The organism is Clostridium simiarum (assembly GCF_018919175.1).
Lineage (GTDB): Bacteria > Bacillota > Clostridia > Clostridiales > Clostridiaceae > Clostridium_L > Clostridium_L simiarum.
This window is the reverse complement of record NZ_JAHLQL010000001.1, coordinates 576,716-1,038,088: the sequence shown is the minus strand read 5'-3', so window position 1 is coordinate 1,038,088 and position 461,373 is coordinate 576,716. Positions and strand designations below refer to the sequence as shown.

462 protein-coding genes, 3 tRNA genes, 2 other RNA genes, 1 pseudogene, 1 riboswitch and 3 other annotated features (2 of these 472 only partly in view) are annotated in these 461,373 nt (G+C 30.1%); of the genes and pseudogenes, 414 read left to right on the top strand and 54 right to left on the bottom strand.

Going from position 1 to position 461,373, the window contains the following annotated elements; genetic code table 11:
• The 64 genes from KQI89_RS05015 to KQI89_RS04700 all read left to right on the top strand — a co-directional run.
• Nucleotides 1–64, top strand: partial view of a chemotaxis protein CheA gene (locus tag KQI89_RS05015; protein WP_216456147.1) — the 3' end only. Its footprint begins 2,027 nt before the window's first position; only the last 64 of its 2,091 coding nucleotides appear in the window; its start codon lies beyond the left edge, outside the window; the stop codon is at nucleotides 62–64.
• Nucleotides 65–109: 45 nt separating this feature from the next.
• The gene (locus KQI89_RS05010; protein ID WP_032122006.1) at nucleotides 110–715 is read left to right on the top strand and encodes a chemotaxis protein CheC; all 606 of its coding nucleotides are present in this window, start codon (nucleotides 110–112) and stop codon (nucleotides 713–715) included.
• Nucleotides 716–733: 18 nt separating this feature from the next.
• Entirely contained in the window at nucleotides 734–1,093 is a 360-nt protein-coding gene (locus KQI89_RS05005; RefSeq protein ID WP_032122005.1) for a response regulator, read from the top strand.
• Between the two features lie 15 nt (nucleotides 1,094–1,108).
• Complete coding sequence (locus KQI89_RS05000; protein WP_032122004.1) at nucleotides 1,109–1,513, top strand: chemotaxis protein CheW; 405 nt, start codon at nucleotides 1,109–1,111, stop codon at nucleotides 1,511–1,513.
• A gap of 19 nt (nucleotides 1,514–1,532) precedes the next feature.
• Entirely contained in the window at nucleotides 1,533–2,528 is a 996-nt protein-coding gene (fliM, locus tag KQI89_RS04995) for a flagellar motor switch protein FliM (RefSeq protein ID WP_032122003.1), read from the top strand.
• On the top strand, nucleotides 2,521–3,681 hold the full coding sequence (fliY, locus tag KQI89_RS04990; protein ID WP_216456146.1) for a flagellar motor switch phosphatase FliY: 1,161 nt from the start codon (nucleotides 2,521–2,523) through the stop codon (nucleotides 3,679–3,681). Before fliM ends, fliY begins: the two co-directional genes overlap by 8 nt.
• Nucleotides 3,682–3,889: 208 nt before the next feature.
• Nucleotides 3,890–4,171 (top strand): flagellar biosynthesis anti-sigma factor FlgM, encoded by a 282-nt coding sequence (gene flgM, locus KQI89_RS04985; RefSeq protein ID WP_216456145.1) that lies wholly within the window; start codon nucleotides 3,890–3,892, stop codon nucleotides 4,169–4,171.
• Between the two features lie 3 nt (nucleotides 4,172–4,174).
• The gene (locus KQI89_RS04980; protein WP_216456144.1) at nucleotides 4,175–4,585 is read left to right on the top strand and encodes a flagellar protein FlgN; all 411 of its coding nucleotides are present in this window, start codon (nucleotides 4,175–4,177) and stop codon (nucleotides 4,583–4,585) included.
• 13 nt (nucleotides 4,586–4,598) lie between these two features.
• Nucleotides 4,599–6,359: a flagellar hook-associated protein FlgK gene (flgK, locus tag KQI89_RS04975; RefSeq protein WP_216456143.1), complete on the top strand. Its 1,761-nt coding sequence runs from the start codon at nucleotides 4,599–4,601 to the stop codon at nucleotides 6,357–6,359.
• 31 nt (nucleotides 6,360–6,390) lie between these two features.
• The gene (gene flgL, locus KQI89_RS04970; RefSeq protein WP_216456142.1) at nucleotides 6,391–7,365 is read left to right on the top strand and encodes a flagellar hook-associated protein FlgL; all 975 of its coding nucleotides are present in this window, start codon (nucleotides 6,391–6,393) and stop codon (nucleotides 7,363–7,365) included.
• Nucleotides 7,366–7,382: 17 nt separating this feature from the next.
• Nucleotides 7,383–7,808: a flagellar assembly protein FliW gene (gene fliW, locus KQI89_RS04965; protein ID WP_216456141.1), complete on the top strand. Its 426-nt coding sequence runs from the start codon at nucleotides 7,383–7,385 to the stop codon at nucleotides 7,806–7,808.
• 4 nt (nucleotides 7,809–7,812) lie between these two features.
• On the top strand, nucleotides 7,813–8,028 hold the full coding sequence (gene csrA / locus KQI89_RS04960; RefSeq protein ID WP_032121996.1) for a carbon storage regulator CsrA: 216 nt from the start codon (nucleotides 7,813–7,815) through the stop codon (nucleotides 8,026–8,028).
• Between the two features lie 25 nt (nucleotides 8,029–8,053).
• Nucleotides 8,054–8,422, top strand: coding sequence for a flagellar protein FlaG (locus KQI89_RS04955; RefSeq protein WP_216456140.1), 369 nt, complete (start codon nucleotides 8,054–8,056; stop codon nucleotides 8,420–8,422).
• A 31-nt stretch (nucleotides 8,423–8,453) separates the two neighbouring features.
• The gene (locus KQI89_RS04950; protein ID WP_216456139.1) at nucleotides 8,454–8,771 is read left to right on the top strand and encodes a hypothetical protein; all 318 of its coding nucleotides are present in this window, start codon (nucleotides 8,454–8,456) and stop codon (nucleotides 8,769–8,771) included.
• An 11-nt stretch (nucleotides 8,772–8,782) separates the two neighbouring features.
• Nucleotides 8,783–9,166 (top strand): flagellar export chaperone FliS, encoded by a 384-nt coding sequence (fliS, locus tag KQI89_RS04945; RefSeq protein WP_216456138.1) that lies wholly within the window; start codon nucleotides 8,783–8,785, stop codon nucleotides 9,164–9,166.
• Nucleotides 9,167–9,187: 21 nt separating this feature from the next.
• Nucleotides 9,188–11,689, top strand: coding sequence for a flagellar filament capping protein FliD (gene fliD / locus KQI89_RS04940; protein WP_216456137.1), 2,502 nt, complete (start codon nucleotides 9,188–9,190; stop codon nucleotides 11,687–11,689).
• Nucleotides 11,690–11,706: 17 nt separating this feature from the next.
• Nucleotides 11,707–12,051: a flagellar protein FliT gene (locus KQI89_RS04935; protein ID WP_216456136.1), complete on the top strand. Its 345-nt coding sequence runs from the start codon at nucleotides 11,707–11,709 to the stop codon at nucleotides 12,049–12,051.
• 198 nt (nucleotides 12,052–12,249) lie between these two features.
• Nucleotides 12,250–13,080, top strand: coding sequence for a flagellin N-terminal helical domain-containing protein (locus KQI89_RS04930; protein ID WP_216456135.1), 831 nt, complete (start codon nucleotides 12,250–12,252; stop codon nucleotides 13,078–13,080).
• A 339-nt stretch (nucleotides 13,081–13,419) separates the two neighbouring features.
• Nucleotides 13,420–14,244 (top strand): flagellin N-terminal helical domain-containing protein, encoded by an 825-nt coding sequence (locus KQI89_RS04925; protein WP_216456134.1) that lies wholly within the window; start codon nucleotides 13,420–13,422, stop codon nucleotides 14,242–14,244.
• 315 nt (nucleotides 14,245–14,559) lie between these two features.
• Nucleotides 14,560–15,384 carry a flagellin N-terminal helical domain-containing protein gene (locus tag KQI89_RS04920; RefSeq protein WP_216456133.1) on the top strand — a complete coding sequence of 275 codons (825 nt, stop codon included), beginning with the start codon at nucleotides 14,560–14,562 and terminating at the stop codon, nucleotides 15,382–15,384.
• Nucleotides 15,385–15,691: 307 nt separating this feature from the next.
• Nucleotides 15,692–17,482 (top strand): motility associated factor glycosyltransferase family protein, encoded by a 1,791-nt coding sequence (locus KQI89_RS04915; RefSeq protein WP_216456132.1) that lies wholly within the window; start codon nucleotides 15,692–15,694, stop codon nucleotides 17,480–17,482.
• Nucleotides 17,483–17,624: 142 nt separating this feature from the next.
• Nucleotides 17,625–18,707 carry a nucleotidyltransferase family protein gene (locus KQI89_RS04910; protein WP_216456131.1) on the top strand — a complete coding sequence of 361 codons (1,083 nt, stop codon included), beginning with the start codon at nucleotides 17,625–17,627 and terminating at the stop codon, nucleotides 18,705–18,707.
• On the top strand, nucleotides 18,697–19,401 hold the full coding sequence (locus KQI89_RS04905; protein WP_216456130.1) for an acylneuraminate cytidylyltransferase family protein: 705 nt from the start codon (nucleotides 18,697–18,699) through the stop codon (nucleotides 19,399–19,401). Before KQI89_RS04910 ends, KQI89_RS04905 begins: the two co-directional genes overlap by 11 nt.
• Nucleotides 19,394–20,428: an N-acetylneuraminate synthase gene (gene neuB / locus KQI89_RS04900; RefSeq protein ID WP_216456129.1), complete on the top strand. Its 1,035-nt coding sequence runs from the start codon at nucleotides 19,394–19,396 to the stop codon at nucleotides 20,426–20,428. Before KQI89_RS04905 ends, neuB begins: the two co-directional genes overlap by 8 nt.
• Nucleotides 20,429–20,437: 9 nt before the next feature.
• Complete coding sequence (gene neuC / locus KQI89_RS04895; protein ID WP_216456128.1) at nucleotides 20,438–21,598, top strand: UDP-N-acetylglucosamine 2-epimerase; 1,161 nt, start codon at nucleotides 20,438–20,440, stop codon at nucleotides 21,596–21,598.
• Between the two features lie 10 nt (nucleotides 21,599–21,608).
• Complete coding sequence (locus tag KQI89_RS04890) at nucleotides 21,609–22,550, top strand: GNAT family N-acetyltransferase (RefSeq protein WP_216456127.1); 942 nt, start codon at nucleotides 21,609–21,611, stop codon at nucleotides 22,548–22,550.
• Nucleotides 22,551–22,566: 16 nt separating this feature from the next.
• Nucleotides 22,567–23,232, top strand: coding sequence for a PIG-L deacetylase family protein (locus KQI89_RS04885; protein WP_216456126.1), 666 nt, complete (start codon nucleotides 22,567–22,569; stop codon nucleotides 23,230–23,232).
• Nucleotides 23,233–23,242: 10 nt separating this feature from the next.
• Nucleotides 23,243–23,881, top strand: a complete 639-nt coding sequence (locus KQI89_RS04880; RefSeq protein ID WP_216456125.1) for an acetyltransferase — start codon at nucleotides 23,243–23,245, stop codon at nucleotides 23,879–23,881.
• 21 nt (nucleotides 23,882–23,902) lie between these two features.
• Complete coding sequence (locus KQI89_RS04875; RefSeq protein ID WP_216456124.1) at nucleotides 23,903–24,895, top strand: NAD-dependent 4,6-dehydratase LegB; 993 nt, start codon at nucleotides 23,903–23,905, stop codon at nucleotides 24,893–24,895.
• Nucleotides 24,896–25,052: 157 nt separating this feature from the next.
• Nucleotides 25,053–26,147, top strand: coding sequence for a LegC family aminotransferase (locus KQI89_RS04870; RefSeq protein ID WP_216456123.1), 1,095 nt, complete (start codon nucleotides 25,053–25,055; stop codon nucleotides 26,145–26,147).
• Between the two features lie 46 nt (nucleotides 26,148–26,193).
• Nucleotides 26,194–26,538 carry a DUF8042 domain-containing protein gene (locus KQI89_RS04865; RefSeq protein WP_216456122.1) on the top strand — a complete coding sequence of 115 codons (345 nt, stop codon included), beginning with the start codon at nucleotides 26,194–26,196 and terminating at the stop codon, nucleotides 26,536–26,538.
• Between the two features lie 40 nt (nucleotides 26,539–26,578).
• Nucleotides 26,579–27,709 (top strand): DUF2920 family protein, encoded by a 1,131-nt coding sequence (locus KQI89_RS04860; RefSeq protein ID WP_216456121.1) that lies wholly within the window; start codon nucleotides 26,579–26,581, stop codon nucleotides 27,707–27,709.
• Nucleotides 27,710–27,751: 42 nt separating this feature from the next.
• Complete coding sequence (locus KQI89_RS04855) at nucleotides 27,752–29,779, top strand: sulfatase-like hydrolase/transferase (protein WP_216456120.1); 2,028 nt, start codon at nucleotides 27,752–27,754, stop codon at nucleotides 29,777–29,779.
• A 240-nt stretch (nucleotides 29,780–30,019) separates the two neighbouring features.
• Complete coding sequence (locus tag KQI89_RS04850; protein WP_216456119.1) at nucleotides 30,020–30,871, top strand: flagellin; 852 nt, start codon at nucleotides 30,020–30,022, stop codon at nucleotides 30,869–30,871.
• 594 nt (nucleotides 30,872–31,465) lie between these two features.
• Nucleotides 31,466–31,870, top strand: a complete 405-nt coding sequence (gene flgB / locus KQI89_RS04845; protein WP_216456118.1) for a flagellar basal body rod protein FlgB — start codon at nucleotides 31,466–31,468, stop codon at nucleotides 31,868–31,870.
• Between the two features lie 2 nt (nucleotides 31,871–31,872).
• Nucleotides 31,873–32,301, top strand: coding sequence for a flagellar basal body rod protein FlgC (flgC, locus tag KQI89_RS04840; RefSeq protein ID WP_032121976.1), 429 nt, complete (start codon nucleotides 31,873–31,875; stop codon nucleotides 32,299–32,301).
• Nucleotides 32,302–32,312: 11 nt separating this feature from the next.
• Complete coding sequence (fliE, locus tag KQI89_RS04835; RefSeq protein ID WP_216456117.1) at nucleotides 32,313–32,615, top strand: flagellar hook-basal body complex protein FliE; 303 nt, start codon at nucleotides 32,313–32,315, stop codon at nucleotides 32,613–32,615.
• A gap of 19 nt (nucleotides 32,616–32,634) precedes the next feature.
• Nucleotides 32,635–34,191, top strand: coding sequence for a flagellar basal-body MS-ring/collar protein FliF (gene fliF, locus KQI89_RS04830; protein WP_216456116.1), 1,557 nt, complete (start codon nucleotides 32,635–32,637; stop codon nucleotides 34,189–34,191).
• A gap of 5 nt (nucleotides 34,192–34,196) precedes the next feature.
• Nucleotides 34,197–35,213 (top strand): flagellar motor switch protein FliG, encoded by a 1,017-nt coding sequence (gene fliG / locus KQI89_RS04825; RefSeq protein WP_032121973.1) that lies wholly within the window; start codon nucleotides 34,197–34,199, stop codon nucleotides 35,211–35,213.
• Nucleotides 35,197–35,937 carry a FliH/SctL family protein gene (locus KQI89_RS04820; protein WP_216456115.1) on the top strand — a complete coding sequence of 247 codons (741 nt, stop codon included), beginning with the start codon at nucleotides 35,197–35,199 and terminating at the stop codon, nucleotides 35,935–35,937. Before fliG ends, KQI89_RS04820 begins: the two co-directional genes overlap by 17 nt.
• Nucleotides 35,938–35,961: 24 nt before the next feature.
• Nucleotides 35,962–37,272 carry a flagellar protein export ATPase FliI gene (gene fliI / locus KQI89_RS04815; protein ID WP_216456114.1) on the top strand — a complete coding sequence of 437 codons (1,311 nt, stop codon included), beginning with the start codon at nucleotides 35,962–35,964 and terminating at the stop codon, nucleotides 37,270–37,272.
• 21 nt (nucleotides 37,273–37,293) lie between these two features.
• A complete protein-coding gene (gene fliJ, locus KQI89_RS04810; RefSeq protein ID WP_032121970.1) occupies nucleotides 37,294–37,731 on the top strand; it encodes a flagellar export protein FliJ in 438 nt (145 codons plus the stop codon).
• A gap of 5 nt (nucleotides 37,732–37,736) precedes the next feature.
• Nucleotides 37,737–39,284 carry a flagellar hook-length control protein FliK gene (locus KQI89_RS17990; protein ID WP_216456113.1) on the top strand — a complete coding sequence of 516 codons (1,548 nt, stop codon included), beginning with the start codon at nucleotides 37,737–37,739 and terminating at the stop codon, nucleotides 39,282–39,284.
• A 24-nt stretch (nucleotides 39,285–39,308) separates the two neighbouring features.
• Nucleotides 39,309–39,980 (top strand): flagellar hook assembly protein FlgD, encoded by a 672-nt coding sequence (locus KQI89_RS04800; RefSeq protein ID WP_216456112.1) that lies wholly within the window; start codon nucleotides 39,309–39,311, stop codon nucleotides 39,978–39,980.
• 1 nt (nucleotide 39,981) lies between these two features.
• On the top strand, nucleotides 39,982–40,383 hold the full coding sequence (locus tag KQI89_RS04795; protein ID WP_032121967.1) for a TIGR02530 family flagellar biosynthesis protein: 402 nt from the start codon (nucleotides 39,982–39,984) through the stop codon (nucleotides 40,381–40,383).
• Nucleotides 40,384–40,467: 84 nt separating this feature from the next.
• On the top strand, nucleotides 40,468–41,547 hold the full coding sequence (locus KQI89_RS04790) for a flagellar hook-basal body complex protein (protein WP_216456111.1): 1,080 nt from the start codon (nucleotides 40,468–40,470) through the stop codon (nucleotides 41,545–41,547).
• 109 nt (nucleotides 41,548–41,656) lie between these two features.
• The gene (locus KQI89_RS04785) at nucleotides 41,657–41,848 is read left to right on the top strand and encodes a flagellar FlbD family protein (RefSeq protein WP_032121965.1); all 192 of its coding nucleotides are present in this window, start codon (nucleotides 41,657–41,659) and stop codon (nucleotides 41,846–41,848) included.
• 13 nt (nucleotides 41,849–41,861) lie between these two features.
• Nucleotides 41,862–42,668 (top strand): motility protein A, encoded by an 807-nt coding sequence (locus KQI89_RS04780; protein ID WP_216456110.1) that lies wholly within the window; start codon nucleotides 41,862–41,864, stop codon nucleotides 42,666–42,668.
• Nucleotides 42,668–43,414, top strand: coding sequence for a flagellar motor protein MotB (locus KQI89_RS04775; RefSeq protein WP_216456109.1), 747 nt, complete (start codon nucleotides 42,668–42,670; stop codon nucleotides 43,412–43,414). The genes KQI89_RS04780 and KQI89_RS04775 overlap by 1 nt, the downstream gene beginning before the upstream one ends.
• Nucleotides 43,407–43,880, top strand: coding sequence for a flagellar basal body-associated FliL family protein (locus KQI89_RS04770; RefSeq protein WP_032121962.1), 474 nt, complete (start codon nucleotides 43,407–43,409; stop codon nucleotides 43,878–43,880). Before KQI89_RS04775 ends, KQI89_RS04770 begins: the two co-directional genes overlap by 8 nt.
• A gap of 49 nt (nucleotides 43,881–43,929) precedes the next feature.
• Nucleotides 43,930–44,292 carry a flagellar biosynthetic protein FliO gene (fliO, locus tag KQI89_RS04765; protein ID WP_216456108.1) on the top strand — a complete coding sequence of 121 codons (363 nt, stop codon included), beginning with the start codon at nucleotides 43,930–43,932 and terminating at the stop codon, nucleotides 44,290–44,292.
• A gap of 40 nt (nucleotides 44,293–44,332) precedes the next feature.
• Entirely contained in the window at nucleotides 44,333–45,052 is a 720-nt protein-coding gene (fliP, locus tag KQI89_RS04760) for a flagellar type III secretion system pore protein FliP (RefSeq protein ID WP_425514076.1), read from the top strand.
• A gap of 12 nt (nucleotides 45,053–45,064) precedes the next feature.
• Nucleotides 45,065–45,334, top strand: a complete 270-nt coding sequence (gene fliQ / locus KQI89_RS04755) for a flagellar biosynthesis protein FliQ (RefSeq protein ID WP_032121959.1) — start codon at nucleotides 45,065–45,067, stop codon at nucleotides 45,332–45,334.
• An 11-nt stretch (nucleotides 45,335–45,345) separates the two neighbouring features.
• Nucleotides 45,346–47,187, top strand: coding sequence for a fused FliR family export protein/FlhB family type III secretion system protein (locus tag KQI89_RS04750; protein WP_216456107.1), 1,842 nt, complete (start codon nucleotides 45,346–45,348; stop codon nucleotides 47,185–47,187).
• A gap of 18 nt (nucleotides 47,188–47,205) precedes the next feature.
• Nucleotides 47,206–49,275: a flagellar biosynthesis protein FlhA gene (gene flhA, locus KQI89_RS04745; RefSeq protein WP_216456106.1), complete on the top strand. Its 2,070-nt coding sequence runs from the start codon at nucleotides 47,206–47,208 to the stop codon at nucleotides 49,273–49,275.
• Between the two features lies 1 nt (nucleotide 49,276).
• A complete protein-coding gene (gene flhF / locus KQI89_RS04740; RefSeq protein ID WP_216456105.1) occupies nucleotides 49,277–50,650 on the top strand; it encodes a flagellar biosynthesis GTPase FlhF in 1,374 nt (457 codons plus the stop codon).
• On the top strand, nucleotides 50,644–51,501 hold the full coding sequence (locus tag KQI89_RS04735; RefSeq protein WP_216456104.1) for a MinD/ParA family protein: 858 nt from the start codon (nucleotides 50,644–50,646) through the stop codon (nucleotides 51,499–51,501). Before flhF ends, KQI89_RS04735 begins: the two co-directional genes overlap by 7 nt.
• A 14-nt stretch (nucleotides 51,502–51,515) precedes the next feature.
• Nucleotides 51,516–52,172 (top strand): flagellar brake protein, encoded by a 657-nt coding sequence (locus KQI89_RS04730; RefSeq protein ID WP_216456103.1) that lies wholly within the window; start codon nucleotides 51,516–51,518, stop codon nucleotides 52,170–52,172.
• A gap of 39 nt (nucleotides 52,173–52,211) precedes the next feature.
• Nucleotides 52,212–52,910 (top strand): FliA/WhiG family RNA polymerase sigma factor, encoded by a 699-nt coding sequence (locus KQI89_RS04725; RefSeq protein ID WP_216456665.1) that lies wholly within the window; start codon nucleotides 52,212–52,214, stop codon nucleotides 52,908–52,910.
• A gap of 5 nt (nucleotides 52,911–52,915) precedes the next feature.
• The gene (locus KQI89_RS04720; RefSeq protein WP_246582952.1) at nucleotides 52,916–53,269 is read left to right on the top strand and encodes a DUF6115 domain-containing protein; all 354 of its coding nucleotides are present in this window, start codon (nucleotides 52,916–52,918) and stop codon (nucleotides 53,267–53,269) included.
• A gap of 32 nt (nucleotides 53,270–53,301) precedes the next feature.
• Entirely contained in the window at nucleotides 53,302–53,466 is a 165-nt protein-coding gene (locus KQI89_RS04715; RefSeq protein WP_187117378.1) for a hypothetical protein, read from the top strand.
• The gene (locus KQI89_RS04710) at nucleotides 53,467–54,249 is read left to right on the top strand and encodes a flagellar basal-body rod protein FlgG (protein WP_216456101.1); all 783 of its coding nucleotides are present in this window, start codon (nucleotides 53,467–53,469) and stop codon (nucleotides 54,247–54,249) included.
• Between the two features lie 18 nt (nucleotides 54,250–54,267).
• Entirely contained in the window at nucleotides 54,268–55,059 is a 792-nt protein-coding gene (locus KQI89_RS04705; RefSeq protein ID WP_216456100.1) for a flagellar hook-basal body complex protein, read from the top strand.
• Between the two features lie 373 nt (nucleotides 55,060–55,432).
• Nucleotides 55,433–56,113 (top strand): hypothetical protein, encoded by a 681-nt coding sequence (locus KQI89_RS04700; protein WP_216456099.1) that lies wholly within the window; start codon nucleotides 55,433–55,435, stop codon nucleotides 56,111–56,113.
• Nucleotides 56,114–56,178: 65 nt separating this feature from the next.
• Here the strand turns inward: KQI89_RS04700 and KQI89_RS04695 are convergent, their stop codons facing one another.
• Nucleotides 56,179–57,825 carry a putative manganese-dependent inorganic diphosphatase gene (locus tag KQI89_RS04695; RefSeq protein ID WP_216456098.1) on the bottom strand — a complete coding sequence of 549 codons (1,647 nt, stop codon included), beginning with the start codon at nucleotides 57,823–57,825 and terminating at the stop codon, nucleotides 56,179–56,181.
• Between the two features lie 161 nt (nucleotides 57,826–57,986).
• Between KQI89_RS04695 and KQI89_RS04690 the strand changes: the two genes are divergently transcribed.
• Nucleotides 57,987–60,542: a calcium-translocating P-type ATPase, PMCA-type gene (locus KQI89_RS04690; protein ID WP_216456097.1), complete on the top strand. Its 2,556-nt coding sequence runs from the start codon at nucleotides 57,987–57,989 to the stop codon at nucleotides 60,540–60,542.
• Between the two features lie 141 nt (nucleotides 60,543–60,683).
• Here KQI89_RS04690 and KQI89_RS04685 read toward each other — a convergent pair whose 3' ends face one another.
• Nucleotides 60,684–61,103 (bottom strand): hypothetical protein, encoded by a 420-nt coding sequence (locus KQI89_RS04685; protein ID WP_216456096.1) that lies wholly within the window; start codon nucleotides 61,101–61,103, stop codon nucleotides 60,684–60,686.
• Nucleotides 61,104–61,527: 424 nt separating this feature from the next.
• On the opposite strand from KQI89_RS04685, the gene deoC reads away from it, so the two are divergent.
• The 11 genes from deoC (at nucleotide 61,528) to holA (ending at nucleotide 73,942) form a co-directional block, all read left to right on the top strand.
• Nucleotides 61,528–62,202, top strand: a complete 675-nt coding sequence (deoC, locus tag KQI89_RS04680) for a deoxyribose-phosphate aldolase (protein ID WP_216456095.1) — start codon at nucleotides 61,528–61,530, stop codon at nucleotides 62,200–62,202.
• A 156-nt stretch (nucleotides 62,203–62,358) separates the two neighbouring features.
• On the top strand, nucleotides 62,359–64,656 hold the full coding sequence (locus KQI89_RS04675; RefSeq protein ID WP_216456094.1) for an AAA family ATPase: 2,298 nt from the start codon (nucleotides 62,359–62,361) through the stop codon (nucleotides 64,654–64,656).
• A gap of 114 nt (nucleotides 64,657–64,770) precedes the next feature.
• Nucleotides 64,771–65,097 carry an anti-sigma F factor antagonist gene (gene spoIIAA, locus KQI89_RS04670; RefSeq protein ID WP_032121944.1) on the top strand — a complete coding sequence of 109 codons (327 nt, stop codon included), beginning with the start codon at nucleotides 64,771–64,773 and terminating at the stop codon, nucleotides 65,095–65,097.
• Between the two features lie 21 nt (nucleotides 65,098–65,118).
• Nucleotides 65,119–65,547 carry an anti-sigma F factor gene (spoIIAB, locus tag KQI89_RS04665; RefSeq protein ID WP_032121943.1) on the top strand — a complete coding sequence of 143 codons (429 nt, stop codon included), beginning with the start codon at nucleotides 65,119–65,121 and terminating at the stop codon, nucleotides 65,545–65,547.
• 9 nt (nucleotides 65,548–65,556) lie between these two features.
• Complete coding sequence (sigF, locus tag KQI89_RS04660) at nucleotides 65,557–66,312, top strand: RNA polymerase sporulation sigma factor SigF (protein ID WP_032121942.1); 756 nt, start codon at nucleotides 65,557–65,559, stop codon at nucleotides 66,310–66,312.
• Between the two features lie 220 nt (nucleotides 66,313–66,532).
• A complete protein-coding gene (spoVAC, locus tag KQI89_RS04655; protein WP_216456093.1) occupies nucleotides 66,533–66,991 on the top strand; it encodes a stage V sporulation protein AC in 459 nt (152 codons plus the stop codon).
• Nucleotides 66,992–67,005: 14 nt separating this feature from the next.
• Complete coding sequence (gene spoVAD / locus KQI89_RS04650) at nucleotides 67,006–68,025, top strand: stage V sporulation protein AD (protein ID WP_216456092.1); 1,020 nt, start codon at nucleotides 67,006–67,008, stop codon at nucleotides 68,023–68,025.
• A 31-nt stretch (nucleotides 68,026–68,056) separates the two neighbouring features.
• Nucleotides 68,057–68,416, top strand: coding sequence for a stage V sporulation protein AE (gene spoVAE / locus KQI89_RS04645; protein WP_246582951.1), 360 nt, complete (start codon nucleotides 68,057–68,059; stop codon nucleotides 68,414–68,416).
• Nucleotides 68,417–68,497: 81 nt separating this feature from the next.
• Nucleotides 68,498–71,053 carry a P-type ATPase actuator domain-containing protein gene (locus KQI89_RS04640; protein WP_216456091.1) on the top strand — a complete coding sequence of 852 codons (2,556 nt, stop codon included), beginning with the start codon at nucleotides 68,498–68,500 and terminating at the stop codon, nucleotides 71,051–71,053.
• Between the two features lie 76 nt (nucleotides 71,054–71,129).
• Entirely contained in the window at nucleotides 71,130–72,881 is a 1,752-nt protein-coding gene (locus tag KQI89_RS04635; RefSeq protein WP_216456090.1) for a ComEC/Rec2 family competence protein, read from the top strand.
• Between the two features lie 41 nt (nucleotides 72,882–72,922).
• On the top strand, nucleotides 72,923–73,942 hold the full coding sequence (gene holA, locus KQI89_RS04630; protein ID WP_216456089.1) for a DNA polymerase III subunit delta: 1,020 nt from the start codon (nucleotides 72,923–72,925) through the stop codon (nucleotides 73,940–73,942).
• Nucleotides 73,943–73,975: 33 nt separating this feature from the next.
• On the opposite strand, the gene rpsT is transcribed toward holA, so the two are convergent.
• Entirely contained in the window at nucleotides 73,976–74,242 is a 267-nt protein-coding gene (rpsT, locus tag KQI89_RS04625; RefSeq protein ID WP_032121936.1) for a 30S ribosomal protein S20, read from the bottom strand.
• Nucleotides 74,243–74,418: 176 nt separating this feature from the next.
• On the opposite strand from rpsT, the gene gpr reads away from it, so the two are divergent.
• The 26 genes from gpr (at nucleotide 74,419) to ppdK (ending at nucleotide 100,992) form a co-directional block, all read left to right on the top strand.
• Nucleotides 74,419–75,396, top strand: coding sequence for a GPR endopeptidase (gene gpr / locus KQI89_RS04620; protein ID WP_032121935.1), 978 nt, complete (start codon nucleotides 74,419–74,421; stop codon nucleotides 75,394–75,396).
• 55 nt (nucleotides 75,397–75,451) lie between these two features.
• Nucleotides 75,452–76,549: a stage II sporulation protein P gene (locus tag KQI89_RS04615; protein WP_216456088.1), complete on the top strand. Its 1,098-nt coding sequence runs from the start codon at nucleotides 75,452–75,454 to the stop codon at nucleotides 76,547–76,549.
• Between the two features lie 97 nt (nucleotides 76,550–76,646).
• The gene (locus KQI89_RS04610; RefSeq protein WP_032121933.1) at nucleotides 76,647–76,997 is read left to right on the top strand and encodes a hypothetical protein; all 351 of its coding nucleotides are present in this window, start codon (nucleotides 76,647–76,649) and stop codon (nucleotides 76,995–76,997) included.
• Between the two features lie 253 nt (nucleotides 76,998–77,250).
• Nucleotides 77,251–79,059 (top strand): translation elongation factor 4, encoded by a 1,809-nt coding sequence (lepA, locus tag KQI89_RS04605; RefSeq protein ID WP_216456087.1) that lies wholly within the window; start codon nucleotides 77,251–77,253, stop codon nucleotides 79,057–79,059.
• Between the two features lie 20 nt (nucleotides 79,060–79,079).
• Nucleotides 79,080–80,207: a radical SAM family heme chaperone HemW gene (hemW, locus tag KQI89_RS04600; RefSeq protein ID WP_216456086.1), complete on the top strand. Its 1,128-nt coding sequence runs from the start codon at nucleotides 79,080–79,082 to the stop codon at nucleotides 80,205–80,207.
• Nucleotides 80,208–80,396: 189 nt separating this feature from the next.
• Complete coding sequence (hrcA, locus tag KQI89_RS04595; RefSeq protein WP_032121931.1) at nucleotides 80,397–81,431, top strand: heat-inducible transcriptional repressor HrcA; 1,035 nt, start codon at nucleotides 80,397–80,399, stop codon at nucleotides 81,429–81,431.
• A 39-nt stretch (nucleotides 81,432–81,470) separates the two neighbouring features.
• The gene (grpE, locus tag KQI89_RS04590; RefSeq protein ID WP_032121930.1) at nucleotides 81,471–82,073 is read left to right on the top strand and encodes a nucleotide exchange factor GrpE; all 603 of its coding nucleotides are present in this window, start codon (nucleotides 81,471–81,473) and stop codon (nucleotides 82,071–82,073) included.
• A gap of 42 nt (nucleotides 82,074–82,115) precedes the next feature.
• Entirely contained in the window at nucleotides 82,116–83,960 is a 1,845-nt protein-coding gene (gene dnaK / locus KQI89_RS04585; RefSeq protein WP_216456085.1) for a molecular chaperone DnaK, read from the top strand.
• Between the two features lie 100 nt (nucleotides 83,961–84,060).
• Nucleotides 84,061–85,194, top strand: coding sequence for a molecular chaperone DnaJ (dnaJ, locus tag KQI89_RS04580; RefSeq protein WP_032121928.1), 1,134 nt, complete (start codon nucleotides 84,061–84,063; stop codon nucleotides 85,192–85,194).
• A 278-nt stretch (nucleotides 85,195–85,472) separates the two neighbouring features.
• The gene (gene prmA / locus KQI89_RS04575; protein WP_216456084.1) at nucleotides 85,473–86,414 is read left to right on the top strand and encodes a 50S ribosomal protein L11 methyltransferase; all 942 of its coding nucleotides are present in this window, start codon (nucleotides 85,473–85,475) and stop codon (nucleotides 86,412–86,414) included.
• A gap of 12 nt (nucleotides 86,415–86,426) precedes the next feature.
• Nucleotides 86,427–87,176 carry a 16S rRNA (uracil(1498)-N(3))-methyltransferase gene (locus tag KQI89_RS04570; protein ID WP_216456083.1) on the top strand — a complete coding sequence of 250 codons (750 nt, stop codon included), beginning with the start codon at nucleotides 86,427–86,429 and terminating at the stop codon, nucleotides 87,174–87,176.
• Entirely contained in the window at nucleotides 87,176–88,483 is a 1,308-nt protein-coding gene (gene mtaB / locus KQI89_RS04565) for a tRNA (N(6)-L-threonylcarbamoyladenosine(37)-C(2))-methylthiotransferase MtaB (protein WP_216456082.1), read from the top strand. Before KQI89_RS04570 ends, mtaB begins: the two co-directional genes overlap by 1 nt.
• Nucleotides 88,484–88,495: 12 nt before the next feature.
• Nucleotides 88,496–88,840: a histidine triad nucleotide-binding protein gene (locus tag KQI89_RS04560; protein WP_216456081.1), complete on the top strand. Its 345-nt coding sequence runs from the start codon at nucleotides 88,496–88,498 to the stop codon at nucleotides 88,838–88,840.
• A 120-nt stretch (nucleotides 88,841–88,960) separates the two neighbouring features.
• Nucleotides 88,961–89,137: a 30S ribosomal protein S21 gene (gene rpsU, locus KQI89_RS04555; RefSeq protein WP_032121923.1), complete on the top strand. Its 177-nt coding sequence runs from the start codon at nucleotides 88,961–88,963 to the stop codon at nucleotides 89,135–89,137.
• 25 nt (nucleotides 89,138–89,162) lie between these two features.
• Nucleotides 89,163–89,612, top strand: coding sequence for a GatB/YqeY domain-containing protein (locus KQI89_RS04550; protein WP_032121922.1), 450 nt, complete (start codon nucleotides 89,163–89,165; stop codon nucleotides 89,610–89,612).
• A 168-nt stretch (nucleotides 89,613–89,780) separates the two neighbouring features.
• Nucleotides 89,781–90,065 (top strand): sporulation protein YqfC, encoded by a 285-nt coding sequence (gene yqfC, locus KQI89_RS04545; protein ID WP_032121921.1) that lies wholly within the window; start codon nucleotides 89,781–89,783, stop codon nucleotides 90,063–90,065.
• Nucleotides 90,058–91,194, top strand: a complete 1,137-nt coding sequence (yqfD, locus tag KQI89_RS04540; protein WP_216456080.1) for a sporulation protein YqfD — start codon at nucleotides 90,058–90,060, stop codon at nucleotides 91,192–91,194. Before yqfC ends, yqfD begins: the two co-directional genes overlap by 8 nt.
• Before the next feature lie 33 nt (nucleotides 91,195–91,227).
• Complete coding sequence (locus KQI89_RS04535) at nucleotides 91,228–93,294, top strand: HD family phosphohydrolase (RefSeq protein ID WP_032121920.1); 2,067 nt, start codon at nucleotides 91,228–91,230, stop codon at nucleotides 93,292–93,294.
• 2 nt (nucleotides 93,295–93,296) lie between these two features.
• A complete protein-coding gene (gene ybeY, locus KQI89_RS04530; protein ID WP_216456079.1) occupies nucleotides 93,297–93,797 on the top strand; it encodes an rRNA maturation RNase YbeY in 501 nt (166 codons plus the stop codon).
• 139 nt (nucleotides 93,798–93,936) lie between these two features.
• Nucleotides 93,937–94,635, top strand: a complete 699-nt coding sequence (locus tag KQI89_RS04525) for a diacylglycerol kinase (protein ID WP_032121918.1) — start codon at nucleotides 93,937–93,939, stop codon at nucleotides 94,633–94,635.
• 165 nt (nucleotides 94,636–94,800) lie between these two features.
• A complete protein-coding gene (locus KQI89_RS04520; protein ID WP_216456078.1) occupies nucleotides 94,801–95,202 on the top strand; it encodes a cytidine deaminase in 402 nt (133 codons plus the stop codon).
• A gap of 9 nt (nucleotides 95,203–95,211) precedes the next feature.
• The gene (gene era / locus KQI89_RS04515) at nucleotides 95,212–96,102 is read left to right on the top strand and encodes a GTPase Era (protein ID WP_216456077.1); all 891 of its coding nucleotides are present in this window, start codon (nucleotides 95,212–95,214) and stop codon (nucleotides 96,100–96,102) included.
• Nucleotides 96,103–96,132: 30 nt separating this feature from the next.
• Nucleotides 96,133–96,906: a DNA repair protein RecO gene (gene recO / locus KQI89_RS04510; RefSeq protein ID WP_343216325.1), complete on the top strand. Its 774-nt coding sequence runs from the start codon at nucleotides 96,133–96,135 to the stop codon at nucleotides 96,904–96,906.
• Between the two features lie 5 nt (nucleotides 96,907–96,911).
• Nucleotides 96,912–97,487 carry a DUF4342 domain-containing protein gene (locus KQI89_RS04505; RefSeq protein ID WP_216456076.1) on the top strand — a complete coding sequence of 192 codons (576 nt, stop codon included), beginning with the start codon at nucleotides 96,912–96,914 and terminating at the stop codon, nucleotides 97,485–97,487.
• Nucleotides 97,488–97,647: 160 nt separating this feature from the next.
• Nucleotides 97,648–98,286: a transcriptional regulator CcpN gene (gene ccpN / locus KQI89_RS04500; protein WP_032121914.1), complete on the top strand. Its 639-nt coding sequence runs from the start codon at nucleotides 97,648–97,650 to the stop codon at nucleotides 98,284–98,286.
• 78 nt (nucleotides 98,287–98,364) lie between these two features.
• On the top strand, nucleotides 98,365–100,992 hold the full coding sequence (gene ppdK, locus KQI89_RS04495) for a pyruvate, phosphate dikinase (RefSeq protein WP_032121913.1): 2,628 nt from the start codon (nucleotides 98,365–98,367) through the stop codon (nucleotides 100,990–100,992).
• A gap of 40 nt (nucleotides 100,993–101,032) precedes the next feature.
• On the opposite strand, the gene KQI89_RS04490 is transcribed toward ppdK, so the two are convergent.
• A complete protein-coding gene (locus tag KQI89_RS04490; RefSeq protein ID WP_032121912.1) occupies nucleotides 101,033–102,100 on the bottom strand; it encodes a CotS family spore coat protein in 1,068 nt (355 codons plus the stop codon).
• 149 nt (nucleotides 102,101–102,249) lie between these two features.
• On the opposite strand from KQI89_RS04490, the gene KQI89_RS04485 reads away from it, so the two are divergent.
• The 7 genes from KQI89_RS04485 (at nucleotide 102,250) to rnpB (ending at nucleotide 109,439) form a co-directional block, all read left to right on the top strand.
• Complete coding sequence (locus KQI89_RS04485; protein WP_216456075.1) at nucleotides 102,250–103,284, top strand: deoxyguanosinetriphosphate triphosphohydrolase; 1,035 nt, start codon at nucleotides 102,250–102,252, stop codon at nucleotides 103,282–103,284.
• A 251-nt stretch (nucleotides 103,285–103,535) separates the two neighbouring features.
• On the top strand, nucleotides 103,536–105,302 hold the full coding sequence (dnaG, locus tag KQI89_RS04480; protein ID WP_216456074.1) for a DNA primase: 1,767 nt from the start codon (nucleotides 103,536–103,538) through the stop codon (nucleotides 105,300–105,302).
• A gap of 3 nt (nucleotides 105,303–105,305) precedes the next feature.
• A complete protein-coding gene (gene rpoD / locus KQI89_RS04475) occupies nucleotides 105,306–106,394 on the top strand; it encodes an RNA polymerase sigma factor RpoD (protein WP_425514065.1) in 1,089 nt (362 codons plus the stop codon).
• A gap of 195 nt (nucleotides 106,395–106,589) precedes the next feature.
• Entirely contained in the window at nucleotides 106,590–107,477 is an 888-nt protein-coding gene (locus KQI89_RS04470; protein WP_216456073.1) for a PH domain-containing protein, read from the top strand.
• A 14-nt stretch (nucleotides 107,478–107,491) separates the two neighbouring features.
• Complete coding sequence (locus KQI89_RS04465) at nucleotides 107,492–108,190, top strand: tRNA (adenine(22)-N(1))-methyltransferase (RefSeq protein ID WP_216456072.1); 699 nt, start codon at nucleotides 107,492–107,494, stop codon at nucleotides 108,188–108,190.
• The gene (locus KQI89_RS04460) at nucleotides 108,181–108,993 is read left to right on the top strand and encodes a Nif3-like dinuclear metal center hexameric protein (RefSeq protein ID WP_246582950.1); all 813 of its coding nucleotides are present in this window, start codon (nucleotides 108,181–108,183) and stop codon (nucleotides 108,991–108,993) included. The genes KQI89_RS04465 and KQI89_RS04460 overlap by 10 nt, the downstream gene beginning before the upstream one ends.
• A 74-nt stretch (nucleotides 108,994–109,067) precedes the next feature.
• Nucleotides 109,068–109,439, top strand: an RNA gene (rnpB, locus tag KQI89_RS04455) — RNase P RNA component class A.
• A gap of 236 nt (nucleotides 109,440–109,675) precedes the next feature.
• Here the strand turns inward: rnpB and KQI89_RS04450 are convergent.
• Nucleotides 109,676–110,008 (bottom strand): hypothetical protein, encoded by a 333-nt coding sequence (locus KQI89_RS04450; protein ID WP_216456071.1) that lies wholly within the window; start codon nucleotides 110,006–110,008, stop codon nucleotides 109,676–109,678.
• 487 nt (nucleotides 110,009–110,495) lie between these two features.
• On the opposite strand from KQI89_RS04450, the gene KQI89_RS04445 reads away from it, so the two are divergent.
• From KQI89_RS04445 to KQI89_RS04420, 7 genes and pseudogenes are all read left to right on the top strand, one after another.
• Nucleotides 110,496–110,768 carry a hypothetical protein gene (locus tag KQI89_RS04445; RefSeq protein WP_216456070.1) on the top strand — a complete coding sequence of 91 codons (273 nt, stop codon included), beginning with the start codon at nucleotides 110,496–110,498 and terminating at the stop codon, nucleotides 110,766–110,768.
• A 306-nt stretch (nucleotides 110,769–111,074) separates the two neighbouring features.
• Nucleotides 111,075–112,532: an Ig-like domain-containing protein gene (locus KQI89_RS04440; RefSeq protein WP_216456069.1), complete on the top strand. Its 1,458-nt coding sequence runs from the start codon at nucleotides 111,075–111,077 to the stop codon at nucleotides 112,530–112,532.
• Nucleotides 112,533–112,763: 231 nt separating this feature from the next.
• On the top strand, nucleotides 112,764–113,231 hold the full coding sequence (locus tag KQI89_RS04435; RefSeq protein WP_216456068.1) for an SDR family NAD(P)-dependent oxidoreductase: 468 nt from the start codon (nucleotides 112,764–112,766) through the stop codon (nucleotides 113,229–113,231).
• Nucleotides 113,228–113,329: an SDR family oxidoreductase gene (locus KQI89_RS18140; protein ID WP_216456067.1), complete on the top strand. Its 102-nt coding sequence runs from the start codon at nucleotides 113,228–113,230 to the stop codon at nucleotides 113,327–113,329. Before KQI89_RS04435 ends, KQI89_RS18140 begins: the two co-directional genes overlap by 4 nt.
• Before the next feature lie 288 nt (nucleotides 113,330–113,617).
• Nucleotides 113,618–114,277 (top strand): flavodoxin family protein, encoded by a 660-nt coding sequence (locus KQI89_RS04425; RefSeq protein ID WP_216456066.1) that lies wholly within the window; start codon nucleotides 113,618–113,620, stop codon nucleotides 114,275–114,277.
• Between the two features lie 301 nt (nucleotides 114,278–114,578).
• Nucleotides 114,579–114,724, top strand: a pseudogene (locus KQI89_RS17580) (integrase core domain-containing protein); the annotation flags it as partial.
• Nucleotides 114,725–115,198: 474 nt separating this feature from the next.
• Complete coding sequence (locus tag KQI89_RS04420) at nucleotides 115,199–115,618, top strand: TM2 domain-containing protein (RefSeq protein ID WP_216456065.1); 420 nt, start codon at nucleotides 115,199–115,201, stop codon at nucleotides 115,616–115,618.
• 263 nt (nucleotides 115,619–115,881) lie between these two features.
• Here KQI89_RS04420 and KQI89_RS18135 read toward each other — a convergent pair whose 3' ends face one another.
• A complete protein-coding gene (locus tag KQI89_RS18135) occupies nucleotides 115,882–115,968 on the bottom strand; it encodes a YHYH domain-containing protein (protein WP_425514075.1) in 87 nt (28 codons plus the stop codon).
• Between the two features lie 415 nt (nucleotides 115,969–116,383).
• On the opposite strand from KQI89_RS18135, the gene KQI89_RS04410 reads away from it, so the two are divergent.
• The 6 genes from KQI89_RS04410 to dcd all read left to right on the top strand — a co-directional run bounded on the left by KQI89_RS04410 (nucleotide 116,384) and on the right by dcd (nucleotide 122,208).
• Nucleotides 116,384–117,118 carry a nuclease-related domain-containing protein gene (locus KQI89_RS04410; protein ID WP_216456063.1) on the top strand — a complete coding sequence of 245 codons (735 nt, stop codon included), beginning with the start codon at nucleotides 116,384–116,386 and terminating at the stop codon, nucleotides 117,116–117,118.
• A 111-nt stretch (nucleotides 117,119–117,229) separates the two neighbouring features.
• Nucleotides 117,230–117,922, top strand: a complete 693-nt coding sequence (locus KQI89_RS04405) for a FadR/GntR family transcriptional regulator (RefSeq protein ID WP_216456062.1) — start codon at nucleotides 117,230–117,232, stop codon at nucleotides 117,920–117,922.
• 158 nt (nucleotides 117,923–118,080) lie between these two features.
• Nucleotides 118,081–118,869: an electron transfer flavoprotein subunit beta/FixA family protein gene (locus KQI89_RS04400; protein ID WP_216456061.1), complete on the top strand. Its 789-nt coding sequence runs from the start codon at nucleotides 118,081–118,083 to the stop codon at nucleotides 118,867–118,869.
• A gap of 12 nt (nucleotides 118,870–118,881) precedes the next feature.
• Complete coding sequence (locus KQI89_RS04395; RefSeq protein ID WP_216456060.1) at nucleotides 118,882–120,072, top strand: electron transfer flavoprotein subunit alpha; 1,191 nt, start codon at nucleotides 118,882–118,884, stop codon at nucleotides 120,070–120,072.
• 2 nt (nucleotides 120,073–120,074) lie between these two features.
• Entirely contained in the window at nucleotides 120,075–121,475 is a 1,401-nt protein-coding gene (locus KQI89_RS04390; protein ID WP_216456059.1) for an FAD-binding oxidoreductase, read from the top strand.
• Nucleotides 121,476–121,686: 211 nt separating this feature from the next.
• Complete coding sequence (gene dcd / locus KQI89_RS04385) at nucleotides 121,687–122,208, top strand: dCTP deaminase (protein WP_216456058.1); 522 nt, start codon at nucleotides 121,687–121,689, stop codon at nucleotides 122,206–122,208.
• Between the two features lie 55 nt (nucleotides 122,209–122,263).
• Here the strand turns inward: dcd and KQI89_RS04380 are convergent, their stop codons facing one another.
• Nucleotides 122,264–124,741 carry a transglycosylase domain-containing protein gene (locus tag KQI89_RS04380; protein ID WP_216456057.1) on the bottom strand — a complete coding sequence of 826 codons (2,478 nt, stop codon included), beginning with the start codon at nucleotides 124,739–124,741 and terminating at the stop codon, nucleotides 122,264–122,266.
• A 124-nt stretch (nucleotides 124,742–124,865) separates the two neighbouring features.
• Between KQI89_RS04380 and yunB the strand changes: the two genes are divergently transcribed.
• A complete protein-coding gene (gene yunB / locus KQI89_RS04375; RefSeq protein ID WP_051986349.1) occupies nucleotides 124,866–125,501 on the top strand; it encodes a sporulation protein YunB in 636 nt (211 codons plus the stop codon).
• A 117-nt stretch (nucleotides 125,502–125,618) separates the two neighbouring features.
• Here yunB and hpt read toward each other — a convergent pair whose 3' ends face one another.
• On the bottom strand, nucleotides 125,619–126,140 hold the full coding sequence (gene hpt, locus KQI89_RS04370; protein ID WP_032121897.1) for a hypoxanthine phosphoribosyltransferase: 522 nt from the start codon (nucleotides 126,138–126,140) through the stop codon (nucleotides 125,619–125,621).
• Between the two features lie 426 nt (nucleotides 126,141–126,566).
• On the opposite strand from hpt, the gene KQI89_RS04365 reads away from it, so the two are divergent.
• On the top strand, nucleotides 126,567–127,046 hold the full coding sequence (locus KQI89_RS04365) for a hypothetical protein (RefSeq protein ID WP_216456056.1): 480 nt from the start codon (nucleotides 126,567–126,569) through the stop codon (nucleotides 127,044–127,046).
• A gap of 340 nt (nucleotides 127,047–127,386) precedes the next feature.
• Here KQI89_RS04365 and KQI89_RS04360 read toward each other — a convergent pair whose 3' ends face one another.
• The gene (locus KQI89_RS04360; RefSeq protein ID WP_032121895.1) at nucleotides 127,387–127,587 is read right to left on the bottom strand and encodes a hypothetical protein; all 201 of its coding nucleotides are present in this window, start codon (nucleotides 127,585–127,587) and stop codon (nucleotides 127,387–127,389) included.
• Nucleotides 127,588–127,931: 344 nt separating this feature from the next.
• Between KQI89_RS04360 and hflX the strand changes: the two genes are divergently transcribed.
• The 26 genes from hflX (at nucleotide 127,932) to KQI89_RS04230 (ending at nucleotide 153,087) form a co-directional block, all read left to right on the top strand.
• On the top strand, nucleotides 127,932–129,719 hold the full coding sequence (gene hflX / locus KQI89_RS04355; RefSeq protein ID WP_216456055.1) for a GTPase HflX: 1,788 nt from the start codon (nucleotides 127,932–127,934) through the stop codon (nucleotides 129,717–129,719).
• 67 nt (nucleotides 129,720–129,786) lie between these two features.
• Nucleotides 129,787–130,683 carry a nucleotidyltransferase domain-containing protein gene (locus tag KQI89_RS04350; protein ID WP_216456054.1) on the top strand — a complete coding sequence of 299 codons (897 nt, stop codon included), beginning with the start codon at nucleotides 129,787–129,789 and terminating at the stop codon, nucleotides 130,681–130,683.
• A 13-nt stretch (nucleotides 130,684–130,696) separates the two neighbouring features.
• Nucleotides 130,697–132,100 (top strand): MocR-like pyridoxine biosynthesis transcription factor PdxR, encoded by a 1,404-nt coding sequence (pdxR, locus tag KQI89_RS04345; protein ID WP_216456053.1) that lies wholly within the window; start codon nucleotides 130,697–130,699, stop codon nucleotides 132,098–132,100.
• Between the two features lie 15 nt (nucleotides 132,101–132,115).
• Nucleotides 132,116–132,763 carry a YigZ family protein gene (locus KQI89_RS04340; RefSeq protein ID WP_216456052.1) on the top strand — a complete coding sequence of 216 codons (648 nt, stop codon included), beginning with the start codon at nucleotides 132,116–132,118 and terminating at the stop codon, nucleotides 132,761–132,763.
• A gap of 93 nt (nucleotides 132,764–132,856) precedes the next feature.
• On the top strand, nucleotides 132,857–133,597 hold the full coding sequence (locus tag KQI89_RS04335) for a YebC/PmpR family DNA-binding transcriptional regulator (protein ID WP_216456051.1): 741 nt from the start codon (nucleotides 132,857–132,859) through the stop codon (nucleotides 133,595–133,597).
• A 66-nt stretch (nucleotides 133,598–133,663) separates the two neighbouring features.
• Complete coding sequence (locus KQI89_RS04330) at nucleotides 133,664–134,257, top strand: hypothetical protein (RefSeq protein ID WP_051986348.1); 594 nt, start codon at nucleotides 133,664–133,666, stop codon at nucleotides 134,255–134,257.
• A gap of 159 nt (nucleotides 134,258–134,416) precedes the next feature.
• Complete coding sequence (ruvA, locus tag KQI89_RS04325) at nucleotides 134,417–135,016, top strand: Holliday junction branch migration protein RuvA (protein WP_216456050.1); 600 nt, start codon at nucleotides 134,417–134,419, stop codon at nucleotides 135,014–135,016.
• A gap of 46 nt (nucleotides 135,017–135,062) precedes the next feature.
• Nucleotides 135,063–136,067 (top strand): Holliday junction branch migration DNA helicase RuvB, encoded by a 1,005-nt coding sequence (gene ruvB, locus KQI89_RS04320; protein WP_216456661.1) that lies wholly within the window; start codon nucleotides 135,063–135,065, stop codon nucleotides 136,065–136,067.
• 25 nt (nucleotides 136,068–136,092) lie between these two features.
• The gene (gene queA, locus KQI89_RS04315) at nucleotides 136,093–137,118 is read left to right on the top strand and encodes a tRNA preQ1(34) S-adenosylmethionine ribosyltransferase-isomerase QueA (RefSeq protein ID WP_216456049.1); all 1,026 of its coding nucleotides are present in this window, start codon (nucleotides 136,093–136,095) and stop codon (nucleotides 137,116–137,118) included.
• 150 nt (nucleotides 137,119–137,268) lie between these two features.
• Nucleotides 137,269–138,399 carry a tRNA guanosine(34) transglycosylase Tgt gene (gene tgt / locus KQI89_RS04310; RefSeq protein ID WP_216456048.1) on the top strand — a complete coding sequence of 377 codons (1,131 nt, stop codon included), beginning with the start codon at nucleotides 137,269–137,271 and terminating at the stop codon, nucleotides 138,397–138,399.
• 18 nt (nucleotides 138,400–138,417) lie between these two features.
• Nucleotides 138,418–138,708 carry a preprotein translocase subunit YajC gene (gene yajC / locus KQI89_RS04305; RefSeq protein WP_032121887.1) on the top strand — a complete coding sequence of 97 codons (291 nt, stop codon included), beginning with the start codon at nucleotides 138,418–138,420 and terminating at the stop codon, nucleotides 138,706–138,708.
• 58 nt (nucleotides 138,709–138,766) lie between these two features.
• Nucleotides 138,767–139,138 (top strand): TIGR04086 family membrane protein, encoded by a 372-nt coding sequence (locus tag KQI89_RS04300; protein ID WP_032121886.1) that lies wholly within the window; start codon nucleotides 138,767–138,769, stop codon nucleotides 139,136–139,138.
• A 70-nt stretch (nucleotides 139,139–139,208) separates the two neighbouring features.
• Nucleotides 139,209–139,346: a six-cysteine ranthipeptide SCIFF gene (gene scfA, locus KQI89_RS04295; RefSeq protein ID WP_032121885.1), complete on the top strand. Its 138-nt coding sequence runs from the start codon at nucleotides 139,209–139,211 to the stop codon at nucleotides 139,344–139,346.
• A 63-nt stretch (nucleotides 139,347–139,409) separates the two neighbouring features.
• A complete protein-coding gene (gene scfB / locus KQI89_RS04290; RefSeq protein ID WP_216456047.1) occupies nucleotides 139,410–140,774 on the top strand; it encodes a thioether cross-link-forming SCIFF peptide maturase in 1,365 nt (454 codons plus the stop codon).
• A 77-nt stretch (nucleotides 140,775–140,851) separates the two neighbouring features.
• Nucleotides 140,852–142,096: a protein translocase subunit SecD gene (gene secD / locus KQI89_RS04285; protein WP_216456046.1), complete on the top strand. Its 1,245-nt coding sequence runs from the start codon at nucleotides 140,852–140,854 to the stop codon at nucleotides 142,094–142,096.
• A 5-nt stretch (nucleotides 142,097–142,101) separates the two neighbouring features.
• The gene (gene secF / locus KQI89_RS04280) at nucleotides 142,102–142,968 is read left to right on the top strand and encodes a protein translocase subunit SecF (RefSeq protein ID WP_216456045.1); all 867 of its coding nucleotides are present in this window, start codon (nucleotides 142,102–142,104) and stop codon (nucleotides 142,966–142,968) included.
• Between the two features lie 140 nt (nucleotides 142,969–143,108).
• On the top strand, nucleotides 143,109–143,975 hold the full coding sequence (locus KQI89_RS04275; RefSeq protein ID WP_216456044.1) for a DHH family phosphoesterase: 867 nt from the start codon (nucleotides 143,109–143,111) through the stop codon (nucleotides 143,973–143,975).
• Between the two features lie 28 nt (nucleotides 143,976–144,003).
• Complete coding sequence (locus KQI89_RS04270) at nucleotides 144,004–144,522, top strand: adenine phosphoribosyltransferase (RefSeq protein WP_032121880.1); 519 nt, start codon at nucleotides 144,004–144,006, stop codon at nucleotides 144,520–144,522.
• A gap of 134 nt (nucleotides 144,523–144,656) precedes the next feature.
• Entirely contained in the window at nucleotides 144,657–146,834 is a 2,178-nt protein-coding gene (locus KQI89_RS04265; protein WP_216456043.1) for a RelA/SpoT family protein, read from the top strand.
• Between the two features lie 14 nt (nucleotides 146,835–146,848).
• Nucleotides 146,849–147,298, top strand: coding sequence for a D-aminoacyl-tRNA deacylase (gene dtd, locus KQI89_RS04260; RefSeq protein WP_216456042.1), 450 nt, complete (start codon nucleotides 146,849–146,851; stop codon nucleotides 147,296–147,298).
• A 19-nt stretch (nucleotides 147,299–147,317) separates the two neighbouring features.
• A complete protein-coding gene (locus KQI89_RS04255; RefSeq protein WP_216456041.1) occupies nucleotides 147,318–147,923 on the top strand; it encodes an MBL fold metallo-hydrolase in 606 nt (201 codons plus the stop codon).
• Between the two features lie 17 nt (nucleotides 147,924–147,940).
• A complete protein-coding gene (locus KQI89_RS04250) occupies nucleotides 147,941–149,374 on the top strand; it encodes a coproporphyrinogen III oxidase (RefSeq protein ID WP_216456040.1) in 1,434 nt (477 codons plus the stop codon).
• A gap of 56 nt (nucleotides 149,375–149,430) precedes the next feature.
• Nucleotides 149,431–150,681 carry a histidine--tRNA ligase gene (hisS, locus tag KQI89_RS04245; protein WP_216456660.1) on the top strand — a complete coding sequence of 417 codons (1,251 nt, stop codon included), beginning with the start codon at nucleotides 149,431–149,433 and terminating at the stop codon, nucleotides 150,679–150,681.
• Between the two features lie 21 nt (nucleotides 150,682–150,702).
• Complete coding sequence (gene aspS / locus KQI89_RS04240) at nucleotides 150,703–152,490, top strand: aspartate--tRNA ligase (RefSeq protein WP_216456039.1); 1,788 nt, start codon at nucleotides 150,703–150,705, stop codon at nucleotides 152,488–152,490.
• Between the two features lie 49 nt (nucleotides 152,491–152,539).
• Nucleotides 152,540–152,721, top strand: a non-coding RNA gene (ssrS, locus tag KQI89_RS04235) — 6S RNA.
• 93 nt (nucleotides 152,722–152,814) lie between these two features.
• Nucleotides 152,815–153,087: a metal-sensitive transcriptional regulator gene (locus tag KQI89_RS04230; protein ID WP_032121874.1), complete on the top strand. Its 273-nt coding sequence runs from the start codon at nucleotides 152,815–152,817 to the stop codon at nucleotides 153,085–153,087.
• Nucleotides 153,088–153,162: 75 nt separating this feature from the next.
• Here the strand turns inward: KQI89_RS04230 and KQI89_RS04225 are convergent, their stop codons facing one another.
• Nucleotides 153,163–153,603, bottom strand: a complete 441-nt coding sequence (locus tag KQI89_RS04225; RefSeq protein WP_216456038.1) for a threonine/serine exporter family protein — start codon at nucleotides 153,601–153,603, stop codon at nucleotides 153,163–153,165.
• Between the two features lies 1 nt (nucleotide 153,604).
• Complete coding sequence (locus KQI89_RS04220) at nucleotides 153,605–154,372, bottom strand: threonine/serine exporter family protein (protein ID WP_032121872.1); 768 nt, start codon at nucleotides 154,370–154,372, stop codon at nucleotides 153,605–153,607.
• Nucleotides 154,373–154,570: 198 nt separating this feature from the next.
• Between KQI89_RS04220 and KQI89_RS04215 the strand changes: the two genes are divergently transcribed.
• From KQI89_RS04215 to gltX, 61 genes are all read left to right on the top strand, one after another.
• Nucleotides 154,571–155,806: a serine hydroxymethyltransferase gene (locus KQI89_RS04215; protein WP_216456037.1), complete on the top strand. Its 1,236-nt coding sequence runs from the start codon at nucleotides 154,571–154,573 to the stop codon at nucleotides 155,804–155,806.
• A gap of 112 nt (nucleotides 155,807–155,918) precedes the next feature.
• The gene (locus KQI89_RS04210) at nucleotides 155,919–156,419 is read left to right on the top strand and encodes a flavin reductase family protein (RefSeq protein ID WP_032121870.1); all 501 of its coding nucleotides are present in this window, start codon (nucleotides 155,919–155,921) and stop codon (nucleotides 156,417–156,419) included.
• Nucleotides 156,419–157,183 (top strand): histidinol phosphate phosphatase, encoded by a 765-nt coding sequence (locus KQI89_RS04205; protein WP_216456036.1) that lies wholly within the window; start codon nucleotides 156,419–156,421, stop codon nucleotides 157,181–157,183. Before KQI89_RS04210 ends, KQI89_RS04205 begins: the two co-directional genes overlap by 1 nt.
• A gap of 168 nt (nucleotides 157,184–157,351) precedes the next feature.
• Nucleotides 157,352–157,807: a MarR family winged helix-turn-helix transcriptional regulator gene (locus tag KQI89_RS04200; RefSeq protein WP_032121868.1), complete on the top strand. Its 456-nt coding sequence runs from the start codon at nucleotides 157,352–157,354 to the stop codon at nucleotides 157,805–157,807.
• A gap of 11 nt (nucleotides 157,808–157,818) precedes the next feature.
• Nucleotides 157,819–158,781 carry a beta-ketoacyl-ACP synthase III gene (locus KQI89_RS04195; RefSeq protein ID WP_032121867.1) on the top strand — a complete coding sequence of 321 codons (963 nt, stop codon included), beginning with the start codon at nucleotides 157,819–157,821 and terminating at the stop codon, nucleotides 158,779–158,781.
• Between the two features lie 112 nt (nucleotides 158,782–158,893).
• Nucleotides 158,894–159,115: an acyl carrier protein gene (locus KQI89_RS04190; protein ID WP_216456035.1), complete on the top strand. Its 222-nt coding sequence runs from the start codon at nucleotides 158,894–158,896 to the stop codon at nucleotides 159,113–159,115.
• Between the two features lie 22 nt (nucleotides 159,116–159,137).
• Complete coding sequence (gene fabK / locus KQI89_RS04185) at nucleotides 159,138–160,079, top strand: enoyl-[acyl-carrier-protein] reductase FabK (protein WP_216456034.1); 942 nt, start codon at nucleotides 159,138–159,140, stop codon at nucleotides 160,077–160,079.
• Nucleotides 160,080–160,088: 9 nt separating this feature from the next.
• Nucleotides 160,089–161,027, top strand: coding sequence for an ACP S-malonyltransferase (gene fabD / locus KQI89_RS04180; RefSeq protein WP_216456033.1), 939 nt, complete (start codon nucleotides 160,089–160,091; stop codon nucleotides 161,025–161,027).
• A gap of 10 nt (nucleotides 161,028–161,037) precedes the next feature.
• The gene (fabG, locus tag KQI89_RS04175; RefSeq protein WP_216456032.1) at nucleotides 161,038–161,778 is read left to right on the top strand and encodes a 3-oxoacyl-[acyl-carrier-protein] reductase; all 741 of its coding nucleotides are present in this window, start codon (nucleotides 161,038–161,040) and stop codon (nucleotides 161,776–161,778) included.
• A gap of 17 nt (nucleotides 161,779–161,795) precedes the next feature.
• Complete coding sequence (fabF, locus tag KQI89_RS04170; protein ID WP_216456031.1) at nucleotides 161,796–163,037, top strand: beta-ketoacyl-ACP synthase II; 1,242 nt, start codon at nucleotides 161,796–161,798, stop codon at nucleotides 163,035–163,037.
• Nucleotides 163,038–163,040: 3 nt separating this feature from the next.
• Complete coding sequence (gene accB, locus KQI89_RS04165) at nucleotides 163,041–163,562, top strand: acetyl-CoA carboxylase biotin carboxyl carrier protein (RefSeq protein WP_216456030.1); 522 nt, start codon at nucleotides 163,041–163,043, stop codon at nucleotides 163,560–163,562.
• A 3-nt stretch (nucleotides 163,563–163,565) separates the two neighbouring features.
• Complete coding sequence (gene fabZ, locus KQI89_RS04160) at nucleotides 163,566–163,988, top strand: 3-hydroxyacyl-ACP dehydratase FabZ (RefSeq protein WP_032121860.1); 423 nt, start codon at nucleotides 163,566–163,568, stop codon at nucleotides 163,986–163,988.
• Between the two features lie 10 nt (nucleotides 163,989–163,998).
• Entirely contained in the window at nucleotides 163,999–165,333 is a 1,335-nt protein-coding gene (locus KQI89_RS04155; RefSeq protein ID WP_216456028.1) for an acetyl-CoA carboxylase biotin carboxylase subunit, read from the top strand.
• A 9-nt stretch (nucleotides 165,334–165,342) separates the two neighbouring features.
• The gene (gene accD, locus KQI89_RS04150; RefSeq protein WP_216456026.1) at nucleotides 165,343–166,218 is read left to right on the top strand and encodes an acetyl-CoA carboxylase, carboxyltransferase subunit beta; all 876 of its coding nucleotides are present in this window, start codon (nucleotides 165,343–165,345) and stop codon (nucleotides 166,216–166,218) included.
• Nucleotides 166,219–167,025, top strand: coding sequence for an acetyl-CoA carboxylase carboxyltransferase subunit alpha (locus KQI89_RS04145; RefSeq protein ID WP_032121857.1), 807 nt, complete (start codon nucleotides 166,219–166,221; stop codon nucleotides 167,023–167,025). It abuts the gene before it with no gap.
• A 523-nt stretch (nucleotides 167,026–167,548) separates the two neighbouring features.
• Complete coding sequence (gene arcA, locus KQI89_RS04140) at nucleotides 167,549–168,772, top strand: arginine deiminase (RefSeq protein ID WP_032121856.1); 1,224 nt, start codon at nucleotides 167,549–167,551, stop codon at nucleotides 168,770–168,772.
• An 18-nt stretch (nucleotides 168,773–168,790) separates the two neighbouring features.
• The gene (gene argF, locus KQI89_RS04135; protein WP_216456024.1) at nucleotides 168,791–169,774 is read left to right on the top strand and encodes an ornithine carbamoyltransferase; all 984 of its coding nucleotides are present in this window, start codon (nucleotides 168,791–168,793) and stop codon (nucleotides 169,772–169,774) included.
• A gap of 61 nt (nucleotides 169,775–169,835) precedes the next feature.
• On the top strand, nucleotides 169,836–170,786 hold the full coding sequence (gene arcC / locus KQI89_RS04130; protein WP_216456023.1) for a carbamate kinase: 951 nt from the start codon (nucleotides 169,836–169,838) through the stop codon (nucleotides 170,784–170,786).
• A 111-nt stretch (nucleotides 170,787–170,897) separates the two neighbouring features.
• Nucleotides 170,898–172,169: a replication-associated recombination protein A gene (locus KQI89_RS04125; protein WP_216456021.1), complete on the top strand. Its 1,272-nt coding sequence runs from the start codon at nucleotides 170,898–170,900 to the stop codon at nucleotides 172,167–172,169.
• A gap of 124 nt (nucleotides 172,170–172,293) precedes the next feature.
• The gene (locus KQI89_RS04120; RefSeq protein WP_032121852.1) at nucleotides 172,294–172,737 is read left to right on the top strand and encodes an RrF2 family transcriptional regulator; all 444 of its coding nucleotides are present in this window, start codon (nucleotides 172,294–172,296) and stop codon (nucleotides 172,735–172,737) included.
• A gap of 11 nt (nucleotides 172,738–172,748) precedes the next feature.
• Complete coding sequence (gene nifS, locus KQI89_RS04115; RefSeq protein WP_216456019.1) at nucleotides 172,749–173,933, top strand: cysteine desulfurase NifS; 1,185 nt, start codon at nucleotides 172,749–172,751, stop codon at nucleotides 173,931–173,933.
• Entirely contained in the window at nucleotides 173,933–174,367 is a 435-nt protein-coding gene (nifU, locus tag KQI89_RS04110) for a Fe-S cluster assembly scaffold protein NifU (RefSeq protein WP_216456659.1), read from the top strand. The genes nifS and nifU overlap by 1 nt, the downstream gene beginning before the upstream one ends.
• 146 nt (nucleotides 174,368–174,513) lie before the next feature.
• Nucleotides 174,514–174,993: a PRC-barrel domain-containing protein gene (locus KQI89_RS04105; RefSeq protein ID WP_216456018.1), complete on the top strand. Its 480-nt coding sequence runs from the start codon at nucleotides 174,514–174,516 to the stop codon at nucleotides 174,991–174,993.
• A gap of 22 nt (nucleotides 174,994–175,015) precedes the next feature.
• Entirely contained in the window at nucleotides 175,016–176,035 is a 1,020-nt protein-coding gene (locus tag KQI89_RS04100) for an AI-2E family transporter (RefSeq protein WP_216456016.1), read from the top strand.
• A gap of 65 nt (nucleotides 176,036–176,100) precedes the next feature.
• Nucleotides 176,101–176,273: a binding site (T-box leader), on the top strand.
• Nucleotides 176,274–176,319: 46 nt separating this feature from the next.
• Complete coding sequence (alaS, locus tag KQI89_RS04095; protein WP_216456015.1) at nucleotides 176,320–178,962, top strand: alanine--tRNA ligase; 2,643 nt, start codon at nucleotides 176,320–176,322, stop codon at nucleotides 178,960–178,962.
• Between the two features lie 249 nt (nucleotides 178,963–179,211).
• Complete coding sequence (locus KQI89_RS04090; RefSeq protein WP_032121847.1) at nucleotides 179,212–179,466, top strand: IreB family regulatory phosphoprotein; 255 nt, start codon at nucleotides 179,212–179,214, stop codon at nucleotides 179,464–179,466.
• A gap of 52 nt (nucleotides 179,467–179,518) precedes the next feature.
• Entirely contained in the window at nucleotides 179,519–179,932 is a 414-nt protein-coding gene (gene ruvX, locus KQI89_RS04085) for a Holliday junction resolvase RuvX (protein WP_216456013.1), read from the top strand.
• A 57-nt stretch (nucleotides 179,933–179,989) separates the two neighbouring features.
• On the top strand, nucleotides 179,990–180,253 hold the full coding sequence (locus tag KQI89_RS04080) for a DUF1292 domain-containing protein (RefSeq protein ID WP_216456010.1): 264 nt from the start codon (nucleotides 179,990–179,992) through the stop codon (nucleotides 180,251–180,253).
• A gap of 22 nt (nucleotides 180,254–180,275) precedes the next feature.
• Nucleotides 180,276–180,743 (top strand): Fur family transcriptional regulator, encoded by a 468-nt coding sequence (locus KQI89_RS04075; protein WP_032121844.1) that lies wholly within the window; start codon nucleotides 180,276–180,278, stop codon nucleotides 180,741–180,743.
• Nucleotides 180,744–180,771: 28 nt separating this feature from the next.
• Complete coding sequence (locus KQI89_RS04070; protein ID WP_216456008.1) at nucleotides 180,772–182,439, top strand: ribonuclease J; 1,668 nt, start codon at nucleotides 180,772–180,774, stop codon at nucleotides 182,437–182,439.
• A 523-nt stretch (nucleotides 182,440–182,962) separates the two neighbouring features.
• Nucleotides 182,963–184,792, top strand: a complete 1,830-nt coding sequence (gene typA, locus KQI89_RS04065) for a translational GTPase TypA (protein WP_216456007.1) — start codon at nucleotides 182,963–182,965, stop codon at nucleotides 184,790–184,792.
• Nucleotides 184,793–184,823: 31 nt separating this feature from the next.
• Nucleotides 184,824–185,474: an O-methyltransferase gene (locus KQI89_RS04060; RefSeq protein ID WP_216456005.1), complete on the top strand. Its 651-nt coding sequence runs from the start codon at nucleotides 184,824–184,826 to the stop codon at nucleotides 185,472–185,474.
• Nucleotides 185,474–186,700: a peptidase U32 family protein gene (locus tag KQI89_RS04055; RefSeq protein ID WP_216456003.1), complete on the top strand. Its 1,227-nt coding sequence runs from the start codon at nucleotides 185,474–185,476 to the stop codon at nucleotides 186,698–186,700. Before KQI89_RS04060 ends, KQI89_RS04055 begins: the two co-directional genes overlap by 1 nt.
• Nucleotides 186,700–187,320 carry a uridine kinase gene (gene udk / locus KQI89_RS04050; protein ID WP_216456001.1) on the top strand — a complete coding sequence of 207 codons (621 nt, stop codon included), beginning with the start codon at nucleotides 186,700–186,702 and terminating at the stop codon, nucleotides 187,318–187,320. The genes KQI89_RS04055 and udk overlap by 1 nt, the downstream gene beginning before the upstream one ends.
• Before the next feature lie 69 nt (nucleotides 187,321–187,389).
• Nucleotides 187,390–189,048, top strand: a complete 1,659-nt coding sequence (locus tag KQI89_RS04045; protein ID WP_216456000.1) for a penicillin-binding transpeptidase domain-containing protein — start codon at nucleotides 187,390–187,392, stop codon at nucleotides 189,046–189,048.
• Nucleotides 189,049–189,385: 337 nt separating this feature from the next.
• Entirely contained in the window at nucleotides 189,386–190,090 is a 705-nt protein-coding gene (gene sigK, locus KQI89_RS04040) for an RNA polymerase sporulation sigma factor SigK (RefSeq protein WP_216455999.1), read from the top strand.
• A 95-nt stretch (nucleotides 190,091–190,185) separates the two neighbouring features.
• On the top strand, nucleotides 190,186–190,950 hold the full coding sequence (gene aroE / locus KQI89_RS04035; RefSeq protein WP_216455998.1) for a shikimate dehydrogenase: 765 nt from the start codon (nucleotides 190,186–190,188) through the stop codon (nucleotides 190,948–190,950).
• An 11-nt stretch (nucleotides 190,951–190,961) separates the two neighbouring features.
• Nucleotides 190,962–192,017 (top strand): type IV pilus twitching motility protein PilT, encoded by a 1,056-nt coding sequence (locus KQI89_RS04030; RefSeq protein ID WP_032121835.1) that lies wholly within the window; start codon nucleotides 190,962–190,964, stop codon nucleotides 192,015–192,017.
• A gap of 195 nt (nucleotides 192,018–192,212) precedes the next feature.
• Complete coding sequence (locus KQI89_RS04025; RefSeq protein WP_216455996.1) at nucleotides 192,213–193,487, top strand: glycosyltransferase family 2 protein; 1,275 nt, start codon at nucleotides 192,213–192,215, stop codon at nucleotides 193,485–193,487.
• Between the two features lie 272 nt (nucleotides 193,488–193,759).
• Nucleotides 193,760–194,986, top strand: coding sequence for a cell division protein FtsA (gene ftsA / locus KQI89_RS04020; protein ID WP_216455995.1), 1,227 nt, complete (start codon nucleotides 193,760–193,762; stop codon nucleotides 194,984–194,986).
• A 15-nt stretch (nucleotides 194,987–195,001) separates the two neighbouring features.
• Complete coding sequence (gene ftsZ, locus KQI89_RS04015; protein WP_032121832.1) at nucleotides 195,002–196,105, top strand: cell division protein FtsZ; 1,104 nt, start codon at nucleotides 195,002–195,004, stop codon at nucleotides 196,103–196,105.
• Between the two features lie 214 nt (nucleotides 196,106–196,319).
• A complete protein-coding gene (gene spoIIGA, locus KQI89_RS04010; protein WP_032121831.1) occupies nucleotides 196,320–197,132 on the top strand; it encodes a sigma-E processing peptidase SpoIIGA in 813 nt (270 codons plus the stop codon).
• A 20-nt stretch (nucleotides 197,133–197,152) separates the two neighbouring features.
• A complete protein-coding gene (sigE, locus tag KQI89_RS04005) occupies nucleotides 197,153–197,851 on the top strand; it encodes an RNA polymerase sporulation sigma factor SigE (protein ID WP_425514074.1) in 699 nt (232 codons plus the stop codon).
• Nucleotides 197,852–197,926: 75 nt separating this feature from the next.
• Complete coding sequence (sigG, locus tag KQI89_RS04000; RefSeq protein WP_032121829.1) at nucleotides 197,927–198,700, top strand: RNA polymerase sporulation sigma factor SigG; 774 nt, start codon at nucleotides 197,927–197,929, stop codon at nucleotides 198,698–198,700.
• A 97-nt stretch (nucleotides 198,701–198,797) separates the two neighbouring features.
• Nucleotides 198,798–199,061 carry a YlmC/YmxH family sporulation protein gene (locus KQI89_RS03995; RefSeq protein ID WP_032121828.1) on the top strand — a complete coding sequence of 88 codons (264 nt, stop codon included), beginning with the start codon at nucleotides 198,798–198,800 and terminating at the stop codon, nucleotides 199,059–199,061.
• Nucleotides 199,062–199,134: 73 nt separating this feature from the next.
• Nucleotides 199,135–199,587: a transcriptional regulator NrdR gene (nrdR, locus tag KQI89_RS03990; RefSeq protein WP_032121827.1), complete on the top strand. Its 453-nt coding sequence runs from the start codon at nucleotides 199,135–199,137 to the stop codon at nucleotides 199,585–199,587.
• A 129-nt stretch (nucleotides 199,588–199,716) separates the two neighbouring features.
• The gene (gene pgeF / locus KQI89_RS03985) at nucleotides 199,717–200,433 is read left to right on the top strand and encodes a peptidoglycan editing factor PgeF (RefSeq protein ID WP_216455994.1); all 717 of its coding nucleotides are present in this window, start codon (nucleotides 199,717–199,719) and stop codon (nucleotides 200,431–200,433) included.
• A gap of 53 nt (nucleotides 200,434–200,486) precedes the next feature.
• Nucleotides 200,487–201,191, top strand: a complete 705-nt coding sequence (locus KQI89_RS03980; RefSeq protein WP_032121825.1) for a winged helix-turn-helix domain-containing protein — start codon at nucleotides 200,487–200,489, stop codon at nucleotides 201,189–201,191.
• A 2-nt stretch (nucleotides 201,192–201,193) separates the two neighbouring features.
• Nucleotides 201,194–202,903: a two-component system histidine kinase PnpS gene (gene pnpS, locus KQI89_RS03975; protein WP_216455993.1), complete on the top strand. Its 1,710-nt coding sequence runs from the start codon at nucleotides 201,194–201,196 to the stop codon at nucleotides 202,901–202,903.
• Nucleotides 202,904–203,278: 375 nt separating this feature from the next.
• Nucleotides 203,279–204,184 carry a phosphate ABC transporter substrate-binding protein gene (locus tag KQI89_RS03970; protein WP_216455992.1) on the top strand — a complete coding sequence of 302 codons (906 nt, stop codon included), beginning with the start codon at nucleotides 203,279–203,281 and terminating at the stop codon, nucleotides 204,182–204,184.
• 90 nt (nucleotides 204,185–204,274) lie between these two features.
• Nucleotides 204,275–205,162 (top strand): phosphate ABC transporter permease subunit PstC, encoded by an 888-nt coding sequence (pstC, locus tag KQI89_RS03965; RefSeq protein WP_216456658.1) that lies wholly within the window; start codon nucleotides 204,275–204,277, stop codon nucleotides 205,160–205,162.
• Nucleotides 205,162–206,046 (top strand): phosphate ABC transporter permease PstA, encoded by an 885-nt coding sequence (gene pstA, locus KQI89_RS03960; protein WP_216455991.1) that lies wholly within the window; start codon nucleotides 205,162–205,164, stop codon nucleotides 206,044–206,046. The genes pstC and pstA overlap by 1 nt, the downstream gene beginning before the upstream one ends.
• Nucleotides 206,047–206,056: 10 nt before the next feature.
• Nucleotides 206,057–206,806, top strand: coding sequence for a phosphate ABC transporter ATP-binding protein PstB (gene pstB / locus KQI89_RS03955; RefSeq protein WP_216455989.1), 750 nt, complete (start codon nucleotides 206,057–206,059; stop codon nucleotides 206,804–206,806).
• A 21-nt stretch (nucleotides 206,807–206,827) separates the two neighbouring features.
• Nucleotides 206,828–207,484, top strand: a complete 657-nt coding sequence (gene phoU, locus KQI89_RS03950) for a phosphate signaling complex protein PhoU (RefSeq protein WP_216455988.1) — start codon at nucleotides 206,828–206,830, stop codon at nucleotides 207,482–207,484.
• A 200-nt stretch (nucleotides 207,485–207,684) separates the two neighbouring features.
• Nucleotides 207,685–208,998, top strand: a complete 1,314-nt coding sequence (locus KQI89_RS03945) for a DUF512 domain-containing protein (protein WP_216455987.1) — start codon at nucleotides 207,685–207,687, stop codon at nucleotides 208,996–208,998.
• Nucleotides 208,999–209,001: 3 nt separating this feature from the next.
• Entirely contained in the window at nucleotides 209,002–210,318 is a 1,317-nt protein-coding gene (gene der / locus KQI89_RS03940; protein ID WP_032121818.1) for a ribosome biogenesis GTPase Der, read from the top strand.
• Nucleotides 210,319–210,320: 2 nt separating this feature from the next.
• Nucleotides 210,321–211,313, top strand: a complete 993-nt coding sequence (locus tag KQI89_RS03935) for an NAD(P)H-dependent glycerol-3-phosphate dehydrogenase (protein WP_216455986.1) — start codon at nucleotides 210,321–210,323, stop codon at nucleotides 211,311–211,313.
• 102 nt (nucleotides 211,314–211,415) lie between these two features.
• A complete protein-coding gene (spoIVA, locus tag KQI89_RS03930; RefSeq protein ID WP_216455985.1) occupies nucleotides 211,416–212,894 on the top strand; it encodes a stage IV sporulation protein A in 1,479 nt (492 codons plus the stop codon).
• A gap of 250 nt (nucleotides 212,895–213,144) precedes the next feature.
• A tRNA-Pro gene (locus tag KQI89_RS03925) sits at nucleotides 213,145–213,220 on the top strand.
• A 332-nt stretch (nucleotides 213,221–213,552) separates the two neighbouring features.
• Nucleotides 213,553–215,244 carry a methyl-accepting chemotaxis protein gene (locus KQI89_RS03920; protein WP_216455983.1) on the top strand — a complete coding sequence of 564 codons (1,692 nt, stop codon included), beginning with the start codon at nucleotides 213,553–213,555 and terminating at the stop codon, nucleotides 215,242–215,244.
• Between the two features lie 159 nt (nucleotides 215,245–215,403).
• Nucleotides 215,404–215,620: a binding site (T-box leader), on the top strand.
• Nucleotides 215,621–215,691: 71 nt separating this feature from the next.
• Nucleotides 215,692–217,350, top strand: coding sequence for a glutamate--tRNA ligase (gene gltX, locus KQI89_RS03915; RefSeq protein WP_216455982.1), 1,659 nt, complete (start codon nucleotides 215,692–215,694; stop codon nucleotides 217,348–217,350).
• 89 nt (nucleotides 217,351–217,439) lie between these two features.
• Here gltX and KQI89_RS03910 read toward each other — a convergent pair whose 3' ends face one another.
• The gene (locus tag KQI89_RS03910; protein ID WP_216455981.1) at nucleotides 217,440–217,847 is read right to left on the bottom strand and encodes a hypothetical protein; all 408 of its coding nucleotides are present in this window, start codon (nucleotides 217,845–217,847) and stop codon (nucleotides 217,440–217,442) included.
• A gap of 194 nt (nucleotides 217,848–218,041) precedes the next feature.
• Between KQI89_RS03910 and KQI89_RS03905 the strand changes: the two genes are divergently transcribed.
• From KQI89_RS03905 to KQI89_RS03895, 3 genes are all read left to right on the top strand, one after another.
• Nucleotides 218,042–218,116, top strand: a tRNA-Glu gene (locus tag KQI89_RS03905).
• 330 nt (nucleotides 218,117–218,446) lie between these two features.
• Nucleotides 218,447–218,614 carry an aspartyl-phosphate phosphatase Spo0E family protein gene (locus KQI89_RS03900; protein ID WP_032121813.1) on the top strand — a complete coding sequence of 56 codons (168 nt, stop codon included), beginning with the start codon at nucleotides 218,447–218,449 and terminating at the stop codon, nucleotides 218,612–218,614.
• A gap of 296 nt (nucleotides 218,615–218,910) precedes the next feature.
• The gene (locus KQI89_RS03895; protein WP_216455980.1) at nucleotides 218,911–220,770 is read left to right on the top strand and encodes a type IA DNA topoisomerase; all 1,860 of its coding nucleotides are present in this window, start codon (nucleotides 218,911–218,913) and stop codon (nucleotides 220,768–220,770) included.
• 57 nt (nucleotides 220,771–220,827) lie between these two features.
• On the opposite strand, the gene KQI89_RS03890 is transcribed toward KQI89_RS03895, so the two are convergent.
• Entirely contained in the window at nucleotides 220,828–222,129 is a 1,302-nt protein-coding gene (locus KQI89_RS03890; RefSeq protein ID WP_216455979.1) for a serine/threonine-protein kinase, read from the bottom strand.
• 159 nt (nucleotides 222,130–222,288) lie between these two features.
• Here KQI89_RS03890 and KQI89_RS03885 point away from each other — a divergent pair, with 159 nt between their 5' ends.
• From KQI89_RS03885 to feoB, 3 genes are all read left to right on the top strand, one after another.
• The gene (locus tag KQI89_RS03885; RefSeq protein WP_216455978.1) at nucleotides 222,289–222,780 is read left to right on the top strand and encodes a metal-dependent transcriptional regulator; all 492 of its coding nucleotides are present in this window, start codon (nucleotides 222,289–222,291) and stop codon (nucleotides 222,778–222,780) included.
• Between the two features lie 146 nt (nucleotides 222,781–222,926).
• A complete protein-coding gene (locus tag KQI89_RS03880) occupies nucleotides 222,927–223,154 on the top strand; it encodes a FeoA family protein (RefSeq protein ID WP_032121810.1) in 228 nt (75 codons plus the stop codon).
• Between the two features lie 30 nt (nucleotides 223,155–223,184).
• The gene (feoB, locus tag KQI89_RS03875) at nucleotides 223,185–225,305 is read left to right on the top strand and encodes a ferrous iron transport protein B (RefSeq protein WP_216455976.1); all 2,121 of its coding nucleotides are present in this window, start codon (nucleotides 223,185–223,187) and stop codon (nucleotides 225,303–225,305) included.
• Between the two features lie 66 nt (nucleotides 225,306–225,371).
• Here feoB and KQI89_RS03870 read toward each other — a convergent pair whose 3' ends face one another.
• The gene (locus KQI89_RS03870; protein ID WP_032121808.1) at nucleotides 225,372–225,566 is read right to left on the bottom strand and encodes a hypothetical protein; all 195 of its coding nucleotides are present in this window, start codon (nucleotides 225,564–225,566) and stop codon (nucleotides 225,372–225,374) included.
• A gap of 176 nt (nucleotides 225,567–225,742) precedes the next feature.
• Nucleotides 225,743–226,354: an HdeD family acid-resistance protein gene (locus KQI89_RS03865; RefSeq protein ID WP_032121807.1), complete on the bottom strand. Its 612-nt coding sequence runs from the start codon at nucleotides 226,352–226,354 to the stop codon at nucleotides 225,743–225,745.
• Nucleotides 226,355–226,761: 407 nt separating this feature from the next.
• Between KQI89_RS03865 and KQI89_RS03860 the strand changes: the two genes are divergently transcribed.
• The 4 genes from KQI89_RS03860 (at nucleotide 226,762) to KQI89_RS03845 (ending at nucleotide 230,934) form a co-directional block, all read left to right on the top strand.
• The gene (locus KQI89_RS03860) at nucleotides 226,762–227,223 is read left to right on the top strand and encodes a GNAT family N-acetyltransferase (protein ID WP_216455975.1); all 462 of its coding nucleotides are present in this window, start codon (nucleotides 226,762–226,764) and stop codon (nucleotides 227,221–227,223) included.
• 205 nt (nucleotides 227,224–227,428) lie between these two features.
• Nucleotides 227,429–228,079: a pentapeptide repeat-containing protein gene (locus KQI89_RS03855; RefSeq protein ID WP_216455974.1), complete on the top strand. Its 651-nt coding sequence runs from the start codon at nucleotides 227,429–227,431 to the stop codon at nucleotides 228,077–228,079.
• 279 nt (nucleotides 228,080–228,358) lie between these two features.
• Nucleotides 228,359–228,623 (top strand) — a binding site (T-box leader).
• A gap of 75 nt (nucleotides 228,624–228,698) precedes the next feature.
• Complete coding sequence (locus KQI89_RS03850; protein WP_216455973.1) at nucleotides 228,699–230,045, top strand: sodium-dependent transporter; 1,347 nt, start codon at nucleotides 228,699–228,701, stop codon at nucleotides 230,043–230,045.
• 187 nt (nucleotides 230,046–230,232) lie between these two features.
• Entirely contained in the window at nucleotides 230,233–230,934 is a 702-nt protein-coding gene (locus KQI89_RS03845) for a pirin family protein (RefSeq protein WP_216455972.1), read from the top strand.
• A 213-nt stretch (nucleotides 230,935–231,147) separates the two neighbouring features.
• Here KQI89_RS03845 and KQI89_RS03840 read toward each other — a convergent pair whose 3' ends face one another.
• The 3 genes from KQI89_RS03840 to yedE are packed head-to-tail and all read right to left on the bottom strand — an operon-like array spanning nucleotide 231,148 to nucleotide 232,679.
• Nucleotides 231,148–231,417, bottom strand: coding sequence for a putative Se/S carrier protein (locus tag KQI89_RS03840; protein ID WP_246582945.1), 270 nt, complete (start codon nucleotides 231,415–231,417; stop codon nucleotides 231,148–231,150).
• Complete coding sequence (locus KQI89_RS03835) at nucleotides 231,389–231,592, bottom strand: sulfurtransferase TusA family protein (RefSeq protein ID WP_243125461.1); 204 nt, start codon at nucleotides 231,590–231,592, stop codon at nucleotides 231,389–231,391. The genes KQI89_RS03840 and KQI89_RS03835 overlap by 29 nt, the downstream gene beginning before the upstream one ends.
• A complete protein-coding gene (yedE, locus tag KQI89_RS03830; RefSeq protein WP_216455971.1) occupies nucleotides 231,582–232,679 on the bottom strand; it encodes a YedE family putative selenium transporter in 1,098 nt (365 codons plus the stop codon). The genes KQI89_RS03835 and yedE overlap by 11 nt, the downstream gene beginning before the upstream one ends.
• Before the next feature lie 321 nt (nucleotides 232,680–233,000).
• Between yedE and KQI89_RS03825 the strand changes: the two genes are divergently transcribed.
• The 24 genes from KQI89_RS03825 (at nucleotide 233,001) to spoVM (ending at nucleotide 253,885) form a co-directional block, all read left to right on the top strand.
• Nucleotides 233,001–233,786: an EFR1 family ferrodoxin gene (locus KQI89_RS03825; RefSeq protein WP_216455969.1), complete on the top strand. Its 786-nt coding sequence runs from the start codon at nucleotides 233,001–233,003 to the stop codon at nucleotides 233,784–233,786.
• A gap of 234 nt (nucleotides 233,787–234,020) precedes the next feature.
• Complete coding sequence (locus KQI89_RS17895) at nucleotides 234,021–234,143, top strand: hypothetical protein (RefSeq protein ID WP_279231051.1); 123 nt, start codon at nucleotides 234,021–234,023, stop codon at nucleotides 234,141–234,143.
• Between the two features lie 21 nt (nucleotides 234,144–234,164).
• Nucleotides 234,165–234,320, top strand: a complete 156-nt coding sequence (locus KQI89_RS03820; protein ID WP_187117376.1) for a hypothetical protein — start codon at nucleotides 234,165–234,167, stop codon at nucleotides 234,318–234,320.
• Between the two features lie 142 nt (nucleotides 234,321–234,462).
• Complete coding sequence (locus tag KQI89_RS03815; protein ID WP_216455968.1) at nucleotides 234,463–235,455, top strand: asparaginase; 993 nt, start codon at nucleotides 234,463–234,465, stop codon at nucleotides 235,453–235,455.
• Nucleotides 235,456–235,570: 115 nt separating this feature from the next.
• Nucleotides 235,571–235,670, top strand: a riboswitch (purine riboswitch).
• A 140-nt stretch (nucleotides 235,671–235,810) separates the two neighbouring features.
• Nucleotides 235,811–237,178: an NCS2 family permease gene (locus KQI89_RS03810; protein WP_032121798.1), complete on the top strand. Its 1,368-nt coding sequence runs from the start codon at nucleotides 235,811–235,813 to the stop codon at nucleotides 237,176–237,178.
• A gap of 232 nt (nucleotides 237,179–237,410) precedes the next feature.
• Complete coding sequence (locus KQI89_RS03805; RefSeq protein ID WP_216455967.1) at nucleotides 237,411–238,565, top strand: aminotransferase class I/II-fold pyridoxal phosphate-dependent enzyme; 1,155 nt, start codon at nucleotides 237,411–237,413, stop codon at nucleotides 238,563–238,565.
• Nucleotides 238,566–238,656: 91 nt separating this feature from the next.
• Nucleotides 238,657–239,538 carry a YicC/YloC family endoribonuclease gene (locus tag KQI89_RS03800; protein WP_216455966.1) on the top strand — a complete coding sequence of 294 codons (882 nt, stop codon included), beginning with the start codon at nucleotides 238,657–238,659 and terminating at the stop codon, nucleotides 239,536–239,538.
• Nucleotides 239,539–239,558: 20 nt separating this feature from the next.
• Complete coding sequence (gene remA / locus KQI89_RS03795; RefSeq protein WP_032121795.1) at nucleotides 239,559–239,831, top strand: extracellular matrix/biofilm regulator RemA; 273 nt, start codon at nucleotides 239,559–239,561, stop codon at nucleotides 239,829–239,831.
• Complete coding sequence (gene gmk, locus KQI89_RS03790) at nucleotides 239,831–240,460, top strand: guanylate kinase (RefSeq protein WP_216455965.1); 630 nt, start codon at nucleotides 239,831–239,833, stop codon at nucleotides 240,458–240,460. The genes remA and gmk overlap by 1 nt, the downstream gene beginning before the upstream one ends.
• Nucleotides 240,441–240,659, top strand: a complete 219-nt coding sequence (gene rpoZ, locus KQI89_RS03785) for a DNA-directed RNA polymerase subunit omega (RefSeq protein WP_032121793.1) — start codon at nucleotides 240,441–240,443, stop codon at nucleotides 240,657–240,659. Before gmk ends, rpoZ begins: the two co-directional genes overlap by 20 nt.
• A gap of 2 nt (nucleotides 240,660–240,661) precedes the next feature.
• The gene (gene coaBC, locus KQI89_RS03780) at nucleotides 240,662–241,849 is read left to right on the top strand and encodes a bifunctional phosphopantothenoylcysteine decarboxylase/phosphopantothenate--cysteine ligase CoaBC (RefSeq protein ID WP_216455964.1); all 1,188 of its coding nucleotides are present in this window, start codon (nucleotides 240,662–240,664) and stop codon (nucleotides 241,847–241,849) included.
• A 34-nt stretch (nucleotides 241,850–241,883) separates the two neighbouring features.
• Entirely contained in the window at nucleotides 241,884–244,097 is a 2,214-nt protein-coding gene (priA, locus tag KQI89_RS03775; protein ID WP_216455963.1) for a primosomal protein N', read from the top strand.
• A 43-nt stretch (nucleotides 244,098–244,140) separates the two neighbouring features.
• Entirely contained in the window at nucleotides 244,141–244,590 is a 450-nt protein-coding gene (def, locus tag KQI89_RS03770) for a peptide deformylase (RefSeq protein WP_032121790.1), read from the top strand.
• Nucleotides 244,591–244,597: 7 nt separating this feature from the next.
• Nucleotides 244,598–245,527, top strand: a complete 930-nt coding sequence (gene fmt, locus KQI89_RS03765) for a methionyl-tRNA formyltransferase (RefSeq protein WP_216455962.1) — start codon at nucleotides 244,598–244,600, stop codon at nucleotides 245,525–245,527.
• 19 nt (nucleotides 245,528–245,546) lie between these two features.
• The gene (locus KQI89_RS03760; protein ID WP_216455961.1) at nucleotides 245,547–246,230 is read left to right on the top strand and encodes a zinc metallopeptidase; all 684 of its coding nucleotides are present in this window, start codon (nucleotides 245,547–245,549) and stop codon (nucleotides 246,228–246,230) included.
• 18 nt (nucleotides 246,231–246,248) lie between these two features.
• Entirely contained in the window at nucleotides 246,249–247,568 is a 1,320-nt protein-coding gene (rsmB, locus tag KQI89_RS03755) for a 16S rRNA (cytosine(967)-C(5))-methyltransferase RsmB (RefSeq protein ID WP_032121787.1), read from the top strand.
• A gap of 11 nt (nucleotides 247,569–247,579) precedes the next feature.
• Nucleotides 247,580–248,629, top strand: a complete 1,050-nt coding sequence (rlmN, locus tag KQI89_RS03750; RefSeq protein WP_216455960.1) for a dual-specificity RNA methyltransferase RlmN — start codon at nucleotides 247,580–247,582, stop codon at nucleotides 248,627–248,629.
• Between the two features lie 2 nt (nucleotides 248,630–248,631).
• Nucleotides 248,632–249,387, top strand: coding sequence for a Stp1/IreP family PP2C-type Ser/Thr phosphatase (locus KQI89_RS03745; RefSeq protein ID WP_032121785.1), 756 nt, complete (start codon nucleotides 248,632–248,634; stop codon nucleotides 249,385–249,387).
• On the top strand, nucleotides 249,365–251,293 hold the full coding sequence (gene pknB, locus KQI89_RS03740; RefSeq protein ID WP_216456656.1) for a Stk1 family PASTA domain-containing Ser/Thr kinase: 1,929 nt from the start codon (nucleotides 249,365–249,367) through the stop codon (nucleotides 251,291–251,293). The genes KQI89_RS03745 and pknB overlap by 23 nt, the downstream gene beginning before the upstream one ends.
• A 22-nt stretch (nucleotides 251,294–251,315) precedes the next feature.
• On the top strand, nucleotides 251,316–252,185 hold the full coding sequence (gene rsgA / locus KQI89_RS03735; protein WP_216455959.1) for a ribosome small subunit-dependent GTPase A: 870 nt from the start codon (nucleotides 251,316–251,318) through the stop codon (nucleotides 252,183–252,185).
• Nucleotides 252,179–252,832 (top strand): ribulose-phosphate 3-epimerase, encoded by a 654-nt coding sequence (gene rpe / locus KQI89_RS03730; RefSeq protein ID WP_216455957.1) that lies wholly within the window; start codon nucleotides 252,179–252,181, stop codon nucleotides 252,830–252,832. The genes rsgA and rpe overlap by 7 nt, the downstream gene beginning before the upstream one ends.
• Nucleotides 252,829–253,464: a thiamine diphosphokinase gene (locus KQI89_RS03725; RefSeq protein WP_216455956.1), complete on the top strand. Its 636-nt coding sequence runs from the start codon at nucleotides 252,829–252,831 to the stop codon at nucleotides 253,462–253,464. Before rpe ends, KQI89_RS03725 begins: the two co-directional genes overlap by 4 nt.
• Nucleotides 253,465–253,576: 112 nt before the next feature.
• A complete protein-coding gene (locus KQI89_RS03720) occupies nucleotides 253,577–253,738 on the top strand; it encodes a hypothetical protein (protein ID WP_246582943.1) in 162 nt (53 codons plus the stop codon).
• 75 nt (nucleotides 253,739–253,813) lie between these two features.
• Complete coding sequence (spoVM, locus tag KQI89_RS18130; protein WP_106383682.1) at nucleotides 253,814–253,885, top strand: stage V sporulation protein SpoVM; 72 nt, start codon at nucleotides 253,814–253,816, stop codon at nucleotides 253,883–253,885.
• A gap of 49 nt (nucleotides 253,886–253,934) precedes the next feature.
• Here spoVM and rpmB read toward each other — a convergent pair whose 3' ends face one another.
• Entirely contained in the window at nucleotides 253,935–254,126 is a 192-nt protein-coding gene (rpmB, locus tag KQI89_RS03710; protein ID WP_032121781.1) for a 50S ribosomal protein L28, read from the bottom strand.
• A gap of 197 nt (nucleotides 254,127–254,323) precedes the next feature.
• On the opposite strand from rpmB, the gene KQI89_RS03705 reads away from it, so the two are divergent.
• From KQI89_RS03705 to KQI89_RS03680, 6 genes are all read left to right on the top strand, one after another.
• Nucleotides 254,324–254,671, top strand: a complete 348-nt coding sequence (locus KQI89_RS03705; RefSeq protein WP_032121780.1) for an Asp23/Gls24 family envelope stress response protein — start codon at nucleotides 254,324–254,326, stop codon at nucleotides 254,669–254,671.
• 13 nt (nucleotides 254,672–254,684) lie between these two features.
• Nucleotides 254,685–256,304: a DAK2 domain-containing protein gene (locus tag KQI89_RS03700; protein WP_216455954.1), complete on the top strand. Its 1,620-nt coding sequence runs from the start codon at nucleotides 254,685–254,687 to the stop codon at nucleotides 256,302–256,304.
• Nucleotides 256,305–256,346: 42 nt separating this feature from the next.
• Nucleotides 256,347–258,380, top strand: a complete 2,034-nt coding sequence (gene recG, locus KQI89_RS03695) for an ATP-dependent DNA helicase RecG (RefSeq protein ID WP_216455953.1) — start codon at nucleotides 256,347–256,349, stop codon at nucleotides 258,378–258,380.
• 72 nt (nucleotides 258,381–258,452) lie between these two features.
• Complete coding sequence (rsmD, locus tag KQI89_RS03690; protein WP_216455952.1) at nucleotides 258,453–259,010, top strand: 16S rRNA (guanine(966)-N(2))-methyltransferase RsmD; 558 nt, start codon at nucleotides 258,453–258,455, stop codon at nucleotides 259,008–259,010.
• Nucleotides 259,011–259,016: 6 nt separating this feature from the next.
• A complete protein-coding gene (gene coaD / locus KQI89_RS03685; protein WP_216455951.1) occupies nucleotides 259,017–259,496 on the top strand; it encodes a pantetheine-phosphate adenylyltransferase in 480 nt (159 codons plus the stop codon).
• 11 nt (nucleotides 259,497–259,507) lie between these two features.
• Nucleotides 259,508–260,032, top strand: a complete 525-nt coding sequence (locus KQI89_RS03680; protein ID WP_032121775.1) for a hypothetical protein — start codon at nucleotides 259,508–259,510, stop codon at nucleotides 260,030–260,032.
• Here the strand turns inward: KQI89_RS03680 and ylbJ are convergent.
• Nucleotides 260,015–261,184 carry a sporulation integral membrane protein YlbJ gene (gene ylbJ / locus KQI89_RS03675; RefSeq protein WP_216455950.1) on the bottom strand — a complete coding sequence of 390 codons (1,170 nt, stop codon included), beginning with the start codon at nucleotides 261,182–261,184 and terminating at the stop codon, nucleotides 260,015–260,017. The genes KQI89_RS03680 and ylbJ overlap by 18 nt on opposite strands.
• 178 nt (nucleotides 261,185–261,362) lie before the next feature.
• Complete coding sequence (locus tag KQI89_RS03670; RefSeq protein ID WP_216455948.1) at nucleotides 261,363–262,586, bottom strand: nucleotidyltransferase; 1,224 nt, start codon at nucleotides 262,584–262,586, stop codon at nucleotides 261,363–261,365.
• Between the two features lie 283 nt (nucleotides 262,587–262,869).
• On the opposite strand from KQI89_RS03670, the gene pta reads away from it, so the two are divergent.
• The 20 genes from pta to KQI89_RS03570 all read left to right on the top strand — a co-directional run bounded on the left by pta (nucleotide 262,870) and on the right by KQI89_RS03570 (nucleotide 280,312).
• The gene (pta, locus tag KQI89_RS03665) at nucleotides 262,870–263,871 is read left to right on the top strand and encodes a phosphate acetyltransferase (protein ID WP_216455947.1); all 1,002 of its coding nucleotides are present in this window, start codon (nucleotides 262,870–262,872) and stop codon (nucleotides 263,869–263,871) included.
• A gap of 39 nt (nucleotides 263,872–263,910) precedes the next feature.
• A complete protein-coding gene (locus KQI89_RS03660; protein WP_216455945.1) occupies nucleotides 263,911–265,107 on the top strand; it encodes an acetate kinase in 1,197 nt (398 codons plus the stop codon).
• Nucleotides 265,108–265,235: 128 nt separating this feature from the next.
• Nucleotides 265,236–265,736: a YceD family protein gene (locus tag KQI89_RS03655; protein ID WP_032121770.1), complete on the top strand. Its 501-nt coding sequence runs from the start codon at nucleotides 265,236–265,238 to the stop codon at nucleotides 265,734–265,736.
• Nucleotides 265,737–265,749: 13 nt separating this feature from the next.
• Nucleotides 265,750–265,935, top strand: a complete 186-nt coding sequence (gene rpmF / locus KQI89_RS03650; protein WP_032121769.1) for a 50S ribosomal protein L32 — start codon at nucleotides 265,750–265,752, stop codon at nucleotides 265,933–265,935.
• Nucleotides 265,936–266,001: 66 nt separating this feature from the next.
• Complete coding sequence (gene plsX / locus KQI89_RS03645; RefSeq protein WP_032121768.1) at nucleotides 266,002–267,003, top strand: phosphate acyltransferase PlsX; 1,002 nt, start codon at nucleotides 266,002–266,004, stop codon at nucleotides 267,001–267,003.
• A 76-nt stretch (nucleotides 267,004–267,079) separates the two neighbouring features.
• Nucleotides 267,080–267,313, top strand: coding sequence for an acyl carrier protein (acpP, locus tag KQI89_RS03640; protein WP_032121767.1), 234 nt, complete (start codon nucleotides 267,080–267,082; stop codon nucleotides 267,311–267,313).
• Between the two features lie 140 nt (nucleotides 267,314–267,453).
• On the top strand, nucleotides 267,454–268,158 hold the full coding sequence (rnc, locus tag KQI89_RS03635; RefSeq protein WP_032121766.1) for a ribonuclease III: 705 nt from the start codon (nucleotides 267,454–267,456) through the stop codon (nucleotides 268,156–268,158).
• Nucleotides 268,151–269,236, top strand: coding sequence for an elongator complex protein 3 (locus tag KQI89_RS03630; RefSeq protein ID WP_216455944.1), 1,086 nt, complete (start codon nucleotides 268,151–268,153; stop codon nucleotides 269,234–269,236). The genes rnc and KQI89_RS03630 overlap by 8 nt, the downstream gene beginning before the upstream one ends.
• Before the next feature lie 85 nt (nucleotides 269,237–269,321).
• Nucleotides 269,322–269,582: a stage V sporulation protein S gene (locus KQI89_RS03625; protein ID WP_032121764.1), complete on the top strand. Its 261-nt coding sequence runs from the start codon at nucleotides 269,322–269,324 to the stop codon at nucleotides 269,580–269,582.
• Nucleotides 269,583–269,846: 264 nt separating this feature from the next.
• A complete protein-coding gene (gene smc, locus KQI89_RS03620; protein WP_216455942.1) occupies nucleotides 269,847–273,404 on the top strand; it encodes a chromosome segregation protein SMC in 3,558 nt (1,185 codons plus the stop codon).
• A gap of 15 nt (nucleotides 273,405–273,419) precedes the next feature.
• On the top strand, nucleotides 273,420–274,328 hold the full coding sequence (ftsY, locus tag KQI89_RS03615; RefSeq protein ID WP_216455941.1) for a signal recognition particle-docking protein FtsY: 909 nt from the start codon (nucleotides 273,420–273,422) through the stop codon (nucleotides 274,326–274,328).
• A 126-nt stretch (nucleotides 274,329–274,454) separates the two neighbouring features.
• The gene (locus KQI89_RS03610) at nucleotides 274,455–274,811 is read left to right on the top strand and encodes a putative DNA-binding protein (RefSeq protein WP_216455939.1); all 357 of its coding nucleotides are present in this window, start codon (nucleotides 274,455–274,457) and stop codon (nucleotides 274,809–274,811) included.
• 10 nt (nucleotides 274,812–274,821) lie between these two features.
• Complete coding sequence (gene ffh, locus KQI89_RS03605) at nucleotides 274,822–276,171, top strand: signal recognition particle protein (protein WP_216455938.1); 1,350 nt, start codon at nucleotides 274,822–274,824, stop codon at nucleotides 276,169–276,171.
• Between the two features lie 57 nt (nucleotides 276,172–276,228).
• On the top strand, nucleotides 276,229–276,486 hold the full coding sequence (gene rpsP, locus KQI89_RS03600) for a 30S ribosomal protein S16 (protein WP_032121759.1): 258 nt from the start codon (nucleotides 276,229–276,231) through the stop codon (nucleotides 276,484–276,486).
• 58 nt (nucleotides 276,487–276,544) lie between these two features.
• Nucleotides 276,545–276,772, top strand: coding sequence for a KH domain-containing protein (locus tag KQI89_RS03595; RefSeq protein WP_032121758.1), 228 nt, complete (start codon nucleotides 276,545–276,547; stop codon nucleotides 276,770–276,772).
• 70 nt (nucleotides 276,773–276,842) lie between these two features.
• Nucleotides 276,843–277,340, top strand: coding sequence for a ribosome maturation factor RimM (rimM, locus tag KQI89_RS03590; protein ID WP_032121757.1), 498 nt, complete (start codon nucleotides 276,843–276,845; stop codon nucleotides 277,338–277,340).
• Complete coding sequence (gene trmD, locus KQI89_RS03585; protein ID WP_216455937.1) at nucleotides 277,330–278,049, top strand: tRNA (guanosine(37)-N1)-methyltransferase TrmD; 720 nt, start codon at nucleotides 277,330–277,332, stop codon at nucleotides 278,047–278,049. The genes rimM and trmD overlap by 11 nt, the downstream gene beginning before the upstream one ends.
• Before the next feature lie 117 nt (nucleotides 278,050–278,166).
• Nucleotides 278,167–278,511, top strand: coding sequence for a 50S ribosomal protein L19 (gene rplS, locus KQI89_RS03580; RefSeq protein WP_032121755.1), 345 nt, complete (start codon nucleotides 278,167–278,169; stop codon nucleotides 278,509–278,511).
• Between the two features lie 111 nt (nucleotides 278,512–278,622).
• Nucleotides 278,623–279,465, top strand: coding sequence for a ribosome biogenesis GTPase YlqF (gene ylqF, locus KQI89_RS03575; RefSeq protein WP_216455935.1), 843 nt, complete (start codon nucleotides 278,623–278,625; stop codon nucleotides 279,463–279,465).
• Between the two features lie 16 nt (nucleotides 279,466–279,481).
• Nucleotides 279,482–280,312 carry a ribonuclease HII gene (locus tag KQI89_RS03570; RefSeq protein ID WP_425514063.1) on the top strand — a complete coding sequence of 277 codons (831 nt, stop codon included), beginning with the start codon at nucleotides 279,482–279,484 and terminating at the stop codon, nucleotides 280,310–280,312.
• On the opposite strand, the gene KQI89_RS03565 is transcribed toward KQI89_RS03570, so the two are convergent.
• Nucleotides 280,290–280,655 carry a YraN family protein gene (locus KQI89_RS03565; RefSeq protein WP_032121752.1) on the bottom strand — a complete coding sequence of 122 codons (366 nt, stop codon included), beginning with the start codon at nucleotides 280,653–280,655 and terminating at the stop codon, nucleotides 280,290–280,292. The genes KQI89_RS03570 and KQI89_RS03565 overlap by 23 nt on opposite strands.
• A gap of 405 nt (nucleotides 280,656–281,060) precedes the next feature.
• Here KQI89_RS03565 and KQI89_RS03560 point away from each other — a divergent pair, with 405 nt between their 5' ends.
• The 13 genes from KQI89_RS03560 to KQI89_RS03500 all read left to right on the top strand — a co-directional run bounded on the left by KQI89_RS03560 (nucleotide 281,061) and on the right by KQI89_RS03500 (nucleotide 295,543).
• Nucleotides 281,061–282,587, top strand: a complete 1,527-nt coding sequence (locus tag KQI89_RS03560) for a YifB family Mg chelatase-like AAA ATPase (protein WP_216455934.1) — start codon at nucleotides 281,061–281,063, stop codon at nucleotides 282,585–282,587.
• 112 nt (nucleotides 282,588–282,699) lie between these two features.
• Nucleotides 282,700–283,761 (top strand): DNA-processing protein DprA, encoded by a 1,062-nt coding sequence (gene dprA, locus KQI89_RS03555; RefSeq protein ID WP_216455932.1) that lies wholly within the window; start codon nucleotides 282,700–282,702, stop codon nucleotides 283,759–283,761.
• Between the two features lie 71 nt (nucleotides 283,762–283,832).
• Complete coding sequence (topA, locus tag KQI89_RS03550; protein ID WP_216455931.1) at nucleotides 283,833–285,920, top strand: type I DNA topoisomerase; 2,088 nt, start codon at nucleotides 283,833–283,835, stop codon at nucleotides 285,918–285,920.
• A 229-nt stretch (nucleotides 285,921–286,149) separates the two neighbouring features.
• Nucleotides 286,150–286,926, top strand: a complete 777-nt coding sequence (gene codY, locus KQI89_RS03545; protein WP_032121748.1) for a GTP-sensing pleiotropic transcriptional regulator CodY — start codon at nucleotides 286,150–286,152, stop codon at nucleotides 286,924–286,926.
• A 199-nt stretch (nucleotides 286,927–287,125) separates the two neighbouring features.
• Entirely contained in the window at nucleotides 287,126–287,827 is a 702-nt protein-coding gene (gene rpsB, locus KQI89_RS03540) for a 30S ribosomal protein S2 (protein ID WP_216455930.1), read from the top strand.
• A 75-nt stretch (nucleotides 287,828–287,902) separates the two neighbouring features.
• Nucleotides 287,903–288,826 carry a translation elongation factor Ts gene (gene tsf / locus KQI89_RS03535; RefSeq protein ID WP_032121746.1) on the top strand — a complete coding sequence of 308 codons (924 nt, stop codon included), beginning with the start codon at nucleotides 287,903–287,905 and terminating at the stop codon, nucleotides 288,824–288,826.
• A gap of 78 nt (nucleotides 288,827–288,904) precedes the next feature.
• Entirely contained in the window at nucleotides 288,905–289,618 is a 714-nt protein-coding gene (pyrH, locus tag KQI89_RS03530; protein ID WP_032121745.1) for a UMP kinase, read from the top strand.
• Nucleotides 289,619–289,633: 15 nt separating this feature from the next.
• Nucleotides 289,634–290,191 carry a ribosome recycling factor gene (gene frr / locus KQI89_RS03525; RefSeq protein ID WP_216455928.1) on the top strand — a complete coding sequence of 186 codons (558 nt, stop codon included), beginning with the start codon at nucleotides 289,634–289,636 and terminating at the stop codon, nucleotides 290,189–290,191.
• Between the two features lie 147 nt (nucleotides 290,192–290,338).
• Nucleotides 290,339–291,043 carry an undecaprenyl pyrophosphate synthase gene (gene uppS / locus KQI89_RS03520; RefSeq protein ID WP_243125459.1) on the top strand — a complete coding sequence of 235 codons (705 nt, stop codon included), beginning with the start codon at nucleotides 290,339–290,341 and terminating at the stop codon, nucleotides 291,041–291,043.
• A 17-nt stretch (nucleotides 291,044–291,060) separates the two neighbouring features.
• Complete coding sequence (locus KQI89_RS03515; RefSeq protein WP_216455927.1) at nucleotides 291,061–291,846, top strand: phosphatidate cytidylyltransferase; 786 nt, start codon at nucleotides 291,061–291,063, stop codon at nucleotides 291,844–291,846.
• Between the two features lie 444 nt (nucleotides 291,847–292,290).
• The gene (locus tag KQI89_RS03510) at nucleotides 292,291–293,187 is read left to right on the top strand and encodes a phosphate butyryltransferase (RefSeq protein ID WP_216455925.1); all 897 of its coding nucleotides are present in this window, start codon (nucleotides 292,291–292,293) and stop codon (nucleotides 293,185–293,187) included.
• 18 nt (nucleotides 293,188–293,205) lie between these two features.
• Nucleotides 293,206–294,966 carry an indolepyruvate ferredoxin oxidoreductase subunit alpha gene (gene iorA, locus KQI89_RS03505; protein ID WP_216455924.1) on the top strand — a complete coding sequence of 587 codons (1,761 nt, stop codon included), beginning with the start codon at nucleotides 293,206–293,208 and terminating at the stop codon, nucleotides 294,964–294,966.
• A gap of 1 nt (nucleotide 294,967) precedes the next feature.
• Nucleotides 294,968–295,543 (top strand): indolepyruvate oxidoreductase subunit beta, encoded by a 576-nt coding sequence (locus KQI89_RS03500; RefSeq protein ID WP_032121739.1) that lies wholly within the window; start codon nucleotides 294,968–294,970, stop codon nucleotides 295,541–295,543.
• A gap of 37 nt (nucleotides 295,544–295,580) precedes the next feature.
• Here the strand turns inward: KQI89_RS03500 and KQI89_RS03495 are convergent, their stop codons facing one another.
• Nucleotides 295,581–297,041: an aminotransferase class I/II-fold pyridoxal phosphate-dependent enzyme gene (locus KQI89_RS03495; RefSeq protein WP_216455923.1), complete on the bottom strand. Its 1,461-nt coding sequence runs from the start codon at nucleotides 297,039–297,041 to the stop codon at nucleotides 295,581–295,583.
• A gap of 188 nt (nucleotides 297,042–297,229) precedes the next feature.
• On the opposite strand from KQI89_RS03495, the gene KQI89_RS03490 reads away from it, so the two are divergent.
• The 13 genes from KQI89_RS03490 to KQI89_RS03430 all read left to right on the top strand — a co-directional run bounded on the left by KQI89_RS03490 (nucleotide 297,230) and on the right by KQI89_RS03430 (nucleotide 312,479).
• Nucleotides 297,230–297,814: a 50S ribosomal protein L25 gene (locus tag KQI89_RS03490; RefSeq protein WP_032121737.1), complete on the top strand. Its 585-nt coding sequence runs from the start codon at nucleotides 297,230–297,232 to the stop codon at nucleotides 297,812–297,814.
• Between the two features lie 126 nt (nucleotides 297,815–297,940).
• Nucleotides 297,941–299,674: a phospho-sugar mutase gene (locus tag KQI89_RS03485; RefSeq protein WP_216455922.1), complete on the top strand. Its 1,734-nt coding sequence runs from the start codon at nucleotides 297,941–297,943 to the stop codon at nucleotides 299,672–299,674.
• A gap of 74 nt (nucleotides 299,675–299,748) precedes the next feature.
• Nucleotides 299,749–300,822, top strand: coding sequence for a tetratricopeptide repeat protein (locus KQI89_RS03480; protein ID WP_216455921.1), 1,074 nt, complete (start codon nucleotides 299,749–299,751; stop codon nucleotides 300,820–300,822).
• An 84-nt stretch (nucleotides 300,823–300,906) separates the two neighbouring features.
• Complete coding sequence (galU, locus tag KQI89_RS03475; protein ID WP_216455919.1) at nucleotides 300,907–301,818, top strand: UTP--glucose-1-phosphate uridylyltransferase GalU; 912 nt, start codon at nucleotides 300,907–300,909, stop codon at nucleotides 301,816–301,818.
• 13 nt (nucleotides 301,819–301,831) lie between these two features.
• Nucleotides 301,832–302,746, top strand: a complete 915-nt coding sequence (locus KQI89_RS03470) for an SDR family oxidoreductase (protein WP_032121733.1) — start codon at nucleotides 301,832–301,834, stop codon at nucleotides 302,744–302,746.
• A gap of 296 nt (nucleotides 302,747–303,042) precedes the next feature.
• Entirely contained in the window at nucleotides 303,043–304,431 is a 1,389-nt protein-coding gene (locus tag KQI89_RS03465; RefSeq protein WP_032121732.1) for a sugar transferase, read from the top strand.
• 68 nt (nucleotides 304,432–304,499) lie between these two features.
• A complete protein-coding gene (locus KQI89_RS03460; protein ID WP_032121731.1) occupies nucleotides 304,500–305,594 on the top strand; it encodes a glycosyltransferase family 4 protein in 1,095 nt (364 codons plus the stop codon).
• Nucleotides 305,595–305,638: 44 nt separating this feature from the next.
• A complete protein-coding gene (locus KQI89_RS03455) occupies nucleotides 305,639–306,889 on the top strand; it encodes an O-antigen ligase family protein (RefSeq protein ID WP_216455917.1) in 1,251 nt (416 codons plus the stop codon).
• Nucleotides 306,890–306,910: 21 nt separating this feature from the next.
• Nucleotides 306,911–307,627, top strand: a complete 717-nt coding sequence (locus KQI89_RS03450; protein WP_216455916.1) for a WecB/TagA/CpsF family glycosyltransferase — start codon at nucleotides 306,911–306,913, stop codon at nucleotides 307,625–307,627.
• 5 nt (nucleotides 307,628–307,632) lie between these two features.
• Nucleotides 307,633–308,751 (top strand): glycosyltransferase family 4 protein, encoded by a 1,119-nt coding sequence (locus KQI89_RS03445; protein WP_216455914.1) that lies wholly within the window; start codon nucleotides 307,633–307,635, stop codon nucleotides 308,749–308,751.
• A 261-nt stretch (nucleotides 308,752–309,012) separates the two neighbouring features.
• Entirely contained in the window at nucleotides 309,013–310,536 is a 1,524-nt protein-coding gene (gene hutH / locus KQI89_RS03440; RefSeq protein ID WP_216455912.1) for a histidine ammonia-lyase, read from the top strand.
• A 109-nt stretch (nucleotides 310,537–310,645) separates the two neighbouring features.
• Nucleotides 310,646–311,287: a cyclodeaminase/cyclohydrolase family protein gene (locus tag KQI89_RS03435; RefSeq protein ID WP_216455910.1), complete on the top strand. Its 642-nt coding sequence runs from the start codon at nucleotides 310,646–310,648 to the stop codon at nucleotides 311,285–311,287.
• Nucleotides 311,288–311,321: 34 nt separating this feature from the next.
• Nucleotides 311,322–312,479, top strand: a complete 1,158-nt coding sequence (locus KQI89_RS03430; RefSeq protein WP_216455909.1) for a CD0519/CD1768 family membrane protein — start codon at nucleotides 311,322–311,324, stop codon at nucleotides 312,477–312,479.
• A 79-nt stretch (nucleotides 312,480–312,558) separates the two neighbouring features.
• Here KQI89_RS03430 and pdaA read toward each other — a convergent pair whose 3' ends face one another.
• Nucleotides 312,559–313,410 carry a delta-lactam-biosynthetic de-N-acetylase gene (pdaA, locus tag KQI89_RS03425; RefSeq protein WP_216455908.1) on the bottom strand — a complete coding sequence of 284 codons (852 nt, stop codon included), beginning with the start codon at nucleotides 313,408–313,410 and terminating at the stop codon, nucleotides 312,559–312,561.
• A gap of 36 nt (nucleotides 313,411–313,446) precedes the next feature.
• Between pdaA and KQI89_RS03420 the strand changes: the two genes are divergently transcribed.
• The gene (locus KQI89_RS03420) at nucleotides 313,447–315,174 is read left to right on the top strand and encodes an N-6 DNA methylase family protein (RefSeq protein WP_216455907.1); all 1,728 of its coding nucleotides are present in this window, start codon (nucleotides 313,447–313,449) and stop codon (nucleotides 315,172–315,174) included.
• 61 nt (nucleotides 315,175–315,235) lie between these two features.
• Here the strand turns inward: KQI89_RS03420 and speE are convergent, their stop codons facing one another.
• A complete protein-coding gene (speE, locus tag KQI89_RS03415) occupies nucleotides 315,236–316,063 on the bottom strand; it encodes a polyamine aminopropyltransferase (protein ID WP_032121723.1) in 828 nt (275 codons plus the stop codon).
• Between the two features lie 226 nt (nucleotides 316,064–316,289).
• On the opposite strand from speE, the gene ychF reads away from it, so the two are divergent.
• On the top strand, nucleotides 316,290–317,387 hold the full coding sequence (gene ychF / locus KQI89_RS03410; protein ID WP_032121722.1) for a redox-regulated ATPase YchF: 1,098 nt from the start codon (nucleotides 316,290–316,292) through the stop codon (nucleotides 317,385–317,387).
• Between the two features lie 257 nt (nucleotides 317,388–317,644).
• Here the strand turns inward: ychF and KQI89_RS03405 are convergent.
• A tRNA-Sec gene (locus KQI89_RS03405) sits at nucleotides 317,645–317,741 on the bottom strand.
• A gap of 285 nt (nucleotides 317,742–318,026) precedes the next feature.
• Between KQI89_RS03405 and mraZ the strand changes: the two genes are divergently transcribed.
• The 25 genes from mraZ (at nucleotide 318,027) to uraA (ending at nucleotide 340,524) form a co-directional block, all read left to right on the top strand.
• Entirely contained in the window at nucleotides 318,027–318,455 is a 429-nt protein-coding gene (mraZ, locus tag KQI89_RS03400) for a division/cell wall cluster transcriptional repressor MraZ (protein WP_216455905.1), read from the top strand.
• Between the two features lie 12 nt (nucleotides 318,456–318,467).
• The gene (gene rsmH, locus KQI89_RS03395; RefSeq protein ID WP_216455904.1) at nucleotides 318,468–319,409 is read left to right on the top strand and encodes a 16S rRNA (cytosine(1402)-N(4))-methyltransferase RsmH; all 942 of its coding nucleotides are present in this window, start codon (nucleotides 318,468–318,470) and stop codon (nucleotides 319,407–319,409) included.
• Between the two features lie 16 nt (nucleotides 319,410–319,425).
• Nucleotides 319,426–319,914 (top strand): hypothetical protein, encoded by a 489-nt coding sequence (locus KQI89_RS03390; protein WP_216455902.1) that lies wholly within the window; start codon nucleotides 319,426–319,428, stop codon nucleotides 319,912–319,914.
• Between the two features lie 37 nt (nucleotides 319,915–319,951).
• Nucleotides 319,952–322,132: a stage V sporulation protein D gene (locus KQI89_RS03385; protein ID WP_216455901.1), complete on the top strand. Its 2,181-nt coding sequence runs from the start codon at nucleotides 319,952–319,954 to the stop codon at nucleotides 322,130–322,132.
• Nucleotides 322,133–322,281: 149 nt separating this feature from the next.
• Nucleotides 322,282–323,754, top strand: coding sequence for a UDP-N-acetylmuramoyl-L-alanyl-D-glutamate--2,6-diaminopimelate ligase (locus KQI89_RS03380; protein WP_216455900.1), 1,473 nt, complete (start codon nucleotides 322,282–322,284; stop codon nucleotides 323,752–323,754).
• Between the two features lie 10 nt (nucleotides 323,755–323,764).
• Entirely contained in the window at nucleotides 323,765–325,153 is a 1,389-nt protein-coding gene (locus tag KQI89_RS03375; protein ID WP_216455899.1) for a UDP-N-acetylmuramoyl-tripeptide--D-alanyl-D-alanine ligase, read from the top strand.
• 44 nt (nucleotides 325,154–325,197) lie between these two features.
• A complete protein-coding gene (gene mraY / locus KQI89_RS03370; protein ID WP_032122777.1) occupies nucleotides 325,198–326,160 on the top strand; it encodes a phospho-N-acetylmuramoyl-pentapeptide-transferase in 963 nt (320 codons plus the stop codon).
• 21 nt (nucleotides 326,161–326,181) lie between these two features.
• Nucleotides 326,182–327,288: a stage V sporulation protein E gene (gene spoVE, locus KQI89_RS03365; RefSeq protein ID WP_032121715.1), complete on the top strand. Its 1,107-nt coding sequence runs from the start codon at nucleotides 326,182–326,184 to the stop codon at nucleotides 327,286–327,288.
• 168 nt (nucleotides 327,289–327,456) lie between these two features.
• Nucleotides 327,457–328,233 (top strand): cell division protein FtsQ/DivIB, encoded by a 777-nt coding sequence (locus tag KQI89_RS03360; protein WP_032121714.1) that lies wholly within the window; start codon nucleotides 327,457–327,459, stop codon nucleotides 328,231–328,233.
• A 14-nt stretch (nucleotides 328,234–328,247) separates the two neighbouring features.
• Nucleotides 328,248–328,970 (top strand): DUF881 domain-containing protein, encoded by a 723-nt coding sequence (locus KQI89_RS03355; RefSeq protein WP_032121713.1) that lies wholly within the window; start codon nucleotides 328,248–328,250, stop codon nucleotides 328,968–328,970.
• A gap of 14 nt (nucleotides 328,971–328,984) precedes the next feature.
• Complete coding sequence (locus KQI89_RS03350) at nucleotides 328,985–329,323, top strand: small basic family protein (RefSeq protein WP_216455897.1); 339 nt, start codon at nucleotides 328,985–328,987, stop codon at nucleotides 329,321–329,323.
• 42 nt (nucleotides 329,324–329,365) lie between these two features.
• Nucleotides 329,366–330,103: a DUF881 domain-containing protein gene (locus KQI89_RS03345; protein ID WP_032121711.1), complete on the top strand. Its 738-nt coding sequence runs from the start codon at nucleotides 329,366–329,368 to the stop codon at nucleotides 330,101–330,103.
• Between the two features lie 81 nt (nucleotides 330,104–330,184).
• Nucleotides 330,185–330,841 carry a YggS family pyridoxal phosphate-dependent enzyme gene (locus KQI89_RS03340; RefSeq protein WP_216455896.1) on the top strand — a complete coding sequence of 219 codons (657 nt, stop codon included), beginning with the start codon at nucleotides 330,185–330,187 and terminating at the stop codon, nucleotides 330,839–330,841.
• Nucleotides 330,842–330,858: 17 nt separating this feature from the next.
• The gene (locus KQI89_RS03335; protein WP_032121709.1) at nucleotides 330,859–331,320 is read left to right on the top strand and encodes a cell division protein SepF; all 462 of its coding nucleotides are present in this window, start codon (nucleotides 330,859–330,861) and stop codon (nucleotides 331,318–331,320) included.
• A complete protein-coding gene (locus KQI89_RS18125; protein ID WP_216456654.1) occupies nucleotides 331,307–331,603 on the top strand; it encodes a YggT family protein in 297 nt (98 codons plus the stop codon). Before KQI89_RS03335 ends, KQI89_RS18125 begins: the two co-directional genes overlap by 14 nt.
• A 5-nt stretch (nucleotides 331,604–331,608) precedes the next feature.
• A complete protein-coding gene (locus tag KQI89_RS03325) occupies nucleotides 331,609–332,376 on the top strand; it encodes a YlmH family RNA-binding protein (protein WP_216455894.1) in 768 nt (255 codons plus the stop codon).
• A gap of 14 nt (nucleotides 332,377–332,390) precedes the next feature.
• Nucleotides 332,391–332,984, top strand: a complete 594-nt coding sequence (locus tag KQI89_RS03320; protein ID WP_032121707.1) for a DivIVA domain-containing protein — start codon at nucleotides 332,391–332,393, stop codon at nucleotides 332,982–332,984.
• A gap of 56 nt (nucleotides 332,985–333,040) precedes the next feature.
• Nucleotides 333,041–334,135, top strand: a complete 1,095-nt coding sequence (gene aroB, locus KQI89_RS03315) for a 3-dehydroquinate synthase (protein WP_032121706.1) — start codon at nucleotides 333,041–333,043, stop codon at nucleotides 334,133–334,135.
• A complete protein-coding gene (gene aroF / locus KQI89_RS03310; protein ID WP_216455892.1) occupies nucleotides 334,128–334,910 on the top strand; it encodes a 3-deoxy-7-phosphoheptulonate synthase in 783 nt (260 codons plus the stop codon). Before aroB ends, aroF begins: the two co-directional genes overlap by 8 nt.
• 165 nt (nucleotides 334,911–335,075) lie before the next feature.
• Nucleotides 335,076–336,380, top strand: a complete 1,305-nt coding sequence (gene aroA, locus KQI89_RS03305) for a 3-phosphoshikimate 1-carboxyvinyltransferase (protein ID WP_216455890.1) — start codon at nucleotides 335,076–335,078, stop codon at nucleotides 336,378–336,380.
• 102 nt (nucleotides 336,381–336,482) lie between these two features.
• Nucleotides 336,483–337,088 (top strand): TraR/DksA family transcriptional regulator, encoded by a 606-nt coding sequence (locus KQI89_RS03300; RefSeq protein WP_216455888.1) that lies wholly within the window; start codon nucleotides 336,483–336,485, stop codon nucleotides 337,086–337,088.
• A gap of 19 nt (nucleotides 337,089–337,107) precedes the next feature.
• Nucleotides 337,108–337,554, top strand: a complete 447-nt coding sequence (lspA, locus tag KQI89_RS03295) for a signal peptidase II (RefSeq protein WP_032121702.1) — start codon at nucleotides 337,108–337,110, stop codon at nucleotides 337,552–337,554.
• The gene (locus tag KQI89_RS03290; RefSeq protein ID WP_216455886.1) at nucleotides 337,554–338,468 is read left to right on the top strand and encodes an RluA family pseudouridine synthase; all 915 of its coding nucleotides are present in this window, start codon (nucleotides 337,554–337,556) and stop codon (nucleotides 338,466–338,468) included. Before lspA ends, KQI89_RS03290 begins: the two co-directional genes overlap by 1 nt.
• Nucleotides 338,469–338,634: 166 nt before the next feature.
• Nucleotides 338,635–339,174, top strand: a complete 540-nt coding sequence (pyrR, locus tag KQI89_RS03285; RefSeq protein ID WP_032121700.1) for a bifunctional pyr operon transcriptional regulator/uracil phosphoribosyltransferase PyrR — start codon at nucleotides 338,635–338,637, stop codon at nucleotides 339,172–339,174.
• 81 nt (nucleotides 339,175–339,255) lie between these two features.
• Nucleotides 339,256–340,524 carry a uracil permease gene (gene uraA / locus KQI89_RS03280; RefSeq protein ID WP_216455885.1) on the top strand — a complete coding sequence of 423 codons (1,269 nt, stop codon included), beginning with the start codon at nucleotides 339,256–339,258 and terminating at the stop codon, nucleotides 340,522–340,524.
• 131 nt (nucleotides 340,525–340,655) lie between these two features.
• Here uraA and KQI89_RS03275 read toward each other — a convergent pair whose 3' ends face one another.
• Nucleotides 340,656–342,377 carry an Rqc2 family fibronectin-binding protein gene (locus tag KQI89_RS03275; RefSeq protein ID WP_216455883.1) on the bottom strand — a complete coding sequence of 574 codons (1,722 nt, stop codon included), beginning with the start codon at nucleotides 342,375–342,377 and terminating at the stop codon, nucleotides 340,656–340,658.
• Between the two features lie 170 nt (nucleotides 342,378–342,547).
• Here KQI89_RS03275 and dapF point away from each other — a divergent pair, with 170 nt between their 5' ends.
• From dapF to scpB, 42 genes are all read left to right on the top strand, one after another.
• Nucleotides 342,548–343,375: a diaminopimelate epimerase gene (dapF, locus tag KQI89_RS03270; RefSeq protein ID WP_216455882.1), complete on the top strand. Its 828-nt coding sequence runs from the start codon at nucleotides 342,548–342,550 to the stop codon at nucleotides 343,373–343,375.
• Between the two features lie 20 nt (nucleotides 343,376–343,395).
• Nucleotides 343,396–344,457: a hypothetical protein gene (locus KQI89_RS03265; RefSeq protein WP_216455881.1), complete on the top strand. Its 1,062-nt coding sequence runs from the start codon at nucleotides 343,396–343,398 to the stop codon at nucleotides 344,455–344,457.
• Nucleotides 344,458–344,565: 108 nt separating this feature from the next.
• A complete protein-coding gene (locus KQI89_RS03260) occupies nucleotides 344,566–346,059 on the top strand; it encodes a GspE/PulE family protein (RefSeq protein WP_216455880.1) in 1,494 nt (497 codons plus the stop codon).
• Entirely contained in the window at nucleotides 346,052–347,221 is a 1,170-nt protein-coding gene (locus KQI89_RS03255; RefSeq protein WP_216455878.1) for a type II secretion system F family protein, read from the top strand. Before KQI89_RS03260 ends, KQI89_RS03255 begins: the two co-directional genes overlap by 8 nt.
• Before the next feature lie 36 nt (nucleotides 347,222–347,257).
• Nucleotides 347,258–347,695, top strand: coding sequence for a prepilin-type N-terminal cleavage/methylation domain-containing protein (locus KQI89_RS03250; protein WP_216455876.1), 438 nt, complete (start codon nucleotides 347,258–347,260; stop codon nucleotides 347,693–347,695).
• Nucleotides 347,676–348,107, top strand: a complete 432-nt coding sequence (locus KQI89_RS03245; protein WP_216455874.1) for a hypothetical protein — start codon at nucleotides 347,676–347,678, stop codon at nucleotides 348,105–348,107. Before KQI89_RS03250 ends, KQI89_RS03245 begins: the two co-directional genes overlap by 20 nt.
• 3 nt (nucleotides 348,108–348,110) lie before the next feature.
• Nucleotides 348,111–348,608 (top strand): hypothetical protein, encoded by a 498-nt coding sequence (locus KQI89_RS03240; protein WP_216455872.1) that lies wholly within the window; start codon nucleotides 348,111–348,113, stop codon nucleotides 348,606–348,608.
• Nucleotides 348,584–349,024, top strand: coding sequence for a hypothetical protein (locus tag KQI89_RS03235; RefSeq protein ID WP_216455870.1), 441 nt, complete (start codon nucleotides 348,584–348,586; stop codon nucleotides 349,022–349,024). Before KQI89_RS03240 ends, KQI89_RS03235 begins: the two co-directional genes overlap by 25 nt.
• Nucleotides 349,025–349,065: 41 nt before the next feature.
• Nucleotides 349,066–349,746: a hypothetical protein gene (locus tag KQI89_RS03230; protein ID WP_216455869.1), complete on the top strand. Its 681-nt coding sequence runs from the start codon at nucleotides 349,066–349,068 to the stop codon at nucleotides 349,744–349,746.
• Nucleotides 349,736–350,209, top strand: coding sequence for a hypothetical protein (locus KQI89_RS03225; RefSeq protein ID WP_216455868.1), 474 nt, complete (start codon nucleotides 349,736–349,738; stop codon nucleotides 350,207–350,209). The genes KQI89_RS03230 and KQI89_RS03225 overlap by 11 nt, the downstream gene beginning before the upstream one ends.
• Before the next feature lie 9 nt (nucleotides 350,210–350,218).
• A complete protein-coding gene (locus KQI89_RS03220) occupies nucleotides 350,219–350,641 on the top strand; it encodes a hypothetical protein (RefSeq protein WP_216455867.1) in 423 nt (140 codons plus the stop codon).
• Between the two features lie 25 nt (nucleotides 350,642–350,666).
• Nucleotides 350,667–351,191, top strand: coding sequence for a shikimate kinase (locus KQI89_RS03215; RefSeq protein ID WP_216455866.1), 525 nt, complete (start codon nucleotides 350,667–350,669; stop codon nucleotides 351,189–351,191).
• A gap of 136 nt (nucleotides 351,192–351,327) precedes the next feature.
• Complete coding sequence (gene aroQ, locus KQI89_RS03210; RefSeq protein ID WP_216455865.1) at nucleotides 351,328–351,753, top strand: type II 3-dehydroquinate dehydratase; 426 nt, start codon at nucleotides 351,328–351,330, stop codon at nucleotides 351,751–351,753.
• Nucleotides 351,754–351,865: 112 nt separating this feature from the next.
• Entirely contained in the window at nucleotides 351,866–352,423 is a 558-nt protein-coding gene (efp, locus tag KQI89_RS03205) for an elongation factor P (RefSeq protein WP_032121685.1), read from the top strand.
• A gap of 103 nt (nucleotides 352,424–352,526) precedes the next feature.
• Nucleotides 352,527–352,913: a hypothetical protein gene (locus KQI89_RS03200; protein ID WP_216455863.1), complete on the top strand. Its 387-nt coding sequence runs from the start codon at nucleotides 352,527–352,529 to the stop codon at nucleotides 352,911–352,913.
• A 171-nt stretch (nucleotides 352,914–353,084) separates the two neighbouring features.
• Nucleotides 353,085–354,014: a stage III sporulation protein AA gene (gene spoIIIAA / locus KQI89_RS03195; protein WP_216455861.1), complete on the top strand. Its 930-nt coding sequence runs from the start codon at nucleotides 353,085–353,087 to the stop codon at nucleotides 354,012–354,014.
• A complete protein-coding gene (spoIIIAB, locus tag KQI89_RS03190; protein WP_216455860.1) occupies nucleotides 354,007–354,525 on the top strand; it encodes a stage III sporulation protein SpoIIIAB in 519 nt (172 codons plus the stop codon). Before spoIIIAA ends, spoIIIAB begins: the two co-directional genes overlap by 8 nt.
• Nucleotides 354,526–354,538: 13 nt before the next feature.
• Complete coding sequence (spoIIIAC, locus tag KQI89_RS03185; RefSeq protein ID WP_032121681.1) at nucleotides 354,539–354,736, top strand: stage III sporulation protein AC; 198 nt, start codon at nucleotides 354,539–354,541, stop codon at nucleotides 354,734–354,736.
• Nucleotides 354,737–354,744: 8 nt separating this feature from the next.
• Nucleotides 354,745–355,128 carry a stage III sporulation protein AD gene (gene spoIIIAD, locus KQI89_RS03180; protein ID WP_032121680.1) on the top strand — a complete coding sequence of 128 codons (384 nt, stop codon included), beginning with the start codon at nucleotides 354,745–354,747 and terminating at the stop codon, nucleotides 355,126–355,128.
• A 9-nt stretch (nucleotides 355,129–355,137) separates the two neighbouring features.
• Nucleotides 355,138–356,340 carry a stage III sporulation protein AE gene (gene spoIIIAE / locus KQI89_RS03175; RefSeq protein WP_216455858.1) on the top strand — a complete coding sequence of 401 codons (1,203 nt, stop codon included), beginning with the start codon at nucleotides 355,138–355,140 and terminating at the stop codon, nucleotides 356,338–356,340.
• Between the two features lie 11 nt (nucleotides 356,341–356,351).
• Nucleotides 356,352–356,924, top strand: a complete 573-nt coding sequence (spoIIIAF, locus tag KQI89_RS03170) for a stage III sporulation protein AF (protein ID WP_216455856.1) — start codon at nucleotides 356,352–356,354, stop codon at nucleotides 356,922–356,924.
• A gap of 130 nt (nucleotides 356,925–357,054) precedes the next feature.
• On the top strand, nucleotides 357,055–357,642 hold the full coding sequence (spoIIIAG, locus tag KQI89_RS03165; protein ID WP_032121677.1) for a stage III sporulation protein AG: 588 nt from the start codon (nucleotides 357,055–357,057) through the stop codon (nucleotides 357,640–357,642).
• A gap of 37 nt (nucleotides 357,643–357,679) precedes the next feature.
• Entirely contained in the window at nucleotides 357,680–358,198 is a 519-nt protein-coding gene (locus tag KQI89_RS03160; protein WP_032121676.1) for a SpoIIIAH-like family protein, read from the top strand.
• Nucleotides 358,199–358,278: 80 nt separating this feature from the next.
• Nucleotides 358,279–358,671, top strand: a complete 393-nt coding sequence (locus KQI89_RS03155; RefSeq protein ID WP_032121675.1) for an Asp23/Gls24 family envelope stress response protein — start codon at nucleotides 358,279–358,281, stop codon at nucleotides 358,669–358,671.
• A gap of 176 nt (nucleotides 358,672–358,847) precedes the next feature.
• Nucleotides 358,848–359,252 carry a transcription antitermination factor NusB gene (gene nusB / locus KQI89_RS03150; protein WP_032121674.1) on the top strand — a complete coding sequence of 135 codons (405 nt, stop codon included), beginning with the start codon at nucleotides 358,848–358,850 and terminating at the stop codon, nucleotides 359,250–359,252.
• Between the two features lie 22 nt (nucleotides 359,253–359,274).
• A complete protein-coding gene (locus tag KQI89_RS03145) occupies nucleotides 359,275–360,123 on the top strand; it encodes a bifunctional 5,10-methylenetetrahydrofolate dehydrogenase/5,10-methenyltetrahydrofolate cyclohydrolase (protein ID WP_216455855.1) in 849 nt (282 codons plus the stop codon).
• Complete coding sequence (gene xseA, locus KQI89_RS03140) at nucleotides 360,113–361,309, top strand: exodeoxyribonuclease VII large subunit (RefSeq protein ID WP_216456653.1); 1,197 nt, start codon at nucleotides 360,113–360,115, stop codon at nucleotides 361,307–361,309. Before KQI89_RS03145 ends, xseA begins: the two co-directional genes overlap by 11 nt.
• Nucleotides 361,310–361,389: 80 nt before the next feature.
• Entirely contained in the window at nucleotides 361,390–361,602 is a 213-nt protein-coding gene (locus KQI89_RS03135; RefSeq protein ID WP_032121671.1) for an exodeoxyribonuclease VII small subunit, read from the top strand.
• Between the two features lie 2 nt (nucleotides 361,603–361,604).
• Entirely contained in the window at nucleotides 361,605–362,477 is an 873-nt protein-coding gene (locus tag KQI89_RS03130; protein WP_032121670.1) for a polyprenyl synthetase family protein, read from the top strand.
• A 106-nt stretch (nucleotides 362,478–362,583) separates the two neighbouring features.
• Nucleotides 362,584–364,449, top strand: a complete 1,866-nt coding sequence (gene dxs, locus KQI89_RS03125) for a 1-deoxy-D-xylulose-5-phosphate synthase (RefSeq protein ID WP_032121669.1) — start codon at nucleotides 362,584–362,586, stop codon at nucleotides 364,447–364,449.
• 30 nt (nucleotides 364,450–364,479) lie between these two features.
• The gene (locus KQI89_RS03120) at nucleotides 364,480–365,286 is read left to right on the top strand and encodes a TlyA family RNA methyltransferase (RefSeq protein WP_032121668.1); all 807 of its coding nucleotides are present in this window, start codon (nucleotides 364,480–364,482) and stop codon (nucleotides 365,284–365,286) included.
• A gap of 254 nt (nucleotides 365,287–365,540) precedes the next feature.
• Nucleotides 365,541–366,389 (top strand): NAD(+)/NADH kinase, encoded by an 849-nt coding sequence (locus tag KQI89_RS03115; RefSeq protein WP_032122775.1) that lies wholly within the window; start codon nucleotides 365,541–365,543, stop codon nucleotides 366,387–366,389.
• Complete coding sequence (locus KQI89_RS03110; protein WP_032121667.1) at nucleotides 366,389–366,841, top strand: arginine repressor; 453 nt, start codon at nucleotides 366,389–366,391, stop codon at nucleotides 366,839–366,841. The genes KQI89_RS03115 and KQI89_RS03110 overlap by 1 nt, the downstream gene beginning before the upstream one ends.
• Nucleotides 366,842–366,877: 36 nt before the next feature.
• The gene (gene recN / locus KQI89_RS03105) at nucleotides 366,878–368,569 is read left to right on the top strand and encodes a DNA repair protein RecN (RefSeq protein ID WP_216455854.1); all 1,692 of its coding nucleotides are present in this window, start codon (nucleotides 366,878–366,880) and stop codon (nucleotides 368,567–368,569) included.
• Nucleotides 368,570–368,766: 197 nt separating this feature from the next.
• Complete coding sequence (spoIVB, locus tag KQI89_RS03100; protein WP_032121665.1) at nucleotides 368,767–369,978, top strand: SpoIVB peptidase; 1,212 nt, start codon at nucleotides 368,767–368,769, stop codon at nucleotides 369,976–369,978.
• Nucleotides 369,979–370,199: 221 nt separating this feature from the next.
• Nucleotides 370,200–371,012 carry a sporulation transcription factor Spo0A gene (gene spo0A, locus KQI89_RS03095; RefSeq protein WP_032121664.1) on the top strand — a complete coding sequence of 271 codons (813 nt, stop codon included), beginning with the start codon at nucleotides 370,200–370,202 and terminating at the stop codon, nucleotides 371,010–371,012.
• A 272-nt stretch (nucleotides 371,013–371,284) separates the two neighbouring features.
• Nucleotides 371,285–371,803, top strand: a complete 519-nt coding sequence (locus KQI89_RS03090) for an NUDIX domain-containing protein (RefSeq protein WP_096877961.1) — start codon at nucleotides 371,285–371,287, stop codon at nucleotides 371,801–371,803.
• An 81-nt stretch (nucleotides 371,804–371,884) separates the two neighbouring features.
• Complete coding sequence (gene spoIIM / locus KQI89_RS03085) at nucleotides 371,885–372,514, top strand: stage II sporulation protein M (RefSeq protein ID WP_216455853.1); 630 nt, start codon at nucleotides 371,885–371,887, stop codon at nucleotides 372,512–372,514.
• Between the two features lie 94 nt (nucleotides 372,515–372,608).
• A complete protein-coding gene (gene xerD, locus KQI89_RS03080) occupies nucleotides 372,609–373,487 on the top strand; it encodes a site-specific tyrosine recombinase XerD (protein ID WP_216455852.1) in 879 nt (292 codons plus the stop codon).
• A 146-nt stretch (nucleotides 373,488–373,633) separates the two neighbouring features.
• The gene (locus KQI89_RS03075; protein WP_216455851.1) at nucleotides 373,634–374,827 is read left to right on the top strand and encodes a D-alanyl-D-alanine carboxypeptidase family protein; all 1,194 of its coding nucleotides are present in this window, start codon (nucleotides 373,634–373,636) and stop codon (nucleotides 374,825–374,827) included.
• Between the two features lie 281 nt (nucleotides 374,828–375,108).
• On the top strand, nucleotides 375,109–375,861 hold the full coding sequence (locus KQI89_RS03070; RefSeq protein ID WP_032121661.1) for a segregation/condensation protein A: 753 nt from the start codon (nucleotides 375,109–375,111) through the stop codon (nucleotides 375,859–375,861).
• A complete protein-coding gene (gene scpB, locus KQI89_RS03065) occupies nucleotides 375,842–376,450 on the top strand; it encodes an SMC-Scp complex subunit ScpB (protein ID WP_032121660.1) in 609 nt (202 codons plus the stop codon). The genes KQI89_RS03070 and scpB overlap by 20 nt, the downstream gene beginning before the upstream one ends.
• A 25-nt stretch (nucleotides 376,451–376,475) precedes the next feature.
• On the opposite strand, the gene ytfJ is transcribed toward scpB, so the two are convergent.
• Both ytfJ and KQI89_RS03055 read right to left on the bottom strand, forming a co-directional pair.
• Nucleotides 376,476–376,904 (bottom strand): GerW family sporulation protein, encoded by a 429-nt coding sequence (gene ytfJ, locus KQI89_RS03060; RefSeq protein ID WP_032121659.1) that lies wholly within the window; start codon nucleotides 376,902–376,904, stop codon nucleotides 376,476–376,478.
• Between the two features lie 16 nt (nucleotides 376,905–376,920).
• Nucleotides 376,921–377,445 carry a DUF2953 domain-containing protein gene (locus KQI89_RS03055; protein WP_216455849.1) on the bottom strand — a complete coding sequence of 175 codons (525 nt, stop codon included), beginning with the start codon at nucleotides 377,443–377,445 and terminating at the stop codon, nucleotides 376,921–376,923.
• Nucleotides 377,446–377,585: 140 nt separating this feature from the next.
• Here KQI89_RS03055 and KQI89_RS03050 point away from each other — a divergent pair, with 140 nt between their 5' ends.
• The gene (locus tag KQI89_RS03050; RefSeq protein ID WP_216455847.1) at nucleotides 377,586–378,713 is read left to right on the top strand and encodes a D-alanyl-D-alanine carboxypeptidase family protein; all 1,128 of its coding nucleotides are present in this window, start codon (nucleotides 377,586–377,588) and stop codon (nucleotides 378,711–378,713) included.
• A gap of 199 nt (nucleotides 378,714–378,912) precedes the next feature.
• Here KQI89_RS03050 and KQI89_RS03045 read toward each other — a convergent pair whose 3' ends face one another.
• The gene (locus KQI89_RS03045; protein ID WP_216455846.1) at nucleotides 378,913–380,481 is read right to left on the bottom strand and encodes a recombinase family protein; all 1,569 of its coding nucleotides are present in this window, start codon (nucleotides 380,479–380,481) and stop codon (nucleotides 378,913–378,915) included.
• Nucleotides 380,482–380,581: 100 nt separating this feature from the next.
• On the opposite strand from KQI89_RS03045, the gene KQI89_RS03040 reads away from it, so the two are divergent.
• A complete protein-coding gene (locus tag KQI89_RS03040; RefSeq protein WP_216455844.1) occupies nucleotides 380,582–380,740 on the top strand; it encodes a hypothetical protein in 159 nt (52 codons plus the stop codon).
• A gap of 64 nt (nucleotides 380,741–380,804) precedes the next feature.
• Here the strand turns inward: KQI89_RS03040 and KQI89_RS03035 are convergent, their stop codons facing one another.
• Entirely contained in the window at nucleotides 380,805–381,020 is a 216-nt protein-coding gene (locus tag KQI89_RS03035) for a hypothetical protein (RefSeq protein WP_032121655.1), read from the bottom strand.
• 265 nt (nucleotides 381,021–381,285) lie between these two features.
• On the opposite strand from KQI89_RS03035, the gene KQI89_RS03030 reads away from it, so the two are divergent.
• Nucleotides 381,286–382,152: a tRNA 2-thiocytidine biosynthesis TtcA family protein gene (locus KQI89_RS03030; protein WP_032121654.1), complete on the top strand. Its 867-nt coding sequence runs from the start codon at nucleotides 381,286–381,288 to the stop codon at nucleotides 382,150–382,152.
• Nucleotides 382,153–382,264: 112 nt separating this feature from the next.
• On the opposite strand, the gene asd is transcribed toward KQI89_RS03030, so the two are convergent.
• Nucleotides 382,265–383,350 (bottom strand): aspartate-semialdehyde dehydrogenase, encoded by a 1,086-nt coding sequence (gene asd / locus KQI89_RS03025; protein ID WP_216455842.1) that lies wholly within the window; start codon nucleotides 383,348–383,350, stop codon nucleotides 382,265–382,267.
• A 197-nt stretch (nucleotides 383,351–383,547) separates the two neighbouring features.
• Between asd and KQI89_RS03020 the strand changes: the two genes are divergently transcribed.
• The gene (locus KQI89_RS03020) at nucleotides 383,548–383,973 is read left to right on the top strand and encodes a hypothetical protein (RefSeq protein WP_216455840.1); all 426 of its coding nucleotides are present in this window, start codon (nucleotides 383,548–383,550) and stop codon (nucleotides 383,971–383,973) included.
• Between the two features lie 141 nt (nucleotides 383,974–384,114).
• Here KQI89_RS03020 and KQI89_RS03015 read toward each other — a convergent pair whose 3' ends face one another.
• Entirely contained in the window at nucleotides 384,115–385,047 is a 933-nt protein-coding gene (locus KQI89_RS03015; protein ID WP_216455838.1) for a diacylglycerol/lipid kinase family protein, read from the bottom strand.
• A 155-nt stretch (nucleotides 385,048–385,202) separates the two neighbouring features.
• On the opposite strand from KQI89_RS03015, the gene KQI89_RS03010 reads away from it, so the two are divergent.
• Complete coding sequence (locus KQI89_RS03010; RefSeq protein ID WP_343216343.1) at nucleotides 385,203–386,105, top strand: sulfide/dihydroorotate dehydrogenase-like FAD/NAD-binding protein; 903 nt, start codon at nucleotides 385,203–385,205, stop codon at nucleotides 386,103–386,105.
• A complete protein-coding gene (locus KQI89_RS03005; protein WP_216455836.1) occupies nucleotides 386,102–387,391 on the top strand; it encodes an FAD-dependent oxidoreductase in 1,290 nt (429 codons plus the stop codon). Before KQI89_RS03010 ends, KQI89_RS03005 begins: the two co-directional genes overlap by 4 nt.
• A 102-nt stretch (nucleotides 387,392–387,493) precedes the next feature.
• Here KQI89_RS03005 and KQI89_RS03000 read toward each other — a convergent pair whose 3' ends face one another.
• The 4 genes from KQI89_RS03000 to KQI89_RS02985 form a co-directional block, all read right to left on the bottom strand.
• Nucleotides 387,494–388,882: a sensor histidine kinase gene (locus KQI89_RS03000; protein WP_216455834.1), complete on the bottom strand. Its 1,389-nt coding sequence runs from the start codon at nucleotides 388,880–388,882 to the stop codon at nucleotides 387,494–387,496.
• Entirely contained in the window at nucleotides 388,879–389,595 is a 717-nt protein-coding gene (locus tag KQI89_RS02995) for a response regulator transcription factor (RefSeq protein ID WP_216455832.1), read from the bottom strand. The genes KQI89_RS03000 and KQI89_RS02995 overlap by 4 nt, the downstream gene beginning before the upstream one ends.
• 77 nt (nucleotides 389,596–389,672) lie before the next feature.
• Nucleotides 389,673–389,924, bottom strand: a complete 252-nt coding sequence (locus KQI89_RS02990) for an SHOCT domain-containing protein (protein ID WP_216455830.1) — start codon at nucleotides 389,922–389,924, stop codon at nucleotides 389,673–389,675.
• A gap of 158 nt (nucleotides 389,925–390,082) precedes the next feature.
• Nucleotides 390,083–391,126, bottom strand: a complete 1,044-nt coding sequence (locus KQI89_RS02985; RefSeq protein WP_216455829.1) for a cell wall-binding repeat-containing protein — start codon at nucleotides 391,124–391,126, stop codon at nucleotides 390,083–390,085.
• Nucleotides 391,127–391,672: 546 nt separating this feature from the next.
• On the opposite strand from KQI89_RS02985, the gene KQI89_RS02980 reads away from it, so the two are divergent.
• The 23 genes from KQI89_RS02980 to KQI89_RS02870 all read left to right on the top strand — a co-directional run bounded on the left by KQI89_RS02980 (nucleotide 391,673) and on the right by KQI89_RS02870 (nucleotide 422,134).
• Nucleotides 391,673–392,737 (top strand): helix-turn-helix domain-containing protein, encoded by a 1,065-nt coding sequence (locus KQI89_RS02980; protein WP_216455827.1) that lies wholly within the window; start codon nucleotides 391,673–391,675, stop codon nucleotides 392,735–392,737.
• Nucleotides 392,730–393,986 carry an FAD-dependent oxidoreductase gene (locus KQI89_RS02975; protein ID WP_216455826.1) on the top strand — a complete coding sequence of 419 codons (1,257 nt, stop codon included), beginning with the start codon at nucleotides 392,730–392,732 and terminating at the stop codon, nucleotides 393,984–393,986. The genes KQI89_RS02980 and KQI89_RS02975 overlap by 8 nt, the downstream gene beginning before the upstream one ends.
• Before the next feature lie 685 nt (nucleotides 393,987–394,671).
• Nucleotides 394,672–395,343 carry a hydrogenase nickel incorporation protein HypB gene (hypB, locus tag KQI89_RS02970; RefSeq protein ID WP_216455825.1) on the top strand — a complete coding sequence of 224 codons (672 nt, stop codon included), beginning with the start codon at nucleotides 394,672–394,674 and terminating at the stop codon, nucleotides 395,341–395,343.
• A 34-nt stretch (nucleotides 395,344–395,377) separates the two neighbouring features.
• Entirely contained in the window at nucleotides 395,378–398,071 is a 2,694-nt protein-coding gene (locus KQI89_RS02965) for an FAD-dependent oxidoreductase (protein ID WP_216455824.1), read from the top strand.
• 88 nt (nucleotides 398,072–398,159) lie between these two features.
• On the top strand, nucleotides 398,160–398,501 hold the full coding sequence (locus KQI89_RS02960; protein ID WP_032121643.1) for a hydrogenase maturation nickel metallochaperone HypA: 342 nt from the start codon (nucleotides 398,160–398,162) through the stop codon (nucleotides 398,499–398,501).
• Nucleotides 398,502–398,514: 13 nt separating this feature from the next.
• Nucleotides 398,515–399,054, top strand: a complete 540-nt coding sequence (locus KQI89_RS02955; RefSeq protein ID WP_216455823.1) for an ECF transporter S component — start codon at nucleotides 398,515–398,517, stop codon at nucleotides 399,052–399,054.
• Nucleotides 399,055–399,064: 10 nt separating this feature from the next.
• Nucleotides 399,065–399,658 carry a class I SAM-dependent methyltransferase gene (locus KQI89_RS02950; protein ID WP_216455822.1) on the top strand — a complete coding sequence of 198 codons (594 nt, stop codon included), beginning with the start codon at nucleotides 399,065–399,067 and terminating at the stop codon, nucleotides 399,656–399,658.
• Nucleotides 399,659–400,248: 590 nt separating this feature from the next.
• Nucleotides 400,249–404,490, top strand: a complete 4,242-nt coding sequence (locus KQI89_RS02945) for a 2-hydroxyacyl-CoA dehydratase (RefSeq protein ID WP_216455821.1) — start codon at nucleotides 400,249–400,251, stop codon at nucleotides 404,488–404,490.
• Between the two features lie 347 nt (nucleotides 404,491–404,837).
• Complete coding sequence (locus tag KQI89_RS02940; protein ID WP_216455820.1) at nucleotides 404,838–406,151, top strand: ABC transporter permease subunit; 1,314 nt, start codon at nucleotides 404,838–404,840, stop codon at nucleotides 406,149–406,151.
• 11 nt (nucleotides 406,152–406,162) lie between these two features.
• A complete protein-coding gene (locus KQI89_RS02935; RefSeq protein ID WP_216455819.1) occupies nucleotides 406,163–407,416 on the top strand; it encodes an ABC transporter permease in 1,254 nt (417 codons plus the stop codon).
• Nucleotides 407,417–408,169, top strand: coding sequence for a peptidylprolyl isomerase (locus KQI89_RS02930; protein WP_216455818.1), 753 nt, complete (start codon nucleotides 407,417–407,419; stop codon nucleotides 408,167–408,169). It begins immediately after the preceding gene.
• 9 nt (nucleotides 408,170–408,178) lie between these two features.
• Nucleotides 408,179–409,069, top strand: coding sequence for an ABC transporter ATP-binding protein (locus tag KQI89_RS02925; protein ID WP_216455817.1), 891 nt, complete (start codon nucleotides 408,179–408,181; stop codon nucleotides 409,067–409,069).
• A 26-nt stretch (nucleotides 409,070–409,095) separates the two neighbouring features.
• Complete coding sequence (locus KQI89_RS02920) at nucleotides 409,096–410,886, top strand: ABC transporter ATP-binding protein (RefSeq protein ID WP_216455816.1); 1,791 nt, start codon at nucleotides 409,096–409,098, stop codon at nucleotides 410,884–410,886.
• Nucleotides 410,887–411,655: 769 nt separating this feature from the next.
• A complete protein-coding gene (locus KQI89_RS02915) occupies nucleotides 411,656–411,970 on the top strand; it encodes a hypothetical protein (protein WP_216455815.1) in 315 nt (104 codons plus the stop codon).
• 12 nt (nucleotides 411,971–411,982) lie between these two features.
• Complete coding sequence (locus KQI89_RS02910) at nucleotides 411,983–413,023, top strand: V-type ATPase subunit (RefSeq protein ID WP_216455814.1); 1,041 nt, start codon at nucleotides 411,983–411,985, stop codon at nucleotides 413,021–413,023.
• Between the two features lie 18 nt (nucleotides 413,024–413,041).
• Nucleotides 413,042–415,009 carry a V-type ATP synthase subunit I gene (locus KQI89_RS02905; protein ID WP_216455813.1) on the top strand — a complete coding sequence of 656 codons (1,968 nt, stop codon included), beginning with the start codon at nucleotides 413,042–413,044 and terminating at the stop codon, nucleotides 415,007–415,009.
• Nucleotides 415,010–415,052: 43 nt separating this feature from the next.
• Nucleotides 415,053–415,475 carry an ATP synthase subunit C gene (locus tag KQI89_RS02900; protein WP_032121633.1) on the top strand — a complete coding sequence of 141 codons (423 nt, stop codon included), beginning with the start codon at nucleotides 415,053–415,055 and terminating at the stop codon, nucleotides 415,473–415,475.
• 15 nt (nucleotides 415,476–415,490) lie between these two features.
• The gene (locus KQI89_RS02895) at nucleotides 415,491–415,799 is read left to right on the top strand and encodes a V-type ATP synthase subunit F (RefSeq protein WP_032121632.1); all 309 of its coding nucleotides are present in this window, start codon (nucleotides 415,491–415,493) and stop codon (nucleotides 415,797–415,799) included.
• 12 nt (nucleotides 415,800–415,811) lie between these two features.
• Nucleotides 415,812–416,423 carry a V-type ATP synthase subunit E gene (locus KQI89_RS02890; RefSeq protein ID WP_216455812.1) on the top strand — a complete coding sequence of 204 codons (612 nt, stop codon included), beginning with the start codon at nucleotides 415,812–415,814 and terminating at the stop codon, nucleotides 416,421–416,423.
• An 11-nt stretch (nucleotides 416,424–416,434) separates the two neighbouring features.
• Nucleotides 416,435–418,192: a V-type ATP synthase subunit A gene (locus KQI89_RS02885; protein ID WP_216455811.1), complete on the top strand. Its 1,758-nt coding sequence runs from the start codon at nucleotides 416,435–416,437 to the stop codon at nucleotides 418,190–418,192.
• Nucleotides 418,193–418,206: 14 nt separating this feature from the next.
• Complete coding sequence (locus KQI89_RS02880; protein WP_032121629.1) at nucleotides 418,207–419,586, top strand: V-type ATP synthase subunit B; 1,380 nt, start codon at nucleotides 418,207–418,209, stop codon at nucleotides 419,584–419,586.
• Nucleotide 419,587: 1 nt separating this feature from the next.
• On the top strand, nucleotides 419,588–420,205 hold the full coding sequence (locus KQI89_RS02875; protein ID WP_032121628.1) for a V-type ATP synthase subunit D: 618 nt from the start codon (nucleotides 419,588–419,590) through the stop codon (nucleotides 420,203–420,205).
• Nucleotides 420,206–420,355: 150 nt separating this feature from the next.
• Nucleotides 420,356–422,134, top strand: coding sequence for an aminopeptidase P family protein (locus tag KQI89_RS02870; RefSeq protein ID WP_216455810.1), 1,779 nt, complete (start codon nucleotides 420,356–420,358; stop codon nucleotides 422,132–422,134).
• A 79-nt stretch (nucleotides 422,135–422,213) separates the two neighbouring features.
• On the opposite strand, the gene safA is transcribed toward KQI89_RS02870, so the two are convergent.
• Nucleotides 422,214–422,837 (bottom strand): SafA/ExsA family spore coat assembly protein, encoded by a 624-nt coding sequence (safA, locus tag KQI89_RS02865; RefSeq protein ID WP_216455809.1) that lies wholly within the window; start codon nucleotides 422,835–422,837, stop codon nucleotides 422,214–422,216.
• Nucleotides 422,838–423,009: 172 nt separating this feature from the next.
• Between safA and KQI89_RS17890 the strand changes: the two genes are divergently transcribed.
• On the top strand, nucleotides 423,010–423,144 hold the full coding sequence (locus KQI89_RS17890) for a hypothetical protein (RefSeq protein ID WP_279231050.1): 135 nt from the start codon (nucleotides 423,010–423,012) through the stop codon (nucleotides 423,142–423,144).
• 75 nt (nucleotides 423,145–423,219) lie between these two features.
• On the opposite strand, the gene KQI89_RS02860 is transcribed toward KQI89_RS17890, so the two are convergent.
• Nucleotides 423,220–424,044 carry a TIM barrel protein gene (locus KQI89_RS02860; RefSeq protein ID WP_216455808.1) on the bottom strand — a complete coding sequence of 275 codons (825 nt, stop codon included), beginning with the start codon at nucleotides 424,042–424,044 and terminating at the stop codon, nucleotides 423,220–423,222.
• Nucleotides 424,045–424,223: 179 nt separating this feature from the next.
• Between KQI89_RS02860 and KQI89_RS02855 the strand changes: the two genes are divergently transcribed.
• The 10 genes from KQI89_RS02855 (at nucleotide 424,224) to KQI89_RS02810 (ending at nucleotide 434,656) form a co-directional block, all read left to right on the top strand.
• Nucleotides 424,224–424,934, top strand: coding sequence for a pseudouridine synthase (locus tag KQI89_RS02855; RefSeq protein WP_216455807.1), 711 nt, complete (start codon nucleotides 424,224–424,226; stop codon nucleotides 424,932–424,934).
• Nucleotides 424,935–424,945: 11 nt separating this feature from the next.
• Nucleotides 424,946–425,485, top strand: a complete 540-nt coding sequence (gene mnmM, locus KQI89_RS02850) for a tRNA 5-(aminomethyl)-2-thiouridylate-methyltransferase MnmM (RefSeq protein ID WP_216455806.1) — start codon at nucleotides 424,946–424,948, stop codon at nucleotides 425,483–425,485.
• 153 nt (nucleotides 425,486–425,638) lie between these two features.
• The gene (locus KQI89_RS02845) at nucleotides 425,639–426,517 is read left to right on the top strand and encodes a MurR/RpiR family transcriptional regulator (protein ID WP_032121622.1); all 879 of its coding nucleotides are present in this window, start codon (nucleotides 425,639–425,641) and stop codon (nucleotides 426,515–426,517) included.
• A gap of 190 nt (nucleotides 426,518–426,707) precedes the next feature.
• On the top strand, nucleotides 426,708–428,075 hold the full coding sequence (gene gdhA, locus KQI89_RS02840) for an NADP-specific glutamate dehydrogenase (protein ID WP_216455805.1): 1,368 nt from the start codon (nucleotides 426,708–426,710) through the stop codon (nucleotides 428,073–428,075).
• Nucleotides 428,076–428,221: 146 nt separating this feature from the next.
• Nucleotides 428,222–429,457 carry a BaiN/RdsA family NAD(P)/FAD-dependent oxidoreductase gene (locus tag KQI89_RS02835; RefSeq protein WP_216455804.1) on the top strand — a complete coding sequence of 412 codons (1,236 nt, stop codon included), beginning with the start codon at nucleotides 428,222–428,224 and terminating at the stop codon, nucleotides 429,455–429,457.
• Nucleotides 429,441–429,809 carry a chorismate mutase gene (gene aroH / locus KQI89_RS02830; protein WP_425514073.1) on the top strand — a complete coding sequence of 123 codons (369 nt, stop codon included), beginning with the start codon at nucleotides 429,441–429,443 and terminating at the stop codon, nucleotides 429,807–429,809. Before KQI89_RS02835 ends, aroH begins: the two co-directional genes overlap by 17 nt.
• Before the next feature lie 82 nt (nucleotides 429,810–429,891).
• Nucleotides 429,892–430,560: a (d)CMP kinase gene (gene cmk / locus KQI89_RS02825; protein WP_246582942.1), complete on the top strand. Its 669-nt coding sequence runs from the start codon at nucleotides 429,892–429,894 to the stop codon at nucleotides 430,558–430,560.
• Between the two features lie 11 nt (nucleotides 430,561–430,571).
• Nucleotides 430,572–432,482 (top strand): bifunctional 4-hydroxy-3-methylbut-2-enyl diphosphate reductase/30S ribosomal protein S1, encoded by a 1,911-nt coding sequence (locus KQI89_RS02820; RefSeq protein WP_216455803.1) that lies wholly within the window; start codon nucleotides 430,572–430,574, stop codon nucleotides 432,480–432,482.
• A 136-nt stretch (nucleotides 432,483–432,618) separates the two neighbouring features.
• The gene (locus tag KQI89_RS02815) at nucleotides 432,619–433,662 is read left to right on the top strand and encodes a CotS family spore coat protein (protein WP_246582941.1); all 1,044 of its coding nucleotides are present in this window, start codon (nucleotides 432,619–432,621) and stop codon (nucleotides 433,660–433,662) included.
• A gap of 103 nt (nucleotides 433,663–433,765) precedes the next feature.
• Nucleotides 433,766–434,656 carry a GNAT family N-acetyltransferase gene (locus KQI89_RS02810; protein ID WP_032121616.1) on the top strand — a complete coding sequence of 297 codons (891 nt, stop codon included), beginning with the start codon at nucleotides 433,766–433,768 and terminating at the stop codon, nucleotides 434,654–434,656.
• Nucleotides 434,657–434,669: 13 nt separating this feature from the next.
• Here KQI89_RS02810 and KQI89_RS02805 read toward each other — a convergent pair whose 3' ends face one another.
• Both KQI89_RS02805 and KQI89_RS02800 read right to left on the bottom strand, forming a co-directional pair.
• Nucleotides 434,670–435,860, bottom strand: a complete 1,191-nt coding sequence (locus KQI89_RS02805; RefSeq protein WP_032121615.1) for a pyridoxal phosphate-dependent aminotransferase — start codon at nucleotides 435,858–435,860, stop codon at nucleotides 434,670–434,672.
• 121 nt (nucleotides 435,861–435,981) lie between these two features.
• On the bottom strand, nucleotides 435,982–437,166 hold the full coding sequence (locus tag KQI89_RS02800) for an aminotransferase-like domain-containing protein (protein WP_032121614.1): 1,185 nt from the start codon (nucleotides 437,164–437,166) through the stop codon (nucleotides 435,982–435,984).
• A gap of 293 nt (nucleotides 437,167–437,459) precedes the next feature.
• Between KQI89_RS02800 and miaB the strand changes: the two genes are divergently transcribed.
• The 6 genes from miaB (at nucleotide 437,460) to KQI89_RS02770 (ending at nucleotide 446,297) form a co-directional block, all read left to right on the top strand.
• Nucleotides 437,460–438,785, top strand: a complete 1,326-nt coding sequence (gene miaB, locus KQI89_RS02795; protein WP_032121613.1) for a tRNA (N6-isopentenyl adenosine(37)-C2)-methylthiotransferase MiaB — start codon at nucleotides 437,460–437,462, stop codon at nucleotides 438,783–438,785.
• A gap of 55 nt (nucleotides 438,786–438,840) precedes the next feature.
• Complete coding sequence (mutS, locus tag KQI89_RS02790) at nucleotides 438,841–441,522, top strand: DNA mismatch repair protein MutS (protein ID WP_216455801.1); 2,682 nt, start codon at nucleotides 438,841–438,843, stop codon at nucleotides 441,520–441,522.
• 15 nt (nucleotides 441,523–441,537) lie between these two features.
• A complete protein-coding gene (mutL, locus tag KQI89_RS02785; RefSeq protein WP_216455800.1) occupies nucleotides 441,538–443,445 on the top strand; it encodes a DNA mismatch repair endonuclease MutL in 1,908 nt (635 codons plus the stop codon).
• A gap of 55 nt (nucleotides 443,446–443,500) precedes the next feature.
• Nucleotides 443,501–444,430 carry a tRNA (adenosine(37)-N6)-dimethylallyltransferase MiaA gene (gene miaA, locus KQI89_RS02780; protein WP_216455799.1) on the top strand — a complete coding sequence of 310 codons (930 nt, stop codon included), beginning with the start codon at nucleotides 443,501–443,503 and terminating at the stop codon, nucleotides 444,428–444,430.
• Between the two features lie 71 nt (nucleotides 444,431–444,501).
• A complete protein-coding gene (gene hfq, locus KQI89_RS02775; protein ID WP_032121609.1) occupies nucleotides 444,502–444,747 on the top strand; it encodes an RNA chaperone Hfq in 246 nt (81 codons plus the stop codon).
• 269 nt (nucleotides 444,748–445,016) lie between these two features.
• Nucleotides 445,017–446,297: a methionine gamma-lyase family protein gene (locus KQI89_RS02770; RefSeq protein WP_032121608.1), complete on the top strand. Its 1,281-nt coding sequence runs from the start codon at nucleotides 445,017–445,019 to the stop codon at nucleotides 446,295–446,297.
• Nucleotides 446,298–446,453: 156 nt separating this feature from the next.
• On the opposite strand, the gene lexA is transcribed toward KQI89_RS02770, so the two are convergent.
• On the bottom strand, nucleotides 446,454–447,062 hold the full coding sequence (gene lexA / locus KQI89_RS02765) for a transcriptional repressor LexA (protein ID WP_216455798.1): 609 nt from the start codon (nucleotides 447,060–447,062) through the stop codon (nucleotides 446,454–446,456).
• Nucleotides 447,063–447,287: 225 nt separating this feature from the next.
• Between lexA and KQI89_RS02760 the strand changes: the two genes are divergently transcribed.
• Complete coding sequence (locus KQI89_RS02760; protein WP_216455797.1) at nucleotides 447,288–447,692, top strand: hypothetical protein; 405 nt, start codon at nucleotides 447,288–447,290, stop codon at nucleotides 447,690–447,692.
• A gap of 114 nt (nucleotides 447,693–447,806) precedes the next feature.
• Here the strand turns inward: KQI89_RS02760 and KQI89_RS02755 are convergent, their stop codons facing one another.
• Together KQI89_RS02755 and purB are read right to left on the bottom strand one after the other, a co-directional pair.
• Nucleotides 447,807–448,799, bottom strand: a complete 993-nt coding sequence (locus KQI89_RS02755) for a tyrosine recombinase XerC (RefSeq protein ID WP_216455796.1) — start codon at nucleotides 448,797–448,799, stop codon at nucleotides 447,807–447,809.
• Between the two features lie 421 nt (nucleotides 448,800–449,220).
• Complete coding sequence (purB, locus tag KQI89_RS02750; RefSeq protein ID WP_216455795.1) at nucleotides 449,221–450,651, bottom strand: adenylosuccinate lyase; 1,431 nt, start codon at nucleotides 450,649–450,651, stop codon at nucleotides 449,221–449,223.
• Nucleotides 450,652–450,785: 134 nt separating this feature from the next.
• Here purB and KQI89_RS02745 point away from each other — a divergent pair, with 134 nt between their 5' ends.
• Nucleotides 450,786–451,004, top strand: coding sequence for a DUF378 domain-containing protein (locus KQI89_RS02745; protein WP_216455794.1), 219 nt, complete (start codon nucleotides 450,786–450,788; stop codon nucleotides 451,002–451,004).
• Nucleotides 451,005–451,034: 30 nt separating this feature from the next.
• Here the strand turns inward: KQI89_RS02745 and KQI89_RS02740 are convergent, their stop codons facing one another.
• The 10 genes from KQI89_RS02740 to KQI89_RS02695 form a co-directional block, all read right to left on the bottom strand.
• Nucleotides 451,035–451,295: an HPr family phosphocarrier protein gene (locus KQI89_RS02740; protein WP_032121602.1), complete on the bottom strand. Its 261-nt coding sequence runs from the start codon at nucleotides 451,293–451,295 to the stop codon at nucleotides 451,035–451,037.
• Between the two features lie 95 nt (nucleotides 451,296–451,390).
• Entirely contained in the window at nucleotides 451,391–451,849 is a 459-nt protein-coding gene (locus tag KQI89_RS02735; protein ID WP_216455793.1) for a PTS sugar transporter subunit IIA, read from the bottom strand.
• Between the two features lie 64 nt (nucleotides 451,850–451,913).
• On the bottom strand, nucleotides 451,914–453,107 hold the full coding sequence (locus KQI89_RS02730) for a pyridoxal phosphate-dependent aminotransferase (RefSeq protein WP_216455792.1): 1,194 nt from the start codon (nucleotides 453,105–453,107) through the stop codon (nucleotides 451,914–451,916).
• Nucleotides 453,091–453,948, bottom strand: coding sequence for a PHP domain-containing protein (locus KQI89_RS02725; RefSeq protein WP_216455791.1), 858 nt, complete (start codon nucleotides 453,946–453,948; stop codon nucleotides 453,091–453,093). The genes KQI89_RS02730 and KQI89_RS02725 overlap by 17 nt, the downstream gene beginning before the upstream one ends.
• Nucleotides 453,949–454,101: 153 nt before the next feature.
• Nucleotides 454,102–454,362 carry a stage V sporulation protein S gene (locus KQI89_RS02720; protein WP_032121599.1) on the bottom strand — a complete coding sequence of 87 codons (261 nt, stop codon included), beginning with the start codon at nucleotides 454,360–454,362 and terminating at the stop codon, nucleotides 454,102–454,104.
• A 198-nt stretch (nucleotides 454,363–454,560) separates the two neighbouring features.
• Nucleotides 454,561–456,114, bottom strand: coding sequence for a ribonuclease Y (gene rny, locus KQI89_RS02715; protein ID WP_032121598.1), 1,554 nt, complete (start codon nucleotides 456,112–456,114; stop codon nucleotides 454,561–454,563).
• Between the two features lie 207 nt (nucleotides 456,115–456,321).
• Complete coding sequence (gene recA, locus KQI89_RS02710; protein WP_032121597.1) at nucleotides 456,322–457,392, bottom strand: recombinase RecA; 1,071 nt, start codon at nucleotides 457,390–457,392, stop codon at nucleotides 456,322–456,324.
• 148 nt (nucleotides 457,393–457,540) lie between these two features.
• The gene (gene pgsA, locus KQI89_RS02705; RefSeq protein WP_216455790.1) at nucleotides 457,541–458,131 is read right to left on the bottom strand and encodes a CDP-diacylglycerol--glycerol-3-phosphate 3-phosphatidyltransferase; all 591 of its coding nucleotides are present in this window, start codon (nucleotides 458,129–458,131) and stop codon (nucleotides 457,541–457,543) included.
• Nucleotides 458,115–459,452: a 30S ribosomal protein S12 methylthiotransferase RimO gene (rimO, locus tag KQI89_RS02700; RefSeq protein ID WP_216455789.1), complete on the bottom strand. Its 1,338-nt coding sequence runs from the start codon at nucleotides 459,450–459,452 to the stop codon at nucleotides 458,115–458,117. Before rimO ends, pgsA begins: the two co-directional genes overlap by 17 nt.
• A gap of 82 nt (nucleotides 459,453–459,534) precedes the next feature.
• Nucleotides 459,535–461,373: the 3' portion of an FtsK/SpoIIIE family DNA translocase gene (locus KQI89_RS02695; RefSeq protein ID WP_216455788.1), read on the bottom strand. The gene runs 414 nt beyond the window's last position; the window shows 1,839 of its 2,253 coding nt (coding positions 415–2,253); its start codon lies off the right edge, out of view; it ends in the stop codon at nucleotides 459,535–459,537.

The following is a 461,373-nucleotide window of genomic DNA, read 5'->3' as shown; positions in this document are numbered from 1 at the left end:
AGGAGCTACCATATTAGGTGATGGACTAGTTACACTGATTCTTGATGTGGCAGCCTTAATTTAATAAAAAAATTCCTCATCACAAGTTTAAGTGAGGTGATAAAATAGAATGAGCTATTCAAAGTTCACTGCAATGCAGCTTGATGCGTTAAGAGAAGTAGGAAACATAGGAGCAGGAAATGCAGCAACAGCACTTTCACAGTTATTAAATAAAAAAGTTGACATGACAGTACCTGCTGTTAATATAGTATCATTTGATGAGGTCTTCTCTCGTATTGGAGCAGAAAAAGAAGTAGTAGGAGTTATTGTTAGGGTATTAGGAGATACCCCTGGGAATATATTATTTATATTTGAAAAGGAGGTATCTTTAAATATAATAGAGCAATTGACAGGTTTGCGGGAGGATAATATAAGTGAGATGGGATATTCTGTGCTCTGTGAAATAGGGAACATAATATCGGGATCTTACATGAATGCTATAGCAAAGTTTACAAATTTGCTTATAACACCATCTGTTCCTGCTGTAACCTATGATATGTTAGGGGCTATCCTTAGCACTACATTCATTGAGTCAGCTCAATATGATGATCAAGTATTAGATATTGAAACCATGTTCTTAAATAATGATTTGAACCAGAATATTAGTGGGCATTTTTACTACGTCCCAATGCCTGGGTCTTTAGAGAAAATGTTAAATACATTAGGAGTAATTTAATGTTGGAGGTATGAAAAAATGGCAAAAGTATTAATCGTTGACGACGCTGCTTTTATGAGAATGATGATTAAAGACATTCTTGAAAAAAATGGGTTTGAAGTTGTAGGAGAAGCAAGTAATGGCATTAAAGCTATAGAAATATATAAGAAAGAGAAACCAGATGTGGTAACTATGGATATTACAATGCCTGATATGGATGGAATAGAAGCAGTAAAGGAAATTAAAGCCTTTGACCCAGCAGCAAAAATAATAATGTGTAGCGCTATGGGACAACAAACTATGGTAATGGATGCTATAAGAGCAGGAGCAAGAGACTTTATAGTAAAACCATTCCAAGCTGATAGGGTTTTAGAAGCTATAAAAAAGACCATAGGCTAAAGGAGGCTTTTCTAAATGCAAATAGTAATATTTAGATTAAATGATGAGCAGTTTGCCGTAGAGACTTCGAAGGTACAAGGTATAAATGACATCATGGAAATAACAAAAGTTCCTAAGGCTCCAAGTTATATAAAAGGACTTATAAATCTAAGAGGAAGTATAATATCACTTTTGGATATAAATTTACTTTTAGATATGGGGTTATCAGCCATTGAACAAAACAATATAATAATACTTAATATGCAAGAGGAGCAAGTAGGTATAACTGTAGATCAAGTAGATGAAGTTTTAGAAGTAGAAGAAAGCATCATTGAAAAAGTAGAAGATCAAAAAAAGAAATCATATATAAAAGGAGTTATTAATTTTAAAGATAGAATAGTTACATTAATAGATATAGACAAATTACTATCAAATTATTAATAAGAAATGAGGGAATATAATGGCAGAAGTGTTGTCCCAAAGTGAAATAGATGCCTTGCTGTCTGCCTTGTCCTCTGGCGAAATAGTGCCGGACGAGCTTCCAAAAGAAGAAGAGAAACGAAAGGTAAAACCGTATGATTTTAGAAGTCCACAGAAGTTTTCAAAAGATCATATAAGGACTTTAGAACTCATTCATGATAATTATGCAAGGATTATATCGAACTATCTTTCTGCTCAAGTCAGAACCAATGTAAAAATAAAGATTGAGTCTGTAGAGCAGATGACTTACGAGGAATTTATACATTCTATACCTAACCCTACTATACTTACTGTATTCAAGATGCCACCATTAAATGGATCTATATTATTTGAAACAAACCCTCAATTCGTGTTTCAGGTAATAGATATATTATTGGGAGGAAATGGAGATGGTAAGTATAAATTAAGAGAATTTACTGATATAGACAAAAATATAATAAAGCAAGTTAATAAGGGACTTATAGGGAACTTAAAACTAGCCTGGGAAGATATTTTAGAGGTGCAAACAGAAATAGAAGGCATAGAAACTAATCCAGCTTTAAATCAAACTTTAGCACCTAATGAACCTGTAGCGCTGGTAACTTTTTCTGTAGAAATGGGTAGAAATAATACATTTATAAATATTTGTATACCATATTTAAGTATTGAAAAAGTTCTAGATAAACTAGTAGTACAATACTGGTTCCAACAAAATGATGAAGGTATACTTAGAGAATCTAGGGAGAAATTAAGAAATAGGTTAGATATTGTTGATGTGTCCCTAGGTGCTATACTGGGCAAAACTTCCGTAACTGTAGATGAATTCTTAAAACTAAATGTTGGAGATGTGGTAACACTTAATAATAAACATAATAGTGCTATAAAACTTATAGTTGAGGGTGAAGATAGTTTCTACGCAAAACCAGGTATAATAGGTAAAAATATGGGAGTTGAAGTTTTAGATATTATAGATAAGGAAGTGGAAAACTATGAGTAATGGGTTTCTTTCCCAAGAGGAAATAGATTCTTTATTAAATGGAGATGGAGGAGAAACTAAATCCTCTAATGAAAATATAGAGGCAGCAGAGGAAGAAGTAACTGACATAGATAAAGACCTTTTAGGTGAAATAGGTAATATATCCATGGGCTCAGCTTCCACAGCTCTATCTCAAATAATAAATCAACCAGTAAACATAACTACCCCTGTAGTTACTGTTACAACTTTAGGGGAATTAAAAAACACTTTTGAAATACCAAATATAGCTTTAGAGGTTAAATTTACCAGTGGGATTTTAGGAAAAAATCTCTTAGTTATGAAAACCACTGATGCTGCAGTAATCTCAAATTTGATGATGGGTGGAGATGGAAGTTCAGTAAATACTCAACTTTCTGAATTGGAAGTTAGTGCAGTTTCAGAAGCTATGAACCAAATGATAGGCTCAGCAGCTACATCTATGGCTACTATGTTTGGAAGAGAAGTTAATATATCACCACCTATATCTAAGATATGGGTAGATACTACAGACCCATTGGTGGAAGATATGTCAGATGATGAGAAAATAATAAAAGTTTCTTTCAAGATGGCCATTGGGGATTTGGTTGATAGTACTATAATGCAACTATTACCTGTTAATACAGGAAAGAAAATTGTGGGTATAATGATGGGACAAGATGATGAATCTATGGAGGTGCAGCAAAGTGATAATAATATATCACAAAACAATAATTCTGGAGTTACAGAAAATAGGGAGTTATCTGCTATGAGTAATGGAATAATGGAGACACATAAAGTTAACGAAAAACCAATAATTTCTACTCCGGAATCTATAGTAGAGGTACAAAAGGCTTCTTTCCAACCACTACAAGGTAACTCATCCTATAGTACTCCAAAAAACATAGACCTTATTTTGGATGTACCTTTAGAGATATCTGTAGTACTTGGAAGAACAAAAAAATCCATAAAAGACATTTTAAGTTTAGGCACAGGATCTCTAGTAGAACTAGATAAGTTAGCAGAAGAACCTGTGGAGATTCTAGTAAATGGAAAAAGAGTAGCTTATGGCGAAGTTGTTGTTGTAGATGAGAATTTTGGGGTTAGAATAACTAATATAGTAAGCAATGATGAAAGAGTAAAATCTTTAGGTAAATAACCAAAATTTAGTGAATTAAATAAAAGACAATATATAAGCAATAAAAAGTGTAGAGTTAAACTTTACACTTTTTATTTGTATTTTTTTCTCTAAACTTTTTACATAAGGGTACGATAATAAATTAAGTAATAATGGGAGATTGATAAAAGCTAAGGCTTTTATAAAAAAATAAAAATAGAGAATTGAATTAAGCCTTGGAGGTGTTCTAATGAATATTAAACCTATTAGTCATAATGCTAATTATATAAAATCTTATGAGGACAATAAGCGAGTAGCTGAAAAGAAATCAATAGAACCAAAGAAGGATTCTGTTGAAATATCTGATGTTGCAAAAAGCTTAAGAGTTATATCTAATGATGATATAGACGGTTTATTTGATGAAAAAAGAGTTGAAAATATAAAGACTAGAGTGAAAAATGGCACATATAAAGTAGATTCAAGAATTTTAGCAGATAAAATGCTAAGGATTATGAAAGGGAGAGAAGTTTAATCGATGAAAGAAGAATTAAAAGCTGTAATGAAGGAAGAAAGTAAATATTTAAAGGATTTATTGAATCTTTTAGATAAGCAGCATGAATATATTCTTAAAAATGAAATATTTCCTCTAGAAGCAATAATAGAAGATATTAAAGTCTGTAATAAATCCATTGCAGAATCTGAAGTTAAAAGAAGATCTATTACAAAGGGCAATACAATGAGTGATATAGTAAAACAATTAAATGATGAAGAGGTAGAAACGATTTATAGAGATATTCAAAAGCTTCTTCATGAGTTAAATCTTCAGAAAGATACTAATGAACTTTTATTAAAACAGGGGTTATCATTTAGTGGAAAAATACTTAATATAATAAATCCTAATAGAGGAAGTACAACATATAATTCTATAGGTAAAATAGAAAGATAATAGGGGTGGAGAAATGTCAGGATTATTTGGAACTTTTAATATAGCAAAGAGAGGTATGTTTACTCAACAAAAAGCACTAGATGTTACCTCTCATAATATAGCAAATGCCAATACAGATGGCTACTCAAGACAAAGGGCTAAAATAGAAACTACAAGACCTTTTGCTAAACCAAGTATTCACAACGTAGCTGAACCAGGTCAGCTTGGTACAGGATCACAAATTGCAGCTATAGAAAGAATTAGAGATTCTTTCTTAGACTTTCAAGTTAGGTCAGAAACTAGTACTTTGGGACAATATGAATCAAGATATAAATTTTTATCAGAATTAGAAAGTATATTAAACGAACCTACAGATACAGGAATATCTACTTTAATGGGGGAATTCTTTAAATCTTGGCAAGAACTTTCTAAGCATCCTGAAAGTTCAAATGCAAGAACTGTGGCAGCAGAAAAATCAGCAGCCTTAGCTACAACTTTAAATCATACTTACAATCAGCTTCAAAAGCTAAAGGAAAACTCTAAGGAACTTACAAAAGATGCAGTAGGTGAGATAAATGCAGTTCTAGATCAGATAGATAGATTAAATCAAGAGATAATGGCAGTAAAAGTATCAGGAAAAATGCCAAATGATCTTATGGACCAAAGGGATCTATTGATAGATGGATTAAGTAAAAAGTTCAATATAAATATAGATAAAAGTAATTATGAAGGCATAAATTTAAGTCCAGAAGGTTCAGATTTAAATATGATTAGAGCTGTAAACAATGAAGAAGATGTTTATAGATTATCTTATGTAGATGGGGTAGAAAAAGTAAAAGATGCCTCAGGAGCCTATACTGGTGAAATTAAAATAGTTTATTATAAATTTGGAAACAAGCTTAGTGCTGAAAATAAGGTCACAGTTAGTTTAAATGTTGATAAGGCTGATGTTGAAAGCACTGCTAGGGGGTTAGAGCAATCTAAAGTTATTTGGACAGACACTAAAGGATTACCTGTAAATAAGGCAGATGGAAGTTCCTTAGGTACTATAGACAATTCAGGAAACTTTACTTTAGACGCTGGTAAGTCTTTTGCTGATGCTTTATTTGAACCTTTAAAAGGTGAATTAAAAGGACTTATGTCTATAGATAGAGATGTTGAGAGATATGAGGATGAATTAAATAAGCTAGCTAAAGCTTTAGCTTGGTCTGTAAATGCTATACATACTAAAGATGTAGATGCTGCAAATGCTTTAGATTTCTTTGTTAACAAAGATGGTGGCACAGAGGCTGAAATTACTGCAGGTAATATAGCGGTAAATGAAGTAATAATGAAAGATGTTATGAAGATACTTGTAGGTCAAGATGAAAAGTCAGGAGAATCTGACAATGTTAGAGCTCTAGCTATGGCGGCTTTAAAAGATACAATGCTTATGATACAAGAAATTGGAGAAACCATAAATAGTAAGCAGGATCTTATTAATTCCGCTGGATGGGAAGTGTCATCAAAAGGATTCTTTATTAAAAGCAACATTAAAGGTATAAGAATGGATTCTTACTTTAAAGATATGGTAAATACTCTAGGAACTAAATGTCAAGAAGCCGGTAGAGCGGTAGGCAATCAAAAGAAACTTCTAGCCAGCTTCGAAGAGTCAAGATTAAGTGTATCTGGAGTATCCTTAGATGAAGAAATGGCAAATCTTATACAATTCCAACATGCTTATCAAGCTAATGCCAAAATAATATCAACAGTAGATGAACTGTTAGATGTTGTAATTAATGGTCTTAAAAGATAATACTTAATAAATAGAAATTGGTGGTGAAGATATGAGAGTTACAAACAAAATGTTATCTCATAATTTTTTAAGAGATATGGGAACTAATCTTAGTAATATGAAAACATTACAAGGACAGCTAACTTCAGGTAAACAAATTAGAAGACCTTCTGATGACCCTTTTAGGGTTTCGAGAGCTATGCAACTTCATACAGATATATCTTCAAATAAACAATATAATAATAATATAAAAGATACCATAAATTACTTAGATGCTACAGATACAGCTCTAGGTCAAGGAGGACAAGTTCTTCATAGAATTAGAGAACTTCTCATATCAGCAGGAGATGCTGGTTATGGTTCTTCAGAAAGAAAGGCTATTAAAGACGAAATAAATGAAAAAATAGGAGAGTTCTCTCAAATTTTAAATACTAACTTTGATGGGAAATATATCTTTGGAGGAACAAGAGGTACATCAAAACCTACGGATGTAGCAGCGGATGGAGAAAATAATAAATTAACCTATAGAGATAGAGATGGTAATGAATTAACTGATAAAACAAGTGATGAATACAAGATGATAGAGTCTAAGATTCAAGTAGAAGTATCCCAGGGTGTTTACATGGAATACAATGTAACAGCTAGCGAGATAATTGAATTTAAAAGCTCTAAAGGCGATGCGGTAGATGTAAGAGAGCTTTTTAAGAATATAACTGATCATCTAGACGGGACTACTGAAGCAGACAGAAATGCTTTAACTGGAGAAGATCTTCAAGGTATAAGTGATGCTATGGATAACCTACTAAAATTAAGATCACAGGTTGGAGCTAAGCAAAATAGGATGGACTCAGCAAAGGATAGAAATATTGAAGAAAACTTTAATATGACAGAGATATTATCAGAAACAGAAGATATAGACTTTACAGAAAAGATGATGGAAGCTGCTACAATGCAGACAGTATACATGGCATCATTGCAAGTAAGTGCAAGGGTAATACAACCAACCTTAATGGATTATATAAGGTAAAAAAGGGATGATTAAAAATGAATTTTGAAACTAAACATCATGGAACTATAGAATTTGAAGAAAAGGATGTTATTGAATTTAAAAAGGGACTACCAGGATTTGAATCTTTAAAAAAATTCATATTAATTTCCTTAGAAAATAATACATTTTTGAAAGTTTTACATTCTATTGAAGATAAGGATATTGGCCTTATGGTTGTATCTCCCTTTGATTTTTTAAAAGATTATGAGGTTTCAATAGAAGAGGAGGTTTTAGAGAACCTTTCTATAGATGAAGAAAAGGATGTAGTAGTACTTAATACAGTTACTTTAAGTTCTGAAATAAATAAAATAACTACCAACCTTAGAGCTCCTATAATTATAAATATAAAAAAGGCTTTAGGGGAACAAATAATAATACAGGATGAAAAATACCCTATAAAATATCCTCTGATTAAGGAGTGATAAAATGCTAGTTATAACTAGAAAGAAAAATGATTCTATACTTATAGGAGAAGACATTGAAATTACGGTGGTTAAAATAGATGACGGTAGTGTAAAGCTTGCGATTTCAGCTCCAAAAAATGTTAAAATACTACGTAAGGAGCTTTATAATGAGGTAATGGAAGAAAATAAAAAGGCTATAGAGTTTGACATGGATATACTAAAAAAATTAAATAAATAATCTAAGTAGATAGAGGGGTATTGATATGGAAGTTACAAGAATAAGTCAAGGAAGACAAAGTTCTACGGATTATGGCTTAAATCAAGTTCAAAAAGAGAACATAGAAAATATGGATACTGCTATGATTACTCCAATAGAAGCTGTAAATACAGTGGATAAAGAGTTTTCAGAAGAAGATATTAAAAGATCAGTGGAAAAATTAAATAAGTTTTTACAAGATGAAAATGTTCATGCAGAATATGAAGTGCATGAAAAGCTAAAGCATGTGACCATGATAAAAATAGTAAATACTGATACAAAAGAAATAGTAATGGAGATACCACCTAAAAAGATATTAGATATGGTAGCAAAAATGTGTGAAATGGTAGGTATTATAATAGATAAAAAAGTATAAATAAAGAGCTTATTTATAATGAGGTGATATCATGGAATTTAGATTAAATAAGATTGATAATGACCTTAGAGATAAAATTAATGAACAAACTAGAGAAGGTAAGGTACATTCCAAAAAAGATATTGCTATAAGTAAGGAAACAAATGAAGAAGGAAGACGTGGAAGGCAGCAGTGGCAGAGAGAAAAAAGCTCTAAAGAGAAGTTTAGTTTATCTAAATATGTAGATACTAATAAGAAGATATCTGTAAATGCAGTAAAAGTGGAAGATATAAAAGTAGATGCTACCATAGATGATAAGGATACAACAAAAGAAATATACAAAGGAAGATTTTTGGATATAAGAAAATAGGAGGAATATAAATGTACGGCAATAATGCTTACAACGCATATAAAAATAATAGTGTAAACTTTGCTTCCAAAGAGCAACTCTTGCTTATGCTTTTAGATGGAGCCGTTAGGTTTGCTAAAACTGGTAGACAAGCTATTGAAGAAAAGAATGTTATGAAAGCTCATGAAAACATTATAAAAACTGAGGATATATTTATAGAGTTAATGGCAACTCTTGATGTGGAAAAAGGTGGTGTCTGGGCAAAAAACTTAATGTCTGTTTACGAATTTATAAATCATAAATTAATACAAGCTAACTTAAAAAAAGATAGTGCTATATTAGACGAAGTTATACCTTTAATAGAAGAGGTAAGAGATACATGGAATGAAGCTTACAAGCTATCTAAGGTAGAATAAGATTTTAAAGGAGGAATAAAGATGTTTCAACCAATGAGAATGGGTGGATTAGCAACTGGAATGGATACAGAAAATATGATAAAGCAGATGATGAGACCTTATCAAATGAGAGTAGATAAAGTTAAACAAGATAGGGAATTAATCCAATGGAGACAAGAATTATATAGAGATATGCTAACGGATATGAATAAATTTAAAAGGAGCTATTTCGACGTATTAAATGGCGAATCATATATGTTGTCCAAAGAGGATTTTTCTACTTATAATGTAGAAGGATTAACTGGTAACAGTGTTAAAGTAGTAGGTAACTCAGGAGCTAAAGCTGGAAACTACAAGCTTGATGTAACTCAAATAGCAGAAGGAGCTAAGGTTGAAGGTGCTGGGGTTATAAACAATGTAACAGTAGGAAAACCTAGCTTCGGTATAAAAATTGATGAAAATAATAATGAGTTTAAAGTAAAACTTGCAGATGGTACTTTAATTGACTTTAAAATACCTGTAAATGAAGTTACAGGCTTTAATAGATATAATAGTGCATCAGAACTAGCAAGCGAAATAAATAAACTTACTGCAAAAATGCCATTAGGAGATGGAAATGTATCAGATAAAGTAAAGGCTGTAGTTAAAGATGGAAATATTGAATTTATGACTTTAACTAAGGTGGAAGCAGATAATAAGATTAAGTTTAATCATAATGGTGAAGATTTCGAATTTAGTATTTCAGCTGGAAATTATACAGCAGAGGAATTACTAGCACAGATAAATTCAAAAGTAAAGAGCGTAAAAGGATCTAATGGAGGCGAATTCCCAAAGAATACCTCTATAGTTGTAGATATAGAAAGTGATTCTGCAAAGTTTAGTATTAAAGATGATTTAGGAAATAAGGTAGGCATAGATATATTTAATAAAGGTGAAAAACTAGATATAAAAACCCCATCATTAAATGTAGATGGCCAAGTTAATACAGATAATACAGCTATAAAATTATATTCCAGTAATACAATAGCTTTCGAAAATAAAATTATAGAAGGTTTCAATGATACCTTAAACGTAAGAATAGGAACTGAAATTAAGACTGTGAAATTAACAGCAGGTGTGTTTTCAGATGATGCAGCTATTGAGAAAAATTTCAATGATGCACTTTTATTAGCGGGAATAACAGAAGATGACTTAAAGGTGGAAATGAAAGAAGGTAAAGTTAATTTTACATCTAAATCCGGAAAGCAAATTAGTATTTATGGTAATGCATCTAAAGTTTTTGGAACTAGTGATAATTTCAATATAAGTATGGACTCTAATAATAAGATGTCAAATATACTAACTGGTGAAGTGGAATTTAGAATAAATGATGTTAAATTTAGCTATGACTTTTCTGGTGCTGATAAAGATAAAACTATAAGTAATATATTAAAGGATATTAAAGATAAAACAGGACTAGATATGACTTACAGCGAAAGTAGCAAAAAGTTCACTCTTTCTTCTAATGAAACAGGTGCTAGTTCAAGTATATATGTACAAGATACTAAAGGAAAGTTCTTTGACACTATATTAGGAGATGGAACAGATGCTTTTAGTGGGGGTAAGACCTTTGCAGGTAAAGATGCTATATTTACATTAACCGATGCCACAGGACAGAGTTCAGAGTATGCCAAGGCAATGAATAATTTTACAATTGATGGAGTTAACTATACATTAAATAGTAAAACAGAAGGTAGTGTGAATTTTACTCTTTCAGGAAACACAGATAAGACTTTTAATAAAATAAAAGATTTTGTAGAAAAATATAATGAACTTATAGAGAAAGTTTCTAATAAGGTAGAAGAAAAAAGACAATATAAATACAAACCTCTTACAAGTGAACAAAGAAAAGATATGAAAGAAAACGAAATAAAGTTATGGGAAGATAGAGCTAAAGAAGGTATATTGAAGGGTGATCAAAATCTAAGAGATATGCTAAACGAGCTAAGAGGTGCCTTTTTCTATTATGATAAAGATATGAAGGGTGCAGTAGATGGAGTTGACTTAAATCTTTCAGATATTGGTATAACAACTTCTTCTGATACAGCTCAAAGAGGTAAGCTTATAATAAATGAAGAAAAGTTAAAGGAAGCTTTAAAAAATAAATCTGATGAGGTTGCTGACTTATTTACAAAAAAATCTGATACTTATAAAACTTATAATGCTAGTGCATCCTCTACAGAAAGGAATACAAGATTTAGGGAAGAAGGAATATTCCAAAGAATTAATGATATATTTATGGATTATACAAGAACTACAAGAGATATAAAAGGTAAAAAAGGAATTTTAATTGAAAAAGCAGGAATAAAAGGGGATTTTTCTGAAAGAACTAATTTACTTAGTGATGAAATAAAAGAAAAAGATGATAAAATATATGAAATGGAAAGAAAATTAATTGAGAGGGAAAATAGATATTATATGCAATTTGCTATGCTTGAAAAGGCAATGCAAAAGGCAAACTCTCAGTCTGCGTGGTTTGCTCAGCAATTTGGAGGAGCTAAATAAAAGATAGAGGTATAATTATGAATGAAGAACTAAGAAGGTATATGGAGGATTATAGAGAAAAGACTTTAAAATCTATAGAGTTAGTAGAAAAAGAAGATTTAGAGCCTTTAGACGATATACTAAATAGTAGACAAGATATTATAGACTCTATTGAAAATTTACAGTATAAAAAAGAAGACTTTATAAATTTATGTGAAGAATTTAAAATAATGCAACTTCAGAAAAGATTAACAGAAGTTATGAATGAAAAGAAAATGCAATATAGAGTAGAAATAGATAAAATCAAAGAATCAAAAACTGCAAATAAGAGCTATAATAAGCAGTTTTCCGTAGACTCCATATATTTTAATAAAAAAATATAAAAAAATTAAAAAAGCTATAAAGTAATTTCAAATATATACGAATAACAAAATATGATGATAGTTAAAATTAAAGGGAAAATATAACTTGAATTTTAACTTTTAAGCATTAACTAAAAAGATAGTAGGGCATAAAGTCTTAACTATAAATAAAAACAGTGGAAAAGGAAGTCCACTTTAAAAATCAAGGAGGAATAGGAAATGATAATTAATCACAATCTTAATGCAATGAATGCTCATAGAAATATGGGAATAAACATTGGAAACTCAGCAAAGGCAATGGAAAAGTTAAGCTCAGGTTTAAGAATAAACAGAGCTGGAGATGATGCAGCTGGTCTTTCAATTTCTGAAAAAATGAGAGCTCAAATAAGAGGATTAAACCAAGCATCAAGAAATGCTCAAGATGGTATTTCGTTAATTCAAACAGCAGAAGGTGCTTTAAATGAAACTCACTCAATCCTTCAAAGAATGAGGGAATTATCTGTACAAGCTGCTAATGATACTAATGTTAAAGTAGATAGAGATGCTATAAAGGAAGAAATCGATTCATTAAACAAAGAAATAGATAGAATAGCAAAGACAACTCAGTTCAATGAAAAGAATCTTTTAACAGGATCTTTAAACGCAGCAGGTAGTGGAGCTAAGCTTCAAATAGGAGCTAATAATTCAACTGATTTAACTTTAGAAATAAATATAGCTACAATGGGAGCGTCAGCTTTAAAAGTTAATGCTGTTTCAGTTGGTAGCAATGGTTCAGCTACAAAAGCTATATCTTCAGTAAACGAAGCTATAAAATCAGTATCTACACAAAGATCAAAACTTGGAGCATACCAAAATAGATTAGAACATACTATAGCAAACCTTGATAATGCATCAGAAAACTTACAAGCAGCAGAATCAAGAGTAAGAGACGTAGATATGGCAAAAGAAATGATGAGCTTCTCAAAGAACAACATACTACAACAAGCTGCACAAGCAATGCTTGCACAAGCTAACCAACAACCACAAGGAGTTCTTCAATTATTAAGATAAGCAGAGAACTAATTTTAGTGATAACTAAAATTAAGTGAATCGCTTACTCCACCTATGTAAGGAGGTGGAGTTTCATATAATTAAATCAGAAAAGACCTGGAGGGTACTCCAGGTTTTTTAGTGAAAATATAAAATTTTTTTTAAAAAGTCTATAAAGTAATCTTAAATATATACGAAAAATAAAATATGATGATAACAGTTAAAAGTAAAGGGGAAAATATCATTTAATTTTAGCTTTTAATCATTAACTAAAAGAAGGTAGTAGGACATTAAGTCTTAACTATAAATAAAAAATAGTGGAAAAGGAAGTCCACTTTAAAAATCAAGGAGGAAAAAGAAATGATAATTAATCACAATCTTAATGCTATGAATGCTCATAGAAATATGGGGATAAACATTGGAAACTCAGCAAAATCAATGGAAAAATTAAGCTCAGGTTTAAGAATAAACAGAGCTGGAGATGATGCAGCTGGTCTTTCAATTTCAGAAAAAATGAGAGCTCAAATAAGAGGATTAAACCAAGCATCAAGAAATGCTCAAGATGGTATTTCTTTAATCCAAACAGCAGAAGGAGCTTTAAATGAAACTCATTCAATTCTTCAAAGAATGAGAGAATTATCTGTACAAGCTGCTAATGATACTAATGTTACAGTAGACAGAGATGCTATAAAGGAAGAAATCGATTCATTAAATACTGAAATAGGAAGAATAGCGAAGACAACTCAATTTAATGAGAAAAACCTTTTAAATGGAAGTTTAAAAGCAACAGGAGCAAAACTTCAAATAGGAGCTAATAGTTCAAGTGCGTTAACTTTAGAAATAAAGATGGACTCAATGGCTGTGTCTGCGCTTGGCGTATCTGGATTGGCTGTATCATCAAATGCAAAAGCTACTAGCGCTATATCACTTGTAAATTCAGCTATAAAGAAAGTATCTACACAAAGATCAAAACTTGGAGCATACCAAAATAGATTAGAACATACTATAGCTAATCTTGATAATGCATCAGAAAACTTACAAGCAGCAGAGTCAAGAGTAAGAGACGTAGATATGGCAAAAGAAATGATGAGCTTCTCAAAGAACAATATTCTACAACAAGCTGCACAAGCAATGCTTGCACAAGCTAACCAACAACCACAAGGAGTTCTTCAATTATTAAGATAAGTGACACTCTAAATCTTTGATTTAGTTAGTGGAACTTACTCCCTCGAAGCAATGAGAGGGAGTTTCCTTTAATTAAATTAGAAAAAACCTGAAGATTACTTAGGGTTTTTTAATAAAAATTTTTAAAATCTATAAAGTAATTTCAAATATATACGAATAACAAAATATGATGATAGTTAAAATTAAAGGGAAAATATAGCTTGAATTTTAGCTTTTAATCATTAACTAAAAAGGTAGTAGGGCGTTAAGTCTTAACTACAAATAAAAAAACAGTGGAAAAGGAAGTCCACTTTAAAAATCAAGGAGGAATAGAAAATGATAATTAATCACAATCTTAATGCTATGAATGCTCATAGAAATATGGGAATAAACATTGGAAACTCAGCAAAGGCAATGGAAAAGTTAAGCTCAGGTTTAAGAATAAACAGAGCTGGAGATGATGCAGCTGGTCTTTCAATTTCTGAAAAAATGAGAGCTCAAATAAGAGGATTAAACCAAGCATCAAGAAATGCTCAAGATGGTATTTCTTTAATCCAAACAGCAGAAGGAGCTTTAAATGAAACTCATTCAATTCTTCAAAGAATGAGAGAATTATCTGTACAAGCTGCTAATGACACTAATGTTACAGTAGATAGAGATGCTATAAAGGAAGAAATAGACTCATTAAACAAGGAAATAGATAGAATAGCTAAGACAACTCAGTTCAATGAAAAGAATCTTTTAACAGGATCTTTAAAGGCAACAGGAGCTAAACTTCAAATAGGAGCTAATAATTCAGCTGATTTAACTTTAGAAATAAATATAGCTACAATGGGCGCGGCTGCATTAAAAGTGGATGCAATTGATGTTTCTAGCAATGGTGTAGCTACAAAAGCTATATCTTCAGTAAATGAAGCTATAAAATCAGTATCAACACAAAGATCAAAACTAGGAGCATACCAAAATAGATTAGAACATACTATAGCTAACCTTGATAATGCATCAGAAAACTTACAAGCAGCAGAATCAAGAGTAAGAGACGTAGATATGGCTAAAGAAATGATGAGCTTCTCAAAGAACAACATTTTACAACAAGCTGCACAAGCAATGCTTGCACAAGCTAACCAACAACCACAAGGAGTTCTTCAATTATTAAGATAAGTGACACTCTAAATCTTTGATTTAGTTAGTGGAACTTACTCCTTCGAAGTAATGAGAAGGAGTTTCCTAAGCAGAGAACTAATTTTAGTGAAAACTAAAATTAAGTGAATCGCTTACTCCCTCTAATCAATGAAAGGGAGTTTCATTAAAAGACATATAAAATTAATATTATATTAAGTAGTCAGAGTGAAAACTCTGACTTTTTTTCTACCAGTTTAGCTAATGGAGTTTTTTAATTAAAGTTTTATAATTTATTGTCGATAAATAATAAAAGAATATACTAATTTAAATTGTAGGTGATTACAAAATGGAAGTATTAACAACATATTTAAAAGAAATTATGGAAGATAAAGATATTAATACTGATGAAGTTATTCTAGAGAAAAGTAAAGATAATAAAAATATTTTTAAAGTAAAGTATAATGAGAAATTTAAGTATATCGGAAGTAAATATAATGTACAACAGGATATAGATAATCTTTGTGAAGACTTTAAAGATATTAATCTTGATACAATTATAATTATTTTTGGTTTATCTACAGGGGAACATATTAAAAAAATTAAAGAAATACTTAATAAGTTTAATAGAGTATTGGTGATAGAACCTGATAAGAGGGTATTAAAGTCTTTTTTAACTCTTGAAAAATCAAAAGATATATTGGAAGATGAACGAATAAGTATAATAGCTTTTGAGGAAAAAAACTTGAAAGATTATATAGCTGGATTTATTGGACATGAAAGCAATTATAATAATATTAAAGTTCGTTTTTATGCTAATTATGATAAGTTATATTTATCAGAGTACACTAGTTTTTTAAGAACCTTAAAAGATACATTAAGATTTATAGAAACTAATGTGGTCACAGAAACAATTCTTGGGAAAAATTTCATGGAATCATATTTGAATAATATTAAACATATTTCTGATAGTTATACTATAAATGATGTTAAAGATAAATTCAAAGGATTTACTGCTATAATTGTATCAGCAGGACCCTCTTTAGAAAAAAATATACATAATCTTAGAAATTTAAAGGATAATGCTATAATTATATGTGGTAATAGAACTTTAAAACCGTTAATGGAGAGTGGAATAACTCCACATTTTATGTGTGCTGTAGACTGTAATGATCTTTTATATGAAATGACCAGCGATTATTTGTATAAAGGTGTACCTTTAGTTTTTACAGAAACAACAAATCCAAAGCTAGTAGAAGCACAAGAAGGTCCAAAGTTGTTTTTTAAGTATGGAGTAGTAGATACTAACATAGAAAATGTTTTTGGTAAAACAATAGGTAGTCTGTATTCTGGAGGTTCTGTTGCCCATTCTTCCATAGATTTTGCAAAATACTTAGGATGTACTAGTATAATTTTTATAGGACAAGATTTAGCTTATACTGAGAATAAACATCATGCTAATATTGCAGAGACTAGTGGAGATAAGAATCTTAATTATAACCAAGATCTTATTAAAGTTAAAAGCATAGATGGGGGTACAGTTCATACCACTAGAGTTTTAGATGGGTTTAGAAAAAATTTTGAAGAGTACATAGAAGAAGAAAAAGAAATTAAATTTATTAACGCCACAGAAGGTGGTGCTAATATTGAAGGTACAGAAGTGATGACTTTGGAAGAAGCTATAAATAAATATGCTGTAAAACCTGGAGTATCTAAAACTATAAGTGAAGTATTGTCATTAAAAAATAGTGTTAATGAAAACAAAGATATTATAAAGAAGAATCTTATAAGGGATTATGAATCCATTATAGAAATGGGAAAAACGCTAGAAAAGCTTAGAAAAACAATTAAGGATTCATTGGATAGTAAAAGTACAAAAAAGATTAAGAAAACCCAAAGATTAATAGCAGATGTTAATAAAAAATTAGATAATGATAGTTATATGAAGTTTTTAAATTTTTTAACCTTAGAGATTATTAACAGATCTCCAGTATATTTTAGATATGAAGAGTCAAAAGTAGAAATAGAAAATGCGAAAAATATATTAAAAGGTTTCTATAAATTATATGGTGATTTTATAAAATGTATTGAAGATGTAAAAGCTAAAATAGAAGCATGCATAACTGAACAAGACTTATAATAGTAAAGATATACAATTGTTATGTAAGGAAGGATAATGTGTTATCAAATAAAGTATTATTAATAATTGAAGGAATATGCTATTTTAGAAAAAGTTTTTACTAATTATGATTTACACATTAAGTTTAAGGATGATGAAGCTGATGAAAAATAATATAAATAATTTGTTTGTTTATAAAAACTATACTATAAGGCAATCACTTCAAGCAATTGACCTAGGGGCGAAGGGAATTGTCTTATTAGTTAATGAAGATGGAACATTAATAGGAACCATTACTGATGGAGATATAAGAAGAGCTATACTAAGAGGAGCATCACTAGATGATTCAATAGAAAATGTGGCTCACTATAATCCTATAAGTGTGAAACAAAGCATGACTAAAGAGGAAATAAAAGATATTTTTATTAAAAAAGCAGTTAAGCATATTCCAATAGTAGATATAGATAATAAGGTTATAGACTTAGTAAGGATAAATGATATTTTGCTACCAGATGGTAAAGAAAATTTAGTAGTTATAATGGCTGGTGGATTAGGAACTAGACTAAAAGAACTTACTAGGGAGATTCCTAAACCTATGCTAAAGGTAGGAAAAGATCCTATACTTCAACATATAATAAATAATTTTAAACAGTATGGTTACAATAAATTGGTTTTATCTGTTAATTATAAAGCTGATATAATAGAAAATTATTTTCAAGATGGTTATGCTTATGGTGTCAAAATTAATTATGTAAGAGAAAAAAAGAGGTTAGGAACTGGTGGAGGAATAAAATTAACAAAAGATTATATAAAGGCTCCTTTCTTTGTAACTAATGGAGATATATTCACTAGCCTTAATGTAGAAGATATGATGAATTTTCATATAGAAAATAAGTTTGATATAACAGTTGGGGTTAGAAGACATTCCTTTAAAATTCCTTACGGGGTTATAAATTCAGAAGAAAATAGCATTATCAGTGTAGAAGAAAAACCTACAATGGAATACCTAATAAATGGCGGAATATACTGTATCAATCCGGATATTATCGATTATATACCTAATGATGAATACTATGAGATAACGGATTTGATAAATAGATGTATAAAAGAGGGGAAAAAAGTAGGTAGTTATGAGATAAAAGAATATTGGATGGACATAGGACGGATAGAAGATTACTATAAAGTAAATGAAGATGTGTATGACTTAATAGCTTGTGGGAAATCAGGTGATAAATATGATAAATAATAAAAATATTCTCGCTATAATACCAGCTAGAGGTGGCTCGAAAGGTGTACCAAGAAAAAATATAAAAGATTTAAATGGTAAACCGCTTATTGCATATACTATAGAAGGAGCTAAAAAAAGCAAATACATCGATAAAGTAATTGTTTCAACGGAAGATGAAGAAATAGCAGGAATAAGCAAAAAATATAATTTAGAAGTTCCTTTTTTGCGACCTAAGGAATTAGCAGAAGATGATACGCCAGGAATAAATCCAATACTACATGCAGTGAAATGGTTTCATGAAAATAAATCTGATTTTGAATATGTAATTTGTCTTCAATGCACTTCACCGTTTAGAAAGGCTGAGCAAATTGATGATGCTTTAGAAAATCTAATAAACAAAGATGCAGATTCTATTGTAAGTGTATGTGAAAGCGAAGTAAGTCCTTATTGGATGAAAAGGATAGAAAATGGGGTAATGAAAGATTTTGCAGAAGGTAATCCTTTTTATTCAAGAAGACAAGATATTCCTGAAATGTACAGACTAAATGGAGCAATATATATCGCTAAAACAGAAGTTTTAATAAAAAATAAGAATTGGTATACAAAAAATACTTTAGCATATGTTATGGATAAAAAATCATCAATTGATATAGATGATACAATAGATTTTAAATTTGCAGAGTTTCTTATGAGGGAGGATAACAATGATTGAAGATATAACATTTCGTGATAGAAAGCCTTGTTTTATAATAGCGGAAGCTGGTGTAAATCATAATGGAGACATAAATATAGCAAAAAAACTTGTAGATGCTGCTGTTGAAGCTGGTGTGGATGCAGTAAAGTTTCAAACCTTTAAAGTAGAAAATTTAGTAACTAAGAAAGCTCCTAAGGCTGATTACCAAAAAGAAACTACAGGAACTGGAAATCAATATGAAATGCTTAAAAAACTCGAGTTATCCTATGAAGATCATATTATTTTAAAAAAATATTGTGAAGAAAAAGGGATATTATTCATCTCAACACCTTTTGATTTTGAAAGTGTGGATTTGTTGGAAAAATTAAACATTCCTTTATATAAAATAAGTTCAGGAGATTTAACTAATATTCCCCTTCTTAAATATATAGCAAAGTTAAATAAACCTATGATAGTGTCTACTGGTATGGCTAATTTAGGAGAAGTTGAAGTTGCTATAGAAGCAATAAATGAAACAGGTAATAATAAAATTAGCTTATTACATTGTACATCAAATTATCCAACAAATTATAAAGATGTAAATTTAAATGCAATGAACACGTTAAAAAATGCTTTTAAGCTTCCAGTGGGATATTCAGATCATACGGTAGGAATAGAGGTCCCTATTGCAGCTGTAACTATGGGAGCGTGTATTGTAGAAAAGCATTTTACTTTAGATAAAAGTATGGAAGGACCAGATCATAAGGCATCTTTAAATCCAGAAGAATTAAGAAAAATGCTATTAGGTATAAGAAATATTGAGGAAGCTTTTGGTGATGGAATAAAAAAGTGTAACAGTAATGAAGAAAGTTCTAAAAAAGTTGCAAGAAAAAGTATAGTTGCAAGGGTTAATATAGAAAAAGGGCAAACCATTTCTTATGAAAATATTACTTTCAAAAGACCAGCTAATGGTATAAGTCCTATATTTATTGATGACCTTATAGGAAAAAAAGCTATTTGTGATATTTATATGGAGGATCCTATAACTTTTAATAATATTAAGTAGGTGAGAATTATGAAAAAGGTAGGTATAGTTACTACATCAAGAGCTGATTTTGGATTATTATATCCAATTATAAAAGAAATTGATAAAAGTGAATTACTTGAAACCAAAGTAATTGCAACAGGATTACACTTACTTAAGGAACATGGAAATAGCATTAAACATGTTGAAAAGAAGTGTAAAAACGTTGATAAAATAGATTTATTTATGCCGAATATTGACAAGTTCACATTAGTAAAAAGTATAGGTATAGGATTTATATCTTTTTCTGAATACTTTAAAAACAATGATTTTGATGGAATAATTGTTCTAGGCGATAGAACTGAATTAATTGTTCCAGTGTATAGTGCAATGATTTGTGATATACCAATAATTCATATCTTTGGTGGAGATAGTATAGATAATTATGTTACTTATGATAACAATATAAGACACTGTATAACTAAGTTAGCAAATATTCATTTAGCAGCTACTAAGCAACATGCTGAGAGGATAAAAAAATTAGGTGAAGAGAATTGGAGAATATTTAATGTGGGTTCACCGGCTGTTGATTATATACGTAATTGCGATTATTTGGATAAAAAACAACTTCAAATGAAATTTACCAAAATTAATTTTAATAATCCTTATTGCGTATTAACATTTCATCCAGTTCCTACAGAAATAGATAGAATCAAAAATCAAATAGGTATTATAATAGAAAGCTTAAGAGAAAATAATATACAAGTTATTTGTACTAAACCAAACAACGATTTAGGATATGAGTATATATTAGAGGAGATAGAAAAAGAAGACTTTAACAATAAAAGTTTTTTACTAATTAACTCCATAAGTCAAGAAGAATATTATTCAATTCTTAAATATTCAGATTTTATGATAGGTAACTCATCAAGTGGAATATTAGAATCATCATCGTTTAAAATACCAAGTATAAATATAGGAAATAGACAATTAGGGAGAGTAAAAAGTGAAAATGTTATAGATATAAGTCATGATAAAAATGATATAATAAAAGCCATACAAAAATGTAGATATAATAATTTGTTTAAAGAATCTTGTAAGAAATGCAAAAACCCATATGGGGATGGAAATGCTGCTTACAAAATAGTTAAAATATTAGAAGACTTATTAGATAATAAAAATAAGTTGCTTATAAAAAAAATTACTTATTGAGGTGAAGAAATTGAGATTATCCATTGAAAAATATAAAATAGGGGATGAATACAGGATACTGGAATTATTTAATGAAGTATTTAAAAAGGAAATGAAATTAGAATATTGGACATGGAGGTATAATAGGAGTAGTAAAAGGTACATAAATTTAATGTGGGATGATAAAATTCTAGCAGGGCATTATGCTGTTTTTCCAATAAAAATTAAATACAATGGTAGTTTTATTGAATCGGGATTTTCTATGACTACCATGACGTCAAATAATTATAAAAAACTAGGGATATTTAAGACTTTAGCTAATCAGTTATATTTAGATTCATACAATGAATTGAAAATTATATGGGGATTCCCAAATAATAATTCATTGCATGGTTTCATTAAATACTTAGAATGGAACAACTTATTTGACGTTAATATGCTAAGGATTGATATTGAATTGATAGAACAAGAGTTGAAAAATAAATATAATTTTATTCATATGATTGATAAATTTACGAATGATTATAATGAGCTGTTTTCAGCAATATCTAATAAGTATGATTTTATAGTAAAAAGAGATGCGGATTATTTAAACTGGAGATTTATAAAAAATCCAGAGAATAAATATTATATATTAGAATATAGAGAAGATAATGTGCTTAAAGGATATTCTGTATATAAAATATATGAGGAAGAAAATATTTTGTATAGCGATATAGTAGATTTTTTAGCAATAAACAAATATGTATTCATAGAATTGATTAATAAAACCCTTATATGTATAAAAAAACATAGCGCTAAATTCGCAAATATATGGGTTACTGATTTAGAATATAAGAAACAATTGAGTGACATTGGATTTAAGGATAAAGGATTAACAACTCATTTTGGAATCTTAAAAAATGGGGAGATAGAAATATTAAAAGATAGCAAAAAGTATTATTTAACTATGTCTGATTCAGATGTATTTTAAAAAAGGAGCTTTTATTATGAGAGTCTTAGTAATTTCAGTTCATCCTGATGATGAAACCTTAGGTTGTGGAGGAACAATATTAAAACATACTAGAAATGGTGATGAGGTTTATTGGATGATAATTACAAAAACCGATAAAACTTTAGGGTTCAGTGAAAAATTTATAGAAGATAGAAAAGAGCAAATAAAAGCGGTAGCTAAAAAATATAAATTCAAATCTGTATTTGAATTAGATTTTTTAACAACTAAACTTCATGCTGTTGACTTTAACCAACTTATAGAGAAGATGTCTTTAGTCATAAATAAAATAAAACCTGAAATAATTTATATGAACAATAGGTCAGATATACATACAGATCACCAGATAGCAGCAAAGGCTATAATGAGTTGTACTAAAAGTTTTAGGTATCCCTTTATAAAGAAGATTTTAATGTATGAGTGTATTTCAGAAACAGAAATAGCTCCAGCACTACCAGAAAATTTATTTTTACATAATGTTTATTCAGATATAACAGAATTTATAGATGAAAAGTTAGAGATAATGAAAATATATAGTTCAGAAATTCAAGAAACACCACTTCCAAGAAGTTTGGATAATATAAAATCTCTTGCAAGATATAGAGGAGCTTCCTGTGGATGTAATTATGCGGAGTCTTTTATGTTAGTAAGAGAAGTTTTTTAAGAGGTAAGTTATGAAGAAAATAGTTCTTATAGGTGCTGGTGGTCACTGTAAAGTTATTATAGATATTATAAAGAGTGTTGATGAATACGAAATAGTAGGTATTACAGATAAAGTGGCTAAAGAAAATATATTAAGTATTCCTATAATAGGGGATGATAGTATATTAAAAAAGCTTTATGATGAAGGTGTACAATATGCTTTTATATCTATAGGTGCCATTAGGGATATGAGCATAAGGAATAGTATATATAAGAAGTTGAAAGATATAGGTTTTATTATTCCAGTGCTAATCCATAAAACTGCAATAGTTTCTACTTATTCTTATATTGAGGAAGGGACTTGCATCATGGCTGGGGCTATAGTAAATATAGGAGCTAATGTGGGGAAAAATTGTATAATAAATACTGGAAGTATAGTAGATCATGATTGTAAAATAGCACAGAATACTCATATATCACCTAATGTAGCCATCGCTGGTGGTGTTAGCATTGGCTTCAACACTCATATTGGAATAGGCAGTTCTGTAATTCAAGGCATAAGAATTGGGAACAACGTAACTGTTGGAGCTGGTGCGGTGGTTGTTAATGATGTAGAAGATAATTCTATAGTGGTTGGGATACCAGCTAAAGTAGTAAAGGTTAAAAAATAATTCAATAAGAGGAGAACTTGTATGGATTTAAAAGGGAAAAAAGTACTTGTTACTGGATCAGAAGGTTTTATAGGAAGTCACCTAACAGAAAAACTTGTAGAATTAGGAGCAGACGTAACAGCTCTTGTTCAATATAACTCATTTAATAATTGGGGTTGGATAGACACCTTTGATAAAAATATAATAAATAGCATTAAAGTTGTTACTGGAGACATTAGGGAATATGATGGGATGAAAAGAATTATAAAAGGTCAAGAAGTAGTATTTCATCTTGCGGCATTAATTGCTATTCCTTATTCCTATTTATCGCCTATGGCATATATAAGAACTAATGTAGAAGGAACCACTAATATTCTTGAAGCGTGTAGGGAATATGATGTCCAAAAAGTAGTGCATACATCTACTAGTGAAACTTATGGAACGGCTCTATATGTTCCTATAGATGAAAACCATCCTATGCAGGGTCAATCTCCTTATTCTGCATCAAAAATAGGAGCAGATAAGATAGCAGAGAGCTTTTATAAAAGCTTTAATCTTCCAGTAGCTACTATAAGACCTTTTAATACCTATGGGCCAAGACAGTCAGCAAGAGCAGTTATACCAACTATAATATCGCAAATTTTAGCAGGTAAAACTGAAATAAAGCTAGGCAGTTTAACTCCTACTAGAGACTTTAATTATGTAAAAGATACTGCAGAAGCATTTATAAAAGTAGCTGAAAGTGATAGAACTATTGGAAAAGTTATAAATGCAGGCTCTAACTATGAGATTTCAATAGGGGATACGGTTAAAAAGATTATTGAAATCATAGGTAAAGATGTAAAGATAATTTGTGATGATGAAAGAATTAGACCAGAAAATAGTGAAGTAAATAGATTATGGGCAGATAATACTAAGATTAAGGAATTAACGTATTGGGCACCTAAGTATAGTTTAGAGGATGGATTAAATGAAACTATAGAGTGGATAAAAAGAAATATGGAATATTTTAAAGCGGATATTTACAATGTTTAGAGGAGATTTGCTAATTAGCCTAAGTTTTTGATGCTTATTATGATAAAGCTAATAAGTTACCATAATACAATGTAATGATGCCACATATGACCTAAGAGAAAATTATCCAAATAGTTAATGAGATTTCAGTAAATAGAGAAGAATTGGAGTTGAGCATATGATACCGTTATGTATACCAAGAATAAAAGGAAATGAATGGAAGTACATAAAAGATTGCCTTGATACTAACTGGGTATCCTCAGTAGGATCTTATGTAAACAAATTTGAAAATGATTTTGCAAATTACTTAAAAGTTAGAAAAACAGTAGTTACAATGAATGGTACTGCAGCTTTAGAACTTGCGCTTAGAACGCTAGATATAGGAGTTGGAGATGAAGTTATAATACCTTCTCTAACCTTTATATCACCAGTAAATACTATAAAATATGTAGGAGCGGAACCGGTATTTGTGGATGTATGTAGAGATACTTGGGTTATAGATACAGAGAAAATAGAAGAAATGATAACTCCGAAAACAAAAGCAATTTTGCCTGTACAGATTTATGGACATCCAGCAGATATGGATAAAATTATGGAGATAGCAAAAAAGCATAACCTTTATGTAATAGAGGATGCTACTGAAAGCTTAGGATCTTTATATAAGGAAAAAGCTGTAGGAACTATAGGACATATAGGATGCTATTCTTTTAATGGTAATAAGCTTATAACTACGGGGGCAGGTGGAATGCTTGTAACTAATGATGAAAAACTAGGAGAAAGAGCAAAGTATTTATCCACCCAAACAAAAACAGTTTTAGAAAATGGTGGATTTTATCATGAAGAGATAGGTTATAATTTTAGAATGCCTAATTTACTTGCAGCTATGGGCTGTGCACAGTTAGAAAATATAGAGGAATATATAAAAATTAAAAGAGAGAATGCGAAATTTTATAATGAGCTTTTAAAAGATGTAAAAGGGATAACATTACCTGTAGAAAAAGAGGAAGTAAGAAATGTTTATTGGTTATATTCTGTTTTGGTGGAAGATGATTATCCTTTGACTAGGGATGAGCTTATATTTAAATTAAAAGAAAATGGAATAGAGGCTAGATCGTTTTTTATGCCAATACATGAAATGCCAACTTATAAGAATTGTAAATGTGGTGATATGAGGATTACCAATCAATTAGCTATTAAAGGTATAAATCTTCCAAGTTCAGTAGAATTGAGGAAAGAAGATGTTGAAAGTATTTGCAGTATAATAAGTAATTAGTAAATTAAAATATATTTTATTCAATAATTTAGAATGGAGATAGGTTATGGATAATAAGATAGAATTATTAAAAACTACTAGTGAATATATATTAAATTTAAAATATTCTATAGAACAAATCATAGAATATTTACAAAATGACAAGGAAGCAAAAGGTCTTTCACTAATAGGGGATGTAGCAAACAATTTAAGCTTGCTATTTGAAGCAATAGACAGTACTAAAGATTACCAAAAGCAAGAGATAAGCATAGAAGAATTAAATGAAAAGTTAAATGAAATAGTTGAAGCTATGGAAAATGGAGATACGATACTTATAGGTGATTTATTTCAATATGAATTGTTACCTATCCTGGATAATATACAAGAGATAATTAAGAAGTCTATAAAATAAATTTTTTTATTTGCAATATTCTAGTTAGGGGTGTGAAATATTGGCTGATAGCTATGAGATTGATGTTTTTACTCAAGAGAGCATATATAGTTATGAGGAAGATTCAAGTAATTTTAGTAGGAGTATGAAGGTTTATTTTTCTATACCGAAAAATGGAACTGATGAAGACACAGGATTATTACTATTAGTAGCTGGATTCGGAGGAAAGCCAACATCAAATGTTTATAAAAAAATGAGAGATAAACTTGCCGATGAATACAATTTAGTAACAGTACAGTGCGAATATTTTGGATATGAATTTATGCAATCACCTGAAAAAATATTAACACCTCATATAGAAAAAAAACAATTGAAAAATACTTTTACTTATGAAGAAATTGAAGAAATTTTTAAAAATGGAGTTTTTAATTTTGATGCTTTTCTAAATGTAGGAAGTAAATATAAGATAAATATGGACGTAACAACAGATTTGCATGAAGAAAATGTTAATAACTTTAATGATATGGGACTTCTTCAATGCACAGATAATTTAACAGCAGTATTAAACGTAATGAATATTTTATATGATAATAAGTATAGTTTTAATAGTAAAAAAACAATTATTTACGGACATTCTCATGGGGCATATTTAGCATATTTATGTAATGCTTTTGCTCCTAATTTATTTTCATTACTAATTGATAATTCAGCTTGGTTATATCCTGCTTATTTAAATGCTAACAGAGTTTTATATAAAGAAAATGGTAATTTAACTTTAAGCATTCACTTTGATTATATTGCAAAAAAAATAATTAAAGACACTGAATTATTAAATCTTTTTAATTTATATTCGCAATTTAGTAATAATTGTAACATAATTTCTTATCATGGAATTACGGATAATCTAGTTAGTTGTAGTGAAAAAAGCGATTTTTGTAATAAAATAAATTATTGTATGTATAATGAAATCTCTGAAAATGATGTAGATGATTTTGTATTTAAATCAACTAATCATGGATTAAATGCTGATTTTATAAAGTTATATAACTATACTATGAGTAATTTTAATATTAGTTTTGAAAAAGGTACTACGTTTGATTTACCAAGCAACTTAATATACACAACGACGAAATATAGATATATTATAAATTATGATAATGTAATTCCTAAGATAACTATTAAGGAAAAATGAAAGTTTTTAATTAAATTTATTTTAAAAGAAGGGACATGACATATGTTTTTCAATGATGATGCAAATAAACTAAAAAAAACAATTAATGGTAAGTTTGAACAAGGAGATCTAGAAGGTATAGAAGCTCTAATTAAGGAATATTCAGCTTTATGTCCTTATGATATAGATAGTTATTGCATGAGATCTATTTTATATTATTGTGAAGGTAGATATGACGAAGCAGAACAAGAAATAGAAAAAATAATAGATAAGGCACAGTTTAATTTTGATTTAAATTATAATTTGGCTCTTATTAGTTTTGCAAAGGGAGATTATGAAAAATCTTTAATTTACTATTGTAAAAGTTACTATCTAAGCAATAGTAAAGAATTATCTGAGTCTATTATGAAAAGTATAGATAGTTTTACTAAAGAGAACTTAATAGAGACAAATAAAATAGTTAGTATTATAAAATCTCAAAGAAATATATTTGAGCTTACATATACACGCTTTCCTAAAAAGGTAGAAAATGAAACTTATTTAGGGAATATGATTTTTGACAAAAATGAAAAAGAAGGATACTTTGTAGCTTTATACGATTATTATATGGCACAAAGAGATTCTATAGAATTAGAAAAAGTTAATGGATTAAATCATTTTTATAAATTAGAATGTTTATTTAGTAAAAAGATAAAGAATGAAAAGTTAGAAATTAACGAAAAACAAATAATACCAATATGTGTTAAAGAAACTGAAAGTGATGCAGTTATTTCGGTTAATGGACAAACATTTGATTTATCTAAAAATATGACTAATAGATTTTATTATTATCCTATAGATAGTGGAATATTTGAAGTAAATAGCAAAAAAGAATTAGTATTAGGAAATCCTATAATGGTAAAAAATAATTTAAATAAGAAAAAATTAGTTTTAAATATATTTGTTGATGGATTATCACAAAAGTTTTTAGAGGAAAAAGGAATTGAAAATTTAATGCCTAATACCTACAGCTACTTTAAAGAAGGTACTATTTGTAATAATGTACATGTTACAGGAGAATGGACATATGTAAATATGGCAAGCTTTTTTACAGGGGAATATATAACTAATCATGGAATGTTTCATCCTACTTTTAATGCTACTATTAGTGATAAAAAACCAATTTTAAGTGAATTGTTTAAAGAAGATGGTTACTTTACAGCTAAAATAGATGGAGATTGGAGAAGTGTACCTACCTACGGATATATTAGGGGGGTAGATAGATTTCTTTATCAACCAGCCGTAAGAGGAATGAATGCGGAGGAAGTTATAACAGAAACCATAGAACATATAGAGGCTTTTAAAGATCTAAATAAATTCTTATGGATATGTCTAAGTGACCTTCATGATATTCCAGATGAATTTGAAGGAAGGCTTGTAACCCAAGTAAATGATGATATTTCAAATAGAGTATTTAATTCTAGTGATGGCACTACCAGTGTAAGGAAGGGTTTTGACAAAAAGAAAATAGGTAGGTATGAAAATCAAATAAAGAGATTGGATATTTATTTAGGGATTTTATTTAATTACTTAGAAAAAAACTTCAAAGATGAAGAAATATTAATAAGCTTAATATCAGATCATGGACAAGGTTTTTTAATACCAGAAGGTAAGGCTTTCTTATCCGAGGAAAGATCAAAGGTTCCCTTTATGTTTAGAGGTAAAAATATAAGTAAGGGTATTTGTGATGAGCTAATAGAGGGTATAGATTTACTACCTATACTATTAAGAGAATCTGATGTAAATTATGAAGATAATAGGGATTCAAATTTACCAAAATATTTTGGTGGAGCTAAGGAAAGAGAGTACACATATACTGAATCAATTTTCCCTGGAAGCACTTATAAAGTAGCTATTAATGATAAGAAGCATGAATTTATTTTTGAAACAGAAGGTATAGTTGGTCAGGATGGACGCTTTACCGTGGGGGATTATAAATGTACATTGTTAAATAAATCTAATGGTAGAGAAGAGTCTAAAGAATATAGTGATAAAATAAAAGATTTTTTGATGATTATATTTGATCATATAAAACAAAATATAATTTTTTAATATTTAAAGATTATGCAGAAAGTTAAACATTATGTTAGATAATACATAGTGATTATGATATAAAATCAGATATAGAAAATATTGATACGAGATAAGTTAAAAAGAATATAAGCAATAACTAGATTAAAGTTTTAGTGTGAAATCTAATTATTTTTAATTATAGAATGTTAGGGTAAAGTTTTGAATTTCCTCTACGATAAGTAAAGAAGTAAAAGATAATATAAAAACGGAGTTGATTGTATGAGACTTACTCACAACCTTATGTCTTTAAATGTGTATAGAAGTTATAATAAAAGTTTAAATGAGCAAAGTAAATCTATGGGGAAGATATCTAGTGGAGATAAGATTGCAAGGAGTATGGATGATCCTGTAGGAATGGGTCAAAGAGAGTATATGAGAATGCAACTTAGAGGTCTTCAAATGGCCCAAAAAAACATGCAGGATGGTATAAGCATGCTTCAAGCTGCAGAAGGAGGTCTTGATAGTATAACCTCAGCTTTAAATAGAATAAGAGAACTTACTGTTTCTGCTGGAGGAGCTAAAGAGGGTGATGATAAGGCTTCAATACAGGCTGAAATAGATCAAATGATTAAATCTATAGATACTGTAGCTAAGGGAACGGAATTTAATGGAGTTAAACTTTTGGCTAATGAAGATCCGAGTTTAAATCATATTAGAATGGCTTCTGGTTCTAATGTGGGAGATTCATTAAATATCCCTATGAATAATCTAACTAGCGATAATCTAACTGATAAAACGGGCGCTAAATCTATAAAAGATATAAGTGGAATGATAGCTTCTGGAAAAATTGGAGAGGCATTAGATATGACGGATGCAGCCCTTGATAAGGTTCTATCTGTAAGAAGCAAATACGGCGCCCTTCAAAATAGAATGGAATCACTTTATAATATACAAGAAGAAAATTCTTTGCTTATAGAAAGAGCGGATAGCAATATTGGCGATGCAGATATTGCAGAAGAGATGATGGGTTTAGCAAAGCATAATTTATTAGTAGAAGCTGGTAATGCTATGATGGTACAAACCAATAGACTTCCTCAGGATGTTCTTCGTGTTTTGGAAAGAGTAAGATAGATAAGTTAATAGAAATAACCCTATATAAGAGATTGGATTCTCCTATATAGGGTTATTTCTGTTTTAAAAATTACTTAAATACATTAAGGGATTTTAATTATACAAAATGTATAATATCTAAATAATATAGCTAAATTTTTAAAATTTTAATTTTACTATCTTTTATTAGAAAAAACCTATAAACTGATTAAATAAATACAACAAATTTTTTAATGTTTTGACCTAAATTTTATTTGACTATTTTGTTAATATTTGCTATATTAATTATTGACATATTATATTATTTTTAATTAAGATTCAACAATATATTAAACATTGATATTAACCTAAAAATATGTACTTACAAAAAATATTTAACGAAAATTTTAAATATATTATAGCAAAAAGCTAATATAAAGATTATAATATAACATAAGGTGATGATTATTTGGTTTTTTTTCAATTTTGTGACTGTATTATATATTATTTTCCAATGAATACTTTTACATAGTTAATAAATATTATTGGCATTTTATTGTGTTATTTTTCGGATGAATTTGATATAATATGTTATATATTGAATTAAATACACTGAGGATCAAGGAGTTGAATTGAATGAAGGTTTCCTTAATACCAAAGAATGAAAATTATGATACTGTAAAAAAGGCTTTAGATGCCGCTTCTCTAAGAGGAAAAACCATAGCGAATAATATGACCAATTTAAATACAAAAGGTTACAAAAGACGTGCAGTGAAGTTTGAAGAAACATTAAATGAAAATTTTGATGGATTTAAACTTAAAGTGACAAATGAAAAGCATATGGATGGTGGACAGGCTCCAGGAGAGATTCAAGTTGTAGAGGATAGGAGCTCTAGTATGAGGGAGGATGGAAACAATGTGGACATTGATAATGAAAAGGTAAATCAAGCGGCAAACACATTGATGTTTAATACCTTAGTCACACAGGCTAATAACAAGCTTTCTAACCTGAGATATGTTATAACTGGAGGGGGAAGATAATTATGAGTAATTTTAGAGCTATGAGGATAACAGCCAGTGGACTTTCAGCAGAAAGACTTAGGATGGATACTATTGCCTCAAATATAACAAATGCTAGAACTACAAGAGGAGAAGATGGAAAGCCTTATGTTAGGAAAGTAGCTGTTTTTCAAAGTTATATTAATGATCAATTAAGTAAGGATTCAAATAAGGGAGAGGACCTTATGGGAGTTAAGGCTGTAGGTGTATTAGAGGATAATAGTCCTTTAAGAAGGGTATATGAACCTTCACATCCAGATGCAGATGAAGAAGGTTATGTAACTATGCCAAATGTTAATGTATTAAATGAATTTGCAGATATGATAGCGGCTTCCCGCTCTTATGAAGCTAATGTAGATACGTTAAATGCCATGAAGAGCATGTATGTCAAAGCATTAGAAATTGGTAGATAGGAGAATTAATTATGAGGATTAATGAGTTTGTTCCAGATAGTCGAATTTTCGACAGTATTGGCGTCAAGGCAGAGGAAAATAATGAGAGTGGTGGAGAAAGTTTTCTAGATGTTCTGAAAAAAGGTATAAATGAGGTTAATGATAAACATATTTTAGCAGACGATATGACAGATGGATACATAAAAGGTGATGACATAGAAGTACATAAGGTTATGTTGGCCACAGAAGAAGCTAAGCTATCCTTGCAGATGGCAGTGCAGATTAGAAATAAGCTTGTTGAGGCTTATCAGGAAATAAATAGAATGCAGTTATAGTTAGTGAGGAGTGCGAGGGATGGAGAAGCTTAAAGAAAGCTTAAGGAAGGTGCTAGATAAGCTTAAAAGCATGAAGCTTGGTACTAAAATTGCCTTAGGAGTATCCTTGGTAGCCTTCATAGGAGCTATGATATTCTTAGGGGTTTACATGAAGTCTAATAAATATGGGCTATTGTTTTCTAACTTAGATCCAGGTGATGCTAAGGTAGTAACAGAAAAGCTTAAGGAAAAAAAGGTTGACACGGACATACGAGGAAATTCTATTTATGTTCCAAAAGATATGGTAGATGGACTTAGGTTAGAGCTTACTTCGGAGATGTCGAATGGAAGTAAAGGTTACGAACTTTTAGATCAAGGAAATTCCTTTGGAATGACTGATGACGAATTTAAAGTAAAGAAACAAAGAATGCTACAGGGAGAAATAGAGAAAACTATAAAGAGTTTTCCGCAAATTCAAAGTGCTAGAGTGCATTTGACCCCTGCACAGGATTCTGTTTTTGTAAAGGACTCAAAGCCAGGAAAGGCTGCAGTTTACCTTCAACTTAAGCAAGGAGAAAAATTAGAAGTAGAACAGGTTAAAGCAATAGTTTCATTAGTATCTGGTGCTACTCAAAATATTCCTAAAGAAAGTGTAGAGGTAATAGATGATAAGATGAATCTATTATCTAGAGATATATTTGATGAAGCGGCTATAGCCACAGGAGCTTTAGATAAGAATAGGCAGGCAGAACTTGAATATGAATCCAAGCTTGAAAAAGCCGTTTTAAGTATGCTAGAGCCAGTTATAGGAAATGGTAAGGTTAAGGTTAAGGTTAATTCAGATTTAGATTTTGATGCTGTACAAAAGACTGTAACAACCCCAGATCCTAATAAAGTTCCTGTAAGTGAATCTTCTTCAAGAGAAACTAATTCATCAGCAGGAGGAAGAGTTGGGCAAAGTCCTGTAGACAATAATATGAATAATACTATTGCTGATGCTAATGGTAATACAACAAGTTCAAAAGAAGAAACAAAGACTAATTACGAAGTAGGAAAAACTGAAGTTAAAACAATTACAGCTCCAGGAGAAGTAAGAAGACTTACTGCTTCGGTGGTTGTAGATGGTAATTTAGACCCAAGGACTGAAGAGAGTGTTAAAGATTTAGTAGCCAACGCTATTGGATATAAAGCAGATAGGGGAGATGGTATAAGCGTTGTAGGTATGACCTTTGACCCAACTCTGAAGGATAATGCTAAGAAAGAATTAGAGGACATGGAAAAGCAAGCAGCGCAGCAGAAGAAAATGAAGCTTTATAGAACTATAGGTATAGCTCTAACGGCTCTTTTAGCTGTTATAGTCCTTATGATTGTACTTAGAAAAGGTAGGAAAAAGGATGATGAAGAAGAATTAGGTGGACTAGATGTGGTTATAGGAGATAACGTAGCGCCTAAGGAAACAGTGGAGTTTGCTCCTATTGAATTTGAAGTAAATGATGAAAGAACTCATATTGAAAAAGAAATTAAAAAATACGCCAGTGAGAAACCTGATCAAGTTATTGATATAGTTAAATCATGGATTGCAGAGGATGAGAGGTGATATAAGTGCCAAGAGATAATGACAAACTTACAGGAGTTCAAAAGGCGGCTATACTTTTCATTACTCTAGGTCCAGAAGCTTCTGCTGGTATAATAAAGAGGTTGCCGGAAGCCGAAATACAAAAGATAACTTATGAAATAGCAAATATAACTTCCGTAAAGCAAGATCAAAGGCAAGATATACTACAAGAATTTATAGAGATGAATAAGGCTAGAGACTATCTATTAGAAGGTGGAATTGAATATGCTAAAAACCTTTTAGGTAAGGCCTTAGGGCCACAAAGAGCAAAGGAAATATTAGATAAGGTAACTGAAGCTACTCAGCAATATAGGCCATTTGCTATTGCTAGAAAGGCAGATGCTCATCAACTTATGAATGTTATATCTAATGAGCATCCACAGACCATAGCTCTTATACTTTGCTACCTTCAAACAGATAAGGCAGGACAACTTTTGTCTTCTTTGTCAGAGGATGTGCAAAGTGAAGTTGCTTATAGAGTTGCTACTATGAGTAACACTTCACCTATGGTTATAAAGGAAATAGAGAAGGTTTTAGATAGTAAGCTATCTTCAGTTGTAAGATCTGATATGACTGTAATAGGTGGAGTACAAACTCTTGTAGATATTCTTAATCAAGTGGATAGAACCACAGAGAAGAATATTACAGAAAATCTTGAACGTGAAGATCCAGAACTTGCTGAAAAGGTTAAGGAGTCCATGTTTGTATTCGAGGATATTATATCTTTAGACGATGTATCTATCCAAAGAATTTTAAGAGAAGTAGAGGTAAAAGATTTAGCTATGGCTCTTAAAGGCTGTTCAGAAGAAGTGGCTGGTTGTATTTTTAGAAATCAATCTAAGAGAGCGGCTGCTTCATTGAAAGAAGACATGGAGTTCTTAGGACCTGTAAGGCTTATGGATGTTGAAAAATCTCAACAAAAAATTGTTGCTGTAATAAGAAGACTGGATGAGGCTGGAGAAATAGTTATAGCGAGAGGTGGAGAAGATGCCATCGTTGTATAGGGTTATTAAGAACCTGGAAGTAAAAGATAATGGAGAAAAATTAATAGATACTGACTATGATAGAGAAGTTACTGAAACTGCTGAGACTATAACTGTAGACAGTAATGTTTTGGAAAGTTATGAGTCTATAGGTCGATCTATTTTAGAAAAAGCAAAGATTCAAAGGGAAAAGATATTGCAGCTTGCCTATGAAGAGGCTAGTAATATAGAAAAAGATGCCTATGAAAAGGCCTATAAAGAAGGCTATGAAAAAGGCTATGAAGATTCTTATGAAGTTCATATGGAAAAGGCTATAAAAGAATCAGATTTAATTTTAGATAAAAGCAGAGCAGAAGCTAGTACCATAGTTGGAAGTGCTAGAGAAAATTTCGAAAATTATCTAACTTCAAAGAAAGAAGAAATATTAAATTTATCCTATGAAATAGCTAAGGTTATATTAAAAAAGGAGCTTTCAAAAGATGAGGGTTTAGATAGTATACTTTTAGAGGTTCTAAAGCAGCATAGAGAAAGCAAAACTTTTATAATAAAGTGTAATGAGAAGTATGTAGCTCATATAAGAGAGGCTATTCCAAAATGGAAAAGTGAATTTGCCATACAAGGGGATATATTTGTCATAAGAGATGATGTGATGGAAGAGGGTAATGCTCTTATAGAGAAAGACAATGGTATGCTCATGGTAGGTATAGATACTGGGCTTAAAAATATTAAAAAGGAGCTTTATTAGTTCTTATAAGATAAGGGAGATAATATGCTTCAAATTGATTTCGATAAAATAACAAATAAAATCAAACAGTGTGAAACTTTTTATGCTGAAGGTAAAGTTAAAAAAGTTATAGGTCTTACCGTAGAAGTAGAAGGTATAAGAGCCTTTGTAGGAGAGCTTTGCACTATATATAATGAAAGAAATACTCCCATATCCTGTGAGGTAGTTGGTTTTAGAGAGGATAATGTTATACTAATGCCTCTAGGAGAGCTAATAGGTATTGCGCCGGGATGTAAAGTTGTACCGGAAGGAAAGCCTTTAAGTGTTATATGTAGTGATGATTTGTTTGGCAAGGTTCTCGATGGTCTTGGTAATCCCTTAGAAGGTGAAGAACTTTTAAAAGGTGAATACTACGCCCTAGATAAAGAGCCACCAGACCCTTTAAAACGGAGAAGAATAAAAGAAGTACTTCCTACTGGAGTAAGAGCTATAGATGGTTTTTTAACCTGTGGAGAGGGACAGAGAATAGGTATATTTGCAGGCTCTGGGGTGGGTAAAAGCACCACCCTAGGCATGATAGCCAGATATGCTGAGGCTGATGTTAATGTTATTGCTCTTATAGGAGAAAGAGGTAGGGAGGTTCTGGATTTTATAGAAAAAGATCTTGGAGAGGAAGGGCTTAAAAAGTCTGTAATAGTTTGCGCTACCTCAGATAAACCTGCACTAATAAGGCTTAAAGGAGCTTTTACAGCTACAGCTATAGCAGAGTACTTTAGAGATCAAGGCAAGAAGGTAATTCTTATGATGGATTCTGTTACAAGGTTTGCTATGGCTCAAAGAGAAGTAGGTTTAGCAATTGGAGAACCACCTGCAACCAAGGGATATACTCCTTCTGTATTTGCTATGTTACCAAGGCTTATGGAGAGATCAGGTATGTCGGATAAAGGTTCTATAACTGCTTTTTATACTGTTTTAGTTGATGGTGATGATTTTAATGAGCCTATAGCTGATGCTGTTAGAGGTATATTGGATGGACACATAGTACTTTCTAGATCTCTAGCTCACAAAAATCATTATCCAGCTATAGACATATTAAATAGTGTAAGTAGACTTATGCCAGAAATTGCTTCAGATGATCATAAAAATGTAGCTTCATTTGCGAGAGATCTTCTCGCTACCTATAAGGATTCAGAAGATCTTATAAATATAGGAGCCTATGCAAAGGGAAGTAACAAAAAAGTAGACATGGCTATAAAATACAATGATGTTTTAAGTGGGTATTTAAAACAAGGAATGAAGGAGCAAACAGATTTTAATAATAGTATCGAAAGACTATTAGCTATGTTTAGAGGGTAATTGAGGAAGGAGTAATACATAATGGCCTCATTTAATTTTAGACTCCAAAAACTTTTGGATATAAGACAACAAAAAGAAGAAGAAAGTAAAAGATATTTTAAAGAGGCTCAAAGTGCGAAAGATAAGGTAGAAAATGACCTAAATGAAATGAAGGGAAACTATCAAAAGTACAATACTATTATAAATTCAGAGGGCCTAATAGAACAAAAGATAAGAAAAAATTATCTTCAAGCTTTAAACCTTTCAATAAATGAAAAAACAGTAGAACTAGATAAAAAAATAATTATTTTAGAAAACAAAAGAGAAGATTTAAAACAAAAGCAAATAGACAGAAAAACCGTAGAGATATTAAAAGAGAAAAAAAGGATGGAATTTATGGATATACAAAACCATATAGAGCAAGCTCAAAATGATGAATTTGCTCTATATGCACATATTAGAAAAACTGAAAGGAGGTGAAATAAGTGATAGAAGGATTAAATACAAAAGACATTTATAACTACTCTAAAGATCAAAAGAGTAACTCTACAGAAAAAAAATCTAAGAACAGTATTTTTCAGAAAGAATTAGGTTTTGCAAAAAAGAATTTAGCATTTAACGAGAATAGGTTAAAACAAAACTCTATAGACAATGCTAAGAAATTTGAGCATAAGGATATAATGAAAGACTCAAAATATTCTATTGAGGATAAAAATGCCAAGGGAAACAATTTAAATCCTAAGGTTACTGATAACTCAATAGATAAGAGCACATCCACTAAAGACAAGCTATCTAGTAATGTAAATAATTTAAAAGACGATGTAAATTCTTTGAAAAAAGCTTTATCCAATTTAGAAGAAGAGGGTTTAGATGAAGATGTTAAAGGTTATGTAAAGAACTTAATTAGCAATTCATCTGTTCTTATGCAGATTTTAGATTTATTAAATAAGGATAATAAAAATCCTTTAGAGTTAATAGAGAATCTTATGAATTCTATATCTACTGAAGAAATGGGATCAGAAAATTTAAATGAATTATTTCAAACACAAGATTTAACATCTATAAGACAATCTTTAAACAGCATTGTTGAATTATTAGATAAAGTTTCAGAAGAAGACTTTAAACTAGTAGATGAATTAAATTTAAATAAATCAGATATGAAGGTTTTAAATAGTTTAATTTCAGAAGAATATCCTAATGGAAATAACCTTAAAGATATAGTAAATAGATTATATAATCTTTCATTAGAAGAAGACTCTAAATTGGAATTAGAACCTAAATTAGAGCTAAATCCAGATATGGAAACAGAGATAAAAGAAAACTCCAATAGAAAATCTGAAGAATCATTAAGCTTATTTAGTGGAGTTAATAAATCTTCTGAAAACTCTAATAAAGATAAGAAGCTAGTTATGGAAGAGGATCAATGGAACTTATCTTCAGGTAGTAAAGATGAAGATAAAGAATTAAACCTATTAAAGAATTTAATAGGAGATAAAGAACCGAAAGATTTTACCAAGGCTTTCATGCTAAACCAAAGTCTTATTCAAGAGAATATACCTGTAGAGATACCAGGAAAAGAAGCCTTAGTAGTTAATAAGGCTACTGTGGTTCAGGATATAATAAAATCTGTAAAATTCATGGAAAATAACAACATGAAGGAACTTACTGTTAAAATATATCCTAAGGAATTGGGACAAATGGTTATAACTCTTGTACTAGAATCTGATAGGATGAATGCAAAGATCATGGCAAGCAATAAGGAAGCTTATAATCTTTTGAATTCTAACTTAAAAGATCTTAAAAATGGACTTTTAGATATAAACCTAAGAGTAGATGACATTCAAGTAGGAATATATGCTGAAGATTTTATGTCTTATTCAAACTTACCTCAAGGATTCGCTGGTGGTGAATTTCAGCAAGATAAGTCTAGAACTTCAGGACAAGTTAGAGATATAAATTCTGCATCAGATGAAGCTTTGCTTGAAGATAGCAATGAAACTATAGAAGATGGAACTATAAATATTCTAGCTTAAAATAACTTTTAGAGGAGGTGCGAAATGCCAAATATAAATAATACAAAGAGTTACCCTTTAAAAAGTGATGAGGTTACTCCAAATTATACCGAAAGAAGAACCAAGATAGTAAAACCAGGGGCAGATATGGATAAAAATGCTTTCTTAAAGATATTGGCAGCGGAGTTATCCAATCAAGATCCATCAAATGCAAAAGACACTACGGCTTATGTTGCTCAAATGGCTCAATTTGCATCTATGGAACAAATGGCAAACTTAAATAATACTGCCACTAGTCTTGCAGCTAGTTCTCTTATAGGAAAGGGAGTTACCCTTAACTATCCAGATGAAAATGGGAAGCCTTATACAGGTATAGTAAAAGCTACAGAGAATAGAAGAGGCGAAACAGTTTTAGGGGTAGAAGTTGTAAAGGGAAATAAAACAGAAATTAGAGAGTTTGCTCTTGAAGATGTACTTTCCATATTACATGTTCCAAACGTTGATGTGGAAAATATAAATGCAAATACATCACTGCTTTATGCTTCATCCTTAATTGGAAAACAAGTAGAATTAGATGGTCAAAAAGAAGATGAAATTATAAAGGGAACAGTCACTGGTGTATTTAGAGAAAAAGGAATTATAAATGTAAGTGTAAGGCTTGAAGATGGCAGTATAAAGAACTATTCTTACACTAAAATAAATAAAATAACAGAATAATATGAGTTACAGAATAATTAATGGTAAGCCTTATGCTATAGGCAATTTTGAAGTTTATAATTCCAAGGATTTAAATAGTAAAAAAGTAGACAGGGATCTTCATAAAAATTCTACAAGTTTTAAAGATGTTTTAGATTTTAACTTAGAAAAAGAAAAAAACATCAAGATTTCTAATCATGCTTCAGAAAGAATGAAGGAGCTAAACATAGATTTTATGGATATGGAGATTCTTAAAGAGGGTATAGATAAAGCAGAAAAAAAAGGCTCTAAAAATTCACTTCTACTTTATAAGGATATAGCTTTTGTAGCTAGTGTACAAAATAGAACAATAATAACAGCAGTGGATAAGGAAAGAGCAAAGGAAAACATATTTACCAACATAGACAGTGTGGTAATGTTATAGGCTGGACCTGATAATAGGAGGCCTTACCTTGTGGAAGGATAGAAGCAAGGAGAGTAAAATTAAATAAGAGAGAGGTAATAATAGATGCTAAGATCAATGTATTCAGGTATCAGTGGCATGAGAGTTAATCAAACTAAGCTAGATGTCATTGGAAATAATATAGCAAACGTAGGAACTACAGCTTTCAAAGTTCAAAGAGTTAGGTTCCAAGATATGATAAGCCAAAATGCTGGAAGAGCTTCAGGTCCAAGTAGAAACCTAGGAGGAATTAATCCAAGACAGGTAGGACTAGGTGTTCAACTTGCAGGTATAGATACAGTAGTATCTCAAGGAAACATGCAGCCTACTGCAAGAAATCTAGACGTAGCTATAGATGGAGAGGGATACTTCATGGTAGCTAGAGGAGAGACAGTTTTTGAGAATGGTATTGAGATATACAAGCCAGATGCCACTGCAGATAGTACCTTTGAACTTCCAACAGATACTAAGGGATTAGACATAATGTTTACAAGAGATGGATCTTTTATACGAGATCATGAAGGTAATCTTCTTAACTCTGATGGATATAGAATATTAGGATATTCTGTTTTTGGAAGTGATGATGCTACAAAGGATCCTGATAAAGCTGATGTCCAAAGTATAGCTGCAGATGGAACTTTAAACTTTGTAGATGCAGATTCTAAAAAGTTACATGCTAGTGGAGATTTAAGAACACTTAAAATACCAGAGAAGATAAAAGTAAAAGATGATGCTGGTAATGAGGTAGATAAAAGAATAATAGATTTCACTATCGAAAAAAATGGTGTTATTAAGGCCACTGTAGAGGGTGGACAAAAAGCTGTTATAGGACAAGTAGCTATGGCATCTTTTAGAAATCCAGCTGGACTTGAAAAGATAGGAGGAAATCTAATGAGAAACTCTCCAAACTCTGGTGAGGCTGTAATTAGAGCTGGGGTTTTAGAGAAAAATGATGATGGAACTAGTAAACCAAGTAATGAAGCTGGTTATGGAGATATACTTCAAGGAGTACTTGAGATGTCTAATGTGGATCTTGCAGAGCAATTTACAGACATGATAGTAGCTACAAGAGGATTCCAAGCTAGTGGTAAGATGATATCTACAGGAGATGAAATATTACAAGATATAATAAATCTAAAAAGATAATTTAGCTTATAGAGTGTAGAGTCTAACTTAAGAAGCTTCTCGTGGTTTTTGCCATGAGAAGCAACAAAAATTATTGATTCGGAACTCTAAGTTACATAAAGGAGGATATATGATAAGATTAATTGGACTTAATCAAAAAGAATTTATCCTAAATGCTGAACATATTGAAAAGATAGAAGAGGTACCTGAAACTCTTATAACTTTGGTCAATGGAAAGAAGTACATAGTACTAGAAACTCCTGAAGAAGTCTTAAATAAAGTTATTAAATATAAAAACAAGATATTTACTTTAAATTTGTAGGAGGCAGCTAAAAATGAAGAAACAGGACATGCTCACCCTTATAGGCGTTGTAGTAGGCGCTGCGTTGCTTGTATGGGGTATGGTTTTGGGTGGCGCAAAGCTTAAAATATTTTGGGACTTCTCTTCACTGATAATTACAGTGTTTGGTTCCTTTTGTGCTCTTTTAATAAACTATCCAATATCTGAATTTAAAAAGTTAGGAAAGGTTTTAGTAGAGTCTTTTAAAGAGCCTGTGCTATCGCCTATAGAAATGGTAGGGCAATTTGGTAGCTTATCTAGAAAAGCTAGAAAAGAAGGTTTATTATCCTTAGAGGATGATATATCTCAATTACAAGATGAGTTTTTAAAGAAAGGTCTACAAATGGTGGTAGACGGAATAGAACCTGAAACTATAAGAGAGATAATGGAACTTGAAATTGATGAAATGGAAAGAAGGCATATAACAGGTGCTAATATATTAAAAGCTTGGGGTGGATATGCTCCTGCCTTTGGTATGATAGGTACACTTATAGGTCTTATACAGATGCTTGCAAACCTTACAGATTCAAGTGCTATAGCATCTGGTATGGCAAAGGCTCTTATAACTACATACTATGGAGCTATAATGGCAAACTTATTTTTCAACCCAATGTCTGCAAACTTAAGTTTAAAAAGTGGAAAAGAAGTTTCAGCAAGAGAAATGATGCTTGAGGGTATACTTGCTATACAATCAGGAGTTAATCCTAGAATTGTTGAAGAGAAACTTGTAACTTATCTATCACCACAGGAAAGAAAAGACTACTCTAAAACTAGCTCATCAAGTGAGGGAGGGTTAGAGTAATGGCGAGAAAAAAAGATGGTCCTAAGGCTGAAGAGCTAAGGGGAGATGAGTGGATTGCTACCTACTCAGATACCATAACCCTTTTACTTACATTTTTTATATTGCTATACTCTTTCTCTTCAGTTGATCAGCAAAAGTTAAAGCAGATATCTACAGCTCTACAAAGTGTGTTAAATGGAAATGGTGGAGTTACTATTTTAGAGTTTAATACTACTAGTGGTAATGCACCTATAGTAGGGGAATCCACAGAGCAAGAGATTAATGAGAATTTACCAAATGAAGAGAATATGTATAATAAGGTTAAAGAGTTTATAGATGAGAATAATTTATCCTCTACAGTACAGATTACACAAGATGAGAGAGGAATAATAATTCAACTTAGAGATAACATACTCTTTGAATCTGCAAAGGCAGATATAAGGGAAGATAGTAAAGCTATATTAGATAAAATAAATTCCCTTATAAATACATTCCCTAATGCTATTATAGTTGAAGGCCATACAGATAATCTTCCTATAAATACATTTAAATTTGAAAGTAACTGGGAACTTTCTACCACAAGAGCAGTAAATGTGGTAAGATATTTTGTAGAAACAAAAGGTCAAAATCCTGCAAGATTTTCAGCAGCGGGTTATGGGGAGTATCAACCTATGGCTCCAAACGACAGCAATGAAAATAGGGCAAAAAATAGAAGAGTTAATATATTGATTGTGGCTACGGAAAAGGAGAAGAAGCATAATGAGTGAGAATAATGTTAAAGATAAAAAAGGTGGCAATACCTTAAAGATCGTTATAATAATTTTATTGGCTCTGGTACTTTTAGGAGGAGGAGTATTTGCGGGTATGTTTTTATTTCCTAAAAACAATGGAACGGCTCAAAATGCTCAGGCTTCTGTGACTAAGGTAGATGAGAAAACTTTTGCACTTGATGAGTTTACAGTGAATTTATCTGATGAAAATGGGAAAAAGTATTTGAAGGTTAAAGTTTTTGTTGGTTATGATAAGAAAAATAAGAAATTAGAAAAAGAGTTAGAACCTAAGAAACCTATTATGAGAGATGCAATTGTTAGTGTTTTAAGAAGTAAGAAGTCTACAGATATGACTGTTAAAGGCACAGAAGACCTTAAAAAAGAGATTTTAGATAGGTTAAATCCTTTATTTAATAATGGAAGAATAACTAATGTATATTTTAATGATTTATTAGTACAATAAAATTATTTACTTGAGAAGATTAAGTAAAATTTATAAGGAAGAGAACTAAATGGATTCTGAATTTCTAAAGATGATAATTCAAATTGTGATATTTTTACCCTTTGTTTTGTTTCTTATTTATTTATCCTTAAAACTAAGTGGAGGTAAGTTCCAGTCCTTTCAAAAGGGGAAATATATTAAAGTTTTAGAAAGGGTAAATGTGAGTAAGGATAGCAGTATAATGCTAATTAAAATAGGGGAAGAATATCACATAATGTCTTCAACTAATAATGGTATAAATGAAATTCGTGCTCTAACTAAAGAAGAGGCTTTAAAGTACGAAGTGGACAAAGAGGCTTCAAAGCAAGAATTTAAGAATTATAAAGAAGACTTAAAAAGACTAATAAAAAAAGGAAGATTTAAGGATGAATAAAAGAAAGACCTGGATTACAGCTTTTACTATAGCCATATTAATGGTTGCTGTGTTTTCTATTACTGCAGATGCAGCTCCACAAGTACCACTGCCTAAGATAAACTTTAATGTGGATGGAGCTAGCTCACCCACTGATTATGTAAGTAGTATAAAAGTGCTTATTATGATGACTGTACTTACCATGCTCCCTGGCTTCATTATAATGATGACTAGCTTTACTAGAACTATAGTAACCTTTTCCTTTTTAAAGGGAGCCTTAGGAGCACAACAATCTATACCGAATCAGGTCTTAATTGGACTTGCGCTTTTTTTAACTATTTTTATAATGGCGCCAGTTTATAATGAAATAAATCAAGTGGCTTTTAAGCCCTTAATGGAAGAAAAAATTACTACTGAGCAAGCTTTTGAAGAAGGGGCCAAGCCTTTAAGAGAGTTTATGCTTAAACAAACAAGACAAAAGGATTTAAAACTATTTATGGAAGTAGCAAAGCTTGGAGAAGATGTAGTAAAGGAGGAGGTTCCCCTTTATGTTGTTATACCTGCCTTTGCTATAAGTGAATTAAAAACCGCTTTTCAAATAGGTTTTTTACTTTACATTCCGTTCATTATTATAGATATGGTAGTTGCAAGCGTCTTAATGTCAATGGGAATGTTTATGCTTCCTCCAGTACTAATATCTATGCCTTTTAAATTATTATTATTTGTTATGGTAGATGGATGGTACTTAATAGTAAAATCTTTAATAATGAGTTTTTCGTGAGGTGAATTATAGATGACTGAAACTATGCTCATGGGAATTTTAAAAGAAGCCATAACTACAGGGCTTATGATTGCAGCCCCTATACTAGGAGTATCCATAGTGGTTGGTTTACTTATAAGTATATTTCAAGCCACTACCCAGATACAGGAGCAGACACTTACCTTTGTACCGAAACTTATTGCCATAGCCTTAGTGGGATTGCTTACTGGAAGCTGGATGCTTCATAAAATGATAGGATTTACTGAAAGGATTTTTGAAATTATTTCAACCATAGTACAATAGGGGGAGTTTAATTGTTAGATTTAGCATACTTTACTGCATTAATGTTAGTATTTATAAGACTTAGCAGTTTTTTTATTATAACACCAGTTTTCTTCCCTAATGGAACACCGAATGCATTAAAACTTTTTTTTGCATTAATAATTTCCTATATGTTATTACCAGGAATAGATTATAAAGAATCCATAGTGCTAATAAATAATAATTATGCACTTATACTTGCTATAATAAATGAAATTATGTCTGGAATTGTTTTAGGCTTTATAACAGGCATGAGTTTTTCAGCTATAAGGATGGCAGGTAACCTTATGGATATGCAAATCGGTCTTTCTATGTTAAGTATGTTTGATCCAAATACAAAAAGTAATTCTACTCTTTTAGAGAGATTAATGTATTGGATGAGTCTTTTAATTTTATTTATACTTGATGGACATCACATGATAATATGGAGTTTCCTGGATAGCTTTAAGGCTGTGTCTTTAGGGAAGTCACTTATTACTCAAGAGTCTAGTATGCAAATAATACACTCCATTATACAATATTTTTGGATTGGACTAAAGATTGCGCTACCTATTATTATGATAATAATAATAACAGAGCTTACCTTAGGATTAGTGGCAAGAACAGTACCGCAATTAAATATTATGATATTAGGTCTACCTATAAAGATAATAGTTGGATTATTAACTTTTGCATTAGCACTACCTATGCTTTTAAAGGGAGTTGCAGGGGCTATAGATCATATTCCAGAGATAATGAAAGAGATGTATAAATTCTTGCCTATGGTGTTTATTTTTGCCTCGGAAGAAAAGACAGAAGAGGCAACACCACGAAAAAAAAGAGATGCAAGAAAAAAGGGACAGATTGCAAAGAGTAAGGAAGTAGGCCTTGCTATGACACTCTTAGCTTCTACTCTTATTATAGCTACGTTGAGCAGTTTTTCCTCAAGACTTTTAAAAGAGGATATGGTTTACTTTTTAGGTCAAAACTTAAATCTCTCAATAAATGAGGCAAACCTTAGAAATTTAATGATTACTTCCCTGTTAAGATTTGCTATGAGTTATCTTCCTATAGTATTGCCTATAATGGTTATGGGGATATTAGCAAATTATATTCAAAGTGGATTTTTATTTACTACAGAGACATTAAAGCCTAAACTTTCAAAATTAAACCCTATAAATGGATTTAAGAGAATATTTTCTACAAGAACACTGGTAGAACTTTTTAAAGATGTAATCCTAATCACAGTAGTTGGCTATGTTGGTTATAAATTTTTAAGAGACAACTATAGTACCATTCTTACTGTAGGAAATTTATATATTGGGTCTGTAGGACCTTTCTTTAAACAGTTAGTTCTAGATATATTTAAAAAAATAACACTTATAATGGTTATACTAGCAATATCGGATTATGTATATCAAAGATATATGCATAAAAAAGATTTAAAGATGACCAAACAAGAAGTTAAAGAGGAGTATAAACAGGATGAAGGAGATCCTCAAATTAAGGGTAAAATAAAACAAAAACAAAGAGAAATGGCTACAAGGAGAATGATGCAAGCAGTACCAGATGCCACTGTGGTTGTTACTAACCCTACCCATATAGCTGTAGCACTAAAGTATGAAAATGGGAAAAGTGAAGCCCCTATTGTGGTAGCAAAGGGTAGTGAATATGTTGCATTAAAAATAAAAGAAGTAGCAAAAGAAAATGATGTACCTATAATTGAAAATAAACCTCTTGCAAGGCTTATATATGAAGAGGTTGATATAGATTCAGAGATACCAGATAATATGTATCAAGCAGTGGCAGAGATACTGGTTATGGTATTTAAGTTAAATAAAAAAAGATTGAAATAGCTTTAAAGGGTGGTTAATTTGGCAGAAAAAAGGATATCAAATTTTAATATAAAAAGTAAATATGATGTAATAGTTGCCTTTGGAGTAATTGGTATTGTAATGATGATAATAATACCATTACCTCCTAAAGTTTTAGACCTATTATTGGCTTTTAACATAACCATATCTGTAATCATAATGCTTCTTACTATGTTTACTACAGAAGTTTTGGACTTTTCAGCTTTTCCTACGATGCTACTTATAACTACGCTTTTTAGATTAGGGCTTAATATTTCTTCTACAAGGCTGATACTTTCAGATGGATATGCTGGAGAGATAATTAATGCCTTCGGAAATTTCGTAGTTAGAGGAAACTATGTAGTAGGTATAATAATATTTATTATCATAATAATTATACAGTTTGTGGTAATTACTAACGGTGCTGGTAGAGTATCTGAGGTTTCAGCAAGGTTTACGCTAGATGCTATGCCAGGTAAGCAGATGAGTATAGATGCAGATCTTAATGCAGGTCTAATAGATGATATTGAAGCCAAAAATAGAAGGAAAAAGCTCCAAATGGAAGCAGATTTCTATGGAGCTATGGACGGAGCATCTAAGTTCGTAAAAGGAGATGCTATAGCAGGAATATTAGTAACAATTATAAATATACTAGGTGGAATAATAATTGGAGTAGTTATGCTGAAAATGGATGCTAGTACTGCAGCTACAACCTTTGTAAGTCTTACAGTAGGAGATGGTCTTGTAAGTCAGATACCGGCTCTTTTAATATCCACAGCTTCTGGTATACTGGTTACTCGTTCAGGGTCAGAAGATAACTTTGGTAATGTAATAGTTAAACAATTAGGAGCTTTCCCAAAGGTTATAGCTCTTGCTTCTGCTACACTATTTTTATTTGCATTAATACCTGGACTTCCAACCTTTACATTTCTCTTTTTATCCCTTGCATTAGGAGCCTTAGCTTATGCACTTTATAGAGAAGAAAAAGAAAATATAGTTATGGCTATGGAGACAGAACAGGCGGAGATAATAGAGACAGAAAGAAGAGAACCAGAAAATGTAATGAATTTAATAAATGTAGAACCTATTGAAGTTGAAATGGGATATGGTCTTATACCTTTAGCAGATGAAGCTACAGGAGGAGATCTACTTCAAAGGATTTCTTCTGTAAGAAGGCAATGTGCTATTGAAATGGGTATAGTAGTTCAGCCCATAAGAATAAGAGATAATCTACAATTAAAGACCAATGAATATGTATTTAAAATTAGAGGAACTGTAATAGAGTCAGGAGAACTTATGCCTAACATGATTTTATGCATGGATCCTACTAATGATAATTTAGATATTCCAGGAATAAAAACAGTGGAGCCAACCTTTGGGCTACCAGCTAACTGGATAAACAAAGATCAAAGAGAAGATGCGGAAATTAAAGGATATACAGTAGTAGATCCTACTACTGTTATGGTAACACATCTTACTGAAACAATAAAAGTTCATGCACATGAATTATTAGGAAGACAAGAAGTTAAGATGATAATAGACTCTGTCCGTGAAAAATATAATACTGTTGTGGAGGAATTAATACCAGACCTTATGACCATAGGAGAGTTACAAAAGGTACTTCAAAGCCTATTAAGAGAAAAGGTTCCAATAAAAGATATGGTAACCATATTAGAATCTCTTGCAGATAACTCAAGAAACACAAAGGATATAGAAGTCCTTACAGAATATGTGAGATTTGCTTTAGGTAGAACTATATGCAATTCCTTCATTGATGAGAATAGGACAATAACTGTAGCAACTCTTGATCCAAGAATTGAGGAAATAGTATCCAACAGCATTCAAAAAACTATGAATGGAAGTTTTCCAGCAGTAGATCCTGATACTACAGGAAAAATATTAACGGCTATAAGAGAAGTTTTAGATAAAGTATATTTTTACGAAAATCAGCCTGTACTATTAGTATCACCTAAAATAAGACCAGCATTTAGAAAACTTATTGAGATGGTATACCCTCATATTGCTGTAATTTCACTAAATGAAATACCAAACGATGTGGAAATTAGAACTGAAGGAGTTGTGACCATATAATATGATTATTAAAAAATATATTGTTAACAACATGAATGAAGCTATGACTAGAATAAGATACGAGTTAGGAAAAGAAGCAGTTATAGTAAGCCAAAGAAAGATAAGAAAGCCTGGAATAAAAGGCTTTTTTTCTAAAAAAATTATTGAAGTTACTGCAGCGGTAGAAAATCCTTCTGAAGGAAACAATGAAGATTCTATGCAAAATAGTTTAGACGCCATAAGGAATATTATTACAAAGGAAAATCAAAAGGAATTAAATACAATCAGCAAAAATACTGAGGACTTTAGTAAAAATGAAAAAGAGGAGTCCTCTAATATAGACACTAGTAATAGTGTATTAAATGCCTATAAAGAAAGTCTTAAGAATGTAGCAATTTCACGAAATATAAAAGATGAACCTGAAACTATAAAATATAATAGTAATCCCAATGTTTCCCAGGATATAAAAGATCATAATAAGAATAGGGAAAAACAAAGTGATAAAAATGATATTTTAATGAGAGAAATGCAAGAGATGAAAAGCATTCTTAGTAAAATAGCAGTAAAAAGTGATACTTCTATAGGAGACAATGCTATAGAAAGAAATAATAAAGAAGATAAGTTACATGAAGATCTAGAAGGCAAAAAAATTTATAACTTTCTTAAAGAATTAGATATGGAAGAGAGCCTAATTGATGGTATAATAAAAGATGTGAAGAGTATGGAAGAACCTATAGAAATGAAGGAAAAAATAAGAAATATAATTTTAAAAAAAGTGGAAATATCATCAAATAATAGTTTTCAAAATAAGGTGGTTTTAGTAGGTCCTACAGGTGTAGGAAAGACTACAACTATTGCAAAACTAGCAGGAAAGATGGCTCTTTTAGAAAAGAAAAAAGTAGGACTTATAACTGTAGATACTTATAGAATAGGTGCTGTAGAACAATTAAGAACTTATGCCGATATTATGAGTATACCCTTTAAAGTAGTAATAAATCAAAAGGAAATGGAAGAGGCTATAAACTTCATGGAAGATAGGGATGTAGTACTTATTGATACTACAGGAAGAAGCAGTAAGAATATAATGCAGATTTCTGAATTAAGAGCTTACATAGATAAAGTATCTACTGAAAATATACATCTTGTAATAAGTTGTACTACTAAAAACAAAGATATAGAATCCATTGTTGAAGGATACAAAGTACTTAATTACAATAATGTTATTATTACAAAGTTAGATGAGACTTCAAGTTACGGTTCTATACTACATATATTAAATAGAGCAGATAGACCATTAAGCCTAGTTACCACAGGACAAAATGTTCCTGATGATATCAAAGTAATGGATAAAGAGGAGCTAAGTAATCTAATTCTAGGGGAGGATAACATATGCTAGATCAGGCTGAAAGACTTAGACAGATGGCTTCTAGAGATGAATCCAATAAAAAACCCAAAATAATAACTATAACCTCAGGAAAAGGTGGAGTAGGTAAAAGCAACATTGTTGTAAATTTAGCTATAGCTCTTCAAAGTATGGGGAATAAGGTTATGATATTTGATGCAGATATTGGCATGGGGAACGACGATATTCTCCTTGGCTTTATTCCAAAGTACAATGTATTTGATGTGATTTTTAAAGATATGGAAATTGAAGAGGTTCTTATAGAAGGTCCCTTAGGAATAAAGTTATTACCTGGAGGATCAGGGTTAAATAAGGTAGAAGAACTTACAGAAGAGGAAAGAAGAAAGTTTTTAAATAAGCTAGAATCCTTAGAGGGATTAGATTTCATACTTATGGATACTGGAGCAGGAATAAATAGAAGTGTACTAGCCTTTATAGCTTGTTCAGAGGAACTAGTGGTGGTTACAACCCCAGAACCAACTTCTCTTACAGATGCTTATAGCCTTTTAAAGGCTGTAAACCATTTTAAACTAAAAAATAAAACTAGTGTTATAATAAATAGAGCATTAGATTATAAAGAGGGAGAAGTAACCTATAATAAATTTAAAAATGCGGTAAATACTTTTTTAAATATGGAAACACTTTGTTTAGGGACGGTTTTAGATGACAGAAAAGTAACTCAAGCGGTGAGGAATCAAAGACCGTTTATATTAACTTATCCTACCTCTATGGCATCTAAAGACATTTCATCTATTGCAGATAGAATAAATGGTTCTGAAAAAGGACAATCCTCGGGAATAGGAGTTCAAGGCTTATTTAAAAAGCTATTTAGTATATTTTCATAGGGAGTTGGGTATTAGTGAACAGGTTTAAATTTAATATTAATAACAGACTAGAAGTGGAATGGGATGAGAAATATTACAAAAGTAGTGTGATGGATGTAAGTGATGAATGTATTACCATAAGCGTACCTATGGCTCAAGGTAGATATATTGCCTTATCAAAGGGGGAAGATCTTGAAATCATTTACTATGATTATCCAAATGTATATACTTTCTCCACCACCGTAATTGGAAGGAGTATAAAGGATAATATTCCAGAGATATATGTAGAACATCCTAAAAATATAAAAAAGATTCAAAGAAGAAATCATGTAAGAGTATCCCACGTGCAAGATGTTAATTATTGTATTTTAGATAGCAAGCACAGTACAGAAACTAACCTTCAGCAATATAATTTTGAAAGAGCAATAGGTATTGACATAAGTGGTGGAGGTATGAAACTTAAAACCTCAAAGAGTATAAATACAGGAGATATAGTACTTACACAATTGATAAATGATGATTTAGAGCTTGTAGTAAAAGGTAGAATTGTAAGAATTACAAAAGATGAAGATAATCAAAATGTCTGTGGAGTTAGCTTTATAGATATGGATGAGAAGACAGAGGAAAAGGTTATAAGATTTGTATTTCTTCTCATGAGAAAGCAGAGAAAATCTGCACTTAGGGAGGGATAAAATGTGCCAGCTTTAGCCAAATTAGAGGGAAAGGAACAGATGGTAAAAAAGTATACACCCTTAGTTAAATATATAGCATCTAGAGTTATAATTGGAAAAAATAAGTATGTAGATTATGAGGATCTAGTCAGTTGCGGTATGATAGGACTTATGGATGCTTTTAATAAATTTGATGAAAGCAAAGGTATGAAGTTTTCTACCTATGCTTCCATAAGAATAAAGGGATCTATGATAGATGAAATAAGAAGAAATGCTCCCATTTCTAAAACAGCAATGGACAAACTTAATAGATATAATGAAGCAGTAGAAAATCTTCAACATAAGTTGATGAGAGAGCCAAATATAGAGGAAATATCTTCGGCTTTAGGAATTTCTGTTAATAACATAATTGAAATTGAAAATAATATAAATTATATATCTATGGTGTCCCTAGAAAATTTAGTGTTTTCAGAGGAGGATGATATGCCTCTTATTGGGGCTATAGAGGATAAAACTAGTCCAAATCCAGAGGAGTCTTTAGAAGAAAAAGAAAAGTTAGAGTACCTAGCAAAAGCTTTGGATATATTAAAAGAAAAGGATAGACTTATATTATCTTTGTATTATTATGAAAGACTCACATTGAAGGAGATAGGAAAAATATTAGAAGTTTCAGAATCAAGGGTATGTCAACTTCATAGTAGAGCTATATTAAATTTAAAAAAGGCTATGCAAAAGTTAAAATATACCCAGATGGAGTGATTACTATGCCTGTATTTTTGATAATTATAGCAGTATTTCTTATAATATTTAATATTAGTGCTATAAAGAAAGAGAAAAAAAGCTTTAATAAGATTTTAAAAGAAAAGGAAAAAAACATGACCCCAGCAGATATAGCTATAGGGGAGATAAGAAAAGATATGGCAGAAAGTCTTTTAGATCTTCAGAAAGAAATAGAGGATCTAAAGGATAATGTGAAAAAGGATAGAACAGAAGAAAATGAAAAAGTAGTAAAAGTTATGAAACTACTGGCTAGTGGAAAAGAAGTAGAAGAAATCTGCCATGAATTAAACCTAGGCAAGGGGGAAGTACTATTAATAAAAGAATTATACAAAAAATAAAAGGTATCTTTGATTTTTTAAGTGATAGAAAAGTGTTAATAGGTATAGGGATTGGGATAATTATCGGTACTTTTTTCATGTTTGGATATAAATTCGAAAGATCTATAAGTAGAGAAAAAATAGAAGAAAAAGCCAGAACCTTTGGAATGGATTATCCAGAAGAATTTAAAGTTATAAATAAGAAGGATGTGAAGTAAATGATAAGAGGTCTATACACTGCAGTATCTGGTCTTATAACTGAAGAGGCAAGGCAAAATGTCATATCTTCAAATATGGCAAATGCCAACACCGTGGGGTATAAATCAGATAATTTAGCTGTGAAAAAATTTGATGATGTTCTAATAGAAAACTATGATAAAATTGTAGGTGGAAAAAATGTTAGAAATCCTATAGGATATATATCTCTAGGTAGCAAGATAGATGAAACCAAAGTGGACTTTACACAAGGAATCATAGAAGATACAAAGAGAGACACAGATTTTGCTATAGAAGGAAGCGGATTTTTTACTGTAAGAAGAAATACTCCTGAAGGCACAGGAACTTACTATACAAGAGACGGTCATTTTCATGTTAATTCTAGGGGATATTTAGTTACAGATAGTGGAGATGAAGTAATGGGCGTCAACACTAGAACTGGAGCTACAGAGCCCATATTTATAGGTAACTCTAAAATAAGTATGGATTACAATAGCAACATAAATTTGGATGATGTAGAAAGCTATAGATTTAGCACTGCAGATTTTGAAAATTATGATGAACTAAGAAAAATAGGTGATAATTTATATCAAGGACAAAACCCTATTAATACAGGGGAGGCAGCAGTTAAAAATAAGGCTTTAGAAAAGTCAAATGTTAATATTATAAATGAGATGGTTAATATGATGACAGTAATGAGAAATTTTGAATCTAATCAAAAAGTTGTACAAACTATTGATGATACTTTAGGTAAGGCAGCAAACGAAATTGGTGCTGTAAGATAGAATATGGTGGTGTAATATATGTTAAGAGCATTATGGAATAGTAAAACTGCTATGATAGCAAATCAAAACAAATTAGACTCTATATCAAATAATATATCAAATTCAAATACAGATGGATATAAAAAACTAGATGTAAGATTCAAAGACTTAGTACAGGATACTTTTAATAGACATGGATATCCAATAACTGAAAATGCAAATAGACAAGTTGATCCATATAGTGGGGGAGGTTCAAGGGAAACTGATGCCCTTAGAGTTTTTACCCAAGGAAATATAAGAGAAACAACTGTAAATACGGATTTAGCCATAGATGGAGAAGGTCTTTTTAGACTAACCAGGGCAGATGGCACTGAAATTTATAAAAGAGTAGGGTCTTTTGGAATAGATATTGCCACAGGAAATTTAGTAGATGATATGGGTAATAGATTATATATAGAGTATAATCAAGGTATAAACCCAGAACAATTAGGTTTAGATAGAACTAACCTTAGCATAGATAAAAGTGGAACTATCTACAGAGAAGAAGCAAATTCCAAAGTAGAAATAGGAAGGATACCTCTTTATAAAGCTATAGGAGATAAAGGCTTCGTTTCTGTAGGAGAGAGTAGTTTTATTCCAGCAGAAGATGCACAAATAGTGGAAGCTCAAGATTATGATATAAGACAAGGGTTTATAGAAATGTCCAACGTAGATGTTGCAGAGGAGTTTACTCAGCTTATTTTAACCCAAAGAGCCTTTGAATTAAGCTCAAAAAGCTTAAAAACTGCAGATGAGATGTGGGGAATGATAAATAATCTTAAAGGAAGATAGTTGATTTATAGGATAAAACACATAGTAGAAACTAAGGGTTCTCATAACAAGGTTGTGAGAACCTTGTTTTTGTTATTTTTATAATTAACTTTTGTTCCTCTCTTTTTTATAAGTGATACACACAGTTATTATGTTCATGATTCCTTTAAGAACTGAACTAAAGCTAAGAATCATTTCTTTTAGAGAATTCTCTTTAAGGGTTAATTATTTTAAACTTTTAGAATATATCTTTATAATCCAAAATATATATTTAATGTAGTATTATATTTAGGGAGGGGTCTGGGTTGGGATAGGATATATATTTGGATGTTTGCTTAGTATTATATTTTGGAAAATTGACAGAAAAGCTATTTTTAAGAAGTTTAATAATTTATTGAAGAAAATTTTTAAATATAAGATTATTATAAATATCTTTTATTTCGTGCTCATATACTTCATATACTATGTAATCAAACTAATTGGTAAAAGTGAAATTATAAATTTCATTACTGCTTTTGTAGTTATAGATATTAGTAATAGTGAAAAGAGAAATTTAGAGCTTAACACAAGTCGTATAAGGTTTTATGATTCTATTACCATAGCTTGTAAAGGGATTTTAAGCGGATTTGTTGCACCGTTACTTTATATAGTATGTTTTTCTAATGCTTTGGGAATTATATATTTTATTATATATAATCTCAATGAAATAGGTGGCTATGATATCTTTGAAATACTTTATACAGTACTATCTATAATTCCATCCTTAATAATTCAAGTATTTTTTTATTTCATATATATATCTAGAAATAAAAGATTACAAATAGATTTTAAAGGTGACTATATTACAAATATACTAACTAAACCACTGTTGAATTTAGAAATTATGGCGGCTTATATAGAATCTGTAAATTTTTATTATCATTTTGAAAAAGATTCTATGAACTATGTTAAGAGCTATGGATCATATAATAATAAAATAGATGAATACTGTATAAAAGATTATTTAAGTATAATTTATGGACTTTCATTTCTTTTCTTTGCTTTATTTATGATAATAGTATATTTTCTAAAATAATATATGAAAAAAGAGTTTCAAAAATTTTTCTGAAACTCTTTTTTATTTATAAAATTCTTAAATTATTACTTAATTGTAGTTATAGTTGCACTTAATGGTGGTATTACTTGCTTCTTTCTTGATAGTATACCTGGCAAAAATACTGAACCTTTGCTATTTAGCTTTACATCAAAGGCTCTAGCTACTATTTCCTTATTTGGTCCTATGGCCATGATTTCTGAGCCTTCATTTAGTATATCTGTTAACATAAAAATTAACACATTAAAGTTTTCTTTTGCTGCTTTGCTTTCCATAAGTTGTACCATGTCTTCTCTTATAGGAAGAAAGCTTTCCATATCCATTGTATTTATCTGTGATACTCCAACTTTCATATCTCCAAGGTTAAATATCTTAAAGTCTTGATGAAACACATCTTCTGCGGTTCTATCCATTAAGGAAGTTCCTGCTTTAAACATTTCTTTTGCAAACTTTTCAACATCTAAATCTGCTATTTGAGATAATCTTTTGAGTACCATTCTATCTACCAGGGTAGAAGTAGGTGATTTAAATAGCAATGTATCTGAAATAATGGCAGCACATAGGATACCAGCAGTTTTCTTTGAAGGTCTAATTCCGTTTTCAAAGAATATGGAGCCGATTATAGTGGAAGTACTTCCAACTGGCTCATTTCTAAAGTAAATCGGAGTACCAGTTTGCACATCTGCAATTCTATGGTGATCAATTATCTCTAGAATTTCTGCATCCTCAAGGCCGTTTACAGATTGCCCTTTTTCATTATGATCAAGCAAGATAACCTTTTTCTTATTTTTAGATATAAGATGATATCTAGAAATACTTCCAACAATTTTGTTTTCTGTATTCACAACAGGATAACTTCTATATCTTGTTTCAACCATAACATCCTTTATATCCTCTACAAAGTCTTCTGTGGAGAAACTTACAATGTTATCCTTTGCCATAACATATTCCACAGGAATGCTTTGAGTTATTAATCTGGCAGTGGTAAAAGAATCATATGGTGTTGCTATTATGCTGCAACCCATTTCTTTTGCTTTTTTTATAATATTTTCGCTTACTTCTTGAGAGCCTGTCACTATAATTAAAGAAGATTTAGATTTTACGGCGGTAAGTTGATTATCCTCTCTATCGCCTACAATAGCAATATCTCCATCCTCAATTAGGTTCTCTACACTTTCAGGTTTCATGGCAGTAACCACAATTTTTCCTTTAAAAGTAGGAAATTCTTCTTGAACAAGAATTGGCTTTGCTGATAATGTTTCTAAAATGTTTTCAAGTTTTGTATTACTTTTAGCCAATATTGTTGTATCCCAAACGTCCATAAATGTGCTTGTCAGATTTGATACAGAGACTACTCCCTTTAAATAGTCATTTTCATCAGTGACTGGTAAAGTTTTAATGTTATGCTTTTTCATTATATTCCAAGCCATCTTTAGAGATATATCTGGTGATACAGGTGCTATTTTATCTATATTTAAATCAGATACCTGAAGTTTCACAGTTTCTATAAGTTTAGGAGGTTCTACCTCAAAATAGTCCAAAATAAATTTTGTTTCTCTATTTACTTCACCTAATCTTACTGCAATGGCTGGTATATCCTCTGTTCTATTTTTAAATTCAGCGTAGGCAATAGCTGCACAAATAGAATCACTGTCTGGATTTTTATGCCCTGATATGTATATTACGTCTTTCAAATTAATATCCTCCTCTTAAGATTTTTAACAAAACTATATGAATACATTTTATATACAAATTTTTAAGTTGTAAAGTATTCATATCAATCATATATTACTATAGGCAATAAATGTGAATAAATTTATGGAATTTCCATAAGTCTGTTAAGGGGAGGAGAAATATGGTTCAAGAAAAGGAGTTATATAAGGGGTTAACTACTAAAGAAGCTGAAAAATGCCAAAGAGCCTATGGATTAAATATAATTCATCAGAAAAAAAGAGTATCACCTGTGATTATATTTTTATCACAATTTAACGATTTTATTGTTTGGGTACTTATAGCGGCTACTGTAATATCAGGAATAATGGGAGATATGGCTGATGCTATTACCATAATAATAATAGTTATAATAAATTCCATACTAGGTTTTATACAGGAATATAGGACGGAAAAATCTTTAGAGGCACTTAAAAGCTTAGCAGCACCTACAGCAAAAGTAATGAGAGATGGGAAAATAGGAGTTATAAATGCTGAAAGAATAACCTTAGGTGACATTGTTGTATTAGAAGCTGGGGATAGGATTCCAGCAGATGGGATTCTTTTAGAAGATCATAATATTGTTATAGATGAGTCCTTGCTTACAGGAGAGTCAGTAGGAGTAAATAAAGGAATAGGTGATAAAGAAAATAAGTTGTTCATGGGCACTACAGTGTTAAAGGGCAAATCAATTATGAGAGTTTCAGCTATAGGTATGGATAGTGAAATGGGTAAAATAGCAAATATGCTTCAAAATATAGAAGAGGAAAAGTCACCATTAAAGGAAAGATTAGAGTCACTAGGAAGAGTACTGGTGGTAGCCTGCCTTGCTATATGTACTATAGTGACTTTGATTGGTATAAGTAGAGGGCAAGAACCAACAGAGATGTTTTTACTTGGAGTTAGTCTTGCTGTTGCAGCCATTCCAGAAGGCTTACCAGCTATAGTTACTGTTTCACTAGCTTTAGGAGTATCTAGAATGCTAAAAAGAAAGGCTTTAGTAAGAAAACTTCCGGCAGTAGAAACCTTAGGTTGCACTTCTATTATTTGTAGTGATAAAACAGGTACATTAACTGAGAATAAAATGAAGGTTAAGGCTTTATACTTTGAACAAAAGATATATGAGATAGATAAGGTTAATGCTCCAGAAAATAATATGCTTCAAAAAGCATTTGTATATTGTAATGACTGTTCTTATGATTTTGATCAAAAGGATATGGAAAGTGCTTTAATGGGAGATCCAACGGAAACTGCATTAATTAAAGCTTATTATACTAAACCATCAAAACTTAAAGATTTTATATTAAAGGGTAAAAGGACATATGAAATTCCTTTTGATTCCACAAGAAAAATGATGTCCGTTGTAGTTAAAGAGGGGAGTAAAGAAATTTGCTATGTGAAAGGTGCTCCAGAAAGAGTTATTGAAAGATGCAGATATATTTATGAAAATGGTACTGTAGAGTTATTGACATTAAATAGAAAGAAAAAAGTTTTAGATGCTATCGATAAAATGTCCAAAAGTGCATTGAGGTGTATAGCTGCAGCTTATAAGGATAAGGACATAGTTAAAAGTAATTCATTGGAAAAGGATTTAATATTTTTAGGTGTTGCAGGAATAATTGATCCACCTAGACCAGAGGTTAAGGATGCAGTTTTAAGATGCAAAATGGCGGGAATAAAGCCTATCATGATCACAGGAGACCATCAGAATACAGCCTATGCCATCGGTAAGGAGCTAGATATATGTAGAAGCCCAGAGGAGGTACTTACAGGAGAAGTCATTGAATCTTTTTCAGATAAGGAATTAGAGGAAGCTGTGAAACATATAAGGGTTTTTGCAAGAGTAAGTCCTAATCACAAGCTAAGAATAGTAAAGGCTTTTAAAAAACATAAAAATATAGTAGCCATGACAGGGGACGGTGTAAATGATGCTCCAGCTATTAAAGAAGCAGATATAGGTATTTCTATGGGAATATCCGGTACAGATGTGACAAAAGAGGCCTCTTCTATGATATTAATGGATGATAACTTTGCTACAATTGTAGCTGCTGTAGAAGAAGGAAGAACTATATATGATAATATAAGAAAATTTATTAGGTATCTTTTATCCTGTAATATAGGAGAAGTGCTTACCATGTTCTTAGCAGCATTATTTTATTTAGAAACCCCATTAACACCAATACAGATACTCTTCGTAAATTTAGCAACAGATGGATTGCCAGCTATAGCTTTAGGTGTAGATCCATCAGAAGGAGATGTAATGCTGGAAAGACCAAGAGGTAAAAATGAGAGCATATTTGCAAGGGGACTTAAAGAGAAGATAATAATAAGAGGAAGTTTAATAGGCATATGTACTTTGCTATCTTTTCTAGTAGGTAAATATTATAATATGAATCTTCAAGCTTGCAGAACTATGGCATTAAGTACATTAGTGCTATCACAACTTATACATGTTTTTGAATGTAGATCTGAAAAACATTCTATATTTGAAATAAACCCATTCACAAATTTATACCTAATAGGTGCAGTATCAGTATCTATATTAATGCTTTTATTAATAATCTATATACCAGTATTTCAAGGAATATTTAAAACTGTGTCCCTAGGGCTTGGACAATGGTTGGTTGTAGTGTTTTTTTCAGGAATAATTACATTTATAAATAGTTTATATCTTTATAAAAAAGATCACTATAGAGGTTAAGCAGATATCCCAAATCTATGATTTGGTGATAGTCGCTTACTCATCTGAAGTTATGAAGATGAGTTTCCTATAAAAACCATAGCCATAGAACAAAAAATCTCTTTCCTAATTTAATAGGAAAGAGATTTTTATAATACCTAATTATTGTTTTATTCTTTGAACCTTCTGTGCCTTTTTTAATTGGGATTTGTCTACTGGCACTAAATCTTTTTTTGTAGTAAGGTTCATAACATTCATTATTTCAATAGCTTCTTTATTTTCCTTAGTCTTTTTGCCTTTTTTAGCTTTAAGACCCTGGATTATTACAAGATGACCTTGATTAATGTTCAAAAATTCAGGTTTTTTAAACCATTTATTTTTTTTATAAACACACCTTACTACCCCTTTGCTTCTTTCAGGTCTTACAATTAAGGTAGCAGTTATTTTATGAAATAACCATAATATAGTTTTCTCTTCTACTTTTACAGATACCACATTTCCTTGAACTTGTGCAAGTCTATCACCATACTTAGTTATATAAGCCTCTGTGTAGTGCTTAGCTAATTTTTCTCTAAAACCCATATCTATAACTCCTTTTCTAATAATATATTATATGAATTTATAAATCCCCCATGCAACGAATAATTTTAATATTATATGCTATTGCTAAAATGTATTATAGCACAGTATAAAAATATGTAAAATAAAAAAATGAAAAATTAACATTATATATATTCATAACTTATATTATAGCAGAAAACAATAGGTTTTTAAATATAATAAGGAATAAGAAATATGTAGCTTCTTTTTTGATAATTAAAAGAGTTTTTAGTAAAAAAAATTTCATTATATGAAAATTTTCCATAGAGATCTTAACAAAATAGAGTAGTTTCCTTGAAGTTGTCTATATTATAATAAAAGAATTTTAAAAACATTGTATAATTTCGTATATTGTTATAAAATGAAGTTAGCAATAGCTACTATAAATATATTTAGGAGGAATATTATGGACAAGAAAACGTTAGCAAAATACATTGATCACACGCTTTTAAAGGCTGATGCTACTGATGAAGCAATTAAAGTGCTATGCCAAGAGGCATTAGAGCATAACTTTGCATCTGTTTGTGTAAACCCTTCCAATGTTAAATTAGCTGCTGAATTATTAAAGGGTAGTGATGTTAAGGTATGCACAGTTATAGGATTTCCTTTAGGTGCTAATACAAAGGAAGTTAAAGCCTTTGAAACTGAGGATTCTATAAGAAGTGGTGCTCAAGAAGTGGATATGGTTATTAATATAGGGAAATTAAAAGCTAAGGACTATGATTATGTAAGAGAAGACATAAAAGCAGTAGTAGATGTAGCAAAAGGTAAAGCGCTTACAAAGGTTATAATAGAAACTTGTCTTCTTACAGATGAAGAGAAGGTAATGGCTTGCAAGTTATCGAAAGAAGTTGGAGCAGATTACGTGAAAACTTCCACAGGATTTTCTACAGGAGGAGCAACTCCAAAAGATGTCAAACTTATGAGAGACACTGTAGGAGAAGAAATGGGAGTTAAGGCTTCAGGTGGAGTAAGATCTTATGAAGATGCAATAAATGTAATCCACGCTGGGGCTTCAAGAATAGGAGCTTCCGCTTCTATAGCAATATCAGAAGGTGGAAAATCAGATTCTAACTATTAAAAATTAAAGGGTTTTTATTATAAAAATAGGCTTTTAAATTAAAAGTCTATTTTTTTGTTACTAATTTTTACTATACAGAATATTATTATAATAGTAACAAATAAAGGAGGTAAGCTTTTAAAACAAATATATATTTATTTTAAGAGCTAGAAGTGTATGAAGAGACAATTAACCCTTAAAGAAATATTATATGATATGGACTTTTCATCTATGGATGAAAATTTAATCAGTCCACAGGTACCTGGTTATGACGAACTATATTGGTCCATAAAAAGATCACTGGAAATAAAACAAGAGGGATTTAATTTATATCTTATAGATGACTTTTCAAAGGATAAGCTAAATAAAATTAAGGAGTATATAAAAAATATATATGAAGACAAAGAAGCTCCTAAAGATATATGTTATGTCACATATGAAGATGAAAAGAGACCAAAGGCCATTAAAGTTTCCAATGGTATTGGAAGCATATTAAAGAATATGATCCAAGAGATACAGGACTTTTATCAAGAAATACTATATAAGTTTTATAATAATGCGGCTATAAAAGAAAAGGAGGATTTAACAGAAGAGCTTCAGGACAAAAGAAGTCAATTCGTAAGTTTAATGATAGACAAATCTAAGGAAAAAGGCTTTGATGTAAAATATTCTCAAGGGGGATTTATATTTATTCCTTTAAAAGAAGGAGAGGCTATGAGCGAAAAGGAATATGATGGCTTAGAGCATATGTCAAAGAAGGAGATATTAGGAAGTGTCACCGAATTAAAAAAAGAAGCAGAAGATATTATAATGAAGTTAGTGGAGATGGAGAAGGAATCTATAGAGAAGTTAAAAAAAGTACTTTTAAAATATCTTGAAGAAAATGTAGAAGAGAAGAAAAAGCAATGGGTAGAATCTCTTAAAAGAGACGATACTGCTATAGAGTATATAGAATTTTTAATTCAAAAGTTTCAGAGGGATATTTTAGATTTATATAGTGCTAGTTATGAAAGTGATGAAGAAAAGATAAATGAGCTACTTTATGGGTGTGGTATAAATGTAATCGTAGATAATAGTGAAAATAAATATCCACCAGTAGTTTTTGAGGAAAGTCCTAATATATCAAATCTTATGGGGAGTATTGAATATGAAAGCCAGAATGGTAACTATGTTACAGATATTACTCTTATAACAGCAGGAAGCATTTTAAGGGCTAATGAAGGATGCATAATAATAAGATTAGAAGATCTATTAAATAATCCAGGATCTTATTATTATTTAAAAAAGGCTTTTTTGAATAATAAAGTTGATTTCGATTTTAATAAAGTATATTTAGAATTATTATGGCTAAATGGATTGAAGCCAGAGCCTATAGAAATAAATACGAAATTAATAATAATAGGAGATTTGTATAGTTATGATGTGCTTTATGAGTATGATAAGGATTTTAAAAGGATATTTGGTATAAAAGAAGAATATAACCCGTTAATAAGTGTAGATGGTGATAATACTCAGTATTTAATAAGTACAATAAACCATGTGATTTTTGAAAATAAATTAAATCCCATAAATAAAGAAGCAATTAAAGAGATAGGAAGATATTTATCAAAGAAAGCAGAGAATAAGCATAAATTTTATTTTAATACAGATGAATTAAATAAAATATTAGTATTAGCTAATAGCCTATCAAAATATGAAAAAAAACCTTTAATAAATGAGGAACACATAATAAAAGCAGCTTACCCAAAGGAAAATATTGAAAAAGAAGTTTTTGATATGTATAAAGAAGGAAAGATTATTTTAAATGTAAAGGGAGACGAAATAGGGAGTGTAAATGGATTATCTGTATGGGGTACTTCCTATTATAGTTTTGGAAGACCTATTAGAATAACTTGTATATGCAGTAAAGGTGAAGGAAATGTGCTGGATGGACATAAAGATAATGATCTTAGTGGAAATATTCATAGAAAATCTGTGAGTATATTAAAAGCTTATTTATCTAATAGAGTAAGTCCCTATGAAAAGCTTCCTGTAAATTTCCATTTAAGTTTTGAACAAGTTTATGGGAAACTGGATGGTGACAGTGCTTCTGTGGCAGAGGTAATATGTATGCTTTCATCTTTAAGTAAAACTCCTATAAAGCAAAATATAGCAGTAACAGGATCATTAAATCAACTTGGAGAAGTTCAACCTATTGGGGGAATAAATGAAAAAATAGAAGGCTTTTATAAAGTTTGTTCTATTTTAGATGATATAGATAATAAAGGGGTATTAATACCAGAATCTAATATAAGTGATTTGGTGTTATCTAAAGAGGTAGAAGAAGCAATTATTGAAGGTAGATTTAGTTTATATTCAATGAAGAATATAGATGATGCCGTAGAGATACTATTCCACAAAAAAGCTTTAGAGGATATGCTAAAAAATATAAAAAAAGAGATAAATAAATATAATATTGAAATTAATGATAAATAAAACATGGAATTTTATTGAAAAAGAAGGAAAAAAATGAAAGATATAGAATATATAATGTGGAGATTATTTTATAGGAGGTGAATTGCTCTTAAAATAACTTTAGGAGTGGGGCTTATGTATCTTAAGTTTGATAAACAAGAGGATAAATTGATAGTTTCATTAATGGGTGAGCTAGATCATCATAGCGCTGAGGAAGTAAGGGCAAAGATAGATGATAGATTAGATAGGGATAAAATTAATAGGCTTGTAATGGATTTTTCAGGAGTAACTTTTATGGATAGTTCGGGAATAGGTGTAGTTATAGGTAGGTATAAAAAGCTTTTAGCTAGAAATGGCGAGATTTGTGTAGTAGAAGTGAAAGATAGAGTAAAAAAGGTGTTTGAATTATCAGGGATGTTTAAAATAATAAAACACTATAACACCTTAGAAGAAGTCATATAGATATTCAATGGAGGAATAGAAATGTGGGATAATGTTATGAAAATAGAATTTATGAGCAAATCTCAAAATGAAAGCTTTGCAAGGGTAGCGGTAGCAGCCTTTGTTTCTCAATTAGATCCTACCATAGAAGAAATTGCAGATGTTAAAACGGCGGTATCAGAAGCGGTAACAAACTCTATAATTCATGGTTATGACAATGGAGAGGGCATGGTTTATATAGAAACCTATATAAAAGAATATGAGGTTACTATAGTAATAAAAGATCAAGGTACGGGAATTGAAAACATAGAAAAAGCTATGGAACCTTTATATACCTCTAGACCCGATTTAGAGAGATCAGGCATGGGATTCACTGTTATGGAAACCTTTATGGATGAATTAAAGGTGGTTAGCGAAAAGGGAGAAGGCACCAAGGTAATAATGAAAAAAAGATTTAAATCTTTAAGCTAGGTGAAAACTATGGATGAAGGAATATTAAAAAAAGAAGAGTATAACTATGATGATAATTTAGAACTTATACTCTTAGCTAAAAAGGGAAATAAATACGCTATGGATAAGCTTGTGGAAATAAATATTCCTTTGGTTTCTTCCATTAGCAAAAAATTTATGAATAGAGGGTATGAATATGAGGATATATTTCAGATAGGATCCATGGGACTTATTAAAGCTGTAAACAATTTTGATGAAAGCTATAATGTTAAGTTTTCAACTTATGCTGTACCTATGATAATGGGAGAGATTAAAAGGTTTATAAGAGATGACGGAATAATAAAGGTTAGTAGAAGCGTAAAAAGTATAGCAAGAAAGCTTCATTATGACAAGGAAGCTCTTAGCAAAGAGTTAGATAGAGAACCAACACTAGAAGAGCTCTCTAAATATTCAGGTGTAGGTAAAGAAGAGATAATATTTGCAATGGAATCTGCAAGTAGTATGCAATATCTTTATGATACTATACACCAAGAGGATGGATCACCTATCTTACTTATAGATAAGCTTAGTGAGAATTATGAAGAGGATAGTAATATGCTAGATAGCTTGGTGTTAAAGGAAACACTAAAAGATTTAGATAAAAAATCAAGACAAATAATTATGCTCAGATATTTTAAAGATAAGACGCAGGTAGAGGTAGCCAAAATGCTTGGAATAAGCCAGGTGCAAGTTTCTAGGATAGAAAAAAAGGTGTTGAAAAATATGAGAGAAGCTCTGGAAAAATGATACATTTTTGCAAAACCATAATAAAATATAAATATATAGAAAGTAGACAGCTAGGCAAGAATTTCAAAACATTTTGAAATTTTTGTTTAGCTGTCACTTTTTTATTTTATTAAAAGATTATAGTTTAAAAAATTCTTTTTTGCAAACAATATATTTAAATATGTAAATATTATATGAGTTTTGAAAAATTTATAGATAAATAGAGGAAAGGAAGGCTTTTATGGATAAGAAGGAACAGAAGATTAAAACAAGATTTGATTATATATCTAAAGAATTAGAACCTAAACCTAATATGGTTAAAAACTGCATATTAGCTTTTATATTTGGCGGTATCATATGTGATATAGGTCAATTTTTTTATAACTATTTTGCAAATAAAGGATATTCTCCAGAGGATATAGGAACTTATGTAGCCATAATAATGGTATTTATAGGAGCTTTGCTTACAGGACTAGGTGTATATGACAAAATAGCAAACCTTGCAGGAGCTGGTAGCGTAGTTCCCATAACAGGTTTTGCAAACTCCATTGTTTCTCCAGCTATTGAATTTAAAAAAGAAGGTTTTGTATTTGGTGTGGGAGCAAAGATGTTCACCATAGCAGGTCCTGTATTAGTTTATGGATTAAGCAGCTCTGTTATAGTTGGTATAGCTTATTATATCATTAAATATGTTTTTTAAAAGGGGTGAGTGATATGAACAATACTAATAATAGACGAGTGGGAAGATATACTGTAAAGTTATTAAATCCACCTGCAATAATAGCTACAACTAGTATAGTAGGACCAAAGGAAGGGAAAGGTCCTCTTAAAGATTATTTTGATGTAGTGCTTACCGATGATACTAATGGTAAGGAGAGTTTTGAAAAAGCAGAAAGTAGTATGATGTATGATGCTATACAACAAACTTTAGATAAAGCTAACCTTAAAGAAAAGGATATAGATTATCTTTGTGCAGGAGATCTTTTAAATCAACTTTCTTCTTCCAACTTTGCAGCTAGAGAGGTTGATATGCCTTTCATAGGATTATATGGAGCTTGTTCTACTATGTCGGAATCTTTAAGTATAGCATCTATGCTTATTGATGGAGGATTTGCTAAATATACTATAGCTTCTACTTCATCTCACTTTAGTTCAGCAGAAAGACAATTTAGATTTCCACTAGAGTTTGGAAGCCAAAGATCTTTAGCTTCTCAATGGACTGTAACAGGCTCTGGGGCAGTACTTCTAGCTAGTGAAGGAAACTTTCCAAGGGTTACTCATATTACTACAGGTAAAGTAAAAGATTATGGTATAAAAGATCCTAATAACATGGGTGCCGCTATGGCTCCAGCAGCAGTTGATACAATTTACAATCATTTCTTAGATACAGGAAGGGATGGAAATTATTACGATGTTATAGCCACAGGAGATTTGGGAAAGGTAGGGTATGATATTACGGTGGATTTATTAAAAGAATATGGATATGATATTACTTCAAGCTATATAGATTGTGGAGAAAGCATTTTTGATAATGAAAAACAAAATACTTGTTCTGGTGGAAGTGGCTGTGGATGTTCAGCAGTGGTATTTTGTGGATATCTTTATAAACAATTGATGAAAAAAGAAATACAAAAAATATTATTAGTTTCAACAGGAGCCCTTATGAGTCCTACCACCTCTTTTCAAGGAGAGAGTATGCCTGGAATAGCCCATGCGGTATCTATAGAATTTTAAATTACTATTAAAAAATTAGGAGGGATTACCTATGATTAGTTATTTTAGAGCCTTTATTGTGGGTGGAGGTATATGTGTAGTAGCTCAAATATTGATGGATAAGACAAAATTAACTCCAGCAAGAATTTTAGTGGCCTTTGTTACCTTAGGTACCTTTCTTGGGGGATTAAATCTTTATGATGGATTAATGGCTTATGGAAAGGCAGGAGCAAGTGTACCTCTTCCTGGTTTTGGATACAATCTTGCAAAGGCCACCATGAAGGAAGTGGATAAGTACGGATTAGTTGGCGCCTTTACTGGAGGGATAAAAGGTGCGGCTGGGGGAATTACAGCAGCTATATTTTTTGGCTATTTGATGGCATTAATATTTAATCCAAAAACAAAAGAATAAAAACAATAGCTTTTTAATCGGATTTTTTATATAATTAAAATTGGTATACAAAGTATAATTTTAAAGATTTAAGGTGATTTTATGACTGAATTTTATAATATGCCATGGAGTTATGTAATTAAGGCGTTAGAAACAAACCAATATAGAGGACTTTCAAAAGAAGAAGTCCAAAAAAGAAGAGAAGAAAAAACTAATGTGGTGAATGTTAGTAAAGTTCATTCACCTATATTTTTGTTTTTTAAAGAACTATGGAATATATGGGTTATATATTCTTTATTAGGGCTTTCAGTTAGTATATATCTTGGTGAGATTTTGCTATCCATAATTATTACTCTTCTTTTTTTGTCAACACTTATTTTAAATATAAAAATAAGATATAAAAATGAAAAAGCTTTAAAAACCCTACAAAACTTAAATAATACTGTAGCTACAGTTTTAAGGGAAGGGGTTATAAGCAATGTGAATTGTAAGGAGCTAGTGTTAGGGGATATAGTTTTATTAGATAAAAATTTTATAATACCAGCAGATTTAAGAATAATAGAAAGTGAAAACTTAAAAATAAAAGAAACAATAGTTACAGGAGAAAAATATTTAGTAGAAAAATATGAAACTAAAATAGAGGAACACGACATACCCTTAGCGGATATGAAGAATATAGCCTTTAAAGCGTCACAGGTCATTGATGGTAGTGGAGTTGGGGTCATAATAGCCCTTGGAGAAGATACTCAAATAGGAAAAATAGTGGAAGTGTTGGACTATGATAGAAAAGCTAAATATATTTTAGATAATAAGATAAATAAAAATATAAATTTTATGTCTTTAATATTTTCATTTCTAATACTGTCTATTTCAGCTATTAATTTATTTATTACTAATGATATAAAAGGTTCCTTAGAAATATTTACTTACTTATTTTTATGTTTTGCACCACCAAGTTTTTTAATTTTCTTTAGCATATACTTGTTCTGGGTAAATAATTTTTTACAGAGGAAAGGTATTTTCATAAAAAATATATCTATATTTGAGCTTATAAAAAACTTAGATGTAATTTTTTTAAACAAGGTAGGAGCTGTGACTGAAAGTCAAATGACTATGGAAAAGTTATATACAGATGGTAAGGTATATAGTGACGGTGATGAAGAAAATATAAACAATATACACTTAGAAAGATTTTTACATGTTGCACTTTTGTGTAATAATGGCAGTTATGATTTTGAAAAGGATAAAGGTAAGGGAGACTTGATAGATCAAGCTCTTATAAAATATTCTTCTAAGTTTTCTCTGTTTAAAACTAATTTGGACAAGAGTCAAAGAAGAATATTCGAGATACCTTATGATAGTGATAAGAGAATACAAACAAGTTTAAATAAAGTAGATGATAATTTTAGGGCCAATGTTAAAGGTGCTGTAGATATGATTTTAGAAAGATGCACCTATGTTATGAAAAATGGAATTGAAAAGGAGCTTACAGAAGAGGAAATTAATGAAATTAAAGCTGGAGATATAGCGATTTCTTCAACAGGATTAAAAACTATAGGATTTGCTTATAGAAGTTTTAATTATGAGCCTAGTACCTCTGAAAATATTGAAAGTAATTTAGTGTTTTTAGGAATAGCAGGCTTTGAAAACCCTGTAAAAGAAGGGGCGGATAATTGCATAGCGGATATTAAAAGTCATGGAGTAAAAACAGTATTAGTTACAGATGACAACAAACTTACAGCTAAAGCTTGGGGAGAAGATATAAATCTTATTAGAACTACGGAAGAAATTTGGTCAGGCATTGAAATGGAGTATATGGACCAAGAGGAGCTTGAAAGAAACATAAATAAAATAAAAATATTTTCTAGGATAAATTCAAGGGACAAGTTTAGAATTGTTGAAAAATGGACAGATAAATCATTAAATGTACTCTGTTCTGGTGAGAATATGACAGAATTACCTGCTATGAATAAGGCTAATGTTGCCATGACTGTAGGTAATAGCGGTAAAATGGTTAGGAATCTTTCTGATATATATATAGAGGAAGATTCTCTACATAATTTAAGTGAGTTAATAAGTCTAAGTCCTAAATTTTTAATTCAGATAAAAAAATCTTTAGAATATATATTTAGTTGTTCTTTTGTATTATTGTTTTTATTAGTTTTGGACAAGGTTTTAACTAAGGAATTTTCATTAAATAGCTATAGCATACTTATGCTTAGTGCCATAGTTATGCCTTTAGGAGCGCTAAATATACTTTTAAGAGATGATAATGAAGAAATAAGGTTAAAGGATATAGAAATCTTATCTTTGAATTTATTTAATTGTATGTTTAAAGGTGCTTTTGTGTCTTTAATGATTTATGGACTTTACAGATTAAACATTAAATTTTTTAATGAAGACTCAGGATATGTACTATATTTCTCTGCTATTAGTTATTTTATTATAAGAGCTTTTGCTGGTGCATTAAAAAGTAGTTTAGATAAAAGTATAACAAGAACACTTTTCTTTGGGGAGAGTATAACTTTATTTTTGATAATATTTCAATTTACAAATATGTTTGAAACAAAAGTTCCAGTAAAAAATGTATTAGTTATTATATCATTTTCCATTTTATACTATTTTATAGCTAGAAAAAATAGTATGGATCAAATATAAATTATATACATATAATGTTTAGTTTAAAGATTAGTGGTTAAAATCTAAAATAATGAACTTGAGGAGAGGGATATTATTGAGAAAACCACTAATCTATTTTTTTATTTCTTTTATATTAGGTTCTGTAGCCTTTATGATTTATGATTTTAAGCCTTTTAGGGCTTTTATTTTTATTTTTATGTTTATTTTTCTATTAAATAGAGATTTAAATTATAAAGAAGTTGTTTTAAACTTTATTATATTCCTTCTTTCCTTTTATAATATGTATAGTTATTTTAACTTAAATCTTCCACAAAATCACTGTGAGGTTAGCATTAGGGTGGTAGAAAAAAAGAATTACTATACAATTGGAAGCATAAAAGGTAAGAGGGTGTATTTAAAAAATATTAAAGCAGAAAACATAGGAGAGTTGATTTATGCTAGGGGAATCTTAAAAAAGTTACCGCAGTATGAAAAGGGGGTTATAGGAGAGTTTACATTAAGCTCAGAAGGGGAAAGAAAAGAGGATGCTTATTCAAAGATAATAGGTTATAGATATGATATAGATGAAAAATTTCAAAATACATTTGGAATTGAGGAAGGAGCTTTATTAAGTAGCTTGTGTTTTGGCGATAACTCTTCTTTAGATTTAGATAGAAAAGAAAAATTAAAATCTTTAGGGGTTATACATGTGATAAGTGTTTCAGGATTTCATATAGCTTTAATATATAAAGTAGCATCTAAGGTTTTAGGGGGATATGGAGCTTTAATTTTGACTTTTTTCTATGGAGTTTTTACTGGAGGGAAGTCCTCAACTTGGAGAGCTTTTATTATGATAGCCTTATCCAAAATCTCATTAAAAGTATATAGAAATTATGATGGAATTTCTGCTTTATCCCTAGCAGGAATTATACTTCTTATGATAAAACCTTATTATATATTGGATATAGGATTTTCACTTTCCTTTTTAGCTACATTAGGAATAATATTATTTCAAAAAAGAATAGATAAAACATTATATAGATTGCCTTCTTATTTGAGAGAACCCTTAAGTATAACTTTAAGCGCCCAAATATTTTCACTGCCTTATATGGTTTTTTCCTTTGGAACATTTAATCTAGGTTTTATTTTAGGAAATATTCTCTTGGTGCCTTTATTTACTATTTTAATTTTATTAGGAAATTTGGCTTTAATATTATTAAATACACCTTTTATTAGTTATATTAAATACATAGTAGATGTTTTGATGAAAATACTTAATGGGGGAATACATATATTACATAAACTTTCTCCTAACACTAGCTACATAAGTTATCTACAAGGATTAATTATTATTTCTATTTATATATGCTATTTTCTAGTTAAGAGAGGGAAGAAGAGATATCTATATCTACCTTTAATATTATCTTTAAGCTTGGTGTTTCAATACTACAAACCTTATACTGTAGTAAAGTATTTAAATGTTCTAGGAAAAGAATCTTTTATTATAAGTTATAATAATAAAAATTTAATTTTTACAGAGTCTAAGAACTTGGGAGAGGATATTATAAAAAGATATAATATAAATCAGGTTATAAAAATAGAAGAATACCCAATAAACTTTAAAGTTCTAGCTAGTAATTCCATAGATATAGCTATAAATAAGAGTAAAAACGGAGCAAGGGAAATGAAAATAGCAGTGATGCCTAAGAAAAAATCAAAGCTTTTAAGTGGGATAGGATACAGAGAGGAAAAAAACTATGATATAATACTTTTGAAACCTAAGGAACAGGGTTATTATAAAAGGATTAAAGAGATTAATAATATTGTAATCACTCCTTTTAATATATACAGCTTTGTAATAGATTAGATTTTCAGATTTTATTTAATTATTAGGGGAGATGTAAAGATATGGATATTACTTCTTTAGAAAAGGATATAAAAAATAAGAAATTTAAAAAATGTTATATATTTTACGGTGAGGATGAAGAGCTTATTCAAGAAGTGGTTTCTAATATAATAAAAAACACTTTGGATGATAATTTTATAGATTTAAACTTAGTAAGGATAGATGGTATAAAGGAAGGCTTTGATACCATTGAAAATGCCTGTGAAACCTTACCTTTTCTTAGTGAAAAGAAGGTTGTAGAGGTATATAGAGCGGAGTTTTTAAGTTGGGAGAAGGATAAAAAGTCTACAGATAATCTTAAAAAAATATCAAAATACATAGGGAATATTCCAGAACATTGCATTTTAATAATGTATTATGTATTTAAGGAGCAGAGAGATAAAATAGCCAGTGAAGTTAGAGGTATAAAAGGGGATTCTGCTATTATAAAAGTAGATAAGCTTAAAGGTGATAGACTGTATAAGAAGGTAGAAAAGATATTTGTTGACAGGGGAAGGTCTATTGGTAAAGTTGAGCTTAAATTCTTTTGTGATAATGTGGATAATAATATGAGTATAATAAGTAATGAGATAGATAAATTAATAAACTATACTGAAGGTAGAGATATAAAAAAACAGGATATTTTAGCTTTATTTTCACAAAAAAGTGAAAATGACATTTTTAATATGGTTGATTTTTTATCTCAAAAGAGACCAGAAAAAGCCATAGATATATTAAATGAATTATTTTTTAGAGGGGAAAAGGATAACTACATTCTTTCTATGATAGAAAGACAGTTTAAGATTTTATTTAATCTAAAATTAGGAATGTCTAAGGGAAAAACTAAAGACATATTGTCTAAAGAGCTTAATCTTAATATTTACATATGTGATAAGATGATGAGACAAAGTGAAAAGTTTACATTTAAGCAGTTAAAAAAATGTATGGAATTATGTGTTATAAGTGAGAGAAATTTAAAGACATTAAGTTTAGATAAAAGGACGGAACTGGAACTATTAATAATAAATACTGTAAGGGTATAAAATAAATAACCGGTATTACTACCGGTTTATTTACTATGCTGATAAAGCGTTTAATTTTGCTGCTAATCTTGACTTCTTTCTGGAAGCCATATTTTTATGTATTACTCCCTTTGAAACAGCCATATCTAAAGCCTTAACTGCATCTTTTAATGCAACCTTTGCTTCTTCAACATTTTGAGCCGTAACTGCAGCTTCAAACTTCTTTATAGTTGTCTTTAATGAAGATTTAACCATCTTATTTCTTAAAGTTTTAGCTTCTGTTATTCTTATTCTTTTCTTTGAAGATTTTATATTTGCCATTAACTTTCACCACCTTTATCATAATATGGCCTCTGCAGTTGTGGGGAAATCTGCGTGCGAGTTCATATTTAACAAGTGATATTATAGCATTAAATTTTTAATACTTCAAGTATAATTTCCATTTATTAATAGAATAATATTTTTATAAGGATATAAATAATTAGGATGGTGATTAAATGTTTCAAATAAGAACAGATCTTGCTGTAGAAGCTAGGGAAATATACAACAGTACCTATAATAAAGAGTCAGAAGGAGTAAAAGTTCATGAGATAAATCCTTATGAGGATATAAAAGTTACAAAGGTATCTATAACAAATGCTACAGGAGAAAAAAATATGGGAAAGCCAAAGGGAAATTATATTACCATAGACATTCCAGAGTTTACCCATTATGACGGAGAAACTATGAATAGAGTCAGTGAAGTGTTAGCTAAATCCATATCAGATATTATTGATAGGGATAAAAATAAAAATACTCTTGTAGTAGGTCTTGGAAATTGGAATGTTACCCCTGATGCCTTAGGACCAAAGGTTATATCTAAAACCATGGTAACAAGACATTTAAAGCAACTTATTCCAGATGAAATAGATGAAAACATATCTCCTGTAAGTGCATTATCTCCTGGTGTTCTAGGTCTTACTGGCATAGAGACAGGGGAAATAGTAAAAGGAGTTGTAGAAAAAATAAAACCAGATCTTATAATTTGCATAGATGCGTTAGCTTCAAGGAGACTGTCAAGGGTAAATAGAACTATTCAGATAGGTGATACGGGTATATCTCCTGGAGCTGGAGTTAAAAATCATAGAAAAGCTATAAATAAGGAGACTTTAGGAGTTCCTGTTATAGCTATAGGAGTACCAACGGTAGTAGATGCAGCTACTGTGGCTAATGATACTATAGATTTGGTTCTAGATGAGATGATAAATCAAGCTACCTCTGGTGGTGAGTTTTATAATATGCTAAAGTCTATTGATAAATATGAAAAGAGTAGGCTTATTCAAGAACTATTAAGTCCTGAGGTAGGAGATCTTATAGTTACGCCTAAAGAAGTAGATACTGTAATAGATTCTGTATCTAGAATAATTGCTAATGGTATAAATTTAGCACTTCAACCAGATTTAGATTTGGATGAGATAAATCAATTTATAAATTAATGCCATAATTTTAGAATTCTCCTCATATAAATAGTTTATATGGGGGGGATTTCAGATGAAATATTGCTACACAAATGTAAAAGATAATTTCAAAAAACTATATTTTTTTATTCCTATAAGCTTATTTATAGCTATTACTATAGTTTTCTTTGCTAGAGAGATAAAAGGAGTGGCTTATAATGACTTGCAGGGTAATATGTTTTATGTTCAAATATTAAATCGTAGTATGCCTTTAATAAAGCATGTAGCTTTTGATACAGAAGATTTAGCAGAAAGTAAATTTTCTTTAAAGGATAAATGCTTAGATATCTTAGGTATGAACTGGAAGGATCCCATAAAGATTATGGCCAAGGAGATTCATTATTTTTCTATGCTAAAACCAGAGGGAAGAGATGGTAGTATTAGCTTAAAAGAAGTAATAAGCTCTTTTAATATAGGGGAATCAAGCATTCTAAAAAATTCCGAAGAAGATTTAGCAAAGGATGCCCAGGTTAAGTCTGCGTCATCAAAAGCATATAATCCTAATCTGAAAAAGCAACTTAATGCATCAAAGCCTGAGGTTTTAATATACCATACTCATACCTCAGAGAGCTATATAACTCCAGATGGGAACACTGATAAGGATAGTTTCGATGAAAATAGAAATGTATGTGCCGTAGGAGATGAGCTTGCTAGGGAATTAGAAAAAAACTATGGTATATCTGTAATTCATGATAAAACAGTGCATAATTCCACCTATACTCAAAGTTATTCCCGCTCTAGAGAAACACTTACACAATATTTGAATAAATATGGAGATTTTAAACTTATAATTGATTTGCACAGAGACTCTGTAAATAGCAAAAAAAGTGTTACGGCAAATTTAAATGGTGAAGATGTAACTAAGATAATGTTTGTTATGACAAGAAAAAATCCTCACTTTGATAAAAACAATGCTATAGCAGAGAACATGCTTAAAACTTCAAAGGAATTATTTCCTGGGTTTTCAAGAGAAATATGGTACTATGATACTGGAACAAGGTTTTTTAATCAGGACCTTAGTAACAATGCTATACTTATTGAAGTTGGAGCACATGTTAATAAGATAGAAGAGGCTAAAGGTTCAGCTAAATATATTGCAAGGCTGGTTGCAGAATATTTAAATGGAAATTAAAATATGGAGATAAATATATTTTAACTTAGAGATTTATTGAATAAAATATACAAAATAAGAGCATCCTTATAAATGATAAGTATAGGGGGTGCTCTTTATGAAATACAAAACTAAGTGCAAACTTATTATCACTTTATGCATACTTTTAGTAATAGTAGGTTTTGTGAAAATAAATATTCAATGTAATAAAACTAAAGAAGAGGCTATTAAAAACATGGAGATCAATGAAAAATTATATAAGGACGGCGTTATAAAAGAAGAATATTCTAAATTGTATACTATAGTAGATAATTCTCCTATAAAAATATTTTATGATAAGAATCCTTTAGATATAAAGATAATGTTTAGAAAATTTGATATAGTTATAAATAAAGAGGTTTTTAAAAGCTCTATGGATAGTGTAATGGGCACTTTGAGAAAAGTAAAAATTAATCCTAAGGAGAATTGAGTTTTTATTGACATAATTAGAGTATATTATGATATAATTTATTTTGATTTTAATTTCATGGAAGGACAGAGCTTTTAAAAAAAGGTTTACTAAAACATATAAGGTCCTAAGGATTTAGGTAGGTATGTGATAACATAAGGCTAAAATATTTATTCATGATAAGACTTAATAGACGTTGTCTATATTTAGAAAAATATGATATGGTGTAGACTACTGTCTAAAGTACTATTGCTAGAAGGATGGGGTGATGAATATGCAAAGTGAAAGACAAAAGTATATAAGGAATTTTTCAATAGTAGCTCATATAGACCATGGAAAGTCTACTCTTGCTGACAGATTGCTAGAGAAGACAGGTACTTTAACTAAAAGAGAAATGGATAGTCAGGTTCTCGATAAGATGGACTTAGAGAGAGAAAGAGGTATTACAATTAAAGCTCAAGCTGCAAGACTTGTATATAAAAGAGAAAAGGACGGCAAAGAGTATATATTAAATTTAATAGATACTCCAGGACATGTAGACTTTAATTATGAAGTTTCAAGAAGTTTAACTGCCTGTGAGGGAGCTGTACTTGTAGTAGATTCAACTCAAGGTATACAAGCACAAACTTTAGCTAATTGCTATTTGGCTTTAGACCATAACCTAGAGATAGTTCCTGTTATAAATAAAATAGATCTTCCTAGTGCAAGACCAGAAGAGGTAAAGGAAGAAATAGAAGATGTAATAGGTATAGAAGCTTCAGATGCGCCTTTAATATCAGCAAAATCAGGATTAAACATAGAAGATGTTTTAGAGGCTGTAGTAGAAAAAATACCAGCACCAACTGGTGATGAGGACGCACCGCTTAAGGCACTTATTTTTGACTCTTACTATGATAGTTACAAAGGAGTGGTATGTTACATAAGAGTAATGGAGGGAACCGTAAAGGTAGGTACTGAAATTAAACTTATGGCAACAAATAAGGTATACGATGTTACTGAAGCTGGGGTTTTCGCTCCAAATTTTTTACCTACTGGTGAGCTAAAGGCGGGAGAAGTTGGATATGTAACAGCATCCATAAAAAATGTTAGAGATGCAAGAGTGGGAGATACTATCACGGAAGCTAATAGACCAGCAAAGGAAGTATTAGAAGGGTATAGACCTGCTATACCTATGGTATTCAGTGGAATATATCCAGTAGACGGAGCAAAGTATGAGGAATTAAAGGAAGCTTTGGAAAAGTTGCAGATAAATGATGCTGCGCTTGCTTTCGAGCCGGAGACCTCAGCGGCTTTAGGTTTTGGATTTAGGTGTGGATTCCTAGGACTATTACATATGGAAATAATTCAAGAAAGAGTAGAAAGGGAGTTTAATTTAGATATCATAACTACAGCACCATCTGTTATATATAAAGTTATGAAAACAGATGGGACACTACTTGAGATAACTAACCCAGCTAACTTACCTGCTCCTACAGAAATAGAACATATGGAAGAACCTATAGTAAAGGCATCTATAATTTCTCCTACAGATTATGTAGGTGCAGTAATGGAGCTTTGTCAATCTAGAAGAGGTACTTTTATAGATATGCAATACATAGAAACTACGAGAGTAGTATTAAACTATAATATTCCTCTTAATGAAATAATATATGATTTTTTTGATGCACTAAAATCTAAAACAAGAGGTTACGCATCTTTAGACTATGAGCTAAAAGGATATACTACAACAAAGTTAGTTAAGTTAGATATATTATTAAATGGTGATGTTGTAGATGCTCTATCTATGATAGTTCCAGAAGAAAGAGCATACTCTAAAGGAAGAGGTATAGCAGAAAAACTAAAGGAAATTATTCCAAGACAGTTATTTGAAATACCTATTCAAGCAGCTGTAGGTGCTAAAATAATTGCAAGAGAAACAGTAAAAGCTATGAGAAAAGATGTATTAGCTAAATGTTATGGTGGAGATATAAGTAGAAAGAGAAAGCTACTTGAGAAACAAAAAGAAGGAAAGAAGAGAATGAGACAAGTGGGCTCTGTAGAAGTACCACAAGAGGCTTTTATGTCTGTATTAAAAGTGGAATAGTTAAATATTAGGAGGTAAATATGAAGGAGATATCGTTATATGTACACATACCTTTTTGTAAGAGTAAATGTTGGTATTGTGATTTTCCTTCATTTTGCGGTAAAGATAATCTCATGGAGAGCTACATCGAGGCTTTAGGTAAAGAAATCAAAGATAAAGCCTTAATATATAATATAAAGACTATATTTATAGGTGGGGGTACTCCCACCTATTTGTCTTTAGATAGATTAAAAGAACTAAAAGAACATATGGATAAATTAAATTTATCCTCAAATGTAGAATTTACCGTAGAATGTAATCCAGGAACTTTGGAAGAGGAAAAATTAAAAGTTTTAAAATCTATGGGTGTGAATAGATTAAGTATTGGACTACAAGCCTATCAGAATTCCCTGTTAAAAAATATTGGTAGGATACATACTATAGAGGAGTTTCTAAAAAATTATGAGTTAGCTAGAAAAATAGGATTCGAAAATATAAATATAGATTTAATGTTTGGTCTTCCTAATCAAAACTTGGAACAGTGGAGAGAATCTATAATAAAAATAGCACAATTAAATCCTGAACACATATCTGCCTATAGCCTTATATTGGAAGAAGATACCAAATTCTATGATTTTTATAGAAAAGGTAGTTTAAATGTACCAGGAGAAGATGTAGAGAGGGAGATGTATAAAGAACTTTTACTTATATTAAATGACTTTGGATATAAGCAATATGAAATATCAAATTTTGCTAAAGAGGGAAAGGAATGCAAACATAATCTAGTCTATTGGAATATGGGGGAATACCTTGGAGTAGGATCATCCTCTGCCTCATATATAGAAAGCACTAGATATAAAAATGTTGAAACTATAGAGGAATATATAAAAGGTATCTCCAAAAGCAATGAGGCTTATGGAGAGGTTCATAGGAATTCTTTAAAAGAAGATATAGAAGAGTTTATGTTTATGGGACTTAGAAAAATAGAAGGTATAAAAGAAGATGAATTTCTTAATAGATTTGGAAAAAATATAGACAGCTACTATAAAAAAATAATTCATAAGCACACGGCTGAAGGCCTTTTAAATAGAGACAATGGCAATATAAGATTTACGGCTAAAGGCATAGAGTTATCTAACTATATATTATCGGATTTTTTATTAGATTAAATCTTTTAAAGTAGCATCATGGAGTAAATAAGAGAAAATAAAAGTTTGATATGGTAAAATGAAATTATAAGATAATAATTAAATATTATGAAACTAATATGGTATTGACAAAAAAAAATTGAAATGTTATTTTAAAAGCGTAGTCATTAGCACTCAACATTAATGAGTGCTAATAAATGAGGTGATACCATGGAAATGGATGATAGAAAAATAAAGATTCTTCGGGCTATAGTTAACGACTATATAATTACGGCCGAGCCAGTAGGATCCAGGACCATAGCGAAAAAGTATGATTTAGGTATAAGCTCAGCTACTATAAGGAATGAGATGGCTGATTTAGAGGATATGGGGTATTTAGAGCAACTTCATACATCTTCTGGAAGAAGACCTTCTGATAAAGGGTATAGACTTTATGTAGATGAATTAATGATAGTTGAAACTTTGACTTTGGAAGAAGAGATGAGAATAAAATCTCAGCTATTAAGTATGGCTATATATGAGGTTGATAAAGTTTTAAAAGAAACCACACATATGCTTTCTGAGCTTACAAAGCTAACTTGCATATTAAAGAAACCTTCTGTAAAGAAGAGTCAATTAAAGTCTATGCAACTTATGGGTATTGATAACAACAGCATACTTTCAGTTATGATAACTGATACAGGCATAATTAAAAATAGTATCCTTAAGGTTAATAATTCACCTAATCAGGATACACTTCATATGATAAGTAATCTTTTAAATGAAAGACTTAAGAATTTAGCCATAGAAGAAATAAACCTTCAGGTTATAAATAATGTTAAAAGGGATCTTAAAGGGTATGAAGAAATATTTAATGCTATTATACCAGTTTTATATGAAGCTTTAATTGAAGAGGATTATTCAGAAGTATATCTTGAAGGTGCTACTAATATATTCAATTATCCTGAATATAATGACATAGATAAAGCCAGAGAGTTTCTTTCATTACTTGACAATAAATCTTATGTACAGGAACTTTTAAACACTGATAATAAGCTTACCATTAAAATAGGTGAAGAAAATTACTTAAAGCAAGCCAAGGATTGTAGTGTTATCTCGGCAGTATATTCTATTGGAAGCAAACCTATTGGTAGCATAGGACTTATAGGACCTACAAGAATTCCTTATTCGAAGATTGTGTCTATTATGTCTAAAGTTATGAAAGGGCTCAACGATAGCTTAAAAAAGCTTGAAGAGGAATTATAGTAAGAAAATATATTTAGAGATGAGGTGTGCTTCATAGCTATGGATAAAAATAATTTAAATCCAGAGGTAAAAAGCGAAGAGGATATTTTGGAAGAGGATAATTTAAAAGAGGAGTTAGGTAATGAGGAAGAGCTGAAAGAGGCAGAAGTTTTAGAGGATGAAGAGTTTGAAAAGGTAGAAGATTTCAGTGAAATTAATAAATATAAAGAGGAAGTTGACAGATTGAATGAAGAAAATAACACATTAAAAGATAGGCTTCTTAGAGTTACTGCTGAATACGACAACTATAGGAAAAGAACAGCTAAGGAAAAGGAAGGGATCTACAGTGACGCCTGTGAAGACATATTAAAAAATCTGCTACCTGTTTTAGATAATCTTGAAAGAGCTGCAATCATTGATGGTAGCGCAGAAGACATAAAAAAAGGAGTAGAGATGACTTTAAGACAGTTCAATGATGCCTTTGAAAAACTTCAAGTAGAAGAGATAGTGACAGAGGAAGGCTTTGACCCTAATATGCACAATGCTGTAATGCATGTAGAGGATGAAAGCTTTGATGAAAAACAAATAGTTGAGGTTTTTCAAAAAGGATATAAAAGAGGAGATAAAGTTATAAGATACAGTATGGTTAAAGTTGCAAATTAAATTGTTAATTGTAAACTTCTAGATGTTTAAGGAGGAATTTAAATGGGAAAAGTAATAGGTATTGATTTAGGTACAACAAATTCATGTGTAGCAGTTATGGAAGGGGGAGAACCTGTAGTTATAACAAGCTCAGAGGGTGCAAGAACTATTCCTTCTGTAGTTTCTTTCCAAGCAAATGGGGAGAGATTAGTAGGTCAAGTTGCTAAAAGACAGGCGATAACTAACCCTGAAAAAACTATAGCTTCTATAAAAAGACACATGGGAAGCAATCACAAAGTAACAATAGATGGAAAAGATTATACTCCACAAGAAATATCTGCAATGGTACTTCAAAAGATAAAGGCTGATGCAGAAGCATATTTAGGAGAAAAAGTAACACAAGCGGTAATAACAGTACCAGCATATTTTAATGATAGTGAAAGACAAGCAACAAAGGACGCAGGAAAAATAGCAGGCCTTGAAGTTTTAAGAATAATAAATGAACCTACAGCAGCTTCTTTAGCTTATGGTATAGATAAGACAGACAAGAATCAAAAGATACTAGTTTATGACCTTGGTGGTGGTACTTTTGACGTATCCATTCTTGAACTTGGAGATGGAGTTTTTGAAGTTAAATCCACTAATGGAGATACACGTCTTGGTGGAGATGATTTTGATGATAAGGTAATGAACTATATAGCAGATACTTTTAAAGCTGAAAATGGCATAGATTTAAGAACAGATAAAATGGCTCTTCAAAGACTAAAAGAAGCAGCTGAAAAAGCAAAGATAGAGTTATCCTCTTCAATGCAAACAAATATAAATTTACCATTTATAACAGCAGATGCTACAGGTCCAAAACACATAGATATGAATCTTACAAGAGCTAAATTCAATGAATTAACTCATGATTTAGTTCAAAGGACTATAGAGCCAATGAGAAAGTCCTTAGAAGATGCTGGCTTATCAATTAATGAAATAGATAAAATAATATTAGTAGGTGGTTCAACTAGAACACCAGCAGTTCAAGAGGCTGTTAAAGAGTTTACAGGAAAAGAGCCATCAAAAGGAATTAATCCAGATGAGTGTGTTGCTATAGGAGCAGCAATACAAGCAGGTGTTTTAACTGGAGATGTTAAAGATGTTTTATTACTAGACGTAACACCATTAACTCTTGGAATAGAAACTTTAGGTTCAATAGCTACTCCATTAATTCAAAGAAACACTACAATACCAACTAGAAAGAGTCAAGTCTTCTCTACAGCAGCAGATGGTCAAACTTCTGTTGAAATACATGTAGTTCAAGGTGAAAGACAAATGGCAACAGATAACAAAACTCTTGGAAGATTTACACTTTCAGGAATAGCACCAGCTCCAAGAGGAATTCCTCAAATAGAAGTAACTTTTGATATTGATGCTAATGGTATAGTTAATGTTTCTGCAAAAGATAAAGGAACTGGAAAAGAAGCTAACATAACTATAACAGCATCTACAAATTTAAGTGATGATGAAATAGATAGTGCTGTAAAAGAAGCTGAAAAATTTGCTGAGGAAGATAAAAAGAGAAAAGAATCTATAGAAGTTAAAAATAATGCAGACCAACTAGTATATCAAACAGAAAAGACATTAAATGAACTTGGAGATAAAGTATCATCAGAAGATAAAGCAAAAATTGAAGATAAGATGCAAGCTTTAAAAAATATTAAAGATGGAGAAGATCTTGAGGCTATAAAGAAGGCTACAGAAGAGTTGACTCAAGAGTTCTATGCAGTGTCTTCAAAGATGTATGAACAAAATCCACAAGATATGGGATTCGACCCAAATAATATGGCTGGCGGAAACGCTGGAGAAGCACCAAAAGATGATAATGTAGTAGATGCAGATTTTAAAGTTGAAGATGATAAATAATACTAGCAAAAATCATTGAGGTAAATATATAATATAAAGGGAAGGGGTATGCCCTTCCCTTAAATTAAGTTTAAATTCAGATTTAGGTGGTGAAATGCTAATGGCAAAAAAAGACTATTATGAGTTGCTAGGACTTGAAAAGGGAGCTAGTGACGAAGACATAAAAAAAGCCTTTAGAAAACTTGCAATTAAATACCACCCAGATAAAAATCAAGGTAATAAAGAGGCTGAAGAAAGATTTAAAGAGATTAATGAGGCCTATCAGGTTCTAAGTGATCCTGAGAAGAAAGCTCAATATGATAGGTTTGGTACCACAGATTTTAGTGGTGCTGGAGGTTTCGGAGATTATGATTTTTCTGGTATGGGTGGATTTGAAGATTTAGGAGATATATTTAGTTCATTCTTTGGAGGGGGCTTTAGTGGAAATAGAAAAAGAAAAAATGGCCCAGAAAAGGGATCGGATTTAGAATATAGAATAAATCTTACTTTTGAAGAAGCAGTTTTTGGAGTAGAAAAGGAAATTAAAATAAAAAGAAATGAATCCTGTGAAACTTGTGGTGGAACGGGAGCTAAAACAGGAAAAGCTAAAAAGACTTGTGATAAATGTGGTGGAACAGGTCAAATGAGAGTACAAAGAAATACTCCTTTAGGAAGTTTTGTATCTGTTTCTCCTTGTGATAAATGTGGTGGAACAGGTAATATAATAACAGATCCATGTAACAGTTGTAATGGAACAGGTAAACAGAAAAAAGAAAGAAAGATAACTGTTAAGATACCTGCTGGGGTAGATGATGGAAATGTTATGCCATTAAGAGGACAAGGTGAACATGGAGTTAATGGAGGACCTCCAGGTGATTTATATATAAACATAAGGGTATCTCCACACTCAACCTTTATAAGAAGAGGTTTCGATATTTATATGGATACACATATAAGTATGATAAAGGCAGCTTTAGGCACAGAAATTAAAGTTCCAACAGTTGATGGTGATGTAGTATATACAATACCAGCAGGAACTCAACCTGGAACTATGTTTAGATTAAAGGGAAAAGGTGTTCCTAAGATAAATAGTCATGTGAGAGGGGATCAATATATAAATGTAATAGTGGATGTACCTAAACATATGAATGAAAAACAAAGAGAAGCTCTAAAGATGTTTATGGAAGCTAGTGGAGAAAAAGTAGAGGATGAAAAAAAATCAGGTTTTATGGGTAAAATATTTGGAAACAAGTAATATAAGATAAAAGTAAATTTATTTTAATTAAGTAGGCTTCTCAAAATTTTTGGGAAGTCTCTTTATTTGAAGATACAAATTTACATTGTCTCTTGTTACCAGTATTCTTTTAAAAGAAACTCATTATCATAAGTAAGCACTATCTGAAACTAAAAATTACTTGATATTAAGATATAGTTACTAAGTAATAGGAAAGTTAAATTCCTGTGGACATATAAAGTAGTAAAGTGTAAAATATATAAAAGTAATAAGGAAATACTAAGGAAGGACTGAAAGATATGCAGGGAACTTGGTTAGAAGTAAAGGTTATAACAAAGAGTGAGGCAATAGAACCCATTACAGGTATCTTTTATACTCTAGATGTAAAGGGTGTAGCTATTGAAGATCCGGATGATATATTAAAAAGAGAACAGGGAGCTTTAACTTGGGATTTTGCAGATATAAATATACTAGAATACAAAGGTGAGGCAGCAGTAGTTAAGGGATATTTTAGTATAGAAGATGAGGCTGAAACTATTGTGAGTTTTATAAAAAATAGAATTGAAGAAATTAAGAGTCTTGGAATAGATGTTGGAGAAGGTAAAGTACTCTATGCTAAGGTGAAAGAAGAGGACTGGGCAAACAATTGGAAAAAGTATTATAAACCTACAAAGATAGGAGCAAACATAGTTGTTAAACCTATATGGGAAGAGTACATTAAAGCTTCGGATGAAATTGTTTTAGAATTGGACCCAGGAATGGCTTTTGGTACAGGAACTCATGAAACCACAAGGATGTGTGTAGAAGCCATAGAGAAATATGTGGAATCTAACATGGATGTATTTGATATAGGCACTGGTTCAGGTATACTTGCTATTGCTGCAGCTATGCTAGGAGCTAAAAAGGTAGTTGGTGTAGATTTAGATCCTGTAGCAGTAGATTCTGCAAGGGAAAACATTAAGTTTAATAATCTTAATAATATAGAGGTTTTAGAAGGCAATCTTATAGATGTGGTTCAAGGAAAAGCAGATATTGTTGTGGCCAATATAATAGCTGAAATAATATGTTTACTAACAGAGGATGTTAAAAAGGTGCTTAAAGAAGGAGGCTTATTTATTACCTCAGGAATAATACATGATAGAAGAGATATGGTAATAGATAAACTTCAAAAGGAAGATTTTGAAATAGTAGAAGTAAACAAAGATGGTGAATGGAATTGTATAATTGCAAAAGCCAAATAAGGAGAGAGAGTTATGCATAAGTTTTTTCTATCTCCACAAAACATAGTCTTAGAAGAAGCTACTATAATAGGAGAAGATGTAAAGCATATATATAAAGTTTTAAGACTTAATGTAGGCGAAAATATAATAATAAATAATGGAAATGGGGAAGAATATTTAGGAGAGATAACTTATATTGATAAGAGTTTTGTTAAGGCTAAACTTATTGATAAGTTAGAAATAAATAATGAAAGCCCTATTAATATTCACCTATTTCAAGGACTTCCTAAGGCTACTAAGATGGATATAATAGTTCAAAAGAATACGGAGTTAGGCATTAAAGAAATTACACCTATAATAACTTCAAGGGTTGATGTTAAATTAAAAGGGGAATTTAAAAAGCTAGACAGGTTACAAAGAATAGCATTAGAGGCCTCAAAACAAAGCAAAAGAACTTTAATACCAAAGATTAATGAACCATTGGATTTTAAAAGTTTTATAGAAGATATAAAAACTATGGATTTAGTAGTAGTACCTTATGAAGATGAGGTAAATTTAACTATAAGGGATATGGTTAAATCTTTAGATATAGAAAGTATCAAAAATGTAGCTATAATAATAGGACCTGAAGGTGGATTTGAAAAGGAAGAAATTAAAGAATTGAAAGAAGAAGGCGCTAAGATAGTAACCTTAGGACCTAGGATACTAAGAACAGAAACTGCAGGGTTTACAGCCACTACATTGATACAATATGAGTTAGGTGATTTAGGAGGAATTAATTAATGAAAGTTGCGTTTGCTACTTTAGGTTGCAGAGTTAATCAATACGAATCTGAAGCTATGGCAGAAAAGTTTATAAGAGAAGGTTATAGTGTAGTAAGTTTTGACGAATATTCAGATGTCTATGTTATAAATACATGTACTGTAACTAATATGGGAGATAAAAAGTCTAGACAGATAATTGGAAGAGCTAGAAGACAAAATCCAGAATCTATAATAGCGGTAGTAGGATGTTACTCGCAGATATCTCCAAAAGAAGTAGCAGGAGTTGAAGGTGTAGACGTAGTTTTAGGAACAAGAAATAAAGGGGAAATTGTTTACTGGGTAAATAGAGCAAAAGATGAGAATAAGCAGGTTGTAAAAGTAGGCGAGGTACTTAAAAACCATAGTTTTGAAGACTTACATATTGAAGAATATCAAGATAGAACAAGAGCCTTTGTTAAGATTCAAGATGGGTGCAATAGATTTTGTTCTTATTGCTTGATTCCTTATGCTAGGGGAGGGGTATGTAGTAAATCTCCAGAAAAGGTTCTTGAAGAAATAAATAAATTATCAGAGCATGGGTTTAAGGAAATAATACTATCAGGTATACATACAGCATCTTACGGTGTAGATTTAAGTGAAAAAATAACCCTAGTAGATATTTTAGAGAATATAGAGAAGGTTGATGGCATAGAAAGAGTGAGGATAGGTTCTATAGATCCTACTTTCTTTTCAGAAGATGTATTAAAAAGGATTAAAAAACTTAATAAGCTATGTCACCATTTCCATCTTTCCCTTCAAAGTGGTTGTGATGAAACTTTAAACAGAATGAATAGACGATATACTTCAAAGGATTATAGGGACATAGTAAATAAATTAAGAAGCATATATGATGATGTTTCCATAACTACAGATATTATAGTAGGATTCCCAGGGGAAACAGAAGAGGAGTTTGAAACAACTTACAACTTCTTAAAAGAAATAAAATTATCAAAGATGCATATATTTAAATTTAGCCCAAGGAAAGGTACTAGAGCAGCTACCATGGAAAATCAATTAGATGGAAATATAAAGGATATAAGAAGTAACAGGCTTATTGAACTTAATAAAATAAATGAAAAAGAATTTATAGATAGATTTTTAAATAAAGAAGCTAAGGTTTTATATGAAGAAGAAATCTCAAAAGGTAGCGGCTCATATGTAGGATATACTGAAAACTATATAAAGGTTATATCTAAATATAACGACGATAGTATTGTAGGTAAAATAATGGATACAAAACTTTTTTCCTCAAAAGGAGATTATGCTGAAGGTATTATAGAAAATTAAGGAGGTGATAAGGTGGATAGTTGTATATTTTGCAAAATAATAAGAGGAGAAATCCCCTCTTCAAAGGTATATGAAGATGATAAGGTATACGCATTTAGGGATATAAATCCAGAGGCTCCTGTTCATGTTTTAATAATACCTAAAGTTCACATAAAAAGTGCCAATGAAATAAATGAAGAAAATGCAGAGATTATTTCCCATATTTTTATTGTAGCAAGTAATCTTGCTAAAGAATTAGGTATAGCTCATAGTGGATATAGAATAGTTAATAACTGTGGAGAACAAGGTGGTCAAACTGTAGAACACCTGCATTTTCATTTATTAGGAGGAAGAGATTTGACTTGGCCTCCAGGCTAAAATAATATTAGAATGAAATTGTTGACATTTGACTGAAAGTTAATGTATAATAGAGCGTGTGCTATTTAGGCCTTTGAAGCTATAATATAAAATTTTAGCTAGCGGAGGGAGGGAAAATAGATGTCAGAAATTAAAGTTGGAGAAAATGAAACACTAGACAGTGCATTAAGAAGATTCAAAAGAAAATGCGCTAGAGCTGGAGTGCTTTCAGAAGTTAGAAAGAGAGAGCATTACGAAAAACCAAGTGTAAAAAGAAAGAAGAAGTCAGAAGCTGCTAGAAAGAGAAAGTTTAAATAGAATTTCTTTGAAAGAAGGTACTATAATGCCAATAAAGGAAACACTTCAAGAAGACTGGAAACAAGCTTTAAAAGCCAAGGAAAAATTAAAGGCTGAAACAATAAGCATGGCAAGGTCTGCGATACTTTTAGTTGAAAAAACTGACGGTGTTAAGCTTGAGGATGAGCAGGTTATTGAAATTTTGGCTAAAGAAATCAAGCAAAGAAAAGAAGCTATGCTTGAGTTTGAAAAGGGAAACAGGCAAGATCTTGTAGATAAAGCTAAGGCTGAAATTCAGATTTTGTTAGGTTACCTTCCTCAGCAGTTAAGCGAAGAAGAAATATTTTTATTAGTTAAAGAAGCGGCTTCAGAGGTAGGAGCAAATAGTATAAAAGACATGGGTAAAATCATGGCTCAGCTCAAACCTAGAGTTGTAGGAAGAGCTGATGGAAAACTTGTTAGTTCAATTGTTAAAGATTATCTAAACAATAATTAAAAAAATACTTAAAAAATATAAAGGATTCACTAAAGTGGATCCTTTTATTTTTTTACTTTAAATTTGAAAGCTTTTATCTTTTCTATCCATACTTTAAATATATATTTGTCATTAACCTAAATAAAAACTCATAAATTACTATGAAAGAAATATTTTGAGGTGACAAGTATGGAGAATAAAATTAATAGAGTAAAAGAGGACTTATCAGAAAAATTAGATCTACCTAGAGATATAATTTTAGATTTGCCCAAGATAACTATTACTGGGGATAGAGATATTAATATAGAAAATCATAAAGGCATAATTATTTTTGATGAAGATAAAGTTAAGATTAGTTCTAAAATAGGTTCTATAACTATATATGGTAATGATTTTGAAGTTCTGTTTCTTGGTGGGAAGACTTTAAGTTTAAGAGGAGTATTTAAATCGGTGGTGTATGAAGGAAATGAGTAAATTTTCAAAGTACTATAATGGTACAATAGAAGTAGAAGTTCAATCTCTTATACCTGAGAGGGTGATAAATTATTTATGGAATAGGGGAGCTGGGGTAAGAAATATAAGAAAGATAAATATAACTACACTAAGGTTTTATATAGATATAAAAGATTATGATTTTTTAGAAGAAGCTTCTAAAAAGACTAATTCAAAGATAAAAATTATAGGTAGAAAAGGAGCGTATTTTCTATATATTAAGCTTAAAAGGTATATTACATTGAGTTTAGGAGCCATAATGTTTTTATTTTTAATATACTATATGTCTACATTTATATGGTCCATTGATATACAGACGGAAAAATATCTTTCTCCATATGAAGTGAGACAGGCTTTAAAGGATATAGGAGTAAGGCCTGGAGTGAAGAAAAAAAATATAGATGTAACTAATATAGAGGAAGAGATGAAAAAGAGAGAAGATATTATGTGGGTTAGAGCTAGGATAGAAGGAGCAAAAATGAAGGTTAAAGTTGCTGAAAGACAGTCACCCCCCATAATTAAAGAAGATAATAGCATAAATAATATAATAGCCAAAATGGATGGAGAGATAATTAGGATATACACTACCTCTGGTACCCCTTTGGTTAAAGCAGGAGATTTGGTAAAGAAGGATCAACTTCTTATAAAAGCTGAACAAGGTAAAGAAGGGGCTACCTACGTTACTAACGCTGAAGGAGATGTTCTTGCAAAAACTTTTTATGAATTTACTAAAAGTATTAAATTAAGAGGTAAAGTAAAAGAAAGAACCGGTAATAGTAGAGAACATGTTTATTTAGAGTTATTTGGTAAAAAATTATATTTCAAAAAGGAAGAACATGGATATAAACAGTGGGAAATAGCTGAAGAAGGTGGAAATTTTATTAAAAAAGTTATATACTATGAATTAAAAGAGATTGATTTTGAAAAGGATGAAGATAAGGTAATACAAGAGTCTGTGGAAGAACTTAAAAAAGAATTAAAAAAAGAACTACCTATAGAAGCTAAAGTATTAGATAATATAGTAAATAAGAGCATAGAAGAGGACACATTAAATATGAATATAGTTTTTATAGTAGAACAAAATATTTCTTTAAAACAGATTCTGCAGTAATATACTTCTATAAAATGAAAAGGTGGAATAAACATGTCCAATGATAAGAATACTAAAGTTAGAAGCATTTTTAAATATAAACGAGCTGCAATTTTTGCCCTTACCTTTCTTGTAATATATTTTGTTTCATTAACTTCTTTCATAACTAAAAAATATAATCTTCAAGTAGGAGATATAGCAAGGGAAAATATTAAAGCTAGTAAAGAAGTTATAGATAAAATTGCAACTTTAGCAAGGGAAAAGCAAGCTCAAGAAGAAGTGGAACTTCAGTTTAATCAAAAACCAGAAGTTAAGAAGCAGGCATTAGATAATGTTAGAATATTTTTTAATAAGATAAATTCATTAAAAGATGCTGGTAAAACAGAAAATGAGATTATAGAAACATTAAAATCTGAGGCAACGATTTTAGTAGCAGAAGAAGATTTAGTCACTATAGTAAAGCTTTCAAAAGAGGACTTAAAAAACCTTCAAAATGTTATATTAGAAACCCTAAATGAAGTTTATGAGGGAAGAATTGAAGAAGGGAAATCTGAAGATGTTAAAAGATCTCAGGAATATGTAGTTGATAAGATTGGTACTTATAAATTATCTAAAAATTTAAGAAATCTAGGGATTCAAATAACTAATTCTCAAATTAAACCCAACTTTTTCTATGATAAGGAAAAGACAGAGGAACTAAAAAAACAAGCTGTGAAAAATGTGGTTCCTGTAGCAATAAAAAAGAATCAAATGGTAGTTAAAGAGGGAGAGCCTATAACAGAAAGTCAGTTGGAAGTATTAAAAGACTTAGGGCTACTAAATACATCCTCTGGAGAGTGGTATATCTATATAACATTGGCTGTAATGATTTTTATAATAATATACCTACAGTGGTATTACGTTTATAGATACTATAAAGAAATCTATCAGGATACCAGTAAGATGGTACTTATAAGCATAATAAATATAATATCTGTAATAGTAGCTAGAAGTGTAAGCATAGCAACACCTTTTTTAATACCTTTAGCCTTGGGGCCTATGCTTATAACATTGCTTATAAATTATAAAGTTTCTATGACTCTTAGCATAATAAGTTGCATACTAATAAGTATAAATGTAGGATTTAATGTTGAAGTCACAATGCTGGCACTTTTAAATGCTGTATTAGGATCTAGTCTTATAAGAAAAATGCAACAAAGAAATGATATAATTTACTCTGCAATATATATTGGCATGATAAATATGATAATAAGCTTATGTACAGGAGTTTTGCTTAGCAATAACATAATTGAAATATTAAAAAGAACTGGCTTTGTAGGCATAGCCACTTTAGGGTCTGCAATACTAACCATAGGACTTTTACCCCTATTTGAAAGTACTTTTGATATTGTAACTACAGTAAAATTATTAGAACTTTCAAATCCAAATAATCCTCTACTTAAAAAGATACTAATGGAAACACCAGGAACATATCACCATAGTGTATTAGTGGCAAATTTAGCGGAGATGGCTACAGAAGAAGTGGGGGGAAATGCGGTTTTAGCCAGGATTGCTGCTTACTATCATGATGCTGGAAAAACTAAAAGGCCCTATTTCTTTAAAGAAAATCAAATGGGGAAAGAAAATCCTCACGATAAAATAACCCCAAATTTAAGTACATTAATAATAACCTCTCATGTTAAAGATGGATTAGAGTTAGCTAAGGAACATAATATACCTAAGGCTATTCAAGATGTTATTGAACAACATCACGGAAATACTCTTGTAAAATATTTTTATTTCACTGCAAAAAACAATAGTGATAAGCCAGAAGATATAAAAGAAGAAGACTTTAGATATCCAGGACCTATACCTCAAACAAAGGAAGCGGGAATAATTATGCTAGCAGATAGTGTTGAAGCAGCAGTAAGGTCCATAAGTGAACCTACTAAAGGAAAGATAGAAGAGATGGTTAACAATATCATAAAAGATAAGTTAAATGATGGCCAATTAAATGATTGTGATATTACATTAAAGGATTTAGAGAAGATTAGAAAATCCTTTTTAAAAACATTAAACAGCATATATCATCAGAGGATAGAATATCCTACGGATAATACAAAAGTAAGCAAGGAGAAATAATTATGATATACATTGAAAATGAACAGGATAAGATTTCTGTAGATGAAGAACTTATAAAAGATATAGAATCTATTGTGGATTTTGCCTTAAAAGAAGAAGAAGTATTAGTAAAATATGAATTAAGTATATTGCTTGTAGATAATGAAACCATAAAGGAGATAAATAGAAAACATAGATATATAGATAGAGAAACTGATGTATTGTCTTTTCCATTGTTAGATTATCCTAAGGGAAAAGTTTTTAAAAACCTGTATAGTAACTATGAATTTGATAAAACATATCTTGATGGAGAAGAACTTGTTTTGGGCGATATTGTAATATCCCTTGAAAAGGCCTTAGAACAGAGCGTGGATTACGGACACTCTTTTAAAAGAGAGGTTTTATATCTTATAATTCATTCTATACTACATCTTTTAGGATATGATCATATGGAGGATAATGAAAAAGTCTTTATGAGAGAAAGAGAAGAATTTATATTAGGAGAATTTAATATAAAAAGATGATTTCTCTGTAAGTTTACTAATTCAGCTAATTTATCCCATAGCTATTATAGCTAATATTACAATTGTATTCAGATGATATGCCTCGCTCACTGTGGGCGAGGTATATTAATCAATGTAAACTTATTAGGGTGGTGAAGATATGAAAATGAAAAAATTGATTGATAGTTTTAATTATGCTATACAAGGCCTAATATATTCTGCAAGAACTCAACGAAATATGAAAATACATTTAGTAGCCACTTTGTTAGTTTTAGCAGCATGTTTTATATATGATCTTACTAAAATAGAGTTACTTATAATCACAATAACCGTAACTATGGTTATTGCAGCAGAGCTTATAAATACAGCGGTGGAAAGTGCAATTGATGCTACTACAAATTATTATCATCCCTTAGCTAAAATTGCTAAAAATACTTCAGCAGGGGCCGTATTAGTTACTGCAATTAATGCTTTAATAGTAGGATATATAACATTTTGGGATAAACTTACTAATGCAACTTTTTCAATAATAATAAAAATAAAACAGTCAGATCCTTATATGGTATTTATTATATTAGTAATGGTTTCTGTAGCCACACTTATGGTTAAGGCTATTTATGGAGAAGGAACTCCATTAAGAGGTGGAATGCCTAGCGGACATAGTACTCTTGCTTTTTCTATTGCTACAATAATAGCTTTGATTACAGAGGAGCCAGTATCCATGGCTTTAAGTTATCTCTTAGCCATTATAGTTGCTCAAAGTAGGGTTGATTCTGATGTGCATTCTGTGGCAGAGGTTGTAGTGGGGGCTATATTCGGTGTTTTATTAACGCTATTTATATTTAAATTGTTCAGTTAATTTATTAAAAAATTTATAATAAAAGTATTACAAATAATTTTCCAAGGTAAAAAGTAATAAAATAATTGTAAGATAAAAAGTATTATATATTGAATTAGCAATAATTAGTGCTATAATTTATATACAAGATTTTTAAAGTTATAAATTATATGGAGGTAATAAATTATGAAATATGATAGATTAGTAGAAATTGCCATAGAAGCTAGAGAGTTTGCATATGCTCCCTATTCAAAATTTAAAGTAGGAGCTGCAGTTTTGATGGAAGATGACAGTATATATTCTGGATGTAACATTGAAAACGCTTCCTTTGGTGCTACTAATTGTGCTGAAAGAACTGCCATTTTTAAAGCTTTATCAGAAGGACATAAGGAAATAAAAGCTATTGCCGTAATAGGAGATCCAAATACCCATACTTATCCTTGTGGTATATGCAGACAGGTAATGACTGAGTTTGCGGAAAGTGCAGATATCCCAGTAATATTAATTAAAAATAAAGAAGACTATATAATTAAGACTTTAGATGAAATATTACCAGGTTCTTTTACAAAAAAAGATCTTGAAAAATAAGGAGGATAAATGTTTAAATCAGGATTTGTAACTATAATAGGAAGACCTAATGTAGGTAAGTCTACATTATTAAATCACTTAATGGGAGAAAAACTTTCCATAGTGTCTAATAAACCTCAAACTACAAGAAATAATATACAAACTATAATGACAGGAGAGGACTATCAGGTAGTCTTCGTAGATACTCCAGGACTTCATAAGCCGAGACATAAGCTCGGAGAGTACATGGTGAAATCTGCCCAAGACTCTATGAAAGAAGTAGACCTTATTTTATTTTTAACTACCCCTCAAGGACAGGTGGGCAAGGGTGATATCTATATATTAGAACAACTAAAAAACACATCCACTCCTGTATTTTTAATACTAAATAAAGTTGATGAAAATACTCCAGAAAATGTAGCTGAAACTTTAAAAAATTATAGCGAATACTTTAATTTTAAAGAAATCATTCCTATATCTGCACTGAAAGGTAAAAACACAGATAAGTTAATAGAGCTTATGAAAGAAAATATCCCAGAAGGACCTCAATATTATCCGGCAGATATGATAACGGATGTACAAGAAAGATTTATTGTGGCTGAAGCTGTAAGGGAAAAAGCTTTAAGAGTATTAAATGAAGAAGTTCCTCATGGTATTGCTGTTGATGTTATACAAATGAAGAAGGATGATAGAGGTATGTATCATATAGAAGTGGATATGCTCTGTGAGAAAGATTCTCACAAAGGTATAATCATAGGTAAGAACGGACAGACGTTAAAGCGTATAGGTCAACATGCTAGGGAGGATATAGAAAAGTTTTTAAATGCAAGGGTTAACCTAAAAATATGGGTAAAGGTTCGTAAAGAGTGGAGAGATAACCCTAATTATTTAAGGGAACTAGGATATAAAGTAAAAAAATAATTATAACTTAGCCATATAAAATAAGTTAAAGTGGAAATAATAATATCGGGAGATGATTTTCTGTCAATTTATAAAACTAACGGTATAGTGATAAAGGCTCAAGATTTTAAGGAAAACGACAAACTTGTTTATATTTTTACAGAAAAGCTTGGAAAGATAAAAGTTATTGCTAAAGGAGCTAAAAGAAATAAAAGTAATCTATTGACATCTACTATGCAACTTTGCTTTGGTGATTATGTTATATTTAGAGGGAAGAATCTATACACATTAAACGAAGCTAAGGTTATTAACTCTTTTGGCGGATTATTAGGGGATTTAGAAAAGTTAACTTATGCAACTTATATATGTGAATTAATAGATATAGCCATGGTAGAAGAAGAGAGCAATAGGGAGCTTTTTAAAGCTTTTGTTACTTGCATGTACTTACTAAATACAGGAGCTATAGATTATGAAATTTTGATAAGGGCTTTTGAAATAAGATTACTCCAACACACAGGCTATGAATTACAATTAGAAAATTGTAGTCTTTGTAAGAAAAAAATACAATCCTCTAATTACATAAATATAACCTATGGGGGAGGAGTATGTGAGAACTGTCAAAAGCTAAATTCAATTTTTTTATCAAAGGCTTCTTTTAACACATTAAAGTTTCTAAAGACCACAGCTTTTGAAAAACTTTACAGGTTAAACCTGAGCAGTGAAATAAAAAAAGAAATATATGAGATTCTTTCAACCATTATTTCATCAAATTATGCCAGAAGACCTAAGAGTCTTGAAATGCTTGATTTTATAAAAGGAGAGTGAAGCATATGTCAGATATAAATTTAGAAAAAATTGATATTATAAGAGAGAGAACGGGAGTTTCTTACGCAGAAGCAAAAAAAGCTTTGGAATTTTGTGAGGGTAATGTGGTAGATACTTTAATTTATATAGAAGAAAATATGGAAAGCAAAGAAAGTAAGATATATTCTACTTTAGATGAATTCATGCAATGGCTTAAGGATCTTATAAATAAAGGAAATATAAGCAGAATAAAAATAAGAAAAGAAGATAAGGTTTTAGTTGATGTACCTGTAAATGCTGGTATAGCTGCTGGCGTAATTGCAGCAGTTTGGCCACCACTTATAGCTATTGGATTGGCCACAGCTGTTTTAACTAAAGTAACTATTGAGATAACAAAGGATGATGGATCTGTAGAAATTATAAATAAGGTTATTAAAAGTAAAACAGGTGATTTTACTGGAGATATTAAAGAAAAGATTAATGATATAACTTCTACAGTAAGAAATAAATTTTCCAAAGAAAAAGAAGTAGAGATAAATGATGAACCAGTATATAAATATACTGTAAAGTTTGAAGATATGGATAATAATGAAGAAAAGTAAGAAAAAATTCATTTAAATGAATATAATGAATAATTTACAAAAATGTATTTAAATTTATACAATTAAGGTGTACTATTTGATAAAATTCGTGTATAATATATTTGAAATGTACAAAAGAAGTTATTCTTTGTATATTTTTAAGGAAATAAGATAGAGGGTGATGAATATAAAGCTAACTCCAAGACAAGAAGAGATAATTAGATTAGTGAAGGAGAGGCAGCCTATTACCAGTGAAACTCTAGCTTCTAATTTAGGGGTTACAAGAGCTGCATTGAGGCCTGATCTTGCTATATTAACCATGACAGGTATTTTAGAAGCAAGACCTAAAGTAGGATATATATATTCACAAAAGCCCTCTTATAGTATGATTTATGATTATATCATCGATATTAAAGTAAAGGATATAATGTCAAAGCCAGTAGTTGTTAATGAAGAAACTACTGTATATGATGCTATAATTCATCTTTTCTTAAACGACGTAGGTACTTTATTTGTAGAAAACAAAGGAGTGCTTATAGGTGCCGTATCTAGAAAAGATTTTTTAAAGATAGCTATTGGAGGGACTGATATACATAAGGTTCCTGTAGGCATAATTATGACTAGAATGCCTAATATAATATTTGTTGAAAAAGAAGATAGTGCTTATTTGGTAGCTCAAAAAATAATTGAGCATGAAATTGATAGTTTACCTGTGGTTGAAAGAATATTTGAAGAAGGAAGAGAACATCTTAAAATTATTGGTAAGGTTTCAAAAACAAACATTACAAAGCTATTTGTTAAATTAGGTCAATCAAAGTAAGTTCTATACTAACCGGGACATTTAATGTCCCGTTAGAATACAATTCAATATACATTATACAATTGAAGGAGTGTTAACATGGAAAAGAAATATGTTTACCTTTTTAGTGAAGGCGATGCTTCAATGAAAAACATCCTTGGAGGTAAAGGAGCTAACCTTGCAGAAATGACTAGCTTGGGAATACCAGTTCCACAAGGATTTACTGTAACAACAGAAGCATGCAACAAATATTATGATGATGGTAAGGTTATAGCTAAAGAAGTTATTGACCAGATATATCAAAAGATGACTGAACTTGAAAAAATAACAGGAAAGAACTTTGGAAGCACAGAGAATCCGTTATTAGTATCAGTTAGATCTGGAGCAAGAGCTTCTATGCCAGGAATGATGGATACTATATTAAATCTTGGACTAAATGATGAAACCGTTGAAGCTATGATAAAGCTTACAAACAACCCAAGATTTGCTTATGATTCTTATAGAAGATTTATACAAATGTTCTCAGATGTTGTTATGGGAATAGAAAAGAAAAACTTTGAAGCCTTAATCGAAAAGATGAAGGAAGAAAAAGGTGTTCATTTAGATACAGACTTAACAGCTGATGATTTAAAAGAATTGGTTAGACAATTTAAAGAATATTATAAAAAAGAAAAAGGTGAAGATTTCCCATCAGATCCTAAAGCTCAATTAGTTGAATCAATTCTTGCTGTATTTAGATCATGGGATAACCCAAGAGCTATAGTTTATAGAAGATTAAATGATATTCCTTCAAGTTGGGGAACTGCTGTTAATGTTCAAGAAATGGTATTTGGTAACAAAGGAGAGACTTCAGGTACAGGAGTTGCTTTCTCAAGAAACCCATCTACTGGAGAACATAAGATATTTGCTGAGTACTTAATGAATGCACAAGGTGAAGACGTTGTCGCAGGTATAAGAACTCCAGAACCAATAGAAAAGCTTAATCAAGATATGCCAGAAATATACAAACAATTTATGGATATAGTTCATACATTAGAAAATCACTATAAAGACATGCAAGACATGGAGTTTACTATAGAAGAAGGAAAACTATACTTCTTACAAACAAGAAACGGTAAGAGAACAGCTCAAGCTGCTCTTAAAATAGCTGTTGACCTTGTTGAAGAAGGAATGGCAACTAAAGAAGAAGCTATATTAAAAGTTGAGCCTAAACAATTAGATACATTATTACACCCAGCTTTTGATAGCAAAGATCTAAAAAGTGCTACTCCAATAGCTAAAGGACTTCCTGCATCACCAGGAGCTGCTTGCGGTAAAATAGCATTTACAGCTGAAGAAGCTAAAGTAAGACATGAAAATGGAGAAAAGGTTGTTCTTGTAAGACTTGAAACTTCTCCAGAAGATATAGAAGGTATGATAGCTGCTGAAGGTATATTAACAGTAAGAGGTGGAATGACTTCCCATGCTGCAGTTGTTGCTAGAGGAATGGGAACTTGCTGCGTTGCTGGATGCGGAGAGTTAAAAGTTGACGAAGATAATAAAAAATTAACAGTTAACGGAAAAGTATATTCATCAGAAGATTATATTTCTATAGATGGAAGTACAGGAAATATATATGGATCAGCTATAAACACTGTTGAACCAGAAATAACTGGACACTTTGAAACATTTATGGCTTGGGCTGATGAAATAAGAAAATTAAAAGTTAGAACTAATGCTGATACTCCAAAAGATGCACAGCAAGCAGTTAAATTTGGAGCAGAGGGTATAGGTCTTTGCAGAACTGAGCATATGTTCTTTGCAGAAGATAGAATAGCTGCAGTTAGAGAAATGATAGTTTCTAAAAATGAAGAACAAAGAAGAAAAGCATTAGAAAAATTATTACCAATGCAAAAAGAAGATTTCGTTGGCTTATATGAGGCAATGGAAGGAAAACCAGTTACTATAAGACTTCTAGATCCACCACTACATGAGTTCTTACCACATCATGAAGATGAAGTGAGAGAATTAGCAAAAGAAATGGGATTAACTTATGAAGATTTAAAGACAACTATAGAATCATTACATGAGTTTAACCCAATGATGGGACATAGAGGATGCCGTTTAGCAGTTTCTTACCCAGAAATTGCTGAAATGCAAGCAACAGCTATTATTGAAGCAGCTATAGAAGTTAAGGAAAGAAAAGGCTTTGACATAGTTCCAGAAATAATGATACCTCTAATAGGAGAAATAAAGGAATTAAAATATGTTAAAGATATAATCACAACTACTGCTGATAAAATAATAAAAGAAAAAGCTGTAGATCTAAAATATATGGTAGGAACAATGATAGAAATACCAAGAGCAGCTTTAACTGCTGATGAAATAGCTAAAGAAGCTGAATTCTTCTCTTTTGGAACAAATGACTTAACACAAATGACTTTTGGATTCTCAAGAGATGATGCTGGTAACTTCTTAAAAGACTACTATGAAAAGAAAGTTTACGAATTCGATCCATTTGCTAAATTAGATCAAACTGGAGTAGGTCAATTAGTTGAAATTGCAGCTGAAAGAGGTAGAAAGACTAGACCAGAAATAAAACTTGGTATATGTGGAGAACATGGTGGAGATCCATCATCAGTTGAATTCTGCCACAATGTAGGATTAAACTATGTTTCTTGCTCACCATTTAGAGTACCTCTAGCAAGGCTTGCTGCTGCTCAAGCTCAAGTTAAAAACAAGAGATAATATATAAAAGTATGAAGGACTATCCTTTAGGATGGTCCTTTTAATTTATTTTGCATTTAAATTTATTTTCTATATAATCTTTAAATGCAAAGGCAAATTGAAGTTGATAATTATTTTTAGAGATGGATTTATTTAATAAATTACAAAAAGATGACTTGTTACATTTATTTATATTGTTATAATAGTCACGGGATATCTTCCAATATTTTTGAGGAAAGGCCAAATATACTAATATATATTTGTATTCATCAAGAGATAGTTTTCTTACGTTTTCATATCTCTTTAAAGCGCTTATGGCTATTTCTAGATCCCAGCGAGTATTATCTCTTTTTAATAATCTTCTTAAAAAATAAGAGATATCATGAACGCAATAATCAATTTTACATTTATCAAAATCTATGGTCCAAACATTATTTGCATTATCAAATATTATATTTTTATTTACATAATCACCATGGCATAGAGAAATACTAAGATTACTCACGTTAGTATTAAAAGATACATCTAAGGCTAATTTTGCAAGTTTTATGCTACTTTCAAAATTGTTAAGAAATATTTTTGAAAATTTATCTCCATATTTAAAAGCCAAATTGGAACTGTTTAGTAATTGATCAAAATGTTTTTGGGTAGATAAGCATATATCTCCATAGGCTTCTTTATATTTACTACCTTTAATTGGATTAAAATCGCAACATACATTATGAAATTTTGATAGGTTAAAAGAAGCATCTATAATATTTTCTATATTATCATAGTTGCATTTATTCCCATCAATCCAAGGAGTTAATATAAACAGCATGTTATTTTCCATTACGAATCTACCATTTTCTTTTGTAGGTAAGATTCTAGGGACTTTTATATTATTTCTGTATAGCCATTCTATGGCAGAATATACAAATAATAATTCACCTACATCATAATAGACTTTTTTTAAGCAATAAGCATTTTTTTCATTATCTATTTTATAAACAGCTCTTTGTTTATCTGTATCTTTAAATTTAATCTGAGTAACATCATAGTCTTCTAAACCGTAGTGAGGAAGTATTATTTTTTTTATATTATATTCAGATAATAGATTATAAGAAACTTCTTTTGCTTGAGAAGGCATAATAACACTCCTAAAAATTAATTCACTATAATAATATTAAAATGGAGAGATTAATATACTTAAAAAATAATTTTTATCTTATATATATACCTAAAATAGAGGATTTTAAATTATATTATAGAATTTATTTATAAAGAGAGGTGGTTAATGTGCTAATCAGAGATAAGATTCAAAGAAATGAGGAAATAACCCTCATAAAAGGGGCAGCGCTTTCCAAAAATACTAAGGGACGAGCAAAAATGGAGGAGCTAGAGGATATTAGAACGCCTTACATGATTGATAGGGATAGAATAGTTCATAGTAAATCTTTTAGGAGATTAAAGCACAAAACTCAGGTTTATATAAAAACCTCAGGGGATCATTATAGAACTAGGCTTACCCATACATTAGAAGTCTCTCAAATTTCTAAAACAATAGGAAAGGGCATAGGATTAAATGAGGACCTTATTGAAGCCATAGCACTTGGTCATGATTTAGGACATGTAGCTTTTGCTCATAATGGAGAAGAAGTGTTAAATGAGCTTTTACCTGGAGGGTTCAAACATAACGAGCAAAGCATAAGAGTTTTAAAATATTTAGAGAAAAACGGAAAAGGGTTAAATCTTACAGAAGAAGTTTTAGATGGAATTTTAAAACATAGCGGCTTTTCTAATTCCTCTAAAGTTAATAGAGCCATAACCTTAGAGGGTCAAGTGGTTAAATATAGTGATAAAATAGCCTATGTAAACCATGATATAGATGATTCCATAAGAGCTGGTTTGCTCAGGATTAAAGATATACCAGAGGAGCTTATTAATATATTAGGAAAAACTCATGGAGAGAGGATTAATACATTAGTTAATGATTGTGTATATAATACTTTAGATAATATAGATAAAGGTATATTAGAAGTATCTTTAAGTAAAGATATAGGCCATGCTTTAGCTCAGCTTAGAAAATTTATGTTTCAAAAGATATATTTAGGTTCTATATTAAAAGAAGAGAGAGAGAAGGCGAAGTTTGTTTTACATAATGTTTATGATTATTACATGAAGCATATAGAAGAAATGCCTCACATATACAAAAATATTGTCGAAAAAGAAGGTAAGGAGCGAGGAGTAACGGATTATATTGCAGGAATGAGTGATGATTATTGTCTGGTTTTGTTTAATAAAATTTACGTTCCAAAGTTTGTAATATATTAAGAAAATTAGGAATAATTTTACCATTGTTATGGGTAGACTATTTAATGAAATTATTATATAAAATATACATAAATATATGAAATCTTGAAGGAGATTTAAAATTTATAAAGAATATATACTTAAAAGCTTATGATATTCTCTAGAATATTATAATGTTACAAAAATTTTTAAAATAAAGAAGGAATACAATATTTTATGTCGAATATATAATGCTTTGTTGAAATTATGCATTAGGATAGGTGGGAATTTCATTGGCCATACCAGAAGAAATTATAGAAAGGATAAAGGACCAAAATGATATAGTAGATATTATATCAGAAAGTGTCAGATTAAGACGTGCAGGAAGAAATTATATTGGACTTTGCCCTTTTCATAATGAAAAAACACCTTCCTTTAGTGTCTCTGTGGATAAACAGATATACAAGTGCTTTGGTTGCGGAGAAGCAGGCAATGTAATTACCTTTGTTATGAAAAATAAAAATTTGTCTTATGTGGAAGCTTTGGAATATCTTGCAGAAAGGGCCAACATAAGTTTAGAACAAGGCCAAAATAAAAAAGGAAAAGATAAAAGAGAGGTTTTATATAAGATAAATACAGAGTCAGCTAGATTCTTCTTCAGTAATTTAAATAGAAACTCTACAGCAAAGGGGTATTTTTTAAGAAGAGGTATATCTGAAGCTACTATAAGAAGATTTGGGTTGGGTTATTCTTTAAACAGTTGGGATAGCCTTTTAAAATTCTTAAAAACTAAGGGATTTTCTCCTCAATTAATAAGTGAGGCAGGTCTTGCTATAGCTAAAGATAAAGGTGGATTTTATGATAGATTTAGGAACAGAGTTATGTTCCCAGTATTTGATCATAGAGGCAAAGTAATAGGTTTTGGTGGAAGAGTACTAGATGAATCTAAACCTAAATACCTTAACTCGCCAGAAACCTTGCTGTTTTCAAAGAGAACAAATCTTTATGGGCTTAATTTTGCTATAAAAGGTAATAATAGTAGAACCTTTGTTATAGTGGAAGGGTATATGGATTGTATATCATTACATCAAGTTGGAATAACTAATGTGGTGGCATCACTAGGCACAGCCCTTACAGTAAACCAGGCCAGATTATTAAAAAGATATGCAGATAAGGTTATAATATCTTATGATGCTGATTTAGCTGGACAAATGGCAACATTAAGAGGGCTTGATGTATTAAAAAGTGTTGGATTTGATGTAAGAGTTCTTACAGTACCTGATGGTAAAGATCCAGATGATTATGTTAAAAGTCATGGTAAGGAAGCTTTTTTAGCTTTAATGGATTCTGCTATTCCATTAATTGAATATAAATTAAATAAGGTAAAAGCAGGTAAAGATTTATCCAATGATACTCATTTAATTAAGTATGCAAAAGAAGTTACTGATGTAATAAGAGAGTTGGATCTTATTGAACAGGATGTTTATGTAAAAAAGATATCAGAAGAAACAGGTATAAAGGAGCAAGCTTTTTATGATCTTCTGAAGAGATATGTGAAAAAGGAACTGAATAATGATAGTAAGATGAATAGTCCAGAGAGTTTTGGACCAAAATTATATTTAGAACCAGCTTATTTAAAAGCTGAAAGAAGCTTATTGAAATTTATGATGGAAGATAAAGAAATATATGAATATATAAAAGAAAATGTTGAAAAAAATAGTCTTATAATAGATTCTCATAAAAAAATATTTGATTTGATATTAGACAGTGAAAATATCAAAGAAATGGATAGATATAAATATATTGAATCTAAATGCGATGATACTGAGAGCGCTAAAGAATGGATATTTATTCAGGAATTAAAACTTTTAGATGAAGATAGTGATAAAGTAAAACTCGTTAAAGATTATTTGGAAAATATTAAAATTTATAAGCTAGAGGAGTCGAAAAAAAGAATTATGATTAAGATGAAGGAATTAGAGTCAAGAGGAGATATAGAAGAATCTTTGAGATTGACTACAGAGCTTATGAGGCTTCAGAAAGAGACAGGGAGGGATTAGGTAATGGCGGAAGGAGGTAAGACAATGAAGGATAAAGGTGCAAAAATGGCCCTAGTAAAAAAACTTATAGAAAAGGGTAAAAGTGCAGGTACTTTAACTTACAAAGAGATAATGGATGAACTTGATGAAATAGATTTAAGCCCAGAGCAAATTGAGAAAATATATGAAGTTTTGGAGTCTATGGGAATAGATATTGTTGGGGACATGCAAGATGAGGTTGAAGAAGAAGAAGAGGATCTTGATTTATCTGTACCCGAAGGCATATCTATTGATGACCCTGTAAGAATGTATCTTAAAGAAATAGGTAAAGTTCCGCTTTTATCTTCTGAAGAAGAAATAGAGTTAGCAGAGAGGATAGAAGAGGGAGATCCAGTAGCAAAGAAAAAGTTAGCTGAGGCTAACCTTAGACTTGTAGTAAGTATTGCTAAAAGATATGTAGGTAGAGGTATGCTATTTCTAGATCTTATACAGGAAGGGAATCTAGGTCTTATTAAAGCAGTAGAAAAGTTTGACTATAGAAAAGGCTTTAAATTTAGTACCTATGCTACTTGGTGGATAAGGCAGGCTATTACTAGAGCTATTGCAGATCAAGCTAGAACTATAAGAATACCTGTACATATGGTAGAGACAATAAATAAATTAATCAGGGTAGAAAGACAACTACTTCAAGAGCTTGGAAGAGCACCACAGCCTGAGGAAATAGCTAATATAATGGATATGCCAGTAGATAAGGTAAGAGATATAATGAAAATAGCTCAAGAACCAGTATCTTTAGAAACTCCTATCGGAGAGGAAGAAGATAGTCATCTTGGAGACTTTATTCCAGATGATGAGGCACCAGCTCCAGCAGAAGCAGCCGCTTTCACCATGCTTAAAGAACAACTCATAAATGTATTAGATACTTTAACTCCAAGAGAGGAAAAAGTTTTAAGACTTAGATTTGGGTTAGACGATGGAAGAGCTAGAACCCTAGAAGAAGTAGGTAAGGAATTCAATGTTACAAGAGAAAGAATAAGACAGATTGAAGCAAAAGCTCTTAGGAAATTAAGGCATCCAAGCAGAAGTAAGAAATTAAAAGATTACTTAGATTAAGTATAAATAATTTAAATATTAAGCTTTGAATAATATTTAAAAAAGTCTTTGTTTAAAAGTCACTAGATTTTTGAACAAAGGCTTTTTAGTTTTCTAGTCAAAGGGATAAATATTTATGAAGGTTTCTATATTTTACATTGCAAAATATTCAAAACTTAGCTTTACTATGCTATAATAGCTCATAGAGGTGAGTTTATGGAAATCTACAAACCAGAAAAAGCAAAGGTATATGCTTATATACTATTGCTATTATTGCTGGGAAATGGTGCATTAGGTATTCTAATCTACTTTGCAAATACTTATATTGCACAATATATTTTTATTTTGGGGATGTTTGCGTTAAGCATTTATTGTATTTACTATCTTGCATTAGTAAAATCACTTAGTTATGAATTGGGGGAGGAGGATATTTCTATATCTTTTCTATTTGGGCTAAAAAAAATATTAATCCCCTATAAGGATATGGAATCTTATACAATAATAAAAGGTAAAATAGACGGTGTGAAATTATCTGGAATAGGGAATCATAGGTTTCATATTGGAAAGAGTTTTATAGAAAAAGTAGGTATTTCAAATACTTTTATTACTGATTCAAAAGGGATAATATATATAAAAGCACTAAATAGAATATATGGACTTTCTCCTAATAATTTTAATGAATTTATAAAAAAATTAGAAGAAAAGGGCATAGAAAACAAAGAGTTTTATGTGGAGTATAAAAAAAATATAGATATGTATAAGGAAAAGAAGTTTTTAGTACCATTGATAATGACAACTATTATTACATTTTTTATTATATTAAATCCATTCATTCTATATTTAAGTAACAGCTTACCAGCTAAAATGCCTTTGAATTTTAATATTTACTTTAAACCTACTCAATATGGCTCAGGTAAACAATTTGCCTTTAGACAAATGACTTATGGAGTATTTAATATGGTAATATTATTTTGTATGCATTATGCGTCATACTTTTATGCAAAGTACGACAAGAAATCCGCATATAAATACATGTATATACCTTTAATAATATCAATTTTATTTTTAATAATTCAGGTTAGAGTGATATTTATTTTTGCATAGACAAGGGAGAAGAAATGGAATTAAGTAATAGGTTAAATAAAATTATTAATTTATGTAGTAAATGTGAATCTATAATAGATGTAGGTACAGATCATGGATATGTACCAATAAAACTTATACAGCTTGGCATATGTAATTTTGCCATAGCTTCTGATATAAACAAAGGACCTGTAGAAAGAGCCTTAAATAATATAAAATCCTATGGGTTAGAGAGTAGAATACAATGTAGAAAAGGACCAGGATTAAACACAGTTAAAAAAAAAGAAGTTCAAGGTTCTATAATAGCAGGAATGGGAGGTAATCTCATTAGAGATATATTAATTGATAGCTTTGATAAGGTGAAAGAACTTCAATACATTGTGTTGCAACCTACCCAGAACCCAGAGATATTAAGAGAATATCTTTATAATAATAATTTTCAAATATTAGATGAAGAGTTGTGTAAAGATGAAGATATTTATTACCAAATAATTAAGGTAAGATATGATAATCAGTGTCATGGAATATATATTAAAGATCCAATTTATTATCATATAAGCCCTTTGTTAATAAATAAAAAACACCCTTTAATAAAGGAATATGTAGAGTTTAAAGTCCAAGAATTAGAAAAAATACTAATTTATTTAAAAGGTGATAGTAAAAATATACTAGAAAGAAAAGTGTTTTTAGAAGAATTTAAAAATAAGCTAGAGGAGTTGTTGAAATGCATATAACTGTAGAAGATATAATGGATTATATGGAGAATCTAGCTCCTAGTAGATTAAAAGAGAGTTATGATAATGTAGGCCTTATGGTAGGAGATAGATATCATAGGGTTAAAGCTGTTTTGTTTTGTTTAGACTGTACTCTAGAGGTTATAAAGGAGGCAAAGGATAAGAATGTAGATATGATAATATCTCATCACCCTTTAATTTTTAGAAAACCTTCATCTATAACCACAGACACACTACAGGGGAAGAAGATCATAGAGCTTATAAAAAATAATATAAATCTTTATAGTAGTCATACTAATTTAGATTCAGTAAAAAATGGAATGAATGATACCATGGTAGAGCTTTTAAATCTAGATATAAATAGTGTGAATATAATAGAGGAGTCTTTAACAAAAATACAGGGGGCTGGTATAGGAAGAATAATAGAACTTAAGAGCCCAATAAGAGCAGAAAAACTTTGCTCTGTAGTTAAAGAAAAATTTAATTTATCTTCTTTGAGATTTGCAGGGGAAGTAAATATGAATATAAATAAAATAGCAATGATAAATGGTAGTGGGCAAGATTATTTTGAAGCTGCAAGAAAGGCAGGGGCTCAATGTGTAATTACAGGAGATACAACCTATCATTATATAAGCGATTATAAAGAAATGGGTTTATTCTTAATAGACATAGGACATTTTAGTTCCGAATGGCCATTATTTAAAATAATAGGAAGAAATATAGAAAAATATTTAAAGTCACAGGATAGAGAAATAAAGGTTTATTACTCTCAGAGTGAACGTGAACCCTATGAAATATTTTAAATTTATAAATTAAATGCATAATTTATAAATATTTCCTTTGATTTTTATTGAGTAATATGATAGTATAGTTTTTGCGAGTAAGCCAAGCAATCGCTGCTGAGAATTTTCTCAGGAGAGGAAAGTCCGAGCTCCATAGGGCAGGGTGCTGGGTAACTCCCAGTGGAGGCGACTCTAAGGAAAGTGCAACAGAGATATACCGCCAGAATCATCTTTTGATGATTAGTTAGCTTTAAGCTACTGGTAAGGGTGGAAAGGCGAGGTAAGAGCTCACCAGCGCATTGGCGACTTTGCGGCTATGTAAACCCCATCTGGAGCAAGACCGAATAGGAAGGCAAAAGGAGCTGCTCGTTCCGCCTTCGGGTGTGTCGCTGGAGCTCATTGGTAACAATGGGCCTAGATAGATGATTGCTTAATACAGAACTCGGCTTATAGGTTTATCTCGCTATTGAAAACACTAGGTTTTACGCTTGGTGTTTTTTTATTTTGCCAGTCTTTTGCAACCACATATGTTTTTTAATTTTTTAGAATTTCCAATAGGAAGATTTGATTAATAAATTAGTAGAAGGTAATTCTTAGCATAGGCTAGGAGTTACCTTCTTTTTATTTGGAGAAATTTGTTTGAATATAGACTAATACATAAAATTTATAAGCATAGTTTTATTAATTTTATGCTATTATTTTTTTAGTCATCATCCCAATCACGGAATATATAGGGATAGAAAAATGGATAAAAAGGTCTTTGGTAATGGTAAAAATAAGGATAATATGGATGTCTACGTCTACGTCTTCTACGTCTGCGTCTTCTTTGTCTGTAATCTGGATCGAAATCTTCATAATCATCGAAATCTAAGTCTACATCTTCATAGTCATCCCTCATGCATTGATAACAAAACATTGGATAACTATATATGGGATAAGAGGTCATTGGGTAATTAGGATAATTCACATTTCGAGTTTCATAGTAATTTTCAATCATTTCATTATTCAGGTTAACTTTGTGGTCTAGATTGTTCATTAAAGTCCTCCATAAACTTATTACAATATTAAGATATGTATATGCATTACAAAATGTTACGTAAAATCAAATAATTTACATGAAAATAGCTTTGTTAATCAGAGTTTTTTATTTAATTTTTTAGTATTATCTTTCTCTATTTCTTTATTAATATGATTATAGATATTTCTAGATTTTTTAATATTTTTGGAGTTGTAATTTGAACATGACCATTTGTATAAATTAAATTGCTTTTAATATTAAAAATAATATCTTCTCAACATAAGCCACCTAATTTACCACACATTAAATCTACTTCCGAGGTTATTTTTAAAGCTATAAGGAGATAGACAAATTAGAACATAAAATAAGCATCCTAGAAAATTGGAAAGATAGAATAAGGCAAGACATAAAGAAAACTAATGTATTTTTAGAAGAAGAATCGAGGGGTATAACTTATGAGGAAAGAGTTCAAAGCTCTTCCACAGGATTCTATGCTGAAAAAGAGATGGTAAGGCAAATAGAAAAGCTAGAAAAGGAATTAAAATATATTATAATGTATTCTTTAAAGCTTAAGGCAAAAATAAGGGAAATAAAAAAAGAAATAGCAGATATAGAATATGCTATAAACTTATTAGGGAAAGAGTATAAAGATCTAGTAAGAATGAAATATAGAGATAAGAAGAGTTTTAAAGGTTTATATATAAGCAAAGGTGCTACATGTGACAGGAGAAATGAAACAGTAGAAGCTATAGCTAAGTTATTAAATGGTAGGTTATAGAGAGTAAGAAATAAAGGAGATAATAAATATATTGAAGATTTTAAAATTCACGCAAAAACTTTAAGCAGAATTAGTATAGGAGTAATTAGGCAAGAGTAAACTCCTTAGTAGAATAAATAAAGTATTTGGATTATATTTAGACTAGGAACTAGGTGTTTTTTAATCTTAGTAAAATTTTTCAAGAAAAATTTACTAAAATTTAAAGAAATATCGTAAAATGTGGTAAAATGAAGCAAATAAATACTTGAAATTACAAAATTAGAAGTTATATAATATATATGCAAGAATTACAAGGGGGACAAAAGAATGAAAAAGAAATTTAGTTTATTTTTAGTTTTTGTGTTAGCTCTGTTAACATGGGTGGGAGGTATTAATCCTCAGGAGGCTAACGCAACAGTAATTGACCATGAAATAGGCACTAAGAATTTAAATAACACTCCAGAAAATAGTGCTAAAATTGGAGAGCAAATTCTACAACCTGAAATAGGATGGAGAAGGTATGACGATGCCAACTCAAATATAACCAAAGGGGGAAATGCAGATACTTATAGTTATTATCCAGCATACAAAAATATGCTCACAAGATTAAATACTGCAGGGGCTTATGTAGAATTTAATTTCACAGGTACTAAGTTACGAGTAATTGGAACACGCTATTCAGGGTATTGTAAGACCGTAAAAATATTAATAGACAATGTTCCATATACGTTTAGCAGCGGAGGAAATGAACTATGGCAATGTTTACTATTTGAAATTAATGGATTAGAAGATTCAGAACATTTTGTGAAAATAATTAGAGAAGTTCCATACATTAATTATAATGACCAGATCCACATTGATGCATTTGATATAGATACTAATGGTCAACTAAAGCCATATAACGAAGATACAAGTTCAATAGTTCCAACAGCAGAAATATCTGTTAATAAAACATCTATGGATCTATTAGAAGGTAGTTCTGAGAAACTAACAGCTACAGTATTGCCAGAAGATGCAATAAACAAAAAAATTATTTGGACATCAAGTGATTCAAGTATAGCTACTATAGATGAAAATGGTAATGTTACAGCAGTAAAAGGTGGTCAGGCTGTTATTACTGCAACAGTTGAAGGTACTACCTTAACTGCTACTTGCAATGTAACTGTTACACCAATATCTAAAGATGAAACCATAACAGTAGAATCTGAACAAAGCAAATTAAGGGTAGGGCAAGAATTTACTACTGATATAGTTCTTCATAATGGTATTAACATATGTGCAGAAGATATAAAAATAGACTATAATAAAGACTTATTTGAATATGTAGGTTATGACGTTATTAATGGTCTAAGAGTAGTTAAAGAATTAAAGGATAGTAATACTGGAACTTTAAGATTTATAATTGCTAGTTTGGGTAAAGACAATGCAATTAATGGGGACAAGATTATACTTAAATTAAAGTTTAAAGCTAAAGCAGTAGGTACAGGAAAAGTAGATGTTGTTAGAGCACGTATAGCTGATAATGGAACTATGGAAAAAGATCTCTTATCAGAAAATTGTGGAGAGAAAGAATTTATAGTATCAACATATGACGTAAACAGGGATGGTGAATTTACTCTTTTGGATTTGGGTATTGATGCATGGTATTATGGATACAATGCAGAAAATACCGATACTAGTAAATATGATACTGACGTAGTTATTAATGGTAAAGTAGATGATGCTGACTTACTAGAAATAGTGGAGCAAATGATTAAGAATCCAAACTATGAACCAAATAATTAAATAAAATATTATATAAAGAGACACATAGAAATAATCTAGGTGTCTCTTTATATACTTGTTTAAGTTATTCTGAAGAAACAATTTAATTTGTTTCATGCTATATAAAATGTGCAAATGTGGAATAAAATGTAATCAGGAACTTACTTCCCTCCAGCAGTAAAAGCTTTAGAAATTCCTAAGAAAAATGGAGGAACAAGGACATTAGGTATACCAACTGCTGCTGAAATCATTATGAATAATGAGCGAAAAGCTTATATTGTAAAAGCTGATATAACTAAACATGAGGACGTAAAGAATATGTATGAATATATTAGAAGCAAAACAGATAGACTAGATATTTTAGTTAATAATGCAGGGGCAAACAGCATGAATTATATTAGTTATATGAAGGAAGAGGAATGGGATAAGGTTATTGATACGAATTTGAAAGGTGCTTTCCTGTGTTCAAAATATGCATCTAAGCTTATGATAGCATGCAATAAAGGTAATATAGTAAATATTTCGTCGGATTCTGCAATAACACCTGGTGTGAGACAGGTTAATTATGTAGCATCAAAATCTGGTTTGATTGCTATGACAAGATCAATGGCAAAGGAACTTGGCATCTTTGGTATTCGTGTTAACGCAGTTGCACCTGGACTTATTAAAACTGATCTAAACAATATGAGTAAAAATGAAATAGAAAGGGTAAAAAAATGATACCTTTGAATAGAATTGGAGAACCAAATGACGTGGCAAAAGTAATTACATTTTTGTGCTCAGAAATGGCTAATTATATATCTGGTCAAATTATCTAAGTCGATGGAGGACTAGCGCCATAATTAGTAAAAGTATTTCTATAATTATAAGTTTATGAGAAGAAATAATATATTTTTAGAGTAATTTATAGGTAAAGTAATTTTAAATTACGTATTGATTTTATTAGCACAAAACGAGGTTAAATAGCTAAATAAAACATGAATTCGTAGTCATTATATTAAAAATGATGATTAGAAACATAAAAGGAATTTATAAATAATTGAATGGAATCATAAAGGATAAGTAATTAAGCAAGAATAATAATGTGAGATAAGGAGATGGAAAAAATGGGTATTGTCTGCATGTCTGCTTCAAATATAAAGCACTCAAAAAATAATGGTACTTCAATAAAAGCATGCAAACTAGTGAAAAAAATAATAAATAAAAGAGGAGCAAACAGTACAGATGTTGAGATAATTTCACTTGTTGATTATGACCTTAAGCCTTGTATTGGATGCGGAGAATGTTTTTATAGTGATAAGTGTGCCTATGATAATAATTTTAATCATATTTATAGTACAATAGTAAAAGCAGATGCCTTATTCATTGTTTCTGCTCATTATGCTCCTATACCAGCAAAACTATCAATTTTTCTTGAAAAAATAGAGCAACTTGCATTTTTAAAGAGATTTAATGATGCAAATTATCGTTCTCCATTATTTGATAAACCAGTGGGGCTCATATGCCATGGTGGAGGTACTGAGGAATTAATAAAATATTATAAAAGCCTTGTTTTAGATCCAATTTATAATGCCTTATCATATCCAGTAGAGATGAAGATTATTGGAGTTAGCAAAGAGCAGCACAATGGAGTTGCTTTTCCTGTAAAAAGTATAAAAAAAATTGAAGAGTCAATATTCCCGGTACAAGAGTATGATTGGAATGATATAGAAAATAGATTAGAACCATTAGTAGATAATGTAATTAAACAAATAAAAATTAAGTAGGGATGTTTAAAATAATAAGATTAAGTTATAAGATAATTGTTGGAATAAATTACTTAGGCTTCTAACTTAGAAATCAATTTAAGTTAGAATTTTTTTCGTGTTACGAACAAGTTATATAATATGGAGTTAATCGGTGATTTTTGTATTAATTTTATATTTTGACTTGGAAGGAAAATTGAAGATATAAAGAATAACTAATTAAAATTAAGCGTAAAAGAATTAACGCCTAGTTTGTCAATAATACTTTTGCTAAAATAGCAGGAATAAAATTAAAAGGGGAACCTTTTAATGGCAAAGGATGCCCTATGATAATGCTTGTATTGAATTCTTTCATGCTTCGCTAGTAAATTTAGCCACATATTATGATTTTGATGCCGTTAAGCTTATATAGAATCTTGGTACAATAGAAAAAGACTTCACAGTAGCATTGGTTATGTAACTCCATAACAACTTGAAGGTACTTTAAAAAAACTGCATAAAAAATTCGAGTTTTTGTGTCTACTATATTGACTTAAATCCAAAATTATAAAGATACTGTAGGCGGAACATGGGTAGGAAAGTTTTATTCACTGTTAAAAATCACAGGGAATTGTAGGTTGGGAATATTGTTGTCTTATCATGGGTTAACTAGAAAAGAAAACAACTCATAATTTTTCAGCTTTAAAATTAGTATGGCAAATTAAATATATACCATACTAATAAAAAATAAATAATTTAAGTAAGTAAATATAATAGCACTATTAACTATAGTCCTAAAAGAGGCTTTTATTTTTATAAAATAATAGACACTTTTGTCAAAATGCTTGAATTAAATAATAAATAGTTTACAATTATAATTGTAAATATATATAAATTTAGAATAATAAAAGCAAAACTGCTGCATAAAAGGTAAAATAATATTGTTTTATGGTGGGGGTTAAAATGGAAGAGAAAATAACTGGAGTTAGTAATGACCAACAATCACAAAATTTAAAGTTTTGTAAATTCTGTGGTGAAAAAATTCATATGGATGCAGTTATATGTACCAAATGTGGAAGACAAGTTGAAGAGCTTAAGAGTACTTTGCAACCTAATATGGTAATAAATAACCATAATTCAAGTAAGAATACTAATGCCAATGTGAATGCAAATGCTAATATTAATAGTGGCATGGTAAGGCCTAAAAATAAAACGATTGCTATATTACTTTGCTTATTTTTAGGTTTTTTCGGTGCACATAAATTTTATGAAGGTAAAGTTGGAATGGGTGTATTATATTTCTTTACACTAGGATTATTTTTAATAGGTGTAGTAATAGATTTAATTGCTTTGTTGGGGAAACCATCTAGATATTATGTATAGAATAGTGTTTAAACAAAGGTAGCTCTTAAAAAATCTAGAAGCTACCTCGTTTTTATTATAAAATTAAATAAAAATATTAAGCCTTATTCTTAAACAATTTATATAGAGTTCCTAAAAGTGCTATTACAGTAACAGTTGAAAACCAATAGACATATTGTTGACTTTTGTATTTTCTAATGCAGTTTTAAGCTTTTTTTCTCCTGATTCATTGGCTGCATTTGTATTTGAATTACTTGGTAGAGTTTTGGGTGTTACAGAAGAACTTAATTATATGTACCAGTATTACGATTCCGGTGACCGCCATTAGCATCTGTCATCCCTAGATGAGCTGAAACAACATAAGTCAACATAATTAACAATAAGAATTTTAAATAATTGGTTCTTTTTAATAAGTTTTTCAAAAACAACCTGGGTTAATCTGAGGTTGTTTTTTTGTATATAGATTAAGAAGGAATTATCCAGATACATCCAACAATAAGAATAAGGTTGTATTGGGCAAGACTTTTTAGTATAATTTCAAGGGTGTACAGTGACAGTATAATAGTTATGGTAGCGAAAATGACTTTGCACCACTTTGACACTGTGGAAAAATATGTTGCATTCTTAAACTGTGATTATAAGCTTATTGTAGTATATTAAAATAAAGTAAGATATATTTTAATACTGGGTTTTTTGAATATAGAACTGGGCTTATAGGTTTATTTCGCTTAAAAGTGATTAAAACACTCACAGTAATGTGAGTGTTTTTTAGTATGGAGGCTTAATATGAAAAGACTTAAAGGTATGTTTAATAGGATAGTTGGATTGATATTTAGTGGAATAGGGATTTTTCTTCTGATAAATTTGTTAAAATCAAATTTATTAAAAGGAAATTATAGATATATAGCTATAGGCATGGTATGTATATTGATAATTAATGGAATTATATCTATTGCTACAGGAAAAAGATTAATAATCTTTGGGAGAAATAAAAGATTAAAACTTTCTTCTTCAGAAGAAGCTATGAGGAGAGCAGGAATAGAAGGGGAAAAGTCTGTGGCCTATGAATTAAGCTATTTAAATAAGAATAAATATGAAGTATATAATAGTTTAAAGTTGAGGTCTTTAGATAAGGTTCAACAATTTGATCACTTAGTAATAGGTGAAAATGGTGTATTTAATTTAGAAACCAAAAATCTTATTGGTAATATAATAATAGATGAACAAGGCAATTGGATGAGGGAAATAGCAGGTAAGGTAGAAGGTTATACAAATCCTTTAGGACAGGTTAAAAGACACCATAGGGTTTTAGAAGAAATAATAGGAGAAGGTTATCCTATTATTGATGTGGTAGTGTTAGCAAATAAAAATACCATTGTAAAGGGAAGCGAAAATTCTCCAATGTTTATAATAAAAGTAGATAGCATTACTTATTTTATTGAAGAATATAAGTGGGCTAAAAAGATATCTAAACATGAAGCAAATAAGATAAATAAGAAAATAAAGGCACATATAATTTAAATAGTTTTTTAAATAAAATGAATTATGATTATATTTCATTAGAAAAATATTCTTTGTAGGGTATAATAAGAGTATTCTATTTATGAGAATTTAATAAAATGGGGGATTAAAATGTTTGAACCAGTAAAAAATACAAGAGTTTATGAGAAGGTTGTAGAGCAAATAAAAGATATGATAATAAAGGGAACATTAAAAAAAGGAGATAAACTTCCCACAGAGAGAGAACTAGCTGAAAGGTTAGGGGTTAGTAGAACTTCTATAAGAGAGGCTATTAGAGCTTTAGAGGTTATAGGCTTAGTTGAAAGTAGGCAAGGATCCGGGAATTTTATAAGAGAAAGCTTTAAGGATATACTTTTAGAGCCCTTATCTATGATGTTCATATTAGAAAAGAGTAATCCAAAAGAAATATTAGAATTAAGAGAGGTATTGGAGCTTCAAACTGTGGTTTTAGCTTCTCACAATATAAATGAAGAAGAGATTGTTAAACTAAAAACATTGATAGAAGAGATGCTTAAATGTTCTGATGAAAATATAAGTGTGGAATTAGATAAAGAATTTCACTACACTATAGCAAAGGCATCTCATAATAGACTTATAATAAATGTATTAGAGGTGTTATCCTACCTTATAGATAAGTTTATAAAGGATTCTAGAAAGAATATACTGGCAGATAAGAGTAATAGAGAAAAGTTAAATCATAATCATGAAAACATATTTAAGGCGTTAGAATGTAGGGATAGTATTAAAGCTAGAATATCAATGGAGGAACATTTTAAACTTATTAAGGAAAATTTTACAGAGTAATTTGTTATAAATATAACTTTTCTAGATTTTTATGTAGCACTATGATAATATTTAATTAGAAATTGGTCATACCATATTACCATTTAAAATGTAAAGCTTTCCTTAAATTAAGGAGCAAATTTATTTATATAAAAACATAAGGAATGGGGGACAATTAAATGAATATTTTAGTCTGTATTAAGCAGGTTCCGGGAACTTCAAAAGTTGAAGTAGATCCTGTAACTGGAGTTTTAAAAAGAGATGGTGTAGATAGTAAGATGAACCCTTATGATTTATATGCCTTGGAAACCGCATTAAAAATAAAAGAACAAACGGAATCTAATATAAAGGTTATAACTATGGGACCACCCCAAGCAAAAGAAGTAATTAAAGAAGCTTTTGCTATGGGAGCAGATGAAGGTGTGCTTATATCTGATAGAAGATTTGCTGGTGCAGATGTATTGGCTACATCATATACGCTTTCTCAGGGAGTAAGACAAGCAGGAGATTTTCATATTATAGTATGTGGAAAACAAACCACTGATGGAGATACGGCGCAGGTTGGGCCAGAGATGGCAGAGTATTTAAATATACCCCATATTGCAAACGTTAGAAATATATTAGAAATAAATGAAAGAGAAATTACTGTAGAGATGGACATGGGAGAAACTATAGAGGTGGCTCACATTAAATATCCATGTCTTATAACAGTAGAAAAGGATATCTTCCAACCTAGATTACCTTCTTACAAGAAAAAAAAGGCTACAAGGGATAGGGAGATAAAGATGATATCTTTAGATGATTTTCATGACAGAGATGAAAAAATATATGGATTAAATGGTTCGCCTACTCAAGTTGAAAGAATATTTCCTCCAGATTCAAATATAGAAAGAGAATTTTGGAAAGATAGCTCAGAGGATATTGTAAAAAAACTTCACATGAAGCTTAAAGGTCTAAAATTCATATAGGAGGTATTATAAATGGGAAAACTAGTAGTTAATAATGATAAGATTAATAACATAGAAGAGGTAATTAAATTATGTCCATTTAATGCTATGGATAATAAAGAGGGAAAAGTAGAGATAAATGGAAATTGTAAGATGTGCAGATTATGTGTTAGAAAGGGGCCGGAAGGGGCATTCCAATTTATAGAAGAAGAAAAAATAGAAATAGATAAGAGTCAGTGGAAGGGTATAGCTATTTATGTAGATCATTTAGAGGGAGAGATACATCCCGTTACTATAGAACTAATTGGTAAAGCTAAAGAACTAGCTGCTAAGGTGAAGCAAAAGGTTTATTGCCTATTTATGGGGTATGATATTAAGGAAAAAGCAGAAGAACTTCTACATTACGGAGTAGATGAAGTTATGATATATGACTATAAGGAACTAAGTCACTTTAGAATAGAGCCATATACTGCAGTATTTGAAGATTTTATAAATAAGGTTAAACCTTCTGTAATATTAGTAGGTGCAACTACTATAGGAAGATCATTAGCACCAAGGGTAGCTGCTAGATTTAAGACAGGACTTACAGCAGATTGCACTATTTTAGATATAAAAGAAAATACAGATTTAGTTCAAATAAGACCAGCATTTGGAGGAAACATAATGGCGCAAATCATAACGCCTAATAATAGACCTCAAATGGCTACAGTTAGATATAAAGTAATGAATCCAGCAGAAAGAGTAGAGGATAAAAAAGGAATCCTAAAGATATGCTCTATAGAAAAAGAAAAACTCTCATCTAATATTGAGGTAATTAAAGTAACAGAAAAAGAAAAAGAAACAAGTATATCTGAAGCAGAAGTTATTGTAGTAGCAGGTAGAGCCATAAATAGTCAGAAGGATTTAAATATGATAAAAGAATTGGCGGAACTCTTAGGTGGAGAGTATGCAGTTACTAGACCTCTTATTGAAGCAGGACTTGCAGATGCAAAGAGGCAGATAGGATTAAGTGGAAGAACTGTACGACCAAAATTAATAATTACCTGTGGAGTATCAGGAGCTGTCCAATTTACTGCAGGTATGAATAATGCAGAGCATATAATTGCCATAAATAAAGATGATAATGCACCTATATTTAAAACAGCCCATTATGCCATAGTAGGGGATCTATATGAAATAGTACCCAGTTTAATAGAAAAGATAAAGGTGGAAAAGGGGGCATAAATATGAATTATAAAAAGATAGATAAGAAAGATATTGAAGTTATTAATGAAATAATTATAGATAAAGATAGAATATTTATAGGTGAAAATATAAATGAAGATTATAGTCATGATGAACTAGGAAATGTAAAAGAACTTCCGGATATAGTGATTCAACCTTTGAATACCTATGAAATTTCTAAGATAATGAAATATGCTAATGAAAATTTTATACCAGTGACGCCAAGAGGTTCGGGTACGGGACTTGTAGGAGCTGCAGTACCAATTAAGGGAGGTATTCTTTTAGATCTTAGTAAGATGAATAAAATATTAGAACTAGATGAAGAAAACCTTACTTTGACTGTGGAACCAGGAGTGTTACTTATGGAGATAACAAAGTATGTGGAGGAAAGAGAATTATTTTATCCTCCAGATCCAGGTGAAAAGACAGCTACTATTGGTGGAAACATAAATACCAATGCAGGTGGAATGAGAGCTGTTAAGTATGGAGTTACAAGAGATTATGTAAGAGGATTAGAAGTAGTACTTGCTAATGGAGAGGTTTTGCAATTAGGAGGAAAAGTTGTAAAAAATAGCTCTGGTTATAGTTTGAAGGATATGATAATAGGTTCAGAGGGGACTTTGGCTATAATAACTAAAGCTACATTAAAACTTCTTCCATTACCTAAAAAGGCTATAAGTCTTTTAGTTCCTTTTGAAGAGTTGGAGGATGCTATTGACACAGTTCCATTTATTATTAAATCAAAGTCTATTCCTACAGCTATAGAGTTTATGCAAAAACAAGCAATACTAGATTCAGAAGAATTTTTAGGTAAGAAATTTCCAGATAATTCTTCAGAAGCCTACTTACTGTTGACCTTCGATGGAAATAGTAAAGAGGAAGTAGAAAAGGCTTATGAAAAGGTAGCTGAAATTTGTTTAAAATATGGGGCGTTAGATGTATATATTTCTGATACGGAAGAAAGACAAGAATCTATATGGACAGCTAGAGGTTCTTTTTTAGAGGCTATTAAAGCTTCCACTACAGAAATGGATGAAGTAGATGTAGTGGTACCACGAAATAAGGTAGCTGAATTTGTTAAATTTACTCATACCATGGAAAAGAAGCATGATATTAGAATAAAGAGTTTTGGACATGCTGGTGATGGTAATTTGCATATATATATCCTTAAAGATAATTTAGAAGAAGATCAGTGGAATTCTAAATTGCACAAGGTTATGGAGGATATGTATAGTAAAGCTAAAGAGTTGAAAGGACAAGTTTCAGGAGAACATGGAATTGGTTATGCAAAGAAAGGATATTTAAAGCAATCTTTAAGTAATGATGCAATGGCTTTAATGGAAGGAATAAAAAAGGTTTTTGATACTAATAATATATTAAATCCAGGAAAAGTGTGCCAATAAGCTTTAACATAATAAACTTTATAATCTATAATAAAAGGATTGTCCAGTAAAAGGTCAATCCTTTTATATTTTTATAAAGTTGTTTTATACTATAAGTTAAAAATATAATAGCTATTAACTTTTATACGGTAATAGTTATTTATTTCTTGTTTCATTATAATTATAAATGTATACTTTAAATATATAAAATTATAAATAAGGAGGCAACAATTTGATTTTATCAGGAGAAGAAATTAAAGATAAACTAGGGAAGGGCATAATCATAGAGCCTTTTAAAGAAGAACAGTTAAATCCCAATAGTTATAACTTAAAACTCCATAATGAACTTTTAGTATATGAAGACCATGTACTGGATATGAAAAAGGAAAACAAAGCTAAAAGGATTATAATATCACCAGAAGGACTTTTATTAGAGCCTAATAAATTATATCTTGGAAGAACTATAGAATATACTAAAACTGATGAATATGTACCTATGTTAGAAGGAAGGTCATCCATAGGAAGGCTAGGATTATTCATTCATGTTACAGCAGGATTTGGAGATGTTGGATTTAGTGGTTATTGGACATTAGAGATGTTTTGTATTCAGCCTATTAGAATTTATTCTGAAGTGGAAATATGTCAAATATATTACCATAAAATCCAGGGAGATTATAATAAGTACATAAGTGGTAAATATCAAAATAATAATGATATACAACCAAGCTTGCTTTTTAAAGATTTTGAAAGATAATATAATATATATAAATAAAACCACCCTTATGGGTGGTTTTATTATAAAAGTTAATTTAATGGTTATTTCCAGGGTTAGTTGGTGGCTGAGGAGATATTGGATTTGTACCTCCATTTTCGTTGCCGTTATCATTACCTGGTTTGTTTGGGTCCACAGGTTTGTTATTATCGTTCTCTGGCTTTTTATCATCTTTATTTTCTTCAGGTTTTGGTTCTTGTTTATAGTCATCTAATTCTGTAGGTTCTATCATTGAAGGATCCTTAACAGAACCAGCATAATTTTTGCTTATAAATACTCTTGTTTCAATAAGGTTCCCCGGAGTCTTATCTGTTGCCCTTTTTCCGTTAAGTTTATTTATCTTCACTTCTACATGGGCATCGCATAGAGCTGAAGGGGCTGTGCCATCCATGAAGTAATCTTCAATTATTCTATTTCCTCCACGAGGATCTTTTAAGCAAAGTTCTGTAGCTAATTTACCAGAATCTAAACAAACTCTTGAGGTATTTAAACCTTCAGGAATTGCTATATCTTTAGATTCTAGACCTTCATGAATCTTTTCCATTAACTTACGCCATAAAACTCCAGCTGTATTTCCACTGGCGGTTTCCCCATTACCAGAGGTCTTAACTTCTGTAGGATTATCATTTCCTATCCAAACCGCAGCGGAGTAATAAGGGGTAAGACCTGAAAACCATAGATTTTTATTTGATTCAGAAGTACCGGTTTTACCTGCTACAGGCATATCACCAAATTTAGCACTTCTAGCACTATAATTTATAACTGGTCCTTTTAACATATCATATAAGATGTAAGCTGCCTGAGGAGACATAACTTTTCTCTTTTCAGGAACTTTCTCTAAAAGTACCTTTCCGGTTCTATCTACTACCTTAGTATAAAGTATAGGTTCTGTATATATACCGTTATTACCAAAGGCACCATAAGCGGCAGCCATATATAACGGATTAGAACCATCCTTATCCTTGGGATCATTGTTAAATTCACCTAAAGCTAAGGCAGCTATACTTTGCTTAGATTTTTTATTAAATATAAGACCGAAGTTCTCACCGTAGGATATACCGTTTTTAATACCCACCATATCTTCTACCTTTAAAGCTGCTACGTTTACTGAATAGGTGAGAGCTGTTCTTAAGGTAATAGGTCCTCTGTATTGACCATCCACATTTTTAGGTTGGAATGTATAGCCTATTTTATTAAGCATTTCATCTGATAAAGGTGAATCATCCACTAAGCTACTTGCATTAGCTATTTTCATATCAATAGCAGGTGCATAAACTGTCAAAGGTTTAATAGCAGAACCTGTAGGTTTTAAAAATCCTAAAGAAGCGCCTCTATTATAAGAAGTAGGAGGGAGATCTCCTCTACCACCAATTATAGTTTTAACTTCTCCAGTTCTATAATCCATTATAGCGGCTCCTACTTGAGGTTGAACAACGTCCATACCACCGCTTTTCACTGTAAACTCTTTAATATCGATGTACTTTGGGGTATCATCGATTATCTTCTGTGAATAGTGCTGTAGATCTTTATCCATAGTAGTGTATATCTTAAGACCACCATAGGTAACAAGCCTTGAAACTTCTTTATCAGAATAATTATATTGTTTCTTTAAGTCAGCTTTTACTCTTTTTAAAACTTCCCAAGAAAACCATTCATAATTTAACTTTTCGTTATAATTAGGTTGAACAAATTCAAGTTTTCCACTATCTAAATCTTCAATAGCAGTATCATAGCGTGCCTGATCAACGCTACCAGTCTCTAGCATTTTTTTTAGCACGGTTTTAGTCCTATTGATATACTTTGAAGGATCTTTTTTAGAGGAAGGTGAAAAAGGATAATAAATTGAGGGGCTTTGATTCATACCAGCTAAATAAGCACATTCTATAAGATTTAACTCTATAGCAGGTTTAGCAAAATATTGATTAGAAGCAGCTTCTACACCGTTTGCTTTTCCACCTAAAAAAATAGTATTCAAGTAGGCTTCTAGAATCTGATTTTTACTCAATTTCTTCTCTAATTCAATAGCTAAATACATCTCCTGAACTTTTCTTCTTATAGATACCTTAGGAGTTAAAACTGTATTTTTAAGAAGCTGTTGAGTTATTGTAGATGCACCATGAAGTCCTGATTTTCCAGTTAATTTATTTTTTACGTCTATATATAAGGCCCCAAATACTCTCTTAACATCTATACCATGATGTTGATTAAAACGCTCATCTTCTATACTTATAAATGCGTTTTTTAGATCCTCTGGCATTTTATCAATGGTAATAACTGTTCTTTTCTCATCTGTGGGCACATCATCCATATATAAACCTTTATTATCATACATCATTGACACTTCATTTAATGATAGTATTGCATTTAAATCCAATGGAGGTGCAGATTTGACCATAGCATATCCTACCCCTGCAAGCGTAACCCCTGTAAATAGACATATGAATAAAAAGACTATTAGTATGGTTTTTAATATATGTCTTTTCTTTTTCTTAGTTTTATTTTTATGCTGAACCATAAGTTCCTCCTATCTTTAATTAACTTTAGCTTAAATGCACAGATTTAAAATATTATAACATATTATAGCATATTATAAAATGATTAGACTATAAAAACTTCTTTTCTTAGGGGGATTATAAATAATGAAACGATATCATTCTATGGGATTTAAAATTACCGTTGCTATTATTATAATATTTTCAACATTTATAGCATTTATATACATTTTTGACAAAAGAATAATGCCTACAGTTATAGTTGTAGCTAATTCTGAAATGAGAGTAAAGGTTAATGAAATTATGAATGAAAATATATTAGAAAAATATTCAGAAGGCTTTGACTATAATAGTATTGTTAATGTAGAAAAAGATCATGATGGAAACATAGTTATGCTTAAAGCGGATACTTTAAAACTTAACTCTTTAGCCACAAAGGTAGCTTTAGATTCTCAAAAGGATATAAATGATTTAGAATATTTAAATATAAAAGTTCCTATAGGATATATACTAAATAATAATATACTATCAAATAGGGGACCTAATGTTACCGTGAGAATGAAACCTATAGGAAAGGTAGAGGTTAAGTATAGCTCGGTTTTTGAAAGCGCAGGAATAAATCAGACAAGACATAAAATATATGTGGAGATAAAGAGTTTAATTAGGGTTATTATTCCTTTACATAGTAATGATGTGGAGGTAAGATGTGAGGTGCCTATAAGTGAAACTATAATTATAGGAAAGGTTCCTAGAACAGCTATAGATTTAGATTTATCTAATTAATTCTAGTTTTAATAAAATAGTGTATTGCTACTGACAAAAGGCTTGATAGAACATAAAAAGGCTTATAATCCTAGGAAGATTATAGGCCTTTTAAAAATTATAGTATTAAAAATTTGATTATTCCCAATTAAAAACATAAGGTATATTTCTATAATGATCTCCGTAATTTAAACCATATCCTACTACAAATACATCCTCTATTTCAAAGCAACAAAAGTCAGGTTTTATATCAACCTTTCTTCTTTCAGGTTTATCTAAAAGCACACAGCAGTTTACACTATTAGCACCTAAAGACTTAACATGATTTTTAACAAACTCCATAGTAATTCCGCTGTCTACAATATCATCAACTATTAAAACATCGTATCCTTCTATGTTGTCAGGGATATCATTAACAACCTTAACTGTTCCAGAACTTTGTTCATCGTGGCCATAACTTGAGGTTGTCATAAATCCTATTTTTGTAGGAACATTAATATTTCTTACTAGGTCTGCTGTAAAAATGAAACTACCTCTTAATAAAGACAGCACGTATAAATTTTTACCTTCATAGTACTTTGATATTTCAGCACCTATTTCAGTTATTCTTTTGGATATTTCTTCTTCACTTATTAATATGTTGCGCTTTTTCTCCTCCATTGCTATCCTCCATTTTAAGATATTTACAATATTGTTTTTATATATTTAAAATAGCTTATAACCCCTGTAAAGTCAATGCTACTTTTAAATTTGTCAAAAATTAATTTTAAAATATTTTCCATGATATAAGTTGATTTTTATAATATCTTTTGATTTTAATAATCTAATAATGCAAATATTTGAGAAGTCTGTATTTAAAAAATAAAAATTATATTATTCATATTAACAACATTTTTATGTTTTTTCAATATATATCTTCTTTATCTATCTTTTAAATTAAACTATTGTAGATTATGAAAATACATATAAGAAAAATTACTTTTATTATCCTATAGAGGATTAAAGATTCTGTTGCTGAGCTACAAGTGTTAATAATTCCGTAAATATTTCTTTTATGATATAATTTGTAAAGGAAGGGGAGATTTTATGGAGTTAGATGATATATTTGCTTTAGTTTCTTTAATGTTTTTCTTCGGTTTGATATTTTTTGCTTTGAAAAAACCTAAATTAATAGATAGATTAGAAGCTATATTTGTATGTTTGATTGGTACTGTAAGCTATGGGTTTTTATGTGGAAGTTATAATTTAGAAAGTTCTGCTTTAAGTGTTGTATTTGCGATAGCTTTTGCAGTATTTTTCTTAGGCATGATATTCTTTGTTTTAAGAGAGCCTAAGTTTATGAAAAAATGGCAAGCTATTTCTATATGTTTTTTTGGTTTTTTAGCATATGGATTTTTATTTGGATTAATCTGCTATGATGAATTTAAATATAATAGTTATGTTAAAAGTATTGCTCAAGATACAGAAACTATTAAGACAGAAAGAATAAATATTATGGAGAATATTGATAATAGCAATATTCCTAAAGAAAGATTATATGTATATGCAAAGGAGAAGGACTTATAAAGGGTGATTAGTAGTAAGATATATCATGTACCAGGTATGATCAAACTAAAATAGACCAGACTGAAAAATGGATTAAAACTATAAAAGAAGCTAAAAATGCAGGTTATAGAGCACCTAAAAAATAGGTGCTGTTTTTATATCTAAAAATAGGGGGAGAATAAAGATTTGGAATTAGAGAAAAATAACATATAACTAAGAAAAAGTATTTTTTTAAGTATATCAGATAAGTGGAGGATAGAAATATGAGAGGTTCAGAGATTAAAAGTAATTCAAAAAAGTTAGGAGTTAAGGTAAAGTGGTGCCTTAGCTCCGCTTAGAAATAAATATGATTTTTAAATCTTCAATCTGGTTTTTTAGTATCCTGTAGAGCACTAAGATTCTGTTGCTGAGCTGCAATTGTTAATATTATACTTCCTACAGCAACTAAAAAATTACCTAAAACATTGTTATCGTCAGCAGAATTATCTGTTGAAAGATTGAGTGCAACTATAGTTGATAATGTAGCAAGTTCCTTTGGGCAGATTTCATTAAATATTGACATTGATGCTCACCTCAATTTAATATATGAAATTATTTGAAAATAGTTAAAATATACTTATGATTTTAAACACATCCTATAGATTTCATAGAAGGTCTTAAGCTATTGATTTTACTATACTTTTAAAAATCATTGTAATTTATTAAAGATGTTTACAAGAATGTTTTTATAGTATAAAATTATATGAAAGTTATCAGGTATATTAAAAATCATATTGAAGAATTTATTTCAATTGTTATTAAAATCAATTATTATTGGTAATATAGTTAAGGCAATCAATGATTATTTTAAGATTTTCTATTACAATGACTTAAATAAAATTTATTTTTTATAAAAGGAGTGATAATGTGATATACGGAAATATAGAAGGTATAAAAAATAGTATATTAGAAAAGTTAGATAGCATTTATGATATGAAGATTCCTAAATATAATTTATTTACAGAGGAACTTTTAAATATACTAGTGGATAATACTGCCTATTTAGAGAGAGAAATTAGTGTAGCTATAGACAGAAAAGGCAAGGTTATAAGTGTTGCTGTAGGTGATAGCAGTACTGTTGAAATTCCTATGATTAACATAAAAGAAAAAAGACTTTCAGCAGTAAGAATAATACACACTCATCCTAACGGTAATTCAAGATTATCAGCTATTGATAATTCTGCTTTACTTAAATTAAAATTAGATTGTATCGCTGCTATAGGAGTATATGAGGGGAAATTCACAGACATAAGTCTTGGGTTTTGCGATGTGAAGGATGATTTATTAGTTCCCGAGGCTGTTGAGGGATTAAACTTAAATGAACTTTTAAGTTTTGATTTTGTAGACAAAATAAGAAGTTTAGAAGCATTAATTGAAAGTAGCGAAATTAATGAGGAGTCAGGAGAAAAAGCAATTGTAGTTGGTTGCGATACAGAAGAAAGTTTGACAGAACTTGAAGAATTAGCTAAGGCCTGTGATATACCAGTACTTTTTAAAGTATTCCAAAATAGGAGTAAATTAGATCCAGCTTACTATGTTGGGCGTGGAAAGGTAGAAGAAATATCTTTATTAAGACAGAGTCTAAGGGCTAATGTAATAATATTTGATGATGAACTTTCAGGATCACAGGTTAGAAATCTTGAAGAGGCTATTGGATGCAAGGTAATTGACAGAACTACGTTGATACTGGAAATATTTGCCACAAGAGCTAAAACAAAAGAATCAAGGATACAAGTAGAGTTAGCTCAATTGAAATACAGGCTTTCGAGGCTTACTGGACTTGGAACAGTACTTTCAAGAACAGGGGGAGGTATAGGAACAAAAGGTCCAGGGGAAAAAAAATTAGAAACAGATAGAAGACATATAAGAGGAACAATACATGATTTAATAGATGAATTAAGTAAGATTAAAAAAACCAGAGAGACACAAAGGGAGAAGAGGAATAAGCAAAATATTCCACAGGTATCTTTAGTAGGTTATACAAATGCAGGTAAATCTACTTTAAGAAACAAGTTGTGCGAAATTGCTATGCCGAAAGATTCCACTCAAAAGGATAGTGTTTTTGAAGCAGATATGTTATTTGCCACATTAGATACTACTACTAGAGCAATTAATTTATTAGATAATAGATTAATTACCCTTACAGACACCGTAGGATTTGTACAAAAACTTCCTCATGAATTAGTTGAAGCTTTTAAGTCGACTCTAGAGGAAGTGATTTACTCAGATATTTTAATACATGTGGTGGATGCCTCAGCGGAATACGTCCATGATCAAATAGAGGCAGTAGAGCAGGTCTTGGCAGAACTTGGAGCTAGAGATAAGTCTATTATACTGGCTTTAAATAAAATAGATAAGCTAAGTGAAGAGGACTTAGAGGATATAATAAGTATTTATAAGGGAAGATATGATATTGTTTCTATATCAGCTAAGGAAAATATAAATCTTGATTTATTATTGCAAAGTGTTTCAGATAAATTACCTAATAAACTAGTAACCGTAGAATATATGATACCTTATAGTAATCAATCTACTGTAGCCTATTTGCATAGGAATTCTAAAATAATAGAATCTAGCTATGAAAATGAAGGTACTTATATAAAGGCTGAAGTTGATAATGAAGTATACAATAAATGTAAGGAATTTATTATATAAATAGTTCTGTATTGGGCTAATTATAGTTCAACTTTATAAGGGATATAAAGGGAGGAAGATGAGCTTTATGGAAAATATTATTTTAAAATATCAAAAGGCTTTTAATTCTTTAGTGGATAAAATGCGTTCAAATGAAAATATTTTAGCCGTTATGGTTTTTGGAAGTATGGTTACAGGCGATTTTTGGGAAGAATCAGATATAGATCTTTTTGTAATATTAAAGGATGAAATATATGATATCAGAAATATATATACAGAAGAAAAAGAAGTAGCAGTTCATATAAAATTAATGAGTAAAGAGAAGTTTTTGCAACTCCATGAAAGTGATTTAAGAGGAGGGTTTATCCATAGAATATTTGCGTCTTCAAGATTAGTATTCTCAAAGGACTTAGATATAACTACAAGATACAATAACGGACGATATTATCCAGATTTAGATAGAGAAAAATGGAATATGGTTTATTTAGGAAGAACCCTAAAAAGCTTAGGGGTCTGTAAAAAGTATTTAACTAATGATGGTATTTATACTGCTTTTACCACAGCAGTTAGATCTATAGAAGATTTTGCTAGACTTTATGTAAATTGCAACGGATACATGATAAGTAAGGATGCTACTTCTATGGCAATGAATCTTAATGATGACTTTAAAAAGTGTGTAGATGAATTGTTTTTTAATAAGAATAATGTAGTAGAAGCCATAGAGAACGCCTTGGAATTTTTAAAGGAGTCTATAGATAAGAATATAAAACAAAGTACTCGTTTGCTTATGGAATTTATGAGAGAGAAAGATAAATTCTTAAGTGCTGAGGATATAAAAAGAGATCCTCTTTTTGAGAACTTTGATATAGAAATAGAAGAAGTTTTAAATGAACTTTGGAAGAGAAATCTTATTAAAAAGGATTCTAGAGATTATAAAAATTCAGAAGGAAATGTTATAATTAAAGAAAATGTATATTTTATTTAATTGGTAGGATGAGATGAAGAGGTTTTGTATAACATTTGTAGAAGACTTTCCAAAGTATAAACAGTTAGCAAGACATATTAAAAAGTTAATAGATAAGGACTTAATAAAAGACGGTGAGAAGTTACCACCTATAAGAGTTTTGGCTAAATACTTAAATGTAAATAATGTCACTATAGTAAATGCTTATAAAAAACTTCAGCAAGAAGGTTATGCTGTGCTTAAAATGGGAAGTGGAACCTATGCCAAAAGGCGTGAAGTAATAAAGGCTTTTAAAAAAGAGTATTCCGAAACTTTTAAAAGGATATCTTCAAGAGAGATGAAAGAGAATATTGATTTTACAGGGGAAACCACTAGTAGTGACTATTTCCCTCTTAAACAGTTTAAAGAAGTACTAAATCAGGTTATAGATAGGGATGGAGCTGAAGCTCTTATATATCAAGAGGCACTGGGATTTCAAGGACTAAGGCAGAGTATAAATAAGTATTTTTGGAGGGGATCTCTAGAAGAAGATGATATTTTAATTGTTTCAGGGGCTCAACAGGGTATAGACATTGCCTCAAAGGCTCTTATAAATGTTAATGATAATGTAATAGTAGAAAGACCAACCTATAGTGGGGCTTTAACGGTTTTTAACTGGAGAAGAGCAAATATATTTCAGGTGGATATGCTTCAAGATGGAGCTGACTTAGAATCCTTTGAAGAAGTAGTTAAAAAGAATAAAATCAAGTGTTTTTATACTATGAGTTATTTTCAAAATCCTACAGGAGCCACCTATAGTTATGAAAAAAAGAAATTTATTTTAGATTTAGCAGAAAAGTATAATTTTTATATAATAGAAGATGATTATCTTTCTGAGCTAATATTTGATAAAAATATTAAGTATGAAAGTTTTAAGTCTATGGATGAAAAGGATAGAGTTATATATATAAAGAGTTTTTCTAAGATATTTTTGCCGGGTATAAGAATAGGATATGTTATATCTCCAAGAAAATTCAAAGAGATAATACAAAATTCTAAGGTTAATACAGATATATCCACTTCTAGCCTTATGCAAAGGGCTTTAGACTTATATATTAATAAAGGTTATTGGGAAGATCATATAAAATTATTGAAAGATAATTATGAAGATAGATATATATTTATGAGAGATTATATGGAATATAAGATAAAACACAAAGTTGAATTTCATCCTCCAGGAGGAGGTTTGAGTTTCTTTTTAAAAATTAGGGAGAATTATAACCTAAATTGTAGAGAGTTATTTTTTAAGGCTAAAGAAAAAGCTGTTTTTATAACTCCAGGAGTTATTTTCTATAAAAATCCTATGGATGGAGATAAGTATTTTAGAATTGGATACTCGCAAACGGATAAAGATAAGATAGTTAGGGGGATTGATATATTAGAGCAGATTATAGTTTAAAAAGGAGGGATAAAGTTGGGTTATATAACGGTTAAACAAGAAGCCATGGACGAGTTTGAAGAAAGAAAATCCCTTTTTATTGGTTACACTAAAAGAGTGGAAACGGAAGATGATGCTAAAGCTTTTATTAATGTTATAAAGAGTAAACATAAGGATGCCACTCATAATGTTTATGCTTATATAGTTGGGCAAAATCTTGAGATACAAAGATATAGCGATGATGGAGAACCGCAAGGTACTGCTGGTATACCTATATTAGAAGTTATAAAAAAAAGTGGTATTACAGATTGTGTTGTAGTAGTAACTAGATATTTTGGGGGGATTCTCTTAGGGGCTGGAGGTCTTGTAAGAGCCTATACTAAAGGGGCTAGTATGGCTATTAAAGAAGCTGGATTAGTAGAAAAGGTAGATGGAATTCTTTTAAGGATAATTATAGATTATGATCTTTTAGGTAAGATTCAATATATATGTAATCAAAATCAGTGGTATATTGAAGATACTCAATATACAGATAAAGTAGAATTAAATATATATTGTGAATTAACCTTAAGGGACATCATTGAAAAACAAATAGTAGAAGCTACAAATGGTAAGGCTATTATAGTAAAAGAGCAAGAAGGTATATTTTTTAAAGAAGGTAACAGACTTTATAAAAACATTTAAAATTAGACTTTGTTGAATAAAATTAGTATTTTGTGATATAATGATGTAGAAATTTTTTGATAAAATATTTATTTAAAGTGAGGAGGAAATTTTATGTCAGGACACTCAAAATGGCATAACATACAAGCTAAGAAGGGTAAGGCAGATGCAAAAAGAGGCAAGATATTTACTAAAATAGGAAAAGAACTTATGGTAGCTGCTAAAGATGGGGGTCCAAGTCCGGAGACAAACTCTAAACTTAGAGATGTTATAGCAAAAGCTAAGGCTAATAATATGCCTCAAGATACGATAACTAGAGCAATAAAGAAGGCTACTGGTGATATAGAAAATGTTATTTTTGAAGAAATAACTTATGAAGGTTATGGTCCATCAGGTATAGCTGTTATTGTAGAAGTTTTAACTGATAATAAAAACAGAAGTGCAGGAAATGTAAGACATGCTTTTACAAAGCATGGAGGAAACATGGGAGCCACAGGTTGTGTAAGTTTTATGTTCCAAAGAAAAGGACAAATAGTAATCGAAAAAACTGATTCTTTGGATGAGGATGAATTAATGATGATGGCATTAGAGATAGGAGCAGAGGACTTTGCTTCAGAAGAAGAGGTTTATATTATAACTACTACTGCTGAAGATTTTGGAGTTGTTAGAGAATCTTTAGAAGAGAAAAATATAGAGTTTTTGGAAGCGGAGATAAAGATGCTACCGGATACATATACAGCTATAGATGAAGAGATATCTGCAAAATTCCAGAAGATGTTAGATCAATTAGAAGACGATGACGACGTTCAAAATGTTTGGCATAATGCTGAGTTTCCAGAAGGATGGGATGAATAGATAATAATGAGACTTAATGTATAAATATATAAATTATGGACATAATATCATCTAAGGAGTGATATTATGCAACGTAAAAAGAATTTATTATTATTTATTACAGGATTTTTCTTGGTTGTAACTTTATTTTCTATAGGTTACTTTTTAAGTGTAGATAAAAGTCAGGCTTCAAAGCCAAGTGAAGGCGGAAATATGACAGTTTATAATTCTAAAGATGAAGCTCCATTGCCTGATGACTTATTCTTAGTTTTAAAAGAAAAAGATGATTTAACTGGAGAGATTATCTCTCACAGTGCAAAAACTATAAAAGAGTTTAAGGGTGAAAGTAAGGATATAGTTACTAAAAAAAGCCTAGAAGAATTATATGCTAAAGAAGGTTACGAGCTAGATTCTTTTAATGATAGAGAAATAGTGTGGGTTAAAAATGTTGAAAAGACTTTTGAACCTGGTAAGTACTACCTAGGAGCAGAAAAGGGATGTATAGCCATATTTAAAAGTGATGGTAAGGGAAAACTATTTATAGAAGATAAAACAAAAGATATTACATCTAGGGATGTAGATAGTTTACCAGAAGGGGACAAAGTTCTAATCTTAAATTATGAATTAAAGTTTGACGCCAAAGAAGAAGCTTATGATCAGTTAGCTGAAATACAATCATGATTTAATTTAAAGCGAGAATATCTCTTAAACTTAGAGAGATGTTCTCGCTTTAAACCTAGTTGATGATGAAAATGGATTTGCTTATTATTGAATTATTTTAATGTAAATGTTAAAGTATTATATAGATTTTTAAATAATCAGGGTGTAAGGGGTAATTAAATGTATGAATATATAAAAGGTACCTTTAAAGGTATGCATAAAGACTATATAGTTGTTGAAAGTAATGGTATAGGATATAAAATTTTTACATCGGGAAGTACTCTTTCTGATATGCCCAAGATGAATGAGTCAGTTTTGATTTTTACAGAACAAATTGTAAGACAAGACTTTATAGGGCTTTATGGGTTTCTTACAAAGGAAGAGTTGGACATGTTTAAAATATTACTAACAATAAACGGAGTTGGTAGTAAAGCGGCACTTTCGCTATTATCTATATCCGATGTTAAAAAACTTAAGTATGCCATTTTCACATCTGATGAAAAAACTTTAACTAGGGCTCCTGGTATAGGGAAAAAGACAGCTCAAAGGATTATACTAGAATTAAAAGATAAGATAACGTTAGAGGAAGTTGTAATTGAAAACCTAGAAGAAGATAAAGGCAGAGAAATCTTATGTAGAAATTTAGAAACAGAAACCATAGAGGCTTTAGTATCTTTAGGTTACACTCAAAAAGAAGTAGAAAGAGCATTAAAAAATATTAATCCTTCAGATTCCATTGAAATAATGATAAAGGACTGCTTAAAATATTTGATGAATTAGAGGGGTGAGAAGTTTGGAAGAAGATAGAATTGTTTCTGCTAGGCACATGGATGAGGATGTTGGTAATGAATATAGCCTAAGACCTCAAAGATTAAATGAGTATATTGGTCAAGAGAAGGTTAAAGAAAGACTAAGTATATTTATAAAAGCTGCTCAAAATAGGGAAGAGGCATTAGACCATGTTCTGCTTTATGGCCCCCCAGGTCTTGGTAAGACTACTTTAGCTAATATTATAGCAAAGGAGATGAAGGGTAATTTAAAAATTACTTCAGGACCGGCTATTGAAAGGCCAGGAGACTTAGCTGCTATACTTACAACTCTTCAGGAAAATGATGTGCTTTTTATTGATGAAATTCATAGATTAAATAGAAGCATTGAGGAGATACTTTATCCTGCTATGGAAGATTATGCTTTAGATATAGTTATAGGAAAGGGTGCAGCTGCAAAGTCTATTAGGCTAGATTTAGCTAGATTTACGCTAATAGGTGCCACTACCAGAATAGGGCTTTTAACTTCTCCTTTAAGAGATAGGTTTGGGGTACTTTGTTCTATGGAATTTTATACCGATGATGAATTAATGGAGATAATAATAAGATCTGCTGAGATATTGGGATGTTCCATTGATAAGGAAGGTGCTTTAGAAGTTGCTAGAAGGTCAAGAGGAACACCAAGAATAGCAAATCGTTTGCTAAAAAGAGTTAGAGATTATTCAGAGGTTAAAGGTCATGAGTTTATAGATTATAAAACAGCAAGAAGTGCTTTAGAACTCTTAGATGTTGATGATATGGGTTTTGATAGAATTGATAATAAAATTTTAGAAGCTATAATTGATAATTTTAATGGAGGACCTGTAGGTGTTGAAACTTTATCTTATTTTATAGGAGAGGAATTAGATACAATACAGGATGTTTATGAGCCATATCTTTTACAGAAAGGATTTATAATAAGAACTCCAAGAGGCAGAATGACCACTGAAAAGGCATATATACATTTAAACAGAATAGAAAAATTTAATTCAAATAAAGAACAGCTGTCTTTATTTGAAGAATAAACTTATACAGAAGAAGGTGTTACTATTGAAGGTTAGCGATTTTAATTTTGAATTACCAGAGGAACTCATTGCGCAATATCCTTTAGAAGACAGAGCAAAATCTAAACTTATGGTGCTAGATAAAGATACAGGAAATATAGAACACAAAATATTCTATAATGTCTTAGAATATTTTAATAAAGGAGATACTTTAGTTTTAAATAATACTAGGGTAATACCTGCAAGACTTATAGGTGAAAAAGAAGAGTCAGGTGGTAAGATAGAGTTTTTATTATTAAAAAGAATAGATAAAGATACTTGGGAAGCCCTTGCAAAGCCAGGTAAAAGAGCAAAGGCAGGGGCTGTGTTTTCTTTTGGACATGGTAAGTTAAAGACAGAAGTTATTAGAGTAGAAGACAATGGAAATAGAATAATTAAGTTTCACTATGAAGGAATATTTGAGCAAGTATTAGATGAATTAGGACAGATGCCTCTGCCTCCTTATATAAAAGCAAACTTGGAGGATAAGGAAAGGTATCAAACAGTTTATTCAAAAGAAAAAGGATCTGCAGCAGCTCCTACTGCTGGACTTCATTTTACTGAAGAACTTTTAAGGGCTATTGAAGAAAAAGGAGTTAATATAGCTTATCTTACTCTTCATGTAGGTCTTGGAACTTTTAGACCTGTAAAAGTAGAAACTATAGAGAAGCATGATATGCATTCAGAATATTATCATATAGATGAAAAAAATGCAGATATAATAAATAATACAAAGAAAAATGGAGGAAGAGTTATAGCAGTAGGTACTACTTCCTGTAGAACTTTGGAAACCTTAGGAGATGAAAGTGGAATTATAAAAGAACAGAGTGGTTGGACAAATATATTTATTTATCCAGGTTATAAATTTAAAGTTGTAGATGCTTTGATTACTAATTTCCACCTGCCAGAATCTACATTAATAATGTTAGTGAGTGCTTTAGCAGGAAAAGAGCACATAATGAAAGCTTACAATACTGCCATAGAAGAAAGATATAGATTTTTTAGTTTTGGAGATGCTATGTTTATAAAATAATGAGTATTTTATAAAGGAAATATATAATAGATTAACAAATTTAATTCTAATATATATTTATAACATGATACCATTAAGTAAGCTCCACATAAAACTAAGAATTACTTATAAAACTTTAGAATATAATACTTAAATGAAAAGGGTGAGACAATGTACAAATTACTAAAAAAAACTGGTAAGGTTAGGCGTGGAGAGTTTAAAACTCCTCATGGAACAATTCAAACTCCAGTTTTTATGAATGTAGGAACTTTAGCTGCTATAAAAGGGGCAGTATCTTCCATGGACCTTAAAGAAATAGGATGCCAGGTGGAACTTTCTAATACTTATCATCTCCATCTAAGACCAGGGGATAAAGTGGTAAGACAGTTAGGCGGAATACATAAATTTATGAATTGGGATAGACCTATATTAACTGATTCCGGTGGGTTTCAGGTATTTTCCTTAGCTAGTATGAGGAAAATTAAAGAAGAAGGAGTTTATTTTAATTCTCATATAGATGGTAAAAGGATTTTTATGGGGCCTGAGGAGAGCATGCAGATTCAAAGCAACTTAGGATCTACTATAGCTATGGCTTTTGATGAGTGCATACCAAATCCCTCACCAAGAGAATACGTTGAAAATTCAGTAGAAAGAACTACAAGATGGTTAATAAGATGCAAAAATGAAATGGATAGGTTAAATACTTTAGAAAATACAGTTAACAAAAATCAGATGTTATTTGGAATTAATCAAGGTGGAGTATATGATGATATAAGGATAGAGCATGCTAAAACCATAGCAAAACTAGATTTAGATGGATATGCTATAGGTGGGTTAGCAGTAGGAGAAACTCATGAGGAAATGTATAGGATTATTGATTCTGTGGTACCTTATCTTCCAGAGGATAAACCTATATATCTTATGGGGGTAGGACTCCCAAGTAATATCCTAGAAGCTGTAGAAAGAGGAGTAGACTTTTTTGATTGCGTTCTACCTGCTAGAAATGGTAGGCATGGACATGTATTTACTAAAGATGGTAAAATTAATCTTATGAATGCAAAATTTGAACTTGATACAGCTCCTATTGACCAAGGATGCCAATGTCCAGCTTGCAAGCATTATACAAGGGCTTACATTAGGCATTTGTTTAAAGCTAAAGAGATGCTAGCTATGAGGCTTTGTGTATTGCATAATTTATATTTTTATAATAAACTAATGGAAGAAATAAGAGATGCCATAGATGGTGATTATTTCTCAGAGTTTAAAAAAGAAAAACTCTCTCAATGGGGAGGAAAAGCTTAAGAAAGGAGGAGTATTAATATGCCGCAAAATGCAAGTGGTATTCTCACTATAATATTGATGTTAGGATTATTTTATGCTATCGTCTTTATTCCAGAGAGAAAAAGAAGGAAAAAATATTCAGCCATGTTAGAAGCCTTAAAGCTAAATGATGAAATACTAACACGTGGTGGAATTATGGGGAAGATTGTTAATGTGAAGGACGACTATATTATACTTGAAAGTGGTCCTGATAGAGCAAGACTTAAAATATCGAAACAAGGAATTGCTAGTGTTTTAACTGAACATGAAGACGTAGTAGCAGAAGAATAATAGTGTAATAAATTATCCTCTATCTTCATAATTATTAGTAGATAGGGGGTGTTTTATTTTGGATAAAAAATATTTCATGGTAAATGTAATAAAGGGTACCATAAGATCTCTTCTAATAACAGTAGTTATGATTATTATTTATTCAGTGCTGATGAACTTTATAGATGTAAGTGGGAAAGTAAACTCTGTTGTGTATCTTATAATCACTTGCTTAAGTATAGTATTTGGAGCTATTTATGTGGCTAAAGCAAATGAGAAAAAAGGGTGGATAAGCGGTGTGATGTTAGCTTTGGTATATATGATTTTAATAATGCTAATATCAGGAACGATGAGGGGCTTTTCGGAAATTATGGATATATATGCTTTATATAGGATGATTATAGCCTTAGCTGTAGGGGCTTTATCTGGAATGTTAGGGATAAATATATAAAAACTCTTTATTTAAACCTTTAATCGTGGTATAATAATACAGGAAAAGTTGATGAATGGAGGATGAGGACATGAAACATATCAAGACTTTAAATAAGGCTAATATAAAAAACAGCTTAAGTAAACCAGGATGTAAAGAGTGTGCAAACTCATGTCAATCTGCATGTAAAACTTCTTGCACAGTTGCTAACTTAGCTTGTGAGAACTAATTTTCAAAATGCATGGCAGTAACTACTAAAGTTACTGCTTTATGTTTGTTAGGAGGAATTTTAATGTCATTGATACATAAGTTTATTCAAGATGAAGAATATTATGTTATAGATGTAAATAGTGGAAGTCTACATGTAGTAGATGAGCTTGTATACGATATTTTAGATCAGGACAAGCTACAAAAGGAAGAAGTATTAATAGAAAGATTAAAAGATAAATATAAGGAAGAAGAAATAAAGGAAGCTTTATCAGATATAAAAGAGCTTATGGGAGAAGGACTTTTATATTCTTTAGATTTATATGAAGATATTGCTCAAAATGATAGGTCTTCTTCATATATAAAAGCGTTATGTCTAAATATCATCCATGATTGTAACCTAAGATGTAAATATTGTTTTGCAGACGAAGGAGAATATAAGGGTGCAAGAAAGGCGATGTCCGTTGAAGTAGGTAAAAAGGCCATAGATTTTGTTATAGAAAAATCAGGGCCAAGAAAAAATATTGAAGTGGATTTATTTGGAGGAGAGCCTTTGATGGCTTTTAAAAATATAAAGCAGATAGTAGATTATGCAAGAGAACAGGAAAAAATTCATAATAAAAACATTAGATTTACTATGACTACCAATGCTACCTTACTAAATGATGAAATAATGGAATATTTAGATAAAAACATGGGAAATATAATACTGTCTATAGATGGCAGAGAGTCTGTAAATGATGCCGTTAGAGTAAGAAGAGACGGAACTGGCACTCATAAAGCCATATTACCTAAAATAAAAGAGATGGTAGAAAAAAGAGATAAATCTAAACAATATTATGTTAGAGGAACTTTCACAAGAGAAAATACTGACTTTTTTGAAGATGTTATGTCTCTTGTAAACGAAGGTTTTGATGAGATATCTATAGAACCTGTAGTTCTTCCAAAAGAGCATGAACTTTCTTTAAGGGATGAAGATTTAAACACTATATTTAATCAATATGATAAGTTGTATGAGGAAATGCTAAAGAGACATAGAGAAGGAAAAGAATTTAAGTTCTATCACTTTAATATAGACCTTCAAGGTGGTCCTTGTGTATATAAGAGAATATCTGGCTGTGGAGCTGGACATGAATATATAGCCGTAACACCAGATGGAGAAGTTTACCCATGTCATCAATTTGTAGGAAACAAAGAGTTTTTAATGGGTAATATATTTGAAGGTGATTTAGATATGGAAATTTCAAATACTTTTAGAAAGGCTCATATTTATAATAAGCCAAAGTGTAAGGAATGTTGGGCTAGATTCTACTGTAGTGGTGGCTGCCAAGCTAACAACTTTAATTTTAATGGAGATATGCATATTCCTTATGAGTTAGGATGTAAAATGCAAAAGAAAAGAATTGAGTGTGCTATAGCCTTAAAAGCTAAGATGATGGAAGAGAATTAGAAAAAATATACATTATTGACTAATAATATGCTAAAGGATATAATAAAGCCTATCAGTATTTAGCGAGGGGGATAAAAATGAAGTCAAAAGGTAAAAGTACTCTTTTATTTATTGGAATAATTGCGATAATTACATTTTTGGGTTATGCTGGAGCCTTTGGTTTAGAAATTGGAGGTTATGAGATTAAGTCTTTTGATAAAGTTATAAGTAAAGGACTAGATCTACAGGGTGGAGTTTCAGTGCTTCAAGAAATTGTTTCTGAAGAGAAGGTTTCTAATGAAGATTTAGAGAGAACCAAAGAATTACTTTCAATGAGGGTAAATAAATTAGGAGTAAGTGAAACCAGTGTAACTACTGAAGGGGATCGTAGGATAAGAGTAGATATCCCTGGAAGTTTTGATTCAAATGCTGTTGTAGATACTCTAACAAAGACTGGAGAATTAAAATTTGTAGGTCCTGAAAATGACACTATACTTACAGGTAAGGACGTCCAAAAAGCAACAGCTTATGTAGATGAAAAGGGGCAAAATATAATTGGATTAGAGTTAAATAGCGAGGGAACTAAAAAGTTTGCTGAGGCTACTGAAAAGTATATATATAAAAACATAGCTATATATATGGATGATGAAAAATTAACAGATCCTCAAGTGCAAAGTGTTATAACTGATGGAAAGGCTACTATTACAGGTAATAGAAACTATGAAGAAGCTAAAAAAATAGCTGGTATAATACAATCAGGAGCTCTTCCTGTTACCTTAAAGACAGCATCAGTTAAGACTATTGGACCTACTTTAGGGGCTACAGCTATACCTAGCAGTTTAAAAGCAGGAACTATAGGTATATTATTAGTATTTGTTTTTATGATAGTATATTATAAGGTTCCTGGTTTATTAGCAGATATTGCTTTAGCTTTATACATTTTACTAGTATTGTTTGTATTTGTATATATAGGTGCAGTACTAACATTGCCAGGAATTGCAGGATTCTTATTAACTATAGGGATGGCTGTGGATGCCAATGTACTTATATTTGAAAGAATAAGAGAAGAGTTGAAAACAGGAAAATCTATAAAGGCATCTATAGATTCTGGATTCCATAGAGCACTTTCTTCAATATTAGATTCAAACATAACTACAATCATTGCTGGTATTGTGTTATACTACTTAGGTTCTGGAGCAGTGAAGGGTTTTGCTTTAACTTTGATGATAGGTATTATTTTAAGTATGTTTACTGCTATAACGATCACAAGGTTATTCATAAAATTAGCTGTAAATATGGGGCTTCTAAGTAAACCATCTAGATTTGGTGTAAAGAGGGGGTAGTGCTCGTGCTTAAGATAGTAGAAAAAACTAAATTATGGTTTTCCATATCTTTGATTTTAATAGTTGTAGGTTTAGCTTCTTTAGCTATTAATGGATTAAACTTTGGTATAGATTTTAAAGGTGGTACAATGGTTGTAATAGATTTCGGAAAAGACTTCTCTAAATTAGAAGTTGAAGAAATCATAAAGAAATATGCCAATGATGCAGTTACCACTAAAATAGAAAATTCTCAATTAGAAATAAAAAGCAACAATTTAGAAATAAGTAAAGTTTCAGAGATGTTTAAAGAGATAAAAGAAAAATATTCCCTTGAAGATACTGCCTTAGCTTCGCAAGAAGAGATAGGCGCTTCTATAGGAAAAGAACTAGCAAAAAAGGCAATTATAGCTCTGCTTATAGCTACTGCAGGTATGTTAGTATATGTAGGCATAAGGTTTGAATTTTATTTTGGATTAGCAGCTATATTAGCACTTCTCCATGATGTGCTCATAACTTTAGGAGTTTACTCCTTATTTAAAATACCAGTAAACTCTCCTTTTATTGCAGCGATTCTTACTATAGTTGGTTATTCTATAAATGATACTATAGTAATATTTGATAGAATAAGAGAAAATCTTAAGTCCATGAGAAGGAAAGATATAGAAGAGGTTGCAGATATAAGTATAAATCAAACTCTTACAAGGTCTATTAATACAGTTTTAACTACTTTAATAACCATAGTTTCTGTTTATATATTTGTGCCTACAGTTAGAGAATTTGCCTTTCCAATAATAGTAGGAATATTGTGTGGATCTTATTCTTCAATCTTTGTTGCAAGCCCATTATGGGTGGTACTTAAAAAGAAATTAAAAAAGGCCAAGGTTAGAGCTTAGTACTGAATAATAAGCTATGTACATAAATCTTCGATGTTAATTGAAGATTTATGTTGTTTTCTACATAAAAATGTTTGTAAAAATGGGTATTTTCAATTATAATTATATTTGTTTTCTAAGTAATTTGGAGGAGTTTAACTATGCACAAAAATGGTGGGAGCATATATAGCTCTAAACAATGGTATGAATATGACCCATTTATGTTGAATAATATGAAGCTTACCATTGATAGGCTAGTTAAAGCCATTAATGAGCGTGAGAAGATAGTGATATATGGCTCTTCAGATGTAGATAGTATATTTGGAGTGTCCTTATTATTATTGGTTTTAAAATATTTAAATGCAGATGTAGAATATTACATTTCAGAAAACATAAATGAAAATTGTAAACTAGACAGTGAAGTAATAAAGAATCATATTAAGTTTTTAGGGGCTGATGTTTTAATCTCTATAGGGTGCTCAATAGAATCCCTAGAACAGGAAGTATTATGCAAAAACATAGGTATGGATATTATTGTTACTGATAACAAATCAGAAGATAATTTAATCCATTCCCTTGTAATAAATCCCAACTTAAAAGGTTCTAATTATAAAGAAAAAGAACTATCTAATAGTGGAGTTGTATTTAAATTGTGTCAAGCTATAGCTAGTTATTATAATATGAAGAGTATAAATAAATATATAGATCTTGTTATGCTGGGTACCTTAGCTTCAGGTAAAGCTCTTAAGGGAGAAAATAGCATAATATATGAAGGAGGACTTAGTTACCTTCCTCATACAAATAATTATGGGTTAAGGGCTTTAATGAAATATCATAATATTCATGAGTTCAATTATAAAAACTTAAAAAATATAGTTTTTTTATTGACCCCTACTTTAAATGCTATAGGAAGAATGGACAATGCTCGTATTGTGGTAGAACTTCTTACTACTAATGATGCTTATAGAGCTGCCCAAATAGCCAAGTATTTAAGTAAAGAAGTAAATAATAATATTTTAAATACATAATATTATGTGATTTGTGGAGGAATATAAGATGGATTTTAAAGAGAAAATAAGGATAATAGAGAATTTTCCGAAGGAAGGTATAAGTTTTAAGGATATTACTACGCTTATAGGAGATGGAGACTCTCTAAGAAAAACTATAGATCATATAGCTAATCACCTAAAAGATAAAAAAATAGATGTGATAGTTGGACCGGAAGCAAGGGGATTTATATTTGGAGTTCCTGTGGCATATGCTCTAGGAGTGGGATTTGTTCCTGTTAGAAAAAAAGGAAAACTTCCTTTTGACACTATAAGTGATGAATATGATTTAGAATATGGAAGCGATATATTAGAAATTCATAGCGATTCTATAAAGCCTGGTCAAAGAGTAGCTATAATCGATGATTTACTTGCAACAGGTGGAACAATATGTTCTGTAGCAAATCTTGTAGAAAATATAGGTGGAAAAGTTGAAGCTATAGATTTTGTAATAGAACTTACAGAACTTAAAGGTAGAGATAAACTTCAAGGTTATGACGTTATGTCTTTAGTACAATATGATATATAACCTCATTGAAATGTGTTAAACTATATTATATAATTATAAAAAAATGGCTGGTTATATAACCAGCCTTTGACTTTAACACTAAAGATTAGATATATTTAGTATATAAGAAAGTTTTTTAGAGGAGAGTAATCTAGATGCTAGAAAAATTAATGAGGAAAATTGATAAAAATTGTAATAATGTAGATAAGGACTTTATTAGAAGAGCATATATGTTAGCTGATAATGCTCATGAAAAGCAAAGAAGAGAATCTGGTGAACCTTATATAGTTCATCCTATTGAGGTTGCCTGCATTTTAGCAGAGTTTGGCATGGATGCTAATACTATAGCTGCGGGCCTACTTCATGATGTTGTAGAAGATACTGATTATAGTTTTGAAGATATAAAAAAAGAATTTAATGAAGAAGTAGCTATACTTGTAGATGGAGTTACTAAGCTTGGAAAGATAAAATATAAAACTAAAGAAGAGCAGCAAGCTGATAATGTAAGAAAGATGCTTCTTGCTATGACAAAAGATATAAGAGTTATCCTCATAAAATTAGCAGATAGATTACACAATATGCGTACTTTAAAATATATGCCTGTAGAAAAACAAAAGGAAAAAGCTAAAGAAACTTTTGATATATATGCTCCTTTAGCTCATAGACTTGGAATGTTTAAGATGAAATGGGAGTTAGAAGATTTGGCATTTAGATATATGAATGCTAATGAATATTATGATTTAGTAAGAAGAATTGCAGAAAAAAGAGCAGAAAGAGAAGAATATATAAGTATGATAATATCTGATCTTAATAGTAGATTAGAAAATGCTTCTATTGAATCAGATATCGAGGGTAGACCAAAACATTTCTATAGTATATATAGAAAAATGGTTAACAAAAATAAAACTATAGATCAAATATTTGATTTAACAGCCATAAGAATTCTTGTGGATACCATTAAAGATTGTTATGCAGTACTTGGGATAGTTCATACAGTTTATAAACCTATTCCAGGAAGATTTAAAGACTATATTGCTATGCCTAAACCAAATATGTATCAATCTCTTCATACCACCGTAATAGGACCTCAAGGAAAGACTTTTGAGATACAGATAAGAACCTTTGAAATGCATAAAACTGCTGAATACGGTATAGCTGCTCACTGGAAGTATAAAGAGGGTAGTGAGGGAGAAGAAGGAGATTTTGATGCTAAGCTATCCTGGCTTAGAGATATGTTAGAATGGCAAAAAGAAACTTCCGATGCAGAAGAGTTTATGGAAGGGTTTAAAATAGATTTATTTTCAGATGAAGTCTTTGTATTTACACCTAAGGGTGTAGTTATAAATTTACCTTATGAAGCTACACCTATAGACTTTGCCTATAGAATTCATACGGACATAGGAAATAGATGTATAGGTGCAAAGGTAAATGGCAAAATGGTTACACTAGACTATAAGCTTAAAACTGGAGAAATAGTTGAAATTTTAACTTCTACATCTCCAAAAGGACCAAGTATTGATTGGTTGAATGTTGCAAAAAGTAATCAGGCAAAAAGTAAGATAAGAGCTTGGTTTAAAAAAGAGAAAAGAGAAGAAAATATATCTAAAGGTAAAGAATTACTTGAAAAAGAAGCAAAAAGGCAGGGCTGTAATTTTGGAGAAATAGCTAAAGGTGAAGGATTTGATAAACTTTTAAAAAGATATAATTTAAATAGTATAGAAGATTTATTTGCCTCTATTGGAATGGGGATGCTTATACCTTCTATTATTGTTAATAGGTTAAAAGAAGTGAATATTAACTATAAAAATGCTTTAGAAAATTTACAAGCCAAAATTACAGAAGAAGACTTTAGTAAAGATAGAGAAAAGGATAAAAGTGATAGAGATTACGGAATAACTGTAAAAGGGCTCACTAATGTACTTGTAAGATTTGCAAAATGTTGCAACCCAGTACCTGGAGATAATATAATAGGTTATATAACAAAAGGAAGAGGTATATCAGTACACAGGACAGACTGTAAAAACATACAAAGCATGGATATGAACGATAGAGAAAAGTTTGTAGAAGTGGAATGGGGTAGGAATAGGGTAGATGGGTATATCTCTGAATTACAATTAAAAGCAGAAGATAGAAGTGGATTATTAACGGATATTATGATGATTATTACAGAATCTAGAATGAATCTACATGCTATTAATGCCAAATCAGCAAAGGGAAATATAGCTACTATTAATATAAAATTAAAGATAAATGATATTGAACAACTAAAAGAACTTATGAAAAAGATTAAAAGAACCAAGGGAGTAATTGAGGTATACAGAAGAAAGTATTAAAGGATGTGAAAATTTTGAGAGCTGTAATTCAAAGAGTATTAAATTCTAGTGTAACTGTAGAAGGAAAAGTTATTTCTAGTATTGGTACAGGATTTAATATACTTTTAGGTATTTCAAAAGAAGATACCATAGAAGATGCAAAGTATTTGAGGGATAAGATACTAAATCTTAGGGTATTTGAAGATGAAGAAGGAAAGATGAATAAGTCTTTAATGGAAGTTAGCGGAGAAATTCTCATAGTTTCGCAGTTTACATTATATGGGGATTGCAGAAAAGGAAGAAGACCAAATTTTATGAATGCATTATCTGGAGAAGAGGCAGAAAAGCTGTATGAACATTTTGTAAGTCTATGTAAAGAGTGTGATTTAAAAGTAGAAACAGGAGTTTTTGGCGCTGATATGAAAGTATCTATTGAAAATGATGGGCCGGTAACTTTAATACTAGAGAGTAAAAAAACTTTTTAAAATGGAGGTTGGTTTAGATATGATAATCAAGAGGATACCAGCAGGAATTTATGCTGCAAATTGCTATGTTATCATGGACGAGGAAAGTAAAGAAGCTGTAGTTTTAGATCCTGGTGGAGATGAGGATGACATAATTTCTGTAATAGAAGAAATAGGAGCTAAAGTAAAGTATATAATGTTAACTCATGGTCATGCCGATCATACAGGGGGGGTTATAAATTTACAGAAAAGATATGGATCCCCAATAGGAATAAGTGAGAAAGATGAAGCACTTATGTCAAATGGATCTTATATGTTTGGTAGCTTTGGAAAGGATAAAAAAGCTGACTTAACATTAAAAGATGGAGATACTGTAGATATAGGAAATAAAACCATAAAAGTAATAGAAACTCCGGGACATACTCCTGGTTGTATAAGTTTTTTATTAGAAGATAAGGTGTTTACAGGAGATACTTTGTTCGCAGGTTCAATAGGAAGAACAGATTTACCTGGAGGAGATTTTGACACTATAATAAGTAGCATAAAGAATAAATTAATGGTTTTAAGCGATGAAGTAATAGTTTATCCAGGACATGGACCTGAATCCACTATTGGAGGAGAAAAGAAAAGAAATCCATTTTTGTAATAGGAATAGGAGTAACTATGGGCATTAATATAAAATTAAACGATATGAGCTATAGGTATGAAGTTTATCAAATTATTAACTTATTCCACAGTTTAGAGGATATCGATTTTGTCGAATCAGATGAGAATTTTTATGTTCATATAGATAAGGACTATATGGAAATAGGAAACAAAGATTATTCTAAAGAGTTTCAGTTTTCAAAGGGTGTACCCATAAAAGAAGAAATAAAAAAGTATATTTATAGTTATTTTAGTAAGTTATATGGTATTGAATTACCTTGGGGAACTTTAATAGGTATTAGGCCTAGTAAAATAGCATTAGCTCTATTAAAGGATGGATATTCTGAGAAAGAGATAATTGAGCGTTTTCAGCATAGAAACCTCACAAAAAAAGATAAGGTTGAGCTTTGTATAGAGATTGCAAAGTATGAAGAGAAGTTTATAAATGTTGATAAAAACAAAGTTAGCATATATGTAGGAATGCCTTTTTGTCCTACAAGATGCCTATACTGCTCCTTTACTTCTAATCCTATAGCAGGAAATAAAAGATTAGTAGAACCCTATTTAAATGCGTTAGTAAGAGAAATAAAAGAGGTATCCAGCTTTATAAAATCAAAATCTATAGAGATAGATACAGTATATTTTGGAGGAGGTACTCCTACTGCTGTTGATGATGATAATTTTGAATATGTGATGAAAAATATCTATGAAAATTTAGTTTTAGACTTTAAAGTAAGAGAGTTTACTGTAGAATGTGGCAGGCCAGACTCCATAACGGAAACAAAATTAAAGTCTATGAAAAGGTACGCTGTAGATAGAATAAGTATTAACCCTCAATCTATGAACGATGATACACTCAAACTTATTGGAAGGATGCATTCTGCAAAGGATGTTATAGATAAATTTAATCTTGCTAGAAGATTAGGTTTCAATAATATTAATATGGATATAATAGTGGGACTTCCGGGAGAAAAGGTTAGCCATATGAACACCACTTTAGATATGATAAAATCTTTGGCTCCTGAAAGTATAACGGTGCATGGGCTTTCTATAAAAAGAGCCTCCAGATTATATGAGGATCTAAAGTTAAATAAAATTTATGAAATAGCTGACCAAAAGGAACTTATAAAAATGTATGAAGCTACAAAAGATACTGCAAAAGAATTAGGAATGATTCCTTATTATATGTATAGACAAAAAAATATGGTAGGAAACATGGAAAATGTGGGTTATTCAATTCCGGGGATGGAGTGTATATATAACATACAAATGATCGAAGAAAAGCAGACCATAATTGCTTTTGGGGCAGATGCAGTTTCAAAAGTTGTGTTTTTAGATGAGAATAGAATTGAAAGATTTCCTAATGTTAAAGATATAAGAGAATATGTAAATAGAATTGATGAGATGATAGAAAAGAAAAAAGATTTATTAAATACATTATATAACTTATAATCTTTAAAGATTTAATAATATGAATTAATTTTATTTAAGGAAGTGATGTAATGGCTATAACTATAAAAGCGCCAAAAGGCACAAAAGACATGTTACCACAGGATGGATATAAGTGGCATTATATAGAAAATAAACTTTCAAACATAGCAGAAAACTATGGCTTTAGAGAGATAAGAACACCTATATTTGAACATACAGAACTATTTATAAGAGGAGTGGGAGATACCACAGATGTAGTTCAAAAGGAAATGTATACTTTTAATGATAAAGCTGACAGAAGCATTACATTAAAAGCAGAGGGCACTGCTCCTTCTGTAAGAGCTTTCATAGAAAGCGGATTATATAGTGAAGCGCAACCTACAAAATTATACTATTTTACTCCAGTATTTCGTTATGAAAATGTACAAAGAGGAAGATTGAGACAGCATCACCAGTTTGGAGTAGAAGTTTTTGGGGGAGAAGGAGCTTCATTAGATGCTGAAATTATAAGTCTTGCTATGAGTGCTTATAGAGAGTTTGGGGTTAAAGGATTAAAACTTAAAATAAATAGTATAGGATGTCCTGTTTGTAGGGCAAAGTATAATGAGGTTTTAAAAGGATTTTTAAAGGATAATTTTGAAGAGTTATGCCCTACTTGTAAAACTCGTTATGATAGAAATCCTATGAGAATATTAGATTGTAAAGAAGAAAAATGCAAAGTTATAACTAAGGAAGCACCAGTAATACTAGATTATATTTGTGAAGATTGTAAGGAACACTTTGAAGATTTAAAAACTCACTTAAAGGCTATGGATATAACTTATGAAGTAGACCCTTATATAGTGAGAGGTTTAGATTATTATAGCAAAACAGTATTCGAAATAGTAAATGATAACATCACAGTTTGTGGTGGAGGAAGATATGATTATTTAATAAAAGGGATTGGTGGACCTGAGATGCCAGCAGTAGGATTTGGAATGGGAATGGAAAGGCTCCTTATGACATTGGAGGAAGAAAATGTAGAAATTCCAAAACCTACTGTAATTGAACTATATATAGGATCTATTGGCAGAGATGCTGCTTTAGAGGCATATAAGTTTACTTATAAACTAAGGCAAAAGGGAGTTAAGTGTGAATGCGATCATTTAAAGAGAAGTGTAAAGGCACAAATGAAGTATGCTAATAAAGTAGGAGCGGCTTTCACCATGATACTTGGTGAAAATGAACTTAAAGAAAATAAAGCAAAACTTAAAAGAATGGTTGATGGAGAACAATTTGAGGTGGATTTAACCAACTTAAATGAACTTATAGAAATCATACAAAAATAATTTATCGCAGGAGGAAATATAATGGGCGAGGCTTTAAACGGACTTAAACGTACAATTATGTGTGGAGAATTAAGAGAAGAACATGTAGACAAAACTATAACTGTTATGGGATGGGTTCAAAGAAAGAGAAATTTAGGAGGTCTTCTTTTTATTGATTTAAGAGATAGAACTGGAATACTTCAAGTGGTTTTTGGAGAAGAAATTAATAATGATGCTTTTATAAAAGCTGATTCTATAAAACCAGAATATTGTATTGCAGTAACAGGAAACATTGTAAAAAGAGAATCAGTAAATGAAAATATGCCAACAGGAATGGTTGAGCTAAAGGCAGAAAGTGTTAAGATATTATCTGAATCTGAAACTCCACCTATATATATAAAAGAGGACTTAGATGCAGCAGAATCTATAAGATTAAAATATAGATATCTAGATTTAAGAAGACCAGATATGCAAAGTATTTTTCATATAAGACATAAGGCTGCAAAAGCTATAAGAGACTTTTTAGATAAAGAAGGATTTTTAGAAGTAGAAACACCTATGCTTACTAAAAGTACACCTGAAGGAGCAAGAGATTATTTAGTTCCTAGTAGAAATTACCCAGGCATGTTTTATGCATTACCTCAATCACCACAATTATTTAAACAATTATTGATGGTATCAGGTTTCGATAGATATTTTCAAATAGTAAAATGTTTTAGAGATGAAGATTTAAGAGCTAATAGACAACCAGAATTTACTCAAGTAGACCTTGAAATGTCCTTTGTGGAAGCAGAGGATGTTATGACAATAAATGAAAGATTAGTATCCTATGTGTTTAATGAAGTGTTAGGTGTGGAAGTTAAAACACCTTTCAAAAGACTTCCTTATAAAGAAGCTATGGAGAAATATGGTTCAGATAAGCCGGATTTAAGATTTGGCATGGAGATAAATGACATAAGTTCTGTAGTAGAAGGAATTGATTTTAAGGTGTTTAAAGATGCTTTAGATAATGGCGGTTCTGTAAGAACTATATGTGTTAAAGGCGGAGCTTCCATGGGAAGAAAAGATATCGATAGACTAGGGGAATTTGTAAAAACTTATAAGGCAAAGGGATTAGCGTGGATAGCATTAAAAGAAGAGGAAATAAAATCCCCCATAGCTAAGTTCTTAAAGGAAGACGAAATGAATGGAATAATTAAGACTGTAGGAGCTGAAGTAGGCGATTTAGTATTAATTGTAGCAGATAAAAACAGTGTGGTATTCCAGTCTCTAGGTGCTTTAAGATTAGAACTTGCTAAAAAGCTTGAACTACTAAAGGATAATAAAGAATTTAATTTCTTATGGGTTACAGAGTTCCCATTGGTAGAGTACAATGAAGAAGAGGATAGATACCAAGCGGCACATCATCCATTTACATGCCCTATGGATGAAGATATTCCATATTTAGAATCAGAACCAGGAAGAGTTAGAGCTAAAGCTTATGATATGGTTCTTAATGGAGAAGAGCTTGGCGGTGGAAGTATAAGAATTCATGATTCTAAACTTCAAGAAAAGATGTTTAATGTTTTAGGATTTACTAGTGAAAGCGCTTGGGAGAGATTTGGATTTTTACTAGAAGCCTTTAAATTTGGACCTCCTCCACATGGTGGGTTAGCTTTTGGATTTGATAGAATGGTTATGTTCTTATCAGGAACAGACAATATAAAAGATGTTATTGCATTCCCTAAAAACCAAAATGCATTCTGCCCAATGACAGAGGCTCCTAATGTGGTAGATACTAAGCAACTTCAAGAGTTGGGTATTAGTGTAAGAGAAAAAGAAGATAATTAATTAAAGTTGAAAACATTCTGAAAAAACACTATAATATAATTAAAGAAATAAATTCCTGTTTTGCGCGTTTGTGAGCATATATTGCTCCAACATCTAGATGATAGGGAGCCTTTCTCTTTTAGTAGAATGAAATTCATGTTTTTATGAAATACAAGAAGCTAAAAGGAGGACACCCACTTTGGTTGAACTGGGTTCAATCATAGGCTCATTGAACGGCAAGATGGGATTTCTTTTTGCTTAGTTGATATATTTAGTAATGGATGATATAATAACTATAGTATTATACGGGGTATAGGTATAGGCATAGATGAGGAGATGATTTTTATGGAAGATAGAAGTGCTGATTTAAAAAAAGATATAATTGTACGTTTAAGAAGAATTGAAGGTCAAGTAAAAGGAATTCAGAATATGGTGGATAGGGAAGTTTGCTGTAAAGATATGCTTGTTCAAATTGCAGCAGTAAGAGCAGCAATAAATAAAGTTGGGGGCTTAATGCTTGAAAATTATGCTATTAATTGCATGGATTTAGAAGAAAGCAGTGAAAATAATGAAAAAATAGAAGAGTTAGTAAGTACTCTTCTAATGTTTTTGAAATAAATTAAAAGAGTATTTATGATTTTTATAGATACTCTTTTTTATTTATTTCAAATGTTATTTTTAATAAATATGTGGTTAAGAAATTTCACTTCTTTTTCTATTTTCATTTATAAATCTTGAAGTAGAGGAAACAATTATAATTCCAATGGCTAAAGCTCCAGCTTTACATATAGTGTTAAAACCTATTTCTAGAGACTTTCCTATATTTCCTTGGATAGATTCTAACATAGTATAGTACATAGCACCTCCTGGAACCAAAGGTATTAAAGCACAAATAGTAAAGGTTGTAACAGGAGTTTTCAGACATCTAGCTAATATTTCAGAGTATACACTAAAAATTATAGTACTAAAAAACAAAGCCGACAACTCTGAAAAGTTTAGCTGTAAAAATAAAAGATAAAAAAAGAAACTCATAGCTCCTCCTAAGGATGCAAAAAAAAGTTTTTTCCCCTTTATGTTAAATAATATTGCAAACCCTAAAGTGGCAATAAAAGCATAAATTGATTTTAATATCATTTTAAAAACCTCCACTTAATAAAAGCCAAAAACTAAGTACAATTCCTGAACCAACAGCAATAGCTATTGCAATTAAAAAGGCTTCAACAGATCGTGCTAAGCCTGCTACTAAATCGCCAGCTATAGTATCTCTTATAGCATTGGTTATAGCAATTCCTGGTACCAATAACATTATTGAACCTATGATGATCTTATCTATATCAGAGGATATGCCAATTGAAACAAATATTATAGCTAATAATGCTGATAACATTCCTCCTAAAATATTTATAAAAAATGCATTTATGTTTAACTTAGAAGCATATATGGATACAGAGTGTATGATACCACCAATGAGGAATGAAGCAATGAAGTCTCCAAAGCCTCCTCCAAACATAAGAGTGAAAAATCCTGCAATTAAGCAAGCACTTAGTATAGTAATCCTGTAGCTATATCTAGGAGCATTCTCAATTTTTTTTAGTTCTTCTCTGAATTCGTCAGCAGTCATTCCTTTTAATTTTATGCTTCGTGATAGATCATTTACTTGGGATATTTTTTCTAAATCTACAGTTCTTTTCTTTATTCTTTTTATTATAGATATGTTATGGCCATACTTGTCCGTAGCAGATACCATAATTCCTGTAGGAGTAACATAACTGTCTGCATTTTTTATTAGATAAGCATCGCAGATTCTTAGAATAGTTTCTTCAACTCTATAGGTTTCGCCACCATTCTCTAAAATTATTCTTCCAGCTTCTGTAGCAACAAAAATAATCTTATTTACATCCATAATTAATGCTCCTTATCTAAATAGTTTACTGTACTAAAAAGTATTATATCACAGAAAAATATTTTATAGAGTTGTTTTGAAAATTAAAATTATTTTGAGTTTATTGTAAATTATAGTTGAATATTATCCTATTGAATTTTATAATGATGGTAGAAGGATTTTATTCATTTATTATTAGAATCTAAAGGAGTGTTGAATATGATATTTTCATACTTAGAAAAGTCTGACAGAGAAATACTAGATATCATCAAAGAGGAAATGGACAGACAGGAGTATAACATAGAATTAATAGCCTCAGAAAACTTTACTAGCAGAGCTGTAATGGAGGCTATGGGTTCAGCATTAACAAATAAATATGCAGAAGGATATCCACATAAAAGATATTATGGTGGTTGCGAGGTTGTAGACAAAGCAGAGGACTTAGCTAGATATAGAATGAAGAGATTATTTAATGCAGAGCATGCTAATGTACAACCTCACTCAGGCTCTCAAGCAAATATGGGGGTTTATTTTGCAGTTTTAAAACCAGGAGATACTGTTTTAGGAATGGATTTAAGTCATGGAGGACATTTAACCCATGGAAGTCCAGTTAACTTCTCTGGTAAGTTATTTAATTTTGTTTCTTATGGTGTAAATAAAGAGAACGAACAAATTGATTATGAAGAAGTTAGAAAAGCAGCATTAGAACATAAACCTAAAATGATAGTAGCTGGAGCTAGTGCATATCCAAGAGTTATTGACTTTCAGAAATTTAGAGAAATAGCTGATGAAGTTGGAGCATACTTTATGGTAGATATGGCTCATATAGCAGGATTAGTAGCAGCAGGACTTCATCCATCACCAGTACCATATGCAGACTTTGTTACTACTACTACACATAAAACTTTAAGAGGACCTAGAGGAGGAGCTATATTATGTAAAGAAAAATTTGCAAAAGATGTAGATAAGAGCTTATTCCCAGGTATGCAAGGTGGTCCTTTAATGCATGTTATAGCGGCAAAAGCTGTTTGTTTTGAGGAGGCTCTTCAAGATTCCTTTAAGGAATATATGAGTCAAGTAGTTAAAAACGCAAAGGTTTTAGCAGAAGAACTTGTAAATTACGGATTTAAACTTGTCTCTAATGGAACAGATAACCATTTATTATTAGTAGATTTAACTAATAAAAATATTACAGGAAAAGATGCAGAAAAATTATTAGATACAGTAGGAATAACAGTAAATAAAAATACTATTCCTTTTGAAACTTTAAGTCCATTTGTAACAAGCGGAATGAGAATTGGTTCACCAGCAGTTACAACAAGAGGATTTAAAGAAGAAGAGATGAAAATAGTAGCAAGACTTATAAATGAAGTTATAGAAAATAGAGAGAAGGATCTTTCTTATGTAAGAGAAGAAGTAGTAAATCTTTGCAAGAAATTTCCTTTATATGATTAGAAAAAATAGTTTTTAATAAAAATGTGAAGTTAAGCTTCACATTTTTATTTTTATTTATATATGTTATAATAATTTAGTAATATTACATGATAATTAGGAGGATTTAAATTTTATGGAAGCTTTAAAAAGTGTTGATAAAAATATGAAAAATTTTCATAAACAAGGAGCGTTTCTTACTTCTAAAAATGGAGAAATTATAAATACAATGACTATAAGCTGGGGAAACTTAGGACTCGCTTGGGGAAAACCAGTTTTTATTATTTATGTTAGAAAATCAAGATTTACACATGATATAATAGATAAAAGTGGTGAATTTACTATAAGTCTTCCTTTAGATAATAGTATGAAGAAGCCACTAGGGGTTTGTGGCTCAAAATCAGGAAGAGATGTAGATAAGTTTCAATTGGCTGGGATTAATACAAAACCTTCAAATAAGCTAAAAAGTCCTGTTATAGATGGGTGCGATGTATATTTTGAATGTAAGGTAGTTTATAAACATAATATTAGTCCAGAAATAATAAGTGAAGATATAAATAAATCCACTTATTTAGAAGGAGATTATCACACTGTGTTTTATGGCGAAGTAATAGATTATTATGTTGGTGATAAATAATGTTTGACAGCCACATACATACTAAATTTTCTACGGATTCTAATATGACTTTGGAGGAAGCTTTATTAAAAGGTAAGGAATATAATATAGGTTTAGTTATCACGGAACATATGGATACTAACCATCCTGAAGAGGGTAAGTTTAAATTTAATATAGAAGATTATTTTGAGGAGTATGGAAAGTATAGAAATAATAATCTCCTTTTGGGAATAGAATTAGGTATGAGTAGGGACTTTAAGGATATAAATAGAGAAATAATAATGAATAATTCCTTTGACCAGGTTATAGGTTCTCTGCATTTTTTAGGAGATAAAGATATATTTCACAAGTCTACCTATGAAAATAGAGAAAAAAATGAAGTCTATAAAGAATATCTTGAAAGTTTATTAGAAAATATTATGAATCATACTTACATAGATATATTAGCTCATATAGATTACATATGTAGATATGGCCCCTTTGAAGATAAGGAGCTATATTATGATGAACATAGTGACATTATAGATGAGATTATTAAAAGTTGTATAAATAACAATATAGTTATGGAGATTAATACCAGAAGGCTTGGGTTAAAAGCTGTAAAAGATAATTTGTTCCCTATATATAAAAGATATAAAGAGTTAGGTGGAAAAAATATATCCATAGGTTCAGATGCACATGTAAAGGAACATATAGGTAATAACTTTTCCCTGGCTACTGAAATTTCAACATCATTAGATTTAAAAGTAGTTTACTTTAAAGATAGAAAAATGAACTATTTATAGAAAATTTACATAAAAAAATTCCTAAAACTTTGTTGACAGGAGTTTTTTTATATTATATACTTTGACTATCAAAATATTTGAAAGTCAAATTTAAATTATATTTGATTTTAACACCTCCCTACATTAGTATGAAATTATATAAAAAAGAATGGGAGCGTAAAGGAGATTATGAGCAAAAGTATACATGTATTAAATGAACTATTGGTGGATATTTTTAATGACATACTTCAAATAGAGCAAAATGCTCTTCGAAATGGAGAATTAAATGATTTATCTGTTACCGAAATACATACCATTGAAGCTATAGGTATGTATGAAGCTAGAACTATGTCGGAAGTTGCTACAGATCTAAAGATAACAGTAGGAACTTTAACTACAGCTATTAACAAATTAATAAAAAAAGGCTATGTGGAGAGAAAGAGGATAGAGGAGGATAGGAGAGTAGTATTAATACAACTTACTAAAAGAGGAAAGCTTGCCTATAGACTTCACGAAAAATTTCATTCTGACATGATAAAGGCCACCATAAATGGATTAAGTGAGGAAGAGGAGAAGACTCTTATTAGTTCTTTAGAAAAATTAAATAGCTTTTTTAAAGAAAAGTATAAACTTCAGGATAGATGAGGAGTTTTTATATGAAAAAATCCAAAATTATAGGTACAGGTATGTATGTACCACCTTATAAATTAACAAATCAGGACCTAGAAAAAATGGTTGACACTAGTAATGAATGGATAATATCCAGAACAGGTATAGAAGAAAGAAGGATTTGCAAGGATGAAGAAACTACAGATATAGCTTTTAATGCAGCTGTAATGGCAATTAAAAATGCAGGAATAAAGGCAGAGGAAATAGATATGATAATTATGGCAACTATAACCTCTGAAAATCTCACTCCTTCTGGTGCTTGCGAAGTACAAAAAAAACTTGGAGCAATAAATGCAACAGCCTTTGACATAAATGCTGCTTGCTCAGGTTTCATATATGGGTTAACTATAGCAGATTCCTTTATTTGCTCAGGTGGAGCAAAAAATGTATTAGTAGTAGGAGCTGAAGTGCTTTCTAAGATTGTAGATTGGAAAGATAGAAATACCTGTGTTCTTTTTGGTGATGGTGCTGGAGCTGCCCTTCTAACACAGAGCGAGTCAGAGGGGATAATGGGGTATGTTACTAAATCTAATGGGGATAAAGGAGAATACCTTAAATGCGCTTCTAGACAACTAAATGAAGATAATTCTATTTTGAATAATAAGTTTGTAACTATGAATGGTAAAGAAGTTTTTAAGTTTGCTACAAAGGCAATGGTAGATTCTGTAGAAGAGGTTTTAAAAAAGTCAAATACTAAAATAGAAGATATAAAATATATAATACCTCATCAAGCTAATAAACGAATTATTGAGTTTGCTGCAAGTAAACTTAATTTGCCATTAGAAAAGTTCTATATAAATTTAAACCTTTATGGAAATACATCTAGCGCAAGTATTCCTATAGCTCTTAGTGAAGTAGTAGAAAAAGCTATGGTGAAAAAAGGAGATAAAATAATTTTAGTAGGATTTGGAGGCGGACTTACTTACGGTTGTATATTAATTGAATGGTAATTAATATAAAGTAATTCCTGGCTTTCGGTAAAGTTTCATTAAATAGAATACCCACTAAGGCATTATGGATGGTATTCATAGTATAAAATTAAAATAAATTGGAGGTAACATTATGATATTAGATAAAGTAAAAAAGATAATAGGAACTCAATTAGATATAGAAGGGGATAAATTACAATTAAGTACTACCTTTGAAGAGTTAGGAGTAGATTCTTTAGACTTATTTCAAATAGTTATTGAGTTGGAAGAAGAATTTAATATACAAATAGCAGAGGTAGAGAATATAAAGACTATAGAAGATGTAGTGGAATATATAGAAAGTGTTACAAAATAAAGAAATCCTTTGGAGGTAAGATATGTTCTCGAGTGAATTATGTGAATTATTAGGTATTAAGTATCCTATAATCCAAGGTGGAATGGCTTGGGTAGCTGATAGTTCTTTAGCTGCTGCAGTTAGTAATGCAGGTGGCCTTGGACTTATAGGTGCTGGTAATGCTTCACCTGAATGGGTAAGAAATGAAATAAGAAAAGCAAAGGAACTTACAGATAAGCCTTTTGGAGTAAATATAATGCTACTTAGTCCCTATGCAGAAGAAATTGCAAAGATTGTTTCTGAAGAAGAGGTGAAAGTTGTAACTACTGGAGCAGGAAATCCAGGAAAGTATATGTCTATGTGGAAAGAAAAAGCCATTAAAGTAATTCCTGTTGTGGCTTCTACTGCTTTAGCTATAAGAATGGAAAGAAGTGGAGCAGATGCAGTAGTGGTAGAAGGATGTGAAGCAGGGGGCCACATAGGAGAACTTACCACTATGGCATTAGTGCCACAAGTAGTAGATTCTGTTCATATACCAGTAATTGCAGCAGGAGGAATTGGTGATGGAAGAGGTGTAGCAGCAGCTTTTATGCTAGGTGCTAAAGGTGTTCAACTAGGTACTAGATTTTTGGTAGCAGAAGAATGTAAGGTTCATGAAAATTATAAGCAAAAGGTAATAAATGCTAAAGATATAGATACTATGGTTACAGGAAGAGCTACAGGTCACCCTGTTAGAGTTATAAAAAATAAGCTTTCTAGAGAATTTCAAAGCCTAGAGAAAAATTTTGCACCTTTAGAACACTATGAAAACTTAGGAAAAGGAAGATTGCCTAAGGCGGTTTTAGAAGGAGATACAGAATGGGGATCTGTTATGGCAGGTCAAATAGCAGGACTTGTAAAAAAACAGCAAAGCTGTAAGGAGATAATTGAAGAAATTTTCTTTGAAGCTGAAAATGTAATTAAAAACATTAGCTGTAGAATTTAGGAGGATACCATGAGAAAGGTAGCTTTTATATTTCCAGGTCAAGGTAGCCAATATGTAGGGATGGCTTATGAGATTTATAGAAATATTCAAGGGAGTAGGGAAGTTTTTCATAGGGCTTCAGAGGTTTTACAATTTAATATTTGTGATTTGATTTTTAAGGATGAAAAAAATGTTTTAAATAAAACAGAATATACCCAACCAGCAATATTAACTGTAACCATAGCTTTATTAAGAGCTCTAGAGGGATACAGTATTGTTCCTGAAATTGTAGCAGGCTTAAGTTTAGGTGAATATTCAGCTTTAGTGTGCTCCAAGGTTCTAGACTTTGAAACAGCAGTAGCTTTAGTTAAAAAACGTGGAAGGTTTATGGAAGAGGCAGTTACAGGAAAAGAAGGTGCTATGGCAGCTTTACTTGGAGGAACTATAAAAGATATAGATGAAATATGTAGTAAATCAAGACATAAAGGTTTCATAGAGGTGGCAAACTATAATTGTCCTGGACAGATAGTTGTAGGAGGAGACTTAGAAGCAATACAGTATGCTGTAGAAATAGCTAATAATGAATATAAGGTTAGGGCTAAAAGGTTAAATGTCAGTGGGCCATTTCATACTCTATTGTTAAGGGAAGCTTCTATACGATTGGAAGAAGAGCTAAAAACAGTAAAACTTTCAACACAAAAGGTTCCAATAGTAACCAATGTTACTGGAGGTTTTATAAAGGATGAAGATATAAAATCTACTCTTGTGAAACAAGTTATGAGTCCTGTTAAATGGGAACAAAGCGTAAATACAATGATTAATTCTGGAGTAGATACTTTTTTAGAAGTAGGACCTGGAAGAACCCTTAGTTCCTTTGTAAAAAAAATAAACAGAGAAGCTCTAGTGTTAAATATAGAAGATATGAAATCTTTAGAAAAAACTTTACAGGTTTTAAATAAAAAGCTTTAGGAGGAGTTATATGTTAAAAGGCAAATGTGCAGTAGTGACAGGAGCTTCAAGGGGCATAGGTAGAGCTATAGCTTTAAAGTTAGCATCACTAGGCGCTGATTTGGTTATTAATTATAGAAATGAAGAATTAGAAGCTTTAGAAGTACTTAAATATATAGAAAGTCATGGCGGTAATGCTATTTTGCATAAGGGAGATATAAGTAGGTTTGAAAGTGCAAAAGAACTTATGGATTTAGCTTATGAAAAATATAATAGAGTTGATATACTGGTGAACAATGCAGGTATAACTAGAGATAACTTGATACTAAGGATGAAGGAAGAAGATTTTGATAAAGTAATAGATGTAAATTTAAAAGGTAGTTTTAATTGTGTGAAGCATGTAGTACCTTTTATGTTGAAACAAAAAAGTGGAAAGATAATAAATATGTCTTCTGTTGTAGGCGTTTATGGAAATACAGGTCAAGCAAATTATTCTGCTTCAAAGGCAGCTTTGATAGGACTAACTAAATCTCTGGCAAAAGAGTTAGGTAGTAGAGGGATAAATGTTAATGCTGTGGCACCAGGTTTTATATGTACAAATATGACAGATAAACTTTCAGAAGAGGTAAAAGCAAAATTAGAATCTTCCATACCTCTTAAAAGGTTGGGGACTGTGGAAGATATAGCTGAAACTGTAGCTTTCTTAAGTTTACCTGCTTCAGATTACATAACTGGGCAAGTGATTCAGGTAGACGGAGGTATGGTTATATAGGAAAGGAGATAAAAGCTTTGAAGAATAGAGTTGTTATAACAGGACTAGGAGCCATAACTCCTTTAGGTAATTCTGTAGAAAAATTTTGGAATAATATTATGGTAGGCTGTTGTGGAATAGATTATATAAAAGCTTTTAAAGCAGATAATTTTAAAGTTAAAATTGCAGCAGAGGTTAAGGATTATAATCCAGAAGATTTTATAGAAAAAAAAGAAGTGAAAAGAATGGATAGATTTTGTCAGTTTTCTTTAATTGCAGCAAAGGAGGCTATTAAAGATTCAAATTTAGATATTAGCAAAGAAGATCCATATAAAATAGGAGTTATAGTTGGTTCAGGTATAGGTGGTTTTAGTACTATAGAAAAGGAAGAAGAAAATTTAATTAACAAAGGACCTAATAGGGTATCGCCTCTTATTATACCTATGATAATAAGCAATATGGCTCCAGGAACTATAGCCATAAAAAATGGTATTAAAGGAGTATGTTATACTGTAGTTACTGCTTGTGCTACAGGAACTAATGCTATAGGAGATGCATTTAGACTTATTAAAGATGGTTATCAAGAGGTAGTTATAGCTGGCGGAACTGAAGCTTCAATAACACCTTTAGCTATGGCTGGATTTACTAACCTTACAGCTCTAAGTAATAGTACTGATTTAAACAGAGCATCTATACCTTTTGATAAGGAAAGAAATGGATTTGTTATGGGAGAAGGAGCAGGCATAGTTGTATTAGAAGAACTTAATCATGCATTAAAAAGAGGTGCTCATATTTATGGTGAGATCGTGGGATACGGTTCAACCTGTGACGCATATCATATGACTTCACCAGATCCAGAAGGGGAAGGCGCCATGAGAGCTATGGAAGATGCTATTAAAGAAGCAGGTATTAACAAAGATGAAATATCTTATATAAATGCCCATGGTACTGGTACTGAGTATAATGATAAATTTGAAACCTTAGCTATTAAGAGATTATTTGGAGATTATGCCTATAAGATACCTGTAAGCTCTACAAAATCTATGACAGGACATTTATTAGGAGCAGCTGGAGCTGTAGAAGCCATAGTTTCCATAAAAGCCCTTCAAGAAGGATACATCCCTCCTACTATAGGATATAAAGTAAAAGATGAAGATTGTGACTTAGACTATGTTCCCAACAAAGGAAGGAAAGCTGATTTGACTTATGCCTTGTCAAATTCTTTAGGATTCGGTGGACATAATGCTTCTCTATTAATAAAAAAGTGGGAGGAGAATTAGCATATGGGTTTGAATTTAGACTTAGAGTCATTATTAAAAATTATTGACAGAGTAGATAATTCAAGTATAGCTTTGTTTGAAATAAAAACTGAAGAGGCTTATATAAAATTAGATAAATCTAAGGAAGAGAGAAAAGAGATTTGTAAGTTAGATGAAGATATTAATTTTGAAATAGAAGATAATAGCATCGGTTTAACTACAAATGAAAAGATTTTTGGTAAAGATAAAGACTCAGAGGGAGTAAAGAAAGAAACAAGAAAAGAAGAAATTTTGGAAGAAGAATATGCAATAATAAAATCCCCCATGGTAGGTACATTTTATTCTGCTCCTACACCAGAGGAACCCTCCTTTGTTAAAAGAGGAGATACTATAAAAAAAGGTCAAGTGATTTGTATTATAGAGGCCATGAAACTAATGAATGAAATAGAAAGTGAATTTAATGGAGAAGTAGTAGAGGTTTTAGTGGAGAATAATGATTTTGTAGAATATGGTGAAGCTCTATTTAAAATAAGAAAGGAAGTGTAGAAGATGAATATTAAAGAAATACAAGAGATAATTCCTCATAGATATCCTTTCCTATTAGTTGATTTTGTAGAGTATGTGATACCAGGAGAAAAGGTGGTTGCTTATAAAAATGTAAGCATAAATGAGCAACATTTTATTGGTCACTTTCCAGAAGAACCTGTAATGCCAGGAGTTTTAATTATAGAATCACTGGCTCAAGCAGGAGCTATTGCCATTTTAAGTTTAGAAGAAAATAAGGGTAAGATACCTTATTTTGCTGGAATTAATAAAGCTAGATTTAGAAGAAAAGTAGTTCCAGGAGATAGATTAAAATTAGAAGTAGATATCATAAAAATGAAGGGCAATATAGGTGTAGGAAAGGCCATAGCAAAAGTAGAAGAAGAAATTGCTTGTGAAGTTGAGTTAATGTTTGCTTTAGGCAGTTAGGAGATGAGCTATGTTTAAGAAGATATTGATTGCTAATAGAGGAGAAATTGCTGTAAGAATAATAAGAGCTTGTAGGGAAATGGGAATAAGTACTGTTGCTGTTTATTCAGAGGCAGATGCTACAGCTCTTCACACCATGTTAGCAGATGAAGCTGTATGCATAGGCCCTAGCAATTCTAAGGATAGCTATTTAAATATAGAAAACATAATAAGTGCTACGGTTTTAAAAGGTGCAGAGGCTATACATCCGGGATTTGGATTTATGGCTGAAAGCAGTAGGTTTGCTTCTATTTGCAATGAATGTAATATAAAGTTCATAGGTCCTGAAAGTGAAGTTATAGATCTTATGGGAGATAAGGCAAAGGCTAAAGACTTTATGAGAAATTCAGGAGTTAGAGTTATACCTGGTTTTGAAGGAGATATAAAAAATGAAGAGGAAGCTTTAGCTATAGCAAAGGATATAGGATTTCCTATAATGATAAAGGCCTCCAATGGCGGAGGAGGAAAAGGTATAAGAATTGTTAAAAGTGAAGAAGAGCTAAAAGGTGCCTATAATTTAGCTAAGGCTGAGGCAGAGGCATGTTTTGGAGATAGTAGCTTGTATATAGAAAAGTTTATAGAAAATCCTCATCATATAGAGGTTCAGATTTTAGCCGATGAAAAGGGCAATGTTATTCATCTTGGAGAAAGAGAATGCTCAATCCAAAGAAAAAATCAAAAGGTATTAGAGGAATCCCCTTCGCCTTTTATATCAGAGGATTTAAGAAAAGAGTTAGGAATCATGGCAGTAAGAGCAGCTAAAGCTGCAAAATATACTAATGCAGGTACCATAGAGTTTCTTGTAGATGGCAAGGGTATACCTTATTTTATGGAGATGAATACTAGAATTCAAGTAGAGCATCCCGTTACAGAAATGGTTACAGGAGTTGATATTGTTAAAGAGCAAATAAATATTGCTTATGGAAGAGAACTTAGCTTTAAACAAGAGGATATTAAAATTAAAGGTCATGCTATTGAATGTAGGATAAATGCAGAAGATCCGAATAATGATTATAGACCTTGCCCAGGTAAAATTCAGGAACTTCTAATTCCTGGGGGACCTGGAATTAGAATAGATAGTGCCATATATCAAGATTATACCATACCGCCATTTTATGATTCTATGTTAGCAAAGCTAATTGTTTATGGAAGAAATAGAGAAGAAGCCATAATGAAGATGAAAAGGGCATTGAGCGAATTTGTAATTGGAGGTATAAAAAATAATATTGAATTGCAGTTTGAAATATTATGTAGAGAAGATTTCATAAAAGGAATTTATGATACCTCCTTTTTAAATAGGAAGTGATGAAGTATAATGCTAAAAGATATATTTAAAAAGAGAAAATATATAACTATTAATAGAGAGGTTTTAAGTAATAAAAACAATATAGAAGAAGCAAAACCTGAAATTCCTTCAGGAACCTGGATAAAATGTGAAGGTTGCGGAAAGATTATGTATAAAAAAGATGTAGAAGATAATCTTAAAGTTTGTAAATACTGCAATTATCATTTTAGATTAGGTGCTAGAGAGAGGATTTCAATGATCTGTGATGAAGGTTCTTTTTTAGAGATGTTTGATAATATAACCACATCTAATCCTATGAATTTTCCTGCCTATGAATTAAAGATAAAGCAGTCTATAAACCTATCTGGAGAAAATGAGGCAGTAGTTACTGGTGAAGGAAAGATTGATGGTGTTTCTACAGTTATAGCTATAATGGATAGTAACTTCATAATGGGAAGTATGGGTTCAGTGGTAGGTGAAAAAATAACAAGAGCCATAGAGTTTGCAGTTAAAAAGCAGTTACCTTTAATAATATTTACTGCATCTGGTGGAGCAAGGATGCAAGAGGGTATTATATCCCTTATGCAGATGGCTAAAATTAGCGCAGCTTTATCAGTTTTTGATGAAAACAGATTATTATATATAACAGTTTTAACGGATCCAACTACAGGAGGCGTTACAGCTAGCTTTGCTATGCAGGGAGATATAATATTAAGTGAACCACAAGCATTAATTGGTTTTGCAGGAAAAAGAGTAATTGAAAAAACCATAAATGAAAAACTACCTTCAGGTTTTCAAAGTGCAGAATTCATGTTAGAAAAAGGTTTTGTAGATAATATTATTCATAGAAAGGATTTAAAAGAAGTCCTAGGAAGCTTGTTGCTCTATCATAGGAGGGAGGAATAAATGAGTGATATAAATAAGGCTTGGAATAAAGTTACTTTAGCTAGGTTAAAGGATAGACCCTCTTCAGATTTTTTTATAAAGAATATATTTGATGATTTTATTGAATTTCATGGGGATAGATGTTTTGGAGATGATAAAGCCATAATAGGAGGTATTGGGAGATTAAAAGATAAGTCTTTTACTATTATAGCAGAAGTAAAAGGTAAGGATACAAAAGAAAACTTAGTTAGAAATTTTGGTATGCCTCATCCAGAGGGGTATAGAAAAGCCTTAAGACTTATGAAGCAGGCTGAAAAATTTAATAGACCTATAATATGTTTTGTGGATACTCCTGGGGCATTTTGTGGAGTAGAAGCAGAGGAAAGAGGGCAAGGTCATGCTATAGCTTCTAATCTTTTAGAGATGGCAAGATTAAAAGTACCTATACTTTCGGTGGTTATAGGTGAAGGAGGAAGTGGAGGAGCTTTAGCTCTGGCAATGGCAGACGAGGTTTGGATGCTGGAAAATTCCATTTATTCCATATTATCACCAGAAGGATTTGCTAGCATTTTGTGGAAAGATGTTAAAAAGTCAAAAGAGGCTGCAGAAATGATGAAGTTAACCAGTGAAGATTTATTAAAATTTGGAGTTATAGATAAAATAATAGAAGAACCTTTAGAGGGATTACAAAAGGATCCATTTTCAGTGGCATCCTATATGAGACATGAAATAATTGATTTTATAGATAGATATGAGGATATAGAAAGTAACTCTTTAATATATAGGAGATATAATAGATATAGAAATTTTGGTATTTATAATGAATAAAAGCATTACACTCAGGAAACCCTAATTTTAGGGTTCTTTTTTTATTTAAAGCATTATTTAAATAACTATTTATCAAGTTATAACTAAGCTTCAGATGAAGTACCTATCTATCTTAAGCTTAGAAGAGACTATATAAGTGGGGAGTGTAAAGAGTACCTTCTATAAACAATGAATGTTATGGAATGTAAACATGTATGTAGAACTTAAATATTTAAATTTTTGTTAACTTTATAAATTTAGGTTTTTCAAGGATGCATAGTTATTCATAAAAAATGTTAAATTCAAAGGGATTGGTATTTTTATACATATATGCATAGTATAAAAAATAAATCAAATGGAAACTTCTGTAGCATAGAGAAGTATGCAGTAATTACAAAGAGCATAGAGAAAGTAGATGGAATATTCTGCTAATAGGGAATTAAAATGAACTTATAAGACGTTATAAGAATTTTCAGAAAATATTCTTATGACATATAATAGTTTTATATACTTTTGGTTATTAAAATATATGGAGGTGGACAAGATGTCCCAAAGTATAAATGTTACATCTGAAATAGGAAGACTTAAAAAAGTAATTTTGCACAGACCAGGAAAAGAAATAGAGAATCTTGTTCCAGCGTATCTTGATAGATTGCTTTTTGATGATATACCTTATCTAAAAGCTGCAAAAAAAGAGCATGATGGCTTTGCTAAGATTTTGAAGGAAAACGGGGTAGAAGTGTATTATGTAGAAGATTTAGTATCAGAGGTATTAGAAAACGAAAGACTCAAAAATAATTTTTTATTAGAATTTTTGAAAGAGAGCAAACTAACCTCTCACTCTCTTATGGAATCTTTATCAGAATATTTAATGGCTATGGATTCCAAGACAATGGTAGATACTTTAATTTCTGGGGTTAGAAAAGATGAAATTAAAATTAAAAAAATATCATCCTTAATAGAAATAATGGATAATAAATATCCTTTTTACTTAGATCCTATGCCTAATCTATATTTTACTAGAGATCCGGCTGCTGCCATAGGTAGGGGGTTAAGTATTAATCGTATGCATACCTTAGCTAGAAGGAGAGAAAGCTTATTTTTGGAATGTATATATAAGGAGCATCCTTTATTTAAAAGTGAAGAAACGCCACTTTGGTATAAAAGAGATGTACCTTACAGTATAGAAGGTGGAGATCAACTTGTATTGTCAGATAAAGTTTTGGCTGTAGGTTGTAGTGAAAGAACCTCTCCAGAGGGTATAGAAATGTTAGCACAGAATTTATTAAGAGCTGAATCAGGTTTTGAAAGGGTTTTAGTTTTTGAAATTCCTTCTTGCAGGGCATTTATGCACTTAGATACTGTGTTTACAATGGTAGATTATGATAAGTTTACTATTCATCCAGAAATAGAAGGACCTTTAAATGTATATGAAATAACTAAAGGTAAAGAGGGGGCTTTAATATTTAATTCTCATAAAGATGTTTTGAATAATATATTAAAAAATGTTTTAAAATTACCTTCTGTGGAACTTTTAAGATGCGGCGGTGGAGATGCTATTATTGCAGGTAGAGAACAATGGAATGATGGTTCAAATACTTTAGCCATATCACCAGGAACTGTTATTACCTATGAGAGGAACTATGTAACTAATGAGCTACTAGAAAAAAACAATATAAAAGTATTAACTATGCCAAGCTCTGAGCTTTCAAGAGGTAGGGGAGGTCCAAGGTGCATGAGTATGCCCATATGGAGAGAAAATATATAATATTTTGGAGGGATTAAAATGGCTGTAAATTTAAAAGGTAAAAGTCTATTGACATTATTGGATTTTACTCCAGGTGAAATAAGATATCTATTAGATTTGGCTCATGATTTAAAATCAGAAAAAAGAGTAGGAAAGAATAAAAAAGTTTTAGAGGGAAAAAACATTGTATTATTGTTCGAAAAAACATCTACAAGAACTAGATGTGCTTTTGAGGTAGCTGCTCTTGATGAAGGTGCACATATTACATTTTTAAGCAATTCCCAAATGGGAAGTAAAGAGTCCTTAGAAGATACAGCAAAAGTTCTTGGAAGGTACTATGATGGAATAGAATTTAGAGGGTATAAACAAGAAACCGTAGAACTTTTATCTAAATATTCAGGGGTTCCAGTATGGAATGGACTTACAGATATAGATCATCCAACTCAAGTTTTAGCAGATCTTATGACTATAGAAGAACACATAAAGAAACCTTTAAATAAGGTTAAATTAGTTTTTGTAGGTGATGCTAGAAATAACATGGGATATGCTTTAATGTATGGTTGTGCAAAAATGGGGATGAGCTATATGGCTTTAGCTCCAAAGGAATTGTGGCCAGATGAAGGAATTTTAGAAAAGTGCAAAATCATAGGAAAAGCTACTGGAGCTACTATAGAAGTTTCTGACAATATAAAAGATGTTAAGGATGCAGATGTTATTTATACAGACATATGGGCTTCTATGGGAGAGGAAGAAAAAATGCAAGAAAGAGTAAAATTATTAACTCCTTATAAGGTAGATATGGATATGCTAAAGGCTACAAAAAATGAAGATGTAATATTTATGCATTGCCTTCCTTCCTTCCACGATTTTGAGACTCAAGTGGCAAAAGAGGCTAAAGAAAATAAAGGATTAGATATTAGAGAAGTTACAGATGAGGTATTTAGAAGTAGACATTCTGTAGTATTTGATGAAGCTGAAAATAGAATGCATACTATAAAAGCTGTAATGGTAGCTACATTATAATTAAAATACAACTTATTTTAAATAATTTTTAAAATAAAGCTTGTTTAGAGGAGAGGTAAAGATGAGTAGAATAGTTATTGCTTTAGGTGGAAATGCTCTTCAATCTAACCCTAAGGACACTTCAGCTGAAAGTCAATTAAATACAGCTAAAGACACGGCAAAATATATAGTAGATTTAGTGAAAGAAGGCCATGATATTATAATAGCCCATGGCAATGGACCACAGGTAGGACAAATAGTTTCAACTTATGAAACAGCTCATAATATAGAAAAAAACAACACTATTATGCCTTTCCCAGAGTGTGGAGCCATGAGTCAAGGATATATAGGATATCATCTTCAACAGGCTATTAAAATGGAGTTAATTAAAAGAGGAATAAATAAAGAAGTAGTAACTTTAATTACAGAGGTAGTTGTAGACGAAAAGGATGAGAATTTTAAAAACCCTTCTAAACCAATAGGTTCATTCTTTACAGAGGATGAAGCAAAGAAAATTAGTAGTGAAAAAGGTTATGTATTTAAAGAAGATGCTAATCGTGGATGGAGAAGAGTTGTACCTTCACCTCTTCCTATTAAAATTATAGAAGAAAACTCTATTAGAACTTTAATGGAAGCAGGACACATCGTTATTACAGTAGGAGGTGGTGGCATACCTTTACTAGAAAAAGAAGATGGAACCTTTAAGGGAGTTGATGCTGTAATAGATAAAGATTTTGCATCTGAAAAGTTAGCGGAGATATTAGAGGCAGATAAGTTTTTAATTCTAACAGCTGTAGAAAAGGTTTATATAAATTATGGAAAGCCAGAAGAAAAATCACTAGATAAAGTGAAGGTAAAAGACATGGAGGAATATATAAAGCAGGGGCACTTTGCTCCAGGCTCTATGTTACCTAAGGTAAAAGCTGCTATAAAATTTGCCACCTCTAAAGAAAAGAGGGAAACTATAATAACTTCTCTTGATAAAGTTAAAGAAGGATTAAAAGGAATTACAGGAACAACTATAACTTTATAGTTTCAAATAAGTAATGGAGCAAAAGGATATCCTAGGATAATTAGGATATCCTTTTATATTTATGATAGAATATACTTATTATTTATAATAGATATTGAAAGAGTGATGATTATGAGGAAACCTCTAGCAGATAAGATAAGACCTAGAGAATTAAAGGACGTAGTAGGACAAAAACATATTTTGGGAGAAGGGAAGATATTAGATAGAATTTTGCAAAGTGGATGTATTACTAATATGATATTTTATGGACCTCCTGGAATTGGTAAAACTACTGTAGCAAACATAATTGCAGAAAAGGGTAATAAAAAGTTTTACAAACTAAATGCAACTAATGCTAGCTTAAAGGATATTCAAGAAATAGTAAGTTCTTTAGATACTTTTGAAGGAATTAATGGAATTTTGCTTTATTTGGATGAGATACAAAACTTCAATAAAAAACAACAACAGTCTTTATTAGAATTTATAGAAGATGGCAGGATTACTCTTATATCTAGCACTACAGAAAATCCATATCACTACATATTTAAGGCTATTTTAAGTAGATCTACTATATTTGAATTTAAGCCAATTGAAAAAGAAGATATGGGATTTGCTTTAGAAAGAGCTGTTAAGATAATAAGTGAAGAAGAAAAAAGTATAAATATACAGCTAAAAAATGAGGCTAAAGATTATATTATAAATGCTTCTAATGGTGATGTAAGAAAAGCTATAAATGCTTTAGAGATATCAGTTTATTCTACGCCACCAGATGAAAATTATAATATAGTTATAGACTTAGATGTAGCTAGAGACAGCACTCAAGTTAAGGTAGTTTCTTATGACATGTTAGGAGACAATCATTATGATATTTTAAGTGCTTTTCAAAAATCCATAAGGGGTAGTGATGCAGATGCTTCTCTTCATTATTTAGCTCGACTTATAAAGGCAGGAGATTTAATTTCCATATGCAGAAGACTTTTAGTTATAGCTAGTGAGGATATAGGTCTTGCTTATCCTAATTCAATAACTATAGTAAAGAGTTGTGTGGATACAGCCATGACCTTAGGATTTCCAGAAGCAAGAATACCATTAGCACAGGCTGTTATACTATTAGCTACATCTCCTAAATCCAATTCTGTGATATCTGCTATAGATAGAGCACTAGAGGATTTAGAGAAAAAAGAAGTAGGAGACATTCCTCTTCATATTAAAGATGCTCATTATAGTGGAGCTAAAAGTTTAAGTAGAGGAATAGGGTATAAATATCCTCATAACTTTAAAAATAACTATGTCAAACAGCAGTATCTACCGGATAATATCAGGGAGAGAGTTTATTATGAATATGGATATAATAAAATGGAACAGACTTCAAGGGAATATTGGAATAAGATTAAGAATGAATAAGGTTTGTTTATTAACAAACCAATTTTATCATAAATTAAGTTATTGTTGACAACTATGGTCGGCTTTGATAAAATTATCATGAAAATCAAGTAAAACACTCAACATTAATAGGAGAGTGATAATTATGAAACTTTCTACTAAAGGAAGATATGGTGTAAAGGCAATGTTTGATCTAGCTATAAATTATGGTGGAGCACCTATTTCCATAAAGAGTATATCTCAAAGACAAGGCATATCGGAATATTATCTTGAACAACTGTTTTCCCCCCTTAGAAAAGCTAATTTGATAAAGAGTATTAGGGGAGCTCAAGGAGGATATGTTTTAAATAGAAAGCCAGAGGATATAACTGTGGCAGATATTATGGATATTCTTGAAGGACCTATAGAAATTTCAGATTGTGTCGAAGGTACTCCTTGCGATAACATGGATTGCTGTGCAACGAGACTTCTTTGGGCTAAGATAAAGCATAGTATAGATAGTGTTATGCAATCTGTTACCTTAAAAGATATGGTGGAGGATTATAACAGAATAAAAATTTCACACCAAGACATTAAAATCCAAAAGTAAGGAGTGGTAACATGGAAAAGGTAGTATATATGGATTATGCTGCAACAACATATACTAAACCAGAGGTATTAGAAGAAATGATACCTTATTTTACTGAGCATTATGGAAATCCTTCCTCTGTTTATTCTATATCAAGAGATACAAGAAAAGCTATAGATTTAAGTAGAGATAGGGTGTCAAAGGCTATAAATTGTGAAAGAAATGAAATATTTTTTACTGGAAGTGGTACAGAAGCAGATAATTGGGCTGTAAAGGGCGTTGCTTTTGCTAATTTTACAAAGGGGAATCATATAATAACCTCTAAGGTAGAACACCACGCAGTACTTCATGCCTGTGAGTACTTAGAGAAGCATGGGTTTGAAGTTACATATTTAGATGTAGATGAAGAAGGATTTATAAATTTAGAAGAACTAAAAAATGCAATAACTGATAAGACTATATTAGTTTCTATAATGTTTGCAAACAATGAGATTGGAACAATTCAACCTATAAAAGAAATAGGACAGATTTGTAGAGATAAGAAAGTTATTTTCCATACAGATGCAGTTCAGGCAGTAGGTCATATTCCTGTAGATGTTAAGGAAATGAATATAGATATATTATCCTTAGCAGCTCATAAATTCTATGGACCTAAAGGCGTAGGCGCTTTATACATAAGAAGAGGCATAAAGATTGATAATCTAATTCATGGTGGAGCCCAAGAAAGAGCTAAAAGGGCAGGTACAGAAAATGTAGCAGGTATAGTGGGCTTAGGTAAAGCTTTAGAAATTGCTGTAGATAAAATGGAAGAGAACAATGCAACATTAATTGAATTAAGAGATAAATTAATAAATGGACTTATGGAAATTCCACATACAAGACTAAACGGACCAAAGGGAGATAAAAGATTACCAGGTAATGTGAATGTCTGTTTTAGGTTTATAGAAGGAGAGGGTATACTATTATCCTTAGATGATGCAAATATATGTGCTTCTAGCGGTAGTGCCTGTACTTCTGGGGCTTTAGATCCATCACATGTTTTATTAGCTATAGGTCTTAATCATGAAAGAGCTCATGGATCCCTAAGACTTTCTATAGGTGACGGCAACTCTGAAGAAGAAGTGAATTATGTTTTAAACGTATTGCCAGGAATAATAGATAGGTTAAGAAATATGTCACCTTTGTGGCACGATTTCATTAAGAAGGGAGAAAGTTAATTATGTATAGCGATAAGGTAATGGATCATTTTAGAAACCCAAGAAATGTGGGAGAGATATCAGATGCTAATGGAATTGGTGAAGTTGGAAATGCTAAATGTGGAGATATAATGAAGATATATCTTAAAGTTGAAGATAATGTGATAAAAGATGTTAAATTTATGACATTTGGTTGTGGATCTGCAATAGCATCTTCTAGTATGGCTACGGAACTTATAAAAGGAAAAACATTAGAAGAAGCATGGGACTTAACTAATAAAGCAGTAGCAGAGGCATTAGATGGACTACCACCAGTGAAGATGCATTGCTCAGTTTTAGCAGAAGAGGCTATTCATAAAGCAATAAATGATTACAGAGAATCTGTTGGGTTAAAACCATGGGATTATAAAGAACATAATCATGATGAGCTACATAGCGAAGTTCACGGAGAATAATATATAGCAATTTTTAATAAAATATTTATAAAAATAATACTCTCAAAGGGGTATTATTTTTTTATTTTTTGATAAAAATAAATATAAATGCCTATTTTATAAGTAGCTTTTATAAAAGTACTTGTAAGGTGAATGGTGGTGAATTTATGTGGAAATATAAGGATATGCTTTTTAAAAAAGTTTTAGATGTTAATGGAAAGAAAATAGGAGTAGTTAAAGATATACTATTAGATTTTTCAAAGGCTGAAATAACAGGATTTAAGTTGTCCTCCTACTCTTTGTTGGCAAAGGATATAAACATTTCTGTTAAAGACATAATATATATAAATGAGAGAATAATAGTAAGGGATGTATGGGATGATGATTTCCTAGAATTTAACAACATAAGACATTTAGAAGTCATAGATAAAGAAGGAAATATAATAGGTGTATTAGAGGATATGATAATAGATCCTGAAGATTATAGTATAAAAGCCATGGTTATATGTGAGGGATTTTTTTATAAATTATTTAAACATAAAAAAATAATTTCACCCAGGCAGTTAATGCTAGGAGAACATAACATAATTTTATGCAAAGTTCAAGGAGTAGATTTTAAGAACATACCTAATAAGACATTGTGGTAAAATATTTTTCTGAGGTAAAAAGATGAAGGTTATAAATAAAAAAATAAAATATTTACTTGTGATAATAGCCCTAATAATTTTAACATATGTTTGGTGGAAAATAGATATATTAAGAAATCTTACTATGGTAATAATAATATCTTTTCTACTATATTATAGTTTAAGACCTATACATACTAGAATTATATCTAAAGGTATAAATAGCAAGGTTTCAGGAATATTACTTATAACCGCTTTTTTACTTTTATTTATGTTTTCTTTTTTTATAATAATACCTACCATACTTAAAGAAAGTGGAAACGTATATTCTAAGCTAGAGGTTATAGATAAATGGATGGTTAATATGTATGAAAATTTAAAACTAAATAATAATAAAATATTTATAATGGTTGAAGAGTTAATAGGGGAAAAGGTAAATAGATATATAGCTGGTATTTCTGCTAATACTTTAGAGAGCATAATTAGCATAGGAGAGAATGCATTATCTTATGCAGTAGTTCCAGTGTTAGCTTACTACTTTCTAATAGATGAACATATTATCTGCGAGAAACTTATACTGTTTTTTCCTGTTAAAAAGAGGAGGGTAATAAGAAATATTGCAAAAGATATAGATGAAATTTTAGGCAGGTATATAATAAGTCAATTCATACTCTGCCTTGTAATTGGTGTATTTACCTTTATTTCCTTAATGATTTTTAAAATAGAATTTCCATTACTACTATCTATTATAAATGCTATTTTCAATATAATTCCATATTTCGGACCTATATTTGGCGCTATACCAATAATAATTATAGCTTTATTTCAATCTACAAAAAAAGCTATATGGGTAACTATATTTTTATATATAATTCAACAAATTGAAGGAGACATTATATCCCCTAAGATAATAGGTTATAGTACTTCTATCCATCCCATGATAATCATACTTCTAATATTAATTGGAGGAGAATTAGGCGGCTTATTAGGACTTATTTTAGCTGTGCCTATAGGGGTGATATTAAAGGTTATTTATGAGGACATAAATTATTATTTATTTTAAATATAAAGGATTTAAAATATTGACATAAATCCTAGAATAACATATAATTTGCCTATAAAGAAATATTATTAGCTGTGAAAAGAAGGAGTAAGTCTACATAGACTATTTAGAGAGGAAGTGGCAGGTGAAAACTTCTTAGATATTAGACTGAAGGCTGTCTTGGAGCTAAATATTAAAGAGATGTACCTTTGGTACATAACTAGGGTGGTACCGCGGAATTACAACTTTCGTCCCTTTTGGGATGGAGGTTTTTTTTATTTGTTTTTATAATAGGAGGTAAAAATATGAAATACATGGGTTTAAATGAATTAAGAGAATCTTATTTAAAATTTTTTGAAAGTAAAAATCATTTAAGGTTAGAAAGCTTTCCTTTAGTTCCAAAGGAAGATAAAAGTTTATTACTTATAAATGCAGGCATGGCTCCATTGAAACCGTACTTTACAGGATTAAAAACTCCACCTAGCAAAAGAATAACTACCTGTCAAAAATGCATTAGAACAGGAGATATTGATAATGTAGGAAAGACTTCAAGACACGCTACTTTTTTTGAGATGCTTGGAAACTTTTCTTTTGGAGATTATTTTAAAGGGGAGATAATACCTTGGTCATGGGAGTTTGTAACTAAGGTTTTAGACATACCGAAAGATAAGCTATATGTTACTATTTATTTAGAAGATGATGAAGCTTTTGATATATGGGTAAATAAAACCGATGTAGATCCAAGCAGAATATTTAGATTAGGTAAAGAAGATAACTTTTGGGAAATAGGTCAAGGTCCATGTGGTCCATGTTCAGAAATACACTTTGACAGAGGAGAAGGTGAAATAAAAACTGCTGAAGATTTTATTAAAGCTTCTGAAAGTGATAGAGTAGTTGAGTTTTGGAATCTTGTGTTTACTCAATTTGATAAGGATGAAAATGGAGTATACAATAGATTAGAACATCCTAATATTGATACAGGTATGGGTCTTGAGAGAATTGCCACTATTATGCAAGGAACAAAGAATATATTTGAAGTTGACACTATAAAGGATATATTAGATGAGACTGCTAGAATAGCAGATGTTTCCTATGGAAAAGATGAAAAAACAGATGTTTCTTTAAGAATAATAGCAGACCATGCCAAAAGTGTTTCTTTTTTAATTGCTGATGGTGTATTACCTTCTAATGAAGGAAGAGGATATGTTTTAAGAAGACTTCTTAGAAGAGCTGCAAGACATGGAAGACTTTTAGGTATAAAAAGAACCTTCATTAATGATATAGTTGAAAAAGTAATGGCTAATTATGGTAATGCATATAAAGAATTAGTAGAGAAGAAGGATTATATAAATAAGGTTATTCTTTTAGAAGAAGAACGATTTAATGAAACCATAGATTCAGGTATAGACATTTTAAAAGGATATATAGAAGAAATAGAAGAGCAAGATAAATCAATACTAGCAGGAGATAAGGCTTTTAAACTTTATGATACTTACGGATTTCCACTAGAATTAACTGAGGAAATATTAAATGAAAAAGGACTTGTAGTAGATACAGAAGGTTTTAATAAAGAAATGGAACTTCAAAGAAAAAGAGCAAGAGAAGCTAGAGGCGAGAGCAACTATATGGGAAATGACAGTAATATATTGAATAAAATAGATACAGATTTAAACTCTAAGTTTGTAGGTTATAAAAATATAAGTTTTTCCTCAAAGGTATCTTGTCTTATAAAAGATGATGAATTTGTTTCTACATTAAAGGCGGGAGAAAAGGGAATCATCGTAGTAGAGAATACTCCTTTTTATGCTGAAATGGGAGGCCAGGTTGGAGATAAAGGTATTATTGAAAAAGATGGATTTAAGGCTGAGGTTTACGATTGCAAGAAAAATATCTCAGGAAAAATAATTCATTTTGTTAATATAACTTATGGAGAGTTATCTATAAATGAAGAAGTGACTTTAACAGTAGATGGGAAAAGAAGAGCTGCTATATGTAAGAACCATACAGCAACTCATTTATTACACGAGGCATTAAGAGAAGTTCTAGGAGAGCACGTTAGCCAGTCTGGATCTTATGTTGATGGGGATAGATTAAGATTTGACTTTACTCATTTTAAGGGGGTTACCTTAGAAGAGATAAAAGAAATAGAGAGTCTTGTAAATGATAAAATTATGGAAGCTTTTGATGTAAACACAGAAGAGATGAGTATAGAAGAAGCCAAGAGTAGTGGTGCTATAGCTTTATTTGATGATAAATACAAAGAAAATGTTAGAGTAGTATCTGTAGGAGATTTTAGTAGAGAACTATGTGGGGGAACTCACGTTAGAAATTCAGGGCAGATAGGACTATTTAAGATATTATCTGAATCAGGGGTTGCTGCAGGCATAAGAAGAATAGAAGCTGTTACTGGATTTAATGCTATACATTATGTAGAAGAAAAAGAATCCTTAATAAAAGAAAGTTCTCTAATTTTAAAATGTTCAGAAAAAGATTTAATAAATAGACTGCATAATAGTGTACAAGAATTAAAAGAGAAGGATAGAGAAATATCTGAATTAAAATCAAAGCTTGTACAAGGTGCAGAGGATGAAATTTTAAATTCGTCAATAGATATTTTAGGTATTAAAGTAATAAGGGCTCAATTAAAAGATGTAGATACGGATGCTTTAAGAGATTTAGGGGATAGTATAAGAAATAAGATTGAAAATGGAGTAGTAGTCCTCTCTAGTGTAGTAGGGGATAAGGTAAATCTATTAGCTATGGCTACAAAGGATGCTGTATCTAAAGGTGTTCACTGTGGAAAGATAATTAAAGAAGTTGCTACCATAGCAGGTGGTGGCGGCGGTGGAAGGCCGGACATGGCGCAGGCAGGAGGTAAAAAACCTGAAAAAGTTGAAGAGGCTTTGGCTAGTGTAGAAGAAACGCTAAAATCTATGATAAAAGCATAATAAAAAACTTTTAGGACTTCTATATGTAATGATGTCTAGAATAGAAAGGTTAACATATTTTGAAGTCCTAATATATATAGTGTACAATTTTGGTATTTTGATTTATAATATATATAAACATCAAAGTTTTGAATAAGCATAGATGTAAAAGTAAATAATATAGATAGAGATATCATTCTTACATTTAATTTTATAATGTGTAAGGGGGTGAAGCTGCTTTAAACTTTAAGTTTTATGGCAGCGCAGAACATGGGTAATAATGAAAATACTATGCAATTTGATTTAGGTAGGGATAAGCAAGCCTTAACTAAAAAAATCCTTACAGAGGTTTTTGATTCATTACAGGAAAAAGGATATAATCCTGTAAATCAATTAGTTGGGTATTTGATTTCCGGAGATCCTACCTATATAACAAATTACAATGGTGCAAGGGCTTTAGTAAGAAAGCTTGAGAGAGATGAAATACTTGAAGAGGTTTTAAAAGCTTATTTAAGTATAAAATAATAAGTGCCCTTTGGGGCACTTATTATTTTAATATTTTAAGAGGAGACAGTTTATGCGAATATTAGGCTTAGACGTTGGTGATAAAACTATTGGAGTAGCAGTAAGTGATCCTTTAGGTTTTACTGCCCAAGGAATTACTACTATTAGAAGAAAAAATAAAAATGTTGATATAGAAGAAATAAGAGTTATATGTAAAGAATACGAAGTAGAGACCATAGTGGTGGGATTACCTAAAAATATGAATGGTACCATTGGACCACAAGGCGAAAAGATATTAGGCTTTTCTAAGCAGATAGGAAAAGCTTTAAATATACCCATAGAAATGTGGGATGAGAGGCTTACTACCATAGCGGCAGAGAGAGCTATGTTGGAAGCAGATCTTTCAAGAGCTAAAAGAAAAAAGATAGTTGATAAAGTTGCAGCTACTTATATACTTCAAGGATACTTGGATAGGATTTCTAAGTAGATATTGACAAAGGAAGAGACAACTTTTAAAATTACAATAAAAAAAGGAGTGCAGGAAATGGAAAATGATGTAAGTACAATCGTTTTGAAGGATGAAGATGGTAATGAGGTTGAATTTGAGGTAATTACTAAATTTGACATAGAAGAAAATGAATATGTAATAGTAGCTTCAATGGAAGAAAGTGAAACAGAGGCTATAGCCTTAAAAATATTAAAAGATGATGATGGAAATGATATTTTAGTTACTGTAGAAGATGAGGACGAATTTGAGTTGATAGCTGAAGCTTACGGTGCTATTTTTTCAGAAGATCAGCTTAATTAATTGTTGAAATGAGGTATTAAGAATGTCAAACTTAACATCAACACAAATTAATAAATTAAAAGAAGATCTAAAAGAAAGAGGATATAAGCTCACACCCCAAAGAAGAGCTATAGTTGATACTATAGTAAACAATGAAGGAAGCCATTTAACTGTAGAGGAAATATATGATGAGGTAAAAAAGGGATGTCCTGAAATTGGTTTAGCTACAGTATATAGGACTATTGTTCTATTAGAGGAGTTGGGCATAATATATAAGCTAGATTTAAATGATGGATGCAGCAGATATGAGTTAGTACATGAGGATGAGACTCATAGGCATCATCATTTGATATGCAATAACTGTGGTAAGGTTATAGAGGTTCAAGGAGATTTATTAGAATCTTTAGAAGAAGAGATCGAGAAAAACTACAAGTTTAGGATTAAAGATCATAGCGTTAAGTTCTTTGGTATCTGCGAGGAATGTTCTAAAGAAAATAACCAGGACTTGTAATATTCAACATAAAAGGAGGAAACTTAATGTGAAAAAAGAGAAGGAAAAAATAAGGATAATTCCTCTTGGCGGTGTCAATGAGATTGGGAAAAATTTGACAGTTATAGAGTATAAAGAGGACATTATAGTAATTGATTGCGGTTTAAAGTTCCCAGATGAGGATATGTTCGGTATAGATATAGTAATACCTGATGTGACATATTTATTAAAAAACAAAGACAAGGTGAAAGGTATTTTTTTAACTCATGGTCATGAGGATCATATAGGGGCTCTTCCTTACGTACTTAAACAGATGAATGTGCCAGTATATGGAACTAAGCTTACACTAGGAATAGTGGAAACGAAACTTAAAGAGCACGGACTTTTGAGCACTACAGAGTTAATAAGAGTAAAACCTAGGGATATAGTTAAATTAAATAGTGTATCCATAGAATTTATAAAAACAAACCACAGTATTGCAGACGCAGTGGCTATAGCTATCCATACCCCATTAGGTGTAGTATTGCACACAGGAGATTTTAAGGTAGACTATACTCCAATAAATGATGATGTAGCAGATTTATCTAGATTTGCAGAACTTGGCAGAAAAGGCGTATTAATTATGCTAGCAGATAGTACAAATGTGGAAAGACCAGGTTACACTATGTCTGAAAGGACAGTAGGAGAAACATTTGAAAATATCTTTTCATCAGCCAAGGGAAGGATAATAGTTGCTACTTTTGCATCTAACATTCATAGAATTCAGCAAATAATTACTGCGGCTTCAAAATATAATAGAAAAGTAGCTGTTTCAGGAAGAAGTATGGAAAATATAGTAGCTGTAGCCACTGAATTAGGATATCTTAATTTTGAAAAAGATGTTCTTGTGAATATAGATTCCATTAATAAATATCCAAATAATCAGTTAGTTATAATAACTACAGGAAGCCAGGGGGAGCCAATGTCTGCTTTAGCTAGAATGGCTTCATCAGAGCATAGAAAAGTTAACATTATAGAGGGAGATATGGTAATCATATCGGCTACTCCAATTCCAGGAAATGAAAAATTAGTATCTAGAGTTATAAATCAACTATTTAAAAAAGGCGCAGAGGTTATATATGAGGCATTAGCTGATGTGCACGTGTCAGGTCATGCTTGTCAAGAAGAGCTAAAACTAATGTATACACTAGTTAAACCTAAATTTTTTATGCCTGTACATGGAGAGTACCGTCATTTAAAACAACATTTTGATTTAGCTGCAAAGTTGGGAGCTCCTAAAGAAAAAATGATAATTACTGAAATAGGTGACGTTATCGAAGTTAATAGAGATATGATAAGAAAGAATGGAACAGTATCTTCAGGAAATGTTTTTGTAGATGGTTTAGGAGTAGGAGATGTTGGTAACATTGTATTAAGGGATAGAAAACACTTATCTCAGGATGGTATTTTAACTGTAGTAGTTACTATAGAAAAAGAAACTGGCACTGTAATTGCGGGTCCAGATATAATTTCCAGAGGATTTGTATACGTAAGAGAATCAGAACATCTTATGGACGAGGCTAGAGAAATAGTAAAAAGTTGTCTAAAGTCTTGCGAAGAAAGACACGTAACAGATTGGGCTACCATGAAATCTACTATAAAAGAAGGATTAAGAGTTTTCTTATATGAAAAAACAAAAAGAAAGCCAATGATACTACCAATAATAATGGAAATATAATTATACTTAGGTGAAAAGTTAAAGCTATGCTTTAATAGAGATATGAATATTTACAATAAAGCTCATGAACTAGCAAAGGAACTGAAGAAATTAAAAGAGGTGAAAAAATTTAATGAGGCCTCAAAGCTTATAAAAACAAAGCTACAGCAAAAAAATGCTAGATGATTTTGCAAATTTTCAAATGGAAGCTTACAAGATGTATATGAGTGAAGGTAAATTGTCCCCTGAAATGGAAGAAAAAATTTAAAATTTAGGTTCTATAATTTCTATGAATCTAGAAGTAACTAGGCATTTGCAGGTAGAATCTAGGTTTGTAGTGATTTTAGGAGCTATAATTAAGACATTAAATTAAGCTGTAGAATTAAAAATTTTTTCAGAATAATAACTAATATTTATTAGTTAAGTTGACATTTTAGAAACATAATATTAGAATTAATATGGTTAAGGACAAAATTGGGTACTAACGTATCCAATTTTGTTTTATGTACAAAACGATCAAATCTTAAATTTTGGAGGCTAAAACATGAGTTTATTTATAAGAAGTGATATTAGAAACGTGGCTATTATTGCCCACGTCGATCATGGTAAGACTACTCTTGTAGATGCTATGCTAAAGCAAAGCAATGTATTTAGAGTAAATGAGAGAGTAGAAGAGAGAGTTATGGACTCTAATGACTTAGAAAAGGAAAGAGGCATAACTATATTATCAAAAAATACAGCAGTTACCTATAATGGGGTTAAAATAAATATAGTAGACACTCCAGGACATGCTGATTTTGGTGGAGAGGTTGAGAGAGTTCTTAAAATGGTAGATAGCGTACTTTTAGTAGTGGATTCTTACGAAGGACCTATGCCACAAACAAAATTTGTTCTTAAAAAAGCTTTAGAACTAGGATTAAATCCTATAGTTGTAATAAATAAAATAGATAAACCAGATGCAAGACCTGTTGAGGTTATTGATGAAGTTTTTGATCTTTTTGTTGAGCTTGGAGCTAGTGATGAACAGTTAGATTTCCCTATAATTTATTGCTCTGCTAAATCTAATTATGCTAGGTTAGATCCTGAAGATGGAAATATGAATATGGCACCTTTATTTGATATGGTAATCAAAAGAGTAAAGGCACCAGAAGGATATATAGACAAACCACTTCAATTACTTATAACTACTATAGATTCTAACGAGTATGTAGGTAGAATTGCTATAGGAAAAGTTCAAAGAGGTAACATAAGAAAAAATCAAACAGTTGCTTTGATGTCAAAGGATGGTAGCATAAAAAATGCTAAGATATCTAATCTTTATGTGTACGAAGGTCTAAAAAGACAAGATGTTGAAGAAGCTAAATTAGGAGATATTGTTGCTATAAGTGGAATAGATGCTGTTAACATAGGTGACACCATAGCAGATTCTACTTCACCAGAAGCTCTTCCTTTTGTAGATATAGATGAGCCAACTATAAGTATGAACTTTATGGTAAATGACTCACCTTTTGCAGGAAAAGAGGGAGACTATGTTACTTCAAGACATTTGAGAGATAGATTCTTAAAGGAATTAGAAACAAATGTAAGCATGAAAATAGAAGAGTTATCTCCAGATTGCTTTAAAGTTAGTGGAAGAGGAGAACTTCATTTATCCATACTTATTGAAACTATGAGAAGAGAAGGATATGAGTTCCAAGTTTCAAAACCTTCCGTTATATTTAGGGAGGAGAATGGAAAGAAAGTTGAACCTATAGAAAGATTAACCATAGATGTGCCTGAAGAATTTATGGGTGTGGTTATGGAAAAGTTAGGACCAAGAAAAGCAGAGATGGTTAACATGACTTCTGCAGTAAATGGTTATGTAAGATTAGAATTTTTAGTTCCTGCTAGGGGATTAATAGGCTTTAGAAATGAATTTATGACAGATACTAAAGGAAATGGAATAATGAATCATATTTTTGAAGGATATGAGACATATAAAGGAGATATACCAGAAAGAACAAGAGGCTCTCTAGTGGTATTTGAAGACGGAGATGCAATAACTTATGGATTATACAATGCACAAGAAAGAGGAAATCTATTTATAGGACCTGGTACTGCTGTTTACCATGGTATGATAGCAGGAGAATGTTCAAGAGCAGAAGATATCGAAGTAAATGTATGTAAGAAAAAGCATCTTTCAAATACTAGATCTTCAGGTTCAGATGAAGCCTTAAGATTAACACCTGTAAAACCAATGTCTCTTGAGCAATGTTTAGAATTTATAACTAGTGATGAACTAGTTGAAGTGACACCAAAGAATATTAGAATGAGAAAGAGAATTTTAGACAGTAACGAAAGAAAGAGACTTACAAATAGGAGTAAGGCTCAATAATTATTTAAAATAATTTGTTTAGGAGGATAAAATGGGTGGTGTAACTTTTGATTACATGGAAGAGTATTTAAGAGAGCTTATACCTGACCACCAAGGGATACTGAAAGATCTAGAAGAATATGCAGTAGAAAATGGAGTACCAATAATCCAAAAAGAAACAGGTAGATTTTTGGAGTTAATGGTGAGTATTACTAAACCTAAGCGTATATTAGAGCTAGGTACTGCTATTGGATATTCTTCTATTTTGATGAGTCTAGCGTCAGATAAAAATAGCCAAATTCTAACCATTGAAAGAGATGAAGATATGGTAAAGAGGGCTAATGAGAATATAGATAAATTGGGATTTCAAAATCATATAAACATATTACAGGGAGACTGTTTAGAAGTACTTGAAGCTATGGAAGGAAAATTTGATATGATATTTATGGATGCAGGAAAAGGACATTATAATCATTTTTTACCTCATTGCTTAAGGTTACTTCATGAAGACGGAATAATAATCGCTGATAATGTGCTTTTTAGAGGTATGGTTGCCTCTCAGGATTTAGTGAAAAGAAGAAAGATAACTATCGTGAAAAGGATGAGAACATACCTTCAAATGGTTTCTGAGGATAAAGATCTTATTACCTCTGTAATACCTATGGGGGATGGTATTGCTGTTACTAAAAGGAGGAAGGTGTAATGAAAAAACCTGAAATATTAGCCCCAGCAGGCAACCTTGAGAAACTTATTACCGCTATAGACTTTGGCGCTGATGCAGTTTATCTAGGTGGAAGCAAACTAAATCTTAGAGCATTTGCGGACAACTTTACTACAGAGGATATAAAAACTGGAGTTAAGTATGCTCATGATAGAGGAAGAAAGGTATATGTTACATTAAATGTTTTTCCTCATAATGCTGATATTGTAGGACTTGAAAATTATCTTAAAGAATTAGAAAGTTTAGAAGTGGATGCTATACTAGTATCGGATCCAGGAATTATGATGACAGCAAAAGAAGTAGCACCTAATTTGGAGATACATTTAAGTACTCAGGCTAATAATGTAAACTGGAAATCAGCTATATTTTGGCATAATATAGGTGTAAAAAGAATTGTTCTTGCAAGAGAGTTATCTTTAAATGAAATTAAAGAAATTAGAAGTAATCTTCCTGAAACTTGTGAGTTAGAAGCTTTTGTACATGGTTCCATGTGTATGTCTTACTCTGGAAGATGTCTTCTATCAAATTATATGACAGGGAGAGATGCTAATAGAGGTGCTTGTGCTCAGCCTTGTAGATATAAGTATTATCTTATGGAAGAAAAAAGACCAGGAGAATACTTCCAAGTTATAGAAGATGATAAGGGAAGCTACATAATGAATTCTAAGGATTTATGTATGATTGAGTACATACCAGAACTAGTTAATAGCGGAATATGCTCCTTAAAAATTGAAGGTAGAATGAAGAGCTCTTATTATGTGGCAGCAGTAGTTAAAGCATATAGGCAAGCTTTAGATTCTTATTTTGATGATCCTAAAAATTATAAGTTTAATCCTAAGTGGCTTGAAACATTAATGAAAGTAAGTCATAGACAATATCATACAGGATTTTACTTTGGGGAAACTAATAAGCAGATTTATGAAAGTTCTTCTTACATAAGAGATTACGATATAGTAGGTACAGTGATAGAATATGATGCTGTAAATCATATAGCCACTGTAGAACAAAGAAATAAAGTTCTACAAGGAGATTCAGTAGAGGTATTAAGACCAGAAGGAGAAGAGATCACTGTTATTTTAGATAATATGAAGGATGCAGCAGGTAACAGTATAGAATCAGCACCAAGAGCACAGATGATATTTAGATTTTCTACAGAGACCATATTAAAGCCAAAGGATATACTTATTAAAAGCAAGGAGGAGAAGTAATGAATAAGCCCATATTGATAGGTATAGCAGGAGGGACTGGTTCAGGAAAAAGTACCATAGCAAAAGAAATATATAGTAGATTTAATGAAGAATGTATTGCAATGGTTGAACAAGATTCTTACTATAAAGATCAAAGTGAAATTCCTTTTGAAGAAAGGGTTAAGATTAATTACGATCACCCTAAAGCTTTTGATACAGATTTACTTATCCAACATTTAAAGGCTTTATTAAATGGCGAAGCTGTAGAAAAGCCTATGTATGATTTTGAAGAGCATAATAGGAAAAAAGAAACTGTTACAGTTGAATCAAAAGATATAATAATATTAGAAGGAATACTAATATTAGAAGATCCACGAATTAGGGAATTATTAAATATAAAGCTTTATGTAGACACAGATGCAGATGTTAGAATAATAAGGAGAATATTGAGAGACATAAATGAGAGAGGAAGAAGTGTTGACTCAGTTATCAATCAATATTTAAACGTAGTTAGACCTATGCACCTACAATTTATAGAACCTACAAAAAGATATGCAGATATAATAATTCCAGAAGGTGGACATAATAAAGTGGCAATAGATATAATAGTAGCAAATATAAAACATATATTACAAGAATAGCAAATATTATAAAAAGTTTGAATATAACACCTCATTACTGTCAAGAATTTAAAGTAGTGAGGTGTTTTTATGCGGCATAAAATTTTTAAAAGAGTCAAAGTTGTAGGTATAAGTACAACATTAGTTTTTATTTTACTAATACTTAGGATAGTGCAGATTCAGTATTTTTATAGCGATAGGTTAGAAGTTATGGCTAACTCTCAGTACAGATATAAGGAAAACATAAACGAACTTAAATTTAGTGTTTTAGATTCAAAGAATCGCAATTTAATTGAATATAATAGAAAGTATATATTAGTTATTGATCCAGCTACTTTTAAGAGAAATAATAGCAGTACAGAAGTAAATAGAATTTATGCCTTTAATTATATATTAAAAAATTATAATAAAGATTACGATCTTGCAACTATATTAGAATCGCCTAATAGTGCTAGATTGTATATAAATTTAAATAAAGAAGCCTATGAGAAGTTAAAAGCTGTAAAAGGGATAAAAGGTACTTATCTTTACATGTATGATGAGGTTCAAAGAAGTAAAGCCTGGAAAATAGAGAATATGATAACAAACTTCAAGTATAACAAAAGTGATATAAAGCCAGAGAACTCTCTAGAAGGAGCTATATACCTAAAAACTAAAGATAACAACACCCCTTCTGTAATATTTGAAAAAGATGTAGATGGAAACATAAATGAAGGTATTTATGATATAGATGAAAGTAATATGAATATAAGATTAACCCTAGATAAGGAGATGCAAGATGCAGTTAGAGAAATCTTAAGTGCTGAAAAGTACAAAGGTTATGATCAAATAGGTGTAACCATAGTAGAAGCCAATACAGGTAAAATAAAGGTTATGGCTCAAAAGGATGAAAGTAAACCTAATATAAATTTAGCATCTACTACTGAAAATGGCTATGTACCAGGATCTATATTTAAGTTATTAGTGGAAGAGATAGCTATTGATAGAGGCTTATTTCTACCACAAAGTAAATTTACCTGTGAACTAGGTAAGTATTCAATATGTAAGAAGGCTCATGGAGAGTTAACTTTAGAAGAGGCGCTTATGATATCTTGTAATAATATCTTTGCGGAAGTTGGAAAGGAAATTGGTTGGCCAGTTATAGAAGAATATGCTAGAAAGCAAGGACTTTTTGAAAAGGTTCTTAATATTCACGGAAAGGGAGAAGTTACAGGAGATTTTGTATTACCTACAGCCTATGAAGATGGCCCTAGATTACTATCTATAGGACAGAATATGAGAATAACTCCACTTCAAGGGGCTAACATTATAAGTACCATAGTAAATGAAGGAGTTTATGTAAAGCCTACTATATTAGAGGGATATGTAGATAATTACAATAATATGCTAAGCAAAACTCCTTTAGACAAAACTCAAGTTATCAAAAAGAATACAGCTAAAATAATGAAAGAACAAATGATTAAGGTAGTTAGGGATGAAAAGGGAACAGGAAAAAGTGTATATATGGAAGGGGTAGAAACTGGTGGGAAAACCGGTACAACTACTAGGATGGAGCCTATAGTATCTGAGGAGAATAATAAAACTATAATGGAAAAACATTCTGATGGATGGTTTGCAGGATACTACAAATTTAAAGGGCAGTATTATTCTATGGTAGTATTTGTAAAAGATATAAATGAAGACAATCAATATGGAGGCTCTACTGCTGGTCCTATATTTAAAGAAATTGTAGAAACCTTATTAAAATAAAAATATAAAAATATGGCTTAGGGAGAAATCTCTAGGCCAGTTTTCTTGTTTTTAAGGAGATTATTCAATAGTACATAATTACTAATATTTTCAAAAAAACTAATCTTTTAAACCTAAAAAGCCTGCATTATTAAGATGTTTTATGGTATATGCTTTGTAACTTTTAGTAGGAACTTGTTTTTAGAATATATTTCTAATATACTTTCCGCCCAGAATAAAACAAGGTATTTGTTATGAAAATCTATAAACTAATAGTGTTTAAAAATATATATACAATTAGGAAACATTTTTATACATCCGCATAATATATTAATAAGCACTATTAGGAGGAGCATCTGTGTTGTTGATCAATTATCTATTAGATATGATTGGTGGAATTACGGTATTAACTGGATATGTAACTGGAGGGAATTCTTTTCCTAAACCTTTAGAAGAGAAAGAAGAGGAGTATTATATTAATAAATTAAAAGAAGGAGATGTTGAAGCTAAGAGCATTCTTGTAGAAAGAAATCTACGGCTTGTAGCTCATATTGTTAAAAAATACTCTTACCCAGGAAAGGATATGGATGATTTAATTTCTATCGGTACAGTTGGACTTATAAAAGCTATTGATTCTTTTGATAATACAAAGGGTACTAGACTTGCCACTTATGCGGCTAGATGTATAGAAAATGAAATACTTATGCTGATTAGGAATAATAAAAAAATTAAGGGAGAAGTATATCTTCAGGATCCAATAGGTATCGACAAAGAAGGAAATGAAATATCTTTAATGGATGTTTTAAGTAGCGAAGATGATTCTGTAGTAGAACTTGTAGAACAAAAAATACAGATAAAAAAATTATATAGCAAAATTAATACGGTGCTACAACATAGAGAAAAAATTATAATTGAAATGAGATATGGATTAATAGATGGTAAGTGCAAAACCCAAAGGGAGATAGCAAAACTTTTAGGTATTTCCAGATCTTATGTTTCAAGGATAGAAAAAAGGGCACTTAAAAAATTATTAAAGGAGTTAGATGGTAAAAATAAGATATGAAGGAAAATATATATGCTAAATTTCTTTTATTTAACAGTATGTAAAAGGAGTTTAGCATATTTTTGTAGAATTAATACATTTGGAGGTTGATTAAATTGAAGATATGTGGGCTTATAGGTAAAAATATTCAGTATTCATTATCACCTAAAATTCATAATCAGTATTATAAAGATAACAACATTAATTTAAACTATAAACTATTTGATATGGAAGAAGAGGAACTAATTCACTTTCTGAAAAATATAGATAAAAAAAGTTATGTAGGATTTAATGTAACAATACCATACAAGCAATCTATAATAGAATATTTAGATGAGGTAACCTATCCTGCAAGTTTAATAGGGGCAGTAAATACTATTTCTATTGAAGGGGAGAGATTGGTGGGTTATAATACTGACTATTTTGGATTTATCGACAGTTTAAAATGTTATGACATAAGAGTTCAGGATAAATCTGCATTAATATTAGGTAATGGAGGAGCGGCTAAGGCAGTATATTATGCATTAAAAGATTTAGGTGTTAGGAATATAGATGTGGCAGGAAGAAATGTGGCTAAAATAGATAAAGATTTTCTTCTTGCTGGAAACATACTTAATTTAAAAAGTATAAAAAGTTTATTTAAATATGATATTATAATCAACTGTACTCCACTAGGAAACATAAATAATCAGGTTTTGCCAATAAATTTGAAAAATTTTAGTGGGGATTTGGTAATTTATGATTTGAATTATTCTCCGAAAAAGACTAATATATTGATAGAAGCAGAAAAACTGGGGTTGAAAACAATAAATGGGGAATGTATGTTAGAACATCAAGCTTACAAATCAATAGATATTTGGTGTTCAAATTTAAAAAGGTAGGAGGAATAGCTTTGACAGACTTAAATAAGTTATTAGAAATTACAACGCAAAGGCAAGCTTCTGATCTTCATCTTACAGTGGGTATACCACCTACTATAAGAGCTAATGGGAGGTTGCAAGGTATTAAAGAGGATAAGTTATCACCTCAAGATACAGAAAAATATGCTAAAGAAATATTAGGAGATTTATATGAAACTTATCTTGAGAGAGGAGAACTCGATACCTCATATTCTGTGCCAGGACTTGGACGATTTAGAGTTAATGTTTTTAAACAAAGGGGAAGTAGCGCTATAGCTATAAGATTTATATCACTAAAGGTGCCTACATTAAATGAGCTTGGTCATCCTCCTGTGATAAAAGAACTTATAAGCAAACAAAGAGGATTAGTACTTGTCACAGGACCAACAGGTAGTGGTAAGAGTACAACTTTAGCTGCTATGATAAATGAAATAAATAATTCAAGAGAGGCTCATATAATTACATTAGAAGATCCAATAGAATATTTACATAAACATAATAAATCTATAATAAATCAAAGAGAAATAGGGAAAGATAGTATTAGTTATCAAAATGCTTTAAAGGCAATATTGAGAGAGGATCCAGATGTTATATTGGTAGGTGAAATGAGAGATCTTGAAACTATATCTGTTGCCATAACTGCAGCAGAAACAGGACATCTTGTTCTTTCCACATTACATACTATAGGTGCAGCTAAAACCATAGATAGAATTGTAGATGTTTTTCCGCCATATCAGCAACAACAAATTAAGATACAATTAGCAGCAGTACTTCAAGGTATAATATCTCAACAACTTATAGAACGGATGGATAAAAATGGAAGAGTTGCAGCTTTAGAGACAATGGTAGTGACTCCAGCTATACAAAATATGATAAGAGAAGGAAAGACTTATCAAATAGAATCTTCCGTTCAAACTGGAGGCAAATATGGTATGAAAACTATGGATATGGCATTATTAGAACTATATAAAAAAGGTATAATAACTAATGAGGCAGCTTTAACCTATTGTGTAGATAGAGAATTTATTACTAGAATGATGATGATTTAAAGGATAGATTAGTGTATATTAAAAAATAATGGGGAGGTTATCTCTCCATTTTTTCTTAATATAATTCGATTGAAATTTATTAAATTTTTACATATTAAATAAAAATATTAATTAAATATTAATTAAATATCATATTTGCATATAGTATTTAATTGATATTTGTGCTAAAATAACTTTGAACTAGGGGGGATATGAATGGAAGTTTTTAATTCATTTCTTCAAATTTTGTCAGCAACTTTTTCACAGGTAGTATTTTTAACATCTACGTATTATTTACTACTTTCGTTTTTTGGAATAGTGAGATTTAAAAAGAAAAAGCAATTTAAAGCAGAAAAGAGCTTTGCTTTAATTGTAGCTGCGCATAATGAAGAAGCTGTAATCCAAAATATTGTGCATAGTTTGAATATGTTGGATTATCCAAAAGAACTGTATGATATATTAGTAATTGCAGATAATTGTACTGATAGTACTGCAAGAAAAGCAAGGGATGCTGGAGCTAAGGTATTTGAAAGAAACATGAAGGACAAAAGAGGTAAGGGATATGCATTAGAATGGATGTTTGATAAGATATTTAAAATGGAAAAAAAATATGACTCAGTGGTAATCTTTGATGCAGATAATTTAGTTTCTAAAGATTTTCTTACGGAGATGAACAATAAACTATGTGAAGGTTATAGAGTTGTGCAAGGATATTTAGATGTGAAAAATCCGAATGATAACTGGGTAACGGGATGTAATTCTATAGCGTTTTGGACTTCAAATAGAATGTTTCAGCTCTCTAGAAATAATTTAGGGTTATCTAATCAACTTGGAGGTACGGGATTCTGTATAGACACAGAAATACTTCAAGATTTAGGGTGGGGAGTAACTTGCCTTACGGAGGATTTAGAGTTTACATGTAAATTGGTTAGTAATGGTTATAAGGTAGGATGGGCACATGATGCAATAATATATGATGAAAAGCCTCTTACTTTGATGCAATCTTGGGCTCAAAGAAAGAGATGGATGCAAGGTTTTGCTGATGTTTCTAGTAGGTATTTCTTTAAACTTATGAAAAAAGCAATAAAAGAATTTAACTTTGTAGCTTTTGATTGTGCACTTTATACAATTCAACCTGTAATTCTGGTATCTAGCGGAATTGCTATGTTAATAAACTTAAGTCATTCATTTATGTCTGCGCCTGAACTTATAACAAATGCTATGACTATGCTAAAAACAGCAAATTTTAATATGATTAAGTTAGGCAGTACGCTGTTATTGATGCTTCAATTTATATATACGCCTTTTCTTTTGGTTCTAGAAAAGAAGTTTAGTTTAAGGATGTTTTTATATTATCTTATTTATCCTCTATACTGTGCCACTTGGCTACCTATATCTATACAGGGGATACTAAATAAGAATAAAAAAGAATGGATCCATACACAGCATACTAGAAGCATAAAAATTCATGAACTTGAAAAGGCAAATTAATATACTTAAAATTTCAATTAAACTTTTAATATATTATAGCTGTATTTTATTAAATATGATATAATTAAATATTCCATAAAACATAAGAGAACTCAGGAATTCATATGAATTTAGAGTTCTCTTATGTTTTATGAAAGAAATTTACAATTATTTCAATGGAAATTTAATATTTTAACTAATTTTTTATATATATAAAAGGAAATTTTTAATATGCGTTGAATATATAAATGTATGATATAAACCTAAGAGGAAGGAGGTATTCAGGTAAAGATATGGAAGAAATTTATATTGTAGGAGTTGACATTGGTTCCTCAAAGGTTAGTGCTACTATAGGTAAGATAGAAAAACAGGGAAACCTTACGATATTAGACAGTGTAGCAAAGGAAAGCCAAGATATAAGAAATGGTGAAGTGATTGATATACACAATCTATCAGATGCATTAAAAAGTTGCATAAGCGAGCTGGAGAACCTAGTCAATCTTTCTATTGATGAGGTATATTTGGGGATTCCTGCTGGTATATGTCGAATTTTAGAAGGAAAAGGTGTTTTTACACTACCTAAAGAAAATATCAAGATAGAAGAAAAAGATGTGGAAAAGGCATTAGAGTTTTCAAAGAGTATATCTATACCTAATGATGAAGAAATAATTGATATAATCCCTTATAGATATAAAGTTGATGAGAATGAGGATATAGAAAATCCTATAGGTATGGTAGGAAGTAAATTAGAAGCAGATACAAAACTTGTTGTAGTTAAAAGATCTGTAATTTCATCAAGGATAAAAATTCTTGATAATATTGGCTTAAAAATAAAAGCTTTACTCATTCAGGCTGAATCTTCTAAAGACCTATATAATAGCTCCACTTATTCTACAGGAAATGTTTTGATAATTGATACTGGTGCAAATAACAGTGATGTGGCTTATTATGAAAAAGGAATTTTAACAGACACATTCCAGATTCCATTAGGTGGAAATATAATAACTAAGGATATTGCATTTTGTACTAATACTGATATTAATGACGCAGAGAACTTAAAGAAGAAAGATGGTAAATTAATTAAAGAACAGGAAGATGATAAGGAAATAAAAAATGGGCTAGAAAATAAGGATGTTGTAGAACAAATAGTTTCAGCTAGGGTAGAAGAGATATTGTCCTTTATTCATAAGGAAACTGAAGAAAGAGGATATAAGGATAAAATAGATAATATTGTATTGCTAGGTGGTGGCATAAGTTTATTTAAGGGAGCAAAAGAATTCACTCATAGAGTTATGAATAAATCAGTATACATATTACAGCCCTATGAAATTTTAAATAAACCTTTAACTATAAACTCATTAAGTATTGTTAAAAATGTGTATAATGAGTTAAAATTAGATTATAGGGTAGTAGAAAATGTTGAAGAGGATTTTGAATTTAAAAGTACAAGAAGAAATAGAAAAAAAAACAATAGTGATTTTAAGTCTAAAATAAAAAGGTTTTTTGATGAATTTTTCTAAAGAGGAGGAATTATTTTGTTAGATTTTGATTTGGATGTTCAACAGTTTGCACAAATAAAAGTAATTGGATGTGGTGGTGGAGGAAACAACGCTGTTAATAGAATGATAATAGAAGGACTTAAAAATGTTGAATTCATCGCTATTAATACAGATAAACAAGCATTAATGTTGTCCCATGCAACACAGAAAATACAAATAGGAGATAAATTAACCAAAGGATTAGGTGCTGGTGCCAATCCAGAGATTGGACAGAAGGCTGCGGAAGAAAGCAAAGAAGAGATATCTCAAGCAATAAAAGGAGCTGATATGGTATTTATAACTGCTGGTATGGGTGGCGGAACTGGAACAGGTGCTGCCCCTGTAGTTGCGGAAATTGCCAAATCTATGGGGATTCTAACCGTTGGTGTAGTAACTAAACCTTTCCCTTTTGAGGGAAGAAAAAGAATGCTACATGCAGAAATGGGTATAAACAATTTAAAAGAAAGCGTTGATACCTTAGTAACTATACCAAATGAAAAGTTACTTTCTATGGTAGATAAAAAGACTTCACTTATGGAAGCTTTTAAAAAGGCAGATGATGTTTTAAAACAAGGTGTTCAAGGTATATCAGATCTTATAACAATACCAGGACTTGTTAATTTGGACTTTGCGGATGTTAGAACAGTAATGTTAGATAAAGGACTAGCTCACATGGGGGTTGGTAAAGGAACAGGAGATACTAGAGCGCAGGATGCTGCAAAACAAGCTATATCTAGTCCTCTTTTAGAAACTTCTATAGTAGGTGCTACAGGAGTATTGTTAAATGTAACAGGTGGACCAGATCTTGGGCTTCTTGAAATTAATGAAGCGGCTGAGATAGTTCAACAAGCTGCAGATCCGGATGCAAACATAATATTTGGAGCAGTTATAGATGAAGATTTAAAGGATGAAATAAGAATCACTGTAATTGCAACAGGTTTTGAAGAAGAGAGGGGAGCTGGAAAAATAAAAAAAGAAAGCTCAAGTTTTGTGGCGGAAAGAATTGATAAAGATCCAATTCAAGAGGCTGCTGCTACCTCAAATAATTTTGAAGAAAATGAATTAGAAATACCAGCATTTTTAAGGAAACAAAGAAGATAGTTTAAAAGTTTATATTGTAATATATAAAAAGCTTTGATGTGATTAGCATCAAGGCTTTTTTTCATGAAGTTTTGACTATACAGGTGAAAGGTTTTTATTAGAGTTTTAAAGTATAAAATGTAAAAAAATAAATTAAAAAAATATACACAAACTATATAAAATGACAAAATTTTGAAACATATAATTATATAATAGTTTTGAAGGAGTGATATATATGGTGGTTTATTTAGATGTATTGATTATTGAGAATTTTATAGTTAATTTATTTTTAATATTTATAACCTCAGATACTTTGAGGGTAAAAGTTAAAGTAGTTAATGCTATAATTGCCGCTGTAGTTGCTACATCATATCTATTTGTAATGTTTGTTCCTAAATTAAGTGCTTTTAATTCAATATACATAAAGATACCTTTGGTTATAGTATTTATGGTAGTAAGTTTTGCAAGGCTGGATTTGGCCTTTATTTTAAAAGCATCCATAGTATACATTATTTACTCTATGATATTAAGTGGATTATGTTTTTTTATAGGAATAAATAATATTAATTTTATAGATAGTAAAAATCCTTTAGATAGTTTTTCTTATAAATATATTTTAATGGCAATAATGATACTTTATATTATATTAAACAGAACAATTGGTTTCATAAGAGATAGAGCTATAGTAGACAACTTGATATATAGCATTGAAGTAGTTCATGAAGGAAAAATAAAAGGATTTAAAGGATTTTTAGATACAGGAAATGAATTAAGAGAGCCAGTTACAAATTTACCAGTAATTATTGTTTATAAGGAAGCTTTAGGAAATATAAGTATAAGTGAAAAAGATAAGTACAGAATACCCTATAAGGTTGTAAATGGGTATAAAGGTAATCTAGAAGGCTTTAAACCGGAATCTGTACGGTTATTTTATAATAAAAATCAAAAGATATCCATTAAGCCAATAGAAGCTATTATATGCTTATGTGACAATCCTTTAAGTGAAGGAGGAGAATATGCTGCTTTACTATCAAGAGGGATATTATGAAGGGGGTTAACAAATTGAGGATTAGAATATGGATAAATAGGATAATATCAAAATTAGGATTATTTTTTAAAAAGATTTATTATATTGGAGGTAATGATGCACTTCCTCCCCCTTTATCTAAAGAAGAGGAAGAGGATTTAGTATTAAGGCTTATAAAGGGAGATGAAAGTGTAAGAAGTACATTAATTGAGAGAAATTTAAGGTTAGTAGTTTATATAGCAAGAAAATTTGAAAACACAGGAGTGTCTGTAGAAGACCTTATTTCTGTAGGTACCATTGGATTAATAAAGGCTGTAAATACCTTTAATCCTGATAAAAAAATTAAATTGGCTACCTATGGATCCCGCTGCATAGAGAATGAAATATTAATGTATTTAAGACGTAATAGCAAAATAAAAGCAGAAATATCTTTCTATGAGCCTTTAAACATAGATTGGGATGGAAATGAATTACTATTATCAGATATATTAGGTACAGAAAATGATATGGTTTACAATCTTATAGAGGATGAAGTTGATAGACAATTATTATTTTTAGCTATGGAAAAGCTTAATGAGAGAGAAAAAGAAATAGTAAAATTAAGATTTGGTTTATTTGGATCTAGAGAAAAGACTCAAAAGGAAGTAGCAGATATGCTTGGTATATCACAATCCTATATTTCTAGGCTAGAAAAAAGAATAATTAAAAGGTTAAAGAAAGAAATAAACAAAATGTTATAAGCTTGTCTTTAGTATAAAATCTGTTTCTTCAGGGGATAATTAAAATGCAATTACTCTGAAGGGACTGATTTTGTTATGATGATCAATAAAGTTGAAATTTGCGGAGTTAATACATCTAAATTGCCAGTACTTAAAGACAAAGAAATGAAAAAAATGTTACTAGAGATGAAAAATGGAGATACTAGGGCAAGAGAAGATTTTATTAAAGGAAACCTAAGATTGGTTTTGAGTGTTATTCAAAGATTTAATAATAGAGGTGAAAATGTAGATGATCTTTTTCAAGTGGGCTGTATAGGACTTATGAAAGCTATAGATAATTTCGATTTAAGCCAAAATGTTAAGTTTTCTACCTATGCTGTACCTATGATAATAGGAGAGATAAGGAGGTATTTAAGAGATAATAATTCTATAAGGGTTAGTAGGTCTTTAAGAGATATAGCATATAGGGCTCTGCTTGTTAGAGATAAGCTAGTAAATGAAAACAATAAAGAACCTACCATCTCTCAAATAGCAAAAGAACTTAATATACCAAGGGAAGATGTTGTTTTTGCTTTAGATGCTATACAAGATCCAGTGTCCTTATTTGAGCCCATATACCATGATGGTGGAGATGCAATTTATGTTATGGATCAAATAAAAGATAATAAAAATATTGATGATAGTTGGTTACAAAATATATCAATAAAAGAAGCTATGAAGAAATTAAATAGTAGAGAAAAACTTATACTAAACTTAAGATTTTTTGATGGAAGAACTCAAATGGAAGTAGCTGAGGAAATAGGAATATCTCAGGCTCAGGTATCTAGATTAGAAAAGACTGCATTAAAACATATGAGAAAATACATATAGATTTATAAGGCACAATATTCCTTTAATAAGGTGAATATTTGTGCCTTATATAAGATATTAATAAATAAAAGATAATTAAATAAATGGAGGGGTTTTAATGGAGTTGGACATGCATTCTATAAACAATATAAGGTCTATGGAAGTTATAGATATTAATACAGGGATTAAATTAGGATATATAAGAGACATAAAGATAGATTGTGAGAATTATAAGATACTTTCTGTATTAGTACCTATTCAAAAAAATTCTTGGTTTAGTAAAATGGATACTATAGAGATTCCTTGGGAGAAAATACTTAAGGTAGGAGTAGATGTGATATTAGTTGATAATGATAAGATAGAACAGGAAGAAGAGTCATAGAATGTAGAAATCTGCCTGAAAAATGTGTATAATTAATTTATAGTAATAATTTATATAGAAGGGCGGGAAGACTTTGAAGTGTCCGTACTGTGCTTATGAAGAAAGTAAGGTTGTAGATTCTAGATCTACAGATGATAGAATGGCAATTAGGAGAAGACGGGAATGTGTGTCTTGTGGGAAGAGATATACAACCTATGAGAAAATAGAAGATATTCCTATATTAGTAATAAAGAAAGATATTACAAGAGAATATTTTGATAAAGATAAGATAATAAATGGGTTAATAAAGGCTTGTCAAAAAAGACCTGTATCAAGAAGACAGATAGAGGATATAGCTAATGATATAGAAAAAGATTTAAGCAATAAAATGACAACAGAGATTAAATCAGAGCTAATAGGAGAAATGATAATGGATAGATTAAAAGAATTAGACGAGATATCCTATGTTAGATTTGCCTCTGTATATAGACAATTTAAGGATATAAATTCTTTTATGGAAGAGATAGAAAAAATAATGAGTAAATAGTAATTAGCCAAGCTCCTAGAGTTTGGCTAAAATATTATATTTTAATGTTAAATCTATGTTAAAAAGGTTAAATGTTAAGAAAGTTATAGAATTAAGGTTCATAGATGATAAAATAAAAGGAGAGATTTTGTGAACAGTGTTATTATAAATAAAAAATTTCAATTTATACACAAGAAAATAGGAAATGCTAAATTTTATTTTTCTACCGCCTACAATGGCATATCTTTTAAAAAGGATGAGGAAGAAGGATTACAAAATATATATGAATTAAAAAGACTTTTTGGATTAAAAGAAGTGGGGTTTTTAAATCAAACCCATAGTGATGTTATAATAAATTATAATAATGTAAATAATCAAGATGGAGATGCTCTTATTTGTAAAGAAAAAAAACTTGCCATAGGAGTTTTTACTGCAGATTGCGCCCCAATACTTATTTTTGATAAAGGAACTAATGGTTTTGCCGCGGTACATAGTGGATGGAGAGGTACAGTGGATCTGATTCTTCTTAAAACCTTAAATACTATGAAGAAGGTATATGGGTCTAAAGGAGAAGATATAGTAGCTTTAATAGGACCACATAATAAGGTTTGTTGTTATGAGGTAGGTGAAGAAGTTAGGAATGCATTTAAAGAAAAAGATTTTTATAAGGATAAAAAGATTTTTAACCAGAATAATTTAGATATTGAAAGATGCCTTAAATATCAATTAAGAGATTTTGGTGTGCTTGAAGAAAATATATTCACTGATAATTTATGTACATACTGTGAAAAGCCTTATAAGTTTCATTCCTATAGAAAACAGAAAAATAATTCAGGAAGATCATTCTCTTTCATATTTTGTGATTAACTGACTAATAGATTTATAATGTTATACAAATAAAATTATATGGAGGGTTGGCTGTGTCAGAGGAAAAAATATTAGTAGTAGATGACGAAGAGCATATAGTTGAATTATTGAAATTTAACTTAGAAAAGTCAGGATATAAGGTAGTTATAGCAATGGATGGAAATGCTGCTATAGAAATAGCAAAAAATGAATTACCTAAACTTATATTACTAGATCTTATGCTTCCTGGAAAGGATGGATATGATGTATGTAAGGAAATAAGAAAAGATAATATTACTGCACACATTCCTATTATAATGTTAACTGCTAAAGGGGAAGAACTAGACAAGATACTTGGGCTAGAATTAGGTGCAGATGACTATATAACAAAACCCTTTTCTGTTAGAGAATTAATCGCAAGAGTTAAAGCAGTTTTAAGAAGAATGAATGGTCAACCTATAGATATAAGTTATAATTTTGGCAATATTAATATAGATTTTCAAAAACATGAGATTTCAAAGAACTCTAAAAAAGTTGACCTTACCCTTAAAGAATTTGAACTATTAGAAATATTGATTAAAAACAAAGGAAAGGTTTTAACAAGAGAGGTACTTTTAGATAAAATATGGGGATATGAATACATCGGAGAAACAAGAACTGTTGATGTGCATATAAGGCATTTGAGACAGAAGATAGAAGATGATGATAAAAACCCAAGACACATAGAGACCATAAGAGGAATAGGATACAGATTCAATGAGGGGTACAAGGGAGATTAAATATGAAAAAAAAGATTATGTTCTTTGTGCTAGGAATAATAATTTTTAGTCTGGTTTTGGTAACTTCTCTTTTTATGGTTATATGGAATTATCAACATGTAGATCTTGTAAAACGGAACCTTGAAATGGATAATAGGCTTATAGAAAACAGTATAAAATTACAAGATAAACAAGAAAGAGTAAGAATATTAAATGAAAATTTTAAAACTTCTAGTGTTAGGCTAACATACATTGATTCTGATGGTGAGGTTATATTTGATACATTAAAAGATATAGACGCTATGGATAATCACAAGAACAGAGAAGAGTTTGTAGAAGCTAAAAACAGTGGAGAAGGTAGCAGTGTAAGATATAGTAGTACCTTGGGAAAGAACATGGTATATAACGCTATAAAGTTAGAAGATGATTCTATTTTAAGAGTAGCTATGGCTGTAGATACCTTGAAAGAGGTGCAAAGAGGTTACCTTAAATACTATGTTATTACTTTAATTTCAGTAATAACAATCTCTCTTTTATTATCTTCTAAATTTACTCATATAATAGTAAAACCCATAAAAGAGCTACAATTTTTAACCTCTCGAGTTGCAAAAGGTGAACTTGATAGAAGAGTAGAGATATTAACGGAAGACGAAATAGGACAGTTAGGTATAACCTTTAATGATATGGCAGACAGGCTTCAATTTACTATAAAAGAAGCTTTAGATAGACAAAATAAGCTAGAAGCTATACTTAAAAGTATGGATAGTGGAGTTATAGCTGTAGATGAAGCTTATAATATTATTATAATGAACCCCTATGCAAAAAAGATATTTGGAATAGATAAGGATATAATAGGACAAAATTTAATGGAACATATAAGAGATTTTGAATTTGAAAATGTATTTAAAGAGAGACAGGATGAATATAAGGAGATAAGGATACTTTGGCCTTCAGAAAAGGAATTAAGAATAAAAACAGGAAACATAATAAGTAATAATAAACTTATAGGAACTGTAGCTGTGGTTCAAGATATTACAGATCTTAAGAAATTAGAAAATATGAGAACCCAATTTGTAGCCAATGTGTCTCATGAACTTAAAACTCCATTAACTTCAATTAAAGGGTTTGCTGAAACTTTAAGATATGTAGATGATGATGAAAAGAAAGATAGATTTTTAAACATAATAAATGATGAGGCGGAGAGATTAACAAGACTTATTGAAGATATATTAGCTCTATCTGATATAGAACAACATAGAGATGAAAAGTTTGTTAAAATAGATGTAGAACAGAGGATTAATGATATTTACTATCTTATGAAAAATTCAGCATGTAATAAAGATATAGAGATTACATTAAATCTTGAAAAACATATAACTTTATATGGAAGTGAAGATAGATTTAAGCAGATGATGATAAATCTTATAGATAATTCCATAAAGTATTCAGATAAAGGTTCAAAAATTTTAGTAAGCTTAAAAAAAGAAAATAAAAATTGTGTAATAAAAGTAAGAGATACAGGCATGGGAATTCCTAAAGAGCATATACCTAGACTTTTTGAAAGGTTTTACAGAGTAGATAAAGCTCGTTCAAGGGCAAATGGTGGAACAGGCTTAGGATTAGCTATTGTTAAACATATAGTACTAGGCTTTGAAGGGAATATAGATGTTAAAAGTCAGGTATCAAGAGGAAGTGAATTTATAATTACTTTACCTATAAAAGAAGAACTCTAAATGAGTTCTTTTTTATTTCTAAAAAACAGTTTAAATATGGAAATAGAAAGATATTAAAGTCAACTTATATAAGAGTAAATTAGATGATCCTATATTTTTATATAATAAAATTTATAACATAATTATAAAGTGAAATCTGAAAGGCTCATAAAGTCATAACAATAAGTAAATAATGTCATAAAAAATATAAAAAAAGATAGTTTTCAGCATAGAACTATTAAATGAAGAGAATACTAAAATTAAAGAGATTTTCTTAAACCTTAACTTAACCTATGTTAATTTTAATTAACAGTGGAATAATACGCTATTAACTTTGAAGTATTAATATTAGTACTGTAATAATAAAAGGAACATATGGAATATGGAGGTATTGGAATGAATAAAAAAATATCAAAATTTATTACGGCTACTTTATTTACAACATTTATAGGTGTTACTTTAGCTGGTTGCACAAGCAAATCAGACAATAAAGCAAGTGAGAATAAAAATGAGAATAAAATAGAAGGAACTATAACAGCAACAGGCTCCACGGCGCTTCAGCCTTTAGCACAAGAAATTGCAAAAATGTTTAACTTAAAAAATCCAAATGCTGTGGTAAATGTACAAGGTGGCGGAAGTGGGACAGGTCTTAAGGATGTATCAGCTGGAAACGCTAATATAGGAAACTCAGATGTTTTTGCAGAGGAAAAACTGGAAGCGGATAAAGCTAAGGAACTTTTTGATAATAAAGTATGCGTAGTTGGATTTGCTACTGTAGTTAACTCTAGAATCAGTGTAGATAGTTTAACAAAGCAGCAACTAATAGGTATATTTACAGGAAAAATAACTAATTGGAAAGAAGTTGGGGGAGAGGATATAAAGATCACTCTTATAAGTAGACCAGACTCTTCAGGAACAAAGGCAACTTTCAAAAAATATGCCTTAGATGGAGCTAAAGAAGCCACAGGAGAAACTTTAAAAGAAGATTCAAGTGGAGCTGTAACAAAGGCGGTTAAAGAAACAGAAGGTGCTATATCTTATCTTGCTTCATCATATTTATCAAATGAAAAAAATAAAGAGGGAATTAAGGTTCTTAAATATGAAGGGGTAGAAATGAATAAAGAAAACATAACTACGGATAAATATAAAATATGGTCTTATGAACATATGTATACAAAAGGTGAACCTACAGGTGTAACAAAAGCATATATAGAATTTTTTAATACTGATGATGCTAAAAAGACAATGGAAAAGTTAGGATACTATCCTACTAGTGATATGAAGGTTACGAGAGATAAATAGATTAATATATCATTAAAAGGCTGGTTTCTTATAGGAAATAAGTAGCCAGTCTCTAATCCTTCTAATAAATATATTACTGAGGTTGTGATGATTATGAAAAGAAGTCTTAAAAGTAAGATAAAAAATGAATATTTAGGCAGAACCTATGCTACAATTTGTGGTTTGTTTATTATAGTTTTGACTATATCTATAATATACTTTATTATCTCAAATGGAATAAAACTATTTACTCAGAATAATCAATCCTTATTAGAGTTCTTATTTTCTAGTAAATGGGATCCAGAGGATAGTAAATATGGTGCATTGATATATATATTAGGGTCTTCAGCAGTATCTATAGGAGCAGTTATAATTAGCACACCACTAGGGATAGCCCTTGCGATATTTATGAATATGATATCACCTAAGCTAGGAGAAAAAATAATGCAACCAGCTATGGAGTTATTTGTTGGAATACCTTCAGTAGTTTATGGATGGATTGGAATAAGTGTACTGGTACCATTTATAAAATCACATTTTGGGGGTTTAGGATTTAGCCTTTTAGCAGGTATATTAGTATTAAGCGTAATGATTTTACCTACTATAACTAGTATAGCTTCCGATTCTATAAAAACTGTATCTAGGGATTATATAGAGGCTTCTTATGGGTTAGGTGCCACTAGGTGGCAGACTATAAAAGGTATTGTAGTTCCTTCAGCAAAAACAGGAATATCTACAGGAATAGTGTTAGGACTTGCAAGAGCTTTTGGAGAGGCTTTAGCTGTGCAAATGGTTATAGGAAATGCACTTAGATATCCTACAAACTTATTAAAACCTTCATCTACATTAACGGGAGCTATAACAATGGACATGGGAAATACCGTAATGGGAACGGAATGGAATAATGCATTATGGTCTATGGCATTATTGTTAATGATAATTTCATTTGTATTTATACTTATAATAAGATTAATAGGGAAAAGAGGTGAGATGCGCTAATGGAAAAAACTAAGGACAAAATAGCTACTATAATTTTATATATAATTTCAAGTTTTGTAATATTACTATTAGTAGGATTTATTTCGTATATATTAATAAAAGGCAAAAGTGCATTAACACCATCCTTCATATTTGGAGAACCTAAATTTACTGAAGCTGGTGGGGGTATAGGCCCTCAATTATTTAATTCCTTTTATCTGCTTATTGTAACTTTAATTTTTACAGTGCCACTAGGTATAGGTGCTGGAATATATCTTGCCGAATATGCTAAAGAAGGAAGAATGCTAGATGCAATAAGGCTTTCTATTGAAACTATGGCTTCACTTCCATCTATAGTAGTAGGGTTGTTTGGACTTATAGTTTTTGTGCAAATGGCAAAATGGGGATATTCACTAATAGCGGGAGCTCTTGCTATAACCATACTTAATCTTTCTTCAATGACAAGAGTATGTGAAAATGCTATAAAAGCAGCATCTAAAGGAGTTAAAGAGGCAAGTTTAGGGTTAGGAGCTACTAAATGGCAGACTATAAGAAGAGTTATACTACCAATCGCTATGCCACAAATTTTAACAGGAGTAATATTAGCGTCTGGAAGAATATTTGGAGAAGCTGCTGCTCTAATATATACAGCTGGGATGAGCGCTTATCCATTAAATTTTAGCAACATAAGTCTTATAGATAAGGCATCACCCTTTGCCTTAACCAGATCAGCTGAAACACTTGCTGTTTATATATGGAAGGTAAACTCAGAGGGAATGCTTCCAGATGCTTCTAGGGTAGCTAATGGGGCTTCAGCAGTATTAGTTTTAATGGTACTGATATTTAATTTTTCAGCAAGAATATTAGGTAAAAAGATATATGAATCTTATACTGGAAAGAGATAGGGGGACTATCATGAATATAATTGAAACAAAAGATCTTAATCTATTCTATGGCAATGCTCAAGCCTTAAAGAAGATAAATTTAGATATGGAAAAAAATACGGTTACAGCTCTTATTGGGCCTTCTGGTTGTGGTAAATCTACTTTTTTAAGAACTATTAATAGGATGAATGATTTAATTGATTCAGTAAAAATTGAAGGCCAGGTTTTATTTGAAAATAAAAACATATATGATGATTATGATGTGATTGAACTAAGAAAAAGAATAGGAATGGTGTTCCAAAAACCAAATCCTTTTGCTATGTCTATTTATGATAATATAGCATATGGTCCTCGAATTCATGGAATAAAAAATAAATCAAAGCTTGATGAAATAGTGGAAAAAAGCTTAAAAGGTTCAGTGCTTTGGGATGAAGTTAAAGATAGACTAAAAAAGAATGCATTAGGGTTATCTGGAGGACAGCAACAAAGACTTTGCATAGCTAGAACTTTAGCTGTAGAACCAGAGGTATTACTTATGGATGAACCTACATCTGCATTGGATCCTATCTCAACTTTAAAAATAGAAGAATTAATGGATACATTAAAAAAAGATTATACAGTTATTATAGTTACACATAATATGCAGCAGGCGGGGAGAATATCAGATAACACCGCATTTTTCCTTTCAGGAGAAGTCATAGAGTATGGCAAGACAGAGGATATATTCCACAGACCTAAGGATAAAAGAACAGAGGATTATATAACAGGTAGATTTGGTTAAATTTAAAATGAGGTGATATTTATGACAAGAAGATCCTTTGATACAGACTTAGCAAACCTTCATAGGGAAGTTTTAAGAATGGGAAGCATTGTTGAAAAACAGATACATTTATCTATAAAGGCTCTTGTTGAACAAGATGAGGTTCTTGCCTGTGAGGTAATAAAAAATGATGATATAGCTGATGAGCTTCAAAGAGAAGTGGAAGATAGATGTGTTAAATTAATAGCTATGCAACAACCTTTAGCAAAAGATCTTAGAAATATATTTACAACAACAAAAATAGTTACAGACTTAGAGAGAATGGCTGATCATGCTGTAGATATTGCAAAGATAGTAAAAAGATTAAAAGGAGAAAAATATTTAAAAGAATTAGTGGATATTCCAAAGATGGCCGCAATTGTTCAAGACATGATAAAAGATTCTCTAGATGCCTATATAGAAGCGGATGTGGATAAAGCATATGCTATATGTAAAAGAGACGATGAAATTGATGATATATATAGGAATGTATTTACAGAGCTTTTGGATTATATGAGAAATGATAAGAGTAATGTAGGGCAAGCCACTCAATTTTTATTTGTGTGTAAATTTCTTGAAAGAATAGCTGATCATGTAACAAATATATGTGAATGGACTATTTATTTAGTTACAGGAGAAACTGTAGATTTAAATGATTAGTAGATAAAATATGTTATAAGTTATATAATATATTTTATAGTGATAATTTAAATTAATATTTAAAGAGAGTATCTTAAAGTAGTTATCTTATCATGGAAACATGTGAAATTACTTTTTCCTATGCTCTCTTATTTTATTGACTATAAAGGCCAATTAATGTAATATAACTAATTGATAGCAAAAAAATTAGGAGTGGAAAAATGAATACAAAAATATCCAAAGTGTTAGAAGATAGTATAGCAGAAGAGTTAGGTATAGAAGTTGGAGATAGGATAATTAGCATTAATGGAAATAGCATAAAAGACATAATAGATTATAGATTTTTAATGGCTGATGAATATGTAGAGATAGAAATAGAAAAGCCAGATGGAGAAGAGTGGGTTCTTGAAATAGAAAAAGATTATGATGAAAAGTTAGGTATAGAATTTGAAGAAGCTATAATGGATAATGCAAGGAGCTGTAGCAATAAGTGTGTATTCTGCTTTATAGATCAATTGCCTAAGGATATGAGAGAATCACTTTATTTTAAAGATGATGATTCAAGACTTTCTTTTTTGCAGGGGAATTTTGTAACCTTAACTAATATGAAGGATGATGATATTGATAGAATTATAAGATATAGGATTAGTCCTATTAATATATCAGTACATACCACTAATGGTGAATTAAGAAAGAAGATGTTAAATAATAGATTTGCAGGGGACATATATCATAGGCTTAAAAGGCTTTCAGAGGCAGGGATACAGATGAACTGTCAAATAGTTAGTTGCCCTGGTATTAATAATGGAAAAGAATTAATTAATACTATTGAGGATCTTTATAAACTTTCACCATCAGTTGAAAATGTTGCGGTAGTTCCAGTAGGAGTTACCATGCATAGAGAAGGATTATTTCCTTTAAAATTATATGATAAAGAGTCTGCTATAGAAGAAATAAATACTATAAAACAGCTACAAGATAGATATAAATCTGAAATTGGAGAACCTTTTATAAGACTTTCTGATGAGTTCTATGTAATGGCTGGAATGGATGTACCAGAGTCAGAGTTTTATTCCGGATTCACACAATTAGAAGATGGTGTAGGAATGATACGGTTTTTTAGGGATACTATAAAAAGAGATTTATCAAAATTAAATAAAGATAAAAAAGGTAGTTTTACTATTGCCACTGGCGCTTCTGCCTATGAAGAAATCCAAAGTGCAGCACAGTGTATAATGAAGAAAAATCCTAAAATAGATATAAAAGTAGAAAAGATTATGAATAAGTTTTTTGGAAATACTATAACAGTAGCAGGGCTCTTAACAGGAAAAGATATAATAGATGCATTAAAGGAAAGGGAACTAGGAGATTATTTAATAATTTCAAAAAATATGCTTAAAAGTGGTGAAGAGATATTTTTAGACGATGTTACCTTAAAGCAGATGGAGGGAGAATTAAAAAGAAATATATTAGTTTGTAATTATACAGGAGAAGATCTTATAGACATAATAAATAGTAATTGTAAGGAGGAGTAAAAAATGGGAAAACCAATAGTTGCAATAGTAGGTAGGCCAAATGTAGGGAAGTCAACATTATTTAACAAATTAGCAGGAAAAAGAATTTCTATAATAGAAGATACTCCAGGAGTAACTAGAGATAGAATATATGCGGAGGCAGAGTGGTTAAGATATAATTTTACAATGATTGATACTGGTGGAATAGAACCAGAAAGTGATGATGTTATAATTGCACAAATGAGAAGGCAAGCTCAAATTGCCATAGAAACTGCTAATGTAATAGTATTTATAGTAGATGGAAAAGAAGGACTTACAGCAGCAGATAGTGAAGTAGCTCAAATGCTTAGAAGGAGTAAAAAGCCTATAGTACTTGTAGTAAATAAAGTAGATTCACTTAAAGAAGAGAATAATGCTTATGAGTTTTATAATTTAGGAATAGGAGATCCAATAACTATATCTGCATCTCAGGGCTTAGGACTTGGAGATATGTTAGATAGAGTAGTTGAACACTTTAAAGATGAGGATTTTGACTCTGAAGAGGATGAGTACATAAGGATTGCAATGATAGGAAAACCTAACGTTGGTAAATCATCACTAATAAACAAGCTTTTAGGAGAGGATAGAGTTATTGTAAGTGATATTCCTGGAACTACAAGAGATTCTATAGATAGTTACCTAGAAAGCGATTTAGGAAAGTTTATATTAGTAGATACTGCTGGACTTAGAAGAAAGAGTAAGGTTAAAGAAGAAATCGAAAGATATAGCGTTATAAGAACTCTTACCTCTATAGAAAGATCTGATGTGTGTATACTTATGATAGATGCACAAGAAGGCGTAACTGAACAGGATGAAAAAATTATAGGTTATGCTCATGAATTAAATAAAGCTATAATGATAATAGTTAATAAGTGGGATCTTATTGAAAAAGATGATAAAACTATGGAAAAGTTCAAAAAAGAAATAGCATCAAAAGTATCATTTATTAATTATGCACCTTATTTGTTTATTTCAGCTTTAACAGGACAAAGAACTCACAAGGTTTTAGAGATGGCAAAAAAATGCTATGACAATTATTCAAAGAGAATAACTACAGGTATATTAAATGAAGTTATAAGTAGGGCAGTACTTATGAAAGAGCCACCTGTAGTTGGGCTTAAGAGATTAAAGATATTTTATGTTACACAAATAGGTACAAAGCCACCTACTTTCGTATTCTTTGTAAATGACCCTGGAACCTTACACTTCTCTTACCAAAGATATTTAGAAAATCAATTAAGAGCAAGTTTTGACTTTGAAGGAACAGGTATTAAATTAGAATTTAGAGAAAGGAAGGAATAGCTATGAGCAAAATAGCCTTCTTAGGAGGAGGAAGTTTTGGTAGCGCTTTAAGTATACTTCTAGCTAAAAAAGGTAATGATATAGTAATTTGGGACAGAAAAAAATCTGTTATGGAAGATATAAATAATACTAGAGAAAATAGTAAATATTTGAAGGGACTGAAATTCCCTAAAAATATAATTGCTACAAATGATATGAAATATGCAGTAGAAGGTGCTGAATTTGTAGTTTTAGCAGTACCTTCCCACGCTATAAGAGAAATTTCAAAGACTATAAGTACATTTATTTCAAAAGAAGCAGTGGTAATAAGCATCGCAAAGGGCATTGAGGATGGCAGTTATAAGAGACTGTCACAGGTTATAGAGGAAGAATTAAAAAATCCTATTGTAGTATTTTCAGGACCTAGTCATGCAGAGGAAGTTTCTATAGATATACCCACTACAGTAGTAGTAAGCTCTAAAGATATGGAAAAGGCAGAACAAGTTCAAGATTTATTTTTTACACCTAACCTTAGAGTATATACAAATGATGATCTAATTGGAGTTGAAATCGGTGGAGCTGTAAAGAACATAATAGCTTTAGCAGCAGGTATAGCTGATGGTATAGGATATGGAGATAATGCAAAGGCAGCTCTTATGACAAGAGGTATGCATGAAATTATGAAAATTGGAGAAAGTCTTGGAGGAAGAAAAGAAACATTTTTTGGTCTAACAGGTATGGGAGACTTAATAGTTACTTGCACTTCTCTCCATAGTAGAAATAGAAGAGCTGGCATATTAATAGGTAAAGGAAAAACCATGGATGAAGCTATAGAAGAAGTAGGTATGGTAGTAGAAGGAATAAAAGCTTGCAAAACCTTTTATGAATTAAAGGAAGATTTAAAAATATCCATGCCTATAACAGATATACTATATAAAGTACTCTTTAAAAACAAAAACCCTGAAGAAGGGGTTAAAGAATTAATGGAAAGAGATAAAAAAAGTGAAACTTATTAAAAGAAGACTTAATTTTAGTCTTCTTTTTTTCTTTACTAGTAATAAAGAGAGAGAAATACCAATATATATATATTGTTAATATATAGTTTGGGAGGGTAGGAATTGGAGAATTTTAATATATACAAAGATATATCTGAAAGAACTCAAGGTGATATCTATGTTGGAGTTGTAGGCCCAGTTAGAACTGGTAAATCAACCTTTATAAAAAGATTCATGGATACTATGGTAATTCCTAAGATTGAAAATGCATATAAAAAACAAAGAGCAAAGGACGAACTTCCTCAAAGCTCCTCAGGAAAAAGTATTCATACAACAGAACCTAAATTTGTTCCTAATGAAGCTATAGAGATAGCTTTAGATGATGGAATAAAATTTAAAGTTAGGATGGTAGACTGTGTTGGATACATTGTAAAGGGAGCCCTAGGGTATAAAGAAGGAGAAGAAGCTAAAATGGTAACTACCCCTTGGTATGATTATGCAATACCCTTTGAAGAAGCCGCAGAAATAGGCACTAAAAAGGTTATTACAGAGCATTCAACCATAGGACTTTTAATAACTACTGATGGCTCTATAACTGATATAAGTAGAGATGAATATATAGAGGCAGAAGAAAGGGTAGTAGAAGAGCTAAAAAATATGAATAAACCATTTATAATGGTTTTAAACTCATCTAGAGCATATTCGCCTGAAACTATAGCTCTAAGAAAAGAACTAGAAGAAAAATATGATGTACCTGTTCAAACCATTGATGTGTTAAACATGAAGGAAGAAGATATGATGAATCTATTCCAAAGAGTACTAAAAGAGTTTCCTATTAAAGAAATAAATATAGATATGCCACATTGGATAGAAAAGCTTGAAGGAACTCATTGGCTTAAAGTGAATTTTTTGAACATAATAAAAGATATGTGTAAAAATGTATATAAGGTAAGAGATATAAAAAGAGTATTAGATGGAGTAAAAGAAGAGGAGTTCCTTCAAAGTGCTTTAATTGATGAAATGAATATGGGTGAAGGAATAGCTAGAGTTACTATGAATCCAAAGGGTGGAATATTCTACGATATCCTTAGTGAAATCTGTGACTCAACAATAAGAGGAGAAGACGAGCTTTTAACTATAATGAGGGAGCTTCATGAGGCAAAGGTAGAGTATGATAAAGTTTCCAATGCATTAAAAGATGTAAAAGATACAGGATATGGGCTAGTAGCGCCTCAATTGTCTGAAATGAAGTTTGAAGAGCCAGAGATAGTAAAACAAGGTAATAGATACGGAGTAAAACTTAAAGCAAGTGCTCCTTCACTTCATTTTATAAAAGCAGATATACAAACAGAAATATCTCCTATAATGGGAACTGAAAAAGAAAGTGAAGATCTTGTTAAATCTTTATTAGAGCAATTTGAAAATGACCCTTCAAAGATGTGGCAGAGTAATATGTTTGGTAAGTCATTAGAGGTATTAGTAAAAGAAGGTCTTCAAAATAAATTATACAAAATGCCTGAAGATGTTCAGAGTAAAATTCAAAGAACATTACAGAAAATAATAAACGAAGGTAATGGCGGACTGATTTGCATAATACTTTAAGCAAAAGTAATTAGTATTTTGCAATTGTTATTATAGATGTGATTAACATCATATTAATAGTATAAAAATTTATATATTAACTTATATAATAAAGAAACATAAAATTTTAAAGTTTTATGTTTCTTTATATTAATAAAAAGATAGTGTTTATAAAAATAATAGAATAGATTGTAAAAATTTCATTTAATAGAAGCATCTTGATTTTTATTTCATAATCTTTTATAATCTAATGTGTAAGAAAACTTAATATCTGGGTATGGCGCAGATGGTAGCGCGCTACAATGGGGTTGTAGAGGTCGCAGGTTCAAATCCTGTTACCCAGACCAAAATAAAAATCCTGTAAACTAAATGTTTCACAGGATTTTTATTTTTGAATAATTACAATATTCAACTAATTTTTATTAAATGATAATACTTATTGACAGCAAAAAAAGTAATTGCTAAAATATAGGGATAAAACCTATAAAGATAATAATTGGATTTAATATGCTAGTACATAGTGTAAAACAAAAGAAAAAATATGAAAGGAGATTTTTATAAAAATGTTGATTAATATTAAAATAAGCATTTATTTATAAAGTATTACAATTTAAAAAATTTATTTTAAAATTAAAAATATCAACATTATATAGATAATTTATAAAAAAGGAGATATTACATGAAATTTTTTAATATAAAAAATATAAATATAAAAACTAAGCTCATAGCTATATTAGCATTTTTAGTATTATTGATTGCAGCTATTATAGGTAATAATTTTTATACCTTTGAAAAATTAAATGGAGATGCACCTGCCATTAATCTTTCAGGTAGCGAGAGGATGAGAAGCTATAAGCTTTCTTATATGGCTAACTTATACATAAATGAAACTGATTCTTCAATGAAATCTAAAATAAAAGAAGATATATTAAATGAGATGGAAACCTTTGAAAAAATTCTTAATGGCTTAGAAAATGGTGATAAAGAATTAAAGTTATCAAAAGCTAAAGATAAAGAGTCCATTGATATATTAAAAAAGATTAACCTGAAATGGAAGGATATGAAAAATAATTATAATGTTATATTACAAACAGAGGATAAAAATATACAGATAGAAAGTATTAGTCACATTAATAGTAATATAAATGATGTAGTAAAGGAGATAAATGATTTAGTAAATTATTTGGATAAATTATCTAGTGAAAAAATATATATATCTAAAAATATAAGCATAGTCTTCTTTATAATTTCTCTAATTGTTACTGTAGTTTCTTTTATAGTGATTAAGAAAACTATTATAGCTCCCATAGAGAATCTTAAAAATAGAATGAAAGATATAGCAGATGGAGAAGGGGATTTAACCCAGAGAATAATTATAAATAATAGGGATGAAGTTGGAGAACTTGCCTACTGGTTTAATTTATTTATTGAAAATGTGCACAGTATAATTGAAAATGTTGTTGTTACCTCAGAAAGTACTAAAGAAACCTCTGAGCAAATATCAGATATATTTGCTCAAAATGGACAAGCTACAGAAACCATTGCCTTTTCTGCACAACAGGTATCCGAAGGAAGTAATGTTCAAAGTAATGAAGTTGAAAGTTTATTTATAAAGGTTAAGAATATGACAGAAAAAATAAAAGAAATAAACTTCATAGTAAATAATGTATCTGAGATTTCAAATAAATCTCAAAGTGAAGCTGAAAATGGAAATATAAAAATCGAAGAAACTAAGGCACAACTTGATCTGCTAAAACACACCATAGGTGAGATGGATAATAAAATGAATTTATTAGATAATAATTCAAAAGAAATAAGTAAAATAGTTGATCTAATAAACAACATATCAAGCCAAACCAATTTGTTAGCATTAAATGCATCAATTGAAGCAGCAAGGGCAGGTGAGATGGGTAAAGGCTTTGCTGTTGTAGCTGGAGAAGTAAAAAAACTAGCAGAAGAAACTGAAAAGGCAACAGATCAGATAGTACCTTTTATTAAATCTGTTGAAGAAAATGTTTATTTAATAAAAAATCATATGAAAGAAGTTACTCTAGAATTAGATAAGGAGTTTAAAGTTTTAAATGAAACCATAAGTACACTTTATGTTATACTAAAGGGAAGTAAAAGTACTGTAACAGGAATAGGTGACGCAAATAGTATATTAATTGATGTAAATAATAATTTTGATAATATAAAAGATGTTTTTTCTGATATAATGAATATAACTAAAAGTAATGCGGATAATATGCAAAATGTTGCAGCAGCAGTTGAAGAACAGTCAGCGTCTACTCAAGAAGTTTCAGGGTCTATATCTGAACTATCTTCAATGATATCTGAACTATACAAGAAGGTTTCTAAATTTAAAGTATAGATATGTTTTTTATAATTTATAAATGAGTTTAAAACTTACTTATAATTTTAATAACTATATTAGAGATATTATATATTAGAATTTATAAATTTTAATATATAAAGCTTTATGAACATATTTACAATATGATAAGATAAAGCTATAATGATATAGAATTTAATATTAGTGATGATAGAGAAGAGTACATAGAAGCTAATTTTAAAGAGAGTCGATTATGGTGGGAGTTCGGCATATTAGTCTATGGAAAGAAGCTCTGGAGCTTTTAGACTGAAAGTTTTAAAGTAAGTCAAGAGAGGAAGATTTCTCTTATTGAAATTAAGTGGGTTAGTATAACCAATTTAGGTGGTACCGCGGAAGATAGCCTTTCGTCCTAAACTAAGGATGAGAGGCTTTATTTATTTTAAAAAATAATAATATTTTAAAATTGTAAGTGAAAGGATTGATAAAATGAGTAATGAAAAATTAGCGGATCTTCTATTCCCTAGTATAGACAAAACTCCTAACTATTATTTAGAAAAGTATCCTAAGAGAAACTTAAAGGAGGGAGCTAAAGTTGTTAGATATGCTCCAAGTCCCACAGGATTTCAACATATAGGTGGAGTGTTTGCAGCTCTTGTAGATGAAAGACTAGCAAGTGAAAGTGAAGGAGTTTTTATTCTAAGAATAGAGGATACAGACCAAAAAAGAGAGGTTGAAGGAGCTATTGAAGATACCATAGCTACTATGAGAAACTTTGGTATGCACTTTAATGAAGGAATGACTGGAGAAACCACTGAAATAGGTAATTATGGGCCATATAGGCAAAGCCATAGAGAAGAAATTTATAAAACCTTTGCTAAGAGTTTAGTTATAAAAGGCTTAGCATACCCTTGCTTCTGTTCCGCAGAAGAACTGAATCAAATTAGAGAAAAGCAAACTGATATGAAATTAACTCCAGGATATTATGGAGAATATGCAAGATGTAGAAACTTATCTTTTGAACAGGTTAAAGCCCATATTGAAAAGGGGGATGAATTTATCTTAAGATTAAAATCTCCTGGTAACATAGAAAATAGGGTGGAATTTCATGATTTAATAAAAGGAGATATATCATTTCCAGAGAATAATCAAGATATAGTTATTATAAAATCAGATGGACTTCCAACTTATCATTTTGCTCATGCTATTGATGATGCTTTAATGAGAACTACTCACGTAATAAGAGGAGAGGAATGGTTATCATCTCTTCCAATACATGTGCAATTATTTGATATTTTAGGATTCCATACTCCAAATTTTGCTCATATTCCAACAATTATGAAGCAAGATGGAGAAACTAAGAGAAAGTTAAGCAAAAGAAAGGATCCAGAAAGTGCAGTTTCTTATTATAGAGAAGAGGGATATCCTGTAGAGTCAGTTATTGAATATCTTTTAAATATAATAAATTCTAACTTTGAAGAGTGGAGAGAAGAAAATCCACAACTAGATTATAGAGAATTCCCAGTAGCTTTAGAAAAAATGAGTAAAAGCGGTGCTTTATTTGATATAGTTAAGCTAAATGATGTAAGTAAAAATGTTATAGCTAGAATGAAAGCAGATAAGGTATATGAGTTATATACCCAGTGGGCAAAGGAATTTGATAAGGAAAGCTATGATTTAATGATTAAATATAGTAGCAGAGCAAAAGAGATATTTAATATAGACAAAGATGGTCAGAAGCCAAGAAAAGATTTTGAAAAGTGGAGTGACGTTAAGGAAAAGATATTTTATTTATTTGACGAATTATTTTACATGGAAAGCTCTGAAGATATAGAATTACCAAAGAACATGACTTTAGAAGAAGCGAAGCATATAACAGAAGCTTATATTAAAGTTTTTGATATTAATAATGATAAAGATAGCTGGTTTGATAACTTGAAGTCTTTAGCTTTAGAATTAGGTTATGCAGCTGATAGAAAGAGCTTTAAGAAAAATCCTGAAAATTATAAAGGAATGGTTTCTGATGTGGCTGGAGCTGTAAGAAGTGCTTTAAGTCATAGAAATAATACGCCAGATCTATATACTATTATGCAAGTAATGGGTGAGGATATGGTTAAAGAGAGATTTAAGAAATTCTTAGAAGTATAAAATAAAGAGCACTGAAATAATAAAATATTTCAGTGCTTCAAGTTTTTCTTATAATAATATTTTAATAAAATTTACACAGTAAGTATTTTCTATCTGTACATCCACCATGGGTTATAAAAATGATAATGATGGTGATGATAGTGATGATGGTGATGCCTTGGGGAATTACGGCGAGAATGTGAACGATATAAGTCTGTTTCTTCAATCTCAGGATCAACTTCATCTCGAGACATTCCACAATGCATCATATGTTGAGGCATCATCATATAAGGATTATGCATCATAGGACTCATCATAGGACTCTGCATCATAGGACTCATCATAGGATTTTGAAAATAAGGCATAGCTTGCGGGCACATCATATGATGATGCATCATTGGATATTGAATATGTGGCATTTTTTCAGAGTGCTCTTCTTTATGATGACAATGATGCTTCTTGTTACGAGGATCATTAAGGTTGATTGTATCATTTGTGTTATCGTTGCTACTGTACATGTATATACCTCCAAATAATTTAACTACAATATTACAATATGCAGTAAGTAAAGAAAGAGTGCGATTAATTATAAAATAAAACTCCAAAAGGTACTATAAATATTTTAAATGGAAAGTGGTTTGACTATTTAAATAAACAATTAGATATAAAGATCAAAATTTGATATTATTAATAATACAGGAACTAAATATATGGCCCCTTGGTCAAGCGGTCAAGACGCCACCCTCTCACGGTGGAATCAGGGGTTCGATTCCCCTAGGGGTCACCAAGCTTGAAAACACAGTGTTTTAAGGAATTAAGACACTGTGTTTTTTTGTTTTTCCTACACTAGAAAAGTAAAAATATAAAAGGAGTATTTTCTCCTTAATCAACTAAGTAAATAAATTATTTAATTTTTGGGCAACAATAGTTTTTCTTTAAGCATGGTAAGATAACATCTTTTGAAGTTAGAGAATAATAGGATAACAGAATAATTTAATTAAGAAAGGCATCTAGGAAACTAGGTGTCTTTTTGATTAGATAAACTCTGATAAAAATTACAAATTATTGCATTGTATCCCTTAAAATGTATTTATTACAGAAAGAAAGGAGGGATACTATGTCAAAAGAGGAACTACTCTTAGAAAAAATAGAAGAAGTAAGAGACTTAATGAATCAACTTATAAGGGAAAAGCAAGAACTTCTTGACCAAAATGTTATACAATTAAGCCAAAGATTAGACAATTTGCTTAATGAGTATAACGATTTTTTAAGACAGGATGATTAGGGAATAGCAAACTAAGGATAAAAAGGCATCCAGTTATATGGATGTCTTTAGTTTTAATAAAACTAATCAAAAAAGCTTTATTTGGACAAATTATCATTGAATCTGATAGGAATCAATATAAAAACATACAAGCAGAAGGCTAGGGGAGTGTTATGACTTTTATTCAAAAGAGGCTACAGAGTGAATTGTTCATCACTAGTTTTTGTGATTCACTTTAACTCTTTTCAATAACCGTATAAATAAGTATAATAGTACTGGAGTTTAAAAGTAAAAAATAATTAGTAGAAGGTGGAACTATGGGAAGATTAATATTAGCAGAAAAGCCTTCTGTGGCTAGAAATATAGCTGAAGCATTGGGCTGTAAAGCTCGCAAAGATGGATATATAGAAGGTTCAGGATATATAATAACTTGGGCTTTTGGTCATTTGCTTACTCTTTATGACTGTAGGGATTATGATGAAAAATTAGCTTTATGGGATTTTGATTATTTTCCGTATATACCTGAGAAGTTTAAATATAAGGTTAAAAATGATGGTAAGAACAAAAAGGTAATTGATAAGGGTGCAAAAAAACAATTAGATATAATTAGTAGTCTTATAAATAGAGATGATATTACAGAAATTATAACCGCTACGGACTACGATAGAGAAGGTGAACTTATAGCTCTTCTTATATTTCAATATTTAAAAGTTGAAAAGCCAATTCACAGAATATTAATTAACGAATGGACCCCAGAGGAGATAAATAAAGGATTAAATAATCTTAAAGCTAATTCAGATATGGTTACCTTGCAGGAGGCAGGAGTAAGTCGTCAACTGGCAGATTGGGTAATAGGTATAAATTTTACTGCTGTAGCAACAATGAAATATACTAGAGGCAGGGGAAACTTATTAAATATTGGGAGGGTTCTGATGCCTACCCTTAAATTAATATATGACAGGGAGATGGAAATAAAAAATTTTAAATCCGAAGCTTTTCATGAACTTATTGCAACTTTTGAAAATCAGGCAGGTAGCTATAAGGGGAAATTTTTTCATGGGAATAATGATAAATTTTCTAATAAAGATAGTGTGGTTAGGTTGAAGGAAGAAATTGAAGGAAAAGAAGGTAGGATTAAAAGTAAAAAAGTTGAAAGTAAGAATGAATATCCTCCAGCACTTTTTAATTTAAGTAATTTACAGGGTTTTATTACTAGTAAATTTAATGGATGGACTGCAGATAAGGTATTAAAAGTAGCTCAAAGTCTATATGAAAAAAAGTATATAACCTATCCAAGAACTGAAAGTACTGCATTAGAAGAAAGTCTTAAGGATAAGGCAAAGAATGTGTTAGAAGTTTTGAAAAAACAGTTACCATTTAAAGATGAAATAATATTTAATGAATCGAAAAAAGTATTTAATAATGAAAAGGTTGAGAGTCATAGTGCTATAATACCTACATATGTTATTCCAAAAGGGTTAGATAAGGAAGAATGGGAAGTTTATAATAGCATAAAGAATAGATTTGTTTCTCAATTTATGGAACCAGCTCAGTATGAAAATACTGAAATTATAACTGCGGTGCAGGGTGAGAAATATGAAAGATTATTTAGTACAAAGGGAAGAATACTTAAAAATAAGGGATGGCTTAAGCTTTATGATGAAGAGAAAAAAGAAGAATTATTACCTCCAGTAAATGAAAATGAGGAGGTTAAAATTGAAGATATTAAGGTTACATCTAAGAAGAGTAAACCACCAGCACATTATACAGAAAAAACTCTTTTAAAGGCAATGGAAACTTGCGGCAAGGGTAATAAATCACAAGAGGGTGAAGAAGAGGACAGCACCATATTATATGGATATTCTATAGGAACAGCTGCTACTAGAGCAGAAACTATAAATAAACTTAAGTTTGCAGGATATATTGTTACCAAGGGAAAATCTCTTTTAATAACGGATATAGGAAGTAAACTTATAGAAAGCTTCCCAGTAAAAGAACTAATGGATACGGACTATACTGGAAGATTAGAAAAAAAACTATATGATATGGAAAAAGGCAACTACAATAAAGATGAATTTTTGAAGGAGATATTTAACTTTACTAAAATCGGAGTTATGAAAATGAAAAGAAGTAGACCTACAATAATAAATGATACTAGAGAGGTAAAAGAAAATTAATATTAAACTAAAAGTATCAAAGTATAATTTAAGCCCTAATTACTATAATTATAGTGATTAGGGCTTCTTAAATTTTCCTTTTGCTTTTCCATTATTACTCTTTTCCTTAGAATTTTTTTGAGACTTGCTATTAGATTTTTTAACTGGATTTCCTAAAGATTTATTAGTAGTAGTATTATTTGTTTCTTCATTATGATTAGTAGTAGGAGTATTAGTAGTAGGGGTATTGCTATTATTGGTATTATTATCTGGTATTTCAGGTTCTAATTCTTTATCTATATATTTATTAGGACTTTCTTCTTGGATTGATTTTTGGTCATAGATTTCATTAAAATTATCTTCAGTAGTAGTTGGTGTATTATTTTTTTCTTTATCAGAATTACGGCTAGATAAGTTTTTTAGTATAAAATAAGAAGTTGTTATAAGTACTAGACAAATCAAAATTATAAAATATTTTAAATTGCCTTTAATGATATTGGTGCTTTTTAAGATAACCTTTGGATCTTCTTTTAATGTTTTGGTTAGTTCTATATCTATAGTACCCTCTTTTAATATTTTTGTACCTTCTTCTTTAACATAACTATTTTCTAATTGAGCTAATATGTCTTTCTTTACTTCTAATATATTTTTATAACGATCTAACTTATCTACTTGCATGCATCTCTTTATTATAGATTTAATTTTATTATGTTTAAAAGTATCATAATTTTCATCTTTTAAAGGTTCTAAGAATCCTTTTGGTTGATTTCCTTTTATCATAAAGTACATAATAGCACCAAGAGAGTATATATCCGTTTCCACAGAGGATTGTTCTAATCCATATTGCTCTGGTGCAGCATACCCTTGAGAATACATATATACAGTATCATGCTTTTTATTAGGTTTAAATTCTCTTGAAGTTCCAAAATCTATTAATTTGATATTTTCATTAAATATCATTATATTTGAGGGTTTTAAGTCCCTATATATTATTGCAGGACTTTGACTATGGAGATAATTTAAAATATCGCATAGTTTTAAGATTATTTGAAAAACCTCATGTTCATCTAAAAACCCTTTTTCTTTTACATAATGTTTTAAAGTATTTCCGTGAATAAATTCTTCCACTATGTATAAAACATTATTTTCTTGAAACACATCGAATATCTTTGGAATTCCATCGTGAGTTAATTTTTTTAAAATATAGGGTTCTGCCAAAAGCACTGTATTTTTTTCATTCAATTGAATACTTTTTATAGCGTAAGTTTTACCATCATTCTTCATTATATTTTTTGAAGAATACACGTTGCTTGTCCCACCGTTACCTATAATATCTAAAATCTCATATTTTTTATTTAAAATAAATCCTTTATTAAGCAAAATATCACCCTTTATAGTTTATTGCAGTGTTATTATAGCATTTTTTATATTGAAAATACAAAGGAATATATGTTTTTATATATTTGAATTTAGGAGAAAAGGAATAGTTTTTTTTATTTAACATAAGATTTATTATAGTGATTTTAAGGAGGGAGCTCAATGTCAAATGAAGAGTTTTACACTTTTCGTGGATATATGCAAAAGGATTTAAAACTATTAACCCCCTCCATGGAAGATTATATGGAAATGATATATAGACTTTCACAGGACAATGGTTTTACAAGAATAAATGAAATAGCAAAATTTCTTAATGTGCAACCGCCTTCAGCTACAAAGATGATTCAAAAACTTTCAGAGGTTAATTTGATACAGTATGAGAAATATGGAGTCATTATACTTACTGATGAGGGAAGAGATATAGGGGAAATGCTTCTTAAAAGGCATAATGTTATTGAAGGTTTTTTAGGATTTATTTCACCCTTAGAGGATGTGCTAGAACAAACAGAGAAATTAGAGCATTCTATTAGTAGCGAAACTTTAAAGAATTTAGATATTTTTGTGGAGTTTCTTAAAGAAAATCCTGAAATTATAAAAGCCTATCAAATTTATAGAAATGAAAGAAGAAGTACCATAGAGAATAACTATATATAGATTTAAAAGTTGGCTAATTTAAGTCAACTTTTTTGTATATTTAAATATTTTTTACACTTTTTATAAGGTGATGCATAAAATGACATTAGCTGAAGGAAATAAAGTTAGCCTAGACTAAAAATATAGCTTAATGGAGGAGGAAAAGGATGTTAAATTTAAATAAAGCCCAAGTAGGGGATAGAGTAAAAGTGGAGGAGCTTTTTATGCAAGGATTTTTAAGAGAGAGGATGCTGGCCCTAGGACTTACCAAAGGAGCGAAGGTAGAAGTTATACAAAGAGGACCCTCTGGTGATCCAACAGTTTATAATATCAGGGGTGCAATGATAGCTCTAAGGGAAGAAGAAGCATCTCTTATAAAGGTTATTGAAGAGTAATCTAAGTAATAGTAAGTTTGGAGGTTAGAAATGGGACTTACCTATAAATCCACAGGAATGGATACATTAACAGAGGAATATAAAATAGATAAGAAGAAAGATCAATTTGTTATTGCCCTAGCAGGGAATCCAAATACAGGGAAAAGCACGGTGTTTAACTCTTTAACAGGGCTTCGTCAGCATACTGGGAATTGGCCAGGAAAGACCGTAACTAATGCTAGAGGAGAGTTTAGGTATAATGATAGAGAATATATTTTGGTAGATTTACCAGGAACTTATTCTCTTTTCTCATCTTCAGTAGAAGAAGAAATAGCTAGAGATTTTATTTGTTTTGGAAATTCTGATGTAGTTGTTGTTATAGCTGATGCTACTTGTCTAGAAAGAAATTTAAATCTTGTTTATCAGGTAATGGAACTTACTGATAATGTAATTCTATGCATAAATCTTATAGATGAGGCAAAAAAGAAGGGTATAGTAATAGATGCAATAGGCATTGAGGAAGAATTAGGTATTCCGGTAGTGTTATCAGCTGCTAGAAGTGGTGTTGGAATTGATGAACTAAAAGAAGTAATAGATAAGGTAGTATTAGGTAAAATAAAGCCTAAACCTAATAAATTGAATTATGAGGACTACATTGAAAAAATAATAAAGGAAATGGAGAGTATAGTACAAAAGGAAAATGTGGGGATAAATTTAAGATGGATGGCGTTAAGGCTTGTTGATGGAGATGCAGCAATATTTAATAGCATATTTGAAAAAATGGATGCAAATGCTTCAATGGAATTAAAAGTAAGGATTGATGAAATTGTTAAACACACAAATAAAAAGAAAATCAGGGATGATATAACTTATAGAATATACAAAAAGACAGAGGAAATAAGAGATAAATATATAAAAATAGATAAAAATAAAAAGGACAGAGACAGAGTAATTGATAAATATATTACTTCTAGAGCCTTTGGAATTCCTATAATGATATTCATATTAGCTTTAGTTTTATGGATTACAATTATAGGAGCTAATTACCCTTCACAGCTTATTGCAAAGCTATTATTTAAGTTTGAAGATATTCTTACTAATTGGTTCATGCATATGAATGCGCCTAAATGGCTACATGGAATACTAGTGCTTGGACTTTACAGAACTTTGTCTTGGGTGGTTTCTGTAATGCTACCCCCTATGGCGATTTTCTTTCCTCTTTTTACCTTACTAGAAGACTTAGGATATTTGCCTAGAGTAGCTTTTAATCTAGACCATCTTTTTAAAAAGGCTTGTACTCATGGAAAACAATGTCTTACTATGTGCATGGGATTAGGATGTAACGCGGCAGGAGTTATTGGATGTAGGATTATTGACTCACCAAGAGAAAGGTTAATAGCTATAGTTACCAATAATTTCATACCTTGTAATGGGAGGTTTCCAACACTTATTGCAGTTTCTTCTGTGTTTTTATTAGCCAATTCAAAAGGAAAACTTTCTAATTTATACCCCGCTTTAGCAGTAACAGTGATGGTTATTATTGGTGTAGCCATAACCTTATTAGTTTCTTATGTATTATCTAAAACTTTACTAAAAGGAGTTCCCTCAAGTTTTACCTTAGAGCTACCACCTTATAGAAAGCCTCAAGTTGGGAGAATACTTTATACTTCTATAATAGATAGAACAATTTTTGTTTTGGGGAGGGCAGTAGTTGTAGCAGCGCCAGCTGGAGTTGTTACGTGGATACTAGGGAATATATATATTGGGGATTTAAGTATAATTTCTCATGTTGCAAGCTTTCTTAATCCCGTGGCAAATTTAATTGGATTAGATGGATATATTCTAATGGCCTTTATATTAGGATTACCGGCCAATGAAATTGTTCTACCTATATTACTAATGTCATATATGTCCACTGGAACTATGATTGAATTTGAAAGCATAGAAGCTTTAAGACAGATTTTATTAAACCAAGGATGGACATATCTAACTGCTTTAAATGTTATGCTGTTTACTTTATTACACTGGCCTTGTGCTACTACACTTTTAACCATAAAAAAAGAAACGGGTAGCAGAAAATGGACAATTCTTTCTGCTTTAATTCCAACAGCTATAGCATTTATAGTATGCTTTATAACAACAAGTGTAGCAAGAATTTTAGGAATGATTTAACATAAAACCCTGGAAAAGTCCAGGGTTTTTTATGTTAAACTATAGAAGTATGAAATATATGCTCCTCTATTCTTGGCATAGTTCACCTTCATTAATTATTTTATCATTACATTTTTCTAAATTAGATAGGGCTAGAGCAATTATGAAGACTCTAATACTTATTGGAATTTCTAAAGATAGAGTAGGTTCATCTTCTTCCCATTGACATTGGATTTCAAGAAAGGTTTCTATTGAAGATGAATCATTATCATTAATATCCATTATTATCACCTTGATAGATTATTATAATATAATATATCTTTTATTAGGATAAAGGGTGATAGTAGATAAAATAATTATGTTGTGACGTTTTTATTATGAATATGTCTATTAGTTATTATCTTAATATTATTAAATTCACTATAAAAATAACTAGAAGTTTATTAATAATGTAGGTACTATTTAAAATCCTCTTTTTTAGGTTCCATGGATTTTGAAGGCTCTATTATTTCTATATCAGTACTATCTAATATTATTGGTTCTTTCATATTTCTTTCAATATAAACAGTGGAGAATAGTATCTCTATACCAGCACATAAAAAATATAGTGCTATTAATACTGCTAAAGATATAAATGTTACATAGGGTTTAAATGTCATCATTAAACCAAAGGAAAAAGCCGCCAAAGATAGAATTAGCGCTATGTACCAATAAGTTACCTTTCTTCCTTTAAAAGAACCTATTAATGAAACTAATGCATTATATGTACACCAAAGACCTAATATTATAGAAAAGGATAGTATAGAAAGATTTTCATTAAAGTAAAAGACTGCTGCTATGATTATAAAAATTAGTCCTTCAAATAATTTTAAATAAAATAAATAGCTTGCTTCAAAGTTATTTTTGTTGATTAAAGCCTTTATAAGTTTTATTACACCCAGAGCTACTAATAATAGTTGAAAAAATAAGGATAGAATAGTAAGAGACTCTAAAGGATGTACAAGACTTATAATTCCTACAAATATAAATAACATTCCTTGAAGTATTGATAACATTTTACTGTCTCTCATAAATATTGCCTCCCTTTATAAAATTATGTATATTATATATTATAAAGGATAAATAACAAAATTGAGATAAATTTTTCATATTCTTTGTTTTTATTTTTTTACCTCATGTCTAACATGAGAAATATTCAAATCCATTATATGAAATCTGATAGCACTAAGTTAAAGATTTGTTTTCTATGATTTACTTTTTATGAAGAGAAGGTACATAACTTACCTGAATAATTTTATTGTAAAGAATAGGTATAAAGAGCTAATTCTTATAAAAAAACTTTACTTGAATGTTGAAATTATCTTATCATAAAGTAACAACATTTAAATGGAATTAGGAAATGTGAAAAATATTATAGATTTTATTATTAAGGTTTACATTGATTTGATTAAAAAATGGGTATTATAAGGAGGATTACATGGAAAAAATTTTAATAAGAGAAATGAATAAAGGGGAAGACATACCATATGAGCTTTTATTATTGGCAGACCCTTCAAGAGAAATCATTAAGGATTATATTAATAGGGGAATTTGCTATTTAGGTTTTATAGAGAATTCTTTAGTTGGAGTATATATTCTGTTAAGAACAAGACCATTTACACTGGAATTAGTAAATGTTGCTGTAGATGAAAGATATCAAGGAAAAGGTATAGGGAAGACCTTAGTATTGGATGCTATAAGTAAGGCAAGAGAAAAGGGAGCTAAAACTTTAGAAATTGGCACAGGAAACTCAAGTATAATGCAACTAGCATTATATCAAAAATGTGGATTACGTATAACTGGTATAGATAAAGATTTTTTTAAGAGACATTATAAAGAGAAAATATTAGAAAATGGAATAGAGTGTATTGATATGATTAGATTAAGCATGGATTTATGAAAGTAAGTATTAAATAATAATAAGGGATTTCAGTATGTTTTGTTTAAAATAAATAAAATATATATTATAAATCTGTTAGATAGTAAAAATTAGGAATTAGAATATATAAGGGTTATATTAATAAAAACCTCTGTAGAATAATAGGAAATTCTTACATAGGTTATTTACATATAACATACAGGAGATATGAAAAGGAGATATTTAAATGAAGGATAAAAAAAATGATTTTAGTATAGAAAAACCTAAGTTGCCTATAGATCTAGAAGGGATAGAATCTATAGGGCAGTTAGAGGACGAGAGTTACATATCCTCTGGAGTTATAGGGGGATATATAATTGAAAATCAAGTAGCAGATGCTGTAACTTTTAATGAGGTTATATTTAAAAATTCTACTTTTATAGGAAGCTCTTTGAACTATGCTGAGTTAACAGATGTAAGATTTGAACACTGTGATTTATCAAATGTTGATTTTAGAAATTCTATAATTCATAGAGTGGAGTTTATAAATTGCAAGGTTATGGGCATTAATTTAAGTGAGTCAACTTTGAGAAACGTAAGGTTTAATCAATGTAGTGGAGATTACGGATTTTTTAGTTTTGCTGACTGTAAGGCCGTAAAGTTTCAGGACTGTGAGTTATGTTATTCTGATTTTCAGGATTGTAATTTTAATAAGGTTGGATTTTATAATACAGATTTAACTCAATGTCAAATGTCAGGGACTAAGTTAAAGGATATTGATTTTACTAGTTGTAATGTAGATGGGATAGGGGCCAGAATAGATAACTTAAGAGGAGCAATATTCTCACCTGTACAGGCAGTTTCATTATCCAAATTAATGGGAATAATTATAAGATAATGAATTGACACTGCATATTAATAGAAAAAATACTAGACTTCATATAAAATTAGTAAATAATCTTAAAAAGAGATTAGTAATATTACATAGGAATTTAAAATTCTTATAACAAAGAAGGATTTTAAATTCCTATTTTTACTTTATTATGTTATAAGATTTTTAAAAGGTTTACAATAACATATTATTAATTTAACGCTAGTATAGATATTGAATTAATAAAAAATATAAATATAAGTTGACAAAAAGGTAAAAAACATATATTATTTTTATAATTTAAAAATATAGATGAAGAAGGAGAAAAAAGCATTATCACTTAACAAAAGAGAGCTGATGGTAGGTGGAAATCAGTGTTAATATAATGTGAAATAATCACTCCAGAGTCTCTTGGTTGAAAAGTTATGAGTAAATAAAGACGGGTGCTACCGTTAAAAGGCTAAAGTTAATATAAGGATTACTTTAAGTAATCTTTATATGATTTGAAATAAGGTAATAGTAATCTATTACAAAGTAGGGTGGTACCACGTTAGAAATCTTCGTCCCTATGAATATTTAAATTCATAGGGACGAAGATTTTTTATTTAAGTTTAACTTTTTAAATATTATAAAAGGGGGAATACAAATGAAAAGAGATAATTTTGGTTCAAAACTCGGGGTAGTAGCTGCTGCTGCTGGATCTGCTATAGGTTTGGGGAATATATGGAAATTTCCTTACATAACTGGGGTAAATGGAGGAGCTGCTTTTATATTAGTTTATTTACTTTGCATATTTCTAATTGGAATTCCAGTGATGTTATCTGAGTTTGCATTGGGTAGAAAAAACCAGGTAAATGCAGTAGAAACTTTTAAAAAGCTTAAACCAAATAGTAAGTGGCATTTAGCTGGATATTTGTCTGTACTTACAGCTTTTATAATACTATCCTTTTATTCTATGATAGCTGGTTGGGTATTTTCTTATATTTTAAGATCTATTACAGGGTCTTTTAATAGTATACCTGTAGAAAAACTTTCAGAGCACTTTACAACTTTAATTTCTAATCCATGGGAACCTCTAGCGTTTACATTATTAGTGTTGGTCATAACTGCTATAGTTGTTTTCTCTGGAATACAAAGTGGTATAGAAAAATTTAGTAAAATAGTAATGCCTCTTTTAGTAGTGCTAATTTTAATTCTTATGGTGAGATCTTTCACCCTTCAGGGAGCTTATAAAGGTATTGAATTTTTATTTAAACCGGATTTTTCTCAATTAAAGCTTAAAGGAGTATTAGAAGCTTTAGGACACTCTTTTTACACATTAAGTTTAGGTATGGCTATTATACTTACTTATGGAAGCTACATTAAGAAAGACGTGAATCTAGTAAGCTTATCTATACAAGTTGCTCTAGCAGATACTTTAATCGCTTTGATGGCAGGTATGGTAATTTTTCCAGCAGTATTTGCCTATGGACTTGAACCAACCTATGGACCAGGGTTAATATTTGTAACATTGCCAGCAGTATTTAAATCTATGCCCTTTGGAAATTTCTTTGAATTTTTATTCTTTATATTAATAGCTATTGCCGCAATTACATCTACAGTGTCTTTAATGGAAGCAGTAGTGGCTTTTGTTTCAGAAAAATTTAAATTAACTAGAGGTAAATCTACAGTTATTATCTTAGTGTTATTGTATCTTTTAGCTATTCCTAGCATATTATCCTTAGGTCCTTTAGCAGGATTTAAAATAGGAGGAAAGGTATTTTTTGATGCCATGGACTTTATAACTTCAAATATATTTTTACCTATAGGTGGAATTGTAGTTTGCATATTTGTTGGATGGATTTGGGGAGCTGATAAGGCTGTAGAAGAAATAACAAGTGATGGTGTTTATAATTTTAAATTTAGATATATTTATAGTATTTTAGTAAGATATATAGCTCCCATAGCTATATTGTTTATATTTCTGTATTCTTTAGGAATAATAAAGATATAGAGAAAAGGAATAGTGAGATAAAGCGAAACTTTAACTCGCTATTCTTTTTTATAATTTTTATTGACAAAGGTTAAAATTAGATTTATTGTTTATTATATAAAGTAAGTTAATAAATAAAAGTAATTGAAATAAAAAACTTTTGTTATATAATAAAGTTTCAAAAAAACCTTAAAAAGGAGGATGTCTAATGATAAAAAAAATAGATAGCAAAAACATGGGGAGTAGTGATTTAGGGTGGTTAAAGAGTTTATTTCATTTTTCCTTTGCAGAATATTATAATTCTCATAATATTAATTTTGGAGTTCTAAGAGTATTAAACGATGATTTAATAAAATCTAATAATGGATTTGATACTCATGGACATAGAGATATGGAGATAATATCTTATGTGGTAAATGGACAATTAACTCATGGTGATAGTATGGGTAATAAAAGAACCATAGAAAGAGGTCAGGTACAATATATGAGTGCTGGCACTGGTGTCCTTCATAGTGAGCATAATTATGGAGAGGATACAGCAAGACTACTACAAATTTGGATAATGCCAGATAAAAAGGGCTATGAGCCGAGTTATGGTGACTATATGTTCCATTGGGAGGATAGAAAGAACAAGTGGTTACATATAGTTTCAGGAAAATTAGGCGAGGCTCCTATAAAAATAAATCAAGATGCTAATTTTTACGTTTTAGAATTAGAAGAAAATGAAGAAATAGATTTTCATGTGAAAGATGGAAGGCAAGCTTATTTAGTACAGATAGAAGGAATAGCAGAGATAAATGAGGTGATTTTAAAAGAAAAAGATGCCATGGAAATAATAGAAGAAAAGTTGCTTATAAAATCAAAAGAAAAATCTCACATTATAGTTATAGAGATGAAAAAAGAAAAGTAGAAATTTCACTTACTTATTCAAGATTTTTCATTTAAATCATAAGAAATAGATAAATGAACTTTTTCTTAGGTGCTATGATTTTTTAGTTAATTATGTTTTGATTAAAAAATTATAATGTGAATTTAAACTAGATAATTAGTATATAATTAGGTCCTAATTCAAAGAGGCATTTATAATTAATCATATCTTTGAATTAGGACAAATTTTATAGCCCTATTCAGATTTATATACTATTTCATAGTCTGTATCTTTAATTAAAAAAACTTTTTCTATATCGTCCATTATTATAGAGTTTATATTTTTTTCATAATCAAATTCTATGCTTATGCCGCAGTTAGAGCTGAGCTTTCTAGGGGTTGGTAATATTTTATGATTTATTTCTTTTTTTTTCAATACATTACTGAATTTTATAGCTCCTGAATGAGTATAAAATAAAGAAATATATTTCATAGTATTATTTTTTAGCATATAGTATAAAATCATCATTTAGCTCTTTTACTGAGACAGCATAGCCGGATTGTTTCATGTAACGTTCTACATTGTTTTTGGCAGTAGTATTATCCACCATTATTTCTATTCCCTCTGGATAATCAGTTAAAGCTTTTTTTGCCATTAATACAGGTTGAGGACAGGACATACCTCTAGCGTCAATTTGCACCAACTTTTACATCCCCTTTCGATTTTATATTAATCTTTTTTGTTTCTTTTTCTATATTTATATAAGATATTAAAAGTACAATTATGAAACCAATTATAACAGCTATTTTTCCATTAGCTGTAGGGCCTTTTGCGCTAGAAGCTAAATTAAAGTTGTGAACAAAAGCAGAACCTACAAATAGCCCTAGAACAGTAATAACAGAGTCTATGTTTCCTTCAGCAGATAGTATTAGTTGTCTTAAAGGACAACCTCCTAATAAAACTGATGCCCATCCAGCTAAAGACATTCCTAAAAAGTTCCACAAAGCGTCGTTATGAGCCACAGGTTGATCTAAAAAGCTAATATTAAATTTACCAATTATTAAATTTCCTATAAGAGCAAATATAAATATAGAAATAAAACCAGATATTAAATAGCTGTCTTTAAACATTATTAAATCTCTAATTCCTCCAACCATACATAATCTGCTTCTTTGTGCAAGAGCTCCTACAATAAGACCTGCAATTAATGCCATGTAGATAGGAGCATGGGACGAGCCAGGTCCTTTGGAACTAAAGAATATAAATGCGGGAGCTGCTATAAGTAACGCAAATAGTCCTATATTAACGGCTGGAAACAAGTAACTTTCAAGTTTTGTAGTTTTATAATTTCTTTTTAAGCTAAAGCCCTTGTTTAAAAATTGTATACCTACAATAATTCCTGCTGCAAAACCAACTAGTCCAACGATGGCGTTTAAATCTCCCCCTGCTAATCTTAAAACCATTCTTAAAGGGCAACCTAAAAACATGAGAGCACCTACCATTACTATAAAACCTAGTATAAACCTTATAAATGGTGAAGAACCCCCTCTGGAGTCTAATTCTTTTTTGAAAAATGCCATTATAAATGCGCCAAGAACTATGCCTATAACCTCAGGGCGTATGTATTGAACCACTTCAGCCCTATGTACACCTAAAGCTCCAGCAGTATCCCTTATAAAACAGGCTATGCATAAACCCATATTTACAGGATTGCCAAAGTACACAAGTAGTACGGATATTATCCCCACAATGGCTCCGGTTATTATAATACCTTTTTTTTCTTTCATAAATATCCCCCTTTATTTTCTTATTCAATCTAAATATACCAAATTGTTAAATATATGTTAAATAGATAAGTTTAATCATAGGTGGTATAACTATATATAGTTTCTATAGAAGAGCTTTGGAATGATTTGTTAAAAAGTTATATATTAAATAAAAGCTATTTATTACAACATAAGGAATAATGCGGAATAAACATTTCTCTACTTTGTAATTTTTAATAGAAAAGGGTTATAATAGAATTGTAAGAAAACATATTAATCTATATTATAAGTCTTATTTATCATGTGATTACCACAAAATATGCTACTCTAGGAGGGTGTTTTATGAAAAGCATCATATATTATTTTTCAGGTACAGGAAACTCTTTAAAAATAGCCAAAGACTTAAAGAAAAATATTGAAGATACAGAAATTATACCTATAATAAAAGCTTTAAACGAAAAAGATTTTAGTTGTGAAGCTGAAAGGGTTGGGTTTGTTTTTCCTATATATTGCGCAAATATTCCACCTATAGTAAAAGAATTCGTAGGGAAGATAAATTTAGATAAAGCTAAGTATATATTTACTGTAGCTAATTGTGGTGGAATAGATGGAAATACTTTGTTTAATATGAATAGCATACTTAAAGATAAAAACTATAAATTAAACTCCGCATTTACAATAACCATGCCAGATAATAGCATAATATATAAGAATTCAGAAGAAGATAGGAAAAAGTTTTTAGATAAAGAGAATAAAAGTACAAAAGAAATAGCTTCTATAATCTTAGAGAATAAAAATGTAGGTATAAAAGGTAAATATAAAAGTTATATGAATGGTTTAAGTAAGGTTATGGCATGGGCTATGAAGTCTATTTATAGGGTTGACAGAAAAGGCTGTGTTGAAGAAAAATGTATAAAATGTGGTATATGTGATATGGTATGTCCTACAAACAATATAACCTTGTCAGATAACTTCCCTAAGTGGGGGAAGAATTGCACTCAATGCTTCGCTTGTATTCATTGGTGCCCTAAAAGTGCAGTGAAATTTGGAAGAGTTCAAATAAAAAATAATAATAACTATCATAATCCTGATGTAGTGATTCAAGACATAATAAGTCAGAAAATGTAAGCGTATGTTATGCATTTAACATATATAATATAATTTAACATAAGTTTATATAGAGATAAACAGCATAAAAAAACATAAAATTGCCTACATTGAAGCTAGGGATTTTATGTTTTTTATTACGTTATAACTTTTTAAACTAGTAAAATTATAAAAATACAATGATTCTATTCATTAGAATAATTACTGTGGCTCAGGAGAAAATAGATATATAACAAAAGTTAAAGGAGTGATATTATGTCTCATGCTACAGGTAAAAAGAAGAAGAAAAAAACTTCAGAAAGAAGACCAAAAGTAGACATCATATATGAAGAAGAGATGAAAAAACATAAATCAAAAGGAACCATAAATCCAGAATAATAAAGGGAGGAGATATATTATATGAATGAGAATAAATTTAATAAGGGACAATACGAAAAAGCTGCGGAAAGAGCTAAGGAATTACTTGATAAGGGCATTGGAATTACTGAAATAATAAATATGACAGGGCTTTCAGAGGAAAGAATCAACAAAATCCATAATAAAATGAAAAGATAATATATTATCTTAGAAATATATATTTTTAATGAAATTATTACACCTTTATTGTAAAATAGATTTTAGTTAGATGAAGAAATTCGATGGTATTAAATGAAAAATAAAATCTGTATAGTGTTTATTTCAAAAATGGGGGGATTTTATGAAAAAAGTAGCAGTTATTTTTAATGGTGGAACAATCTCTATGAAAGTTGATCCCAGAATAAAAGCAGCAGTTCCAAGTCTTACTGGAGAAGAGATAATGTCAATGGTAACGGGGATAGAAGAATATGCAGAGATAGAATCTCATAATTTTTCTACTTTGCCTGGACCTCACATGACTCCAGAGATTATGTTAGATTTATCAAAGTTTATCCAATCTTTTTTAGAGAGAGAGGATATAACAGGGGTTGTGGTTACTCATGGTACTGATTCCCTTGAAGAAACAGCATATCTTGTGGATTTAACTATTAACTCTAGTAAACCGGTAATATTTACGGGGTCTATGAGAAGTAGCTCAGAATTAGGATATGATGGTCCATCAAATTTAGCGGAAGCCATTTGCACAGCTATATCTGAAGAAGCAAGAGATAGAGGGGTATTGGTATGCTTAAATGGAGAACTTAATTGTGCATCAGAAGTTACTAAATCCAATTCTATGAGTTTAAATGCTTTTAAGACACCTAACTTTGGTCCTATCGGAATTGTGGACAACAATAAAGTGATTTTTTATAGAAACAGTGTTGAAAAACAAACAGTAGCTATAGATAAAATAAATGCTAAGGTTGCATTGATTAAATGCGTAGCAGGGATGGATTCTGGAATGATAAATTATTGTATAGATCAAGGAAATCAAGGAATTGTAGTAGAAGCTATGGGAAGAGGAAATATTCCACCTCTTATGGTAGAGGGAATAAGATTAGCTATAAATAAAGGTGTAGCTGTTGTAGTAGTGTCTAGATGTTTTGAAGGAAGAGTTTTTGATTCCTATGGCTACCATGGTGGAGGGAAGGAATTAAGAAATCTTGGAGTAATATTTGGAGATAATCTTCCAGGACAAAAGGCTAGAATAAAATTATTGGTAACTTTAAGTCATACAAATGATATAAATAAGGTGAGGGCTACCTTTGAAAAAGGTTTGTATAATAATATTTAAAATCTAATGATATATTCTGTGAATATAATTAATCAATTATAAAATACGAATAAAAATAAAAAAATAAAAAGTATCATACGTAATGTTGACAATATTTAATTAATGTTGTAGAATAATATTCGTAAAGCGTAGAGCTCATATAATTTTGATGATAAGGATCAAAAGTTTCTACCAGACACCATAAATGTCTGACTATGAGTGAATCTTTAGAATTGTCTCCAATTACAGCTGCAGTTGTACTTTTTATTTGTTGAGATGATGCCTATATAGATTCCTCAAGGAATCTATATAGGCATTTTTATTTTTAAACTATATAACTAAAACTTTAAAGAAAATTATAATTAAATTTAGGGGGATGGACATGGAAGAATCATTTAAATTTAGCAAAATAAAATCCGACAACAATACAAGTGTAAAAAAAGAGATAGTGGCAGGTATAACCACATTTTTAACCATGGCATATATTATAGCGGTTAACCCAACAATTTTAAGTGCCACAGGGATGCCAGCAGGTGCATTAGTTACGGCTACTTGTCTTTCAGCAGGTATTGCAACTATAATGATGGGATTTTATGCGAATTTACCTTTTGCATTAGCATCTGGTATGGGGCTTAACGCGTTCTTTGCATATACAGTAGTAATAAAAATGAATGTGCCTTGGCACGTGGCTCTTACAGCAGTATTTATAGAAGGTATTATATTTATAGTTTTATCATTGACTAATGTAAGAGAATTGGTTGTTAATACTATTCCTATGAATTTAAAGTTAGCTGTTACTGCTGGAATAGGACTTTTTATAACCTTTATTGGATTTGTTGATAGTGGAATGGTAATAAAGAATGACGCAACTTTAGTAGGACTTGGCAATTTTATATCACCAACAGTTTTAATTGCTTCTTTAGGATTAGTGGTTATTGTAATTCTTTCAAAAAAGAAAGTAAGAGGAGCTATTTTATTTGGAATTTTTGCAAGTACTATGACGGCTTGGATCTATGCTATGATAAATCCAGAAGCAGCAGCTTTACATAAAATATTTTTACCAGCGGGAATTTTTAAATTTGAATCTTTAGCACCAATTGCTTTTAAATTAGATTTTTCATTTTTAATGGATTCATCAAAGATATGGGGATTTATTACTATAGTTTTCACATTTTTGTTCGTTGATTTCTTTGATACTGTTGGTACTTTAGTAGGAGTTACATCAAAGGCAAATATGTTAGATGAAGAAGGAAGAGTACCAAGAGCAGGTAGGGCTTTATTAGCAGATGCTGTAGGAACCACTTTAGGAGCATTACTTGGCGTTTCAACAGTAACAACTTTTGTGGAAAGCTCAGCAGGAGTAGCTGAAGGGGGAAGAACAGGACTTACAGCTATTACTACAGGAATATTATTTCTTCTAGCTATGTTTTTTTCACCATTATTTGTAGCAATTCCAGCTTGTGCTACAGCACCAGCTCTTATAGTAGTAGGATTTTTTATGATAGAAAATGTAGTTAAGATTGACTTTTCTGATTTTACAGAAGGAGTTCCTGCTTTTTTAACCATTGCTTTAATGCCATTAACTTATAGTATAGGTGATGGATTAACTATAGGAATATTATCTTATGTAATAATAAATTTAGTAAACAACATATTTAGTAAAGAAAAGAAAAAAGTTTCTCCTGTGATGATAGTGCTTGGAATTATATTTATTTTGAAAATAATATTTACAGGATTAAAATAGTATATAGATATTAAGATAAAACTCTACATTCTAAGTAAATGTTAATTTGTGATATAACTAGAATTATTAATAGATTCTAGTTATATCTATTTAATATATTATTAAGAAGGTAGAGTTTTTTATTTATGTACACTTTCTATTATTTTGCATATTATAGAAGTTTTAAAAGCTTTGTAGCAAAACATTGAAATATGAATATTATGGTAAAAAGTAATATTTTGGAGGAATTCAATTGAAAATAAATAATAGGATAGTAAATCTTCAAGAATATCATTTTAATAAGATTGAAACGCTAAAAAGAGAAGTTAGCGCAAAAGGCAAAGATATAATAGATCTTGGCATAGGGGATCCGGATCTATCTCCACCTAAGGAAGTTAATGAGGCTCTTATAGAGGCTTTAAGTTATGAAAAATATCATAACTACCCAGTAAGTGAAGGAATTTTTGAATTAAAAGAACAGATTGCTAAATATTATAAAGTTAATTATAATGTAGAGTTAGAAAAGGATGAAATATTAATACTGGTGGGATCAAAAGAAGGATTAAGCAATATAATACCAGCAACTTGTGATATATCAGATCATATTATTTTACCAGAACCTTCTTATCCAGCCTATGAGGCTTGTAGCAGGCTTTGGGGGGTAATTCCATATAAAACACCTCTTATAGAGGAAAGAGGTTATTTTCCTAGATTAAATACAATTCCTGAAAATATTAAGAAAGTAGCAAAGCTTATGATTATTAATTATCCCAATAATCCTACAGGAGCTATTTTAAAAGAAGACTTTCTATGGGAAGTAAAAAAAATGTGCAGAGAATACAATATAGTTTTATGTAATGACGGGGCTTATAAGGAGATAGTTCAAAATAATAAGAAAAAGTTATCTATACTTATGGGGGGGATAGAAAATTGTATTGAATTTGGTAGTTTCTCTAAAGCTTTTAGCATGACAGGATATAGGATAGCTTATGTAGCTGGTGATAAAAATATTATAAAAGCTTTATTGAAGGTTAAAAGCAATATAGACTCAGGTCAATTTATTCCTATACAATATGCTGCATTAAAAGCAATAAAAGATTGTGAGCATTATATAGAACATATAAACCATATATATTATAGAAGAAAAATTTTGGCTGAGAATATTTTAAAAGAGAAAGGATTAGAGTACTTCAAAGGACAGGGAACCTTTTACATTTGGTGTAAAGTACCTAAAGGCTATACAACAGATGAATTTTGTAATAAGCTACTTGTAGAAAGGGGCATAGTGGTTACACCAGGATATGTATTTGGAAAGCTTGGATTTGGACATTTCAGGATATCTCTTACTAAGGAGGAAGAACTTATAAGTAAGGCGCTGAATAGCATAGATAAAATTAGTATGAATTAGATAAAGTCTATTTTTAAATAAACCTTGAAATAATGGATGCTATTTATGTATAATAGGTATTATGAACTGGAAGAACATAAGGAGGATTTTGATGATTAGAAGTATGACGGGCTTTGGGAGAGCCAGTAGTGAAGAAGGCAGTAAACGAAGCTTCATAATAGAAGTTAAAAGCGTTAACCATAGGTTTTTAGATGTTAATGTTAGAATGCCTAAAGCGATGATAGCTCTAGAAGAGAGAATTAGAAACATCATTTCTCAGTACTTAAATAGGGGTAAGATAGATCTATTTTTAAATTATAAAAATTATGAAAAAGTAGAAGGGAAAGCAAATCTAAATAGAGAGCTTTTAGATAGTTATATGGGATGTCTAAATGAGATAAAGGAAAGATATTCTGTTAAGGATGATATATCCTTATCTTTTATTTCTAGGTTTCCTGATGTAATATATGTTGAAGAGGAAGAATCGGATTTAGAAGACCTTTGGAAAGAAATACAGCCTTTGGTACATTCAGCAGTAAAGGGCTTAGTAGCCATGCGAGAAAAAGAAGGAATTAAATTAAGAGAAGATATCCAAAATAATTGTAATAGTATAAAAAAAGAATTAGATAAAATAGAATTAAAATCTCCTAAAGTTGTGGAAGAATATAAATTAAAACTTGAGGAAAGAATAAAGGAATTAATAGGAGATGCAAAGGTTGATGAAAATCGTTTAAGTATGGAGATTGCTATATTTGCAGATAAAGCCAGTATTGCAGAAGAGATAACAAGATTAAATAGTCATATAGGTCAATTAAGTCATACTCTAGCTTTAGAAGAACCTATAGGCAGAAAACTAGATTTCATAGTTCAGGAGATGAATAGGGAGGCTAATACTATAGCTTCTAAATCTTCCGACTTAGAAATAACAAATTGGATATTAAATGTGAAAAACAATATTGAAAAAATAAGAGAACAAGTGCAGAATATAGAATGATGAATTTTAGGAGGAATACAATGAGTATTAAATTAATAAATATAGGTTTTGGTAATATAGTTTCTGCTAATAGGTTAGTGGCCATAGTTAGTCCAGAGTCAGCTCCTATAAAAAGAATAATTCAAGAAGCAAGAGATAGGGGCATGTTAATCGATGCTACCTATGGTAGAAGAACCAGAGCTGTCATAATTACAGACAGCGACCATGTTATTCTTTCAGCTGTTCAACCAGAAACTGTAGCTCATAGACTGTCATCTAAAGAAGAGGAAGCTATGGATGAGGTTGATGAATAATGTCTAAAAAAGGTATATTAATAGTTATATCAGGTCCTTCAGGAGCTGGAAAGGGTACCATTTGTAAGGCTTTATTAGAGAGAAATGAGTATTATCTTTCAATTTCAGCAACTACTAGATCACCTAGAAAAGGAGAAGAGGACGGTATTAACTATTATTTTTTAGATAGAGATGAGTTTAAAACTAAAATAGAAGAAGATGACTTTTTAGAATATGCTGAAGTTTATGGAAACCTATATGGAACTCCTAGATCCAAAGTTCAAGATATGCTTGATAGTGGAAAAGATGTCATACTTGAAATAGATATCCAAGGAGCTTTAAGAGTTAAAGATAAAGTAGATGATGGAGTATTTATATTTATATTGCCACCATCTATGGAAGAGTTAAAACAAAGAATAATAAAAAGGGGTAGTGAAACCCCGGAGTCTTTAATGACTAGATTTAAATCTGCTTATCAAGAGATTAATTATGTGTCAAAATATAATTATGCTGTGGTAAATGATACCGTAGATAAAGCAGTTAGAAAAATAGAAAGTATACTTATTGCTGAAAAATGCAGAGTAGATAGAATAAAAGAAAAGATATTAGATTCCAAGGAGGGCCTGATTCATGAACAACTCTATGATTAATCCATCAATTACAACTTTATTAGAAAAAGTAGATAATAGATATACTCTAGTTACAGTAACTTCAAAGAGAGCTAGACAAATAATTGAAGGCGCTGATCCAATGGTGGATGTTGAGTCCAAAAAACCTTTAACTCAAGCTATTAATGAAGTAGGAGAAGGTTTTATTAACTATGAAACAGTGAAGGAAGGATTCAAATAGTAATGCAAGAAAAGAGCAATTGTGTAGTAATAGGAGTCTCTGGCGGTATAGCTGCATATAAAGCTCTAGATATTATAAGCGCCTTAAGAAAAAAACAAATAGAAGTGAATGTTATAATGACAGAATCTGCTACAAGGTTTGTTTCACCCTTAAGCTTTCAATCTTTAAGCCAAAACATGGTTACGGTAGATATGTTTGAAGAACCTAAAGCTTGGGAAATACAGCATATTTCATTAGCTAAAAAGGCGGATATACTTCTTGTAGCTCCAGCTACAGCTAATATAATTGGCAAGGTAGCAAATGGAATTGCAGATGATATGTTATCTACTACCATAATGGCTACTAAAGCAAAGGTTGTATTTGCTCCAGCTATGAATACAAATATGTATGAAAATCCAATAGTTCAAGAAAACATAGCCAAATTAAAAAAATATGGATATGAATTTATAGAACCAGCTAGTGGAAGGTTGGCCTGTGGTGATGAAGGAAGAGGAAAGCTTGCAGACACTAAATATATAGCAGATAAAATAGAAAGTATGCTATACGAGCCTAAGGACTTAGAAGGTAAAAGGGTTCTAGTTACAGCTGGTCCTACTATAGCAAAGTTAGATCCAGTAAGATACATAACAAATAGATCTACTGGAAAGATGGGATATGCTGTAGCGGAAGAAGCTAGAGATAGAGGAGCTGAAGTAATTTTAATTTCAGGTCCAACATCTTTAAAGGATCCTTTTGGTATTCAGCTTATAAGGGTTGATACTAATGAGGAAATGTTAAAAGCAGTGCTTTCAAATTATGAGGATGTAGATATAGTTATAAAGACAGCGGCAGTAGCAGATTATAAACCTAAAATTTATAGCAAAGAAAAAATAAAAAAGCATGATGAGGACCTTATGTTAGAGTTTTTAAGAGATAATGATATATTAAAAATTCTAGGGGAAAAAAAGAAACATCAAGTTTTAGTGGGATTTGCTGCAGAAAGCCATTCATTATTAGAGAATGCAGAAAAAAAGCTTAATAATAAAAATTTAGACTATATAGTTGCAAATAATATTATTCATACGGGTTTTGCTTCAGAAGATAATAAAGTAAGCATAATTTGTAAAAATGGAGATATTATAGACTTAGAACCTATGCTTAAAAAACAGGTTGCAAAAAATTTATTTGATATTATAAATAAAAGGCGCTAATCTGCGCTTTTTTATTTTATAAAGGGTGATATATATGTTAAAGTTTGCTGGTATTGTTATAAACCAAGATGCCAATGAATTGGATAGAATTTTCACCTATAGGATTAAGGAAGATCATAGGAATAAAATAAAGGTTGGACATAGGGTAAAAGTTCCTTTTGGTCGAGGAAATAGGCTTATAGATGGATTTGTTTTATATCTTTATGAAGGGGTAAAAGAACTTGAAGATACTTATGTAGAAATAAAAAGTATTGAAAATCTCTATAGTGATGTGGAACTTTTTACGAATAAAGACGTAAAACTTATGGAGTTTATGAGAAAAAAATATCTTTGTTCCTATGTAGATGCTTTGAGACAATTTCTACCTAAAGGTATTATTGGTGGAATGAAGAAAAAGACTGTAGAAGTGTTATTTGTATCTAAATCCTTAGAAGGAAAATATGATAAAGAACCTTATATTTCTATATTCAATAAGGTAAAAAGTTTAGAAGATGGAGTTACAAGGGCTGAGCTAAATAAGAACTATGGAATGTCTTTAAGTTCTATAAATACCCTAATAAAGCATGGATTTATATCTGCAGATTCTAAGATTATCCAAAGATATAATCATAAAGAGTTTCAATACTATGGCAAGAAAAATTTAAATACTGAACAAAAAAATATAGTGGAAAATATTTTAAATTCTTATAACCACACTTTTCTCATTCATGGAGTTACAGGTAGTGGAAAGACGGAAGTATATATGAATTTAGTAGAAGATAATATTCAAAGAGGAAAAGCTTCTATAGTTTTAGTACCTGAAATTGCCTTAACGCCACAAATGATAGAAAGGTTTAAAGGACGATTTGGAAAAGAGGTAGCAGTATTTCATAGTAAACTCTCAGATGGAGAAAGATTTGATGAGTGGTTTAGAGTTAAAGAGGGTAAAGTTAAACTAGCTGTAGGAGCTCGTTCAGCAGTGTTTTTACCATTTAAGGACTTGGGGCTTATAATAATTGACGAGGAGCATGAAAATAGTTATAAATCTGATAGCAATCCAAAGTATCATGCTAGGGATATTGCAGAGTATAGAAGCAAATTAGAGGGATGTAAAGTAGTGCTGGGTACTGCTACTCCTAGTATAGAAACCTATTATAGAACAGAAATTGGGGAAATAGAACTACTTAAAATGGAGAATAGAGCAGACGGAGCCTTAATGCCTAATATACATGTTGTTGATATGAGAGAAGAACTTAAAAATAATAACAGATCTATTTTTAGTACTTTATTATATAATGAGATAAAAACAACCTTAAATAAGAAAGAACAAATTATATTGTTTTTAAATAGAAGAGGTTTTTCTACATTTGTATCCTGTAGAAAATGTGGATATGTATTTAAATGTGATGATTGTGATATATCAATGACCTATCACTTTTCAGGTAATTATTTATCTTGCCACTATTGTGGTAAAAAGATGAGGGTTAGCAATATTTGTCCAGTTTGTCATAGTAATTATGTGAAATATTTTGGAGTAGGAACAGAGAAAGTTGAAACAGAAGTAAGAAGGCATTTTCCAGAGGCTAGAGTACTAAGGATGGATCTAGATACTACAAGAAAGAAAGATTCTTATGAGATAATATACAATACATTTAAAAAAGGTGAGGCTGATATTTTAATTGGAACTCAGATGGTATCTAAGGGATTGGATTTCCCAAATGTATCTTTAGTGGGAGTTTTAGCTGCAGATTTATCTTTGAATCTTCCAGACTATAGGGCTTCGGAAAGAACATATCAACTTGTAACTCAAGTATCCGGTAGAGCAGGAAGAGGAAAAACTATTGGTAATGTTATAGTGCAAACATATTTGCCGGAAAATTATAGTATAAAAGCGGCTCAAAATTATAGTTATTCTAGTTTCTATAATCAGGAACTTACTATTAGAAAAGATATGAGCTATCCACCCTTTGGGAAAATACTATCTATAAACTTAAGTTCTAAGAATGAGGATTTATTAATAAAATGTATACAAAATATTGGCATTAATTTAAAAAATAAGTTCCTATACCATGATAAAATAGAAATATTGGGACCGTGCCCTTGTATGATAAGTAAAATAAAAGAATCCTATAGATGGCAAATAATAATAAAGGGACAAATAGCTGATGAATTAGCAAAAGAAATAAAAGACTTTTTATATGAAAGTATAAAGGATTATTATAAGGATATAAGATTAAGTATTGATATAAATCCTAATAGTTTAATATAATGTAAATTAGAATTAATATATAAAGATATGGAGGAGAAATTTTATGGCTTTAAGAAATATTAGAACTTATGGAGATGAACTTTTAAGAAAGAAGAGTAAACCTGTAGAGGAAATTAATCATAGAATTAAGGTTTTAATTAAGGATATGTTTGAAACTATGTATGATGCAGATGGGGTAGGCCTTGCTGCACCTCAAGTAGGAATACTAAAAAGAATAGTAGTAATTGATGTAGGCGAAGGCCCTATAGCATTGATTAATCCAGAAATAATATCCAAAGAAGGTTCTTATATAGATGTTGAGGGATGTTTAAGTGTTCCAGGAGAGCAAGGTGAAGTTGAAAGACCTGAAAAGGTAAGAGTAAAGGCTTTAAATGAAGAAGGAAAAGAAATTGAATTTGAAGCTGAAGAATTATTTGCAAGAGCTGTTTGTCATGAAATAGATCATTTAAATGGAGTTTTATTTGTTGACAAAGTACTTTCAAAGGAGGAATAATTCTAATATGAACATAGTATTTATGGGTACTCCAGAGTTTGCAGTACCCTCTCTTCAAAGACTTATAGATCAGTATGGAATAATAGCTATTTTTACTCAACCAGACAGACCTAAGGGTAGAGGTAAGAAGTTAGCTATGTCTCCAGTAAAAGAATTAGCTATAAAACACAATATTCCAGTATTTCAGCCGGAAAGGGTTAAGGGAAATGAAGAAGTATTAAAAGTTCTTAAGGATATGAATCCAGATTTTATAATAGTGGTAGCTTATGGACAAATATTACCAAAAGAAATATTAGAGTTGCCTAAATACGCATGTATAAATCTTCATGCTTCATTATTACCAAAGTATAGGGGGGCAGCTCCTATAAATTGGGCAATAATCAATGGAGAAGAAAAAACTGGAAATACTACTATGCTTATGGACATAGGCTTAGACACAGGGGATATGCTCTTAAGTGATGAAGTATATATAAATGAAGATATGACCAAAGGAGAGCTTCATGATATACTAATGAACAATGGAGGAGATCTCCTTGTAAATACTATAGAAGCTATGGTTAAAGGTGAACTAAAACCTAAAAAACAGCAGGAAGATGAAGCCAACTATGCTTCTATGTTAGACAAAGAGATTGCAAAAATTAACTGGAATGAAAGTGCTAAAAATATACACAATTTAATAAGAGGTTTAAATCCATGGCCTATTGCTCATACTGAATATGAAGGAGAAAGAATGAAAATATATAAAAGTAAGGTTTTGAAAAAAGATTCTATAAAGACTCCTGGAACAATACTTAATGTAAGCAAAGAGGGAATAGAAGTTGCCACAAAAGATAAGGTACTTCTTATAGAAATTGTACAATTTCCTAATGGTAAGCCACTAAGTGTTGAGGCTTATATAAATGGGCATGATATTAAAGAAGGATTGTTATTAATATAATTTTAAAGGAGGTAATCTTTTGTTTTATTATGATAGTACTTATTTTATTTTACTGCCAGCTTTATTAATTTCTTTATGGGCTCAGACTAAGATATCTAGATCTTTTAATAAATATTCAAAGGTTTATAGTTCTAATGGATATACAGGATCACAGGTGGCTAGGATGCTTCTTGATAGTGCTGGACTTTTGGATGTTCCTATTGAAAGGGTAGCTGGTAATCTTACGGATCATTATGACCCTTCAAAGAGAGTATTAAGACTTTCAGGAGAAGTTTATTCTAGTACTTCTGTGGCATCTATAGGAGTTGCAGCCCATGAGGTAGGGCATGCCATTCAACATCAAAATTCCTATAAGCCACTTATAGTAAGAAATACTATAGTGCCTATTGTAAATATAAGTTCCAGTGCATCTTGGGTAATATTTTTTATAGGTATAGTAATGGGAATTCAACCTCTAACAAGTTTAGGAATAGTTTTGTTTTCTGCTGTGGTTTTATTTCAATTAGTAACACTTCCAGTAGAATTTGATGCATCAAGTAGAGCACTTAGGATACTGGAGGAAAGGTCAATATTATATGAAAATGAAATATATGGTGCAAAAAAAGTACTGCAAGCTGCAGCTATGACCTATGTAGCAGCTACACTTATGGCTATATCACAGCTATTAAGATTAGTTGCTATAAGTAATAGAAGAAATGATTAAAGAATTTGAGGTAAAGATATGAATGCTAGAGAATTAGCACTTAATGTTGTATGCAAGGTATTTAATGAAGATGCCTATTCTAACATTGTTTTGAATAAAGAATTAAATAATAAAGATATAAAAGAAGTTGATAGAGGATTAATTACAGAAATAGTCTATGGTACTATAAAATATAAATATACCATAGACTATATAATAAGGGTATTTGTAAAGGATATTAGAAAGGTAGATAATTATATATTAAATATATTAAGAATTACTATTTATCAGATGAGATATTTAGATAAGGTTCCTAATTATGCAGCAGTAAACGAAGCTGTAAACTTAGCTAAAAGGAAGTCACAAGGAGCATCTAAATTTGTAAATGGAGTACTTAGAAACTATATAAGAAATAAAGATAAGGATTTTCTTAATAAAGACAATAAGTTTGAAAGATGGAGCTATGAATATTCTTTTGAGCCTTGGATGGTAAAGTTTTTGCATAAGCAGTATGGAGATAGGTATACAGAGCTTATATTGAAGGGATTAAATAGTAGGCCCGAAGTAACAGTAAGGGTAAACTTATCTAAATACTCCTATGATGAAGTTTTTTCAAATTTAGAGGAATCTGGTTATGAAATTTACCAAGGCTTTATATGCAAAGAGGCCATAAGGATATCAAAGGGAAGTAATATTGAAAAAAACAAAAGCTTTATTGAAGGTAAAATTACAGTGCAAGATGAAAGTGCTATGTTAGTGGCACCATCAATGAAACTTCAAACTGGAGATGTAGTTTTAGACTTATGTAGTGCTCCAGGAGGTAAAACTACACATATAGGAGAAATATTAGAGGGAAGTGGACAGGTTTTTGCTTTTGATATACATGAAAACAAATTAAGTCTTATAAGGCAGAATACTAATAGGCTAAGTCTAACTAATATATCCTGTGACACTATGGATGCTACTAAGTTAAATGAAGATTTTATAGATAAAGCAGATAAAGTATTAATTGATGTACCTTGTTCAGGACTTGGTATAATAAGAAAAAAGCCAGAGATAAAGTGGAACAAGAGTTTAAAGAACTTAAAGGATATAGTAGAAATACAAAGAAATATTATGGATAACGCTTCGAAATATGTAAAAAAAGGTGGGGTACTTCTTTATTCTACATGCACATTGAATAAAGAAGAAAATGAAGAAAATGTAAAATGGTTTTTAAATAATCATTCTGATTTTAAACTAGAAAAAGTATTTTTTGGAGATGCTAATAATATTATTTATAGTGAAGAAGGCTATGCCACTATATTACCCCAAGAAAATATGGATGGATTTTTTATAGCTAGATTAATAAAAGTTTAGTAGGTGTTTACATGGAAAATATTTTAGATTTTTCATTAAAAGAATTAAAACAATGGATGAAAAATAATGGAGAAAGTGAATTTAGAGCAAAGCAGATAATGGATTGGATATATAAGGGCGTATGGCAATTTGATTTAATGTCTAATATTCCTAAAAGCTTAAAAGAAAAGTTAAATAGAGATTTTAGTATATATTTACCTAATATTATTGATGTTTTTGAATCAAAAAAGGATAATACTAAAAAACTTTTGTTAGCGCTTAAGGATAATAATCTTATAGAATGTGTAATAATGAACTATAATTATGGAAAATCCATTTGTATATCAACTCAAGTAGGATGCAGAATGGGATGTAAATTTTGTGCATCTACTGTAGGCGGTATGATAAGAAATCTTTCACCAGGAGAGATGATATCAGAAATACTTGTTGCACAAAAGGTAATTGACCATAGAATATCCAATATCGTACTTATGGGAAGTGGAGAACCTTTTGACAATTATGATAATGTAGTTAAGTTTTTAGAAATTGTAAATGCTGATTATGGCTTGAATATTGGTCAAAGACATATTACTTTATCTACTTGTGGTATTGTACCTAAAATAGAGGAGCTTGCAAAAGAAAAGATGCAGATAACCTTAGCCATATCACTTCATGCATCAAATGATTTAAATAGACAGAAGATAATGCCTATAGCAAATAAATACTCCATAAAAGAAATAATTAGTGCTTGTAGAGATTATATAGACCAAACTGGTAGAAGAGTTACCTTTGAGTATGCATTGGTTAAGGGGGTAAATGACTCTGTAGAGGATGCCATAGAATTAAGTGACTTACTAAAAGGATTATTGTGCCATGTTAATTTAATTCCTGTTAATGAAATAAAGGAAAAAATATACAAGAAGTCTTCTGAAGATAATATTAATAAATTTAAAGAGGTATTAAGTAAAAGGGGAATTGAGACCACTGTAAGAAAAGAAATGGGATCAGACATTGATGCGGCTTGCGGTCAACTTAGAAGGAGTTACATAGAAAAGACCCAAATATCAGAAGAGGGGTGCTAATAATGGTGGGAATGATGACTGATGTAGGTAATGTAAGAAGTTTAAACGAAGACTATATTGGAACCTTAATCAGTGAAGATATAAAATTATTTATTGTGGCTGACGGTATGGGAGGACATAATGCAGGCGAGGTAGCAAGTAAGATTGCTGTAGAGAGTATAACAGATTATTTTAAATTAAAAGAGGATATTTCTGAAGAAGACTTGGAGAATGAATTAAAAAAAGCTATAATTTATGCAAATGAAAAAGTATTCAATCTTTCCCATAAAGACGAGGTATATAAAGGTATGGGAACTACTATAACTGCTTGTATTATATATAAAAATAAAGTTCTAGTGGCAAATGTAGGTGATAGCAGTTGCTTTATACTAGAAAAAAATAATATAATTAAAATAACTAAAGATCATTCTTTAGTTCAAGAACTTATAGATGATGGAAGTATCACAGAAAGTGAAGCAGCTCATCATCCTAATAAAAATATAATTACAAGAGCAGTAGGGACTTATTTAGATATAGATATAGATGTATTTGATATTTCAAATAAACATTTTGATGCAATATTATTATGCTCAGATGGGGTAACTAATGAAATTTCAAAAGAAGAACTGGTCTATATGATCGTAGAAAGTACTTGTGAAAGTTACGAAGAACTATGTAAACATATAGTTGAAGAAGCTAAAAAACGTGGAGGACGAGATAACATATCCTTAATTTTAGTTGGAGGAGAGCATAATGATGATAGGAACAATATTAGGTGATAGATATGAGCTCATAGAAAAAATTGGAGAGGGAGGAATGGCCGAGGTTTATAAGGCAAAATGCCATAAGCTTAATAGATTTGATGCTGTAAAAATATTAAAAAAAGAGTTTGTATCTGATAGTGAATTAGTTGATAAATTTAAGAAAGAGGCAACGGCTATTGCCAATTTATCCGATAACAATATAGTTAATATTTTTGATGTAGGTACCCAAGGAGATATAAACTATATTGTTATGGAATACGTAAAGGGAAAAACTTTAAAAGAGGTTATTAGAGAAAATGGAAGATTGCCTTATGAAAGAGTTTTAGATTATGCTACACAAATTGCAAGAGCTTTGGATTGTGCTCACAGAAACAATATAATTCATAGGGATGTAAAACCTCAAAATATATTGGTAACAGAAGATGGTATTGTTAAAGTTACAGACTTTGGTATAGCTAAATCACCAGATTCTACCACCATAACAAACTCTAAAAAAATATTAGGCTCTGCTCATTATTTCTCTCCAGAGCAAGCAAAAGGTACATACGTAGATGTTAGAACTGATATTTATTCTTTAGGAATAGTATTATATGAAATGGTTACAGGAAGAGTACCTTTTGATGCTGAGAGTCCCGTTTCTGTGGCTTTGAAGCATATACAAGAACCTGTAGTTCCACCAAAGCAGATAGTGGAAAACATACCGGAGAGTTTAAATAAGTTAATATTAAAAGCTATAGAAAAAGAGCCTATAAAGAGATATCAAAGTATTAAGGATATTTTAAGTGATTTAATTAAAATACAAAAGAATCCTAATTCAGAGATAATTTATAACAATGTAGATAATGATTTCACTAGAATAATGGATCCTGTAACTGAAGATTTAGTTTATGAAGAATCTGATAGCAATGATAAGAGTGAAATATCGGAAAAGGGGTTATCAAAGAAAAGTAAAAAAGCAATTATATTGTCTTTAATAGGTGTGTTGGTTATATCTTTAGGTGTATTAAGTGCTTATTTAATAGATAGATCTACTAAACCAAAGCAAGAAGCTAAAGAGTTAACAGTGCCTAAAATCATGGGTTTATCTAAAGAGGAAGCTAAAAAAGTGCTTGAAGATGGTAAATTAAAGATGGAAGTAGTTGGAACAGATAAAAGTGATAAACCAGAAGGTACAGTAATTGACTCTAATCCAAAAGAGGGAGAAGTAGCAAAAGAGGGAGATATAGTAAGGGTTATTGTAAGTGGAGGAGTACCTACAATAAAAGTACCAGACCTTAAAGGCGTAGATTTGAAAGATGCTAAGGATATATTAGCAACTTATAATCTTGAAGTTGGAAATATAGATTCTGCATTTAGTGATACAGTTGCTAAGGACTCTATTATAAAACAGGATCCGGAAGCAGATAAACAGGTAGAAAAAGGCACAAAAGTTAATTTGGTTATAAGTAAAGGGCAAGAAATAAAGGTAACAAAGGTACCAAAGGTTACAGGTGCTAACATACAAGATGCTGAAGGTGCATTAAGGAATGCTAAGTTGAATATAAATAAGAGTACGGAAGAAACTAGTGATAAATCTAAAGATCAAAGGGTATATTATCAATCCATAGAACCTGGTATAGAGGTAAAAGAAGGTTCAACCATTAATATAAAGTATTATGTTTATAAAGAGCCAGAAAAGATAAAGGTGGGAGACATAGTAGGTAAAAAAGTAAAAGAAGCACAAGAAATTTTAGCTCAAAGAGGTATAGGTTTGAACCCTAATGGATTTGGAGCTGAAGACACAATTGAAAAGATAGATGTTAATGAAGTGGTATCAGGAGGAACTGTTACGATTGTATCAGCTAAAAAACCTGAACAAGGAAATAACAACAATAATAACAATCAAAACCCAGTAAATCCGCCACAAAAACCTAACCCATAATCTATCATTAATGGAGGAACAGATGAAAGGTATAATTATAAAAGGCATCGGAGGATTCTATTATATAAAGACCCAAGAGGGAGTAGTTGAATGTAAAGCAAGGGGGAAGTTCAGATTTAATGAACTTACCCCTATAGTTGGTGACAAGGTGGAGATAACAGTTAAGAATGGCAAAGGTGTAATAGAAGAGATTAAGGAAAGAAGTTCTGAACTTATAAGACCTATGGTAGCCAATGTAAGTCAGGCCTTTATAGTATTTGCCATTAAAAATCCAGATTTAAACTTAGAGCTTTTAAATAGATTTATATTACTTTGTGAGTACAATAACATAAAATCAGTAATATGTATAAATAAAATTGACCTATGCTCAGAAGATCAATATAATCAAATTAAAAATACTATGAATAATTTGGGTTATGAAGTTTTGTTTATAAATGCAAAAGAGGAAAAGGGTTTAGAACTTCTTAAGGAAAGATTAAAAGATAATGTAACAGTATTATGTGGACCCTCTGGAGTTGGCAAGTCAACAATACTGAATAGTTTAAGTGAAAACCATAAAATGGAGACTGGTGAAGTAAGTGAAAAAATTGGAAGAGGGAAACATACTACAAGACACAGCGAATTAATACAACTAGAGGAAGGTTTTTTAGTAGATACTCCAGGATTCTCCACTTTAGATATAAATTTTATATCTAAAGAAGAATTACAGTACTGCTTTCCAGATTTTGAAGCCTATTTATCAAAATGTAAATTTAATTCTTGTTTGCACTATAAGGAACCAGGTTGTAAAATTAAAGAAGCTGTAGACAGTGGGAATATAAGTAAGTTTAGATATGACTTTTATACTAAAACTTTAGAAGAAATAATGGAAGGGAGAAAGAAAAAATGGTAAAAATAGCACCTTCGATATTATCAGCAGATTTTGCTAAATTAGGAGAACATATTGGAAGGCTTGATAAAAGTGAGGCAGATATTATACATATAGATGTTATGGATGGGAGATTTGTGCCCAATATTAGCTTTGGAATGCCCATAATTAAAGCTATAAGACCTTATACAAAAAAGATTTTTGATGTTCATCTTATGATTGAAGAGCCTTCTAAGTATATAAAGGACTTTGCTGAGGCAGGAGCAGATATTATTACAGTGCATTATGAAGCTGAAAGGCATTTAGATAGAACTATTAGCTACATAAAAAGCTTTGGTGTTAAAGCCGCAGTGGCTTTAAATCCAGCTACTCCTGTTAGTGTATTAGAAAACATATTAGATGAATTAGATATGGTATTAATAATGTCTGTAAATCCTGGATTTGGCGGTCAAAAATATATAAAATATTGTGATAATAAAGTTAAAGACTTAAAGAACATGATAATAGAAAGAGACAAAGACATATTCATAGAGGTAGATGGTGGAATAGATACATCAAATATTTATTCTATTACAAATAATGGAGCTGACATAGTAGTTGCTGGATCAGCTGTTTTTAGAGGAGATAACATAGAAGAAAACATAAAGGCACTTAAAGAGGCCGCAAAATGAAAACAGTTATAGTTTCAGGAGGTAAAGCTCCGTCTTTTGACTTAATTAGTAAGGAAACAAAAGATTGTGATTTTATTATTGGAGCGGATAAAGGTGCAGAGGTGCTTTACAAATATGGGATCAAACCTAATATTTTATTAGGGGATTTTGATTCTATTGATAAGGATGTTTTAATGTATTTTAAAAACAATTTAGAGTTTATTGATGTATATCCAGTAGAAAAAGATTTTACAGATACTGAACTAGCACTTTTAAAAGCTATAGAAAAGCAATCAGAAGAGATAGTTTTTTTAGGTTGTACTGGAAGTAGACTAGATCATGTTCTCGCAAATATAGGACTTTTAAGAAGATGCTTAAAAGAAGGAATAGAAGCTTATATAAAAGATGATAATAATTGTATATTCTTAACTGACAAAAGTTGCAAATTCAAAGGTGAGAAAGGTCAAATGATTTCTTTTCAAGCTTTTGGAGAAGCAGTTAAGGGGTTTAATATATATGATGCAAAATATGAACTTAGGAACTATACTCTTAACTTAGGAGATCCTGTTACGGTATCCAATGAGTTTTTAAATAATGATATAAGTATTAGCTTTGAAAAAGGTATAGTTATAGTATTATACTCAAAAGATTGATTTATTAATTTAAGCTCTAATAAAAGATAAAATAATTAGAATAAAATTAATCACCAAAGACAGTTTGCTGTAATATAATGATTATTGGAGCAATATGTTTCTGGTGATTAATTTGTCTAAACTATGTCATAAGAAAAAAATACTTGGAATAGTAGTAGGTTGTGTTGGATTAGGTATGGTATTATCAGTATTAATGCCCTTGTGGGGATGGCTTTTAGCTATAGGAGGAGGTCTCGTCTATTGTGGATGGTATCTTTTCGATAGCAAAAAATAGAAGATTACAATTTAAACACTAGAATTATATATTAAGAGTTAATCTTTGAGTAAGAGCTATTTTAAGGAGGGTAATATGAAGATAGTGGCAATAAAATTACCTAAGTTTTTATCTAATCTATTAAAATTATTTAAAAAAAGTAAATAATAATAAATAAAAAATGCAATTGCTTAAGTACAACTGCATTTTTTATTTATTATATCGCTCTTTCAACCTTACCTGAACGAAGGCATCTTGTACAAACATGAACAGTCTTTGGAGTTCCATTAACTATTGCTTTTATTCTCTTTACATTTGGAGCCCATTTTCTTTTTGATTGACGGTGTGAATGGCTGTATTGAACACCTGACATAACACCTTTATTGCAATATTCACATCTTCTTGACATTGTAAAACACCTCCTCTAACCTTAGAAGATAATATTCTTCATTTAGCACAAATAATATTCTATCAAATATTCATATTTTGTGCAAGTAAAATATAAACTTATTAGTAAATAAAGTAATTAAAATCTTTAATTTTCTTGAATAAATTATTCAATTAATATAGAATATACTATATGGAATTAATCAAGGAGGATTATATATGATAGGAATTTCTAACGAACATGGTAATATAGAATATTCAGATGAGGTTATAGCTAACATAGTAGGATTATCCACTATGGAATGTTATGGTGTAGTTGGTATGGCTTCAAAAAATGCTGCTGACGGTTTGTGGGAATTACTAAAGGTTGAGAATTTAGGTAAAGGTGTTAAGATTAATTATAAAAATGATGAATTGACCATAGAACTATTTGTAGTACTAGAATATGGAACTAAAATATCAGTTATAGCTAATAATATAATTCAAAGAATAAGATACAATGTAGAGAGCTATACAGGGCTAAAGGTTTTATGTATAACTGTAAATGTTCAAGGTGTCAGAGTCTAGGAGGTTTGCTTAAATGAAATATTTAAAAATAAATGGTGAGCATTTTTATAATATAATGGTGAATGCCAGTAACAGATTAGAAGAGCAAAAAGAATTTGTCAACTCTTTAAATGTATTTCCAGTACCTGATGGAGACACAGGGACTAACATGTCAATGACTTTTAAAGCTGCAGTAAAAGAAATTGAAAATATGAATTCTGAGTCTATAGGTGAGGTTTCAAAAAAATTAGCTAAGGGTGCCCTAATGGGTGCTAGAGGTAATTCAGGGGTTATACTTTCCCAAATATTAAGAGGTATTGCAAAGGGTTTAGAAGGTAAAGATGTAGTAAATGCTGAAGAATTTGCAGAAAGTCTTATGGAAGGTAGTAAGTCCGCATACAAGGCAGTAATGAGACCTATAGAAGGAACAATTCTAACTATAGTAAGAGTGGCTGGTGAAAGTGCAGTAAAAAGCAGAAATACAGATATTACAAAGCTTATGGAAGATGTTTGTAAGTCTGCTGAAGATGCCTTAAATAAAACTCCAGATATGCTTCCAGTGCTAAAAAGTGCTAAAGTTGTTGACTCTGGTGGTATGGGATTATTAATAATATTAAAAGGAATTTATGAAGGCTTAAGAGATGATGTCAAGGCTACAATTGGGGATGTTAATTTTGCTGAGTCAAAGACTTCTGCTGCCAATAATCTTGTAGATCATGATATTAAGTTTGGATATTGTACTGAATTTATAATTTTAGGAGATGCAGATAAAGCTGAAAGTTTCAAGAATAATATTGAATCTTTTGGAGATTCAATGATAGTAGTTGGATATGATGACGTAATTAAAGTTCACATACACACTAATGATCCTGGAGCAGTTTTATCAAGAGCTGTAGCTTTAGGTGAACTTTCAAAAATTAAAATAGACAATATGAGAGAAGAACATAGAAGTCTTATAGTAGAACAAGAGTATAAAGAGGAGCCTAAAGAAGAATTGAAAAAGTATGGATTTATTTCAGTGGCAATGGGAGAAGGAATAGAACATATATTTAAAGATTTAGGTGTAGACTACGTTATAGAAGGTGGTCAAACAATGAATCCTAGTACTCAGGAAATAGTACAAAGTATAGAAAAAGTAAATGCTGAAAATGTATTTATATTACCAAATAATAAAAATATAATTATGTCAGCAACTCAAGCAGCAGAATTAGCAGAGAAAAATGTAATTGTACTACCTACAAAAAGTATTCCTCAAGGGATAACTTGTGTAACAATGTTTAATCCTGATATTGAAGTTGAAGAAAATGTAGAGGTTATGAAAGAAAGCATAGAATCTGTTACTACAGGTTCTGTAACCTATGCTGTTCGTGATACTGAAATGGATGGAATTGAAATAAAAGAAGGTAATATACTAGGAATAGTAGAAGGAAAGATTAAAGAGGTAGGCAGTGAGGTTTTTGAGGTTACAGAAAGTTTATTAGGGAAAATGGTAGATGAGGATAAGTCCTTAATAACTTTATTCTACGGAAGTGACTGCGATAAAAATAAAGTAGAAGAATTTGCTAAGAAGTTAGAGGGAATATACGAGGATTTAGATATACAATGCTATGAAGGAAAGCAACCTTTATATTACTTTATAATTTCAGTAGAATAATTAAAAAAGCCTTCGGGCTTTTTTTATTATGAGGTGTTATTTATGAATCTTTATAAAGATATAGGAGAATTAAAAGGTGTAGGAAAAAAAACAAAGGAGACTCTTAATCGATGTGGAATATTTACTATGATGGATCTTCTTTTATATTTTCCAAGGGAATATGAATTTGTTAATAATGATATTATTTGGGAAGAAAACTTTGAAAAAGAGAAGTTGGTGTTAAATTGCATTTTTCAAGGAGTTAAAAGTGATATTAGAACTAGAACGGGCAAACATCTAACTACCCTAATTTTTAAATATAAAAATATGAAAGTTATAGGAAAATGGTTTAATCAGCCTTATATAAAAAAACAGTTTAATATAGGTGAAGAATATATATTATTAGGTAGTTATAAAAAACAAGGTGATATCTTAGATGTGATAAACCCTGTTATAGGTAGTAAGGATCTTAAAAGTGGTAACATTGTCTCTAAATATGTGCTTAAAGATAATCTAACAAATAAAATCATATTAAAATTAATAAACACAATTTTAGATAATATAGAGATAAAAGAAAATTTACCTTTAGAATTATTAAAAAAATATAACTTTATGTCTTTAGATAGCGCTATTAGAAATATACATTTTCCAAAGGACATGAATAGTTTAAATCATGCTAAGGATAGATTGAAATTTCAGGAACTATTCACTTATTCTCTAAAGATATTAATGTTAAAGAAAAAACTTCAATCTGATACGTTGGGTATTTCATTTAAAATGGATAAATCCTTAAGTGAATTGAAAGATAGCTTACCATTTAGCCTTACAGAAGCTCAAAGTAGAACTATAAGGGAAATTCTTATGGATGAAAAAAGATCTTATCCTATGAATAGATTGGTACAGGGAGATGTAGGAAGTGGTAAAACTATAATAGCTATAATAGCCATGTTTAATGTGGTTAAAAATGGTTATCAAGCTTTATTTATGGCTCCTACTGAAATTCTTGCTAAACAGCATTATGATGAATGTAAAAAACTACTAGGCGATTTCAATATAGAAATAGAATTACTTACAGGAGGTACACCTGCAAAAGAGAAAGACAGTATAAAAAACAAGTTAAGAAGTGGCGATGCTATGATAGTAGTAGGTACACACGCACTAATTGAGGATGATGTAGAAACAAGAAAATTAGGTATGATAATAACAGATGAGCAACATAGATTTGGAGTACATCAAAGAAGTAAATTAATAAACAAAGAAGGTATGGCAGATGTTTTGGTTATGACTGCAACTCCTATACCTAGGACCTTGGCTTTATACTTATATGGGGATTTAGATGTTTCTATTATAGATGAGTTACCTCCAGGACGACAGAAGATAGACACAGTATTCTATAATCAAAGTCAAAGAGATTATGTATATAAATTTTTATTACAAGAAATAAGTAATGGAAGGCAGGCTTATATAGTTTGTCCTCTTATTGAAGAAAATGAAGATTTACCACTTAATTCTGTAAATAAACTATATGAAGAATTAAAAGAAACCTATTTTAAAGAAATTTCTGTAGAGATACTGCATGGGAAGATGAAGGGAGCTTTAAAAGAAGAGATAATGAGTAAATTTAAGAATGGAGATATATCTGTTCTACTTTCTACTACAGTTATAGAAGTTGGAGTAAATGTGCCTAATGCTACAGTAATGGTTATAGAAAATGCAGAAAGGTTTGGTCTTTCGCAGCTCCATCAGTTAAGAGGAAGGGTAGGGAGAGGTAAGCATAAATCTTATTGTTTACTTATTGGAGAGGCAAAATCTAATACAACTAAAAAAAGAATGATGATTATGACTGAGAGCAATGATGGGTTTTATATCGCAGAACAGGATTTAAAATTAAGAGGTTCAGGGGAACTTTTCGGAATAAGGCAACATGGGGAGACGGGATTAATATTAGCAGATATCATGGAAGATATAGAACTTTTTAAAATTGCTAACGAAGAGGGGAGAAGAATTATAAACAGCAACTCTTCTTTAGATAAGAATTTAAGAGAAGAAATTATGAAGTATTTAGAAAGTAGTTCTAAATATATTTGTTTTAATTGAAGTATAAAATCTTTGAATAATATATATTCCTATGTTAAAATATAAAAAAGTGGTTTTTAAGGAGGAAAATAAATGAGAATAATCGCAGGTCTTGCTAAGGGCAGAAAATTATTGTCACCTATGAATATGGAGACAAGACCAACTTTAGATAGAATAAAAGAAGCTATGTTTAATATAATACAGCTAAGAGTTCCAGATGCTACTGCACTAGATGTTTTTGCAGGAACTGGAAGCTTAGGGCTGGAAGCTGTAAGCAGGGGTGCAAAAGAATGCTATCTAATAGATAAAAGTCCTATAACATTTCCTTTATTAAAACAGAACATAGAAAACTTGAACTTTCAAGATAAAGCTCATTGTTTAAATATGGATTCTTATGAAGCTCTAAAAATGCTAGGAAAATCAGAAAAACAATTTGACATAATATTTATAGATCCACCTTACATGAAAGATATGATACCAAAAGCTGTGGAATTGATTCATGGTAATAAGTTATTAAAAAAAGATGGGTTAATTGTAACGAAAATTGATACTCAAGAAGATATACATACAGGAAATGGCTTTATAGAGTTAATTGATCATAGAAAGTATGGTAATACTACCGTATGTTTTTATAGCTATAAGGAGGATTAAACTAATATGAAAAAGGTTGTTTATCCAGGGAGCTTTGATCCTATAACTAATGGTCACTTGGATATAATAGAAAGAGCTTCTAAGATTTTTGATGAAGTTATAGTAGTAGTTTTAGTGAATGTAGATAAAAATGGGCTTTTCCATATAGAAGAAAGGGTAAGACTTATAGAAAAAGTCATAAAACCTTATAAAAATGTTAAGGTTGAAAGTTTTGATGGACTTTTAATAAATTTTATGAAGGAAAGAGATACTAAAGTAATCATAAAAGGACTTAGAGCCTTTTCAGATTTTGAATATGAATTTCAGATGGCTCTTATGAATAATAAGCTAGATTCCTCTATAGAAACAATATTTATGATGACAAATGCACAATATTCTTATTTAAGTTCCTCTTCAGTTAAGCAAGTTGCCAAGTTTGGAGGATGCATAAAGGGATTAGTACCAGATGATATAATCCCTGATATAATGAGAAAAGCTAATAAATAGGAGGGTTTCAAATGGATGTTATTCAGTTATTAGAATATCTTCAAGAAATAGTGGACACTGCATCTAAAGTACCCATTACAGGAAAAATAGTATTGGATAAAAAAGAAATATTAGAAGTTATAGATCAGATAATAAATTATATGCCTGATGAGTTTAAGAAAGCTCAATGGGTTTTAGGTGAAAAAGAAAGAATTCTAGGGGAAGCTCGTGAAGAATATGAAAATATAAAAGAGCAAACCATGGAAATGATGAAAAAACAAGTTGAAAACCATGATATAACAAAAGAAGCACAAATAAAAGCTCAGGAAATAATAGCAGCGGCTCAAAGAGATGCTAAAGCTATAAGGCTAGGAGCAAGAGATTATGCTGATGAAGTGTTATGTCAATTGGATAAAGAAATGGAAGAAAAAACCAAAGATATGATGACCAATATAAAAAGGGATGTAGAAGAATTCATGAAAGCTCTATCAGAGGATCTATCAGAAACATCTTCTACTATAAGGGAAAATATAAAAGAATTAAGAAACATTAAATAATTTTTTTGAAATATAGCTTATTAAAGAAATAAAAACCAATAACAAAACGGGAATATAATTTTTATAATTTATGACCCTAGGCATAATTTGTGATGATGTACATAGTATTTTTTCACCTATAAATAAAGTTGTAGTAAATGTAATACAAAAGCTTATAAGACCTTGAAGAACTTTTCTTAGAAAGTATCTTATTATTGAGATTTCTTCATATTTATATGTGAAAGAATGAACCTGAGCCATTATAGCAAGTCCACTAAAGGCGCATAAAAAGCTGATGAAAGATAATTTTAATGCATAATTGATACTTGATTGAGATAATATATAGCACCCATTAGTAACTTCAATAAAACCTAAAAAAATACCATTAAGAGTTTCTTTAGGTAAAAAAGATATAATATATAACTTATCTAAAACAATGTTATAAATAGCATTGTTTTTTATTATGGACAAAATAACAGAAAAAAGGACTACATAAGAACCTATAGAAAGGGTTGTTTTTAAAGCGTTTTCTATTGATTCTTTCAAAACAGTGCCAAAGTTATAAATTCTAGTTTCCTTAGTTATTTTTAAATTTGTCATTATGTTATTATTGCTACTACTTAAAATAAGAGCTATTATAATACAGGATAAATAATTTGAAAATAGAAGAAGATATCCAGATTTAGTGCTACCTAACATTGATGTACCCACAGCTCCTACTAGAAAAAGGGGACTGGAATTAGAAGCTACATTCACTAATTTAGAAAACTGTGAAGGTGTTATACTACCTGAATCATATAATTCGCAACTATATTTTGCCCCTAAAGGATAGCCGCATAATAGACTTACAATTAATGCAAAGCTAGACTCTTTAGGTAAACCTAATGGTTTACATATTATGGGGCCCAGCAATTTTGCGTATATACTTACGCCATCGTATGCTACTAATATATTTGTCATAACCAGAAAGGGAAATAAAGAAGGAAATAAAGAGTTAAAGAATAATTTCGCACCTTTTATAGAGGATTCTATACACAAGGTGGGGTTTAATATAAAATATATTATAAAAGACGTTAAGACTATGGTAATTAGTATATTTACCTGCTTAGATTTAAGCAAATAAAATAGTAAAATTGCAATGCACAATAAAAGTATAATTAAAACAAACTTCATATTTAAGCCTCCTACAATCCTAAAATCTAGTTTCATACTAAAGATTATATTGAGAAAACAGCAGTATTATTAGTAAATTATATAGATTTATTTAATAAATATTTTAAACTTAATAAAAGCAGGAGGATTTCCTGCTTTTATTAATAACATTTCTTAGATCAAAGTAATTAATATTTTTTCATTCTATTATTCTAGGTCTTTGCAAATAATCTTCATTATATCTTACAGAAGGATTTAACATACTGTAGGCTCTAGTACTTTGCATATCTAGTTTTAACATTGGACATAATTCTTTAGGAATTTTAGTGTGTATTTTAATGTTGGATTTATTTTTTATTTCCTTTAATAGTTTAGATCCTCTAGAATTAAAACCTAGAACTCGTATATATTCCGTGTTACTTCTTCGTAAAGATTCAACTGGATAATTTTCAAAACCAATATAATACTGACATAAAAGTCTGCTTATTCTGGTATAGGTGTATCTTTTACTTTTTATTTCTTTAATAGCATCATGGTAATTTTCGCTATTCCATAAAGTTTTATATACTTTATTATATAGGCCTTCAGAAGCCTCGGGTATATTTTTTAGAGATGCTTCATCTGTTAGAGACTTATATTTTATAAAAGGAAATATATTTTCTATTTCAGCAAATTTGTAGTTTTTTTTAGTTAAATTTTCTATGATTTTGTAGGAAGAGCTGGGAATATGGTTTTTAATTGGCGATAAATCGCTACTAGATTTAAGATAATTTCTTATGGCTGTAGCACTAGAAAAATCTTTGTTAAGGTTCTCATCATTATAATTAGATCCTTGTCTCTTAATTGTAAAGGGAATTATAGAACTATGGATTCTAAATAGTGTTTTTAAATATTCTATAGCTAATATATTATTTGAAGAATTTAAAATATCCATTAGATACTTAGAATCATAAGTACAAGAGTTATGATTCATATATTCAATTAAAGCTAAAGTCCGTGCTTTGGTAAAAGGAAGTCCTGATGATAGGTGATTTTTTAATAAGTATTTATATTCATTAGGTTCTTCACATAATATAGAGGATATTAGTTTTAGTGGTTCTGTATCTCCGATTTCACTTCCAAAACTTAAATAGTTTACAATACCTAAAGAATCCAATATTTCTACTGCACCCTTTGCGAAAAATTCAGCAGAGGATAAGCTAAATATTACAGGAAGCTCAATGACTAGATCTACCCCACTTAAAAGAGCCATTTCTGCTCTATTCCATTTATCTATGTAAGCTGGTAAACCTCTTTGAACAAAATTACCACTCATTATACATATAATATAATCGCAATTTAACTCCTCTTTGGTCTTTTCTATATGATACTTATGACCATTATGTAGTGGGTTGTATTCGGAAATAATGGCAGCTATTTTCATGTAAATTAACTCCTTTATAAATTTAAATGATTATGTAATTTAAAACTATAATCAATAAGAATAAGTTATAATGAACTAAATTATATATTCGCTTTAAAAATAGTTTAATATATAGTATTATACTATAGAGAAATACATATTTAAACTCTGGCTATATTTAGAAAATTTAAAATATATAAATATTATTATAAGCAAAGGATTTTATTATTTTTTGTTGAATTGTATAGCATATTAGGAGTATATTAGATATAGCGGCCTTAAATAGAGGAAAGGAGAAATGAACATGGAACTTATGAAAAATATCTGGCAAGCAGCAAAAGCAGATAGAAAAAAAATTGTGCTTCCAGAAGGTGACGAAGAGAGAAATCTTGTAGCCAGTGAGAAAATTAAAAAAGAAGGATTAGCTGAGGTAGTATTAGTTGGTAGCCTTGAGATTATTAAAGAAAAAGCTAAAAATTTAGGAGTTAATTTAGATGGAATAGAGATTATAGATCCAGAAACATCTCCTAAAACAGATGAATATGCAGAAGCTTTTTACGAGTTAAGAAAGAATAAAGGAATGACTAAGGATAAAGCTTTAAAAATAGTAAAAGATCCATTATACTATGGTACAATGATGGTAAAAATGGATGATGCACATGGAATGGTATCAGGTGCTGTACATACAACTGGTGATTTATTAAGACCAGGATTACAAATAATAAAGACTGCTCCAGGAGTTTCTGTGGTTTCAAGTTTCTTCATTATGATGGTACCAGACTGTCAATATGGTGAAGAAGGAATGTTGGTATTTTCAGATTGTGCTGTTAATCCAAATCCCACAGCAGAACAATTAGCATCCATAGCTATTGCTACAGCTGAAACTGCAAAAAGTTTATGTAAAATAGATCCTAAAGTAGCAATGTTATCTTTTTCTACTATGGGAAGTGCGGATCACGAGTTAGTAGAAAAAGTTAGAAACGCTACAGAAATAGCAAAGGAACAAAGACCAGATTTAGCTATAGATGGAGAAATGCAATTAGATGCAGCTATAGTAGGTAAAGTTGCTAAACAAAAGGCACCAAATAGTGAGGTTGCTGGAAAAGCAAATGTATTAATATTCCCAGATTTACAATCTGGAAACATAGGATATAAGTTAGTTCAAAGATTTGCTAAGGCAGAGGCTATTGGACCTATATGTCAAGGCTTTGCTAAGCCTATAAATGACTTATCTAGAGGTTGTAGTTCTGATGATATAGTAAGCGTTGTAGCTTTGACTGCTGTTCAAGCTCAAGCTATTAAGTAAATAAATTTATTATTTGTAAAAGTGAAAGGGGTAAATTAAATGAAAATACTAGTTATTAACTGTGGTAGTTCATCTTTAAAGTATCAATTAATTGATATGGCAAATGAAATGGCTTTAGCTAAAGGGTTAGTTGAGAGAATAGGAATTGAAGGTTCTATATTAACTCAAAAAGTTGAAGGAAGAGATAAATATGTGGTTAAAGAAACAATGAATGACCACAATGATGCAATTAGAATAGTTCTTGATGCTCTAGTAGATAAAGAAAATGGAGTTATCAAGAACATGGAAGAAATTAGCGCAGTAGGACACAGAGTGGTTCATGGGGGAGAAAAATACTCTAAATCAGTAATTATAGATGATGAAGTTATGAAAGAACTTGAAGAATGTGCAAAACTAGCACCGCTTCATAATCCACCAAATATAATTGGAATAAATGCATGCAAAAAATTAATGCCAAATACACCAATGGTTGTAGTGTTTGATACTGCATTCCATCAAACTATGCCTGAAAAAGCGTACATATATCCATTACCATATGAATTATATACTGAGCACAAGATTAGAAAATATGGCTTCCATGGAACATCTCATAAATATGTTTCTAATGTAGCAGCAGAGATGATAGGTAAAGATATAAAGGATTTAAAGATCATAACTTGTCACTTAGGTAACGGAGGAAGTGTTACAGCAGTTAAGAATGGTGAATCTATAGATACCACTATGGGATTCACGCCTCTTGAAGGAATAGCTATGGGAACAAGATCAGGAAATATAGACCCTGCAATAGTTACATTCTTAATAAAAGAGCTTAACTATTCTGTAGAAGAAGCAAATAATTTATTAAATAAAAAGTCCGGAGTGCTTGGAATATCAGGAGTAAGCAGTGATTTTAGAGACATTGAAGAGGCTGCAAGTAATGGAAATAAAAGAGCAGAATTGGCATTAGACGTATTCCATTACAGAGTTAAACAGGCTATAGGATCTTATGCAGCAGTAATGGGTGGCGTTGATTGTATAGTGTTTACTGCAGGATTAGGAGAAAATGCTCCAGAAACAAGAGAAGCAATATGCAATGGACTAGAATTCTTAGGTGTTAATGTAGATAAAGAAAAGAATAATGTAAGAGGGAAAGCTACTCTTGTAAGTGCTGCAGATTCAAAGGTAAAAGTTTTTGTAATACCTACTGATGAAGAACTTATGATAGCAAGAGATACAAAGGAACTTATAAGTAAATAGCAAGAAATATCTTGACTTTTAATAGGGTAGTTTATATAATAAATTGTGGTTATAAAGCAAATATAATTACTTAAGGAGTGAATATGAAAGCTTAGGAGCATTACAGTCTAAGCTTTCAGTGGAAAGCTATGATTATAGAACTTACCGAATTAAACAAACATAAGTCTTTTAAGAAAGAAATATCTTTCACCTATGAAAAAAATCGTATAAGATACGATGGTGAAAATATATGTTTTTCAAAACCAATAGAACTAAATGGTGATATAAGCTCTACTGGTGATATAATTAACTTAGTATTACAAGTGTCTACAGAATTAGAACTTGTATGTTCTAGGTGCCTAGAAAAGTTTAATTATCCTCTAAATTTTCAAATGAATGAACAAATGTCCTTTGATGAAGATATAGAGGATGAAGATATAATCATTTTAAATAATGATAAATTAGATGTTACTGAATTTGTAGAAAACAGTATCATATTAACATTACCTATGAAAAGACTTTGTAGTGAAGACTGCAAAGGGCTTTGCCAAAATTGCGGGACTAATTTAAATATACAAAGTTGTGATTGTTACAAACATGATATTGACCCAAGATTGGCTAAGTTAAAAGATCTGTTTTTGGCTGATTAAGGAGGTGTTATAAATGGGAAATCCAGCGAGAAAATTTTCTAAAGGAAGAAGAGATTCAAGAAGAGCACAAACTTTCAAGCTAAGCGTGCCAGGTATTGTTGAATGTCCACAATGCCATGAAATGAAGCTTGCTCATAGAGTATGTAAAAATTGTGGTTACTACAAAGGTAAGGAAGTTGTAGCTGCTGAAGAAAAATAAGAAAAGTCAAGAAAGTCATATGACTTTCTTTTCTTTATACCTTAAATAGAAAAAGGGGTGTTAATGGTGAAAATTGCTGTGGATGGAATGGGTGGAGATTATTCACCTAAAATAGTTGTGGAAGGTTCTATAGAGGCCTTAAAAGAATTTAAAGACTTACATATAATTATTACAGGTAAAGAAGAAGATATAAGGTCTGAATTAGATAATCATGAATATGATAAAAGTAGATTAAGTATCGTTAATGCAACCGAAATAATAGAAACTAATGAGCACCCCGTAATGGCAATAAGAAGAAAAAAAGATTCTAGTTTAGTTAAAGCATTGAATTTAGTAAAAAACAACGAAGCTGATGCAATAATTTCTGCAGGAAGCACTGGAGCATTTATGGCTGGTTCTCTTTTTATAGTAGGACGTATTAAAGGTATAGATAGGCCTGCCCTTGCTCCATTAATGCCAGGAAAGAATGGCAAGTTTATGGTTATAGACTGCGGTGCTAATGCAGAGTGTAAACCTAATAATTTAGTACAATTTGCCTATATGGGAAAAATATATTTTGAAAATATTTTAAATACTAGAAACCCATCTGTAGGACTTGTGAATATAGGTGTAGAAGAAGAAAAGGGTAATGAGTTAACAAAGGCTACCTACCAGCTATTAAAAGAAGCACCTATTAATTTTGTAGGAAATATAGAACCTAGAGATGTACCATCAGGTGATACTAATATATTGGTATGTGATGGTTTTGTGGGAAATACAATTTTAAAGATGTATGAAGGTGTATCTTCTACGATTTTTGATATTTTAAAATCTGAGATAATGGGTTCTACTAGAACTAAAATTGGAGGACTCCTTTTAAAACCAGTATTTAAAGGTTTCAAAACAAAATTTGACTACAAAGAATATGGTGGAGCTGCTTTCCTAGGAGTTAAAGGAATATGTATAAAGGCCCATGGAAGTTCTGATGGAAGAGCATTTAAAAATGCTATAAGGCAAGCTAAAATATTTTATGATAATAAAATTATTGAAAAGATAAGTAAGGAAATAGAAGAATATGATATAAATTAATATTGCATTCTTATATTGACGATAAATAATATATGTAATATTATCTAATTATAGAATTTTGTTAGGAGGTGAGAATATGACATTTGAGAAGATAAAGGCAATTATAGCTGACAAATTAAGTGTTGATGAAGACGTTATTACTATGGAATCATCCTTTATTGAAGATTTAGGTGCTGATTCTCTTGATATAGTTGAACTTGTAATGGCTTTAGAAGATGAGTTTGACCTAGAGATAGCTGATGAAGATGCAGAGAAAATTTCTACTGTAGGAGATGTAGTAGAGTATATAAGACAAAATGTTGAAGAGTAACCTAAAGTCCCGTATATCGGGGCTTTATTTATCCCATAGGTGCCTTTATAAAAGTCACTTTATGATAAAATAAAGTTTATTCTTGAGTTTGCATACTGGTTAGTAGATTGAAGAATAAACTTCTTTGAGGAGTTGAGCAAATGAGACATTATTTAGATAACATATTGAATCTTGAGAGAGAGATTCAAACAACATTTACAAACAAAGAATATTTAGTAACAGCTATAACACACAGTTCTTATGCTAATCAATTTAAGAACATAACCTATAATGAAAGATTAGAATTTTTAGGTGATTCCGTATTACAGCTTTGCATAACAGAGTATCTTTTCAATAATTACAGGGAAAAGAGCGAAGGGCAGCTAACTAAATTAAGATCTCTCATAGTGTGTGAAAACTCACTTTATGAAATTGCATTAGGTTGGAATGTTGGAAAGTATATGAGAATGAGTAGAGGGGAAGAATTGACTGGAGGAAGAGAGAGGGTATCAATTCAAGCAGATTGTGTTGAAGCCATAATTGCTGCAGTATATTTGGATAAAGGTATAGAGTATGTTAAAGAATTTATAATAAAAAACTTTAAAAATACTATAGTAAAAGCTATAAATCAAGAGATAATATTAGATTATAAAACTACACTACAAGAGACTCTTCAAAAAAATGGGGAAGTAGAAATTGAATATGAGCTAGTTAAATATGAAGGGCCTCCACATAGAAGAAAATTTTATACAAGAGTGGTTATTGACGAAAGAGTTATGGGGGAAGGTGCTGGATATAGTAAAAAAGAGTCTGAACAAAATTCAGCTAGAGAAGCCTTATTAAATCTGGAGGATAAACATGAGTAAAAATCATTATATTATACCTATATTTGTTCCACATGAAGGGTGCCCTCATAATTGTGTATTTTGTAATCAAACAAAAATAACAGGAGAAGAAGAAAAAGTAGATGCTAATTTTGTAAAAAACACTATAGATGAGTATTTAAAAACTATAGACAAAAATTCTGCAACTATAGAAGTATCCTTTTTTGGAGGCACTTTTACGGCTATACCTATTGAAAAACAAAAGGAACTTTTAGCTGTAGCAAAAATATATAAAGAAGATGGAAAAATAAATAAAATAAGATTATCTACTAGACCTGACTACATTGATAGGGATATATTAAATAATTTGAAAGACTACTCTGTAGATATAATTGAACTTGGGATACAATCCTTAGATGAAGAGGTGTTGTTAAAATCAGGTAGAGGTCATAACGAAGAGGATGTAATAAAAGCTTCTAATATGATAAAGGATTATGGATTTACATTAGGGCATCAAATAATGCTAGGATTACCTGGGGATACCTTTGAAAAGGACATAGACACTACTAAAAAAATAATAGGAATGAAGCCAAAGCTATGTAGAATATATCCTTCTCTAGTAATTAAAGATACCCCTATGGAATGGATGTATAACAATGGGAGATATAAGCCATATACCTTAGAAGAGGCAGTAAATATATCAAAAATAGTATATTCTATGTTAATATCTGAGGATATAAATGTTATAAGGATAGGATTACAGCCTACAGAAAATATAAATAAGGGTGGAGATGTGGTTGCGGGACCTTTTCACCCAGCTTTTAGAGAATTGGTTGAAAGTAGTTTATGGAATGATATTATATATGACAGTATAAAAGAATTTTCTACAAAAATAACCATATATATATCAGATAGAGATGTGTCTAAACTTTACGCTAATAAAAAGATTTATTTTAATAGAATGAAAGAAAGTATTAAGTCAGAAGAACTTTGCATTAGAATAGATAAGAAACAACCAAGAGGAAATGTAACTATAGATATCAATGGAAATATAAGAAAACTGTCGTTTTATGATGTAATAAAAAATAAAGGTAAAGAAGGAAATTTATTTCTCCCATAGAATTATTAAGTATAGCGTCATTGCTTATAATAGCTTATTTTCACTAAAATTAGTTTTAATAAACATGGTAGGGAGGATTTGAATTATGGAGGTATTAAAAGTATCAGCTCAATCACAACCAAAATCTGTTGCAGGTGCTTTGGCAGCAGTGCTTAGAGACAATTGTTCAGCGGAAGTTCAAGCTGTTGGAGCAGGAGCAGTAAATCAAGCAGTTAAAGCTATTGCAATAACTAGAGGATATGTAGCACCTAATGGCATAGATTTAGTTGTAGTACCAGCCTTTTCTGAAATATTAATTGATGGAGAAGAACGTACGGCTATTAAGTTCATTGTAGAACCGAGATAACAATCAGCTTGATATCTATAAACACTGAAAGAAAAATATTTGAAATATTAATATAAATGGAAGTGCCAAAAGGTACTTCCATTTATAATTATTGAAATTTTTAAGCATATATTATAAACTAATATAAGGTAAAAAAAGTAGAGGTGTTAAGTATGAAGGTTAAAATTAGGGAAAGAATAGGCAAATTTTTATTATATTTTATGATTTTGGTATTTTTAATTGGCTTAGTACCAATGGTATTAAAATAGCTGAGGGAGTGGACTTATGTTTTTAAAATCTATAGAGATAAGAGGTTTTAAATCCTTTGCAGATAAGACGGAATTAAGCTTTAAAAAGGGTGTAACAGCAGTGGTTGGACCCAATGGAAGTGGAAAAAGTAATATATCTGATGCTATAAGATGGGTGCTGGGTGAGCAGAGTGTTAAAAGCCTAAGAGGAGGAAAAATGGAGGATGTCATATTTGCAGGTACCCAGTATAGAAAACCTGTTGGACTTGCACAAGTATGTTTAACTCTTGATAACTCATCAGGGGAGCTTCCTATAGATTATAGTGATGTTAATATTAGCAGAAGGCTTTATCGCTCAGGTGAAAGTGAATACTTCATAAATAATACACCCTGCAGATTAAGAGACGTTCATGAATTATTTATGGACACAGGTATAGGGAAAGAAGGATACTCCATAATAGGGCAAGGAAAAATAGATGCTATATTAAGTGGTAGACCGGAAGAAAGAAGAGCTCTTTTAGAGGAAGCAGCAGGTATAGTGAAGTTTAAGTCAAGAAAAGATGAGGCGCAAAAAAAACTAGATTTAACGGAGCAAAATCTAGTAAGAATAAATGATATAATAAGTACTTACGAGGAAAGACTTGAACCTTTAAGAATAGATAATGAAAAGGCAAAAGAGTTTTTGGATTTGTCTTCTAAATTAAAAGATTTAGAGGTGTCTTTAATAGTAAAAAGATTAACTGCTATAAATGAAAGTATTTCAAAGCAAAGGATGAGTCTAGAAGAAATAAGTAATGAAATTCAGTGCTTACAAATTGATCAAAAGGAAGTTAAAGGTTTTTTAATAAAGCAGGAAAATCTTTTAGATAACTATGAAAATCAAAATAAAGTTGATAAGGAACAGTATTATAAAATAAAAGAGACAATACAAAGACTTCAGTCTCAAATTCAAATTACTGAAGAAAGATGCATAAATTCAAATAAAAGTATAGAAGCAAATAAAAAAGAGATAGCTACCTTACAGAATAAATTAAATGTTTTTGAAGAAGAGAAAATAAATAATGAAGAGAAGCTAGTAGAGAATCAAAATAATCAAAGCAAGTTAAAAGAGGAGATAGTTAATTCAGAAGAACATATAAAAAACTTAAATGAAGAGTTTTTAGAGCTAAAAAAAGAAATCAATACATTAAGAGAAGACGCTATAGAAATATTAAGAGATATATCAGAATTTAAAAATCAAAGATCTAGGATAGAAAATGATATAGATTCTTTAAAAGTAAAAAAACAACAGCTTAAAGATTATTGTGATAATTATAAAAATTCATTAAGTATAAATAATACTACATCTATCATGCTTATAAAAGAAAAAGATAAATTCCAATATAATATTAAAAATTTAGAAGGAGATATAAAAGAAAATAAGAAACAATTAATAAAGTTAAGAAATGAGATAAATGATTTAGAAGTTAAAATAAAAGAAAAAAGTAGAAGTGTAACCAAATTAGAAGCTAATCGTAATGCACTTATAAATTTAGAGAATAATTACGAAGGATATAATAAATCTGTTAAGACTTTAATGAGTAGGATTAAAAAAAGGGAATTAAATATAGATAGTGATAAATGTTGGGTTTTAGGTGATGTAATCAATGTATCTTCGGATAATGAAGTAGCTATAGAAATCGCCTTAGGTGGAGGAATTTCAGATATAATAACAGATAATGAAAATCAAGCTAAGTATTTAATAGAATATCTTAAAAGAAACAACTTAGGGAGAGCTACTTTCTTGCCTTTAAATATTATACAGGGAAAAGAAATTGCACTAAATAATGATATAAAATCCATTGAGGGATATGTAGGAATTGCTAGTGAAATTATTAGCTTCCCTGATAAGTTTAAAAACGCCATTGACTATCTTTTAGGAAGAACTATTATTTGTAAGGATATGGATAGTGCACTGAAGGTAGCTAAGAGAGTAAATTATAAATATAAAATTGTTACTCTACAAGGAGAGGTTTTAAATACTGGTGGAGCCCTTACTGGAGGAAGTATATATTATAAAAACACAAATATTATAGGTAGAAAAAGAGAAATTGAACAATTAAAAACGGATATAGAAGAACATAATATTATTATAGAAAAATTAAATTTACAATTGATTAATTCTAAGGAAACCTATAAAGATATTGATGATAACTGTTTAAAACTAAAAGATGAAATTCATTATAATTATCTTGAAATAGCCAAAATAGAAGAAAAAATACTTGCTATGAACTCTGAAAGAGAGAGATTAAATAAGAGTATAGCTACTTCAGAGGAGGAAATGGCTCTAATAGAAGAAAATATAAATTTAAACCATGAAGCTTTAAAAAAGAAGAATGAGTATATTTCTAATTTAAATAAAAAAGATAAAGAATCTCAAGATAGAATAAAATGGATAGAGGAATATATAAAAGATAAAGAAGAAGATTTAAAGGGTAAAAAGGATAGACTTACGGAATTAAAGATTAGAAAAGCTCATATTGATGAAGTAGTATCTAATAAAATAAAAGACTTGATTAGAATATCAAAGGATTTAGAGGAAGTTAGTTCTAAGCTTTTAGAAATAAAAAGTGCTATAATACAAGAAGAGGAAGCCCTTTCTAAAGGAGAAAAAGATATTGATTTATTGAAGAAAAAAATAAATGAACATGAAAATAAAGGTGAAACCTTAAAGGAAACCTTCCAAAGCTACGAAACTGAGAGCATAAAAATTAAAAAAGATATTTCTAATTTAAAAGCTAAGATAGAAGAATTTCAATTGCTAATTCAAAAGAAGGAAGATGAAAAGAATAAAGTTAATCTTAATAAAACAAGATTAGAAATTGAAGAAGAAAATTTATATGAAGAATTAAATAATCAATTTTCTTTAAGTTTTGTAGAAGCTTTAGATTTAGCTAGAGAAATAAAAAATGAATCTTCTGTAAAACAAGAGATATTCGAATTAAAAAAAAGCGTATCAAACTTAGGTACAGTTAACTTAGGTGCTATAGAAGAGTATGAAGAGGTAAAAGAAAAATATGGCTTTATGAGTAATCAAAGAGAAGATTTAAATGAGGCTAAGGATGAGCTTATAGAAGTTATCAATGATATGATAAAAAAGATGAAAGAAGTTTTTACCTCTAATTTTAAGGTGTTAAGAGAAAATTTTAATGAAACTTTTAGAGAGCTTTTTAAAGGTGGAAGTGCAGATCTTATATTAGGAGAAGGTGATGAGCTTACTGCAAATATTGAGATTAATGTTCAGCCACCAGGAAAAAAACTTCAAAACATAAATCTTATGTCAGGAGGAGAAAAGGTTCTATCAGCAATAGCCTTGCTATTTGCTATATTGAAAATGAAACCTACACCATTTTGTATACTAGATGAAATTGAGGCAGCTCTGGACGATGCTAATGTTTATAGGTATGCAGAATTTTTAAAAGAGTTTTCTAGCAACATTCAATTCATAGTCATAACCCATAGAAAAGGAACAATGGAGGCTTCAGATATGCTTTATGGTGTTACTATGGAGGAAAGAGGAATTTCTAAAATAGTGTCAGTAGATTTAAGTGCTTAATAAGGAGGAATACAGATGTTTGGAGGATTTTTTGAAAAATTAAAGTCAGGATTAACTAAGACTAGAGATACACTTACAGATAAGGTTAATGAAATTTTAAATTTAGCTGTAACTATAGATGATGATTTATATGAAGAATTAGAAGAAATCTTAATAACTTCTGATATAGGAGTAGAGACTTCTGTGGATATCATAGATAGACTAAAGGTTAAAATTAGGGAAGAAAAAATAAATGACCCTAATATGATAAAACCTTGTTTAAAACAAGTAATAAAAGATATGCTTACAGATAAAAAACAACAGGTTGATGATAATTTTCCAAAAGTACTTCTTATAATAGGAGTAAATGGGGTTGGTAAAACAACTTCTATTGGAAAACTTGCTGCAAAGTATAAAAATGACGGTAAAAAAGTCATTTTAGCTGCAGCAGATACTTTTAGAGCTGCTGCAATAGACCAGTTAGAGGTATGGAGCAATAGAGCTGGGGTAGACATAGTAAAGCACCAAGAAGGCTCAGATCCAGCAGCGGTGGTATATGATGCAATTCAAGCTTCTAAAGCAAGAAAAGCTGATATTTTGTTTTGTGACACAGCAGGTCGACTTCATAATAAGAAAAATTTAATGGATGAACTTTCAAAAATTAATAGGATAATTGATAGAGAGTTTAAAGAAGCAAAGAAGGAAACTTTATTAGTATTAGATGGTACTACAGGACAGAATGCAGTAATTCAAGCAAAGCAGTTTATGGAGGTAAGTCCATTAGATGGAATAATATTAACAAAACTAGATGGCACTGCTAAAGGTGGAGTTGTAATATCTATAAAAAGGGAACTTGATGTGCCAGTAAAATATATAGGTGTTGGTGAATCCATAGAAGACCTTCAAGAGTTTGATGCAGAAGCCTTTGCGGAAGCTTTATTTTAATATTAAAAAGTCTCTTTAAAATAAAAATTTATCTTTAAAATAAAAAAAAATTAAGGTGTTAAGCAAAAGTACTTGACACATCTATTTAGTTTTGGTATGATTTTTTTTGTGAGTTAGGTGATTTAAATGGAAGATAGATTTGCCATCTCCCTATTGCTTGATTTTTATGGAGAACTATTAACAGAAAAGCAAAAGAAAATAATGGATTTATACTACAATGAAGATTTTTCATTGGCGGAGATAGCAGAGATAAATGAAACTAGTCGTCAAGCTATACATGATACTATTAAAAGATGTTATAAGTTATTGATGACCTATGAAACAAAATTAAAGTTATTAGAAAAAAGTTTGCGTTTATCAAGTGATATAAAAATTATATGTAATAAGCTAGAAAATCTTCAAAAAGGTTTTGATTTAACAGAAGAAAACTATATTGAAATTGAAAATATAAAAAATATTCTTTTAAAAGATATTAATATTTAGGAGGATTAACATGGCTTTTGAAGGATTAACATCCAAACTTCAAGAAACTTTCAAGAAGTTAAAGGGAAAAGGTAAGCTTTCTGAAAAAGATATAAAGGAAGCCATGAGAGAGGTTAAACTTGCTCTTTTAGAAGCAGATGTTAACTATAAAGTAGTTAAGAAGTTCATAAGTATTGTAAGTGAAAAGTGTGTAGGGTCTGAAGTTTTAGAAAGTCTTACTCCAGCTCAACAGGTTATAAAGATAGTTAATGATGAATTAACAAATCTAATGGGAAGTGATGAAAGTAAGATAAGTTATTCAGATACAGGAATTACAGTAATCATGCTTGTAGGACTTCAGGGGGCAGGTAAAACCACTATGGGAGGTAAGCTTGCACTTCACTTAAGGAAAAAGAATAAGAAACCTCTTCTTGTAGCTGCTGATATATATAGGCCTGCAGCCATTAAGCAATTGCAGACTGTAGGAAAGCAAATAGATGTGCCTGTATTTTCTATGGGAGATAAAATAAATCCTGTAGATATAGCAAAAGCATCATTAGAACATGCTAGAAATAATGGAAACAATATTGTTATAATAGATACAGCTGGTAGGCTTCACATTGATGAAGAATTAATGAAAGAATTAAAGGATGTAAAATCAGCTGTGAATCCTCAAGAGATTTTATTAGTGGTAGATTCTATGACAGGTCAAGATGCAGTTAATGTTTCAGAAACCTTTAATAATAATCTTGACATCTCCGGAGTTGTATTAACAAAACTAGATGGAGATACAAGAGGAGGGGCAGCACTATCTATTAGAGAGATTACACAAAAACCTATTAAGTTTGTGGGCATAGGTGAAAAAATGAATGATATAGAAGTTTTTCACCCTAATAGAATGGCTTCAAGAATATTAGGTATGGGAGATATATTATCTCTAATTGAAAAAGCTCAGCAATCCATAGATGAAAAAGAAGCTAAAGAGTTAGGAAATAAGATATTAAATCAAGATTTCAACTTTGAAGACTTTTTAATAGCTATGAGTCAAATGAAAAAGCTTGGACCTTTAAATAAGTTAATGGATATGATACCAGGGGCTAATGCAAAGGAACTTCAAGGTGTAGATTTTGCTCAAGGTGAAAAAGAGATGGCTAAGATGGAGGCCATAATAAACTCAATGACAGTTAAAGAAAGAAGAAATCCAAGTCTCTTAAGTACACCATCGAGAAAAAAGAGAATAGCTCAAGGTTCCGGTGTTACAGTACAAGAGGTTAATAAGATAATAAAAAGTTTTGAAAGTATGAGAAAGATGACTAAGCAAATGAAGGGTATGCAAAAGAATATGAAAAAAGGTTTCTTTGGAAAATTCCCATTTGCTTAAATATAAATCAGAAGTATTAAGCCCTGTAGGGAAGATCTTTTAAAGGAGGTGAAAATAATGGCAGTAAAAATAAGACTTAGAAGAATGGGTGCAAAAAAAGCTCCTTTTTACAGAGTTGTTGTAGCTGATTCAAGAAGCCCAAGAGATGGTAGATTCATAGAAGAAATAGGATACTACAATCCAGTTGCTGAACCAGCAGTAATCAAAATTGATGAAGAAAAAGCAGCTAAATGGATGGATAATGGAGCACAACCATCAGAGATAGTTAAGAAGCTTTTTGTAAAGGCTGGTATAAACGATAAGCTTTCAAAGTAATTACTTGGGAGGTGAATTCTGCTTGAGACTTTATTAAAAGTCTTTTAGCAGAAGTTTTATGAAGGAACTAGTTGAAATAATAGCTAAATCATTAGTAGATAATCCTGAGATGGTACAAGTAAATGAAATAACTGGAGAGCAATCTATAATTTTAGAATTAAAAGTTGCTCCAGAAGATATGGGTAAAGTTATAGGAAAACAGGGAAGAATAGCAAAAGCTATCAGAACTGTTGTTAAAGCTGCGGCAATTAAAGAAAATAAAAGAGTAATTGTTGAGATTATATAACATACTTTTCAATTCAGAGTTAGGTTTATTCCTAGCTCTTTTTGATTAAATTATATTTGGTGGTGAATATATGAAAGAGTATTTATCTGTAGGTCAGATAAGCAAACCTCATGGAGTAAAGGGAGAAGTTAAAGTAATACCTTTAACTGATGACATTAAAAGATTTAGAAAATTGAAAAAGGTACATATAGATGAGGAAGAAAGAGCCATAATATGGTGTAAATTTCAGGCGGATAGGGTTATACTTAAAATTGAAGGTATAGATACTATGGAAGAAGCTGAAAAGCTAAGAAATAAGGATATTAAGGTTAAAAGGGAAGATGCTATAAAGTTGCCAAGAGATAGTTATTTTATAGTAGATTTGCTAGAATGTACTGTATATGATACAGATGAAAATAAAATTGGAAAGATGTATGATGTTATTAAAACTGGTAGCAATGATGTGTATTGGGTTAAAGGAGAAAAAGAGATATTGATACCAGCTATAAAAGATGTGGTAGTAAAAATAGATATTGACTCTCAAAGGATTGTAATAAAGCCTATAAGGGAGTGGCAATATGAGGATTGATATATTAACACTGTTTCCAGAAATGTTTAATATATTTGATTATAGTATATTAGGCAGAGCAAAAGAAAAGGGGCTTGTTGATATAAATTTACACAATATAAGAAATTTTAGCAGTAATAAACATAAAAAAGTAGATGACTATCCTTACGGCGGTGGTGCAGGTATGGTTATGTCTGCTCAACCTATAGTAGATTGTATAAAAAATGTAAAAGAAAAAAATATTGGAAAGGTAATATTTCTGGGACCAAGAGGAGAAAAATTTACCCAAGATAAAGCCAATGAATTGTCTAAAGAGCCAGAACTTATATTTTTATGTGGACACTATGAGGGTATAGATGAGAGAGCTTATAAGTATATAGATGAAGAAATTTCTTTAGGGGATTTTGTACTTACAGGGGGAGAAATGGCTTGTATACCAGTAATAGATAGCATATGTAGGCTTATACCTGGTGTTCTTGCTACTAGCCAGAGTTATGAAGAGGAGTCTTTTTATAATGGGCTTTTAGAATATCCCCAGTATACTAGACCTGAAACTTTTCAAGGGGAGAAGGTTCCTCCTGTACTTATTTCTGGACATCACGAAAATATAAGAAAATGGAGAAGAGCTAGATCTCTTATAATAACTAGAGAAAAGAGACCGGATCTTTTTAAAAAATTTAATTTAACAAAGGAAGATAAAAAATTATTAAATAATATTACGAAATTATAAAAAATATTATTGAATAAAGTAGCCATATATGATAAAATATCATCTGTGCTAGTACGGGCGGTCCTCTATCATGTACAAGTGGTAAGAACGTCAATTTATTTAAGGAGGGAATGCACAATGAACGAATTAATAAGATCTATAGAATCACAACAAATCAGAAATGACCTACCAAATTTTGAAGTAGGAGATACAGTAAAGGTTCACGTAAAGGTTAAAGAAGGAAACAGAGAAAGAATACAAATGTTCGAAGGAACTGTTCTTAAGAGACAAAATGGTGGAATAAGAGAAACATTTACAGTAAGAAGATTAGCTTCAGGAGTTGGTGTTGAAAGAACATTCCCAGTTAACTCTCCAATAGTTGAAAAGATAGAAATAGTAAGAAAAGGTAAAGTAAGAAGAGCTAAATTATTCTACTTAAGAGATAGAGTAGGTAAAGCTGCTAAAGTTAAAGAACGTATCTAATCTATATAGACAGCTACATAAAATGATTTTTATGACAAGAAGGGACTTTTATAGTCCCGTTTTTGTTATTTAGAAATATATATTTTGTAAAAATGAAAGGGAGTGAGGATAGTGGCAATAAATTGGTTTCCAGGTCATATGGTAAAAACAAAAAGAGAGATAAAAGATAATCTTAAATTGGTAGATGTGGTTATTGAAATTAGAGATGCTAGAATAGTTAAATCTAGTAGCAATCCTGACATAAACGAACTTTGTCAAAACAAGCCTAGAATAATATTGTTAAATAAATCAGATTTAAGCGAAAGTAAGGTAACTAAGCAGTGGATTGATAATTTGTCTTCTGAAAAAATTAAGCTTTTAGAGGTGAATAGCTTAACAGGAGAAGGAATTAAAAATATAAAACCAACTATATCTCAGCTTTTAAAAGAAAAAGAAGATAGGATGAAAGCTAAAGGCCTTAAAAGCATAATATGGAGAGCAATGGTAGTAGGTATACCTAATGTTGGTAAGTCTTCTTTTATAAACAAGATGGCTAAAAATAGCATTGCTAAAGTAGGAGATAGACCAGGAGTAACTAAAAATAAGCAATGGATAAAAACCTCACTAGGCGTTGAGCTTATGGATACACCTGGTATTCTATGGCCAAAATTTGAAGATGATGAGGTTGCATTAAATTTAGCATTTACAGGATCTATTAAAGATGAGATTATGGATGTAGAAGAACTAGCATTAAAGCTTATCGAAAGACTAGCTAGTAATTATCCAAAGAATCTTATTGAAAGGTATAAATTAGATACTGTAGAGGGCACGGCCTTAGAGATAATGGAGGCTATAGGTAGAAAGAGGGGAGCTATAATATCTGGCGGTAATATAGATTACAATAGAGTAGCTATAATGCTATTAGATGAATTCAGAGGTGGAAAGATAGGAAAAATATCTTTAGAAACACCTTAATTAAGGGGGAATAACTTTGAAGGATATCTTATTAAAAGAAAGCTATGAAAAGTTATCCGTTGATGTTTTAAAGAGTTATGTTAATTCCTTAGACATGGGGATTTTAGATGAAAGTGAAGCAGCTTATATACAAAATAAATTCCAAGAGGACAGAAGAAAGTCTGTTAATAGTTTAGGGAAGAAACTTATGAAAAACTATGAAGGTTATAATAAAGAACTACAAAGGGTAGAAAATCTCTACAATTTTGATAGAAGTTTTAATGAATATCACATTATTGCTGGAGTTGATGAAGTAGGAAGAGGGCCTTTGGCAGGACCTATAGTTTCGGCGGCAGTTATATTAGATTTAAGAGTATGTTCTAAGGAAATGATTTTAGATATAAATGACTCTAAAAAGTTAAATGAGCATAAGAGAGAAATTTTAAGTAAAATAATAATATCAAAGGCTTTAGCTTATTCAATATCTTTTTGTAGTAATGAAGATATTGATAAGAAAGGCATAGGGTTTTGTAATAATGAGGTTTTTAAAAAAGCAATAGCTAGTCTTAAAATAAAACCTAATTTAGTATTGTCCGATGGTTATACTATAAAAGAATTTTCTTTACCAAATAAGGCTGTAATAAAAGGAGATTCGAAAAGTGCTAGTATAGCTGCAGCTTCAATTGTAGCAAAGGTTTATAGAGATAATTTAATGAAAAAATATCATGAATTATATCCCGAATATGATTTCATAAGTAATGTAGGATATGGAACTAAGAAACACATTGAAGCTATAGAAAAGTATGGGGCGACTCCTATACATAGAAAAAGCTTTCTAAATAATATCATAGGCGAAAAGCATCTTTAATTAGCGTTATTTTATGTAGATTATTATGATTAAATAGTACCTCTATTACATCAAATCTAAAAGTGTCTTTATATAGTTTTTTCTTTTGTATATAAAATTCAGCAGTTAAATATATTTTATGCATTTTACGGTAGGTTATGGATTCTAAAGCAGTGCATACATTGTCTCCATACCTACTTTTTACTTCTATAAAGCAAACATAATCACCATCTTTGGCTATAATATCAATCTCACCTATTCCACATGAGAAATTTGTTTCGATTAATTCATAACCTTTCTGAATTATATAGTCTAAAGCTAAAGATTCACCATGATACCCTAAAGACTTTTTAAAAGATTTCAATTCATTACCTCTTTTCTAGTAATTTTTTCATATATAAATTTTACTTTTCTTACTACACTTTTAATGGTTCTTCTCTATTACTGCAGATTCTAGATTTCCACTAAACATAGAAAATACCTATAGGTGCAGAAGGATGAGCATATATAATCCTCTTTTTACTTCAGTGCACCCTATGAAGCCTATTTACTTACTGCCTTATATTTAATTACTTTGGTGGTTCAAGAGGATGCATACATATATAGTGGGGGAGCAAGCATATCAGTTATTTTAATAAATTACATAAGTCAATTAAAATAAGAAGTAACTAATGTTAATAATAAATAAGTAAATAACTACAAGTTATTATTAACATTAATTATATAATTATACATAATGGTCAATAATTAACATGAGGTGATTTTGATTATGGCTATTAAAATTTTTAGTGCAGCTTGTACTGGTATTGATGGATTTTTAGTAGATGTAGAGGTAGATATCTCCAAAGGGTTACCAAACTTCACCATAGTTGGCTTAGGAGATACAGCTGTAAAGGAGTCTAAGGAGAGAGTAAGGACAGCTATTATAAATTCTGGTTTTGAATTCCCAGTAGGAAGGATAACTGTAAATCTTGCTCCTGCTAGCATAAAAAAGGAAGGAGCAGTTTTTGATTTGCCTATTGCATTAGGCATATTACTAGCTAGCTCACAAATAAACTATTCTGATATAGATAGATTTGTATTTATGGGAGAGCTTTCTCTTAGTGGAGGATTAAGACCTATAAAAGGAATTCTCCCAATAATATTAGAGGCTATGGAAAAAGGCATAAAAGATTTTATTGTGCCTTCAGAAAATATTAAAGAATGCATGATAACTAACGATATAAGAGCTTTTCCATTTGATGATTTAAATCAGATTACGCATTTTTTGAATTATAGAGATGTACTTCCTTATAGCCAGGATTTTAATGATGAGGATATAGAAGAGCTAGATTATAGTTTTGATGATGTAATAGGCCAAGAAAGCGTAAAACGTATATTAGAAGTATCAGCTGGAGGTTTTCATAACATATTGCTTTATGGACCACCAGGATCAGGTAAAACAATGTTAGCTAAAAGGATGCCAAGTATTCTTCCTTATTTAAGTTATGAAGAATCTTTAGAGGTTACAAAAATATATAGCGTTTCTGGAAATTTATCTAAAGAAGAAGGATTAATAAGAAAACGACCTTTTAGAAGTCCTCACCATAGTATTTCAAAAACTGCCTTGGTAGGTGGAGGAAGAGAGCTAAAGATTGGAGAGATAACACTTGCTCATAATGGTGTGCTTTTTTTGGATGAAATACTTGAATTTGATAAAAGTATACTTGAATTACTAAGGCAGCCTTTAGAGGATGGAAAAATAAATATAACTAGGCTTACAGGTTCAGTAACATATCCTGCCAACTTCATTTTTATGGCTAGTTTAAATCCATGTCCTTGCGGATACTATTTATCCCAATCTTCCGTTAAGCAATGCATATGCAATTATAATGAAAGAAAAAGGTATTTAGAAAGATTATCAGGTCCTTTATTAGATAGAGTTGATTTATTTTCTTTTGTACCTCCTCTAAAATATGATGATATAAAGGGAAAAAACACATATAAATCCTCTAAAGAAATAAAGGAGAGAATACAAAAGGTAAGAGAGGTTCAAGTGGAAAGATTTAAAGGAAGTGGTATAAAGTATAATTCGGAGATGAAGGGGGAATATATAGAAAGATTTTGCAGGTTGAATGAGGAATGTAGCTATATGCTAAAAGCTGTTTATGAAAAATATGGACTTAGTACAAGAGCCTATTATAAGATATTAAAGGTATCTAGAACTATAGCAGACTTAAATGGAAATAAAGATATAAAAAAAGAAGATATTATAGAAGCTATACAGTATAGAAGATTTGTTAAAGATATTATTTAAAAAAAAGTATGCTCCGAGACCTTTAAGTTTTTAGAGGATGGAGTATACTTTTAGTTATATTTTACTAGAATAATGGCTATAATTTAGAAAAAAAGATTTTAAGGTGATGTATATGAATAATTATGAATTTAATTTTATATTAAGTGATATATCTAATAATAAAAAGGTTTTACTATTAGAAGCTTATGGAGATCCACAAAATATATACGATAATATGATTACTCAGAGAAATAGCAATTATTTTATGTATATATGGAGTAAATTAGAAGAAAGTTTAAGTAAGGATACAGAAGAATTTATAGAAAAATTAGAAAAAAATCATATAAAATATTGTTTTTATGGAGATAGCAAATATCCAGAACAATTAAGACAGGTAGAGGATCCTCCTTTTGTGTTATTTTATAAAGGAAATGTGAAAAGGTTGCAAGGAGGTACTAATGTAGCTATAATAGGCTCCAGAAGGTGTAGTGATTATGGAGAAGAAATGACTAAATATATAATTAAGAATTTAAAGGACTATGATATCAATATAATAAGTGGAGGAGCTAGAGGAATTGATAGTATATCTCATAGACTATCTTTAAATGAAGATATATATACATGTAGCATATTGGGGTGTGGATTAGATGTAGTTTATCCAAAAGAAAATAAAGGTTTATATGAAGAGATTTCTAAAAAAGGATGTATTATTTCTGAGTTTATGCCTGGAACTGAGCCTTATAGGATGAATTTTCCTAGAAGAAATAGAATAATAAGTGGATTAAGCAAATTAGTTATAATAGTAGAGGCTGCACAAAGAAGTGGAACTCTAATTACTGCAAGTTATGCTTTATCTCAAGGCAAGGATGTTATGGCTGTACCAGGAAGCTATTATTGGAAACAAAGCAGAGGATGTAATGAACTAATAAGGGATGGAGCATATGTATTTACAGATATAGATGATATATTAGATATATTGAAGGTATCTAAAAAAAGTAAAGGGAAAAATAATAATAGAAAAAGCTTAAATAAAAATTTTTTGATGAAGTTTATAGAGGATAGACCTATACATATAGATGAAATAGCTAACAAAAGTAATATTGACATAAAGGTATTGTATGAGTTATTATTTGAAATGCAACTTACTGAAGAAATAATATGCTTGGCAGGTAATTATTATGTTAAAAATATTTAAATTAATATAAAGATATATTGGGATTACATTATGTAGGGGGTGAAATCTCCATTTTTATTATGGAGTAGTATATGGGACAAAATTTAGTAATTGTTGAATCACCAGCAAAGGCAAAAACTATTGGGAAATATTTAGGTAAAAATTTCGTTGTAGAGGCTTCTATGGGGCATGTTAGAGACTTACCTAAAAGCCAGTTAGGGGTAGATGTAGATAATAATTATAACCCTAAATATATAACTATAAGGGGTAAAGGTGAATTATTAGAAAAGTTAAGAAAGTTAGCTAAGAAAAGTGATAAAATCTATTTGGCTACGGACCCTGATAGAGAAGGAGAAGCAATTTCTTGGCATTTAGCAACTGCATTAAATATAGATAAAAAACAGAAATGCAGAATAGAGTTTAATGAAATCACTAAAACTGCTGTAAAAAGTTCTATAAAAAGTCCTAGAGAGATAGATGAAAATTTAGTAGATGCTCAACAGGCAAGAAGAGTTCTTGATAGACTAGTAGGTTATGAAATAAGTCCAATTTTATGGAGAAATGTAAAGTGGGGTCTTAGTGCAGGAAGAGTACAATCAGCAGCTTTAAATTTAATATGTGAAAGAGAAGAAGAAATAGAAAAGTTTGTTCCAAAAGAGTATTGGACAATAGATAGTTTACTTTCAAAGGATAAATCAAAGTTTACTGTAAAACTTACAAATTATAAAAACAAGAAAATAGAAATAAACAATGAAGAAGAAGCAAATAATATTATAGATCAAATAAAAAAAGGAGAATTCATAGTAGAAAAGATAAAAAAATCTGTAAAAAACAAAAATCCTCTTCCACCTTTTACTACGAGTACATTGCAACAGGATGCTTATAAAAAAATAAATTTTTCTACTAAAAGAACTATGGCTGTAGCACAGCAACTGTATGAAGGGGTAGATGTAAAGGGACATGGAACTGTAGGACTAATTACTTATATGAGAACAGACTCTGTAAGGATATCCAATGAAGCTCAAAAGGCTACAGCAGATTTTATTGAAAAAAACTATGGGAAAGAGTATATACCAAAAGAAATAAGAACATATAAAGGAAAGAAAAATGCTCAAGATGCCCATGAAGCTATAAGGCCAGCAGACGTAAATATAACACCTGAGCAAGTAAAGGGTAGCTTAAAAGATGAGCAATATAAATTGTATTCTTTAATATGGAATAGATTTGTAGGAAGTCAAATGGCTTCCTGTGTATTAAATACCATTTCAATAGAAATAAAGAATGGTGACTATACTTTTAGAGCTAATGGATCATCAGTTAAATTTGAAGGATTCATGAAAATATATGAGTATTTAGTAGAGGAAGAAGAAGGAAATACGAAAATTCCAGAGCTTAGTGAAGGTGAAATTTTAAAATGCAATAAAACAGATGGAAAACAACATTTTACTCAACCGCCAGCAAGGTATACTGAAGCAAGTTTTGTAAAAATTATGGAGGAAAAAGGTATAGGAAGACCTAGTACTTATGTTCCTACAATTTCCACTCTTTTTGATAGAAAATATATAGAACGAGAGAAAAAAAGTTTATTTCCAACAGAATTAGGTAAGATAGTAAATGACATAATGGAAAAATATTTTAAGCAGATAGTAGATATAGAATTTACTGCTGCTATGGAGACAAAATTAGACAGTATAGAAGAGGGAGAGGAAACTTGGAAAAAAGTAGTGGATGAGTTTTTTAAACCTTTGAAGACTTCCATAGATATAGCAGAAAAAGAAATATCTAAAATAACCATAGAAGATGAAGTTAGTGATGTTCCCTGCGATAAGTGTGGCAGAATGATGGTAATTAAGTATGGTAGATTTGGTAAATTTTTAGCTTGCCCTGGATATCCAGAGTGTAAAAATACCAAACCTATAGTAGAAGAGTTAAAAACCCCATGCCCTAAATGTGGTGGTACTCTAGTAGTTAAAAGAAGTAAGAAAGGTAATAAATTTTATGGATGCTCCAACTATCCAAATTGTGATTTTGTTAGTTGGGCTGAACCTTCAGAAGAGAAATGTAGTGAATGTGGTACTTTTATGTATAAGAAATACAGTAAATCCAAAGGAAATTACTTTGAATGTTCCAATTCAAATTGCAAACATAAAAAATACGTGGATAAAGAAAAGCAGGATTAATTGATGATATTTTTGATTAAATATGAATTTTATTTAAACATAGGTAGTAATATGTCGAATTAATAAAATTACAGTTGAAAATCATTGACTAGTGTGATATTATAATTTAGGTAAAGCTATGACAATTCTAAATATTTAAATTGTTTAAAATATTAAAACAATTTACAGCTGTATAAATTATAGAGGAATACTATTATTTATATACTACTTATTACAAGGAGGAAATAAAATGTCCACGTTATTAAATAAGACCAGAATGCTAAACAAAATACTGCAAAAATCTGGAGCGGAACCAGTTATATTTGATGATATCTGTAAGCTTTTAAGTGAAGTACTTGAGTGTAACGTATATATAGTTAGCAGAAAAGGAAAAATTTTAGGTCATAATTTTTCAAAAGGATTTGAGTGCGATAGAGTTAAAAGCAAAATATTAAATGAAGGAAGATTTCCGGAGGAGTATAACAACAGTCTTTTAAATATACACGATACATTATCTAATGTTGCTAATAAAGGAAATTGTGTTTTTGAAGATAGTTGTGAATGTAATCTAATAGGAAAGAACTCAACTATAGTTCCTATTATAGGAAATAGGGATAGAATAGGAACTTTACTTTTAGCTAGGTTTGGAGATTCTTTTACAGATGATGATTTAGTTTTAGCAGAATATAGTGCTACAATTGTAGGCCTTGAAATGTTAAGAGCTAAGCAAGATGAAATAGAAGAAGAAGCTCGTAAAAAAGCAGTAGTTCAATTAGCTATAGGAACATTATCCTATTCTGAATTAGAAGCAGTGGAACACATATTTAATGAATTAGATGGACCAGAAGGTCTTTTAGTTGCTTCTAAAATAGCAGATAAGGTGGGAATTACAAGATCCGTTATTGTAAATGCTCTTAGAAAGTTTGAAAGTGCTGGAGTAATTGAATCCAGATCTTTAGGAATGAAGGGTACTCATATCAAGATATTAAATGATAAGTTACTAGATGAATTAAAAAAAATAAAGTAAAGGGATAAAACCTTTTACTTTTTTTATGGATAAGAAGGAAAAATAAATTAAAATTTAAAATAAATATTGATACTATACTAACCTTATGATATACTATCAAAGGAGAAAATACACACATTATCCAATTTATAAAAGGGTGCCCTAGAGGTATTTTATAGATATGAAGATAATGGAGGTAAAAACCAAGGAGGTAAAAACAATGGCAGTAATTTCAATGAAACAATTATTAGAAGCAGGTGTTCATTTTGGACATCAAACTAGAAGATGGAACCCTAAGATGGCTCCATATATATTCACAGAAAGAAACGGAATATATATAATAGATCTTCAAAAAACAGTTAAGAAGATAGATGATGCTTATGATTTCGTTAGAGAGTTATCAATAGAAGGAAAAGATGTTCTTTTTGTTGGAACTAAGAAACAAGCTCAAGAAGCTATCCAAGAGGAAGCTGTAAGATCAGGAATGCACTTTGTTAACAATAGATGGTTAGGTGGAATGTTAACAAACTTCAAAACTATAAAAACTAGAATAAAGAGATTAAATGATTTAAGACAAATGGAAGAAGATGGAACATTCGATGTTCTTCCAAAGAAAGAAGTTACTAATCTTAAAAACGAAATGGAAAAATTAGAAGCTAACTTAGGCGGAATTCAAGACATGGATGTTAGCAATGTAGGAGCATTATTTGTTGTTGACCCAAGAAAAGAAAAGAATGCTGTATCAGAAGCTAAGATATTAGGAATACCTGTAGTAGGAATAGTTGATACAAACTGTGATCCAGATGAAGTTGACTATGTAATACCAGGAAATGATGATGCCATAAGAGCAGTTAAATTAATAACAGCTAAAATGGCAGATGCCATTATCGAAGGAAGACAAGGGGAACAGTTAGCAGAATAACTATAATTAATATAAGAGGTAGGTGAGGCATATGTTTCATTTACCTTTTAAACTAACCAATAAGGAGGAATTAAAATGATTACTGCACAATCTGTAAAAGAATTAAGAGACAGAACTGGCGCTGGAATGATGGATTGCAAAAAGGCTTTAACTGAATCTAACGGAGATATGGAAAAGGCTGTTGAAATATTAAGAGAAAAAGGCTTAGCAGCAGCTGCTAAGAAGGCTGGAAGAGTTGCAGCTGAAGGAATAGTTGAGACATTCGTTTCAGATGATAAGAAAAACGCTGGAATGATTGAATTAAACTGTGAAACAGACTTTGTTGCTGTTAATGAAGAATTTATGGCGCTTGCTAAAAATTTAGCAAAGATGGCTTCAGTATCTAACGCAGCTGATGTTGATGCTTTCATAGAAGAGAAATACATAGCTGATGAAACTAAATCTGTAAAAGAAGTTTTAACAGAATTAATAGCTAAACTTGGAGAAAACATGAATGTTAGAAGATTTGTTAAATTTAACATTGAAAATGGAGCAATTTCTAGCTATGTTCATGGATCAGGAAGAATTGGAGTTTTAGTTGAATTAGGATGTGAAAAACATAGTGAGATATTAGAAGAAGTTGCTAAAGATGTTGCAATGCAAGTAGCAGCTGCAAATCCACTATTCCTAGATAAAACTTCTGTAGACCAAGATGCAATAGAAAAAGAAAGAGAAATCTATAGGGTTCAAGCTTTAAATGAAGGAAAACCTGAAAAGATAGTTGATAAGATGGTTGATGGAAGAATACAAAAATACTACAAAGAAGTTTGCTTAGTTGAGCAAGTTTGGGTAAGAGATCCTGATTACACTATAACAAAGTATCTCCAAGCAAAATCTAAAGAAGTAGGATCAGAAATAAAGATCAATAGATATGCAAGATTTGAAAAAGGTGAAGGAATAGAGAAAAAAGAAGAAAACTTTGCTGAAGAAGTTCAAAAGCAAATGCAGCAGGGAAAATAAAAAAGAGAACACTGCAGTGTTCTCTTTTTTTAGAAATATCTATTCTAAAGTAATAATTTTATTGGAGGTTATTATATTATGGGAGTTTGCAAATATAAGAGAGTTATCCTTAAGCTATCAGGTGAAGCCTTATCAGGAGCTAATGGTTTTGGTATAGATTTTAATGTAGCTACAAGAATTGCAACTGAAATTAAAGAGCTAGTGGATATGGGAGTTGAAGTTGGGGCTGTTGTTGGAGGCGGAAACATATGGAGAGGTAGAAGTGGTGAAGGGATGGATAGAACCACAGCGGACTATATGGGAATGCTAGCAACTTGCATAAATGCCTTAGCACTTCAAGATTCTCTTGAAAGCATCGGGGTAAAAACAAGAGTGCAAACCGCAATTGAGATGAAAGAAATTGCAGAACCTTTTATAAGAAGAAGGGCAATGAGACATCTTGAAAAAGGAAGAGTAGTGATATTTGCTGCAGGAACTGGAAATCCATATTTTTCAACAGATACAACTGCTGCATTAAGAGCGGCAGAAATAGAAGCAGATGTAATATTATTAGCTAAAAAAGTCGATGGAGTTTATGATAAAGATCCTCATAAATATCCAGATGCTAAAAAGTTTGATAGTTTATCTTATATAGAAGTTTTAGAAAAAGGGTTACAAGTAATGGACTCTACGGCTACATCTTTATGCATGGACAATAATATACCTATATTAGTATTTGGATTGGATGATCCAGGAAATATAAGAAAAGCTATAATGGGAGAAGAAATGGGTACTTTAGTATCATCAAAATAATATAGGAGGGTTATTATGATAAAGGATATTACAAGTAAAGCTGAAGAAAAAATGAAAAAGACTATGTCAGTGTTAAAAAATGATTTAGCTACAATGAAGGCAGGAAGAGCTAATCCCACAATGCTTGATAGAATTGAGGTAGAGTATTATGGAAGTATGACGGCTATAAATCAAGTAGCTAACATATCTGCTCCAGAACCAAGATTGTTGCTTATTCAGCCATGGGAAAAGAGTACGTTAAAAGATATTGAAAAGGCAATTTTAAAATCAGATTTAGGTATAAATCCTTCAAATGATGGAGCTGTTATAAGACTTATGGTACCTGAATTAACTGAAGAAACAAGAAAAAACTTAGTTAAAAATGTAAAGAAAACAGGGGAAGATGCTAAGGTAGCTATAAGGTCTATAAGAAGAGAAGCTAACGATAAAATAAAGAATTTGAAAAAAGACGGTAACGTTTCAGAAGATGAAGTTAAAAAAGGTGAAGAGGATATACAAAAGGTAACTGATAACTATATAAAACAAGTAGATATAATGATAAATGACAAAGAAACAGAGATAATGTCAATATAGTTAGCTATGCCTTTAAATTATTTTTAAGATATAAAACCTGCTTTTGCAGGTTTTATTTACTAATTTATTTTAGTATTGGAGGCATTGCAGTTGTTTAATATATTTAAGAAGAAACTAGTAAACAATGAAGAACATATAGAATTAGATATGAATAATATTCCAAAACATATTGCGATAATAATGGATGGTAATGGTAGATGGGCAAAAAAGAAGAACTTGCCTAGAACAATGGGACACAAAGCTGGGGTAGAAGCTATAAGAAGTATTGTAAAAGAATGTAATAGGATAGGTGTGAAGTATTTAACATTATATGCTTTTTCTACAGAAAATTGGAAGAGGCCTAAAGAAGAAATAGATACTTTAATGAAACTTTTAATTCAATATTTAAAAAATGAATTTAATGAACTTCATGAAAATGGTGTAGTTATAAATCATATTGGAGATATAAAAAAACTACCAGTACCTTGTCAAGAGGAGCTGAAAAGTGCTTATGAAAGAACTAAGAATAATCAGGGAGTAGTTATGAATCTTGCTCTAAATTATGGGGGAAGAGATGAGATAATGGATGCCATTAATAAGTTAATTAAGGATATTAAAAGCAATAAAACCTCAACAAATACCATTGATGAAAAACTTTTTGAGAGTTATCTTTATACAAAAGGAATGCCTGACCCAGATCTAATAATTAGGCCAAGTGGAGAACAGAGGATAAGTAACTTTTTATTGTGGCAATGTGCTTATTCAGAGTTTTGGTATTCAGATATATATTGGCCAGATTTTAATGTCTATCATCTTCATAAAGCCATAATTGATTATCAAAAAAGAGATAGAAGATTTGGTGGTATAAAATAGAGAATGTAGGTGATTATTTGAAACCCAACAGTAGATACTTAGGGGCGTTAATATTATCTCCCCTTGTTATATTCTTATTTATAGGGGGTATTTATCTAAAATTTATTTCTTTAGCTTTATCTTTAATGGGTATGTACGAAATATATAAGGCTGCTAAAGAAATTAATTTAAAACCTATACCATTAATTGGTTATTTAGCTTGTTTGACATATTACATTTTTAATTCAAATATGAGCATATCATTACTTATTGTTATAGCTTTAACATTTATTCTTCTAATAATACCTGTAATAAATACAGAATACAATTTTATAGACATATCAGTAACTATATTAGGATTTATTTATTCTGGTGTATTTTTTAGCTTTATTTCTCTGGTAAATGAAATGCCTTATGGTAAATATTTAGTGTGGATAATATTTTTATCTTCTTGGACTTGTGATACAACAGCTTATTATGCAGGAAGATTCTTTGGAAAAAGAAAATTATGTCCAAAAGTAAGTCCTAAGAAAACCATTGAAGGATCTATAGGTGGACTTGTAGGAAGCATGATTGCTTGTGGAGTATACGGATTTTTTATAAGTAAAAATGTTCCTATTGCTATTCATCACTATATAATACTAGGATTACTGTGTGGAATATTTGGTCAGTTTGGAGATTTAGCTGCATCTTCCATTAAAAGATATGTAGGCATAAAAGATTATAGTAATTTGATACCAGGACATGGTGGAATATTAGATAGATTTGACAGTGTAGTATTTTCATCGGTGGTAGTATTTTATTATTTTCATTTTTTGTTATAATTTTAGTTGATAATTTATAAAGAAATAGCTTGTTTTTATGAAGAGACATATAAAAATATATGTCTCTTTTTTTCAATTAGTGAATATTCAAATTGCTTTAGCAGAATAAATTGAACAATTAGACTACTTATAATATACTAAAAGGAGAGAAAATTACAAAATTTGATACTGTAGATTTGCATTAATAAAAATATTAATCAAATCTTAGTATTAATAAGTATTTATATCATGTCTATGGACTATAATATTTTGTGTGCTTTGTAAAAGTAACATGCAACTAAAATCATAGATTTTGGTTCTCTAATTTCTTATAAATGGTATGCGAGACACGCGGCACTTTGGACAAGTTCTTCTAAGATTAAGATGGAGGAAGGTATTTCTTTTAAATAAACTTCATTTTAATCTTAGAATCACTTAATAAATTAATGATGAGGGGAGTAGTATATGATAAGAACTTTAAATGAATTAGTTCATATTACTAAAGATAGAAAGGTTAAAACTCTTTCTGTGGCTGTTGCTCAGGATAAAGAAGTGTTAGCGGCAGTATCTGAAGCAGTTAAACTGGGAATTATAAATGCCATATTAGTAGGCGATAAAGAAAAGATAGAGAGTATTTCTACAGAAAATAATATATCTATAGAAAATATTCATATAATTAATGAAAAGGATAACAAGGAGGCTGCAAAAAGAGCAGTTGAGGAAGTAGCAACTGGAAGAGCCCATTTTATAATGAAGGGTATGCTTAGTACATCGGATTTATTAAAGGAAGTATTAAATAAAGATGCAGGACTTAGGGGAAAAGGTTTACTATCTCATGTAATGTTATATGAAGTTCCCAATTACCATAAGTTAATATTTTTAACAGATGGAGGTATGATACCTTATCCTGATATAAATGAAAAAGTTGGAATATTAAATAATGCAGTAAAAGTAGCAACTAGTCTTAATATTAGAAATCCTAAGGTAGCACCTATATGTGCGGTAGAGGTAGTAAATACATCTATGCAAGCTACAGTAGATGCATCTATGTTAGCTCAGATGAATAAAAGGGGACAGATAAAGGGATGTATAGTAGATGGTCCTTTGGCTTTAGATAATGCTATATCAATGGAGGCAGCTGAGCATAAAGGGATTAAAAGTGAAGTAGCAGGTGATGTAGATATATTGCTTGTACCAAACATAGAGTCAGGAAATTTCCTTGGTAAGTCACTTACTTATTTTGCTGGAGCTGAAAGTGCAGGGATCATTGTAGGAGCAAAATGTCCTATAGTATTAGTATCAAGAGCAGATTCTGCAAAATCAAAATTATATTCTATAGCATTAGGATCACTAATAGATTAATTTTAGGGGGAGATCTTTATGAAAGTTATAATGTCTGGAAATGAAGCCATGGCAAGAGGAGCTTATGAGGCAGGATGTAAAGTTGCTTCTGCTTATCCTGGAACTCCAAGTACAGAAATATTAGAAAACTTTGTTACTTATGAAGGAGTTTATGCTGAATGGGCACCCAATGAAAAGGTGGGGTTTGAAGTTGCGTCTGGAGCATCCATAGGAGGAGCTAGAAGTTTAAGTACTATGAAGCACGTAGGGTTAAATGTGGCAGCAGACCCTCTTTTTACTATGGCTTATGAAGGGGTTAATGGAGGCTTTGTAGTGGTTACAGCAGACGACCCGGGGATGCATTCTTCTCAAAATGAGCAAGACAATAGGTTATATGCTCCTCATGCAAAGGTAGCATTAATAGAGCCTTCTGACTCTCAAGAATGTAAGGATTTTATGAAAGAAGCTTTTAAGATTAGTGAGGAATTTGATACTTTGGTATTATTTAGAAGTACTACTAGAGTGTCTCATTCCAAAGGCATTGTGGAGTTAGGGGAAAAAGTAGAGGTAGATATAAAACCCTATGAGAAAAATGTATCTAAGTATATTATGATACCAGCAAATGCTAGAAAAAAGCACTATGAAGTAGAAGAAAGGTTAGAAAAATTAAAAGAGTTTTCTAATAAAACTTATTTGAATAGGATAGAGCTAAAGGATACCTCTGTAGGTATAGTTACTAGTGGAATAAGTTATCAATATGCAAAAGAAGTTTTTGGTGATAATGCTTCTTATCTTAAGATTGGTATGAGTTATCCTCTTCCTGATAAACTGATAAAAGAGTTTGCTGAAGAGGTAGATAAGTTATATGTAATAGAAGAAAATGAGCCTTACTTAGAAAATGCAATAAAAATAATGGGTATAGACTGTATTGGGAAAGAAGTTATACCTATATGCGGGGAATTAAATCCTGAAATTATAAGAAAGGCTATTTTGGAAAAGGAAATTAACTCCGTTTATGGCTCTGATATAGTTCCACCATCAAGACCACCAGTACTATGCCCAGGTTGTCCACATAGGGGCATATTCTATGCAGTTTCAAAATATAAAGATATAATTTCTACAGGGGATATAGGATGTTACACTCTTGGAATGATGCCACCTCTTAGTGTTACCGATACGGTTATCTGTATGGGTGCTTCTATATCTGGTGGATTGGGAATGCAAAAAGCTAGAGAATTGTCTGGTAGTAAATCTAAAGTATTTGCTTTTATAGGGGACTCTACATTTTTCCATTCAGGTATAACAGGACTTATAGACTCTGTTTATAATGGAATACCAATAGTTACATGTATATTAGATAACAGAATAACTGGTATGACAGGTCATCAAGAAAACCCTGGTACAGGTAAGACCTTACAGGGAAAAGAAGCTCCAATGGTAGATATAGAAAGTCTAGTATTATCATTAGGTATAAAAGAAGAGAACTTAAAGGTAGTAGATCCTTATGATTTAAAAGCTACAGAAACAGCAGTAAAGGATGCTTACAATAGTGAAGAACCTTTTGTAATAATAACAAAGAGACCTTGTGCATTGATAAAGGATGTAATTAAATATAGAGCAAATATGAAGTGCAAAATAGATCCAGATAAATGTAAAAGATGTAAAGCTTGTTTAAGGATAGGCTGTCCAGCTCTAAATTATAAAGATGGAGTAGTAAGTATAGATAAAAATATGTGTAATGGATGTGAAGTCTGTAAACAAGTTTGTAAGTTTGGAGCTATTGAAAAGGTGGGTGAATAAAATGAGTAATATAAAAAATATTTTATTTGTAGGCGTAGGTGGACAAGGAACCATATTGGCATCTAAAGTATTGACTGAAGGCCTTTTGAATTCAGGGTATGATGTGAAAATGTCAGAGGTACATGGAATGGCTCAAAGAGGGGGAAGTGTAACAACTCAGGTAAGGTATGGAGAAAAAGTATACTCTCCTATAATAGAAAAGGGAACAGCTGATGTAATTGTAGCCTTTGAAAAAAGCGAAGCTGCTAGATGGTTACCTTATCTAAAAGAAGATGGGGCATTAATAGTAAATGATTATGAAATACATCCAGTTACGGTACTTATAGGCAGTGAAAAATATCCTGAAAATGTCACTGGAAAGTTAAAGGATTTAGTTAAAAATTCTATTATAATTAATGCGGCAGCTATAGCAGAAGAATTAGGTAATATAAAAGCTCAAAATGTGCTTTTATTAGGAGCTCTAATAAAGGCTCTTTCAATAGAAGGTATTAATTGGGATAAGATTTTAGAAGATAATGTACCAAGTAAAGCCTTAGAGTTGAACAAAAAGGCTTTAAAAATGGGAATGGAATTCTAAAGTAAATAAAAAATGGAGAGTGCACACTCTCCATTTTTTATTTAACAACTTTTATATATTCTACTTTAGGATCCTCTGTACCTTGAACATAGAGACCAGCATCTTTTAGTTCTTGAACATACTGAATTATGTTCTTAGTAATTTTCTCACCAGGACATAAAACAGGAATACCTGGAGGATATGCTAGTAAGAATTCACCGCTTATCAAACCTACACTATCTATTAAAGGAACAGATTCCTTTGTACCATTAAAAGCTTCCCTAGGTATTAAAACCCTTTCTGGAATAGGTGGTATATCAATAAAGTCAGGTTTTTTAGTATTTTTAGATGCATACTCTTCACTTATTTCTTTTAATGCCTCTACAAGCTTATCTATACTTTCCTTGGTGTCTCCAAAAGAACCAACAGCTAATACATTATAAAGATCTGAAAGTTCCATTTGGATATGATATTTAGTAGATAAAATCATATCCAAATCATATCCAGTAATACCTAAGTCTCTACAAGTAATTGTAATTTTAGTAGGATCTAAGGCAAAAACCCCAGGATTGCCTAAGATTTCATTACCAAAGCAATAGAATCCAGGTATTTTATTTATTTCTTCTCTAGCATAATTAGAAAGAGCTATGGATCCTTCAAGTAGTTCTTTTCCATGTAAAGCTATTTGGCGTCTAGCACAATCTAAAGAGGCCATCAGTATATATGAAGGTGACGTTGTTTGAAGTAGATTTAAAATCTGTTGAACCCTTGTAGGATCTACATACTTTGAGTTTACATGTAATAGTGAACATTGAGTTAGTGCTCCTATTATCTTATGAGTACTTTGTGAGCAAATGTCTGCACCTGCTTCTATAGCTGACATAGGTAATTTATCATTAAAACTTAGATGAGGACCATGAGCTTCATCTACAATTAAAGGTATATCATAACTATGCACAATATCTGCTATCTTTTTAATATCCGTTGACACACCATAATAGGTTGGATTTATTATTAAAACTGCCTTTGCTTCAGGATGCTCTCTTAAGGTAGCCTCTACAGTTTCAGGAGTGACACCTTGAGCAATCCCTACATCTTTGTCTAATTCAGGTTGCATATATACTGGAACAGCACCGCTTAAAATAATGCCGGCGGTAACAGATTTATGTACATTTCTAGGAACCACTATTGTATCACCAGCATTTACTACAGACATAATCATGGCTTGAATTGCTCCAGAAGTACCATGAATTGAGAAAAATGCAGCCTCTGATCCATAGGCATCGGAAGCTAACTCCTGAGCCTTTTTTATAGGACCAGTAGGATGATGCAGGCTGTCTACGAGTTTAAAAACAGTTACATCAATCTTAAAAGGATTTTCTCCAATAAAACTTTTAAATTCCTCATCCATACCAATTCCTTTTTTATGGCCGGGTACATGAAAAGGTATTGTTTCTCTATTAACATATTCCAATAAGGCATCAAATAGAGGGGTTTCATTTTGATCTAATTTATACACCTTGCTATGGCACCTTCTTTCATATCATACTGGGCGAACCCTTGAAAATAGTGAATTTTATAATCTCATAAAAAACAATATTATTATAAGTTATATAAACTTTAAATGCAATATAAAATGGTAATAAAAAAAATATAGTGTATATTATTTCGCTAACCAGTCAATAATACAAAAAAGGAGGGATATATATGGAAATTTTAAAGATAAATAAAAGAGGGAATAATAGAGAAAATAAGGGAAATAAACTAAGAAGATCTGGAAGAGTACCAGGTATAATATATGGAAAAAATAAGTACTCATTTATGTTCGAAGTAGGGGAATTGGAACTTGAAAGAAATATTTCAAAATATGGCTCTCATGGCATAGTAAATATAGATTTTGAAGGAGAAGAACAAAAAGCTATTATAAAAGAAGTTCAAAAGGATCCAATTACTCACAAAATATTACATATAGACCTGGAAGCCATTAATAAGGATAAGTATGTTCAAACAGAAGTGCCTATAGCTTTTAGAAATGAAGAGGAAATTTTAAGAAGAGGGGGAGTTGTTCAAAAGGAGAGAGATAGGATAAAAGTTAAATGTAAACCAGAGCACATACCTCACTGTATTGAAATTGATTTAAAGGCTGATGAAATAGGAACTGTACTTAGGATGGAAGATGTTGAGTTTGCAGAGGAGATAATTAATTTAGAGGATATTAACACAGTCATAGCCTCTATAAGTTATGTTTCAAGGTTAGATGAAGTAGATGAAGATTCCCTAGAAGAAAAGTAGTTATTACCTGTATATGTGCTATAATACTATAACATATACAGGTAATTTTTATTGTGCAATTATATACTTATGGTAATTTTTTTAGTATAATGGTTTTGTCAACAATTTACTGGGGGGATATTAATTATGTACCATTATGAAAAATATAAACAATGGTTAAATTCAACAGAGGTTGATAGGGAAACTAAAAATGAATTGCTTACCATTAAAGATAATGATAAAGAGATTGAAGATAGATTCTATAAGGATTTAGAGTTTGGAACTGGTGGCTTAAGAGGAATAATTGGTGCAGGTACAAATAGAATGAATATATATACGGTAGGAAAGGCTACTGAAGGCTTAGCAGAGTATTTAAAAGATATACAAAGTGATTCTTCTGTAGCTATTGCTTATGATTCAAGAAATATGTCTAAGAAATTTGCAGAGGAAGCTGCACTTACATTATGTGCTAATGGTATTAAGACTTATATATTTGAAAGCTTAAGACCTACACCCATGCTCTCTTATGCAGTTAGACAATTAAAATGTAATGCAGGCATAGTAATAACTGCTTCACATAACCCTAAACAATACAATGGGTATAAAGTTTATGGTGAAGATGGAGGGCAAGTTACAGATGCTAAGGCAAAATCTATATTAAAATATATAAATAATATTGACACTTTTGAGATGATAAGGACTATAAATAAAGACCTAGCTATAAAAGAAGGGTTGTTAATTTATATTGGAGAAGATATAGATAGTAGCTATATGGAAAAGGTTAAGGAATTATCTTTAAGAAAGAATCTTGTAAAAGAAAATGCAGAAAGGCTTAAAATAATATATACACCTATTCATGGTTCAGGAAATATTCCTGTAAGAAGATTATTAGGTGAGTTAGGATATTCTAATCTTCATGTGGTTAAGGAACAAGAACTGCCAAATGGGGATTTTCCAACGGTTGCCTATCCAAATCCAGAGGATCCTAAAGTATTTGAATTAGCTTTAGAAATGGCTAAAGATATAAATCCTGATATAATAATTGGAACAGATCCTGATTGCGATAGGATAGGAGTAGTAGTAAGAGATAAAAAAGGACAGTATAGAGTATTAACTGGAAATGAAGTAGGCATGCTTCTTTCTCATTACATAATGAGTTCATTAAAAGAGGAGAATATAATGCCTAAAAATCCAATTATAATAAAAACCATTGTGTCTACAGACTCTGTAAGAAGCATTGCTAAAGAATATGATGTGGAAGTAATGGATGTATTAACAGGCTTTAAATATATTGGAGAAAAGATAAAAGAATTTGAAGAAGATAGCTCTAAAGATTTTATATTTGGCTTTGAAGAAAGTTACGGATATCTAAGTGGAAACTTTGTAAGGGATAAAGATGCAGTTATTACTTCAATGCTAATAGCGGAAATGACATTATATTATAAAGAAAAAGAAAGGTCATTGTATGATGCATTAATAGACATATATGATGAATATGGATATTATAAAGAGAAGCTTATATCCATTGAGTTAAAGGGCAAAGAAGGTCAGGAAAAAATTGAAAAGTGTATAGAATACTTAAGACACTCTATGAAACCTACTATAAATGGAGTAAATATTATAAAAAAATTGGACTATAAAACTAGTGTAGAAAAGGACATTATAAAAGTTGAAGAAAATATTATAAAGCTGCCTAAGTCTAATGTGCTAAAATTTTTATTAGAGGATAAATCTTGGTTTGTAGTAAGGCCTTCAGGCACTGAACCTAAAATGAAAGTATATCTTTCAATTTCTTCTAATAATTTAAATAATGCAGAAGAAAAAATCACTGAGTTTGAAAATAGTGTTATGGATATAATAAACTGTGCTTTTGAGGAGTAAAATATCATCCAAAGTCGTATTAATGTTTGTTAAATATGATTTTGGATGTAATATTTGATAGAAGGAGTGATTTTTTGAGTATTCAATCTAAATTTAAACAAAAGCTTCAAAAATTAGTTTTTATCCAAGTAAAAAAGGAAGCTTTAGAAGAACTTTTTAAAACAAAATTAATATATAAAGAAGATATATTTATACCCCTAGAGGCATCTTATATTACTGAAGAAATAATAAAAACTTATGAATTTGATAGTATACCACTACATAAAATAATCAAGTCAATGTTTTTAGTTCTAGGCTTAGATGAAGATTTTAAATATAATAATATATATAAAACTTTGATAATAAGAAATAATAATGCTATAAATTACATAAAAAGTGAAATAGCAAGCTATGTTAAAAATGAAGATTATGAAGAGGCTTATGTTTTATTAAAAGGATTAATAGCAGTAGAAGAAGAGGAAGAAAATATTGAAAAGGCCATATGTATTGCAGAAGTACTAAGAGTTAAGCAAAGAGATTTTGCTGTGGAAGAATTAAAACTTATTGAGTATTTAAAAAGTATAAATGACTATGGTTTTCCTTATTTTTATGAAGCCTTAATATATAAAGATGAAGAAAAGTACGAAATGGCACTATTATCTATTGAGGAATGTATTAAAAAAGAAGGTAGTAATAAAAAAGAAGCTGTAGAATTAAAAAAGATTATTAAAGATGCTTTAGATTATGAAGAAGGTAAAAGCTTAGTTTATGATAATCCTAGTAAAGCTTTAGAGTATTTATTACCAATGATAGATACTTATGAAGATAATGCCATGCTTTTTTATCATATAGCTGTAGCATATAGACTTATCGGTAGTTATGAAAAAGCCATTTATTATTTAAATCAAAGTAGGAATATAGATGATAATATACTAGAAGTGGTTAATGAAATGGGCTTGAACCACGCACATATAGAAGATTATAAAAATGCTATATCATATTTTAAAAAAGGCTTTGAAGTGTCACAAGGTATTGAATTCTGTACCAACTTAATAATGTGTTATTTAAAAATTGGAGATAAAAAGGAAGCAAATAATTATTTTAAAAAAGCTAAGGAAATTGACCCTAAGGATGAAGTATTAATTGAAATAGAAAAATCTATGAAATAGCAAAGTAGCATAATATTATTAATTAATATAAATAATAGTAGTAAGTAAGTTAATTTATAGCCTTAAGGAAGGAGCGGTAAAATAATGAAAGTAAAGAAAGCAATAATACCTGCGGCAGGATTAGGCACAAGGTTTTTACCTGCCACTAAGGCACAGCCAAAGGAAATGCTTCCTATCGTAGATAAACCAACAATTCAATATATAATTGAAGAAGCAGTGGCCTCAGGTATAGAAGAAATTTTAATAATTACAGGAAGAAATAAAAGAGCAATAGAAGATCATTTTGATAAATCTGTAGAGCTTGAGCAAGAGCTAGAGCATTCAGGAAAAGAAGAACTATTGAGCATGATAAAAGATATATCTAATATGGTAAACATTCATTACATAAGGCAGAAAGAGCCTAGAGGGCTAGGGCATGCTATAGGTTGTGCTAGGACTTTTGTGGGAAATGAGCCTTTTGCGGTAATGTTAGGAGATGATGTGGTAGAAAGTCATACTCCATGTTTAAAACAACTAGTAGATTGTTTTGATGAGTTCAAAACTACTATTCTGGGGGTACAGGAAGTACCTATGGAAGATGTAAGTAAATACGGAATTGTTAAAGGTATGCATATTGAAGATAGAGTATATAAAGTTAAGGATTTAGTAGAAAAGCCTAAGATGGAAGAAGCTCCATCTAATGTGGCTATACTAGGTAGATACATAATTACTCCTCAAATATTTGATATAATAGATGAAACAAAACCAGGAAAAAATGGTGAAATACAGCTGACAGATGCTTTAAGACAGCTTGTTTCAAATGAACCCATGTATGCATATAATTTCCAAGGAAGAAGATACGATGTAGGTGATAAGCAAGGTTTCTTAGAGGCAAGTATAGAGTTTGCACTAAGAAGAGAAGATTTAAAAGAAAACTTCATGAAATACTTACTAGGTATAAAACATAATGAAGAATTTAAGGAACTTTATGAAAAGATAAAAAATAGTAGTAACTAAGGGGGAGAAAAATTTGAAAGTTTTAGTTACAGGTGGAGCGGGTTTTATCGGTTCGCACTTAGTAGACAGATTAATTGAATTAGAACATCAGGTTGTTATAGTTGATGATTTAAGCCATGGAAAGAGAGAATATATAAATCCTAAGGCAAGGTTTTACAATGTAGATATTAGAAGTAAAGACTTAGAAAAGATTTTTTCAGAGGAGAAACCTGAAGTGGTTTTTCATGAAGCAGCACAAATTAGTGTTCCTAAATCTTTGGATAATCCTATCATGGATGCAGAGATAAATATAATAGGCACAATAAATCTTTTAGAATGTTCTAAAAAACACAATGTAAGAAAGATCATATATCCTGCTTCTGCTGCTATTTTTGGAGAGCCAGAATATCTTCCTATAGATGAAAAACATCCATTAAACATGATAAGCGGATATGGGATAACAAAGCATACAGTTGAACATTATCTTCAAGTTTATAGTGTTTTGTATGGTATAGAATATACAGTATTAAGATATGCAAATGTATATGGGCCAAGGCAAGACTCTACAGGCGAAGGTGGAGTGGTGTCTATATTCTGTGAAAGAATGTTAGAAGGACAAAAAATATATATTTTTGGAGATGGAGAGCAAACTAGAGATTTTGTATATGTAAAGGATGTAGTTGATGCAAATATTTTGGCTATGAACAACCTTAAAAATGATATATTTAATGTGTGCACAAATAGTAAAATCTCAGTAAATAATCTATTTGATTTGATAAGCTCAATAATAGATGATTCCTTAAAACCTATATATGGAGAAGAAAGGCATGGAGATATTAGGCATAGTTATATGACCTTTGAAAAAATAAGGAATAAAGGTAATTGGGAACCGAAATATTCTTTAGAAGAAGGAATAAAAGAAACTATTAATTTTTATAAAGGATTATAAATCACTAAAATCATAGTTCAAGTTAATACTATTATGTAGATTTAGTATAATAGCATTAAATATAAAGATAAAGAACTCTAGAATTTAATTTTAGTATTGTAAGTTAGCTTATAATCTAATGTATTAAAGAAATACTTTTGCTTAACTTAAGCTTGTACAGAACTTTTATGAATTAAGAGTTCTTTATTTTTTCAAGGGTTTTTACTAAGGTTCTCCTATTAATGCATAATTAAATTGACTTAACATATTTTAGAGTGTAAAATTATTTAAGAAAACAAGCTTAAATGAGGTGCAATATGAAAAGTAATAAATTTGCTACAGAAATATTTAAATTAGGCACTTATCTAATTGATTCTTTATTAGTAATTTTGTCAGTATATATAGCTTTTATTATAAAATTTGAATTCCAACCACCGATGTTCAATTTAGAACCGTTTATAGATATAATACCTTTTATAGTTATAGCTTATTTGGTGTTTATGTATGTGTTTGGTTTAAGCGATATATTAAAAAAAGGTATAGGGGAGATTATATACTCTATAACCTTAACCGTAATTTCACTTTTTATAACCACTGCTTTTATAACATTTTTTGCTAGAGGATTTTCATTTCCAAGAAGCGTTCTTGTGATTAGTCCTTTTATTCAATTTGTTTTATTATGTTTTTGGAGAAGCTTGGTGTGGAAGGTAAAAAGAATACAACATGGAGTAAAAGATTCACTAATAATTGGAGATGAAAGTGTAGATAATGTTACAAAAAAAATACTATTAAAGCAAAGAGAGCTATATAATGTAAAATATATATGTAGCAGCAAGTCAAAGAATATTGAAGAATATTTGGACAATGTGGAGGTTGTATTTATTTGCAACGATGTAGATTATAATGTAAAAAGAAATATAGTGGATAGATGTTTGGCAGATAGAAAAAGTATATATATAATACCAGATATATATGAAATTGCTATATTAAACTCTAAATTAAATAGGGCGGATGATATTCCTATGTTTAAAGTTCAAAAGTTAGGATTAACCTTTGAACAAAGGCTATTCAAAAGAATACTAGATATTATAATATCTCTTATAGGAATAATAATCACTAGTCCAATTATGTTAATAGCTGCAATATGTATAAAGATAACAGATAAAGGCAATATATTCTATAAACAAGAAAGAGTAACCATAGGAGAAAAGAACTTTGATGTATTAAAATTTAGGACTATGGTAATGAATGCTGAAAAACTTACAGGACCTGTTTTAGCAGGAGAAGATGATCCAAGAATAACAAAAATAGGTAAGATAATGAGAGCTACTAGAATAGATGAATTACCACAATTTTTTAATATATTAAAAGGCGACATGAGTGTAGTAGGGCCTAGACCAGAAAGACCGTTCTTTGTAGAAAAATTTAAAGAAGAGATTCCAGATTTTAAATATAGAACTCTTGTAAAGGCTGGTTTAACTGGATTAGCGCAGGTTTTAGGAAAATATACTACAACACCAGAAGATAAGGTAAGATATGATATAATATATATCAAGAATTATTCATTTTGGCTAGATTTAAAGCTTATACTTCAGACTATTAAAATAATGTTTATGAAAGAAAGTTCAGAAGGTGTAAAAGTTGAACAATCTTTAATAGACATAGTTGAAAAAGAAAATCCGGAAATAGTTATAGATAAAGATTAAAAGATATTAGGCCTTAACCTAATATCTTTTATAACATGTTAAATAAAATAGTTTAAGAGGTAATTAAAATGAGAAAGTTAGCATATGTGATTACTCAGTCTGAAATGGGAGGAGCTCAAAAGAATATACTTTTATTATGTGAAGGATTAAAATCTTACTACGATATCACTGTATATTCCGCAAGTGGAGGAAAGATGATAGATTCCTTAAAGAGCATAGGAGTTAAACACAAGGTTGTTCCTCATATGGTAAGAGAGATAAGCCCAGCACAGGATTACAAAGCTTATAGATACCTTGTGGAAGAGTTTAAAAAAGAAGGCTTTCATATAGTTCATTGTCATAGCTCTAAGGCGGGGGTTATAGGAAGGGAAGCAGCAAGGAGTGCTATGGTACCTAATATTGTTTATACAGCTCATGGATTCGTTTTTAATGAGCCGATGAATAATATTAAAAAGTTCATATATAAAAAAGCAGAAGAGAGAGAAGCAAGATTTAGTGATAATATAATATGTGTAGATCCTAAAGATGTGCTTATAGCAAAAGAATTAGGTATAGTGCCTAAGAGAAAACTAACTTATATCCCTAATGGCATAGATTTTAATAATACACCTAAAAAGCATAAGATATCAAGAGATGAGATATTTAGATTTGGCCTTGTAGCTAACTTTTATGAGACTAAGGGTCATAGATATCTAATAGGGGCCTTTAAAGAATTGTTAAAGAGTTATCCTAATTGTGAACTTATTTTAATTGGAGATGGTATATTAAAAGATGAGATGACTTCTTTAGCTGAAGGAGAGCAAAGGATAAAGTTTTTGGGATTTAAGGAAAATGCAGAAGATCTTATGAATACATTTCATTGCTTTAGTTTATCTTCTGTAAAAGAAGGGTTTCCCTTTGTAATTTTAGAGGCTATAAAGCAAAGGATACCAATAATATCTACGGATGTAGGTGCTATAAAAGATATATTAAAAGAGGATAAATATGGGTTAATTATTGAAAAAGCTTCTATTTCACAGATGAAAAATGCTATGGAATATGTTATAAATAATTATGAAGAAGCAGTAGAAAAAGCAGAAAATGCCTATAAATATTGTAAAGAAATCTATTCCTTAGAAAGAATGATAGAGCTTACAAAAGAAATATATGAAAATACCCTATAAAAATACATTCAACCTTTTTTAAAATTTAAGTTTGGAGGTAAAACATGCAATTATCTTATAAAGTTAAAAAAATAATATTTTTTATGCTAAATATTTATATAGCGACACTTTTACTTTTACCGGTGGATTTTAGTATTTACAAAAATATAAGTCCCTCTGATGTAGTATTATTTTTCTTTTTCTTAGTATATATAATTTCTGTATTTAGATGTGGAGATGTAAAGAAGTATATAACTATTAATAGTAAAAAGATATTTAGAAATAATTTTGTTAAAGTCATGCTATTATTATTTGTTTTTATGATTACGTCTACCCTGTATGCACCTTATAAAGCAGTTTCTGTAGGAGAGGCCATAAGACTTCTTACTTATGTATTTTTAGGTTTAATAGTTTATTTAGAACTAAATAATAAGAGTTTTTTTAGAATGTTTATTACAAGTTATTTTGTATATACAGGAATTTTATGTCTTGTTGGTATATTTCAGTTTTTTACAGGGAAAGGAATATCTACTACAGTAGTAATAATGGATGAAGTTAATAGAGTTCAAGCAACTCTTGGTAACCCTAATGGATTTGGAGCTTTTTTGGTTCTAAGCTTTTTTCCAGCCTTAATGATATTTATTATTGAAAAAAATAGGACGTTAAAAGCTTTTTATGGAATTAATTTAGCTTTAATATTTACAAATATAATTTTGAGTTTTTCAAGAAATTCTTGGTTAGCATTGAGTATAGGAATAGTATGCCTAGCTTTACTTTATAGCTACAAATTTTTATACATATTAGTTTTAGGCGGTGTTGGAGCATTAGCATTTCCTTCTTTTAGGGGAAGAATACTTCAATTTACAGATGTATCTCAAAATATGTCTAGGGTAAATATATGGAGAATAGGATTAAAAATGATTAGAGAGCATCCCTTTAAAGGAGTAGGAAATGGGAACTTTTCAGCACTTTATGATAGTTATGTTGAAAGATACCCTGAATTATGGATGGAATCTATAAGTGCATATCCAAGCCACAACTCATATATTAAAGTATTTAGTGAACTTGGTATTTTTGCATTTATAGTTTTTATATTAATAATTAGTAAGATGCTAAAAACAGTTAATTTTTTAAGAAAAAACTTAAAAGGTTATTATAAGAATTTTTACACAGGTTTTTTTGTATCTTTGATTGTTATGCTTACATTAAATCTATTTGATAATATATTCTTTGTACCACAGATAATGGTTCCATTTTGGATTTTTGTATTTATGGGAGAGTATATTAAAGAAAATATTATAATATTTAATAACTAGAAATTAAATGGATGTGAAGTCATGATTGATATTTTAGGATATCCAATTTATAACGGATATAAAGATGAACTAATAGAAAAAATAATAAATAAAGAGAAAAAGATACATGTAGTATCTGGCAATCCAGAGGTATTATATCAAGGGTTGTATGAAAAAGAGCTTTACAATAACTTTGTTTCAGAGGAGAGTTTAATAATACCTGATGGTGTTGGAGTGGTTTATTCAGCCAAGATCAAGGGACTTCAGGTAAAGGAAAAAATTGCAGGTGTTGAAGTTATGCAAGATATAATAAGTTATTGTGATAAGGCTAGCAAAACCATATACTTGCTAGGAGCGAAAAAACAGGTAGTGGAAAAATGCAAAAATACTATAGAAAAAACCTATAAAAATGTTAAAGTTGTAGGCTATAGAGATGGATATTTTGACTTAGAAAATTGTGATGATTTAATAGAAGATATAAATAAATGTAATCCGCATGCGTTATTTGTTGCAATGGGGTGTCCAAGGCAAGAAAGATTTATAATAAAGTATATGAACAAGCTTCCTTGTAAAATATATATGGGAGTGGGAGGAAGTTTTGATATAATCGCTGGAGAGGTAAAAAGGGCACCAAAATGGATGATTAAATTAGGTATAGAGTGGCTTTATAGGGTAGCTAAAGAGCCATGGAGAATAAAAAGACTAGGATCTATTCCTAAATTTATGTTTAAGGCTTTAGTATATAAGAATGTAGGGTGAATTTTATGAGATATGGCATGCAATATTTAAAGACGGAAAATGTACATTTGATTAAGGATATGGGTATGATTCCCTATAAACTTTTTAAAAGGCATGGTTTTCAGTCTTCTGTTATAACCTATGAAAATGGAGAATATCCTTACTTAAACAAAGAAGTAAGGGGTTTAAATATAAATTTTGCAAAAAAATTTTTTCATAGTTTTTCTTTAGATGGGGCTGTCTACTTAATTAAGCATGCTAAAGAGTATGATATAATACAAATATTTCATACAACATTATCTTCAGTTATATATGCTTACATATACAAAGCTTTTAATCCAAAGGGAAAGATATATCTAAAGCTTGATTGTAGTCATAAGTTAGTAGAAAGAATCCGGGGGTTAAATGCTTTAAGCTACAGATTTTTAAATAAATTTTTTAGTAAGATTGATTTAATAAGTGTAGAACAAGAGGAGTTATATCCTAAAATTAAAGAACTATTGCCTAGACAACAACATAAAATAATAAAAGTATCTAATGGAGTGGATTATGATTATATAGAAACTTTGAACTTAGAGTATGATTTTTCTAAAAAAGAAAATATTATTTTAAATGTGGCAAGGATAGGTGCTGAAGAAAAAAATACTTCTATGCTATTAGAGGCTTTTGCTAATATTAAAGATATAGAAAAGACAGATTGGAAATTAGTGCTGGTAGGGCCTGTGGAAAAAAACTTTGAAAGCTATATTAGTGATTATTTTGCTAAATATCCTAAAGTCATTAATAAAGTCATTATTAAAGGAAATATAGACGATAGAAGAGAACTTTATATGGAATATCAAAGGTCAAAAATATTTTCTTTAACATCCGACTTTGAAAGCTTTGGAATAGCTTTTATAGAAGCTGCCGCCTTTGGAGATGTGATTGTGGCAACGGATGTAGGTATAGCAAAAGAAATAGTTGGAGACAATAATGGAAGGCTTGTTCCTGTAGGTGACGTAAATACTTTAACAAAGGCATTAGAGGAAAGTATATATAATTTAGATTTAGAATATATAAGTAATAAAACCTACGAACTTACTAAAGAAAAATATGATTGGAACAAAATAATAGATTATCTTCATGAAGAATTAGTAAAGATATAAAAATGATTTGTTGAAAATATATGTGATATAATAAAAGGCTTTAAAATATTAAGAGAATTCGAATATTTTAAAGCCTTTATTTTTTTATAATCAATAGGGTACTATAAATTTCAGAAAAGGAAAATGTTAAAGATAATGTTTTATCATGATAAAACATTACATCGAAGAATAAATTCATAATATTCAAAACATAAAATATAGAAGGAAAATTAACAAATTTAAAGAATATTAAAGGTATATGATTTATTGGAGGGGTTTACTATGAATATTGTTGAAATTGATGGAAACAATCTTGATTTAGAAAAAATTATAATGGTGGCAAGAAAAGGCTCAAAGGTAAAAATAAGCGAAGATGCCATAAAAAGTATTAGAACATCTAGAAAGATAATTGAAGATATAGTTAAAGATAACAAAGTAGTATATGGTGTAACTACTGGCTTTGGGAAATTTTCGGATGTAAGTATATCCAATGAGGATTGCAAGACTCTACAAAAGAACCTAATACTTTCCCACGCTTGTGGTACAGGTAATAATTTATCTAAAGAAGTGGTTAGAGCTATAATGCTTCTTAGAGCAAATGCTTTATGCAAAGGTTATTCAGGCATAAGTGAGGAGACTTTGAATACGTTAGTAAATATGCTAAATAAAGGAGTAATCCCTGTTATACCAGAAAAGGGATCCCTTGGAGCATCAGGAGATTTAGCACCTTTATCACATATGGTATTACCTATGTTAGGAGAGGGAGAGGCAGAATTTAACGGAGAGATACTACTAGGTAAAGAAGCTATGGAAAGGGCAGGAGTATCTGTAATAGACTTAACATATAAAGAGGGATTAGCTTTGATAAATGGTACTCAGGTAATGACTGCTGTTGGAGCAATAGCTTTGTATGACGCCATAGAAATATGTAAAATATCAGATATAGCAGCAGCTTTATCCCTTGAAGCATTAAGAGGAATAAAAGACGCTTATGATTTAAGAATACATAACATTAGACCACATAAGGGGCAAATAAATACTGCAGATAATATTTTAAAATTAGTAAAAGGTAGTTCATATATTACTTCTCAAGGAGAGCTTAGAGTACAAGATGCTTATACATTAAGATGTGTACCGCAAGTGCACGGAGCTAGTAAAGATGCTATAAATTATGTGAAAGAAAGAGTTCTTATAGAAATAAATTCAGTTACAGATAATCCTATTGTTACTAAAGAGGGAGATGTAATTTCAGGAGGGAATTTCCATGGACAGCCTATGGCCTTATCCTTTGATTTTCTTGGTATAGCTGTAGCAGAACTAGGTAACATATCAGAAAGAAGACTTGAAAGACTCATTAATTATCAATTAAATGATTTACCACCTTTTTTGGTTAAAAATGGAGGACTTAACTCTGGATTTATGATAACTCAATATGCAGCTGCATCACTAGTTTCAGAAAATAAAATATTAGCTCATCCTGCTTCAGTAGATTCTATACCATCTTCTGCTAATCAAGAGGATCACGTAAGCATGGGAACCATTGCTGCAAGAAAGAGCAGAGATATTTTAGAAAATGTAAGAAGGGTATTGGCTACAGAAATAATGGCTGCATGCCAGGCAATTGATTTTAGGGATGGATTTATCTTAGGGGAAGGTACAAAACAAGCTTATGATGTAGTTAGAGAAAATGTGAAATTTATGGAAGAAGATAAAGTCATGTATAAAGAATTAGATAAATGTACTAAACTTTTAGAGCATGGCCATATGGTTGAAGCTGTAGAAAAAAAGATTCAATTAGATATTTAACCTTAAAATAAGGTACTAATATATTAATACTGACTAAAAAGCATATACTTTATTAGATATAAATGGTAAAATTGACTTTGATTATTATTAAATATGGAGGGGGAAAATCATGTTAAAAGAATTAACTGTAGAAAACTTTGCAAAGGAGCTAGCTTCAAAATCACCAGCACCTGGAGGGGGAAGTGCGGCAGCTTTATCTGCAACTTTAGCTGCGGCTTTAAGCAGCATGGTTTTTAATTTAACTATAGGGAAAAAATCTTATGAAGCCTTAGAGGAGGAAGAAAAGAAAAACATAATAAAGGCTTTAGAAAAGACAGAAAGTATGAGGGAAGAATATATAGATCTTATGGAAGAAGACACTAAAGTATTTTTAAAGGTTATGGAAGCTTTTAAAATGCCTAAGGAGACAGAAGAAGAGAAAAAAATTAGAAAAGAAAAGATAGATGAAGCTTACAAATTAGCTTTAGAGGTACCTAATAAATTATCTAAGAATTGCTTTGAGTTATATAAATATATTGAAGTTGCTACTAATTATGGTAATATTAATGCTATATCCGATGCAGGAGTATCTGCTTTGCTTATTCAATCTGCCTTAGAAGGTGCTATATTAAATGTAAAAATTAATTTATCAAGTGTAGAAGATGATTCATTAAAAGAAGAACTTTCAACTCAATGTGAGAATTTAGTGAGGAATGGAAGAAAGAAAAGAGATGAATTATTGAGAATAGTAGAAAAGAAAATAGGGTTTTAATTTATAATATTAATCTATATTTTGGGGGAATAATATGGATAGCAAAAAAGTAAAAAAGGCAGTTAGCTTAGAAGGTTTTATTTCTATAGCTTTATTCTTGTTATTTTTCATATTAATGGGAAGAACTATGGGAACAGACAATATGTTTAATACTATAATGAGAACAGCCCATGACTTATTATTAAACACAGTTTTTTTTATAATGGCCATAGCGGTGGTGGCAGGAGCCTTAGCAGGACTTTTATCTGAATTTGGGGTAATTGCTATAATTAATAAAGTGCTGTCTCCACTTATGAAACCATTATATGATCTTCCAGGAGCATCTGCCTTAGGCATGGTAACCACTTATTTATCTGATAATCCTGCAATTATAACATTAGCAGAAGATAAGGGATTTAAAAGATATTTTAGAAAGTATCAAATACCAGCCTTAACTAACTTAGGTACTGCCTTTGGAATGGGACTTATAGTAACTACATTTATGATGGGACAAAAATCTCCTATAGGAGAGAATTTTGTTGCAGCAGCCCTTATTGGAAATTTAGGAGCAGTTATAGGTAGTATTATTAGTGTAAGAATAATGCTTTACTTTACAAAAAAATATTATGGTAAAGATCAGTGGGCATCAGATGAAATGAGTGAAAATGTGGATATACTAAATTATAGAGAGATTAGAGAAGGAAATATTGGATCTAGGATTCTAGCTTCAATGCTTGAGGGGGGAAAAACAGGGGTAGATATGGGGCTTTCTATTATACCTGGAGTGCTTATGATATGCACATTAGTATTAATGCTAACTAACGGACCAAGTGCTACTGGTGCATATACAGGAGCAGCTTTTGAAGGGGTGCCTGTACTACCGTGGATAGGTGGTAAGTTGTCCTTTATTATAGAACCTCTATTAGGTTTTAAAAGTGCAGAAGCAATAGCTTTCCCAATTACATCTTTGGGAGCTGTAGGAGCAGCTATTAGCTTAGTGCCAAACTTTCTACAAAGAGGACTTATTGGAGGAAATGAAATAGCTGTATTTACAGCCATGGGAATGTGCTGGAGTGGTTATTTAAGTACTCATGTTGCTATGATGGATGCACTAAAGAGTAGAGAATTAACAGGAAAAGCTATTTTAAGCCATACTATTGGTGGCTTAGCAGCAGGTATAGCTTCACACTTAATTTATGTACTGATATTTTAGTTTGTTCAAATAAAAGTTTTAATGTAACCATAATAATAAAGAGTACTAAAGCTTATTAGTTCTAGTACTCTTTATTGATTTATTGCTGACTTGGCAGTTCATCTAAAGACTTTATAGAATATCCTTGAGATTTCCAAGTAGTGATTAATTCATCTAATATCTCAGTGTTAGTTTTTGAAACTGCATGAAGAAGCACTATGGCGCCGTTATGGCTTCTTTTTAATACGGTGTCCAAAGCTTTTTCTTTAGAAGGTTGACTTTTAGGATCCCAATCTTTATAAGCAAAACTCCAAAATATAGTTTTATAACCTAGTTCTTTTGTGTAATGTAAAGATAATTCACTATATTTCCCCATAGGGGGTCTAAAATATTTAGCCATCTTTTTACCACCAGTAGCATTTTCGTAACAGGCTTCTAAATCTAATAATTCCTTACTAAATTTATCCTTGTCCTTTATAGATGCCATAGAGGGGTGATTGCAACTATGATTGCAAACTAAGTGACCTTCATCTACCATTCTTTTTATTATATTTGGATTAGAGGTTATATAAGGTTTAACTACAAAAAATGCTGCTTTTACATCATGTTTTTTTAGTACATCTAATATTTGGTTTGTATATCCATTTTCATAACCTTCATCAAAAGTTAGATAAAGTACTTTCTCCTTAGTATCACCTACATAATAACTATCATATTTTTTTATTAATTCAGCTCCTTCTTTTGCAGGTTCTGGTGTTAAGCCATCATTTCGTGGGTTAAAATACCAGTTTAACTCTTTAGTATCTAAATTTTTCGAATTGCTCTCAGTAGCCATGATAGATGTAGGTATAGATTTTTCCTTAAAACCCTTTTCAATAGTGCAATTCTTTGATAAACTGTTTACAAAAAAGGTGGAGATTAATAAAAATTTAGCTAAGGTATTGAATTTCATATTATCACCTCAATCGTATTAAATGGAGAGAAAGAAATGATAGAAAATTTAAATAAACAATTAGATTATATAGTCAAAGTGTTAAATGCATCTGATAATAGTATTGTCAATAAGGACGTAATAAATGAGTGTAAAAAAAATCTTGATATTCCTTATAGTACATCCTTTGGAGAGTATTATAATTTAATTCTTAAAAATAAAAAAAGTAATGGTGTTGTTTACACTCCTCAAAAGTTAACAGATATATTAGTTAAAGACATAATTAACAAAGATTATATAATTTCTAATGCTTATACAAAAATATTAGATCCTTCTTGTGGTGTTGGAAATATATTAATGGAAGTATACAGATATCTTTATGAAGTGTTTGAAGACAATTTAGAAGAAATAAATAAAAATAATGATCTAAACCTAAGTAAAGAAAACATTGCAAAGCACATAATAGTCCATAATATTTTTGGATACGATATAGATGAAATAGCTTTGAAGGTCTTAAGTGTGGATATTTATATAGCCACTGGGATTTATTATAGTAAAAATTTAAAAATAAGAGACTTTTTAATAGACAAAAATAAAGAGCTTTATGATTATATAATAGGGAATCCACCTTATGTGGGGCACAAAGCTATAGATAAAGAATATTCATATTTATTAAGAGAACACTATAGTGATATATATATAGATAAGGGAGATCTATCGTATTGTTTTATCAAAAAATCCTATGATTACCTTAGTGAAGCAGGAAAAGTGGCTTTTATAGTGCCAAGATATATTTTAGAGGGTAAAAGTTCAAGTTACATAAGAAGTTTTATGGATAGAAACTATTCTATAAAAAAGATCATAGATTTTTATGGATTAAGACCTTTTGCTTATACTGGAGTAGATCCTATGATTTTATATATGAGTAAGAAAAAAAATAAAGAATGCAAGGTAAAAGTTATAAGGCCATATTTTAAAGATGTACTAAATGATAAAACTGAAATAGAAAAATTTAAGTGCTATGATACGGAAATAATAGATTCAAAAGGTGTTTGGGTTTTATTAGATCAGAAGGAAAAAAGATTACTTAATAAAATAGAAAGTAAGAGTGATTATAAGATAGAAGATTTTTGTCAAATTTTTCAAGGAATAATAACTGGTTTAGATAAAGCCTTTGTAGTAGAAAGTAGCCATATAATAAAACATAATATTGAGAAAGAATTACTATGCAAGTGGATAAAAAATAGCTATATTAAAAAAGGAAAAGTACAAGGAGATGAAAAATATTTAATATATTCAGATGATATAGAAAAAGAGGTCCAATATCCTAATGCTATTAAATATATAGAAAGATATAAAGAAAGATTAGAAAATAGAAGAGAGTGTAAAAATGGTATTAGAAAGTGGTATAACTTACAATGGGGAAGAAAAAAATCTTTATTCAAAGAAAAAAAGATAGTATTTCCTTATAAGTCGCCTAATAATAAGTTTTCTATAGATACTGGAAGTTTCTTTAGTGCAGATGTTTATGGTATAAAGATAAAAGAAAATATAACAACTTATGAATACTTAGAGTCTTTGCTAAACACAGAGATTTATGAATTTTACTTTAAAGTGTTTTTAAAGAAGCTAGGAAAGAATATGTATGAATATTATCCAAATAAAATAAATAAATTTTTAGTACCTATTATAAAGGGGAAGGATAGGGTTTCAAATAAAGATTTAGAGATATACTTTCAGTTAGATGAAGAGGATATAAAGATAATAAAAGAATACTGTATTTAAAATAGAATAATAAAAATAGCTTTTAAAAATGCAAGATACACATTTCTAAAAGCTATTTTATTTATTTTGTGAGATCTTCAATAAACTTTGGAAGAACAAAAGATGCGCTATGCAACCTTTTAGTGTAATATTTTGTATCTAAATCGTATTTATCAATTACATTAGCTTTTTCAGGATCATATTTTTTAGAACCTAAAGTAAAACTCCAATAACCACTTGGATAGGTTGGTATCCCTGCCATGAATAATTTAGTTATTGGGAAAACAGCTTTTGCATCATCATAAACTTTTTTAACCACCTCTGGTAGATAGAAGGGAGTTTCTGTTTGAGCGACGAAAATTCCGTCATCTGTGAGACATTCATATATTTCCTTGTAAAAACTACCACCAAATAAACCTTCAGCGGCACCAAAAGGATCAGTGGAATCTATAATTACTACGTCAAATTCATTTTTATGTTCATGAACATACTTTATTCCATCACCTATAAATATTTCACATTTTGGATCTGTTAGTGCACAGCTTATTTCTGGTAAGTATTTTTTACATTCTTCTATAACAATTTCATCTATTTCACACAATACAGCTTTTTCTATAGAAGGATGTTTTAATATCTCCCTTATAGTACCACCATCTCCACCACCCACAACTAAAACCTTTTTAGGATTAGGATGAGTAAGTAAAGGAATATGAGTTATCATTTCATGATAAACATATTCATCATTAATTGTAGTTTGAACTATTCCATCTAGAAGTAGCATACGACCAAAAGCTTCAGTATCTACTATAGCCAAGTCTTGAAAAGGGGTTTTCCTTCTAACTAGAGTTTCTTTAACTTTATAAGTCATGGCAGCATCCTTAATTTGTGATTCACTTAACCACATATCCATATTAAAACCTCCTAACGCATTAATAAATATATATGAACATTATAACAACCCTTAAACCTTAGGGCAATAAATTGTTGAAACTAATTTGTAGTTTTTGCTATTACTATAAATATATACTGAAATTATTAAACCACATTAAGGATTAATTAAGCAATTAGTTGAAATATGTCTACCCTTAGAGTATAATTTAAAAAGCGAGATTTTGAGAGAAAGGAATGTACATAAAATGAAACTTGGAATAGTAGGATTACCTAATGTAGGCAAAAGTACTCTTTTTAATGCCATAACTAAGGCTGGAGCTGAATCAGCAAACTATCCATTTTGTACTATTGAGCCTAATGTAGGAGTGGTTAATGTACCTGATAATAGATTAGATGTACTTGAAAAAATGTACAACTCTAAGAAAAAAGTTTATACAAATATAGAATTTTATGATATTGCAGGTCTTGTAAAAGGAGCAAGTAAAGGAGAGGGCTTAGGAAATAAGTTCCTATCTCATATAAGAGAAGTAGCTGCCATAGTTCATGTAGTAAGATGTTTTGATGATTCTAATGTAGTGCATGTTGAGGGATCTGTAGATCCTATAAGAGATATAGAAACAATAAATTTAGAACTAGTTTTTTCAGATCTTGAAGTTCTAGAAAGAAGAATTGAAAAAACTATAAAACTTGTAAGATCAGGGGATAAAAAAGCAAAAGAAGAGTATGAGCTTATGGAAAGAATAAAAGCTCATCTTGAAAGTGGTAAACCAGTTAGGACTATGTCTGCTACAGAAGAAGAGCGAGAGTTTATAAAAGGATTGTTTTTAATAACATCGAAATCTGTTTTATATGGAGCTAATATATCTGAAGAAGATTTAATGGCAGGAAATATAAACAACAAGTATGTGCAAATAGTTAAAGAGTATGCAGAAAAAGAAAATTCAGAGGTAGTAGTGATTTGCGCTAAGTTAGAAGAAGAGCTTTCAACTTTAGATGATGAAGAGAAAAAAGAGATGCTAAATGAATATGGTTTGGAAGAAACTGGGCTAGATAAATTAGTAGCTTCTAGCTATAAACTTTTAGGATTAATTAGCTTTTTAACTGCAGGGCAACAAGAAGTTAGAGCTTGGACTATAATAAAAGGTACAAAAGCTCCTCAAGCTGCAGGAAAAATTCACTCTGACATAGAGAGAGGATTCATAAGAGCAGAAACAATAAGCTATGACAAATTAGTAGAAGTTGGCTCAGAGTCCGCAGCTAAAGAAAAGGGATTCTTTAGACTGGAAGGAAAAGAATATGAGATGAAAGACGGAGATGTAGTAAACTTTAGATTTAATGTATAGATGAAAGTCAGCAAATTAGTTAGATTTATCATTATAATATATTAAAGATCCGTGGTTAAATATAGAACTCTGAATTCTTAAGAATTTTAGAGTTCTTATTTTTGTATATTAATATTGAAGTTAAATTTAAAAAATATATTTATACCATGATTCAAAGGAGGAAGAGTATTCTTCGTAAGTAAACTCCACTTGAATCTAAGACAATTGATAAAAAAAAGCCTTTAAGATTATAATCTTAAAGGCTTAATACACAAGCTTGGCGGGAATATGTGGGAATCGAACCCACCCGTCGTGGTCTTAGCACGGCAACACAGTTTTGAAGACTGGCGAGCACACCAGCACTCATCTATTCCCTTGTCTTACACTTTGTAATTCTACAGGAAAGTACATGAAAAGTCAATAAATTTAGTTAAATAAAAAAATATTAGTTATACTTTATGTGAAAAGGTTTTAAAAGGGAATATGCATAAAATGTAATTAGTTTAGAAAATATTATACTAGCTTTATTAATTTAATTAGGATTTATAATAAATTAAAAAATATGAAAAAAACCTTATACTTTTAGAAGGGTTTTTCTTATTTTTATAGAATTATTTAATAAAGTGGTTAAAAGTGGAGTAGAGTGGAGGGTAATGGTAAATGTTTATAGGTGAGTATCAACATGCCTTAGACAATAAGAATAGAATTATAGTACCCTCTAAGTTTAGAGAAACACTTGGGAGTAAATTTGTTATAACTAAAGGTCTTGATGGCTGTTTATATATTTATACTATAGATGAATGGAGTGCCCTAGAGGAAAAACTAAGGAAACTTCCATTAACTAGTAAGGATGCCAGAGCTTTTGTTAGATTTTTTTTCTCAGGTGCAAATGAATTGGAACTGGATAAGCAAGGAAGAGCATTAATCCCTCAAAACTTAATAGAATATGCCAACATAAAAAAGGAAATAATAAGTATTGGGGTAATGAGTAGAATTGAAATATGGAGTAAAGAAAACTGGGAAGAATATAATAACTCAAATATAGATTTTGATGAGATAGCTGAAAAGATGAGCGAATTAGGGATATAAAGGAGTAGACATATGGAATTTAAACATGTTTCTGTATTATTAAATGAGTGTATTGATAATTTAAATATTAATCCTGATGGAATTTATATTGATTGTACCCTTGGAGGAGCAGGACATTCCTCTGAAATATTAAAAAAGCTAGGAAGTAAAGGAAAGTTAATAGGTATAGATCAAGATGAGGATGCACTAAAGGCGGCGAAAGAAAGATTAAAAGAGTATACTAATGTGATCTATGTTCACAGTAATTTCTATGATATAAAAAACGTACTTAAGGATTTAAATATAGAGAAGGTAGATGGCATATTGATGGATTTAGGAGTATCTTCTTATCAGTTAGATAATGAAGATAGAGGTTTTAGTTATATGCAGGATGCACCTTTGGATATGAGGATGGATAGAAGCAGAGGGTTTTCTGCATATGATATTGTAAATGGATATTCGAAAGAAGATTTATATAGGATTATAAGAGAGTATGGTGAAGAAAAGTTTGCTAAAAGAATTGCGGATTTCATAGTAAAGGATAGGGAGGAAAATCCTATTGAAACCACTGGAAGATTGGTGGAAGTAATCAAAAGAGCAATACCAGCTAAAGCAAGAAGAGAGGGACCACATCCAGCAAAAAGGACCTTTCAAGCTATTAGAATTGAAGTTAATAATGAACTTAATATAATAGGAAAAACTATAGAAGATGCTGTAGAGTGTTTAAATGATAATGGAAGGATAGCTATAATAACATTTCACTCTTTAGAGGATAGAATTGTAAAGAATAAGTTTAGGGATCTAGCAAATCCTTGTACATGTCCCAGAGAATTTCCTATATGTGTTTGTGGAAAAAAGCCAAGTGTAAGGGTATTGACAAGAAAGCCTATAGATCCAAGTAAAGATGAGATAGAAATTAATCCTAGAAGTAGAAGCGCTAAACTTAGGGTAGCAGAAAAGTTAGTTCTAAAATAATTTGGAGGTGAATAAATTGATAGTGGAAAAGGATAGACATTATATTAACGGCAGCAGCGCTTTAGTTCCTGAGAGAAAAATAAACAAAGAAAAAAAAGAAGAATATAATAAACTTCAAAAGTCAAAAAAAGAAAGGGAACTAAGACAATTAAAGGAAAAGAATAGGAAGAAAAAATCTGTAATGAAAGTAATTGCACTTATATTTATTTTAGGACTAACACTTACAGGAAGATATGGGATTATATTCAATATGCAAAAAGAGCTATCTACCATTAAAAATGATATTACAAGAGTGAACTCGGAAAATGAGGCTTTAAAAATTGATTTATTAAGAGTAAGCTCTTATGATAGTGTAAAAACTATAGCAGAAAAACAATTAAAGATGGTAGAGACAAATAATAGCAATGCTTTTGTAGTTGACTTTTCTAAAAATAATTTTAAAACTAAAAATAATGAGCAAAAACAAACTACTATAATAGAAAGACTTAAAAATATATTATTCTAAATTTAAAAGTTATTAGCACTCAAGTGGAGGTAAATAGTTGTCAAAAATTCAATATCGAGATGGGGTTATCATACGAAAGAGAATGGTAATGGTATTCATGTTACTGACACTATTATTTGTTTTTTTAATTGGTAGACTTTCTTACATAATGGTAGTAAAATCTGCTGATTATTCAGCCAGAGCAGAGGAACAATGGACAAGTGAAGTAAAAATTTCTGCTAAGCGTGGAAGTATACTTGATAGGAACGGAAAGGAACTAGCTATAAGTGCTAATGTGTATAGAGCAGACTTAGATATGAATGCGTTAAGATCTTTTTTAAAAAAGAAAGAGCTAACAAATAATGATGTGGCGCCATCTATTGCAGAGGCTTTAAATATGGAGCTTGAAGCTGTGCTGAAAATTTTAAATAAAACACTTCCTAATGGTCAACCTATGCAATCTGCTAATTTAACTCGAAGAATAGAAAAGGCAGAGGCGGATAGATTAAAAGCTTTAAACATAGGGGGCGTAATTGTTTCACCAGATACTAAAAGATATTATCCTAACAATGACTTCTTAGCTCATGTTCTTGGTACTACTAATGTAGATGGAGATGGATTAACAGGTATAGAGCTAGCCTATAATAGGGAACTTACTGGAACATCAGGAGTAAGGATCTTAGAAATAGATAGTAGAAGTGCAGATCCAGACAATACAATATCAGAATATACCAAACCTATGGAGGGCATGGATATACTCTTAACTATAGATGAAAAAATGCAGCATTTTGCAGAAAAGGCAGCAGAGCAGGCTCTTATAGATAATCAGGCAAAGGCAGTATCTATAATAATTATGGATCCAAAATCAGGAGAAGTATATGCCATGGTAAATAAACCGGATTTTAATCCTAATACCCCTAAGGGGGAAGGTGAGAGCTGGGAAGAGTTACAAAAAAAGTGGAGAAATAGGATAGTAAATGATACTTATGAACCAGGATCTATTTTTAAAGTAATTACTGCAATTGGAGCTATGGAAGAAGGCCTTATTAGTGAGTCAGATAAATTTTCATGCAATGGTAGCACGAAGGTTGCTAATAGGACTATACATTGTTGGAAAAGAACAGGACATGGTGTGCAAACTTTTCCAGATATATTAAAAAATTCTTGCAATATAGGATTTATAAATGTAGGTCAAAAACTTCAAAGAGAAAAGCTTAATAAATATATTAAAGCCTTTGGGTTTGGAGAAAAAACAGGAGTAGATTTGCCTGGAGAAGCTAAGGGGATAATAAAAAAGACAGAAACTATAAATGATGTGGACCTTGCCACTATATCTTTTGGACAGACTAATACAGTAAATCCAATACAGTTTTTGGCTGCTTTTAATACCATTGCCAATGATGGAGTTTGGGTAAGACCACATGTTATGAAGGAAATTATAAATAGAGAAGAAAATTCAATATATAAGTCTTATGAAGATCTTGGAGATAAAAAAGTAGTAAGTGCAGAAAATACAAGACTTTTAAGAGGATACTTAGAAAGAGTTATTGCAGAAGGTAGTGGAAAAAGAACTTTTATAGAAGGATATCATATTGCGGGAAAAACTGGTACAGCTCAAAAAGTTAATTCTCAAAATGGTACTTATGAGAGAGGAAAATATGTTTCTTCTTTTGTGGGAATGGCTCCAGCTAATGATCCTAAAGTTACTGTTTTTATTTCCATAGATGAACCTAGTGCTGGAGAATATTATGCAGGGGTTATATGTACACCCGTTGCTAAGCAAGTTTTTAGTGATGTATTTAATTATCTTAATATAAAACCAGATGCAAATGATGAAAGTGTTAAAGAGAGCTTACTAAAAGATGTGATAATTCCAGAAGTGAGAGGATTGAAAAAATCTGAAGCAATAAAGATACTAAAGGAGAACAATTTGAGTTGTGATATTAATGGAGATTTAGACATAATTTATGATATGAGCCCTAAACCTGGATATACGGTGAAAGAAGGTAAAAAAATACTGCTTTACACTGATACAGCTTCTAACTATAATAAAGAAGTGATGGTTCCAGATTTAACTGGGTATTCAAAAGAAGGAGCTTTAAAGATATTGAACTCTATAGGATTAAAAGCAACTATAGAAGGAGAAGGAATGGTTATAGAGCAAAGCTTAGATAAAGATACTATTGTTAAGTATGGAACAAGTATACAATTGTTTTTAAGTACATCAGGTTTTGATTAGTTAAAATATTTCAGCTTTAGGCATGTGGAATAAATTTTATACCACATGCCAATATTATGTCAGCATATATAAAAGTTTAATAAATTTCATGAGACATAACGTAATTTATGAATTTAATTAGGCATATTAATAGATAAGGAGATGTAATAATGCAGATTAAAAAGATTCTTCATGGGTTAGAATACACTGTTATATGCGGAGATATTGAAGATAAAATAAACCATATACAGTATAATTCAAAAAAGGTTAATGCTAATGATATGTTTTTTTGCATAAAAGGGCTCAAAGTAGATGGGCATTTATATATAGAGGACGCTATAGATAAAGGAGCAAAAGTAATTGTTTTAGAAGATGAAAAAATTATAGATAAGAGAAAAGATATTACAGTTATAAAAGTAGAGGATACAAGAAAAGCTTTAGCTATAGTTTCCTCCAATTATTATGAAAATCCTTCGAAGAAATTAAAGTTAATAGGAGTAACCGGTACTAACGGCAAAACTACAGCTTCTTATATGATTAAAGGTATATTGGAGGAAGCGGGATATAAAGTTGGATTAATAGGAACAATTGCAAACTTCATAGGAAAAAGTAAGTTACCTTCTGAGAGAACTACTCCAGAATCTTTAGAACTACATGGCTTGTTTTCTCATATGGTAGAAGAAGGGATAGAATATTGTGTGATGGAAGTTTCTTCCCACTCTTTGGCTTTAGATAGAGTTTATGGAATTACATTTAAGTCCGCCATTTTTACCAATCTTACGCGAGATCATTTGGATTTTCATAAGACTTTTGATAATTATTACCAATCTAAATTGAAATTATTTAAAAACTCTAAATATGTATCTATAAATATAGATGACGACTATGGAAAGCAAATTTTAAAAGATATATTGAATAATTCCGCAACAAAGAATACTTATTCTATTAGAAATTTTTCAGATTTTAAAGCTTATAATATTAAAAATTATCCTGATGGAATTAGTTTTAGTATAAATTATGAAGGTGAAGAATCAAATATTAAAGTAGATATACCAGGTTATTATAATGTTTATAATAGTCTAGGAGTTATTTCTATATGCTGTAATGAAGGTATCTCTATGGAGCAGATAAAAGCTGGACTTAAAAAGGTGGTAGTTCCCGGAAGATGTGAGATATTGACAAAGGATAAGGAGTTAGGATTTGATATAATATTAGACTATGCTCATACTCCAGATGGCTTAGAAAATGTACTTTTAAGTCTAAGAGAACTTACTGAGGGTAGACTTATAAGTGTATATGGCTGTGGTGGAGATAGGGATAAAACAAAAAGACCTATAATGGGTGAAATAGGATCAAAACTTAGCGATATAACTATAATTACATCAGATAATCCAAGAACAGAGGAACCTAGAAGTATTATTGAAGATATATTATCAGGTATAGAGTGTAGGAAAAATTGTATCTCAATAGAAAATAGAGAAGAAGCTATTGAAAAGGCTATTTCCATAGCTAAAAAGGGAGATATCATATTAATTGCAGGTAAGGGACATGAAACTTATCAGGTTTTAAAAGAAAAAACAATTCATTTTGATGAAAGAGAAATAGTAGAGAAAGTATTAAATAATAAATTCGGCAGAAAGTAGGTATTGTATAATGATAGGTTTAACCTTTGATGATGTTTTAAAAAGTACAAAAGGAAGTGTTTATATACACAAAGGAGAGGTGTTTTTTAATAAGATAAATAGTGATACAAGAAACATAGAATGTCAAAGTATATTTATAGCATTAAAAGGCAATAATTTTAATGGTAACCACTTTGTTGAAGAAGCTCTAAGTAAAGGAGCAAGTCTTTGTATTGTAGATGAAGTAACTTTTGACAAAGAGGATATTATAAAAAATCATGATAATTTTGCCATAATAAAAGTTCAGGATTGTAGAAGGGCTTTATTAGATATGGCAAAATATAAAAGAGAAAACATGAACATTAAAGTTATAGGAATAACAGGATCTACAGGAAAGACTACAACAAAAGATATGGTGGCTGCTTCTTTAGGAGATAAATTCAAGGTTTTTAAAACTAAAGGCAATTTTAATAACGAAATAGGACTTCCTCTTATGATATTAGAGATGGATAGTGCATATGAAATAGCTGTATTAGAACTAGGGATGAATAATCTAAATGAAATTCATAATTTAGCTGAAGTGGCCAAACCTGATATAGCCCTTATTACTAATATAGGAATATCTCATATTGAAAATTTAAAAACAAAAGACAATATTTTAAAGGCTAAAATGGAAATAACAGACTTTTTCAATAAAGATAATACATTAATAATTAATGCTGATGATCCTATGTTGTCTCATATTCATAACGAAGGTTATGATATAATAAAAACTTCTATTTTAAATGATAATAGTGACTTTAAAGCTGAGGAGATTGTTTTAAAAGAAGATTCCAGTGAATTTTCTTTAATCTATAAAAAAACATCTTTAGGTAAGATAATTTTGCCTGTACCTGGAATACATAATATACAAAATGCTCTTTTAGCTATAAGTTGTGCTTATTTAATGGGAGTAGATAAAGAAAAAATAGCAAAGGGATTAAACAATTTAGAAATTTCTTCTATGAGATTGGATGTAATAAAAGGAAAAAGCTTAGATATAATTAACGATTGTTATAATGCTAGTCCTGATTCAATGAAGGCAGCTATAGATGTTCAATGTAATCTAAATGCTAGTAGAAAAGTTGCGATTTTAGGAACAATGAAAGAGCTAGGAGATTATGCTTATGAAGCACATAAACAAATAGGAGACTATGCAAGAATAAGAGACATTGACGTCATAGTTGCTGTAGGGGATTTTTCTAATGCTATTGCCGAAGGTTATGGTAATGAGGGATGTGTATTTTTATTTAAGGATACAGAAGAGGCTTTAAATAATATTGATAAAATAATAAAAAAAGGTGATTTAGTTTTGGTTAAGGCTTCAAGGTCAATGAAATTTGAGTTGATAATTGAAAATTTAAAAAGGATATATAACTAAAGAGGGGGGAAGCTTTATATAGCGAAGTTATGAATATGGGTAGTATGAACAATTTATTAAATTCTTATAATATTTTTTCTATATTAATTAGTTTTATTATAGTATCAATTTTAGCCCCTATAGTTATTCCTATGCTTACGAGGCTTAAATTTGGTCAGAATATAAGGAAAGACGGTCCTAAATCTCATCAAAAAAAAGCAGGAACTCCTACTATGGGAGGAATAATTTTTATTATTGCTACATTAATTTCTATGATTATAATGGTAGGAAAGCCAAGTGATGAGGCCATGGTTGCATTGTATGCCTTTATAGCTTATGGTTTTATAGGATTTTTAGATGATCTTCTTAAGATAATACGTAAAGACAATTTAGGACTGAGAGCAAGACAAAAGATGGTTTTACTTCTTATAGTTTCTTCTATATTATCCTATTATGCTTATACTAAGGTTGGTACAGAAGTATTTATTCCTTTTACTAATAAAACTATAGATTTTGGAATACTTTATATTCCTTTTATGTTGTTTTATTTTTCAGGAGCAACCAATGCAGTAAATTTAACAGATGGACTTGATGGTTTGGCTACATCTGTAACATTATTGGTTATAACTTTTTTTGCTTTAGTTAGCTTTGGCATGGGTCACTATACTCTTTCTATATTTTGCCTTATTGTTGCAGGGGCTTTATTAGGATTTTTAAGATTCAATGCTTTTCCAGCAAGAGTATTTATGGGGGATACAGGTTCCTTAGCTTTAGGAGGAGCAGTGGCTACAGTAGCCATGGTTTTAAAGTTACAAATACTATTGGGTATAGTAGGCGGGATTTATGTAGCAGAAACTCTTTCTGTTATAATTCAAGTTACATCTTTTAAGCTTACCGGAAAGAGAGTATTCAAAATGTCACCATTGCATCATCATTTTGAGCAAATTGGTTGGCCTGAAACTAAGATAGTAAGCAGTTTTTCAATTATAACAGTTTTGCTATGTTTAATAGCATTTCTTGCCTTTTAAAAACAATAAGGAGGATATATTATGAAAAAAGGAAAAAAGAATACAGGGCAAGTAGATTTTGTTATGTTTGCTTCAATACTACTACTTCTTGCTATAGGGGTAGTAATGGTTTATAGTGCAAGTTCATATATATCCTTGTATGGTAAAAAGGATAGTATGTTTTATTTAAAAAGGCAAGGTGCTTTTGCAGTGTTGGGTATTATTACTATGTGTATTTTTATGAATTATGATTATCATAAATTAAAAAAATATACTACACTTCTTATGATAATATGTATACCCTTATTATTTGCTGTTTTTGCCTTTGAAGATGTTAATGGAGCTCAAAGGTGGATAAGACTTGGGCCAGCTTCCTTTCAACCTTCAGAAATCGTAAAATATGTTGTAGTTCTTTATATGGCAAAAAGCTTAGATTACAAAGGGGAAAAGGTTAAAAGTTTTTTGTATGGAATACTTCCATATCTTTTAGTTTCAGGATTTTATGCTGGAATGATACTATTAGAAAAAAACTTAAGTATAGCTTCGGTTATAATGATAGTTACACTTATAATTTTATTTGTAGCTGGAGGAAGAGCCTTCCACCTTTTTGGAATAGTAACACCCTCGCTTTTTGCATTAGGGGTTCTATTTATATTTTCGGAGTCTTATAGAAGGGATAGATTATTAAACTTTATAGATCCTTGGAAGGATCCGGCGAAAAATGGATATCAATTAATACAATCTTTATTAGCTTTAGGTTCAGGAAAGATATTAGGTCTAGGTCTTGGGAAGTCAAGGCAAAAAGCTTATTATATGCCAGAACCTCACAATGATTTTATATTTGCTATTATTGGTGAGGAGCTTGGACTTATAGGATGTTTGTTTATAATATTACTGTTTTTAATTTTTATATGGAGGGGTATAAGAGTTGCGTCTAAAACAAAAGATACCTACGGAACCTTACTTGCAATAGGAATAACATCAGTAATTGCAGTTCAGGCCATAATAAATATTGCGGTAGTTACTGGATCTATGCCTGTTACAGGAGTTCCACTACCATTTATAAGTTATGGAGGATCTTCTTTGGTAATTAATATGATGGCAATGGGTATTTTACTTAATATATCACGACAAACAGAAAGTGTGTAAAAATGAGCTTATGTACTAGTGATTTATAGGAATAATTTTTATTTCTTTGGATCAATTGCTAGTATATAAGCTTTGATTATTTTTATCATATAAAAATTAATGAAATTACTTTGTATTAATGGTATTATAATAATAGGAATCTTAATAGCTTTAAATGAGGAGATTGGAATGGGAGAAATAGTTAAAAGTAAAGAAGATAATAAGCTAATAATAAAGAGAAGAAGAAAAAAAGCTATTAAAAAAGCTTTAATATTATTTATATTTTTAATTGCTTTATTAATTACCCTATGCTTTAAATTACCAATATTTAATATTAAAAATATGATAGTTCAGGGAAATAAAGTTATATCTTCAGAGGAAATAATAGAAAAGTCTGAAATAAAAGAAGGAAATAACATTTTTTATATAAACACTAAAAAAATCGTAGGGAACATAAAGAACAATCCTTATGTTTATAGCGTAAAGATAAGTAGAAGACTTCCTAATACAATTGTTTTTGATGTTAAGGAAAGAAGTGCTTTTTTTTATGGAATAAATAATAATAAATACTTTATAATAGATAAGGAGTCAAAATTATTAGAAACAAGAAGTGAGATTAACAATATGAATCTTATACATATAGAAGGGTTAGATTACCAGAATGCAGAAGTAGGTAAGGAAATATTTAATGAAGATGATAGAAAAAGTAAAATTATCAATATATTTTCAACCTTAATAGAAAATAATATCTCTGGCATAGATATAACATCTATAGATATAAAGGATGTTTTAGCTATTAAAGTTTATCATAATAACATGTGTATAGTCATAGGAACTAGTGATGGTATAGAAGAAAAATTAAATAAGGCAATTAATATAATTTTAGCTAAGCCAGAATTAAGTCAATCTAATGGATACATAGATGTTAGTTTTAAGGGTAATCCTGTAGTATTTGTACAACAATAGGAAGAGGTGGTAGCGTGAAGAAAATTGGATCTCAAATAACTGTGGCTGTAGTATGTGCATTGCTTGGATTTTTATTAGCTTATCAATTTAGGCTTTTAGGAGGGCAAGATAAGCAGTTACAGACTAATAATTACAATCAAGAAGAGATAATTGCAGAGGTAGAAAGACTTCAAAAACAAAAGGAGGAGTTAGAGAAGAAAAATAATGAAGTATCTGCACAATTAAAAAAGTATGAAGATAGGGCTACCCAAGATAATGATGTGACAAAAGAATTAAAAAAACAGTTAGATGATAGTAGGTTAATACTAGGAAGTTCAGATGTATCAGGACCTGGGGTAATATTATATCTTAGCCCTAAAGATCCAGTGTTTTCTAGCAATACTAATACATCTTATATAACAGATGATGAACTAGTATATATAATAAATGAATTGAATTTTTCAGGTGCAGAAGCTATATCTATAAATGATAAAAGAGTCACTCTACAAACTGGAATAAAGAGTTCATCTAATAATAGCTTTATTTTAATAAATGATGAAAAAATATCTCCAAGAGAAAGAATAGTGATAAAAGCTATAGGAAATAAAAAAACTCTAGAAGGTGGAGTTAATTTTGCAGGTGTTTTTCACTATCAAAATTTAGAAAATTATAATATAGATATCAAAACTGCTGATGATGTGAAAATATCTAAATTTAATAAATCTTATAAATATGAATATATGAAACCTGTAAAATAGTTAGGAGTGGTAAAGTGATTGCATTCATAGGACTTTTAATTGGTGTATTAATCGGTATATTTTGGAATGTTAATATACCAGATAAATTTTCCCCATATATATCTGTTGCTATATTAGCGTGTTTGGACTCCGTATTTGGGGCTATAAGGGCTTATCTGTCTAAAAATTTTCAGGCTGATATATTTATTTCTGGATCCTTTGGTAATGCCGCACTAGCTGCTGGTTTGGCATACTTAGGAGATAGGCTAGGTATACCTATGTATATAGCAGCAGTAATAGTGTTTGGTGGAAGGATATTTGATAACTTTGCTATAATAAGAAGGTTATTACTTGAAAAAGCTAAGTCACATTAATATTATTATATAATTAATTTTTAAATCCAAAGGGTGATTTTATTGAAGCTCAATGAAGGGAAAATATTCGTTTTTGTAGCTGCTATTATAATTGGAGTTCTTATATCTTTTAATATACATTTGAATACAGCCACTGAAAGAGAGTATATAAGTACGAAAGAATATCAAGAGGCCTATAATAGACGAAATAAATTGTATAGAGAAATTTCAGACTTAAAAGAAGACTATTATGATAATTATAAAAAACTAAATTCTTATAAAGACGAATCACAAAATAAAAATGATAAAGTAATTGAAACTATTATGGATGAATTAGAAAGTAATAAAACTATTTTAGGGTATAAGCAAGTTCAAGGAGAGGGGATAGAAGTAACTATAACCGATGGATTTAATGAACTTAACCCTGATATAGAAGATCCTTTATTAAGGTATATGAGAACTTTTCATAATACAGATTTAATTCAGCTTATAAATGAACTAAAGAGTTCAGGGGCAGAGGCTATATCCATAAATGGCCAAAGGTTAATGAATAATTCGGAAGTATATTGTAGCTCAGCCTTTATAAGTATTAATGGAGTTAAACTTCCTGCACCATTTTATATAGATGTTATTGGAAGCATGGATAAGTTTAGGACTTATTTTGGGTCTAATGATACTTATATTAAAAGATTGCAAGGTAGAGGGATAAATGTCTCTTTTGAAGAGAAAGAGGAGATAAATATTCCAGGCTATATAGGGGAGTTAAAAGTAAACTATTTAATTAATGCTAAAAATAAATAATTATTTATTTTGATTTTGAAGGATTTTTTAAATTTTTGAAGAATATAAACCTTATAACGGTTATCAAAGGAGACGATACAATTGAACATCTTAGATAACTTAAAAGAAATTACAAATCAAATACCAAAAGATGTAACTCTCATCGCTGTTAGTAAAACAAAACCTGTGGCAGACTTATTGGAAGCTTATAATTTGGGGATAAGAGATTTTGGAGAAAATAAAGTACAAGAACTTTTAGAAAAGCATGAAAGTTTGCCGAAGGATATAAAATGGCATTTCATAGGACATCTCCAAAGGAATAAGGTGAAAAATATCGTGGATAAGGTTTGTCTTATTCATTCTTTGGATAGTATTAGACTACTAAGGGAAATAGAAAAACAATATAAAAGTAAAAATAAAATTGCTGAAGTACTTATCGAAATCAATATAGGAAAAGAAGAAAGTAAACATGGCATTTTAATAGAAGATTTAGAGAACCTAGTTTCAGAGGTAGAAAAATGTGATTTTGTTAAAGTAAAAGGTTTGATGGCTATAATACCTAAAGGGGACGAAGAATCTTCTAAATTTTATTTTCATAAAATGAAAGATATATGGAGTAATCTTAAAGATAGGCAGTTTTCAAATGTAACTATGGAATACTTATCTATGGGGATGAGCGGAGATTATGCTGTGGCTATTCAATGCGGTTCCAATATGGTAAGAATCGGTGAAGGCATTTTTGGTAAAAGAGTATATTAAGTTTGGGAGGGATTTAAATGGCAGCTAAAGTGTTAAATAAAGTTTGGGGTTTTCTAGGATTAGAAGATGAGTATGATGAAGAATATGATGAGGAAATGGATGGAGCAGAGGAATTTGAAAGAGAAGAGGTTCAACCAGCTATTCCAGCAAGTACTAGCAAAAAAAATCAAGGTAAGGTAGTGAGCATACATACAGCTGTTTCAGCTAAGGTTACTATAACAAAGCCTACAGTGTATGAAGAAGCAACGGATATATGTGATGACTTAAAAAATCGTAAAATAGTGGTTGTTAATACTACTTCATTAGAACCTAAAACTGCCCAAAGGCTATTAGATTTTATGGGTGGAGCTAGCTATGCTTTAGGAGGAGAACTTCAAGAGGTTGAAAGGGGAGTATATATTTTATCACCTTCAAATGTTGAAGTTACCAATGAATTAAAGACAGAATTAAGTAAGGGATTATTTAATTGGGCTAAATAGTACCTTAAACCGGAAGGGAGTAATATTTATTTTAAGAATTTTTTTTAAAATATTATTTACCGTTATTGAGTATGTTATATTTTTAGAAGTTATTTTATCCTTTATTTTTCAAAATCAAAGAAATAAATTTTTAGAAATAGTAAGAGTACTAACAGATCCGCTGTTAAGACCAGCTAAGGCACTACAGGAGAAAGTGTATCCTAACTTTCCTATAGATTTTTCGCCTGTTATAGTTATATCTATAATATATTTATTGCAAAAAGTAATTATGCCTATTATATAGTAATTATGAATAAGAATGATTTTATAAAATTTTTAGGCGATGATGATATAGGAGCTATTTCAAATATTTATGATAAAATAATTTTAGCTGATAGAAGCTTAACAGTAGTTTATACAAATGAATTTTTAACACCAAATCTTTGGAAGAAGGTTAAGGAGTACTGCTATAAGATAAATATGCCTTGTTGCACTTTTGGTGGGTTTGAAGATGCTGAAAGAAGGATAATTAGATTTAATAATAATTACGAATCTAATTATCCTATTGAAATTATTAGAATTACTAATAAATCCAAGTTTAATGAACTTTTACATAAAGATTATTTAGGTTCATTAATGTCTCTTGGTATAAAGCGTAGCAAGCTTGGAGATCTTGTTTTAAAAGATAATCAATGCTATGTGCCTGTAATGGAAGATATATTAGATTATATACTTATTAATTTAAAAAATATAGGTAGGTGTCCTTGTGAAATAGATAAGATTAGTAAAGAGGAGGATATACCTGAATATTCTTTTGATAAAAATGTATATTTAGCTTCCTCAAATAGATTGGATGTTATAATTAGCTCAATTACGAATTTATCTAGGAATAAAAGTGAGCAATACATAAGGTCTGGAAAAGTATTTTTAGATTATATAGAGTGTTATGAAAAAAGTGAAGAAATCAAATCAGGGGATACTATAACTATAAGAGGACATGGTAAGTATAAAATTGGAGAAATAGTAGGCACTACTGGAAGCGGTAGATTAAAAATAGAAATAAAAAAATATATTTGACGGGGTGATGACTTATGAAATTAACTCCAATGGATATCAATAATAAGGAATTTAAAAAAGTAATTAGAGGGTATGATCCAGAAGAGGTAGATGAATTTCTTGATAAAGTTGTAGAGGATTATGAAGGAATATTTAAAGAAAATTCCATACTTAAAGAAAAAATGTCAGTGATGAATGAAAAAATAGATCATTATTCTAATATAGAATCTACAATACAGAATACCTTAGTGTTAGCTCAAAACGCTGCAGAGCAAGCTAAAAATAGTGCACAAAAAGAGGCAGATATTATAATAAGAAGTGCCAATGAAACTGCACAAAAAATATTAGATAAAGCACACAATGATGTTATTGGTATTAGTGATGAATATGAAAAGTTAAAGCAAGATTTTGTTAAGTTTAGAGCTAAATTTAGGAATTTTATGAATGTACAACTAGAGACTTTTGATGATCTTGAAAAAGATTTTGTTAAAAATTATAATGTGGGGGTTCCTGTAGAGGAGACTTCTCTTGAAGAAATTGATAATAAAGAAGTTGAAGTGTTAAAGGAACAGGCTGTAAGCTCTGATGACTTAAATGCCATTAAAAGTTTTTTTGCTAAAAATAGCTAATCAATCTCACTCTTTTATGAGTGAGTTTTTTTATTCTTAAATTAGGAGGATTAAAAATGTATAAGAAAATGGTAAGGGATTCATTGATTCCCTATGATATATATATTGCAGATAAATTTGATGATATAACTAAAAGGTTAGAACATATAAAAAAAGAAGAAAATTCAGATATGTTTCTTATATATGACAAAAGCCTAAAAGAAGATTATAAGGATATTATAGAAAAAATAAAAAATAATTTTGTGAAAAATTCATTTTCTGTGAAGTGCAAGGAAGTAAACAAGAATATACATTCAATAAATGAAATATATGAGTTTTTAATAGAAAATGCTGCTAAAAATGACGCTATCCTAATTTCTCTAGGAGGAGGTATATTAGGAGACTTAGTTGGATTTGTAGCAGGAACTTATATGAGAGGGATTAGATATATAAATATACCTACCACAATAATTTCTCAAGTAGATAGTAGTGTTGGAGGAAAAGTAGGTTATAATTTTAGTGATTTTAAAAATTATATTGGAATGTTTTATAATCCACTAGAAGTAATAATATGTATAGATTTTATTTATACATTAGATAAAAAAGAGGTACTAAGTGGTTTTGGAGAGATTGTGAAATATTGTATTATAGATGATAAAGATTTATTAGAATATTTTCAAATAAATATTGAACACATTAAGAAGTTAAATAAAAATACTATGCTTGAACTAGTAGAAAAATGTGTTTCTATAAAGAGGAAGGTAGTTTCTAAGGATTTTAGAGATAAGGGACTTAGAAATTTATTAAACTTCGGCCACACTGTAGGGCATGCTATAGAGGTAGATTCACAATATAATATTTCACATGGTGAAGCAGTAGCCTTAGGAATATTAGTAGCTTTAAAGATATCTGAATATAAGTTATCTCTAGATAAAAAAACATATAGCTACATTGAAGAAATTTATGATTTGATAGGAATGAATAAATACTATAAAATAAATAATATGGATAAATTAATTCATACTATTAAAGGAGATAAGAAAAATGATTCTTCTATAAGATTTGTATTAATAAATTTTTTAGGAAGTTATGAAATAGGGGTTAAAGTAGAAGAAGAGGATTTAATAAGAGCTATCAAAGAGAGCATAGAAGGTGATAAAATATATGGATAATTTGTTGAGTCATAAAAATAGCGGTGACCCTATCATAGTTAAAGTAAAAGATATAGATATTGGTAGGGAAAAAAAGGTTGTTATTTCTGGACCTTGCGCTGTAGAGGACTATGATACAATGATTTTATTAGCTAAAAAGCTAAAAAGTTGCGGTGTAAATATATTAAGAGGTGGAGCTTTTAAGCCTAGAACATCTCCTTATGATTTCCAAGGGCTAGAAGAAAAGGGCTTAGAAATATTAAAAGCTGTGAGAGAAGAGGTTAATATTCCAATATCTACAGAAATTATGGATCCTAGGGATATAGAAAAATCTCTTGAATATATAGATGTTATACAAGTGGGATCTAGAAACATGTATAATTATAGCTTGTTAAAAGAAATTGGTAGGCTAAAAACTCCGGTAATATTAAAAAGAGGAATAAGTGCTACCATAAAAGAATGGCTATGTGCTGCAGAGTACATATTAAGTGGTGGAAATGAAAATGTTATATTCTGTGAGAGGGGTATTAGAACCTTTGAACCTTATACAAGAAATACTCTAGATTTAAATGCAGTGGCTTTTATAAAGAATAACTATAGATTACCTATTATTGTGGATCCTAGCCATGGAACGGGCGTAAGAGAGTTAGTTTATCCAATGTCTCTAGCCTCCATCGCTGCAGGGGCAGATGGTCTTATTATTGAAAGTCATTTAAATCCTGACAAGTCTATTTCTGACGCTAAACAAACTATATCCGTAGATACTTTATGTGATATAATTAATAAAATTAAGTGATTCCTAGGCTCAGATGGGGTTTGCTTATTAGGAATATCTCTGTTATCTGAGATTTAGAAGAGATTATATACATAGATAGCAGTATTTATCTCTACTTTAATACAACAAGCGGAAGTATTAAAGTAGCAGCAATGTGATAAATTAAGCATATTTAAGGGGAGTAATATGGATATAAATATAAATGGTTTTAAAAAAAATGTACATAAAAAAATAATAAATTTACCTGGAGATAAGTCCATTGCACATAGGAGCCTTATAATAGGATCTATTTCTAAGGGAAATTACAATATATATAATTTCCCTAAAAGTGAAGACTGCATTACTACCTTAGAAATTATGAAAACATTGGGAGTGAAGGCTGTGTATGGAAATAATAATGTTATTTCTATAATCAGTCCTGGTGTAGAGAATTTTAAAAAAGATGCTGGTATATTGAATTGTAATAATTCTGGAACAACTGTAAGACTACTATTAGGACTCTTATGTGGTGCAAATATAAAATCCACATTGATAGGAGATGAATCTCTTAGTAAAAGACCTATGAAAAGAGTTATAGAGCCTTTAGAGTTAATGGGTGGAAATATAAAATCTAGTGAGGATAAGCTTCCTATTGAAACCACAAATACATCGGTATTAAAGGATATGAAGTATTTCATGAGTGTAGCTTCTGCTCAGGTTAAATCTGCTTTATTGATAGCAGCTTTAGTAGCTTCAAAAAATATTGTTATAAAAGAAAATTTAAATACTAGAGATCATACAGAAATTATGATGAAATATTTAGGAGCAAATATTAAAGTTCAGGGAGATATTATATCCTTAGAAAAATCTATACTGACATCAAGGGATATTTATATTCCTGGGGATATATCCTCAGCAGCATTTCTTATAGGATTATGTATACTATCTGAAAAATCTAGTATAAGCATAAAGGAAGTACTTATAAATTCTAGAAGAAGCAAATTTATAGATATTTTAATAAGTATGGGGGCTAATATAGAAGTAGAAAATAAGTTAAATAAGAGTGGAGAGCTTGTTGGTGATATAAGGGTAACAAGTAGCAAATTGAAAGCTGTAGAAGTACTTTCTTATGATACTCCTAATATTATAGATGAAATCCCAATGTTAAGTGTTTTAGCTGCATTTAGCCAAGGAACTACAGTTATTAGGGCAGTAGATGAGCTAAAAGTAAAAGAAAGCAATAGGTTAAATGGGATTATTAATAATCTAAGTCTATGTGGAATAAGGGCATGGTATGAAAAAGGGGATTTATTTATTGAAGGGAAAAGTGGATATATAAATAAAGATGTAACCATTGAAACTGAAAAAGATCACAGAATAGCCATGGCTTTTGCAGTTTTGTCTATTAGAAACTTAAAAACTACCAGAATTAAGCATTGGCAATGCACTAACATTTCTTTTCCAGAGAATATAAAATTTTTCAGTAAATTTTTAAATATAGATTACATTTAAAATAGTCTTAAATATATAAGTGAAATATTAATATAAAATAGTTATAAAAATTCTTATTTTCCACAGAATAAGTATATATGTTATTTTAGGAGGAAAATAAGAATGGATAAAAAGTTATTAGAATATTATAGAAAAAAGCTATTAAGGGAAAGAGAAAGCATACTTGATGTAATTCATGGGGATAAAGAAATGGAGTTTACAAATTCTAGGGAAGAATTCTCTTCGGAGTTGTCATTTTACGATAATCATCCCGCTGATCAAGGCTCGGAGATGAATGATATTATGAGGGGAAAAGCTCTTAAAGAAAATGAAATTTCATTAATAAATAAAATTGATAAAGCACTAACATCCATAGATAATAAAGAGTATGGTATTTGTAAACATTGTGGAAAGAATATAAATAAAGAGAGGTTAGAAGTTGTTCCTTATGCTATATATTGTGTTGATTGTCAAAATGAAATAAGTGTTAAAGAAGGTTTAAAAGGAGATATTTCTATTAATTCAAATAGAGATTATGATTATAGAGAACTTAATGAGCCTTATGGATTAGGATATAAAAGAGAGGATGCAATGAATCAACTTCAATCCTTTAATAAGATAAAAAACTTAGAAGATTATTATGAAGAAGATGATGATGAAAATGACTATGAGGTAGAGTGGATTGAAAAAATAAGCAATCAGCAATATAAAGCGGGATTGCCAGACTAATTTAATGGGGGATGGAGTATTGGAGATAATTATTATTATTTTAGGTGTATTAATTGATAGATTTACAAAAATATGGGCTATAGGTAATTTAGCTAATGGTGCTGATAAAGTTATAATTAAAAATTTTTTTACTTTATCCTATTTAGAAAATAGAGGTGCAGCTTTTGGGATTTTCCAACATAAAACTATGTTATTGTCTTTAATAACCATTATTATTGTATCTATATTGATTTTTTATCTAGTTAAATATAAACCCAAGTCTTTTATATTAAGAGTTGCATTAGCTTTAGTGATATCTGGAGCAATAGGAAATCTTATAGATAGGTTATATTATAAATATGTAGTGGATTTTATTGTTTTTCATTACAAGGATATGTATTATTTTCCAACATTTAATTTTGCGGACATATTTGTAGTTATAGGAACTTTCTTATTAGCAATATTCATAATAAAGGATGGGGAATAATGGAGGAAAACATATTTATTGTAGAAAAAGAAAATGAAGGTATTAGAATAGATAAGTATCTTTTTGATATTTTAGAAGATAAATCCAGATCATATATACAAAGACTTGTTGAAGAAGAGAAGGTTTTAGTAAAGGGGAAAAGTATTAAAAGTAATTATAAGGTAAAAGAAGGAGATACCATTAAGGTAATCATACAAGATCCGGTGGAACTTTGTATAAAGGCAGAAGAAATACCCTTAGATATACTTTATGAAGATAGTGATGTTATTGTGATAAATAAGAAACAAGGAATGGTAGTTCATCCAGCTACAGGGGTATATACTGGTACCCTTGTAAATGCTTTATTAAGTCACTGCAAGGATTTATCTGGTATAAATGGCGTAGTAAGACCTGGAATTGTCCATAGAATAGATAAAGATACTTCAGGAGTATTAGTTATAGCAAAAAACGATAATTCTCATAAAGCTTTAGCAGAACAATTTAAGGTTCATTCAATAAAAAGGGAATACTATGCATTAGTAGAAGGTATAGTAAAAAAGGATAGTGGAATCATAGATACTATCATAGGTAGGCACCCTGTAGATAGGATAAAGTTTGCTGTAGTTAAAGAGGGAAAAAGGGCTGTAACTCACTATGAAGTTTTAGAAAGATATGAAAGACACACTTTAGTAAAATGTAATTTAGAAACGGGAAGAACACATCAAATTAGGGTACATATGGCGTATATAGGACACCCCCTAGTAGGGGATCCAGTGTATGGACATAAAAAACAAAGGTTTAAGGTAAATGGTCAAATGCTTCATGCTAAATCTTTGGGATTTATACACCCAACTAAAAAGATATATATGGAATTTAATTCTGAACTTCCAGGATATTTTACTAATATATTAAATATATTAAGAAATTACTTGTAAACATTAAAGTAAAGTGATATAATCAGTGACAGATAACCTTTAAAATGATCCAGAGAGATCCAAAGGCGCCACAAGGTAATTATATCATTTAAAGAACTTGATTTTATGCGTCTTATCTTTTAAAGGTAGGACGATTTTTTATTTATAAAGTGAAAGGAGATTACTTATGAATTTGAAGGCAACTTTATTAGATGAGAATGCTATAAAAAGAAGTCTCATAAGAGTATCCCATGAAATATTAGAAAAGAACAAAGGGGTAGAGGATATTGTCTTAGTGGGAATAAAAAGGAGAGGTTATCCATTAGCTCTAAGGATAGCAGAAAATATAAAAAACATTGAAGGTATAACAGTGCCAGTAGGAGCTGTAGATATAACCTTATATAGAGATGATCTTACAGATTTAAACGATAACCCTAGAATAAATGATAAAAATTTAGGGGTTGAGGTAAAAGATAAAAAGGTTATATTAGTAGATGACGTGCTTTATACAGGAAGAACTGTTAGAGCAGCTATAGATGCTATTGTTGATAATGGTAGACCTAAGTGTATTCAACTAGCTGTATTAATAGACAGGGGTCACAGAGAATTACCTATAAGAGCTGATTATGTAGGAAAAAATATACCTACATCAAAAGCTGAAATGGTATCTGTAGAAATAAAAGAAATAGATCATCAGGATTCAGTTAAAATTTATGATTTAGACTAAAAATATAAAATTACATTAAAAGATTTTCTTTATATAAATCTTTTAAAATAATCCAGTGAGGTTAAAAAGAGGAGGAATAATATGAAAAATTATGTAGATGTAGAAGAAAGATTACCTATGTTAAAGACTTTGCCATTAAGCTTTCAACATTTATTTGCAATGGTAGGAGCAACAATTTTAGTTCCTATGTTAACTAATACAAATCCTTCATTGGCACTTTTCTGTAGTGGTGTGGGTACAATTTTATATATATTTTGTACTAAGGCTAAATTACCTGCTTACATAGGATCATCCTTTGCTTTTATTGCACCTATGCTTTCAGCATCAGCTCAATATGGTAGAGAATCTATGCTTTCAGGAATCATAGCAGCAGGGGTTATTTATGTAATAGTTGCAGCTATAATAAAGTTTACAGGTACCAAGTGGTTAGATAAACTTCTGCCACCTATAGTTGTAGGTTCTGTAGTTATAGTAATTGGATTGGCACTTGCAGGAGTAGCTATAAATTGGTCTGGATTAAACCCAAACTTTACTACGGAAGCTATGGCTGGAGTATCTAGGGGAGCTTGGATATTAGTTGCTTTAGTAACTCTAGGGATAGGTATTTTTGGAAGTATGTACTTTAAAGGATTTTTAGGAGTAATTCCTATACTTATGTCTATGGTAGTAGGATATATACTAGCCTTGATTTTAGGTGTAATACCAGAACAATCTTTAGAAATGATAAAAACTGCAAAACTTATTCAAATACCAACATTTATGGCGCCAAAGTTTAATTGGAATGCTATACTTTTAATGGCACCAGTAGCCTTCGTAACTTTAGCTGAACATATTGGACATGTATATGTAACCAACAATGTATGCGGAAGAGATTTTACAAAGGAGCCAGGACTTCATAGATCTATCTTAGGTGATGGGGTTGCAACAATATTTGCTGGTTTAGTAGGAGGACCTCCTAATACAACTTATGGTGAAAATATAGGCGTCATGGCTATAACTAAAGTATACAGTGTATGGGTAATAGCTTGGGCAGGAATTGTGGCTATAGTACTATCCTTTATTGGACCTGTATCAGCAATAATAAGCAATATTCCATTACCAGTAATGGGTGGAGTGTCTACATTATTATTTGGAATAATAGCTTCATCAGGATTTAGAGTGTTTGTAGAGAATAAAATTGATTTTAGTATGAAAAAAAATCTTATAATATGCTCTGTTATAATAGTACTAGGCATAGGCGGTGCTGTAATACAGTTTAAAGGCATAGAATTATCAGGTGTTGCTTTAGCTACAGTGGTAGGAATTATATTAAATTTAGTATTACCTGAAAAGAGTAAAACAGAAGAATAATTTTTATATAAAGAAAAGTGACTTATTGATAATAAATCTATAAGGATTAGAATTAAAAAGTCTATATTACATAATGAATATAAATATTTTATAAATAATAGCTTGCATATACATGCAAGCTATTATTTATTTTATAACTTTTTTAAGTTAATCTCTTTAGGAGTTATATATATAGTTTTATTAGTATAATATATTACCATACCTGGTTTAGCACCAGAGGGTTTCTTTACATTTTTAACTAAAGTATAGTCTACAGGAACATTGGAAGAGTCTTTAGATTTACTATAATAGGCAGCTAATGTAGCTCCTTCTAAAAGGGTGCTTTCAGGAATATTTTCACCTTTTATTATTACATGAGAACCAGGAATATTTTTAGTGTGTAGCCAAGTATCTTGCCTATTGGCAAACTTAAGAGTTAGATAGTCATTTTGTATATTATTTTTACCTACGTAAATATCTATGCCATCACTAGAAATAAAGTGTAGAGGCTTTGAAGGTTTTTGTTTTCCCTTTTTAGAACCTCTATATTTGATATAACCAGATTCAATAAGCTCAGATTTTATGTCATGAATTTCGTCATAATGTTCTATATTAATCAAATTACTTAAAACAGAATTCAAATATTTAATTTCATCCTCAGCAACTAAAAGTTGCTCCTTTGCAGCCTCTTCAGATTTTTTATATTTATTATATCTTTTATAATAATATTGTATATTTTCTGATGGAGATTTATTTTCATCTAATTCAATTGTTAGATACTCTTCTTTATCACTATAATAATTTAATAAATTTACCTTCTTCATACCAGGTTTTATACTATATATATTTGCAGTGAGAAGTTCCCCTTTGATTTTGTAGTCAGACTTATTTTCGCAATCTTTTAAGGTGGATTTTAAAATTTGAATTTTTTTGTTACATCTATCTAAATTAGTATGAATTAACTTTAATAATTCTGTGCTTCTACCATGAATACGATCACTTCTATCCTTTTCTTTATAAAAGTCTTCTAATAATTTTGATGGTGATTCGTAAGATTTTTTAGTATAATTTATCATGGTGATTAGGTCTATGCAATAGAAATCTTTAGGGCTTCCTTCTTCTATGTAACTTAAGAATTGGAAGTCTTTAGATTTTACCTTATTAAAGTAGTCATTGCATATTTCAACATATAAATTGATGTTTTCTTCTGTTTCTTTTACAGAAATATATTTATTATATAAATCTTTAGATAATAACTTACTTACTCCAGTAAAACAATTTGAAGCAGTATTATGGGATAATATTATTTCGTTGGATTTTATATACTCTAGTAAATCATCTTTAATGAAGGACAAAGGGTTAAATTTATCTGAAGAAGGTGGATATTTATATTTTATACCAGGATAAAGGCTTCTATAGCTATTAATCTCTGGAGTTATATGTTTTATTGAATCCATAACCATAGAATCTCTTTGTCTTACAAGGGTAATATTACTGTGTCGTCCCATAATTTCAACCACTAATGAATACATACTGTCAAAACCTAATTCATCAGTGTTTTCTATATTCATAAGTAGTATTCTATCATTGTTAAGCTGAAGTAAGTCCCTTATTCTTCCACCGATTAAGTACTTTCTTAATAACATACAAAACATTGGAGGTTGAGCGGGATTAGTTTTCGGTTCCTCTGTAAGATGAATTCTTGGATAATTGGGACTTGAGCTTATCAGTAGTTTTCTATTTCCCTTAGGTCCTCTAAGGGTTAAAGTAATTTCATCTTTTTCAGGTTGATTAACTTTATCTATTTTACAATTTAATATTTCATCTTTTAATTCATGAACTAAACTTTGTAGAAATATTCCATCTAAAGCCATAAATAAACTTCCTTTCTTAAAAAACATTAAGTATTTAACTGTGAATATGTTAATTATATCAATAGTTAGGAAAGTTGTCTAAATGTAATACAAATTTTACGATTTATTTATATATGTATAGTATTATATTATAAAGAAGAATATAAAAAATATAAAGAGGAGGGATATAATTGAAATTTAAAAAGATGCATGGAAATGGAAATGACTTTATAGTAATTGAAGACTTGAATAATATGTTTAAAGGAAAAGAGGCGGAAATTGCTTTAAAACTTTGCCATAGAAATTTTGGAGTTGGAGGAGATGGAATACTATTAGTAAGACATTGTAAAGAAGCAGATATAGAAATGGTTATTATTAATTCTGATGGATCCTTTGCTTCTATGTGTGGTAATGGTATAAGATGTTTTGCTAAATATGTCTATGATGAAAATATAGTTAAAAAGTCAAAAATAAATATAAAAACTGGTGATGGAATAAAGGAAATTAATCTTATAATAGAAGAGGATAAGGTAAAAGAGATAATTGTATATATGGGAAAGCCATCTTTAAAACCTTCTGATATTCCAGCATTATCTGAAGATATAATAATAAGTAAATCTATTGAGATAGAGGGTAAAAAATATGAGATAACTTCTCTTCATATGGGTGTACCTCATACAGTTATTATAGATAGATTGGATAAATATAATATAGAAGAAGGAAGATTAATAGAATCATACTCTATTTTTCCTGAAAAGACAAACGTTGATTTTTGTGAAATAATAGATAGAAAAAATATTAAAGTTAAAACTTGGGAGAGAGGGGCAGGAGCAACTTTAGCCTGTGGAACGGGAAATTGTGCTTCAGCTTATGTTGCACATTTATTGGGATATATAGATAATGAAGTAAAAGTTATTGTAGATGGTGGAGAACTAAAAGTTAAGATAGAAGACCAAGGTATATATATGATTGGAAATGCCAAAGATGTATTTGAAGGATTTTTTTTAATGGAGTATTAATATGACTGGTGGTAATAATAGTGAGGAGAAAACTTAAAACTTATATACTTTTAATTCTATCTGTATTTTTAATTGGATGTAATAAAAAATACAGTGGTGAAGAAAATGTGCCTATAGATTATAACTATGAAAGTTTTTCCAGTGTTACATTGATGGAGTCCTCAGAAGGGATTGTAAAGGCATACAATTTTGCAGAAGGAAAAAAGAAATATATAGAAGATGTAAAAGGAATAGAAGATTTTAAATATACAAAAGATACTATTGTATATTTAAAGGGAACAAGTGAAGGGAATGAGCTACCAGATAACAGCCTTATTATAAGGAAAAAAGGGAAGGGATTAATAGAGGTAAATAAGCACCATAGTTATTTAGATATAAAGTTATCTAAAGATGGAAATAAGATTGCATATAGGGCCTTTGAAGAAGATAGTTATGATAGTGTAAAAGGTGTTATGATATATGATGTTGCTGAAAACAAAGAGAAACGCATAAATACTGAAGTAGTAATCTCAGGTAATGTATATGATTGGATAGATGAGAATAATCTAGTTTATTATGGATCTAGGGGTAAGGAATCTAATCTAAAGGGCTTATTTAAATACGACTTTAAAAATAATAAAGAAGATTTAATAGCACCTATTGAAGATGGATTTATTGTATACTTACAAGCTTTAGATAAAGAAAATTTTATGGTAATGAATTTTAAAAGAGACCACTATGAGTTAGGGATATTTAACATTGAAAACAAAGAATATAATTTAGTTGAGTCAAAAATTTCTAAGGTATTTTATTCACTAAAATATGAAGAAAGTATATTTATTATGGCAGAAGATATTAATGGAAAAAGTTCTATATATAAACTAGAATCAGATAAAAGTGTAAAGAGGATGATATATGATTTTCCTAAAAATATAAATGATTCTGGAGGAATGGCATCAGATGAAAATGGTAATGTGTATTTTTTAGGATATGATAAGAATAAGGAAGAGTCTAAAGTATATATGATAAAAAAACAAGATAATTCAGTGAATTTAATAATAGATAAAGAAGGAAATTATCACATGTACAAAAGAGAATTATAATAAAAGGTTAATAGAGAATATTTCTGTATAGAAATATTCTCTATTTTTATGTATAAAAAGTAAATAATTGTTAAGAATCATAGATAAATCATTGATGGAGGTAAAAACATGAAAGTAATCAAGTCAGAGCTTAGTTCCAATATAGTAAACCTTATACCAAAAGGTATGGCTTATGATAATCTTATGGTTCCTTTAATGATAGATAGAGAAACTATTTATTTAGGCATAAATGATGAAAATAATATAGTTGCTATTAATTATGTAAAATTTTTATACAAAAAAAATGTGCAAGTTCATATTATGGATAAAGAAAGCATATTAGAGAGATTATCTTTATACTATGGCAATGATATCAAAGATAATTCTATAGAAGAGTTAGTAAATGATAATAGAGAAAAATTCAAACCTAGTAGTGATTTTTCTAAAAATAAAGATTCACCAGCATCTAGATTAGTGGAAGATATTATAAAAGAGGCTATTAAAATAAAGGCTAGTGATATCCATATTGAACCAAAAGAAAATGAAATATCTATTAGGTTTAGAAAAGATGGGAGCCTCTTTGAGTTTATTAAAATGCCTAAAGCAGTGTTAGAGAGTTTAATCATAAGAATAAAATTACTATCTAATATGAATATTGCTGAAAAAAGAATACCTCAAGATGGAAAAATAAACTTTAATATTAAAGATATAGGTCATGATATAAGAGTTTCTTCAATACCTACAATAAATGGAGAAAAGTTAGTTTTGAGAATTTTGTACAAGGAATCAAATTTTAATCACTTAGAAAGTTTGGGATTTTGTAAAGATCAATTGAAACTAATAAACTCTATGTTAAATTCACAATATGGGATGATTTTGGTAACTGGACCTACTGGTAGCGGTAAAACTACAACTTTATATAGTATGTTAAATAAATTAAATCAAGAAAATATAAACATTACAACCATAGAAGATCCAGTAGAATATAGTATAAAAGGAATAAATCAAATAAATGTAAATCCTAAAGCCGGCATTCATTTTTCTACAGGGTTAAGAAGCCTTCTAAGACAGGATCCCGATGTGATAATGATTGGGGAGATAAGAGATGAGGAAACAGCTCAAATAGCCTCAAGGGCTGCGATAACGGGTCATAAGGTGCTTTCTACACTCCACACTAATGATTCTATAGGAGCACTATATAGGCTTTCAGAAATGGGTATAAAAAGATATATAATGATGGACTCTTTATTAGGGATAGTTTCACAAAGACTTATAAAAAAACTATGTCCTCATTGTAAAACAATTTCTAAAATAAAGGATTATCAAGGTAAGATTTTAGATATTGATATGTGCGAAGATTATTATGAGGCTAGAGGCTGTAGTATATGTAGAAATACTGGATACCTAGGTAGGGTACTAGCTAGCGAAACATTATATTTAGATGAGGAAAAAAAGAAAAGGTTACAAACATGTAAAGACATAAGAGAATTTAGAGATGGAGTAGGTAACATTGAGGAAAATAATCTTTTATATCAATATAAAAAGTTATTATTAGATGGAGTAATTGATTATAATCAGCTTGTTCCAATTATAAGCCAACAGAGGATCATGCTAAATGAATAAATACTATTATAAAGCATACGATTTGCAAGGAAAGAAGAAGTTTGGAAGATTTATAGGAGAGAAAGAAAACCTTAGATCAGTATTAAAGGGAGAGGGCTATTATTTATGTAAATACTATAAATCCATAGATTTCAAAGACCTTTTAAAGAAGCCTTCCTATAAGGATTTAGGGATTTTATGCCAAAATCTAAGTATTATGCTTCGCTCAGGAGTAAATATTTTTAATTCATTAAATATAATATCACATGAAAATCAAAATATTAAAATTAAAGAAAGTATTTTAGGTGTATGTGTACATTTAAAGGATGGAAAAAGTTTAAGTGATAGCTTTTCTCAATATTCACAGGTATATCCTAAAATTTTTATACAAATGATAAAAGTTGGAGAAGAAAGTGGAAATTTAGAAAATAGTTTCGATACACTTAGTAAATATTATTATAAGCAGGAAAAATTAAAAGAAAAACTAAAAAATTCCTTGTCTTATCCAATAATACTATTACTTTCTACTATTATGATGTTCTTTTTTATAACGGTACAAATAGTACCTTCTTTTATTAATTTGTTAGATGAAACTTTAGAAGGATTACCTATTTACACCAAAGCCTTTATAACTATGAGTAATTTAATAATAGATAAGTGGTATGTAATATTAGCGATTAGCTTATTATTATTACTAATGATATGTATAAACTACAAAAATAATAATATAAAATATGGAATAACCATGAGAATAAAGATATTAAGAGATTTCTATAATATTAAATTTGTTACAAGCTTAAAGACATTAATAACTTCAGGAAATACTATTATAAATAGCTTAGAAAGATGTGCTGATATTATAGATAATCCTATATATAAAAAGAATATAGATGTAATAATATCTGATATAAAAAGTGGAAAGAGTTTATGTAAAGCCTTTAAGAAATCAAATTTATTAAATTCAATTTCTTTATCTATATTGGAGGTAGGGGAGGAAAGTGGAAATTTAGAAGAGAGTTTAAATTATATTGAAGATATACTTATGTTTAATTATGAAAAAAATATAGAAAAAAAGATAAATCGGATTCAACCTATGTCCATAATTATAATAGGCTCTATGGTTTTGATCTTAATAATTATATTAGTTTTACCTATGATGGATAGTCTTACATCTCTTTATTAGATTATAATCCTTACAAAAAGGAGGTTTGGTGAAAATATGCTTAAAAAGAAAGGATTTACCCTAATTGAAGTATTAGTAGCATTAGGTCTATTAAGTATAGCCTTTTCTATAACTTATGCACCAATTAACCTAATAAAGCGAAGTATAAAGGATACTGAAATAGAATATTATAAAACCTCTATGCTATCTTTAATTTCGTATTCTAGTAAATATTGTAAAGTTAATAATCAAATAGGATACATTGAGTTAGAAGGCAAAACAAATAATATAAATTTTGTAGTAGAAACCAAAGTTATAAATCATGTATCTATGCCTAAAGGGTATGAATTAATGGTAGTAGGTAATCCTAAAATATTTAAAGTTCAAAACAATGGTACTATTGATGCAGGTACTATAAAATTTAAAGACAATAATGGAAAGTTACATTCAATTACAATACAAGTAGGGAGTTTTTATGGAGAAATTAAAACATAGAAAAAAGAAGGGCTATATGCTCCTTGAGGCTGTAATAGCACTTTCTATTTTGATTTTAATAATTGGAAGCTTTTTCTTTTCAAGAGGATATTATTTAAAAGAAAAATTTAATCAAGATAAGATTATTAAAGAAATGCTATTTTTGGAGGCTCTAAAAAACGAAATATACCATAATCAAAGTTTTAACAATTTACTTACCCTTTGTGAAAAAGAGTATTATATTAATAATCAATACATGGATGTTGATTCCATAAAACATAGGGATTTAATGCAAATAATTGATGAGGAAGAAATAGAAGGACCTTATACAAAGATATACACTACTTTAGAAGAAGATATACTAAATATAAGGATAGTGATTGAAAAAGATTCTTATAAGAAAGAAACAAAATTATATAAAGGAAATTATTAATATATGAAAAAGAATATATTTAATTTCAAATTAGATCTAAAAAGTAAGAAAAAGGCCTTCTCTATTCTAGAATTCATTATTTATTTTAGTATTTCAATAACTATAATTCATTTTCTTTTTACTATTATAATTATTTCCCTTAAGGATTATAAAGAAAGCAATAAATCCTATGTTAATTATATTTATTTAAACCAAGCTATAGACATAATAGATAGGGAATTGAATAGTGGAAGAATGGAAGTAATAGTTCAAGATAATTTTATATGGATAAAAGAAAAAGATTTTAAACCAAATACTTCCATTGAAAAGTACATAATGAAAAATGATAAAGATAGAATAGTTGCAGTGATTAAAAAAAATAATATAGTTCAAACTTCCAATAACATCATAAAAAATGTAGAAGAGTTTTATGCAGAGAAAAATCAGGATCTTATTTTTATAAAAATAGTATTAAAGGGAGGAGATTTCATAGAGAAATGCTATGCAGTAAACAGCGGATAAAAAAATCCAATAAAGGCAACATACTTCTTGGAACCTTATTAACTATGACTATGGTATTTACTATTAGTGTCTTTATATTAAATATGTTAAATGAGAGAGTTAATACTAATAGGTTAATATATAAAAGAGTTTTAAGAGAAAATAGTAAAGCTAAAGAAATATTACTTACAAGGTTCAAGTCGGAACTACAGAGTTCTTTGGATAAATGTTTAGAAGAGAGTGCTGATGTAGAGATAAATGAAGTTGAACTTCTAAGACCTTTTACGAAGTCTATAATTTATGAAGATTGTAGCATAAATTATGATGGCTTTAATAAATATATTAAATTGAAGATTAGAGATTTTAATGGAGTTTATTGTTATGAGTATTATAAATATAATATAGAAGAAAATAAGGTAAATTTAGTTAAATATTAAGGAAGGTGATAATTATATACAAAAATAAAGTTTATATTATTATGGGTAAAGAAAATTATATTTGTTATGGAAATAAAGATTATTATAAAAAATTTAAATACGAAGATATAGATTTTGCAACAATAAAAAAGAAAAATGTAAGTATTTTCTTAAAAGAAGAAGAGATTTATACCTTTAAAATGAAGCTGCCTAAGATGAATAATTTATTATTAAGAGAAAATATAGAAAGAGAAATTAATTTACTATTTAAAAAGGAAGATATATTATTTGATTATAGTGTAATAAGTTGCAATAAAAATATTTTAGAGTTAATTGTTAAATGTATTAACACAGATAGATATGAACTTTTGGATAATTATTTTGCTCATTGTAAAAAACTAAATATCATACCTTTGCAAGAAGCTCTAATAAGGGAGATAAAATCTAAAACAAATATTAAACATGGAATAATAGTAGCACACATAGATGGAATCCTATATTCTATTGTTTTAAAAGAGGGTGATTTAGTATTTTCTACATTGAATAAAGATATAGATAAAGATAATGGTTATAGTGCATGTACTGAGGCTTTAGAACTAATAACAAAGGCACTAGTAGATTGGGATATATCTTTACCTAAAACAATATATACAATTAATATAAACTTAGGAGAAGAAAACATTAAATCTTTCAACATAGAGAATTATAATATAAATAGTAAGGAGCTTTTTAATGTTAAGTAATTATAAGAACCCTTATAAATACGCTACCTTTAATTATATATATAATAAAGAAAAAGAAAAATCCGTAGCTTATAATAACTATATAATATTACTTATACTTTTAGTTATTTTTATGATAAAACCACTGGTTAATCTTAATAAAACTTTAAAGGATACTAAGTATAAAGAAATAGAAAGTGATATTAACCTTACAAATTATAATAATGAGAAAAAGGATAGTAACATAGAAAAATTTTCTCATGGTATATATGATATATTTAAACTTGAAGAAAAAGAATTATATATAAATAATGTGTCTATTACTAAAGATAAAGTAAATATGACTGTTACATTCATTAATAATAATGCTATAGATGAGTTTATTGGCTACTGGAGTAAACATGAAAGTATGAAACTAAAAAGTATGGAATACATAAAAAATGAAAAGGATAAATATACTTTTAATGCTATATTGTCCTATTGAGGTGAGAGTATGATATGGAATTTTAAAAAGTCTATTATTTTAACATTAACAATTATATTTTTAATAGAGATAATACTTATATGTACCAATAATATCTATAGGCTTTTAAATAAAGAAGCTTTTAAGGATTATAATACATTACCTACTTCTAATATGGAAGGGTATAATGTACAAAGAGAATTTGATATAAATAACATTAGTATTTCCGATGTGTTAGCTTTTAATGAAAAAGAAGGGTTCTCAATAAATAGCATTAAGTATAATGAAGAGGAGATAAATTTATCCGTAGATTTTACAACTAATAAAGAAGGTTTTTTACAATACTTGTTAGTACTAAAGGATAGTAAAGAAACTATTAATATAGAGGAAATAAACATTATTTCAGAAGAAGAAGATATTATAAAAGGATATTTGATTCTTAAAACCACTTAAAGATTGATAAAGGGGAAGATGGAACATGGCTTGCAATATAATATTTATAGGAATGCCTGGTAGCGGTAAAAGCTCTATAGCACATATCATTAGCAAAAAACTTAAATGGGGTTTTATAGATACTGATAAGTATATAGAGTATAAAGAATGTAATACGGTAAAGAATATATTTAGGTATAAAGGTGAGGAGTATTTTAGAAACTTAGAAAAAAAAACTTTACAAGAATTAGATACTATGTGTTACAAAGTTATAGCTACAGGTGGTGGTTTACCAATATATAATAAAAATATGTCTAAACTAAATTCCATGGGTATAACCATATTTTTAGATGTACCCTTATATGAACTTGAAAAGAGGTTGAAAAATAAAAAAGATAGGCCTTTACTTTTAAAAGAAGATATAAAAGACAAGTTGAAAAAATTGTATAATGAAAGAATTGAGATATATAAAAAGGCTAGTATAACAATAAATTGTGAAAATAAAAACAAGTGTGATATACTTAATGAAGTATTAAATAAAGTAAATCCACTTATAAAACCCTATAAGTAACAGTGTAGTGATATAGTGAAAAATATGTAATACTTATTGAAAATATACAGTGCTTTTGATAAAATAACATTGTTAAAGGTTGATTTTTTATAAAAATTAGTTTAAAATCTAATAGGTTTGATAGGTGAGTGTTTATATGAAGATACTTATTGTAAATGGTCCTAACTTAGATAGGTTAGGTAAAAGAGAAGTAAATATATATGGAAATATGACTTTAGAGGAAATAAACAATAAAATAAGCAATCATTTTAAGGGAAAAGTAGAAATTGATTTTTTCCAAAGTAATGAGGAAGGTGCTATTATAAATACTATAGCAAAAGCTGAAGAGCATTATCAAGCTATAGTTATAAATCCAGCAGCATACTCTCACTATAGCATAGCTATATTAGACTCCATAAGAGGGGTAGATATACCTGTTATAGAAGTACATCTTAGTAATATTTATAGTCGAGAACAGTATAGAAAAAACAGTGTTACTGCAGAAGGTGCTATTGGAGTTATCAGTGGATTTGGATGGCAAAGTTATATTTTAGCTATAGAATTTTTAATAAGTAAATATTAGAAAGGTTATAAGAAATAATAATTTATATAGAAAAACTAAAGTGTTTTTGGTATTAATTTACCTGAAAAGGTTATAATATAAATGAATCTAAAAGATTTTGGAGGGATACTTAATGATATCAGCAGGAGATTTAAGAAAAGGTACTACTTTTGAATTAGATGGACAAGTATTTACAGTAGTAGATTTTTTACACGTTAAACCAGGAAAAGGTGCAGCTTTTGTAAGAACAAAGCTTAGAAATGTAATATCTGGAGGAGTTACAGATAAAACTTTTAACCCAACTGAAAAGCTACAAGAAGCTGTAATAGAAAGAAAAGAGATGCAGTACTTGTATTCTGATGGAGAATTATATTACTTTATGGATCAAGAAACTTTTGAGCAAATTCCTTTAAATCATGAAAAAGTTGAAGATGCTATAAAGTTCTTAAAAGAAAATATGTTTGCTATAATAAAGTTTTATAAAGGAGAAGCATTCTCTGTAGAAGCTCCTAACTTTGTTGAGTTATCAATTACTCATACAGAGCCAGCCGTTAAGGGAAATACAGCAACTAACACATTAAAACCAGCTACAGTTGAAACTGGAGCAATAGTTAATGTTCCTCTTTTCGTTAATGAAGGAGATATGATTAGAATAGATACAAGAACTGGAGAGTACATGGAAAGAGTTTAAATTCTAATATAGTGACATTAGTTTAGCTAATCCAAAAGGATTAGCTAAGATTTTATATAAAGATAAATTTAGAACCTTTTATTTAAGAAAAGGATGTGTATCTATGAGTGATATTATAGAAAAAATAGATGAACTTAAGTCATATAAGTCATCAGAAGAAATTTTAGATGGGACTCTTCAAATTATTATTGATTTATCACAAAGGGTTCAGTCTATGGAAAAGACTATAGAAGAGTTAACTGAATATGCTGAGTATATAGAAAGTAGATTAGATGACGCTTCTTCATTATTAGAAGGTTTTGAAGAAGAAGTGGATAGTTTTGAGTATAAACATGAAGAGGATGATTATATTGAAAGTTCCTGTCCTTTTTGTGATGAAACACTATTTATAGAAGAGCAACTTTTTAAAAGTGACTCAGAAATAAAATGTCCAAATTGTAATAATACAATGAAATTGCAAGAAAAATACTTAGAACCAATAAAAAAGTAAAGAGTGTAAAACATTTGTATATTGTACAAATTTATATAGTAAATTTAAAATCCTAAGAATAATCTTAGGATTTTTTTATTTTTTGTAATATTTATCAATATACAAAAATAAAAATTAAGTATAGAAAAGGAGGTGAACAATCTCTAATAAAAAGTTAGAGAGAGGAAAATTATGTATACTAATGAAATTATGGATATTTTACCCAAAGACATATTATTAAATCTAGCAGAGTTTAAAGATTTTAAATTAGTTCAAGAAATTAGACTAAGAGTTAGTAAACCATTAATAGTTCAAATAAATCAAAATGAAATAATAAAACCCTTTATTGTTACTAAAGATCATATAAAGACTATATTGCAAAGAATAAGTAATTATTCAATGTATGCCTTTGAAGAAGAAATAAGACAAGGATATATAACTATAAAAGGAGGACATAGAATAGGTATTTCTGGGGATTGTGTTCAAGATAGAGATGGAATTAAAACTATAAGAACAATATCTTCACTGAATATAAGAATATGTAGGGAAGTTAAAGGTTGTGGTGAATTTTTAATTCCTTATATAACAAAAGAGGGACAAGTATTAAATACCATAATCATATCTCCTCCTAAATGTGGAAAAACTACTATTTTAAGAGATATAAGCCGTCAGATATCTGATGGAGATACAAGGAGAGGAATTAAAGGGAAGAAGGTAGTTATAATAGATGAAAGAAGTGAGATTGCTGCTTGCTATGAAGGGGTACCTCAGCTAGAGGTAGGTATTAGAACTGACGTATATGATAACTGTATGAAAAGTGATGGGATAATAATGGCTATAAGATCCATGGCTCCTGAGGTGTTGATATGTGATGAAATAGGCTCTGAAAGAGATATGGAAAGTATCTTATTAGCTCTTAATTCAGGAGTGAACATCATAACTACTATCCATGGTAGCGGAATTGAAGATATGGAAAAAAGATTAGTATTTAAAAACCTATTGGAGGCAGAAGTTTTTAGAAAAGCAGTAGTACTAAGTAATAGACGTGGCATTGGAACCATAGAGTATATATATGATTTTCAGCTTAATAAAGTAATTTATGGAGAAAAAATATATGGTTAAATATTTAGGTTTTTTAATGATATTTATATCCTGTTCTTTAGCTGGCTTTGTATATGCTGAGTCCTTAAAAAAGAGGACATCTCAATTAAAAGAGCTGGAAAGATGCTTAAATCATCTTCAAAATGAGATTTTTTATACTCATACGCCACTTCCAGAAGCTATGCTAAATATATCCGTAAAAAGCAAATATGTATTTAAAGATATTTTTAAAGATGTAGCTGATGACTTGAAACAAAATATGGTTAAAGATGTTTATGAAAGCTTTGACAAAAACTTAGAGAAACATAAAAAATCCTTAAATATTAATATGGAAGATAAGAATATAATTTTAGACCTGGCTAAAAGTTTGGGAGAATCGGATATACAATCCCATATCAGTATTTTTTCAATCACTCTTAAAAATCTTCAAGAGCAGATTGAAATTGCTTTAGATAAGAGCAAGAAAGATATGAAAGTATATAGATATTTAGGAATATCCATAGGTCTAATGATAATTATTTTCTTAATATGAAGGAGGAGAGGACATGCTAGATATCAGTTTACTATTTAAAATAGGAGGCGCTGGTATAGTATTGGTTATATTAGATAAAGTTCTTACCAGCAGTGGAAAAGATGACATTGCAGCTATTGCAAATATAGCTGGAGTTGTAGTGATACTGCTAATGGTGATAAATCTTATAAGTAAATTATTTGATTCTGTAAGAACTATGTTTCAATTTTAGGTGGTTTTATGGAGATAGTAAAAATAGCCTCTTTTGCTTTTATAGCATTATTTTTATTCATACTATTTAAAGACAAAAGAGAAGATATATCTATATTTATTACCTTAATCACCAGTATTATAATTATTTTCTTTCTGCTTAATAAAATTAATTTAATAATTCAATTTCTTCAATCAATAGCCTTGAAAGCAAACATAGATGCTGTTTATCTAAGTACAGTTATAAAAATATTAGGTATAGCATATGTAGCTTCTTTTTGTGCTGAAATATGTAAAGACGCTGGAGCTAATAGTATTGCTTCAAAGGTAGAACTTTCAGGAAAAATTCTTATTTTATTTTTAGCCATACCAATTCTGATGGCAGTTTTAGAAGCCATACTAAAGATTATGTAGGTGGTATATATGAAAAAGATAATAATGATGATTTTATTTATAATCATCACAAGTTTTACTACAGTCAAGGCAGAAAGTCAAATTGACAAAATAAATATTAATGAAAAAAATACTATTGAACATATAGAAAATAAGGATAGTAATATTGTAGACGAAGCAAAATTAGAAAATTTATATGATTATATGAGAAATATAAAACTAGATCATGAACTAGTTAATGACCTTGATATTAAAACTTATATATCTAATTATATTAAAAGTGGAAAGGGTAATCTTGATTTTAAGGGAATAGGTAAAGGTCTTATTAGCTACACATTAAAAGAGGTAGTTACCTCTTCAAAGTTTTTAGTAATGGTAATAGTTATTGCCCTAATAACGGCTCTATTAAAAAATATTCAAGATGCTTTTACCAATGATAACATCACGAACATAGCTTATTTTGCATGTTATTCCATTCTTATAATGATATTATCAAAAAGTTTTTTGATATCTATTAACCTAGCTAAAAATGCTATAAACGATATAACTAATTTTATGGCTGCTTTGATACCAGTATTAATGCTTTTACTAAGTAGTGTTGGTGGGATAGCTCAAGTAGCTACTCTAGATCCTATAACCTTAGCTGCAGTAAATATAGTACCAAGGTTTTATGTGGATTTTATAATTCCACTTATACTCATGGGGTTTGTACTACAATTTATAAATAATATATCAGAAGAGTATAAGATTTCTAAATTATCCAAGCTTGTAAATCAAATAGTACTATGGGCTCAAGGAATAATTATGACTATATTTATAGGAATAATAACCATAAGAGGAGTGGCTTCAAGTACTTTAGATGCAGTAACAGCAAAAACAGCTAAATTTGCAGTGGATAATTTTGTACCAATTGTAGGAAAAGCCTTATCTGATGCGGTATCTACTGTGGCAGGATACTCTTTGTTACTAAAGAATGCTATAAGTTCTTTGGGATTAATTATAATACTAATTATTATAATTACACCCATAATCAAATTATTTATAATGGCCATGCTTTATAAAATTACTGCAGCTTTTATAGAACCTATAAGTGATAAAAGAATAATTGATTGTGTAAGCTCCATAGGTGATTCTATAACCCTTATTATGTCCTGTGTTATTTGTGTTTCAGTAATGTTCTTTATAATGATAGCTATACTGGCTTCCAGTGGAAAAACTATTATTGGGGCTTAAGGAGGGGAGATATGGATATCCTAAAATCTTGGATTATAAACATTTGTAGTACGGTGTTATTTATTACAGCTATAGAATTAATACTACCTAATAATACAATGAAAAAATATGGGAAATTTGTTTTAGGGCTAATTTTAATGACGGTGGTAATAAATCCTATATTTAAAATAATGAATAAAGATAAAGAAAATTTAACTTGGAATATAGAGAAAAGCGAAAAACTTTTGTCTAGTTTCGAAGAAGATAAAGAATACTATAAGAAAAAAAACGTAGAGTCTACTATGGAAAATTTCAAGAAAAATTTACAGACGCAATTAAATGAGGTTTTATTAAAAAAGTATCCTAAAGATAAGTTTCAAATAGATGCATCTTTAGAATACGAGAATAATAACATTTCACTAAAGTCTGTGCAAGTTAAGGTTGAGGACAAAAGTGTAAGTAAAATTAAAAAGATAGAATTAAATGCTAATACTAAAGTAGATAGTGATACAGAAGAATTAGTTAGTGATAAACAGAAAGAAATAAGATCTTACTTAAGTTCTATTTTGGGATTAGATGAATCGAATATTAAAGTTATAAGATAAAGTAAAACTTATTTTAGATGTAGTTTTAACTACAATTGAACTTTAGCAGAAGGAATCTAGAAGCAGGTATTTATAAAAGAGAACATTATATATTATGCTTCAGATAAATTCGATATATGGAGGGATAAAAGTGAATCTAAAAAAAATAGTAGATGAACTGAGCAAAAAAGGAACTAAAGGCACCTTATTTAATATTTTAATAATATTTCTTATTGGGCTTTTTATAGTAATAATTTCCGATGTGTTTAAAAATACTTCAACTAAAAAAACTGTGACAAATGAACAAGAGAATAAAGAGATAGCCATAAAGGATAGCATACTATCTTATGAGCAAGAGCAAAAAAGTCAACTTAAATATATATTAACTAAAATAGAGGGGGTGGGAAGTGTAGAGGTAATGATGTATTTTGAAAGTGGAGAGGAACATGTACCAGCATTAGATATGAATAATTCTACTAGTACAACCCAAGAAAAAGATACAGTAGGAGGAAGTAGAGAGATAATTCAAAAGAATGATGGTACTAAGGTAGTTATGAGTAATAAAGGCAACGAAAATGAACCTCTTATACTTAAGACTTATAAACCTAAGGTAACAGGCATAATAATAGTGGCAGAAGGGGCCGAAGATAAAAAAGTACAATACAACATAACCAAAGCTGTATCTAGTTTCTATAACATTCCTGACAATAAAGTAAATGTATATTCAATGAAAAAATAGCATATAATTCAATAGAAAAAGGATAGGGGGAATATAAATGAATAAAAAGCAAGCAGGTATAATATTAGCATTATTAGCATTAATAGTTTGTGCTGGAGTATTAGCTGCAAAGGTAAACGGCAATGTAGAGGAATTGGCTATGGGAAATGTTGATTCAGGAAAAAATACATTGAGTTTAAGTAAAGACAAGAAACCAAAAGAGGTTTCTGAGTCAGATTTCTTCTATGAATCAAGAACTACAAGGGATCAAAGAACTTCAGAAACCATACAAACTCTAAAAACTTTAATGTCTAATAGTAATGTATCTAAAGAAGAAGTTGATAACTTAACTAAGAAACATGCAGATTTAGCATTGAGTCAAGATAATGAAAATAGAATAGAAATTGCATTAAAAGCTAAAGGATTTGAGGATGTTTTGTGTTTAATAGAAAGTGACAAGGCAAGAATAATAGTTAAGACAAAGGAAGAGTTAACAGATAAACAAAGAAAACAAATACAAGAAGTAGTTATGAGTGTTGCTAAAATAAAAAATGTGGAGATAGAGGCTAAACAATAATAATTGTAAAAGATATTATTATTTGATATAATGTACCTAAGATTAGTAGATTGCTATGCAAAAGTAGGAGGTTAATTTATATGGATGATATAAAGAAAGAAGATATGAACCTAGGTATAGTAAAAATATCAGATGAAGTAGTTAGTGTGATAGCAGGAATTGCAGCAGCAGAGATCAAAGGTACTGCAGATATGAGCCATGGAGCAACAGCAGGCATAACTCAACTTTTTACAGGTAAAAAGAATAATTCTAAAGGTGTAAAAGTTAATGTTGAAGAAGAGAGTGCTTCAATAGATGTAATTTTAAATGTAGATTATGGTGTAAAGATACCAGAAGTAGCTGCAAAAGTTCAAGAAAATGTAAGAAAAGCTGTTGAAACTATGACGGGATTAATTGTATCATCGGTTAATATATATGTTCAAAACATAATACTACCAAAGGAAAATTCTTCAGTAGAAACAAAAGAACAATAATAAAACACCCTCTTTCTAAAGAGGGTGTTTTTAATTAGTTTTGAATATTTTTCTATATAAGGTATAATTTATATAGAATTGTGTTGATACTAATTATGATATATAATATTTAATGGTTGAGGATAAATTATCCTTAAAATTGTCTAGATTTTATGATTAAACATTAGGAGGATGCAATGAACAGAACTAAATCAAGAGAAGTAGCATTAGAACTTGTTTTTCAAATGATGCTTAATAAAGAAAATTCAGAAGAGACCTTTGAAAGTTTTATGGAGAATACTGATTACGATATAAGTGAACTAGATATTAATTATATAAAGTCAATTATGGAAGGGATAGATTCTAAGAAAGAAGAATTAGATTTAGAGATCGAAAAGTACATGGTAAATTGGAAGCTTCCTAGAATTTCAAAAGTTAACCATTCAATTTTAAGAATAGGAGCTTATGAAATATTATACTTAAAAGACGTACCTTATAAAGTTGCTATAAACGAGGCTTTAGAACTTACTAGAAAATATTCTGAGGATAAATCAGTATCCTTTATAAATGGGGTGCTTGATAAAATTAGTAAAAATAAGTAAGTAAAGAAAAGGGGAGAGAATTATGGGAGAAATCATCAATGGAAAAGAATTTGCTAAGTCTTTAAAAAGTGACATAAGGAAATTCGTAGAAGATAAAAAAGGTGAAGGCATTAGAGTGCCTTGTCTTGCTACAATCACCATAGGAGAAGATGGTGGCTCTATGTATTATGTAAATAATCAGATTAAATTATGTAAGGATTTGGGACTTGAACCAAAACATTTTTCATTAGATGAAAGCATCAAGGAAGAGGAACTAATAGGTCTTATAGAAAATCTTAATGAAGACAGGGAAATAGATGGAATCATGCTTCAGTTACCTTTACCTAAGCATATAGATGAAAAGTTAGTATCATCTAAGATTAGTTATAAGAAAGATATAGATGGTTTAACAGATATTAATTTAGGTAAGTTTTATAAAGGGGAAAAAGCATTTGTACCTTGTACTGCTAGAAGTGCAATAGAGTTAATAAAAAGTACTGGAGTTAAAATAGAAGGAAAAAGGGCAGTGGTGTTAGGAAGAAGCAATATAGTGGGTAAACCAGTAGCCCAATTATTAATGAATGAAAATGCAACAGTCACTATTTGTCATTCAAGAACAAATGACTTAAAAGAAATTTGCAAAGAAGCTGATATACTAGTAGTTGCTATGGGGAAACCTCAATCTATAGGAAGAGATTATATAAAAGAAAAAGCTATAGTAATAGATGTAGGAACTTCTTCTGTAAATGGGAAAATCACTGGAGATGTTATATTTGATGAGGCTATAGAGGTTGCTTCCTTTGTTACTCCTGTACCTGGAGGAGTAGGTGCTGTAACTACTACACTATTAATGAAAAATTTGTGTGAGGCTTTTGAAGAAAATGTATATTAAAACATTAACAGTGACTGCAGTAAATAGCTATGTAAAAAAGATAATAGATAATGATTTAATATTAAATAACTTAAAGATAAAAGGTGAAGTATCCAACTTTAAGAGGCACTCTAGTGGGCATTTATACTTTACTTTAAAGGATGAATCTTCAAAAATTAGTTGTGTTATGTTTAGAGATTATGCAAAGTTTCTAGATGTTGAGATGGTAGATGGATTAAGGGTTGAAATAAAGGGCAAGATAAAAGTTTATCAAAAGGATGGAAGTTATCAACTATATTGTGAAGAAGTGAAAAAACAAGGACTAGGAGATTTATATGCTGCTTTTTTAGAACTTAAAGAAAATTTAGAGAAAGAAGGGCTTTTTAAATTAGAACATAAAAAGCCCCTTCCTATTTATCCAAAAAAAGTTGGAATTATAACTTCATCTACAGGGGCTGCTATTAGAGATATAATAAACGTAGCAAAGAGAAGAAATGCTTATATTGATATGATAATTTATCCCTCTTTAGTACAAGGGGATGAAGCTAGTAAAGATGTTATAAAAGGTATAAAGTATTTTGAAAAAAACAATGATGTTGAAGTTGTAATAATAGCCAGAGGAGGTGGATCTATAGAGGAGTTATGGGCTTTCAATGATGAAGAATTAGCAAGAGAAATATATAATGCTAAGATTCCTATAATTACTGGCGTAGGTCATGAAGTTGATTATACCATAGCAGACTTTGTAAGTGATCTAAGAGCACCCACACCATCAGCGGCGGCAGAAATTGTTTTTCCAAATTATTATGAAATAGAAAAGAATATTCATATTAATTATATTAAACTTAAACAAAGTATAGATAGTACTTTATCAGAAAAGAAAAATCAGATAAACCTATTAAAAAAGATTATTGAGTTAAATAGTCCTATGAATTATATAGTCAATGAATATAAGAATATTAGTGATCTTAATGATAGACTTAATAGCGGAATTAAGAGAAAAGTTTTAGATGAAAAAAATAGATTAGGTTATATGATTGATTTATTAAATGCTCATAACCCATTAAAAGTTTTAAATAAGGGGTATACTTTAATTAAAGATGAAAATGGTAATCTAATTAAAAACAGTAAAGATTTAAAAGATGAAGATTTAGTAGAAATTTTATTTAGAGATGGTAAAATAAATGCTAAGATTTATAATGATTAATCTATGGGCTATAATTAATAATTATTAAAGGATGATTTAATAATTATTATAGTCTAATAACTTTAAATAGGAGTGTGTTTATGCCTAAAAAAAGCGAAAGCTATGAAAATTTATTAAATAAATTAGAGATTATAGTAGAAGAGATGGAAGGAGAAGAGTTAACCTTAGAAAAATCCATGAAAAATTACGAAGAGGGTATAAAGCTTTGCAATAAATTATATGCTTTGATCAATGAAATGGAAGGAAAAATAAGCATATTAAAAAATGACAAATTAGAGGAGTTTGAACAATAAATATGATAAATTATGATTATATTAAAAGTGATATAGAATCATGGTTAGAATTATATTTTAAAGATAAGAGAGAATATAATTATAAAATATATGAGGCCATGTACTACAGTGTCAATAATGGTGGTAAAAGGATAAGACCTATTCTTAATATACTTATATATAAGTTATATAACAATGATTATAAAGAAATATTACCTTTAGCATCAGCTATAGAAATGATACATACCTATTCTTTGATACATGATGATCTTCCCTGTATGGATGATGATGATATAAGAAGAGGAAAGCCAACTAATCATAAAGTATTTGGAGAGGCTATAGCTATATTGGCAGGAGATGCCTTATTAAATGAAGCTATGAATATATTATTTTCTTTATGTTTAACTAAAGATAAAAGCTTTTTAGAAGCAAGTTATTTTGTTGCACAAAGCTCTGGTGCAGAAGGAATGATCGGAGGTCAAGTTGTAGATATATTAGGAGAAGGTAAAAGTATATCTAAGGAAGAATTAAATTACATGCATGACAAGAAAACAGGGGCTTTAATTAGAGCATCTATATTATCTGCAGCTATAGCAGCTAATGCTCCAAAAGAGCAAATACATATATTAGAGGAATATGCCCGTGGTTTAGGATTAGCTTTTCAAATAAAAGATGATATTTTAGATGTTGTTGGAGATGAAAATCTTTTAGGTAAATCAATAAATAAGGACATGAAGAGTGAAAAGTCTACTTTTGTAACTACATACGGACTTGAAAAATGCAAAAAAATGTGCAATGATATAACCCATAAATGTATTGAAAACTTAAAAAGTTTAAATTTAGATACAAAAGACCTTGAAAAACTTACTATAGATCTTTTAAATAGGGAGTTCTAGTAAGATTTTATGTCTGATTAGTTATTGAAATATATAAATTGAAAATTTAATAAAAATCTAAAAACACTTTCAGACATATATAAAATGAAAAAGGATATGATAAAATATGTTTAATATGCTAGATAGATATAATAATCATAGAGATATAAAGAAAATGACTCTAGAGGAACTAGATTGTTTAGCAACAGATATTAGAAACTTTTTAATTGAAAAGGTTTCTAAAACAGGAGGTCACCTAGCTTCAAACTTAGGTGTGGTTGAGCTTACATTAAGCTTATTTAATGTGTTTGATATGGATAGAGATAAGGTAATATGGGATGTTGGACATCAATCTTATGTATATAAAGTATTAACAGGAAGAAAAGAACAGTTTGATACTTTAAGACAAACTTGCGGCATAAGTGGATTCCCTAAAAGAAATGAAAGTATATATGATTTTTTTGAGACAGGACATAGTAGTACTTCTATATCGGCTGCTTTAGGTATGGCCCGAGCAAGAGATCTAAAAAGGAAAAAACATAATGTAATAGCAGTAATAGGTGATGGGGCTTTGACTGGGGGAATGGCTCTAGAAGCACTAAATGACGTAGGGTACAGAAAAACTAACCTAATAATTGTATTAAATGACAATCAGATGTCTATAGACAAAAATGTGGGAGGATTATCTACATATTTAAGTAAATTAAGGGTAGATCCAAGTTATAACAAATTAAAACAGGAATTTAATTCCACTATGGAAAGAACCTCTGTAGGAAAAGGCATAGTTTATTCTATTAACAAGATAAAAGACAGTATAAAACAAATTGTTGTTCCTGAAATGTTTTTTGAAGATATAGGAATAAAATATTTAGGACCAATAGATGGGCATAATATAAGGGAAATGAGTAAAGTTATGGACCTTGCAAAAGAAATACAAGGGCCAGTTTTGATTCATGCTATTACGCAAAAAGGAAAGGGATATGATTTTGCTGAAAAGAATCCCAATAAGTTTCATGGCATAGGTCCATTTAATTGTAATAGCGGTGAACTTTCTTTTATTAGTGGAGATAGTTATTCTAAAAATTTTGGAGAAGAACTAGTAGACATAGCAAAAGAAGATGAGAATGTTGTAGCTATAACAGCAGCTATGCCTGATGGAACAGGACTTAAAAAGTTTGCAGAGTTATATCCAGAAAGATTTTTCGATGTAGGAATAGCAGAACAGCATGCTGTAACTCTTGCAGCTGGAATGGCTGCTGCTGGATTAAAACCTGTGTTTGCAGTTTATTCTACATTTTTACAGAGAGCTTTTGATCAAGTATTGCATGATGTGTGTATTCAAAAACTTCCGGTTATTTTTGCTATTGATAGAGCTGGAATAGTTGGGGAAGATGGCGAAACCCATCAAGGGGTTTTTGATATATCCTATCTTTCTTGTATACCTAATATAACTATATTAGCACCTAAATGTATGGGAGAATTAAAAAGTATGCTTAGGTGGTCAACCAATCAAGATTTTCCTATTGCTATAAGATATCCAAGAGGTGGAGATTTAAAAGATATAGTATTTTCTCCACTAACATTAGAGAAAATACAAAAAGGAAAATGGGAGATATTAAGAAAAGGTAAGGATGTGGCTATTATCGCCACAGGAAAAATGGTTCAAATAGCAGAAAAGGCAGCATTAATACTAGAAGATAAGGGTGTAAAAGTCTCCCTAATAAATGCTTGCTTTATTAAGCCTATAGATAAAAAAATGATAAAAGACTTAGTAGAAGAAAATAAATTAATCCTTACATTAGAAGATAATGTAACTACTGGAGGTTTGGGAACTCAAATATTGAGTTATATAAATACACTAAATAGTAATATAAAATTTAATAATTTAGGGTTTAAAGATGAATTTATAAACCAAGGAGATATGGTTTCTTTATATAAAAATTATAATTTACATCCAGAGGGTATAGTTAAATCTGTGTTAGAAATGCTATAATAATAAATAAAACTACTTAAAGGAGCAGTTATGTCGGTTGTAAAAGAGAGAATAGATATTTTATTAGTAGATAAAGGTATATTTACATCTAGAGAAAAAGCTAGAGCTAGTATTATGGCTGGAGAAATTTTTGTAGATGGAATGAGAGTAGATAAGTGTGGAGAAAAGATTAAGGTTGACTCTAACATAGAATTTAGAGGGGAAACTCTTCCTTATGTAAGTAGGGGCGGTTTAAAGCTTGAAAAAGCTATAGGTAATTTTGATCTTACACTTAGTAATAAGGTTTGTTTAGATATTGGAGCTTCAACAGGAGGATTTACAGATTGTATGCTTCAAAATGGTGCTTCAAAGGTATATGCCATAGATGTTGGATATGGACAGTTTGCATGGAAGCTTAGAGTGGATCCTAAGGTAGTGTGCATGGAAAGGACCAATGTAAGGTATGTAAAGCCTGATGACATAGGTGAAGCTTGCGATTTTGCAAGTATTGATGTTTCATTTATATCACTTAAAAAGGTTATACCTGCAGTAATAGAACTTCTGCAAGAGCGAGGCGAAGTTGTAGCTTTGATCAAACCACAATTTGAAGCGGGAAGAGAAAAAGTAGGAAAAAAAGGTGTAGTAAGAGAAGCCTCAACACACAAAGAAGTTATTACGAATATAATGAATTTTTTAATTGATAATAATTTAACTATAATAGATTTAGATTATTCTCCCATAAAAGGTCCTGAAGGAAATATAGAATATTTAATTTATTTTTGCAAAGATCAAAGAGAAACAGATTTTAGTAAAGATAAGGTGGATATAGTAGTTAATAAATCACATAACAGTCTATAACTTATCCCGTAGCCATAAGCCCTAAAGATATCATACACTGTATGAAGGTAATTTACACTAAAGTAGCATTCTATCCATAGAACTATAGCTAAATCTATGGTTTTGTATAGTTGCGTTACTTTAAGCAGGATATAAGGGCTGTAACGCCGGGGGATAAGTGTTTCTAAGGATTAGGTAGACAGCGACATTCATCATAAGAAAATTCCACCTGAGTCTAAGAATCACTTGATAAAGGAGCTGTAGATTTGAGCAAAATGAAGAGTATTGGTATAAATATAAATACTTCCAAAGATGAAAAGGGTAAAATACTTGAAAATATTATAGAGCTTATAAGAAAAAAATTAGGAAATATAGAAATAAAGATATATTATGATTGTAGAGGATTAAATGGTGATAAAAATCCAGGAATAGATATGCTTGTATCTTTAGGAGGAGATGGCACTATGTTAAATAGTGCCAGAGAGGTTTCGAAATTTAAAATTCCAATATTAGGGGTTAATATTGGAACTTTAGGTTTTTTAACTGCTGTAGAGATATTAGATTTTGAAATGGCTTTAGATGCTATTTCAAAAGATAACTACTCTGTAGAGGAAAGAATGATGCTAAATTGCGTTGTTAAGCAAAATAACAGGGAAGAATTAAGAGCGTTAAATGATATTGTAATATCTAAATCAACTCTTTCTAGAATAGTGAGATATGACATAGAAATAAATAATATATTCTATTCTTCTTTTAAAGGGGATGGAATTATAATTTCTACCCCAACGGGTTCCACTGCATATTCATTGTCGGCAGGAGGACCAATTATTTATCCCACATTAGATTTAATAAGTATAACTCCAATATGTCCTCATACTCAAGGGATGAGAACCATGATATTTAAAGCTTCAGATAAAATTAAAATTAATATCAAAATAGGAAATGAGAAGATATATATAACATCTGATGGTCAGCAATCTTTGCAACTTAAAGAGGGGGCAGAGATAAATATAACAGAAGATTGTTTTAAATGTTATATTATTAGATTAGATGGCTATGATTATTTTGATATACTTAGAAAAAAAATAATGTGGAGAACTCAAGAGGTTGTAGGTGATAGATAGTGAAATCTAAACGTCATGCAAAAATATTGGAAATAATTTCTTCCAAGGATATAGAGACACAGGAAGAGCTGGCAGAAGAACTTAAAAATAATGGATTTGATGTTACTCAAGCTACGGTATCAAGGGATATTAAAATGCTAAAGCTCATAAAAGTACTATCAGCTCAAGGTAAGTATAAATATGTTGTTATTGCTCCAGAACAAAATCAAATTGCAGATAAACTTGCAAGTGTATTAGCTAATGCTGTTTTATCAGTAGAGAGTATAGATAAAATGGTGGTAATAAAAACCCTTTCAGGATCAGCTTCAGCAGCAGCAGAAGCTATAGATAACCTACAACTTACAGAGATTGCAGGAACTATAGCTGGAGATAATACAATGTTTATTTTAGTAAGAACCTTAGATAAGGCGGAAGAACTTGTAAATAAGGTTAGAAAAATGATAACAAAATAAAAATAGATTTTGCAAGAGAATTAAGGTGGTAAGAAAATGCTTCTTCAATTAAATATATATAATTTTGCATTAATTGAAAAATTAAGTATATCCTTTAATGGTGGATTTAATGTGCTTTCAGGAGAAACAGGAGCGGGTAAATCCATAATAATTGATGCCATTAACTATGTATTAGGTAGTAAATTTAATAGAGATTTAATAAGAAACGGTGAAGAGAGAACATATGTAGAGGCAGTTTTTACATTAGAAAATCCTAAGACCATGATGTTATTAGATGAGTTAGAAATAGAATATGAGGATATACTAATTATAAGTAGAGAGAGTTTTCAAAATGGAAAAAGCATAGTAAAAGTAAATGGAAAGTCTGTAATCCTTTCCTCATTAAAGTATATATCCAATACTCTTATTGATATACATGGGCAGCATGAGAATCAAACCCTTTTAGATGGGAATAACCATATAATTTATTTAGATGATTTTGCAGATGAAAATTTTATATTAAAAAAAAGAGAATACGACGAAGTATACAAAGAATTAAGTGAAGTAATTAAAAAAATTGAAGATATAAAGGGTAATGAAGACAGAGATAAATTGATTGATTATCTAGAATACCAAATTAAAGATATAGACTCTGCTAATTTAGATGCAAAAGAGGAAAGAGAACTTGAAGAAAGATTTAATATATTATCAAATTCTGAAAAAATTAATAATAGCGTCAGTATTTCCTACGGCATATTAAATAATAGTGATGAGAATTTTACATCTGTTTTTGATTTAATAAATTCAGCTCTTAAAGAATTAAAAAGTGTGGAAAGACATTCAGATAAACTAAATATTTTAGCGGGACAACTTCAAAGTATTTATTTTTCTGTAGAAGATATTATATCAGAGCTAAGGCAAGTGAAGGAAGACATAATATATGATGATAGTGAATTAGAAAAAATAAATTCTAGATTATATAAAATAGCGGATTATAAAAAAAAATATGGAAAAACTATTGAAGAAATACTTCAATATAGAGATCGAATTAAAAATCAATATGATGAAATAATAAATAGTGAAGAAATATTGAAAGAGCTAGATTTAAAAAAGCAACAATTAATTGATATATTAGAAAAAAAGGCATCAAAGCTTCATAAGTTAAGAAAAGAAGCAGCTGGGAAGTTAAAGAATAAAATAAAGATAGAATTAAGTTATATAGGTTTAGAAAAAAGTGTTTTTGATATTCAAATAGAATACCTTTCAACTTTTAATAGTTTTGGAAAGGACAAGGTTCAATTTTTGATTTCTACTAATCCAGGAGAACCATTAAAGCCTTTAGAAAAAGTGGTTTCAGGAGGAGAACTTTCAAGAATTATGTTGGCATTAAAGACAGTGTTTGTAGATAATGATAAAATTCCTACAGTTATATTTGATGAAATAGATACTGGTATAAGCGGAAGGATAGCCCAAAGAGTAGCTGAAAAAATGTATCTAATCTCAAAAGCTCATCAGGTATTTTGTGTAACACATCTTCCACAAATTGCAAGTATGTCAGATAATCATTTTTTAGTATATAAAACAGTAGATAATAATAAAACTTATACAAAGGTTAATAATTTAAAATTTGAAGAAAAAGAAATAGAAATTGCTAAAATGATAGGTGGATTAGAAGTAACAGAAGTAACGGTAGAAAATGCCAGAGAAATTATTAAATTAGCAGAAAAATTAAAAGACACTTTATCATAAAATTTAATACATACTTAATTCATATATTCACAAAATAAAGCCATAAGGTTAAAACTTATGGCTTTATTTTTTTATATAAAAGTATCAATAAATAGAATTTTATAATGAGCATTTACTATTATAACATTATTATTACAGCATATTAGCATATTAAAAAGGGAAATTTAAAGATAACAAAATAAAAAGGAGGAAAAGGCATGAAGAAAAAAGTATTATACAAGTTGTGCTTTATTTTGACTCCTATATTTATTCTTTTTTCAATTATATGTTTTGATATAAATAGAATACCAAGTACGATATTTGTAAAGGAAAATGAAAGAATAAGTATAAACCATGTATTAAAAAACAACCTTATAAATAATAAGTTCTTACAATCCTCGCAGGCCTCTTCTAAAGAGAAAATAGACATAAAAATACTGGGGATATTACCAGTAAAATCAGCTATGGTTAAATCTGTGCCTGATGTGGAGTTATGTCCAGGTGGTGACAGTATAGGTATAAAATTAAGTACACAAGGAGTATTGGTAGTTGCTTATTCTGATATTGAAAAGGATAAAGAAAAATCTTCTAGCATTGCCGCAGAAGCGGGTATTGAAGTTGGAGATAGTATAATAAAAGTAGACGGAGTGGAAATCAATAGTGCAGAAGAAATGGCGAAACTAATAAATAAATCTGAAGGAAAAAATATTTCATTAACCATAAAAAGAAAAGAGGAGATTTTTGAAAAAAATATTTTGCCAATAAAAAATAAAGAGGGTAAATATAAGATTGGATTATGGGTAAGAGATTCAACTTCAGGAGTTGGAACACTAACTTTTTATCATAGCAAATCAAAAAAATTCGGTGCCTTAGGACACCCTATAACAGATGTAGATACGGGAAAAGTAATGTCTATAAAAAAAGGTGAGGTAACTAAAGCTTCTGTTATAAATATAAAGAAAGGCGTAAAAGGTAATCCAGGAGAATTAAAAGGAATATTTACAGAGGAAGATGCTCCATTAGGCATGATAAATAATAATACGGAATGCGGTATTTTTGGTGATGCTTCACAAAATATAAATAATTTAAAGCTTAATCAACCTTTAAAAATAGCTCTAAGAAATGAGATAAAAGAAGGTCCTGCTGAAATAATAACAACACTTGATGACCATGGACCTAAGAGATATGCCATTGAAATAGAAAAATTGTTGCCACAAGATGTTCCGGGACCTAAAAGTATGGTTATAAAAGTTACAGATAAAGAACTTTTAGAAAAAACTGGCGGCATAGTTCAAGGAATGAGCGGAAGTCCTATAATTCAAAATAATAAAATAATAGGAGCTGTAACTCATGTTTTAATAAATAAACCAGATACTGGATACGGTATATATATAGAATGGATGATAAAGGATTCTGGTATAATTGATTAAGATAACAGACTTTATTTTATAAACTATCTGAAATCAACAGCATTCTAAGGTATAACCAAATAAATTGGATAAATTGGAAAATAGTAAAAAGTTTTATAGCTTTTTACTATTTTATATTTAAATAATATGAATTTATCCTTTTTTAGAAGGAAAAAAAATAGTTTTGTCGAATTAATTAATTGTTAAGATTTGGAATAAAATATTTAAAGGGGAGAAATGAGATGGATCAATCAAAAATTTCAGTTTTAATTGCAGATGATAATAAGGAATTTTGCAATATTTTAAATGATTATTTACTCAATCAAAGAGATATTATTGTAACAGGCATTGCTAAGGATGGATTGGAAGCATTAAAACTCATTGAAGAAAAAAAGCCAGATTTAGTAGTTTTAGATATTATAATGCCACAGTTAGATGGGTTAGGAGTATTAGAAAGACTAAATACCATGGATTTAGAGCCAATGCCAAGAGTTATAGTTTTATCAGCAGTAGGTCAAGACAAAATAACACAAAGAGCAATAACCTTAGGGGCGGATTATTATGTAGTAAAACCTTTTGATATGGATGTTTTTACAAAGAGGATAAGACAGATGTTTAATAATACATTAGCTACAGATACTAAAAAAACTGTTGTTACCATGTCCGAAACTGTAGAGCTCAAACCTGTAAAAAAGGAACCTGTGGATTTAGAAACTGAAATAACTAATATAATTCATGAAATAGGTGTGCCGGCTCACATAAAGGGATATATGTATCTTAGGGAAGCAATAAGCATGGTAGTAAACGACATGGAGCTATTATCAGCAGTAACTAAAGAGCTATACCCTTCTATTGCAAAAAAATATAATACTACTGCAAGTAGAGTAGAAAGAGCAATAAGACATGCTATTGAAGTAGCTTGGGGAAGAGGGCAAATAGATGCCATAAATAAGCTATTTGGATATACAGTACACAATGAAAAGGGGAAACCTACCAATTCGGAATTCATTGCTATGGTTGCTGATAAGTTAAGACTTAAAAATAAAGTTGGTTAACATAGTAATATTAAGGATTTAAGGATTAAAAAACAATAAACAGCATAAAAAACAACTGGGTTTTACTAGAATGTATAAAAATTATGTATTAATTTATAAAAATAATTTTCAAACAAATGATTAAATTTCATCTAAAATTCAATGCAGGTGTGTTTATGTATGGCGATAAAATAAGGTGGATTAATATAAACAAAAAATTTATAAAATAAAACCTTCGTTGTTCATACAATGTAGGTTTTTATTTTATTTATTTATTGAAAGGAATGGTAAATGTGAAGTTATTTGAAGAAACATTAAATGAAGAAAAAATATACCAAGGTAAATTTATTAATTTAGTTAAACAAAAGGTTAAGTTGCCTGATGGAAAGGAATCTACTAGAGAGATTGTAAGGCATCCAGGAGCTGTAGCTATATTAGCTTTTATTGATGAGGATACCATAATTATGGTGGAACAATTTAGAAAACCTCTTGATAGAATATTACTTGAAATACCAGCAGGTAAACTTGAAAAAGGTGAAGACATAGAAAAATGTGGGAGAAGGGAACTAGAAGAAGAAACAGGATATATAGCAAAGGATTTTACATACCTAGGAAAAATAGCTACTACACCAGGCTTTACTGATGAATATATTTATTTTTATAAAGCAGAAGATTTACATAAAGGAAAAATAGGTGGCGATGAAGATGAATTTATAAATGTAAAAAAAATATCTTTAAATAAGGTAAAAGAGATGATAAAGTCTGGCGAAATAATTGATGGGAAAACTTTAGCAGTATTTATGTTAATGTAAATTTATAGAATATACCTTCCTCTTTAGACATAAATATAAGTAAACAATTAGATAATAAAATGAGTCTGGGAGGAAGAAAAAATGATAAGGGATAACAAATATATAAACAATATAACTATGCATATTCAAGAGAACTTTTGGCTTTATATAATAAGTTTATTGTTTTTGTGTACAGGAGTGGTTCTAGGAGTTTATGCTGTAAAGTACATGTCTGAAGTAGATAAATTAGATCTTGCAAATTATTTTAATTCCTTTACTAATATATTAGCCTCAGAAGAATTAAACAATAAAGTTATATTTTTTGAAGCAATAAAAACAAACATTCCAATAATTTTAGTACTATTTATTTTAGGATTAACTTTGGTTGGTATGCCTATAATACTTTTAATTAATTTGATTAAAGGTTTTTCTATTGGATTTACTTTTTCATTTATAATAAGTACCTTAGGAAAAAAGGGAGTAGCCATAACTCTAGTTGGAATGCTACCTCAAAATATAATATATATACCTTGTATAGTTATAGCTTCAGTAATATCTATGAGGATATCTCTAGATAAAATACGAAATAATGTTTTCAATCAGAAACCTCATGTAGCTAAGGAAAATAAGAATATTGTTATGGACTTAGTAGTTATAGCTATGTTTGTACTTTTAGGGACTTTGATTGAAAGTTATATTACTCCAGCCATACTTAAATATTTTCTTAGTTGAAATATATTATAAATACAAGATATATAACGGCTTTTTACTTTTACCTAACTATGATAAAATGTATATAATATATTAAAGTTTATAGGTGGTATTTATGGAGGAGTATATTGAAAAATATCTGCAGTTTGTAAAAGGAAAGCATTTAACTAAAAATACAATAGAGGCGTATGCTAGAGATTTAGAAAAATTCTCTAACTTTTTGCAAAATAGAGAAGAGGAATTTCAACAAGTGGATGAAATTACCATTATGTCTTATGTTCAAAATCTCATAAAAGGTAATATAGCTAATTCATCAATTAATAGAAACTTGGTTACTCTTAGGAATTTTTATAAATACTTAATGCAAAACCAGTTTGTTAAAGAGTCACCAATAATAAATTATGAATTACCTAAAATTAAGAGGAATCTTCCAGAGGTTCTTACTATAGAAGAGGTAGAAATTTTGCTGGATATGCCAGATACTGATACATATAAGGGTCTAAGGGATAGGGCTATGTTAGAGCTTATGTATGCCACAGGAATTAAGGTAACAGAATTGTTAAACTTAAGGATTTTTGATATTAACTTAGATATGGAATACATGATATGCAAGGGAACAAAGGAAAAAGAGAGAATAATACCACTAGGTAGCGTGGCTATAAAATACATTGAAGAATATTTAAGTTTAAGAAAAAGTATGAAGGATTCAGAGAGTTTACTATTATTTTTAAACTCAAGGGGAAAGAGAATGAGTCGTCAAGGTTTTTGGAAAATAGCTAAGGCCTATGCTAAAGATGCAGGAATAAATAAGGATATAAATCTATATACCTTTAGACATTCTTTTGCGGTACATCTTTTGCAAAATGGTGCAGATATAAAATCTGTGCAAGAGTTATTAGGTCATGTAGATATAGCAGCTACAGAAATATATTATTCTATAACAAAGAAAAATAAGCTAATTGAGGTGTATAAAAATTCACACCCTAGAGCTTAACAAAATTTAGAAAATAATAAATTAATATTTCCTGAAAACAACTCTTAACTTAGGAGTTGTTTTTTATTTTTATAAATACTTTAGTTTATTGTGATAATAATTAAATTTTAGGAAAAAATAAATTTAAAAGAAGGGAGGAAAAAATAATGATAAGAATAAAAAAATCTGGAGTTTTAATACTATTGGCTTTAATTTTTACCTTTAATTTATTTACAACAGTAGCTTACGCTGATGAAAAATCTTCAAAAGAAGAAACTAAGGTAGAAGGAATGGATGTTGAGGCTAAATCTGCTTTACTTATGGAAGTAAGCACAGGGAAGATTCTATATAATAAAAATTCAAATGAAAAGTTTGCTCCAGCTTCTGTTACTAAAATAATGACTATGTTAATAACCATGGAGGAAATTAGTAAAGGTAAGATTAAATTTGAAGATAAGGTTACAGTAAGTGAAACATCAAAAAAAATGGGTGGAAGTACCATGTTATTAGACACTGGAGAAGTGAGAACTGTAGAGGAATTAATTAAAGGTATAGCTATAGCCTCTGGTAACGATGCAGCAGTAGCCATGGCAGAATATATAGGAGGTACTGAAGAGGGCTTTGTAAATATTATGAATGAAAGATGTGCTGCTCTTGGTATGAAAGACACTACTTTTAAAAATTGTACTGGGCTGCCAGTTCAAGGACATTTAACTACTGCTTATGATATATCAATAATGTCTAGAGAACTATTAAAATATCCTGATATTCTAAAATATACAGGTACATATATGGAAACCATATCTGAAGGTAGAAAAACCCCAATAGGTCTTGTGAATCATAATAAACTAGTGAGGTTTTTTAATGGCTGTGATGGACTAAAAACAGGATACACAGAGGAGGCTCATTACTGTATATCGGCTACGGCAGTAAAGGATGGAGTTAGAGTTTTAGCTGTTATAATGGGTGCACCTACTTACAAGGTTAGAAATAAGGATGCTAGCATGCTTATGAATTATGGTTTTTCTAAATTCGAAAAGAAAGATATTGTACAAAAGGATGAAGACATAGATAAAGTAGTGCTTGATAAAAGTGGAGAAAAGTATTTTATAGCAAAGTCTAATGATGAATTAAGTATTGTAATAGAAAAAGGTAAAAATGTTGATATTAAAAAAGAGATAGTTATAGATAAGGATAGAAAAGAATATAATAAAGGAGATATTATAGGATATTGCCAATACTATGCAGGAGAAGAGGTTGTAGGTAAGGTTGATATATACAGCGATAGAGATTTAAAAAGAGCTAATTTTATAGATAATATGAAGTATAATTTAAAAAATCTATTTAAGGGTTCAATTTGATGCTGCACTATAATAGTTTAATAAGCTTATAAGAGTTAAGGCAAATCCTAAAATGATTATGCTTAATCTTTCACTACAATAGTTTAATCATTAGGTAAAATAGTATATTTTTATGATAATAAGGTTACCTCATTAAAATAAGGGTAGCCTTATTATTTACTACAATATTTAAACTAAACTAAAAACTCTAATTCTATAGCAAATATAAAGATGACAATACTTTGATGCTATAATATAATTAATGGGTATAATCAATGAAATAATTATAAAAAGGTGAAGCTATGAATGGTTTAAATATTAAAATATCTAACTTTGAAGGTCCTTTTGATTTATTATTACATCTTATTAAAAAGAATGAAATGGATATATACAATGTAAAGATACATCAGATTACTAATCAATATATTCAATACATAAAGGAAATGCAGGAATTGGATTTAGAAGTAACTTCAGAATTTATAGTAATGGCTGCTACTTTAATAGAAATAAAGTCAAGGATGTTATTGCCTAAAATGAAGAATTCAGAAGAAGAAGAAAATTATAAAGAAGATTTGGTTGAAAAGTTAATAGAATATAAAAAGTTTAAAAAAGCAGCAGAGTATTTTAGAAAACTAAAAGGAGAAACAGGAGAGGTATATTCTAAAAAACCAGAGATTATAGAAGAAAAGACTTTAAAAAATAATGAAGAGTTATTGAAGGATATTACAATGTTAGAACTATACAACCTGTATAGTGAATTGATACAAAACTATATAAATAAAAGAAATACAAATAATGTAATAGAAAAAGAAATACCTATAGATAGGTATAAAATCGAAGATAAAATGGAACATATCAAGATAATATTGACAGAAATTAATGGGACAACCTTTTCAGAAATTATGAATAGATGTGATTGTAAATTAGAAGTTGTAGTTACTTTTTTAGCGCTACTTGAACTGATAAAAGAAAAGTTTATAAAAGTTGTACAAGAAGATAATTTCTCTAGGATTTATATAGAAAGGATGGCTTTAAATGAAGGACATGGACTTTAATCAAGTAGAATTTGAAGAAACCTCTAAAAAAAATTTGTATACCTCTGTAATAGAATCACTTCTCTTTGTAAGTGGAGAACCAATGGAGTTAAAACATATTTCAAATATTATAGAATGTGATAATAAATACACAAAAGAAATATTAAAGGAAATGATAAAAGAATATGAAAAAGAAAGAAGAGGAATAAAGCTAATTCATACAGATGGAAAGTATCAGTTAGTTACAAAGCCTGAAAATAGTGATTATATACAAAAGATACTTAAAACTAATTCTAGACAGTCACTTTCACAGGCAGCTCTTGAAACTCTTGCAATAATTGCATATAAACAACCCATAACTAGGATTGATATAGATGAAATAAGGGGGGTTAAAAGCGATAGTGCAGTACAAAGATTACTAGAGAGGGAACTAATAAAAGAAAGTGGAAGGTTAGAGGTGGCAGGAAGACCTATTCTTTATTCTACTACTGAGGAATTTTTAAAGCAGTTTAATATGGAAACTTTAAAAGAATTACCATCCCTAGATTCATTTATACAAGAGGATATTGCTGGAGAAGTGGCTTTTACAAATGAGGAGACAAATTTATAAATAAGTAAAAGGGAATATGCAAGGATTATTCCTTGCATATACATTGACCAGAATTATCTTCAGGTTTGTTTTCCTTCTTATTCATTAAATCTTTCATCATATCTATTACCTGAGGTACAGTATCTACTATCTTGTCGTAGGTGTTATCTTGGTCTACAGATAATAGTCTTAGGTTGTTTTCTCTTAAAACTAAGAATGCCACAGGCTTAATGGATACCCCTGCACCAGAACCGCCACCGAAAGGAAACTTACTTGTTTTCTCTATGCTGTTACTACATTTAGGGGCAAATTCAGAGCCTCCGGAAGCAAATCCAAAGGATACCTTTGATATAGGTAGTATAAGGCTGCCATCTTTAGTCTCTACAGCATCTCCTATTATGGTATTAACGTCTACCATATCCCTGATACTCTCCATAGTGTTTTTCATTAAATTATCAATAGGATGATTTTCCATAATAATGCTAAAAGAGTTATAACTCTTTAGCTTTCACCTCCTTAAGTGATCTTTTATATATTAAAAGCACATTAATAATTTGTACTAAATTTGTGTAAATTATACAGCATATTTTTATATCTACACTATTTTTATTAAAATAAGGTTCTAAATCAATATTATAATCTTTAATATTAAATATATCTTGCAATAATACATATAAGGTATAAAAAAAAGAATTTAAAACTCCATATGCTACGGCAGTTACAGCAGCATCATCTAATCCATATCCCATGTTTACATCAATAGATATTTTATGTTTTAACTTTGAACATTTATATTTATTTAAAATAAGCATAAAAACTTTTTTATGTTTATTTTTTTTACTCTTAGTTTTTTTAATAAATGATTTTGCTTTACCTTTATTAAACTCTATATTTTTCTTGTATAAACTAAGGCTCAGTTTGTTTTCTTTGTATTTTAAATTGAGTTTTATAGGAAAAGGAAAAAATATTAATATAATAAATAAAAGCAATAATATTAATAAGAAGATATTTAACATGATTCTTCCTCCAAAATTTGATACATCTTTTATTATTGCCAACTAATTCATTTTTAATTAGCTATAGGAAAAAATATTTAGTATTAATGTTAGAATAAATGGGAAAAATAATTTAAAAGCTAATTATTGGAGGACTGTATATGAAAAAATTTAGATTTTATATAATAACAATGCTATTAATAATGGCAACAACTAATTTTCTCCCAAAGGTGGTTTTGGCAGAAGAAAAGTCTAAGGAATTAAAAAACATTAATGTATCAGCACTTACGGCTATAGCATTAGATGCTGATACAGGAGTGGTACTATATGAGAAGAATGCTCATAAAATAGTACCTATGGCTAGTACTACAAAAATAGCTACAGCTTTAGTGGCATTAAAATATGGAGATATGGACAAAAAGGTACAGATAAGTAATAATTCCACCAATGTAAGTGGATCCAAGGTAGGGTATAGAAAAAATGAGGAGATAAGTATAAGAGAATTACTATACGGATTAATGTTTAAGTCTGGAAATGATGCTGCAATAGCTATTGCAGAGGGTGTAGCTGGATCAGTAGATGGATTTATGGAGCTTATGAATGAATATGCTATGCAAATAGGTTTAATGGATACAAACTTTCAGACACCACATGGGTTAGATAAGGAGGAACATTTTTCTAGTGCTTATGATTTGGCTATATTAACAGCTAAGGCAAAAAAAGATAATGTTTTTAGTGAAATAGTATCTAGTAAAGAAATTAGTAAGGAAAAAATGAACTTTACTAGAGATTACAATAATATAAATAAATTATTATGGCAGATTCCAGAGGCAAATGGAGTGAAAACAGGATATACTGGTAATGCAGGAAAGTGTCTTGTGTCATCTGTAGCCTATGATAATAAGGATATAATAATTGTAGTATTAAATTGTAATGAAAGATGGAGTGAAACTAAGAAGATATATGAGTATGTTTGCAAAAATTATGAATATAAAAAAATTATATCTTCAGAGGATATAGTAAGTGAATTTCAGGTTAAAGAAGGAAATAAAAAGGCAGAAGCATATTTAAAAGAAGATATGATTCTACCTATTAAAAAGGATTCAAAATGGGATGTGGATATTAGTATAAATAATAATATTAAAGCACCATTAGAGAAAGATGAGATTATTGGAAAGGTTACAGTGAAAGGTGAAGGCGGAATAATCTATCAATGTCCCTTGTACAATAAGGAGAAAGTAAAGTCATTACCTAAATATAGAATTTGGCTAGATAATATATTTAACTAATATTAGCAAATTATAATATTAGTTGTAACACATAGTATTAATTGTAAATACTTTAATACTATAGAAAACTCCATGGAAATTACATTAAAAAATGAAAGGATGGTATATATGAAGTATGAGGTAACGGACTGTATTGATGCAGGAACTGAATTTTGTGCTTAGTTCATAAAAATACATCATATATACCATATAAAAATTTTCATATAAAACTTTTGTAATTTATAGTTAGTATACCATCCTTTTCATTAAAATAAATTGATTCTATAAGTTCTCTTAATAGATACTTTTTATCATCTATGGTAAGTTTAGTCATTATGGAATCTAAGGTAAAGTATTCCTTTGACATGTTTTTAATATAAGAAATATTTTCATTTAGTAGAGTTTTAGACTTTTGATGATTTTTTAATTTTTCAATGTAAGTCTCTATATCTAAGATTTTAGGAGTTATATATTTAGATAATTCTGGAGTCAAGGATAGTTGAGCCACTAAGTTTTCAATTTTCTTTTCGTTATATAGGATTTCACTGTTTGTATTATTAGAATATGAGAGATAATCCTTGTATTTTATATTCTTCAAAAGAGATTTAATAAATCTATCACTATTTAAAGGGACATTAGCAATAGAACTAAGTATAACTTCATCTATTTCTTCCATGTTTATATTCCCATTGTCGCATAGCTTACCCTTAGAATTAGATTTGTTTTCGCAAACATAATAAAGTATTCTTTCCTTTGAATTAGCTTTTATGTGGCCATGTTTAATGTGCATATTTCCTTTACATTTATGGCACTTTAGTAAACCAACCAAAAGTGCAGTATTGGATTTACCTATAGAAGGAGAGCTTTTAGAATTGTTATCTAATATATGTTGTACTTGTAGCCAATCAGTAGGATCTATTACACCTTCATGGTTACTTATAGCTGCTATCCATTGAGATTTATCTCTTTTTACTTTTATGTTTTTTGTTTTATTATAAATTAATATACCATTTCCATTAGGGGTTCCTAAAACATTTATTCCATTAAGTTTTAAATATTCAAGTACTTCTAATGAACTTTTAACATATACTGGTGACCTTAATATAAGCTGTATCCTCTTGGAGGTCCATGAAATATTAGATTTTGATGGTATATTATTTTCATTAATAAAATTTTTAACTTTATTTAAAGACCTTTTTTTCTCGTATAAATCATAAATAAGTTTTACTACTTTAATTTCTTCATCTATAGGATAAAGCTCATATATTTTTTTTTCTTTTCCTGTTTCTTCTTCATACAGATTACATTGACTTTTATAACCTAAAGGAGTTTGACCACCTAACCAACGACCGGTTTTTGCAAGTTCTATCATATTATCCTGAACCCTTTGAGCAATGGTTTCTCTTTCTAATTGAGCAAAGATAGAGGCTATATACATCATAGCTTTTCCCATGGGAGAGGATGTATCAAATTGCTCTCTAATGCTTATAAATTGAATGTTTAAATCATCTAGCTCATCAATAAGGTTTGTAAAATCAGATAGATTTCTACTAATTCTATCTAATCTATAACAAATTATAATATTAAACTTATTATTTCTAGCGTCTTCAAGCATTTTTTGAAAATGAGGTCTTTTAGTATTTTTACCAGAAAATCCTTCATCCTCATAGATTATAAATTCATCTATATTAAGATTTATTCCATAGTCCCTGCAGAGCTGTATCTGATTTTCTATAGAATCTCCTACATTAGTAATCTTTGATTTTCTAGAATAAATTGCAGCTTTCAAATATATCACCTAAAAGTATTTATAACAATATATAATATTCAAAAGAAGAAAGAGGGTTACTTTTAAGCTTTATTATTAATTATTAGAAAGGAGGTATGTTTTGAAGAAAAAGATAAAAAGTATTATTGTTAATAATTATAAAGAAGATAGTATAAGTAGGATTTTAATTGAAAAACTTAGCGAGATTATGGCATTAAATTTAAATGATGAAGAAATAGAATATTTATATAACCTATATACTGAGAGTGAGAGGAAATAGATTATATGCATATATGTTTGTAGCAGATAAAAAAGAGAAGCAATATAAGCTTCTCTTTATAAATTTACTCTTTAGTATTCTTTTGTGGAACTTTACAAGCTTTACAGGAGATTTCACCTTTAGCAAAATCCTCATTGCAATAAACTGAACAATTTCCATCTGGAGTATTATTTTCAATAGATTCATAATCAGTGTCATTTTTTTTCTTTGAATTACTATAAGCTATATAACCAATTAATCCAATTGCTAAAATCACTAGCATAACTATATATTTTGTCATAATTATCACCTCTTGACAATATTTTGTTATTTAAATATATTATAACTCTTTTAAAACTAAAATTCAATAATTTTTTAATAATAATTAATATCAACAAAGTTGAATTATTATTAAGATATAAAAATAAGATTGCTTTATAGTACTGTTAGGATTTAACTTTGTTTAAGGTGTTGTTAAACTATAAAATATAATATAAAAAGTTAATTAATGCAGACAAATAAAAGTAAAGATGCTATAATATCTTAGGAAAAAGAGAGGTGATAATATGAGTAATATTGCTGGAGAGGGTTGTGAAATACTGGTACCTTTTAATGAGAGAAAACCATTAAAGGATATTGAAAGAAGTATTGTAAAAACATATAAAAAGCATATTTGGTCTAAATTTGTTAAGGCCATAAAAGATTATAAATTAGTTGAAGAAGGAGATAAGATAGCTATAGCTATATCTGGAGGAAAAGATAGTTTACTTATGGCTAAGTTGTTTCAAGAACTAAAGCGCCATGGAAAAATGAACTTTGAATTAGAATTTATAGCTATGGATCCAGGTTATCATGAAAGTATAAGAGAACTTTTAATAGATAATTGTAACTATCTGGACATACCAATAAAGATATTTGAGTCAGGAATATTTAATGTAGTAGATGATATAGCTCAGGATTATCCATGCTATATGTGTGCTAGGATGAGGAGAGGAGCTCTTTATGCTAAAGCCAAAGAGTTAAATTGTAATAAGCTAGCATTAGGACATCACTTTAATGATGTTATAGAAACTACCTTATTAAATGTATTATACGCTGGAAATTTTAAAACCATGCTACCTAAGTTAAAAGCAGCGAACTTTGAAGGAATTGAACTTATAAGACCTTTATATTATGTTGAAGAAAAATATATACAAAGATTTATTCAAAATAGCGGTATATGGCCATTAAATTGTGCCTGCATGGTGGCAGCTAAAAAAATAGGAAATAAAAGACATGAGATTAAAGCTCTTATTGAAAGTTTAAAAGTGAATTTTAAAGATGTAGATAAATCCATATTCAAAGCTGCAGAGAATGTTAATATAGATTCTATATTGGGTTGGCAAAAGGACGGAAATAATCACTCTTATTTAGATTTTTATAACATGGAATAGAATAAAAAATTTAAGGTAAACATTAAAGGAACTCTATAATAGAGTTCCTTTAATGTTAATAAAGTAAAAATTTAAACTTAATAGGATGTAATTTCCTGGGAAATGTTTCAAGTTATTTTGAAGTTAAATAGCCCTCTGCTTTTAAAAGTTCAGCAGTTAATACTGATCCGCCAGCAGCTCCACGTAAAGTATTGTGAGATAAACACACAAACTTATAATGGAATAACTTATCTTCTCTTAGCCTACCTAAGGAAATACCCATACCCATATATAGATCCCTGTCTAATTTAGTTTGAGGTCTATTATCTTCATCAAAGTATGTTAAAAATTGCTTAGGAGCACTTGGTAATGAAAGTAATTGAGGTTTTGATTCAAATTCCTTCCAAGCCTTAATTATATCTTCTTTAGTAGGTTTTTTTTCAAAGGATACAGAGACTGTAGCTAAGTGACCATCAGATACGGGAACCCTTATACATTGAGCGCTAATAATGGGCTCTTTTGCCAAGATAATTTTACCTTCTTCTATATTCCCCCATATTTTAAGTGGTTCATTTTCACTTTTTTCTTCCTCACCACCTATATAAGGTATAACATTGTCTGTTATTTCCGGCCAGTCAGAAAATACCTTTCCACTTCCAGAGATAGCTTGATAGGTGCTAACCATTATTTTTTTAGGCTTATACTTCAATAAAGCATTAACTGCTGGTACATAGCTTTGTATTGAACAATTAGGCTTTGTCACTATAAAACCTCTGGTAGTACCTAGTCTCTTTTTTTGCTCAGATATTATTTCAAAGTGGTTTGAGTTTATTTCCGGTATTATCATTGGAATATCTTCCATCATTCTGTGAGCAGAATTGTTTGATATAACTGGAGTTTCAGCTTTTGCATAACTCTCTTCTATTTTAATTATGTCCTCTGTAGCCATGTTTACAGCACAAAACACAAAGTCAACAGCACTACTTATTTCCTCAACTTCAGTTATATTTTTTACAGTTATATTTTTTATTTTTTCAGGAATTGGCAAGTTTAATTTCCATTTACCTTCAACTGCTTCCACATATTTTTTCCCAGAAGATCTTTCACTAGCTGCAATTTCCTTTATTTCAAAGTATGGATGGTCTGCTAACAGTGTAATCAATCTTTGACCTACAAAGCCTGTACCACCCAGTATTCCTACATTTAATTTATTACTCATAAATATACCTCCATAGTATTATTAGATAATCTATATTAATAGTACAGATTATAAATTTAATATATAATCCTATTATACTTTCATATATAAAATATGTATACTATCATAAATTATATTATGATATAAAGGTTTATTTTTTGCAATTTTTAATATATACTCTATTTAATAAGGAGACTTTCTAATAGGGGGGCTTTTAAATGAATAGCTTAAGTTTTGATGTAAAGAACATAGAAGATGATATTGAACTTTTAGAAAAGGCAAAAATTGATATTTTGATGCTAATAGACTTTCCAGTATGGAATAGACTAACTACTGCTATGGAAAATATCTGTAAATACTATATGGCTTTTATCAGAAGCGAAAATGAATTAAATATGTTAGAAGATATGGGTGATAATAAAAAAGAAAAGGATGTTAGAAGATTTGAACTCACTATGGATATGGATAATATCAAAAAAGAGATAAAACCTTATTTAAAAGATAGAGATGAGATCTTAAAAGATATATCCGAAGAAAAAAGAAAAGAGCTTCAGGATATATATTTGAAAATAAGTGAGTTAGAACTTAGAAAGAAACAATTAATGCAATTAATAAATATGGAATATGAATCAAATGATTATTAGAAGAACCTATTAAGGCTTGTAAGAGCCATTATACTATAATTTCATGAAAAAGATGTTACTCTAATAGACAGTGTAAAAAACAAAGAATACATGTTTCTTTACTATAAGAACATATATTCTTTGTTTTCTTTTTTGAATTATTTATGCAATAATTACTTCTTTAGCATCTTCTATATCTTTAAATCTTATAGATTCTTTAGGAACAATCATCTTTACCTTATTAGGAACTATTTCAAGATTAACCTTGTGTAGTTTTTCTAGCTCACCATCTGCATTAAATGTAAAAGGAGAAGAACTTTCTACAGATATTTTGTGAGCCTTATAAAAGGAAACCTCTTTAACAGATCCATGTTTCCCTTTAAGAGCTCTTGGTAAAAATCTAATGAGCTTTAGTAAAGGTGCATGATCAACAACACAGATATCTAATAAACCATCCTGTATATCAGCATTAGGAGTAATAGGAATACCTCCACCATAACATTTGCCATTAGAAGCAGCTATGAGCATAGTCCGTTGATTTAGAATCAAGTCATCAATATTTACCTTCATAGGAATGCTCTTATAAACAAAAGGTGTATAAAATAGGCTGAAAATATAAGCAAGATGATTAGGTAAAAATTTCATGTTTTTAAATAAGCGAGCATTATATACAACTTCAGAGTCAAAGCCTACAGAAGAAATATTTATATAATATCTTTCGTTAGCTTTGGCTACATCTATAAATTTTTCATCACCATTTATTGTATCAAGCAAAATATCTTCACTATGTATATTTTCTAGTAAAGTTCTAGCAAAGTCATTTCCTGTACCACAAGGGATTACAGAAAGTGAGCTATTACTATTTATCATACCGTTTAAAACCTCATTTAAAGTTCCATCGCCACCGATAGCATATACTCTATAATCTTCCTTTGAAGTATATTCTTTTACAAGCTGAACAGCATGTCCCTTTCTTTCTGTGATTTCAATTATATATTCCTCATCCCTATCTTTAAAAATTTCTTTAATTTTATCTATGTAAGTTAAGCTTTTACCTCTCCCAGCAATAGGATTTATTACGAATAAATGTTTCATATTATACCTCTTAGTTAATATAGTGTTTAATAACAAATTTAATAACTACAAATAGTTATTACTAACTTATCATAAAACACACAATTTTTCAATGATGATGCATTTTTATGCATTAACCTTGTCCTTGCCATCTAGCAGCATCGGGTAATTGTATTATATGCTCACAACTTTCCGGAAAGTCCTTTTGTGACTGTATAAATTGGAAAGGTGTCTGTATTTATCAAGAATATCATAATAATGAGAATAAAATAAAACCAGGCAGAAAAGAAATTCTATGCAAAATTTTAAATAAAACATATTTAGAGCCAGATGTTATATCTATGACTATATTAATACCTCATAAGCTTGCTCAGGATCTTTATGCTGTAGGTAGTTATGTTTTCATGAGAAATCCTGAAAGTATAAGTTATTATGATGTGCCTATTTCTGTTATGGATGTAAATTTAGAGGAAAACACAATAACTCTAGTTATAGAGATAAAGGGAGTTAAAACAAAGAGTATAGAAAAACTATGTGAAGATGAAAAAATAGTTTTAAGAGGTCCTTATTGGAATGGAGTATTTGGTATTAAAAATATATATAATGCTAAGGAAGGAAATTCAATAGTAATAAGTAGAGGAATAGGTATGGCACCTATGATTCCTGTTATTAGAAAATTGTACTCTAATGGAAATAAAATAACATTGATATTAGATAAAGGAGGGTATAAAAATAATTTTGTAGAGGAAGAACTTAAAAAATATGATGTATCTCTTATTGAATGTGATGTATTAGAAGGAGGGGAGCTAACAGAGGATATAAAAAATATATTAGATAATTTAATTAAGGATAAAGATATAAACCTCATACATTGCTCTGGTGCAGACATTTTAATATTTAAAATAGTAGAGTTCAATAATAAAAGGGTTAAGTTATCCTGTTGTAATAACGCTAAAATGTGCTGCGGTGAAGGAGTATGTGGAAGTTGTAGTCATAGATATAAAGGTCATAAACAAAAAAGGTTTTGCAAAATTCAAACTGAACCGGAAAATATATTTGAAGGGAGAAGGTTCATATGAAGGTTATAATTGTTGGTGCAGGATGGTCAGGAATTGCAGCTGCTATAGTAGCTAAAAAGGTGGGAGCTGAAGTTATACTATTAGAAAAAACTGATCTTACCTTAGGTCTTGGAAATGTTGGAGGTATAATGAGAAACAACGGAAGATTTACTGCTTCAGAAGAATTGATAGCCATGGGGGCAGGAGAACTTATAGAATTAACAGATAGCATATCAAGGCATAAAAACATAAACTTTCCAGGGCATAAGCATGCTTGGCTATATGATGTAAATAAAATAGAACCAATTATTAGAAAATATATTGAGGATCTAGGTATAGAGTTGCATATTACTTCAAGGGTGTCAGATGTGGAAAAGGAAGGAGATAAGATAAAAGGTGTTTACTTAAGTGATGGAACTTATATTGAAGGAGATGTATTTATTGAAACTACAGGATCTACAGGCCCTATGGGAAATTGCTTAAGATATGGTAATGGATGTTCCATGTGTATTTTAAGATGTCCAGCTTTTGGACCAAGAATAAGTATAAGTGCTAGGGCAGGAGTAGATGATCTTCAAGGGGAGAGGGAAGATGATGTATTTGGGGCTTTCAGTGGCTCCTGTAAACTATCTAAAGAAAGTTTATCTGAGGAAGTTAAAGAAAAGCTAAACGAAGAAGGAGTAGTAATTTTAAAAGTACCTACAGAGGATATAAATTTAGATAAATTAAAATCCAAGGTATGTCAACAGTATGCTTTAAAAGAATTTGCAGAAAATATAATATTACTAGACACTGGTGAAGCAAAGCTAATGACAACTTATTACCCTTTAGAAAAGCTTAGAAAGATAAAAGGGTTAGAACTAGCTAAGTATGTAGATCCTTATGCGGGAGGTAAAGGAAATTCCATAAGATATCTCTCAGTAGCTCCAAGAACAGATGATATGAAAGTAAAGGGCATTGATAACTTATTTGTAGGAGGAGAAAAATCAGGGCTCTTTGTAGGTCATACAGAAGCTATTTGTACAGGTACTCTAGCAGGATATAACGCTGTAAGATATGCTTTAGGAATGCCTATGCTAATCCTGCCTAGAAGCACAGTAATTGGCGATATTATCTCCTATGCTAATTATAAATTAACCACAAAGGAAGGAAGAAGAAATAGATATACCTTTGCTGGAGCAGAATACTTTAATAGAATGAAAGAAAATAACTTATATACTACAGATTTACAAGTAATACAAGATAGAATCAAAAAATTAAATCTAGATGGAATCTTTAGCTATAGGTTAGTATCAAGTGATTCTTAGGCTAAGATAGGGATGGGATAAATTAAAGGTTCATGGATAAAATCATCTCCATAATTAAATTTATGGGGATGATTTTGTTGAGGATTATAGTTTTAAATAATTTTAAGAGGATATTACATTAGGAAATTCAATTGTGAAAGTACTTCCCTTATTTAGGACACTTTCAACATATATTTTTCCGCCATGAGCTTCAACAAATGTTTTTGTTATAGTTAGACCTATACCAGAACCACCAGTATTTTTATTGCGAGACAAATCACTTCTATAAAAACGTTCAAATACATAAGGCAAGTCTTTTTCGGGAATGCCTATACCATTATCAATAACTTTAATCATAACATCTTGTTTTTCCTTTTTTAGTATAACTTCCACCTTTCCATTAGGTTTCAAGTATTTATAAGAATTAGTAAGTAGATTATGCATAATTTGCTTGAATTTATCCTTATCCATTGAGGTATCTATTTCTGGACTAATATCACTTATTAGTTGATAATTTTCTTTAATATATAATGGTATAAAAGTATCAATAATTTTCTCTAGCTCAGAAGAAATATTAAATGTACTTTTATTTAAATTAAGGTTAGATTCTTCTAGCTTTGATAGATTACGAAGATTATCTACCATCTTTGATAATCTATCAATCTCCTCATAAAAATCTTCAAATCTTTCTGGGGTAGGCTTCCATATGCCATCCATAAAAGCTTCAACATGAGTTTTTAATGTAGTCAATGGGGTTCTTAATTCATGGGCAATGTCAGAAGTTAATCTCTTTCTAAGCATTTCTTGATTCTTTAAGGTTTCTGCTAAATAATTGATTGAATTAGAAAGCTCATCTATTTCTTTAGTATTTGAATTAACCAAGGCTCGCACATCTAGATTTCCAGATCTCATTTTATTTGATGCCTCGGTTATTTTAACAAGAGGATTTGAAATCTCTCTTGAAATAACTATACTAATCACAAGTCCAAATATTAATGCTATAAAAGCAGAAAATAAAAATGAGCGATTTAGAGTATTTATAAAAGTAACTGAAGCAGTAGATAAATAAGAACTCCCGAAATAACCAATAGTTATACTTCCTATATTTTTATTATTTATAGCTAAAGGATATTTATTTTCAATATATTCACCTGTATTATTTTCAGAAACATTATTCATCATATGACCCATCATGGCTTTATGATATAAATGAGAATTTCCCGATGAGTATATAGTATTACTATTTAAATCTTTTATTTCAATATATAAATCTTGCATTATTGCATACCTTTGTAGTTCAGCCTCATTTGCTTTTGAAAAGCTACCTTGATTGTTATATATATCTTCTGCAATCTTAATTACATTATTAATTTTCGATTTATGCTCATCAACTAAATATTTGTTAAATTCTTTGTTAACTGTATAATTTGATATAAAGCTTGCTAAAATTATTGAGACTATAACTGCTAAAAAAAAGCCTAAAGATAATTTTTTTGATAAAGATGCTTTCATTGCTTCACCTCTATAAAGCTTGGGATAAATTTATAGCCCATGCCGTAAATAGTAATTATATATTTTGGCTCTTTAGGAGTATCTTCTATCTTTTGACGGATAGTTTTTATATAAGTATCAACGGTTCTATCAAAGCCTTCATAGTCCATTCCAAAAGCCTTTTCCACTAGTTGTTCTCTTGAAAATACTTGGCCAGGGTTTGCAATCAATGCTGTTAGCAGTTTAAATTCATTTGTTGTTAAGCTTATTACTTCTCCTTGTTTTTTTACAATCATTTTTTTTATATCCACTTCTAAATCTCCATTATTAAAGGTTAAAATATCAGCCATAGGAGAACTATCTCTGTAGGTTCTTCTTAGTAGAGCTCTCACTCTAACTACTAATTCGCAAACACTAAAGGGTTTAGTTAAGTAATCATCAGCACCTATAGATATGCCTTCGATTCTTTCATCCTCATCAGCTTTTGCAGTAAGCATAATAATTGGTACAGTAGAATAAGCTCTTATTTTATGACACACTTCCTCACCAGATAACTTAGGAAGCATTAGATCCAAAACTATAAGGTGGATGGTTTCTTTGTTAACTAAATTAAGTGCTTCTAATCCATCCATTGCAGTAATTACATCAAAGTTATCCTTTTCTAAATAAGCTTTAACCACATCTACTATTTTGGGTTCGTCATCTACAACTAATATTTTAAATTTACTATTCATGTATTCCACCTCGTATCAACAGATCTGTAGTTTTATTATAATATACATATATTTAAAAAACTAGGGAACGCAAGTCCCTAGTTTCTTTGTGATAAAATAGTTTTTCTTTTTAAATATTCTTCTTCACTTATTTCTCCTCTGGCAAACTTTTCGTTAAGTATTGTCATTAAATCATTTGATTTATTAGTAAAGCTTTTAAATAGTTTAACAGTAAGAAATATTAGACCAACAAATATTAACAACCTAAATCCCATTGCTAAAAACATCCATCCAAATCCTAATGAACCTGAAGAGTTAAAGTCAAACGGGCGGAAACCTCCACAAAACATAATCAAAGTCCTCCTTAATAATTTTATAATCTTCTATTGATGAGTTAATTATATAAATTAATTATGAAAGAATTATGGAGATGCACTACTGTTACATATGGTTCTTTGTTGTGGGCTACCTATAGTAATAATAGGTTTTTTACCACTTATATGAAAGTTTAGACCATGTTCATCATTGTATTGTCAATGGAAAGATTGTCTTCAATCATGACTTGAACATTATAACTAATATTATTAGTATCTCCAAGGATAAATCCGTGCATAAATGGAGGACGAGGCATGCCTTTTGGAGGAATAGGTTTAATTAATTTAATATATCCTTCAACTACAGAGGGGATCATATCTTTTTTAATTAAAAGAAGAGGGGTGTGTTTACCCATATGTGCAAATGATACGCCCCCTATAGTTGTTATTGGACGATTAAGCGTACCAAAGGTAAAGGCGTGACCTTCTCTATAATTTCTTCCCCAGCCAAATTCAGTTTTAGGATCTTTATATTTAGCAAAATTAACTGCTATCTCATAAGGATTTTCACCATCAATTCTCTCTAGGTGTTTTATGTTATTTAATTGTAGTAAGGTATTTTCAACTGCTTTTGAAATTGTATTAGTTGAGCCAATGATATAGACATTAACTTCATTCATTTTTTTTATAGCTTCTAGGGTACAAGATGGAATGGCATCCTTTTTCACATATAAAATAGGATCTCCATGATGTGCAGACCAATAGGCAGACATAATTCCTTCAGAATAGTCTTCGCCAGAGATTAATATAATATTTTTAAAACCTCTTCTTATAATAGGTATTTTACATGCGGTTTCATAATGATCCTGTCCTGTTATACGAGCAGTTCTTAAACCATACATATTTAATTCTCGTACTATGTTATTAGAAATACTTCCTACTATTATTACATGAATTCCTTCATAGCCTTTAGGAGATAATTTTAATATTTCCCATAGAGTTTTTCTGTTTAATATATTACCATCAGTAAATAGGATAGGAGCATCAATTGGAAAATGAACTAAGGGAGATGCGGCAATTCCATCGAAAACTTCGTTCTTGTTTACTAAGATTATAGCATTTGGCCTCATAGTTGTAAAAGTAATAGTGGACACATTATTGGCTACGTCAATGGAATTAATTCCACATACCCTTGTAGTATTTAATGTAGTGGGACAAGACGCTGTAATATAATTCATAATAGTCTCCTTAAAGCATAATTTGTAAATATTATATGACTAAAGAATTTCTTCGGTGTCTAACTTAAACATAATGTTATATAAAAAGAAACATCCTTACTTGTTATGAGTGCTTCAAAGCATGTATTAATGAGCCTGATTTAAATGCAAGAAGAAGCTGTGATGACCAATGACATAAGCGATGAATATTGAATTATAAACACTTTGAAGTTCTATCTAAAGTTCAATATGATATAATAGAATTAATTAGAATAGTGAACAATATTTATTTAATAGTGTAAAGTAAATCATGAAAAAATTAAGGATAACTTTGCTATACTCTTTCAAAAAAGTTTATATATGAGCCAAACTTTAAATTTAGATATACAAAAAAGATCTTCATTGTTAGGGTACCTATACAATGATATCCTTTTATGTTATTTTGGGGTTTTGTTAGATCTAATCATAAGAGAAAAGGTTTTTATTATTTTCATTGAAAAACAATTGCATACTTGATACATAAATAAAAAGGTTTAAACTAGCTATTAAAGGGAAGGAGGAGATGTTATGAAATCTAAAGGGTTTAATGCATATAACAAGTACGTGATATTGAAACATGCTCTGAAAGAGAATAACGTTTCTCAAACCTGTGAGCTATTCGGTATTTCAAGAACAACCTTTTACAATTGGCAAAGGGCTTATCAGAAGCACGGTATGATTGGATTGGAGAGTAAGGAACCCAAAAAGCCCCAAATGCCAAATAAAGTTAGTAAGGCTATTGAGCAGGAAATATTAGCATATGTTGCAAAATACCCGGCAGATGGACCAAAGAGGATTTACTATGAGCTGAGAGCTGAAGGCTTTGACACTGGTGAAATGGGCATTTACAATGTTTTAAAGCGGCATGAACTAACAAAGAAAGCTCAGCGGGTTGAATATTCTATGGACAAAAAGCTTCACATAAAAGCCAACCAAAAGGACAATAAGGAAGTGCCTGTTTTTTTCAATACAAGGGAAGCTTATCCGGGGTATTTAGTGATTCAACGAATTGATTTTATGGGCACCTTTGATGGAATTGGTAAGATATATCAGTACAGTCTCTACGACACTACTTCAAAATGGAGAGAGGTAAAACTGTATAATAAAAAGCAAGATATTGATATTTGGAATTATTTTGAACTTAAGCTGATCTATTTACTAAAGACTTTCAATTTAAACATTGAGAATTTAATCACTGAAAGGAAAAAAGCATTTTTGCCCTATTTCGTAAGAGGTAACAAGTATAAGGAAATTATAGAGAATTTTCATATCAATCACAGGTTTATTTCCCTTGAGGATAATATTATATTAGATGAGATGAGGGAGTTTAATGAGTTTTTAGTCACAGAATTCTACAATAAAATCGGTGAAAATAGTGATCTTGATTCTTTTATAAAAGTTGAACGTGCACTTAATGAATTTGTAAGAGAATACAATTTCTACAGAGCAATTTCCAGTGGTTGCAATGCAGGGAAGGCACCAGTGGAGGTTGTTCTTGAAAGAGCGTCACATAATAATGCGGATTTGGACACGTTGCCACTTTGGATTCTGGCATTAATAAATTCTTCAAAGTGGGGTGATAAAGATGAATAATGCAGACTGTAAAGTTGCAGTTATTGGAGGAGGACTCTCTGGACTCGTAATTGCTCAGGAGCTTCAAGAAAAGGGATATAAGAATGTCACTGTTTTTGAAAAAGATGAACGCCTAGGCGGTAAATTGCACACCATCTGGTACAATGGAAAATCCTATGAACTTGGGGCGATTTTTGGCTTACCTTCTCAATTGAATCTAAAAGCACTGATGAAAAGGTTAAACATTAAAACTGATGGACCGAAATTGTCTCGTGTCAATTATAATGCTAATGGTGAAAAAATTATGCAAATCCCCAGAGAGGAGTTGGGAGAATTTATGGAGGAGCTCCAACTATTGCCCAATGTTTTGATGAGGTATAAGTCACTGGAAAATGCCAGCATTCAAAATATTGAGCCTCCATTAATGCTTCCTTTCTCAAAGTGGTGTGATATGCATGGCTTTGAGATTTTAAAAACCATTTATGTGCATTATTTCACTATTTTTGGCTTAGGAAATATTGATGAAGTTCCAGCTCTTTATGTACTTAGAATCCTGAACCATGAGCACTTAATGTGTTTTATGCAGTTGCCGGAATTTACTACCTGGAAGTATGGGGTTTCTTCCTTGGCTGAATGTTTAAAACAGGAAATTAAAGACATTCGATTAGGTCAAAAGGTAACAGATATTTCCTTGTCTCAGCATGAAACATTGCGGGTACAAACGCAATTTGAAGTTCTTGATTTTAATCGAGTTATCATTACTGCCCCTTTAGATCAATTTTCAAATCTTCATTTTTGGGATCGGGATATGAGGCAACACCTAAGTAGTATAAAATATCAATCATTTAATGTTTATGCGTTCATCGCGGATAAAATTCCCAAAGGCTGTGGTTGTGTACTGGAAAACTTGTCACCCGGCAAGCGGGGGCACATTATCATATGGGACTCTAGATGGGATACATGTGATGGTGAAGGAATGGTGATGATTTACGCATACAATCCTCCTGATAATTCTAAAATATCTTCTTTAGATATTATTAAAGGTGATTTGTTGAAGTTGGGTATAGAGAATCCAAGGCTTTATCAGACTAAGCATTGGAAGCATTGTCCTTATGTGGACACTCTTGCACTAGAAAATGGATTTTACGATAAAATGGAAGAGATGCAAGGCAAAAACAATGTATTTTTAGCAGGTGAAATTATGAGTACGCTTTCAATGGAAAACTGCGTTCGGTATTCACTAGATTTATTGAATCGTTTTTTTGACTAATTGTTCTGTTACATCTAAAAAATCTCTTTAAGCCAAAAGGGTTTAAGGAGATTTTATTTCTGTAACCCAGATTCAAACTTTGAACTTATTTTTGAATTGTTGCAGATTTTGTTCTTTAAAGGATTGAAAGGGCACTTAATAATTCGATACACTTGCTAAATAGAGCAAACACTATATTTATGTGAAAATTAGAGATAGGAGTGTTCAGTTGTCTATAAGGTTATAACTTAAAGAACATAATTTAAAACTCATTTAAAAGAGCATCATGTTTTTATAATTTAAAAATACTAGGTTACTTTCTAGGTAAACGTGAAAAAAGTAACGAATTGGATTAGCTGATGAAGGATTAGATTGGACATCAGTATTTATAGTGTATCACTAATCAAACTGATAATCTATAGTATTTTGACCTATTTAAACGACTTTTTTACTATGAAGTGAGGTTTACATAAAGTACTATAAAAAACCTTCAGATGAGGCTTAAAGAGGGAATTAATATCTATTATAAGTGTAAACTAAACTTGAAAGACAATGTTGATAAGTGTTGGAATTTCAATGTTCCTCTTTTTTTGACAATCATTGTTATTTTAAATACAATGAAGATGATAAAATAATAACAATTTTCATGGAAATGTCTGAGACATTCTAAGGGTAATGAAAATTTGTGGATAGGTGGAGATAATAAATGGAAACGTTTAAAATTTTAGAAATTAAGGAAAGTGTCTTCGAAGATAATAATCGTGAAGCTGATGGACTTAGGAATGAATTAAAAAAGAATAAGACCTTTTTATTGAATCTCATGTCATCACCAGGTTCTGGGAAAACAACCACGGTTTTGAGAACTATTGAAGCTTTAAAATCAGATATGGTAATTGGCGTTATGGAAGCAGATATTGACTCTGATGTTGATGCTCATGATGTTGCTAAAACCGGTACAAAAGTCATCCAATTGCACACAGGGGGAATGTGTCATCTGGATGCTGATATGACTAAGCAGGGGTTATTGGGGCTTGGTACAGAAGGCATTGATTTTGTTATTTTAGAGAATGTAGGTAATTTGGTATGTCCAGCAGAGTTTGACACCGGTGCATCCAAAAATGCTATGATTTTAAGCATACCAGAGGGAGATGACAAACCTTTAAAATATCCTTTAATGTTTTCAATTGTGGATGTTTTATTGATTAATAAGATTGACGCAATAGATTATTTTGATTTTGATTTAGAAGCAGTTAAAACCCGTGCAAAGAAACTAAACCCAAATATCAAAATCATTCCTATTTCAGCAAGAACAGGTGAAGGTATTGATGAATGGGCAGATTGGATTCGTACTGAAGTAAAAAACTGGAAAGAGCAATAGAAACATAATAAAACTCAAATTAGGAGGAAGACATATGGTAAAACAAAAAGTATTGGATCTTGCTAATCATATTGGTAAAAAAAAGTCTGGCTCAAAATCAGCATATACGGCAAAAGATCCTGAATATATGATTTTGGAACCTGTTGTTACAGATGAAATGGCAGAGGTAGGTCTTTGCTTGCAATTCCGTAAACCTATGAGTGCTGAAGAGATTGCTCCTTTGTGTGGCAAATCTCTAGAGGATACAAAAAGAAACTTATGGGAATTAGCAGTTGCCGGTGTTTGCTTCATTGGTGAAAAGGATGGAGTTGATAAGTTCTGGCTTGAGATTTGGGTTCCAGGGGTTATGGAAATGATGGTTAACAACAAGGAAAACGTTAAAAAGTATCCGCAAATTGCAGAGGCTTTTGAAGCATATGGAAGAACAAGAGGCCCCCAGACAGCAGGTGCTTTCCCTGTAGGTACAGGGCTTATGCGTGTTATTCCTATTGAAACAGCAATTGATGGTGAAACTAGAAGAGCATCTTATGAGGAAGTTTCTAAATATCTTTATGAAAATGAGATTTTTTCAGTTTCAGATTGCTCTTGTCGTACAGCTAGAGAAGCCATGGGAGAAGGTTGTGGGCACTTGAAGGAAGATATGTGTATTCAGCTGGGACATGCTGCTGAATACTATATTCGTACAGGCAGAGGTAGAAAGATTACCCGTGAAGAAGCTTTTGAAATTATTAAAAAAGCGGAAGAGAATGGTTTGATGCATCAAATCCCTAATACAGATGGTCCTGGACAAACTCACGCAATTTGTAACTGTTGTGGATGTAGTTGCCTATCTTTAAGAACTGCTGGAATGTTTTTGAATAATGATATGGTGCGTTCAAATTATGTTTCCCATGTTGATAAAGATAAATGTGTTGCTTGTGGAGAATGTGTTGAGATTTGTCCTGTTAATGCATTGAAATTAGGTCAAAAATTATGTACTAAAGCACCAATTCATGAGAAGAAGAGAGAAGAACTTCCATCTAATGCAGAGTGGGGTCCAGACAAATGGAATCCGGATTATCGCATTAATAGAGAAAATGTGGTAGACACTGGAACAAGTCCTTGTAAAACACAGTGTCCAGCTCATATTTCTGTACAAGGCTATATTAAGTTGGCTTCTCAAGGAAGGTATAAAGAAGCACTTGAACTTATCAAGCATGAAAATCCGTTTCCAGCAGTATGTGGGCGTATCTGTCCAAGGAAATGTGAATCCGTCTGTACCAGAGGTGACATTGATGATCCTATTGCTATAGATGAAATAAAAAAATTCATCGCGGAACAAGATTTAAATATGGATAATCGTTATGTACCTAAATTGAGACATGAATATAGAAATAAAATTGCCATTATCGGTGCTGGTCCATCAGGTTTATCTTGTGCTTACTATTTAGCTGTTGATGGTTATAAGGTAACAGTGTTTGAAAAACAAAAAGCACTTGGTGGTATGTTAGCACTTGGGATTCCATCCTATAGATTGGAAAAGGAAGTTATAAATGCAGAATTTGATATTTTAAAAGAATTAGGCGTAGAGTTTAAAACTGGTGTTGAAGTGGGAAAAGATGTAAGCCTTAAAGACTTAAGAAGTCAAGGATATGAAGCATTCTATCTTGCAATTGGTGCTCAGGCAGGTAGAAAACTTGGTATTGAAGGTGAAGATGCAGAAGGGGTCTTTACAGGTGTTGATTTCTTACGTAATGTTAACTTGGGTAATGATATAAAACTTGAAGGAAATGTTGTTGTAATCGGTGGCGGTAATGTTGCTATTGATGTTGCGAGAACAGCTACAAGAGTTGGGGCTTCAAAAGTTGATATGTTCTGTCTTGAAAGCCGAGAGCAAATGCCAGCTCTTGAAGAAGAAATTGAGGAGGCAATATCCGAAGATATTGAAGTTAACAATTCTTGGGGTCCAAAGCGTATTGTTACAGAAAAGGGCCGTGTTGTAGGTGTAGAATTCAAAAAATGCCTTTCAGTTTTAGATAAGAATGGAAAGTTTAGTCCAAAGTTTGATGAAAATGAAACTAAGATTGTTAAGGCAAACAATGTATTGCTTTCAGTAGGGCAAGCAATGGATTGGGGCGGATTATTAGAGGACTCAAAGATAGAATTAAATCCAAATAAGACAATCAAGGTGGATTCCTTTACTCTTCAGACAGGAGAGCCAGATGTATTTGCTGGGGGAGATGCCATGACAGGTCCTAAGTTTGCTATTGATGCTATTGCTTTGGGTAAAGAAGGTGCAATTTCAATCCATCGTTATGTTCAGCCAGGACAGAGCTTGATTCTCGGTCGTGATAGGAGAGAGTATCATGCATTTGATAAAGGAAACTTGACCCTTGAAGGATATGATCATATTCCAAGGCAAAGAGCAAAACATGTTGACGGTACTAAAGCTAAAGCATCTTTCAAGGATTTACGTAATACCTTTACGGAAGAACAAGTTAAAATGGAAACAGAACGTTGCCTTGGTTGCGGTGCTACAACTGTAGATGAATACATGTGTTTAGGCTGTGGTGCGTGTACAACTAGATGTAAGTTCGACGCTATATCACTTGGCAGAAAATATGACGCTACAAGTGTACCTTTTGAAGAGCTTAAACCTATAATTGTTAAAAATATGATTAAGCGTAAAGGTAGAATTGTTGTCCGTAAGATTAAAAAGTCTTTAAGTGGAGGGAAAAAGAGCAGTTAGAAAAATAGATATTAAAATAAATAAAAGGCGGTGGGAACGCAAGCCCACCCCTAAGTTTCTAGATTCAGAGAGGTAGAGGTGAATTCATTTGCATGAATTGGGCGTTGTAATTAAAGTAGTTAAAACAGTTGAAAACTTTGCCAAAAAAAATGGAATTACAAAAATTGATACTTTGGTGCTCCAGATTGGTGAGATATCTTCGATTATACCAAAGTATATTGAAGCTTGTTATCCCGCTGCAGTGGATGGTACACTATTGCAGGATACAAAACTGAAAATTGAATTGTTGCCTGGTAATGGTAGATGCCATAAGTGCTATAAGGAATTTAATTTGATTCAGTGCAGAAATCAATGCCCAGACTGCGGTAGCCATGACTTGGAGGTGCTCAGTGGTAGAGAGTTTTTAATCAAAGAGATCATAGCTTGTTGAAAGGAAGGTTATTATGAAAAATCAAATGACCAAAGAATTAGTATTATCAGGAGTATTTATAGCCATGGGTCTTGTATTGCCCATAGCATTTCATGCCATAGGGGGAGGCGGTCCAGTGTTTTTGCCTATGCATATACCTGTGCTCATTGCTGGATTTTTTCTAGGATGGCCATTTGCCTTGGCAGTAGGTGTGTTTACTCCGCTTATAAGTTCATTATTAACTGGGATGCCACCCTTTTTTCCAGTATTGCCTTACATGATGCTTGAACTTGCCACTTATGGTGTCATAGTAAGTTTGCTTTACAGAAACTTAAAAATGAATGTCTATGTGTCCCTTATCATTAGTATGGCATGTGGAAGAGTCATGGCTGGTGTTGCTGTATGGACATTGGCAACGTTTTTTATGGCAAAATTGCCTAGCCCTGTTGTGTTTGTACAAGGTGCAATCCTTAAAGGGATCCCAGGAATCATAATACAAATTATCTTCATACCTGCAATTGTGTTAGCTGCCAAAAAGTTCAACCCAACTACGGAACTTCGCAAGTCGGCGTAGGTGAGTTTAAATGAAAGAACAAAAAGATTTTTTCAATAGTGTAGCAAGCACTTGGGATGAAATATGTAATCACGATATGATAAAAGTGGAATCTATACTGGATATGATTGAGATAAAGTCAGGGAGTTATATCCTAGATGTGGGAACAGGTACTGGCATACTAATTCCCAGTCTCTATCAAAGAGTAAGTAAATCAGGTCGCATCAAGGCAATAGATATGGCTGAAAAAATGATTGAGGTGGCTTATAAAAAAAATAAATACCATAATGTCAGCTTTGAATGTGGAGATGTCCTGGATACCAATGAGGATGAAATCATCTATGACCACGTCATATGCTATTCTATGTTTCCTCATTTTCAATACAGAAAAGAAGAAGCGGTTCACAAGCTGGCACAAAAGTTGAAAGTTGGAGGCAAACTTACCATTTGTCATTCTCAGAGTAGAGAGGCAATCAACAATCTTCATAAAGGAGTGGATGATGCTGTCAAAGAAGATAATTTGCCTACAATGGAAATCATGAGAAAGTATTTCCTAGATGCTGGTTTGAAAGTTCTGAAGGAAGTAGACAACACAGATATGTTTGTGATTATCGGATGCAGATAGTTAATTGATAATTATTGCATAAAAAAAGCCACCGTCACTTTTAAAATAGTTAAGAGAAAATATCAAAAATACAAATAAAAATAAGATGGGTGAAGATTGAGTAGAATTATAGGACAGACCCTGTGGTGATACTGTAGAAACAGTGTTGCTACAGGGGTGTTTCTTTAGTAACGTAAAAATCAAAAGAATAAAAAGATTTACACTTATGATTATTAGAATAAAAAGTATTATTATTAAAAACTAATGGTAGTTGTGTGTTAACGTAAGAGATAGATAAGAAAAAGCATATGAATATATTTAATTAAATATATTCATATGCTTTTTTATTTCACAGTTAGAAATTATAGAGAGGGTTATAGAGATATTATTGTGCAAGAGTTAAATTGGTAATAGATCCCTCCCTATATCTTTTCTCGAAGATTATCATTGAGATTTTGGTGTAATTGAAGAGGTTTTCCCCCAATTTACCAGTATTGTATAGGTATATTATGTATCAAAACGGGTAGAATCATAAAAAGATGCTCACATATTATGGATATTATTCATGATATAAAGAACATTAATAAAGATGGTACTGGAGCGAGAAGTTTATGAAAGAAGTATTACATTTAGGGATTGATGTAGGATCAACTACTATTAAGCTTGTATTATTAGATGGGAAAGATAATATTATTTATAGTAAATATGAACGACACTACTCTAATATAAAAGAAACTACAGCTTTACTTATAAAAGAAGCTTTTAATAAATATAAAGATTATAATATTACGGCAATGGTAACAGGATCTAGTGGATTATCTCTTTCTAATCTTTTAGGATTATCTTTTATTCAAGAGGTTATTGCCTGCACAAAAGCAATTGAAACTTTTATAGATGTTGCTGATGTAGCCATAGAATTAGGTGGAGAAGATGCAAAAATAACATACTTTGAAGATAGTTTAGAACAACGTATGAATGGAGTTTGTGCTGGTGGAACAGGAGCTTTTATAGATCAGATGGCTACATTACTTGAAACTGATGCTAAAGGATTAAATGAGTTAGCTAAAAATTATAAGATTATTTATCCCATTGCTGCAAGATGCGGAGTTTTTGCAAAAACTGATATACAATCTCTTATAAATGAAGGAGCTACAAAGGAAGATATAGCTGCATCTATATTTCAAGCTGTTGTAAATCAAACTATAAGTGGCCTTGCTTGCGGAAAGCCAATAAAGGGAAATGTAGCACTTTTAGGAGGTCCTTTGTATTATTTATCAGAGCTTAGAAAAAGATTCATTGAAACTTTAAAATTAAAACAGGAAGAAATATTATTTCCACAAAACTCTCAACTATTTGTAGCTATTGGTACGGCTATTGAATCTAAAAAAGAAAAAGTTATAACCTTTGAACAATTATTAAAATCTGTTGAAAACTTAGATAATAATAATGTATCTACTTCATATACATTAGAGCCATTATTTAAAGATGAAGAAGAATTACAAAGCTTTAGAGAGAGGCATAATAACTGTAAGGCTAAAAGAAGAGATATAGCTACATATGAAGGTGAAGCCTTCCTAGGGATAGATGCTGGTTCCACAACTACTAAAGCTATATTAATAGATAATGAAGGTGCTATATTATATTCTTTTTATGATAATAATAAGGGAAAGCCTTTAGAAAGCACCATAAACATATTAAAAGATATATACAGTAAAATTAATGAAAAAATAAAAATTGTTAAAGCAACTGTTACTGGATATGGAGAATATCTAATAAAGTCAGCTTTAAATATTGACATTGGAGAAGTTGAAACCATCGCACATTATAAAGCATCGGAGCACTTTTTAAAAGGTGTGGACTTTATACTTGACATAGGAGGTCAAGATATGAAGTGTATCAAGATAAAAGATGGAGTGATAAATTCTATTCAATTAAATGAAGCTTGTTCATCAGGATGTGGTTCTTTTCTTGATATGTTTGCACAATCCTTAAATATGAGTATTGAAAAGTTTTCAAGGCAAGGTTTATTATCGCAAAGGCCAGTAGACTTAGGGTCAAGGTGTACCGTATTCATGAATTCTAAAGTTAAACAAGTCCAAAAAGAAGGAGCAGATATTGGAGATATATCCTCTGGATTATCTTATTCCGTAATTAAAAATGCTCTTTATAAAGTTATAAAAATAAAAAATCCTGAAGAACTTGGAGAAAAAATTATAGTTCAGGGAGGAACTTTTTATAATGAAGCTGTTTTAAGGGCTTTTGAGAAAGTTTCTGGAAAAGAGGCTATAAGGCCGGATATTGCTGGACTTATGGGGGCATTTGGAGCTGCTCTTATTGCAAAAGAAAATTATAATAAAAACGAAGTTTCTAGTATTTTATCAGAATCTGACCTTGAGAAATTTAAAGTATCAAATGAATTTAATCATTGTGGATTATGTAGCAATAACTGTTTACTTACTATAAGTAAATTTTCTAATGGTAAAAAATTTATTTCTGGTAATAGATGCGAAAGGTGTATAGGAGTTACTAAAAATAAAAAGAAAGGAGTAAACTTATTTGATTATAAATATAAAAGAATTTTTGGATATAAACCTCTTACCATAGAAGAGGCAACAAGAGGAGAAGTGGGGATACCAAGAGTTTTAAATATGTATGAAAACTATCCCTTTTGGTACACTTTTTTTACAGAACTAGGTTTTAGGGTAGTACTATCTCCAAATTCTACAAAGAAAATTTATAATGAAGGTATTGATACTATACCATCAGAGTCTCTTTGTTATCCTGCAAAAATTGCTCATGGTCATATAGTAAGTCTTATAAAAAAGGGATTAAAATTCATATTTTATCCATGTATTCCTTATGAAAAACTAGAAGATGAAACTGCAGATAATCACTACAATTGTGCTATAGTGATTTCTTATCCAGAGGTTATTAAAAATAATATTGAATTTTTGAGAAGTGGACAGATTACATATAAAAATCCATTCTTAAATTTTAATGATAGAAAATCAATGAAGAAAAATTTATATGAGGAATTAAGAGTATTTGATATAAGTAAAAGAGAAATAAACATTGCAATTGATAAAGCTTATGAAGAAGCTAAAAATGTTAAAGAAGATTTAAAAAATAAAGCATTAGAAATTCTAGAAGATTTAGATAAAAGTGGTGGAAAGGGCATTGTATTAAGCGGTAGACCTTACCATTTAGATTTAGAAATAAATCATGGCATAGCCAATATGATATCAGAAGAAGGGTTAGCAGTTTTTACAGAGGATTCAGTAGCTGATTTAGCTAAAATCCCACGACCATTAAGAGTACTTGATCAGTGGACTTATCATTCAAGAGCATACAGGGCTGCAAATTTTGTAGGAAATAAAGAAAATCTAGAGCTAGTTCAATTAAACTCTTTTGGATGTGGATTAGATGCAGTTGCTACAGATCAAGTACAAGAGATATTAGAAGGTTTTGGGAAAATATATACATTACTAAAAATAGATGAAGTTAATAATTTAGGTGCAGCTAAGATTAGAATACGCTCTCTTAAGGCAGCTATAGATAATAGAAATAAACTACGAACTTCTAAATTGAAAATTATGAAACCCTATGATAAATCTATATTTACTAAGGAAATGAGAGAAAATCATACAATACTTGCTCCACAATTTTCTCCAATACACTTTGAATTATTGGAAGTTGCTTTTAAAAGTTCTGGATATAATCTAAAGATATTACCAAGGGTTAATAAAGAGACTATGGAAGAAGGACTAAAGTATGTAAATAATGATGCTTGTTATCCCTCCATTGTAGTGATAGGTCAAATCATAAGTGCACTTAAATCTGGAAAGTATGATTTAAACAATACCTCTGTAGCAATTTCTCAAACAGGGGGAACCTGTAGAGCATCTAATTATGTGGCTCTTATAAGAAAGGCTTTAAGGGATTCAGGGTATGAAAAAGTACCAGTTATATCTTTAAGCGTTCAAGGAATAGAGAATAATCCAGGATTTAAAATAACTCTACCAATGATTAATAAAGGCCTGATGGCAGTAACTTATGGCGATCTGCTTATGAAAATGATAAACAGAGTAAGGCCTTATGAAAAGATAAAAAATTCAACAGATCTACTTTATTTAAAATGGTTAGAAATATGTAAAAACAATGTAATTAGTGGAAGTTTTAAAGAATTTAAAAATATTACAAATCAAATGATAAATGAATTTGATAATTTGAAAATTAACAATATAATTAAGCCAAAGGTAGCAATAGTTGGGGAAATTTTCTTAAAGTATCATAGTTTAGCAAATAATAATATTATAGAAATACTAGAAAACGAAGGAGCAGAGGTAATAATGCCGGATTTAATGTATTTTCTATTATATTGTGCTTATAATCAAAAGTTTAAATATGAGAAATTAGGTGGAAATTTTAAAAATTTATTAGGCGGCAAGTTAGCTATTAAATACATAGAGTCTTATATAAGTGAAATGAAGAAATCACTTAGTAATAGCAAAAGATTTACTCCACCAGAAACAATTGAAAAATTGGCAAAAAGAACAGATGATATATTATCTCTTGGTAATCAAGCTGGAGAAGGATGGTTATTGACGGCGGAAATCATAAAATTATTAGAGTCTGGAGTAAATAATATGATTTGTATACAACCATTTGCCTGTTTACCAAATCATGTAATAGGAAAAGGGATGATCAGAGAGATTAAGAGAAGATACCCTTATTTAAATATTACGCCAATAGATTATGATCCTGGTGCCAGTGAAGTAAATCAATTAAATAGAATGAAGCTTATGCTTTCAACCGCCACTAAAAATTTGGAGAAATTAGAAAAAATAAAATAGATATAAAAAATTAAGAGCAGAAATGCTCTTTTATTATTTATATAAAAGTTTAATAAATTTTCATTAAAAAAATGCTCTATCTTATTTATGTTTTTTATGTTTACCCATAAGAGTATTTCCTTAGTATATTTAGATATTCATAATATCTAAATATCTATGAAGTGTTACAAATTATTTTTTAGGATAGATGAATAGTAACAATTCAGGATTAGTTGTGATAAAATACAAAAAATGAACTTTAATTACTTATTTGTAACATAAAGGTAACCATATGTAATAAAAGCACGTACTAAATATAGGAGGAATAAAATAATAGAAAGATTAAATATAGAGGGGGGGAGGATAAGGTGTTAGAGAGATATGAAGCCAGGCGTATCCTAAAAAAGAAGTCTTTGCCAATACTTATAATAGCTTTTATCCTAATAAGTATGAGTGTTATTAGCAATCTAATAAGTGAAGATTTTAATAATGGAAATATCAAAGACTTAGATTTTTCAACAGTAGCTGCTCAATCAGATAGGTTCGTGTCTGAGGGCTTGATAAGAATAACTGAAGGGGAAGAAAAGATAGGCTTTAGTAAGATGCTTGATAATAGTGATGACGCAATCAAGAATCGAAATCAAGGAAATCTTCTTCAGGCTTATAAGCATGAAATGATTGTACGAATCATACATATGAACATTTTTTCTAGTATAGAGAATAGGAGAATATTTGAGGATTTTACAAAAGAAGTTTGGAATGATATAGCCCCTGATATTACCTATCCAGATAATAATGGTAATGAATATAATGTATCTACGGCAACTAAAATAATGGATATGGAGCTAATAAGGTGGACTCTAGAGCTGAAATACCTTTATAGGTGCTATAAAAACAATATCTCATACGTAGAAAGGGATGATGCTAATGAAGCGGTGTTTTTATATGAGCTCATGGATAAGATAATTCCTGTATTTATTCTGATTACTATATTATTGTTAAGTATTGATTCCATAAGCGAAGAACACCGATTAAGAATAACAAGAAATGTATTGTCTCAACCAATTAGTAGGTTTTCTTATTTCTTGAAAGTATTATTTTCAAACATAGTCACTGTGCTTCCAGTTATTATTATCTCCATATGTATCGTTACTCTATTTTCTGGAGTTTTAAGTAGATTTCATTCCTTCAAGATGCCTATTTTAACAACAACAAATCAATGGACAGCACTAAGGATTAATGGAATGAATCTGGTTAAAGCGGCTTCTGAGCCAAATGGAATTGAATATCTAGGACCTGTTCCAGTAGCTTTGGATACGCTAATCAAAAACATATATCCCATAATAAAACTTATCAGTTTTACCGAAGCAACCATTATTTTTACGCTAGAAATGGTTCTATTTGCGGTATTTGTAAATATTGTTACAGTATTTGCTTCATCATTGACTAACAAAAAATCCATTGCATTAGTAATTGCAGCAGGTATATTTGGAGGACTATATGGTTTATTAAGGCTTATTCCAGAACTTCCTAATCCACTGCTTGCCTTGAATGTAAGAGATATTATTAGTGGGGCATCCTCATTTACCTTGTTATCTCTTACAGTAATACAGGTGATTTCTATCCTTATTATGATTGGAATTAGTGCTTGGGTGTTTAATAAGAAAGAAATTGTTTATTAGGAGGGGATAAAATGAAAATACTTAAGTATCAGTTATTAAAAGAATTAAAACAGCGAAAAAATATAGTGATATTTTTTGGTATGGTTCTATACTGCATAGCCTTAATTTTTTATATGAATTATTCAAACACAAAGTATATAGAGAAAATATATAACTTTAATGAAAATGCTGTTCTAGAATATACAGGAGCAGCCAATGGTACCAAAATAGAATTGATTGCATTAAAGGAGGAATATAAAGATAATGAATCTGACCCTGTTTATAAAAAGAAGTCGGAAGAAATTGATAAGAAAATAGAGTTATATCAATCACTTTACATAAATTATCTTAGTAGAGAGAATGGTTACTTTAAATTAAAGTACGGAAAAATTCTTGAAGATGAAGATTTGAAAACTATTTTAAAAAGCTCTAAGTCTATTAATCAAGTTATTATCAAGGGGGTTGAAAATAGTGTAGTTGATAACTTATGGTTAAAAGAGCGTGGATTTGAAAAAGAAGAGATTGAGAAACAAATTGCAGATTATCAAGAAATACAGGACAAAGGAAATGAATTCCAGATAAGTCCATATACTTTGAATATGGCCAATTATCTTAGAAGGTACTTTGATCAAATCAATGTGTTTATTTTATTAGTAGTAGTATTAATGTTATCTATAGAATCTTATACCAGTGAATTTGAAGAAGGAAGCTATAATACCATATATACTGCTCCTTATAACAGGAGAAGCTTAATCAGGTCAAAATACATTGCAAGAAGCTTGTTGAATATTTGTTTGGTACTAGTGCCTTTACTAATGGTAACTATATCAGTTGGAATTATTTATGGTTTCGGTGATTTAAGCTATCCCGTTAGAATGAATGAAAGCATTGAACATTTTAGTTTATTTATTACATCAAATCAAGAGGTTTATATTTCTGTTTTGAAAACTTTAGGTGTCCAAGTAGTTTCAATGATTGCATTAATTATTTTTCAAACAATAATGGGAATTTCAGCATCTGTATTGATTCAAGATAGCACAGCAAGTTTTGGTGCAATCTTAGCTATATTGCTTATTACCTATATGAGTACTATGATTAATAGTTTTAGTAGAATTTTAAGATTTATCAATCCATGGTCTTATATGGATTTGCAAAATATATTCTTTTCTAAGTATAAAACAACACAGACTTATGGCATAATTATCCAAATTGTGGTTATAGGATTAATTACATTTATAACTACTAAGATATTTGAAAAAAGGGATTTATCAGGAGGTGTTGCTTAAATGAAAAAGAGAAATTTTAGATTTATATTAATTTTGCTAGCTATTTTTTTAATTGCAGGTTGTGGTACTAAGAAGAATGCAGAAAAGGACAATGAAGCAAAGGAGAAAAATAAGATAAGTGATCCCATACCTGTTGATTATCAAGGAGTAGAAACAAAACAAATTAGAAAGCCTGCTAAGGGTGATAGTATAGCTACTATTGATACTAGTATGGGGAAAATTCAAATTTTACTTTTTGAGAAAGAGTGCCCAAAGGCTGTGGAAAATTTTATTCAATTAGCAAAGGAAAAATATTTTGAAGAGTTGAATTTTTCTTCTTATACAAGTGTGTCCATAGGTATCGGAAAAATAGGAGATAAAGACTATGAAGTGAAGACTGCAAGCAATAAGAATTTTGATGTAGAAATTGATCCTGACTTTGGAATGCTCTATGGTAGTTTAATTATTCCAAGACGTATAAATGTATCAGGAGAAAAGGGAATGAACACAGGGCAATTTGCTATCATCGATAAAAATTTCTTAGCAGATGAAGAAAAACAGGAATTAGAGGGTATGGATATTAATGAAAGTTTAAAAGATGCATTTTTAAAGATTGGCGGTAATGTAAGGAACCAAGGGAAAATTACTGTATTTGGACAAGTAATAAAAGGTATGGATACCATAGAAAAAATGAGGGCTGTTGAATTAGATTCTTTTGGTGGACCTAAAAAAATTATCACCATAAACAATGTAACAGTAAATAAGGTTGAGTAGGAGGTAGACATGGAAAAATTATTGGAAGTTAAAGATCTAAATAAAAGCTTTGGAAAGACTAAGGTTCTCCATGATATCAACTTTGATATATTCCCTAATGAGATTGTAGGTTTTATTGGACCAAACGGAGCAGGAAAATCAACAGTAATGAAATGTATACTATCACTTATATTCCCTGATAGTGGTACTATTACAATAAATGGTTATGATATAAAAAAACATCGTATTAAAGCCTTATCTTCTATGGCAGGGGTTATTGAAACACCTGGTCTTTTCGTAGATATGTCAGGAGAAGATAATATCAAATTATTTGCTGAACTTAGGAATATAGATAAAAAACGGGTAAAAGAAATTATGGAATTCACTAAATTAGAAAATAATCTTAAAAGAAAGGCTGGAAATTATTCCATGGGGATGAAACAAAGATTAGCTCTGGGGATTGCTCTATTAAGTAAACCAAAGTTGCTTATATTGGATGAACCTACCAATGGACTTGATCCAACCTCAGTGATTGAATTACGTAATGTTTTGCTTGATTTAGTTGAAAAGGAGGACATATCCATTTTGTTTTCTTCTCACCAACTAGAAGAAGTAGAAAGAATAGCCAATAGGCTGGTTTGTATAAATAAAGGTAGAATTATTGAATTCAATGAAAGTGATTTGAAAACATCCATATATATCTTAGAAACTGAAGTATTAGAAAAATTAAAAAACTATTTATCATTAAAAGCTATAAATTACAAGGATATAGACCATAAAAGAATTGAAGTAATTACAGAAAAGCTTGAGATACAATCATTTTTAGTAGACTTAGATCAAGCAGGTATAAAAATCACTAATCTATATAAAAAAGAGATATCACTTGAAGAAAGATATAAAGATATTTATATGAATGAATAAAATATAGCAAAAGGTGAAGGGTTTTTATGATTAAAAAATTTAAATTAAAAACACTAAGGCGTACATTAAAATATTTAATAGAAATTAATAAGCAGGTTATATTCCTTAGACTGCTTTCAGTAATATTTTTGGGATCGATTTCTGGTTTAACAGTATATGGTTCAAAAATACTTTTTGATTTATTTAATTCAAAAGTAGAATTAAATGTATTTTTGAAAACTATAGTAATATACACATTAATACAAATTATTAGCGTTATCTCCAGTGAGTTTGATAATTATTTATTAAGTATTTCGCATATTAAGTTTCAAAATCATATAGATGGTATATTATTTAACAAGTACCAATCCCTAGAATTACGCGATTATGAGAATCCTGACACCTATGATTTGATAAATAAAGCTCAAATGGATGGTACCAATAGTGTGATTGGAGCCTTTGATTCGCTATGCCAGATAATAACAAAGTTGTTCGCAATTTCATCTATATTTGCTATTATACTTAGTGTTCAGACCTGGGGATTGATCATAGTGCTTATTATACCTATAATATCCTCTATATTTAGTTATAAGCTTGAAAAAGATACTTATAATTACAAAATGCAGAGAATTACATTAATAAGAAAAAAAGCTTATTTCAGTGGTTTAATTACAAATGCAACAGCATTTAAAGAAATCAAGGCCTTTGATTTAGGTCAATATTTCTTGAATAAGTATAAAGAGATTTTGAATTATATAAAAAGTAAAGAGACTTGTATTTCTAGAAAAAGGTTTAAGTATAATATAATAATCCAACTGATAGATGTTTTTGTAACCGTATTTGTTATCTTCGTTTCTATGTTAAGAGCAGTTAAAGGTCTCTTTTCTTTTGGTATGATTGTAGCTTATATAAATAGTTTAACTACCATAAAAAATAATATGAATACATTACTGAATAGTATAAATAACATTATTATTCAATCCGTTTATGCAGAAATGTATTTTGATTTTATAGATATGGATAGAAGTCCTAAGGAATGCAAGCCAATTGAAAAAAGTATTTATGATATATCCATCACCGATTTGTATTTTAAATATCAATCTAATGATTATAATACATTAAAAGCTATTAATTTAAATATAAAAAAGGGTGAAAGAGTAGTTTTAATTGGGGAAAATGGCTCTGGAAAGACCACATTAATGAAAATTCTCTCAGGTCTTTATAAAGATTATGAGGGGAAAGTTTTTATAAATGGTATAGATTTAAAACAATTGAATGAATTTGATTACCGTAAGCATTTAAGTTTCTTTTTTCAGGATTATAATATGTATGAATTAACATTAAGAGAAAACATTGCACTATCAGATATAAACAATATAAAGGATGATGATAAAATAGAAAATATTATTAGAAACTTCAATTTAACATCCAAGACATCCGAGTTTGATAATGGGTTAGACACTCAATTGGGTTTTTGGTTAGGAGGAAAGCAATTATCTATAGGACAATGGCAACGATTAGCTGTTAGTAGGACTTGCTTTAGAAAAGCAGATGTTTACTTATTGGATGAACCAACATCAGCATTAGATGTAAAGGCAGAATATAATGTATTAAAGGCTTTTTTAGATAATGATACAAATAATATTAAGATTTTGGTATCACATAAGATATCTAGCATTGTTTTTTTTGATCCAAGAATTATAGTTATGAAAGACGGAAACATAATAGCTGATGGAAAGCACAATGATTTGTATACTACATGTCAGCACTATAAAGAATTGTATGATAATAGCATGAAAATTCAAGTTAGAGAAGAAGGAGCATATAGCAATCAGTAAGTAAGATTTCTTAACTAAGATGAACTCTCAATAATCTTTTATAATAGACCAAAGTATATGCAAAAAATTCATATATTTTTATTTAAACGAGTCGATGATAAAATTATTATTTTCTCTAGGGTTTTTTCAATTCTATAGTAATATATTCTTCATCGTTCATAATAAATAAGCCACCCTTCCTAGTAGAATTGTTTTGCAAATCAATTTTACACTATGAATTGGTGGTTTTTTATTGTTTTCAAAAAAGTCTTTTTATATAAATTGCTACTGACGGATATGGAGAGTTTTGGCGAAGTATTATCAATTTAGGGGGATTTTTCTTGTGATGAGATTTTTAATAAGCAGAAAAACATGTATTAAATTATAGGTAGATAATCAAAGAAAATAATTTATATTTTATAGGCAGAGCTATAACTAATACACTGTAAAATTAAAGCTAGATAAATATTTATTAATTTAAATGGAAATTTTTATTTGTTTGATAATTTAAACTCTTAAATACAATTAAATGCAAAATATTTGTTTTAAAATTATTATTATTTTCAATTTAAAATAGCTATAAATATATTTATTTTAAATTAATCCATATAACTTGATTAAGGGGATTTTAACTCTTTAATGAGCAAATAATTAAGATTAAATCCTTCTTTAGTAGCTACTCTTTGTGTAACATAAGTTTCCTATTGTACTTTATGTTTTCCAAAAGTTAAGGTTAGTAATAAAATATAGTAATGTTATAAGTTATTAACAAATTAATGGGGGTGATTATGTGGATTTTGTGGTAAACAAGGTTATGGACATTGATAGAGATGCAGAAAACTATAGAAAAAAAATTGAAGAACTAATAGGAGATAAACAAAGGGAATTAGAGAAAAGGATAAATTACATGAATCTTCAATGGGAAGAGGAAGGGAAAAGTATAAAAAAAACAATACTTTTAACTACTTTAAATTATGCTGAAAAAAAGGCAGAGGAAATAAAAAAAGAGAAAGAGGAACAAATATCAGTAATTGAAGAAAAATTCTTTAATAATAAAAGTAAAATAGTGGATGAAGTATTTAGCAAAATAATCCATTCCCTTTAGGAGTGATGTATTATGGGAAGCATTGTTAAGTTTACTGCTGTAAATTCCAAGGTAAAGACTCTAAAAGGAAAGATGCTTAGGGAGGAAGATTTTTTAGAATTGCTCCAATGTAAGGGTTTAAAAAACGCCTTAGCGTATTTAAAAGAAAAGACTTATTATGGAGAAGTTCTCAAGAACTATGATTTACAAAAAATCCATAGAGGAGAACTAGAAATAATCCTAGATAGGCAATATACTAAAATATTTAATAAATTCATTAATTATTTTAATGGGGAGTTTAGGAAGGTAATTAAAAATCTCTTTTTAAGATGGGAAATAGAAGATTTAAAAATTATAATTAGAGGTAAGTATATAGGGCGAACAAAAGAAGAAATAAAAAGCAATCTCATTGCTAAAAATCCATTAAATACTATAGATTACGATTATTTAATTACTTCAAAGTCTATTGAAGAGTTGATTGAACGTCTAAAGGGTAGTATATATTATGATGGTATAAAAAATTTGGCTAAAGATGTGTCGGATAAAGGATTATTTAGAATTGAAACAGAACTTGATTTTGTATATTTTTCTACTTTGAGAAAAGAGCTTAAACATTTAGATAAAGAAAATAAAGAGTTAATTAAGGATATAATCGGGTTAGAAGCTGACTTATCAAATCTAAGTTGGATATATAGAGGAAAAAAATTCTATAACATAACTCCTGAAGAGTTATTTAACTATACTATTTATGATGGATATAAGCTTTCAGAAGAAAAGATAAGAAGGATTTGTTACGCTAATAGCATGGAAGAAATTTACAAAGTTATAGAAAAAACTCCTTATAGGTGGATATATGAGATTGATGACTCCATTACCGTAGAAAAGAGAGAAAGAGAATTTCAAAAAAAATATTTTGGTAAGTTTATTAGAGAAAATAGAGCAAACTTTAGTATGGTATTAAGTTATTTAGTTCTATATAGGATAGAGATAAAAGAGATAATATCTATAGTAGAACAGAAGAGGTATGACTTGGATATAAAAGAAGGTGCAAAATATGTACATGTTACACATTGATAATTGGGAGGTGAACTTATGTCCGTAGAAAAAATGTATATGGTAAACCTGATTGGAGCTTTTTCAGACTTTGAAAAACTTACAAAATCTTTAGCATTAGATGGGTATATACATCCAGTAAATGCATTGCAGGAGATAAATTCCTCAGACTTTGCTTTAAAGACATCGGAAGATAATATAGAGGCTTTAATGGATGTAAGTTATATTAGACCTTATTCTTATGATAGGGATTTTAACTTAAGTTTAAAGTATTTAGAAAGATTAAAAGAAGAAAGAAATAATTTTAATATAGCTAAAGAAGAGGTTAAAGAAGTAATTTATGATTATAACTTAATGGAAAAAGAGCTTGATGAGGTTTACTCTAAGTTTCAAATTTTGTATAAAGAGTATGAAGGATTAAAGGATAAAGCTCAATATATAAAAAATACCTATGAAGCTTTTGAATTTTTAAAGGATGTTTCAGTACCTTTAGAAGATATAACTTCTATGAAAAATTTCAAAGTAGGTCTATACAAGGTAAGTCAAGAGAATATGAAGAAAATTAAGGCTAATTATGAGAATATACCTTCTGTAGTTACTAGCGTTTATAAAGAAAAAGATTTTGTTATATTTACAGCTTTTACACCAAAAATTTTAATAAATGAATCTGAAAGAATTTTTAAATCTGCTAACTGTGAAGAACTTCTTTTACCTTATCAATACAAGGGTACGCCAAAAGAGGTTGTTAAAAAGCTGAGTATAGAAAAAGAAAATACAATGGCTGATATTGCTTTAATTGAAGATAAGCTTAAGGAATTTTTAAATAACAATTCCAAAAGAATATCAATACTTGAAAATAGCTATGAATTAGAACAAAAATCTTCAGAAATAAAGAAAACAGCAGCATGCACTAATGAGTTTTTCTATTTATCTGGATGGGTACCTTCTACATATATAGAAAAGATTGAAAAGCTTTTAAGTTCTTTTGAGGAAAGAATAATTCTTATAAAAAAGACTCCAAAAGAGATAAATAATAAAGCAATAATACCACCTACAAAGCTTAATAATAAAAAATTATTTAAACCTTTTGAAAGTATGGTTGGAATGTATGGAATACCTAGTTACAGTGAAATTGATCCTACTCTTTTCCTTGCTATAACATATACCATAATGTTCGGTGCTATGTTTGGAGATGTTGGTCAAGGGGCGGTACTACTCTTAGCAGGATTATTTTTAAAGTATAAACAAAAAAGAGTTAATTTAGGAGGGATTTTATCAAGATTAGGTGTTAGTTCCATGGTATTTGGATTCCTTTATGGAAGTATATTTGGATTTGAAGATGTGATAGATGCTCTTTTGATTAGACCTATGGAAGATATAAATGATATTTTAATATGGGCTATTGTCTTTGGTTGTGGCTTCCTTGTGCTTGGATTTATATTAGGCATTATTAACAGCTTAAAGAGAAAAGACATAGAGCATGGGTTATTTGGAAAAGATGGACTAGCAGGATTCTTATTTTATTTAGGAGTTCTAACATTGGTTTTAACTAAATTAATGAAGAAAGATGTATTACCAATGGGAGTATGGATGGTTTTCCTTATATTTTGCCTAGTTTTAATTTTATTAAAGCAACCTTTAGCAAATATGATAATAGGGAAAAAGCCTTTATTTGAAGATGGAGCTAAAGATTACTTTATAGAAGCAAGTTTCGAGGTAATAGAGACCTTGTTATCTATGTTCTCAAATACAGTTTCTTTTATAAGAGTAGGTGCCTTTGCATTAAACCACGTTGGCCTCTTTGTTGCCTTTTCGGCAATGGCAGAGATGACTAAAAATGGTGTAGGATCAGTGCTTATTCTGATTCTTGGAAATATAATTATAATTGGATTAGAGGGGCTTATAGTATTTATTCAAGGATTAAGACTTCAATATTATGAATTGTTTAGTAAGTACTATGAAGGTAGTGGAATTCCATTTGAACCTATAAAGGTCAATTTTAATTAGTTTTATAATAATTAATATAATTTGAAAGAGGTGCAATTTTATTATGATGATATTATTAGTAGTAACATTTTGTGTTGTAATAGGAACTATAACTTATGGAGTGGTTCAAAAAGGAAGAGATGAAATCAATGGAAAACAAAAGATAAGAAAGGCTTTAAAAGTAAACTTAAGCATATTTATACCAGTTATAACAGCGGCTTTGGTTATGAATATACCAAGTATAGCACATGCAGCTGAAGCTACATCTCAAGGAGCATCAGGACTTGGATATCTAGCAGCAGGATTATCTACTGGACTTGCTACTATCGGAGCAGGTTATGCAGTTGGTGCAGTTGGATCTTCAGCATTAGGCGCTGTATCAGAGGACCCTAAGATATTAGGAAAAACTCTTATATATGTTGGTCTTGGTGAAGGTATTGCAATATATGGTCTTATAATATCAATAATGATACTTTCAAGAATATAATTAGGGTGATAATAAATGAAAAGTTTTTTAATAAGTGATAATATAGATACTTTTGTTGGTATGAAAATGGCTGGAATTGATGGCTTAGTATTACATCAAAGGGAAGAAGTTATAAAAAAGATAGAAGATTTAAGGAATGATAAAGAAATAGGCATTATTATAATAACAGAGAAAATAGGTCTTCTAATAAATGATGTGGTAAGAGAGATAAAGTTATCAAAAGAAGGTCCACTACTAGTTGAAATTCCAGATAGACATGGATCTATAAAAGGTAACGATGCTATAGTTAAATATGTAAAAGAATCTATTGGACTTAAGATATAGGAGGTTAAATATATGACCACCATTGAAGATAAAATAAACTTGTTTTCAAAAATATTGTATGACAGATTGAATGAAGAAAAGGAAGAAAAGTTAAATAAGTTTAATGAAGAAGCTGAAATAAAGCTAAAATATGAAAAAGAAAAAATAGAAGAGCTTAAAAAGAATACTCAAAGAGAGGTATTAAAGAAAGCTAATATTAAGGCAAATGAGATTGTTGCTAAAGAAAAATTAAATAAACAAAGAGATATATTAGCTCTAAAAGATAAGATTATAAAAGATACCATATCAGAAGTAAAAGAAAAACTTTTAGATTTTGTAAACTCTAAAGAGTATGATGATTACTTTATGAATATATTAAAAAAATCTTTAAATGAAGTAGATCATGGAAAGTACTATGTAATACTTTTAGATAGGGATATAAAAAGATACGAATCTTATATAAAGGAAGTTATTGAAAGTAACTCTCATGGAACTATTGAGGTAAAAATATCTAATGAGGACTTTATTGGAGGTCTTATAATTAGAGATTTTGAAGGAAGATTTAAAGTAGATAATAGCCTCTGTTCGAAACTGGAAGAAAGTAAAGAGATTATTGGTGTTAAGATTATGGAAATGCTTGCTTAGGAGGTGAACATATGGAAGGAAAGATTGTTGGAGTAAATGGTCCTGTTGTAAAAGCTGAGGGTATGAAAGGCTTCAAGATGAGAGAAATGGTTATGGTTGGGCATAAGAAGCTCATCGGAGAAATAATTATATTAGAAGAAGATTTTGCAACCATACAGGTTTATGAAGAGACAGGTGGACTAAAGATAGGTGAGCCTGTAGTTTCAACTGGAAACCCTTTATCCCTTAAGTTAGGACCTGGTATATTAGGAAATATATTTGATGGAATAGAAAGACCTCTAGAAAAAATAAATTCCATATCTTATGGATTTATACCAGAGGGAATAGGACTTATATCTTTAGATGAAAGTAAGCTATGGAAAACAGAGATAACTGTTAAAGTAAATGATGAGTTAAAAGAGGGAGATGTGTATGCTAAAGTTCAAGAAACCCCCACTATATTACATAAGTTAATGGTTCCTCCTGGAATCTTTGGTAAGGTAATTGAAGTAAAAGAAAATGGTGAATATAATATAGAAACTACAGTGGTTACCTTAAAAGACGGGGAAAGAATTCATGAACTTAAATTATATCAATATTGGCCAGTAAGAAGTGCTAGACCTGTGAAGGAGAGAAAAACTATATTTAGACCACTAATTACAGGTCAACGTATAATTGATGTATTCTTTCCTTTAGCGAAGGGTGGAACCTGCGCTATACCTGGAGGTTTTGGAACAGGAAAGACTATGACTCAACATCAGTTAGCAAAGTGGTCTGATGCTGATATAATAGTATATATAGGTTGTGGGGAAAGAGGAAATGAAATGACAGAAGTTTTAGAAGACTTCCCAAAACTTATAGATCCTAGAACAGAATTACCTCTTATGAACAGGACTGTGTTAATAGCTAATACCTCTAATATGCCAGTTGCTGCTAGAGAGGCTAGCATATACACAGGTATAACCTTAGCAGAATATTTTAGAGACATGGGGTATCATGTGGCTATAATGGCTGATTCGACTTCTAGATGGGCTGAGGCATTAAGAGAGATATCAGGAAGACTTGAAGAGATGCCGGCAGAAGAAGGCTATCCTGCTTACTTACCATCAAGGCTTGCTGAGTTTTATGAAAGGGCAGGTTATGTAGAAAATCTTAATGGTACGGAGGGGTCTGTTACAGTAATTGGTGCGGTTTCTCCAGCGGGGGGAGACTTTTCAGAACCTGTAACTCAAAACACAAAAAGATTCGTTTCAGCATTTTTAGGTCTAGATAAAAAACTAGCTTATGCAAGGCATTATCCAGCAATAAATTGGTTATCTAGCTATAGTGGATATCTTTCTTTATTAAAGGATTGGTATGAGGAAAATGTAGCAGAGGATTTAATGGATCTTAGAGCTAAGATGCTAAAAGTACTATATGAAGAGAATAAACTAAGTGAAATAGTGAAATTAGTGGGAGAAGATGTATTGCCAGACGATCAAAGGTTAATTATGGAGGTATCAAAATGCCTTAAGGTAGCTTTCTTACAACAAAATGCTTACCATAATTTAGATACCTATGTTCCTCTTGAAAAGCAATATAAAATGTTAAAGGTAATTGAGCGTTTTTATGATTATGGCAATAAAGCAGTAAGGGTTGGAATTCCAATATCAGTTATTATGGATAAAGATATTATGGAATCATTATATAAAATGAAATATAATGTTCCCAATGATAATTTTTCACTGATAGACAATTTGGATAAAGATATTATAGATTACTTCAATGAAATAATGAAGAAATATAAGTAAGGGAGGAACTTAAGATGAAAAAAGAATACTTAATGCTCGATAGAGTTCAAGGTCCTCTAATAATATTATCTGATGTAAAAGATGTAGCTTATGATGAAATAGTAGATATACTTGTGGACAATAAGCATAGAAAAAAAGGTAAGGTTGTTCAAATATACAAAGATAAAGCTGTAATACAAGTCTTTGAACCAACCTTAGGTATTTCTGTAGATAATACATCAGTACATTTCCGTGGAGAGTCTTTTAGGATACCTTTATCTAAAGATATTTTAGGAAGAGAATTCAATGGTATAGGAGAACCAAGGGATAATGGAGGAGAGGTTTACTCATTAAAAAAATATGATGTAAATGGTAGACCTATGAATCCTGTAGCAAGAAAATACCCTAGAGACTATATACAAACGGGTATATCTTCAATAGATTGCTTGGCTACATTAATAAGAGGACAAAAACTACCTATATTCTCTGGTAACGGTATGGCTCATAACGAATTAGCGTCGCAGATTGTAAGGCAGGCAAAAGTATCTGGAGGGGAAGATAATTTCTGCATTGTATTTGGAGCTATGGGTATAAAACATGATGATGCACATTTTTTTAAAAAGAGCTTTGAAGAAGCTGGTGTTTTAGAAAAAGTTGTTATGTTTACTAATCTTGCAGATGATCCAATAGTAGAGAGAATAATTACCCCAAGATGTGCTTTGACTGCAGCGGAATATTTAGCCTTTGAAGAAGGTATGCATGTACTTGTAATATTAACAGACATTACAAGCTATTGTGAAGCTTTAAGAGAACTTTCCTCTTTAAGAGAAGAAGTACCAAGTAGAAAGGGATACCCTGGATACTTATACTCTGATTTAGCATCCTTATATGAAAGAGCAGGTATGATGGAGGGAGAAAAGGGAAGTATAACTCAAATTCCTATACTAACTATGCCTAATGATGATATAACCCACCCTGTTCCAGACTTAACAGGATTTATCACAGAAGGGCAAATAGTTTTAAGTAGAGGTATTCAACAAAGAGATATTTATCCCCCAGTAAACATTTTGCCTTCTTTATCTAGACTGATGAAGGATGGAATAGGTGAGGGGTATACAAGAGAGGATCATGCTGAAGTATCCAATCAGATTTTTGCTGCCTATTCAAGAGTTCAAGATGTAATAGCTTTAGCTCAAGTAATTGGTGAGGACGAATTATCAGAAACAGACAGAACTTACATGGAATTTGGAAGACTCTTTGAAGAAAAATTTTTAAAGCAAGAATATGATGAAGATAGGGATATGATGGAAACTTTAGATTTAGCTTGGGAAATATTAAACATACTTCCTAAAAATGAATTAGATAGAGTTTCTCCAGATATGTTAAAGAAATATTATAAAGCAGTGGTGAAGTAACATGGAAAATTTCGCACCTACTAAATCTACTTTAATTTCAGCTAAAAGTTCTTTAGAATTTTCAAAGAAAGGCTTTGAATTATTAGATAAAAAGAGAAATGTTTTAATAAGAGAGATGATGTCTTATGTTTCAAAGGCTTATGAACTTCAGGAACAGATAAATTCAACTTTTAATAGGGCTTATGAGGCATTAAGAGATGCTAGCATAAACTCAGGTATAATTAATGTAGAAGATATAGCTATGGCAATAGAAGAATCTAAAGACTATGATATATTATTTAAAAGTGTTATGGGAGTGGAAATTCCTAAAGTAATCTTTGAAAAGAAGGAAATAGAACCTAAGTATGGATTCTACAGAAGTTCAGCTTCTATTGACGAGGCAGTAAAGGAATTTAATAAAGTAAAATTCTTAACTTATGAATTAGCGGAAGTAGAAAATGCAATTTATAGATTAGCTATGGAAGTAAAGAAAACTCAAAAGAGAGCTAATGCATTGCAAAATATACAGATTCCAAAATTTGAAGAGGTTGTTAAGTTTGTTACTGAGGTTTTGGAAGAAAAAGAAAGAGAAGATTTCTTTAGATTAAAGGTTGTAAAGAAAAAACATAAAACTTCATAGTTTTTATATTAAGCCACATTTATTTTTAAATAGATGTGGTGATTTTTTATTACTATTTGAAATAAGAATTTTAATAATGTTATATTGTAGGAATTTTATAGCAATGATAGAATGGTAAGGAAGGCTATTAAAATTAGGAGGTGGCTATTAATGGACATAAAAAAAAGGATTGAAATGCTTAGGGAAGAGATGAAAAAGAATCAGATAAAGGCTTATATAATTCCTAGCAGTGATTATCATCAAAGTGAATATGTAGCAAAGTACTTTAAATACAGAGAATGGATATCAGGTTTCACTGGTTCTGCTGGAACTGTGGTTATAACAACTGATAAGGCAGGTTTATGGACTGATGGTAGGTATTTCATACAAGCTAATAAAGAGTTGGAAAATAGCGACATAGAGTTATTTAAGATGGGGATTCCTAATGTACCAGAGTATTCAGAGTGGCTTTTAGCTGAATTAGAAGAAGGAGACAAGGTAGGTTTTGATGGTAGAACCCTATCTGTTAATCAATATAACAAAATGGAGCTTATGTTTAAGAATAAAGGATTGATACTAGAACATAAATTGGATTTTATAGATAGACTTTGGGAAAATAGACCAGAGATACCTAATGGAAAGATATTTAAGCATGATGTAAAATATTCAGGAAAAAGTACACTGGATAAGCTTAATGAGGTTAGGGGATCTATGAGAGAAAAAGGAGCTACAGCTTATTTTATCTCTTCACTAGATGATATAGCTTGGTTATTTAATCTTAGAGGACAGGATGTAGCAAACAATCCAGTTTTTCTATCTTATTCTCTTATAACCTTAGAAAAAGCAATATTATTTGTAGATAAAAATAAAGTTAAAGATCTTGATTTAAGTGATTTTAATAAGGATAATATAGAAGTTATAGATTATAATGAGGTTCAATCTGTAGTAAATTATTTAAATAATCATGATAAAGTGTTAATGGATGCAGAAAAAACAAATATATATATGTATAAGATAATTGAAAGTAAATCTAAAACTTTATTAGAGGATAACATTACTTCAAAATTTAAGGCCATTAAAAACCCTATAGAAATTAAAAATTTAAAGCATTGCCAAATTAAAGATGGTGTGGCTATGGTTAACTTTATACATTGGTTAAAAAATAATATTGGAAAAGAAGAAATAACAGAGATATCCGCAACAGAAGCTTTAGAGGACTTTAGAGCACAACAGGAAAACTTTATAGAGCCAAGTTTTGATACTATAGCAGCTTACAAGGAACATGGAGCAATGATGCATTATAAAGCTACTAAAGAGAAAGAACATAGCCTAAAAGCAGAAGGATTTTTCCTTGTAGATTCAGGCGGGCAATATTTAGATGGTACTACTGATATTACTAGAACCATAGTCATGGGAAATTTAACAGAAGAAGAAAAGAGAGACTTTACTCTAGTTTTAAAAGGGCATATAGGATTAAGTAATGCTATATTTTTATACGGAACTACTGGATCCAATTTAGATATACTTGCTAGAAAACCTATGTGGGATAGGTTTATAGATTATAAATCTGGTACTGGTCATGGGGTAGGATTTCTTTTAAATGTCCATGAAGGACCTCACCGTATTAGTACTATACCAAACAATGTAAGGTTAGAGTTAGGTATGATAATTACTAATGAACCTGGCATATATAGAGAAGGTAAACATGGGATTAGAACTGAAAATACGCTTTTAGTTGTAGAAAAAGGTGAAACTGAGTTTGGAAAATTCTTTGGTTTTGAAACTATTTCTTATTGTCCAATTGACTTAGAGGCCATAGAAGTAGAGCTTTTAACTGAAGAAGAAAGAAATTGGGTAAATCAATATCATTCTATGGTTTATGAAAAATTATCACCACATCTTAAAGAAGAGCAAAAACAATGGCTTTATTCAGTAACTAAAGCCATATAAATATTAAAAGTAAATCTTTATGAATCTATCTCATAAAGATTTACTTTTTTATTAGGGTATTTAGTAATTTATAAAAGGTTTAATAGCTTTTTATAAACATTTGAGTCCAGTATTTTACTCCACTTTTAGTAGTAGCAAGACCTACACCTAATTCGTTATAATTAGAACTTAATATATTACTTCTATGTCCAGGTGAATTCATCCAAGAAGTAACTACCTCTTGAGGAGTTCTTTGTCCCATAGCAATATTTTCTCCAGCGGCACTAAATTTTAATCCGAAGTTTTCCATCATCATAAAAGGTGAACCGTAAGTTGGAGATTGGTGAGAAAAATAGTTTTTATCTATCATATCCTGAGATTTATAACGAGCAACCCTAGATAGTTGCCAATTAGATTTTAATGGAGCTAAACCTCTATTTGTTCTTTCTAAGTTCACTAGCCTTAAAACTTCATTTTCATGAGTGGTTATTTGCTCACTGAGTGCAGGAATCTTTAATTTCTGACCAGGATATATCAAATTCGGGTTTGAAACTTCTGGATTAGCATTAATTATTTCGCTTACGCCTATTTGATATTTTACTGCAATCTTCCACATGCTATCATTAGGTTGAACGGTATATAAAGTTTGTGCCATTACATTTTTTACTCCAAAGCATAAAAACAAACATAAAGAAAAGAAGAAAGTTCTCTTTTTAAGATTCATAAATTTATCACCTCATATATAGTATCTATAATTTTTAAAAAAATATAGATGAGAATATATGGTGTTTTTAAAATTATTTTTTTAATAAATTTCAACAATTGTCACCAAAAACAAACATTAACAATATAATAATATATACCCAAGTAAGTTGAAAAGTAAAGGAGGGATAGCTGTGGGACATCATAGAAGAAAATGTGGTTGTTGCTGTACTCCATGTTGTAGAGGTGGATTCAACAATTGCGGTATAGGATTCAATAATTGCGGTTGTGATATAATATGGATATTGCTACTTTTAGGAATTTGTTAATTAAGTTTATGATATAATAGGAAACATGCTACTTTTAGGAATTTGTAGATAATATAAGGAGAGCAGAAGCTCTCCTTATATAAATAAATTTTCATAAAAACTTTTTAGTAATAAAGCATCTTTCTCTAAAATTGGACTTTCACATATTACGCAACCTTTTACATCGTAATCTGCAAATGCTTTTAGACAAGCTTTATAATTAAAATCACTTTCTTCAAAAGGAAGGTGATTTTTTTCGCCCTTTAATCCATAATTTATCCCAGAAAGGTGTATGTGCATATCCTTTATACCATCCTCACCTAAATTAGATAATATGTATTCCAAGATATTAGCAAAATCTTTATAATCTTTTAAGCAGCCATTACCTCTAGCATGGACATGAGAAAAATCTATACAAGGTTTACAATGGGGTAATTCTTTAGATAAACTAACTATTTCTTCTACAGTACCAAACTGAGTACCTTTTCCAGTAGTCTCCAATCTGTAAACTATATTAGACTTAGGGAGTTTCATAAGCTCTTTTTTTATGCTATTATAGGTATCAACTTTAGAACTATTAAGATAGTAGCCAGGATGAAAAATTAAACTAACACCACCTACAGATAGTAATGCTTCAGCACCTTTTTCGATTCTTTCTCTTGATTTCACTTTCTTTTCTTCCTCTTCAGCATTTAAGTTTATGAGATATGATCCATGAGCTGAAAGATAAAAGTCGCTTTCAATTTTTGATTTTATTACAGAATCTCTATTTTTATTTGTGATATTAACAGATCTAACAAAGGGGAGCTCCATTGCATCTAACCCAATACTTTTAAGATATGTTATTCCTGTAGAATAATTAAATTTTTCATTATTTTCTCCTAGGGGTAACCCAGATATACCAAATAAAAGTTTGTCCATAGTATACTCCTTTTCTATATAAAATATAAGTAAAGTATATCAAAAACCAATAGAAAACTTCAAATATTAACATAATAAATATTATGTTAATTAAAATAAAATGTAAACTAAAAATTGATTTTAATCCAATTAATAAATATAATCTTAATAGAACGTAAAAAGATGGAGTTGAATAATTAATGGAAGAAAGATTACAAAAATACATGGCAAGATGTGGAGTAGCTTCTAGAAGAAAAAGTGAAGAATATATTCTTGATGGAATTGTAAAGGTTAATAACCAGGTTATTAGAGAACTTGGCTTTAAAGTAAATCCAGATAAGGATAAAGTTTATATAAATAATAAGCTTATAGTTCCTGAAAATAAAAAGGTATATATAATGCTAAATAAGCCTGAAGGATATGTAACTACATTAAAAGATGAAAAAGGAAGGAAAACCATATTAGATTTAGTAAAGGTAAAAGAAAGAATATTCCCCATAGGCAGATTAGACTATGATAGCTCTGGACTTTTATTACTTACTAATGATGGGGAAATATACAATAAAATAATACATCCAAGAGAGGTAGTAGGGAAAACCTACTTGGCTTTAACCAAAGGAATATTTAGCAAAATGGAAATTCATAAATTTAAAAACGGTGTTGACATAGGAGGTTATATAACTAAAGAAGCTAAAATAGAAGTTAAAGAAATTTATAAAGATAAATCTTTGGTTGAAATTACTATACATGAGGGGAAAAATAGACAAGTTAGAAAGATGTGTTCTGCATTAGGTCATGATGTAATTGAATTAAAAAGAATATCTGTAGGTAAAATTAAGTTGGGTGACTTAGAAAAAGGAAAATGGAGACAGTTAAATAAAGAAGAATTAGATTATATAAATTCTTTATAAGGAGATAAAATATGTTTAATTATACAGCGGATATAAGTTTATTATCTCATAAAATAATTAAGGATAATATAAATAATTTTAATGTAGCAATAGATGCTACTTTAGGAAATGGCAATGATAGTGATTTCTTGTCTGAACACTTTAAAAAGGTATATTCTTTTGAGATACAGCATGAGGCTATATTAAGTTATAAAGAGAAAAGTATACCTAATGTTATTTTAATTGAAGAATCTCATGAGTTTATAAAAAGTCATGTAGAGGATAGAGTAGATTGCATAATGTATAATCTAGGCTTTTTACCTGGTGGAGATAAAAGTATAACTACTAAGTGGGATTCTACATTAACTAGTATAGAGCAAGGTTTGGAACTTTTAAATCCAGGAGGAATTATATCTTTAGCTATATATAGTGGACACCCAGAAGGTAAGAAGGAAAAAGAAGAATTATTAAAATACGTTTCCTCCTTGCAAAAGAATATCTATGGAGTTATGATTCATGAGATGCTTAATAGAGTTAATGCTCCTTCACTTATAATAATTGAAAAAAAATAATACACTAAAATACTCTATAAAAAATATATAGATGGATTAAAGGGTTTAATTAACAAAAAAATGAATTACTTATTGAATAAATTTTCATTAGATGATAAACTGAAATAAATATTTCATTTTTTTATAAAATTGAAGAAAGGAACGGAAATATTTATGGAAAGCAATCAAGATCTAATGAGAATGATTCAAGTAAAGTTTCCAAGATTAAGTAAGGGTCAAAAATTAATTGCAGAATATATATTAAAGCATTATGATAAGGCAGCTTTTATGACCGCTGCAAAATTAGGAACAAGTGTAGGGGTTAGTGAATCCACTGTGGTTAGATTTGCAAATGAACTTGGATTTAGTGGGTACCCTAAACTTCAAAAAGCTTTACAAGAATTAATTAAAAACAAATTGACTACAGTGCAAAGAATTGAACTAGCTAATGATTTTATAAGTGAAGAAAATGCTCTTAAAGGTGTATTAAAAGCTGATATGGAAAATATAAGATCTACCCTTGAAAAAATTAATCATAAAACCTTTGAAGATGTTGTACAAAATATTTTTGATGCTAAAAGGATTTATATTATTGGATTAAGAAGCTCCACTGCTTTAGCTGAATTTTTAGGGTTTTACTTAAATGTAATACTAGATAATGTTAAAGTAGTAGGCTATGGAATCAGTGATATATTTGAACAGATAATTAGAGTAGGAGAGGGAGATCTAGTAATAGGAATAGGATTTCCACGTTATGCTACAAGAACTATTGAAGCTTTAACTTATGCTCAAAGTAGAAATGCTAAAGTAGTAGCTATAACAGATAGCTTGTTATCTCCATTAGCCTCTCAAGCAGATTATACATTAATAGCACAAAGTAACATGGCCTCATTTGTGGATTCACTAGCGGCTCCTTTAAGCGTTATTAATGCTTTAATAATTGCAGTTGGATTAAGAGAAAAAGAAAATATTTCAAAGACTTATAATGATTTAGAGGAAATTTGGCAAGAATACGAGGTTTATTCTTATAAAAATATTGAGGATAGATATTAATTTTACAAGCAATCCTGCATTAAAATGAAGGATTGCTTTTTAATTGTGTTAATCATTGCAAAAGTAAAATTTTTTAGAAAAAAAGAAGGAATACCTTACTAAATATAGAATATTAATAGTGTCAAGAAATTTGATATGCAAATATAATGTAAAATGAAGCATTACATTCATTTTAGGGGGTATTATTAAAATGACAAAGCAAAGATTAAATCCATCTCAGTACATTGAACAAGTAATTGAAAACGTTAAGAAAAGGAATGCTGGGGAGCCAGAATTCATTCAAGCTGTGGAAGAGGTTTTAGATTCTTTAGCTCCAGTTTTAGAAAAACATCCAGAATACATTGATGCAAATCTTCTTGAAAGATTTTGTGAACCTGAAAGACAAATAATGTTTAAAGTGCCTTGGGTAGATGATGAAGGAAATGTACACGTTAATCGTGGATTCAGAGTTCAATTTAATGGATGCATAGGGCCTTACAAAGGTGGTATAAGATTCCATCCTTCAGTTTACTTAGGAATTATAAAATTCTTGGGTTTTGAGCAAATATTAAAGAATTCATTAACTGGACTTCCAATAGGAGGAGGAAAAGGTGGATCCGATTTTGATCCAAGAGGAAGATCAGATGGAGAAATCAGAAGGTTCTGCGAAAGCTTTATGACTGAATTATATAGACATATAGGACCAGACGTAGACGTTCCAGCAGGAGATATAGGTGTAGGAGCAAGAGAAGTTGGTTATATGTATGGATATTACAGAAGAATAAGAGGAGCTTTCCAAAATGGTGTGCTAACTGGTAAAGGACTTTCCTATGGTGGAAGTTTAATAAGACCAGAAGCAACAGGATTTGGTGTTGCTTACTTCTGTCAGGAAATATTAAAACATGAAGGAACAGATTTCAAGGGTAAAACAGTAGCAGTATCAGGATTTGGTAATGTTGCATGGGGAGTATGCCAAAAGGTAGCTGATTTAGGTGGAAAGGTAGTTACACTATCAGGACCAGATGGATATATCTATGACCCAGATGGAATTGTTACCCCAGAAAAAATAAATTACTTAGTAGAAATGAGAAACTCTGGAAGAGATAAAGTTGAAGATTATGCTACAAAGTTTGGTGTTCAATTCTTCAAGGGAGAAAAACCATGGGGAGTTAAAGTTGATATAATAATGCCTTGTGCTACTCAAAATGATATTCATTTAGAGCATGCAAAACAAATAGTAGATAATGGAATTAAGTTTGTATGTGAAGCAGCTAATATGCCTTGTACAAATGAAGCTGTTAAGTACTTCTTAGAAAATAATCTTATAGTTGGACCTGCTAAAGCAGCTAATGCTGGAGGGGTTGCAGTTTCTGCATTAGAAATGTCACAAAACAGCATGAGATTATCTTGGACAAGAGAAGAAGTAGATCAAAAATTACATCAAATTATGATTAACATACATGATACAGCAATGACTGTTTCTAAGAGATATGGATTTGGATATAACTTAGTAGCAGGTGCAAACGTTGCAGGTTTCGTAAAAGTTGCAGAAGCTATGTACGCTCAAGGAATTTACTAAAATATAATTAAAAACAGCTAAAACCTTAGGTTTTAGCTGTTTTTTTCAGATTTTTAAGTGGATAAATTTATTATAAATTGACAAATATTTTGTCAAAGTTTATCATTAAACTAGTTTGATATAGTTATAAACTAGGAGTTGAATATATGAAAAAAATTATAGTAATAGGTGCAGGACCAGCTGGATTAATGGCAACAATTAAAGCTTCTGAAAAAGGCTTAGTTTACTTAGTTGATGGAAATGAAAAAATAGGTAAAAAATTATACATTACAGGTAAAGGAAGATGTAATGTTACTAATGCCAAAAGCATAGGTGACTTTTTTGATTATATACCTGGAAATCCCGAGTTCCTATATAGTTCACTTTATACTTTTACTAATGAAGATGTTATGAGTTTTTTAGAATCCTTAGGAGTGGCATTAAAAGTTGAGCGTGGAGATAGAGTGTTCCCAGAATCAGACAAATCATCAGATATAATAAGAGCCTTTCACAAAGAGTTAGATAAAAGAGGAGTTAACGTACTTTTAAACTCAAAAGTTAAAGATATAAAACATAAGGATAAAATAATAAACTCTATTGTTTTAGAAGATGGAACAGAATTAAATGGAGATTATTTCATTTTAGCTACTGGAGGGGTCTCTTATCCTCAAACTGGTTCCACTGGTGATGGTTATAAATTTTCAAAGAAATTAGGACATAATATAATAGAACCTAAGCCTTCTTTAGTGCCTATAGATATTAAGCAGCAGTGGGTAAAGGAGCTTCAAGGATTATCTTTAAAAAATATAGAGCTTAGCATTATTAAAGACAAGAAGGTTTTGTTTAAAGATTTTGGTGAAATGCTATTTACTCATTTTGGTATATCTGGACCAATAGTTTTAACTGCTAGCAGATTTATAAAAAATAAGGAAGGGTACAAAGTGAAAATAGATTTAAAACCTTCTCTTGATGAAAGTACTTTGGATAAAAGAATACAGAAAGACTTTATAAAATATATAAATAAGGACTTTAAAAATTCTCTAGAGGATTTACTCCCAAATAAACTTATTCCTATTATAATAAAACTTAGTGATATAGAACCTGAAAAAAAAGTAAATGCAATTACAAAAGAAGAAAGAAAAAAATTAGTATACATATTAAAAAATATGGAGTTAGATGTAAAGGGATTAAGACCTATTGCGGAAGCTATAGTTACCGCTGGAGGAGTTGACACTTTAGAGATAGACCCTTCTACAATGAAATCTAAAGTGGTTAAAAACTTATACTTTGCTGGAGAAGTAATAGATGTAGATGCTTTTACAGGGGGATATAATGTTCAAATAGCCTTATCTACAGGTTATCTTGCAGGAAGTAGGGTAGGTGAAGATGATGATAGCTATTAGAGGTGCTATAACTATAGCCAAAGATGATGAAGAATTAATAAAAGAAGCAACTATAGAATTGTTTCAACAAATTATTGAAACTAATAATATGAATAAGGAAAATATAATTTCTGTGTTTTTTTCTTGCACAAAAGATATAACTAAAGTATATCCAGGAAAATATATAAGAGAGGAATTAGGGTTAAATAACGTCGCTATAATGCATTTCAATGAAATGGAGGTGCATTCAGATAAATATATGCCTTTATGCATTAGAACTTTAGTTTTATATGAATGTTTAGATGGGAGAGATACATTTCAATCCGTCTATTTAAGAGAGGCTAAAAAACTTAGACCAGACCTAAATCATTAACAAAAACTATCTTAAAGGATTTTAGTTTTTTATATAGAATATATAAATACTATATACCAATACCATTGAAAGGAGAATTATTTTGAGATTATCAGTAGCTATAGACGGACCAGCAGGAGCAGGAAAAAGTACCATTGCAAAGTTATTAGCAAAGGATTTTAATCTTATGTATATAAATACAGGAGCTATGTATAGAGCTGTTACATTAATGGCACTAAGCACAAATGTTTCTTCAGAGGATATTGATGGCTTATGTGATTTAATAGATAAAATGGATATGTATTTTAATAAGGATAGGTTGATATTAAATAATGAAGATGTTGAAGAGAAGATAACCTCTCCGGAAATTAGTAAAAAAGTATCAGAATTTGCTGCTTTACCTGAAGTAAGAAAAAAGTTAGTTAAATTACAACAGAATATGTCAAAACAGTATGATGTAATAATGGATGGTAGAGATATAGGGACAGTAGTTCTTAAAGAGGCACCCTTTAAGTTCTTTCTAACAGCCTCTCCAGAGGAAAGAGCAAATAGAAGATATAAGGAATTAGTAAATAAAGGCTTAAAGGTGGAATATGAGGATATATTAAAAGATATAATAAATAGAGATTATTTAGATAGTAATAGGAAGACAGACCCACTTAGAAAAGCTGAAGATGCCATAGAAATTGATACTACAGGTTTAAATATTGATGGTGTAGTTAATAAGATTTCAGAACATATAAAAAGTTCTTTAGTAAGTGGAGCCAAATAAAGGAGCGAATTATGAAAAATCAAGTAATATTATCTCAAAACTCAGGCTTTTGTTTTGGTGTAAAAAGAGCAGTAGAGGATGCCATTAATACTCAAAAAAATCTTAGTAAAAATATTTATACATTAGGGCCATTAATCCATAATGAAAGTGTAATAAAATATCTTACAGAAAATAATATATTCCCTATAGAGTTAGAAGATTTAGAAACTCTTAAAGAGGGAGATACTATAGTTATAAGGTCTCATGGTGTACCTAAAGATACATATGTTAAGTTAAGTGAAAAAGGGTTTAATATTGTTGATTTAACATGTCCGTTCGTATCAAATATACAAAATAAAGTAAGTAAATATTCTGAGTTAGGATATGATATACTAATAGTAGGTGACCCAAATCATCCAGAAGTTAAGGGTATAAATGGATGGTGTAATAATAAAGCATTTATATTTAAAAATGGAGAAGTAGATGTTTCTCTACCTAAAAGGGTGTGTGTAGTATCACAAACTACAGAAAAACAAGAGAATTGGGAGAAAGTCATCGCCACAGTAGCTAAAGAATGTAAGGAATTTATAGCTTTTAATACTATATGTTCGGCTACAGAAGTGAGGCAAAAAAATGCATTTAAAATTTCAGAATCTGTAGATAAAATGGTTGTTATAGGTGGCAGACATAGTTCTAATACTAATAAGTTATATGAAATATGCAAAGCCAATTGTGAGGATACTATACATATAGAAACTGTAGAAGATATTCCTAAAAACTTTCTACAAAACAACAATCCCTATTCTATAGGAATTACGGCAGGAGCTTCTACACCAGATTGGATTATAAAGGAGGTATTAAATAAAATGAATGAAGAGAAGAACTTTGAAATAAATGAGCAGTTAGCATATATGGAGGAAAACGACAACAGTGTATTTGTAGGTCAGTTGGTAAAGGGTAAAATAATATCTGTAAATGAAAAAGAGGTATATGTAAATATAGGATACAAGTCAGATGCGGTGTTACCTAAAGAAGAAATAACTTTAGAAGAGGTGGAATTAAAAAATATTCTTAATGTAGGTGATGAAATAGAAGCTAAGGTAATTAGCAGAACTAATATAGATGGATATGTGGTTCTTTCAAGAATTGAGGTACAAAGAGAAAAGGCTTTTAATGAACTAAAGAAGATGAATAGTAATGATGAGGAATTAGAGGTTAAAATAGTTGAAGAGGTTAAAGGTGGATTAATAGCAAATTATAATGGAGTAAAGGTTTTTTTACCGGCATCACACATAGAACTACACCATGTAGAAGATTTAAGTCAATATATAGGTAAGACTCTTAAAGTAAAAGTAATAGAGTTTAGTGAAGAAAAAAGACAAACAAAAATAGTTATATCAAGAAGAGCCATATTAGAAAAAATAAAAGCTGAAATGGAATTAAAGGCTTGGGAAACTTTCCAATTAGGTGATGATTATGAAGGGGTAGTAAAAAGATTAACTGGTTTTGGGGCCTTTGTAGAGGTAGAGGGTGTAGATGGACTATTACATGTATCTGAAATCTCCTGGGGCAAGGTGAACAAACCTTCTGATGCATTAAAGGTTGGAAGTAAGATAAATGTTAAAATTATCGAATTAGATAAGGAAAATAAAAAGTTGGGATTAAGTATTAAAGCCTTAAAAGAAGATCCTTGGAAAGATGTAGAGCAAAAGTATCCAACAGGAAACATAGTTTTAGGTAGGGTTGTTAGATTCGCTGATTTTGGAGCATTTATTGAATTAGAGCCAGGTGTAGATGGATTAGTCCATATATCTGAAATAAGTCACAAAAGAGTTAATAAGCCATCAGATATGTTAAAGATAGGGGAGCAAGTAAAAGCAAAAATATTAGAAAGCAATACAGAAAATAAGAGAATCTCTTTAAGTATTAAATCTATAGAATAAAATTAAATTATATAAAACCCCCTAAGAGCAATAGCTAATTATTGATCTTAGGAGGTTTTTCTTTTATTAAGTAATAAAAGCTTAATAATTCAATATATTTATATAGATAACAATATTGTCTATGGAGTGGAGATTATTGGATAGATTAGATGTGGATGTTAATATATTTCCTAAAGAAAAAAGGATGATAGAGCAATCCATGCAGTATTATGGATTAAATATTATAAATATAAAAAAAGTGAGAAGTGCTTATAAGGTTACATGTAAAGAGGGGACTTATTGTTTAAAAAGAATGAAGAGGGGAAAAGGTAAAGTAAAAAATGGATTTATCCTTGTAGAAGAACTAAATAAAATAGGTTTTAATAAAGTAGCCAAATATATTAAAACTAAAGAAGGATATAACTATGTTAAGTATGGAAAATACATTTTATATTTAACTGATTGGATAGATGGAGAGGAAATTAAAATAAATGATGAATTAGAAGCATCTCAATGTGCTATGCTACTTGCCGAGTTTCATAATGCTGTAGAAAAAATAGATATTTCAGAGCTTAAAATTAAAAACAACCTAAAAAACTGGCCTAAAATATTTTTATCAAATCTTTATGATTTAGAATACTATAAAAAATTAATAAGTCGTAAAAGACTTATTAATGAATTTGATAAATTATATGATAGCTATATAGATATATTATACGAAAGAGGGGTAATAGCTTTGAATATTCTTCAAAACTCCTATTATTACGATATATCTAAAAAAGCTGAACATAATAAAACTTTATGTCATGACAGTTTTTATTATCAAAATATACTAAAAAAACAGGAAGAGTATTATATTGTAGATTTAGATAGTATAATCATAGACTTAGAAGTTCATGACTTAGGTAAGTATATAAGGAGATTAATGCATAAAAGTGATTTTATGTGGGATTTTGAAAAGGCTAAATGCATAATTGAAGCTTATATATCAGTAAGACATTTAAGTAAAGATGAATTAGAGGTTATGCTAGCATTAATCATATTTCCACATAAATTTTGGAAGCTAGGAAAAAAGAGATATGTAAAACATAAACATTACAGTGAAATAAAATATATGAAAAAATTAGAAAAAATAATAAGGTATATAGAGCTACAAGAAAGTTTCATCTCTAAATACATAGAATATTTGGAGAACCTCTAAATTTCATTAATTATATCTATATAAATCAATAAAATATTGACTTATACAGAAGCCTATATTATACTGATTTTGTCTAATAATTAATGTTAATTATGAGGTAATTATGTATAATTGTGCTAAATTATCAAAAAAGAATTGCAGTATTTTTACTGATATGTTGAAAAGGTCTAGAGAATTTAATAAATTGAATAAGGATTACTATAATTGTTATAAGAACTATAGTGCTTTAGAAAGAATTCTAATGAAATCTTCTACATTATTGCTTAAAGATGAAACGGGATATATAGGATATCTTTGGTACGAGAAACTTGATAAAAAGGACTACACAATACACTCTATGTGGATTAAAGAAAATATAAATTTAAGTACCATTAATAATTATCTCAAAATTTTCAAAAAAGAGTATAATCTTTTTTATGAATGTAAAAGTAACAGCTATAATAGTAAGGTTTTAAGTAAACTAGGCTTTATTAAGACAGAAGGAAGCATAGAGCTCTTGATTAAAGTAGATAGTGATTTTAAGTTAGATTTAATTGAAGACTTAGAATTTGAAATTTTTCAGGAAGGAAGGCAAGAACCTCTAAGGTGTCTTATTCAAAATGAAATATTTAAAAATAAAAATAGGATACCTCTGGTGATAGAAGATATCATATTTGATGAAAATCAAGATTACTATATAAAATCTGGAGGGGTATTTTTAAAGTATAGAGATGAATATATTGGATATGGACAACTGATTTTAGATGATGATGCTATTATTATAGTAAACTTTGGGGTAATTCCTAAGTTTAGAGGTAGAGGATATAGCAAGTTATTAATAAAAAAATTACTGAGCATGGCACAACAAAAAGGTTATTCAAATATTAAAATAAAAGTTGCTAATAATAATGTAAAGGCCTTAAATCTTTATAAAAGTATAGGGTTTAATTTCAATGAAGAAATATCCCTTTGGCAATTTAAATATAATAATACAAATAATAAAAAGAGGGCATAGGCCCTCTTTTAAATTACAACTTTTTATAAGCATCTAATCCTTTAGCTAATACCTCCATAGCTTCTTTTAAGTCTTTGGAGTTTATACAATAAGAAATTCTTATTTCATTTTTCCCTAAACCATCAGTGGCATAAAAACCTTCAGCAGGAGCTACCATAACTGTTTTGTTATCATAGTTAAAGTCAGTTAACATCCACTTTGCAAAATGATCTGCATCACTAATAGGCAACTTTGCAACTACATAAAATGCGCCAGTAGGTTTTTCGCATACAACACCTGGAATGCTTTTTAATGATTCATAAAGTATATTTCTTCTGTTTTCATATTCTTTTTTAACTTCCGCAAAATATTCTTTAGGTGTATTTATTAAATTAGCTGCACCTATCTGTTCTAAGGTCGGAACACACAATCTTGATTGGCAAAGTTTTAGTATTTGTTTTATTAAATCTTTATTTTTGGAAGCAACTAAACCTATCCTAGCTCCACAAGCACTATATCTTTTAGATATACTATCTACTAAGATAACTCTATCTAAGATGTCTTCCATATATAATACAGAGGTATATTCTAAGTTATCATATATGAATTCTCTATAAACTTCATCAGCAATTAAAAATATGTCTTTCTCCTTAGCTATATCTGCTAACATTCTTATTTCATCATAAGTATAAACTACACCTGTAGGATTACCTGGATTTGATATTAATATAGCTCTAGTTTTATTAGTTATTTTTTCTAATATAGTTTCTTTATTAGGCAGATGAAATCCATCTTCAGCTTTTGTTAAAAAAGGAACTACATTAACTCCGGCAGCTTCACTGAATCCATTATAGTTTGTATAAAAAGGTTCAGGAATTATAATTTCGTCTTCACAATCACATATAGCCATTATAGCAAATAATAGAGCCTCACTACCACCATTAGTTACCAATATCTCATCTTTTTCAAAGCTTATATTCCACTCATTATAATAGCTAATAAAGCTATTAATAAGTCCGTCCATTCCCTGAGAGTTAGTATACTTTAATACTGTTTCTTTAAACTTTGAAATAGACTCAAAAAAGGTCTCAGGTGTTTTTATATCTGGTTGACCTATGTTTAAAGGAAATACATGTTTGCCTTTTGATTTAGCTTCTTCTGCATAAGGAGTAAGCTTACGTATAGGTGAAAATTGCATTGATTGAATTCTCTTAGAAAAATTCATGTGATAACCTCCCTCTATAATTTTTAATATTCTTATTATAGTAATTATAGTAATAACCCTTTAATTAATACAATTAAAACTTTCCACAAGATGTAACCCTATAGGGAAATCAAGAATCTACTTAATAATACTTGCTTAAAACTTTTCCTAATCTTTCTATACCTTCTTTTATTTTTTCTTCAGGCATATTAGAATAGTTTAATCTAAAATAATTTTTATGTCCACCATTAGGGAAGAAAGAAGCACCAGGTACAAAAGCAACCTTTTCCTCTAAAGCTTCTTTTAATATCTCAGCAGCATCTAGACCTTCTTTTAATTCCACCCAGGTAAATAGACCACCCTTTGAATTAGTGAATTTTATTTCCTTAGGGAAATATGCTTTCATTGAATTTATCATAATATCTCTACGTTTTTTATAAACTTCTATTATTTTTGCAATATGTTCATCTAAGTTATATTCTTTCATGTAAGCAGCTGCTATCCTTTGGTCTAAAGTACTTGATTGTAAATCAGCACCTTGTTTTATCATTACATATTTTTGGATGATATCCTTATGTCCACATACCCAACCTATTCTTAAGCCAGGACAAAAAGTTTTTGAATAAGTTCCTAATTGAATTACAAAACCTTCTTTATCAAAGCTTTTTATAGTTGGATATTTTTCTCCATCAAAAATTAATTCTCCATAAGGGCTATCCTCAATTACAGGAACTTGATATTCAGCTCCTATTTCAGCTAATCTTTTTCTTCTTTCTATAGTCATAGTTTTGCCTGTAGGATTTTGAAAGTCTGGTATGGTGTAGATGAATTTAGTGTTCTTATGCTCTTTTAATGCCTTTTCTAACTCTTCTATTATCATACCATCATCATCCATAGGAATTTCCACGAAAGTAGGTTTATAAGCTTTAAATGCATTTATAGCTCCTAAGTAGCTAGGACTTTCACAAAGGATTACATCACCTTCGTTAATAAATAATTTAGCTGAAAATTCTAGTGCTTGTTGTGAACCACTAGTTATCATTATATTTTCTAAAGATGCATTTATTCCAACAGGTTTTAATCTTTGCTCAATTATTACTTCTCTTAAAGGATTAAATCCTTCTGTTGTACTATATTGTAATGCTTCTCTTCCTTGTTCCCTTATAACTTTTGAAGCAACTTTCTCCATATTCTCTATTGGAAAAAGTTCAGGAGCTGGTAGTCCGCCAGCGAAAGATATTATTTCAGGTTGTTGTGTTAATTTTAATAGTTCTCTAATTTCTGAAGCTTTAATTTCTCCCATTCTATCGGAGAATTTAATATTCATAAAAGCACCCCCAACAAATATTTCGATTTAAATACATTAAATACAGTTATATAATTCTACATTTTAATCTGTTTTCCTCTTTTAAACCTTTACACTGAATAATATATTTCAATCTTTTAATAATTTAAACAAATCCTAATTAACTCATAAAATTTTCAAAGGATTTATTATTAAAGTACAATCTGTTAATAGCTTATCCTAATATACAAAAAATAACTTCAAAAAGTTTACTAAGTTATATATAATAGATTAGAATGGTATTTTTATAATATAGACAAGGAGTAGAAGAAAGAATGAAAGAACAATTGAAATATTACATAGAAACCTGGGGTTGTCAAATGAATGAAGAGGATTCAGAAAAACTTTCAGGAATGTTAAAAAATATAGGTTATGAGAAAACAGAAAGTAAGCTTGATGCCTCTGTTATTATATTTAACACTTGTTGCGTAAGAGAAAACGCAGAACTTAAGGTTTATGGAAATCTAGGTGCATTAAAAAAAGTTAAGCAAAACAATCCAAATTTAATTATAGCAGTTTGTGGATGCATGATGCAGCAAAAAGGTATGGCAGATATTATATTAAAAAAGTATCCTTTTGTTGATATAATATTTGGAACCCATAATGCTCATAAATTTCCTGAATATTTAAATAGGGTAAGGCAAGAAGGAGTTCAGGTAAAAGAGATTGTAGATAAAGAAACTCAAATAGTTGAAGGAGTGCCTGTTGATAGGGAAAGTGATATAAAAGGCTTTGTAACTATAATGTATGGCTGTAATAATTTCTGTACTTATTGTGTAGTACCTTATGTTAGAGGAAGAGAAAGAAGTCGAAAACCTGAAGATATAGAAAAAGAAATAAAAGATTTAATTTCAAAGGGCTATAAAGAGATTACTTTACTAGGACAAAATGTAAATTCCTATGGGAAGGGGCTAGAAGAGAACCTAACCTTTGCGGATCTTTTAAGAAGAATAAATAAAATAGAAGGTCTTGAAAGAATAAGATTTATGACTTCTCATCCCAAGGATTTATCTGATGATGTAATATATGCAATTAGGGATTGTGATAAATTATGTGAACAGATACACTTACCAGTGCAAAGTGGCTCTAGTAATATATTAAAGAAAATGAATAGACATTATGATAGAGAAGATTATTTAAATATAATCAAAAAAATTAAAAAAGAGATACCTGGCATTGCAATTAGTACAGATATAATTGTAGGTTTTCCAGGAGAAACTGAAGAAGACTTTGAAGAAACCTTAAGCCTTGTAAAAGAGGTGGAGTATGACTCTGCATTTACCTTTATATACTCTAGAAGAAAATTTACTCCAGCAGATATGATGTTAGACCAAATTAGTGATGAAGATAAGCATAGAAGGTTTAACAAGCTAGCTGATTTAGTTAAAGAAATATGTGCAAAGAAAAATAAGGAATATGAAGATAAAATAGTAGAGGTTCTTGTAGAAGGTTTAAGTAAAAATGATGAGAATAAGCTTATGGGAAGAACAAGAACTGGAAAACCAGTTAACTTTATTGGAGATAAAGAAAGCATAGGTAAGTTAGTAAATGTAAAAATAACTAATGCACTATCCTTTTCTCTTAATGGAGAGGAAATTTAAAAAGCTCTTATCTATTAAGAGCTTTTTTAAAATTTAATGTTAAGGAGGAGAATACATGGCAATTACTCCTATGATGCAACAGTACTTAGAGATAAAAGAAAACTATAAAGACTGCATATTGTTTTTTAGATTAGGAGACTTCTATGAGATGTTTTTTGAAGATGCTAAGACAGCTTCAAAGGAATTAGAACTAGTACTAACTGGTAGAGACTGTGGCTTAGAAGATAGGGCTCCTATGTGTGGGATACCCTATCATGCAGCTCAAGCCTATATTGGAAGATTAGTAATGAAAGGATATAAAGTAGCTATCTGTGAACAAACAGAAGATCCTTCTACAGCAAAGGGGATCGTTAAAAGGGATGTAATAAAAGTTATTACTCCAGGAACTTTTAATGATAGCACCTTTATTGATGAAAATAAAAATACTTATATAATGAGCATATACATAGATAAAGATAAAGTTTCATTAAGTACTTCAGACATTTCCACTGGAGAATTTTATAGTACTTCTTTTAATTTAGATTATGATTTGGTTTTAGATGAGCTTTCTAAGTTTCAACCCAAGGAAATAATTATTCCAGAAGGTGTTGAAGAAAGCTTTATGAACAAAATAAGTGTTTTTAATAATATTGTTATAACTAAAAAAAATGTAGAGTATTTTACTAAAGATAGTTTAGATAACTTAAAACAGCAGTTCCAAGGGGAGGGTATAAACTCCCTAAAAGAGGAAATAGCCTATTCTGCCAATGGTTTATTGAGATATATTATTGATACTCAAAAACAATCATTATCGAATATAACTATACTAGAGGTTTATAATGTTTCTGAAGCTATGTCTATAGATATAAATTCTAGAAGAAATCTTGAGCTAACAGAAAATATAAAGGATAAGACAAAGAAAGGATCTTTGCTTTGGGTACTAGATAATACCTCTACTGCTATGGGAAGCAGAATGCTAAGGAAATGGATAGAGCAACCCTTAATAAATAGAGAAAAGATACTTTATAGACTTGATGGCGTAGAGGAACTTTATGAAAACATTAATTTACTAGAAGATATTAAAATAGCCCTTAAAGATATATATGATATAGAACGTATTATAGGAAAGATATCTACTAAAAGTGTAAATGCAAAGGAACTATTATCGTTAAGAAGTTCTTTAGAAAAAATACCATACATAAAAAATCTTTTAAAAGATTCAAAGTCTGATATTTTAAAGTATATAGGTGAGAATTTAGATGAATTAAGAGATGTTTATGAACTTATTGTAAAATCTATAATAGATAATCCTTCTTTATCATTAAAAGAGGGCAATATTATAAAGGATGGTTTTAACTCGGAAATAGATAGTTTAAGAGAGGCTAAGATAAACGGAAAACAATGGATAGCTTCTATGGAAAGTAAAGAAAGAGAGTTTACTGGAATAAAATCTTTAAAAATAGGTTACAATAAAGTATTTGGTTATTATATAGAAATAACTAAGGCAAATTATGATTCTATCCCTAAGGATAGATATATCCGTAAACAAACTTTATCCAATGCAGAAAGGTTTATTACAGAGGAGCTAAAACAAATTGAAGATCAAATTCTAGGAGCAGAGGAAAAGCTCATGGATTTAGAGTATAGCTTATTTATAAATATAAGAGATGAAATTGAATCCAACATAGAAAGAATGAAAAATACATCAAGATTAATTTCTATGTTAGACTGTATCTCTTCATTAGCCACAGTTGCCTTAGAAAATAATTATAAAAGACCGGTGATAAATAATGAGGATTATATAAATATTAAAGAGGGAAGACATACTGTAGTAGAAAAAGTCATAGAAAAAGGAAGGTTTGTAAGCAATAACACCTATATGGACACAAAAGAAGAGCAGCTATTACTTATTACAGGTCCTAATATGGCAGGTAAGTCAACTTATATGAGACAGGTAGCAATTATAGTTTTAATGGCTCAGATAGGTAGTTTTGTGCCAGCAGATTATGCAGATATAAGTGTATGTGATAAAATATTTACAAGGATTGGCGCGTCAGATGACTTAGCTGGTGGAAAAAGTACTTTTATGGTTGAGATGTGTGAAGTTGCTAATATATTAAAAAATGCTACAAATAAAAGTTTGATATTATTAGATGAGGTAGGTAGAGGAACTAGCACTTATGATGGACTTAGTATAGCTTGGTCAGTTATTGAGTACATATGTAAAAATAATAACATAAAATCTAAGACTTTATTTGCAACTCATTACCATGAGCTTACGGTTCTTGAAGATATGCTTCAAGGAGTTAAGAATTATTCAGTTTCTGTAAAACAAATAGACAATAGCATTGTGTTTTTAAGAAAAATATTACATGGTGGTGCAGATCAATCCTATGGTATAGATGTAGCTAAACTTGCTGGATTACCTGAAGAGGTTATTATAAGAGCTAGAGAAATACTTTTAAACTTAGAGAAGGAATCTAAAGGGGACTCTTTTGTAGATAAAACTCCTTATTCAAAGGACCAATTAAATGAAAGTAGTGTAGTTACTGAAGAAAAAACCTCTTTAAACATTGAGAGTAGTTTTGAGGAAGAGAAAAAACTAGAAAGTGAAGACATATACCAAATTGGATTTACGGATTTACAAAAGGAAAGTTTTATGAAAGATATCTCAGAGATAGATATACTAAATATGACTCCGTTACAATGTATGATTAAGCTTAATGAATTAGTTAAAAAGGCTAAGGATATAAATTAAAGGTGGTGATACCTTTTGAAAAGGATAAATATTTTAGATGAAAATACATCAAACAAAATAGCCGCAGGAGAAGTAGTGGAACGACCTTCCTCTGTAATTAAAGAGCTTTTAGAAAATAGTATAGATGCAGAGTCTAAAAATATCATGGTAGAAATAGAAGAGGGTGGAGAAAAACTAATAAAATTAGTAGATGATGGTAATGGAATACACCCTGATGATATAGAAAAGGTATTTATGCCCCATGCTACAAGTAAAATTTCAACTGTTGAAGATATATATAATATAAGTACTTTAGGGTTTAGGGGAGAAGCCTTATCCAGTATCGGAGCAGTGGCTAAGGTTATTTTAACTTCAAGAATAGCTGATAATAATTTTGGGGTAGAGGTAAGTATAGCTGGAGGAAAAATAGAGTATATTAAAGAGGTAGGTTGCAATGTTGGTACCACCATAGAAGTAAGGGATCTATTTTATAATGTGCCAGCTAGAAAGAAATTTTTAAAATCTACCCAAAGAGAAGCAGCCTTAATTGGTGATATAGTAAGTAAAATTGCACTTTCTAATACTAAAATATCCTTTAGTTACTATAATAACGGTAAAAAAACTTTAATAACCTATGGAAATGGAAGATTAATAGATAATATAAGGAGTATATATGGAAAAACTATAGCAGAAAACTGTGTATACTTTGAAAGTCATAGAGATATTATTTCTACTTATGGTTATATTGGCACTGAAGAAATTAGTAGAAAAAGTAGAAATAATCAATCCATATTTATTAACAATAGATTTATAAAAAATAAAACTATAACAGCTGCTGTAGAAAATGCTTATAAGAGTTTTCTAACTATTAATAGACATCCATTTTTTATAGTTTTTATAGATATATTTCCTGAGTATATTGATGTAAATATTCATCCAACTAAGGCAGAAATTAAATTTGAAGATGAAAGAATTATTTATTCATCAATATTTAATGCAGTACACAATAAACTTAGAGAGCATCTAGAAGGAAAGTTTTATTTGCCGGAAGAAAAGATAGAAAACCAGTATATAGCTGAACCTTCCTATGAAAAAATAAACTTTCTTTCAGAAGAGTTTAGAAAAAATAATGAAGAGTTAATTACTTATCCTAAGGAAGAAAAAAGCGATGTTAAGATATATGAAAATAATTACAAAGAGGACATAAATAACATTGCATATGAAAAGGTAACAATAGATATAGAAAATTTACCTCCTGAACATAGAAAAATAGAACTTCCTGTGGATTTAAAAGGATATGAATGCTATAGGGGAGGATATGTTTCAGATCCCTTAAAAGATCAAGTTACTGAAGTTAAAGAGAAACTTCCTAATCTAAATATAATAGGTCAATATAATAAAACTTACATTTTAGCAGAATATAACCATGAACTGTATATAATAGATCAACATGCTGCTCATGAAAAGATATATTTTGAAAAATATAGAAAAGAAATAAGAGAAGCTAATGTGATAATTCAAGGATTATTAACTCCATGTATTATAGAGCTAAACTATGAAGATTATGCTTATTATATTGAGAATAAGGAAATATTTATGCATAGTGGATTTGATATTGAAGAATTTGGAGAAAATACAATATCTATAAGAGAAGTACCCTATGTGTTGGGAAAATTAGATGTTAAAAATACATTTGTATCAATGTTAGATGATATCAAGAACTTTGGTCAGGGAAAAACAAATGATATAAAATATGATAGAATTGCAACTATGGCATGTAAGTCAGCTATAAAGGCTAATGATGAGTTATCACTGGAAGAGATGACATCTCTTGTGAGAAATCTATCTACTATCGAAGAGCCTTTCACTTGTCCCCACGGTAGGCCAACAATTATAAAAATTAGTAATTATGAATTAGAGAAAAAGTTCAAAAGAGTACAGTAGTTACATAATAAATATTATGTTAATTAAATAAAATGTTAACTTAAAGGTGATATTAATGAAAAAAAAACTTATAATAATAAGCGGACCAACAGGAGTTGGTAAGACGGATATTTCCATTAAATTAGCTAGAGAAATTAATGGTGAAATAATTTCCGCTGATTCAATGCAAATTTATAAATATATGGATATAGGTTCAGCCAAAGTGGAAGAAAACATCAGAGAAGAAATACCTCATCATTTAATAGACATAATAGCTCCTGAAGAGCCTTTCACTGTAGCTGAATATAAGGTTTTAGCTAAGGAAAAAATCCAACAAATCTTTAATAGAGGTAAAATACCTATAATAGTAGGGGGCACAGGTTTGTATATTGATTCTATTATTTGTAACTTAGATTTTACTGAAGGTGATAAAGATTTAGATTATAGAAAAAAGTTAGAAAATCTAGCTGCCGAAAAAGGAAAAGAACACGTGCATAGCTTGTTAGAGGATATTGACAGTGAAAGTTATAAGGAAATACATCCCAATAACTTAAAAAAAGTTATAAGGGCTTTAGAAGTACATCATATTACCGGAAGAACTTTTAGTTCCTTTAAAAGAAATGATTTGTATGACATTCCTTATGATTTGCATTATTATGTACTTACTATGAATAGGGAAAAGCTATATGATCGTATAAATAGAAGAGTGGATATAATGATGGATAAGGGGCTTTTAGATGAAGTTATAAAATTAAAATCTATGGGATATGATGCAAAAATGCAGTCTATGCAAGGTATAGGCTATAAAGAAATATTATTTGCTTTGAATGGAGACATAACTTTAGAAAAGGCCATAGAAATAATTAAGCAAGGATCTAGAAATTATGCTAAAAGACAACTAACTTGGTTTAGAAAAGATCCAAGAGTAAAATATATTGATAAGGATATATATACAGAAGAAGAGATAGTAAACAATATAATCAATGAGTTTAATAATAAAATATAATGGACTTTAAAAAGGGATTTTATATGAACACATAGAATAATAACTTTAAGTGAATTTTGGAGGGTGAGAATATGAATAAATCAACAAATAATTTACAAGATATATTTTTGAATGGAGCAAGAAAAAATAGGATACCTGTTACTATATATCTTACAAATGGTTTTCAGCTTAAAGGATTAGTTAGAGGATTTGATAGTTTTACTGTTATACTAGATTGTGATGGAAAGCAAATGATGGTATATAAGCATGCTGTTACAACAATTACTCCATTAAAACCTATTCTTTTTAATAACTCAGAAGAAAATAATGAAGAGTAGAGACACAAATAGCACATATTTTATTGAAAATTAATCAACATATTTATCAGAGAGATAGTAATTGTGATACACCATCTTCTCTAGGTGGATGATAAGGGCTGGTAGGCTCTTTTGGATAGCTTCTTTTAAAGATCAGAGGAAGATGTTTCCTCTTGGTAAACTCCACCTGAGCTTAAGAATCACTTGATGTTAAATAGGCAACTAGGTTTGCCTATTTCCTTTTTATGTGTTAATATTAAAAACGTAATTTAAACTTCGGAGGAGATAATATGCTTAAATCTACAAAAGAATTGTATAAATTTAAATATAATATAAGTGATAGGGTTTTAGAATTATATGAACAAGCTTTACTTGATGTGGAATCACAATTTAGAATATATGATGAAATAAGAGAATATAATCAAGCAAAAGTTTTATCAGCATTGCAAGAGGAGAGAATAAGTGATACTCATTTTACAAATTCTTCTGGTTATGGATATGGAGATATAGGTAGAGATGCTCTGGATAAAGTTTATGCTAGGGTGTTTAATGCAGAAGCTGCTTTAGTAAGACCTCACTTTGTAAATGGCACTCACGCAATAGGAACAGCTCTTTTTGGAAATTTACGGCCGAAAGATACTATGTTAAGTATTTGCGGTACTCCATACGATACATTACATGGAGTAATTGGTATAAATGGTGATGAAAATATAGGCTCCCTTAGAGAGTATGGAGTAAATTATAAGCAACTAGAATTGATAGATGGTAAAGTTGATTTTAAAAGGGTAGAAGAGGAACTGTTGAAGGATAAAAGTATAAAATTAGTACATATTCAAAGATCTACAGGTTATGGATGGAGAAGCTCCTTCTTAATCTCAGAAATAGAACAAATGTGTAAATTTATTAAAAAAATAAGAGAAGACGTAATTATATTTGTAGATAATTGCTATGGGGAATTCATAGATGTAACAGAACCTACTGATGTTGGAGCTGATTTGGTTGCGGGTTCTTTAATTAAAAATATAGGTGGCGGTATTGCTCCTACTGGTGGATATATAGCAGGGAGAGAGGAATATGTTAACCAAGCTGCTTTTAGATTAACTGTACCAGGAATAGGAGGGGAGTGTGGATCAACTTTTGGGGTAATGAGATTATTATTCCAGGGATTATTTTTAGCACCCCATATAGCCATGGAAGCTGTTAAAACAGCTGTATTTACTGCAAGATTGATGGAGCTTGCAGGATTTGAAGTACTTCCGAAATTTGATGATAAAAGAAGTGATATAATACAAGCTATTAAATTTAATCATAAAGATAATTTAATTAATTTTTGTAAGGGGATACAAAAAGGTTCCCCTGTAGATTCCTTTGTAGAGTGTGAACCTTGGGATATGCCGGGATATAATGATCAAGTTATAATGGCTGCAGGGGCATTTATTCAAGGATCTTCTATAGAACTTTCTGCAGATGCTCCTATAAGAGATCCTTATATAGCGTATCTTCAAGGTGGTTTAACCTTTGATCATGGTAAGCTCGGAGTATTAATTGCATTATCAAAAATTGTCAGGTAACTTTTAGCTTTAGATAAAGTTTGTAACTTAATCTAAAAATAAGTTTGACTTATCTAGGCATATGGCATTGCTTATTTTCCTAAAGGAGTATCAGCGATGGTAGTGATAGATTAAAAATAATAAAAACACTAGTAACTCTAGTGTTTTTATTATAGTTTAATATCTTCTATATATACCTACTAATTTACCTAAAATCGCACAATCATTTACTATTATAGGATCCATAGTCTTATTTTCAGGTTGAAGCCTTATATGGTCATCTTCTTTAAAAAAACGCTTTATAGTTGCTTCATTTTCTATTAAAGCTACAACAATATCTCCATTAATAGCTGTTTGTATTTTTTCAATAATAGCAAGATCTCCATTAAATATTCCGGCATCTATCATACTATCACCGCTAACTTTTAGCATAAATAAATCTTTATCATGCTTAACAAAATTCATTGGTATAGAAAAGGTGTCTTCTATATTTTCTACAGCTAAAATAGGCATGCCTGCAGTTACCTTTCCCATAATAGGAATATCTACCATTTCTTTTTTTTGCATAGAAAGTTCCAATATTTCTAAGGCTCTTGGCTTGGTGGGATCTCTTTTTATAAGTCCTTTTTTTTCTAATCTTTTTAAATGTCCGTGAACGGTAGAAGTGGATCTTAAAGACACAGCTTCACATATTTCTCTAACTGAAGGGGGATATCCCTTTTCTTCTGTATAACTCTTTAAAAATGTGTATATTTCCTCTTGCTTTGAGCTCTTATGTTCTGCCATTAATAAACACCTCACAATCTTAATTTATTATATCATATAATCTATTGTTAATCAAACTTATGTTCTTTTATACTTATTTCTACGTACTATAGGTAATATAATATTTAATTTCAAATACAATAAATTCTTAGCCATTAAAAATATAACCAATTTGATTTTTATTCTTTATATTGATATAATTAATTTTCGAAGTTTAATATAAAATTTTAACTAAAGGGTGATTATATGCATAATGATAAATTTTTAACAAAACATATTTCAAAGGATTTATCTCAGGATGATATATGTGATATTTTTCCTAATAAAATCTGTGACAATTGTTGCAAGTGCTTAGGTTTGGATAAATCAGATATAAGATCTATAGATATAGATGAAATAGCTACAAATAAAGTAGAGAGTATGATGTTTCAAGATGAGTTAGAGGATTTTTTATATAAAGAAGATAATATTGATAATAAAGATACTTCAACTGAACTTGAGTATGATGTTGAAACTACTAATGCTGATGCTGATGAAGAAATATATTATATTGAAGATTTTGAAGAAATAAAAAAAATACTAGAAAATGAAGAGTATTTTAAATTATTAGCTCATGAAGAGTTTCCGGGTTTAATAACACTAAAAAAGTAAGGGGAGGATAAATCTCTCCTTTACTTTTTTATTTGCTCTGTAATATTCTTTCGAATTTTAAAAATACACAAAAGGTAATATTCCTTGACATATATTCTATTATTTTTTATAAAATTATAGAATTTCATCATTAAGGGGATTCAAACTTACAGCTTCCCTTAATCTCTCGTCATCAACATGGGTGTAGATTTGGGTGGTAGAAATATTCTCATGACCTAGTATTTCTTGCAAACTTCTTATATCTACATTACCATGCTTGTACATTAATGTAGCTGCAGTATGTCTCAATTTGTGAGGAGTGTATTTTTCTACATCTAGCCCAGCTACTTCTATATGCTTTTTTACTATTCTTTCTACGCTTCTTTTATTTATACGTCTATTTTTGGAACTTATAAATAAGGCATCCTTATCTTCATCTGAAACCTTCGAAACATCTCTAACTTTCAAATAGTTTTCTATAGCATTCAAAGTAATCTTATTTAAGTAAACTGTCCTTTCTTTATTTCCTTTTCCAACAATACTTAGGGTATCTCCTTTAATTTTTGAAAGGTTTATACTACATAACTCAGATAATCTTAAACCACAATTAAGAAACAAGGTTATTATACAATAATCTCTTTCATAATATTTTTCCTTTATATTCATGGAAGCTAAAAGTTTCTTACTTTCATTAAGAGTCAAGTAAACGGGGTGTCTCTGGTTTATTTTAGGAGATTCCAATTCTGTTGCTGGGTTTTCATCTATAATTTTAGCTTTACTATGTAAGTATTTAAAAAAGGATTTTAATGTAGCTACTTTTCTAGCTCTAGCGTAATTGCCGTTTTTTCTATATTTTTCAGCAAAAGATATAAAGGCATATAAGTCGGTTAAAGTTATGCTGACTAAAAACTTTTCATCAATATCATTAATAGAAATATCCTCAAATTCTAAATTATCATCTGAAATACCTTTGTATATTTTAAGGAACCTAAAAAACATAATTAAATCTGTTTTATAGGCTTCTATAGTGTTGGTTGATTTTCCTTTTATAGTTTCTAAATAACCTAAGAAATCAGTAACACATAAAGGAAGGGAAGAGTTATACATTGATTTTATATTATATCTCATTTTTACCACCTAAATTCTTATTAATTAACCCTATTTCTCATGTATATTTTACATCACCTTATTAAAAAAGTAAAGCAACGTCGCTAAATGTATATTTAGCGACGTTATTATTATGCAAAATTATATAAAATTTATATAATTCCATTTAAATTGTACATTATAAAGAACTAAAAGATAACTAAGAATTTAATATTTCATATTATTTTGATGTATAAATTCATTTCAGATTCCTAACAATTCCGTATAAATCTAAAGCTCCAATTTAAAATTAAACCATAAATTTTAAATTTGCAAATTTAAAATACGAAAAACACATCTAAAAGTTTCAAATAAAATTAGATTTGAAATAAATCATTTAATTTAAAATCAACTTAAATAGAAAAACAATGGATAAAAGCAAAATGCTTTTATCCATTGTTTTTTATACATTAATTTCAGTATTGCACCCAATTAAATTTGAGTTATTTTGAAGCATGGGATTTATCTTATTTTCAATAAAATCTACCACTTGCCCCGGAGCTCTTCCTACAAACTTATTAGGATCTATAATCTCCATAATTCTTTCCTCGCTTAAAAGAAAGGCTTCATCCTGTTTTATTCTCTCGATTAAATCGTTGTTTAACCCCTCTTTTTTCACCCTTTTAGCTGCTTCCATAGAATGGATTCTTATTCTTTCATGAAGTTCTTGTCTATCCCCTCCCATTTTCACAGCTTCCATCAATATATTCTCTGTAGCCATAAAAGGTAACTCGCTAGCTACATGGGATTGAATTATCTTATCGTAAACCACTAAATTAGAAGAGATATTTAAATAAAGATTTAACACTCCATCCAGAGCTAGAAAAGCTTCTGATACAGCTATTCTTTTATTAGCTGAATCATCTAGTGTTCTCTCGAACCATTGAGTAGAAGCTGTTATAGCTGGATTTAAAGAGTTAACAATAACAAATCTCGCTAAAGCTCCTAATCTCTCCGATCTCATAGGGTTTCGTTTATAAGCCATAGCGGAAGAGCCTACTTGATTTTCTTCGAAAGGTTCTTCCATTTCCTTCATACCTTGTAGTATTCTTAAGTCATTACTAAACTTGTATGCACTTTGAGCTATTTCAGAAAGAGTGTTAAGCACTATAGAATCCACTTTTCTAGGATAAGTTTGACCAGTAACATCATAACTATCTTCGAACCCAAACTCATTAGCTACCATTTTATCAAGTTTTTTAACCAACTCTTCGTCGTTGTTAAACAAATTCATAAAACTAGCTTGAGTCCCTGTAGTTCCCTTAACTCCTCTGAATTTTAATTTGTCTATTGCAAAATCTAAATTTTCCAGATCTAACATAAGATCCTGAATCCATAAAGTAGCCCTTTTACCTACGGTGGTAAGTTGAGCTGGCTGGAAGTGTGTAAAACCTAAAGTAGGCATATCTTTATATTTTAATGCAAAATCAGCTAAAGAACTCATTATGTTTAATAATTTCTTTTTTATAAGAAGTAATGCTTCTTTCATAACTATAAGATCTGTATTGTCTCCTACAAAGCAACTTGTTGCACCTAGATGAATTATTCCCTTAGCCTCCGGACATTGTAATCCATAAGCATAAATATGGCTCATTACATCATGTCTTATTTCTTTTTCTTTTCTCTCTGCGTCATCATAGTTTATATTGTATATATTTTCTTCTAATTTTAAAACTTGTTCTTCAGTTATATCCAAACCCAATTCTTTTTCGCATTTAGCTAAAGCTACCCAAAGCTTTCTCCAAGTGGTAAATTTGTATTGGTCAGAAAAAATATAACTCATTTCTTTAGATGAATATCTACTATTCAATGGTGTTGAATATTTATTTCTCATAATTAACCTCCACACGAATATCTTTAGTTTTATTTCTATTATCATTCGTATTATATCATATTTAACAAAAGAGTTCTATTTTAAATTTATATTAATAAAATAATATTAGTATATTTATTATAAGGGGGATACTAATGTATAAGTTAAATATTTTAGATAAAATATCTTTTGTATTGGTTATATTAGGGGCTATAAATATGGGGCTTATAGGTATTGCTGATATAAACTTTTTCAATGTGCTCTTTGGAACAGTAAATGTTATAGAAAGAATAGTATATATTTTGGTAGGCGTTTCTGGACTAAATCTACTTATATTTGTTTTAAAAACTAAATCTATAAAAATTAGCAAATAAAAATACTCCCAATAAGGAGTATTTTTATAATTATTCTTCTAATGATTCAATTAATTTAACAACTTCTTCTGCAGCGTGAGTTTCATCGTCACCAGAAGCGATAACAGTTATCTTAGAATCTTTTGTCACTCCAAGAGATAAAACTCCTATTAAGCTTTTAACATTAGCTTTTTTACCATTAAACTCTACACTGATATCTGATTTGAATGAAGATGCCTTTTTTACAAGTAATGTTGCTGGTCTAGCATGAAGACCAGTAGCATTTTTTACAACTACTTCTCTTGAAACCATTTTGTATTCACCTCTTTAAAATTTAATTATTAACTACTATATTATAACATGTTTATAGCATAGTTCAACAGTTTAAAGCAATTAGATTCATATAATTACTTTAAATTCACTTCCATTAATAAATCTCCAACTTTATTTGCCTTGTAATTAAAAGTAATATTGGAAATAAGTTCTGAATTTGTAATAACTATAGGAGTTGTAGTAGAAGCATATTTTTCTATGTATTCTTTATCAAAAAATAAAATCTTTTCCCCTTTTTTCACCTTATCTCCTTCATTCACATAATAAGCAAAACCTTTTCCATTTAACTTTACCGAGTCAATACCAAGATGTATTAGTATCTGAAGTCCTGCATCGGTTTTTATAGCTAAAGCATGTCTACCTTCATAAACCAATGTTATTTCTCCATCAATAGGAGCATATAAATAATTCCCTTTGGGTTCTATAGCTACCCCTTCACCCATTATTTTTTTATTGAATAGGTAGTCGTTTACTTCTGATATTGGTTTTACTGTTCCATCTACTGGTAGAAATAATTCTAATTTATTATTCATAACAACACTCCCCATCTCAAGAATATAATAATAATATACCACGAAATGGGGAGTTTTAAAACTTTTATTTTATTTTATTTATAAAACTTTCTATTCTATTTAAACCTTCTTTTATATTTTCCATAGATGTAGCGTAAGATAATCTTATGTAATTATTAACACCAAAAGCATCTCCAGGTATTACTGCAACCTTTTCGCATTCTAAAAGTAATCTTGAGAAATCCATTGAATCCTTTATAATTTCTCCATTAAAATTTTTATTTAAGAGAGTATCTATTTTTATCATAACGTAGAAAGCACCATCTGGATTTATACAAGATATACTATTTATATTATTTATTCTATCCACCATATAGTCTTTTCTGTTTCTAAATTCATTTATCATGAATTTTATAGTTTCTTGTTCCCCCTCAAGAGCTTCTACAGCTGCATATTGAGCTATAGAATTAGGATTTGATGTAGTATGACTTTGTATATTAGACATTAATTTAATTATCTTTTCAGGACCAGCAGCATAACCTATTCTCCAACCTGTCATAGCATAGGATTTAGATACACCATTTATAACTATAGTTCTATTATAAGCATCTTCTGAAACACTAGCTATACTTACATGTTCTTTGTTTCCATATATTAATTTTTCATATATTTCATCAGAAATTATCGCTATATCATTTTCTTTACAAAATTCAGCAATTTGTTGAAGTTCTTTTTTGTTATATATAGTTCCTGTTGGATTGTTAGGGCTATTTATTATTATAGCCTTTGTTTTATTAGTAAGAACCGCTTTTAAGTCTTCTACTGTATATTTAAAGTTATTCTCATCTCCACTGTTTACATAAACAGGTACACCATCTGCTAAGCTTATTAATTCAGGGTAGCTTACCCAATATGGTGTTGGAACAATAACCTCATCTCCAGGATTCAATATAGCTTGAAAAACATTTGCCAAACACTGTTTTGCTCCTGTAGATATTATTATTTGTGATTGAGTATAGGATAATCCATTGTCATTTTTAAACTTTTTAATAATGGCATCCTTTAGCTCACTAATTCCAGATGCAGGTGTATACCTTGTTAGACCTTTTTTCATAGCCTCAATTGCAGCCTTTTGGATATTCTCCGGTGTATTAAAGTCAGGTTCACCAGCTCCAAATCCTATTACGTCTATACCTTCCGCTTTCATTTTTTTAGCTTTAGCTGTTATAGCTAAAGTTAAAGATGGAGCAATTTGCTCAGCTTTACAAGAAAAGTTCATTTATATCTCCCCCATTATTAAACATATATTTTATAATTTTATTCATTAACTTTTCACTCAATCCATAGGTTCCCATAAGCAATTCACCATTTATAGCATTTCCGTGGCAATCGCTTCCCCCTGTTATAAGAAATTTGTATTTACTTGATAGGTTATAATAATCATTAGTTTCTTTAATATTATGAGAAGGATGGAAAACTTCTATAGAAGTTAATCCATAGGCTTTGAAATCCTTTACCATAGCCTCTAAATTTATACCCTTATAAATTTCACCCGGATGAGCCAAAGAAGATATACCACCTATATCTTTAATAAGGCCCAAAGCATCTTTATAAGGAATTTTATATCTTGGAACATAGGCGCATCTATTTTTTGATAAATAATTATAAAAAGCTTCTTTGAAATTTTTTACATACCCTTTTGATATCATAGCTTTAGCTATATGAGCCCTGCCTATAGAATTAGAATTACTTATATCTAGCTCGTGAAAATCAATATATATATTATGAGTTCTTAATTTTCTTAGCATTTCTTCCACTCTATAAACACGCGCATTCTGAATTAAATTTAGATACTCCTGAAGTTTTTTATTTTTTGTATCTATAAAATATCCTAAAATATGAACTTCTTCATCTAAATACTCTGAACTTAATTCTATACCAGGAATTAATAAAGTGCTTTTACTATTAATCTTTAAATCATTAATATTATAATTTATAGTATCATGATCTGTTATAGAAATATATCTTATGTTTTTATCTGTTGCTTTTTTAACTATTTCTTCAGGACTAAAAAGACCATCAGAATAATATGAATGAAGATGTAGATCAGCATATTGCATTAGTAACACCTATTTTCTAAAAAATGAAAGATAACATTCATATATTAAAAATATACCATTAATTCTGTCAATTGTAAATACCTAAAATCCTGAAATAAATTGAATAGTTTAAAAATTCAAAAGGACCTGACATATACAAGTCCTTTTGAATTATTATCTACATTGAACTATAAGTTTAATTGCAGTTCTCTCTTCACCATCAATTTCAATATCGGTAAATGCAGGTACACAAACAACATCTTTTCCACTTGGAGCAACAAAACCTCTAGCTATGGCTATGGCTTTTATTGCTTGGTTCACAGCTCCTGCTCCTATAGATTGGATTTCTACCATGTTTTTTTCTTTTAATATAGCCGCCAACGCTCCAGCTACTGAATTTGGATTTGATTTAGTAGATACTTTTAATACTTCCATTAGTTTTACCCCCTAAATATAAAATCACCTACTAGATTTTATTATTAAATATTAGCTGATTTTACTATAACTACTATATTATAATTATTCTACACCTATGTAAAAAAACCTTTTTATATTTCATTCTTTTAAGATTTATATTTCATTGTTGTCAAAAAAATAAAATACATTTTGCTTTAGCAAAATGTATTTTAAAAATTATTTGGCGTAGTCTATAGCTCTAGTTTCTCTTATAACATTAATTTTTATTTGTCCTGGATATTCTAATTCACTTTCTATTGTTTTAACGATATTTCTTGCCATTTCTATAGCTCCTGCATCGTCAATTTGATCTGGTTTGACCATAATTCGAATTTCTCTTCCAGCTTGTATAGCGTATGATTTTTCAACACCTTCATGTGTGTTTGCAATTTCCTCTAATTTTTCAAGACGCTTAATGTAAGCTTCCAAGGTCTCTCTTCTAGCTCCTGGTCTAGCGGCGGATATAGCATCTGCAGCCTGAACCAATACAGCTTCAAGAGATTGCATTTCAACATCACCGTGGTGTGCTCCTATAGCATTGACTATTATAGGTGATTCATGATATTTTTTAGCAACATCAGCTCCTATTAGGGCATGCGGCCCTTCTATTTCATGATCTAAAGCCTTACCTATATCATGTAACAAACCCGCTCTTTTTGCTATAGTTGGATCTAAACCAAGTTCAGATGCCATCAAAGCAGCTAGATAAGAAACTTCCATAGAATGTTTTAGTACATTTTGGCCGTAGCTTGTTCTGTACTTTAATCTTCCTAAAAGTTTTACCAATTCAGGATGTAATCCATGAACACCAGTTTCAAAGGTCGCTTGTTCTCCCTCTTCTTTTATATCATTTTCTACATCCTTTTTAGCTCTTTCTACCATTTCCTCAATACGTGCTGGGTGAATTCTACCGTCAACGATCAATTTTTCTAATGCTATTCTTGCAACTTCTCTTCTTATTGGATCAAAGCAAGATAAAATAACAGCTTCTGGAGTATCATCAATAATTAAATCTACTCCTGTTAAAGTTTCAAGAGTTCGTATGTTCCTACCTTCCCTACCTATAATTCTGCCTTTCATTTCGTCATTAGGTAAAGCTACTACATGAACTGTAGTTTCAGATGCATGATCTGCTGCACATCTTTGTATAGCACAAGTTACTATTTCTCTTGCCCTCTTATCAGCTTCTTCTTTAGCTTTTGATTCAACTTCTTTGATCATAACAGCAGCTTCATGTTTAATTTCTTTACTTACTTCTTCCAGTAATATCTGTCTTGCCTCTTCTACAGATAAACTTGAAATTCTTTCAAGTTCTTGTCTTTGTTGTGAATATAAGTTTTTCACTCCATTTTCAAGTTCCTCTACTTGTTGTAATTTTTTACTTAAATTTTCTTCTTTCTTTTCTAATGAGTCACTCTTTTTGTCCAAAGCCTCTTCTCTTTGTATTAATCTTCTTTCAAACCTTTGAATTTCATTTCTTCTTTCACGAGATTCTTTTTCAAAATCACTTCTTAACTTATGAACCTCTTCTTTTGCTTCTAAAATTGCCTCTTTCTTTAAGTTCTCTGATTCTTTTTTTGCGTTATCAAGTACTGCTTCAGCCTCTTTTTCCATTTCTAAAATTTTCTTTTTAGATTCTTGTATTTTGTTATGGAATAGAACATATATAGCAATACCAGCTAGTATTAATATACCAATAACTACTAGTATTATTTTTACGACTGAATCCATAGTCTACAACACCTCCTTAGCTTTCTATGTGAATTTATACTTTAGTCAACACATTGCTTAGAAAAGGTGTCTTATTTATTTTCATAAATATAATTTGAGTATGATAAACCAGTATTTGTCTATATTATATTTTAAATTTAATTTTGTGTCAAGATTAATAGTATTTAAAAACTGCAAGAACAGAGTCTTGCAGTTTTTAGGAAAAACTTATTTTTTTGTTTTTTCTTCTTTTGCCTCTATTGCTTTATTTGAATCCATTGCTTTATCTTCAAGCTTATTTAATGGTAAATTAAACTTTTCTCTTATAAGATTATCTATTTCATTCATAACTACTGGATTTTCTTTTAAATATTGTTTAGCATTTTCTCTTCCTTGTCCTAACCTAATATCCTTATAAGAAAACCAAGCACCACTTTTTTGGACTATTTCTTCTTTAACACCTACGTCTAATATATTACCTTCTTTTGAAATTCCACCATTATACATTATATCAAATTCAGCTTGTTTAAAAGGAGGAGCCACTTTATTTTTAGTAACCTTTACCCTTGTTCTGTTACCTACTATATCGTCACCTTGCTTAATAGAATCTATTCTTCTTATATCTAGTCTTACAGAAGAATAGAATTTAAGAGCTCTTCCCCCTGGAGTAGTTTCTGGATTACCAAACATTACTCCAACCTTCTCTCTTAACTGATTTATGAATATAGCAACACATTTTGATTTATTAATACTACCAGCCAGCTTTCTTAAGGCTTGAGACATAAGTCTTGCTTGTAACCCTACGTGTGAGTCTCCCATTTCCCCTTCTATTTCAGCTCTTGGAACTAAAGCTGCTACAGAATCTACTACTATTACATCTACTGCTCCAGATCTAACTAAAGCCTCTGCAATTTCTAAAGCTTGCTCTCCTGTATCTGGTTGAGATACTATTAAGTTATCTATATCTACCCCTAATACCTTTGCATAACTAGGATCTAAAGCGTGTTCTGCATCTATATAAGCAGCTGCTCCACCTTTTCTTTGAGCCTCTGCTACTATATGCAAAGCAACGGTAGTCTTACCTGAAGATTCAGGACCGTATATTTCAACCACTCTACCTCTAGGTACTCCACCTATACCTAATGCAATATCAAGATCTAGGCATCCTGTGGAAACAGCATCTACAGTTAATATATTATGTTCACCTAACTTCATTATTGAACCTTTACCAAATTGTTTTTCAATTTGACTCATAGCAGCTTCAATAGCTTTTAACTTTTCATTATCAAAATTACCCATTAGGGTCACCATCCTCTCGCGAACGTTAGTTCTATTATATTATAAAATAAAATCTCTTAGTAGTCAACATATATTAAAAGTCCCTACTTGCATAGGAACCTTTATATAACATTATTACCATATTTTATTGTTTTAATCAACAAGTTGACTATTTATCTATCTTTATAGCCTCTTTATTTTTTATGAAGTAATCTACACCAGAAACTATAGTTATAACTACAGCTAAATATAAAAATGTTTGTGGAGCCCAATTAAAGAAACTATTAAGAAACTCACTACTAGATACCTTTTGAGCAAACTCTGGTTGAGAAGCTATGTTCACTTGCAACAGAAGTAGTATTATAGCTATAATTTGAATTACAGTTTTAAGCTTTCCCCACCAACTAGCTGCAATTACTGTACCATCAGAGGCAGCTACAGTCCTAAGTCCAGTTACAGCAAATTCTCTTGCAATTATTATAATAGCAGCCCAACCTGGCACTATCTGGTATTCTACTAAAGATACTAAGGCAGCTGTAACCAGTAGCTTATCAGCTAGGGGATCCATAAACTTACCAAACTTAGTTATTTGATTTCTACTTCTGGCTATGTAACCATCTAGTTTATCTGTTAATGCAGCTAATATAAATATAACCGTAGCTATCACTGTTCCATAAGGAATATCTTGAGCAGCTATGAAAATAAGAAATACAGGTACCAAAAATATTCTTATTATTGTTAGTTTATTTGCAAGATTCATCACAAACAACCCCCATTAGATCATATTCAGAGCATTGATTTATTTTAACCTTTACTATATTTCCTTTTTCTAAAGTTTTTTCACTTCTAAATAGGATTAATCCATCAATTTCTGGAGACATTTCACTGCTTCTCCCATGATATACCTCTCCATCATATCCTTCAATAATAACATCATATATTTTATTAATCTTTTTAGAGTTAATATGACTAGATACATCCTTTTGAATTAGCATTAATTCTTTTTCTCTTTTACCCTTAATTTCCTCTTCAACTTGATCTTCCATAATGGCTGCTGGAGTACCCTCTTCTTGTGAATAAGTAAATACACCTAATTTGTCTAATTTATATTCTTTAACAAAATCTTTTAACTCTTTAAAATCCTCTTCCGTCTCTCCTGGAAAACCTACAATAATTGAAGTTCTTAAAACTATTTCTGGAATATTAAATCTTAATTTTTCTATAACCTTAGTGATTTGCTCCTTATTTGTTTTTCTACCCATTTTTTTTAACACACTACTGCTAATATGTTGTATAGGTATATCTAGATACTTACATACCTTTTCATTATCCTTTATCTCATATATGAGTTCGTCAGTAACCTGTTCTGGATAACAGTAAAGAACTCTTATCCACTCTATACCTTTAATTAAGCTTAGTTCTTTTAATAAAGTTGGTAGCATCTTTTTATTATAAATATCTTCACCATATCTTGTAGTATCCTGAGCAACTAAAATAAGTTCTTTAACTCCTGCTTCACTAAGTTTTGTTGCTTCCTCTAATATACTTTCAATCTTTCTACTTCTAAAGTTACCTCTAATCTTTGGAATTATACAATAGGTACAAAAATTATCACAACCTTCTGCAATTCTTATATAGGCTGTATGTCCTTGAGTAGTTATTACTCTTTCACCTTCATTTATGTTATGGTGGCTAAAATTACAACTAACTATTTTTTTATGATTATTCATAAAATCTTTTATATAAGAGGTAAGCTTTGCATAATCATTAACACCCATTATTATGTCTATTTCAGGCATCAACTCACTTAAATCTTTTCCATATCTTTGAGTTAGACACCCTGTAGCAATTAATAATTTGCATTTATATTTATTTTTAAACTCGCCCATCTCAAGAATGGTATCAATAGATTCTTGTTTTGATTTTTCAATAAAACCACAGGTATTTACTATTATAATATCTGCTTTTTTAGGATCATTAGTAATTTCATATTCATCATTTAATTTACTTAAAATTATTTCAGAGTCAATTCTGTTTTTATCACAACCTAAGCTGACTAAACCTACTTTATACTTGCTCAATTTTTTTCCTCCTACGTCACTTAAATATACACATTAATTTTAAATCTCTTTTTAGTATTAAACAAGAGTTTTTTTATTTTTATTAAATATCTTCTTTAGATAATAATACTTCTCTAGGCTTACTTCCATCTCTAGGGGATATTACCCTCTTTTCTTCTAATTGTTCCATGATCCTAGCTGCCCTATTATATCCAATTCTTAACCTTCTTTGAAGTAACGAAGTGGATGCCTGATTAGCCTCTACTACAATTCGTATAGCTTCTTCTAAAAGTTCATCCTCTTCACTACCCGGATCTTCGCTCTTTATTTCTTCATTTATGTGCTCTAATATCTTCTCCTCATAGTCTTCCTTATTCAATTGTTGTTCTTTTATAAAGGTTACAACTCTTTCCACTTCTTCTTCAGAAATAAAAGCACCCTGGATTCTTAAAGGCTTTGACTCCCCAACTGGATAAAATAACATATCACCCTTACCAAGAAGCTTTTCTGCACCAGCAGAATCTAATATGGTTCTAGAGTCCACCTGACTAGATACAGAAAAAGAAATCCTTGAAGGTATATTAGCTTTAATAACTCCAGTTATGACATCTACAGATGGTCTTTGGGTAGCTATAACTAAATGCATACCTGCAGCTCTTGCCATTTGTGATAGTCTACCTATATAATCTTCTACATCGTGAGGACACACCATCATAAGGTCTGCAAGCTCATCAACAATTATAACTATCCAAGGAAGTTTCTCAGTAATCTTTTCTTTGTAGAATAACTCATTATAACTTTCTATATTTCTTACTCCGCAATCTGCAAACAATTTATATCTCCTAGTCATTTCATTTACAGCCCAATTTAATGCTGCAGCAGCCTTTTTAGGATCTGTAACTACTGGTATTAAAAGATGAGGTATACCATTATAAACATTTAGTTCAACCATTTTAGGATCTACCATAAGTAGTTTTACTTCATCAGGAGAATACTTATATAAAAGACTTATTATTAATGTATTTATACATACACTCTTACCAGAACCGGTAGCTCCTGCAATAAGTAAGTGAGGCATTTTAGTTAAATCTGCTACTACACAATTTCCACCAATATCTTTACCAAGTGAAAAAGCTAAATTTTTAGTGTTATTTTCAAATTCTTCAGATTCCACCACTTCCTTTAAGAATACAGCAGTTATATCTTTGTTTGGCACTTCAATACCTACTGCGGATTTTCCGGGGATAGGTGCTTCTATTCTTACTCCACTAGCTGCAAGACTTAAAGCTATATCATCAGAGAGATTAACAATTTTACTTACCTTAACTCCAGCACTAGGTTGGAGTTCATATCTTGTTACAGAAGGTCCCTTTGTAACCTGAATTATTTTTGCCTCTACGCCAAAACTGTTTAGTGTTTCTTCTAATTTAGATGCGCTGGTTAATAAATCCTTTTTATCATCTTTATTTAATTTAAGATTAGTATTTATATTTAAAAGATCCAAACCAGGAAACTCATATTGAATATTTCTTTGATTTCCTTCTATCTTTGAGGAGATTTCTTCACTTATACTTTCTTTAACATCCTTCTCTAGCTTAGAACTAGAAGTTGCAGCTTCATATGTATCTATAGGAATTTCTTCTTCTACATCTACTGATGAATTCTTCATAAAGTCTAATATCTTTATCTTATTATTTATTCCTTTTATAAATTCTTCTCTTTCCTTAGTACTTTCTAGTGAAGTCTCATCTAAAGCTACATTTAATTGTTCCTTTTGTCTATTATTTGTTTTATTGCTTTTGGTTTTTTCTTTAGATTTGCTTTGATTTTTAAGATTATTAGCAATATTATAAAGAGAAAAATTAAATATTATTATCATAGTTATAACATAGATAGCAACAAATAATATTATAGATCCTGTCTTACCTATTAATTTATATAA

What these genes read in the sequence shown, in the direction of transcription:
- KQI89_RS05010 (WP_032122006.1), top strand. Translation starts at nt 110, where the DNA reads ATGAGCTATTCAAAGTTCACTGCAATGCAGCTTGATGCGTTAAGAGAA.
- KQI89_RS05005 (WP_032122005.1), top strand. Translation starts at nt 734, where the DNA reads ATGGCAAAAGTATTAATCGTTGACGACGCTGCTTTTATGAGAATGATG.
- KQI89_RS05000 (WP_032122004.1), top strand. Translation starts at nt 1,109, where the DNA reads ATGCAAATAGTAATATTTAGATTAAATGATGAGCAGTTTGCCGTAGAG.
- fliM (WP_032122003.1), top strand. Translation starts at nt 1,533, where the DNA reads ATGGCAGAAGTGTTGTCCCAAAGTGAAATAGATGCCTTGCTGTCTGCC.
- fliY (WP_216456146.1), top strand. Translation starts at nt 2,521, where the DNA reads ATGAGTAATGGGTTTCTTTCCCAAGAGGAAATAGATTCTTTATTAAAT.
- flgM (WP_216456145.1), top strand. Translation starts at nt 3,890, where the DNA reads ATGAATATTAAACCTATTAGTCATAATGCTAATTATATAAAATCTTAT.
- KQI89_RS04980 (WP_216456144.1), top strand. Translation starts at nt 4,175, where the DNA reads ATGAAAGAAGAATTAAAAGCTGTAATGAAGGAAGAAAGTAAATATTTA.
- flgK (WP_216456143.1), top strand. Translation starts at nt 4,599, where the DNA reads ATGTCAGGATTATTTGGAACTTTTAATATAGCAAAGAGAGGTATGTTT.
- flgL (WP_216456142.1), top strand. Translation starts at nt 6,391, where the DNA reads ATGAGAGTTACAAACAAAATGTTATCTCATAATTTTTTAAGAGATATG.
- fliW (WP_216456141.1), top strand. Translation starts at nt 7,383, where the DNA reads ATGAATTTTGAAACTAAACATCATGGAACTATAGAATTTGAAGAAAAG.
- csrA (WP_032121996.1), top strand. Translation starts at nt 7,813, where the DNA reads ATGCTAGTTATAACTAGAAAGAAAAATGATTCTATACTTATAGGAGAA.
- KQI89_RS04955 (WP_216456140.1), top strand. Translation starts at nt 8,054, where the DNA reads ATGGAAGTTACAAGAATAAGTCAAGGAAGACAAAGTTCTACGGATTAT.
- KQI89_RS04950 (WP_216456139.1), top strand. Translation starts at nt 8,454, where the DNA reads ATGGAATTTAGATTAAATAAGATTGATAATGACCTTAGAGATAAAATT.
- fliS (WP_216456138.1), top strand. Translation starts at nt 8,783, where the DNA reads ATGTACGGCAATAATGCTTACAACGCATATAAAAATAATAGTGTAAAC.
- fliD (WP_216456137.1), top strand. Translation starts at nt 9,188, where the DNA reads ATGTTTCAACCAATGAGAATGGGTGGATTAGCAACTGGAATGGATACA.
- KQI89_RS04935 (WP_216456136.1), top strand. Translation starts at nt 11,707, where the DNA reads ATGAATGAAGAACTAAGAAGGTATATGGAGGATTATAGAGAAAAGACT.
- KQI89_RS04930 (WP_216456135.1), top strand. Translation starts at nt 12,250, where the DNA reads ATGATAATTAATCACAATCTTAATGCAATGAATGCTCATAGAAATATG.
- KQI89_RS04925 (WP_216456134.1), top strand. Translation starts at nt 13,420, where the DNA reads ATGATAATTAATCACAATCTTAATGCTATGAATGCTCATAGAAATATG.
- KQI89_RS04920 (WP_216456133.1), top strand. Translation starts at nt 14,560, where the DNA reads ATGATAATTAATCACAATCTTAATGCTATGAATGCTCATAGAAATATG.
- KQI89_RS04915 (WP_216456132.1), top strand. Translation starts at nt 15,692, where the DNA reads ATGGAAGTATTAACAACATATTTAAAAGAAATTATGGAAGATAAAGAT.
- KQI89_RS04910 (WP_216456131.1), top strand. Translation starts at nt 17,625, where the DNA reads ATGAAAAATAATATAAATAATTTGTTTGTTTATAAAAACTATACTATA.
- KQI89_RS04905 (WP_216456130.1), top strand. Translation starts at nt 18,697, where the DNA reads ATGATAAATAATAAAAATATTCTCGCTATAATACCAGCTAGAGGTGGC.
- neuB (WP_216456129.1), top strand. Translation starts at nt 19,394, where the DNA reads ATGATTGAAGATATAACATTTCGTGATAGAAAGCCTTGTTTTATAATA.
- neuC (WP_216456128.1), top strand. Translation starts at nt 20,438, where the DNA reads ATGAAAAAGGTAGGTATAGTTACTACATCAAGAGCTGATTTTGGATTA.
- KQI89_RS04885 (WP_216456126.1), top strand. Translation starts at nt 22,567, where the DNA reads ATGAGAGTCTTAGTAATTTCAGTTCATCCTGATGATGAAACCTTAGGT.
- KQI89_RS04880 (WP_216456125.1), top strand. Translation starts at nt 23,243, where the DNA reads ATGAAGAAAATAGTTCTTATAGGTGCTGGTGGTCACTGTAAAGTTATT.
- KQI89_RS04875 (WP_216456124.1), top strand. Translation starts at nt 23,903, where the DNA reads ATGGATTTAAAAGGGAAAAAAGTACTTGTTACTGGATCAGAAGGTTTT.
- KQI89_RS04870 (WP_216456123.1), top strand. Translation starts at nt 25,053, where the DNA reads ATGATACCGTTATGTATACCAAGAATAAAAGGAAATGAATGGAAGTAC.
- KQI89_RS04865 (WP_216456122.1), top strand. Translation starts at nt 26,194, where the DNA reads ATGGATAATAAGATAGAATTATTAAAAACTACTAGTGAATATATATTA.
- KQI89_RS04855 (WP_216456120.1), top strand. Translation starts at nt 27,752, where the DNA reads ATGTTTTTCAATGATGATGCAAATAAACTAAAAAAAACAATTAATGGT.
- KQI89_RS04850 (WP_216456119.1), top strand. Translation starts at nt 30,020, where the DNA reads ATGAGACTTACTCACAACCTTATGTCTTTAAATGTGTATAGAAGTTAT.
- flgB (WP_216456118.1), top strand. Translation starts at nt 31,466, where the DNA reads ATGAAGGTTTCCTTAATACCAAAGAATGAAAATTATGATACTGTAAAA.
- flgC (WP_032121976.1), top strand. Translation starts at nt 31,873, where the DNA reads ATGAGTAATTTTAGAGCTATGAGGATAACAGCCAGTGGACTTTCAGCA.
- fliE (WP_216456117.1), top strand. Translation starts at nt 32,313, where the DNA reads ATGAGGATTAATGAGTTTGTTCCAGATAGTCGAATTTTCGACAGTATT.
- fliF (WP_216456116.1), top strand. Translation starts at nt 32,635, where the DNA reads ATGGAGAAGCTTAAAGAAAGCTTAAGGAAGGTGCTAGATAAGCTTAAA.
- KQI89_RS04820 (WP_216456115.1), top strand. Translation starts at nt 35,197, where the DNA reads ATGCCATCGTTGTATAGGGTTATTAAGAACCTGGAAGTAAAAGATAAT.
- fliI (WP_216456114.1), top strand. Translation starts at nt 35,962, where the DNA reads ATGCTTCAAATTGATTTCGATAAAATAACAAATAAAATCAAACAGTGT.
- fliJ (WP_032121970.1), top strand. Translation starts at nt 37,294, where the DNA reads ATGGCCTCATTTAATTTTAGACTCCAAAAACTTTTGGATATAAGACAA.
- KQI89_RS04800 (WP_216456112.1), top strand. Translation starts at nt 39,309, where the DNA reads ATGCCAAATATAAATAATACAAAGAGTTACCCTTTAAAAAGTGATGAG.
- KQI89_RS04795 (WP_032121967.1), top strand. Translation starts at nt 39,982, where the DNA reads ATGAGTTACAGAATAATTAATGGTAAGCCTTATGCTATAGGCAATTTT.
- KQI89_RS04790 (WP_216456111.1), top strand. Translation starts at nt 40,468, where the DNA reads ATGCTAAGATCAATGTATTCAGGTATCAGTGGCATGAGAGTTAATCAA.
- KQI89_RS04785 (WP_032121965.1), top strand. Translation starts at nt 41,657, where the DNA reads ATGATAAGATTAATTGGACTTAATCAAAAAGAATTTATCCTAAATGCT.
- KQI89_RS04780 (WP_216456110.1), top strand. Translation starts at nt 41,862, where the DNA reads ATGAAGAAACAGGACATGCTCACCCTTATAGGCGTTGTAGTAGGCGCT.
- KQI89_RS04775 (WP_216456109.1), top strand. Translation starts at nt 42,668, where the DNA reads ATGGCGAGAAAAAAAGATGGTCCTAAGGCTGAAGAGCTAAGGGGAGAT.
- KQI89_RS04770 (WP_032121962.1), top strand. Translation starts at nt 43,407, where the DNA reads ATGAGTGAGAATAATGTTAAAGATAAAAAAGGTGGCAATACCTTAAAG.
- fliO (WP_216456108.1), top strand. Translation starts at nt 43,930, where the DNA reads ATGGATTCTGAATTTCTAAAGATGATAATTCAAATTGTGATATTTTTA.
- fliP (WP_425514076.1), top strand. Translation starts at nt 44,333, where the DNA reads ATGGTTGCTGTGTTTTCTATTACTGCAGATGCAGCTCCACAAGTACCA.
- fliQ (WP_032121959.1), top strand. Translation starts at nt 45,065, where the DNA reads ATGACTGAAACTATGCTCATGGGAATTTTAAAAGAAGCCATAACTACA.
- flhF (WP_216456105.1), top strand. Translation starts at nt 49,277, where the DNA reads ATGATTATTAAAAAATATATTGTTAACAACATGAATGAAGCTATGACT.
- KQI89_RS04735 (WP_216456104.1), top strand. Translation starts at nt 50,644, where the DNA reads ATGCTAGATCAGGCTGAAAGACTTAGACAGATGGCTTCTAGAGATGAA.
- KQI89_RS04725 (WP_216456665.1), top strand. Translation starts at nt 52,212, where the DNA reads ATGGTAAAAAAGTATACACCCTTAGTTAAATATATAGCATCTAGAGTT.
- KQI89_RS04720 (WP_246582952.1), top strand. Translation starts at nt 52,916, where the DNA reads ATGCCTGTATTTTTGATAATTATAGCAGTATTTCTTATAATATTTAAT.
- KQI89_RS04710 (WP_216456101.1), top strand. Translation starts at nt 53,467, where the DNA reads ATGATAAGAGGTCTATACACTGCAGTATCTGGTCTTATAACTGAAGAG.
- KQI89_RS04705 (WP_216456100.1), top strand. Translation starts at nt 54,268, where the DNA reads ATGTTAAGAGCATTATGGAATAGTAAAACTGCTATGATAGCAAATCAA.
- KQI89_RS04690 (WP_216456097.1), top strand. Translation starts at nt 57,987, where the DNA reads ATGGTTCAAGAAAAGGAGTTATATAAGGGGTTAACTACTAAAGAAGCT.
- KQI89_RS04685 (WP_216456096.1), bottom strand. Translation starts at nt 61,103, where the DNA reads ATGGGTTTTAGAGAAAAATTAGCTAAGCACTACACAGAGGCTTATATA.
- deoC (WP_216456095.1), top strand. Translation starts at nt 61,528, where the DNA reads ATGGACAAGAAAACGTTAGCAAAATACATTGATCACACGCTTTTAAAG.
- KQI89_RS04675 (WP_216456094.1), top strand. Translation starts at nt 62,359, where the DNA reads ATGAAGAGACAATTAACCCTTAAAGAAATATTATATGATATGGACTTT.
- spoIIAA (WP_032121944.1), top strand. Translation starts at nt 64,771, where the DNA reads ATGTATCTTAAGTTTGATAAACAAGAGGATAAATTGATAGTTTCATTA.
- spoIIAB (WP_032121943.1), top strand. Translation starts at nt 65,119, where the DNA reads ATGTGGGATAATGTTATGAAAATAGAATTTATGAGCAAATCTCAAAAT.
- sigF (WP_032121942.1), top strand. Translation starts at nt 65,557, where the DNA reads ATGGATGAAGGAATATTAAAAAAAGAAGAGTATAACTATGATGATAAT.
- spoVAC (WP_216456093.1), top strand. Translation starts at nt 66,533, where the DNA reads ATGGATAAGAAGGAACAGAAGATTAAAACAAGATTTGATTATATATCT.
- spoVAD (WP_216456092.1), top strand. Translation starts at nt 67,006, where the DNA reads ATGAACAATACTAATAATAGACGAGTGGGAAGATATACTGTAAAGTTA.
- spoVAE (WP_246582951.1), top strand. Translation starts at nt 68,057, where the DNA reads ATGATTAGTTATTTTAGAGCCTTTATTGTGGGTGGAGGTATATGTGTA.
- KQI89_RS04640 (WP_216456091.1), top strand. Translation starts at nt 68,498, where the DNA reads ATGACTGAATTTTATAATATGCCATGGAGTTATGTAATTAAGGCGTTA.
- holA (WP_216456089.1), top strand. Translation starts at nt 72,923, where the DNA reads ATGGATATTACTTCTTTAGAAAAGGATATAAAAAATAAGAAATTTAAA.
- rpsT (WP_032121936.1), bottom strand. Translation starts at nt 74,242, where the DNA reads ATGGCAAATATAAAATCTTCAAAGAAAAGAATAAGAATAACAGAAGCT.
- gpr (WP_032121935.1), top strand. Translation starts at nt 74,419, where the DNA reads ATGTTTCAAATAAGAACAGATCTTGCTGTAGAAGCTAGGGAAATATAC.
- KQI89_RS04615 (WP_216456088.1), top strand. Translation starts at nt 75,452, where the DNA reads ATGAAATATTGCTACACAAATGTAAAAGATAATTTCAAAAAACTATAT.
- KQI89_RS04610 (WP_032121933.1), top strand. Translation starts at nt 76,647, where the DNA reads ATGAAATACAAAACTAAGTGCAAACTTATTATCACTTTATGCATACTT.
- lepA (WP_216456087.1), top strand. Translation starts at nt 77,251, where the DNA reads ATGCAAAGTGAAAGACAAAAGTATATAAGGAATTTTTCAATAGTAGCT.
- hemW (WP_216456086.1), top strand. Translation starts at nt 79,080, where the DNA reads ATGAAGGAGATATCGTTATATGTACACATACCTTTTTGTAAGAGTAAA.
- hrcA (WP_032121931.1), top strand. Translation starts at nt 80,397, where the DNA reads ATGGAAATGGATGATAGAAAAATAAAGATTCTTCGGGCTATAGTTAAC.
- grpE (WP_032121930.1), top strand. Translation starts at nt 81,471, where the DNA reads ATGGATAAAAATAATTTAAATCCAGAGGTAAAAAGCGAAGAGGATATT.
- dnaK (WP_216456085.1), top strand. Translation starts at nt 82,116, where the DNA reads ATGGGAAAAGTAATAGGTATTGATTTAGGTACAACAAATTCATGTGTA.
- dnaJ (WP_032121928.1), top strand. Translation starts at nt 84,061, where the DNA reads ATGGCAAAAAAAGACTATTATGAGTTGCTAGGACTTGAAAAGGGAGCT.
- prmA (WP_216456084.1), top strand. Translation starts at nt 85,473, where the DNA reads ATGCAGGGAACTTGGTTAGAAGTAAAGGTTATAACAAAGAGTGAGGCA.
- KQI89_RS04570 (WP_216456083.1), top strand. Translation starts at nt 86,427, where the DNA reads ATGCATAAGTTTTTTCTATCTCCACAAAACATAGTCTTAGAAGAAGCT.
- mtaB (WP_216456082.1), top strand. Translation starts at nt 87,176, where the DNA reads ATGAAAGTTGCGTTTGCTACTTTAGGTTGCAGAGTTAATCAATACGAA.
- rpsU (WP_032121923.1), top strand. Translation starts at nt 88,961, where the DNA reads ATGTCAGAAATTAAAGTTGGAGAAAATGAAACACTAGACAGTGCATTA.
- KQI89_RS04550 (WP_032121922.1), top strand. Translation starts at nt 89,163, where the DNA reads ATGCCAATAAAGGAAACACTTCAAGAAGACTGGAAACAAGCTTTAAAA.
- yqfC (WP_032121921.1), top strand. Translation starts at nt 89,781, where the DNA reads ATGGAGAATAAAATTAATAGAGTAAAAGAGGACTTATCAGAAAAATTA.
- yqfD (WP_216456080.1), top strand. Translation starts at nt 90,058, where the DNA reads ATGAGTAAATTTTCAAAGTACTATAATGGTACAATAGAAGTAGAAGTT.
- KQI89_RS04535 (WP_032121920.1), top strand. Translation starts at nt 91,228, where the DNA reads ATGTCCAATGATAAGAATACTAAAGTTAGAAGCATTTTTAAATATAAA.
- ybeY (WP_216456079.1), top strand. Translation starts at nt 93,297, where the DNA reads ATGATATACATTGAAAATGAACAGGATAAGATTTCTGTAGATGAAGAA.
- KQI89_RS04525 (WP_032121918.1), top strand. Translation starts at nt 93,937, where the DNA reads ATGAAAATGAAAAAATTGATTGATAGTTTTAATTATGCTATACAAGGC.
- KQI89_RS04520 (WP_216456078.1), top strand. Translation starts at nt 94,801, where the DNA reads ATGAAATATGATAGATTAGTAGAAATTGCCATAGAAGCTAGAGAGTTT.
- era (WP_216456077.1), top strand. Translation starts at nt 95,212, where the DNA reads ATGTTTAAATCAGGATTTGTAACTATAATAGGAAGACCTAATGTAGGT.
- KQI89_RS04505 (WP_216456076.1), top strand. Translation starts at nt 96,912, where the DNA reads ATGTCAGATATAAATTTAGAAAAAATTGATATTATAAGAGAGAGAACG.
- ccpN (WP_032121914.1), top strand. Translation starts at nt 97,648, where the DNA reads ATGAATATAAAGCTAACTCCAAGACAAGAAGAGATAATTAGATTAGTG.
- ppdK (WP_032121913.1), top strand. Translation starts at nt 98,365, where the DNA reads ATGGAAAAGAAATATGTTTACCTTTTTAGTGAAGGCGATGCTTCAATG.
- KQI89_RS04490 (WP_032121912.1), bottom strand. Translation starts at nt 102,100, where the DNA reads ATGCCTTCTCAAGCAAAAGAAGTTTCTTATAATCTATTATCTGAATAT.
- rpoD (WP_425514065.1), top strand. Translation starts at nt 105,306, where the DNA reads ATGGCGGAAGGAGGTAAGACAATGAAGGATAAAGGTGCAAAAATGGCC.
- KQI89_RS04470 (WP_216456073.1), top strand. Translation starts at nt 106,590, where the DNA reads ATGGAAATCTACAAACCAGAAAAAGCAAAGGTATATGCTTATATACTA.
- KQI89_RS04465 (WP_216456072.1), top strand. Translation starts at nt 107,492, where the DNA reads ATGGAATTAAGTAATAGGTTAAATAAAATTATTAATTTATGTAGTAAA.
- KQI89_RS04460 (WP_246582950.1), top strand. Translation starts at nt 108,181, where the DNA reads ATGCATATAACTGTAGAAGATATAATGGATTATATGGAGAATCTAGCT.
- KQI89_RS04450 (WP_216456071.1), bottom strand. Translation starts at nt 110,008, where the DNA reads ATGAACAATCTAGACCACAAAGTTAACCTGAATAATGAAATGATTGAA.
- KQI89_RS04445 (WP_216456070.1), top strand. Translation starts at nt 110,496, where the DNA reads ATGGTAAGGCAAATAGAAAAGCTAGAAAAGGAATTAAAATATATTATA.
- KQI89_RS04440 (WP_216456069.1), top strand. Translation starts at nt 111,075, where the DNA reads ATGAAAAAGAAATTTAGTTTATTTTTAGTTTTTGTGTTAGCTCTGTTA.
- KQI89_RS04435 (WP_216456068.1), top strand. Translation starts at nt 112,764, where the DNA reads ATGAATAATGAGCGAAAAGCTTATATTGTAAAAGCTGATATAACTAAA.
- KQI89_RS18140 (WP_216456067.1), top strand. Translation starts at nt 113,228, where the DNA reads ATGATACCTTTGAATAGAATTGGAGAACCAAATGACGTGGCAAAAGTA.
- KQI89_RS04425 (WP_216456066.1), top strand. Translation starts at nt 113,618, where the DNA reads ATGGGTATTGTCTGCATGTCTGCTTCAAATATAAAGCACTCAAAAAAT.
- KQI89_RS04420 (WP_216456065.1), top strand. Translation starts at nt 115,199, where the DNA reads ATGGAAGAGAAAATAACTGGAGTTAGTAATGACCAACAATCACAAAAT.
- KQI89_RS18135 (WP_425514075.1), bottom strand. Translation starts at nt 115,968, where the DNA reads ATGTTGACTTATGTTGTTTCAGCTCATCTAGGGATGACAGATGCTAAT.
- KQI89_RS04410 (WP_216456063.1), top strand. Translation starts at nt 116,384, where the DNA reads ATGAAAAGACTTAAAGGTATGTTTAATAGGATAGTTGGATTGATATTT.
- KQI89_RS04405 (WP_216456062.1), top strand. Translation starts at nt 117,230, where the DNA reads ATGTTTGAACCAGTAAAAAATACAAGAGTTTATGAGAAGGTTGTAGAG.
- KQI89_RS04400 (WP_216456061.1), top strand. Translation starts at nt 118,081, where the DNA reads ATGAATATTTTAGTCTGTATTAAGCAGGTTCCGGGAACTTCAAAAGTT.
- KQI89_RS04395 (WP_216456060.1), top strand. Translation starts at nt 118,882, where the DNA reads ATGGGAAAACTAGTAGTTAATAATGATAAGATTAATAACATAGAAGAG.
- KQI89_RS04390 (WP_216456059.1), top strand. Translation starts at nt 120,075, where the DNA reads ATGAATTATAAAAAGATAGATAAGAAAGATATTGAAGTTATTAATGAA.
- KQI89_RS04380 (WP_216456057.1), bottom strand. Translation starts at nt 124,741, where the DNA reads ATGGTTCAGCATAAAAATAAAACTAAGAAAAAGAAAAGACATATATTA.
- yunB (WP_051986349.1), top strand. Translation starts at nt 124,866, where the DNA reads ATGAAACGATATCATTCTATGGGATTTAAAATTACCGTTGCTATTATT.
- hpt (WP_032121897.1), bottom strand. Translation starts at nt 126,140, where the DNA reads ATGGAGGAGAAAAAGCGCAACATATTAATAAGTGAAGAAGAAATATCC.
- KQI89_RS04365 (WP_216456056.1), top strand. Translation starts at nt 126,567, where the DNA reads ATGGAGTTAGATGATATATTTGCTTTAGTTTCTTTAATGTTTTTCTTC.
- KQI89_RS04360 (WP_032121895.1), bottom strand. Translation starts at nt 127,587, where the DNA reads ATGTCAATATTTAATGAAATCTGCCCAAAGGAACTTGCTACATTATCA.
- KQI89_RS04350 (WP_216456054.1), top strand. Translation starts at nt 129,787, where the DNA reads ATGGAAAATATTATTTTAAAATATCAAAAGGCTTTTAATTCTTTAGTG.
- pdxR (WP_216456053.1), top strand. Translation starts at nt 130,697, where the DNA reads ATGAAGAGGTTTTGTATAACATTTGTAGAAGACTTTCCAAAGTATAAA.
- KQI89_RS04335 (WP_216456051.1), top strand. Translation starts at nt 132,857, where the DNA reads ATGTCAGGACACTCAAAATGGCATAACATACAAGCTAAGAAGGGTAAG.
- KQI89_RS04330 (WP_051986348.1), top strand. Translation starts at nt 133,664, where the DNA reads ATGCAACGTAAAAAGAATTTATTATTATTTATTACAGGATTTTTCTTG.
- ruvA (WP_216456050.1), top strand. Translation starts at nt 134,417, where the DNA reads ATGTATGAATATATAAAAGGTACCTTTAAAGGTATGCATAAAGACTAT.
- ruvB (WP_216456661.1), top strand. Translation starts at nt 135,063, where the DNA reads ATGGATGAGGATGTTGGTAATGAATATAGCCTAAGACCTCAAAGATTA.
- tgt (WP_216456048.1), top strand. Translation starts at nt 137,269, where the DNA reads ATGTACAAATTACTAAAAAAAACTGGTAAGGTTAGGCGTGGAGAGTTT.
- yajC (WP_032121887.1), top strand. Translation starts at nt 138,418, where the DNA reads ATGCCGCAAAATGCAAGTGGTATTCTCACTATAATATTGATGTTAGGA.
- scfA (WP_032121885.1), top strand. Translation starts at nt 139,209, where the DNA reads ATGAAACATATCAAGACTTTAAATAAGGCTAATATAAAAAACAGCTTA.
- scfB (WP_216456047.1), top strand. Translation starts at nt 139,410, where the DNA reads ATGTCATTGATACATAAGTTTATTCAAGATGAAGAATATTATGTTATA.
- secD (WP_216456046.1), top strand. Translation starts at nt 140,852, where the DNA reads ATGAAGTCAAAAGGTAAAAGTACTCTTTTATTTATTGGAATAATTGCG.
- KQI89_RS04275 (WP_216456044.1), top strand. Translation starts at nt 143,109, where the DNA reads ATGCACAAAAATGGTGGGAGCATATATAGCTCTAAACAATGGTATGAA.
- KQI89_RS04270 (WP_032121880.1), top strand. Translation starts at nt 144,004, where the DNA reads ATGGATTTTAAAGAGAAAATAAGGATAATAGAGAATTTTCCGAAGGAA.
- KQI89_RS04265 (WP_216456043.1), top strand. Translation starts at nt 144,657, where the DNA reads ATGCTAGAAAAATTAATGAGGAAAATTGATAAAAATTGTAATAATGTA.
- KQI89_RS04255 (WP_216456041.1), top strand. Translation starts at nt 147,318, where the DNA reads ATGATAATCAAGAGGATACCAGCAGGAATTTATGCTGCAAATTGCTAT.
- KQI89_RS04250 (WP_216456040.1), top strand. Translation starts at nt 147,941, where the DNA reads ATGGGCATTAATATAAAATTAAACGATATGAGCTATAGGTATGAAGTT.
- aspS (WP_216456039.1), top strand. Translation starts at nt 150,703, where the DNA reads ATGGGCGAGGCTTTAAACGGACTTAAACGTACAATTATGTGTGGAGAA.
- KQI89_RS04230 (WP_032121874.1), top strand. Translation starts at nt 152,815, where the DNA reads ATGGAAGATAGAAGTGCTGATTTAAAAAAAGATATAATTGTACGTTTA.
- KQI89_RS04225 (WP_216456038.1), bottom strand. Translation starts at nt 153,603, where the DNA reads ATGATATTAAAATCAATTTATGCTTTTATTGCCACTTTAGGGTTTGCA.
- KQI89_RS04220 (WP_032121872.1), bottom strand. Translation starts at nt 154,372, where the DNA reads ATGGATGTAAATAAGATTATTTTTGTTGCTACAGAAGCTGGAAGAATA.
- KQI89_RS04215 (WP_216456037.1), top strand. Translation starts at nt 154,571, where the DNA reads ATGATATTTTCATACTTAGAAAAGTCTGACAGAGAAATACTAGATATC.
- KQI89_RS04210 (WP_032121870.1), top strand. Translation starts at nt 155,919, where the DNA reads ATGGAAGCTTTAAAAAGTGTTGATAAAAATATGAAAAATTTTCATAAA.
- KQI89_RS04205 (WP_216456036.1), top strand. Translation starts at nt 156,419, where the DNA reads ATGTTTGACAGCCACATACATACTAAATTTTCTACGGATTCTAATATG.
- KQI89_RS04200 (WP_032121868.1), top strand. Translation starts at nt 157,352, where the DNA reads ATGAGCAAAAGTATACATGTATTAAATGAACTATTGGTGGATATTTTT.
- KQI89_RS04195 (WP_032121867.1), top strand. Translation starts at nt 157,819, where the DNA reads ATGAAAAAATCCAAAATTATAGGTACAGGTATGTATGTACCACCTTAT.
- KQI89_RS04190 (WP_216456035.1), top strand. Translation starts at nt 158,894, where the DNA reads ATGATATTAGATAAAGTAAAAAAGATAATAGGAACTCAATTAGATATA.
- fabK (WP_216456034.1), top strand. Translation starts at nt 159,138, where the DNA reads ATGTTCTCGAGTGAATTATGTGAATTATTAGGTATTAAGTATCCTATA.
- fabD (WP_216456033.1), top strand. Translation starts at nt 160,089, where the DNA reads ATGAGAAAGGTAGCTTTTATATTTCCAGGTCAAGGTAGCCAATATGTA.
- fabG (WP_216456032.1), top strand. Translation starts at nt 161,038, where the DNA reads ATGTTAAAAGGCAAATGTGCAGTAGTGACAGGAGCTTCAAGGGGCATA.
- accB (WP_216456030.1), top strand. Translation starts at nt 163,041, where the DNA reads ATGGGTTTGAATTTAGACTTAGAGTCATTATTAAAAATTATTGACAGA.
- fabZ (WP_032121860.1), top strand. Translation starts at nt 163,566, where the DNA reads ATGAATATTAAAGAAATACAAGAGATAATTCCTCATAGATATCCTTTC.
- KQI89_RS04155 (WP_216456028.1), top strand. Translation starts at nt 163,999, where the DNA reads ATGTTTAAGAAGATATTGATTGCTAATAGAGGAGAAATTGCTGTAAGA.
- accD (WP_216456026.1), top strand. Translation starts at nt 165,343, where the DNA reads ATGCTAAAAGATATATTTAAAAAGAGAAAATATATAACTATTAATAGA.
- KQI89_RS04145 (WP_032121857.1), top strand. Translation starts at nt 166,219, where the DNA reads ATGAGTGATATAAATAAGGCTTGGAATAAAGTTACTTTAGCTAGGTTA.
- arcA (WP_032121856.1), top strand. Translation starts at nt 167,549, where the DNA reads ATGTCCCAAAGTATAAATGTTACATCTGAAATAGGAAGACTTAAAAAA.
- argF (WP_216456024.1), top strand. Translation starts at nt 168,791, where the DNA reads ATGGCTGTAAATTTAAAAGGTAAAAGTCTATTGACATTATTGGATTTT.
- arcC (WP_216456023.1), top strand. Translation starts at nt 169,836, where the DNA reads ATGAGTAGAATAGTTATTGCTTTAGGTGGAAATGCTCTTCAATCTAAC.
- KQI89_RS04125 (WP_216456021.1), top strand. Translation starts at nt 170,898, where the DNA reads ATGAGGAAACCTCTAGCAGATAAGATAAGACCTAGAGAATTAAAGGAC.
- KQI89_RS04120 (WP_032121852.1), top strand. Translation starts at nt 172,294, where the DNA reads ATGAAACTTTCTACTAAAGGAAGATATGGTGTAAAGGCAATGTTTGAT.
- nifS (WP_216456019.1), top strand. Translation starts at nt 172,749, where the DNA reads ATGGAAAAGGTAGTATATATGGATTATGCTGCAACAACATATACTAAA.
- KQI89_RS04105 (WP_216456018.1), top strand. Translation starts at nt 174,514, where the DNA reads ATGTGGAAATATAAGGATATGCTTTTTAAAAAAGTTTTAGATGTTAAT.
- KQI89_RS04100 (WP_216456016.1), top strand. Translation starts at nt 175,016, where the DNA reads ATGAAGGTTATAAATAAAAAAATAAAATATTTACTTGTGATAATAGCC.
- alaS (WP_216456015.1), top strand. Translation starts at nt 176,320, where the DNA reads ATGAAATACATGGGTTTAAATGAATTAAGAGAATCTTATTTAAAATTT.
- KQI89_RS04090 (WP_032121847.1), top strand. Translation starts at nt 179,212, where the DNA reads ATGGGTAATAATGAAAATACTATGCAATTTGATTTAGGTAGGGATAAG.
- ruvX (WP_216456013.1), top strand. Translation starts at nt 179,519, where the DNA reads ATGCGAATATTAGGCTTAGACGTTGGTGATAAAACTATTGGAGTAGCA.
- KQI89_RS04080 (WP_216456010.1), top strand. Translation starts at nt 179,990, where the DNA reads ATGGAAAATGATGTAAGTACAATCGTTTTGAAGGATGAAGATGGTAAT.
- KQI89_RS04075 (WP_032121844.1), top strand. Translation starts at nt 180,276, where the DNA reads ATGTCAAACTTAACATCAACACAAATTAATAAATTAAAAGAAGATCTA.
- typA (WP_216456007.1), top strand. Translation starts at nt 182,963, where the DNA reads ATGAGTTTATTTATAAGAAGTGATATTAGAAACGTGGCTATTATTGCC.
- KQI89_RS04060 (WP_216456005.1), top strand. Translation starts at nt 184,824, where the DNA reads ATGGGTGGTGTAACTTTTGATTACATGGAAGAGTATTTAAGAGAGCTT.
- KQI89_RS04055 (WP_216456003.1), top strand. Translation starts at nt 185,474, where the DNA reads ATGAAAAAACCTGAAATATTAGCCCCAGCAGGCAACCTTGAGAAACTT.
- udk (WP_216456001.1), top strand. Translation starts at nt 186,700, where the DNA reads ATGAATAAGCCCATATTGATAGGTATAGCAGGAGGGACTGGTTCAGGA.
- KQI89_RS04045 (WP_216456000.1), top strand. Translation starts at nt 187,390, where the DNA reads ATGCGGCATAAAATTTTTAAAAGAGTCAAAGTTGTAGGTATAAGTACA.
- KQI89_RS04025 (WP_216455996.1), top strand. Translation starts at nt 192,213, where the DNA reads ATGGAAGTTTTTAATTCATTTCTTCAAATTTTGTCAGCAACTTTTTCA.
- ftsA (WP_216455995.1), top strand. Translation starts at nt 193,760, where the DNA reads ATGGAAGAAATTTATATTGTAGGAGTTGACATTGGTTCCTCAAAGGTT.
- spoIIGA (WP_032121831.1), top strand. Translation starts at nt 196,320, where the DNA reads ATGGTGGTTTATTTAGATGTATTGATTATTGAGAATTTTATAGTTAAT.
- sigG (WP_032121829.1), top strand. Translation starts at nt 197,927, where the DNA reads ATGATGATCAATAAAGTTGAAATTTGCGGAGTTAATACATCTAAATTG.
- KQI89_RS03995 (WP_032121828.1), top strand. Translation starts at nt 198,798, where the DNA reads ATGGAGTTGGACATGCATTCTATAAACAATATAAGGTCTATGGAAGTT.
- pnpS (WP_216455993.1), top strand. Translation starts at nt 201,194, where the DNA reads ATGAAAAAAAAGATTATGTTCTTTGTGCTAGGAATAATAATTTTTAGT.
- KQI89_RS03970 (WP_216455992.1), top strand. Translation starts at nt 203,279, where the DNA reads ATGAATAAAAAAATATCAAAATTTATTACGGCTACTTTATTTACAACA.
- pstA (WP_216455991.1), top strand. Translation starts at nt 205,162, where the DNA reads ATGGAAAAAACTAAGGACAAAATAGCTACTATAATTTTATATATAATT.
- pstB (WP_216455989.1), top strand. Translation starts at nt 206,057, where the DNA reads ATGAATATAATTGAAACAAAAGATCTTAATCTATTCTATGGCAATGCT.
- phoU (WP_216455988.1), top strand. Translation starts at nt 206,828, where the DNA reads ATGACAAGAAGATCCTTTGATACAGACTTAGCAAACCTTCATAGGGAA.
- KQI89_RS03945 (WP_216455987.1), top strand. Translation starts at nt 207,685, where the DNA reads ATGAATACAAAAATATCCAAAGTGTTAGAAGATAGTATAGCAGAAGAG.
- der (WP_032121818.1), top strand. Translation starts at nt 209,002, where the DNA reads ATGGGAAAACCAATAGTTGCAATAGTAGGTAGGCCAAATGTAGGGAAG.
- KQI89_RS03935 (WP_216455986.1), top strand. Translation starts at nt 210,321, where the DNA reads ATGAGCAAAATAGCCTTCTTAGGAGGAGGAAGTTTTGGTAGCGCTTTA.
- KQI89_RS03920 (WP_216455983.1), top strand. Translation starts at nt 213,553, where the DNA reads ATGAAATTTTTTAATATAAAAAATATAAATATAAAAACTAAGCTCATA.
- gltX (WP_216455982.1), top strand. Translation starts at nt 215,692, where the DNA reads ATGAGTAATGAAAAATTAGCGGATCTTCTATTCCCTAGTATAGACAAA.
- KQI89_RS03910 (WP_216455981.1), bottom strand. Translation starts at nt 217,847, where the DNA reads ATGTACAGTAGCAACGATAACACAAATGATACAATCAACCTTAATGAT.
- KQI89_RS03900 (WP_032121813.1), top strand. Translation starts at nt 218,447, where the DNA reads ATGTCAAAAGAGGAACTACTCTTAGAAAAAATAGAAGAAGTAAGAGAC.
- KQI89_RS03895 (WP_216455980.1), top strand. Translation starts at nt 218,911, where the DNA reads ATGGGAAGATTAATATTAGCAGAAAAGCCTTCTGTGGCTAGAAATATA.
- KQI89_RS03885 (WP_216455978.1), top strand. Translation starts at nt 222,289, where the DNA reads ATGTCAAATGAAGAGTTTTACACTTTTCGTGGATATATGCAAAAGGAT.
- KQI89_RS03880 (WP_032121810.1), top strand. Translation starts at nt 222,927, where the DNA reads ATGTTAAATTTAAATAAAGCCCAAGTAGGGGATAGAGTAAAAGTGGAG.
- feoB (WP_216455976.1), top strand. Translation starts at nt 223,185, where the DNA reads ATGGGACTTACCTATAAATCCACAGGAATGGATACATTAACAGAGGAA.
- KQI89_RS03870 (WP_032121808.1), bottom strand. Translation starts at nt 225,566, where the DNA reads ATGGATATTAATGATAATGATTCATCTTCAATAGAAACCTTTCTTGAA.
- KQI89_RS03865 (WP_032121807.1), bottom strand. Translation starts at nt 226,354, where the DNA reads ATGAGAGACAGTAAAATGTTATCAATACTTCAAGGAATGTTATTTATA.
- KQI89_RS03860 (WP_216455975.1), top strand. Translation starts at nt 226,762, where the DNA reads ATGGAAAAAATTTTAATAAGAGAAATGAATAAAGGGGAAGACATACCA.
- KQI89_RS03855 (WP_216455974.1), top strand. Translation starts at nt 227,429, where the DNA reads ATGAAGGATAAAAAAAATGATTTTAGTATAGAAAAACCTAAGTTGCCT.
- KQI89_RS03850 (WP_216455973.1), top strand. Translation starts at nt 228,699, where the DNA reads ATGAAAAGAGATAATTTTGGTTCAAAACTCGGGGTAGTAGCTGCTGCT.
- KQI89_RS03845 (WP_216455972.1), top strand. Translation starts at nt 230,233, where the DNA reads ATGATAAAAAAAATAGATAGCAAAAACATGGGGAGTAGTGATTTAGGG.
- KQI89_RS03840 (WP_246582945.1), bottom strand. Translation starts at nt 231,417, where the DNA reads ATGATTTTATACTATATGCTAAAAAATAATACTATGAAATATATTTCT.
- yedE (WP_216455971.1), bottom strand. Translation starts at nt 232,679, where the DNA reads ATGAAAGAAAAAAAAGGTATTATAATAACCGGAGCCATTGTGGGGATA.
- KQI89_RS03825 (WP_216455969.1), top strand. Translation starts at nt 233,001, where the DNA reads ATGAAAAGCATCATATATTATTTTTCAGGTACAGGAAACTCTTTAAAA.
- KQI89_RS17895 (WP_279231051.1), top strand. Translation starts at nt 234,021, where the DNA reads ATGTCTCATGCTACAGGTAAAAAGAAGAAGAAAAAAACTTCAGAAAGA.
- KQI89_RS03820 (WP_187117376.1), top strand. Translation starts at nt 234,165, where the DNA reads ATGAATGAGAATAAATTTAATAAGGGACAATACGAAAAAGCTGCGGAA.
- KQI89_RS03815 (WP_216455968.1), top strand. Translation starts at nt 234,463, where the DNA reads ATGAAAAAAGTAGCAGTTATTTTTAATGGTGGAACAATCTCTATGAAA.
- KQI89_RS03810 (WP_032121798.1), top strand. Translation starts at nt 235,811, where the DNA reads ATGGACATGGAAGAATCATTTAAATTTAGCAAAATAAAATCCGACAAC.
- KQI89_RS03800 (WP_216455966.1), top strand. Translation starts at nt 238,657, where the DNA reads ATGATTAGAAGTATGACGGGCTTTGGGAGAGCCAGTAGTGAAGAAGGC.
- remA (WP_032121795.1), top strand. Translation starts at nt 239,559, where the DNA reads ATGAGTATTAAATTAATAAATATAGGTTTTGGTAATATAGTTTCTGCT.
- gmk (WP_216455965.1), top strand. Translation starts at nt 239,831, where the DNA reads ATGTCTAAAAAAGGTATATTAATAGTTATATCAGGTCCTTCAGGAGCT.
- rpoZ (WP_032121793.1), top strand. Translation starts at nt 240,441, where the DNA reads ATGAACAACTCTATGATTAATCCATCAATTACAACTTTATTAGAAAAA.
- coaBC (WP_216455964.1), top strand. Translation starts at nt 240,662, where the DNA reads ATGCAAGAAAAGAGCAATTGTGTAGTAATAGGAGTCTCTGGCGGTATA.
- priA (WP_216455963.1), top strand. Translation starts at nt 241,884, where the DNA reads ATGTTAAAGTTTGCTGGTATTGTTATAAACCAAGATGCCAATGAATTG.
- def (WP_032121790.1), top strand. Translation starts at nt 244,141, where the DNA reads ATGGCTTTAAGAAATATTAGAACTTATGGAGATGAACTTTTAAGAAAG.
- fmt (WP_216455962.1), top strand. Translation starts at nt 244,598, where the DNA reads ATGAACATAGTATTTATGGGTACTCCAGAGTTTGCAGTACCCTCTCTT.
- rsmB (WP_032121787.1), top strand. Translation starts at nt 246,249, where the DNA reads ATGAATGCTAGAGAATTAGCACTTAATGTTGTATGCAAGGTATTTAAT.
- rlmN (WP_216455960.1), top strand. Translation starts at nt 247,580, where the DNA reads ATGGAAAATATTTTAGATTTTTCATTAAAAGAATTAAAACAATGGATG.
- KQI89_RS03745 (WP_032121785.1), top strand. Translation starts at nt 248,632, where the DNA reads ATGGTGGGAATGATGACTGATGTAGGTAATGTAAGAAGTTTAAACGAA.
- pknB (WP_216456656.1), top strand. Translation starts at nt 249,365, where the DNA reads ATGATAGGAACAATATTAGGTGATAGATATGAGCTCATAGAAAAAATT.
- rsgA (WP_216455959.1), top strand. Translation starts at nt 251,316, where the DNA reads ATGAAAGGTATAATTATAAAAGGCATCGGAGGATTCTATTATATAAAG.
- rpe (WP_216455957.1), top strand. Translation starts at nt 252,179, where the DNA reads ATGGTAAAAATAGCACCTTCGATATTATCAGCAGATTTTGCTAAATTA.
- KQI89_RS03725 (WP_216455956.1), top strand. Translation starts at nt 252,829, where the DNA reads ATGAAAACAGTTATAGTTTCAGGAGGTAAAGCTCCGTCTTTTGACTTA.
- rpmB (WP_032121781.1), bottom strand. Translation starts at nt 254,126, where the DNA reads ATGTCAAGAAGATGTGAATATTGCAATAAAGGTGTTATGTCAGGTGTT.
- KQI89_RS03705 (WP_032121780.1), top strand. Translation starts at nt 254,324, where the DNA reads ATGATAGGAATTTCTAACGAACATGGTAATATAGAATATTCAGATGAG.
- KQI89_RS03700 (WP_216455954.1), top strand. Translation starts at nt 254,685, where the DNA reads ATGAAATATTTAAAAATAAATGGTGAGCATTTTTATAATATAATGGTG.
- recG (WP_216455953.1), top strand. Translation starts at nt 256,347, where the DNA reads ATGAATCTTTATAAAGATATAGGAGAATTAAAAGGTGTAGGAAAAAAA.
- rsmD (WP_216455952.1), top strand. Translation starts at nt 258,453, where the DNA reads ATGAGAATAATCGCAGGTCTTGCTAAGGGCAGAAAATTATTGTCACCT.
- coaD (WP_216455951.1), top strand. Translation starts at nt 259,017, where the DNA reads ATGAAAAAGGTTGTTTATCCAGGGAGCTTTGATCCTATAACTAATGGT.
- KQI89_RS03680 (WP_032121775.1), top strand. Translation starts at nt 259,508, where the DNA reads ATGGATGTTATTCAGTTATTAGAATATCTTCAAGAAATAGTGGACACT.
- ylbJ (WP_216455950.1), bottom strand. Translation starts at nt 261,184, where the DNA reads ATGAAGTTTGTTTTAATTATACTTTTATTGTGCATTGCAATTTTACTA.
- KQI89_RS03670 (WP_216455948.1), bottom strand. Translation starts at nt 262,586, where the DNA reads ATGAAAATAGCTGCCATTATTTCCGAATACAACCCACTACATAATGGT.
- pta (WP_216455947.1), top strand. Translation starts at nt 262,870, where the DNA reads ATGGAACTTATGAAAAATATCTGGCAAGCAGCAAAAGCAGATAGAAAA.
- KQI89_RS03660 (WP_216455945.1), top strand. Translation starts at nt 263,911, where the DNA reads ATGAAAATACTAGTTATTAACTGTGGTAGTTCATCTTTAAAGTATCAA.
- KQI89_RS03655 (WP_032121770.1), top strand. Translation starts at nt 265,236, where the DNA reads ATGATTATAGAACTTACCGAATTAAACAAACATAAGTCTTTTAAGAAA.
- rpmF (WP_032121769.1), top strand. Translation starts at nt 265,750, where the DNA reads ATGGGAAATCCAGCGAGAAAATTTTCTAAAGGAAGAAGAGATTCAAGA.
- acpP (WP_032121767.1), top strand. Translation starts at nt 267,080, where the DNA reads ATGACATTTGAGAAGATAAAGGCAATTATAGCTGACAAATTAAGTGTT.
- rnc (WP_032121766.1), top strand. Translation starts at nt 267,454, where the DNA reads ATGAGACATTATTTAGATAACATATTGAATCTTGAGAGAGAGATTCAA.
- KQI89_RS03630 (WP_216455944.1), top strand. Translation starts at nt 268,151, where the DNA reads ATGAGTAAAAATCATTATATTATACCTATATTTGTTCCACATGAAGGG.
- KQI89_RS03625 (WP_032121764.1), top strand. Translation starts at nt 269,322, where the DNA reads ATGGAGGTATTAAAAGTATCAGCTCAATCACAACCAAAATCTGTTGCA.
- smc (WP_216455942.1), top strand. Translation starts at nt 269,847, where the DNA reads ATGTTTTTAAAATCTATAGAGATAAGAGGTTTTAAATCCTTTGCAGAT.
- ftsY (WP_216455941.1), top strand. Translation starts at nt 273,420, where the DNA reads ATGTTTGGAGGATTTTTTGAAAAATTAAAGTCAGGATTAACTAAGACT.
- KQI89_RS03610 (WP_216455939.1), top strand. Translation starts at nt 274,455, where the DNA reads ATGGAAGATAGATTTGCCATCTCCCTATTGCTTGATTTTTATGGAGAA.
- ffh (WP_216455938.1), top strand. Translation starts at nt 274,822, where the DNA reads ATGGCTTTTGAAGGATTAACATCCAAACTTCAAGAAACTTTCAAGAAG.
- rpsP (WP_032121759.1), top strand. Translation starts at nt 276,229, where the DNA reads ATGGCAGTAAAAATAAGACTTAGAAGAATGGGTGCAAAAAAAGCTCCT.
- KQI89_RS03595 (WP_032121758.1), top strand. Translation starts at nt 276,545, where the DNA reads ATGAAGGAACTAGTTGAAATAATAGCTAAATCATTAGTAGATAATCCT.
- rimM (WP_032121757.1), top strand. Translation starts at nt 276,843, where the DNA reads ATGAAAGAGTATTTATCTGTAGGTCAGATAAGCAAACCTCATGGAGTA.
- trmD (WP_216455937.1), top strand. Translation starts at nt 277,330, where the DNA reads ATGAGGATTGATATATTAACACTGTTTCCAGAAATGTTTAATATATTT.
- rplS (WP_032121755.1), top strand. Translation starts at nt 278,167, where the DNA reads ATGAACGAATTAATAAGATCTATAGAATCACAACAAATCAGAAATGAC.
- KQI89_RS03560 (WP_216455934.1), top strand. Translation starts at nt 281,061, where the DNA reads ATGGCTATTAAAATTTTTAGTGCAGCTTGTACTGGTATTGATGGATTT.
- dprA (WP_216455932.1), top strand. Translation starts at nt 282,700, where the DNA reads ATGAATAATTATGAATTTAATTTTATATTAAGTGATATATCTAATAAT.
- topA (WP_216455931.1), top strand. Translation starts at nt 283,833, where the DNA reads ATGGGACAAAATTTAGTAATTGTTGAATCACCAGCAAAGGCAAAAACT.
- codY (WP_032121748.1), top strand. Translation starts at nt 286,150, where the DNA reads ATGTCCACGTTATTAAATAAGACCAGAATGCTAAACAAAATACTGCAA.
- rpsB (WP_216455930.1), top strand. Translation starts at nt 287,126, where the DNA reads ATGGCAGTAATTTCAATGAAACAATTATTAGAAGCAGGTGTTCATTTT.
- tsf (WP_032121746.1), top strand. Translation starts at nt 287,903, where the DNA reads ATGATTACTGCACAATCTGTAAAAGAATTAAGAGACAGAACTGGCGCT.
- pyrH (WP_032121745.1), top strand. Translation starts at nt 288,905, where the DNA reads ATGGGAGTTTGCAAATATAAGAGAGTTATCCTTAAGCTATCAGGTGAA.
- frr (WP_216455928.1), top strand. Translation starts at nt 289,634, where the DNA reads ATGATAAAGGATATTACAAGTAAAGCTGAAGAAAAAATGAAAAAGACT.
- uppS (WP_243125459.1), top strand. Translation starts at nt 290,339, where the DNA reads ATGAATAATATTCCAAAACATATTGCGATAATAATGGATGGTAATGGT.
- KQI89_RS03510 (WP_216455925.1), top strand. Translation starts at nt 292,291, where the DNA reads ATGATAAGAACTTTAAATGAATTAGTTCATATTACTAAAGATAGAAAG.
- iorA (WP_216455924.1), top strand. Translation starts at nt 293,206, where the DNA reads ATGAAAGTTATAATGTCTGGAAATGAAGCCATGGCAAGAGGAGCTTAT.
- KQI89_RS03500 (WP_032121739.1), top strand. Translation starts at nt 294,968, where the DNA reads ATGAGTAATATAAAAAATATTTTATTTGTAGGCGTAGGTGGACAAGGA.
- KQI89_RS03490 (WP_032121737.1), top strand. Translation starts at nt 297,230, where the DNA reads ATGGAAATTTTAAAGATAAATAAAAGAGGGAATAATAGAGAAAATAAG.
- KQI89_RS03485 (WP_216455922.1), top strand. Translation starts at nt 297,941, where the DNA reads ATGTACCATTATGAAAAATATAAACAATGGTTAAATTCAACAGAGGTT.
- galU (WP_216455919.1), top strand. Translation starts at nt 300,907, where the DNA reads ATGAAAGTAAAGAAAGCAATAATACCTGCGGCAGGATTAGGCACAAGG.
- KQI89_RS03465 (WP_032121732.1), top strand. Translation starts at nt 303,043, where the DNA reads ATGAAAAGTAATAAATTTGCTACAGAAATATTTAAATTAGGCACTTAT.
- KQI89_RS03460 (WP_032121731.1), top strand. Translation starts at nt 304,500, where the DNA reads ATGAGAAAGTTAGCATATGTGATTACTCAGTCTGAAATGGGAGGAGCT.
- KQI89_RS03455 (WP_216455917.1), top strand. Translation starts at nt 305,639, where the DNA reads ATGCAATTATCTTATAAAGTTAAAAAAATAATATTTTTTATGCTAAAT.
- KQI89_RS03450 (WP_216455916.1), top strand. Translation starts at nt 306,911, where the DNA reads ATGATTGATATTTTAGGATATCCAATTTATAACGGATATAAAGATGAA.
- KQI89_RS03445 (WP_216455914.1), top strand. Translation starts at nt 307,633, where the DNA reads ATGAGATATGGCATGCAATATTTAAAGACGGAAAATGTACATTTGATT.
- hutH (WP_216455912.1), top strand. Translation starts at nt 309,013, where the DNA reads ATGAATATTGTTGAAATTGATGGAAACAATCTTGATTTAGAAAAAATT.
- KQI89_RS03435 (WP_216455910.1), top strand. Translation starts at nt 310,646, where the DNA reads ATGTTAAAAGAATTAACTGTAGAAAACTTTGCAAAGGAGCTAGCTTCA.
- KQI89_RS03430 (WP_216455909.1), top strand. Translation starts at nt 311,322, where the DNA reads ATGGATAGCAAAAAAGTAAAAAAGGCAGTTAGCTTAGAAGGTTTTATT.
- pdaA (WP_216455908.1), bottom strand. Translation starts at nt 313,410, where the DNA reads ATGAAATTCAATACCTTAGCTAAATTTTTATTAATCTCCACCTTTTTT.
- KQI89_RS03420 (WP_216455907.1), top strand. Translation starts at nt 313,447, where the DNA reads ATGATAGAAAATTTAAATAAACAATTAGATTATATAGTCAAAGTGTTA.
- speE (WP_032121723.1), bottom strand. Translation starts at nt 316,063, where the DNA reads ATGGATATGTGGTTAAGTGAATCACAAATTAAGGATGCTGCCATGACT.
- ychF (WP_032121722.1), top strand. Translation starts at nt 316,290, where the DNA reads ATGAAACTTGGAATAGTAGGATTACCTAATGTAGGCAAAAGTACTCTT.
- mraZ (WP_216455905.1), top strand. Translation starts at nt 318,027, where the DNA reads ATGTTTATAGGTGAGTATCAACATGCCTTAGACAATAAGAATAGAATT.
- rsmH (WP_216455904.1), top strand. Translation starts at nt 318,468, where the DNA reads ATGGAATTTAAACATGTTTCTGTATTATTAAATGAGTGTATTGATAAT.
- KQI89_RS03380 (WP_216455900.1), top strand. Translation starts at nt 322,282, where the DNA reads ATGCAGATTAAAAAGATTCTTCATGGGTTAGAATACACTGTTATATGC.
- KQI89_RS03375 (WP_216455899.1), top strand. Translation starts at nt 323,765, where the DNA reads ATGATAGGTTTAACCTTTGATGATGTTTTAAAAAGTACAAAAGGAAGT.
- mraY (WP_032122777.1), top strand. Translation starts at nt 325,198, where the DNA reads ATGAACAATTTATTAAATTCTTATAATATTTTTTCTATATTAATTAGT.
- spoVE (WP_032121715.1), top strand. Translation starts at nt 326,182, where the DNA reads ATGAAAAAAGGAAAAAAGAATACAGGGCAAGTAGATTTTGTTATGTTT.
- KQI89_RS03360 (WP_032121714.1), top strand. Translation starts at nt 327,457, where the DNA reads ATGGGAGAAATAGTTAAAAGTAAAGAAGATAATAAGCTAATAATAAAG.
- KQI89_RS03335 (WP_032121709.1), top strand. Translation starts at nt 330,859, where the DNA reads ATGGCAGCTAAAGTGTTAAATAAAGTTTGGGGTTTTCTAGGATTAGAA.
- KQI89_RS03325 (WP_216455894.1), top strand. Translation starts at nt 331,609, where the DNA reads ATGAATAAGAATGATTTTATAAAATTTTTAGGCGATGATGATATAGGA.
- KQI89_RS03320 (WP_032121707.1), top strand. Translation starts at nt 332,391, where the DNA reads ATGAAATTAACTCCAATGGATATCAATAATAAGGAATTTAAAAAAGTA.
- aroB (WP_032121706.1), top strand. Translation starts at nt 333,041, where the DNA reads ATGTATAAGAAAATGGTAAGGGATTCATTGATTCCCTATGATATATAT.
- aroF (WP_216455892.1), top strand. Translation starts at nt 334,128, where the DNA reads ATGGATAATTTGTTGAGTCATAAAAATAGCGGTGACCCTATCATAGTT.
- aroA (WP_216455890.1), top strand. Translation starts at nt 335,076, where the DNA reads ATGGATATAAATATAAATGGTTTTAAAAAAAATGTACATAAAAAAATA.
- KQI89_RS03300 (WP_216455888.1), top strand. Translation starts at nt 336,483, where the DNA reads ATGGATAAAAAGTTATTAGAATATTATAGAAAAAAGCTATTAAGGGAA.
- KQI89_RS03290 (WP_216455886.1), top strand. Translation starts at nt 337,554, where the DNA reads ATGGAGGAAAACATATTTATTGTAGAAAAAGAAAATGAAGGTATTAGA.
- pyrR (WP_032121700.1), top strand. Translation starts at nt 338,635, where the DNA reads ATGAATTTGAAGGCAACTTTATTAGATGAGAATGCTATAAAAAGAAGT.
- uraA (WP_216455885.1), top strand. Translation starts at nt 339,256, where the DNA reads ATGAAAAATTATGTAGATGTAGAAGAAAGATTACCTATGTTAAAGACT.
- KQI89_RS03275 (WP_216455883.1), bottom strand. Translation starts at nt 342,377, where the DNA reads ATGGCTTTAGATGGAATATTTCTACAAAGTTTAGTTCATGAATTAAAA.
- KQI89_RS03260 (WP_216455880.1), top strand. Translation starts at nt 344,566, where the DNA reads ATGAAAGTAATCAAGTCAGAGCTTAGTTCCAATATAGTAAACCTTATA.
- KQI89_RS03255 (WP_216455878.1), top strand. Translation starts at nt 346,052, where the DNA reads ATGAATAAATACTATTATAAAGCATACGATTTGCAAGGAAAGAAGAAG.
- KQI89_RS03250 (WP_216455876.1), top strand. Translation starts at nt 347,258, where the DNA reads ATGCTTAAAAAGAAAGGATTTACCCTAATTGAAGTATTAGTAGCATTA.
- KQI89_RS03245 (WP_216455874.1), top strand. Translation starts at nt 347,676, where the DNA reads ATGGAGAAATTAAAACATAGAAAAAAGAAGGGCTATATGCTCCTTGAG.
- KQI89_RS03240 (WP_216455872.1), top strand. Translation starts at nt 348,111, where the DNA reads ATGAAAAAGAATATATTTAATTTCAAATTAGATCTAAAAAGTAAGAAA.
- KQI89_RS03235 (WP_216455870.1), top strand. Translation starts at nt 348,584, where the DNA reads ATGCTATGCAGTAAACAGCGGATAAAAAAATCCAATAAAGGCAACATA.
- KQI89_RS03230 (WP_216455869.1), top strand. Translation starts at nt 349,066, where the DNA reads ATGGGTAAAGAAAATTATATTTGTTATGGAAATAAAGATTATTATAAA.
- KQI89_RS03225 (WP_216455868.1), top strand. Translation starts at nt 349,736, where the DNA reads ATGTTAAGTAATTATAAGAACCCTTATAAATACGCTACCTTTAATTAT.
- KQI89_RS03220 (WP_216455867.1), top strand. Translation starts at nt 350,219, where the DNA reads ATGATATGGAATTTTAAAAAGTCTATTATTTTAACATTAACAATTATA.
- KQI89_RS03215 (WP_216455866.1), top strand. Translation starts at nt 350,667, where the DNA reads ATGGCTTGCAATATAATATTTATAGGAATGCCTGGTAGCGGTAAAAGC.
- aroQ (WP_216455865.1), top strand. Translation starts at nt 351,328, where the DNA reads ATGAAGATACTTATTGTAAATGGTCCTAACTTAGATAGGTTAGGTAAA.
- efp (WP_032121685.1), top strand. Translation starts at nt 351,866, where the DNA reads ATGATATCAGCAGGAGATTTAAGAAAAGGTACTACTTTTGAATTAGAT.
- KQI89_RS03200 (WP_216455863.1), top strand. Translation starts at nt 352,527, where the DNA reads ATGAGTGATATTATAGAAAAAATAGATGAACTTAAGTCATATAAGTCA.
- spoIIIAA (WP_216455861.1), top strand. Translation starts at nt 353,085, where the DNA reads ATGTATACTAATGAAATTATGGATATTTTACCCAAAGACATATTATTA.
- spoIIIAB (WP_216455860.1), top strand. Translation starts at nt 354,007, where the DNA reads ATGGTTAAATATTTAGGTTTTTTAATGATATTTATATCCTGTTCTTTA.
- spoIIIAC (WP_032121681.1), top strand. Translation starts at nt 354,539, where the DNA reads ATGCTAGATATCAGTTTACTATTTAAAATAGGAGGCGCTGGTATAGTA.
- spoIIIAD (WP_032121680.1), top strand. Translation starts at nt 354,745, where the DNA reads ATGGAGATAGTAAAAATAGCCTCTTTTGCTTTTATAGCATTATTTTTA.
- spoIIIAE (WP_216455858.1), top strand. Translation starts at nt 355,138, where the DNA reads ATGAAAAAGATAATAATGATGATTTTATTTATAATCATCACAAGTTTT.
- spoIIIAF (WP_216455856.1), top strand. Translation starts at nt 356,352, where the DNA reads ATGGATATCCTAAAATCTTGGATTATAAACATTTGTAGTACGGTGTTA.
- KQI89_RS03160 (WP_032121676.1), top strand. Translation starts at nt 357,680, where the DNA reads ATGAATAAAAAGCAAGCAGGTATAATATTAGCATTATTAGCATTAATA.
- KQI89_RS03155 (WP_032121675.1), top strand. Translation starts at nt 358,279, where the DNA reads ATGGATGATATAAAGAAAGAAGATATGAACCTAGGTATAGTAAAAATA.
- nusB (WP_032121674.1), top strand. Translation starts at nt 358,848, where the DNA reads ATGAACAGAACTAAATCAAGAGAAGTAGCATTAGAACTTGTTTTTCAA.
- KQI89_RS03145 (WP_216455855.1), top strand. Translation starts at nt 359,275, where the DNA reads ATGGGAGAAATCATCAATGGAAAAGAATTTGCTAAGTCTTTAAAAAGT.
- xseA (WP_216456653.1), top strand. Translation starts at nt 360,113, where the DNA reads ATGTATATTAAAACATTAACAGTGACTGCAGTAAATAGCTATGTAAAA.
- KQI89_RS03135 (WP_032121671.1), top strand. Translation starts at nt 361,390, where the DNA reads ATGCCTAAAAAAAGCGAAAGCTATGAAAATTTATTAAATAAATTAGAG.
- KQI89_RS03130 (WP_032121670.1), top strand. Translation starts at nt 361,605, where the DNA reads ATGATAAATTATGATTATATTAAAAGTGATATAGAATCATGGTTAGAA.
- dxs (WP_032121669.1), top strand. Translation starts at nt 362,584, where the DNA reads ATGTTTAATATGCTAGATAGATATAATAATCATAGAGATATAAAGAAA.
- KQI89_RS03120 (WP_032121668.1), top strand. Translation starts at nt 364,480, where the DNA reads ATGTCGGTTGTAAAAGAGAGAATAGATATTTTATTAGTAGATAAAGGT.
- KQI89_RS03115 (WP_032122775.1), top strand. Translation starts at nt 365,541, where the DNA reads ATGAAGAGTATTGGTATAAATATAAATACTTCCAAAGATGAAAAGGGT.
- recN (WP_216455854.1), top strand. Translation starts at nt 366,878, where the DNA reads ATGCTTCTTCAATTAAATATATATAATTTTGCATTAATTGAAAAATTA.
- spoIVB (WP_032121665.1), top strand. Translation starts at nt 368,767, where the DNA reads ATGAAGAAAAAAGTATTATACAAGTTGTGCTTTATTTTGACTCCTATA.
- spo0A (WP_032121664.1), top strand. Translation starts at nt 370,200, where the DNA reads ATGGATCAATCAAAAATTTCAGTTTTAATTGCAGATGATAATAAGGAA.
- spoIIM (WP_216455853.1), top strand. Translation starts at nt 371,885, where the DNA reads ATGATAAGGGATAACAAATATATAAACAATATAACTATGCATATTCAA.
- xerD (WP_216455852.1), top strand. Translation starts at nt 372,609, where the DNA reads ATGGAGGAGTATATTGAAAAATATCTGCAGTTTGTAAAAGGAAAGCAT.
- KQI89_RS03075 (WP_216455851.1), top strand. Translation starts at nt 373,634, where the DNA reads ATGATAAGAATAAAAAAATCTGGAGTTTTAATACTATTGGCTTTAATT.
- KQI89_RS03070 (WP_032121661.1), top strand. Translation starts at nt 375,109, where the DNA reads ATGAATGGTTTAAATATTAAAATATCTAACTTTGAAGGTCCTTTTGAT.
- scpB (WP_032121660.1), top strand. Translation starts at nt 375,842, where the DNA reads ATGAAGGACATGGACTTTAATCAAGTAGAATTTGAAGAAACCTCTAAA.
- ytfJ (WP_032121659.1), bottom strand. Translation starts at nt 376,904, where the DNA reads ATGGAAAATCATCCTATTGATAATTTAATGAAAAACACTATGGAGAGT.
- KQI89_RS03055 (WP_216455849.1), bottom strand. Translation starts at nt 377,445, where the DNA reads ATGTTAAATATCTTCTTATTAATATTATTGCTTTTATTTATTATATTA.
- KQI89_RS03050 (WP_216455847.1), top strand. Translation starts at nt 377,586, where the DNA reads ATGAAAAAATTTAGATTTTATATAATAACAATGCTATTAATAATGGCA.
- KQI89_RS03035 (WP_032121655.1), bottom strand. Translation starts at nt 381,020, where the DNA reads ATGACAAAATATATAGTTATGCTAGTGATTTTAGCAATTGGATTAATT.
- KQI89_RS03030 (WP_032121654.1), top strand. Translation starts at nt 381,286, where the DNA reads ATGAGTAATATTGCTGGAGAGGGTTGTGAAATACTGGTACCTTTTAAT.
- asd (WP_216455842.1), bottom strand. Translation starts at nt 383,350, where the DNA reads ATGAGTAATAAATTAAATGTAGGAATACTGGGTGGTACAGGCTTTGTA.
- KQI89_RS03020 (WP_216455840.1), top strand. Translation starts at nt 383,548, where the DNA reads ATGAATAGCTTAAGTTTTGATGTAAAGAACATAGAAGATGATATTGAA.
- KQI89_RS03015 (WP_216455838.1), bottom strand. Translation starts at nt 385,047, where the DNA reads ATGAAACATTTATTCGTAATAAATCCTATTGCTGGGAGAGGTAAAAGC.
- KQI89_RS03005 (WP_216455836.1), top strand. Translation starts at nt 386,102, where the DNA reads ATGAAGGTTATAATTGTTGGTGCAGGATGGTCAGGAATTGCAGCTGCT.
- KQI89_RS03000 (WP_216455834.1), bottom strand. Translation starts at nt 388,882, where the DNA reads ATGAAAGCATCTTTATCAAAAAAATTATCTTTAGGCTTTTTTTTAGCA.
- KQI89_RS02995 (WP_216455832.1), bottom strand. Translation starts at nt 389,595, where the DNA reads ATGAATAGTAAATTTAAAATATTAGTTGTAGATGACGAACCCAAAATA.
- KQI89_RS02990 (WP_216455830.1), bottom strand. Translation starts at nt 389,924, where the DNA reads ATGTTTTGTGGAGGTTTCCGCCCGTTTGACTTTAACTCTTCAGGTTCA.
- KQI89_RS02985 (WP_216455829.1), bottom strand. Translation starts at nt 391,126, where the DNA reads ATGAATTATATTACAGCGTCTTGTCCCACTACATTAAATACTACAAGG.
- KQI89_RS02980 (WP_216455827.1), top strand. Translation starts at nt 391,673, where the DNA reads ATGAAATCTAAAGGGTTTAATGCATATAACAAGTACGTGATATTGAAA.
- KQI89_RS02975 (WP_216455826.1), top strand. Translation starts at nt 392,730, where the DNA reads ATGAATAATGCAGACTGTAAAGTTGCAGTTATTGGAGGAGGACTCTCT.
- hypB (WP_216455825.1), top strand. Translation starts at nt 394,672, where the DNA reads ATGGAAACGTTTAAAATTTTAGAAATTAAGGAAAGTGTCTTCGAAGAT.
- KQI89_RS02965 (WP_216455824.1), top strand. Translation starts at nt 395,378, where the DNA reads ATGGTAAAACAAAAAGTATTGGATCTTGCTAATCATATTGGTAAAAAA.
- KQI89_RS02955 (WP_216455823.1), top strand. Translation starts at nt 398,515, where the DNA reads ATGAAAAATCAAATGACCAAAGAATTAGTATTATCAGGAGTATTTATA.
- KQI89_RS02950 (WP_216455822.1), top strand. Translation starts at nt 399,065, where the DNA reads ATGAAAGAACAAAAAGATTTTTTCAATAGTGTAGCAAGCACTTGGGAT.
- KQI89_RS02945 (WP_216455821.1), top strand. Translation starts at nt 400,249, where the DNA reads ATGAAAGAAGTATTACATTTAGGGATTGATGTAGGATCAACTACTATT.
- KQI89_RS02935 (WP_216455819.1), top strand. Translation starts at nt 406,163, where the DNA reads ATGAAAATACTTAAGTATCAGTTATTAAAAGAATTAAAACAGCGAAAA.
- KQI89_RS02930 (WP_216455818.1), top strand. Translation starts at nt 407,417, where the DNA reads ATGAAAAAGAGAAATTTTAGATTTATATTAATTTTGCTAGCTATTTTT.
- KQI89_RS02925 (WP_216455817.1), top strand. Translation starts at nt 408,179, where the DNA reads ATGGAAAAATTATTGGAAGTTAAAGATCTAAATAAAAGCTTTGGAAAG.
- KQI89_RS02920 (WP_216455816.1), top strand. Translation starts at nt 409,096, where the DNA reads ATGATTAAAAAATTTAAATTAAAAACACTAAGGCGTACATTAAAATAT.
- KQI89_RS02910 (WP_216455814.1), top strand. Translation starts at nt 411,983, where the DNA reads ATGGGAAGCATTGTTAAGTTTACTGCTGTAAATTCCAAGGTAAAGACT.
- KQI89_RS02905 (WP_216455813.1), top strand. Translation starts at nt 413,042, where the DNA reads ATGTCCGTAGAAAAAATGTATATGGTAAACCTGATTGGAGCTTTTTCA.
- KQI89_RS02900 (WP_032121633.1), top strand. Translation starts at nt 415,053, where the DNA reads ATGATGATATTATTAGTAGTAACATTTTGTGTTGTAATAGGAACTATA.
- KQI89_RS02895 (WP_032121632.1), top strand. Translation starts at nt 415,491, where the DNA reads ATGAAAAGTTTTTTAATAAGTGATAATATAGATACTTTTGTTGGTATG.
- KQI89_RS02890 (WP_216455812.1), top strand. Translation starts at nt 415,812, where the DNA reads ATGACCACCATTGAAGATAAAATAAACTTGTTTTCAAAAATATTGTAT.
- KQI89_RS02885 (WP_216455811.1), top strand. Translation starts at nt 416,435, where the DNA reads ATGGAAGGAAAGATTGTTGGAGTAAATGGTCCTGTTGTAAAAGCTGAG.
- KQI89_RS02880 (WP_032121629.1), top strand. Translation starts at nt 418,207, where the DNA reads ATGAAAAAAGAATACTTAATGCTCGATAGAGTTCAAGGTCCTCTAATA.
- KQI89_RS02875 (WP_032121628.1), top strand. Translation starts at nt 419,588, where the DNA reads ATGGAAAATTTCGCACCTACTAAATCTACTTTAATTTCAGCTAAAAGT.
- KQI89_RS02870 (WP_216455810.1), top strand. Translation starts at nt 420,356, where the DNA reads ATGGACATAAAAAAAAGGATTGAAATGCTTAGGGAAGAGATGAAAAAG.
- safA (WP_216455809.1), bottom strand. Translation starts at nt 422,837, where the DNA reads ATGAATCTTAAAAAGAGAACTTTCTTCTTTTCTTTATGTTTGTTTTTA.
- KQI89_RS02860 (WP_216455808.1), bottom strand. Translation starts at nt 424,044, where the DNA reads ATGGACAAACTTTTATTTGGTATATCTGGGTTACCCCTAGGAGAAAAT.
- KQI89_RS02855 (WP_216455807.1), top strand. Translation starts at nt 424,224, where the DNA reads ATGGAAGAAAGATTACAAAAATACATGGCAAGATGTGGAGTAGCTTCT.
- mnmM (WP_216455806.1), top strand. Translation starts at nt 424,946, where the DNA reads ATGTTTAATTATACAGCGGATATAAGTTTATTATCTCATAAAATAATT.
- KQI89_RS02845 (WP_032121622.1), top strand. Translation starts at nt 425,639, where the DNA reads ATGGAAAGCAATCAAGATCTAATGAGAATGATTCAAGTAAAGTTTCCA.
- gdhA (WP_216455805.1), top strand. Translation starts at nt 426,708, where the DNA reads ATGACAAAGCAAAGATTAAATCCATCTCAGTACATTGAACAAGTAATT.
- KQI89_RS02835 (WP_216455804.1), top strand. Translation starts at nt 428,222, where the DNA reads ATGAAAAAAATTATAGTAATAGGTGCAGGACCAGCTGGATTAATGGCA.
- aroH (WP_425514073.1), top strand. Translation starts at nt 429,441, where the DNA reads ATGATGATAGCTATTAGAGGTGCTATAACTATAGCCAAAGATGATGAA.
- KQI89_RS02820 (WP_216455803.1), top strand. Translation starts at nt 430,572, where the DNA reads ATGAAAAATCAAGTAATATTATCTCAAAACTCAGGCTTTTGTTTTGGT.
- KQI89_RS02810 (WP_032121616.1), top strand. Translation starts at nt 433,766, where the DNA reads ATGTATAATTGTGCTAAATTATCAAAAAAGAATTGCAGTATTTTTACT.
- KQI89_RS02805 (WP_032121615.1), bottom strand. Translation starts at nt 435,860, where the DNA reads ATGAATTTTTCTAAGAGAATTCAATCAATGCAATTTTCACCTATACGT.
- KQI89_RS02800 (WP_032121614.1), bottom strand. Translation starts at nt 437,166, where the DNA reads ATGAATATTAAATTCTCCGATAGAATGGGAGAAATTAAAGCTTCAGAA.
- miaB (WP_032121613.1), top strand. Translation starts at nt 437,460, where the DNA reads ATGAAAGAACAATTGAAATATTACATAGAAACCTGGGGTTGTCAAATG.
- mutS (WP_216455801.1), top strand. Translation starts at nt 438,841, where the DNA reads ATGGCAATTACTCCTATGATGCAACAGTACTTAGAGATAAAAGAAAAC.
- miaA (WP_216455799.1), top strand. Translation starts at nt 443,501, where the DNA reads ATGAAAAAAAAACTTATAATAATAAGCGGACCAACAGGAGTTGGTAAG.
- hfq (WP_032121609.1), top strand. Translation starts at nt 444,502, where the DNA reads ATGAATAAATCAACAAATAATTTACAAGATATATTTTTGAATGGAGCA.
- KQI89_RS02770 (WP_032121608.1), top strand. Translation starts at nt 445,017, where the DNA reads ATGCTTAAATCTACAAAAGAATTGTATAAATTTAAATATAATATAAGT.
- lexA (WP_216455798.1), bottom strand. Translation starts at nt 447,062, where the DNA reads ATGGCAGAACATAAGAGCTCAAAGCAAGAGGAAATATACACATTTTTA.
- KQI89_RS02760 (WP_216455797.1), top strand. Translation starts at nt 447,288, where the DNA reads ATGCATAATGATAAATTTTTAACAAAACATATTTCAAAGGATTTATCT.
- KQI89_RS02755 (WP_216455796.1), bottom strand. Translation starts at nt 448,799, where the DNA reads ATGAGATATAATATAAAATCAATGTATAACTCTTCCCTTCCTTTATGT.
- purB (WP_216455795.1), bottom strand. Translation starts at nt 450,651, where the DNA reads ATGAGAAATAAATATTCAACACCATTGAATAGTAGATATTCATCTAAA.
- KQI89_RS02745 (WP_216455794.1), top strand. Translation starts at nt 450,786, where the DNA reads ATGTATAAGTTAAATATTTTAGATAAAATATCTTTTGTATTGGTTATA.
- KQI89_RS02740 (WP_032121602.1), bottom strand. Translation starts at nt 451,295, where the DNA reads ATGGTTTCAAGAGAAGTAGTTGTAAAAAATGCTACTGGTCTTCATGCT.
- KQI89_RS02735 (WP_216455793.1), bottom strand. Translation starts at nt 451,849, where the DNA reads ATGAATAATAAATTAGAATTATTTCTACCAGTAGATGGAACAGTAAAA.
- KQI89_RS02730 (WP_216455792.1), bottom strand. Translation starts at nt 453,107, where the DNA reads ATGAACTTTTCTTGTAAAGCTGAGCAAATTGCTCCATCTTTAACTTTA.
- KQI89_RS02725 (WP_216455791.1), bottom strand. Translation starts at nt 453,948, where the DNA reads ATGCAATATGCTGATCTACATCTTCATTCATATTATTCTGATGGTCTT.
- KQI89_RS02720 (WP_032121599.1), bottom strand. Translation starts at nt 454,362, where the DNA reads ATGGAAGTATTAAAAGTATCTACTAAATCAAATCCAAATTCAGTAGCT.
- rny (WP_032121598.1), bottom strand. Translation starts at nt 456,114, where the DNA reads ATGGATTCAGTCGTAAAAATAATACTAGTAGTTATTGGTATATTAATA.
- recA (WP_032121597.1), bottom strand. Translation starts at nt 457,392, where the DNA reads ATGGGTAATTTTGATAATGAAAAGTTAAAAGCTATTGAAGCTGCTATG.
- pgsA (WP_216455790.1), bottom strand. Translation starts at nt 458,131, where the DNA reads ATGAATCTTGCAAATAAACTAACAATAATAAGAATATTTTTGGTACCT.